Consider the following 461,373-nt stretch of genomic DNA (forward strand, 5'->3'; position numbering starts at 1 on the left):
GCTCGATCTGGTCACGCGCGAGGAATTCGATACGCAGACCCAGGTGCTCGTGCGTACGCGCGCGCGCCTCGAAGAACTCGAGCGCCGCGTCGCCGAGCTCGAGCAGAAATTGCCGCTCACGCAGACGCCGTAAGCGCTGCTCGCAGCCTTCGCGCTGCGCAGTGCCGCTCATCACAGGCAAGCGGGCCGTGACGTCATCAGCGTTTTAGGGGATTTGCGCGCGATGTGAGCGCGCCGTCCGACGGGAGAGAATATGTCGCTTGCCGTGGTGCGCAGCCGCGCGCCGGCCGCTGGCCGTGCGCCCGAAGTGACCGTCGAGGTTCACCTCGCCAATGGGCTGCCGTCCTTTTCGATCGTCGGCCTGCCCGATCTGGAAGTGCGCGAGAGCCGTGAACGCGTGCGCGCGGCGCTGCAGAACTGCGGTTTCGATTTTCCAGTCCGCCGCATCACCGTCAACCTCGCGCCGGCCGATCTACCGAAAGAATCCGGTCGTTTCGATCTGCCGATCGCGCTCGGCATCCTCGCCGCAAGCGGGCAGATTCCCGCCGAATCGCTGCTCCATCGCGAGTTTGCCGGCGAGCTGTCGCTGACCGGCGCGCTGCGGCCGATGCGCGGCGCGTTCGCGATGGCCTGCGGCACCGCGCGCGGCGCTCTGGCGAACGCCGGCGACGCCGACGCTTCATCTGAAGCGCGTTCTGCTTTGCCCGCCCTCCTCGATCAACTAGCCGCACCGGCCTTCCATACCCCGCAGCTTTACCTGCCGGCCGCGAGCGCGGCGGAAGCGGCGCTCGTGCCCGGCGTCGACGTGTTCGGCGCCGCCGATCTGCCGTCGCTATGCGCGCATCTCGCAGGCTCGCCGGACGCGCGTCTTAGTCCTGTCGCCGCGCCCGAGCTCAACGAGCACGCCGCTGCCCCGGCGCCGGACATAGCCGACGTGATTGGCCAGCGCGCCGCTCGGCGCGCCCTCGAAGTCGCGGCGGCCGGCGGCCATCACGTGCTGCTGATCGGACCGCCCGGCGCCGGCAAGTCGATGCTCGCGGCACGCCTGCCCAGCTTGCTGCCGCCCATGACCGACGACGAAGCGCTCGCCTCCGCCGCGCTACTGTCCGCGAGCCGCATCGGCTTCAAGCCGTCGCAGTGGCGCCAGCGGCCGTTTCGCGCGCCGCACCATTCGTCGAGCGCGGCGGCGCTGGTCGGCGGACGCAATCCGCCGCAGCCTGGCGAGATCACGCTCGCGCATCTGGGCGTGCTCTTTCTGGACGAGCTTCCCGAATTCGATCGCGTGGTGCTCGAAACGCTGCGCGAGCCGCTCGAAGCTGGCCGCATCACGATCTCGCGCGCCGCCTGGCAAGCGGATTTCCCCGCCGCCTGCCAACTGATCGCCGCAATGAACCCGTGCCCGTGCGGCTGGCGCGGCGATCCGGGCGGGCGCTGCCGCTGTACGCCTGAAGTTGCGGCGCGCTATTTGCGTAAATTGTCGGGACCGCTGCTCGACCGCATCGACATCCAGCTCGAAATTCCAGCACTGACCGCCACCGAACTCGCGGCACGCGCCGCCACCACCGGCGAAGCAAGCGTGGCGATCGCACAGCGCGTGAGCGCTGCGCGCGAGCGGCAACTGGCCCGGCAAGGCAAGACCAACCGCGAGCTGGACGGACGCGAAGTGGACGATGTATGCCGCCCGGACGCAGCGGGCGAGGCGCTGCTGCGCGAAGCCGGCGAGCGCTTTGGCTGGTCGGCGCGGGCGTACTACCGGGTGTTGAAGGTCGCGCGCACCGTCGCGGACCTGGCTGGCGCGGCGATGCCGAGCGCCGCGCAGGTCGCCGAGGCAATCCAATACCGCCGCGCTTTTGGCTCGTTATGAGGAGAAAAAACGACTGTCAAGACTTGACTTATTCACATACGCGCGATCCTGTTAGATTTTGATACAACTCAAAAGCGCGCAGACGCGCATCTCGCCAAGCCATTGATTTCAATGTATTTTTTTAAATTCCCTACGCCTGTGGATTTTGCCGGAAGGCCCGCCTGATGGGCTTTTGCGGCCATTGAGGCCGACTTCTCAACAGAGTTATCCACAGGCTGTGCGCGTAACTCAAAAATCTCAACGTAAACCGGCAATTAGCGTACAAACCTGCGAAGGAACTTTCACTGCGTTCGGCCCTCTGAGGTGCGCCCGACCGGCCAAAAATACCGCATTCAGTACAGCTGGAACGACGAAAAAAACTGGTCGACCTGCTCTTGCGGCAGCGGTTGATCGGCGATGATCGCCGCCTGGTACACGTGCCGGCCGCGCGCGACGAGCCGCGCATACACCGTGCGCGTCTCGTGTTTGGCGCCCGCCGCGCCGCTCACCGTCATTTCCAGCCCCGGTATCTTGCCGCCCGCCGCCAGCGGGATTTGCGCTGGGTGAGCATCGGGCGTCGCGCCGACGTTGCGCGCCAGTCCCGCGCGCAGGAAATCGAGTGCGGCACGCTGGGTCGCGCCGCTGTCGTCGGGCAGCATCACGGTGCCGACCGCAAAGACCGCATTGCCCGCTTCGGCGGTCTGCATTGCCATCTGCATCGGTGTGCCGCCGATCTGCACCGCGCGCTGATCGTTGCCCGGCTTGGCTGGGAAGTCGACCGTGTAGCCCTTGTCGTTGTTCATCACGGTGCGCCAGTCGAAGGTCGGTGAGCAGGCGCTGAGCGCGACGCCGAGCGCCAACGCGGCCGTCGCCGCGCCGATCACGGTTCGAGCGTGACCGGATCGCGTGAATGCGCGGAGAAATAGGCCCGCCGGTTGGAACACGCCCGCACGGCGGGCGGACAATCGGCTGAGCAACGGAAAACGGCAAGAAACGCGGGCAACTAAAGAGCAGACGCGAAGAACGGTTCGGAGCATGGGACGGAAGAGCGGGCTTCTCGGAGCGTAAAGCGCCATTATCCGCTGATCGACTGCGGGGCCGACGCGGAGCGCAGCCGTCCCGCCATTTCGGCGCAGCCGAACCCATTGGAGCTACAATAGAAAAGCTATTCAGTACCGGCCCGCGGGCCATCACACCGCCCCATTGTTCCGCGCCGCGCGCGACTCACGAGGTTCCGTCCATGAGTTCCAATTCACCGACCGCCGTCCGGCGCACGAACCCGCTTCGCTATCTGATTGCGGTGGCCGTGGCCATTGCGCTCGCCGTCGCCGGTTACTTCGCGTTCGCCGGCCAGCAGCGCGTACCCGATGCGACCTTCACGCTGCTATCGGGACAGAAGCTCACGACCGCGGACCTCAAAGGCAAGGTTTATCTGGTCAACTTCTGGGCAACGAGTTGCGACACCTGCATGAAGGAAATGCCGCAGATGGTCGAGACCTATAACCGCTTCAAGGGCCAGGGCCTCGAATTCGTCGCGGTGGCAATGAACTACGACGCGCCGATGTACGTGACCAATTACACGCAAACGCGTCAGCTGCCGTTCAAGGTCGCGATGGACGACGGCTCGGCCGCCAAGCGGTTCGGCAACGTGCAGCTCACGCCGACCACCTTCGTCGTCGATAAAGACGGCAAGATCCTGAAGCGCTATGTCGGCGAGCCGCAGTTCGCGGAACTCGACCAGTTGCTCGCGAAAGCGCTGAAGGCTGGCGCGGCTTAAGCCGGCGCAAGCAGATCCCCGCGCGCCGGCGCAACCTCCCGCCGCCGGCGTCCGCCACCTCACCGCTCCCCTTCCCCTTTGGCCGCAAGGCCATATCGCTTGATCTTCTCGTAGAGCGTCGCCTTGCCGAGCTGCAGCCGGTCCGCCGCGACCGCGACCACGCCGCCCGCCTGCTCCAACGCCTCGGCGATCATCGCGCGCTCGAACTGCTCGACGCGCTCCTTCAGCGGATGGGTGGCCCCGCCGTCTTCGCCGAACGACAGCACCGGTTCGTCGGCGATGCCGAGCACGAAGCGGTCGGCGGCATTACGCAGCTCGCGCACGTTGCCCGGCCAGTCTCGCTGCATCAGACTCGCACGTTGGCGATCGGTGAGCATCGGCGCCGGCCGCTGATAACGGACGGCAGCATCGAGCAGGAAATGCTCGAACAGCGGCACGATGTCCTCGCGACGCTCGCTCAAAGGCGGCAGCGCGATCGTCACCACATTGAGCCGGTACAGCAGATCGCGCCGGAACGAGCCATCCGCGACGTGCTCGGCCATGTCGCCTTTTGCAGCCGCGACCACGCGGCAATTGACGCGAATCGGCTGATTCGAGCCGAGCCGTTCCAGCACGCCGTCCTGCAGCACGCGCAGCAGCTTGACCTGCAGCGCGAGCGGCATGCTCTCGATCTCGTCGAGAAACAGCGTGCCGCCCGACGCATGTTCGAGCTTGCCGATCCGCCGTTTGGCCGCGCCGGTGAACGCGCCCGGCTCGTAGCCGAACATCTCCGATTCGAACATCGGCTCGGGCAGCGCGCCGCAGTTCACCGCGATGAATGGCTTGTCACGCCGCGGCGACAGCTCGTGCAGGCTGCGCGCGATCAGCTCCTTGCCCGCGCCGGTATCGCCGTTGATCAGGACGGACGCATCGGTCGGCGCGACGTTGGCGATCAGCCGCCGCACCTGCTCGATCGCCGGACTGCGGCCGATGATGCGCGGCGCGACCGCGTTCTGCCCGGCCAGCTCACGGCGCAGCGCGAGGTTTTCGAGCACGAGCTTGCGGCGCTCCAGCGCGCGCCGCACGGTTTCGATCAGCCGCTCGGACGCGAACGGCTTTTCGATGAAGTCGTAGGCGCCGTCGCGCATCGCCTGCACGGCCATCGAGATATCGCCGTGGCCGGTGACCAGAATCACCGGCACGTCGGGCGCGCGCTCGTGGCACTGCGCGAGCAGGTCGAGACCGCTCGCGCCGGGCAGCCGGATATCGCTGACGATCACGCCGGAGAAGTCCGCGCTGATCAGCTTCGCCGCGGCCTCGACCGACGCATGGCCGACCACGTCGAAGCCCGCCAGTTGCAGGCTCTGCACGCTCGCGCGGCGCACCAGTTCGTCGTCTTCGATATACAGCACTTGCAGGCCGTCGTTCATTGCGTGTTCCGGGTGATGCTTCGGGGTGAAATCAGGAGCCCGCGGTCAGCGGATCGTACGAGGGGCTGGTCTGCACACGCGCACGACGCAGCGTCAACACGAACGATGCGCCACCGTGCGGCGCGTTGCGCGCGACGAGCGAGCCGCCGCAATCGCGCGCGATCGACGATGAAATCGCGAGGCCAAGGCCGAGCCCCTGGCCCATTTCCTTCGTCGTGAAAAACGGTTCGAACAGGTGCGGCAACACGTCGTCGGGAATGCCGGGGCCGTTGTCGCCGACCGCGATCGACAGGTTCGCGACGCCGGCCTCCACCTCGACCGTGATATGCGGCGGGTTCATGCCGGCGGTTGCGTCGAGCGCGTTGCCGAGCAGGTTGATCAGCACCTGTTCGAGCCGCAGATCGTCGCAATTCGCGACCAGCTCCGGATGATCGTCGGCGAGATTCAGCGGCGTGCGCGCGCCGCCTGCCGCAGCGGCGGCGTCGGTGTCGATGTCGGCCGCGATATCGATCAGCACGAACTCGAGTTCGACGCCCTGCAGGCGCTTTTGCAGCAACGCGACGACGTTGCGCAGGGCCCGCACGATCGACGCGCGCGCGCTGCGCGGCCGCGCGCGTCCGACGAACAGCTTCAGCTGGTTCGTGATGTTGCCCATGCGCTCGGTGAGCGCCGCGATCGCTTCGAGATTCTCGCGCGCCGATGCCTGATCGCCGCGTTCGAGCAGCACGCGCGTGTTATCGGAAAAACTGCGCAGCGCGGCGAGCGGCTGGTTCAGCTCGTGCGTGATGCCGGCCGCCATCTGACCGAGCGCGGCCAACTTGCTCGCCTGGATCAGTTCGTCTTGCGCGGCGCGCAGTTCCTGCTCGGCGCGTGTACGCTCGGCGACTTCCTTGTGCAACTGCTCGTTCGCCTCGGACAGATCGGCGGTGCGCTCGGCGACGCGCTGATTCAGCTCGGCATAGGCCTTCTGCAGCAGCGCGCGGCTGCGCATCATTTCGCGCACACGCGCGCGCCGCATGCGCCAGTAGAACGCGAGCAGCACCAGCGATACATAGCCGAAGCCGGTGACGATGGTCGCCTTGCGCGCGTCGGCATCGACCGGATCGACCGGCGACATCGTGATCAGATGCCAGTCCGGCTCGCCCATGGCGTGACGCGACGCGAGGAAGCGCGGCGCGGAGCGCCCGCCGCCGATGCGCAGGATCTGCGCATTGCCTTCGAGTATGCGCTCGACCGTCACCGGTAGCGGCTCGATCGGCTGCTGCGCGTACTGGCGAGCCTGGTAGATCGAATTGGCGATCTGGCCGGGCAGCGGCCGAATCGTGTGGTACTTCCATGCCGGCACCGACGACAGGAAGATCACGCCATGATCGTCGGTGACGACGAGCGGCTCGGACGCGTCCACGCCCTGAAACCATTCGAGATCGAGCTTGACGACCGCCACACCGACGATCTTGCCATCGCGCCGCACCGGCTGCGAGATGTAGTAGCCGGGCGCCTGCGAAATCGTGCCGATGCCGAAGAAGCGGCCGACGCCGCCTTTCATTGCATCGACGAAATACGGCCGGAACTGATAGCCCGCGCCGACGAAGCTGCCCGGCCCGCGCCAGTTGCTGGCGGCGATGCAGTAGCCGTCGAGCGAAATGATGTAGGTGACCGTCGCGCGCGCGTGGCGGTTCAGGTCTTCGAGATAGAGATTCGCTCGCTTGACGTTGGCGGGATTCGGATCGATCAGCACGTCCTGCACGATCGGATGCTCGGCGAGCAGATACGGCAGCGATTCGTAGCGTTCGAGCGTGCTCTTGAGCGCGCTCGCGGTGCGCTCGGCGCGCACGGCGGCGTTGCGCCGCAGCGTGTCGACACCGCTTTTCCACGCAAGGCTGTAGGTGAGCCAGCATGCCGCCGCGAGCCCGGCTGCGAGCGCGAAGAGAATCAGCAGGCGGCGGGTCACGTTGGCAAAGTCCGATCGATGTGCATCGGACATTGTGGCATAGGGCGGCAAGGCGTCGCCGCCAGACGCCTCGGAAGGTCGCGCGGACGCCGGTTTCATGCTTAAGCGTCCGCGCTGGTCACGACAGCGTTGGCGAGGCGCGACTCAAACGCCGGCCGGCTCTTTGACCGCCACCTCGCCGCGCAGCACCTTGTTCAGCTTGCTGCGATCGAGCTCCTTTTCCCAGGCCGACACGACGACCGTCGCGACACCGTTGCCGACGATGTTCGTCAGCGCGCGGCACTCGCTCATGAACCGGTCGATGCCAAGGATCAGCACCATGCCCGACAGCGGAATCGTCGGCACCACGGCCAGCGTCGCCGCGAGCGTGATGAAGCCCGCGCCGGTCACGCCGCTCGCGCCCTTCGAGGTCAGCATCGTCACCGCGAGCAGCGTCAGCTGCTGGCCCCACGTAAGGTCGGTGTTGGTCGCCTGAGCGATGAACAGCACCGCCATCGTCATGTAGATGTTGGTGCCGTCGAGGTTGAACGAGTAGCCGGTCGGCACCACGAGGCCCACCACCGAGCGCGAGCAGCCGAGCTTTTCGAGTTTCAGCATCAGCTGCGGCAGCGCGGCTTCGGACGAGCTCGTGCCGAGCACGATCAGCATCTCTTCCTTGATGTATGCGACGAAACGCAGGATGTTGAAGCCCACCGCCCGCGCGATCGCGCCGAGCACGACCACCACGAACACGATCGAGGTCAGATAGAACGTGCCGACCAGCTTGAGCATCGGCAGCAGCGAGCCGATGCCGTACTTGCCTATCGTGAAGGCCATCGCGCCGAACGCGCCGATCGGCGCGAGCTTCGTGATGATGCGCACCATGCCGAACAGGATGTGCGAGAGCCCTTCGATGAAGTTGGTCACCGGCTTGCCCTTCTCACCGGCCGTTGCGAGCACGGCGCCGAACAGCAGCGCGATCAACAGGATCTGCAGGATCTCACCCTGCGCGAACGCCGACAACAGCGTGTCCGGAATGATGTGCATGAAGAAGTCGACCGTCGACTGGCCGTGCGCCTTCGCGGCATACGACGCAACCGCGCGGCCGTCGAGCGAGGCCGGATCGACGTTGAAGCCGGCGCCGGGTCGCAGCAGGTGCGTGGCGGCGAGGCCGAGCACCAGCGCGAAGGTCGAGACGATTTCGAAGTACAACAGCGCCTTGCCGCCGACGCGTCCAACCTTCTTCATGTCCTCCATGCCGGCGATGCCCGTCACGACCGTGCAGAAGATGATCGGCCCGATCACCATCTTGATCAGCTTGATGAAGCCATCGCCGAGCGGCTTCATGTCGATGGCGAGGTTCGGGTAGAAATGCCCGAGTACGATGCCGACGATGATCGCCACGATCACCTGGACGTACAGCACTTTATGGATAGGTTTCTTCACGATGGTTCCTGCGAGGGATATGAGCTGATGACCCGCCGCGAGGCGCGACACGCGAACAAAACGTCGTCGCGCGGGCGCACGTTGGCGGACCGCTGCAAAGGCGACGAATTCAGAAATACCGGGAAGGGAAATCGGACATTTTGTCTCCTTGCTTTTTTGTCGGGCCGTGGCGGCCACGCGCTTTCTTTCGCAAGGTCGATGCCAGTTTGATTTCAGACTGGAAGCCTTGATTTTTATGGATTTTCCGGCACAGCTCGGCGCGCGCCGTCCGGGTTTCCGGAAATCAGGACGAGCGCTGTCGGGGAATCCGGAATTCGGTGCGCGCGCGTTTGCGGGGAAACCCGCAGGGGTTTGTGCGGAGCTTGCGAGCGCAACGTCACGTCAACAGATCGATCCGGTCCGTGCAGATCATGTCGACGCCCCATTCTTCGAGCAACCGCGCGCGCGCCGGATCGTTCACCGTGTAAGCGAGCACGCGCAGCCCGGCCGCGCGGATCCGCGCGACCAGCGGTTCGCTCAGATAGCGGTGACTCGCGTGCAGCGAGACGCAGTCGAGTTCGCGCACGATGCGCAGCCAGTCCGCCGGTACCTGCTCGAACAGCATGCCGCGCGGCAGCGATGGCGCGGCATCGCGCGCGGCGGCGAGCGCATCGAACGAAAACGACGACAACAGCGGCGGCGTCTGCCCTTGCCAAAGCTCGAGCGCGCCTTGGGCGACCAGTGCGCCGGTGATGACGTCGCGGCCCGGACACGGCTTGATCTCGATGTTCGCCGCGATGCCGTCGCGCGCGCAACGCTCGGCCGCGTCGGCCAGCGTCGGCAGCCGCGTGCCGGCGAACTCCGCGCCGCGCCACGCGCCGGCATCCAGAGCGGCGAGTTGCTGCCATGTGTGCGTGGCCGCCGGCCCGTGGCCGTTGGTCGTGCGATCGAGCGTGTCGTCATGCAGCAGGAACAGCGCGTTGTCGGCGGACAGCTTCGCGTCGAATTCGACCATGCGATAGCCGTAGCGCACGCAGGCGTCGAAACCGGCCAAGGTGTTTTCCGGCGCAAGCGTACCGCCGCAGCGGTGCGCGATCAGCCGCGGATAAGGCCATTGTGCGGAGGTCCCGCGATCCATCGGGGTTGCCACGTGTCGTTTCCTTGCTGATAGAAGAGCGGTCTATGAAAAAAGCCCGCACATCGGCGGGCTTTTCGTTTCTGCGGGCGTGAAGCGAGGCAACAGCGGCGAGGCGCGAGCGCGTCAGACCACGCCGGCTCCATGCGCCTGCACGTCGGCGTGATAGCTCGAACGAACCATCGCGCCCACCGCGGCGTGCGTGAAGCCCATCTTGTACGCCTCTTCCTCGTACATCTTGAAGGTGTCCGGATGCACGTAAGCGCGGACCGGCAGATGGTGCTCCGACGGCTGCAGGTACTGGCCGATCGTCAGCATGTCGACGTCGTGCTCGCGCAGATCGCGCATCACTTGCAGGATTTCCTCTTCGGTTTCGCCGAGGCCGACCATCAGGCCGGACTTGGTCGCGACGTGCGGATGCAGCGCCTTGAAGTCCTTCAGCAGCTTCAGCGAATGCGCGTAATCCGACCCCGGGCGCGCTTCCTTGTACAGACGCGGCACCGTTTCGAGGTTGTGGTTCATCACGTCGGGCGGCGCCGCATTCAGGATGCCGAGCGCGCGGTCGAGGCGGCCACGGAAGTCCGGCGTCAGGATTTCGATACGCGTTTGCGGCGACAGCTCGCGCGTCTGACGGATACATTCGACGAAGTGCGCCGCGCCACCGTCGCGCAGATCATCACGGTCGACGCTGGTGATCACCACGTACTTCAACTTCAGCGCAGCGATGGTGCGCGCGAGGTTGGCCGGTTCGTCGGCGTCGAGCGGATCGGGACGGCCGTGGCCGACGTCGCAGAACGGGCAGCGGCGCGTGCACTTGTCACCCATGATCATGAAGGTCGCGGTGCCCTTGCCGAAACATTCGCCGATGTTCGGGCAGCTCGCCTCTTCACACACCGTGTGAAGATTGTGCTCGCGAAGGATCTGCTTGATCTCGTAGAAGCGCGAATTGCCGGTGGCCGCCTTCACGCGGATCCAGTCCGGCTTCTTCAGCTTTTCGATCGGAACGACCTTGATCGGGATGCGCGCGGTCTTGGCTTGCGCTTTCTGCTTCGCGGTGGCGTCGTAGGCGGCGGGGGCCGGCACGCCTTCGGGCGCGGGGTTGGCTGCTGCGGAATTCGCGGTTACGTCAGTCATACGTTCGATCCAGTCAGGCGGTGAGCGCACCGGCCTGCGGTTGGGCGACGGCCGCGGGATTGCCGTCGAGGTTTGCGGTGAGACTTGCCGCGAGGGTACGGGCCACGTCGTCCCAGCCGGCGGCGATGCCGAGCGTCGCCATGTCGACTGTTTCGAGCCCCGCGTAGCCGCATGGATTGATCGCGAGAAACGGCCGCAGGTCCATGTTCACGTTCAGACTCACGCCGTGATAGCTGCAGCCGTTGCGGATTTTCAGGCCAAGCGCCGCGATCTTGGCGCCGGCATGGAGCCCGGCGTCGGGCCCGGGCGCCACGTAGATGCCGGGGGCGCCCGCCTTGCGTTCTCCGGCGAGATTATACGCCGCGAGGGTGTCGATCACGGCCTGCTCGATCCGGGTGACCAGCTCGCGCACCATCAGCTTGCGCCGGCGCAGGTCGAGCAGCAGATAGGCGACCACCTGGCCGGGCCCGTGATACGTGATCTGCCCGCCGCGGTCGACCTTGACGAGCGGAATGTTGCTGTCTGCCGCGAGCAGGTGCGCCGGATCGCCGGCCTGGCCGAGCGTGAAGACGGGCGGATGCTCGACGAGCCAGATTTCGTCGGCGGTGTCGGCGGTGCGGGCGTCGGTGAAGGCGCGCATCGCGTCGAAACTGGCTTCGTACGGTTCGCGGCCGAGCCAGCGCAGCATGGGCGGCTCGATGGCAGGTAGCGGAGACGGAGAGACCGGGGTGGCGCACATGATTCCGGAGTTTACCGAAATCTCGGAAACCGCGCCCGCGGCCACCAGGAACCTGCACAGCCGGGGCCGGTACGCTGCCGGCCCCGGCGTCACGCACGGCTTTTGCGCCGCGCCACCGTCAAACGGTGTGCCAGCCGCCGCGCACACGCATCATCCAGCGCTCGCCGATGCGAGCGAGCCAGTTCAGCGCGCGCTCGTCGCAGCGCGTCGGCACCGAGAACGTAACCTTCGCGAACGTGGCGCCCTCGGCGCTGAGCCAGAGCCGCTCGCCGCGCCGCAGATGCAGCGTCTGCCCGGGCTGCAGCCAGTAGTCCTTCGTATCGTCGCTGCGCGTGACCCACACCGCGCCGCCATGCACGCGCAACTTCGTGCTGCGCGCGACCTTCAGCGGCAGCGTGTCGCCGGTGCGGATTTCATATGCAATACTAGAGGAAATTTCTCGCATGAGGCCCTCGCCAAAAATCGTTTCATGACTAGAATCCTAGGTGCAGCAAGGACTTGGGCAAAACGATCAATTTTCACGTCTATGTGAGAAATATTGCGATGGACCTGCGTCAACTCCCCGCCCTGAACGCGATCAAGGCGTTCGAAGCCGCCGCCCGCCACGAAAGCTTTTCGCGCGCCGCCGACGAGTTGTTCGTCACGCACGGCGCGGTCAGCCACCAGATCCGCGCGCTCGAGGCCGAGCTCGGCGTGTCGCTGTTCGCGCGCGACGGCAAGCGCGTGCGCCTCACCGAAACCGGCCGTCGCTACGCCACCCAGGTGCGCGCCGCGTTGATGGAGCTCGCCGACGCGACTCGCGCGATCCGTGCCGGCGACCGCGAGCGGCGCCTCGTGATATCGATGCTGTCGTCGTTCGCGGCCCGCTGGGTGACGCCGCGCATCGGCAGCTTTATCGAGGCAAATCCGCAATGGGATCTCGAGTTGCTGACCACCAATGCGCTGACGGACTTCGCGCGCGACGACGTCGACGTCGCGATCCGTTTCGGCTTCGGCAAATATCCGGGGCTGCACGCCGAGCTGCTGCTCGACGAGATTTTCTTCCCCGCCTGCTCGCCCAACTTCAACGGCGGCAAGCTGCCGCAAACCCCGGCCGATCTCGCCAAAGTCCCGCTGCTGCGCTCCGACGACGAGCTATGGCGCCCATGGTTCGACGCCGCCGGCCTCACCGACTGGCCGGAGCCGAAGCGCGGCGTGCTGTATCAGGATTCGTCGAATCTGTTGCAGGCGGCCGTCGACGGCCAGGGGGTCGCGCTGACGCGCCGCTCGCTCGCGATGCACGAAATCGCGGCGGGCCGGCTCGTGCGGCTCTTTGATGTGGATGGGCCGAGCCCGTGGCAATACTATTTGGTCTGCCTGCCGCAGACGCTGGGGACCGCGCGGGTCAAGGCGTTTCGCGACTGGGTGTTCGACGAGGTGGCGCGCTTCAGGCTGCTGTTCGATCTCGCCTGCGAGGCGGGTCCCGCGGCGCGCGCGCGCCTGGCGGCGCAGGGAGTGACGGCGGACGCATTGCGCGTCGCGCCGTAAGGTGAAAAACCGCGCGGTGTTACAGCACGACCTTGACCATCGGATGGCCGGTCAGCGCGCGATAGATGTCGTCGAGATGCGCGCGGCTCGTCGCCCGCACGTGGACGGTCAGCCCCGTGTAGGTGCCGCTGCTCGACGGCCGCGTCTCGACGCGCGACGCATCGACCTCGGTATCGAACACGCGCACCACTTCGACGATCGTCGCGGCAAACTCGGGGTGCGATTTGCCCATGATCTTGATCGGGAAATCGCAGGGGAATTCAAACAGTGAGTCGTTCTCGGGATTCATTCTCTACTCCTTCTTCCGCCGCGGCGGCTTCAGCCGCCTTGGCTCGCTGATACGCCGCATACAGCTGCGCAAACACCGCGCCCGGGCGGCCCGCGCCGACCGGCGCGCCATCGAGCCGCGTGACCGGCAGCACTTCCTTGGTCGCCGAGCTGACGATGATTTCATCGGCCGCGCGCACTTCAGCTTCGGTGATGTCGCGCGCTTCGAAGCGGATACCGCATTCGGCCGTCAGCTCCTCGATGAGCCCATAGCGGATCCCTTCGAGAATCCTGTTGCTGCGCGGCGGCGCGGCCAGCACGCCATCCTTCACGATCCACACGTTCGACGACGACCCTTCGGTCAGCAAACCATCGCGGAACTGCAGCGTCTCGAAGGCGTCGTTTTCGGCCGCGTATTGCGCCATCAGCACGTTGCCGAGCAGCGACACCGACTTGATGTCGCAATTGAGCCAGCGACGATCCTCGGCGCTCACGCACGGGACACCGCTTGCGCGCTGCGCGGCGGCGGGCAGGTTCAGCGCGGTGACCATCACGAACACGGTCGGCTTCACGCCGGCCGGAAATGCGTGAGCGCGCTTCGCCACGCCACGCGTGACCTGGATGTATGCGATCGCGTCCTGATCGGCACGCAAGCCGCCGTCCGTTTCGTTGGCCTCGGCCACGCGTCCGATCAGCTCGCGCCAGCCAGCGTCGTCGAGCGGATTGGCGATGCCGATCTTGCCGACCGAGCGCGCGAGACGCGCCAGATGCTGCTTCAGACGAAACGCGGTGCGCCGTCCGCTCGCGTGCGCGTACAACGGCGCCACTTCGTAAATGCCGTCGCCGAAAATGAAGCCGCGGTCGAGCACCGGCACGCGCGCTTCGGACAACGGCACCAGTTCGCCGTTCAGATGAACGATCGGGTCCGGCGAAACCTCGGAGACAACGGTCATTGCGACGTAGCCCTTACTTTTTCTTGTTGAACATCAGCATCAGCGAATCCCACACGCGGCCCACCACACCGGCTTGCTGCACCGGCTGCAGCGCGACCACCGGGAATTGCGCGAGCACCTTGCCGTCGGCGACGAGCTTGGCGGTGCCGATCTGCTGGCCGTTGGCGATCGGCGCGACGAGCGGATCGTTGAGTTCGATCTGCGGCTTCGCCTTGTCGGCGGCGCCCTTCGGCAGCGTGATGTACTGGTCGCTTTTCACGCCGACCTGCACGCTGTCCTGCGAACCCTTGTAGACGCGCGGCGTGGCGACGACCTGGTTCGCCTTGTACAGACGCGTCGTGTCGTAGGCGGTGTAGCCGTAGTTCAGCATCTTCAGGCTGTCCTGCACGCGGTCGTGCTCCTTGGTCTCGCCCATCATCACCGAGACGAGACGGCGCGACGCGTCGGTCGTGCCCGGCAGCGGACGCTTCGCGCTCGCGATCAGGCAGTAGCCGGCCGCTTGCGTGTGACCGGTCTTCAGACCGTCGACGGTCGGCTCGATCCACAGCAGACGGTTGCGGTTCGGCTGCTTGATCTTGTTGTACGTGAATTCCTTGACCGAGAAGATGTTGTAGTACTCGGGATAGTCGCGAATCAGGCGGGCCGACAGGATCGCGAGATCGCCCGCGGTCGTGTAGTGCTGCGGGTCGGGCATGCCGTTCACGTCGGCGAAATGCGTGTGCGTCATGCCGAGCTTTTGCGCCTCCTTGTTCATCATGTCGACGAACTGCGCCTCGCTGCCGCCCACCAGTTCGGCGAGCGCAATTGCCGCGTCGTTGCCCGACTGCACGATCATGCCGTACACGAGGTCATGCACGGTCACCGGCTTGAGCGCCTCGATGAACATGCGCGATTCGTCGTTGCGCACGCGCCGCACGGCTTCGCTCGGCTCGATGCTCTGATCCATCGTGATCTTCTTCGTGTCGAGCGCCTCGAACACGAGATACGCGGTCATCAGCTTGGTCAGCGACGCCGGCTCGACGCGCTCGTCGGCATTGGCGGACGCGAGCACCTGGTTGCTGGTCGCGTCGACGAGCACCCACGAGCGCGCGTTGACGCCCGGCGGCGGCACCTGCGCGAACGCGGTGCCGGCGACGAGCGTGGCCGGCAGCACGAGGCCGACGGCGACGGCGCGATTGAGCGAAGCGGGAACGAAAGAAGCGAGTGACGGGAATGACGTGCGGCCAGAGGAGGAGAAACGCATAGGGTCGATTCGTGCAGAAAAATTCGTTGCGCGACAGCGCGCGGAGTTGGGGGAGCCGGTCGGCGGGGCATCTGGCCGTAAAACGGCGGGCGCCCGTTGGACTGACGGCGACGCAATCGGTTCGCGAGCGCAGCGCTGCGCACCCGGCCGCGCCCTCCCGCGAAATGATTCCGCGGCGCGCGATTCTGCCGGCTGGGCGGCGCTGTGCCCAAAAAAAGAGCGCCCATTATACGCGCGCTACCTGGTCAGCTTCGCGCGCGTGTCGTCGATTTGCACACGTTTGCGCGCACCTGTCCCCCGCAAAATGCGCGTCGCGCGTTTTCAGCGCCAGGCGTCGACGATGATCCGCTTCAGGATGTGAAGCTTGCGATGCAGAAAGTGCTCGGCGCCCGGAATCACGACGACCGGCAGTTCCTGCGGCCGCGCCCAGTCGAACACGGACTGGACGGGGACGGTCTCGTCGACTTCGCCGTGGATCACGAGTGTGCTTTCGGGCACGGGTGCGACGTCCCAGCGGCTCGCCGCGGTACCGACGAACACGATGCGCTCGATTTCCCGGCCTTCATCGCGCAGCTTCGCCGCGACGTGCGACAGCACCACGGTGCCGAACGAAAAACCCGCCAATACGAGCGGCAGATCGCCGTAGTCCGGATCTGCGCGCATGTGCTCGAGCACCGCGCGCAGATCGTCGCGCTCGCCGACGCCCGCGTCGTGCTCGCCCTGGGTCTGGCCGACGCCGCGGAAATTCGACCGGTAAGTGACGTAGTTCAGCTGCACGAGCGTGCGCGCGAGGGTCTGCGCGACCTTGTTGTCCATCGTGCCGCCAAACAGCGGATGCGGATGCGCGACGAGCGCGATGCCGCGTGGCGCGGCGCCTTTTTCGCGCACGCCGTCGGGCAGGTCCAGCGCGACCTCGATCTTGCCGACCGGGCCGTCGATCAGATACTTCTTCGTGTTGACGTTCATCGGGATGGATCGTTTTGTCGTTCGCGTTATTGATCGATCTTCAGACGCTCGACGATCTTGCCGTTCGCAAGATGCGATTCGACGATCTCGTCGATGTCGCTCTCGTCGACGTAGGTGTACCAGACCGCCTCGGGATACACGACGAGCGTCGGGCCCAGTTCGCAGCGATCGAGGCAGCCGGCCTTGTTGATGCGCACCTGGCCGGGCCCGGCGAGGCCGAGTTGCTTCACGCGTTGTTTCGCGTATTCCTGCATCGCCTGTGCGTTGCAGTTCGCGCAACTCGGACGCTCGGCGCCGGGGTCGCGTTGATTCAGACAGAAGAAAACGTGGTGCTTGTAGAAGGAATCCATGATGTTCGGGAGGCGAGCCTGAAAGGAAGTGCAATGGCGGTGCGGACGATTATAGCGACCGGGCTGTGCAGGCGTCGGGACCTGGCGGCCGGCGCGCAAGCACGTCACGCCCGCCTCGCGCGCCGCTTGAGCCACGCCCGCTCGACCGCGAACGCGAGCCACACCAGCGCCGCATAGGGCCATATCCATGCGAGCCAGCGCGCGAGCCCGTTGAAATGCAGATAGCGTCCCTGCCGCCAGTCGGCGAGCACGGCGTCGAAATACGGGTTCACCGGCAGCAGATTGACGAACACGAGTGCGACGACCAGCGCGACCCCGGCGAGCGTCGCACGCAACCGCCGCCGCAGCGGCAGCGCGACGAGCGCCGCGACGGTGCCGCACACGAGTCCGATTAGCGCGCCGGGCGTCGCCCAGTCGAACGCGAGGCCCGATTGCGATTGCAGGAACGTCGCGCCGGCCTTCACGCACAAGGTCGCGACGATGAACACGAACAGCAGGCGCACGCGAGGCGCATGACGGCGCGCCGGCAGCGATGCAAGCGCGAGCGCCGCGAACAGGTTTAGCGCCGTGATCAGCGCTTCCCATGTGTCGTCGTCCAGCCACGCGGCGGCCGCCGCCGGCCATGCGCCGACATGCCACGCGGACGGCGTCCACGCGAGCAGCGCGTCCTGGGTGGCCGGATCGACGCTCAGCCACAGCGCGCGCGGCCAGTTGCCGAGACCGAACAGACGCGGCGACGGATACATCGTCGCAAACGGCCACGCGGCGACGAGGCACGCGAGCGTCGCATGGCCGCGCTCGAACCACAGCAACCGCAAACGCCTGAGCAGGCCGCGGTCGAGCAGCGCGCCGGTCAACGGCGACATCACCGCCGCGCCGACGAGCGCGCCCAGCGTGTTGGCGGCGAGATCGAGATTGGAGGCGACGCGTGTCGGCAGATAGGTCTGCACGGCTTCCATCGTGCCTGACAGCAGACCGCCCAACACGAACGCGAGCGCGACGGCCAGCGTGCCGCGCCAACGCGGGTACACCGCGAGCACCACCAGCGCGCCGAACGGCATATAGCCGAGCACGTTGGTGACGACGTCGAACGCCGTCAGGTACTGCGGCATCGGATCGAACAGATAGGCGAACGGCGTGATGCCGAGCGAGCGCCAGCCCGAGAACGGATACCACGACCCGTAGACGATCAGCGCCGTGTAAAGCAGCAGCGCCTGACGGGCCAGCGTCGACGGGCGGCGCAGCCAGGGGCGTTCGCTCATGCAGCGCTCCGTTGCGTGCGCGGCCCGCCCGTCATTGCGCGGCGACCAGCGCCTGCGAGCCGAGCCACGTGGTGATCTGCGCAACGAGGTCGTCGCTGGCCGCGGCGAGCGCCCGCGCGCCGCCGGCCGCATCCGCCGAATGCGCGGGCGCGTGCGCGACGAAGGTCTGCTGGCCGATCACCTTGCCGCCCTGCATCAGCGTCGCGCGCGCGGTGATCGCGCCGTGGCTGTCCGTCTGGCTGTCGAACACCTGCTCGAACTCGGTCAGATCGACCCGCAGCACCGGCGCGGTCACGCCGTCCGCGCCCGTCAGCACGGTGCCGCGCTCGCTCAGCGCATTGCGCAGGCGCTGCGTCAGCAGTTGCGACGGCATCATCGTCCAGTGGCTGTTGGCGTAGGCGGCCGTCTGCTGCGCGTCGGCGTAGCTCAGCCGATAAGTCATCCGGTCGGATTCGAGCACGGACGGCGCGCTGACCTCCAGCACCTTGACGGCCGGCAGCCGGCTCGCCGCGACGGCCTGCGGCGGTGGTCCGAAGTCGTAGCGGATGTCCGACACCACTGCGGACGTGCCCGCGCAGCCCGCCGCCAGCACGCCGAACGCAAGCAGCGCCGCGAGCGCGGCGCGCGCGGACAACAGTCGGTGAATCGAGCGTGACATGGGCATCTTCCTCTGTTCTAGCCTGCGGATTCAGTGAGCTGCGGGCGCGGTAGCGGCGGGCCACGCGAAGCCGGCCTCGCCCGGACCCGGCGCCGGGCGCGGCGCGCCGAACAGAACGCTGCGCGGATTGGTGTTGAAGGTGTCGGCGGCGCGGTCGATCGATTGCGCCGCCGCGCGCACGTCCTCGGTCAGCGAATTGACGCGCGGCAGCGTCTCGTAGCCGACCCGCGCGGACAGGTCCTGCAGCGACATGTTCATCTGCGCGAGCGCATCGCCCGCCTGCTGCGCGGCCGTGCCGACCTTGTCCAGATTGCGCTCGAGGGGCCCGTCCGGACGGTTCAGGTTCGTGATCATCTGGTTGGTCGACGCGAGCGTGTGGTTCAGTTGGTCGACCGTGCCGGGCAGCTTGCTGGCGACGGGCGCCATCTCACGAGTCAGCGTCGCGACGCCCGAGGCCGCCTGCGCGATGCTCGCCGCGGTGTCGTGCAGCTGCGCGACCATTTCCGGCGAGAGCATGTTGTTCACGTTGTCGGTGACTTTTTCGAGCTTGCGCAGCAGCACGTCGCCGCGTCGCTGCAACTGGTCGAACAGACCCGGGCGCATCGGCAATTGTGCGACCTTTTGGGCTGACGACGGCAGCGGCGTCAGATCGCGCCCGGTATCGTCGAGCTGGATGAACGCGAGGCCGGTCACGCCCTGCAAGCCGAGGCTGCCGAACGTCGAATGCGTGATCGGCGCGTGCTCGTCGACCATGATGCGGATCAGGATCTCCCCCGGATGTTTCGGATCGAACTTGATCGACTGCACACGGCCGACGTCGAGCCCGCGAAAGCGCACCGCCGCGTCCGCAAAGAGGCCGTTCACGCTGGTGCGCGCGATCAGGTCGTACGGCACCCGCACGGTGCGGTCGACGTTGAACAGATACGCCGCCAGCGCGATCGCCGCCGTCAGCACGACCGTGAAGAGCCCGGCCCAGAACGCATGCGCTTTGTTTTCCATTGTCAGTTTCCCTGGTTCATAGCGGCCCGGTTCATGGCGGCCCGCCTCACAGCGGCAACTCGGACGACGCCGGCTCGAGCGCCGCCTGCGGCAGCTTCGCGCGGCGCTCCGGCGGCAGCGCCTGCAGCGCGCGGCGCCCGCGCAGGCCGAGGAAATATTCGTGGATGAACGGATGGTCGACGCCCGCGGCCTCCTCGACCGGCGCGTTGACGAGCACTTTGCGATCGGCCAGCACGGCCACGCGTGTCGACAGTGCGACCATCGTATCGAGATCGTGCGTGATCATCACGACCGTCAGACCGAGCGCGCGATGCAGCCCTGAGATCAGCTCGACGAATTCGTCGGACGCCTCCGGGTCGAGGCCGGCGGTCGGTTCGTCGAGGAACAGCAGTTCGGGTTCGAGCGCGATCGCGCGCGCGATGCCAACCCGCTTGATCATGCCGCCCGACAGCGCCGATGGCATCTTCGACGCGTGCTTGCACGGCAGCCCGACCATTTCGAGCTTCAGCATCACGATGTCGCGCAGCAGGTCTTCGGGCACCTTGCCGAGTTCGCGCACCGGTTGCGCGACGTTGTCGAACACCGACAGCGACGAGAACAGCGCGCCGCGCTGGAACAGCATGCCCGAGCGGCTGCGCATCAGCAGCGCGGTGTCGGGCGAGATCGTTGCGAGGTCTTCGCCGAACAGCTTGATCGTGCCCCTGGACGGGCGCTCGAGGCCGAGAATCTGCCGCACCAGCGTGGTCTTGCCCGAACCCGAGCCGCCGACGATCGACACGATCTCGCCGCGCCGCACCTCGAGGCTCAGATGCTGATGCACGATGTTGCGGCCGTAGCGCTTGGTGATGTCGATCACCTCGATCACCGGCTCGGCGATTGACGGTACGGGTTGGCCGCGTACGGCTTCGGTGAGTGGCGCGATCATCCTAGCCCCACGTTTTGAAAAAGGATCGCGAACACCGCGTCCGCGAGAATCACGATGGTGATCGACGTGACCACCGAGGTCGTCGTGCCTTCGCCGAGACTCTGCGAATTGGCTTTGATACGGAAGCCGAAATGACAGCCGGCGATCGCGATCAGCATGCCGAATACCGCGCCCTTGCCAAGCCCGATCCACAGGTTCGCGATCGGCACGACGTTCGGCAGCTGGCGCGCGAAGAAGCTCATGTCGATGCCGAGCACGAGCTTCGCGGCGAGCGCGCCGCCCGTCAACGAGATCACGTTGGTCCACATCACGAGCAGCGGCATCGCGACGGCCAGTGCGATCACGCGCGGCAGGATCAGCCGCAGGCCGTGCGGGATGCCCATTACGCGCATCGCGTCGAGCTCCTCGGTCACGCGCATCACGCCGATCTGCGCGGTGATCGCCGAGCCCGAGCGGCCCGCCACCAGAATCGCCGACAGCACCGGGCCGAGTTCGCGAATCACCGCGAGGCCGAGAATATTGACGATGAACTGGTTCGCGCCAAACATGCGCAATTGCTGTGCCGACAGATAGCTCAACACGATGCCGATCAGGAACGCGACCAGCGCGGTGATCGGCAGCGCGCGAGCGCCGGCGTTGTAAATGTTCGCGGAGATTTCGGTCCACGGCGTGAGTTTCGGCTTGCGCACGATCGCGAGCAGATCGAGCACGAAGCGCCCGAGCATCGCGACGCCGCCCTGCATGTGCTCGACGAACGAGAAGAGCCCGAGGCCGAGACGCGTAAAGGGATCGAGGCGCGTGACCGGCTCGGCGCTCTCGCGCACCGTGTCGAGCAGCGCGATGCGCTCGAAGATGTCGCGCTGCGTGTCCGTGAGCGCGGTGCCCGGCGGCATCTTGCGGCCCCACACGCGCCACAGCGCCTGGCCGCCGACGTGGTCCATCCTGTCGACGCGCGACAGGTCCCACTCGCCGATGCCCTGCGCGCCGGTCAGCGAACGCAGTTCCGGAATCACGTGCCCGGTGTCGCGATCGCGCGCGAGCGCGAGCGCCGTCCACTGGCCCGAGAGACGGACGATCTTGCCTTGGCTGCCGGCCGCGACTTCAAGGCCGGGCGGAGTGTCATTGTTCAAGGATCGCGTGAATCTGGTTATCGGATTAGCGGCCATTGTAACGAAGGCTCGGCCGCCGGTCCGCACTGATGCACATCGATCGGCGTCGCCGTTCACCGCTGCGCATTCGAGTCCCGGGCGGGTTCGCTGTGGCTACAATATGGGACATGAATGCCTCCAAGACTCCCGCCTCCCCGTCCGCAGCGACAAGCGCGGCACCAGCCTCGTCGTCGGCTTCGACCGACTGGCGCATCGATCGCGAACGCGCGGTCAAGCTGTTCGGCGCACATGCGCATGACTGGCCGATCGAAATCGTCGAAGAAACCGGCTCGACCAACGCCGACTTGATGACCCACGTGAAAGCCCTGCCGCGCCGCGCGAACGCGCTGCCGCGGCCGATCGTGCGCGTCGCGTATCTGCAGACCGCTGGGCGCGGCCGCCGTGGGCGGCCGTGGTACGCGGAGCCCGGCAACGCGCTGCTGTTTTCGGTCGCGTGCGTCTTGCCGCGACCGCTCGAAGGGCTCGGGGGCTTGAGTCTTGCGGTGGGCGTCGCGCTCGTCGACGGGCTGCGCTCGCTGCCGGTCGCGGGTCCCGGACAGATCGCGCTGAAGTGGCCGAACGACGTGCTGCTCGAAGGCGACAAGCTCGCCGGCATCCTGATCGAAACCGCGTGGAGCACCGACGACGCGAGCGCGGTCGTGATCGGCATCGGCACCAACGTGAAAGGCGCCGACGAACTCGCGGCGAAGGTGGGCGCGCTGAACGCCGAGGTACCGCCGCAGGCGCTCGGCACCGTGCCGACCGCGTTGCAACGGGCGCTGCCGAACGCGAATCTGACCGATACGCTGGCAGCCGAATTGAACGCGCTCGAACCGATGCTGCAGCGCTTCGGCGCCGAAGGCTTCGCGCCGTTCCAGCCGCGCTGGAACGCGGTGCATGCTTACGCGGGCCGCGAGGTCGTGCTGCTCGAACAAGGCCAGGAGCTCGCGCGCGGCGTGGCGGCGGGCGTTGACGAGCGTGGCCAGTTGCTGCTCGATACGGCTGAGGGCCGCCAGAGCATCGCGACCGGCGACGTGTCGCTGCGCCTCGCCCACGGTGTCGCATGAGTCAGCGCGCGCCATATCTGCTGATCGACGCGGGCAATAGCCGGATCAAGTGGGCGCTGGTGCAGCCCGATGGGACGCAGTTGGCGAGCGGCGCGCTCGCGCATGACGACCTTGCCGGGCCACGCGCGCGGTCGGGTGCGCAACCCAGTTGGACTGACTGGCCGGCGCCATGCGGCGCGTGGCTCTCCAACGTCGCGGGCGCGGAGGTCGCGACGCACATCGCGGCGCTCGTCGACGCGCACTGGCCGCGACTGCCGCTCGCGACGATCCGCGCAAGTGCTCGTCGATGCGGCGTGACCAATTGCTACACGACACCGGACTCGCTCGGCAGCGACCGCTGGGCCGGCATGATCGGCGCGCACGCGACCTTTCCCGGCGAGCATCTGCTGCTCGCGACCTTCGGCACCGCGACGACGCTCGAGGCCTTGCGCGCCGATGGCGCGTTTATCGGCGGATTGATTGCGCCGGGCTGGACGCTGATGATGCGCTCGCTCGGTGAGCACACCGCGCAACTGCCGACGCTCGACGCCGCGCACGCGCGCGGCCTGCTCGACGCCGCCGATACCACCGGCGCGGTCCGTCGCGGTCCGTTCTTCGCAACGGATACGCCGCGCTCGCTGTCGGCGGGCTGCACGCTGGCGCAGGCCGGATTGATCGAGCGGATGTGGCGGGACCTGCAGGATGAGTGGCAGGTGCCGGTGCGTCTCGTAGTCAGCGGCGGCGCCGCCGACGAAGTGGCGAGCGCCCTGAAAGTGCCGCATACTCGCCACGATTCGCTGGTGCTGTCAGGGCTTGCGCTGATCGCAGCCGAGGATACGGCGCGGCAAAGCGGCTGATTGCCTGCCGTGGCTAACGTTCGATTCACGACCGGGTCGCGCGTGATGTACGTGTAGAACGTGCGCCTGAGTTGCGCGCAATTCGCCGCCCATTTTCCGAACCCGAGTTTCTCCCGCACGCCCCAGGCTCAACTTCTTTCTGAATTGGAAACACCCACAATGCTTCGCTGGCCGATCGCCATTCTGATTGTTGTCAACGTGCTGGCTTTCGTCGCGCTGCTTGGCGCCTTCGGCCCCACACCCACCGCCAGCGGACGCGAGCCGAATCATCTGAATCGCCAGATTCATCCGGACTGGCTGAAGGTGCGGCCGGTCAGCGCCGCCGACGCGGCCGACCAGGCGGTGGTCGGCGGACCCGCGCCGCAGGCGCCGATTTCGACATCGGAGTTGCCGCAGTAATCAGGTGAGCGACGCGATCGGTTAGAAGTTCAGCAGTGCGCCGCGCGTTTTGCGGTAATGGGCGGCATCAACCCTGCGTCCGCACCTTCTTCAACAGCGCGCTCGTCGAGCGATCGTGCTCGAACGCAATCGCGAGCGCCTTGCCGCCCCAACCGCGCACGAGCACCGATTCGGGCAGCGCGTCCATGTCGTAGTCGCCGCCCTTCACGAGCACGTCCGGGCGCAGCGCGGAAATCAGCTCGACCGGCGTCTTCTCGCCGAAGCCCACCACGTAATCGACGCTTTCCAGCGCCGCTAGCAAAGCCATGCGGTCGGCCTCGTTGTTGATCGGCCGGTCGTCGCCTTTGCCGAGCATCCGCACCGACGCGTCGCTATTGACACCAACGATCAGGCACGCGCCCAGCGCCTTTGCGTCGGCCAGATAGGTCACGTGACCACGATGCAGGATATCGAACACGCCGTTCGTAAACACGACGGGCGCGCGCAGCGAAGGACGAAGCTTCACCAGGGCATCGCGCGTCAGAATCTTGCGTTCAAAGATGGCGGTCATCGCACGGTCACAGAGTTGGGGAATCTGGGAGTTGGGGAGTTACGGGAACAGGAATGCCAGGTGCCGTCACGATACACGGTGGACGGCCCGAAGCAAAACGGTCCGGCAAGCTCACGCTTGCCGGACCGCCGTTTGATACGGTGCTGAAACGCCTGAGTCGTTACGCCGGCTGCTGCTGCGCCGGGTCTTGTTCAGCAGCTTGCAGACGCGCGACCACTTCCTTGCGATAACGGTTCAGTTCCTGCGCGGTGTTGAACGTGCGTTCGAACAGCAGCGACAGGTTGTGCAGAATGCGCTCGATGACCTTCTTTTCCCAGCCGTCGTCGAAACGGATCTGCTCGTCGAGCCAGCGCTCGAGCCATTCCGGATCCGGCAGACGCGACTGGATCGTGTCGCGCGGGAACAGCGCCTGGTTCACGTGCAGGTTGGTGGGGTGCAGCGGCTTTTCGGTGCGACGCGCCGACGCCATCAGCACGCCGATCTTCGCGAACGCGGCACGCGCGATGTCGCCGGTTTGCGCCATCGCCTTCTTCATATAGCGCAGATACGCGCCGCCGTGGCGCGCTTCGTCGCGCGAGATAGTTTCGTAGATGTGCTTGATGACTGGCTCGGTATGCCATTCGGCGGCGCGGCGATACCAGTGATTCAGGCGGATTTCGCCGCAGAAGTGCAACATCAGCGTTTCGAGCGGCGGTGCGGGATCGAACTCGAAGCGCACTGCGTGCAGTTCCTCTTCGGTCGGGACCAGTTCCGGCTTGAAGCGGCGCAGGTATTCCATCAGCACCAGCGAGTGCTTCTGCTCCTCGAAGAACCACACGCTCATGAATGCGGAGAAATCGCTGTCGTGATGATTGTCACGCAGAAACATTTCCGTGGCGGGCAACGCCGACCATTCCGTGATCGCGTTCATCTTGATCGTCGCGGCTTGCTCATCGGTCAACAGCGATGCATCGAATTTGTCCCAGGGAATGTCCTTCTCCATGTCCCATCGAACGGATTCGAGCGATTTGTAAAGTTCCGGATAAAGCATGGTGTTCATAGTCCCACCCCTGTTCTGCACATACTGTGTGTGTCTGTTGCTGCTACGTGTAGCCGTTTTATCTACGACGAACGGACGCGCCGTTTATCGGCCAAGCATTCAATTTTACGCGTTAATCAGCCGCCCAGAAGCATCGGGCAGCAAAGAAGTCCGGGCTTTTGTATTGGCGCCTGAAGCGTGAATCAGGCGCCGTGGCCAACCGTGCGGGAGGGATACCCTTTGCCTGAGGTCGAGCCAGTCTGGGTCGACAACCGCACCGTCCCGCCCTGCACCGGTAGCGCCGGCGGCGAATGACGCGAGGGCGGCGGGATTGGTTGTTTTCGGCGCACACCCCAAAGCCAGATCAAGCTTACACAATGATAGCACGCGCCTCCCACGAAACCCGTGACAGAAGCGGCGCGAGCGCACTGTGGCATTGACTTCTCTCAATAAAGTCGGCGATTCGCGCGGGCGGAAACCGCCGGCGCTGGAATAGGGAAAAACGCAGCCGATCAGTCGCCGTCATCATCGGCCACTGATTCCCGGCGCGCCGTCCGGCTCACGTCGACTTTTTCGGCGTTGCCGCGCTCGTTCCAGCCGCGCGTTTGGCCGACGGCGCGGCGCGCTTCGCCGCCGGCCGTTTGACGGCGGGCTTCGCGTTTTGGGCGGCGGCGCCCGACGCATCGGCGCCCGACGCATCCGCGGCCTTCGACGGTTCCGGCTTGCCCTGCGTGCCCCCGCCCGCCGCGGCGACCGCCACGGACGGCTGCGTCATCGCGAACTGCGCGATCTGGTTGAACTGCGATTGCAGCAGATTCCACCACGCGGACGCATCGAAGCCGGGCGCCGCGGGCGCCTCCTCTTCGTCGCTGTCGGCCTGCGTGGCGCTTTCGGGCGTGGGCGCGGCCGGCTTCGTCCAACTCGGCGCCCGGGCGGGGCTCGGGGCGGTGTTCGGCGCGTCACTCGCGGCGGCACCCGACGCAGCAGCCGCGGCGTGCGACATCGACGATTGCGCGAACGCGCCGAACGCGCGCAGCGTCGCGAGCGTCGCACGTTGCACTTCGAGCGCCTGGATCGCCGACTGCAGCATGCTCAGATTCAGCTTCAGCCATTGCTCGACCGCGCGCATGTCGGTGATGCGCTTGTCGAGCTCCTCGACGCTCGTGAGCGGCGCCATCATGTCGGACATCATCGACAGCGACGGACTCGTGCCCCCACCCGGCTGCGCGCCCGTCATGGCGGCGCCGAACGGCGACAGCCGAATCATGCTCCACATGCGATCGAGCATTTCAGCGGGCGGAAAACCGGGGAAGCCGGGAAAGGGCGGCGCGGAGCCAGTGGTGTCGGTCATGGTTGTCGCCTCGGTGCTGGATGATAGGTGGAGCGCGCGATGCCGCGCGCGTCGATTCGATCATACCGTGTGGGGTATGACATCACGATCGTTGGTCGTTACGTGGACCGCCCGCGCCAAAATCGGGCGCGCGCCGCTCGCGCAACGAGCTCAGGCCCTCGCGCACGTCGGGTCCCGCGAAGCCCATGAATTCCAGCGCGAGCGACGTATCGAACGCCGGCCCCGCCGTGCGCAGCCAGTTGTTCAACGCGTACTTGGTCCAGCGGATGGCGGTCTGCGAACCGTCGGCCAGCTTGCGCGCGACTTCGAACGCCTTCGGCAGCAGATCGCTTTCGTCGACGGCCAGCGACACGAGCCCGATGCGCTCCGCCTCCTCGCCGCTCACCGGCTCGCACAGCAGCAGGTAGTACTTCGCCTTTGCCATGCCGCACAGGAGCGGCCAGACGATCGCCGCATGATCGCCCGCGGCGACGCCGAGGCGCGTGTGTCCGTCGATGATGCGGGCCGTCTTCGCCGCGATCGAGATATCGGCGAGCAGCCCCGCGACGAGCCCCGCGCCGACCGCCGGCCCGTGCATCGCCGACACGATCGGCTTGCCGCAGTTGATCACGTTGTAGACGAGATCGCGCGCTTCGCGCCACACACGCGTGCGCACCTCGAAATCGTTCGCCATGTCCTCGACGAGCTGCAGATCGCCGCCGGCCGAAAAGCCTTTACCCTCGCCGCGAATGATCGCGACGCGCGTATCGGGATCGCGATCGATATCGCGCCAGATTTCCGCGAGCTCGTAATGCATGCGTGCGTTCGCGGTCGCGAGGCCGCTTTTATTCGCGCCCTCGCCGCTCATCACGACTTCGAGCACGCCATGCTGATGACGCTGCAAACGCAGCGACTGGTAGTGCGCGTAGTACGCGTCGTTCGGTTGCGATGGCTGAGGCATGGTGAGCAGTCCGGAGGAGATTCGTTCAGTCGCGCGCGCAACGCCGCGCCCCGTTCAATGCGGCTGATAAAGCCACTTGCCATTGGTGATTTCGACCATCACGCGGGCGCGCTGATCGAGCCCGAGATGATCGGCCTCGCTCATGTTGACGACGCCATTGGTGTCCGCGAGACCGCGTGTTCCTTCGAGCGCCTCGCGCAGCGCGCGGCGAAACGGCGTCGTGCCGGGCGCGCCGGCTTTCAGCGCGAGCGGAATCGCATGCTCGAGCAACGCGCCCGCGTCCGACGTGTACGAACCGAATGCCGACACGCTGCCCGCCCCGTGCCGCGCCTCGAAGCGTGCGATGTAATCGCGGGCGAGACCCTTCGCCGGATGATCGGCCGGCAATTGCGCGGCGACCAGCACCGGGCTCGCGGGCAGGAAGGTGCCGTTGCAATCGGCGCCGCACACGCGCAGGAAGTCGTTATTGCCGACGCCGTGGTTGTGATAGATGACGCCCTTGTAGCCTCGCTCGCGCAGCGTTTTCGGCGGCAACGCGGCAGGCGTGCCGGCCGCGCCGACCACTACCGCGTCGGGGTGGGTCGCGAGAATCTTCAGCACCTGGCCGGTCACGCTCGGATCGGTGCGATTGAAACGTTGACGCAAGCCACGCGCGCTCGTGCGCGCTTCAACGGGCGACGCGCAAGCGCGCCGACGTCCAGCTGCGGAGAAGTCCAATCGCGGCATGCTGTCTTCCTCCTCACGTCGGGGTTTTAGTTGTGATGTTTGCCGCAGTGTAGCCGCGCGCGCAAGTGGCGGCATCGGGCGAAACCCTTTCGCGCGTGCCGCCCGCGTCACAGCATTGCCGCGTGAGCGCCGCGCTTCATTCGAGCGGCGCGATGCTCTGCTCGATCGCACCGAAAATCGACTTGCCCGCATCGTCGAACATTTCGATCCTCACGGTGTCGCCGTATTTCATGAACTCCGTTTGCGGCGCGCCGTGCTCGATCGTTTCGAGGCAGCGCTTCTCGGCGATACAGCAGTAGCCGCGTTTCGCGTCCTTGTTCGACACCGTGCCCGAACCGACGATGGCACCAGCACGCAGATTGCGCGTTTTCGCGGCATGCGCGATCAGCTGACCGAAGTGAAACACCATATCGGTGCCCGCGTCGGGCTGGCCGACCTTCCTGCCGTTCCAGTGGACGATCATCGGCCGATGCACGCGGCCTTCGCGCCAGTGTTCGCCGAGCTCGTCGGGCGTCACGGCGACCGGCGCGAATGAGGTGGCCGGCTTGCTCTGGAAAAAGCCGAAGCCCTTCGCGAGTTCGGCGGGGATCAGGTTGCGCAGCGACACGTCGTTGACGAGCGTGACCAGCCGCACGCCGCGCAGGGCCTGCTCGGGCGTCGCGCCCATCCGCACATCGCCGGTGACGACCGCGACTTCGGCCTCGAAGTCGATGCCGTACTCTTCCGATGCGCACGCCACGTCGTCGCGCGGGCCGATGAAGTCGTCGCTACCGCCCTGGTACATCAGCGGGTCGGTCCAGAATTCGGGCGGCATTTGCGCGCCGCGCGCGCGCCGCACGAGCTCGACGTGGTTCACGTACGACGAGCCGTCGGCCCACTGGAACGCGCGCGGCAGCGGCGCCATGCACTCTTTGGCGTCGAATGAAAAGCTGTTGCGCGCACGGCCCTGGTTCAGCGCATCGTAAAGGTCGTGCAGTTGCGGCGCGTAGAAGGCCCAGTCGTCTAGCACGCGCTGCAGCGTGGGCGCGATCGCGTCGGCGATGGCCGCCGTGTGCAGGTCGCGGGACACGACGATCAGTTGACCGTCGCGCGTGCCGTCCTTCAGCGAGGCAAGTTTCATAGAGCTGTGAACCGTGTATTAGTGACGATGGAAGGAATGTATTCTACGATGGTGAATCGGCGCGGCCCAATATCTGCGTGTTCGTCGTCGTGTCACCGTAGCCGTCTCCAATTACGATCACCGAACGCGCTGCCCGCGCCTTTTGCACATGTCCGCCAACGCCCGCTCCGGCACGATCCGCACCCGCACCGACCCCGCGTCCGCCGACGATCTGCTCGATCCCGCCCATGCAACCGACGCAACCGGCGCCGATGACGAACCCGGCGAACCCGGCGAAGAAAAACTGCGCTCGGGCATCCAGTCGATCGAGGTCGGTTTCAGGCTGCTCGACGTGCTGACCCACGAGCCGCGCGCGATGATGCTGCGCGATCTCGCGCAGCGCGCGGGCATGAGTCCGGCGAAGGCGCATCGCTATCTGGTCAGCTTTCTGCGTCTCGGCGTGGTCGCGCAGGACCCGCTGTCGGGCCGTTACGAACTCGGCGGCTTCGCTTTGCAGCTGGGGCTCGCGCGGCTTGCTCGCGTCGACGGTGTGAAGCTCGCGCGCATCGCGCTCGCCGAACTGCGCGACCGGCTCGACCTGACCGTCGGCATCGCGGTGTGGGGCAATCAGGGACCGACGATGGTGCACTGGATGGAGTCAAGCTATCCGGCCAAGGCGTCGCTGAAGCTCGGCGACGTGATGCCCTTGCTCAGTTCGGCGACCGGTCTGCTGTTCGCCGCCTACCTGCCGTCCGGCAAGACCGCCGTGATGCTCGAGCGCGAGCTGACCGACTCGCGGCGCTCGTCGTATAGCGGCGCGCCACGCACCCGCGAAGAGGTCGACAAGGTGCTCGCCGAGGTGCGCGAGCACGAGGCTGCGCGCGTCGAAGGCATGCTGCTGCCGACGATCCACGCGTTTTCGTTGCCGGTGTTCGATTCGACCGGCGAACTCGCGCTCGGTCTCGTCGCGCTCGGCCATGAAGGGGCGTTCGATATCCGCTGGGGCGGCGAGATCGATACCGCGCTGCGCGAATGCGCGCACAAGCTGTCGTACGAACTCGGCTATAGCGCGACCCCGCGTGGTGACAACGGTTGATACGCACCGTATCCTTTCACGCTCTCACCGATTCAAGCGCCGATGGATTTTGCTTCCGCCAACCGCCGTCATGATCGCCTGCCCGCTTTTGGTAGCGGGCCGGGACGCGGCGCGCGCGCGTGGCGCTGGATCGCCGTCCTCGCGGCCGTCGCGGTTGTGCACTGGATCGCGGCGCAATGGTTCGAGCGCAATCGCGTGGATCTGAATCCGGCGAATCGCGAGCATGTGCCGGTGCAGGTCGTGCTGCTGACGCCCGAAAGGGTCGAGCGTCAACCCGCGCCACAGCCCGCCGTGCCGGCACCGCATCCGCCCGCGCCAGCACGCAAGCCCGCGGCGAGGCCGCCGCGCGAGCAGCATGTGATGACCGCGTTGCAACCGGCCAAACCGAACGAGCCCGCGGCCACGCCGGCATCGGAGGTGGCGGCTAGCGCGCCACCCGCCACCGCGAACGCGAATGCATCGGCCCATGCGAATGCCAGTGGCGCCGTCGCGAGCGCCCCTGCCGCGGCCAGCGCGCCGCAAGCGTCGCAGGGAGTGAAGTTTTCGGTACCGCCGTCGGCCGAACTCGACTACGACACGTTCTACAACGGCGTGCGCAACGCGCCCGGCACGATCCATTGGGCGAGCGACGGGCAGGGCTACGAAATGGTCGTATCAGTGCCGCTGCCGTTCGTCGGTCCGTTCGTGTTTTCGAGCCACGGCGGCATCGATGCCTTTGGCCTCGCGCCGGCGCAGTACAGCGAAAAGCGTGGCCGTCGCGCCGAAGACATCGCGATCTTCAATCGCAACGACAAGAAGGTGGGCTTTACGCGCACGCCCGCCTCGTTGCCGTTGCCCGACGGCGCGCAGGATCGCTTCAGTGTCGTGATGCAGCTCGCGAGCCTCGTGCGCGGCGATCCTGATGCCTATAAGCCTGGCGTGACGCGAAAGTTTTTCGTCGTCGATACCGATAGCGGGGAGAACTGGCCGATCGAGACGATCGGCGACGAAACGATCCGCGCCGCGCAAGGCTATCTGCAGACGCGTCACTTCAAACGTCTGCCGCGGCACGATGGCGACCAGCGCCGCGTCGATGTGTGGCTCGCCCCGTCCCTTGGCTGGCTGCCGGCGCGCATACTGCAGACGGAGCCGAACGGTACCCAGTTCGAACTGGTGTGGCGCGGCAAGCTGAATGTCGATGGCACGTCGCCGGATGACCGCGGCAATGGTGGCGCGCCGGCCACGCCTGCTGCACCCGCAGCCCCCGCTGCCACGGGCCCTGCAACGCCGGCGCCGGCCGACGCATCGGCAGTAACACCCGAGGCCGCCCCAGTTGCACCGGTCGATTCGACCGCTCCGACCATCATCAAACCGTGACACTTTTCGTGACACAGTGTCACGAGCAGATCTGCTCGAGATCGGCGAAACTTCCTTTGCAACGCTGACTCGCACGTCAATGGAGCCCCGTTCGCGCGAACGAGGCGACCCACCGCGCTTTTTCACTGCGTTTCCTTCAAAGGAGTCCGCATGCAAGTGAACATCAACGGTATCGACACACGCTACGTGCTGAGCAACGAAGGCGGCGGCCCGTGGCTCACGTTCATCCATCAGTTGGGCGGCGATCTTTCCATCTGGGATCAGATGGCAGGCTATTTCCGCGACGATTACACGGTGCTGCGCTACGACGTGCGCGGCCACGGCCACAGCGCGGCTGCGCGCGAGCCGTTCGCCATGCACGATCTGGCCGACGATCTCGTCAAACTGCTCGATGCCCTCGGCGCGCGGACGACGCACCTGGTCGGCCTGTCGCTCGGCGGCATGATTGCGCAGCAGTTCGCGCTCGACCATCCATCGCGAATCGACACGCTGACGATTGCCGACAGCACCGGCGGCACTCCGCCCGAGAACCGTGAGTTGTGGAATCAGCGCGCCCACACCGCGCGCAGCGACGGCATGGAGGCGCTGTTACCGTCGACGATCGCGCGTTGGCTCACGCCCGACTTTCAGGCCGGCCATCCCGAAGCGGTCGAGCCGATCCGTGAGACATTTGCGCGCACCTCGCCGGAAGGTTTTGCGATGGCCTGCGAGGCACTGCGCGATTTCGACCTTCGCGGCCAGCACGGCGCAATCCGCTCGCCGACGCTGACGGTGGCCGGACGTCACGACACTGGCACGCCCCCTGCTGCTACGCAGGCAATAGCGGAGGCGATCGAGGGCGCCCGCTTCGAGTTGCTGGACGCCGCGCATCTCGCGCCAATCGAGCAATCACAGCGTTTCGCCGCCTTGCTTGAATCGTTTCTGGAGCGGCGAGTCTAACCGTCAGGTCCGGAGTTTTTACTTGCGTCGTCCGGACCCACCCCTTGAATTCCATCCCACATGCTCCACCTACGGTCCAGAAAAGGGCAGGAGCCCAACGGAAATAAGGAGTGTCGCCATGCAAATGATCTATAACAGCCCTAACTACTGTGTCGTCGAGTTTCCTCCGCAGGAAGGTCTGCTTGCCATGAAGTCGGGCGGCTACGAGATTGTCGACAAGAACATGCAGCGCGAAATCTACATCGACGGGGCATTGGCGGCGCGTTTTCGCGAGCATGTGCAAAAGCTGATCGAAGGCGAGCCGACGCTCGACGAGGTTGATGAATTCCTCGGTCAATTCGACAGTCTGATGCATCAACCGGTGGTGCTGCATTGACTGGAGGTGTTCAGCTGGCGCTCTGGCGACATCGATCGACCGCACCGCGCGGCTTTGCCGGCGGGTTCCATCAAGCAGTCGGCGGCAGCGAAACGGCCCGGCAGGCTTTGGCTTGCCGGGCCGTTTTTTATTGCCTCGTTGGTTAGCGCGTTTCTGAATTCCCGGCGCGGCGCGTTCGTATCGGTCGATTTTGCCGGCCGCGCCTCGCACTCTCCTCCGCGCCGGGCGCATCCGCCCGGCTGCGGCTACAATGACAGGCTTTCCGCCAACGCCGGCGCAAGCCCTCGTCCGCCATGACCCAGCCTGCTCAATCCATCACGCCAGTCCGTTCGGAGCCCGCCTACACCCGCGGCGCAGCGCTGCCCGCGCTGCTGAACTCGCGCATCCTGATTCTGGACGGCGCGATGGGCACGATGATCCAGCGCTACAAGCTCGACGAAGCCAGCTATCGCGGCGAGCGCCTCAAGGACTACGCGCGCGACATCAAGGGCAACAACGAACTGCTGTCGATCACCCAGCCGCAGATCATCGCCGAGATTCACGAGCAGTATCTCGCGGCGGGCGCGGACATCATCGAGACCAACACGTTCGGCGCGACCACGGTCGCGCAGGCCGACTACGGCATGGAATCGCTCGCCGTCGAGATGAACATCGAATCGGCGAAGCTCGCGCGCGCCGCGTGCGACAAATACGCAACGCCGGACAAGCCGCGCTTCGTCGCCGGCGCGATCGGCCCGACGCCGAAAACCGCCAGCATTTCGCCGGACGTCAACGATCCGGGCGCGCGCAACGTGACCTTCGACGAACTGCGCGCCGCGTACTACGAGCAGGCGAAAGCGCTGCTCGACGGCGGCGCGGACCTGTTCCTCGTCGAAACGATCTTCGACACGCTGAATGCGAAGGCCGCACTGTTCGCGCTCGACGAGCTGTTCGAAAACACCGGCGAGCGTCTGCCGATCATGATCTCGGGCACCGTCACCGATGCGTCGGGCCGCATTCTGTCGGGCCAGACCGTCGAGGCCTTCTGGAACTCGCTGCGTCACGCGAAGCCGCTCACGTTCGGCCTGAACTGCGCGCTCGGCGCGGCGCTGATGCGTCCGTACATCGCCGAGCTCGCGAAGCTGTGCGACACCTACGTGTCGTGCTATCCGAACGCCGGCCTGCCGAACCCGATGAGCGACACCGGCTTCGACGAATTGCCCGCGGATACCTCTGGCCTGCTGAAGGAATTCGCCGAAGCGGGGCTCGTGAACATCGCGGGCGGCTGCTGCGGCACGACGCCCGAGCACATCGCGGCGATCGCGAAGGCGCTCGCCGAGCTGAAGCCGCGCAAGTGGCCGAGCCAGTATCGCGACGCGGCCTGAGCCCGCCTGAAACACTTCGCCCCGACGCCCTGCACGTCCTGCACGTCCCTTAACGCACGCACCCGACTCGCACACACGCCATGACCGATCACACCATGCGCCTTGCCGGCCTCGAGCCGTTCAACGTCACGTCCGGGACGCTCTTCATCAACGTTGGCGAACGCACCAATGTGACCGGCTCGAAAGCGTTCGCGCGAATGATCCTGAACAATCAGTTCGACGAAGCATTGGCCGTCGCGCGCCACCAGGTCGAGAACGGCGCGCAGGTAATCGACATCAACATGGACGAGGCGATGCTCGATTCGAAAGCGGCAATGGTCCGCTTCATGAATCTGATCGCGTCGGAGCCGGACATCGCGCGCGTGCCGATCATGATCGACTCGTCGAAGTGGGACGTGATCGAGGCGGGTCTCAAGTGCGTGCAGGGCAAGGCGATCGTCAACTCGATCTCGCTGAAGGAAGGCAAGGAAGCGTTCGTTCATCATGCGAAGCTGATTCGCCGCTATGGCGCGGCTGCGGTCGTGATGGCGTTCGACGAACAGGGCCAGGCCGATACGTTCCAGCGCAAGACCGGGATTTGCAAGCGCTCGTACGAAGTGCTCGTCAACGAAGTCGGCTTTCCGCCCGAGGACATCATCTTCGATCCGAACATCTTTGCGATCGCGACCGGCATCGAGGAACACAACAACTATGCGGTCGACTTCATCGAGGCGACCCGCTGGATCAAGCAGAACCTGCCGTACGCGAAGGTGAGCGGCGGCGTGTCGAACGTGTCGTTCTCGTTCCGCGGCAACGATCCGGTGCGCGAGGCGATTCACACCGTGTTCCTCTATCACGCGATCCAGGCGGGGATGGACATGGGCATCGTCAACGCGGGCCAGCTCGGCGTGTATGCCGAACTCGATTCCGAACTGCGCGAGCTCGTCGAAGACGTCGTGCTGAATCGCCGTCAAGACGGCACCGACCGCCTGCTCGAAATCGCCGACAAGTTCAAAAGCGGCGCCGCGAAGAAGGAAGAGAACCTCGAGTGGCGCAAGCAGCCGGTCGAGAAGCGTCTCGCGCATGCGCTCGTGAGCGGCATCACCACGTTCATCGTCGAAGACACCGAGGAAGTGCGCGCGAAGATCGCCGCTGCAGGCGGCCGTCCGATCAACGTGATCGAAGGTCCGCTGATGGACGGCATGAACATCGTCGGCGACCTGTTCGGCCAGGGCAAGATGTTCCTGCCGCAGGTCGTGAAGTCGGCGCGCGTAATGAAGCAGGCGGTCGCGCATCTGATCCCGTTCATCGAGGAAGAAAAGCGCCGGCTCGCGGCGGCCGGCGGCGACGTGCGCGCCAAGGGCAAGATCGTCATCGCGACCGTGAAGGGCGACGTGCACGACATCGGCAAGAACATCGTGTCGGTCGTGCTCCAGTGCAACAACTTCGAAGTGGTCAACATGGGCGTGATGGTCCCGTGCAGCGAGATCCTCGCGAAGGCGAAGGTCGAGGGCGCGGACATCATCGGGCTGTCGGGCCTGATTACGCCGAGTCTCGAAGAAATGGCCTACGTCGCATCGGAAATGCAGCGCGACGACTACTTCCGCGTCAAGAAGATTCCGCTCCTGATCGGCGGCGCGACGACCTCGCGTGTGCACACGGCGGTGAAGATCTCTCCGCACTACGACGGGCCGGTGGTCTACGTCCCGGACGCGTCGCGCTCGGTATCGGTCGCCTCGAGCCTGCTGTCCGACGAGGGCGCGGCGAAGTACATCGACGAACTGAACGCCGACTACAACCGCATCCGCGATCAGCATGCGAACAAAAAGGCACAGCCGATGGTCACGCTCGCGCAAGCGCGCGCCAATAAGACGAAGATCGACTGGGCAGGCTATCAGCCGGTCAAGCCGAAGTTCATCGGCCGGCGCGTGTTCAAGAACTTCGATCTGAACGAGCTCGCGAACTATATCGACTGGGGTCCGTTCTTCCAGACGTGGGATCTCGCCGGCCCATATCCGGCGATTCTCAATGACGAGATCGTCGGCGAATCGGCGCGGCGCGTGTTCTCCGACGGCAAGTCGATGCTCGCGCGCCTGATTCAGGGCCGCTGGCTGCAGGCCAACGGCGTGATCACGCTGTTGCCAGCCAACACGGTGAATGACGACGACATCGAAATCTACACGAACGAATCGCGCATCGAAGTCGCGCTGACGTGGCGCAATCTGCGTCAACAGAGCGTGCGGCCGGTGGTCGACGGGGTGATGCGACCGAACCGCTCGCTGGCCGACTTCATCGCGCCGAAGGACTCGGGCGTCGCCGACTACATCGGCATGTTCGCGGTGACGGCGGGTCTTGGCGTCGACGTGAAGGAGAGGCAGTTCGAGAAGGATCTCGACGACTACAGCGCGATCATGCTGAAGGCGCTCGCGGACCGGCTCGCCGAAGCATTCGCCGAAGCGTTGCACGCGCGCGTGCGGCGCGACCTGTGGGGCTACGCGAACAGCGAAAACCTCTCCAGCGAGGAGCTGATCGCCGAAAAATACCGCGGCATCCGCCCGGCGCCAGGCTATCCGGCCTGCCCCGACCATCTCGTCAAGCGCGACATGTTCGACGTGCTGCAGGCGAACGAAATCAACATGAGCGTGACCGAATCGCTGGCGATGCTGCCGGCGGCGAGCGTGTCGGGCTTCTACCTCGCGCATCCGGACAGCACCTATTTCTCGGTCGGCAAGATCGGCGCGGACCAGCTCGACGACTACGCGCAGCGGATGTCGCTCACGAAAGCGGACGCCGAGCGCGCGTTGGCGCCGTTGCTTTGAGCGTGAAGCGATACGTGGCCGGGCCGTGCGGCCCGAGCCGCGCGTGCGCGACTATATCGAGTCCGAAAGACAGAATATTTGGCGCCACGGCAATTTCGGCTTTGTAGACTGAGTCGGCTTTCATCCCGTCAAGCGCGAGCACAACGCGCCGGCTCACCGAAATTGCAACCGTCAACGGAGAAAAATCGTATGAAGAAGCTGACACTGTTATTGACCGCTGTTTCGCTGGCCGCGGGCGCTTCCGTGGCGCTCGCACAACCCGCCGCGCCGGGCGGATCGAGCGCGGTCAGCTCCTACTCGCCCCCCACCGAGGCGCATGTCAAAAAGGCGAAGAAGCAAAAGATGAAGAAAGGCACGGCAGCGTCGGCGGCCCCCGCGAGCCAGTGAGCGGCAAGGCGGACAAGCCCTCTGAATGACAAAGAGCCCGCGTCAAGCGGGCTCCTTTCTTTGAGTGCGCCCCAAAAGCGCTTATGAAGGCCTTCCGAGACCGGGCCGCGGCGCTCGGGACCCAGCAGAAATCAAAGCCCCCAGACGATATCCGCGTTTTCCTTCTGCGCCGCGCGCAGCATGTCGAGGAACGGATACGCGCGCTGCGCGAGACCGGGCGGAATCTCGTGACGATCGCGGCCGTCTTCGCCCTCGTGGAAATGGCCCTCGTGCTCGGCGCGCTCCTGCTTGTCGGAGGTGATCGCCGCTTCGAGCTTCTCGATGGCCGGGCCCAGTTCGTCGTGAGTAATGACGCCCCGCTGCCCAAGGCGTTTGCCGACAATGCCGACCAGATACTGCGCCAGATTCTCCAGCATCATCACGTCAGGGCAGGCGTGGCACTTGAAAGTAATCAGCATGACTGTTCCCTTTTTCGTTATGTCGGGTTAACGCATGAGCGTCCCAAGGGCAGCAACAGCGCGCGCCTGACGTGGCGCCGGCAAGGCGCGGCGGCCCCAGCCCCTCGTGGGCAACTCATTGAACATATTAGCACCTGCTAAAATCCGTCTGAACGGAAAAGCGCGCCGCCCAGCGCCACGTATGGCAAGGCTCGACGAGCATCGCACACGTGGGCCAAGCGGGGGCGTCGAACCATCGGCCGCGATCCGCATGCCGCGCGAGCCTGCGTGCCGGCGGGCCGCCGAGCGGAGTCCACCGGGTTGCGCTGCTTGCATCTCGTCGCATCGCCTGGGGGACACTCTGCCGGCGGCGCCGCAAAGCGCTGCCGCGTTCAACGCTTGCGACACCGGCCTCGGCCGGCGCCTCTTCCGCCTTACCGGATTGCCTCACTGGACTCGCAACAAGCATGCTGCCCGCACACAAACACACACTCGAAACACTGCTCGCCGAGACGGTGAAGCAGGTCGCGACTGCCACCCAAGGCGCGACGGAAGCCGCCTTCGTCTCGCCCGCCATCGCGCTGGAGCGCCCGAAAGTCGCCGCGCACGGCGACGTCGCGTGCAACGTCGCGATGCAGCTCGCCAAGCCGCTGCGCGCCAATCCGCGCCAGCTCGCGCAACAGATCGTCGATGCGCTGCTCGTCAATCCGCAGGCCAAAGGCCTGATCGACACCGCCGAAGTGGCGGGCCCTGGCTTCATCAACCTGCGGCTCACGGCCGCCGCCAAGCAAGGCGTGATCGCCGCCGTGTTCGCCGAGAAGGACGCGTACGGCGGCTCACGGCGCGACGCCGGCAAGCACGTGCTGATCGAGTTCGTGTCGGCCAACCCCACCGGCCCGCTGCACGTCGGCCACGGCCGCCAGGCCGCGCTCGGCGACGCGCTCGCGAACGTGCTCGCGTCGCAGGGCTGGGACGTGCACCGCGAGTTCTACTACAACGACGCCGGCGTGCAGATCCACACGCTCGCCCTGTCGACCCAGGCACGCGCACGCGGCCTCGCCCCCGGCGACGAAGGCTGGCCCGCGTCGGCCTATAACGGCGAGTACATCGCCGACATCGCGAAAGACTATCTGAACGGCATCACGGTCGAGGCGAGCGACGGCGAGCCCGTCACCGGCGCGCGCGACGTCGAGGACCTCGAGGCGATCCGCCGCTTCGCGGTCACGTATCTGCGTCGCGAGCAGGACATGGACCTGCAGGCGTTCGGCGTGAAGTTCGACCAGTACTACCTGGAATCGTCGCTGTACACGGAAGGCCGCGTCGAGAAAACGGTCGACGCGCTGATCGCCGCGGGCAAGACCTACGAGCAGGAAGGTGCGCTGTGGCTGCGCACCACCGACGACGGCGACGACAAAGACCGCGTGATGCGCAAGACCGACGGCACCTACACGTACTTCGTGCCGGACGTCGCCTATCACGTCGCGAAGTGGGAGCGCGGCTTCACCAAGGTCATCAACGTGCAGGGCTCGGATCACCACGGCACGATCGCGCGCGTGCGCGCAGGTCTGCAGGGTCTCGGCATCGGCATTCCGAAGGGCTACCCCGACTACATCCTGCACAAGATGGTCACGGTCATGCGCAACGGCGAAGAGGTGAAGATCTCGAAGCGCGCGGGCAGCTACGTGACGGTGCGCGACCTGATCGAATGGTCGGGCGGCGCGACGCCGGGCTCGGAAGCGGCCGTCGATCTGATCGACGAGGAAACCATTCGCCGCGGCCGCGACGCGGTGCGCTTTTTCCTGATCTCGCGCAAGGCGGACACCGAGTTCGTGTTCGACATCGACCTCGCGCTGAAGCAGAACGACGAGAATCCGGTGCACTACGTGCAGTATGCGCACGCGCGCATCTGCTCGGTGATCGCCGAGTGCAACGCGCGCTACGGCCTCGACGAGAACGCGCTCGCAAGCGTGGATTTCGCGCCGCTCACGAGCGAGCGCTCGATGGCGCTGCTCAACAAGCTCGCCGAATTCCCGGACATGCTGCAGCACGCCGCCGACGAACTCGCGCCGCACGCGGTCGCCTTCTACCTGCGCGAACTCGCCGGCGAATTTCACTCGTTCTACAATGACCGTGCCGAGCGCGTGCTGGTCGACGATGCGGCCGAACGCAACGCTCGCGTCGCGCTGCTCGCGGCCACGCGCCAGGTGCTGGCCAACGGTCTCGCGACGATCGGCGTCTCCGCTCCCGTCAAGATGTAACTCCTCCAGCGTAATATGCGCGCGGCCGTCGTTATAATCGGCGGCCGTTCCTGGATTCTTTTTGCAGGTGATTCGTACGATGGCAAAACCACGCCGCACAACAAAGCAATCGAAGCAAACCGGGGGCACTTTTCTCGGCATCGTGCTGGGCCTGATCGTCGGCCTGGCGATCGCGGTAGTGGTGGCGCTGTATATCACCCGTGCACCTACGCCGTTCGTGTCGAAGGTCGCGCCGCCAGCGGCGACCGACAACGGTGCGAGCCAGCCGCAATACGATCCGAACCGTCCGCTGCAAGGCAAGACGCCGGGCCAGCCGGTGCCGCAGGCCGCGCAACCGGCTCCGCCGAACACCGCGCCGGGCCAGACCAACGCCCAGACCCAGTCGGGCATGCTCGAAGAACCGCAGATCGTCGAAGTGCCGCCGTCGGGCGGCAACGCGAATAACAACGGCACTGCGGTCGCGCCGAATCCCGCGCAAGAGAACGGCACCGGCGGCACCGGCGGCACCGGCGGCACCGGCGGCATCGTCGCGCCGGCGCCGGCGAAGAAGCCGCAGACCTCGAGCGCGCCGGCCGCCACGGCGGCAGGCTCCGCGCCTAAGAGCGCGACCACGCTCGCCAACGCCAAGCCGGGCCCGGCCGCCGCTCCGGCGCCGGGCGAGGCGAACACCGGCTATTTCCTGCAGGTCGGCGCGTACAAGACCGCCGCCGATGCCGAACAGCAGCGCGCGCGCCTCGGGTTCCAGGGCTTCGAATCGAAGGTCACGCAGCGCGATGCCGGCGGCGTCACGTACTACCGCGTGCGCATCGGGCCGTTCTCGAAGTTCGAGGACATGAATTCGAGTCGTCAGCGTCTGTCGGACGCGGGTGTCGATACCGCGGTGATCCGCTTCACCAAACAATAAATAAACGGTAATGCCGGCTCGCACGGCGCATCGAACTATCGGCGCGGCGCGCGAGTCACAAGCACGATGGCCGCTTCGACCTGTATTGTGGCGGGCGGCCGCACCGAATCCGACCAGCGGCGACGGGCCCTTCGCATGGCGTCGCCGCGCTACCGCCTTATCTGGGTCTACACAACATGAAAAAGCTGCTGAGCATCCTGTTTCTCTCGCTAGGCCTGATCGCGGCCAGCGCGCATGCGTCGCCGACCGCGCCGGTTGCCGGCAAGGACTACACCGTGCTGGCCTCGCCGCAACCGACCGACGTGCCGGCCGGCAAGATCGAAGTCATCGAATTCTTCTGGTACGGCTGCCCGCATTGCAATGAATTCGACCCGTTCCTCGAAGCCTGGGTCAAGAAGCAGGGCCCGGACGTCGTGTTCCGCCGCGTGCCGGTCGCCTTCCGCGACGACTTCATCCCGCACTCGAAGATGTACCACGCGCTCGACGCGCTCGGCGTCGCGAACGAACTGACGCCGAAGGTGTTCAACGAAATCCATGTCAACAAGAACTATCTGCTGACGCCGGAAGACCAGAGCAAATACCTCGCGACGCTCGGCGTCGATCCGAAGAAGTACATGGAAGCGTACAACTCGTTCTCGACGCAAAGCGCGCTGCAGAAGGACAAGAAGCTGCTCGACGACTACAAGATCGACGGCGTGCCGACGCTCGCGGTGCAGGGCAAGTATGAAACCGGCCCGGCCGCGACCGGCACCCTGCCGGGCACGATCCAGGTGCTCGACTACCTCGTCTCGCAAGTCCGCGCCAAGAAGATGTAATCACGAGGCGCCGGTATGAGCTCTCCGCTGAAGGTTTTCATTACCGGCGCTTCGAGCGGCATCGGCCTCGCGCTCGCCGGCGAATACGCACGGCGCGGCGCGATTCTCGGCCTCGTCGCCCGCCGCGGCGACGCGCTCGCCGCGTTCCAGCGGTCCCATCCCCAGAACACCGTCTCGATCTATGCAGTCGACGTGCGCGACGCGGAAGCGCTCGCCGATGCGGCCGCGCGCTTCATCGCCGCGCACGGCCTGCCGGACGTCGTGATCGCCAACGCCGGCATCAGCCGCGGCGCGCTGACGGGTCACGGCGATCTGCGCACGTTCCGCGAGGTGATGGACATCAATTACTTCGGCATGGTCGCGACGTTCGAGCCATTTGCCGCCGCGATGGCCGCATCGAAGCGCGGCACGCTGGTCGGCATTGCGAGCGTCGCGGGCGTGCGCGGCTTGCCCGGTTCGGGCGCGTACAGCGCATCGAAATCGGCGGCCCTGAAGTATCTCGAGGCGTTGCGCGTCGAGATGCGGCCGTTCGGCGTCGGGGTCGTCACGATCGCGCCCGGCTATATCCGCACGCCGATGACCGAGCACAATCCGTACAACATGCCGTTCCTGATGGACCCCGACCGTTTCGCGGCGAAGGTCGCGCGAGCGGTCGAACGGCAGACGTCGTTCGGGGTGTTTCCGTGGCAGATGCGCGTGGCCGCGATGCTGCTGCATGTGCTGCCGCGCTGGCTCTACGACCGCGTGTTCGAACGCGCGCCGCGCAAGCCGCGCGCCGCCGCCGAGTAAGCCATGCAGTCCCGTGCGGTCGATGCAGCCGGCGTCGCGCACGAATCCGCGGGCACCGACGCACGCATCGTGTCGCTGGTGCCGAGCCTCACCGAAACGCTGTTCGCGCTCGGCCTCGAACGGCAGATCGTCGGGCGCACCGGCTTTTGCGTGCATCCGCGCGACAAGGTCCGGGCGGTGCCGAAGGTCGGCGGCACGAAGGCCGTCAAACTGGACGCGATCCGCGCGCTGCGCCCCACCCATCTGATCGTCAATGTCGACGAGAACGAACGCGACACCGTCGAGCAACTGCGCGCGTTCGTGCCGCACATCGTCGTCACCCATCCGCAGACGCCGCACGACAACCTCGCGCTGTTCGCGCTGCTCGGCGCGATCTTCGGGCGTGAAGAAGAAGCGCGGCGCTTGAGCGACTCGCTCGAAGCGCGTCTGCGCGAAGCCGGCGCTCACGCCTTCGCCGCCCAGAGCGTGCTGTACCTGATCTGGCGCGAACCGTGGATGAGCGTCGCACACGACACCTATATCGCCGCGATGCTGCGCCTCGTGAACTGGCATACGCTGCCCGACGTGCGCGGCGGCAGCGCGGGCGCCGCGCGTTACCCCACGCTCGACTTCGACGACGCGCCGTGGCTCGCGCAGGTCGAGCGCGTGCTGCTGTCGAGCGAGCCGTACCGCTTCACGGCCGCGCATCGCGATGCGCTCGCGCGCGATCCGCGTCTCACCGGCAAGCGCATCGATCTGATCGATGGGGAAATGACGTCGTGGTACGGCGTGCGCGCAATAAGTGGCATCGGCTACCTGCTGCGTCAGGCCGCCGCAACCTGAGGCGGCAGCATGGCCGCGCCGCCCCCATATGGATATGTCGATTAAATTGTTGTCGCCAAAATGGCCCTTCGATAAGCTTTCGCGAAGGCGCGCCGCCGGCCAGGCCTCGAAGGCCTGGCGCCCAGGCCTCAGGCCGGGATCGCCCGACCTGTACGACGGCGCCGGGAACGTATCACAATCGTGGCGACGCGCGCGCCGGGACCGCTGACCTGCCCGCTCACGCATCGCCGCCATAAACACAACCAGACGCACTGCCTGACTGCGCTCGTTACCGGAGATCCTATGCGCTTCAAACTGCTCGCAGCCGCCATCCTGCTCACTGCGCCCGCGCTCGTGCTCGCCAAACCGTTGACCGTCTGTACCGAATCGAGCCCCGACGGCTTCGACGTCGTGCAGTTCAATTCGCTCGTCACGACGAATGCATCGGCCGACGTGATCTTCAACTCGCTGGTGTCGTTCGACGAAGCCGCGAAGAAGGTCGTGCCCGCGCTCGCCGACAAGTGGGAAGTGAGCCCCGACGGCCTGACGTACACGTTTCACCTGCGCCCCAACGTGCAGTTCCAAACCACCGACTACTTCAAGCCCACCCGCGCGCTCAATGCCGACGACGTGATCTTCACGTTCGACCGCATGCTCAACGACAGCAATCCGTGGCACAAGGTGGCGGGCGCGAGCGGCTTCCCGCATGCGCAATCGATGGGGCTGCCGAAGCTGATCAAGTCGATTACCAAGGTCGACGACAACACGGTCAAGTTCGAGCTGAACGAGCCGAACGCGACGTTCCTGTCGATCCTGACGATGGGCTTCGCGTCGATCTATTCGGCCGAGTACGCGGATCAGTTGCTGAAGGCCGGCCAGCAGGTCGATCTGAATGCGAAGCCGATCGGCACCGGCCCGTTCGTGCTGAAAAGCTATACGAAAGACGCGGTGATCCGTTATGACGCGAACCCGACCTACTGGGGACCGAAGCCGAAGATCGAGCGCCTGATCTACGCGATCACGCCGGACGCGACCGTGCGCGCGCAGAAGGTGAAGGCTGGCGAATGCCAGATCGCGCTGTCGCCGAAGCCGCAGGATCTCGCCGACGCGAAGAACGACAAGTCGCTCGCGATCGTGCAGACGCCCGCGTTCATGACAGCCTTCGTCGCGCTGAACACGCAGCAGAAGCCACTTGAAAACCAGAAGGTGCGCGCCGCGCTGAACATGGCGTTCGACCGCACGACATATCTGAAGACCGTGTTCGACAACACCGCGACGCCGGCCGTCAACCCGTTTCCGCCGAATACGTGGAGCTACAACCACTCGATCAAGGGCTGGCCGTACGACCCGGCGAAGGCGAAGAAGCTGCTCGCCGACGCGGGCTATCCGAACGGTTTTGAAACGACGATCTGGGTGCGTCCGAATGGCAGCGTGCTCAATCCCAATCCGAAGGCCGGTGCCGAACTCCTGCAGGCCGACTTCGCGAAGATCGGCGTGAAGGCGGAAGTCAAGGTGATCGAATGGGGCGAGCTGATCAAGGAGGCGAAGCAGGGTCAGCATGACACGCTGTTCATGGGATGGGCCGGCGACAACGGCGATCCGGACAATTATCTGTCGCCCCTCTTCAGTTGCAACGCGGTGAAGTCGGGCATCAACTTCGCGCGCTTCTGCGATCAGGACCTCGACAAGCTGATCGCCGACGGCAGAGCGACGTCCGATATCGCCAAGCGCACGAAAGCGTATGAAGCCGCGCAGCAGATCATCCACGACGAAGCGCTGTGGATTCCGCTCGGCTATCCGACCGCTGCCGCGATCACGCGCACGAACGTGAGCGGGTATCACGTGAGTCCGTTTGGTCGGCAGAATTTTGGGGCGGTGGTGGTGCAGTGATTTTGCGCTGCGGTTAGCGCAGGCGGCCCTGCAAGAAAGCCCGGTTTTTGAACCGGGCTTTTTCTTTTCAACGCGCGAATTGGCTGGTTGCATCTGACACTGCGTAACCTTTTTTCGACGTGATCTCGGGCCTTCGCCCGCCAGACCGATTCCTAATGCAATTTTCCTCAGGCAAGAAGCTGATAATTGCTTGCAAAGTAGCCGCCCACACTTTGACAGAAGGAATGGTTATGGCAATGCAAGCTCCAACGAGGACAGGTTTTGAACGGTGGCAGGATGGCGTTAGCAAGGCTGTAAGCGATGCCAAATGGAATTCCTGGGACTGCGAGATCCAGATGGCAGTCCATGAGTACAACCGGCATCTTCACGGCACTTCCGGGTACGTGCCCTTGGACTGGCAGCTTATCAAGGCGATGTTGTGGGTCGAAACAGGTGCCCACGATCCGCAGTGGAACGCCAAGCCGATGCAAATCGGGGTTGCAGGCGATCCTGGATTAGCATCGCTGCTTTCACGCAAAGAAGGCGGTGATTTGATTGTGCCGTCAGCCTGGATAGGACGGCTGACAATGGCCTCTGTCAGAACGATACCGGCGTATAACATTCGTGCTGGTATTGGTTATTTGCTAATGCGCATGGCACATTTTAAGTACAGAAGCGTACTTGGTGCTGACCCTGAGGTTTACGAAATCGCGGTGAGGCCAGGAGATAGCCTCGACAAGATGGCGAGGGCTCAGGGCACCACGATCGACACGTTAAAAAAGCTGAATCCCACCGCCACTGTTCTGCGCCCCGGACAAGTGTTGAAGTACCGGAAAGCTTCAGTTCAAAACGCTGTTACAAGCTGGCGTCCCATGTCCGCGCCAGTGATAGCGGAGCGTTACAACGGAGGGGGCGACCCCAACTACGCCAGGAAGCTTGATTACGCTTTGTCAATGGTGCGCAAAGGAAAGGTAGCCCTATGCGCACAATGAAGCTGATCTGTTTCGGTTTGACCGCCTACCTGCCAACAATGGTCCTTGCGGCCTCAACTGCTCCCGTTGCAAGCGAACGGGCTCTGCGCGAGGAATGCAGCGCGTTCTCGCAAGCGGGAATGCGGGACTGTCTGGCAGAGAAAGCAGAGGCCAGTCTGAAGGCCCTCAAACGAGCCGAGGAGAAGATGGCTGGCACCCTCTCCAAATGGGATGAAGACAACAAGTACGTCAACCAGGCCAGGGCAAAACTCGTCGCATCAAACAGGAAATTCGCGGAGTACCGCAAGGCTCAATGCGAATTCGCAGCTTCGCTAAGTGGTGGTGGGGCTGGCAATTCGCACGAATTGGGCCGTTTGGCTTGCATTTCCGAACTCAACAACCGGCGAGCCCAGCAACTACGCGACGCTGCCTCTGACTTGCCGTTGAAGTAGTTCGCACGAAAGGACGCCTGGCATCGTTGCGCCGCTCAGTGCCTCCGCGTAGCGCGGACCTATTCGTCCTCGCTTCTACGCCCGCAGCCAACGGCCGAGATCACACCGCCGCAAACCGAATCACCCCATCCGCATCCTGCGTCCGCTTCAAATCCCCCGCCCGCCACAGCAGATGCAAATGCGCGAGCGCCTCACCCATCGCGAATGTCATCTGATGGATATCGAGCTGGCGCTTGAACATCAGCGGCACGATATCGGCGGCGCTGCGCGGCTTTTCCGCGCATGCTTCGCGCACTTCGGCGAGCCGCGCGTCGTGATGCTCGCGCAGTTGCTCAATGCGCGTGCGCACGCCGCGAAACGGCTTGCCATGCGACGGCAGCACGAGCGTAGCTTCAGGCATCGTCTCGTAGCGGCCGAGCGACTCCAGATACAGTTCGAGCGGCGAACCCTCAGGCTCGATATCGAACACCGACACGTTGGTCGAAATGCGCGGCAGCACCATATCGCCGGAAATCAGCGTGCCGGTTTGCGCGCAGTGCAGCGCACAGTGTTCCGGCGAATGGCCGAAGCCCGTCACCACGCGCCACGTCCTACCGCCAATCCTCACGTCCTCGGCTTCGCGCAAACGACGGTATTGCCCCGGAATCGCCGGCACGAGGCTCGCGTAGTAGCTATTGCGATTGCGCAGTTTTTCGAGCGATTCGGCGTCGGTCAGACCGTGCCGCGCGAAGTGCCGCGCCGCGGCCTCGCCACCCGCGTTCGAGCCACCGCCGGTCGCCATCACGCGCGCCTGCATGTATTCGCCGAGTGTCATCCAAAGTCGCGCGTCCCAACGCTTTTTATCGCCACCGCCGCACACCCAGTGCGCCAGGCCGATGTGATCCGGATGGCAATGCGTGACGATCACGCGCAGCACCGGCAGGCCGTCGAGCACCGATTCGAACACGCTCTCCCAATTCGCCTTGATCGTGTCCGACGTGATGCCGCAATCGACCACGGTCCAGCCTTGCTGGCCGTCGATCTCATCGCGCAGCAGCCACAGGTTGATATGGTCGAGCGCGAATGGCAGCGGCATGCGCAGCCAAAGCACGCCGGGCGCGACTTCCATCGTGCGGCCCGCGTCGGGCATCGTGTCGTTGAAGGGGTATTCGAGCTGGTGTTCGAGTGCATTCATGGGGACTGTCTTCCTCCGACGACCCTCCGGCATGGCGAGGTGTGCGATGCCGGTCGGCCGGGTTGTGGTTGCTTTCCGCTCAGGTTGACGATAACGTAAACGTCGATTCTATCGTCCAATCCGGTTTTGTGCCGACCAAGCGGCCACGAGATGTCCCGATGAATACGCAATACACGATTACCGAGCTCGCGCGCGAATTCGACGTCACGCCACGCGCGATCCGTTTCTACGAAGACCAGGGTTTACTCTCGCCGAGCCGCGAGGGTTCGAGCGGCTTGCGGCGCGTCTATTCGGGCCGCGACCGCACGCGTCTGAAGCTCACCTTGCGCGGCAAGCGGCTCGGCTTCACGCTGTCGGAGATCCGTGACCTGCTCGACGTCTACGAATCGCCGACCGATACCGTACCGCAGTTGCACGCGTTCCTCGCGACGGTCGCGCGTCATCGCGAAGTGCTCGAACGTCAGCGAGAAGATCTCGACGCGACGCTCGAAGATCTCGCGCAGTATGAAGCGCAGGCGCGCGCGCTGCTCGATGGCGCGAGGCACGACGCGAAGCCTGCCTGAAGCGGCCTGACTCTGACCGGCGTTTGCGGAGCGCGCGTGATGAATCACTTCCCCAAGCTGTTATCGTCGCAAATCGGTTTCGACGTCGCGCAGACGATGCTCGATGGGTTCGACCGTCACTACCGGATCTTTCGCGACGCGGCGATCCACGCGAAGACGCTGTTCGAAGCCGGCGACTGGCACGGCCTGCAAAAGCTCGCGCGCGACCGCATCACGTCGTACGACGATCGCGTGCAGGAATGCGTGCAGTTGCTCGAAGACGAGTACGACGCGGAGAACATCGACAGCGAAGTGTGGCAGCAGATCAAGCTGCACTACATCGGCCTCCTGACCACGCACCGTCAGCCGGAATGCGCGGAAACCTTCTTTAATTCGGTTTCCTGCAAGATTCTGCATCGCTCGTACTTCAACAACGATTTCATTTTCGTGCGCCCGGCGATCTCGACCGAATACATCGAGAACGACGAACCGGCCGCGAAGCCGACGTATCGCGCGTATTACCCCGGTACCGATGGACTTGCCGCAACGCTCGAACGGGTCGTCACGAACTTCCAGCTCGATCCGCCGTTCGAGGATCTGACGCGCGACGTCGCCTGCGTGATGCAGTCGATTCGCGAAGCGTTCGGCGTGTTCGACGAAGCGCCGAACTTCCAGATTCACGTGTTGTCGTCGCTGTTTTATCGCGACAAGGCTGCATATATCGTCGGGCGCATCATCAACGGCGAGGCGCTGCTGCCGTTCGCGGTGCCGCTGCGTCACGTGAAACCGGGCGTGCTCGCGCTCGACACCGTGCTGCTCAAGCGCGAGCAGTTGCTGATCATCTTCAGCTTCTCGCACTCGTATTTTCTGGTCGACATGGAAGTGCCGTCCGCGTATGTCGAGTTTCTGCGCACGATCATGCCGGGCAAGCCGAAGGCGGAAATCTATACATCGGTGGGTCTGCAGAAGCAGGGCAAGAATCTGTTCTATCGCGATCTGCTGCATCACCTGAAGCATTCGAGCGACCGCTTCATCGTCGCGCCCGGCATCAAGGGGCTCGTGATGCTGGTGTTCACGTTGCCGTCGTTCCCCTACGTGTTCAAGCTGATCAAGGACAACTTTCCGCCGCCGAAGGAAACCACGCGCGCGCAGATCCAGCAGAAGTATCTGCTCGTCAAACGTCATGACCGGCTCGGCCGGATGGCCGACACGCTCGAATATTCGAGCGTCGCGCTGCCGCTCGCGCGGCTCGACGAAACGCTGTTGCGCGAACTCGAAAAGGAAGTGCCGTCGCTGATCGAGTACGACGGCGACAACCTCGTGATTCGCCATCTGTACCTCGAGCGACGCATGGTGCCGCTCAATCTGTTCCTGCAGAACGGTAACGACGACGACGTCGAGCACGGCATCAAGGAATACGGCGACGCGGTGAAGGAGCTGATCCAGGCGAACATCTTCCCCGGCGACTTGCTGTACAAGAACTTCGGCGTCACGCGACACGGCCGCGTCGTGTTCTACGACTACGACGAGATCGAATACCTGACCGACTGCAACGTGCGTGCGGTGCCGGCGCCGCGCAACGAGGAAGACGAAATGTCGGACGAGCCATGGTACGCGGTAGGCCCGCACGATATTTTCCCGGAGACGTACGGCACGTTCCTGCTCGGCGATCCACGCGTGCGGCGCTCGTTCATGCGGCATCACGCGGATTTCTTCGAGCCCGAGCTGTGGCAGCGATACAAAGATTTTCTGTTGAAGGGCGATCTGCCCGATTTTTTCCCGTACGACCGGAGCGTGCGCTTTTGCGTGCGTTATCCGGAGCGGTTCGCCGGAGCGCCCGATGCGCAGGCGGACGAGCCAAATGTGCGCGTGGCTTGATGAATCCCACAAGGGTTCGCAGCGGGCAACGCGCGGCGGTAGCCATCCAAGCTATGACCAAGGAGCTCGAACATGAGTGACGCAAACCACAGTGGTATCAACGCCGATCCAATCGTAATCGTCAGCGCGGCGCGCACGCCGATGGCCGGCTTTCAGGGCGACTTCGCGTCGCTGAGCGCGCCGCAACTCGGCGCGGTCGCGATCAAGGCGGCCGTAGAACGAGCGGGTCTGAAGCCCGAGCAGATCGACGAAGCGGTGATCGGTTGCGTGCTGCCCGCCGGCCTCGGCCAGGCGCCCGCGCGCCAGGCTGCGCTTGGCGCGGGTCTGCCGCTCGCCACCGGCTGCACGACGGTCAACAAGATGTGCGGCTCCGGCATGCGCGCGGCGATGTTCGCGCACGACATGCTGGCCGCCGGCTCGCTCGACGTGATCGTCGCGGGCGGCATGGAGAGCATGACGAACGCGCCGTATCTGCTGCCGAAAGCGCGCGGCGGCATGCGCATGGGCCACGGCCAGGTGCTCGACCACATGTTCTACGACGGCCTCGAAGACGCCTACGACAAAGGCCGTCTGATGGGCGCGTTCGCCGAGGAGTGCGCGGCGTCGTTCGACTTCACGCGCGAGGCGCAGGACGCGTTCGCGGTCGAGTCGCTGAACCGCGCAAAGCGCGCGAACGAGGACGGCTCGTTCGACTGGGAAATCGCGCCGGTCACCGTAGCGGGCCGAAAGGGTGACGTCACGATCGCGCGCGACGAGCAGCCGTTCAAGGCCAACCTCGACAAGATCCCCACGCTGAAGCCCGCGTTCAGCAAGACCGGCACCGTGACGGCGGCGAACTCGTCGTCGATCTCGGACGGCGCGGCCGCGCTCGTGATGATGCGCGAGTCGACCGCGAAACGGCTCGGCGTGGCGCCGCTCGCGCGCGTCGTCGGTCATTCGACGTTCGCGCAGGCGCCCGCGAAGTTCACCACCGCGCCGGTCGGCGCGATCCGCAAGCTGCTCGGAAAGAACGGCTGGCGCGCCGGCGACGTCGATCTGTACGAGATCAACGAAGCGTTCGCCGTCGTCACGATGGCCGCGATGAAAGAGCACGATTTACCGCACAACAAGGTCAACGTGAACGGCGGCGCGTGCGCGTTAGGCCATCCGATCGGCGCCTCGGGCGCGCGCATTCTCGTCACGCTGATCGGCGCGCTGAAGAATCGCGGTCTGAAGCGCGGTGTCGCGACGCTGTGTATCGGCGGCGGCGAGGCGACCGCGATGGGTGTCGAACTGATCTGACGCATCCACAAAATCTTCGAGGAATACGATGAAAACAGTGTTGATCGTCGGTGCATCGCGTGGCATCGGCCAGGAATTCGTCCGGCAGTACAGAAAGAGCGGCTGGCGCGTGCTCGCGACCGCGCGCGACGGCGCCGCGCTCGATGCGCTCAACGAACTCGGCGCCGAAACCTTCGCGCTCGACGTCACCGCGCCCGAAGACATCGCGGCGCTCGGCTGGAAGCTCGACGGCGAACGGCTCGATGCCGCGATCCTGGTGTCGGGCGTGTACGGTCCGCGCACCGAAGGCATCGAAACGATCACCGCCGAGGACTTCGATCACGTGATGCACACGAACGTGCGCGGCCCGATGCAGCTGCTGCCAATCCTGCTGCCGCTCGTCGAGGAAACGGACGGCGTGCTCGCGGTGATTTCGAGTCGCATGGGCAGCATCGCCGATGCAAGCGGCACGACCGGCTGGCTGTATCGCGCGAGCAAGGCGGCGCTGAACGCCGTGCTGAAGCTCGCGTCGCTCGACGCGCAGCGCGCGACCTGCGTGTCGCTGCATCCCGGTTGGGTGCGCACCGACATGGGCGGCGCGCAGGCCGCGCTCGATCCCGCGCACAGCGTCGCCGGCATGCGCGAGGTGTTGGCGCAGGCGGCGGCATCGCGCGACGCGTTCCACGGCCGCTTCTTTCAGCACGACGGCACGCAGCTCGACTGGTAGACAACTACGTTGCATGGGACCGGAGACACGCTCATGGTGCTTGATCAGGATCACCTGATGGTGCGCGACGCGCTGCGCACCTTCGTGCGCGAAGCGATCACGCCGTACGCGGCGCAATGGGACCGCGAGCGCACCTTCCCGCGCGACGTGCACCGGCAGCTCGCCGAGCTCGGTGCTTATGGCGTGCTGGTGCCCGAAGCGTATGGCGGCGCGGGCATGGACGCGCTCGCGCTCGCGTTGATCCTCGAAGAAATCGCGGCCGGCGACGGCGGCACGTCGACCGCGATCTCGGTGAACAACTGCCCCGTGTGCAGCATCCTGCTCACTTATGGCAACGACGCGCAGAAGCGCGACTGGCTCACGCCGCTCGCGCGCGGCGAGATGCTCGGCGCGTTCTGCCTGACCGAGCCGCAAGCGGGCTCGGATGCGTCGGCGCTGCGCACCACCGCGACACGCGACGGCGACGCGTACGTGCTGAATGGCGTCAAACAGTTCATCACGAGCGGCAAGAACGGCGACGTCGCGATCGTGATGGCCGTCACCGACAAGGCCGCTGGCAAGCGCGGCATCAGCGCGTTCATCGTGCCCACCGGCACGCCGGGCTACGTGGTCGCGCGGGTCGAAGACAAGCTCGGCCAGCATTCGTCGGATACCGCGCAAATCGTATTCGAGGCGTGCCGCGTGCCGGCCGCGAACCTGATCGGCGCGGAAGGCGAAGGCTACCGGATCGCGTTGTCGGGTCTCGAAGGCGGGCGCATCGGTATCGCCGCGCAAAGCGTCGGCATGGCACGCGCCGCGTTCGAGGCGGCGCTGACTTACGCAACAGAACGCGAGAGCTTCGGCGCGCCGCTGTTCTCGCACCAGGCGGTGCAGTTCCGTCTTGCCGACATGGCGACCCAACTCGAAGCCGCGCGTCAACTGATCTGGCACGCGGCGTCGCTGAAGGACGCGGGCCAGCCGTGTCTGACCGAAGCCGCGATGGCAAAACTGTTCGCCTCCGAAGCGGCCGAGCGCATCTGCTCGGCCGCCTTGCAGACTCACGGCGGCTACGGTTATCTGAGCGACTTCCCGGTCGAGCGGATTTACCGCGACGTGCGCGTGTGCCAGATCTACGAAGGCACGAGCGACATCCAGAAGATCCTGATCGCTCGCGCGCTCAACTGAAATTTCAATGAACAAGCCATTGTTGTCACTGCAAAGACCTGTCGACTGTCCGTGCGGCGGCGCCGCGCCCGACGCACGCGGGGGCACCGCGACCAAAGCCCCGCGTTTCGCGCAATGCTGCGGCCGCTATATCGACGGCGGCGAAGCGGCGCCGCGCGCGCTCGAACTAATGCGCTCGCGCTATAGCGCGTACGTGCTCGGTGCAACCGACTACCTGCGCGCGACGTGGGACCGCAGCACCTGCCCCGCCGATCTCGACGTCGATCCCACCGCGCCCGACGCGCCCCGTTGGCTCGGACTGCAGATCAAAGGCTTCGCCGAAAGCAATGCCGATCACGCGACCGTCGAATTCATCGCCCGCTACAAAGTGGGGGGACGTGCTTATCGGTTGCATGAATCGAGTCGATTCGTGCGCGGCGATGATGGCCGCTGGCGTTATGTCGATGGCGACGTCAATGAGTAAATGAAGAGCACGCGACGATTAAGTAATCGCTGCATTACGCGCCGAAGCTTTCTCGTGCCTTTCACTCGCTCTCGACAAACTTGATAAAGGCCTTTGCATAGGCCTTTTTTCGTTCCTTTCACGCGGGCTTCTTCGTTGGCCTCGCACCACAGCACTGACACGACCTGTACTTGCCGCTTCCCGCCACATGTTCCCGGCCCTTGCCCGGAAAGGCTTTGAAGCCTCGTTCGCACATGCAGCAATTTTTTCGTCACGGGTTCTCCTTGATTGCACAAAACAAAATTGTCGTGCCAGGATGAGTCCGTAGTTTCATGACGTCACATTGCGAGAGCGGATCATACCGGCTCCGCAACATGCAAAGGAAGGCTGACCGGCCGCTGATCGAACGCGAGCCGCGCGGACTCCGACTGCATCAAGTGACGTTCATCCTCGACGCGTGGGGTCGCGTCGGCCGTTGGGTTCATCCCGTGCGATCTCGATTTGCGTGCGTGCGCTTCCCGCAACGCTCGCGAGTGAGTCTGTTTGTGTCGAAATCGCGAACGAAAGCTGAATGTCAGCAGCGTTTTGCGCAACCGGACAGCACGGAGTTCAGGACACGTCTTTAAAGCAGGTGCATCAATGGTGTTGAGCAAGGTTCTGACGAAGTGTGCGGCGATCTGCGCCGCGGCCACGTGTGCTGTCACGATCGCGCATGCCGATCCGCTCGCCTACTCGTCCCTTTCCGCACACGACGCGACGCCGTCGAGCGACATCCAGGGACCGCTGTCGCGCGCCCGCGTGCCGCGCCTCGCGCTGGACGACGACGTCTACCTGCCCACCGCTCACCTGAACGAAAAGATCATCCGCGTGCCGGTCGACGCCGCCGGCACGGTCACGCTTGAAACCACGATCTACAAGCCGGACGGCCCCGGCCCGTTCCCGATGATCGTCTTCAACCACGGCAAGATTCCGGGCGACCCGCGCACGCAGGAACGCAGCGACCCGCTGCCGTTCGCGCGCGAATTCGTGCGCCGCGGTTACGTGGTCGTCGCGCCGAACCGTCAGGGCTTCGGTCACTCGGGCGGCGTGTACGAGCAGGACGGCTGCGACGTCGAGCGCAACGGCCTTGGCCAGGCCGGCGACGTCGCAGCAACGATCGATTACATGTCGAAGCAACCTTATGTCGACGCGACGCACATCGCGGTGGCCGGCACCTCGCATGGCGGTCTTGCGACGATCGCATACGGCACCGAAGCGGCGCCCGGCGTGCGCGCGCTGATCAATTTCTCGGGCGGCCTGCGCCAGGACGCCTGCGAAGACTGGCAAGGCAATCTGACGCGCGCATTCGGCGCGTACGGCGAGAAGACTGCGGTGCCGTCGCTGTGGCTCTATGGCGATAACGATTCGGTGTGGAACGCGCAACTCGTCGCGGGCATGTATGCCGCGTACGGCGCACACGGCGCCAGCGTGAAGATGGTCGACTTCGGCCACTACAAGAACGACGCGCATCGGCTGGTCGGCGACCGCGACGGCGTGCACGTATGGTGGCCGGCCGTCGAAGCGTTCCTCGCGCGCGCCGGTATGCCGACTGCCGTGCAGTATCACGTCGCCGATCCGGCCGCGCCGAAGGCAACCGGATTCGCCGCGCTCGACGCGGTCGACTCGGTGCCGTACCTCGACAACGAGGGCCGCAATGGCTATCGCAACTTCCTGCATCAGTATCCGAGCCGCGCGTTCGCGGTGTCGGATTCGGGCGCGTGGTCGTGGGCCGAGGGCGGCGACGATCCGATGTCGGTGGCGGTGACGAATTGCCAGAAGCAGAGCTCCGATCCGTGCCGGCTGTATGCGGTCGATAACGCGGTCGTGTGGGGCAATCAGAACTCGCAGACGGCGGATGCAAGCGATGCCGATGCCGGGCGCAAAGCGATTGCGAGCCGGGAGTGAAGTACGAATAGAGGCGTGAATCGAGGCGTGAATCGCGCCTGATTCTGATGTGCCGCAAGCCCGCCGTATCGGCGGGTTTTTTCTTGTGCGCTCAGTTCCCCCGCAAAAAACACCTCGTCACCCCAAATTCTGGCCAGTAACAGCCCATTACTTTGACGTCGCTATCTCCGTCGATTGGCGAGCTTCCCTCATGAAATCGAACGAGCTGCATCGAACGATGCTAAACCTCGACGCCACCGCGAAAAACGAGCATTTCGCGGTTGATGCGCGCGACCAAATAAACCGCTAATCTCGACCCCGCGCACTCGCCGAGGCTTGCGTGCGTGGCAAAAAAGCACCCTGGAGTACCTCTTTGGAAAAGTCAGCAGTCCCCCCGGTCGCCCCTGAAGATTGGGTCGCCCGCAGCCTGCGCGCGGTGTGGCATCCGTGCACGCAGATGAAGCACCACGAACGTCTGCCGCTGATCCCCGTGGCGCGCGGCCAAGGCGCGTGGCTGTACGATCGCGCCGGTCATCGCTATCTCGACGCGATCAGTTCGTGGTGGGTCAATCTGTTCGGTCATGCGAACCCGCGCATCAACGCGGCGCTGAAAGATCAGCTCGATACGCTCGAACACGCGATGCTCGCCGGCTGCACGCACGAGCCCGCCGTCGAACTCGCGGAACGTCTGCACGCGTTGACCGGCAACACGCTCGGCCACGCGTTCTTCGCGTCGGATGGCGCGTCGGCGGTCGAGATCGCGCTGAAGATGAGCTTTCACAGCTGGCGCAACCGGGGCTACGCCGACAAGCAGGAATTCGTCTGCATCGCCAACAGCTACCACGGCGAGACGATCGGCGCGCTCGGCGTAACCGACGTCGCGCTGTTCAAGGACGCGTACGATCCGCTGATTCGTCACGCCCACGTCGTCGCCTCGCCCGATGCGCGGCTCGCGCAAGCGGGCGAAACCGCCGCCGACGTCGCGCGCCGCGCGCTCGACCATGTGCGCGCGCTGTTCGAGGCGCGCGCGAACCGCATCGCCGCACTGATCGTCGAGCCGCTCGTGCAATGCGCGGCTGGCATGGCGATGCACGACGCGTCGTACGTCGCCGGATTGCGCGCGTTGTGCGACCGGTACGGCGTGCATCTGATCGCCGACGAAATCGCAGTCGGCTGCGGCCGCACCGGCGCGTTCTTCGCGTGCGAACAGGCGGGCGTGTGGCCGGACTTCCTGTGTCTGTCGAAAGGCATCAGCGGCGGCTATCTGCCGCTGTCGATCGTGCTGTCGCGCGACGAGATCTTCGCGGCCTTCTATCACGACGACACCGCGCGCGGCTTCCTGCACTCGCACTCGTACACCGGCAATCCGCTCGCGTGCCGCGCCGCGCTCGCGACGCTCGATCTGTTCACGAGCGACGACGTGCTCGCCGCCAACGCACGCAAATCGGCGACCCTCGCGGCCGCGCTCGCGCCGCTCGTCGAGCACGCGCAGGTGCGCAATCTGCGTCAGCGCGGCACGATCTTCGCGTTCGACGCAATGATCGACGATCCTCAGCAAGCCAAGACGTTCTCGCGCCGCTTCTTCGAAAACGCGCTGCAACGCGAGCTGTTGTTGCGCCCGATCGGCACCACCGTGTACCTGATGCCGCCGTACATCCTCGAAGACGAAGAACTCGCGCTGCTCGCCACGCGCACGCGTGACACCTTCGACGCCACGCTCGCGGAGACCCGCTGATGCATCTGCTCGACACACTCGCCGAAGGCCTGAAGGAAATCGACGCGCGCGGCCTGCGCCGACGCCGGCGCACCGCCGACACACCATGCGCCGCGCACATGACGGTCGACGGCCGTGACATCATCGGCTTCGCGAGCAACGACTATCTGGGCCTTGCCGCGCATCCGCAATTGATCGACGCGATCGCCGAAGGCGCGCGCCTGTATGGCGCGGGCAGCGGCGGCTCGCATCTGCTCGGCGGTCATTCGCGTGCGCATGCGCAACTCGAAGACGATCTCGCTGAATTTGCCGGGGGCTTTCTCGACGACGCCCGCGCGTTGTATTTCAGCACCGGCTATATGGCGAATCTCGCGACGCTGACCGCGCTCGCGGGCCGCGGCACGACGCTGTTCTCCGATGCGCTCAATCACGCTTCGCTGATCGACGGCGCGCGGCTGTCGCGCGCGGATGTGCAGATCTATCCGCACTGCGACGTGGATGCATTGAGCGCGATGCTCGAAGCGTCGGAGGCGGACGTCAAGGTGATCGTGTCCGACACGGTGTTCAGCATGGACGGCGACATCGCGCCGCTGCCGCGTTTGCTCGAACTCGCCGAGCGGCACGGCGCATGGCTGATCGTCGACGATGCGCACGGCTTCGGCGTGCTCGGTCCGCAAGGCCGTGGCGCGATCGCGCAGGCCGCGCTGCGCTCGCCGCATCTGATCTCGATCGGCACGCTCGGCAAGGCGGCGGGTGTCTCCGGCGCGTTCGTCGTCGCGCATGCGACCGTGATCGAATGGCTCGTGCAGCGCGCGCGTCCGTATATCTTCACGACCGCGTCGGTGCCGGCGGCCGCGCATGCGGTGTCGGCGAGTCTGCGCATCATCGGCGGCGTGGAAGGCGATGCGCGCCGCGCGCATCTGCAGCAACTGATCGAACGCACGCGCGCGATGCTGAAGGCGACGCCGTGGCTGCCCGTCGATTCACATACGGCCGTGCAACCGCTGATCATCGGCGCGAACGATGCGACGCTCGACATCGCCGCGTCGCTCGATCGCGCGGCGCTGTGGGTGCCCGCGATCCGTCCGCCGACCGTGCCGACCGGCACGTCGCGTCTGCGCATCTCGCTGTCGGCCGCGCACTCGCATGCGGATCTCGACCGGCTCGAGGCCGGCCTGCAACAAGTCGGAGCGCGCGCGGCATGAGCAACTTGAATAACGATGACGGCGCGCTGTCGCTGTTCGTCACCGGCACCGGTACGGAAATCGGCAAGACCTTCGTGTCGTCGGCGCTATTGCGCGGCTTCGTGCGCGAAGGCCTGCAGGCAGCAGCGATGAAGCCGATCGCGGCGGGCGCGTTCGAAGTGAACGGCGTGCTGCACAACGAGGACGCGGATCAGCTCGATGCCGCGTCGAGCGTGCTGCTGCCGCCCGCCATGCGCACGCCGTATCTGCTGAAGGAACCGGCCGCGCCGCACATCGCGGCGGCGTTGGAAAACGTCTCGTTCGATCTCGAGCACATCGTCGCGTGCCATCGCGAGGCGTTGAAGCTCGCCGAGGTGGTCGTGGTCGAAGGTGTCGGCGGCTTTCGCGTGCCGTTGACCGCGACGCAGGACACCGCCGATCTCGCCGTCGCGCTGAAGCTGCCGGTGGTGCTGGTGGTCGGCATGCGGCTCGGCTGCATCAGCCACGCGCTGCTGACTGCCGAAGCGATCGCCGCGCGCGGTCTAACGCTCGCGGGCTGGGTCGCGAATCGCATCGACCCGGACATGACCTTTCCCGACGAAAACATCGCGTCGATTCGCGTGCATTTCGCGCAAGCGTACGACGCGCCGTTGCTCGGCGTCGTGCCACATATCGGCCCGCCGTCGCCGGAGCTTGCAGCGCAACAGCTCGACATTCGACGGCTTCTGCAAACGCTGCGCCAATTGCGCGCGGCATAGCGCTGCCCCGCAGCGCCGAACCCAAATTCATCCGTTTACGAGGATCGATCACATGACACAACTGAACATCGCAGCAGGCACCGCCGAAGCGAGCGCCGCCAACAGCAATCCGACCGCAGCCGCCACTGAAGCGAAGCCGCTCGCGCGCTGGCGCGTCGCCGATATCATCGCGTTGTACGAACTGCCGTTCAACGACCTGCTGTTTCGCGCGCAGCAAACGCATCGCGAGCATTTCGACGCCAATGCGGTGCAACTGTCGACGCTGCTGTCGATCAAGACCGGCGGCTGCGAAGAGGATTGCGCATACTGTCCGCAATCGGTGCATCACGACACGGGTCTCGCCGCCGACAAGCTGATGCCGGTCGACGAAGTGCTGGCCGCCGCGCAGGTCGCAAAGCAGAACGGCGCAACGCGCTTCTGCATGGGCGCCGCGTGGCGCAATCCGAAGGACCGCCACCTGGAGCCGATCAAGGACATGATCCGCGGCGTGAAGGCGATGGGCCTCGAAACCTGCGTGACGCTCGGCATGCTCGAAACGCACCAGGCACAGGCGCTGCGCGATGCGGGCCTCGACTACTACAACCACAATCTCGATACGTCGCCGGAGTTCTACGGCCAGATCATTTCGACGCGCACGTACCAGGATCGCCTCGACACGCTCGAACGCGTGCGCGACGCGGGGATCAACGTGTGCTGCGGCGGCATCGTCGGTATGGGCGAATCGCGCCGCGAACGCGCGGGGCTGATCGCGCAGCTCGCGAACATGGAGCCGTATCCGGAATCGGTGCCGATCAACAATCTGGTGCAGGTGCAAGGCACGCCGCTGACCGGGACCGAAGCGATCGATCCGTTCGAATTCGTGCGCACGATCGCGATTGCGCGCATCACGATGCCGCGCGCGATGGTGCGTCTATCGGCCGGACGCGAGCAGATGGATGAGGCGTTGCAGGCAATGTGCTTCCTCGCGGGCGCGAATTCGATTTTCTACGGCGATCAGTTGCTGACCACGAGCAACCCGCAGGCGGAAGCGGATCGCAAGCTGCTCGCGCGCCTGGGGATTCGCGCTGAGGCTGCGCAGCAGATGCCGGTCGAGCAGAGTGGGGGCGAGCATGGGTGTGCGCATGGGCATGGGGATCACGGCGTGGCGAATTGAGTCGCGGAAGCGCTGAGCCGCATGCGCTGCGTGCACGAACTAATGGTCTGCGTCGCCGCATAGTGGCGAAATTCACCCCGAAAGTTGGACGTTGATCCAATCTTCGGGGTGTTTTTCATGGCGAAGCTTTAATCACCAATTCAAGAAACCTAATCAATATACAAATTGCGTCAAATTAGGAATTGTCGCAATCGATCGGGTGCATGAAAGCATGTGCGTGCCTCGCTGCGCAAGGAATCCAGGCAATCATTGTCCCGCTCGGTCGCGCATCGATGAACCAGGTTTTTGTGCTTTGGTTATCGGGCAAACGAAGAAATGCGCGGGTACGCGCGAACTCGACGCCCACCACGGCATGCATCTCGAAACGCACGTGCGTGCGCAAACGCGCGCGATTTGCGTCGAAAAAGTAGAATGAAGCCTGTTCATACCGGGAGGAGACCCGATGCCGCACGCGTCGTCCGATTGCCGTCGCGCGCTCCGGGTCCGTCCCGCTCACGCCCACATCGACGCCGACGCATTCCGCACCGCATGAAAATACTCTTCTACGCACCGCACACCGAAGCCGCCGCGTGGCTGCACGACTTTGCGCGCGCTCTGCCCGCCGCCGAGCTGCGCGAATGGAAGCCCGGCGACACCGGCCCAGCCGATTTCGCGGTGGTCTGGCGTCCGCCGCGCGAGATGCTGGCCGGACGCAATACGCTGCGCGCGATCTTCAATCTCGGTGCTGGCGTCGATGCGATTCTCGCGCTCGAACGCGCGCATCCGGGCACGTTGCCGCCCGAGGTGCCGTTGATTCGCCTCGAAGATACCGGCATGGGCGCGCAGATGGCCGAGTACGTGACGCATGCGGTGCTGCGCTATCTGCGCCGCTTCGACGAATATCAGGTGCTGCAAGGCGAGCGCCGCTGGAAAGTGCTCGAGCCGCATCCGCGCGCAACGTTCACGGTGGGTGTGCTCGGGCTCGGCGTGCTCGGCACGCAGGTCGCGCAAACGCTCGCGTCGTTCGGCCTGCCGGTGCGCGGCTATAGTCGCGGCGAGAAGCAGATCGATGGCATCGCGACGTTCGCCGGCGACGCGCAATTCGATAGCTTCCTCGACGGCGCGAAGGTGCTCGTCAATCTGCTGCCGCATACACCCGACACGGAAAGCGTGCTGAATGCGCGAGTCTTCGCGAAGCTCGCGCGCGGCGCATATCTGATCAATGTCGCGCGCGGCGCGCATCTCGTCGAAGCGGATCTGCTCGCTGCGCTCGCGAGCGGCCAGCTCGCCGCCGCGACGCTCGACGTGTTCCGCGAGGAACCGCTGCCCGCCGATCATCCTTTCTGGCGCGAGCCGCGCATCACGATCACGCCGCACACGTCGGCGCTGACGTTGCGCGAGGACAGCGTCGCGCAGGTCGCGGACAAGATCGGCGCGATGATGCGCGGCGAGCAGGTGAGCGGCGCAGTGCAACTGGAACGCGGCTACTGAGTGAAACCTGCGCCCGCACGCGTCGCAGGCGTGCGGGCTGACTTGAATTGCAGCAACGCGGCAGCACCCATCCTGGATGGGACAGCGATCAAACCGTATCGAATCGGAGACACATCATGGCCTTACCGAAGCAAGTGAAAATCGTCGAAGTGGGTCCGCGCGACGGGCTGCAGAACGAGAAGGAATTCGTGCCGACCGCGACCAAGATCGAGCTGATCAACCGTCTGTCGGCGGCGGGCTTCCGCAACGTCGAGGCAGCCTCGTTCGTGTCGCCGAAATGGGTGCCACAGATGGCCGACGGCGCCGACGTGATGGCCGGCATCGAGCGCCGCGACGGCACGATTTACTCGGTGCTGACGCCGAACCTGCGCGGTTTCGAAGGCGCGCTCGCCGCGCGCGCCGACGAGATCGTCATCTTCGGCGCGGCGAGCGAGGCGTTCTCGCAGAAGAACATCAACTGCAGCATCGCGGAGAGCATCGAGCGATTCGCGCCAGTCGCCGCGGCGGCGAAACAACATAAGCTGCGGATTCGCGGCAGCGTGTCATGCGCGCTCGGCTGTCCGTACCAGGGCGAAGTGCCGGTCGCGTCGGTCGTCGACGTCGTCAAGCGCTTCGCGGCGCTCGGCTGCGACGAGATCGATATCGCCGACACGATCGGCGTCGGCACGCCGAAGCGCACCCGCGAAGTGTTCGAGGCCGTGACCGAAGCGTTTCCTCGCGAGCATCTGTCGGGACACTTCCACGACACCTATGGCCAGGCGCTCGCGAACATCTACGCGGCGCTGCTCGAAGGCGTCGAGATTTTTCATGCATCGGTCGCGGGGCTCGGCGGCTGTCCGTATGCGAAGGGCGCGACCGGCAACGTCGCGACCGAAGACGTGCTGTATCTGATGAACGGTCTCGGCATCGAGACCGGTATCGACCTCGCGCAAGTGGTCGAAATCGGCGACTTCATTTCGAACGCGATCGGCCGGTCCAACGTGTCGCGCGCCGGTAAAGCGCTGCTCGCGAAGGCGCGCAGCGAAGCAAACACCTGCGTATAACCGCAGCATCCATTTTCATTCAGGGTCCCAAACAATGAACGACCTCGCGTCCTTCGACTCCGACGATCTCGCCGCGCTGCCCGACTCGGCACGTCGCGTCGCGCTGCTGCTACGCGAACGCGGTCACGCGGGGCGAATCGTGATGCTGCCGGAAACCGGCAAGACTTCCGCCGAAGCGGCCGCCGGACTCGGCTGCTCGGTCGCGCAGATTGCGAAGTCGATCCTGTTCCGGCGCCGCGAAGACGACGCGCCGGTGCTCGTGATCGCGAGCGGCGCGAATCGTGTCGACGAAAAGAAAGTGGCCGCGCAGGTCGGCGAGATCGGCCGCGCGGACGCGAAGTTCGTGCGCGAGAAAACCGGCTATGCGATCGGTGGCGTGTGCCCGGTCGGTCACGCGACCGCGCCGGTCACGTTGATCGATGCGGATCTGCTCGAGCTGGAGAGCCTGTGGGCGGCCGCCGGTCATCCGCACGCGGTGTTCAATCTGACCGCGCAGGAGCTGATCTCGCTCACAGGCGCGCCGGTCGTCGATGTCGCGTTGCGCGAGCCGGCCTGAACACGATGGCGAGCGGCAACGATTACGACGACACGGACGACGGCGGTTGCGTGCCGTCGCCGTGCATCAGCGTGTGCAGGATGGATGCATCGACCGGCTGGTGCGAAGGATGCCTGCGCACGATCGACGAAATCGCCGGCTGGTCGATGCTCGACAACGACGCGAAGCGCGCGGTGTGGGACGCGATCGAAGTGCGCCACGCGACGTTAATGGCGCTGCGCACGACATCGACGGCGAAGGAGAAGCAATGAACGCCGCGCCGCGCATCGTGACGCCCGGTGAGACGTTCAGTTCGACGCTCAAGTTGTCGGTGGATTCGATCAAATCGTTCGCGACGCTCGTCGTCGATCTGAACCCATTGCATCACGATGAAGCGTATGCCGCGCAAAGCCGCTTTGGAGGCTTGATCGCGTCGGGCACGCAACCCACCGCGTATTTCATGGCGCTGCTCGCCACGCATTTCTCTACTTACGCGCAACCGCTCGGCCTCGAATTCGATATCAAGCTGAAGAAGGCAGTGCAGGCGCACGACACGCTGACGATCACGTGGCGTGTGCACGACGCTCACTGGAAGCCGAGCCTGAACGGCGATCTGACCTATCTCGAAGGTTCGGTGGTCAATCAGCGCGGCGAGCTGATGTTGACGGGTACCTCGACGATCCTCGTGATGCCGAAGCCCGACGCGGTCGTGGACGCGCAAGCGAGAACGGCCACGCCATGATCGCGCTGCCCGCATCGATCCGGGTTTTCGAGCGCGGCTGGCTGTCGTCGAACAACGTGCTGCTCGTCGACGACACATGCGCCGCGCTGGTCGATACCGGCTATGCGACGCACGCATCGCAAACGGTCGCGCTGGTACGCAATGCGTTGCGCACGCGGCCGCTCGATCTGATCGTCAACACGCACCTGCATTCGGATCATTGCGGCGGCAACGCACTGTTGCAGGCAACGTGGCCGTGCCGCACGCTGATCCCGTCATCCGAAGCCGATGCCGTACGCGGCTGGGACGAAACTCGCCTCAGCTTTCGCGCGACTGGTCAAACCTGCGAGCGCTTCGGCTTCACCGGCACGCTGGCACCCGGCGCACGTTTGCGGCTGGGCGCGCTCGACTGGCAGGTGCTCGGCGCGCCGGGCCACGATCCCCATTCGCTGATGCTCTATTGCGCGGACGAACGCTTGCTGATCAGCGCGGATGCGCTGTGGGAAAACGGCTTCGGCGTGATCTTTCCCGAACTCGAAGGCGAAAGCGGCTTCGCCGAGCAGCAAGCCGTGCTCGACCTGATCGCAACGCTCGACGTGCGCGTCGTCATCCCAGGCCACGGCGCGCCGTTCACGCAGGTCGAAGCGGCGCTCGAACGCGCGATGTCGCGCGTCGCCTGGTTGCGCGCCGATCCCGCGCGCAACGCAAGGAACGCGCTGAAGGTGCTGATCGTGTTCAAGCTGCTCGAAGTCCGCGAGATGAGCGTGGACACGCTTTTGCGCATGCTCGACGACGCGGCCGTGATGCGCGCGGCCGCGTCGATGCTGAAGCCGCGCGGCGAATGGCCCGCGTTGCTGAAGGGAATGATCGGGGAGCTCGCGGCGAACGATGGACCGCTCGAGGTGGACGGCACGCGCATTCTCGCGCGGCATTGAACTGTGATGTGACCGCTTCGACCGGCGCGGTGGAAAAGCGCACCGGAACGCAAAACCGTGCTCCTAAAAAGAAAACCGCTCGACGAAGCGAGCGGCGGAACATCTGTTGGACGTGATCAGCGTCGCTGTCGATGATACGCGTGTGGGTTTTTGCATCGCATCGGTGATTTCCCTACAGAAATTTGACGCCACGTTTTACGAATGCATACATGATCTGTCATCAAACGGCGTTAGGCGCTTGAACGCTTGCGCGTTATTCCGGGATCCGTAGCAATATCCGATTGAATGTCGAATCGGCATTACGTGGACGATAAGCGCTTTCTCTGCGGCACGATCCGCCACCCGAGATTGACGCCCGCCGCCGCCAGCAGAATCAGCGCGGCGCCGAGCACCTGAATCCATGCGAGCGTCTGTCCGAACGCAAGCCGGTCGACGATGATCGCGACCACCGGATAGATGAACGACAACGCGCCCGTCATCGACGTCGGCAGCTTCTGGATCGCGCCATATAGCAGCACGTACATGAGACCGGTATGGACGACGCCGAGCACGACCAGTTCGAGCCACTGCGCGCCGTTTGCCGGCAACGCGTCGAAGCGTACGAACGGCGCGAGCAACAGCACGCCGAGCGATACCTGGATCAGCGCGAGCAGATGCGGCGGCGTGCCCTTCAGCCGCTTCGTGATGATCGACGACACCGCGTACATCGCCGCCGCACCGACCGCATAGGCGACGCCGACCAGATACTGCCCCGGCACCGCGAGCACGGCCGGCTCGACCTTCACGACGAACACGAGCCCGACGAACGCGACCACGAGCCACGCGATCGTCGATGCGCTGATGCGCTCGCGAAACACCAGCGCGCCGAGTCCGACCAACATGAACGGCTGCGTGTTGTAGACGGCCGTTGCCATCGAAATCGACGCGCGTGAATACGCGGCGAACAGCAATACCCAGTTCACGACGATCGCCGCGCCGCCGAGCAACGCGAGGCCGAGCATCTTCCACGAAAACAGCTCGCGGCGGAACAGGCCGAGTACGGCGCACACGAGCGCGAGCGTCGCGCCGCCGAAAATGCAGCGGAAAAACACCACGTTGAACGGGCTTTGCTGCGACGACACGACAAGCCAGCCGATCGTGCCCGACATCAGCATCGCGACGCTCATCTGCGCCGCGCCACGGCGGATGTCGGTGGGCGAACTGCTCGAGGTCGTGACGGAAGCCTTGTTTGAAGCCATGATTCGATCCCGGATTGTGACTGCATAACTGGCAGTCTAATTAATCCACCCGCGCGAATACATGGCTAAACTTAAGCGTTACCGCATTTTCACCTCATAAACGAAGGCCGTCATGAGCAAACGCCTTGCATCGATCACGCCGGTCGCACTCGACGACACCGACCGCGCACTGCTCGCCGCGCTCGCGCAGGACGCGCGCCAGCCGGTCAGCGAACTCGCGCGCGTCGTCGGCTTATCGGCGCCCAGCACGGCCGAACGCGTGCGGCGGCTCGAAGCGCAGGGCGTGATCGAGCGCTTCACCGTGCAGATCGATCCGCGCGCGCTCGGCTTCACGCTGCAGGCGGTAGTGCGCGTGAAGCCGCTGCCCGGGCAGCTGCATCTGGTGGAGGAAGTGATCCGGCGCATTCCGGAGTTCGTCGAATGCGACAAGGTGACCGGCGACGACTGTTTCATCTGCCGCCTGTACTTGCATTCGATCGAGCAGCTCGACGAGATCCTGTCGAAAGTGACCGAGCGCGCGGAGACCAGCACGGCGATCGTCAAGTCGACGCCGGTCGCGCGACGGCTGCCGCCGCTCGGCTAACGAAGGTCCATCGCTGGTCAAACGAAGGTCGCGCAAAGCAGCCCGGCGCTTATTGTTCGAGCGTCTCGAAAAACGACAGCATCTCGGCGACCAGTTCGTCCGGCGCTTCCTCGGGCAGATAGTGCCCGCACGATAGCGCGCGGCCGCTCACGTCGCGCGCGACATGCCGCCATTCGTCGAGCGCATCGAAGCATTTTTCGATCACACCCTTGTCGCCCCACAGCACCCGCAGCGGACAGCCGATCTTGTTGCCGCGCTCGATATCGGCGCGATCATGTTCGAGGTCGATGCTCGCCGACGCGCGATAGTCCTCGCACATCGCGTGCACCGCACCCGGTTGCGCGAGCGCCGCCCGATACGCGTCGAGCGCGGTGGGATCGAACGGTGCGAGACCCGCATGACGTCCGCCCATCACCGCGTCGACATAGGCAGCCGGATTTGCGCCGATCAACGTTTCGGGCAGCGGCTCGGGCTGGATCAGGAAGAACCAGTGGAAGTAGTGCGTTGCGAACGCGCGGTCGGTGGCTTCGTACATCGCGAGTGTCGGCGCGATATCGAGCAGCATCAAACGCTCGACCGCGTCGGCGTGATCGAGCGCCATCCGGTGCGCAACGCGCGCGCCGCGATCGTGCGCACAGACGAGGAAGCGCTCGAAGCCGAAGTGGCGCATCACCGCGACCTGGTCGGCGGCCATCACGCGTTTCGAATACGGTGCGTGCGCGGCATCGCTCGGCGGTTTGCCCGACGCGCCATAGCCGCGCAGATCGGTTGCGATCACCGTGAAGTGCTGCGCGAGCGGCGCGGCGCAGCGTTCCCAGATCAGATGCGATTGCGGATGGCCGTGCAGCAGAAGCAGAGGCGGCCCGGCGCCGCCCTTCACTCCGAAAATGTCGACATCGCCCACGGCGACGCGAAAAGACGTGAAATTTTCGAAGGCCATGACGTCTCGTTGATCGTTTGAGGTCCGTGCATTGTAGAAGGCCAACAGGTCCGTGCGAGGTGGGATATCCCACGCAGACATGGAACCTGAATACTCCTTCGAACCCACTTCGCCTATAATCGAACGACCGTTCTTAAATGTTTGCGCGACTTCGGCATGCCGGTATCGTTCGACTGCCACACGCATTCGCCGGCCAACACGCCGCAAGCCGTGTGCCGCTAAACTCATTCATCTATTCGCCGGGCGCACGTCGCACCGGTTGGCCCAACCTGGAGACTCGCACCATGGCATTGCCCGCCGTTCTGCAAAACCTCGCGCTGCCCGTCGTCGCTTCGCCGATGTTCATCGTCAGCTATCCCGAACTCGTGCTGGCGCAGTGCAAGGCCGGTATCGTCGGCTCGTTCCCTGCCCTCAACGCGCGCCCGGCCGAGCTGCTCGACGAATGGCTGACGCATATCCAGGCGCAACTCGCCAGGCACAAGGCCGCGAACCCGGATGCGGTGATCGGCCCGATCGCAGTCAATCAGATCGTTCATCAGTCGAATGCGCGGCTCGAGCACGACGTGCGCGTCTGCGTCGAGCACAAGGTGCCGATCTTCATCACCAGCCTGCGCGCGCCGGCACGCGAGATCGTCGATGCGGTGCATAGCTACGGCGGCATCGTGCTGCACGACGTGATCAATCTGCGTCATGCGCAGAAAGCGCTGGAAGCCGGCGTCGACGGGCTGATTCTGGTCGCATCGGGCGCGGGCGGCCACGCGGGCACCACCTCGCCGTTCGCGCTGGTCGGCGAGGTGCGGCGCATTTTCGACGGCCCGATCGTGCTGTCGGGCTCGATCGCCAACGGCGGCTCGATTCTCGCCGCGCAGGCGATGGGCGCGGACCTCGCGTACATGGGCACACGCTTCATCGCCACCAAAGAAGCGCACGCGGTCGACAGCTACAAGCAGGCGATCATCAACGCGAAGGCGTCGGACATCATCTACACGAACCTGTTCACCGGCGTGCACGGCAACTACATCCGCGAGAGCATTGCGAACGCGGGGCTCGATCCCGACGCGCTGCCCGAATCGGACAAGACCAGGATGAACTTCGGCGGCGACAAGACGAAGGCGTGGAAGGACATCTGGGGCGCGGGCCAGGGCGTCGGCCTGATGGACGACGTGCCGGACGTCGCCGAGCTCGTGCGGCGTCTGAAGAAGGAATACAACGACGCGAAGGCGCGGCTCGGCATCGCGCGCTGAGGTGAAGAACGGAGCGGGCCGGGGCGCCCGCTCGCGGCCTACATATTCCGCCGATACTGCCCGCCCACCTCGAACAGCGCGTGGGTGATCTGCCCGAGCGAACACACGCGCACCACGTCCATCAGCACCGCGAACACGTTGCCGTCGTCGATCACCGCGCGCTTCAGGCGTTCGAGCGCCTCGGGCGCGGCGTCGAGGTGGCGCGCCTGGAAGTCGCGCAACCGCCGCAGCTGACTCTGCTTCTCCGCGTCGGTGGAACGCGCGAGCACCAGCGGCCGCGGCGCTTCATGCGGATGCGCGCTCAGGAACGTATTGACGCCGACGATCGGATACGAACCGTCATGCTTGCGATGCTCGTACAGCATCGACTCGTCCTGAATCCGTCCGCGCTGATAGCCGGTTTCCATCGCGCCGAGCACGCCGCCGCGCTCTGTCAGCCGCTCGAATTCGGCGAGCACAGCCTCCTCGACCAGGTCGGTCAACTCGTCGATCACGAAACTGCCCTGATTCGGATTCTGGTTCTTCGCGAGCCCCCATTCGCGATTGATGATCAGCTGGATCGCAACTGCGCGGCGCACCGATTCCTCGGTCGGCGTCGTGATCGCTTCGTCGAACGCATTGGTGTGCAGCGAGTTGCAGTTGTCGTAGATCGCGATCAGCGCCTGCAGCGTCGTGCGGATGTCGTTGAAATCGATCTCCTGCGCGTGCAGGCTGCGGCCCGACGTCTGCACGTGATACTTGAGCTTCTGACTACGCTCGTTCGCGCCATAGCGCTCGCGCATCGCGACCGCCCAGATGCGTCGCGCGACGCGGCCGAGCACCGTGTACTCCGGGTCCATGCCGTTCGAGAAGAAGAACGACAGATTCGGCGCGAAGTCGTCGATCGACATGCCGCGCGCGAGATACGCCTCGACGTAGGTGAAGCCGTTCGCGAGCGTGTACGCGAGCTGCGAGATGGGGTTCGCGCCGGCCTCGGCGATGTGATAGCCGGAAATCGACACCGAATAGAAATTGCGCACGCCGTGTTCGACGAAATACGCCTGAATGTCACCCATCACCTTCAGGCTGAATTCGGTCGAGAAGATGCAGGTGTTCTGCCCCTGGTCTTCTTTCAGGATGTCGGCCTGCACGGTGCCGCGCACGTTTTCGAGCGCGGCGCGGCGCGTTGCGGCGAGTTCGGCTTCGGTCAACGGGCGGCCTTGCTGTTGCTCGCCCAGCGCGATCTGCTGCTCGATCGCGACGTTGAAGAACATCGCGAGGATCGTCGGCGCGGGGCCGTTGATCGTCATCGAGACCGACGTATCCGGCGAGCACAGATCGAAGCCGTCATACAGCGTCTTCATGTCGTCGAGCGTGGCGACCGACACACCCGAATTGCCGACCTTGCCGTAGATGTCCGGGCGCTCGTGCGGCTCCTCACCGTACAGCGTCACCGAGTCGAACGCGGTGGATAGCCGTTTGGCCGGCATGCCTTCCGACAGCAGCCTGAAGCGACGATTCGTGCGCTGCGGATCGCCCTCGCCCGCGAACATGCGCGTCGGGTCCTCGTTCTCGCGACGAAACGGAAACACGCCAGCGGTGAATGGGAAATAGCCGGGCAGATTGTCGAGCATCAGCCAGCGCAGGATCTCGCCGTGATCGACGAATTTCGGCAGCGACACTTTGCGGATTTCGGAGCCGGACAGCGTCGTGACCGTCAGCGCGGTGCGGATTTCACGCTTGCGGATGCGCACCACATGTTCGTCGCCCGCATAGGCGGCCACCGTTTGCGGCCACGCGTCGAGCAGCTTGCGTTCGCGCTCGCCGAGCGCGGCGCCGCGTTGGTCGATCAGCGCATCGAGCGACGCTGCGTCGCTGCCCGCCTCGCCGAGCATGCGGCGCGTCTCGACGATCTGCCAGCGTTCCCGCGCGATTTGCGCCTGCGCGTCGGCGCGCGCTCGATAGCCGCGTACCGTCTGCGCGATGTCGGCCAGATAGCGCACGCGCGCGGGCGGCACGATTGCATGCAGGTTGCTCGAAAAGCGCAGGCCTTCGGTCGCGCCGAGCCGTGCGCCGCCCTCGCGCAGGCCATGCGTGCGCAGCGCATTAGCGATGCGCCGGTACAGCGCGGTCACGCCGTCGTCGTTGAAGCGCGACGCGATCGTGCCGAACACCGGCATCGCGTCGGGCGATGTCGCGAAGTCCCTGCGATTGCGCTGCACCTGCTTCGCGACGTCGCGCAGCGCATCCTGCGCACCCTTGCGATCGAATTTGTTGATCGCGACGAAGCTCGCGAAGTCGAGCATATCGATCTTCTCGAGCTGGCTCGCGGCGCCGAACTCCGGCGTCATCACGTACAGCGATTCGTCGACGAACGGCACGATCGCCGCGTCGCCCTGACCGATCCCCGACGTCTCGACGACGATCAGATCGAAGCCCGCCACCTTGCACAGCATCAGCGCGGCGGGTAGCGAATCGGAGAGTTCGGTCGACGCCTCGCGCGTCGCCATCGAGCGCATATAAATGCGGGCGCCGTCGCCCCAATCGCCGATCGCATTCATGCGGATGCGGTCGCCGAGCAGCGCGCCGCCGGATTTTCGGCGCGACGGATCGATCGCGAGCACGGCGATGTTCAGCGTGTCGCCGTAGTCGAGCCGGAAGCGGCGGATCAGCTCGTCGGTCAGCGACGACTTGCCCGCGCCGCCGGTGCCGGTGATGCCGAGCACCGGGATGCGTGGCGCTTGCGCGAGCGTCGCTAGCTGGTCGCGCGCGGCGGCGTCGACGCTGTTCGCTTCGAACGCGCTGATCAGTTGCGCGAGGCGGCGGAAGATCGGCACGGCGAGATCGGCGGGACCGGCGGGGTGCGAGCCAGCAGCAGTGCCAGCGTGCGGAGCATGGGCCTCACCGCAACGCGGCAACGGCCGCCCGGCCAGCTCGGCGAGCCATTCGCGCACCGGCGTCGGCCGCGCCGCGTCGGCCGCGCGCGCGCCTTCGACGCAGCGCGCGATCATGTCGTCGATCATGCCTTGCAGACCGAGCCGCTGACCGTCGTGCGGCGAGTAGATTTTTTCGACGCCGTCGCGTTCGAGCGCGGCAATTTCCTCGGGGACGATCACGCCGCCGCCGCCGCCGAACACCTTGATGCGCTCGCCGCCGCTTGCACGCAGCAAATCCACCAGGTAGCGGAAGTATTCGTTGTGGCCACCCTGATAGCTCGACACGGCGACGCCGTCGGCGTCCTCGTTGAGCGCGGCGGTCGCGACTTCGGCGACTGAGCGGTTGTGGCCGAGGTGGATCACCTCGACGCCGCTTGCCTGCAGGATGCGCCGCATGATGTTGATCGACGCGTCGTGGCCGTCGAACAGTGCGGCGGCGGTGACGAAGCGCAGGCGCCGGCCCGCGGGCAGTTCGTGGCTGCCGGCACGCTGCGGCGTGGACAGATCGGTCATGTCTCCCCCAGATCATTTAACTGATGGGTGCTCACAATCAGTATATAGAAACGGGGTAACACGGCGCCGGGGCGCGGGGCGGGCGATTGGCGACGTATGCTCGGTGCTTCGCGAAACGCTACCGCACCGCCAACGCCTTGATTTGGTCGAGCGACGGCCACAGCGATTCGTTTGCGAACCGCGCCGCCAGAAAATCGACGAATGAGCGCACCTTAGCGGATAGATGCCGTCGGCTCGTGTAGACGACGTGGATCGGCAGCTCCCGCGGCGGCACCTGGTCGACAAGCAGCGGCACGAGCCGCCCTTCGGCGAGATCGCTGCCGATCACCTCGGTGCCGAGCATCGCGATGCCCGCGCCATGCAGCACGACCACGCGCTGGGCCTCGAGCTGATTGACGATCAGGTTGCCCGACAGGCGCACACGCGAGCCCGCGTCGCCGGTCGCGACTTCGAGCGCCGATACGCCCGCGTACTGCAGATAGTTGTGGCGCGCGAGATCGGCGACGCTCTTCGGCGTGCCATGCTTGCGCAGATAGGCGGGCGATGCGCACAGCACCAGATGCGCGGTCGCAATCTGCCGCGCGATCAGCGACGACGACTTGAGCCCGCCCGGCGACGCGCGGATCGCGACGTCGAAGCCCTCGTCGATCAGCTCGACGACGCGGTCGGACAGTGTCATATCGACGGTGACCTGCGGATACTGCGCGGCGTAGTCCGCGACCGCGGCCATCACGTGATTCAGGCCGAACGCCGACAGCGACGACACCCGCAGCCGCCCGTGCGGCACGACGCTTGCCGCGCCGACCGCCTGGCCGGCTTCGTCGAGCTCGGTGAGCGCCTGACTCAGCCGCTCGTAGTACTCGCGGCCTGCCTCGGTCGGCGCGACGCGGCGCGTGGTGCGGTTCAGGAGCCGCGCGCCGAGCTGCTGCTCCAGATGCATCACGTGCTTGCTCGCCATCGCCGCCGACATCTCCATCTTCTCCGCCGCGCCGACGAAACTGCCGGCTTCGACCACGTGGCGAAACACTTTCATGCTGACGAGGGTGTCCATCTCAGTCGCTCGCTTCAGGAATCAATCGACGTCATTTTGCCGGGTTTATCAAAAGGACGGCAGCAAACGCTCGTATTCGGCGGCACCCGAAAACGACAAAGCCCGCGTTCCGGGCGGAACGCGGGCTTTGCGGTGACACCGTGGGCCGAGATCAGAACTTCGCGCGCAACCCCGCGCCATATGTATTGCCGCTCGACTGACCGGTGATGTGGTCATACAGGTACGCGGCATAGACATCGGTGCGCTTGGACAGCGGATAGTCGTAGCCGACCGCCGCCGTCTGGCGCGTCTGGTTCGAACCGCCGCCGTTACGCGAATACGCATACGAAGCCATCACCGAGCCAGGCCCGAACGGCACCGTGACGCCGCCCTGTCCCGTGTTCACGTGCCAGCTCGTGACCTGCTGGTCGTTGTACGTGTACATGTACTGGCCGTACAGCTTCACGAACTTCAGGTCGTACGACACGCCCGCCTGCGCGACGCTCTGGCTGCGCAGACCCGGCACGCCCGACGTTTCGAAGCTGCCGAGGTCGCCCGGCACGTTGTTGAAGTTCACGTACTGGTACACCGCCGTCGCCGCGAACGGCCCGTGGAAGTACAGCACCTGGCCGCTCCACTTCTTCGCGCCGTTCTGGGTCGTGTTGCCGAGCGCGTACATCGCCGTCGCCGAAAGGCCGTTGAAGTTCGGCGACGTATACGACACCGCATTGTTCCAGCCCGAGTCGCCGGTCACGCCCTGGTCGGTCGTGTAGGTCGGGAAGGTGCCGAGACCGAGGTACACGTGATAGACCATCGGCGAGAACACGTACGAATCGACGAACGGGTTGAACAGGATCGTCGACACGAACAGCGGCGTCGTCAGGCGGCCGGCGGTCACCGTGCCGTACGGCGATTCGATGCCGACGTACGCATTGCGCGAGAACGTCGTGTCGCCGGTGAAGCGACCGTACTCGCCGGTTTGCGCGCGGAAGAAGCCTTCGATAGTGAAGATCGCCTTGTAGCCGTTGCCCAGATCCTCGGTCCCCTTGAAGCCCCAGTACGACGTCGACATGCCGCCGCCCGATACGACCGCCGCGGTCTGGCCGCCCGGAAACTTCTGCGAGCCGACCCATTCGTCGACCTGGCCGTAGAGCTGCACGCTCGATTGCGCGAACGCCGACGACGCGCCCGCCAGCGCGGCGACGCATGCAGTGGCCTTGAGAGTAGTCTTCAGCGCGCTGCTGAGGCTTGTGTTCATGGGTTCTCCATTCTTTGTCAAAAGGGTGTGGCTGTGCGAAAGGGGGCGCTCGCACGAAACGTCGTTGTTATCCGTTCGATCGTCGAGTCACTCTGGGCGGGTCCCATCTTTGCGGACCATTTTTATAAACAAAAATATCGCTGCTTATTGCGGGTATATCGGTCTGATTAGTTTGGTTGGTTATCGGCTTGATATGACGCTTCAGAGCGGACTAGCGCCGCCCCCTGGACGCAATGCGGCATGCGGCGAACGGCGCGCCACAGCGTGCGTGAACGCCTTAAATGACGGGCCGATGACGCGACGCGGCAGAATGCCAGGATTTGACGCTGACCGGTAATTCGATGCCGGGTGTTTTCAAAAAAGTGTGGCGTCGAAACGTCAGATTCGGGGCTACGGCGCAGACGAAGGCGCGCGAAGCCGCGCGAGGGATCGCGGGAAGGATCTGGAAGACGGGTTTCGGGACTGCGGTTGGGGCGGTGCGGTGGTTTGCGAAATCGCGCTCAGCTAATTCCGGTACGGTGAACCGCCCGGCTGACGCGGATCGTCGGCTGGGCGTTGCATCGGGCGCGCTGCGCCACGCTCTTCGTTGTAGCGGGCGACGTCGGCGCGGATCGAGCCGTTGCGCATCGGCATGTTGGACGGGGGATGCGGCACCGGACGCGACTCCGCGCTGACCGGCGTGATCGCGCCCGCATAGCCGGACGGATCGCCGACACGGCGCATGCCGGACTCGTAGCTGCCGAAGCCGTAACCGAAATTGGCGTCCGCGATATTCGGGTTGCCGCGCTGCGCGCGTGCGTCACGAGAAGCCATCGCACCGCGCGAGCCGCGCGCAGCAGGTGCGCCGCCGCCCGCACCGGCATAACGGCCGTCGCCATGCATCTCCATGCGCGGCGCGCGCCCCGCAGTGTCGCGCGAATAAGCGCCGCCCGCGGCGGCACCGCCGCCATGCGGCCCACCCGGCTCCTTCGCATAGGCGAACGAGCACAGCACGGCGATGACCGCGCCCCACGCCCAGTGCCTCGTTCTCGACAACGCGTCCACCTGTGACTCTCACGCCCGAAGACTTGCCTGAAATCCACCGTTCGAGCTGCGATGGACCTGTTGCGGGAGGAGAAAAGCGCCGCGTTCCTGTCGCGGCGCAGGGCATCCCTGCGGCCTTTGAACGAGTAATTTATGGTCGGGGGCAGAGGGTGTCGAGCCAAAAAGTGTTAGGTCTCGTCGGTGGATGTAACACCCTGTTACTGCGGTGTTTTTCCGCGCCGGAGCCCTCGTGCGGACGCGCCTCGGCGGCTGCTGACCGGCGTTTTCGCCTAGCCCGCGCGGGCGCCGTTTGTTGCAAATAAACGCCGCTTGCAACGTCAATGGTTAAACGGTTTGTCGCGAGAAAGCACCTCGCCAATACTGAAACCTGGCGCGTGGCACGAATGGGCTCGGCCTGATTGGAGAGTCGATGCGCAAACTTCATTAATCGATTCGGCAAATGAATTTGCGTTTTCAATCGGCTTTCGACAACAATAGCCGCTTTCCATTGGCATGGACCACGCCTGACAGACCCGTCCCATGCTTACACCGCGTCATTGAATCGAGATTGCGACATGGCCCGCCCGAAATTCCTGCCCGATAACTTCACCCTGTGCCTCGTCGGCACCGTGATCCTCGCCAGCTTCCTGCCCGTTCATGGACAGGCCGCCGCGGGGTTCAACTGGGTGACGAACATCGCGGTCGGCCTGCTGTTCTTCCTGCACGGCGCCAAGCTGTCACGCGAGGCGATCATTGCGGGCGCGACGCACTGGCGCCTTCATCTCGTGGTGCTGCTGAGCACGTTCGCGCTGTTTCCGCTGCTCGGCCTCGCGCTTAAACCGGTCCTTTCGCCGCTGGTCACGCCGTCGCTCTACGCCGGCGTCCTCTTCCTCTGCACGCTGCCGTCGACGGTCCAGTCGTCGATCGCGTTCACGTCCATTGCCAAGGGCAACGTGCCGGCCGCGGTATGCAGCGCGTCCGCCTCGAGCCTGCTCGGCATCTTCGTCACTCCAGCACTCGTCAGCGTCATCGTGACGAATCAGGCCGCGAGCGGCGGTGCGTCGCCGTGGCATACGACCGGCAACATCGTGCTGCAACTGCTCGTGCCGTTCGTTGCCGGCCAGCTGCTGCGCCCGCTGATCGGCAAGTGGATCGAGAAGAATCGCGGCGTGCTGAAGTTCGTCGACCAGGGCTCGATCCTGCTCGTCGTGTACGGCGCGTTCAGCGAGGCCGTCACCGAAGGCCTTTGGCACACGATTCCGCTGTCCGCGCTCGGCGGCCTCGTCGTGGTAAACGCCGTGCTGCTCGCGCTCGCGCTGGCCGCGACGATCTTCGCGAGCAAGCGGCTCGGCTTCAGCCGCGCGGACCAGATCACCATCATCTTCTGCGGCTCGAAGAAGAGCCTCGCCGCCGGCGTGCCGATGGCCAAGGTGATCTTCGCGTCGCATGCGGTCGGCGCCGTGGTGCTGCCGCTGATGCTGTTCCACCAGATCCAGCTGATGGTCTGCGCCGCGCTCGCGCAACGCTGGGGCGCCCGCGACCTCAGCGGCGAGAGCAATGCCGCGGCGCGGCGACCCGCCGCCGCCGTCGCGCGCCGTTGAAAACACACGCAATGCAAACAGGACATTCATAAGCGCCCTCCCTGAGCGTCGTTTTGATCGTGTGAAGCAAGCCGCCTTCGGGCGGCTTTTCTTTGGGCTCTTCACTGGCCTTTGTCGTTATTTCACGCGCAAACGCTCTCGCTGTCGCCTCGGCCGGATGGCATAGGACGATTCTCGAACCGTCTCGAAAACGGCGGCCCGCCTATTGTTTAGGAATTTTTACTAAACAACTTAATTTCCAACAAGTCCATAAAATACGGGTATTTACTGGTGTCATGCTGGCGTTTTGCGAGCGGCTTTAGCTGCGTTTTACTATACAATCGCCCGACCTGAACCCGTGCTGCCTCGCCTCGCGCGGCAGCTTCATTCGATGGCCACAACCATCCGCGACGTCGCCCGCGCCGCCAGCGTTTCGATCGGCACCGTGTCGCGCGCGCTCAAGAATCAGCCGGGCCTTTCCGAGGCCACGCGCGAACGCGTCGTCGAAGCGGCGCGCCAGCTCGGCTACGACTCGGCGCAGCTGCGTCCGCGCATCCGCCGGCTAACTTTCCTGCTGCATCGTCAGCACAACAACTTCGCCGCGAGCCCGTTCTTCTCGCACGTGCTGCACGGTGTCGAAGACGCGTGCCGCGAGCGCGGCATCGTGCCGTCGGTGCTGACTGCCGGGCCGACCGAGGACGTAATTCACCAGATGCGCCTGCACGCGCCCGACGCCGTCGCGATCGCCGGCTTCGTCGAGCCCGAAACGCTCGCCACGCTGGTCGCGATGCAACGCCCGCTGGTGCTGATCGATCTATGGTCGCCGGGCTTGCGCTCGGTCAATCTCGACAACGCCGGCGGCGCCACGCTCGCAATGCGCCATCTGTTCGCGCAGCAGCGCAAGCGCGTCGCGTTCATCGGCGGCTCGCTCGCGCACTTCAGCATCGCCGAGCGCGCGCTCGGCTACCGGCGCGCGTTCTTCGAAGCGGGGCTGCTGTTCGATCCGTCGCTCGAAGTGAACATCGACGCAGGGCTCGATCCCGACACCGGCGCCGCGCGCGCGATGCAGCGCCTGCTCGACGCGCCGGGCCCGCGCCCCGACGCCGTATTCGCGTTCAACGACGCCGCCGCGCTTGCCGCGCTGCGCGTGTGTCTCGCGCGCGGCTTCAGCGTGCCCGACGACATCGCGATCATCGGTTTCGACGACATCCCCGCCGCCGCCCACGCTACCCCGCCGCTATCGACGATCGCGGTCGACAAGGAAGCGCTCGGCCGACGCGGCGTCGAACTGCTGCTCGAAGACTCGCCCGCCGAACTCGAAGTCCGCTTGCCCGTTCAACTCGTTGCCCGTGCCAGTACCTTGGTGAAAACGCCATGACGCTAACCGATCCGCTTCAACTTTCCAGCGACGCCGCGAAGGCGCCGCCGTTCGCCAGCTTCCGCAAGCGCGAGTTTCTGCTCACGCACATCGAAGACACGCTGCACTTCTATGCGCCGAACGTGCTCGACCCGAGCGGCGGCTTCTACCACTTCTTGCGCGACGACGGTTCGATCTACAACCGCACCACGCGCCACCTGGTCAGCAGTTGCCGCTACGTGTTCAACTACGCGATGGCGTACCGGCAGTTCGGCGACCCGAAGCACCTCGAATACACGCGCCACGGCCTGCGCTTTCTGCGCGACGCGCACTGGGACTCGCAGCACGAGGGCTACGACTGGGAAATCGAATGGCGCGACGGCAAACAGCGCACCCTCGACGCGACGCGCCACTGCTACGGCCTCGCGTTCGTGCTGCTCGCGTACTCGCACGCGGCGATGGCCGGCATCGAGGAAGCGAAGCCGATGATCGGCGCGACCTTCGAGCTGATGGAGCACCGCTTCTGGGACGCCGCCGCCGGCCTCTATGCCGACGACGCGTCGGCCGACTGGCGTGTCAGCACGTACCGCGGGCAGAACGCGAACATGCATACCACCGAGGCGCTGCTCGCCGCGCACGAAGCGACCGGTCATCTGGTGTATCTCGATCGCGCCGAGCGCGTGGCGTCCAATATCACGCTGCGCCAGGCGAAGCTGTCGCAAGGGCTCGTGTGGGAGCACTTTCACGCGGACTGGTCGGTCGACTGGCACTACAACGAGGAAGACAGCTCGAACATCTTCCGTCCGTGGGGCTTCCAGCCCGGTCATCAGACCGAATGGGCGAAGCTGCTGCTGATTCTCGAACGCTTCCGTCCGCTGCCATGGCTGCTGCCGCGCGCGATCGAACTGTTCGACGCCGCGATGACGCACGCGTGGGACGAAGACCACGGCGGCCTCTACTACGGCTTCGGCCCCGACGGCACCGTGTGCGATCACGACAAGTACTTCTGGGTGCAGGCCGAAACGTTCGCGACCGCCGCGCTGCTCGGCAAGCGCACCGGCAACGAGCGCTTCTGGGACTGGTACGACGAGATCTGGCGCTATGGCTGGACGCACTTCGTCGACCACAAGTACGGCGCCTGGTATCGCATCCTCACCTGCGACAACCGCAAGTACAGCGACGAAAAGAGCCCGGCCGGCAAGACCGACTATCACACGATGGGCGCGTGCTACGAAGTGCTCGCCCACGCGCTCGGCGAAAACGCTGCGGCTGAATCAGCCGCTCCCGCCGCAGCGGCTTCCGCGGAGAAAGCACAATGAGCGCGACGACCAACCTCCCCGTTTTCGTATCCGCCGGCGACATCCTGACCGATCTCGTGCGCACCGGCGCATCGCACTGGCTGTCGCGTCCGGGCGGCGCGGGCTGGAACGCCGCGCGCTGCGTCGCGCGGCTCGGCCTGCCGACCGCGTGCGCGGGCTCGCTCGGCGTCGATAACTTTTCCGACGAGCTGTGGGACGCGAGCGTCGCGGCCGGCCTCGACATGCGCTTCCTGCAGCGCGTCGAGCGCCCGCCGCTGCTCGCGATCGTGCATCAGACGCATCCGCCCGCGTACTTCTTCATGGGCGAGAACGGCGCCGACCTCGCGTTCGAGCCGGCGAAGCTGCCCGCCGGTTGGATGAACGCGGTGAAGTGGGCGCACTTCGGCTGCATCAGCCTCGTGCGTCAGCCGCTCGGCGACAAACTGGCGCAACTCACCGCCGAGTTGCGTTCGCACGGCGTGAAGATCAGCTTCGATCCGAACTATCGCAACCTGATGGAGCACGGCTACGAGCCGACGCTGCGCAAGATGGCGGCGCTCGCGGATCTGATCAAGGTATCAGACGAAGACCTGCGCATGATCTTCAAGACCAGCGACGAAGCCGCCGCGCTCGCGCAATTGCGCGCGATGAATCCCGCCGCCACCGTGCTCGTCACGCGCGGCCCCGAAGCGGCGATGCTGCTAAACGGCGCCGCGGTGATCGAGGCGAAGCCGCCGCGCGTCGAAGTGGTCGATACGGTCGGCGCGGGCGATGCGTCGATCGGCGGTCTGCTGTTCAGCCTGATGAGCGCGCCGCAACGCGGGTGGCCCGAGCATCTCGCGTTCGCGCTCGCGGCCGGCGCGGCGGCTTGCGGCCACGCCGGTGCGCACGCGCCGACGCTCGACGAGGTGGTCGCGCTGCTATAACACGCGGCGCTGTAATTCTGCTGCCCTGGGGCGCGCGTAGCGTAACGGATGTCGAGCACGTCGCGCGGCGCGAAGCTGCCCCGGGCGGGAACCGATCCCGCCACGCCGTGCTAGGATGAAAACATCGAAACCTTTGCGAAAAGGAGCGAGGCCATGGAGGACGTCACCTACACCAAAGGGCTCTACACGGCCACCGCGTCGATAAGAGAAGTCGCACATGACGCCTGGCAAGGTGTCGTCACCCTCGCGCGCGACGAAGGCGAACCCAGCGCCGATCAGGAAACCACGCTCTACGAAGTCGACTCGACGTCGTCGACGCCGGGAGAAGCGCTCGAAGAAGCCAAAGCGCTCGCACATCGTATCCTCGGGGAAATCGAACTGTAGGCCGAACCAAGGGGCAGCGCGTCGCGCGTCCTCGCGCATCGGCGCGCCGCTGCCGGACCGGCCGGCTGGAGGCGATCATGGCTGAACAGCTGTTCCAATACGGCGTGTATTCGATTCACGTTCGTCCGCTCGAACTCAGTGGCGCGCGCTGGGACGCGGAATACGAAATCCGTCATCGCGAGAAGGCCGTCAAGGCGTGGACCACGGTCGGCGGCGACGCGGGTTATGCCGAGCAGGCCGAAGCGGTGGAAAGTGCGCATCGGCAGGCGGTCGACGATATCGAGCATGGCGCGGGAATTCCGAAGCCGCACGTGTTTCCGTGACGGCGGATGGGTGGGTGTGGCGCGCGGCTGCGCCCGACCCGCTCGCCGCGCGTGATGCGACCTGACCCAGCCTGAATTCCGGGACGCGCCCGAAAGCATTTCAACGACGGCATGGCGCAACCTCGCACCCTGGCGATACATCGCGCCGCGCTGCCTTCGCACCGCGCGGAAACTCGCGCAGCGCGCCATGCTACGCTGTCCACGTCTTCATTCCCACGAGCGCGTGATGGCAAGCGAACCGTCAGACCGTTTTTCCACGCTCGGCGACACCGACGCGAGGCGCCGCGCGCGCGGCAGTCGCGAAATGCGTCTCGACGATCGCGTGGTGATCGCGCACGGCATGCCGACGCCGCTGTGGCAAGACCTGTATCACCGGGCGCTCGGCGTGCGCTGGCCGGGGTTCTTCGTGTCGCTCGCGCTGCTGTTCCTGCTGCTCAACATCGTGTTCGCCATGCTCTACATGCTCGGCGACGCTCCGATCGCGAATCAGTTTCCGAAGGGCTTCGCCGGCGCGTTCTTCTTTAGCGTCGAAACCCTCGCGACGGTCGGCTACGGCGACATGCATCCGCAAACCGTCTACGCGCACTGGATCGCGACGCTCGAAATCTTCATCGGCATGTCGAGCATCGCGTTGGCGACCGGGCTGATCTTCGCGCGCTTTTCGCGGCCGCACGCGAAGATCATGTTCGCGCGCTACGCGGTGATCCGGCCGATCGACGGCCGCATGACGTTGATGGTGCGTTCGGCCAACGCGCGTCAGAACGTGATCGCCGAGGCACGCGCGCGGCTGCGCATCATGCGTCTGGAGACCTCGATCGAAGGCTTTACGCTGCGCAAGCTCTACGACCTCGCGCTGGTGCGCGACCAGCACCCGGTCTTCAAGCTCGGCTGGACGCTGATGCACATCATCGACGAAGCGAGCCCGCTGTTCGGCGAAAACGCCGAATCGTTGAAAGGCCGCGACGTGTCGCTGCTGCTCACGCTCGAAGGCATCGACGAATCGACGTCGCAAACCATGCAGGCGCGCCACATGTGGACCTGCGACCAGATCGTCTGGCAGCACCGGTTCGTCGACATCATGAGTGAGCGCGACGGCGTGAGCCACATCGACTACGCGCACTTCGACGAAATCGTGCCGCTCGATGCGGCACCGCTCCAACCGGACATCGCGGCGAACACGGCGCAATAGCAATAGCCATCGTCCCATTCGCCGCCTCACGATCCCCCAGGGCATACCCGAAGCGCGCCGCCGCGTGGCAAATCCGGCTCAAAAGCGGGCCGAAACGCGCGACTCGTCGCGCCCATTCGCGCACGCCCGATTAAAGAAGAAATAATTCACTCTCACGAGCGCTAAAAAATAGAGTCTCTTTCGCTGCGCGGCATCCGTGACCCCACCGCCCGCGCGCGAAGCCAGAACCTTGGAGACTCCCCCATGACCGCTCGCCTGCCCATCGACGGCACGCCCGCACTCGCCGACTACAAGCTTTCCGACAATCTCACCGCGACGCGCGGCCGGATCTTTCTGACCGGCACGCAGGCGCTCGTGCGCCTCGCGCTGATGCAGCGCGCGCTCGACAAGACCCGCAACCTGAACACGGCCGGCTTCATCAGCGGCTATCGCGGCTCGCCGCTCGGCATGGTCGATCAGCAGTTGTGGAAGGCGAAAAAACTGCTCGCCGCGAGCGACATCCGCTTTCTGCCCGCGATCAACGAAGAACTCGGCGGCACCGCCGTGCTCGGCACGCAACGCGTCGAAGCCGATCCCGAGCGCACCGTCGATGGCGTATTCGCGATGTGGTACGGCAAAGGCCCGGGCGTCGACCGCGCGGGCGATGCCTTGAAGCACGGCAACGCGTACGGCTCGTCGCCGCACGGCGGCGTGCTGGTAGTCGCGGGCGACGATCACGGCTGCGTGTCGTCGTCGATGCCGCATCAGAGCGACTTCGCGTTGATCGGCTGGCACATGCCGGTCGTGAATCCGTCGAACATCGCGGACATGCTCGAATTCGGCCTGTATGGCTGGGCGTTGTCGCGCTTCTCCGGTGCGTGGGTCGGCTACAAGGCCATTTCGGAGACCGTCGAATCGGGCTCGACCGTCGATCTCGACGCGCTGCAAACCGAATGGACACCGCCACCGGAATTCGAAGCACCAGCCGGCGGTCTGCACAACCGCTGGCCCGATCTGCCGAGCCTGACGATCGAAGCGCGTCTGCACGCGAAGCTCGACGCGGTGCGCCATTTTGCGCGCATGAACAGCATCGACAAATGGATCGCGCCGAGCCCGCACGCCAATGTCGGCATCGTCACCTGCGGCAAGGCGCATCTCGATCTGATGGAAGCGCTGCGCCGGCTCGATCTGACGGTCGCCGATCTCGACGCGGCCGGCGTGCGCATCTACAAGGTCGGGCTGTCGTTTCCGCTGGAGATGACGCGCATCGACGCGTTCGTGTCGGGTCTGTCCGAAGTGCTCGTGATCGAAGAGAAAGGCCCGGTCATCGAGCAACAGATCAAGGACTATCTGTACAACCGCACACAAGGCACACGGCCGGTCGTGGTCGGCAAGCACGCCGAAGATGGCACGTTGCTGCTGTCGTCGCTCGGCGAATTGCGGCCGTCGCGCATTCTCCCGGTGTTCGCGAACTGGCTCGCGAAGCACAAGCCGGCGCTCGATCGCCGTGAACGCGTCGTCGATCTGGTCGCGCCGCAGATCCTGTCGAATGCGGCGGACAGCGTGAAGCGCACGCCGTACTTCTGCTCCGGCTGCCCGCACAACACGTCGACGAAAGTGCCGGACGGCTCGATCGCGCAGGCAGGCATCGGCTGTCATTTCATGGCGTCGTGGATGGAGCGCGACACGACCGGGCTGATTCAGATGGGCGGCGAAGGCGTCGACTGGGCCGCGCATTCGATGTTCACGAAAACCCGCCACGTATTCCAGAATCTCGGCGACGGCACCTACTTTCACTCCGGCATTCTCGCGATCCGCCAGGCGGTCGCCGCGAACGCGACGATCACCTACAAGATCCTCTATAACGACGCGGTCGCGATGACGGGCGGCCAGCCGGTCGACGGCAGCATCTCGGTGCCGCAGATCGCGCGACAGGTCGAAGCCGAGGGCGTGTCGCGCTTCGTCGTGGTCAGCGACGAGCCGGAGAAATACGACGGCCATCACGGCCAGTTTCCGCAGGGCACGACGTTTCACCATCGCAGCGAGATGGACGCGGTGCAGCGCCAGTTGCGCGACACCGACGGCGTGACCGTGCTGATCTACGACCAGACCTGCGCGGCCGAAAAACGCCGGCGCCGCAAGAAGGGCGAATTCCCCGACCCGAACAAACGGCTCTTCATCAACGAGGAAGTCTGCGAAGGCTGCGGCGATTGCGGCGTGCAGTCGAACTGTTTGTCGGTGGAACCGGTGGAAACCGCGCTCGGTCGCAAGCGCCGCATCGATCAGTCGTCGTGCAACAAGGACTATTCGTGCGTGAACGGCTTTTGCCCGAGCTTCGTCACCATCGAAGGCGGTACGCTGAAAAAAGCCGCGGGCGACGCGTTCGATCCTCAGACGCTCGCCACGCACGTCGACGCGTTGCCGATTCCCGCGACGCAACTCGATGCCGCGCCGTACGACATCCTCATCACGGGCGTCGGCGGCACCGGCGTCGTGACGGTCGGCGCCTTGATCAGCATGGCCGCGCACCTCGAAGGCAAGAGCGCGTCGGTGCTCGACTTCATGGGCTTCGCGCAGAAGGGCGGCGCGGTGCTGTCGTTCGTGCGCTTTGCCGCCCGCGACGAATGGCTGAACCAGGTCCGCATCGACACGCAGCAGGCCGACGTGCTGCTCGCCTGTGACATGGTGGTCGGCGCGAGTGCCGATGCACTGCAGACGGTGCGACATGGCCGCACGCGCATCGTCGTCAACACGCATGCGATTCCGAACGCGAGCTTCGTGCAGAACCCGGATGCGACGCTGCATGCCGACGCGCTGATCGACAAGATGCGTCACGCGGCCGGCGAAGAGCGTATGTCGACGTGCGACGCGCAAGCGCTCGCAACGCGTTTTCTCGGCGATACGATCGGCGCGAACATTCTGATGCTCGGCTTCGCGTGGCAGCTCGGTCTCGTGCCGGTGTCGTTCGCCGCGATGATGCGCGCAATCGAACTGAACAACGTCGCCGTGCAGATGAACCAGCTCGCGTTCTCGATCGGGCGCATGGCCGCGGCTGATCCCGCCGCGCTCGAATCGCTGTGGCAGTCGCGTCATGCACCGAAGCCGAGCGTGCGGGTCGATACGCTCGACGAGCTGATCGCCCATCGCGAAGCACGGCTGCTCGCGTATGGCGGCGCGGCTTATGTGACGCGATATCGCTCGCTCGTCGATGCAGCACGGCGCGCGGAAACCGCCGTCGATGCGGCGAGCGAGCGCGTGACGCGCGCGGTCGCGAGCACGTTCTACCGGCTGCTCGCGGTAAAGGATGAATACGAAGTTGCGCGTCTGCATACGGATACCGCGTTCCGCGATGCGCTCGAAGCGCAGTTCGAGGGCGTCGCCGGCAAGGACTTCACGATCCGCTTCAACCTCGCGCCGCCGACGCTCACGCGCGCGCAGCCCGGCGCCGCGCCGACGAAGAAAACCTATGGTCAGTGGATGTGGCCCGTGCTCGGCCTGCTCGCGAAATGGCGCGGTCTGCGTGGCTCTGCGCTCGATCCGTTCGGCCGCACGCTCGAGCGCAAGATGGAGCGCGAGCTCGCGAGCGATTACGAAGCCACGCTGCACCGTGCGCTAGCGAAACTCGACGCGGGCCATCTCGACGACGTCGCGAAACTCGCTGAGCTGCATGCGCGCGTGCGCGGGTATGGGCACGTGAAGCTGGCGAATCTGGCGGGGGTCAAGCGTGGTGAGCGTGACCTCGCCGCGCGCCTCGGCATCGATGCGGCGACGGGTGTCGCGGTGAAGAAGTCGCTCGAGGAGATGAAGGGCGCCGGGCAGTTGCGCGGCATTCCGGTGGTGGTCGCGAAGTAAGTGGTTCGTTGCGCTGCTCACCGTTGCATTGCGTCGAGCAGCGCCCTCACCTGCATCACCTTCGCCGGATCGACTGGCGCGAGTCCGTTACCGTTCACGCGCACGCCGGAGCCGAAATGCACGGCCTCGACGTGCGTTTTGCTCACGAACTCCGCGACCGCATCGACCGTCAAGCCGGCACCGGCGAGCACGGTGCAATGCGAGCCGGCAGCCTGCCGCAGCAGTTCGCCGATCGTCGCTTGCGCCCGCAGCACCGACGGCTGTCCGCCCGACGTCAGCACATTCGTCACCGCCTCGAAACCGAGCAATACGTCGAGCGCTTCGCGCAGATCGCGCGCCTCGTCGAACGCGCGATGGAACGTGATCGCGAGTCCATCGGCAGCTTCGCACGCGCGCGCGAGACCTTCGCGGTCGATCGCCCGCTCGGCATCGAGCATGCCGATCACGATGCCGTTCGCGCCGGCCGCCTTGACGGCCCGGATGTCGCGCAGCATCACCGCGTAGTCGTCGGCGTCGTAGACGAACGCGCGGCTATGCGGCCGCACGATCACGTTCACGGGTACGCCGGCTGCCCGGACGCTGACCGCTGAAACCACCGCCTCGATCAACCCCACACTCGGCGTCAATCCGCCCTCGCCCATCGCGGTCACGAGTTCGAGACGGTCGGCACCAGCCTGCGCGGCAGCGCGCGCATCGGCGACGGTCGTGGCAATCACTTCGAGCAGCACGGACATGAGCGCAACCTGGTGTCGTTGAAAACGACATCATGTCAGATGCGCGCGTCGCGTTCGTCTTCGACCCAGTCGATATCGCCGCACAGCACGCAGGTCTCGCTGCCGACGCGCGTCGCCACCGACAGCGTCACGCACGGCAACGCCTCGTTGATCGACAGGTACGGCCGCGTCACGTGTACCCGCTCCGGCGCATTGATCGCGACGCTGAAGTACGGACGACGCAGCCAGTTCGCGCCCTGCGCGTCGGCGAGCGGCAGAAAGCGGGTTTCGTGCGCCGCGCGATCGGCGCGCAGCACGACGTTGCGGCCGGCCTGGCGCCCCTTCGCGTCGAGCAGAAAACAGCGCGCCACGTGATCGAGCGCGAGGAAATTCCAGCACACCTCGTCGAGCGGCTCACCGGCGGCGAGACGCTCCGCGGCGCGCTCGAACGCGCGCAGATAAGGCGCGAGCCGACTTGCGCTGCGCCGCTCGCGAGCCTCGGCCTGCTCACGATAACGCTCGGTGACTTCGCCGATGCAAACCGCCGCGTGGATCGGATCGGCAACACCCGGATTCGGCCGGCCAAAGAAAAAGCCCTGCACGAAGTCGGCATTGCAGGCGAGCGCCATCTGCGCTTCGTGCTCGGTTTCGATGCCCTCGATCAGCACGAGCTTGCCCGCTTCATGCAGCATCGCCACGAGCCCCGGCAGGATCGTCGCCATGTCGGCGCGATGCGCGGCATGCGACAGCATGACGCGGTCGAGCTTCACGATGTCGGGATTCAGTTGCCAGATCCGCTCGATGTTCGAATGGCCGGCGCCGAAATCATCGAGCGCGATCAGGAAGCCGCGCTCGCGAAACTCGCGCACCGCGTCGGCGAGTCGATCGAGATCTTCGGCGCTCTGCTCGAGCACTTCGAGCACGACGCGCCGCGGCGACAGATCGAGCCGCCGCAGATTGGCGAGCAAAGCGGCCGCGAGATACGGGTCGGTCAGCACGCCCGGGTGCACGTTCAGGAACAACCATTCGCGCTCGGCGCCGAGCACCTTGAAGTTCTCCAGATGCAGCGTCTGCGCCAGCCGGTCGATCTGCAGCGCGTCGCCGAGGCGCGCGGCCTCGCCGAACACATCGAGCGGCGACACCGCGCGATCGAGCGCGTCGTGCGCGCGCAGCAAGCCCTCATAGCCGACCGCGCGCAGGTGCGACAGACTGAAAATCGGCTGGAACACGCTGGTAAGCGTCAGTTCGCCGTGCTGCACCGAATAGCGTTGAAGGCCCGAGCTCACCTCGACCTCGAAGCCGTGCGGCACGCTCGCCGCCCTGTCCTGTTGCGCAATCGTCATGCAATCCTCTCACGCGAGAGCCGGCCGGTCCGAACGCGACCGGCAACGAGCTCTCAAAATGTGCGTCATCGTTACCGGTTAAGCAAGGTCCATGCGCACGCTGGCGCACACTGCGCTGTAACTCGGCCGAAACATTGCACCGGCGACAGCGCTCGTGCGCCGCCGGTGGGCGTCGCGCGCACCGTTGCGGTGCACCGATTCGCAGGCCGCGTCGCGGCGAAGCTCGCGGCAACGGCGCGCGCCGCCGGGCTACACTCGACCCTGCGCATCGCGCCCTCTCCCGGGACAACCCCTGCATCCCCCGAAACAACACGATGGAAATTGTCTTTACCGTCCTGATCCTGCTACTCGCGGTCGCCGCGTCCGGCATGCTGACCCGCGCGCTGCCGTTCAAGCTGCCGCTGCCGCTCGTGCAGATCGCGATCGGCGCGATGCTCGCGTGGCCGCGCCTCGAATTGCACGTCGCGTTCGATCCGGAAATCTTCATGCTGCTGTTCATTCCGCCGCTGCTGTTCGCGGACGGCTGGCGCATCCCGAAGCGCGAGTTCTTCATGGCGCGCCGCGCGATCCTGATGCTCGCGCTAGGCCTCGTGTTCATGACGGTGCTGGTGGTCGGTCACTTCGTGCACGCGCTGGTGCCGCAGATCTCGCTGCCGGTCGCATTCGCGCTCGCCGCCGTGTTGTCGCCGACCGACGCGGTCGCGCTGTCCGGCATCGCCGGCAAGGGCAAGATTCCGGTCCAGCTGATGCATATCCTCGAAGGCGAGGCGCTGATGAACGACGCGTCAGGCCTCGTCGCGCTGAAGTTCGCGATCGCCGCCGCGCTGACCGGCGCGTTCTCGCTGCGTGACGCGTCGGTGAGCTTCGTGATCATCGCGGTGGGCGGCCTCGCGGTCGGCGCGGCGGTGAGCGCGGTGTTCAGCTTCGTGTCCGCGCGCTTCCTGAATCTCACCGAAGAAGGCGATCCCGCGCCGGGCGTCGTGATGACCCTGCTGATCCCGTTCGCCGCCTATCTGACCGCCGAGCGCTTCGAGCTGTCGGGCGTTCTCGCCGCGGTCTCCGCCGGCATGATGATGAACTACGCGAGCATCACGGAAAAATGGCAGGTCGCCTCGCGCGTGCGGGCCTCGAGCACGTGGACGATGATCGAGTTCGTGTTCAACGGCATGGTGTTCATCATGCTCGGCCTGCAGTTTCCGCGCATCCTCGGCCGCGCGCTGCTCGACGCGCACGAAACCAACGACGCGCAGGTCGCGCTGCTGATCGGCTATATCGTTGCGGTGGCGCTCGCGCTGTACGCGATGCGCTTCGCGTGGGTGTGGCTGCTGCGCTGGTTCGCGAGCCGCGGCGCGACAAAGCACGGCGTCGCGAACGCAGTGCCCGGGTTGCGCATGGTGTCGGTGACGACGGTGGCCGGCGTGCGCGGCGCGGTGACGCTCGCGGGCGTGCTGTCGCTGCCGGAGGTGCTGCCGAACGGCACGCCGCTGCCGGGACGCGATCTCGCGATCTTCATCGCGTCGGGGGTGATCCTGGTGTCGCTGCTGGTGGCGGTGGCCGGGTTGCCGCTGCTGCTGCGCGGCTGGCGGCGCGGCAAGGACCCGCATGCCGCCGAGGAAGCACTCGCGCGTACGCTCGCCGCGCAGTCGGCGATTCGCGCGATCGATCATCTGCACGACACGGAATGCGCGGACCTCGAGGAATCGGCTCAGGCGTACGCGACCGATGTAACCGCGCGGGTAATGGACCTGTACCGCCGCCGCCTCGCGACGCTCGACGACGAACAGGCGCCACGCGAACTCGCGCGCCGTGCCGATGCCCTCGAATTCCGCATGAAGCTCGCGGCGATGCGCGCCGAGCGCAAGACGCTGCTCGACCTGCGCGACACCCAGCGCATCAACGACGAGACGCTGTACAAGCTGATGCGCGAGGTGGATCTGTCGGAAACGGCGCTGACCGCGCGCAAAAGGTAGGAGTTGGCTGCCGCATCGGCATCGGCACCGGCGCTTGCAATGCCAGTGCCGATAAAAGACGCTCAGGCCACCGGCCCTTGCGTCGGCTTTCTTCTCAGCAGCGCGTACAGGATGATCGCGCCGAACGTCGCGGTGCCGATGCCACCGAGCCCGAAGCTGCCGAGCTTCAGCGAGAAGTCGCCGGCGCCGAGCACGAGCGTGACGGCCGCGACGATCAGATTGCGGTTGTCGGAGAAGTCGACCTTGTTGACGACCCAGATGCGCGCGCCCGTCACCGCGATCAGCCCGAATACGACGATCGACACACCGCCCAGCACCGGTCCCGGAATCGTCTGGATCACCGCGCCGAACTTCGGCGAAAAGCCGAGCACGAGGGCGATCAACGCGGCGATCACGAACACCAGCGTCGAATAGATCTTCGTGACCGCCATCACGCCGATGTTCTCCGCGTACGTGGTCACGCCGGTACCGCCCGCGAAGCCGGACACGACCGTCGCGAGCGCATCGCCGAGAAACGCGCGGCCGATATAGCGGTCGAGGTTCTGGCCCGTCATCGCGCTGACGGCCTTGATGTGGCCGAGGTTTTCGGCGACGAGGATCACCGCGATCGGCGCGAGCAGCGTCATCGCGTGCGGGTCGAACACCGGCGACATGAAGTGCGGCATGCCGAACCACGCGGCGTTCGCGACGATCGAGAAATCGATCGGCTTGCCCATGCCGAGGCCGTTCGTGACGATCGCGTAAATGACGTAGGCGAGCAGCAGGCCGACCAGGATCAGCAGACGCTGGAGCATGCCGCGCGTGAACACCGCGACCGCGCCGACACACAGCACCGTGACGAGCGCCATCCACGACTCGAAATTGCTTCCGCTCACGCCATGCACGGCGATCGGCGCGAGGTTCAGACCGATCACGCAGACGATCGCGCCGGTCACGACCGGCGGCATCAGCGTTTCGATCCAGCCCGTGCCGACCGCCGCCACGATCAGGCCGATCACCCCGTACGCGACGCCGCACGCGATGATGCCGCCCAACGCGACCGCAATATTCGGGTTCGCGCCGTGTCCGCCGTAGCCGGTCACCGCGATCACGAGGCCGATGAACGCAAAGCTCGAACCGAGATAGCTCGGCACGCGCCCGCCGACGAGCACGAAGAACAGCAGCGTGCCGATCCCCGACATGAAGATGGCCAGGTTCGGATCGAAGCCCATCAGCAGCGGCGCGAGCACGGTCGAGCCGAACATCGCGACGACGTGCTGGACGCCCATCGCGAACATCTGCGGCCACCCGAGCCGTTCGTCGATGCCGACGATGCCGCCTTCGGCGCCGGCAGGCTGGCGGCGCCAGCGCGGGAAATAGGATGCGGCCATCGCGGGGATTCTCCTCTGGGTCGGCGTGGTGTGTGCCGATCACGCGCTGCGGCGTGGGTCCGGCAAAAGTTACGCGCGAGTTTACGGAGAGCAATAAGGGCTGGCAAGCGGGCCGACAAGTGGCTCGGGAAACGAGCCCTGGAAGCGCGTCAATTCGCCCGGCGCGGGTCGGGGTCCGGCGTCACCGCGGCGCCGTCCCGCGAGGAGTGGTCCGTCGGCGCGCCGTACAGCATCACCCGATTGCGGCCGGCATCCTTCGCGCGATACAGCGCTTCGTCGGCGGCGTCGACGAGCGCGCGGCTCGTCGCGAGCGCCGCGCCCTGCGCGGTCGCAGCGCCTGCGCTCACCGTCAGCACGTGATGCGTGCTGGCCACATGGCGGCATTGCAGCGCCTGCACCGCCGCGCGGATCTGCTCGGCGATCCGCTGCGCGCCCGTCGCGTCGGTGTCCGGCAGCAGCACCGCGAACTCCTCGCCGCCGAAGCGCGCGGCCGTATCGCCCGGACGTCGCACGTTCTGCGCGATACAGCGCGCGACGCCGATCAGCGCTTCGTCGCCGGCCGAATGGCCGTACAGGTCGTTGAAGCCCTTGAAGTTGTCGACATCGATCAGCAGCAGCGACAGCGGCCGGCCGGTGCGCTGCGCGCGTCGCCATTCGTCGTTCACGTGCTCCTCGAAGGCGCGGCGGTTGTTCAGGCCGGTCAGCCCGTCCGTGCGCGCCAGTTCGCGCAACTCTTCCTCGGCCGCGCGGCGCAGACGCAACTGGCGTGAGAACAGGATCGCGAGCGCGATGATCGTCACGTCGAGCGCGCCGATCAGCGTGCCGATGATCCATGCGCGCCGCCGCCACTCGACGTAGACGTCGCGCGTCGAGAGCGCGACGTCGAGGATCAGCGGAAAGCCGTCGATATGGCGGAACGCATACCAGCGCTCGACGCGATCGATCGCCGCCGTGCCGAAGAAGTCGCCGCTCGGCTGCTTGATGAAGCGCGAGAAGTTGGCCGAGCCGGTCAGGTTGATGCCGATCGTTTTCGAATCGTAAGGACGGCGCATCAACATCGTGCCGTCGCTGAGCATCAATGCCATCGAGCCGCTCGGCCCGAGCTTCATGCCGTCGAACAGCCGATGGAAATACGTGAGGCGCAGCGTGCCGACCACCACGCCGCCGAAGCTGCCGTCCGGCCTCGAGATGCGCCGGCTCAGCGCGATGCGCAGGTCGTCGTCGGTGCCGCTCGGACTGAACGGATGGCTGATGTACAGGCCGACGTCGGGTGAAGCGCGCTGCGCCTTGAAGTAATCGCGGTCCGCATGGTTACTTGCGCGCGGCGGCCACGCGCGTGAATCGAAGCGCACGTTGCCGTTCTCGTCGAGCACGAATACCGAGCCCATGTCCTTTGCGCTGATCGAGCCGTCGAACAGCACCATCTGGCGGATCTCCGGCGGCAGATCGAGCACGCCCGGCTGCTTCAGTCCGTCGATCGCCGCGCGCAGCGACAGGTCGTAGATCTCGAGATTGCGCGACACGTCGCGCTGGACCAGCAGGGATATGTTGGCGATGGAGTCCTGCGCGCGCCGCAACGCATCTTCGCGCATCTGTGCGAGCAGCGACACGGCAATCGCGAGGATCGCGCCAGCCAGCAAGACACTGATCGCAATCACGTTGTTGGGTCGGCGCGTCACCATGCGTTTTTGGTTCTGACATGCGCTGAAAGTCGCGCGTGAAGAAGCGGCCGCGTCTCGGCAATCACCGTCAAAAACGCGACCTACGAAAACGTGAGCGTAGCAGACATGGCACGCAGGCAAACGTTTGCGTAGCCGGGTTTTTGCCCGCATGCACCAGAACGGCACGCCAGAAGTCCCGTCCGGCGGGGGTTGCGCCCGATCGCCAGATTATCCAGGCGCCGTCCAAATATTCGGATAGCAAATGCGAATTGGCTGGATAGTTGGCCTCGCCACTTGGGTATTCAATCGAGCCTGTCACGTTCAAACGATTGGACACAAGGAGAGAGAGACATCATGAGCGAGAAGCGCAGCGCCTCGGAATGGCGCGAATTCGTCAGCGGCTGTCTGGACTTCCGCCCCGCGGAAGGCGTGTACCGGATTGCCCGCGAAATGTTCACGGAGCCCGAGCTGTTCTCGCTCGAGATGGAGCACATCTTCGAGAAGGCCTGGACCTATGCGTGCCACGAAAGCGAGATCCCCAACAAGAACGATTTCCTGACGATGCGCGCGGGCCGCCAGCCGCTGATCATCTCGCGCGACGGCGCCGGCAACCTGAACGCGATGATCAACGCGTGCCAGCACCGCGGTGCGACACTCACGCGTATGACCAAGGGCAACCAGTCGACCTTCACGTGTCCGTTCCATGCATGGTGCTACAAGAACGACGGCCGGCTCGTGAAGGTGAAGGCGCCGGGCGAATACTGCGACGACTTCGACAAGTCGGTGCGCGGCCTGAAGAAAGCGCGCATCGCGAGCTACAAGGGCTTCGTGTTCGTGAGCCTCGACGTCGACGGCATCGACACGCTCGAAGACTATCTCGGCGACGCGCGCATCTTCTTCGACATGATGGTCGCGCAGTCGCCGACCGGCGAGCTCGAAGTGCTGCCCGGCAAGTCGACCTACACGTTCGACGGCAACTGGAAGCTGCAGAACGAGAACGGTCTCGACGGCTATCACGTGAGCACCGTGCACTACAACTACGTGGCGACCGTGCAGCACCGCATCGAGGCGAATGCGAAGAAAGGGGATAACCCCAGCGGCACGCTCGACTACAGCAAGCTCGGCGCGGGCGACAGCGAAACCGACGACGGCTGGTTCGCGTTCAGGAATGGCCACAGCGTGCTGTTCAGCGACATGCCGAATCCGCAAGTGCGTCCCGGCTACGAGAGCGTGATGCCGCGGCTCGTCGAAGCCTATGGCGAGGACAAGGCCGAATGGATGATGCACCGGCTGCGCAATCTGAATGTCTACCCGAGCCTGTTCTTCATGGACCAGATCAGCTCGCAGCTGCGCATCGTGCGGCCGGTCGCGTGGAACAAGACCGAGGTCATCAGCCAGTGCATCGGCGTGAAGGGCGAATCGGCGAAGGATCGCGAGAACCGCATCCGTCAGTTCGAAGACTTCTTCAACGTGTCCGTCGGACAAGTGGCTGTGGTGTCCAATGAGCTGAGCGGATGGAACATCGCGCGAGCCGTTGCAATGATTCGTCCGCGCGAAGCAGAGTTGTCTCGTTGGATTTCGTTAGTGCTTCGTGCACCGCAGGCTCAATATCAGCTTGGCGTTGCGGCAAACACTACGGTGCAAACGACCATTAACCTCAAAGACCTGCGCGAGCTAGCGATTCCATTGCCCAACAGGAAGGAGCGTAATGCAATCGCCCATATCCTCGGCGCTTTGGATGACAAGATAGAACTAAACCGGCGCATGAACGCAACGCTGGAGGCGATGGCTCGAACTTTGTTCAAGGCTTGGTTTGTGGACTTCGGGCCTGTGCGCGCAAAGATCGACGGACGCTGGCAACACCGCGTGGGGGCTGCTCAACGCCGTGACCGAATACGTCGACCATCACCGCCGCGCACGCAGTGACGACCACCGTCGTGATGCCGCGTGGTTCGGGCAAGGCGCAGCAATCAAACAGAAAGCTTGGGATGAAGCGCTCAAGCTTGTCGTTTGAGCCAGGCTACACCTGCGCTCCCTCACCCTCGGCCCGGTCACGCTCACCTGCCGGGCCGTTTTGTTTTGGAGGCGATATGAGTGCAGTCCAACCCGACGGGCCCCGCACGCGACGACCGGCGCTGAAGCTCGTGAAAACGCAGGAACTGAGCCGCGACGATTGGCTGGCCGTGCGCCGTACTGGCATCGGCGGCTCAGACGCCGCTGCGGCTGTGGGGCTCAGTCCGTATATGAGCCCGCTGGAGCTATGGCTCGACAAGACCGGGCGGGCAGACGGCCTACCCCGGCCCGATCCCGACGATACAACGTCGCCGACGTATTGGGGCACGCTGCTCGAACCCATCGTCGCCGCGGTCTACACGAAGCAAACGGGCAATCGCGTCCGGCGTGTCAATGCAGTGCTTAGGCATCCGAGCGTGCCCTTCATGCTTGCCAACATCGACCGCGAGGTCGTCGGTGCTCGCGACGTCTCCATTCTGGAATGCAAAACCGCCGGCGAGTTTGGCGCGCGACTGTGGCGCGACGGTGTGCCCGAGTATGTGCAGATCCAAGTGCAGCACCAACTCGCCGTAACGGGCAAGGCAGCCGCACACGTGGCCGTACTGTTGTGCGGCCAAGCGCTCGAAGTCCATCGCGTTGAACGCGACGATGCGCTAATCGGTCGGCTCGTCGAACTAGAAGCGCGGTTTTGGCAATTCGTTGAATCTGACACGCCGCCGCCAGCGGATGGGTCGGAATCGGCGGACCGTACGTTACGCCACCTATACCTTGGCAACGGCGGCACCATCGATTTCTCGGACGATCGTCGCCTGTCGTCGGTGTTCACCGATCTGGTTGCTGTGCGGGCCGAAATCGAAGCGTGCCAGGCAATCGAGGCGCGGCTAAAGCAGAGCATCATGCAGGCAATGGGCGAAGCCACGCGCGCCTTGTTCGAGTCCGGCGAAGTGTCGTTCAAGCGCAGCAAAGACTCGTCGGCGGTCGACTTGAAACGCCTATTGCTAGATCACCCCGAGTTCGAGCAGCAGTACGCCTCTTCCAAGCCCGGTTCCCGGCGCTTTCTCATCTCCGTCTGATTTCCCATTTGCTCTATAGGACAACACCATGTTGAAAGGCCTTGCCATCACCCCGCCCGTCGTCGGACGTATCTCCATCGGTCGCATCGTCGAGAAAAACGGAAAACGTCTTCCCGAGAAAGATGATCAATTCACTCTCACGACACAAGTGGTCAACCGCGACGGCTGGATTCTGCATCCGCTCAACGAGACGCTGCGCAAAGCGACCACCGGCAAGCTGCGCGCGATTCCGGTCCGGGTCTTGTTCAATGACCCGGATTTAAACCTGCGCGCCGACTATAGTCTCTTCGATCGCGACACGGGCCGGCCAGTGTGCGTCGGGGACGGTCAGAGCTGCAAGCGGGCTACCGCTAACGGCATCGAGGCCATGCCGTGCCCTTCTCCGGATGGGTGCATCTTCGGTCAGCAAGGCGGTTGCAAGCCTTATGCACGTCTGAACGTGCTAATTTCCGACGACGACGAAATGGGCTCATTCATCTTTCGGACAACGTCGTTCAATTCGATCCGCACGCTCGCCGCACGTCTACACTACTTCCGCGCCGTGTCGGGCAATCTGCTCGCCAGCCTGCCGCTGGAGCTGAAACTTAGAGGCAAGTCCACGACGCAGAGCTATCGGTCCCCAATCTACTACGTCGATCTTGGCGTGCGTTCGGGGTGCACGCTCGAAGAATCGCTCGCGCAGGCGCACGAACTCGATGCTCGGCGAAGGGCCGCCGGTTTCGACCAGGCTGCGCTTGATGCTGCGGCTCGCGCCGGCTTCGCTAACGGGGCGTTCGAGGACAGTCCGGACGAGCGAGCCGCTGTGGCTGAGGAGTTCTTTCCTGAGCCGACTTCGGGGGGACCAGACGCCCGCTCTCCTACGGAGACGGAAACCGCAGAAACGGCACGGCCCTCGCTGCGCGACAAGCTAGATCAGAAAGCGGCGTTGCTGGGCGGGAAGGCGGCATGAACGACGACATCTGCGAGGCATTCGTTTGCCGGGACGGACGGCTGCTCCCTCGCTACCACGACACAAAGACCGATCTCGCGCCCGGCCTGTACCTGGGTCTGTTTCATGGGCGTGACGGGATCGACGAGATCCTGGACGATAGGGGATTCGACGGACCAGTCATCGGACCGCTCGAATTCGTCCACACAACGTATGCAGCGGAGATCAAGCTGCGCTTTGTCGAACGCCACGTCACACCGCGATACTTCCCCGGAACGTGGCTCGTCGCCGATGCTGCAACCGGCGACCTCGTTCCATGCGCCGAGGCCGTCCTGAGCGTCGTGGACGATCTGATCGTCTTCGACGGCCGGTATTTCGGCCACTGGTCGGTGTTCATGCCCGGCGACCGAACATAACAAACGCTTCCCACTCCTTCCGTCCACCTCCCTTTCCTGACCTTCATCGGACGCGCGCCCCAACGCGTCCCGGGGACATTTTGCCTATGGAAAACACCATCAACATGGAAACCCGCTTCCGCCTGCTGCGCCCACCCGGTGGGATCTTCTGGCTCGCGACGGCCGCGACCGTCACCGCACTCAGTCTGTCGATTCTGGCAGGCTGGCAGCGCGGCGGCACGCTGCCCGAGCGGGTCATCTGGATCACTATCGGCATCGTGCTCGTCGTCAGCGCGCACCTGTTACCGGCGCTGATCCGCAAGTCGTCCTTCGTCGTGCGCGGCGTGGGAAGCCTGCTGTGGATCGCATGCATGGTGACCGCGGGCTACGGGCACCTTACGTTTTTCCTCTTCGCCCAGCAGCACGCGGGAGAGCGACGGGCGTCAGTCGTCGCGATCACGCTTCCCACCCCGGCTCGCAGTCTAACGGTCGTGATGTCCGATCGTGCGACCGTCGTCCGACAACTCGCATGGCTTGACGCACGGCGTTGCTTCCGTGACTGCGCTGGACGCGATGCGCACCGCGCGATGCTCGCTGCAAGACTCGATGCGCTGAACGCCGAAGCCGGTGACATCCGCCGCCAGCAGGCAACGGACGATCGCGTCACTGTGCGGCGCGGCATGTTACTCGCCGATCCGGTCACGTCGCGCCTCGCGGCGCTAGTTGACATATCGGCGCCGCGTGTCGACTTGCTATCGGGACTGGTATTCGCAGCTGTACTGGAATGCACCGCCTGCCTGCTTTGGACCATCGTGCTTCGTCCGCCTTCGTTGCCGGCAGCCGCTGCGGTCGTGACTGAGACGACGTCGACGGCGGTCACTCCGCCTCAGAAGCCCCGCGAAGACACGACTCATGTGACTCTGCCCGCAGTCACGCCGATCGCGAATATGACTACCGTGACTCGCCCCGCAGTCACGGCGGTCGCCGCGAGTCACGCCGACGGGACCGTTAGTAGTGGAGCGCTGTCGGAAAGTCACGCTGTCGTGGAGAACTGTCGTACGCCCCGTGATGATCCCATTACGTCGTTACCGGACGGCACTTCGCCCGGTGGCGAGGTCGCGGAGCTCGCCAAGGCCATCGCGGCAGGTCAGGTACGTCCGACTGTTGCCGGAATCCGAACGTATCTCGGCTGCTCTCAGTCGCGCGCGGCAGCGCTACGCCGCCGGCTCGTCGAACACACCACAACGGCATAGACGCCGGGCCTCGCGCCCGGCTTTTTCTTTTCTCGACAACCACGGAGCGGTATGGACACGACCACCGATCTCGTCAAGAGTCTCAGCATCGCCAATCTCGCCAACCAGCGCGTTGCCGTCGTCGAACGCGTCCGTCACGCGCTCGATCTGCTCTATGAAGCCGAACAGCTCGCAAGGGCAGCACATCTCGGCTTTCCGCGGCTCGTGCTCGACGACAGCTACGCCTGTCGCGGCAGGCCGACCGTTACCGGGGAATACGCGAAGCGCGACGAGGCTGAAGGCGCCATCACGCGCGTAATCGATGTGCGGGGCTGGAACTACCTGCTATCCGAATCGGGCCTGCGCACCTTCATGGACGCGAGCGCCCGCGAACAGTGGGACCGGCAGCTCGCCGACGGCGACGTACCCGAACTGACTGCTGCCAACATCGAAGCCACGTTCACGCAGCTCTACGGCACGCGGGGCGACATGTTCGAACGCGGAGTGCTGCAGTGCTTCCGCCGGCTATCTTGGGATTACAAGACCAACGAGCCGTTCCGGTTCGGCAAGCGAATCATCGTGACATATCTGCTCAGTTCCGGCTCCCCGAATCACAGGGTCACCGACGAACTGGACGATCTGACCCGCGTGTTCTGCATACTGGACAGCAAGCCCGAGCCAGACCACCGGCACGGCGCCTACGTCCTCGTCTCACACGCGCGGCAGGCACGACGCACCGAAGCGGAGAATGCCTACTTCCATCTGCGCTGGTTCAAGAATGGCAATGGCCACATTACCTTCAAACGAGCCGATCTGGTCGAGAAAATGAATCAGATCCTCGCCAGGCACTACCCGAACGCGCTCGCCTCCGAAGCGCGGTAGTTTTCCTCGTCATCCGACGCGTCCCGCATCTGACATTCCCCTGTTCGCGTTGGGTGATCACCGCATGGCTCTCGACGCCTGCCCTCCCTTCACTCCTCACTTCATTCATCCTCGCCATGAAATTCTCATTCCACTCGAAACCTTTACTTCTTGTCGCTACGCTCGCCACCGCCCTCGTACTGGCCAGCTGTGGAGAGAAGACCCTCGACTACCGGAACGCGCAGATCAATAATGGCAAAGTCTATGCTGGCGATGCGAATAGGGCGTTTTCCGGCACCCTGACGAACGTCTCTGCCGGGCAGGTCCTCGCTGCCCAGAATGGTTTCGGCAAACTGATGAGCGTGGTCAACTACGACCTACCCAAAGCCACGGTCGGCGCAATGGGTCTTAGTTCCATCTGCGACGTTCACGTCTAGGATGGCTGGCCTCGGCAAGGCCGTCTGCATGACACCGCAATCTGACATCGTCCGCATGCAGATGACGTTCAAGGACGGCGAGCTTGACGGCGATCTTGTAGTCAATGATCCGAACGGCAAGGCACCTTTCATTACGGTGACGTTCAGCAATGGCATGCCTGACGGCGAACAGAAGGTTTGCAGCCCTGAGACGCACAAGCTCGTCTATGTAAATCACTGGGAAGGTGGTGTCGCTACTGTGAAGAGGAGGGCTACTACGCGGATTCCGGAAACCGATACGTGCACGCGACGCGCGTGAACGGTCAGTATGATGGCGAGCTTCTCGTTTACGCGCCAGATGGCATGCAGATCATTCACCGGGTCACATATGTCGCGGGAAAGAAGCAGGGGCCGGATGACGAGTATGACGCTGCTACTGGCAAACAGATCGGACATGCCGACTGGGAAAATGGGCAGATGAACGGTGTCGTGAAGACTTGGGATAACAGTGGCAAGCTGCTCAAGGAGGTTACCTACGACTACGGCAATCGCATCCCGACAGCTGGAGAGCTCGCAGCACAGACAGCGCTACAGCAACAGGCCGCCGCCCAGCTTCAGGCGGATACTGACAAGCAGGCGCATGCGGATGCCGTCTCGGCATGTGTTTCACGAAGCCACGACGCGTTCCACAAGCAGACCGGAACATACACCAGCTCACCGAGCCCTGAACAGGTCACTGCATGGCAACAGCAATGTGAGCTTTCGCCCGGTGCATAAGGTCGTGCGCCCGGTAGCATTCAGCCCACCACGCGTCGTCAGGGGGCGCTACCGCGAATCCGGCAAGTGAAGAAGTGGCAACCACCTCGGCAGAGGTGATTGCCACTTCCCATACGGCCCACACATTTTTTTTGATCGCGCGTTACCTGCGTTGCGACACGCAGGATTTTTGCCGCCGCCGAGAGAACTCCATCTGACACGTTCGGCCGAGTTCGCCCCCCAAAAAAACGTGAGTGATCCAGATTTTCTCGGCCCGACGCCTGCAGTAAGAAAGTATGCGCTTGGCGATCCGTGCAATCTCTTACGCCTCACCGACGCCAGTGTCGGCGGGTTGATTCGGGCGAGATGGGAAGAAGACGAACCTTCCTTGGGATTCATTGTATCGGTGATACGAAAATTGGACCTGCACACATTGTTCGATTTCGTCGAATATCTTGACTAAAGCTTTGTGATCAGCAAGGTTAATCTTGGATATTTTGTGATAGAAAAGCGTCCAGCCAACCAACGCATCGGCCCAGAGAACAGTCTCCCCACGAATCGAGACGATGTACAACGGGACGCGCTCCCATCGATCGTTGAGCTCCTGTTTCAAGACTCGGTGAATCTTTTGCTCACCGGACCCACAAGCCGAAAGACAAAGGACCGTCCGACCAAGGTAGTCTTCGTTTTTTAGTATCGGCAATAGATCTAACGCGAGCCCATCCCATTCGATGAAATCGGCGCCAAATGCAAGGCCTTGGTCGTTTCCATGACTCGAAATGTGGATAAAGAGAGGTGACTTCTGGGTTCGGCTCACCGCATGAGCGCTATCTGCCGACGATAGATATTTACAGATGGTTTGAAGCTCGGCGCGCGATCGTGCCGCGAAGGACGCGGTTTGGTGCCCAATTAGCTTACAGGTCGCATCAAGTGCTCGTGCTTCATCCACTCCGGCAAACACATCGATAGGATTTGGTGATTCGATGATTGCAATGCGCATACGCCCTTTCTTAATCAGGAGAGTTTATGGTTTAAGTTCCGTCATCGGATGTTACCTGCACGCTCCTGAGAAGGCGACCTGGCCGAGGCCGGCAAGATCACAAAGAGTTGGCGTGCTAAGGCGGTTTGCAGAATGCAGTTCGGTTGCTCACCTAAGACCCCGTTTGAACGATCGAACGTGGGCCGCGCCCGGTCCGACATGTCCGGCTCACGTCGGACCCATTACGGCCCCTGACGCGCGTGGTCTCAGCGGCCTGCTGCAAGTCCGAACGGCTACCTATCGCGGCACCATGCTTGGCATCGCACAGTAATAGACGGCTACCAGGTTTGTGAACCGCCTCAGTCGTGGTCTCTTTACTCGCTCCGAGCCACCTCGTGCGTTGTCCCATCTACATCCGGCTGGGCAATTTGTTCATCTTGGATCGGAGCATCACTCATCTTGCTCGAACAGGCATCAGTCCGAGGGCGTCCCGATTTCAGCTTCTCCGGTGCTTGGCTCACATCGAACGTCCGGCAGTGCTTCTCGCCGATATACGCACTTACGCAGTTCTTCCTCGCGACCGGCCGAGGCGTGCTTGTTCGGCCGCACAACGCTTGACCACAGTCTGCTCCGCGTTGAGTACCGCGAGATGGCCGAAAGCTCGCCCCCTCACAGATACGCAAGCCGCTGTACTCGCACAGCAAGGATGCCAGCAAACGCCGAAATTGTCGTTAGCGAGCTATAAATGGTGCCCGGTCGGCAGAACGGCACCTGACGGCATGACCGCTCGTTAACGTCCGCGAACAAGAGCGGAAACGCAACGGTACAAGCTGAGAAGTTTTCAACAATCAGGGAGCGTAACCGCGCGTCGGTGGCCCCGCATTGCGGCCGAGGCATTGGAGTCCGTGACAGCAAGGAGTACGTGTATGTCAGTTATCGAGCTAATCACCGGACAGTTTTCCGGTGCAACCTTTTACCGAGCTGACCTGCATATCCATTCCTACGGTGGCTCGCATGACGTGGCGGATACTTCCATGACGCCGGACGCCATCGTAGCAACTGCCGTTGAAGAGAACATCGCGATCGTCGCGATCACGGACCACAACGAGATTTCGAACGTGCCTCGCGCAATTAACGCGGCGGCGCGTGATGGCCGCGTCTTGGTGGTCGCTGGCGTTGAGTTGTCGACAACGCAGGGTCAGCTTCTCTGCTATTTCCCCGATTTCAACCGTTTGGCGCGATTCTTTGCAAGCTTGAACATTGCGGATCAGGGCTTGCCAACGTCGCGGTGCCAACAGTCGATCTTCGAGTGTCTCACTGCGGCCGAGGCGCATGGCGGTTTCGGCATCCTGGCGCATGTCGACGCCCCCTCTGGCTTCGAAAACGAGAATCCTGGCGCATCACCGCACAAATTCGATGTTATCTGTCATCGCGCGCTCGCTGGAATCGAACTGAAGCAAGCAAATTCTGACGTTTACTACTCACCGCAGGATGTCAACGCTGAGCGCGCTCGGATGGGGCTGACAAGGATCGAGCGCCTCGGATTGGGCAGCAGACAATATCTTGCGCGAATACTCAACTCGGACTCGCACACGCTGAGCGCGCTCGGACGTAACGCGGAAAACGCCAAACGTACCCATCTCGCTGAGTCCATTGCCCCCCGCCGATCGTTCCAAGGATTCTATCGCGACGAAGTCCGTCACCGAACGGCCTGCATGCGGACAAGGGGTACGGCGGGAACGAAGCCAACATCGAGGACCAAGTCGGGCATAAAGCTGCCATGCAGCGGCGATCGCCACGTTGTCCATCGGGCGTCGACTTTGCGATCGTGCTCGCCCACTACGCCGGCCGAAGCCTCGGGTCAAACGAAGCAGGCGAACACGCTGATGGCCGGCAGCGAGAGAGCGGCACATGGATCGACATGGACTGGGCCGGACCAAATCCAGTTACACACCGGTTACACGACCCGCAGAAACAGAAAAGGGTTACAGGCAAATCACCTGTAACCCTTTGATATTCCTGGTGGAGAGGAAGGGGATCGAACCCTCGACCTTCGCATTGCGAATGCGATTCACGCTTATCCCCACGGATCAACGAGAATACCCACGAATAACATTCTCTTATTTTTCAGTAAGTTAGCATACTTCCCGTTACCGGAACGTACCCCGCTGTACCCTCTATATTCCTACACGGCTCCTACATGGTAGCATTTTCGCAGACCCAAATCTTCGTGTAGGAACCCAACAGAATATGGCTAACATTACAAAGACTTATGTCGAGAAGAGCGCCGCGCCCCGAGACGACGGCAAGCCGGCCTTTTACTTCGACGATGAGATCAAAGGCTTCGGAATTCGCGTGACGAGCGGAGCCAAGACCTTTGTCGTCGACCGCAAACTTAACGGCCGGACCATTCGGATAAGCATCGGTCGGTATCCGGCCTGGTCCGTACAAGCAGCAAGGGACCGAGCGAAGGAACTGATCGTCGAGCTGGACAAAGGTAACGACGTGCGCCTGCAGCAAAGGCGCAGAAATGACGCCGCAGTCACCTTGCAGACTGCTTTCGAAAAGTTCATGAGTGAACGGCAATTGAAGCCAAGAACTCAGACAGATTATCGGCGCTATATGGTGCACTATCTGTCGGACTGGTTGGGAAAGGGGATAGCAACAATCGACTCTGACATGATCATGGCACGCTACCGCAAGATCGCAAATTCGAGCAGTGGCGCAGCTCAAGCCTCAAGCGTAATGCGAGCGCTGCGAAGCGTGCTCAATTTCGCCATAGCAACCTACGGGCGGGCAGTGATTCCGGAAAACCCGGTTGCGAGCCTCACAGCGAAACGTGCGTGGCTGCGGGATAAGGCCCGTACTGATCACCTGCGCCCCCACGAAATCAAGCCGTTTGTCCTCGCAGCACGAGCGTTACCGAACGCTGTCATGGGCGCCTATATCGAATTCATCTTGCTAACCGGAGCACGTCGATCTGAAGCCGCGACGCTCAGATGGAAACACGTAGACCGGAAGGCACGAACGATTACGCTGAAAGAAACCAAAAACCACTCCGACCGGATTCTTCCCATAACGCCGAGGATTGCCGAGATCCTCGATGCAATGTGGCACGTCAAGATCGGTGAATTCGTCTTTGGCACCCGAGACAAGGTTGATAAGCCGTCTCATGTCAGCGAACCTCGCAAAGCAATGGCGACGTTAAATGCTGCCGCAGGCAGTACCGTTACTGTGCACGGTCTTCGACGCACCTTCTCGACCATTTTAGAATCGCTCGATTGCCCCGGAATCCCGTTGAAGTCCCTGCTGGGACACTCATTGAAAGGGGATGTTACGACGGCGCACTACACGCAAATTACGGTTGAGCGACTGCGCCCGTGGGCCGAACAATACGAGCGACACATGCTTGCATTGATAGCTGCACCAACCGAGCAGGTAGAAGACGTCACTGTCAACATTGAGCCGGCCAACGCGCCAAGCTGATGCAGCGGCACGAGTAATGTCGATACACAACCGCTCCTGATGCCATCTCCCTTCGGAGCAAATCAGGAAAAAGGCAGGCGTCTGGGCTGCGGTAGCCCCGCTGGCATTTGCCACAGCTCCCGATCCTTTAGTATTCCATTGATCAATTGGCGAACTTCGGGGTCACGGAGATACAGACTGTTTAGCTTGTAGAGGTCGATGTCGCCGGCTGATCCTGCCGAGATGTTGCATTGAAGCAGCATCGCCGTCACACCTTGTACGATTTGCTGGTGGTCGAGTTCGTGAACATTGCCGCTGCTGAGTTGGCTTTTCGGTGGCTGGCAGTCATCGCCGCAATAGAGGCCGATCGCTTCGTGGATCAGCGCTTGCGCTTGGGCTTCGATGCGTTTGTTGTTCATCGCGTCCCCCGAAGAAGCCGAAGGTCGATGCCCGACTCTTTTGCGACGATCTTCGCCTTGTCGATGTTTGGTATGTGACCGGATGAAAGCCAATTGTGGACGGTGGCATTGCTCACTGAACAGGCGTGTGCAACTTTAGTGGGGCCGCCGATTCTATCGACTGCGATCTTGATGTGATTTGATGTAATGTACATGCGCTGCTTAGTCCTTTATTTGATAAGCGCAAGTCAATTTTTTGATAATTGCTTGTCTACTTTTATTTTAATTCAAAGACTGAGACATGGATGCAAAATATACTTAATGCGGATTTAGGCGAGCTGTGGCGCTCCACACCTTGAGCAGAAGCGCATTCTGGACGACACGCGCGGTCGAGTTAGCGCTCTCAATTATTTATTGCCAGATCTGTCTTTTTCACGTCTAATCTCATCGATTAACAAACCGGGCCGCCCTTTACCAGACGACGCAATGGTGCCCTCTACTACTTAGCGGTGAACTTACTTCGTCTGGTAAGCATTCTTTCTCGTATTTCGCAGCTATCAGCGTGTGAAGTAAGTATGTGGGAAGCTTTCCGATCTAAAAACAAGACGCCCCAACCACCATCACTTATAGGCGCATGATCGTACGACATATATGCCTCACTGTACCGGTTGATCTTACTTCTCCCCTCTGCTGGCTTTCTCATTATCTTCCCGACGCAGCCTATTGCTTTCGTCGTAGTTTCGAAAGTCCTCCTTCGTCATGCGGCCCCAACCTGACTCTGTAATATCGCCTTTCTCATCGACATAACCGTGCCGACGCTGTGACGCATAAGACATATCGGACAAGTTTTTTCGTGTTGTTGCCATGATTTACTCCTGATTGCGCCCCAACACTTCGGAGCCGTTGAGACGATGTCCACTGTGGTGAAGTGATCGTACTCCTCGCCGCCTCCATCTGCGATTTCTCCACGCGCCAGAGCAAAACATGTGACGATACTCGGCATCTAGCACGACGCAGCTATTGGTCTCGAGCAAGGTTGGTTTTTTTCGTTGCCAGATATTCCTGCGCCCTAAAATAGCAAGAATCGCCCCCAGAAAATATGACAGTTTTAGTTAGTTAGAATTACGCAGGCAATGTTTAATCTTCTGGAAAAATCAAATTATTTTGCCGACCCGCAAAGCGCCCCAAAAAAATTGATACATATCCGGTTTCATTTTTGGCTTTTCGCTCGCAAAATGCGTTCCGACATTCGCCGTGGAGATCAGCAATCTCTCTAGAGACGGCGAAGTATTTATTTTTCAATTGGGTGTTTGCTCAATAGAGGAGTGCTGCCTTGGTACAAGAATGATATAGAACCACTTCGCTTTCCGATACTAGGGAGCCGCAATGAAAAACGCTGTCATAACCTTTCTGCTCGTCGTCGTAGTCGAAGCGGTAACCGCAATCGCCGCATACATGAAGAAGCGCGTGATGGATTACCTTCGTCGGTCCGGTGATAACGACGCCTACAACCCCGACTTCGCCTGCTGCTAACCAAGACCTGCCTCTCGTCCTGCTGTTGCGGCCGGACACTTTCCTTTCAACTGCATTCGCCGCCCGGCTTCGTCCAGGCTGGATGCGCTCGTCCTTAGGAGTTGAAGAATGCACCTCGTGAAAAGTATGGCGTACATTGGAGAGCAACCGTGGCACGGCCTCGGAAACCAGCTATCGCCGAATCAACCAATCGAAGCCTGGGCCGCCGCCGCACGAATGAACTGGACTATAGAAGAAGCAGAAGTTCGTTTCGTCGCCGGAAGCGGCGGTCTCGGGAGTATCCACGCGTTTCCCGAACAGAAGGTGCTCTATCGGAGCGACACACAAGAGCCGCTGTCTGTTGTATCAAGCCGGTACCAAACGGTTCAACCTCGGGCAATCTTGGAGTTCTACAGGGATCTAACCGAAGTCGGCGGCTTCCAGCTTGAAACGGCGGGGGTCCTTAAATCCGGCAGAAAGCTTTGGGCGCTAGCTCGCACAGGGCAGTCCGTATCTCTCAAAGGTCGAGACGAGGTCAACGGTTATTTGCTCCTCGCCACGGCTTGCGACGGAACTTTGGCGACGACTGCGCAGTTCACCTCGATCAGAGTTGTCTGTAACAACACACTCGCAATTGCCCTTGGTGACAGCGCTAGCGCAATCAAGGTCCCTCACCGCAGTCAATTTGACGCAGATGCGGTGAAGCGGCAACTCGGCATCGCCATCTCTTCCTGGGATGCGTTCATGGTCAGAATGAAGGCTTTGTCCGAGCGGAAGGTCAAACCGGAAACGGCGGAAGCGTATTTCCGTCGGGTGTTGACGTATCCAGTGAGTGACACCCAGGGCAACCCTGCGACAGCGACGAACGATCGGGCCATCAAGGCTGTTCATAACTTGTACGCCGGCAGAGGCAAGGGTTCAGACCTCGCTTCGGCTTCTGGTACGGCATGGGGCCTATTGAACGCCGTCACGGAGTACGTCGACCACGAACGCCGCGCCCGCAGCGACGACCATCGACTTGATGCCGCGTTGTTCGGCCAAGGCGCCGCGCTCAAACAGAGGGCATGGAACGAGGCGTTGAAACTCGTCGTCTGATCTACCGACACTTTCAAACGTTGTACTAGCCGCCCGGTTGAACCTCGTTCACCGGGCTTCTTTCATTGAAGGAGCGAAAGATGAGCATTGCAAAACAAGATGCAAAGCCTGATAAACAGAAGCCTGCGCTTCGTCTCGTCGACACTCGAGGTCTTGACCGTGAAGACTGGCTTGCCGTTCGCAAGACTGGAATCGGAGGTTCGGATGCTGCTGCCGCTGTTGGTCTCAACCCCTACAAGTCGCAGCTGGAGTTGTGGCTCGAAAAGACTGGCCGTGACGTCGATCTAGACAAGCCCGATTCGAAGGATACGACGCATCCTGTCTACTGGGGCACGTTGCTGGAACCCATCGTCGCTGCAGCCTATACGCAGCAGACCGGCAACAAGGTTCGCAAGGTCAATGCCGTGCTCAGGCATCCGAAGGTGAACTTCATGCTCGCCAACCTAGACCGAGAAGTCGTCGGAGCTCCTGACGTACAGATTCTCGAATGCAAGACAGCCGGTGAGTTCGGTGCAAGGGCGTGGCGTGACGGGGCGCCGGAGTATGTCCAGCTGCAGGTGCAGCATCAACTCGCCGTAACCGGCAAACAAGCAGCTCATGTTGCCGTTCTGCTCTGCGGACAGAAGCTAGACGTGCATCGCATTGAACGTGACGACGAACTCATCGCCAAGCTGATCGAACTCGAAGCGCGATTCTGGACGTACGTTGAAACCGACACGCCTCCACCGGCTGACGGTTCCGATTCGGCGGGTCAAGCGCTGCGTTGCCTGTTCCCGCGAGACGCCGGAAACACTGTCGACTTCTCCGACGACCGTAATCTGTCGGCGACGTTTGCCGATCTGATGACGGTTCGGGCCGAAATCGAAACCCGAGAAGAGCTCGAAGCGAAGCTCAAGCAAAGCATCCAGCAGGCAATGGGCGACGCATCCCGTGCGGTCTTCGAGACTGGCGAAGTGTCGTTCAAACGCAGCAAGGACAGTTCCGGCATCGACCTGAAGAAGCTACTCGCCGACCATCCGGAGCTTCAACAGCCATACGCAACCACGAAGCCCGGTTCACGCCGGTTTCTCGTCTCAGTCTAGCCCATGGAGGCAATTATGTTGAAAGGTCTTGCGATCACGCCGCCTGTTATTGGGCGGATCTCGATTGGCCGTGTTGTGGAGAAAAACGGCAAGCGCTTGCCGGAGAAGTCGGACGAATTTCAGCTCACCAGCCAGGTGCAGAATCGTGATGGTTGGGTTCTTCATCCGCTCGACGAAGCGCTCCGCCAGGTAAACGGCGGCGGGAAGCTCAGGGCAATTCCGGTGCGTGTGCTGTTTAATGATCCTGACTTGAACCTTCGAGCGGAATTCTCGATGTTCGACCGAGAAACCGGACGGCCCATCTGTGTCGGTAACGGCGAGAACTGCAAGCGTGTCACGAACGAAGGTGTCATGTCCTTGCCGTGTCCATCGCCCAATGTTTGTGCGTACAGCAACGGTTACTGCAAACCCTATGGTCGCTTGAACGTTGTCATCGGCGAGGAGGACGAATTGGGTTCGTTCATCTTCCGCACGACTTCGTTCAATTCGATCAGGACCTTGGCTGCGAGGCTTCGCTACTTCAGCGCAGTCTCAGGCGGTTTGTTGGCGACGATGCCGCTGGAACTCAAGCTGCGCGGGAAGTCGACGACGCAGAGCTATCGCTCGGCCATCTACTATGTCGATCTTGTTGTGCAGTCGAAATTGACACTCGAGGAGGCGATTGCTCGTGCCCGGGAACTGGACAGCCAGCGTAAAGCTTCGGGCTTCGACCAAGCTGCGCTTGATGAGGTGGCTAGGCTGGGGTTTGGCAACGGAGCTTTCGAGGAATCGGGGGAAGACATTCCTGCGGTGGTCGAGGAATTCTATCCGGAAAGCGAAGGCGGAGTCGAGACCGAAGCCGACAATGGTTCGCCGGCTACGGTTCTGAAGGACAAGCTCGAACGAAAAGTTGCGATGCAGGTGGGAGGCGCATCATGATTTTCGTTCGTGCCATTCTGTTCCTGACCGTAGCGCCATTTCTGCTGATCGTCGTCGGTTCGGTCTGGCTTTGGCTAGGACACAAAATACTAGCCTGCATTTTCGGGCGCTGATGCGCTCATTGCTCTCGCTTCGACGGGAGCTTTTTTAGCTGGTCCTAAAGCTTAGGGCGAACCTCTGCAAAGTAGCGCTTCCTGTCGATTCCCACCTGTTCGAGAAAGGCCTTAAAGACGGTCTGACTGACGGGGTCACAACGAGGTAATGGGAATTGCTTGCCGTCCTTTGCCCACTTCTCGTGACTGCCTTTTCCACCGGAGGGATCACACCTATAGCCAAAATGGTTCAGTGCTTTTTCAAGCTCTCGGACCGTTGGTTGAGAGAACGTCTTGTGGTTGGCATGAAGGCGGTCGGCAATAACTCCTGCACCAACGAAGCGGAACGGTACGTCGGTGGGTTGGAAATCATACGGCTGACTTCCGGTAAGCAAACCTTCTACGGGCGGCGCCTTATTTGTGACCGATGGTTTTCCTGTCGCTAGCTGGTTTGCAAAGATACGCCAAGTGCTTTGCCTTTCGCCAAGCTTCCACTGGTCGTAGCCTGGAGGCGACAAATCTAGTGACGCCCTAACAACCCGCTCAATCCTGGCGAACTCTTCATCCGTAACCATGAGCAATGCTTTCGTATTGTCTCGCCGGAACCATTTCCACGAGGCCCAGTTGGCAAGGGCCTCTTCGAGCCACTCAGTGGTCTCTCTCAAGGTATCGTAGACATCCTTCTTGTAACGCAAATGCCGTGGTTGACGAGACGTAAGCTCAAGCCATGATGATGCCGCCTCAATCCTTGCATGGAATAGCTCATGAGAATAAGTTAGCCCAAGGGCAAGAAACGCGGCCGTGGCATCGGATGCAGCAACCCCGTTTTGCCGCAGATCCCGCAACAAACTTAAGGCGAAATCATCCAGCTTTCGAGCATCGACGTAGATGCCCCAAGTGTCTTCAGTCCAGATGTGATACGCCTGGAACCAAGCCATCGCTTCGAAGCCTAGACGCCCGATTTCATTTCTAATGTCGTTGATTCGGCTATGGAAGTTATGCTCTTCGAGTTGCAGGCCGTCCAATGCTTCGACAATTCCTTCGGGATCGTCTTCCGGAGAAGCGACCAAGGGTGGGCCGGCAACAGTGACGTCGCCAGCATCGAATTCGGGCCGAGAACACCGGTTTAATCTCGGCGTGGTGAGAGCGCCGGGAATAAGGCGTTGAACTGTCCACCGAATTTCGGGATAGCTAGGAACGCCCTCATGGGTCGTCCACGTGACGATCGCTGTTGAGTTTACTAGAAGGCCCGTGTACGCCCCATCCCGGGGAGGCTCCCATGGCGAGGCCCCGATTGCCTTCCGCGCAACGCGTTCAACTCCTCGAAGGGCATATGTGCGACGAATCGGGAAAGTCACCGCTTTGGGAAAATGCGTAAGCAACTCGTCTGCTCTAAGGGGCGGCTTCTCATTATTGATCCGAGCGATACGGAAACGCCCCGTCCGGTTTATTGTCCTGATCGCATCGTCATCGTAACGGCCTTTCATAGCCTTGAGGTTGTTCTCGTGCTGCGTCTCTTCCACCGCGATTTTTTTATCGATTTCTGCTATCCGCTGTGTATGATTCTCGACCAGATGTTTCGCCGCAATCTTGACGTCGCTCGGTATCCACGTTTGGCGTTCAACGGGCTCGTTACGACTGACCAAGACGCAGAGGGTATGTTTGTCCGGCAGGGAGAAAACCCCATAGCAGTGTGCTATCACTTTTAGGCCAGAGCGCACTCTCTCGCCAACCGGTCCGAGCTTTCGCTTATCCCACAATGCTAGCGTTAGCTGGCAAAGCAATGACCTTTCTGGTGCCAAAACGGCAAACACCTTTGCGGTTGTTTTGCTGTGCAGCGCAGCCACGTCAATACGTCCTCTGGCGATAAATTCGACGAGATCAAGATCGTCAGATTGGATCAGTACAGCAAAAACGTCGTCTTGATTCGCCCAAGAAAAGGTAGACGGAATCCAGCTATTGAGCCGCGTCAAAGAGCTTGTCGGGTGCATGGAGATATTTTGATTCGTTCATGATGATGGGTGGGCGACGATCACGTCTGTAGTGTCTCACTGCATTCTCGGCGCTGACACGCTTGTTGCTCTCGCTTCGACAAGGGCTTTTTTTTGGTTCCGGTCGTTCAAAGGAAGAAAACTTTTTGCTCGACTCATCTCTACATATATATTAGAGAATGCTCGACGCCAAAAGTGAAGCAAGGACGCGGCTTTCCAGCGTCCGGTCGCCCACCAGTCTTTGAAATTCGTGGGCGATAGCGGAGTCACCGCCCTATAAGAATGAGGACACCCCCTGATCGTTATTGCGAGTCTCAACTAGTCATCCGCTCACGAGCGAATTGCATCAGGCGGGGGCGGAATGCGTTGACCATGGCATTCGTAGCCTTTGCAAACCACGCGACTTGTTGCTGCACGGTTAGTGCAGGCTCAATATTGGCCGATCGTGTCACCGTCACGAGAGGTTTCTCGGCATCACTGCGGTTAAGGTTCGATTTTGCCAGCCGAAACTCGACGTCGAGTCCGGTTTCCCTGCGTATGTCTTCTTGCTCTTCCTTCAAGCGCTCGAAGCAATCAGCGCCGTCTTCACCGTACAGCCGGAAAAACAGCTGCATTTCCCCTTTGAGGGGGCGGTACAGGGTTATCCACCTGGCTGGGGCAGGCAACTCCACACGCGCGTTCGTCGGATGAGGTCCCAGCTTAGGCATTGGCTGCTCAGGATGATCGAAGTGAATCTGCGCCATGAAGAGGTTCCAAAATTCGCTGTCACGGTCGGGTTTCACAACTTCTTCGATAGACTCCGGCTCTACCTTGTCGGTTTCGCTCGACTCCGCTGGCACGAGAGGTGTCCCCGATCCGTCCACCACAACCCTGTGCTGAATGACGTCCGTTCGAATTGCAAGCGACGGGACAAGCAACGTTCTTCCGTCGGCGTCTTTCCAGACCTGCATTTCGATCAGGCCTAATTGCGCCAGCAGCCCTCCGCGTTTCTCGAGGAGCTCCTTCATGGCTTGGATGTCACGGCGTATGCCGTCTCCGACAATTGCCATTACGAAGTTGCCGGTGTGCAGCGAATGCGACACGTTGTCGACGAACCTCGCTTCTTCAACGTCCGGAAACTTGCTCTTCACGATCTGATAGAGCGGGTTCACCGCTTGCCATCGACGATCAGAACGATGGTCAGAATGAGCCTTCAGCTTCGCTTCTAAATCCGCGTAGGTCCACGTCCTGAGAAGCGCCGCGTACTCAAGGATTTGACCAACCACTTCCCGCCGGGCTTCAGGATTTCGCCACAGCTTGCACTCGATAAGCACGACCTTGCCGTGCGGGGTGACGCCGAAGATATCCAGCCTGATATTGCGCCCTTCCTTCGGCACCAGCAGCTCTGAGCAGATGGGCACAAAGCCATGTACGGAGCCTGAAATCTCGTTTAGCGGCAGGATTTCTGGGTGCCTAAACACGATGTCCTGAAGCCACTTCTCAGAATGGCCGGCGTCGAGTGGCTGACGAGTCAGCAGGGTGCCGGACTGTGATGTGTCGTCGTCAAGCAGGAGAGCAGAGGGGCGCATTTATTGGTCTAGTGGGGTGGAGTTGGTCATTTGCGTTTTGTTGACGTGTTAGCCGACCTTTGGCGTTGTACTATCTGCGGCGCTCCTCGGTGGCTGTCAAGAGCGTCCACAATAGCCCGTTCGTGCCGATCACAAGGACCCGACAGTCGTCATAGTCGGCCTTGCTGAGTTCATCGATGTGAGCAGCTCGATTTCGGAAGTTGGTAGTCAGTAAAACGAGCTGATGATGGAGCCCGTTTGGATCTAATAGCCATGACGACCCAGCCCACTCCCTAAGAAGCTCTAGAAATGATCGAATCAGCACGCTATTTTCTCGCCGATGCTGGCTATGAATTGCTGTCTGCAAAAAATGGGCGAATACTCCGAGCTCAGGGGGCTTACGGGTCTGGTCAGCGCTGAAAGATGCAATGCGTCCGACGTCCTTATCGGCCCTGTCGTCCGCTAGTTCCTTGGCTGGCACCCGCATCGCCAGTGGACGTAAAATTCGAGCGACAATTTCCGCCTCCACGGCCTTGCAGAGGCCAATAACGGGAGGCGACCACTCAAGCTGAGGGTCCGAAAGAAGTGTTCCTGCCACATACTCGGCGGTCGCCAAGAACCGCATGACATCGACAGGAAGAAGACTGGCTCGTTGCTCGGAGGCAAGAAGGAGCCTTTCCGCATTTCGCCTATCGTCTACCGCTACCGCTGAAAGAAGGGCATAGCCCAGTGCGTCTGCTTTCTGATCATCCGGAATTAACCCGGTCTTGATATCGTACAATGACAGGAGTCGGCCATAGCAACCGTTGCACAGGCGCCTTGACCAGTCCCCTCCGTAGATAGAAATTAGCTTCGCCTTTTTTGTCTCCCCACAACGAAAGCATCGAAAGGCGGTTGCTTCAGCAAAGCGAAACTGTTGCAACGGCCCCCTCGCTGGGTACGTCTTGGTTAACTTGGATGGCACGGGTTCCATTGTTTTCCCTTACGTTCTGCTGTCTCAGGTCGCCGCTACGATCCGCATCCGTCTGCAGTTATCGGTCCCCGTCCCTGTCGCAAAAGATAAAGACGCTCAGTCAGATTGCGGCAAGCCGAACGATCGCAATTGACCATCCACCCTTCGCAACTTTCGTAGCTGCACGCTGACACATCTCTTCCGATCTGACGAAGTAGAATTTCATCCCTTGCATTTGCGCAAGTTTGGCGAGGGTCTTCTGCATCCGCGCATCGATCGTGCCAACGGGGCGTGCCGATGTCGTCACTTCAGCGGAAAGGACTATTTCGCCATTGCGCGTTCCCCGGAGATCAGGCTCCGAACTATCGCCAGTTTGGCGAGGGTTCCATGACCATTCGACTCCAGCGGGAAACCTGCCGTCGGAGGAAAGCCACTCTGCCGCCTTGATGATAAGGTGCTCGTGCTGTATCTGGTTTAGATCCTCGTACGATTCTTGTCGCAAACTGCTCAGGATATCAATACCTTCTTCGGTCGTCTCACATGGCAGCGACGAAAGTCGACGAATGGTCTCCAGTGAACGCTTGGTGTCGTCAAGAACTTTTTGATGTGCTTCTGTGAAGGTGTCTAGTTTTTTCATTTTCTTCGGATGCCCCTGCAAGTCGTCGCCGCTTCGACGCCTCCAACTGCCGTAACGATGCTTTGCCCCGTTTGAAAGAATGGATGAAAGCGTTTCCCCGGTAACTGGCGGCACCAAATTTCTGGTACTTTAACGCCTGAAATGCCAAGTAGAACCAAAATTTCAAATCGGGGTGGTGATGGGCTACGACATTATTGGGGATATTCACGGCGAGGCAGGTAAGCTGCGGGCGCTTTTGAAACGCTTGGGCTATGTCGAGAGCGCTGGGGTCATGAGACACCCCGAACGCACCGCCATCTTTGTCGGAGACTTCATCGACCGAGGTCCACACCAACTTGACACGCTTAACATTGTTCGACCGATGGTCGAGTCGGGCAGCGCCTTTGCGACAATGGGGAACCATGAATTCAACGCCATTGCGTGGTATCTGCGTGACCCCGACCGGAGCGATGAATATCTTCGCCCACGGAAAGGGGAAATTGGCGAGAAGAATCGTCATCAGCACGCCGCATTCTTGGCTGAAGTGGAGCACAAGCCAGACCTTCACGCCGAGATCATCGATTGGTTCCTCTCTTTGCCGCTCTGGTTGGAGCTTCCCGAACTGCGGGTGATTCATGCTTGCTGGCATCCGGGCTTTATGGCTGAACTCGAGCCAAAATTGAAGCCTGGTCGCCTGCTGGACGAAGTCATGATGGTCAAGGCCAGCAGCAAGGGCACGGCGGAATACAATTTGGTCGAAACGCTGCTTAAAGGCATAGAAGTCCAGCTGCCACCTGGCTACTTCTTCAAGGACAAATCGGGCCATACCCGACACGAGGCCCGCACTCGCTGGTGGGATGAGGCGGCGACCACCTATCGTCTTGCAGCGCTGGTCCCCCCTGAAACCGCAGCGCTACTCCCCGACACGGAGATCCCAAACGATGCGAGGATCAGCTACGGCGCGGACAAGCCAGTATTTGTTGGTCACTATTGGAGGACGGGGAAGCCAGCGATATTGTCGCCAACGGTGGCATGCGTCGATTACAGCGCTGGAAAGGGCGGTCCGCTCGTGGCTTATCGTTGGGGCGGCGAGTCGGTATTGTCGTCCGGCAATTTCGTGTTCTCGAGCGAAGAATATGGTGATGTCACAAGATCAACTTAAAGTTCAAACGGCCCGCCCACGCATCGACTTGCGGAGTCCTTGGGATGGTGCCTCCGCTTGGGCAACAATTCTTGAGGACGGTTGCATTCAATTGGAGCTATGCGACCACAGCGAGCAGGCTGAGGCAACGTTTGGAAATGATGTGACCTGGGACTACACCATTCCATTTGCAGAGAAGCCAAAGCTGATTGAGCGCCTGGCAAAGCTGACGGGACGTGCCGTCGTGGGAGACGAGGCGATCCTCACGTCTTTTGCGGAGACGTTCAAGCATGTTCACGCCATTCGAGATTGGCTCAAACAGGAGAAAATATCCTTCGAAGAATCGTTCGACTCATGGGCATAGCTGGGCACCCGATGACGAAATCCGCATTGGCAATCTGCAATCCAGAAGCGCTGGGTTGAGGCACATCCTAGGCTCGCAGCACCGCGACTGTTGAGCGTGGGCTAACTACCGAATCAAGCCGTGACATCTTTTCCTCGCAGGTAGAAACTGGTGCAACGACGCCAGCCACGCGTGAACGTTTCAGCTTGGCATTAAGCGTGTGATGGCCTATTTACGGCGTCGCAAAACGCGAGTCACGTAGCTTATCTGCGGCCGAAATGCTGTCTGTATCGATCCCAGAACCAAGCGCTGACACCGATGCAAATGAGAATTTCTATCCACCTCGTCGAAGCGCTCGTAAAGGGAACGGGGACAAAAAATCCAATTGGGTTTCCACGGAAAAGGTTGAGCGCTTTTAGTATCGCAGTGGCCGTAATGCCGACGCTTGTGATGGCAAAGGCGATCCGAATCCTCAGCAATCCAAGGAGAGCGACGATACCGGATGAGACAAACGCATAGACTTGCCAAGCATGGACGCCGCGCAAAAGTGCTGCCCATGCCGCAAAGCTCGCGGTAGCGACGCAAAACAAAAAGAATGTATCGCATAACCTATACCCAACCGCAAGGGGTCTTGTCCTGACCGGTGCCTGACCATCATTCGACGACAGGCTGCTCGAGTTCATCGCTCTTTCCCCGTGTTTGTGGTCCGGCTGATTCGACGGACAGCCTTGGTCTACGCCCACTCCGCACTCAGCTTCTCCGCCTGTTGCAGCACCGTTTGCACGGCCTCTTCCTGTTGGTCAGGCGGGTACTTGTATTTCCGCAGGATCCGCTTCACCATCAGCCGGAGCTTCGCTCGAACGATCTTCCGCACCGCCTAATCGACGCTGACGTTCCGGCCCGGCTGGCTCTTCACTGAGGCAAACGGATTGCGGGGTTCGACGTGACGAAACTCGACACCGACGTTAGCACCCATTGAGGACCTGCGAGCCATATTAGTTTCAGCCGCCATGTAGCGTTGCGCCAAGAGCAAAGGCGCCGGCCACGAGCGCAGCTATTGCGGCGAGGAAGCTCCAGAGTTGGGCCGCTTTCATGCCGCCAACAAGCTCGCCTATCGTCAGCTCCGCTGGGTTTTTCGCTGCCGGCCTCGCCTGAGGTTTTGACAACTTTTGCTTCCAACTCGAAAGAACACCGTTGAATTCCGATGTGGTTAGGGATGCGACCTCAGGCTTGACTGATTGGACATACCAGTCATAGCCCGGCTCCAGAAGTCCCTCCTTATATATTCCATGCTCGACGATGACCATTAACGGGTGACCACGGCTGTATGCCATGGCGGCCTCAATTTGATTCCACGGCGTGGCAAGTTTGACGTCGGCAAGAAACGTTTCCTTTAGGCCACCACGCCTTTCTATTCCTGTTGAAAAGTACTTTCGCTCAAGGGCGATCACGACGGTGCCTGAGCATTGGTCCAGAAGTGCTGTCACCGTCTTCAGAGGCGCATCCGCACTGAAGGTGTTCCGGCCAACAGTATGCGGGATGAGACCTTCGCTACGGAGCCGATCCTCGACAGCACGGACGAACGCCTCCTGTTGCTCAGTCGCTGTTCCGCCAACGCTCACAAACACGTTAAGTTCATTCACCTTGATTTTTTCCGTCAGCGTGGGAAAACGCATTAGCTCTGTAGCGAGATACCGAATCCCATGTTTAAGCCCAAGATCTATTTTTGCAAGGACGCCGGCTGTTCGTCGGTTTCGATTACAGCGCTATCAGTTTTACGCCCGGATCCGCCTGCAGACGCTCCAAGACACGTTTTTCGGAGCTCGAGTTTCAAATTTTTCCCCGGATGGCGGCTTCGCCAGCGAAGTTCGTATAATTGACCGACTCATGATAATCGGGGTACGCCATGGTAGCAAGGCGACGCCGATGGCGACGTAAAGCCGCGCTGCTACGTGGCCCGACCGCACACTCAGGCCCCCACACCGCAACATCACGCACAAGACAATCGATGGCAATCAAGAAATCTGAACTCTACAGCTCCCTGTGGAAAGGCTGCGACGAACTCCGCGGCGGCATGGATGCCTCGCAGTACAAGGACTATGTGCTAGTCCTGTTGTTCGTCAAGTACGTTTCCGACAAATATGCGGGTCAGAAGGACGCCCTGATCGACGTACCCGCTGGCGGAAGCTTCGCCGACATGGTGGCGCTGAAGGGTGACAAGGAGATCGGGGACAAGCTGAACAAGATTATCAGCCGCCTCGCCGAAGCCAACGAACTGAAGGGCGTGATCGACGTTGCCGACTTCAACGACGCCGAGAAGCTGGGCAAGGGCAAGGAGATGGTTGACCGCCTGTCCAACTTGGTCGCCATCTTCGACACGCCCGGGCTCGACTTCAAGAGTAACCGAGCCGAGGGCGATGACATTCTGGGCGATGCCTACGAATACCTGATGCGCCACTTCGCAACCGAATCGGGGAAAAGCAAGGGGCAGTTTTACACGCCAGCTGAAGTCTCTCGCATCATGGCGAGGGTAATCGGTCTCGGAAGCGCAAAGAGTGCCGACCAGACCATCTATGATCCGACCTGTGGCTCGGGATCGTTGCTCATCAAGGCACACGACGAAGCAAAAGGCACCAGTCGGCTCGATCTGACCATCTACGGTCAGGAAATGGACAACGCCACGTCCGCACTGGCGAAGATGAACATGATCCTTCATGACTGCCCTACGGCGGAAATCTGGAGAGATAACTCGCTATCCAGCCCCCACTTTGTCCAGCCTAACGGCTTTCTCAAGACCTTTGACTTCGTCGTTGCGAATCCCCCGTTTTCCACAAAAGCGTGGAGCAATGGATTCGACCCGGCCAACGATCTGTATCACCGCTTCGACTTCGGCACTCCCCCAGAAAAGAACGGCGACTATGCATTCCTGTTGCATATCCTGACCTCGCTCAAAAGCACGGGTAAGGGAGCGGTGATTCTCCCGCACGGAGTTCTGTTCCGTGGCGGCGCCGAAGGTGTCATCCGTAAGCGCGTTGTCCGGCAGGGTCACATCAAGGGCATCATTGGATTGCCTGCCAACCTGTTTTATGGAACGGGTATCCCTGCTTGCATCATCGTGCTCGACAAGGAAAACGCCGCTGCACGTAAGGGCATTTTCATGATCGACGCCAGCAAGGGTTTTATCAAGGACGGAAACAAGAATCGGCTGCGTGCTCAGGACATTCACAAGATCGTCGACGCCTTCAACAAGCAGGTCGAGATCGACAAGTTTTCCCGGCTGGTACCCGTTTCGGAAATTGCCGAGAACGACTTCAACCTGAACATTCCCCGCTACATCGACAGTACCGAGCCCGAGGATCTGCAGGATATCGATGCCCATCTGCGAGGTGGAATCCCGGATCACGACATCGAAGATCTGGACAAGTACTGGCAGGTATTGCCGAGCGTGCGCACCACGTTGTTTGGCCCGGCTGATCGGCATGGTTACAGTCAACTGAAGGTCGCTGCCGGCGAAGTCAAGACCACGATATTCGGTCATTCCGAGTTCGCAGCTTTCAACGAAACCGTCAGCGCCCACTTCACCGAGTGGAAGACAGCCAACGTTCCGCACCTGACCGGTATCACGATCGGAAGCCATCCGAAGGCGCTGATCGAGACAATCTCAGAGAGCCTGTTGGAGATTTTCAAGGCTGTGCCGTTGCTTGACGCTTACGACGTGTACCAACACTTGATGAGCTATTGGGCAGAGTCGATGCAGGACGACGTGTACATGCTGGTCCACGATGGCTGGAAGGCGGTAATCGATGGAGAACCCAACGTTGACTTGATCCCGTCGTCGCTGATCGTTGCCCGATACTTTGCGGACGAGGCCAAAGCCATCGAACAATACGAAGCTGACCGTGACGCAATCACCCGGCAGATGGAAGAACTGGACGAGGAGCACGGTGGCGAAGAGGGACTCCTCGCAGAAGCCAAAACTGAGAAAGGGAAACTGACCAAGGTCAGTGTCAAGGCTCGCCTCGCTGAAATCAAGAAAGATGCAGACGCTGCGAGCGAGCGCAAGCTGCTGAACGACTACCTCGAGTTGATCGAGAAGGAAGCCGCTGCGAACAAGAAAGTGAAAGACGCACAGAAGGCGCTGGAGGCGAAGGTCGCTGCGCAATATGCCAAGCTCGACGAGATCGAGATCAAGACGCTCGTGATCGACGACAAATGGCTAGCCACGCTCGCTACCGACGTCCAGACAGAACTGGATCGGGTGTCGCAGGCACTGACCGGGCGGATTAAGGAGCTGGGAGAGCGCTATGCGACGCCGCTGCCTAAGCTTACGACTGAGGTTGAAACGCTCGCCGCCCGTGTCGATGAACACCTGAAGAAGATGGGGTTTGCATGGAACTGAAGCCGGGTCACAAGCAGACCGAGGTGGGGATGGTTCCGGAGGATTGGGATGCACAACCACTTAACGGATTGGTTTCTATAACGCATGGGTTTGCGTTCTTGAGCACATACTTTGCGAGCAACGGAGCGTATCGCTTGACCACGCCCGGACATTTTTATGAAAGGGGCGGCTTTCGCCACATCGGCGAAAAGCAAAAGTTCTACACCGGCCAAGTACCCAGTGATTATGTGTTAGAACCCGGCGACCTAATCGTAGCGATGACCGAACAGGCGGACGGACTTTTGGGAAGCGCTGCTTTCATTCCCGCAGCAGACACCTATCTGCATAACCAGCGGCTTGGCCGCGTGCGAACACTATCTTCCCGAATTAACTCGGCTTACTTATTCTGGGTCTTCAATTCAACCAGCTATCGAACAAGCGTACGTGAGACGGCAGCGGGGACGAAAGTAAAACACACGTCTCCCGAAAAGTTATTGGAGATTCCTGTCCGATTGCCACCCACATTCGAGCAACGCGCCATTGCAGCCGCTCTGTCCGATGTGGATGCTCTGATCGGCGGCCTCGACCAGCTCATCGCCAAGAAACGTGACATCAAACAGGCCACGATACAGCAGTTGCTCACGGGCAAGCAACGATTGCCGGGTTTCAATGCAGAGTGGAAGAAGGGGCGTGTCATCGACCTAGCCGACGTCGATCCGGAAAACCTTAACGGCTCCACCAATCCTGAATATCGTTTTAATTATATTGCTCTCGAAGACGTTGAACGAGGAGCTTTGAAACACTACTCCCAGCAGCTCTTCCGCACCGCACCATCACGTGCAAGGAGAGTTTTGCGACAAGGCGATATTTTAGTATCGACTGTGAGGCCGAACTTGCAATCACACTTACTCATTCGGCATAGAGTGAGAGATTTCGTATGCTCGACCGGATTCGCAGTTGTTCGCTGCAAACCTCATCTGGCCGACCCGCACTACGTCTACTATCATCTATTCTCGGGCGGGGTCAGCCGTCAGATCGACGCTTTGCTCACCGGTTCGAACTATCCGGCCATCAATAGTGGTGACGTCCGTGGATTGGAGATTCCTTGGCCCCCGTTAGCGGAGCAAAGCGCCATCGCTTCGGTTCTCTCTGACATGGACTCGGAAATAACAGTGCTTGAACAAAAGCGAGACAAGACTCGTGATCTCAAGCAGGGCATGATGCAAGAACTCCTGACCGGGAGGATTCGTCTCGTATGAGCACCGTGGGTCAAATCGAAAAGAAAACTCAGGCGCGTGTCGTTGCGCTGTTCCAGGAGTCACTCGGATACAAATACCTCGGTAACTGGATCGACCGCGTTGGCAATCGGAACGTCGACCATGGCCTGCTGAGCAGTTTTCTCAAGCGACAGAGCTACGACGATGCCGTCATCGCACGAGCTATTCACCTTCTCGACAAGGCCGCAGGAGACCAGAGCAAAAGCATCTACGACCGGAACAAGGCTGTGTACGAGATGCTCCGCTACGGCGTTCATGTCAAGCCCGAAATTGGAGAACAGGTCCAAACGGTCTGGCTCATCAACTGGAAGCAACCGCTCACCAACGATTTCGCCTTCGCCGAGGAGGTGACCGTCATCGGTGCGGATGCGAAGGCCAACACGAAGCGACCCGACATCGTCTTGTACGTGAACGGTATCGCACTCGGCGTACTTGAACTCAAGCGCTCGACTGTTTCGGTATCGCAAGGCATCCGGCAAAACCTCGACAACCAGAAGAAGACCTTTATTCAGCACTTCTTCTCGACCATTCAGTTCGTCATGGCTGGCAGCGACACTGCCGGTCTGCGATACGGAACCATCGAGACGCCCGAAAAGTACTACCTAACATGGAAGGAAGATAGCTCAACCGAAAACCCGCTCGACCGCCACCTCACGCAGGTCTGTAGCAAGGCTCGCCTCCTTGAACTAATCCACGATTTCATCGTGTACGATGCAGGCATCAAGAAACTCTGTCGACAGAACCAGTACTTCGGCGTGAAGGCAGCGCAGAACCATGTGAAGCGCCGGGAAGGCGGCATCATTTGGCACACGCAGGGGTCAGGCAAAAGCCTCACGATGGTCTGGCTCACGAAGTGGATTCGGGAAAACGTCAAGGACGCCCGTGTGCTCATCATCACCGACCGGACCGAGCTCGACGAGCAGATCGAAAAAGTATTTAAAGGTGTCAACGAGGAGATCTATCGTACAAAGAGCGGTGCCGAACTGATTGCCAAGCTCAACGCTACGACGCCTTGGCTGCTCTGCTCCCTGATTCACAAATTCGGCGGTAAAGAAGACAATGAAGAGTTCGGCGACGTTGCTGGCTACGTCGAAGAAATGAAGCGATCCCTCCCGCCCGACTTCCGGGCCAAGGGCGATATCTACGTTTTCGTCGACGAGTGCCACCGGACCCAATCCGGCGAGTTGCACAAGGCGATGAAAGCCATCCTGCCGAATGCAATGTTCATCGGTTTTACCGGTACGCCGCTTCTTAAGGCCGACAAGGCCACCAGCCTCGAAGTCTTCGGTTCGTACATCCACACCTATAAGTTCGATGAGGCCGTTCGTGATGGGGTGGTCCTCGATCTTCGCTACGAAGCCCGTGACGTTGATCAGCACATTACGTCGACCAAGAAGATTGACCAGTGGTTTGAATCGAAGACGAAGGAACTGACGGACCTCGCCAAAGCGCAGCTCAAGCAGAAATGGGGAACCATGCAGCGGGTGCTTTCCAGCCAGTCCCGATTGGAGAAGATCGTCGCCGATATTCTGCTCGACATGGCGACCAAAGACCGATTGATAAGCGGCCACGGTAACGCCATGCTCGTATCCGGCAGCATCTATCAAGCCTGCAAGTACTACGAGCTCTTTAGTAAGACTGACCTCGCTGGCAAGTGTGCGATCGTAACCAGCTATCGGCCAGCGACTTCAGGCATGAAGGGTGAAAGCGCAGAAGGGCTCACGGAAAAGCTGAGCCAGTACGAGATCTATACGAAGATGCTCAATGGCCAAGACCCTGAGTCCTTCGAGAAGGATGTCAAGAAGAAGTTCATTGACGAGCCGGGGCAGATGAAACTGTTGATCGTCGTCGACAAGTTGCTGACCGGCTTCGACGCACCTTCTGCAACGTACCTGTACATCGACAAACAGATGCGGGACCACGGTCTTTTCCAAGCGATCTGCCGCGTGAACCGGCTGGATGGAGACGATAAGGAATACGGCTATATCATCGACTACAAGGATCTGTTCAAGAGCATCGGTAGTGCAGTTCACGACTACACTTCCGGCGCACTCGACGGCTACGACAAGGACGACGTTGCTGGATTGCTGGAAGATCGCCTGAAAAAGGCACGTGAGCACCTCGAAGAAACCCGTGAGGCGATTAAGGCTCTCTGCGAACCGGTAGAGGCACCGAAGAACACGGCGGCTTATCTCCGATTTTTCTGCGCAAGGGATTCCGGCGACGCCGAGCAGCTGAAAGAGAACGAACCGAAGCGTTTGGCTTTGTATAAGTTTGCGGCCGGGTTCATCCGTGCCTACGCAGCCCTCGCCAACGATTTCGAGGAAGCGGGTTACTCACCTGCAGAAATCAAAGACCTTAAGGACGAAACCAGCCACTTCGAGAAGGTTCGCAACGAGGTCAAGCTTGCCAGTGGAGACTACATCGATCTGAAGATGTATGAGCCGGCTATGCGCCATCTGATCGACACTTACATCCGAGCTGACGACAGTGAGACGATCTCCGCTTTCGATGATATGTCCTTGATACAGCTTATCGTTGAACGCGGCGCGGGGGCTGTAGACAAGCTTCCAAAGGGCATTCGTGAGAGCAAGGATGCGGTCGCTGAAACAATCGAGAACAACGTCCGCAAGCTGATCATCGACGAGCAGGCGATTAATCCAAAGTACTATGAGAAGATGTCCGAGCTACTCGATGCTTTGATCGAGAAGCGGAAAGCTGATGCTCTCGCCTATGAGGAGTATCTCGCGGAGCTCGTAAAGCTTACAAAGCAGGTGCAAAGCCCAACATCGGGCTCGACCTACCCTGCTTCGCTGAAAACGGCCGAGCAAAAGGCCCTCTATGACAATCTAGGCAAAGACGAAACTCTCGCAGTGGACGTCGATCACGCGATTCTGGTTGCTCGCCAGGACGATTGGCGCAGCAACACAATGAAGACCCGAAAGATTCGTAACGCCATCAAGTCGGTCTTGGGCGAAACCGATGATCGGCTCGACGCAATCCTCGATCTCGTGAAGAGCCAGCATGGTTACTGAGGTTCACCGCAAGATCAAGGTGAGTGGCTTGTCGGTCGAAGTCGTCCGGAAGTCGATCAAAAACCTGCACCTCGGAGTTTATCCCCCCAATGGGCGGGTACGCGTCGCCGCGCCGCTCTCAGTCAGCGACGATGCCATTCGCTTGGCGGTAATCGGCAAGCTGGGTTGGATCCGACGGCAGCGAGAGAAATTCGAAGCCCAGCCTCGACAGTCGAAGCGGGAAATGGTCAGCGGTGAAAGCCACTACTTCCAAGGGCGTCGGTACCGCATCCGCGTTGCTTATCACGACGGCCCAGCAACTGTCGCGTTGCGCAACAAGACCACGATGGTGATTACAGTTCGCCCAGAGACGAGCGCAGAACAGCGTCTCAGAATCGTCGAGCGTTGGTACCGAGAGCAGCTAAAGGCGGAAATTCCCGCTCTACTCGCAAAATGGCAACCGCTACTGGATGTCCAAGTTGCTGCCTGGGGCATCAAAAAAATGAAGACCAAGTGGGGCAGCTGCAGCATCGATGCTGGCCGCATTTGGTTGAATCTTGAACTTGCGAAGAAGCTTCCTCAATGCCTCGAATACATTCTCGTGCACGAGATGATTCATCTGATGGAACGCCACCATAACGACCGCTTCACCGCATTGATGGATCGTCATTTACCGCATTGGCGCAGCTATCGGGAAGAATTGAATCGGGCCCCGCTGGGCCATGAAAACTGGTCGCACTGAGTCTTAAGGAGAGGAATCTGTCGCAAGGGATTTCAGACGTTTTTCCAATTTTACTTCGCGGCCCCTGAAAACACAGCAATAAATCGACGCCGTTAAGATGCCGGATGCGCTTCCATTACACGATTGGCGGGGATCTATGAAAAATTCGGTTGCAGCACTTATCGTTGGTATTGCCTCGGTGGGCATCTCGGCCAAAACGCTGACGCTGGAATGTGGTGAGCTTCAAGGAGTGCGCTACGGCGTTGACGGTAGCGGCAAGGTTCAGCAGATAGCTGACGGTTTCGCTGGCAGTCACCCTACTATTGTGTGGGAGCAAGGAAGTCCACAGGCAACAATATCGGTATCGGATGCGACAGGCCAGCCATCGTCAGACAAAGCGAATGTGGTCAACGTAGGTAAGGACTATATCACCTGGCTTCTCCAAGAGCCGGACGGAACTGAGATTTGGACCTACGATGTCAATGATAGTGTCCTGCTGTACTCTGAACACCTCCCTCGCTGGCAGATGCCCGGTTCTGGCGCAGCTGGAACTGTGTTCGTGACAAAATGTCGTGCCGGGATAAACTAAGGCGTCATCCCCTATGTCGTCTGTCTCCTCGGGGAAGGATGCAAGCGATCGGTGTGTACGTAGACGATCTCGGGGCCAATGGTGGTTTCAAGCAATCGAATATCGGGAGATGCATGCCCATGCATGAGGGAGGTTGTTGACGGCGTGCCGGCCCTCGATGCACAGGGCGAGCTGATTAGATATGTGCCACGCTGTGCGGACACCCCAAGAAAACCGGAAGCAACAGTTCTCGAATTGGGCACGAACGATTAAAAATTCGGTGTTGGAAATGAAAAAAGTACAATTAACCTCTGACGGCATCAAAAAGCATCTTGCCTCGACGACTCCCGTCCAGTCGTGTGCTGAATATATTTGGAATGCATTGGATGCTCGGGCAAAGAACGTTGAGATTTCGTTCGTTGCTAACGAAATTGGCGGAATTGAGCGGATCAAAATTTCTGATGACGGCGTGGGTATTCCGCATGAGCTCTTGGATAGCAAGTTCGGTGTTTTTCTCGATTCCGAGAAGAAGAGCCGTCGGAAATCAACAAAAAGAGTTTTGTCGGAAATCCACGGCAAAGATGGCATTGGGCGCTTGACTTTTTATTCTTTTTCTCAGCGCGCCGAATGGGAAACGGTTTATGAAGCAGACGGAAGAAAATACCGTTATATAATTTCCGTGGACTCGTCGAATCTAGTAAATTATCCGGCAAATAACCCTGAAGAGATTGATGCAGCAGCTAGAACGGGCACTTCTGTAACGTTTTATAATGTCGACTCCTCTGTAATCGATGTGACAAATCGTGAGTTTCGGTCGTTCTTGGTTGGTGAGTTTTGCTGGAAACTCTTGCTTCAGGATGATGTAACTATAGTTTTGGACGGCGTACCGCTTACCGCCCAAGAAAATATATCGGAAGATACGTTTCTTTGCCCGTTGGTTGACATTGACCCGCCTTTAACCATCCGAATGGTGCGATGGACTAATAAGCTGCATCGGGAATTCTCTAGATATTATTTTTCGGACTCCAAGGGAAGCGAACGCTTTACGGATTTCACGGCACTTAATAAGAAAGGCGATGCGTTTTATCACAGCGTCTACGTTAGCAGCACATTTTTTGATAATTTTGTCTTCGAAAGCGAATACGATAATCAAGCCACATTGCTTGACAGCGAATATTCGCCCAAGAACGAATGGTTTAAGATCGCAAAGAAATCAGCTGATGACATACTCCGCGGAGCACGAAAGGACTTTCTGAGGATATCCAAGGACAAGATCATCAACGATTTCGTGGAAAGGAAAATTCTTCCGCCGTACAATGAAAGAAATAAGTGGGAAGTTATAAGGCATACTCAACTGACCGACACAGTCGGCGAGCTTTACAACATTCAGCCTAATCTTTTTACAAGTGGATCGGTTGATCAGAAGAAGATTTTGATACGCTTGATCGATCAGTTGCTCGACAGCTCTGAAGCAGAAAGTCTTTATAAGATCATTGGGCAAGTCTTGGATCTTGAGCAGACTGAAAAAGAGGCGCTTCTCGATATTCTAAAGGTTTCCCGCCTGAGTTCAGTCGTAAAGACGGTAAAGCTCATTCAAGACAGATATCGGGCTTTGGAGCAAGTAAAACGCTTGAACTGGGATGCTGAGTTGAATGCAATGGAGGTGCCCCATATCCAGGAGTTTATGGAACTGCACTTCTGGATGATCGGCGAGGAGTTCTCTCTTGTTGTCGCAGCGGAAAAGGATTTTGAGCAGGCTCTCCGTGAACTATACGCGAAAATTTCAACGCCGCTTACGGACGGAAAACTAGATCATGCCGACAAGAACAAGGAAATGGACATTTTCGTTGTTCGACAGGACAAATATCATAACAAGATTCACAACGTCGTTCTCGAGTTAAAACATCCCAACAAGAGACTAGGAAAAAAGTATGTCAGACAGGTGGAGACATACTTTGAAGTGGTTTTTTCTGATGCACGATTTAATGCTTCAAATATGGAGTGGTCGTACTACCTTATTGGAAATGAATACGACAACACAGGCTTCATCGATGCGCAATTGGAAAATGCAAAAAATCATGGAGAATCGTCTCTTATATTCAAGGCAAAAAATCACAAGATTTACGTCAAGCGCTGGAGCGAATTGATCACTGACGTAGAACTTCGTCATAACTTTTTAAATGAAAAACTGCAGATACAGCGGGAACAGTTGGTACTGGAAGAAGGTGCCGCAAAAACGGCAGATGAAGTGATTTCTCGGGCGCAAAGCTTATCTTGTGTAACTAAGGGCTGAATGTTTTTCTGGCTTCACATCATCGATGTGGATATTAGTAGATTATCCGCCCATGCGTCGAGCACCGTCGATGATGTCTTGCGGGTTGCGAGATCGATACGTCGCAGTTCATTCGCTTATCTCATTTTAAAAAAAGAAAAGAAGGAAGTCTTTTATGTACGAGTTAATTAAAAAGCAGATATTAGCTGACTACTTCACGCAACATTTTTCGAATGACGGCCAGCGCTTCGTGGCTTGGTATCTGCGAAATGTGCTGTTCCGCGATATGAGTGAAACGAAGGATGACGTCGTAGATGGCGCAAAAGACAAGCAAATCGACGCGATAACTATCGATGATGAGAATTCACTGATCCGCATCGTACAAGGCAAGTTCATTCAAGAGGGCTCTGTCGATTCAGGGCCGCTGCGTGAAGTCTTATCGTCGTGGATGCAGATCAAAGACCTGGCTCGCCTCCAAAACGTCGCAAACACAAAACTGCAACGAAAGGTTTCTGAACTGGCCGCCGCTTTGGAGGAAGGATATGAGGTTTCGTTCGAGTTGATTACGACGGGGACCCTTACAAATGCGGCGCAAGACGATTTGGAAACATTCCAGAAAGAGTTCGCCAAGCTGGGGGAAACTGAAGATCTCGATGTGACAATCCACGTTATTGACAACGAGGAACTCCGACAGCGGTACGAATATGCGCTCGAAAAGGACAACCCAAGTTTAAACTACAAGCTGAGTCTTGACGGAAGCAAATATATGTTCCACGAGATCGCTGGAACACCCGTTGTCGTGGTGGCTCTGCCGTTGAAAGAATGCATTAAGCTTCCAGGGATCAAGGATGGGACACTTTTTCAGAAGAATGTTCGGCAAAGCTTAGGCTCTAGCAACACGGTTAACAAAGGCATCAGACAGACGATCACCGGCGATAAGCGATCTGACTTTTTCTTTTTTCATAATGGAATAACTGCCTTATGCAACAAGATGGAGCTGTTTAATGACGTCCTTTCCTTGCATGGCTTAAGCGTCGTCAACGGCTGCCAGTCACTGAATACCATTCTCTCATGCAGCGAAACAGTCAAGAAAGTTGACGACTCGTTTATTCTCGTTAGATTCTACGAAATACCGCAACGGGATCGTGCTGACAAGATATCGATTTTCACAAACTCGCAAAGCGCGGTGAAGGCTAGAGATCTTCGAAGTAATGACAAACGTGTTTTAACGATAAAAAAAACGTACGAGCTGAAGTATCCGAACGGATACTTTGTGACAAAGCGCGGAGAAAATGCACCGGCCACTAAAAACAAGGATGAAGTCGTGGAGCTGTCCGGCTTGGCAAAGAATCTAGTTGCGTGGCATTCGCAAAGGCCAAACCTATCATATGGTGAGACGAAGATATTTGACAAGTATTTTGAGACGCTTTTTAAAAACAAAGATTATCCTCCAGAAAACGTTTTTGCGCTTCATTCATGGATGCTCTCCATATACAAGTGCTGGGTGGCTGGAAATCCATTGAACTTCAATGAAACTCTCCTTGCGATGCGCGCCTACGCGCCGTATCACCACTTGTATGCGGTTGCCATGTGCTTTTCCATTTCGAATAATCAGTCAGAGCGGGTCCCTAATCCAGCCAAGGCGTACGATGCTGCGGCAAACGGGGGGATGATCGATGAGATTGTTAAGGTGGCAGGTATTAGCTTGAACATGGCACTGGAGGCGGCGGCAAACGAACAGCAGCCAGCAAATCGGGTGTTCAGCCCTCAGAATTGGATCAAGTCTAAAAGCTGTCTGGCAGGCATTAATGGAGCTATTCGCAACTATTTCAGCATGCTACCAATGATGCCCGGCGGGACAGAAATAAAGAAAAGATTGACCGTTGGAACCGCATTGGATTCTCAGGACTTCGAGTACCGGTGGTCTGCGGATTGAAAGCAGGCCTTGGCGTTCCTTCGCCACCAGATGCTGCTCGTAGGCGGTGGCGTCACAGCGCCGTCCCGGGCACAACGGATCTGGATTGTGATCGGCGAAAAACTGTAGGTCATTCTTCGTCTGGCGGTGGGTGCAACATCATCGGTTTGCCATGTTATTTTCGTTTTCTTTGCCGCCGGATCGATTTCGGACCAGTTCGTCGGCCAGAAATTGTCAATCAGCAATGCCGTGCACCCGCTGCAACTCAATCTTCGCCTCTGCGATGCTTTCCGTTGCAGGATCAACGTTTCTTACGAGTTCGAAGATGACGGTTTTGCCGTCGCTTAGAGCTTGGTCCAAGTCCCAATGAACCTGTCGAAAGCGCTTCCCGTTTCTTGCAGAGCGCTCGTTACGCAATCGTAGGATGTTGTTGTCCTATTTTGAGAGAAGGTCGCCGGCGCCGTTGTCGCTCTTGCCGATGTAGATCACGTCTTGCACGTTGGAGACGGTGTGGGCGATCACAATGCGGAAGAGAAGAGGCAATGTGGGATCGACCGCATCTGCACTGAGCTCGAAGCCGAGCGAGCTTAATTTCTTTTCTGTCATGTCCGAAAAAAGCCTTGGGACGTTGGAATTCGTTATCTCAGTATAGAAGAGGCGGTTCGCACCGAACGAAGAAGTCGGGATGAGTTCAGCTCAGTCGTTAAATGCGACGAAACACAGACAACTACCTTACCGAAAAAGACCGAGCAATCTTAATTGGCTCTGCAGTGCTGGGCGAATAGGAAGCGAAGCGTCGAAATCGCCAATGTCACGGTCGAAAGCCGTATGAGGGCTGACGTACTGGCGTGGAACGGCTTTCCCAAGCGGCGAGGTAGGGTAGACATCTGTTGATGGCCGAACTCGGATTCGTATTCCGGTCTCTCTTTCCATGAGCCCACGTGCGTACAATTCTATCAACTCAGCGCGTGTAACGTGAGCGGAACGCTTTATTGAACCACCATCTTCAACTTTGATGTCGCGGAGAATCTCAAATTTTCCCCTATGCTCGCCTTTCTCATTTTCAAAGGGATGAACAGTGTATGTTGTTGCCGTGGCAAGTCGTTTGCCCCGGTACGTATGCTCAATAGCGATATCGGTTAGGGTCATAAAGCTGTAGATAACTATAAAGCTTTCCTGTTCCATATTGTACAGGTGAACCGACGTCATATGCAGGACCTGTTCGAAGTTGCGGCTGGACCTGATTTGTTCTGCATAAAGCCCCGGTGACCGACAGTGCAGTCTTTTATTGGTGACAACATGCACTGGAGCGTTGCCAAGCCCACATAGGCCATCTTCCCGCCGCCGCGGTTGCCCAATAGAATCAAGATGGGTTTTTGGCGAATTACGTTCTGACTGGTCGGGGAGACGTAATGAAAAAGCATATTTTGTTCGTGGCGGTCCTGCTACCACTCGCTGCTCAAGCGCAATGGAACGGTTCGCAGCAACAATATGGAAGCACAACGTACGGCAATTACTCAGGGCCGAACGGGCAGTCGATGAACTCAACATCGCAACATTACGGAAACACCACGTACACGAATCAGACTTACTACGACGGGCAAGGGAACTCAACGATGCGCAATTGCACGTCGCAGCAGATCGGCAATCAGATTTACACGAACTGTAACTGAGCGAAGCAGTAAGTCACTATATGGCGCCATTTGGCGCCTCTTTTGTTTGTCTTTGTGTGATGGGGAACAGATGCGTGCGCTCATAGCTGCTATGGCACTTCTTGTACCAACTCTTGCTTCTGCTTCGAATTGGCAAGTTATCCATAAGGAGACCGCTGACTGGACGGGATATCTGCCCGGGCAGTCAACCAATGTTCAGCGTCAATTTTCCCCCATTTCGATCCTTGTTGATCGAGATAGTATTGCTACCACCAATGGTGGCGAAAATAAGACACTGTGGTGGAAAGAGACAGCCAACGACAACGGTCGAAGTATGGACCTGATAAGTCTCACGTTCTTCAACTGTCCAACGCACACTTTTCGCACAGAGCGTTCCGGTAGCCGAGCGCGGCCTTCTGATTCATATACATGGGCGAATGTGCACAGCGATGCTGTGTCGGTCGTAGAACCGGACAGTCCATTCGACTATGTTTTTGCTGCTGTTTGCCTTAACAAGTGACTGCGCTCACTAGTGTTGTTCCTCGGCACATACGAAATCAGGCCAAACATGCTCTGAAAGTCGAACTGGCAAGCCTCGCAAACGTACTTTGGTAGATGGCACATCGAGCGCTGTAATTTTTTAGCCTCGAACTGTAACTGGCGTTTGATTAGTAGCGGGTGCAGGTCAAATGTTATTTCCCAGATCGAAAACGACGGACTTGCTGTCACTGAGCGCCTTGTCGAGATCCCCATGAACTGGCCCAAAACGCTTTCCGTTTGTTGCCGAGCGGTGTTCTCGCATCGCTGCGCGTTGCCGTTGTATCTGGCGAGCAAGTCGCCAGCACTGTCCGGGCTTTCCGGCGTTGTCGCCTCTCCCATATATATTAGAAAAGGCTCGAAGCAGGAAGTGAAGCATTGGCCCGGCTTTTCTGCGTTGCATCGCCCACCAGTTTTGTAAATTCGTGGGCACAGCCACCGTCACTCCAACATCAGTTCGACCTTGATACGTTTGAAAGCGTCGCACTTCAGGCCGGGATCGAAGTTGCCGGAGCTCTGCCAATCCATCGGGTGCCCCTGGCTGCAAGCATTCTGGTGGAAAAACACGCAAGACTCGCAAATCTGTCGAGGCATTGGCGGTTCGCCGAAATAGCTCTCTTCCTGCGTCGGCACGATAGGCACCTTCTGACCTCTCGGCAAAGCTCGTAGCCTTGCGGCCTGTCGTTCGAGGTTGAGAATCATCTGCGGCAGGTCCCAACTGGCCGGCACGATCGCTTGCGTGTTGTCCCTAACCTCTCGCCCACGACTCGTCTTCTTGCCATAGGTTACGCCCAAGGGTTCGACGAGTTCACGTACCAACTCCAGGCCTTTCCCGCGGACCTTCGCTCGTTCCGCATCGCCACCTTTGGTTCTGAGCCTCTCCCGTGCTTTCCTTAATGCTTCGATTTTCTGGCAAATCGACTGAAACTCCTGGTCGTTTCCGGCAAGCGCCATGAACGCCTCGGCAATCTGGCCGTTTCTGGTCAGCGCTGCGGAGAGGTCTTCGGCGGAAATCTCCCCAGCCTTCAAAGCTTCAAGCTTTTTCAAGAGAACGACGTATTTCTCAGTCTTCTCCGCTTCGGCCCTCGCCCAATCAGGATGACGGTCACGAGCGTACTGGCTCGAAGTCCATGGCGATACCTCGCCGAACAGGCGCAACACCGTGACGGCCTTCACCTTTTGCGCTGATACGGGATCTGTTATTCCGAAGCAGCCCATGAAGATGCCTGCTTCTTCATTTTGCAGGTCTCGTTCCAGGCGAGGCTCGTCAGCGCGCCAGTTATTCTTTCGCTCGTCACACAGATGCTCGAGCTTGATGATGGATTGCATCGGACTGCATCCGGCGTACATGGCACCCTGGTCAGCCACTGCCTGTCTGTAATCAAGGCGAGCTTCGGCACGAGCGCTTTTCACGACCTTCGCTTTGTCCTTGTCGATCTCCGGCAGATCAAGGCAATCAACGACGCAGAAATTCTGGATAGTGTTGTCACGAACCAGCGAACTCAAGGCAACCATGCTATTGCGCTCGGCTTTTCGGAGCAACTTGTACACAGCACTATCGAGCTGGAAGTGCTCTTCAAGGAACCCTGCGACAGATGTTTCGGCGAGAAATCGCTCGGTGACTTCAGTTTTCAGTACAGTTTTGTTCGGGATGGCGAAGTCAGCGTCGGGTTGAACGTTGCCGTAGATCCGCACGGTGCATTGAACCCGGCCACGATTCGCACGGTTGACCGATTGGATGATCTGACTGGTATCGGCGTCCATGTGATCGAAGCGAGCCCAAAGAATGTCTGGTTCTCTAGCGAAGTTGAGGCCCAGCCCGAAGAGCGGACTTGAAATCAGAATCGGCAGAACGCTGGTCCTTGCGGCTTCGATTTCCTCCTCGGAATTTTCTGGCCGGGACACGATCATCGAGTGGTCAGCCACGCCGTACTGTTCAGCGAGGCGTCGGTACATCTCCATCTTCGACGTGTCAAGCAGCATCACGAAGCGAGGAAGAGCCTCGCCGTTGCGAAGTTTGTTCTGGAAGTCGTCGAGCAACGTTGCGAGATCCGAATCAAAGCGTGCGGTCGGCACAACTTGAAGGGGATTGCTTTTGTACGGAGCAAACTCATAGCAGCAATAGTCGCTTTCGGTCAGGCTTCCGACAGCATTCTTCGAGATTTCAACGACGGCATGGCGCTGAACGTCGGTTAACGTGCCGGTGAGTAACAGTGACTGGCGAGCCTTGCTCAACGCAGATTCCAAATCACGAAGCCCATTCTTTCTGTACATGAATCGGTCCAGGCCCTGATGGATTTCATCAAGGATCAGAACATGGGCGATCCCGTCGTCGTACGCTTGCTCGAGAAGTCTGGGAAGCGAGTCGATGGTCGTCACAATGACGCCAAGCTGAGGAAAACCCGTTCCCCACACACCTGAGTAATAGGCTGGGCGGAGCCCAGCTTCCGTAAGATCTGCCTGCATCTGCTTGACCAGTGCGATCGTCGGCGCTGAATACAGGACAAGCTGGCGTTGGTCGACGCGATTCCGGATCCAGTCGATCGTTGCAGTGGTTTTGCCAGAGCCTGTGGGTGAATTGACCAACGACACCTTTGCCGTGGCGAAATCGTCTAACGCGGGAAGATAGCCGTTGACCAAATCGAGATGACGATGAGGCACTTCGGAGAACCAGCCAAGTACATCACGAACATGGTCGTGTGCGCCTTGGGACAGCTCTCTGAGCGGAATCGAGTCTCCATCGCCGTGGCGAATTCCGAATTGAGGACGATTCTTTGCAACGTACCAAGAGCCAGGGGTGCCTTCATCAACAAAGTACAGCGTCAGGTAGTTTTCATCGGCACTCAACTTTGCGCCAGCAAATGGGCGACCTCGACGAGCGGACTGATTCACTCGATTCGGGGAAACGCTATAACGGGTGACGGCGACCTTGCCTTCAACCTTGGTCAACATCGTCCTCGTTTGATAGCCATGACTGCGCTTGTACTCATCGACGAGACGGCGCTTGAGAATCGAGGCGCAATCTTCGACGTCTGAAGCGATCGGTGGAATCGTCACGCCGCCACATTCCTTGCGAATCAGACCCTGACGGCTCTCTGGCGTAATTCTGCAGCTCACTCCGGTTTCGATGGTCGGGCTGGCAATGTAATGCGCTTGAACTTCGCTTCGCAGCGGAGCCGGATCGATACCAACGCTCAGCGCCACATTGCCGCCTGCGTTTTCTCCCAGTGTGTAGAAACCCGTTTCCATGCAATGCAAGGATAAGTAAGCTGAAAGCGCCTTGCCGGGAACGCGTCGATCAAGCCAGAAGAAGAGATGAACGTTCAAACCAGACTTCAGCGGAGCGCCGTTTTCGCCAAGAACACCTGCGCTACCGCTGTGCTGATAGAAGTATGTGACGTTGCGAAACTCTGCAGGCAGCTTGGCGATTACCCACTCGATGGCTTCGACCGAAAGCGCGTCAATCGTCGGAGGCACTTCGATGTTATCGAAATCGAGCATGGCCCAAGGCGTGCCTTTGGGGTGCTCCGTGAAGTTCTCACCGGTCTTGCGGACGTTTTGGGTTTTGGCGCTGACAGGTAGACCTCGAATCAGGATGTGCCGGTTGTCAACGCTGCAAAACTGAATCAGCTTTGCCAGGTCTTCAATCCCACCGACCGAAACCGTGGATGCCTCGAAGAGGAATGCGTTCTGGAAATTTTGCTTTTGTACCTGCTGATCTTCATCGAGGTAGAAGCGCTTGTTGACCGGATGGTCGAGCGACGTCAAGACGGTGATCTCGGCATTGTCGTCGCCAGTAGCGGCGGGGAATGCAATACGTTGAGATTGACGGGGATTCGTCTTGGGCAGCGGTATGCCACGCGTGAATACTGAACTAAAATACATTTATAAGATTGTTTTTTGGTATGGCTGGTCCAGTCGAATTTGCACTTCGCTGGCCTTTCTTTCTTGTCTTCCTGTTCGGTATGCAAGCCCGTTCCTGGCTGACCGATCATCCTCGCCCTTAGCTCGGCTTGCGCAATGTCGAAACGGGTACGTTCGCAAGTGCTGCCAATTCTTCGGCCCGGTAATAGTTCGGAACAAAGCCTTGTGCCTGCCAATTGCTAACTGTCCTGCTTGAAACCCTCAACTGCGCTGCTACACGGCTAGGACCACCAGCGGTGTGTATTGCCTCTTTTACTAAATTTGTGTTTGTCATTTTTCTCTCGGTTAAAGACTGAGTCTGCGTATCGCAAAGTTTCCGCAGATTTGCTTGACTCGTTTCTTATGTTAGTCCGGAGAGTTGCGACGAGTGGGAAGAAGCGAAAATATTTTTTTTGCTATATGTCCTTGCCGGACGCTCGACGACATGCCGGTTGGCAACGCATTTGCACGGAACAGTTCTCGCAAATCATCTTCCCATCTTCCCTAGTCCTTACGCCGACCCTCTGCCGCATATGTTTTTGTGCCGGGAGGATGGGAGGACTCCTCATTGAAAGTCTTCCCGTGTCCTCTTGGAAAACGCATGTCTTCAGGTCAATGCCGGTCCTTCCCAGGGTTTCGGATGGTAGAGCTCAGCCCCGGACTTCAGAGCCACGAGCCAGACGGTATGGCTAACCTTTCGTGACTGAAAGCCGAGATTGGCTAGCGCCCGCCCGAACCCTATGGAAGTGCAGGATTTCTGGTTATGCGCCTTGCGCCACGCATCGAAAACCTCTAGCAGACCCTTGGCCGTCCATCCCCGTTGATCCGGCGACGGCACGAGGCACTCTTCCGCAAATTGCTGAACCGGATTCACGTCACTACGGTAGGCGGCAACCGCCACTAACGACGAGGGAGGAATCGAAAATTCTTGCTGAGCGAGCAGATCTCGAAGCCCCTCGACCGCCCATGCGATGATCCCTGGCATTTCCTGCAAAAGCTCATTTTCCAAATTCGGGTTCTGCTCTTCCGGTGCAAACGTGCGGTTGAACGTCAGGATGATGATCCGCCGGAAATACCCATCAGAATCATCGCTGCTGTGTGGCATGGAGTTGGTTGCCACCATCAACCTGGCGAACGGCGTGATCGTGCACGAATCCTTATACTTCCGTTCAGCCTCGATCGGGTCGCCCGACACGATGGACTTGATGTACCCATCACCCGTCAACGCCTGCGCCGGAAGGTCGGATGAGATGTTTACCAGCTTTCCGGCAATTTCAGCCCGGACCGCCGCACGTCCCAGCCGGTTCAACATGGCGTGCGACACATTTTCCCGCCCAACCATCGCTTCGACCACCTTGCAGAACAGCGACTTGCCGTTTGCCCCGTTGCCCAGCAGGTACAGCATCTTCTGAAAACTGGCGTCAGTGATTAGCAAGTACCCCATCCACTGCCGGATAAAGCGTGTTTTCTGCTCCCGGTCAGGGTCATCACGGAACATCTCCCGCAAGGCTTGGAGCCAACGTTGGCATTCAGCCGTCGACACGTAATCAGCATCTATGCTATTGACGAGGCGGTGCGCTGGGTCGTGCGGGCCGAGTTCGCCGGTTTCGACATTTAGAACGCCGTTACGGAAGCACACCAGTTTCTTGTTTGGCTTGAAGATGTCGGCAGGCTCCCGGGTCTGATACTTGATGTACTTGAGTAACTGCTGAGCATCGGACACCTTGATACCGTACCCGAAGATTTCCAGCAGCTGCTGGATGAGCTCCGCCTCCTCGACGATCCGATAGACACCGTTGTCATAGCCATAGAACAAGTTCCCGACGCAGGCACATCCATCCCGATACTGTGCATCAAGGAAGGTCTGAGCAACGACGCGCTGAGACAGCTTGTGGAATTTCTCCACCCCCGCCCGTCGATTGAGATCGTCCGGGCGACCAGCGACGCCGCCATCGGGCGTGAGGCAGCCTTCGCTCCCGGGGCAACCATTGAACCCGTCTGCCCGGATTTCCGGGCACGTCCGAGACGCGTGCTCCAAAGGGTGGCCCGTTGCGATCAGGTGCCGCACGTAGTGGCACATCTTCTCTTTCGGTTCGCCCAGCGTCACCGCCGCCCGGATGAAGTCTTGAGTCGAGAGGTTGTCGGGCTGGCCATTTGCATGGACGGCTCCGTCGGGACTGCTTCGGCTGTCGTCAGATCCACGGATGTCCGTGATGGTCACTGGCGTACACAATGGCAGCCGGATCACCCTGGACTGGTTTGCATCGAGAATGGCGATATCACTCATGCTGCCACCTCGCCCATTTCGGTGAGACGGAGGTAAGTGTGGAGGCGCATGTTCGTCAGCGTTCTAACCGGAAACTGACCTTGCTTCATGTCGACTTCGACGAACATGCCGGGGCGCCGATACCTGTGACCCACCTCGAACGGGTATTTATTTTCAAACACGATCTCATAGCCGATCCGGACGAGCGCCCGACGATCTGCACCCAGCTTCAGATACGCATTCCTGGCGGCTTCAGCGCCAGCGACCGCCAGCTTCAGTGCGAGCCAAAGTACGCTTGCAGCGTAGGGACGCATGGTGGCGGCCCAGTCCTGCTTCGTGTACTTCGCAGGCGCTTTGCATTCGACGCTGCGCGGGGCGATGTCAAGAACGGCCAGCTCGTCTTTTTCCGGCAGAGTCGAGAAGAACGATGCGATTTGGGCGTGGAGCTTAGACATTTGCACCCCCGACCACTGCTCGGTTGCCATGGCGGTTAGCCATTACAAAAGCGTCCAGGTCGGCGAGGCGATACATCACGCGACGACCGATCTTCACATAAGGCAGGTCTTGCGCCCGAGTGACGGCCCAGTTTGCCAAAGTCTGCGGCTTGAGTCGGAGATACGTTGCCGCCTCCTGGCGATCGAGCAGCCGGTTGAAATTTGCAGACGCAGGAGTAGCGTCATTCCAGTAAGAACCATTCCGAGCCTCGGCACTGGTACTGATCGAGGCCGGGAACGGGACGTGAGCCGTGGGAAAGTCGCGGCAGCTATCTTCGAATTCTTTGCGGGAAAATGCGTGAGAGTTCATTTCTTCGTTTCGAGTCACCGGAACGTACCGGCATGAAACGATTGTCGCGGTGGCGCCGCTCGGTTGCGAGGAAGAAAAATCTGCGAAATTTATTTCCGTCTGACCTGCGCGCTGTGGATCAGTCGGGCGCTTGTGCTGTTGGCAGATCGTTTGCGAGCCGTCGCAAGACTCGGTATGTGTCTTCCGAGAACAAGAGTGTTGCGGCGTTAGCGGCTTTCTTCTTCTTGGAATCGAGCGTTTCGTATCTCGCCCCCGGGAACAGGCTGCTCCAACGAAACACACTTGGGACCGAAAGTCCGGTCAGACGCTCAAACAGATCGAGGTCATACCACTGGACGGCGCAATGTGGAATCCATTGATTCTTCGCCTTGTCCATATAGTTGCCGTTTTTTTTGTCAGGTTCTGGCAACCCACGACGTTGAAGTTCTCGTTCCAACCACGTCTTGAAATCCTCGATGATCGACTCCCGAGGAAATTCCAGCGACACCGTCACATGCGCAAAGCGTTGGAATGACGACTGTGAATTGGTTGCCAAAATCTCATCGACAACGGCATCTGGAGACTCCGTCAAGTCGCTCCACAAATCGCCGTCATCATCGCCACGCGAATAGCCGTCGTCACCAGTCGCTTGCGTCGTGTCCAGCTCGTTGATGAGGAACCCCAATCGCCGCAGATTCATCGACTTGACTGTGGCTGTGTTAGCTTCGTGATCTGCACCAATATACCGAACGTCCGAGCCCAGCCACTTCAAGGGCTCCTTCTTGAGTATTTCGAAAACGCCAGCGACCGCCCCCGGACACCCCCCGTCGACTGCCCGTCGGATGTTGAGCCGGTCACCGACGAGACGTGTCCACTCCAGCACGGTGAAGTTCTCAAGCCCCGCGTAGTGTCTGGGCTGGAACCATTCCAAGTCTTGTTCTGTCGCAGGCGTGGCAATCTTTTTCGAGTGCGGCATAGCCAATACGAGGCTCCCTGCGTAAGCGACGGACGAGTGGTGCGGCGTAAGACGCAGGATACCGGTAGAGTTCCTACACAGTTCCTACACGCCGCGTCTGGCAGATGTAAAAAGGGCCTAGCATCGCTGCTAAGCCCTTGATTTGTTTGGTGGAGAGGAGGAGGATCGAACTCCCGACCTTCGCATTGCGAACGCGACGCTCTCCCAGCTGAGCTACCCCCCCAACACAAAAATAATTCTAGCACAGCCATTTTCCCTTTTGCCAAGCCTCCAGCCCCGGGAAAACCTCATCTGGACGGCGCGCCCGCGAGCACCCAGTCGACGACCGCGCGGATATCCGCATCGCTCATCGATTGATGGGCAGGCATCGGAATCATGCCCCATACGCCGGAGCCGCCGTCCTTCACCTTGCGCGCGAGTTTGGTCAGCGCCTGCGCGTCGCCCTTGTACTTCGCGGCGATTTGCTGGAACGACGGACCAACCAGCTTGCGATCGACGGCGTGACAGCCCATGCATGCATTCGCGGCGGCGACCTGCTGGCCGCGCGCCGCCTCGGCCGCGCGAGCACCCGACGTCATCGTGCCGGCGAGCGCGCCCACCACCAACGCGAACACGACACCCGCACGCGTCATACCGCGCATCAAGGCACCGCCTTCGGATTACCCGGTCGCACCGACGTCGACGAGTTGACAGGCGCAGGCGCCTGCTGATCGAGCGGCCGCGCGCTCACCGACGAATCGGGAATCGCGCCGACCGTCGGCTCGCTGACCTCGGGCTGCGAGGCGGCCACCGGCGCCGTCGCACCGGCGGCCGCAGCAGCTTCGGCTTCCTGCGGCTGGATGTACTGGAACACCTTGACCACCTCCACGACGCCCGGCACGCGGCTCGTGACGTCGGCGCCGATATTGCCCTCATTCATCGTGACGAGGCCCATCAGATAGACGTTGCCGCGCTCGGCCACGACCTTGAAATTGTTCGCCGAAATGTTCTTCTCCGCGATCAGAGCGGTCTTCACGCGCGTTTCGAGGTAGGTGTCGTTGGTGCGCGACGAGAACGAGCTCGCCGGCGCGATCGCCAGTTCATTGACGATCGTATTCACGTTGTTCATGTTCCGCACGATGCTCTCGGCACGCTGCTTCGACGCCTCGCCCGCGACCTCGCCGGTCAGCAGCACGCGGCGGTTGAACACCGTGACGTTGACGTGCGCGGAGTCCGGCAGATTCTGGCTGATCTGCGACAGCGCCTTCACCTGAATCTCGCGATCCTCGGTCTGCGCGCCGAGCGTGCGGCGGTCGGTCGCCATCAGCGCGCCGCCGCCCGCCGCGGCCCCGACGGCGAGAAAGCAGCCTTGCAGCGTGGCCGACAGGCCCGCCGCGACCCCGACCACGAGCACGGTTCTCACCAGTGTCTTCTTGATGCGGAAAACGCTCATCAACTAGCTCTCCTTCGAAATCAGTCTCAGTCTTCGCCGAGCAACATGGCATCGATGCCGTCGCACAGGCAATGGATGGTCAGCAGGTGCACTTCCTGGATGCGCGCCGTGCGGTCGGACGGCACGCACACGTGGATATCGGTGTCGCTCAGCACCTCCTGCGCGCGTCCGCCGCCCTTGCCGGTCAGCGCAACGACGATCATTTCGCGCTCATGCGCGGCTTCGATCGCGGCCAGCACGTTCGCGGAATTGCCGGATGTGGTGATCGCGAGCAACACGTCGCCGGGCTGACCGAGCGCCCAGACCTGTTTCGCGTAGATCTGTTCGAACGAATAGTCATTGGCGATCGCGGTGAGCACGGAGGTGTCGGTGCTGAGCGCAATGGCCGGCAGACCTGGCCGCTCGCGCTCGAAGCGGCCGATCAGCTCGGCCGCGAAATGCTGCGCGTCGGCGGCCGAACCGCCGTTGCCGCACGCGAGGATGCGATTGCCGTTGGCGAGCGCGGCGAACATCGTGTCGATCGCGGCGGCGATCGGCATCGACAGGGTTTCGAGGGCTTCGAGTTTGACTGCCGCGCTGTCGCGGAAGTGTTGTTGGATGCGTTCGACTGACATCGAGTCTCTATCTTGTACCGCGAATGGACCGCACTGCGCGGCCGTGTTGTGAAGTCATACTGCCAGGCTGTGGCCGCCGATGAGTTCGCGCGGCACGCGAGCGCAAGTTTATCGCACTCACGCGCGTTGTCTGCGCTGTCGGTCAGACTTCGTCGGCGCGAAACGCATCGCGCAACCACACGAGCCTGCCGCTCTCGAACGCGACGACGTCGAAACGGCACGCGGGTTCGTCGCGCGGGCCGCGGTTCGTCGTGGCGCGCGTCGCGAGATAGTGCCGCGCCGCTCGCACGATGCGCTGTCTCTTCTGCCAACCGATGCTCGCGGCCGCACCGCCATAATGCCGCTGCGCACGCGCGCGAACTTCGACGAACACCAGCGCGCCGTCACGATCACTCATCACGAGATCGATCTCGCCGCCCCGGCAGGTGACGTTGCGCGCCACGAAGCGCAGACGCTGGCGCTGCAAAAATTCTCGCGCGCGTGCTTCGAAAGCCGCGCCGACGGATTTGGACTGGTGAGCGCAGGAAAAGTTGTGGGCGGTTTTTGGACCGGCGTTTATGGGCATCTTTTGCGCAGTGTTCGGCGCGGCCTGCTCGCGCAAGCCCACATGGCACAATGTCGGCCTCGTTCCGTCTGTTTGTGTCTTCCGTGTCATGACTCCTCTCTCCGAACTCGCGCAAGGGCAGCAGTACCCCGCCGCCGCGCTGTATGTGGTGGCCACGCCGATCGGCAACATCGCCGACATCACGCTGCGCGCGCTGCACGTGCTCGGACTCGCGGATCGCATCGCCGCCGAGGACACCCGCAACACCGGACAGCTGCTCGCGCGCTACGGCATCTCGAAGCCGCTCGTCGCCGTGCATCAGCACAACGAGCGCACCGCCGCGCAGCGCGTGATCGAGTATCTGCAGGCCGGCGAGCGCGTGGCCTACGTGTCCGACGCGGGCACGCCGGGCATCTCGGACCCCGGCGCCAAGCTCGTCGATGCCGTGCGCGAGGCCGGCTTCGTGGTGGTCCCGCTGCCCGGCGCGAGTGCGCTCGCCACCGCGCTCAGCGCAACCGGCGACTGGGTCGCGACGTTCTCGTTCCTCGGCTTCCTCCCGCCGAAGCCGAAGGCGCGCGCCGCCGCTTTGCAAGCGCTCGCGCAACATCCTCACGCGATGGTGTTCTACGAAGCGCCGCACCGGATCGTCGAGACGGTCCAGGCGCTCGCCGATGCGTTCGGCGGCACACGCCGTCTGCTGATCGCGCGGGAACTGACGAAGTTACACGAAGCCCTACACCAGGGCACCCTGGCCGAAGGGCCAACGTGGCTCGCTGCCGACGCGAACCGGCAGCGTGGCGAATTCGTGCTGGTGGTCGAAGGCGCGGCGCCCGAAGCGGCCGGCGAGCACGATCACGACGCGCTGCTCGGCATCCTGCTGGAAGAATTGACGGTGAGCAGCGCGGCGAAGGTCGCGGCGGCGCTCACGGGCGCATCGCGCAACGTGTTGTACGCGCGCGCGCTGGCGCTGAAGGAAGACAAGCCCGACGCCTGAGAGCCAAGCCGGGCGGGTAAACGGCGGAAGGCAAAGAAAACGGGCCGCATGTCGCGGCCCTTCGATTTTCTACAGACGGTTGGTTCAGCCGACGCGGCATCATCGCCACGTAACGTCACATCACTTGTTCGGGTCCGAGTTCGACGCGAGCGTCTCGTTCAGCTCGGCGCGCGCTTCCTGCTGCGTGAGCCCTTCGATCTTGACCCGCGCGGTGCCGGTGTGGCGCATGTCGAGCATGGCGGCGGCCGCCATCGACAGGTCGATCACGCGGCCGCGGGCGTACGGGCCGCGGTCGTTGATCCGTACGATCACCGAGCGCGAATTGGCCGGATTGGTCACGCGCACGTACGAGCCGAGCGGCAGCGTGCGATGCGCGGCCGTCATGGCATGCATGTCGTAACGCTCGCCATTGGCGGTGCGGCGGCCGTGGAAGAAGCGTCCGTACCATGACGCGCGTCCGATCTGATGGAAGTCCGCGACGTCGACGCCGTCGTCGGTGAGCGGCTGCGCGTCAGCCAGCGGCGACGCGGGCGCGTTCGACGCGCTCGGGCTCGAGGCCGGCGCGCTACCGAACGATTGTGGTCCGAAAGAGCTCAGGTGCGTGTTCCTTGTACTTTGCGGCGTGTCGTTCGCGGACGTATCGGGCGCGCCCGGAGGCGTGGCACAGCCGGCCAGTACAAAAAAGGCAAAAAGAGTCCCTACACCACGGGTTAGCCGAGTTTTCATAAGACGTGCAATCACATTGTCGAGCCGCGTCACCCGCAAACTGCTGGGTATGTTGCTTGCGGCTCCGGCGGTAGGGACGACAACGCGCCGCGCGAAAATGCGCAGTACGTCAAAGCCCGGATACGGCTCACTCAGCCGCTACCGCACGGTTAATTTTCACGTCTGGCGCAACCTGTCCCCGGCAGCCTGACCAGACCCCACATGCCGCCAACTGAACGTGGCAATGACACGTTCTTGCGCGCGCAACTCAGCGCGCAGGAACGGCGGCGTAGGCCCCACCCAGCGTCACGGAGATTAATTCCGTAGCAGGCGCGCGGCGCCTGGCTGGACAAGACGTGTGCATCGAACGCATCGATACTGATGGCCGTCGGCATTCCGACAGCCTTTACTTGAACGGCGAGCGGCATTCCCTTTTGGTGGGAACGCATCGCCTTGTGGCAGCACAATTCCTAGTGCATGGAGTCCATTATACCCAAAACTTTTTTTTGGGATGGTGAGCTGCTCAAAAACTTGATCAATCTTCACATTTATCGCAAAAATGGACATACGAAAGACCGAGACGGGCCGTGAGCCGGCCCCGTCGCATGGGCGGTGGAGGCTGTCGCGAGGCCCGGTACAATCAACGTTTTTCCAGCGCGTCGTCCACCCATGAAAGTCACCCTGATCCCCGTCACGCCGTTCCAGCAGAACTGCTCGCTGCTCGTTTGCGAGGCCACCGGGCGCGCTGCCGTCGTCGATCCGGGCGGCGACCTCGACATGATCCAGCGCGAGATCGCGCGGCAGAACGTGACCGTCGAGAAAGTCTTGCTGACCCACGGCCACATCGATCATTGCGCCGGCGCGAAGACACTCGCCAGCCACTACGGCGTGCCGATTGAAGGTCCGCATCCCGACGAACGTTTCTGGCTCGACATGCTGCCGGACCAGAGCACGCGCTTCGGCTTCCCGGCCGCCGACGCCTTCGAGCCGGACCGCTGGCTACAAGACGGCGACACCGTGCAATTCGGCGACGAAACCCTCGAGGTCTACCACTGCCCCGGCCACACGCCGGGCCATGTGGTCTTCTTCAGCCGCGCGCACCGGCTTGCACTAGTTGGCGACGTGCTGTTCGCCGGCTCGATCGGCCGCACGGATTTCCCGCGTGGCAATCATGCGGACCTGATCCGCTCGATCCGCGACAAACTCTGGCCGCTCGGCGACGACGTCACGTTCGTGCCCGGCCACGGCCCGACCTCGACGTTCGGCGCCGAGCGCCGCACGAATCCCTACGTCGCCGACGGAGTGGGCGCATGAGCAGCGAAATCTATGTGAGTACCGACGTCGAAGCGGACGGCCCGATCCCCGGCCCGCACTCGATGCTGAGCTTCGCATCCGCCGCATACACCGAAGACAAGCAGCTGATCGCGACGTTCTCGGCGAATCTCGAACTGCTCGAAGGCGCAGCGCCGCATCCGGTTCAGGAAGCGTGGTGGAAGACCCAGCCGGAAGCATGGGCGGCCTGCCGCCAGGACTTGCAGAAACCCGAGGCCGCCCTGACCGCCTACGTCGAATGGGTCGAGGCGCTGCCGGGCAAGCCGGTGTTCGTCGCGATGCCCGCCGGCTTCGACTTCACCTATATGTTCTGGTACATGATGCGCTTCGTCGGCCGCTGCCCGTTTTCGTGGTCGGCGCTCGACATCAAGACGCTCGCGTTCGCGATGACCGGCCTGCCGTACCGCAAGAACATCAAGCCGCGCTTTCCGAAGCACTGGTTCGACGAGCATCCGCACACGCACGTCGCGCTCGACGACGCGATCGAGCAGGGTGCCCTCTTTTGCAACATGCTGAAGGACTTGCGCGCGCGTCAGCCCGAGCTGCCGGGGGACGGCAAGGATGATGGGGACGGCTCAGGGCAAAACGCCGCTCCCGACCCGGTAAATTAGGCAATCTCGCTCGCGAGAGCCGTTTTACATTGCGTTTCGTTTTCGCGCCCTCTACCATGCGTTGATACGGCGACGCTAACGGAGGCGCAGTTGACACTCGATACGTTCTCACAGAAGATCCTGCGCCTACTGCAGCTCGACGCACGTCGTTCCGTGCAGGAAATCTCCGACCAGGTCGGGCTGTCGAGCACGCCGTGCTGGCGGCGCATCAAGGACATGGAACAGTCGGGCGTGATCCAGCGCTACACGGCGCTGCTCGATCGCGAAAAACTCGGCTTGCATGTGTGCGCGCTCGCGCACATCCATCTGACGCGCCACACCGAAGGCGGCGTCGAGCAGTTCGAGCGGGAAATCGCCACCTGCCCCGAAGTGACCGAGTGCTACAGCACGACCGGTGAATCCGATTACATCCTGAAGATCGTCGCGCCGGACATCAAGGCGTACGACAGCTTCCTGCACGAACGCATTTTCAAGATTCCAGCCGTCGCGCAGGTGCGCACGAGCGTCGTGCTGCGCGAAATCAAGTTCGATACGCAGTTGCCGTTGTGACGCATGCCGCCGCCGCGGGCGGCATGAAGGTTCGCGGCATCGGGTGTCCGAAACTCGTCGGACTCAGGCGGCGTTGTGAGGCTCCGTGGCAGTTGACCGAGCGCCGGGGGCGACGCCGGTCTGGAGTTCCGCCGCCGGACCGCCTTGCGCGGCCGAGATATCCCGTTGCAGCAGCACGTCTAGCTTGCGCGCGCCGAGACGACGCTTGAGCGCCTCCAGATCGATGCGCCCAAGCGACTGCGCCTCGCTTTCCAGCAGACACGCGGCCTCTGGGCCGTCCGCAGCGCGCCCTTCAACGGACGCCGCCGCCGGTAACACCACCTCCACGTCGAGCCCGGTGCTCAGGTAGTGCAGATTTATCCCAGCGGCCTGCAAGCCCCAGGCCGCCAGCGCCGCGTCGACCTCGGCGGTCACGCGCTCCCGCGGCGGCAGATCGACCGGTGGATGCGCGAGCGCATCGTTTTCCGGATCGACGTGGATCAGCGCGTCGAGCACGCGCTTGTCGGTCAGCACACGCAGCCGCGCCGACTCCGCGATGTAATGCCCTTCCGATACCGAAATCATCGGATCGACCAGAATGTGCGCGTCGACGAGCGCGAAATCGCCCATCTTGCGCGTACGCATTTCGTGCACGTCACGCACGCCGGGGGTGGACATCAGCAATGCGCGCATGTCGGCCGCGGCGGTTTCGTCGAGCGCGCGGTCCGACAGATCCTGCAGCGCGTCCCAACCGAAGGTCCAGAGCCCATGCGCGCGACCATGAAACCGACGATGGCCGCTGCGATCGGGTCGAGCAACCGCAAGCCGGCGAGGCTGCCGATCACGCCGATCCCCACCACCAGCGACGACGCCGCGTCCGAGCGCGCGTGCCATGCGTTCGCGATCAGCATCGCGGAACGCACGCGCTTCGCCTCGCGCAGCATGTAGCGAAACAGCGCTTCCTTGCAGACCAGCACGAGCGCCGCGACCGCGAGCGCGCTCATGTGCACGGCGGGAATATTTTGCAGGTCGGCGAGCCGCGTACCGGCGCGCCACAACATGCCGACGCCGACCGAGATCAGCAGCGCGCCGAGAAATAACGACGCCACCGTCTCATAACGGCTATGCCCGTAATTGTGATCCGCGTCGGGCTTGGCCCCGCTGTGCCGATTGGCAATCAGCACGACAAAATCGGAAATAAGATCGGCAAGGGAATGGACACCGTCGGCAACTAGCGCCTGCGAGTGCGCGATCGTGCCGATGGCGATTTGCAGCGTCATCAACACGCTATTGAGCGCAATACTCGCAAAAGTATTTTTGCGCGCAACGCGTTGTTTCTCGGTGGATTGGGCGATCGCGGCGGACTGCATGCTGAAGTGGCGGAAATGTCAATTATCGTTATTGTAGCCGCCGCGAATCGCGCGCGCAGGGAAAAGCGGAAAAAACCTTTTTAAATCAATCGCTTATCTAAACGAAAAGCATTCGCGTTCCAGTTGCCTGAAGCGCATGCGACAAAAAACTCGGCGCCGCAAATGACGAAAACCGCGCCCTGAACGGTGCGCGGCTTTTTCAGATTCTGCAGCAGGCTATAAAACGCGGTGGATCGCCGCTATTCGTACTACGTGCGGCCAACCCTCACTGCCCGCCTGATCGTGATTACTTCTGGATCAGAAACTTTTCGCGATCAAGACCCGCAATCCAGCGCGGCGGCTTGCCGCGACCGGACCACGTGCTGCCGCTTTCCGGATCGCGATATTTAGGCGCGACGCCTGCGCGCGGCCGGCTCGCTTTAGCGCCTTTCGGTGCGCGGCCGCCGCCGAGTTCGCTCAGCGAAATGCCGTAATCCGCCATCTTCTGCTTGATTTCATTCAAGACTTCCGCGTATTCGCGCGACTTCGCTTCTTCAATCTGCTTTTCGAGCTTCTCGCGCTGTGCGAGCAGTTCCTTGTAAGAAGACATAGGTTTCCCTTGTGGTATGGATAAATGACCGCCGGTCTTTTGCCGACTCGCCTTTGAAGGTTTCATGCCTCGGAATTTGACGGCGAGATTAACACAAAATAGAAAGGCTGGATAAGCAACCGGAAAAAATTAATTTAAATTCGTTTCAAAAAGTTTCCTGCGCTGCTTTTGGGTCGGACTACGGCCTTTCTAATCGCTGATTTCGCATGTCGCTAAAAAAGTCCACTCATCTGCATATTTACACGATTTAACTATCAAGAAATGAGACTTGAGCGGTCCATTGCACATCGAACATTTCACGGCATGAAAGCTTTGGCTTGGATAAGCCGCGCACTATTGAGACAAGGACCCCGTTCGTCGCGACTGGCGCATGCGCGTTTTCTCGATAAACGATAAATACTTAATCCGCATGCCGCTCGATGCAGACTTCGAGCGCGGCGTGCAATGTCCCGGTATCGGACCGGGCGCCATCGAATGCGAAACGGTGGCGCACGCCGTTGCGTTTCAGATCGGCGCCATAACGGTCGACACCCAGCAATTCGACGCCGCCCGCGCCACTCAGCCGGTGACCGAATTCCGCGATCAGCGCGTCCTCCTCGCTGACTGCAAGCGGCGGCAGCGGATCGAGTTCGGCGCCATCGAGCCAGCCCATCGCGCCAAAGCCGCCGATGTAGCGCAGCCGCTGGACCTCCATGATCCAGAACGTGAAATCGCCCAGCATCAGGTAGCGCTCCGCGTCCGGGTGATAGTGCAGGTAGCGCCGCGCCAGTTCCGGGCTCGAGCCGACCGGCTCGAAGCGGCCAAGCAGCGTGACGCGCTGGCCGCCCAGCACGTCGCCGTCGGGTGCGTCGACGGCCAGAAAACCGGCGCGCGGATCGGCGTGCAGGTTGTGCGTGTGCTCCGCGAGCCGGCTCACGAGGATCGTCGGACGATGCCGCGCGTCCGGCGCGAACGGCAGCACCGACGGATACGGAAAGCCCTCGGGCTGGCGAGCATGGGTGGCGAGCGTGCCGACCGTGGCCGTGTGCAGCAGATGCAGCGGAGCGTGAGCCGGAATGTTCAACTGAGCGTTCCTCGGTGAACCAGGAATGAACGGGAAGCGGTGAGCGGCAGAAAAGCCGCCGCGCACGGCAATGCAAAAACCAACTGCGGCGTGCCATGGCATGACAGCCGGCAATACCGCCAGGTTGCATCCCCAGCCTATCAATCGTATGCGCCCGATCCCACGGCTCCAAGCATTCGCCACCACGCTTCGATAGAATCGAAGATCCGCTTTCAATGCGCTTTCTCGCGCACATCGCCTCGAGACCTCCGTGCCCGATCACCAAGCCTCCGAATTCGCCGTCCTGCCCGCCGCGCATCGCAATCTGTCCGTCACCGCACGGCAACGCGCACGCGTTGCCACGATGGCGGTATTTTTCATCGCCGGCATGATGTACGCCTCGTGGGGCGTGCACGTGCCGACGGTGCGCGACCGCTTCCATCTGAATCCGGCGATGCTGTCGTTCGCGTTGTTCGCGGTGGCGGGCGGATCGATTGGCGCGATGGTGACCAATGCGTCGTGGATCGCGCGGGTCGGCACGCGCCGCGCCTGCCTGACCGGCGGCCTCGCGATGGCCGCCTGCGCCGCGCTGATCCTCGTCGTGCCGGCGTACTGGATCGTGCTGATCGTGCTGGCCGTCTTCGGCGCGGGCATGGCCACGCTCGACGTCGCGATGAACGCCGAAGCGAGCGCCGTCGAAAAGGCGCTCGGCAAGCCGATCATGTCGTCGCTGCATGGGATGTTCAGCCTTGGCGGCATGTTCGGCGCGGCGGTGGGCGGGGCGCTGCTGTCGCGCGGCATGGCGCCGGCTGTGCATCTCGCGCTCGCCGCGGCGGCCAGCGCGCTCGTGCTGGTGCTCGCGTGCCCGTCGGTGCTGCCGCACGTGCCACACGCCGAGCATCCCGATGCCGCGACGCCGCGCGCGAGCCGCTGGCGCTCGCCGGCGTTGTGGGCGCTCGGCACGATGGCGCTGGTCGCGCTGATCGCCGAAGGCGCGATGTACGACTGGGCCACGGTCTATATGCGCGATGTCGTGCTCTCGACGCCCGCGCTCGCCAGCGCCGCCTACGCGGCGTTTTCCGGCGGCATGGCGGCAGCGCGTTTTGCCGGCGACGCGGTGCGCGCCCGCTTCGGCGCGCCGCAACTCGTGATGATCAGTGCGGCGCTCGCCTGCGCCGGGATGGTCGACGCGCTGCTGCTGCCGAATCCGGTGGCCGCGCTCGCCGGCTTTGCGCTGATCGGCCTCGGCCTCGCGAACATGATGCCGGTGCTTTTCGCGGCGGCCGCGAGCGTGAAGGGCATCCACGCGGCCGAGGGGCTCGCGCACGTCGCGGGGCTGGCCTATTTCGGGTTGCTGCTCGGACCGGTGATCATCGGTGCGGTCGCGCAGGTGACCAATCTGACGATCGGGCTGTCGGTCGTCGCCGTGTGCGCCGCGATGATCGCGCTCGTCGGGCCGAAGGTGCTGCGGCGTTTGAAGATCTGACGCAAACGCAACGCCAAAAAGAAGAGGCACGCAAGCCTGACGGCCCACGTGCCTCTTTGGCGGCAAATCGAAGTGCGGCCCGACGCCGCCTTCGACCACACCGAATTTACATCTTCACGACGTCGAGCAACGTCTTCTTGCCTTGCTTGTAGTCGTACAGCGAGATCACGCCGTGCTGCAGGTCGCCCTTCGAGTCGAACGTCGTTTCGCCGATCACGCCCTTGTAGTCGGTCGTCGGCATCGCTGCCAGGATCTTCGCCGGATCGGTCGAGTTAGCGCGCTTCATCGCGTCGACGATGATGTACACCGCGTCATACGTGAACGGCGCGTAAATCTGGATCGGCTGGCCGAAGCGCTTCTCGTACTTCGTTTCGAACGCCTTGCCGCCCGCCATCTTTTCGAGCGCCATGCCGGCTTCCGAGCAGACGATGTTGTCGGTTGCGTCGCCGGCCAGGTCCGACAGCTTGTCGGTACACACGCCGTCACCTGCCAGCACCTTCGCGCGCAGGCCGAGCTGCTTCGCCTGCTTGGCGAACGGGCCGCCGGTCGCGTCCATGCCGCCGTACATGATCGCGTCGGGATTTTCACCCTTGATCTTCGTCAGAATCGCGCGGAAGTCGACGGCCTTGTCGTTCGTCGCGTCGTGCGACACGACCTTCATACCGAGCGATTTCGCCGTCTTCTCGAATTCGTTCGCGAGACCCTGGCCGTAAGCGGTCGAGTCGTCGACGATCGCGACGCTCTTCACCTTCATGCCCTTCGCCGCGTAGTTCGCGAGAGCCGGGCCTTGCTGAGCATCGGTCGCGACGACGCGGTAGGTCGTCTTGAAGCCTTGCTGCGTGTAGGCCGGGTTCGTTGCCGACGGCGAGATCTGCACGATGCCCGCATCGCTATAGATCTTCGATGCCGGGATCGAGGTGCCCGAGTTCAGGTGGCCGACCACGGCGACGACCTTGTCGTCGACGAGCTTCTGCGCAACCTGCGTGGCCGTGCGGGGGTCGGCCGCGTCGTCCTGCGCGTCGAGTTGCAGCGTGATCTTCTGGCCACCGATCGTCAGACCCTTCGCGTTGATTTCCTCAATGGCGAGGCGCGCGCCGTTTTCGTTGTCTTTACCCAGGTGAGCGATACCGCCAGTCAACGGCGCGACGTGACCGATCTTCACGACCGTGTCGGCCGCGGCCGATGTTGCCAACGTCGCGAACAGCACCGCCGCAGCGCTGATCGGCAACAGCTTTTGAATCTTGATGTTCATGTAAGTCTCCAGTTTCGGTCAAAACAACGTAATCGCCCTGTGCCCCGCTTCCCCTACACGTGTCGCTCAGTCCCGTGGACGACCACGCCGGTTGCATCGTTCATGCACTTGGCCAGTACGTTTACCGGACTGTTTGTGACAGTTGGCAAACCGTACTTGCGCGCAAGTGTAGGCCATCAAATTAATTTGCGGGAATTTTTTGAGAAAGTGGGAACTACACTAATAGCGCAGTTCCCGGGCGAACCGCTCGTGGCTTGGGCGAGCAAACCGGAAAGCCCCAGCCCATGCGGGTTTCCGCTAATTAGGAAGTTTCTCCGCGGGCGCGGATTTAGCCATTTTCCGGCTTCTGTCACATATGATTCGAAGGGTTTTTCAACTCAAAAATGTGGCGTGCCGCACAGGATTGTGAGTGCGGTAAAAAACTTAAATCAGCCTTAAATCGGCCATGCAATCAACGCAAGAACGCGGCGATTCGCACGGAGGCCGCCTGCCATTCCTGCTCGAGCTGCGCCATCAGTTCGATCGCGCCAATTGCTTCGGCGCGCGTGTGGCCAAGCGGCGCACCCTGCCCCGCCCACAACGACAGGTTATCGCCGTTCTGCGCACGCGCCGCGTTTTGCCGCAGCTCCTGCGTCAACGCGTTTTGCACCGGATACGGCGCGATGCTGTCCGCCGATTCGCGCAAACGTTGTATCAACGGATTGCGGATGCCGCGCGCGTGGCGGCCCGTGATCGCGCGCGTCACCGTGGTCGAGGTATCTGACATGCCGCGCACGCGGGTTTTCCATGCCTCGGGGATCGCGCTCTCGCGGGTGGTCAGAAACGCGGTGTCCATCACCGCGGCTTGCGCACCGAGCGCGAGTGCCGCGACGATGCCGCGACCGTCCATGATGCCGCCGGCCGCGAGCACCGGCAGCCCGGTCGCGTCGACCAGTTGCGGCACGAGCGCCATCGTGCCGACCAGCGCATCTTCGAATGCGCCGATGAACGTGCCGCGATGCGCGCCCGCCTCCGCGCCTTGCGCGGCGACGGCATCGGCGCCCGCATCGCGCCACGCGATGCCTTCGGCAACATGCGTCGCAGTCCCAACTACATAGCTGCCGCTCGCGTGCAAACGCTCGACGTCGTCCGCTGCTAGCAGTCCGAACGTAAAGCCGGCGACCGGCACCCGCAATTCGATCAGCGTTTCCAGTTGCGCGCGAAAGTCAGGCGCATAGCGTGCGAGCGGCTGTCCCGGCGGCAAGCCGAGATCGGCGGGCAGCGGATCGATTGCGTCGAGCGCGCGGCGCACGGTGGCTTCATCGGGCGAGACCGGATCGAGCACGAACAGATTCACGCCGAACGGGCGATCGGTCAGCGCGCGAATCGCCGCGACCTCGCTCGCGATCTTCTCGGGCGCGAGCGCCGCCCCCGCTAGAAAACCAAGTCCGCCCGCATTGGATACCGCCGCGACGAGCGCCGGCGTCGTCGCGCCGCCGGCCATCGGCGCCTGCACGACGGGTACCCGCATCTGGAAGTGCTCGGCGAACGGCGTCACGAAACTGCCTTCATTCATGTTCGTTTCCTTGCGGCGCAAAGCCGTCGATGTGCTGATTCATGCGCTCGCCAACATGTTCGCGAGACGCGCTGACACGCGCGAGCCATCACGCGCTGACTTTACCGACACGCGCCATCGCGGAGAAATGAATTATCGAGATCGTTTCAATCGCCTGACGAGAATCGAAGCACTTCGCATCACCCGCGAGGCCCCGTCCCGCCCCCTGCAAGGCGATTCTTTTGATGGCAAACTAACCGCCCGTTGCAGGGCCTCATGGCCTTGAGCGTTTCGTACACACCGACCTCGCGCGGCGGTCGCGCGAGTCAATGGAGAACAGCATGAGCACGACTTCCCGATGGATCGACATCCCCGCCGGCAACGACAGTTTCGGCGGCTACCTCGCGCTGCCGAAGGGCGGCAAGGGACCGGCCGTCATCATCATTCAGGAAATCTTCGGCGTGAACGGCCATATCCGCTCGGTCGCGGATCAGTACGCGCAGGACGGCTATGTCGCGCTCGCCCCGGACGTGTTCTGGCGCGTGCAGCCGCGCGTCGAATTGACGTACGACGGCAAGGATCGCGAAAAGGGCATCGAGCTGATGCAGAAAACCAAGGTCGACGACGCGGTCGCCGATCTCGGCGCCGCTGCGGCCGCCTTGCGCGCGCTGCCGGAAGTGACCGGCAAGATCGCGGCGATCGGCTACTGCTTCGGCGGCCGTCTCGCCTATCTGGCCGCGGCGGCCGGTTCGGTCGACGCCGCTGTCGCCTACTACGGCGGCGGCATCCATAACCATCTCGACAAGGCCGCGAACATCAAGGTGCCGATGCAGTTCCACTACGGCGAGCTCGACGCGCATATTCTGCCGTCGGACATCGGCCAGATTCAGGAGCGCTTCGCGGGTCGCGGCGACGTGCAATTCAACATCTACCCGAACGCCGACCACGGTTTCAACTGCTCGGAGCGTGCATCGTACAACCAGCACGCGTCGGCATTGGCGCATGGCCGCACGCTGACGTTCCTCGGCGAGCGGATGTAATCCGCGGTTCCGGTATTCAGCCGGCCCCGCCGCGTTGCGCATGTGATCGCACGCTCGCGCATTTGAAGTGCGCATTCGGATTCACACGAGTCACGTCGGCGCTCAACTCGGGTACTCTGTGCAAGACGGCGTGTCGGCCGACACGCCGTCTTTTCACATGTGCGACGCCCGGGCGGGGCAACGCGATGCCGAGCGAAACGCCTCAGTCGCGCGTGCATGGCCGGCCACGAATTCGACGCAGCATGCCAACCGACCGCGAGGGCTCAACCGACGTGCAATCAGACTATCTCGCTCATGACGCCATCGGCCTCGCCGAACTCGTGCGCACGCGCCAGGTCAGCGCGCGCGAATTGATCGACGTCGCGATCTCGCGCACCGAGGCCGTCAATCCCGCGATCAACGCGGTCGTTCTGAAGGACTACGATGCGGCCCGCCAACGTGCGTCGCGCGAAGACGAGAATCGCGCGAATACCGTCGACGGCGCGAACGGAACGGACAACTGCGCCGCCCACGCCGCGCTCGCCGGCGTGCCGTTCCTGATCAAGGATCTCGGCGCGCCCGTTGCGGGACTGCCCATGGCAATGGGCAGCCGACACTACCGCCACTTCATTCCGACGCAGGATGCGCCGGTCGTCGCGCTCGCGAAAGCGGCGGGTTTGAATATCTTCGCGAAGACCAGCACGTCCGAGCTGGGCCAGATGCCTTATACGGAGCCCGAACTATTTGGCGCGTGCCGTAATCCGTGGAATATCGATCACACGCCGGGCGGTTCGAGCGGCGGCGCGGCGGCAGCGGTCGCTGCCGGCATCGTACCGCTCGCGCATGCGTCGGACGGCGGCGGCTCGATCCGGATTCCGGCGTCGTGCTGCGGACTGTTCGGCCTGAAACCCTCGCGCGGTCGCGTGCCGCGCGCGGCGCAGGCCAGCGCCGGCGAACTCGGCATCGATCACGCCGTGTCGCGCAGCGTGCGCGACAGCGCGTTGCTGCTCGATCTGCTGGCCGGCAACGCCGAGCGGCCGAGCGGCGCGCCCGGCACCTTTCTCGGCGCGACGCGCGAGCCGTGCAAACCGCTGACGATCGCCTACGTGACCGAGCCGATGCTCGCGCCGTCGTTATCGGCCGATGCGCGCGCCGCGCTCGACGACGCCGCGCAACTCGCGAGCTCACTCGGCCATCGTCTGGAGCCGGTGTCGCTCGGCGTCGATTTCGCGGCGGTCCGTCATGCGTTCCTCACGCTGTGGTCGGTGACCGCCGAGGACCTCGTGCTGAACGCAGAGCGCATCACCGGCCACAAGCCAACGCGCGGCGAGTTCGAAATTTCGACATGGGCGATGGCGCACGTCGGCCGCAAGCTCGGCGAGCAGGGCTTGCCGGCCGCGCTCGACGAACAGCGCCGCATCACTGCGCGTCTGACCGACCTGCTGAACCGCTACGACGTGCTGTTGTGCGCGACGCTCGCGTCCGCGCCGATCAAGATCGGCGAGATGCGACCAAGCTCGGTCGAGCGCATGCAGATGCGCGCGGTCACCACGATACCGCTAGAACGATTGATGAAGAAACTGCTGTTCGAAGCGTCGAACAAGGCGTTCGCGTGGGCCGGATGCACGGAGTTGTTCAACCTGAGCGGCCAGCCGGCGATGTCGGTGCCTTTGTACTGGAATGCGCGCGGGCTGCCGATCGGCGTGCAGTTCGCGGCGCGTACCGGCGGCGAGGCGACTCTGTTCAGACTCGCCGCGCAACTCGAGGCGGCACGGCCGTGGTTCGACAGGCGGCCGCCATTGATGAATGCGCGCCGCTAATAGTCCAGCGGCCCGCTGCAATGAAGCTTTGAAAAACCGGCCCGGCTTGCGCAGCGCAGGCTTGATCAGGCCTTCTTGTTATAGGCGCTGCACCATCCCGTGGCCGCGACCTGCTTGCCCGCGAACATCGGGCAGCCGCCGTAGGCGTCGCCCGCCTTGCCCTGGAAGAAGCTGCAGTTGCTGCATTGCTCGCCAGGCGTGTATTTGGCGAATTTCGCCTTGTCGACCTTGCTCGCGTCCGCCTTGTAGCCAAGCGCCTGCGCGGTCGGATCGGTTTCGGAGACTTTCGGCGCGTCGGCGAACGCCTGGCGCGACAGCGCGAGCGTCGATGCCGCACCGATGCTGGCGATCAAAAACGTACGACGGGAAGAACTCATGGGGACTCACTCCATTTATATGGGAATCAACGCCGTTCTGATGACAGCGTTCGCCAAGCATAGCAACGTAGCCGTCGCCCGTGATATTCCAAATGCTAAAGATAAGCGGATCGGTACGGTGCAAACGCGGCCTCAAGGACGCCCGCTCAGCTCGCAGACCCGCTGCGCAATCGCAAGCGATGCCGTCAACCCCGGTGACTCGATGCCGAACAGATTGACGAGTCCGCGCACGCCATGCGCGGCCGGCCCCTGGATCATGAAGTCCGCGGCGGGCTCGCCCGGGCCGGACAACTTCGGACGAATACCGGCGTACGCCGGCTGCAACGCGCCATCGGGCAAGGCCGGCCAGTACGCGCGAATCGCCGCATAAAACGACTCCGCGCGACGCGGATCGACGTCGTAATTGATCGCATCGACCCATTCGACGTCGGGGCCGAAGCGCACCTGGCCGCCCAGGTCGAGCGTCAGATGCACGCCGAGGCCGGCTTCGTTCGGCATCGGATAGATCAGGCGGCTGAACGGCGCGCGCCCCGAAATGCTGAAGTAATTGCCGCGCGCGAAGTAGAGCGGCGGCACGTGGCGCGAGTCGAGTCCGCGAATCTTGCGCGCGAGTGCGTTCGCATGCAGACCCGCGCTGTTGATCACGCAGGCAGCGCTGATCGTGGTGGGCGCCGCACCGCCGACCGCGATGGTGAAACGGCCGTTGTGAGCCTCGATCGCCTCGACCGGCGCATGGAACGCGTACACGGCGCCGTCGCGCTCGGCATCGCCTTGCAGCGCGAGCATGTACTGATGACTATCGACGATCCCCGTCTGCGGCGAAAACACCGCCTCCACGCATTCAAGCGCCGGTTCGAGCGCCTGCGCCTGATCGCCGGTGACGCGCATCAGGTCGAGCACGCCGTTGTCGCGCCCTTTGGCCATGATGCTTTCGAGCTGCGGAATCTGGTTGCGCGACGTGGCGACGAGCAGCTTGCCGCAGCGCGAATGCGGCACGTTGCGCTCGGCGCAATAGTCATACAGCATTTCGCGGCCGCGCACGCACAGCGTGGCCTTCAGCGATCCGCGCGGATAGTAGATGCCCGCGTGAATCACTTCGCTGTTGCGTGAACTCGTGCCCACGCCGATGGCGTCGGCGGCCTCCAGCACGATCACCTCGCGCCCGCGCGCCGCCAGCGCGCGCGCCGTCGCGAGGCCGATCACGCCGGCGCCGATCACTACACATTCGATCTGATCCATATCCGTTGACGCGGCGCATTGGGCCGCGCGCTGCCTCGTTCAGCCGATGGAAGGAAGACAAGTACGGCACCTCGCCGCCGCGTTCCGTTTGTTGTCGAACGCATCTGTCCGCTGGTCTGCTTATGTCTTTTTATCACCGCCACGGGAAATTGTACGACTCGGTACAGACAGAAGTGACAAACGTTCGTGCGCGCCGACCAGGCGATGGCGGCGCAAGCTGCGCTCGATTCTGCGCTCCACATCGAAAATAGCAATAATTGCCGCAGCATTCACAACGCAGGCTGTATAAATTTGCCGAAACAGCTCCCCAAATTCCAGAGAAGCGGGGTTTGGGTGCAAAAAACCGACCGAAAACCTCAAAAACCGATCGGTTTTCGCCGGTTTCCGTAATCGAGGCGGATATCAGCGGGCTCGATCTGGTCGCGTCCCGCGATGCGCGCCGCGCCGAAGCCGTTCAGGATCGCGCGGCGCATCTCGCGCGGCGACGCCCGCTTGAGCACATCGAGCGTCGCTTCGCCAAGCGTCCCCGGAAAGCGCAGGCCCCAGTTGTGCGCGCCGCGGATCTCGTCGTAGATCGACTGCGCGATGCGTCGCGCGCCGGCGTGGTCCGGCGGCGAGATCTCGTAGACGTTCATGCGGTTCAGGATCGGCTCGGGGATCGCGCGTTCGTCGTTGGCGGTCGCGATCCAGATCACGTTGCCCGCGTTGATCGGTATCTCGGCGAACTCGTCGATGAAGCTCTGGGCGGTGTCGTGTTCGAGTAGCGCGTACAACGCGCCGAGTGGATCGTATTGCGAATCGCCGCTCGCCTTGTCGATTTCGTCGACGGCGATCACCGGGTTCGCGTAGCTGCCGTTCACGAGTGCATCGAACACCTTGCCCGGCTTCGCGTTCTTCCATTGCGACGAGGCGCCCGACAGAATCCAGCCCGCCGTCAGCGAACTCATCGCGACGTATTGGTACGCGGTGCCGAGCAGGCGCGCGAGGTGCTTCGCGAAATGCGTCTTGCCGATGCCGGGCTCGCCGAGCAACAGGATCGGCATCAGTTCGAGCCGGTCCTCGGTTTCGAGGCACAGCGCGACCTGCTTGCGGATGTCGTCGAGCGGGGCGGAAAAATTGGGCAGCGCGCCGATCAGATCGTCGATCGACGGCATCCGGTTCGGCTTCACGCAGAATCGCAGATTGCCGGTTTTCAGCATCTTTTCGTAGGTCGCGCGCAGCGCCTCGTTCGCGCCCTCGCCGAGACCGTTCAGCGCGCTTTCGACCTCGTCGAGGTCATACACCCGGCTGAACGAGGCCACGGCGATTTCCTGTTTGACCATTGCTGTCGTCATCGCTCACCCCGTCTGGCTGATTCTGCAGCGGCGGCGCCTTGTGAGCGCCGGTTCGAGTCCAGTGTAGCGAGGACACAAACGCGTGCAAGCCAGCAGTCATGTGGCTCTGCTGCTAACGATCGCTGGCATCCCATCCTCATCTGGAATGGAGTGTTGCTGAACCGGCCCTCGTCGACCGTGTCAGAAATCGTTGCGGCCATCGGGGGTAAGATGGCTCTCTAATTGCTACGAGGCACCCACGCAAGCGACGCGTAAGCGGAGATCCTTTTTATGTGGAAAACCAGTATCGTGGCCATGCTGCTTGGCGCTTCGTTGCTCGCCCACGCGCAACAACAGCCAGCGCAGCAGGTCGTGCAATGGCAGTTGCAGGTGGTGAAAGATGGCCAGCAGATCGATTCGTTCGACGGCACCACGACCGTCGGCCAGGCGCGCACGGATACGCATCACCAGGTCGTGCAACACGAGGTCGGCTGCAAGGACCAGCCGGCCGGCAGCATCGATCTGTCACGCACGATCACGGTGTCGCCGCTGCGCGTCGATCCCGAGGGCGTGATGTTTTCGATCGACACGCAGGAAACGCTCGAGGACGACAATGCGCGGCGCACCGACATCGGCTGCAAGCTGCCGCCGCAGCCGCGCCAGGTGAGCGCGAGCCACCCGGGTCTCGTGGTGCCGCCGGATCAATGGGCGAGCTGGACGATCGTCGATCACAATCCGAACCTCGTGTACCGCGTGCATGCGAACGTCGTGAGCAACGGTGCGAACGGCAACGGCACGAACGGCGGCATGAGCGGCAATGGCGCCGCGACCGGCAGCAGCAATCCGAACTGACAGGAACCGCGCGCCTTACCGACGCGCTTAGACAGAACACGTGGATAACGCGGCATGCGAAACCCAGAAGAACTGATCCGCGAGAACCTCGCGCCGAACGATTTCGTCGCGGTGAGCTGGAACCTGCACAAGGGCCGCACACCGCTCGGTTTTCAGGCCTGGCAGGCGATGCAGCGCTGGGTTCAATCGACCCACGCGGACGCATACTTCCTGCAGGAAGCGATGGCGCGGCGTATGCCGTCGCCGGTATTGGCGAGCAGTTTCGGCACGCCGATGGGCGATCCACTGACCGACGTATGGCACTGTCAGGCAACCGAAATCGCGCGCGCGCTCGAACTCGAAGTCGCGCTCGGCCCGAACGTGTTCAAGCCGTCGTGGCGGCACGGCAATGCGATCCTGTCGCCGCATCCGCTCGATCTCGGCGGCCGCTGGGACATCTCCGCGCACCGCTTCGAAAAGCGCGGCCTGCTGGTCGCGCGTGCGACGTTCGGCGGACGACTCGTCACGTTGCTCTGTGCGCATCTCGCGCTGACGCGTCCGGCGCGGTTGCGGCAGATGGACTGGATCGCGCACTGGATCGCGAAGGAAGCCCCCGACGGTCCGCTCGTGCTGGCCGGCGATTTCAACGATTGGCGCAACGACTCGGTGCCGCTCTTTCGCGAGCATGGCTTGCAGGAAGTCGCGACGCTGCTCGGCGAACCGGCGCGCACGTTCCCGGCGTTCTCGCCGGCGCTGTCGCTCGACAAGATGTTCGTGCGCGACATGCAGCCGGTCGAATGGATCCAGCCGACGCAGGAGACCGCGTGGCTGTCCGATCATTTGCCGTATATGGCGAAGTTGCGGCTGGAGTGAGCGCTTCTGCTGGTTGAGCTTTCGCCAACGGAAAGCGCGTCCACCCTCACTCGCGAAGCGGCGTCCAGCTGAACGCCGCTTCGATCTCCTCCCCCGGCTGCAATACGCAGCCACCGACGTGTTCTTGTGTACCAACCGCGTTGAAGCAATCGGTCGTATTCGTGACCGGTTCCACGCATAGCTGCGGATCGTTGGCCGGCGCGAACACGACCAGGTGATCGAACGGCGCGTCGGCACGCATCGTCAGATTGCGGCGCTCGTCGGGCCACGCGATCGTCGCCACGCGCGACCAGTTTGAAAAGTTGTTGTCGAGATCGAACGCATCGGGCGACATGCCCGCGCGCAAGGCGTCGACGGCGGGATGCGGGCCGAGATGCGTCGGCAGCACGTCGGTGTCCGCGTGCCACATCGCCTGCACGTCGGCATGGATGCGCGTCGACGCGGTGCGCGGATAGTACGGATGATGGCCCATGCCGAACGGCATCGGCCGGCCGGCGAGATTCCGCGCGGACATCGTGATGTGGAGCGCGCCACCGCGCAACTCGATACGCTGCCGCGCGCGATAGCGAAACGGCCAGTCGCCAGTCGCGCTCGCATCCGGTTCGTGCTCGAAGTGCAAGTCCACCGCGCTTTCGCTGCGCGCCCCGACGCGCCACGGATGCCGCCACGCGTTGCCATGCAGCGCGTGGGCGAAACGCGGGTCGTTGCCGGCGAGATCGATCGTCGCGCCGTCGAACGCGAAGCGCGCATCGCGAATCCGGTTGCAGTATGGGAACAGCGGAAAGCTCGCCATGCGCAGCGGATCGCGCGCTTCGAACGCTTCCGGCAGCGCCGGCCGCAGCCAGTGCAACGGACCTTCCGGCGTGACTTCGTAGAACGCCGCGAGCGCGCCGCCAACGTCCGGCGCGAGCACCGCTCGCAACGCCCCGGCCGACAACGTGACGAGGCGCGCGGCGATCACGGGATCGTCGAGCCATGAGCGTTGAGTCGCCGATCGAGTCACGTCATGTGCCTCGCGCGGCCGGGCAGGATTCAGGGAAACGTCGCGCATGGTCAGACGAGGCGAAACCGCGAGCGGAAAGCGGCATCAACGTGCATTCATATCTCCTTTGACGTGCCGCGCACCCCGCGGCCGGCGGACCACCTCAGTCCGCCCCCAGCGAGAATCGCACGACACCGCGCCATTGATCAATATTATTAGTAATAAATTCGTTCAAAAAGGGCCGGTAACGGACCGTACGCTCCATTCCCAAATGGCGGGTTAGCGCGCGTTGCCGCGCGCATATTATTAGTGGTACCGTCAGCAGCATGATGCCGCTGGCATTGCCCCGCTTCAGCGCCGCCTCGGCGCGGCCCGCACAATGAAAAAATCGACTCAACGCCGTCCCACCATGACCGACATCGCCAAGCTCACCGGCGTGTCGCAATCCACCGTTTCGCTCGTGCTCAACAACGCGGCCGGCGCGAAATTCTCCGATGCGACCCGCAACAAGGTGCTGAAGGCCGCGCACGACCTCGGCTACCGGCAGTCGCTGCGCGCGCCCGTAGCGGCATCGAGCGACGAGCGCAACCTGATCGTCTATCTGGCTGACGAAATCTCGACGAGCCCGCACCCGGTCGTCAACATCGACGGCGCGCGCGACGCCGCGTACGCGAGCGGCAAGATGCTCGCGGTCTACTCGACGCACGGCAACGCCGACATCGAAAAACAGGTACTCGACACGGTCCTCACCAATCCGCACGTGTTCGGTGTGATCTATGCGACCGTCTACACGCGCAAGGTCGCGCCGCCGAGCGCGCTGTCGCAGGTGCCGACCGTGTTGCTGAACTGCTACACCGGCGACAGCACGTTCTCGTCCGTGGTGCCGGCCGAGGTCGCGGGCGGCCATCTGGCGACCGAGTACCTGCTGCAGGCCGGCCACCGGCGCATCGGCTACATCAACGGCGAGCCGTGGCAGGACGCCGCGAAAGACCGCCTGAAGGGCTACCGCACCGCGCTCGCGACCGCCGATCTGCCTTTCGCGGCCGAACTCGTGCGCGACGGCGACTGGAGCCCCGGCCTCGGCTTCGAGCTGACGCTGTCGCTGATGCGCGAGGCCAATCCGCCCACCGCGATCTTCTGCGCCAACGACCTGACCGCGATCGGCGCGATCGAGGCGCTCAAGCAGCTCGGCCTGCGCGTGCCCGAGGACGTGTCGGTCCTCGGCTACGACGACCAGGAAATCGCGCGCCACACGCATCCGCCGCTGTCGACGGTGGTGCTGCCCAACTACGAACTCGGCCGCTGGGCCGTCGAAACGCTGCTGCAGGAAGAGCACAACCGCGCAGCCGGCGCGCCGGTGCGCCATCGCACGGTCAAGCTCGACGGACCGCTGGTGGAACGCACCTCGGTCCGGGTAATTACCGAGGCAAAACCGGCGACAGTTAATATTATTAGTGATTAACCGATAATAATTTTGAGTGAAATAATCTGCACGTCGGGTCGGGAAGACAGCGCGCCGGTGGGTCATAGCCAATCGCGCGCTCGCCGGCGAACCAACGTCGGCCCCCCGGCTGGACAGAGGCAATCCCGAGCAGCACGAAAAGCAAATAAACCGTCACCGGTTACTGGAGGAAGTCATGGCGGCAAATGGTGGCGCTTGCGCGCGCGGTGTCGTCGGACGCGAAGATGGTGATCATGGACGAATCGACGTCGTCGCTCGACGAGCGCGAAGTCGAACTGCTGTTCACCGTCGTGCGCAAGCTGCGCGACGACGGCCGCGCGGTAATTTTCGTCTCGCACCGGCTCGACGAGCTGTACGCGCTGTGCGATCGCGTGACCGTGATGCGCGACGGCCAGACGGTCGTGCAAAGCACGATGGCCGAGATGGACAAGCTGCAGCTCGTCACGACGATGCTCGATTTCCGCACGCCCAAGCAGGCGCGCGAAGCGGGCATCAGCACGATCTACCAGGAGATCAACCTGGCGCCGTTCCGCGAATCTGAGCGTCGCCGCGGGCGCGAGGGTTCCGTCGCGATGACGATTGCCGGCGTGCTGCTGCTCGGGCTCGTGTTCAACTGCTGAACTTCGAGAACGGGCTCGGGTTCATCAGTCTGTCCGCGTACTGGCAATCCGTGCTTCGCGGCGTGTTCCTGCTACTCGTGATCGTGCTGCAGGCGCGCGTGTGGAAACAGCGCGGAAAAAAGCGGGTGGCGGCGGCGTGAGCAAGCGGCACCCGCGAATTGGCGTCATCAATTCCATCGGACAGAATTTCCTTACTTGGCCGAGGCTTGCCGCCACAATCGCCGCCCCCGACCCATCTCTGTGTACCGATAGACTCGCCGCGAAACCGTGTGACCGTGACGCGTCCCCGACGCGTCACGACGTCCCCGCTCGTCGTCCCCGGTTTCCTTATTGACTGTCGGTGCGCAACGTCCAGACGGTCGCCGTATTCGTGGCGTCGTCTGCCGCGGTGAACTGCAAGTGGCGCTTGCTATCGAGGCCGAACGCGAGGCCGAATGCAAGGCCGAACGCGGAGCCCGGCGCAGGGTCGACCGACATTTGAGCGACGAATTGTCCGTCGACGGTGAACTCGACGATTTCGCTGGGACGTTTCGGGTCGGGCGCGCGACACACGCGGCGCGATGCGCGTGCGCGTATCACCAACCCGTCGAAGCCAGTGTATGAACCGGATGCAGATATCGCACGAGAAGCCTCCATTTGACACCTCCTACTCGCATGGGCGGCCGCAGCCGCCAGGACGAGTGTCGCGCACCCACCGCACTGCCTGGCTTCGCGCGACTCGCGTCCTGCGTAAACGAGGCAACCTCGGGCGTACTCCCCAAAAAATCGCGGCGCGCAAACGATAGTCGAAAGCGAGGCGATCTCGATGGCGCCGGCAGGGTTCCTCCCCATTAGCCAGTTTTATCAGCAGGGTCAATGCTGCAGCGCACGCCGCCTTTCGGTATCATCCTGAAAATGTTGCCCTTGCGGCGCGTCGCTTTCGCGCCTGCCGGGCAACCAATGGCAGCCGCCCTTCGCGGCGTTCGCCGAATCGCCGTACCCCGCTGAAGCACGGCCGCACTCACGCCAACGTACTTCGCGGCGCCAGCAAGCCGGCGCCGCCGCTTCCCGGTTTGGCAACCCGCTTTACCACGCTCGAGCGCCGCGCCGCGGCCCCGCCCCGGCGGGCACGGTAAAATGACGGATTGCGCGGGAGTCCCGACCACGGGTCAGCGCAGCATCGCCCTTGCCGTGCCGGCCGGCTCAGACGACTGGCCGCCTTTGTTTTCGCACTATCCAAGAAGCCATGAGCAACCTTAATTCACAAACCGTCCTGAGCGTCCATCACTGGACCGATACGCTTTTCAGCTTCACCTGCACGCGCGATCCGTCGTTCCGTTTCGAAAACGGCCAGTTCACGATGGTGGGCCTGCAGGTCGAGGGCAAGCCGCTGCTGCGCGCATACAGCCTCGCCAGTGCGAACTACGAAGAACATCTCGAATTCCTCAGCATCAAGGTGCAGGACGGCCCGCTCACATCGCGTCTGCAGCACCTGAAGGTCGGCGACGAAGTGCTGATCGGCAAGAAGCCGGTCGGCACGCTGGTGGCCGACAACCTGCTGCCGGGCAAGACGCTGTGGCTGTTGTCCACCGGCACGGGCCTCGCGCCGTTCATGTCGATCATCAAGGATCCGGACATTTACGACCGCTACGAGCGCGTGGTCCTCACGCATACCTGCCGTTTCGTCGACGAACTCGCGTACAAGGAATACATCACCGAGCACCTGCCGGCGCATGAACACCTCGGCGAGTTCGTACAGGAAAAGCTGCTGTACTACCCGACCGTCACGCGCGAAGCGTTCCAGAACCGCGGCCGCATCACCGAGCTGATCGAAACCGAAAAGCTGTTCGCCGACCTCGGCGTGCCGGGTTTCTCGCTCGAGGACGACCGCGTCATGCTGTGCGGAAGCCCGCACATGCTGCGCGACACGCGCAAGCTGCTCGAAGACGCGGGCTTCAAGGAAGGCAGCAACAACGAGCCGGGCCATTACGTGGTCGAAAAGGCCTTCGTCGGCTAAGCCGGCCGGCATTCTTCTTCGCGGCCCGCGCGCCGCGAATTCCCAAAAAGGAGCCTCCGGGCTCTTTTTTTGTTGCTCCGTTACAAATTGGAGCGCATTGCGTACCTTCGCTGTCAGAATTCCTCTGACAGCACGAGTCCGCAGTAAACATCATCTAATCTCTGAAGACTCTGCGCTAAGCCTTGGTGGGACTGCTTTTTTAATCTTTTTGAGATATCATCGCGCCGCGAGATCAGACGAATTCATGCACCGATCGTCGTCCACCAGAGTTGTGACTGAATGTAAATTTCGTTACGTTGGGCCATCGTGTTTCGTCCGACGCGAAACCTCGTGATTCGCGGGCTTTGATTCCGTCTGCGCGTGCCCGCTTCGCCGTCCACTCCGCCTCCTGAGAGGGAAATTCATGGATACGTCGACTGCCGTCCCGTTCAACGCTGCGCTCGCTTCGTCCGCGCAGCGTGATGGCTTCGACATGCCATCGCTCGCCGCGCGCGAGATCGAGCGGCTGCGCGCGCGGGTACGCGAGCTGTCGGCCGAATTGGTCGACGCGCAGGAAAGCGTGCGCCGTCACGTCGCGCGCGAGCTGCACGACGACGTCGGCGCCGAGTTGACTGCGACGCGCTTCGCGCTCGCCGGCATCGAAACCTGGCTGCCCGCCGACGCGCCGCCGCAATGCGCGGCCGCGCTCGCGGTCGCGAATCGTTCGCTCGACGCCGTGCAGGCGGCAAATCGCGACGCCATCGCGCAACTGCACGCGCCGTCGTTCGAGACAGGCCTCGCCGGCGCGCTGCAGTGCTGGGCCCGCGACTTCTCCATGCGCACCGGCTTGCGCACCACCTTCACCTGCAGCGGCGACGCGCGGCTCGCGCGCCTGCCCGCCGATGCCGCGCTCGCCGTGTTCCGCGTCGCGCAGGAAGCGCTGAACAACGTCGCGAAGCACGCGCGCGCGACCTGCGCCGACCTGCGCGTCGAAACCGGTGCGCGTCATCTGAGGCTCCTCGTCAGCGACGATGGCATCGGCCTGCCGCGCGGCGCGCGCGAACGCGGTGGCCAGAAAAAACCGCGCGATCATTTCGGCCTCGCCGGCATGCAGGCGCGCTGCGCCGCATTCAACGGCACGCTGCGAATCAGCGCGAGGCGCACGAGCGTCGGTCGTGGCGAGGACAGCGGCACTGGCAGCAACGGCGCCATCACCCCGCGCGGCACCCTGATCCAGGCCCGCTTCGCGTGGCACGCGCTGCTCGCGGCCGCCCCAACGCCGCGCTCCGCCCGGCGCGCGCTGCAATCGTGAGCCCGCGACCATGAGCCTGCGCATCCTGATCGTCGAAGATCACGCGGTGGTCCGCCAGGGCGTTCGCCATCTGCTGCTCGATCGCGGCGTCGCGCGCGAGGTCGCCGAGGCGCAAAGCGGCTCCGCAGCGCTCGACCTGGTCGTCCACCAGAGCTTCGACGTCGTGCTGCTCGACATTTCGCTGCCCGACATGAATGGCGTCGAGGTGCTCAAGCGCCTGAAGCGCAAGGCGCCGCGCGTCGCGGTGCTGATGTTCTCGATGTACCGCGAGGACCAGTACGCGGTGCGCGCGCTCAAAGCCGGCGCGTCCGGCTATCTGTCGAAGACGGTCGATGCCGCGCAGATGATCGGCGCGATCCAGCAGGTCGCGGCGGGCCGCAAGTACGTGAGCCCCGAGATGGCCGAGGCGCTCGCCGACTACGTATCGTTCGACGGCGAGCAGTTGCCGCACGAAAAGCTGTCCGATCGGGAGTACCAGACGCTGTGCATGCTCGCGTCCGGCAAACGTCTCACCGATATCGCGGCCGCGCTGTCGCTGTCGGTGAAGACGGTCAGCGTGTACCGCACGCGGCTGCTCGACAAGATGAAGCTGCGCAACAACGCCGAGCTGACCTTCTATGTAATGAGCAACCGCCTCGTCGATCTGAATCCCGCGATGGCAGGCTAGCCCAGCAGGCGCCGCCAGGCGTGCCCGCGGCGTTGCGCCGCTGTCGTCCGATCGTGGCGCCGGCGCAATCGGAGAGATTCCATCCTCATCAATTGACTATTCAGTAAATAGCTTCACCGCCGCCCCGCTTCCGGCACCGCAAGACCTCCTCGAAATCACCTCCTGGCGGGAGTTTCCGCCCATCGCCTTGGCCCAGAAAGCGCCGCGCGCGAACCAGCCCGGCGACACGCATCCGCTAGAATCGCGGGTTTTCCCGACATTCGGCGCGCAACACGCGTGCACCACTGGAGACCCACGCCAATGTCCCTGTTTCGCAAAAAGAGCGTCGAGCACATGCTTGCGGCGAGCGCTCAGACCGCCGGCCTGAAAAAGGCGCTGGGCGCGCTCGACCTGACTTTCCTCGGCGTCGGCGCCATCATCGGCACCGGCATCTTCGTGCTGACCGGCACGGGCGCCTTACAGGCCGGTCCCGCGCTGATGATCTCGTTCCTGATCGCGGCGATCGCCTGCGGCTTCGCCGCGCTCGCCTACGCTGAATTCGCATCGACGATTCCGGTCGCCGGTTCGATCTACACGTACTCGTATGCGACGCTCGGCGAGCTGGCCGCGTGGATCATCGGCTGGGACCTGATGCTCGAGTACGGGCTCGCGACCTCGGCGGTGTCGGTCGGCTGGTCCGGCTATCTGCAGTCGTTGCTGTCGGGCTTCGGCGTATCGCTGCCGATGGCGCTGAGCGCAGCCCCGGGCGCCGTGCCCGGACACGAAACGCTGTTCAACCTGCCCGCCTTCCTCGTGATGATGGCGATCACCACGCTGCTGTCGCTCGGCGTGCGCGAATCCGCGCGAATCAACAACATCATGGTTGCGATCAAGGTCGTCGTCGTGCTGCTCGTGATCGGCGTCGGCGTGTTTCACGTCACGCCGGCCAACTGGCACCCGTTCATGCCTCACAGCTGGAGCGGCGTGTTCGGCGCGGCCGCGGTGATGTTCTTCGCGTTCATCGGCTTCGACTCGGTGTCGTCGGCGGCCGAAGAAGTGAAGAATCCGAAGCGCGACCTCCCGATCGGCATCATCGCGTCGCTCGGCGTGTGCGCGGTGCTGTATGTGGCCGTGGCCGCGGTTGTCACCGGCATCGTGCCGTCCGGGAAGTTCATGGGCATTTCGCACCCGGTGTCGTACGCGCTGCAACTCGCGGGGCAGAACTGGGTCGCCGGCTTCATCGACCTCGGCGCCGTGCTGGGCATGCTGACCGTGATTCTCGTGATGGCCTACGGTCAGACGCGGGTGATCTTCGCGATGTCGCGCGACGGCCTGCTGCCCGCGAAGCTGTCGAAAGTGCATCCGCGTTTCGCGACGCCGTTCTTCACGACGTGGCTCGTCGGCATCTTCTTCGGCCTGATCGGCGCGCTGGTGCCGCTCAATGTGTTGGCTGAGCTGATCAATATCGGCACGCTCGCGGCGTTCTCGATGGTGTCGATCGCGGTGCTCGTGCTGCGCAAGACGCACCCACAGCTGCCGCGCGCGTTCCGTTGCCCTGGCGTGCCGGTCGTGCCGGTGCTCGCGGTCGCATCGTGCCTGTTCCTGATGCTGAATCTGCAAGGCATCACGTGGGGCGCGTTCGTGATCTGGCTGCTGATCGGCATGTTCATCTATTTCGGCTACTCGCGCCGTCATTCGAAACTGGCAAAGTAATGCGCCGTTTCGATGAAGCCACGCCAATGAGCTGAATGCTCGCGAGCGTGGCCTCGCTTTCCGCTGATCTATCGATGCGCCCCGTCATGCTCCGCAGACGGGGCGCTTGTCTTTGCGGCGTCCCATTCCGTGGCCGCCGTGTTCTCGTCGTGCGCTCGCGCGCGCCGAACACACTTCCCCTCATAGCGCGCCCGCGCGATTTGTGCTTTACTTTTCGGCAGATTTGTAAAACCCGTAGTAGCCTCATCGGACCTGGCGAATCGAAGTCAGCACGCAGTCGAAGCAAAGCAGGGGGCAATAACAATCACAGGTCCGGCCTCACCCACAGCAACTATCTTGCATGGGATCGTGGTCTGCGCCGAGGCAGGGATCGATACGCCAACGCGCTCGCTCCGATCGACCGCGATAAACGCATGGGACCGCAGTAAGCGCTGAAGCGCTAACTGCGGTCGACAAAGGAGACAGCTTCATGGCGATCAGCATCAGTCTGACGGTCAATGGCGCGCCCGTGAGCGCCTCAGTCGACCCTGGCACCCTGCTTGTCCAGTTCCTGCGCGATCAACTCCGTCTGACCGGCACCCATGTCGGCTGCGATACGGCGCAATGCGGCGCCTGCACCGTGCATCTGAACGGCCGCGCGATCAAGTCCTGCAACATCCTCGCCGTGCAAGCCGATGGCGCCGAAGTCACGACCATCGAAGGGCTCGCGCACAACGGCGCGCTGCATCCGATGCAGGCCGCGTTCAAACACTGTCACGGTCTGCAATGCGGCTTCTGCACGCCGGGCATGGTGATGAACGCGGTGTCGCTGGTGCAGCGTCAACCCGATCTGACCGGCGACGAGGTGCGCGAGCAGCTCGACGGCAATCTGTGCCGCTGTACGGGCTATCACAACATCGTCAAGGCCGTGCTCGAGGGCGCCGCGGGTATGAAGTCCGCCGCATCGAGCGCATCTGCCGGCACGAATGCCGCCGGCGCCACCGCCGCTTGAGGAGCCGACGATGAACGCACCCGATACACAGAGCCTGATTGGCGCCGCCGTCGAACGCAAGGAAGACTATCGCTTCCTGACCGGCAAAGGCCAGTACACCGACGACATCGTGCTGCCGCAGCAAACCTACGCGGTGTTCCTGCGCTCACCGCACGCGCACGCGAAGATCAGAAGCATCGACACGAGCGCGGCCAAACAGTCGCCGGGCGTGATCGCGATCTTCACCGGCGCGGATCTCGCCGCCGACAACGTCGGCGGACTGCCGTGCGGCTGGCTGATCCATAGCACCGACGGCAAGCCGATGAACGAGCCGCCGCATCCGGTGATCGCGCATACGAAAGCGCGGCACGTGGGCGATCAGGTCGCGCTCGTGATCGCTGAATCGATCAAGGCGGCGAAAGATGCGGCCGAACTGATCGACGTCGATTACGAAGAACTGCCGGCCGTCGTCGATACCGCGCATGCGGCCGACCCTGGTCAAGCGGCCGTGCACGACGAAGTGCCCGACAACGTCTGCTACAACTGGGGCCACGGCGACAAGGCCGCGACCGACGCCGCGTTCGCGAAAGCCGCACACGTGACCACCCTCGACATCGTCAACAACCGCCTCGTGCCGAACGCGATCGAACCGCGCGCGGTCAACGCGAACTATTCGGCGCAGGACGAGAGCTACACGCTGTACGTCGCGAATCAGAACCCGCACGTCGAGCGGCTGCTGATGGCCGCGTTCGTGCTGTCGCTGCCGGAATCGAAGCTGCGCGTGATCGCGCCGGACGTCGGCGGCGGCTTCGGCTCGAAGATCTTTCTATACGCCGAAGACGTCGCGCTCACCTGGGCGTCGAAGAAGATCGGCCGGCCGGTCAAATGGACCGCCGAGCGCTCCGAGGCGTTCCTTTCCGATGCGCACGGCCGCGATCACGTGACCAAAGCCGAGCTTGCGCTGGACGCCGACGGCAAGTTCCTCGCGATGCGCGTGCATACGATCGCCAACATGGGCGCGTATCTGTCGACATTCGCGTCGAGCGTGCCGACGATCCTGTACGCGACGCTGCTCGCCGGGCAATACGCAACGCCCGCGATCTACGCCGAAGTGAAGGCCGTCTTCACCAACACCGTTCCCGTCGATGCGTATCGCGGCGCGGGCCGGCCGGAAGCGACGTTCGTCGTCGAGCGCCTGGTGGAAGCCGCGGCGCGCGAGATGAAACTCGACCCCGCGGAAATCCGCCGCCGCAATTTCATCACGCAATTCCCGTACGCGACGCCGGTCGGCCTCACCTACGACACCGGCGACTACAACGCGATCCTGTCGCGCGCGCTCACGCTCGCGGACGTCGAGGGCTTCGCCGCACGCCGGCAGGAATCCGAAAACAACGGCAAGCGCCGCGGCCTCGGCTATTCGTGCTACATCGAGGCATGCGGTCTCGCGCCGTCGAACATCGCGGGCGCGCTCGGCGCGCGCGCGGGCCTGTTCGAAGTCGGCCAGATTCGCGTGCACCCGACCGGTTCGGTGACCGTGTTCACGGGCTCGCATAGCCACGGCCAGGGGCATGAGACGACCTTCGCGCAAGTCGTCGCGGACCGCCTCGGCATTGCCCTCGAAAGCGTCGAGATCGTGCACGGCGACACCGGCCGCATCGCGTTCGGCATGGGCACGTATGGTTCGCGTTCGATCGCGGTCGGCGGCTCGGCCATCTCGAAGGCGCTAGACAAGATCGAAGCAAAGGCGAAGAAGATCGCCGCGCATCTGCTCGAAGCGTCGGCTGAAGACATCGAGTTCAGGAACGGTGTGTTCCGCGTCGCGGGCACCGACCGCACCAAGGCGTTCGCGGAGATCTCGCTCGCCGCGTACGTGCCGCACAACTATCCGCTCGACGTGCTCGAACCGGGGCTCGAAGAAAGCGCGTTCTACGATCCGACCAACTTCACGTATCCGTCGGGTGCGTATATCTGCGAGATCGAAGTCGATCCGGACACCGGCGTCTCCCGCATCCAGCAGTTCACCGCGGTCGACGATTTTGGCAACGTGATCAATCCGATGATCGTCGAAGGTCAGGTGCATGGCGGGCTCGGGCAAGGCATCGGTCAGGCGATGCTCGAGCGCTGCGTGTACGACAACGACAGCGGCCAGTTGCTGTCCGGCTCTTACATGGACTACGCGATGCCGCATGCGTCCGACCTGCCCGACTTCACGGTCGAAACGTCGAAGGGCACGCCATGCACGCACAATCCGCTCGGCGTCAAAGGCTGCGGCGAAGCGGGCGCGATCGGCTCACCGCCGGCCGTGATCAACGCGATCATCGACGCGCTCGCGCCGCTTGGCGTGACCAATCTGCAGATGCCGGCCACGCCGCATCGCGTCTGGTCCGCGATTCAAGCGGCGAAGCAAGCCTGACCCAACGATCCTGAGCGGAGCATTCGACATGTATTCATTCGAGTATCAACGCGCGACGGATCCGCAGGCGGCCGCCGCAGCCCTCACCGCCGACAGCGACGCGAAGTTCCTCGCCGGCGGCCAGAGCCTTCTGCCGACGATGCGCCTGCGTCTCGCGCAGCCGTCGCAACTGATCGACGTGACGCGCATTCCCGCGCTCAGGACGATCACCGTCGACGCCAGCACGGTGACGATCGGCGCAGCCGTCTGTCACGCGGACGTCGCCGAACACGCGGACGTGCGGCGCGTGTTGCCCGCGCTCGCGGAGCTGGCCGCGAATATCGGTGATCGCCAGGTGCGCGCGCTCGGCACGATCGGCGGCTCGCTCGCGAACAACGACCCGGCCGCGTGCTACCCGGCGGCGGCGATGGGCCTCGATGCGACGATCGTCACGGACCGGCGGCGCATCGCTTCGGCCGATTTCTTCGTCGGCATGTACGAGACCGCGCTCGCGCCCGACGAGCTGATCGTCGCCGTCGAGTTTCCGGTGCCCGAGCGTGCCGCATACGAGAAATTCCGCAATTCGGCCTCGCACTTTGCGCTGGTCGGCGTGTTCGTCGCGAAGGTCGCGAGCGGCGTGCGCGTCGCGGTAACGGGGGCGGCGTCATCGGTGTTTCGCGTGGCCGAGCTCGAAAGCGCGCTGTCGACGAACTTCACGCCCGAGGCGGCACGTGCAGTGAGCGTGTCGCCCGAGGAGCTGAACGACGACATGCACGCGAGCGCCGCGTATCGCGCGCATCTGATTCCGGTGCTCGCCGCGCGCGCGGTCACGAAGGCAAATGCCTAGCGATCCTCGCTAGCCGCCCCGGCTTGCCGCGCCTTCACCACGGTGCGCGCAAGCCGGCTTCGTTCACTTCGCGAGCCGGCGCGACAGTTCGACGCCGGGCTCGCGGCCATTGCGTTCTTCACTCGCGCCACGCTTTGCCATGGCCTGTCGCGCAGATTCAGGATCACCATGCAGCCGGCTTCGATCGACGACACCCTCGCCCAACTCGCCGCCCAACGCTATTTCGCGAGCCGCGAGCTCGCGACCGCACTGTATCTCGCGCTGCGCATGGAGCGGCCGTTGTTCGTCGAAGGCGAGCCGGGTGTCGGCAAAACCGAGCTCGCGAAAGCGGCGGCGGGCATGCTCGGCACCACGTTGCTGCGCCTGCAATGCTATGAAGGCCTCGACACCGCGAGCGCGCTTTACGAATGGGACTACCCGCGCCAGATCATGGCGCTGCGGCTTGCCGAAGCGAGCGGCGAGCGCCCCGACAACGACACGCTATATCGTGGCGAATTCCTGCTGAAGCGTCCGCTTCTGCAGGCGTTGATGCCCGACGAAAACCATCCCGGCGCGCGGCGCGTGCTGCTGATCGACGAAATCGACCGCGCCGACGAACCGTTCGAGGCATTCCTGCTCGAACTCCTGTCCGACTTCCAGGTATCGATTCCCGAATACGGCACCGTGCGCGCGACGCAGCCGCCGCTCGTCATCATGACGTCGAACCGCACGCGCGAAGTTCACGACGCGTTGAAGCGCCGCTGTCTGTATCAATGGATCGGCTATCCGGACCGCGATCGCGAACTGGAGATCGTCGCCGCGCGCGCGCCGCAAACGTCGGCGCAATTGCAGCGGCGCGCGGTCGACTTCGTGCATCGGCTGCGCGGCATGGATCTGTTCAAGGCGCCCGGCATCGCCGAGACGATCGACTGGTGCCGCGCGCTCGAAGCGCTGTCGGTCACGGAGCTCGATCCGCAATCGGTGCAGAACACGCTCGGCGTACTGCTCAAGTATCAGGACGATCTCGCGCGTGTGGATGCCGCGCAGATCGCGCAGTGTCTGTCCGGGTGAGGGTCGTTGGCATGACGAACGGAACCGGCTCGGGCAGGCTCGACGACACGAACCAGCACACTGCGCCCACGCTCGCGCGCAACGTCGTCCATTTCGTGCGCGTGCTGCGCGGCGCCGGCTTGCCGATGTCGCCCGCACAGGCAGTCGACGCACTCGCCGCGTTGCAGTGGATCGACCTCGGCCGCCGCGACGACGTGCACGCCGCGCTTGCCGCGCTGCTCGTCACCGCGCCCGACGAACGCGAACTCTTCAATGCCGCGTTCGATCTGTTCTGGCGCGACCCCGATTGGGAAGGCAAGCTGCGCGCGCTGCTGCTGCCGAAAGTGCGCGACGGGCTGCCACCGCCTAAGCGCAACAACCGTCTCGCCGATGCGCTCGCGGTGCGCATGCCACCGTCGCCGCATCTGAATGCGCCGCAGGAAACCGAGCAGCACGAGTTGCATGCGCAGTTGACGTTCAGCGCAGAAGAGCGGCTGCGTCATCGCGATTTCGACACGCTGAACGCCGACGAATGGCGCACGCTGCGGCATCTGATTCGCGGCCAGCGGCTGCCGCTCGCAACCGAATCGACGCGGCGCCTGAAGGCGGCATCGCACGGCACGCATGCGGACTTGCGCGCGAGCGCGCGGCATGCGGTGCGCGCCGGTGGCGACTGGACCGTGTGGAAGTATCGCGCGAGGGTCGAGCGCAAGCCGCCGCTCGTGCTGCTGCTCGACATTTCCGGCTCGATGAGCAACTACTCGCGCGCGGTGCTCTACTTTTGCCACGCGTTGTTGCAGTCGCGCGAACGTCTGCAGGTGTTTCTGTTCGGCACGCGGCTCACGAACGCGACGCGCGCATTGCGCGAACGCGATCCGGACGTCGCGATCGCGACGCTCAGCGATCAGGTGGTCGACTGGTCGGGCGGCACGCGCATCGGCGCGGCGCTCGCCGAATTCAACCGACGCTGGGCGCGCCGCGTGCTCACAGGTCGTGCGACGGTGCTGCTCGTCACCGACGGTCTCGATCACGAAGCGATCGACGTGCTCGATACCGAAATGGCGCGCCTCGCACGCTTCGCGCATCGCATCGTGTGGCTCAATCCGCTGCTGCGGTTCAGCGGCTTTACTCCGAAGGCGCGCGGCGTGCAGGCGATCCTGCCGTATGTCGACGCGCATCGTCCGGTTCATAATCTAGACAGTCTCGCAGCGTTCGGCCACGATCTCGCGCAACTGACACGCGCGCCTCGCCGCGCCGTCGTCGCGACGACATTCGCAGGAGCAACGTCATGGAATTGAGCGAAATTCATACGCTGCCGGTCGCGCAGCAGCAAACCTGGGACGCGTTGAACGACACCGAGATTCTGCGCGCTTGCATTCCCGGCTGCGAAAGCATCGACCCGGACGGCGAAAACGCGTACCTGGTCACGCTGAGCGCGGCGGTCGGCCCGGTCAAGGCGCGCTTCAAGGGGCGCATGCAACTGACCGATATCGACGCGCCGAACACCTACACCATTGTGTTCGAAGGCCAGGGCGGCGCCGCGGGTTTTGCCAAGGGCAACACGCACGTCTCGCTCGAAGCCGACGGCGATGCCGCGACGAAGCTCTCCTACACCGCCAATGCGCAGGTCGGCGGCAAGCTCGCGCAGATCGGCTCGCGGCTCGTCGACGGTGCGGCGCGCAAGATTGCGGGGGAGTTTTTCAAGCGCCTCGGCGTCCAGCTCTCGGGAGACAATAGCGCTCATGAAACAGCGGAAGGCGACGCCCCGGTGCATACCGAAACCGAAGCCGAAGCCGCATCCGCCTCCGAGCAAACGGAATCGAACGAGGCCGCGGACGGCGAGTCCGGCGGCGAAGCAAAGAAAGGGAAGAAATCATGGACAGCGTGGATCTCGAAGTTCTGAAAACCTGCGCCCGCTGGCTGGCGGACGGACATCGCGCGCTCCTCGTGACGGTCGTGAAGACGTGGGGCTCGTCGCCGCGTCCCGAGGGCGCGATGCTCGCGGTGCGCGACGACGGCCTCGTGGTGGGCTCGGTGTCGGGCGGCTGCATCGAAGACGATCTGATCGATCGCGTGCGGCAACGGGGCATCGAGCAGACACATCCGGAGGCGGTGAAGTACGGCATCACGGCCGAGGAAGCGCATCGCTTCGGCCTGCCGTGCGGCGGCACGATCCAGCTCGTGCTCGAACCGTTGACGCGGCAAAGCGGCATCGCCGAGCTGTGTCACGCGGTCGAAAATGGCCGGCTCGTCGCGCGCGAACTCGACATGACGACGGGCGCGGTGCGGCTCGACGACGCACAGGCGACCGACGGCGTGCATTTCGACGGTGAGCGTCTGTCGACGATCCACGGCCCGCGCTACCGGATGCTAGTGATCGGCGCCGGGCAGTTGTCTCGCTACCTGTGTCATATCGCGGTGGGGCTCGATTATCAGGTGACGGTCTGCGATCCGCGCGAGGAATACACCGAGGAATGGGACGTGCCGGGCACGAAGATCGTACGCACGATGCCGGACGATACCGTGCTCGACATGAAGCTCGACGAGCGCTGCGCGGTAATCGCGCTCACGCACGATCCGAAGCTCGACGATCTCGCGCTGATGGAAGCATTGAAGACGCCGGCGTTTTATGTCGGCGCGCTCGGCTCGCGCAGGAACAATCACGCGCGACGCGAGCGCCTGAAGGAGTTCGATCTGAACGAAGCCGAACTGGCCCGCTTGCATGGACCTGTCGGCATTTATATCGGCAGCAGGACGCCGCCCGAGATCGCGGTGTCGATTCTGGCGGAGGTGACGGCGGCGAAAAATGGCGTGTCGCTGCCGACGCTATTGCAGGTCGAAGGCGCGAAGGCCGCGCGGGAGATTGCGGCGTCGGGTGGCGCCGCTTACAGCGTGTAGCCCGCCGTCATGCGACTCTGCCTCGTGGTCCTTGCCTCCGCCGGCTGGCTGGCCGGCGTTCACGCCGCGAGCGCGAGCGCGCCGCTCAACCTCGACGATCCCTACACCAACGAAGGCGAGACGCAGACCTTCACCGTCAACGCTGACGGCTCGTATGCGAAGCTCGATTCGATGACGCTGCGCGTGAACAACGAAGCCGGCGTCGAGCGGGTCGCTCAGCAATACGTCTGGTTCAACCGCAACATGGCCGACGTGCAGATCCTCGAGGCCTACACGGTCACCGCCGACGGCAAGCGTCACGACGTTGCGCCCGAGCAGATCCGCGACGTGCAGGAAGTCCGCTCGTTCGACGCGCCGATGTTCCAGGACATCCAGGAAAAGGTGATCGTGTTCCCCGCGGTCGAACCCGGCGCGCGCGTGCATCTGACGTACCGCAAGACGCAGCGTCAGCCGATAGTGCCGGGCGAATTCAGCGACTTCACGCCGCCCGATCTCGCGCCGACCCGCAACTTCCGCCTGATCTACGACCTGCCCGCCGACAAGCCGCTGTATGCGGACGCGCGCGGCTTCAGCGCAGTGACACCGGTCACGCGCGACGGCCGCACGCGTTACGAATTCCGCTATGACAAGGCACACTTCGACCGGCTCGAACGCGGCTCGGTCGCGTACGTGTCGTACGGTGATCGACTGATGGTGTCGACCTTCCCGAGCTATGCCGCGTTCGCCGCCTCCTATCGCAGCTCCGCGGCCGACCCGGGCGCGCACGACGTCGCGATCACCCAGCTCGCGCAGCAGTTGACCGCGCACGATCACACCCCACACGACAAAGCCAAAACGCTGTACGACTGGGTTCGCCGCAATATCCGCTATGTTGCGATCTACGTCGGACGTGGCGCCGTCGTGCCGCACAGCGCGAGCGCGATTCTCGCGAACCGCTATGGCGACTGCAAGGACCACGTCGCGCTCTACGGCGCGCTGCTCGACGCGCTCGGCGTGCGCAACGAGCCGGCGTTGATCAGCAGCGGCACGATCTACACGCTGCCGAGCGTCCCGGGCTACGGCGTCATCAATCATGCGATCACGTGGCTGCCCGATTTGCAGATGTACGCGGATTCGACCGCGTCGAACGTCGAATTCGGTTTTCTGCCTTCGTCCGACATGGACCGTCCTACCGTGCTGATCGGCGACGGCGTGCTCGCGCAAACGCCGGCCACCGCGCAGATGTCGCGCAGCACCGATCTCGCGATCAAGATCGAACCGGATGGCTCGGCGAGCTTCACGTATCGGCTGCAGGATGCCGGGCCGTACGCCGAGCAGGCCCGCGCGCGGCTGCGCACGCAATCGCCCGCGCAACGCGAGGAATCGATTCAGGCCGAGTTACGCAACGCGAATCTGCGCGGCACCGCGACGCTGACGACGAGCGACCTCAGCGCGGCCGACGGCCCGCTCACGCTGACGATGAAAGGCACGCTCGAGAGTCTCGTGGTGACCGGCATGACGGCCTCGATTCCGGCCTTGACGAGCCTCGGCGGCGGCGTCGAAGCCGACACGCGCTACTGGCTCGGCGAACGCAAGCGCACGCAGCCGTTCGTGTGCCACAACCTCGCGATCCACGAACGCGCGCGCATCGAACTGCCGGCCAATTTCCGCGTGCTCGACATGCCGGAGGCGCAACGCACGCAGGACCGCTTCGTCGATTTCACGTCGCAGTACGCGTTCGACCCGCGCAGCAACGTGGTCACGATGACGCGCGACGGCGCCACCCATTTCGACAGCGACGTCTGCACGCCCGACGATTTCACGCGCATGCGTCCCGCGATCGAAGCGATTGGGCGGGACGTGCGCGCGGAGGTGATCGTCAGATCGACGTTGGTGGAGTCGTCGAACGTGGCGTCGCAGGCGCCTTGACCGTCAACACGTCAAACCGGCCACAACGGCCCTTCCTGCATCGCGCCGATCTGCTCGCGCATCTCGAGGATGCGATCTTCCCAGTAGCGCTGTGTGTTGAACCACGGAAACGCGGCCGGAAACGCCGGATCGTTCCAGCGGCGCGCGAGCCATGCCTGATAGTGAATCAGCCGCAACGTGCGCAGCGCTTCGATCAGATACAGCTCGCGCGGATCGAATTCGCAGAAATCCTCGTAACCGGCGAGCAGATCGGCCAGCGCGCGCGACGCCTCCGCACGCTCGCCCGGCAACAGCAGCCACAGATCCTGAATCGCGGGCCCCATGCGGCTGTCGTCGAAATCGACGAAATGCGGGCCCGCGTCGGTCCACAGCACGTTGCTCGGATGACAGTCGCCGTGCAGACGCAGCCTGCGAATCTCGCCAGCCCGCTCGAACGCACGCGCGACGCCTTCGAGCGCGAGATTCACGACGGTTTCCCACGCGGTGCGCAGATCGTCGGGCACGAAACGGTGCGCGAGCAGGAAGTCGCGCGGCTCGTAGCCGAACGTGTCGATGTTTAGCGTGGGACGTTCTACGTAGTCCTGGGTCTGCCCGATCGCATGAATACGTCCGATGAAACGCCCCAGCCATTCCAGCGTGTCGCGCCGGTCGAGATCCGGCGCGCGACCGCCGCGTCGCTCGAAGACCGAGAAGCGGAAGCCGTCGAAGCTGTGCAGCGTGCGGCCATCGAGCACGCGCGCGGGCACGGCCGGGATCTCGCGCGCGGCGAGTTCGGCGACGAACGCGTGCTCTTCGAGAATCCCCGCGTCGCTCCAGCGCTCGGGACGATAGAACTTCGCGACCACGGGCGGACCGTCTTCGACGCCGACCTGATACACGCGATTTTCGTAGCTGTTGAGCGGCAGCAGACGGCCGTCGGTACGCACGCCGGTCGTTGCGAGCACGCCGTCGATCGCGTCGAGCACGGTTTCCGGCGTGAGCCGCGCGAATGGCACGGCGCCATCGGCGCCGGCCTCGGGATAGGAATTGTCGGGAATGGTGTCGTTCATGCCCCGCATTGTGCGCCGCGCCGCGGGTAAAGACGAGGGCGACGACTCACAATGCGTGCGTGGCATCGCTAGAAATACGGGCTGATTTGGGACGCGCCGTGAATCGACGCGCGCATCGGCCCACGGCGATGCTGGCGAGCCGATCTGACCTTACAGCATCAATACAGCCCGCACCTGCGGGTCACACAACGGCAATGAGCAACCGGTAAGCCTCTCGTTCAATGCGTCTGCGCGCCGGCCGGACGTATCAGGTCGCCGGTATCGATCAGATCTTCCAGGAAAAAGGGTTCGGTATTGAGTTGCTGCGAGGCGCCGGGCTCGCCGGCGTACCACGCCACCATCGCCATGTCGCCAAGAATGCGCATGACGATTCCGCGCGCGCCTTGCGGCACGGCGATATGTACCGATCGGACAATGGAACCGACTTCCATGATAATTCCCCGCTTCCCTTAGCCGGCTTTATGATTTCACGCCGGTCGAGGTGATGATAAAAACGCCGCTTCGCATTTGACGTTGCGTGCGCACTTAATCTGTCGCGCGCATGGCGCGTAAGAGGTTCGAGTCATTGTTCCCGCTTTGCGGGGCTTTGGGAAGGCGAATAGAAGGCTTTCACCCGTCGTTTCGCCCTATTCCCATTACGCTGCGCACGGCCGATTATCTCGGCGTCAGACGTCGTAATGCAGACCATCATAAACCCTGCGGGGGGAGACATCAAAAACGTGCACGGCCGGAACGATCTGCCAGATGCGGGCGCCGCGCGGCTTCGCACCTGCCTTCGCGCCGAGGTGCGCGCCTCGTTTCCGATCCGCGCGGCGCGCTCGCCGCTCATTTCATCCGTCTGCGCTAGTCATGTGGATCGTTCGTCTCGCGCTACGGCGCCCCTATACGTTCGTCGTGCTGGCGCTGCTGTTGCTGATCGTCGGACCGTTGACCATTCTGCGCACGCCCACCGACATCTTTCCGAACATCGATATTCCGGTGCTCTCGGTCATCGGGTCGTATAACGGCCTGCCCGCCGACGAAATGGAGCGGCGCATCGCGCTGAACTACGAGCGCGGCTTGTCGGTGGCGGTCAACGATATCGAACACACGGAATGTCCACGCTCGATATCGTCGACCGCATCAAGACGATGATGCCGACGCTGCGCAATCTGGTGCCGCCGTCGCTGAATATCGACCCCGTCGCCGACCAATCGCTGTTCGTGCGTGCATCCGTGCAGGGCGTATTGCGTGAAGCGCTGATCGCCGCGTGCCTGACGGGCCTGATGATTCTGCTGTTCCTCGGCAACTGGCGCACGACGCTGATCATCGATGATCATCGCGTTGTCCTCTCTCGGTCAGACGATCAACATCATGACGCTCGGCGGGCTCGCGCTCGCGGTCGGGATTCTCGTCGACGATGCGACCGTCGCGATCGAAAACATCAGCCATCAGCTCGAACAGGGCAAGACGCTAGAACAGGCGATTCTCGACGGCGCGCATCAGATCGCGATTCCGACGCTGGTGTCGACGCTGTCGATCTGTATCGTGTTCGTGCCGATGTTTCTGCTCACCGGTGTCGCGCACTATCTGTTCATTCCGCTTGCCGAAGCGGTGGTGTTCGCGATGCTCGCGTCGTACTTCTTCTCGCGTACGCTCGTGCCGACGCTCGCGAAGTATCTGCTGCGCTATCACCACAAGCCCGCGGATTTACATCACGCACCGGTGCAAACGCGCAATCCGTTGATGCGCATGCACTACGCGTTCGAGCGCGGTTTCTCGCGTTTGCGCGAGCGCTACCGCGTATTTCTCGAAGCGCGTGTCGCGCGACCGGGACTGTTCGTCACGCTGTTTCTCGCGTGCTGTTGCGCGTCGCTGCTGTTGCTGCCGTTTATCGGCCGCGACTTTTCCCCCGCCGTCGATGCCGGCACGATCGCGCTGCACATGCGCGCGAAAACCGGCATGCGCGTCGAGGAAACCGCGGTGCTGACCGATCGTGTCGATGCGCTCAGCCGTCAGCTGATTCCGGCCGGCGAGCTGCATTCGATCATCGACAACATCGGTCTGCCGGTGTCGGGCATCAACCGTTCGTACAGCAACACGGGCACGATCGGCACATCCGACTCGGACATCCTGATCACGCTGAACCCTGATCATCATCCGAGTGCCGGGCGACGACGCGCTCGTGCATCCGTCGACGGCGACTTCGGGGGCGACGCGGACGCCGGCGCCGGGCAGTGAAGCCGGGGCGCACGGCTAGCGCCGGGAGACAGGCGCGCGACGTGCTGCGGATGGAGCGCTGCGGGTCACCATTGGCACGCCGCGTTGCCCGCGACGCCGGCTTGAAACGCGTTTTCAGCGTATCCTTAACAGCTTTGCGCGTTTCCGTGTGACCCAAGGAGTTTTGTTGTGACCCTGCCGCCGCAATCCCAGCGGACCGCATCTGCCGTTCCCTCCCGCGGCGCAGCTTCAGCTGCTTGCGCAAGCACCACCACCGTGTCGGACATCCCTTATCTCGAACGCGGCTCGCGCGCGTACTGGCGTGCCAGCCTCGCGCTGCTGTTCGCCGGCTACGCGACGTTCTCACTGCTCTACTGCGTGCAGCCGCTGCTGCCGTCGTTTTCCGAAGCGTTCAACGTAACGCCGGCGCAAAGCAGTCTGTCGTTGTCACTATCCACTGCTGCGCTCGCGCTCGCGATCTTCGTCGCCGGTTTCGTCTCCGAGGGTTGGAGCCGGCACAAGCTGATGACGCTGTCGCTGACGGTGTCGTCGGTGCTGACGATTGGCGTATCGGTCGCGCCGCACTGGCACCAGCTGCTCGTGCTGCGTACGCTCGAAGGGCTCGCGCTCGGCGGCGTGCCGGCCGTCGCGATGGCTTATCTCGCCGAGGAAGTGCATCCCGACGGCCTCGGCCTCGCGATGGGCCTGTACGTCGGCGGCACGGCGATCGGCGGCATGGCCGGGCGGGTCATCACCGGCGTGGTCGCGGATCTGTTTTCGTGGCGCATCGCGATCGGCACGATCGGCGTGCTCGGCCTGCTGTCGATGCTCGCGTTCCGCGCGCTGCTGCCACCGTCGCGCCATTTCGTGCCGCGCCGCGGGCTCGGCTTCGCGCATCACCGCACGCTGCTGTTGCGCCAGTTCACGCGACCGGGTCTGCCGTTGCTGTTCCTGCTCGGCTTCGTGCTGATGGGCAGCTTCGTCACGCTGTACAACTACATCGGCTACCGGCTGCTCGCGCCGCCGTATCGGTTGAATCAGACGGAGATCGGCGCGATTTTCATCGTCTATCTGGTTGGCGTGGTCGCGTCGCCATGGTCCGGGCGCATGGCCGACACGTTCGGCCGTGCACGCGTGCTGATCGGGAGCCTGCTGCTGATGGTGCTCGGCCTCGCGCTGACGATGCTGCATCCGCTCGCGGCGATCGCGACCGGTATCGCCTGCGTGACGTTCGGGTTCTTTGCCGGGCATTCGGTCGCGAGCGGCTGGGTCGGGCGTCTGGCGAAAGACGCGAAAGGCCAGGCCGCTGCGCTGTATCTGCTCGCGTACTACATCGGCTCGAGCCTGGTCGGTTCGTATGGCGGCCATGTGTGGGCCGGTCATGGCTGGAACGGCGTCGTCGGGCTAGTCGGTGCGCTGCTCGTGATCGGCTTGATCGCGGCGAGCCGCCTGCGCGGGCGCGAATAGCCCGGCGCATCGGTCGCGTTGCGCGGTGCAGGCACCGCGAGCCGGCCGCAATCATCCAACCCGCATGGATCGGCGGCAAAACGAAAGGCTTGCGTAAGCGAACGTTTGATATTTTCCGCCGCGTTTTGTTGCGCCGCGCCAATCGCCGCGGGCCGCGCCGCGCCTGGGTTCAGCAGCTTACGAATAAGCGCCGACGCGCCGGCTTGCGCCGTCGCGCCGCTCGATCGGTCTCCTATACTCGATTCGTGCAATGGCGCGGCATGATTTCGAAGCCGCGGCCTCTGCCGGAACGACATAGCAACCATCCCGCATGGGAGGAGACGAAGATGACCTACTTTACGATCGGCGATTTCATCCTGGTCATTCCGATGGCATTGGCGGGCGCGCTATTCGTCGGCGCGCTGCCCTGCAAGACCGAGTTGCGACACAACGGGCTGCGTGTGCTGGGCGCGCTGATCGGTGTGATGTGCGCGGTGGCGCTGGTCGAGGGTCTGCCGGCGCTCGTGTAGCGGCGCGGCGAAATACCTGCAGAAAAGCCGCACGCTGAGCGTGCGGCTTCGTTTTGCCCTTGCGCCCGTCCGCCTGTTGCGCGGACGGCTCCTCACGCGATCAGATCGCCTGATCGGTCGACGGCTTTTCCCACAGATTGATCCCGCCTTCGGTCGCATAGCGATCGATTTCGGCGAGTTCGTCGGCCGAGAATGCGAGCTTCTTCAGCGCGCCGACGTTCTCGCGCACCTGCTCCGCGCGGCTCGCGCCGATCAGCACCGAGCTCACGCGTGGATCGCGCAACGCCCACGCGAGCGCCATCTGCGCGAGGCTCTGACCACGGCGCTGCGCGATGTCGTTGAGCTTCCGCACGTGCTCGATGTTCCGCGGGCTCAGATGCTCGTCTTTGAGCGAACCGCCGCCCGGCTTGTTGACGCGCGCATCTTCCGGCACGCCGTTCAGGTACTTGCCGGTCAACAATCCCTGCGCGAGCGGCGTGAACGCGATCGTGCCCGCGCCGACTTCATCGAGCGTATCGAGCAGGTCGTGTTCGATCCAGCGGTTCAGCATGTTGTACGACGGCTGATGGATCAGCAGCGGCACCTTGTATTCGGCGAGCAGCTTCGCCATTTCGCGCGTCTTCGCCGACGAGTACGACGAGATGCCGATATACAGCGCCTTGCCCTGCTGCACCGCGCTCGCGAGCGCGCCCGCGGTTTCCTCGAGCGGCGTGTGCGCGTCGAAGCGATGCGAATAGAAGATGTCGACGTAATCGAGGCCCATGCGCTTCAGGCTCTGATCGAGACTCGCGAGCACGTATTTGCGCGAGCCGCCGCCCTGGCCGTACGGACCGGGCCACATATCCCAACCGGCCTTCGACGAAATCAGCAACTCGTCGCGATACGGTTTGAAATCGTCCTTGAACAGACGGCCGAAGTTGGTTTCCGCGCTGCCGTACGGCGGCCCGTAGTTGTTCGCCAGATCGAAGTGCGTGATGCCGAGGTCGAAGGCCGTGCGCAGGATGTCACGCTGCGTCGAGATCGGCGTGGTGTCGCCGAAGTTGTGCCACAGGCCGAGCGACAGCGCCGGCAGTTTGAGACCCGACTTGCCGCAGACGCGGTATTGCATGTCCGAATAGCGTTCTGAAGCTGCTTCGTAAGCCATTGCTAGTGTCCTTGTCGATGAGATCGCCCGAGGATGGCGGGCGTGAGGATTCGCGCGTTGCGGGAGGCGTGCTGCTGGGGAGATTTGTTGTTGTGGTGTCGCCGCGGTGCGGCCGGACCGCTATGTTAGCCAATCGACGCGGCGCTTGCAGCGCAGCCAGTATGCGGGATGGACGAGCACGCACGCCTCACCTACACTCTGGCCGGTTCAGGTTGATGGGAGGTGCAGATGACGAAAGCGATTTCGATCGCGCTGATTGTCGGCGGTATCGTGCTGCTGTATTTCGGCGGGCAGGCGTTCAATTCGGTGAGCAGCGACGTGTCGCGCTTCTTTACCGGCTCGCCGAGCAACAAGGCGATCGTGCTGATCGTCGCGGGCGTGGTGGCGACGCTCGCCGGGCTGACGGGAATCGCGATGTCGGGGCGCAAGCGCTGAGCGTCGGCGCGAGGCCCGCGACCACAATAATCTAGAACGCGATTTCGGGCTTCGCGGCCGAGCGCGTGCCGGGCAGGGGCACATTGCTTGCGCCGTGATAGGTGAACACCAGCGAGAACTTCACCTGGTCGCTCAGATTCTTGCCGGCCGAGTGCAGCGTGTTGCAGTGAAAGAACACCACGTCGCCAGTCTTCAGCTCGGGCGACACCGCCGTGCGGATCGCGGCGTCGTTCTCGGCGAGATCCGCGCGGAAAAACTTCGCTTCGTCGAAACGGTCCGATGTGAACGCGGCACCGTGCGATTGCGGCACGAACCACAGCGCGCCGTTATCGACGGTTTCCGGGCCGACCGCGAGCCACACCGACATCAGGTCGTCGCGCTCGAACGACCAGTAGCGCACGTCGCGATGCCAGCCGGTCAGGCTGCCGTACGCGGGGTGCTTGGTCATCATGCAGTTGTGATGCGCGCGCGACAGACGCGGCTCCTCGCCAAAATACAGCTCCATCCAGCCACGGATTTCGGGCGCGGTCGCCCATTGCGCGAACGCGGGGTGACGACCGTACGCGTCGAGCAGGCGCCGCACCGTATGTCCGCCTGGAGCATCCTTCGATGACGGCGCGCCCGGATACTGCAAATCCGCTTCGAATTCGATCGGCGCCGCCGCTTCCTGCAGCTGCCGCTGCGCGATCCGCTTCAGCTCGTCGCAACGCTCGGGCGACACGAGTCCTGGCACGACGACAAAACCCTGCTCCCGCAACGTTTGAATCTGCTCTTTCTTCGAATGGAGTGACATGGCGTTCCGTTACTGTCGACTAACTGATGTTCGATTGTAAAACGGGCGCCATCGGGATGCGTTGGTTCACCGCGAGAGGCTCCTGCGTCCTGCTGATCTTTTGCGCCGGTCGCCTTCGCTTTTCGCGGCGCGCCAATGCACCGGTTTCAAGCGCGCGGCGCGCCCGCACCGCACATTCGCTGGGCAAACGCGCACGCAAATCGCCCGTAAAGGGTGACAGCAAACTGGCATCCGCGACGATTCGATCCACGGAGAAATCTGGTTCGCGCAGGGTAATAACCGACTTTCTGACGTCATGATTCCCGTGTAGCCTGCTCGCATGTCGATCGTCGCTTACGCAGTTTTCTGTTGTGCGCAGGCCGTCAGGGCCCGTGCCGTCGGTTTCTCCGCGTTGTACCTTCGCTGCGCTGTGCGCCGTGTTTCGCGTCGCAATCTCCCGCGCCACGACCCGCACCGAATTTCCCGCTTTCAGGCCGTTCATCGCAACCCCGTCATTGGCACATATGGTGCTGTTTGTCCGTGCACATCCGGTGTACGCGCCGACGTGCGGTTCATTGCCTAAATGTGAAGCCATGCATACTCTTTTGAGCACCCGTCTTACCCGCGCCGCGCTGAAAGCGGCGCGTCCCGCGCGCCGCCATATGTTGCGGGCGCTGCGCCATCATGCCGCGCGCACCCGCGCGCTCGGCGAGCAGTGGCGCGACGCGAAGGCCGTCGACGGCTTTCGCACCTGGTTCCATACGTTCTTCTCGGCGCTACGCCAGCAGAGCGGCACGCGCCGTCTGTCGCTGCGCACGCTGCTGCGCAAACCGACACCGTTGCGCCTCGCGGTCGCGAAACGCGCACCGGCGATGCGCACGCCTGCGAGCCGCCGACCGCGTCGCCTGTCGGCGAGCAGCGGCGGGTGGTTCGCGTTTGCGTTTGCGTTTGCGTTTGCGAGCCGGTGAGATTGCTGGGCCGGTGAGTTGCAGTTGCGCGTTGAGTGGCTAGACCGCTGATCTGCCGACCGGCTGGCCGTTCACCGCTGGGCTGACTTCGAGAGCACCGCAAGACTTCGAGCGCGCCGCCTCGACGACGTGCTTCGCGCGGCAGCATCGCTACGCCATCGATAGACAAAAAAAAACCCCGCCGGCTCACGCCGGCGGGATTTGTTTGCTTTCAAGCGGCGATCGGCTCGCCCTTATTCGGCAAGCGCCGCGACCGGCTCAGTGCCTGCCGCTTCGGCGAGTGCGAGCGCCTTGTCGGTGGCTTCCCACGTGAATTCCGGCTCTTCGCGGCCGAAATGACCATACGCCGCGCTCTTCTCGTAGACTGGGCGCAGCAGGTCGAGCATCTGGATGATGCCCTTCGGACGCAGGTCGAAATGCTGACGCACGAGCTCCGTGATCGTCGCATCCGACACGCGGCCGCTGCCGAACGTGTTGACCATCACCGAGGTCGGCTGGGCGACGCCGATCGCGTACGACACCTGGATCAGGCAGCGCGATGCGAGGCCCGCGGCCACGATGTTCTTGGCGACGTAACGGCCGGCGTACGCTGCCGAGCGGTCCACCTTCGACGGATCCTTGCCCGAGAATGCGCCGCCGCCGTGCGGCGCCGCGCCGCCGTACGTATCGACGATGATCTTGCGGCCCGTCAGACCGCAATCGCCCTGCGGACCACCGATCACGAAACGACCGGTCGGGTTCACGAGGAACTTGATGTCACCCTTGATCAGTTCGGCCGGCAGCGTCGGCTTGATCACTTCCTCGATCACCGCTTCGCGAAGCGTGTCGAGCGCGATGTCCGGCGAATGCTGGGTGGACAGTACGACGGTGTCGATCGAATGCGGCTTGCCGTCGACGTAGCGCACGGTGACCTGCGACTTGGCATCCGGACGCAGCCAGGGCAGACGGCCGTCGCGGCGCAGATTCGCCTGACGCTCGACGAGGCGGTGCGACAGGTGGATCGGCAGCGGCATCAGTTCCGGCGTTTCCTCGCACGCGTAACCGAACATCAGGCCCTGGTCGCCCGCGCCTTGATCGAGGTTGTTGTCGTGCGCGCGGTCCACGCCTTGGGCGATGTCCGGCGACTGCTTGTCGTAGGCGACGAGCACCGCGCAGCCGCGGTAGTCGATGCCGTAGTCGGTGTTGTCGTAGCCGATGCGCTTGATCGTGTTGCGCGCGATCTGGATGTAGTCGACGTTCGCGGTGGTGGTGATTTCACCGGCCAGCACGACGAGACCCGTGTTGCACAGCGTTTCGGCCGCGACACGCGAGTACTTGTCTTGAGCGAGGATGGCGTCGAGGATCGCGTCCGAGATCTGGTCCGCGACTTTGTCGGGATGGCCTTCGGAAACGGATTCGGAAGTGAAGAGATAGTCGTTTGCCACGTTGCAGACTCCTGTTAGTGGTTACGGTTGCGTTCCACGTAGCCGACTTCGGGAGTCTGAAGCGGCGACGCTTTAGCGGATTACCTGACCGATGGACGCATAACCCATGAAAACCCATGGACCGCACCCGCCGGCTTCGCCCCGCAAGTTGTCTATTAACTCGGCGAAGCCCTTATTATAGCGACTTCCTTTGAATGTCACAGAGCCGAAACGAGTGCGGTATCACGTCAATTTTTCCGCTTTCCACAATTTCGCCCCCTGCGGCGCCGCGCGCCTGGAGGCTGCATGCTGAGCCGCTACGGCGCGAAGCTCGCGATCGGGCTGCTCAAACTCTTTGCGCTGTTGCCTTACGGATTGGTCGCCCGTCTCGGTGACGGGCTCGGCTGGCTGCTCTACCAGATCCCGAGCCCTCGCAAGCGCATCGTTCATACCAATCTCAAGCTGTGCTTCCCAGACTGGAGCGACGAGCGCCGCGAGGACGTCGCGCAAAAGCACTTCCGTCATGCGATCCGCAGCTATGTCGAGCGCAGCGTGCAGTGGTTCGGCTCGGCGAAGAAGCTCGACAAGCTGATCCAGCTCGACAGCGCGATCGACCTGACGGATCCGAACCTGCCACCCACATTGTTTCTCGGCTTTCATTTTGTCGGCATCGAGGCCGGTTCGATCTTTCTGAACTACTCGCTGAAGCGCCAGTGCGGCTCGCTCTATCAGCCGATGTCGAATCAGGAGTTCGAGGAAGCCGCCAAAGCAGCGCGCGCGCGTTTCGGCGCGGACATGGCGAGCCGCGCGGACAGCGCGCGCGTCGTGCTGCGCTGGCTGCGCGAACGCAAACCGGTGATGCTCGGCGCGGACATGGACTACGGCGCGCGCAATTCGACGTTCGTGCCGTTCTTCGGCGTGCCGACCTGCACGCTGACCGCAGTCGGTCGTCTCGCCAAGGTCGGGCACGCGCAGGTCGTACCGTTCATCGGCGAGGTGCTGCCGAACTACAAGGGCTACCGGCTCAAGGTCTTCAAACCTTGGGACGACTATCCGACCGGCGACGATGACGCTGATGCGCGACGCATGAACGAGTTTCTCGAAGAGCAGATTCCGCTGATGCCCGAGCAGTATTACTGGGTGCACAAGCGGTTCAAGACACGCCCGCCGGGGGTGCCGGGGGTGTATTGAAGGTGGGGCTGGCCTCCTTGCCTGTCGTACCGTTTCCGATGTGCCAACGTGTATCATCTGCTATTGGCCGAGCACGGCTCCAATGGGTGATTCACCCAACGGCGGTGAGGCCGGGATTTTCGGCTCCGCCCGCACGCGCGAAGCCCTACGCAGCAACGGATACACGGAAAACGTGAAGCTCAAATTCACCAAAATGCACGGCGCGGGCAACGACTTCGTCGTACTCGACGGCTATACCCAGCCGGTTGATCTAACCACGGCGCAGGTGCGCGCGTTGGCGAACCGCCATTTCGGCGTCGGCGCCGACCAGTTGCTGCTGGTCGAAAAGCCGACCGTCGAAGGCGTCGATTTCAGATATCGCATCTTCAATTGCGACGGCGGGGAGGTCGAACACTGCGGCAACGGCGCGCGCTGCTTCGTCAAGTTCGTGCGCGAGCGCGGTCTCACCGACCAGCGCAGCGTGCGCGTGCAGGTCCAGAAAGGCACGATCACGCTGACGATGCAGGACAACGGCGAAGTGATCGTCGACATGGGCACGCCCGTGTTCGATCCCGAACTCGTGCCGTTCGCGATCAAGGGTCTGCAAGGCCGCCGCGAAGGCGAGGATACGCTCTGGCCGCTCGACGTGAACGGCGCGACGCGCTGGATGTCGGTGGTGTCGATGGGCAATCCGCACGCCGTGCAGGTCGTCGACGATGCCGAGGTGTTCCCGGTGCTCGCCGAAGGTCCGGCCATCGAGCGGCACACGCGCTTCCCGCAGCGGGTCAACGCGGGCTTCATGCAGATCGTCAACCGCAACGAGATCAGGCTGCGCGTCTACGAACGCGGCGCAGGCGAAACGCTCGCGTGCGGCACCGGCGCGTGCGCGGCGGTCGCGGCCGGTATCCGGCGCGGGCTGCTGGATTCGCCGGTGCTCGTACATACGCACGGCGGCGATCTGACCATCACGTGGGACAGCGCGCACCCAGGCGCGCCGCTGCTGATGGCCGGCCCCGCAGCCACCGTCTTCGAAGGGGAGATCGAGTTGGCCGAAGAGGCGTCGAGCGCCTCGTCGGACTCGACGCAGCACAATCCGTCCAGCCCGGCCGACATGGCGCCCTCCGTCTAACTCATTGACCGACGCGCCGCCGTGAGGCGGCCGTCCCGTAGTCCTCTAGCCGAAACCATGAACGATCGCGAAGTCGCCGAATACCTGCTCGCCAATCCCGAATTCTTCGTCGAACACGCGGAAACGCTCGCGACGATCCGGCTCGCGAACCCGCACGGCAAAGCCGCGGTGTCGCTGCAGGAGCGGCAGATGGAGATGCTGCGCGACAAGAACAAGCATCTGGAGCGGCGTCTTGCCGAACTGCTGCGCTACGGTCACGAGAACGACAGCATCGCGTCGAAATTCAACCGCTGGACCATCCGTGTGATGGCCGAGCGCGATCCCTACGCGCTGCCGCGCACGATCGCCGGCGGTCTGCGCGACATCTTCGACGTGCCGCAAGCGGCATTGCGCGTGTGGGACGTCGCCGAACCGTATGCGCAAGCGGACTTCGCGCGCCACGTCAGCGAGGAAGTGCGGATTTTCGCGGGCAGCCTGAGCACGCCGTACTGCGGCGCAAACACCGGCTTCGAGGCCGCGCAATGGCTCGCGCAAGCTGCGGTCGCGTCCCACGGGACGACCAACCCGGCGGCAAGCGCGACCGACGACCTCGGCATCGCGTCGAACGGGACGGCGCAGAGCACCGAATCGATCGCGCTGCTCGCGCTGCGCGACCCCGAAGGTGTCGAAGACGCGCCGACGTTCGGCCTGCTCGTGATGGGCTCATCCGACCCGCGGCGCTTCCACGAAGGCATGGCCACCGATTTCCTCACGCAGATCGGCGCGCTCGCGAGCGCCGCGCTGAGCCGGCTGCTGCCGCGCTGAGCCGCGCCACGCAACGTCACCGCGTACCGTGACCGCCGCCGACCCGATCGCCGCCTACCTGTCGCATCTCGAGCACGAGCGGCGGCTGTCGGCGCACACCCTGCGCGGCTACACGCATGAGCTCGCGGAACTGAAGCAGCTCGCCAAAGGCCGAGCGCTCGAAAGCCTCACCGCCGTCGACATCCGCGGCGCCGTCGCGCGCGCGCATGCGGGCGGTCTCACCGCGCGGTCGATCGGCCATCGGCTGTCGGCATGGCGGGCGTTTTATCGCTGGCTCGCGGGCCACGTCGAGTTGCCGGCCAATCCGGTCGCCGCGGTGCGCGCGCCGAAGCAGGCGAAAATGCTGCCGAAGGCGCTTTCCGTCGACGACACCGCGCGCCTGATGGACAGCCCGCCCGCCGACTCGCCCGAAGGCCTGCGCGATCACGCGATGCTCGAGCTGTTCTACTCGTCGGGCCTGCGCCTCGCCGAACTGGTCGGCCTCGACGTGCGTTTCGCCGACGTCGACGGCTATCGCTCGGCCGGCTGGCTGAAACTCGATTCCGGCGGAGTCGAAGTGCTCGGCAAAGGCAACCGGCGGCGCGTCGTGCCGGTGGGCAGCAAGGCGGTCGCGGCGCTGAACGCATGGCTCGCGGTGCGCGAACCGATGGTCCGCCACGATCCGCATCCGCTGTTCCTGTCGGCGCGCGGCAACCGGCTGTCGCCGAACGTCGTGCGCGAGCGCGTGAAGCGCGCGGCGCTCGCCGCCGGCATTCCGGCCAACGTGCATCCGCACGTGCTGCGCCATTCGTTCGCGACGCACGTGCTGCAGTCGAGCGGCGACCTGCGCGCCGTGCAGGAACTGCTCGGCCACGCGAGCATCACCGCGACGCAGGTTTATACGGGCCTCGATTTCCAGCACCTCGCCCACGTCTACGACAGCGCGCATCCTCGCGCAAAGAAACGCAACTGATCACGCGACTGACGCCGCGCGCCTCGACGCGCCGCCTTCGCTTGCACCTTACCTACACCTGATGAATACCGTTACGCTCAAACCGTCGAAAGAAAAATCGCTGCTGCGCCGCCATCCGTGGGTTTATGCCAATGCGATCGAGCACGTCGACGGCCGCCCCGCGCCCGGCGCGACCGTGCTCGTGCGCGCGCACGATGGCCGCTTTCTCGCCCGCGCCGCCTACAGCCCGCATTCGCAGATCCGTGCGCGCGTCTGGAGCTTCGACGAAGCCGAGCCCATCGATCACGCGTTCTTCAAGCGCCGCGTGCAGCGCGCGTTCGCGCATCGTCAGGCGATGGTGCGCGACACCGGCGCCGTGCGGCTGATCTTCGGCGAGGCGGACGGTCTGCCGGGCCTGATCGTCGATTACTACGTCGCCGAGGACGCGGATCAGCGCAGCCAGATCGTCTGTCAGTTCATGGCGGCCGGCGTCGAAGCGTGGAAGGACGCGATCGTCGCGGCGCTGGTCGGCGCAACCGGCTGCCCGAACGTCTACGAGCGCTCGGACGTGTCGATCCGTCAGAAGGAAGGGCTCGAGCAGATCACCGGCGTGCTCGCGGGCGAGCCGCCTTCCGAGAAGCTGATCGCGAGCGAAAACGGCGTGCGCTATCACGTCGACGTGCGCAACGGCCACAAGACCGGCTTCTATGTCGACCAGCGCGATAACCGCCTGCTCGTGCAGCAGTTCGCGAAAGATCGCGACGTGCTGAACTGCTTCTGCTACACCGGCGGCTTTTCGCTCGCGGCGCTCAGGGGTGGCGCAAAGCGCGTGGTGTCGGTCGATTCGTCGGGTGAAGCGCTCGCGCTCGCGCAGCAGAACGTCGCGGCCAACGGCTTCGACGCCGACCGCGCGACCTGGCTCGACGCCGACGCGTTCAAGACATTGCGGCGCCTCTACGACGAAGGCGAACGCTTCGACCTGATCGTGCTCGATCCGCCGAAATTCGCGCCATCGCGCGAGCACGTGGACCGCGCCTCGCGCGCGTACAAGGACATCAATCTGACCGGCCTGAAGCTGCTGGGCCCGGGCGGTTTGCTGTTCACGTACTCGTGCTCGGGCGCGATCGATCCCGAGCTGTTCCAGAAGATCGTGTCGGGCGCGGCCGCCGACGCACGCGTCGACGCACGCATCCTGAAGCGCCTTGGCGCAGGCGTCGATCATCCGCTGCTCACTGCGTTCCCCGAAGGCGAGTATCTGAAGGGGCTGCTGTTGCAAATCGCCTGATCGCCCTCATTTTCCCGGTGATTGCGCGTGGCGGCGGCGGCCCGCCTCCGCGCAGGGCGGCCATCAGCCGGCCGCAGCGCGGCCGCCCCTGCGCCCGCCAGGCAAATATGTTTCAATGACCGGCTGGACGGGGCTCGCGCCATCTGGCTGCGGCGGCCCGCCTAACGCATCTGGCTAGCCTTGCGCTAGCGTCCGATCACGCACCGTTTCACGACTTACAGGCGACCCACATGATTCCAGTCACCATCCTGACCGGCTTTCTCGGCAGCGGCAAAACCACCCTGCTCAAGCGCATCCTGAACGAAAAGCATGGCATGAAGATCGCCGTCATCGAGAACGAGTTCGGCGAAGAGAACATCGACAACGAGATCCTCGTGCAGGACACGAGCGAGCAGATCATCCAGATGAGCAACGGCTGCATCTGCTGCACGATTCGCGGCGACCTGTCGCGCGTGCTCAACGATCTGGCCGCGAAGAAGCAGGCGGGCGAAGTGGACTTCGACCGCGTCGTGATCGAAACCACCGGCCTCGCGAATCCGGGCCCGGTCGCGCAAACCTTCTTCATGGACGACCAGATCGCGAGCGAATTCCTGCTCGACGCGATCATCACGCTGGTCGACGCGAAGCACGCGAACCATCAGCTCGACCAGCACGAAGTGGTGCAGCGCCAGGTCGGTTTCGCGGACCGGCTGTTCATCACGAAGGCCGATCTCGTCGACGAGCGGCACATGGGCGATCTGCGCCACCGTCTGCTGCACATGAACCCGAAGGCGGCGATCAAGGTCGTCAATTTCGGCGAGGCGGACATCAAGGAAATTTTCGATCTGCGCGGCTTCAACCTGAACTCGAAGCTCGAAATCGATCCGGACTTCCTGAGTGAAGACGAACACGCGCATAGCCACGCGCACGCGCACGACGAGCACGGCCACACGCAAGGCGACCATGACCACGAGCACGCCAATTGCGATCACGACCATGGCCATTGCGATCACGAAGGCCATGATCACGGACATCACCACCATGCGCATCACGACGACAAGATCAAGTCGTTCGTGTACCGCAGCGATCGTCCGTTCGATCCGAACAAGCTCGAGGACTTCCTCGGCGGCATCCTGCAGATCTATGGCGAGCACCTGCTGCGCTACAAGGGCGTGCTGTACATGAAGGGCGTCGATCGCAAGGTCGTGTTCCAGGGCGTGCATCAAATGATGGGCAGTGACCTCGCCGCGAAATGGCAACCGGCCGAGAAGAAGACCAACAAGATGGTGTTCATCGGCATCGAGCTGCCGCGCGATCTGATCACCGACGGTCTCGACGCCTGCCTCGCCTGAGCGGGCGCAGCGCCGTCGCGCAAGCAAGCCTCGGAGCAAGCCCACGACACGCCGCGCGCAGCGCGGCATGCGCCGTGCTACTTCTAGTGCGGTGAGATGCCCGCCGCCGACTGCGCGGGCGTGAATCCTCTGCTGAAACTGCGACGCCGCCACGCCGAGGCCTTTCGAATCCAGGCCATATGAAAAACGCGTGAAAACCCTGCTGTATTAAAGCGTGCACGACCATCGCTTTTTGGCTTTCTGCGCGTTATATTTTCGGGATATCTCAGCGCCGCAGGCTGGCTTTCAGCAGTTGCGGTGCCGTATTGTGATTCAGTTACAATACGTGCCCACTGGAGAATGACAACGAATTGCCCGGTCGCGCGTATCCCGCGACGGGCCTGAAACGGCGCCGGAAAACCTTGTCCGGAGACACGCCGAAAACGCCGGCGGGCACGGCCTGAAAAGGCACGCGCTCGTCGGCGAGCGATGCCTCAGGAGCATGTGTGAATCGGTTTCCAGAGGAATTCGGCCCCGCAGCGGCGTAGCTAGCAACGCCCGGTGCGTGGGCGCCTGGCGCTTCGGCGTCACGACAGTCCAACGTTCGTGGCCACCCTGCGCTGCGCGTCCGCGCGACGCGTTTGCGGGCAATACGAAAGTGCGGGCCCTATGAGTTTTGCCTCACATTGAAGAAGTAAGCCAGATGACGACGAAACGACTCTTGACCGAAGCCGAAATCCTGAAGATGAGCGACAAGGATTACATGAATGCGGATCAGCTCGCCTTCTTCAAGAACAGGCTCGAACAGTTGCAGGCGGACATTCTCCGCAACGCCGGCCAGACGACCGAGAACCTGCGCGAAACGGTCATCGTGCCGGACCCGGCCGATCGCGCCACGATCGAGGAAGAGCATGCGCTCGAACTGCGCACGCGCGACCGCGAACGCAAGCTGCTGAAGAAGGTGCAGCAATCGATCGCGCGAATCGAGGCGGGCGACTATGGCTGGTGCGAGGAAACCGGCGAGCCGATCGGCATTCCGCGTCTGCTCGCGCGGCCCACGGCTACGCTGTCGCTCGAAGCCCAGGAGCGCCGCGAACTGCGCCAGAAGCTGTTCGGCGACTGATTATCTGCGGCGCGGCTTCGGCTTGGCGCCCTGAAAACGCTGCTTCGTCGAGAGGCGCACGGTGAATCGTGCGCCTTTTCTTTTTGCGCGACATCCGCGCATGCTCCGCCATCCGTCCCGCCCCGCCGTCCCTTCCCGCCTCGTTTCTCAGGCTAAGCGGATTTTCAGTTTTTCGTCCTATGCCTTCCGGCGGATCTTGATATGACCGCGCGCGCCCTAAAATAGATCGGACATGCGCTCACGAGCGCGCCGCCCGGCGCGCCGTCCGCTGACTGGATTCATGCGGTAGCGCACAGCGCTGCCGCGTTCTACCCGTTTTGCAAAGAGGAACGCATATGGAGCAATTTCACGGCACGACGATCGTTTCCGTGCGCCGCGGCAACAAGGTGGCGCTCGGCGGCGACGGCCAGGTCACGCTCGGCAACATCGTCATGAAAGGCGGCGCGAAGAAGGTCCGGCGCATCTACAACGGCAAGGTGCTGGTCGGCTTCGCCGGCGGCACGGCGGATGCCTTCTCGCTGCTCGACCGCTTCGAGGCGAAGCTGGAAAAACATCAGGGCAATCTGACGCGCGCGGCCGTGGAGCTCGCGAAAGACTGGCGCACCGACCGCATGCTGCGTCGTCTCGAGGCGATGCTGATCGCCGCGGACGCGAGCACCACGCTCGTCATCACCGGCAACGGCGACGTGCTCGATCCCGAAGGCGGCATCTGTGCGATCGGCTCGGGCGGTGCGTACGCGCAGGCGGCCGCGAAGGCGCTTGCCGACAACACCGAGCTGTCGCCGCGCGACATCGTGGAGAAGTCGCTGGAAATCGCCGGCGACATGTGCATTTACACGAACCATAACCGCGTCATTGAGACGATCGAGTAAGGACCCATCGATGAGCACCATGACCCCCGCCGAGATCGTCTCCGAACTCGACAAACACATCATCGGCCAAGGCCGCGCGAAGAAGGCCGTGGCGGTCGCGCTGCGCAACCGCTGGCGCCGTCAGCAGGTCGACGAACCGCTGCGCCAGGAAATCACGCCGAAGAACATCCTGATGATCGGACCGACCGGCGTCGGCAAGACCGAAATCGCGCGGCGTCTCGCGAAGCTCGCGGACGCGCCGTTCATCAAGATCGAAGCGACCAAATTCACCGAAGTCGGCTACGTGGGCCGCGACGTCGACAGTATCGTGCGCGACCTGATCGAAATTTCGGTCAAGCAGACCCGCGAAACCGAAATGCGCAAAGTGCGGACCAAGGCCGGCGATCTGGCCGAAGACCGCATCCTCGACATCCTGCTGCCAACCGCACGGCCGGTCGGCTTCGGTTCGAGCTCGAGCTCGACCGACACCGCCGATGAAGGCAGCACGACGCGTCAAACGTTCCGCAAGCGCCTGCGCGAAGGCCAGCTCGACGACAAGGAAATCGAGCTCGACGTCGAGCAGCCGCAGGTCGGCATGGACATCATGGGGCCGCCGGGCATGGAAGACATGACCGAGCAGATCCGCTCGATGTTCGCCAATATCGGCGGCGGCAAGAAGATGCGCCGCAAGATGAAGGTCAAGGAAGCGCTGAAGGTGCTCACCGACGAAGAAGCCGGCAAGATGCTGAACGACGAAGAGGTGAAGAGCAAGGCGGTGCAGAACGTCGAGCAGAACGGCATCGTGTTCCTCGACGAAATCGACAAGATCGCGTCGCGCAACGAAGCGGGCGGCGGTGAAGTGTCCCGTCAGGGCGTGCAGCGCGATCTGCTGCCGCTCGTCGAAGGCACGACGATCAACACCAAGTACGGCATGGTGAAGACCGATCACATCCTGTTCATCGCGAGCGGCGCGTTTCATCTCGCGAAGCCGAGCGATCTGATTCCCGAGCTGCAGGGACGCTTCCCGATTCGCGTCGAGCTCGATTCGCTGTCGGTCAACGACTTCGAATCGATCCTCGTGTCGACGGACGCGAGCCTCGTCAAGCAATACCAGGCCCTGCTCGCGACCGAAGACGTGCACCTCGAATTCGCCGACGACGGCATCCGCCGTCTCGCCGAGATCGCGTACTCGGTCAACGAGAAGACCGAGAACATCGGCGCGCGGCGTCTTTATACGGTGATTGAAAAACTGCTCGAAGAAGTGTCGTTCTCGGCCGGCAATCATTCGGGCCATGCAGTGCAGATCGACGCGGCGTATGTCGATAGCGCGTTGAACGAAATCGCCGAAGACGAGGATCTGTCGCGCTACGTGCTTTGACATGCGCGGTGACAGCGCGAAGCGCTGATGCATGAAAAACGGGCTGCCTTCGCATAGGCAGCCCGTTTTGTTTGGTGCCGCCCTTCCCGCGGCGGCGCCTCGAACAGCCAACGCCGCGGCAGAAGATCGCCGCCTACTGCTTCACCGGCCGCTTCGCCAACTTGCGCTGCAACGTGCGCCGATGCATGTTCAACGCGCGCGCGGTCGCCGAGATATTGCCGTTGTGTTCTGCGAGCACACGCTGGATATGCTCCCATTCGAGCCGCGCCACCGACAGCGGCTGCGGATGCTCGATCGCCTCCTCGGCCTGCAACGCGCTCGCCTCGCTTTGCAGCGCCGACAGGATCGTCTCGACGTTGGCGGGCTTTGCGAGATAGTTGTCGGCGCCGTCCTTGACCGCCTGCACCGCGGTGGCGATGCTCGCGTAGCCGGTCAGCACGAGCATGCGCGCATCGGGCTGCAGATCGCGTAACGGCGCGACGAGCGTCAGGCCGGAGTCGTTGCCGAGATGCAGGTCCACGGTGATCTCGCTGAACTTCTGCTGATTCGCGAGCCGGATCGCCTCGTCCGCGTTGTGTGCTTCGGTCACCGTGTAGCCGCGCCGCGTCAAGCCGCGCGCGAGGATGCCGGAGAACACTTCGTCGTCGTCGATCACCAGAAAATTCTTCTCGCTCATGCCTGTTTCTCCGTGTTGGATGGCGCGGCGCCATGTGGGCTCGCTCCGGAAATCTTGCGCGCGGCGAGCGGTAGTCGCAGCACCGCACGCGTGCCGCGCGGCCGTCCGCCGTTGGCGTCGGTCAGCTCGATCGATCCCTTCAGACGCGCCGCCGCCGAAAACGCCAGATACAGGCCGACGCCGTGACCACCCTGTGTGCTCTCCACCGGCATCGCGCCGAGCGAGCCGCGCAGCGCGGCCGGAATGCCCGGACCGTGGTCGCACACTTCGAACACGATCTGGTCGCCGCGTGGCGCGAGCACGCAGGACAGTGTCACGTGATCGCGGCTCGCGCGCGCGGCGTTGTCGAGCAGGATCGTCAGTATCTGGCTGACGGCCGCCGTGTCGTTGAGACTGACATCGGCGGGCGGTGTGCCAAGCCGCTCGAACTTCACGTGAGGATGGCGCAGGCGCCATTGCCCGGCAAATGATTCGAGCCATTCGTCGACCGGCTGGCGGTTCGTCGTGGTCGTTGCGCGGCTGCGCAACCGCGCGAGCGCCGACGTGCACAGCATCATCTGCTGCTCGAGCAGCTCAAGATCGGCGCGGTAGGGGGCGAGTCCCGCGTCGGTCCGCGCCGCGTCGCGCAATTCTTCGGACAACATCGCGATTGTAGACAGAGGGGTGCCGATTTCGTGGGCCACGGTGGCCGCCTGCACGCCGAGCGCGACCGCCCGTTCGTCGTGGAGCAAGCGCTGCTGCGCTTCTCCAAGCGCTGCGTCACGTAGCCGCAGCGCTCGGGACATGCGCGCGACGAACCACGCAATCAGCCCCACGCTGACCATGAAGTTGACCCACATGCCCGCACGGTAGTAGTCGAACAGGTTGGCGGGATTCTCGAGATTGAGCGGCACGGAATCGAAACTGAGCATCGCGTAGCAGGCGACTGCGAACGCCGCGAGCCAGGCCATCAGATACCACGGCAGCACGGCCGCCGCGATCGCAAGCGATGGCAGGTACAGCGACACGAACGGGTTGGTGGTGCCGCCGGACAGGAACAGCAGCGCCGACAACGCCCCGAGATCGACCCAGATCTGCCCGAACAGCTCGAGGTTGGACTCGGGACGCTGCTGCGACACGCGCCACCATGTGAGCGCGTTGAACAGCACTTCGAGCCCGATCACGAGCAGCATCGCCGGCAACGGCAGATTGGCGCCGATGAAGATCTGCACGAACGCGATCGTCAGCAGCTGACCGATGATCGCGAGGCTGCGCAGCCAGAACAGATGACCGAGATTGACGCGGCCGGTGTTGGTTATACGGTGCATGACCCTAGTCTACCCGTTACGCCGCCGCGGCCCGAGCCAGTGGCGCCGCGGCAGATGAAGCCCGTTGCTTCGCCGCCGCGACCAAACTGCACCCGCTCGACGACGCCCGCCATTATTGCCCCACTCGACCCGGGAAACGCCGTCGCATAATTCCGCGCCGGCTACACGCTGCGGATGGCCTGCCGGCACGCCGACGCGATCGCGGCGGATCGGCAGCCGCGGTTCGGCGAATGGGAGTCGGCGCTGGAAGCGATTGTGCGCGATCTGCGGGCGCGGGTGGCGCAGCATCGCCGCGCGTCGGCGGTTTCTGATCGGCCCCGGGGCGAATCCGACCATCACGGCCGCTCATGCTCACTCGCCTCGTGTGTCGCGTGTGCAATCGCCGCGGCCAGACACTCCGGGCACAGACACCGGCCGCCTGGCTTTAACCGCTCGACCGGTAGCGGCGGCAGCGCGCGGCACCAGCAGTTGGACGGCTCAGTCTGCATGCCGCAGTCGAAAGCATTGCCGCAACGCGGACAGCGTGCGCTGCGTTCGGAGCGGGGGGAAGACGATTTCATCGCAGATCGGCGCTCAGGGCCGGGGACATTGATCAAGCCATGATGCCATGACTGACACGCTCAGGTGCAGTCGTCCGTTCGGCCAATGCACAGCCGTCACGCAAGTGCGTTACGCTTGCTGTTCGACACCCCCGCGGCCCGTCATGGTGCGGTACGCCAAACCTGCACCGCCCGTCGCTCGCGCCGCGGCCGAAAACCCTGTTGCAGCGCGCCAGTCCTGTACAATTCGCGCTGTTTTAACTGTTCCGTGCCCGAGCCTGCCGCCATGTCCGAGCTTCCCGACCTCTCGCAGATTGCGCCCACCCTGAAAGCCGAAATTCTGGCCGAGGCGCTGCCTTACATCCGTCAGTATCACGGTAAGACCGTGGTCATCAAATACGGCGGCAACGCCATGACCGAAGAGCGTCTGAAGCAGGGCTTCGCGCGCGACGTGATTCTGCTGAAGCTGGTCGGCATCAACCCGGTCATCGTGCACGGCGGCGGTCCGCAAATCGACCAGGCGCTTAAGAAAATCGGCAAACAGGGCACGTTCATCCAGGGCATGCGCGTCACCGACGAAGAGACGATGGAAGTCGTCGAATGGGTGCTCGGGGGCGAGGTGCAGCAGGACATCGTGATGCTGATCAACCACTTCGGCGGCCACGCGGTCGGCCTGACCGGCAAGGATGGCGGCCTGATCCACGCGCGCAAGATGCTGATGCCGGATCGCGAAACTCCGGGCCAGTACGTCGACATCGGCCAGGTCGGCGAAGTCGAGTCGATCAACCCGGCGGTCGTGAAGGCGTTGCAGGACGACGCGTTCATTCCGGTCATCTCGCCGATCGGCTTCGGCGAAGACGGCCTGTCGTACAACATCAACGCGGATCTCGTCGCGGGCAAGCTGGCGGTCGTGCTGAACGCCGAAAAGCTCGTCATGATGACCAACATCCCCGGCGTGATGGACAAGGAAGGCAATCTGCTGACCGACCTGTCGGCGCGCGAAATCGACGGTCTGTTCGAAGACGGCACGATCTCCGGCGGCATGCTGCCGAAGATCTCGTCCGCGCTCGATGCGGCGAAGAGCGGCGTGCGCTCGGTGCACATCATCGACGGCCGCATCGAGCACTCGGTGCTGCTCGAAATTCTGACCGAACAGCCGTTCGGCACGATGATCCGCTCGCATTGATCGTTGCGGCATCCCCGGCACAGGGGTTGCGTCCGAGCGGCGCGACGCCTGTGCCCCACCTCGCGGCCGGCAGTCCATGCGCGCCCCCGAGCGTTGATGCGGCAATCTCTGCGCATCCGCAGCATGAAACGCCCGTCAGCGGGTGAAGAAATCCACCATGCGCACCCCCTCTTCGCGGCGCCGCCGTCCTGACCTCGCAGGCGGCAAGCCCGTCTGGCTGTTCGATCTCGACAACACGCTGCACCGCGCGTCACATGCCATTTTCCCCGCGATCAATCGCGGCATGACCCAGTACATCATCGACGCGCTGCAAGTCGACATCGACGAAGCCAACCGTCTGCGCACCGGCTACACGCTGCGCTACGGCGCAGCACTGCTCGGTCTCACGCGCCACCATCCGCTCGACGCGCACGACTTCCTGAAGGTCGTGCACACGTTCCCCGACCTCTGCTCGATGATCCGCCACGAGCGCGGCGTTGCGCGTCTGATCGCGGCGCTGCCGGGCCGCAAGATCGTGCTGACCAACGCGCCCGAAACCTACGCGCGCGCAGTGCTCGCCGAGTTGCGCATCGAGCGGCTATTCGAGCGCGTGATCGCGATCGAGCACATGCGCGATCGCCGCCAATGGCGCGCGAAGCCGGATCACGCGATGCTGCGCCGCGCGATGCGCGACGCGCACGTGTCGCTGAAAGACGCGATCCTCGTCGAGGACACGCGTTCGCACCTGAAAAACTATCGACGGCTCGGCATCCGCACCGTGTGGATCACCGGGCACCTGCCGCGCAAGCCGCACGCGGACGGTGTACCGACGCGCCTGCCGGGCACCGGCCGGCCGCATTATGTCGACCGCAGCATTCGTTCGCTAAAATCGCTACGACTGGGCACGCGCTCGGTTCGATGGAAGGGACGCAAGCCGGGACAGTAGGGACGAAAGCCGCCAACGACATCAGCCGGGGGACCACAGCCATGCAGCCGATCGACAAGCCTGACGAAACCTCAGCCGCAGCCTCCCCCGCGGCGCCGGCCGCCACACGCTCGCCGCGTCCGAAGCCGGGCGAGCGCCGCGTGCACATCCTGCAGACGCTTGCCAGCATGCTCGAGGCGCCGAAGCGCGAGAAGGTCACCACGGCCGCGCTCGCCGCCCGGCTCGGTGTGTCGGAAGCCGCGCTGTATCGCCATTTCGCCAGCAAGGCGCAGATGTTCGAAGGGCTGATCGAGTTCATCGAGCAGACGCTGTTCGGCCTCATCAACCAGATCACCAATCACGAAAACAACGGCGTGCTGCAGGCGCGCGCGATCGCGCTGATGCTGCTCAACTTTCCCGCGAAAAATCCCGGCATGACGCGCGTGCTGACCTGCGAGGCGCTGATCGGCGAGCACGAGCGACTCACCGAGCGCGTGAACCAGATGCTCGAGCGCGTCGAGGCATCGCTGAAGCAGTGCTTGCGGCTCGCGCAGACCGAAGCGCTTGCCCGTGCGGATAACGACGTCACAGGCAACGCCGGCCCGCAGACCGCACCGCAATCCACTGCGTTGCCTGCCGGCTACGATCCCGCCATTCGCGCGAGCCTGGTGGTGAGCTATGTGATCGGCCGCTGGCATCGCTATGTGCGCAGCGGTTTCGCGCGGCCGCCTGCCGAACACGCGGACGAGCAATTGCTGCTGATTCTTCAGTAGTCCGCGAGGACTCGCACCCTTCGCGCGGCATCGCCCGTGCCGCTGCCGCGCGGAATTTTCCGCTATACTTTGCGCCTGATGTTGCCGCGGCCTTCCGATGCATAACGGACCGCGCCAAGGCATCCCGAAACACGTTGCACCCGGTTTCACACCCCTTCACGCGCCGATTTGCTGACTCGATTGCGGGCGCGCGAACCCTTGGCCCCAGGCCCGCGGTTCACTATAAATGCGGCTAAAGAGGTCGTCAGCTGCGCACACCGTCCTTCTCTTCGTGCTTCGCCGACGCCGTTTAGCCGCCCTGTTGACTCAATGGCGGAATGAATGGAATCCATCGGCATCGTCGCTCCCCAAAAAATGCATTTCACCGAGCCGCTGCCATTGCGCAACGGCAGCTCGCTCGCAGGCTACGACCTGATGGTCGAGACCTACGGCACGCTCAATGCCGCGCGCAGCAATGCGGTGCTCGTGTGCCACGCGCTGAACGCATCGCATCACGTGGCGGGCGTGTACGCCGACGATCCGAAGGACATCGGCTGGTGGGACAACATGGTCGGCCCGGGCAAGCCGCTCGATACCGACAAATTTTTCGTGATCGGCGTGAACAACCTCGGCTCGTGCTTCGGCTCGACCGGGCCGATGAGCATCGACCCCGCGACCGGCAAGCCGTATGGCGCGACCTTTCCGGTCGTCACCGTCGAAGACTGGGTCAACGCTCAGGCGCGCGTCGCCGACGGGTTGGCCATCACGCGCTTCGCCGCCGTGATGGGCGGCAGTCTCGGCGGCATGCAGGCGCTCGCGTGGAGCATGATGTATCCGGAGCGGGTCGCGCATTGCATCGTGGTCGCATCGACGCCGAAACTGTCCGCGCAGAACATCGCGTTCAACGAGGTCGCACGCTCGGCGATCCTGTCAGACCCCGACTTCCACGGCGGCAACTACTACGCGCACGGCGTGAAGCCGAAGCGCGGCCTTCGCGTCGCGCGGATGATCGGCCACATCACGTATCTGTCGGACGACGACATGGCCGAAAAATTCGGCCGCTCGCTGCGTCGCGCGGAAGGCGCGCTCGATGACTACAACTTCAGCTTCGACGTCGAATTCGAAGTGGAATCGTATCTGCGCTATCAGGGCGACAAGTTCGCCGACTACTTCGACGCGAACACCTACCTGCTGATCACGCGCGCGCTCGACTACTTCGATCCGGCCAAGGCCTTCGACGGCGATCTGACCGCCGCGCTAGCGCACACCACCGCGAAGTATCTGATCGCGAGCTTCTCGACCGACTGGCGTTTCGCGCCGGCACGCTCGCGCGAACTGGTGAAGGCGCTGCTCGACCACAAGCGCACGGTCACCTATGCGGAGATCGACGCGCCGCACGGCCACGACGCCTTCCTGCTCGACGATGCGCGCTATCACAACCTGCTGCGCGCCTACTACGAACGCATTGCAAACGAGGTCAACGCATGAACCAGCGAGCACTTGATTACCTGGCATTGCGCCCGGACTTCCGCGCGATCGCCCGTTGGGTCGAACCGCGCGCGACCGTGCTCGATCTCGGCTGCGCGGACGGCTCGTTGCTGTCGCTGCTGAACGAAGAACTGGACGTGCAGGGCTACGGCATCGAGATCAACGACGCCGGCGTGCTCGCCGCGACGCAGAAGGGCGTCAACGTGATCCAGCAGAATCTCGAAGACGGCCTGCGCCTGTTCGAAGACGGCAGCTTCGATTTCGCGGTGCTGTCGCAGACGCTGCAGACGATTCATCAGACCGCGGCGATCCTGCGCGAGACGGTGCGCGTCGGCAAGCAATGCATCGTGTCGTTTCCGAATTTCGGCTATTGGGCGCATCGGCTGTCGGTATTGCAGGGGCGTATGCCGGTGTCGAAGTCGCTGCCTTATCAATGGCACAACACGCCGAACGTGCGTGTGCTGACGATCAAGGACTTCGAAGCGCTCGCGCCCGAAGTCGGCATCGAGATTCTCGATCGCGTCGTGCTGCATGACGGACAGGTGGTGCGTTGGGGCGTGAACTGGCGTGGTAGTCTTGCGGTCTATCGCGTCAAGAAAAGCTAACGTCACTTATCCACATGTCGAACCCGCCGCACGAGGCGCCCGCACTTACCGCTCACGAAGAACATCCCGGCTGGCGCGCGTTTTTGAATACGCGCATGCTGATTTGCGTCTTTCTCGGCTTCACGTCGGGATTGCCGCTGTTTACGCTCGTCTACCTCGTGCAGGCGTGGCTGCGCTCGGAAGGCGTCAATCTGAAGGAAATCGGCCTCTTCGCGCTGATCCAGTTTCCGTACACCTGGAAATTCGTCTGGGCACCGCTGATGGACCGCTACGTACCGCGCGTGCCCGGTTGGCGGCCCGGCAGACGGCGCGGCTGGATGCTCGTCACGCAATTGCTCGTGGCCGGCGCGATGGCGACGCTCGGTTTCGTGTCGCCACGCGAATCGATCTGGACCGTGGCCGCGCTGACCGCCCTGGTCGCGTTCTTCGGCGCGAGCTCCGACATCGTGATCGACGCGTACCGGCGTGAATTGCTCAGCGACACGCAGCAGGGCCTCGGCAACGCGGTGCACGTGAACGCGTACAAGATCGCGGCGCTCGTGCCCGGTTCGCTCGCGCTGATTTTGTCCGATCATCTGCCGTGGAGCACCGTGTTCATCGTGACGGCCGCGTTCATGCTGCCGGGCGTTCTGATGACGCTGGTGGTGCGCGAGCCCGAGGTGCACGGCGAGCCGCCGAAGAATCTGCGCGAGGCGATCGTCGAGCCGTTCAGGGAATTCATTCAGCGCGACGGCTGGCGCACTGCCCTTTTCGTGCTCGGCTTCATCTTCCTGTACAAGCTCGGCGATACGATGGCGACCACGCTGTCCACGTCGTTCTTCCTCGACATCGGTTTTTCGCGCACGCAGATCGGCGTGATCGCCAAGACCACGGCGTTCGGCGCGAGTCTCGCGGGCGGCATCGTCGGCGGGATCTGGCTGATGAAGATCGGCATCGGCCGCGGCTTGTGGATCTTCGGTTTGCTGCAGATGGTGTCGACGCTCGGCTTCGCGTGGCTCGCGCATCTCGGCCCGGACTCGCCCGGACTTGCCGCGATTTACAACATTGCCGTCGCACTGAGCCAGGGGACGACGAAGCTGCTGTCGTTCGTCGGCATCGACTGGAGCGTGCAGCTCGATCCACGCTCGGTCGCGCTCGCGCTCGTGTACGGCTTCGAGACCTTCGCCACCGGTCTCACGATGGCCGCGTTCACCGCGTATATCGCGAGCACCACCGATCCGCGCTACACCGCGACGCAGTTCGCGCTGTTCACGAGCCTCGCGTCGGTGCCGCGCACGCTCGCGTCGGCGGCGAGCGGCTATGTGGTCGCGCGGATGGGCTGGTTCGACTACTTCATCCTCTGCACCGCGCTCGCGGTGCCCGGCATGCTGCTACTGGTGCGTATCGCGCCGTGGAGGGACCGGTCGTGAAGGTACCGCTTCCGACCCGCGCGCGCCGCACCGCACTCGGCGCCGTAAGCGTCCTCGGTTGCGCGAGCGTCGCGCTGGCGATGCCGGCGGGCGCCTATGCGGCCGGCACGCCGGCGATTGGCGCCAGCCCGGTGAGCGGCGCGCAAGCGCCCGCGCCGGCCGCCGCCGCGACCACCAGCGGTGCGACGCCCAACCCAGCCCCGATGCCTGCGGCCAGGTCCGCGACCAGCGGCACCAGCGCCGCGGAAAACGCGACTTCGGCTGCAGCCGGCAACAGCGGCAACAACAGCGCCGGCGGTGCCAATCCTGGCGCGAATAACAGCACCGGTGCCAACGCCGGTGCCCCGGGCACGCCCAGCGCTAGCGGTAGCGCTCCGGGCGCCGCTACTTCCGGCTCCGCGCCGCAGCCCGCGCACGCCCCCGCCACCGCCAAAGCGCCCGCCGCGGCATCGGCCCCCGCGGCCGTCCCGCCGCCCTACTACGTGAGCCCGCAACTGCGCTACGGTGGCTACATGGTGTTCCGCAACCTGATCCCGTCGTCGATGCTCGAGGCGCAGGCCGCCGAGGAGTTCAACCAGATCGTCTACGGCGCCAGCCACGCGAACCGCCTGTACGGCGAGACGGACGCGCGCGTGACGCGCGTGCGCTCGATCATCGACCGGATGATTCCGTACTCGTTGAAATGGAACGAGCGAGCCAAGCTCTGGAAGTGGGAAGTCGCGGTGGTCCGCTCGAACGACATCCGCATGTACTGCCTGCCGGGCGGCAAGATCGTCGTCTATAGCGGGATTCTCGATCGCGTCCGCCTGAACGACGACGAGGTCGGCATGCTGATCGGCCATGAGATCGCGCACGCGTTGCGCGAGCACGCGCGCATGCGGCTCGGTCAGTTGCAGGCGAGCCAGCTCGATTCGTCCGGCACGATTCCGCAACTGTTCGGCCTCGCCGATCTGGGCATGGCGCCGCTCGGCATCGGTTCGCGTCTGCTGGAAATGAAGTACGAGAGCACCGACGAAACCGAAGCCGACGTGATTGGCAGCGATATCGCGTCGCGCGCCGGCTTCGATCCGCGCGCGGCGGTCACGCTGTGGGATAAGCTCGCGCAGGCGACGCGCAGCAGTCGCAAGCAGGGCTTCATCTACGTGCACCCGTACACGCCGGCGCGCCGCGACGACATCATCAAGCGGCTGCCGGACATGCTGCCGCTGTACGCGAAGGCAATCGGCAAGAGCGTCGACGAGTTGCCCGATTATGCAGGCATCGGTCGGCCGACCCGCAAGCCTGCGCGCGACTGATACCCCGGTTCTACGACTGCCGGCGGGCCACGGCGCTGCACGCGTCGCGGCCGGTGGGCTTACTTTTTGACCTTATGGTCGTAGTCGACGGTCAGCGGCGCATGGTCGCTGAACTTGATGTCGCGGAACACGTCGGTGCGCTTCGCCTTGCTTGCGATGCCCGGCGTCGCGATCTGGTAATCGATCCGCCACCCGACGTTCTTCGCATACGCCTGACCGCGATTGCTCCACCACGTGTACTGCTCGGGCCGCTGGTCGAGTGTGCGGAACACGTCCACATAACCGACTTCGTCGAACAGTTTGTCGAGCCATGCGCGCTCTTCGGGCAGGCAGCCCGAATTCTTCTGGTTGCTCTTCCAGTTCTTGATGTCGATTTCCTTGTGCACGATGTTCACGTCGCCGCACACGATCACCTCGCGCTCCTTCGCCAGCTCGGCGAGATGCGGCATGAACTCGTCCATGAAACGGAACTTGGCCTGCTGGCGCTCGTCGCCGCTCGACCCCGACGGCACATACACCGAGACCACCGACAGCTTGCCGAAACGCAGCTCGACATAGCGCCCTTCCGGGTCGAACTCCTCGCTGCCGAAGCCGATGACCACTTCGTCCGGCTCATGACGCGTATAGACGCCCGCGCCGCTATAACCCTTTTTTACCGCATGCTGGAAATAGCCGGTGAAATCATGCGGCGCCATAAACTCCGGCGTCATGTCGTCCTGCGAGCATTTGATTTCCTGCACGCAAAGCACGTCGGCGCCCTGTTCGCCGAACCAGTCGAAAAAGCCCTTCTTCGCCGCCGAGCGGATGCCGTTGAGGTTGGCGGTAATCACACGCAACATGTCTTTCCTCTTTTGTTCGATTCGTTTCTGAAGCCAAGGGGCAAGGCCGCGTTCACTCGACCTTGACGCCCTTCAGCGATTCCTTGGCCGGCGGATATTCGAGCTTTAGCGCGTCGAGCGTGCGCAGCAGCAGTTCGGCGACCATCACGTTGCGATGCGTCTTCGAGTCGGCCGGAATCACGTACCACGGCGCGTATTCGGTCGACGTCGCGGCCAGTGTGTCGCGATACGCGGACTGATACGCGTCCCACTGCTTGCGCGCTTCGAGATCCGACACGTCGAATTTCCAATGCTTCAGCGGATCGTCGATGCGCTCCTGCAAACGCACACGCTGCTCGTCCCTTGAAATGTGCAGCATGCACTTGAGAATCGTCGCGCCGCTGTCGGCGAGCATCTCCTCGAACTGACGGATGTGGCGGCACCGCTGCTGGAACGCCGCGGCGTCGAGCGCGCCCAGCACGGTCGGCACGAGCAGGTCTTCGTAGTGACTGCGGTTGAAGATCGTCAGCTCGCCGGCCGCGGGTGCCTGCGAATGCACGCGCCACAGGAAGTCGTGCGCGAGTTCGACGGGCGTCGGCGCCCTGAACGGCACGATGCGCAAGCCGAGCGGATCGACTTCGTGAAATACCGCGCGGATCGTGCCGTCCTTGCCGCTCGTGTCCATGCCTTGCAGCACTAGCAGAACGCGGCGCTTGCGCTGCGCGTGCAGCCGCTCCTGCAGGTTGTCGAGCAGCAGGCCTACTTCCGACAGACGCGCGCGGTCAGCGTCTTTCGAGCCGCTCGAAAACGGCTTCGCCTTCGGATCGAAATGGTCGAGCGAGAAGTGGTTTTTTTTGTTGCCGTCGTCGAAATACGGCACGCGGAAATCGTCGAGATCGGGTTGCTTTGTCATGCATACACTCCAAGGTCTACGCTTAACCGGCTGAAGCGAGTCCGCAAAATAAAACGGGCCGTTGCCCTGCTTCGATCCGGCAACGGCCCGTGGTGACACGGGCGCGATCACGCCCGGCCCGCGGCACTTCAACTCAGGACAACTTCTTCTTGAGCAATTCATTGACCTGAGCAGGGTTGGCCTTACCCTTGGTTGCTTTCATCGCCTGGCCGATCAGCGCGTTGAACGCCTTTTCCTTGCCGGCGCGATATTCGTCGACCGACTTCTGGTTCGCGGCGAGCACTTCGTCGATGATCGCTTCGAGCGCGCCGGTGTCCGAAATCTGCTTCAAGCCTTTCGCCTCGATGATGCGGTCGGCGGCGGGTTCGTCGGTGGCCTTCTCTTCCCAGATCGCGAGGAAGATTTCCTTCGCGATCTTGTTCGAGATCGTACCGTCGGCAATACGTTGCAGAACCAGCGCCAGCTGCGCGGCCGAGACCGGGCACGCGGCAATGTCGAGGCCTTCGCGGTTGAGCTGCGACGACACTTCACCCATCACCCAGTTCGCCGCGACCTTCGCGTTGGCCGCACCGAACTTGGCGACTACCGCTTCGTAGTAAGCGGCCGTCGCCTTGCTCGAGGTCAGCACGTTCGCGTCGTACGGCGTGAGTCCGTACTGCGACACGAAGCGCCGCTGGATCGCTTCCGGCAGTTCCGGCATCTCGCTCTTCACGCGCTCGACCCACGCGGCGTCGATCACGAGCGGCATCAGGTCGGGGTCGGGGAAATAGCGGTAGTCATGCGCGTCTTCCTTGCTGCGCATCGAACGCGTCTCGCGCTTGTCCGGATCGTACAGACGCGTTTCCTGCACCACCGTGCCGCCGTCTTCGATCAGCTCGATCTGGCGACGCACTTCGTACTGGATCGCTTCTTCGAGGAAGCGGAACGAGTTCAGGTTCTTGGTCTCGGTGCGCGTGCCGAATTCCTTCTGGCCGACCGGACGCACCGACACGTTCGCGTCGCAGCGGAACGAGCCTTCCTGCATGTTGCCGTCGCAGATGCCAAGCCACACGACGAGCGTGTGCAGCGACTTCGCGTAGGCAACGGCCTCGGCCGCGCTGCGCATTTCCGGCTCGGTGACGATTTCGAGCAGCGGCGTGCCGGCGCGATTCAGGTCGATGCCGGTCATGCCCGCGAAGTCTTCGTGCAGCGACTTGCCCGCGTCTTCCTCGAGGTGGGCGCGCGTCAGGTTGACGGTTTTTTCGTACGCTTCCTTGCCCGCCTTTTCATTGGCCGGTACCTGGATCGTCACCTGACCGCCCTGCACGACGGGGATTTCGTACTGGCTGATCTGGTAGCCCTTCGGCAGGTCCGGGTAGAAATAATTCTTGCGCGCGAAGATGCTGCGCGGCGCCACCGTTGCGCCGATCGCGAGGCCGAACTGAATGGCGCGTTCGACCGCGCCGCGCGGTTCATCACCGGCAGCGTGCCCGGCAAGGCCAGATCGACGGGGCTGGCCTGCGTGTTCGGCGCGGCGCCGAATTGGGTCGCGGTGCCCGAGAAGATTTTCGAATGCGTCGACAACTGCGTGTGGGTCTCCAGACCGATCACGACTTCCCATTGTTTGGTCATGGTGCTCACACTCCTGCCGGTGCCTGACGGTGCCAGTCGGTCGCGCGCTGGAACGCGTCGGCCACCTGCAGCATCCGGGCTTCGTTGAAATAGTTGCCGATGATCTGCAGACCGACCGGACGCTGCGCATTCGCGCCCGCGCCGAAACCGCACGGCACGCTCATGCCAGGCAGGCCGGCGAGGCTCACCGACAGCGTATAGATGTCGGCCAGATACATCTGCACCGGATCGTCGCCCTTCGCGCCGATGTCCCACGCCACCGACGGCGCGACCGGTCCCATGATCACGTCGCACTGCTTGAACGCTTGCTGGAAGTCCTGCGCGATGATGCGGCGGATCTTCTGCGCCTGCAGGTAGTACGCGTCGTAGTAGCCGTGCGACAGCACGTAGGTGCCGACCAGAATGCGGCGCTTCACTTCCGGGCCGAAGCCTTCGGCGCGCGACTTCTTGTACATGTCGAGCAGATCGCGGTACTCGGCCGCGCGATGGCCAAACCGCACGCCATCGAAACGCGACAGGTTCGACGATGCTTCGGCCGGCGCGATCACGTAGTAGACCGGGATCGACAGTTCGGTCTTCGGCAGCGACACCTCGACGAGCGTCGCGCCGAGCGCTTCGTACTGCTTCAAGGCGGCGTCGATCGACGCGCGCACGTCGTCGGCGAGACCGGGGCCGAAATACTCCTTCGGCAGGCCGATGCGCAGACCGGCGAGCGGCTTGTCCGTGCCGCCGTCCTGCCACGACTTGCCGAGATAGCGCGTGTAGTCCTCGCGCTCGTGCGAGAGGCTCGTCGAATCGCGCTCGTCGAAGCCGGCCATCGCGTTGAGCAGCGTCGCGCAGTCCGCGGCGCTTTGCGCCATCGGGCCGCCCTGGTCGAGCGACGACGCGAACGCGATCATGCCGTAGCGCGACACCCGGCCGTACGTCGGCTTGATGCCGGTGATGCCCGAGAACGACGCCGGCTGGCGGATCGAGCCGCCGGTGTCGGTGCCGGTCGCGGCGGGCGCGAGACGCGCGGCCACGGCGGCAGCCGAGCCGCCCGACGAACCGCCCGGCACGGCCTTGCGGTCCCACGGATTCTGCACGGCGCCGAAATACGAATTCTCGTTGGACGAACCCATCGCGAACTCGTCCATGTTGGTCTTGCCCACGCACACCATGCCGGCGTTCTGCAGACGCGCGACCACGGTCGCGTCGAACGGGCTTTCGTAGTTCGCGAGCATCTTCGAGCCGGCCGTGGAGCGCCAGCCCTTCGTGACGAACACATCCTTGTGCGCGATCGGCAGGCCGACCAGCGGGCCCGCATGGCCGGTGTGCAGCAGCGCGTCGGCGGCTTTCGCCTGCGCGAGCGTCAGTTCCGGATCGACCTGAATGAACGCGTTCAGGCTATTGGCCGCGTCGATCCGCTTCAGGTACAGCTGCGCCAGTTCGACTGCGGAGCATTCCTTGGCCGCGAGCGCGGCGCGCAGTTCGCTCAAACTTTTTTCATGCATTGCGTTTTATCCTGGAAAGCGCGGCAGCGTGGTCACGCCGCCGTGGAGGCCTTCGGTTGCCCGTCGGCAGACCGGTCCGGCAAGGTTCGCGGCGAGGACGCGCGTCTGGACCACGGAGGCTCGCGCCGACGCCAGACCCGGGGTCTGCCCGGCGGGTCTTATTCGATCACCTTCGGCACGAGGTACAGGCCGTCCTGAACGGCCGGCGCGGGGCGCTGGAAAGCCTCGCGCTCGACCGTCTCCGTGACGGCGTCGTCACGCAGACGCAGCGCGACGTCTTCGATCTGCTCGATCGGGTGGGCAAGCGGCGCGATGCCGGTGGTATCGACCGCCTGCATCTGCTCGACGAGGCCGAAAAAATCATTGAGCTGGGCACGCGTGTGCTCGGCGTCGGCATCGGCCAGTTCGAGTCGCGCGAGATGCGCGATGCGTTTTACATCGGTCAGGGTCAGAGCCATGCAGTCACCGGAAAGGGTGGAATGTCACAACAGTTAAAAAGTCGCGTTGTAACAGCGGGTTACGACAAGATAGGACAATCCTGAAAAAGGAGCGGCAATGACAAAATGTGCGCTCCGTTTCCTTCAAAACATCCAAAATTATAAGGTATCATTACGCGTTCGACCCAAACCCGGACCGACTTACCAAGGCCTTGCGGACAATTCCAAGAACGTCCGGCGCTTTCCGCCCTGGCTTTGCAACGGCCTCCGGTAGACTCCCCCGCGGCTTCAAGTTCATGTGGCGTCGCTACCGCCCGGTTGAAGCTGTTATTTTTCCGCTGCCGCCCTACGCATACGGTGCGAGGCCCGGCCCCCAGCGAGACAGGATTTTGAATGTTCGGTTTTTTGCGCAGCTACTTCTCTAACGATCTGGCGATTGACCTCGGCACCGCCAACACCCTTATCTACATGCGCGGCAAGGGCATCGTTCTCGACGAACCGTCGGTCGTGTCGATCCGCCAGGAAGGCGGCCCCAACGGCAAGAAGACCATTCAGGCAGTCGGCAAGGAAGCCAAGCAGATGCTCGGCAAGGTGCCGGGCAACATCGAGGCGATCCGCCCGATGAAAGATGGCGTGATCGCCGACTTCACCGTCACCGAGCAGATGATCAAGCAGTTCATCAAGACTGCTCACGAATCGCGCATGTTCTCGCCGTCGCCTCGGATCATCATCTGCGTGCCGTGCGGTTCGACCCAGGTCGAGCGTCGCGCGATCAAGGAAGCCGCGCACGGCGCGGGCGCCTCGCAGGTGTATCTGATCGAAGAACCGATGGCTGCCGCGATCGGCGCGGGCCTGCCGGTGTCGGAAGCAACGGGTTCGATGGTCGTCGACATCGGCGGCGGCACGACAGAAGTCGGCGTGATCTCGCTCGGCGGCATCGTGTACAAGGGCTCGGTGCGCGTCGGCGGCGACAAGTTCGACGAAGCGATCGTCAACTACATCCGCCGCAACTACGGCATGCTGATCGGCGAACAGACCGCCGAAGCCATCAAGAAGGAAATCGGCTCCGCGTTCCCGGGCTCCGAAGTCAAGGAAATGGAAGTGAAGGGCCGCAATCTGTCGGAAGGCATTCCGCGCAGCTTCACGATCTCCAGCAACGAAATCCTCGAAGCGCTGACCGATCCGCTGAACCAGATCGTGTCGTCGGTGAAGATCGCACTGGAACAGACGCCGCCGGAACTCGGCGCGGACATCGCCGAGCGCGGCATGATGCTGACCGGCGGTGGCGCGCTGCTGCGCGACCTCGATCGCCTGCTCGCCGAAGAAACCGGCCTGCCGGTGCTCGTCGCCGAAGACCCGCTGACCTGCGTCGTGCGCGGCTCGGGCATGGCGCTCGAACGCATGGACAAGCTCGGCAGCATCTTCTCGTACGAGTAAGCGAGCCTTCCTCCCATGTCAGTAGCGCGGATCTGGCACACGGCCCCTTGCGGGCCGCTTTGTCGTTGGCTGGGCCGACCAGCCTCCGCTCGCTGACCGCGCGCGCCTTGCGCGTCGCCGTCTCACCCAACCGCTCACGCCCCCGGCGCCGACCATGGAATACAGTCCGCCGCCCCTGTTCAAGCAAGGCCCCTCCGCTCTGGCCCGACTGGTGTTCTTCGTCGTGCTGGCGCTCGCCCTGCTGATCTCCGATGCCCGCTTCCAGACGCTCGAAATCGTCCGCGGCGTGCTCGGCGCGGGTCTTTATCCTTTGCAGCGCGCAGCGCTCGTGCCGCGCGACATCTTCATGGGCGCCGCCGACCTCGCCGTGACGAGCGCCACGCTGCGCGACGAGAACGCGAAGCTGCGCGCGAAGGATCTGCGGCTGTCGCAGCAGGCCAATCTGGCCGCGTCGCTCGCCGCCGAAAATGGCCATCTGCGCGCGCTGATGCAACTGTCGCAGAGCCTCACCACGCAATCGCTGCCCGCCGAAATCCAGTACGACACGCGCGATCCGTTCACGCAGAAGGTCGTGATCGGACGCGGCGCGCAGCAAGGCATCCAGAACGGCTCGCCGGTCGTCGACGAAGATGGCGTGATCGGCCAGGTCACACGGGTGTTCCCGCTGCAGGCCGAAGTCACGCTGCTGACGGACAAGGACCAGGCGGTGCCGGTCGAAATTCTGCGCACCGGCTTGCGCAGCGTGATCTACGGTACGCCGAAGGGCGACACGCTCGATCTGCGCTTCGTGCCGATCAGCGCCGACGTCCAGACCGGCGACGAGCTCGTCACGAGCGGCCTCGACGGCGTGTATCCGCCGGGGCTGCCGGTCGCGAAGGTCGTGCGCGTCGACAAGCAGGCCGACACCGCGTTTGCGCGCGTAGTCAGTCTGCCGGTCGCCGCGGTGCGCGGTGCGCGTCAGGTGCTCGTGCTGCACGTCCAGAACAACGCGCCGCCGCGCCCGGCGGACGAACCCGACGCGGCAACCGTCGCGAAGGAAGCGAAAGCGAAGAAGGGCGCCAAAGCAGCGGACGGCAAGGGCGCGGCGGACAAATCCGCCGCCAGGCCAGCCGACAGGAACGCCGCCGACAAAGCGGCGACCGAAAAGCCCGCAGCCAAATCCGTGGAAAAGGCGCCGGGCAAAGCTGCGGCCGACAAGAAGTCCGACAAGCCCGCAGCCGACAGGAAAGCCGAAAAGCCGGCCGCCGCGAAGAACGTGAAGCCGCAAGCCGAGCCGGGGGCTCAGCCATGAATCGCCCGCAATACATCCTGCAGCCTGTCAACCCGTACTTCATCGCGTTCAGCCTCGCTTCCGCGTTCCTGCTGAACCTGATGCCGTGGGGGCGTCTCGCCGGCGTGCCCGATTTCGTCGCACTCGTGCTGCTGTTCTGGAATGTCCATCAGCCGCGCAAGGTGGGCATGGGCATCGCGTTTCTGCTCGGTCTGCTGATGGACGTGCACAACGCGAGCCTGCTCGGCGAGCACGCGCTCGCCTACACGCTGCTCTCGTACGGCGCGATCACGATTCACCGCCGCGTGCTGTGGATGTCGCTCGGCGTGCAAATGTTCGCGGTGATGCCGCTGCTCGTCGTCGCGCAACTGGTGCCGTTCGTGATCCGGTTGTTGACCGGCGCGGCGTTTCCGGGCTGGAGTTATCTGATCGACGGTTTCGTCGAAGCGGCGCTATGGCCGGTCGCCAGCATCTTGCTGCTGATGCCGCAGCGCCGCCCCGCCGACCCGGACGATACTCGCCCCATTTGATCCCGCATCGGGCCCACCGGCCGCGGCCAGTTTGGGCGCACACTCTTGATGGCCGCATGCCGGCCTTTTGCAGAATCGCATGACCGAATTCAAGGACACTCAACAGCAGCTCACGAAATTCCGCCTGCGCGTCGCGGCGGCGGGCCTGTTCGTGTTTGTCTGCTTCGGGCTGATCGGCTTCCGCTTCCTGTTCCTGCAGGTCTGGCACTACAGCAAGTACTCGCTGCAAGCCGATGAAAACCGCATCTCCGTCGCGCCGATCGTGCCGAACCGCGGCATCATCACCGACCGGAACGGCGTCGTGCTCGCGAAGAACTACTCGGCCTATACGCTTGAAATCACCCCGTCGAAGCTGAACGACACGCTCGATAACGTGATCGACAACCTCGCCACCGTCGTGTCGATCGATGCGCGCGACCGTCGCCGCTTCAAGAAGCTGCAGGAAGACTCGAAGAACTTCGAAAGTCTGCCGATCCGCACGCGCCTGACCGACGACGAAGTCGCGCGCTTCACCGCGCAGCGCTTCCGCTTCCCTGGCGTCGAAGTGCGCGCGCGGCTGTTCCGCCAGTACCCGCTCGGGCCGACCGCCGCGCACGTGATCGGCTACATCGGACGGATTTCGCAACGCGACCAGGACCGCATCGACGACGCCAGCGATCAGAACGACAGCGATCCGGATCACTACGATCCGCGTCTTGACGCGAACAACTACAAGGGCACCGATTACATCGGCAAGATCGGCGTCGAGCAGAGCTACGAGACCGAGCTGCACGGCCAGACCGGTTTCGAGGAAGTCGAGGTGACGGCGGGCGGCCGCCCGGTGCGTACGCTGTCGCGCACCCAGGCGACCCCGGGCAACAACCTCGTGCTGTCGCTCGACATCGGCCTTCAGCAGGTCGCCGAGCAGGCGTTCGCCGGACACCGCGGCGCGCTCGTCGCGATCGAGCCGTCCACCGGCGACGTGCTCGCATTCGTGTCGGCGCCGAGCTTCGATCCGAATTCCTTCGTCGACGGCATCGACCAGCAGAGCTGGGACGAGCTGAACAACTCGCCCGACCATCCGCTCCTGAACCGGCCGCTGCACGGCACCTATCCGCCGGGCTCGACCTACAAGCCGTTCATGGCGCTCGCCGCGCTGACGCTGCACAAGCGCACGCCGAGCTGGGGTTTCCAGGACCCCGGTTACTACACGTTCGGCGGCCACACGTTCCGCAACGACGTGCGCTCGGGCCAAGGCTGGATCGACATGAACCGCGCGATCGTCGTGTCGAACGACACGTACTTCTACATGCTCGCGCACGATCTCGGCGTCAACAACATCGCGAACTTCATGAAGCCGTGGGGCTTCGGGCAGATCACCGGCATCGACATCGCCGGCGAAGCGAAGGGCATCCTGCCGTCGACCGACTGGAAGCGCCACGCGTACCGCCGCCCCGAGCAGCAGAAGTGGTACGAAGGCGAAACGGTCAGCCTCGGCATCGGCCAGGGCTACAACTCGTTCACGATCCTGCAGCTCGCCCATGCCACCGCAACGCTCGCGAACAACGGCGTCGTGATGAAGCCGCACCTCGTGCGCGACATCGAGAATCCGATCACGAAGGACACGCGGCCGGTGGTGCGCGATCCGAGCGACAAGATCGCGGTCAAGCAGCAGGACATCGACTTCATCAAGCGCGCGATGGAAGGCGTGGTCACGAACGGCACGGCGGCCAAAGTGTTCGCGGGCGCGCCATATCAGGCGGCCGGCAAGACCGGTACCGCGCAGGTGTACTCGCTGCAAGGCGCGAACTACAAAGGTCACGCGGTTGCGGAGAATTTGCGCGATCACGCGCTGTTCATCGCCTTCGCGCCGGCCGATCAACCGAAGATCGCACTTGCGCTGGTCGTCGAAAACGGCGGCTGGGGCGCGGAGGCGGCCGGTCCGATCGCGCGCAGGGTGCTCGACTATTACCTGGTCGGCAAGAACAAGCCCGGTGCGGAAGAAGCGGCGGTCGCGGTAGCGGCATCGACCACGCTCGAAGCATCCGCGCCGCAGGTCGGCGATACGCCTGCATCGCATGATGGCGCTCAGCCGCTCAAGATTGCGGCGGGCTTCAAGGCACTGCCGATGCCAGGGGCGGCGGCTGCCGCGATGGCCTCCGGTGCGTCGGCGGCTGTTGCGGCTTCGGGCGCGAATGGCGCGTCTGCGCCGGTGACGGCGTCGGCTGGCGCGGCGGCAACGGTGCCGGCCAGCGCGCCGGCAGCGGCTTCGGCCACCGCAGCGCGCGCGGCCTCGGCGGCGAAGCCGGCATCGGCTTCGTCCGCGGCAAAGAAATCCGCGTCGCGTACGTCCGGCGCCCCGCACCAGCCCCGTCCGGCAAGCGAGCCGGCGCCGAGCGTCGCGGCACCATCGCGCGAGGACAGCTTCCAGGGCGCGTCGCCGCGCCAGCCGGCCGCCGGCGGCATCGACGAATAAGGAGAAAGGCATGCAATTCGACAAGCGCGCCTGGCTCGAGCGCATCAAGCGGATGTTCGTAGGCTTCGACCGTCCGCTCGCACTGATCGTGTTTCTGCTGCTGTGCGTCGGCATCGTCACGCTGTACAGCGCGACGCTCGATATGCCGGGCCGTGTCGAAGACCAGTTGCGCAACATCCTGCTCACCTTCGTGCTGATGTGGGGGCTCGCCAATGTGCCGCCCAATACGCTGATGCGCTTCGCGGTCCCGCTCTACGCGTTCGGGATCGCGCTACTGGTCGCGGTCGCTATGTTCGGCCTTACGCGCAAGGGCGCGAAGCGCTGGATCAACGTCGGCGTGGTGATCCAGCCATCGGAAATCATGAAGATCGCCACACCGCTGATGCTCGCCTGGTACTACCAGCGCCGCGAAGGCGTGATGCGCTGGTACGACTACCTGGTCGGCTTCGTGATCCTGATCGTGCCGGTCGGCCTGATCGCGAAGCAGCCCGACCTCGGCACGGCCGTGCTCGTGTTCGCGGCCGGCCTGTTCGTGATTTACTTCGCGGGGCTGAGCTTCAAGCTGATCGTGCCGGTGCTGATCGCGGCCGTGATTGCGGTTGCGTCGATCGCGGCGTTCCAGGACAAGATCTGTCAGCCCGAAGTGCAGTGGCCGCTGATGCACGACTACCAGAAGCACCGCATCTGCACGCTGCTCGATCCGACCTCGGACCCGCTCGGCAAAGGCTTCCACACGATTCAAGCGGTGATCGCGATCGGCTCGGGCGGCCCGCTCGGCAAGGGTTGGCTGAAGGGTACGCAGGCGCATCTGGAGTTCATCCCCGAGAAGCACACCGACTTCATCTTCGCGGTGTTTTCGGAAGAGTTCGGTTTGGCAGGCGGAATCGTGCTGCTCACGCTGTACATGCTATTGATCGCGCGCGGGCTCTACATCGCGGCCAACGGCGCGACATTGTTCGGGCGATTATTGGCCGGCTCGTTGACGATGGCGTTCTTCACGTACGCGTTCGTCAATATCGGCATGGTGAGCGGGATTCTGCCGGTGGTCGGCGTGCCGTTGCCGTTCATGAGTTACGGTGGCACCGCGCTGACTACATTGGGCGTCGCGATCGGGCTGATCATGAGCGTCGCGCGACAGAAGCGGTTGATGCAGAGCTAACCCGTAGCTAGCGGCACGCTAGCAAACGACAATGCAAAAAAGGGCGCTCGTTGCGAGCGCCCTTTTTGCTTTTTTGCTGCTTCATTACTGCGGCTTCACTTCCTTCTGATCGCGCAGCTGCGCGCTCAACTGCTGATACTTCAGGCGCGCGGCCGGATCGCCCTGCGCCGCCGCGGCCGCGTAATATGCGCGCGCCACATTCAGATTCCGGTCGACGCCATCGCCGCCACGCTCGTAGAACGAGCCGGTCACATACTGCGCGGTCATGTCGCCGCCCTGCGCCGCTTTCTTGTACCAGACGAACGCCTGCTTGTTGTCACGCTCGGTACCGCGTCCGTCGAGGAACTGATTCGCGAGTGCGAGCTCCGCCTGCACATGGCCCTGCGCGGCCGCCTTCATGAACCAGCGATGCGCCTCCACCGGATCGCGCCCGACGAACTCGCCATCGTCGTACATCTTGCCGTACACGTATTGCGCGTGCGACATGTTCGCGTCGGCGGCCTTGCGCAGCCACTTCTTGCCTTCGTCGACGTTGACCGGCGTGCCTTCGCCGTTGAGCAGCATCATCGCGTAGTTGAACTGCGCAAGCCGGCTGCCGCGCTCGGCGGCCTGGCGGAATTCGCTCAGCGCCGCGCCAAGATTGCCGGCGTTGTAGTCGGCCACCGCGGATTGCGTCTGCGGATCGTTCGCCTTGGCGACGCGATCCTGTGCATACGCGGCGTTCCACGCGCCAGTCGCGAGCAGCGCCACCGCCATGGTCACTTGCGCGGTCACTCGCGTGATCATCCGCCCGGCGCCCCTCTGCACTCTGCCGTTCATGACCTCGCCTCCTGTAATGCCTGGCGCGTCGCGCGCAACATCCAGATCACGTCGGCGGCTAGCGCGACGAAGCGAAAACCGGCGTCGCGATGCTGCCGCGCGCTCGCCACGTCCATCGCGAAGATGCCGGCGGCAATGCCGGCTTTGTCCGCCGCGCTGACGATACGCGCCATCGCCGCCTGCACGTCCGCGTGTTTCGCGTCGCCGAGATGACCAAGGCTCGCGGCCAGATCGGCCGGCCCGACGAACAGGCAATCGACGCCCGGCGTCGCCGCGATCTGCTCGACCTCCCGCAAGCCGCGCGCCGATTCGATCTGCACAATCGTCGCGATCTGTGCGTTGGCCGTCTGCACGTAATCACGCCGCATGCCGTAACCGGCCGCGCGCACGACGCCCGCGACGCCGCGCAGGCCGTCGAGCGCCTCGGCGGTCGGATATTGGGTGAGCCGCACGGCGCGTGCCGCGTCTTCAGCGGATTCGATGTTCGGGAACATCAGCGTGCGCGCGCCGGCGTCGAGCACGCGCTTGACGAGCCACGGCTCGCTCGCGGGCACCCGCACCACCGGCTCGCTCGGCAGATGGGCGGCGGCAATCGCGCGCAATTGCGATTCGACGCCGCCGCTATCGTTGGGCGCGTGCTCCATGTCGATCAGCAGCCAGTCGAAGCCGGCGTGCGCGAGTGCTTCCGCGGCGGCCTCGCTGCCGAGCGACAACCACAGCCCGATCAGCGGCGCGTTGTCCTTCAGACGTTGTTTCAGGGAGTTGGTGAAGGTGCTCATCGGCTGGCCTCGCGCAGGTTTGCAATGCGAAGCGGGGCCATATAGTGGATCAGGCAGGCACCGGGGCGCTGACGGCCTCGTTGCCTGCTGCGATGCGATGCGGTGACCGGCATGTCTCGCTCCGTGTGTTGGTCGGAACGATCATACCGTGACAATAACGCGAGAAGTTCGTTCGCCCGGCGGGGCGTGGATTCAGGCGGGAAGCGAGTCGCGGACCACCTCGGCCCAGCAATTCGGCGTCTCGTACAGACGCACTTTGTGCAGGCGCAGGTTCACGCCGTAGTGCGCGTCGTAGACGTTCGCGAGAATGTCGAACGCAACCGCGGCGAGGTTTTCGACGGTCGGAATGCGATCGATCACGACCGTCTTGTGATCCGCCATGCTGTCGAGGAAGCCACGCACCTGCGTGTCGCCTTCGTAGACGAGAAACGCGTGGTCCCACTTGTCGACCAGGTGCTCGTTGGCGAGCGACTTCACGTCGGCAAAGTCCATCACCATGCCGCGATCGGGCGCGCCTTCGGTGTCGACCAGATCGCCTAGCAGCGTGATTTCGAGCACGTAGCGATGGCCATGCAGATTACGGCACTGGCTGCGGTGATCGGGAATGCGGTGGCCCGCGTCGAATTCGAGTTTTCGGGTAATCGTCAGCACGGCAAATCAGGGAATGTTCAGATACTTGTGAGTCTGCATCGACAGGCGCCACTGCGGATGACGTTTGCACCAGTCGATCGCGAGCTTCGTGTTGATGTCGCGCGACGGGCCGTCCATCGGCTGGACGAGGAAATACTCGAAGTCGAGCTTGGCGTAGTCGGCGAGGCGCTGGTTGTCCTGCGGGATCACGACCTTCAGTTCGTTGCCCTTCGTCACGACGAGCGGCGCGTCGGCCTTCGGGCTCACGCAGATCCAGTCGATCGTGTCGAGCACCGGCAGCGAGCCGTTGGTCTCGATCGCGATCTCGAAGCCGGCCGCGTGCAGCGCGTCGACGAGCGGCTGATCGAGCTGCAGCATCGGCTCGCCGCCAGTGCACACGACGAAGCGTTCGCCCTCGCCTTGCGGCCATTGCGACGCGATCATCGCGACCAGTTCGTCAGGTGTGCGGTACTTGCCGCCGTTCTCGCCGTCGGTGCCGACGAAGTCGGTGTCGCAGAAACGGCAGACGGCGTCCGCGCGATCCTCTTCGCGGCCGGACCACAGATTGCAGCCCGCGAAACGGCAGAACACGGCCGGCCGCCCGGCATTCGCGCCCTCGCCCTGCAACGTGTAGAAAATTTCCTTGACCGCGTACGTCATGCTGCTTTCTGTCCTGTGTTCCTGAATCAACGATGCTCAATGATGGGCGCTCTCGCGCGAGCCGTCAGACCGGCTCGGTGACTTTTTCGCCGGCGAGGTAGGCCTCATAGCCACGTTTGCGCAACCGGCATGCCGGGCATTCGCCGCAGCCGAAGCCCCATGAGTGCAACTCGGCCCGTTCGCCGACGTAGCAGGTATGCGTCTCGACGCGCACCAGTTCCACCAATGCGTCGCCGCCGAGCGCGCGCGCGAGGCGCCACGTGTCGGCCTTGTCGAGCCACATCAGCGGCGTCTCCAGCGCGAAACGCGCGTCCATGCCGAGATTCAGCGCGACCTGCAGCGCCTTCATCGTGTCGTCGCGGCAATCGGGGTAGCCCGAGAAGTCCGTCTCGCACATCCCGCCGACCAGCACCTGCAAACCGCGCCGATACGCGATGGCCGCGGCGATCGTCATGAACATCAGATTGCGGCCCGGCACGAACGTGTTCGGCAACCCATTGGCCGTGGCTTCGATTTCGATCTCGCGCGTCATCGCGGTGTCGCTGATCGCGCCGAGCAGCGACAGGTCGATCGTGTGATCGTCGCCGAGACGATCGGCCCACGCCGGAAACGCACGCACGACGGCCTGGCGGAATCCTTCGCGGCATTCGAGTTCGACACGATGACGCTGACCATAATCGAAGCCGACCGTTTCGACCGTGTCGTAACGGTCGAGCGCCCACGCAAGACACGTGGCGGAATCCTGGCCACCGGAAAACAGCACGAGCGCGCTACGCTTAGCGTCTTTGCGGATCACCGTGATACTCCGTGAATGAGAGTGCCACGTCGCGCTGCGCGAGGTGCGCCATGCAAGCAACGCGGCGCGACGTGTGCCGGCACTGTGCCGGCCCAAAGCAGTATAGGTCGCGCGTTGCGCGGGAACGTGGCTGGGCGCTTATACCGCCGATCGTCGGGCGAAGGATTGGGTGCTTCGGTGCGACATGCTCGGCACTGCATTCGCGCGGCGCACGACCGCGTGCGATGCCTGCATGCAAGTCCTTGAACTGGCGCGATTTTATCACGCGACACCGAATGTCGCCGACGCCAGCTGTCCCACCCGCGCGGCTTCAACTGCATGGCAAGCCGAAGTGACGACTTGTCCGCCAAACGGAAAAGCCCCAGGGAATCTTGCGATTTCCTGGGGCTGAATCCTGGTGGCCTGGGGCGGAATCGAACCACCGACACGCGGATTTTCAATCCGCTGCTCTACCAACTGAGCTACCGGGCCAACGAAGAACGAAACTATATCAAGCGATCCGCAGTTCAGCAAGCCCTTTCATAAATAATCTGCCGGGCCGCGTTCGCATGCAATACGTGGCGCTCACTCCCCTTTGTTCTTGCCGAGATCGACGCCGAGTTGCTTCAGCTTGCGATAAAGATGCGTGCGCTCGAGACCGGTCTTCTCCGCGACACGCGTCATGCTGCCGTTCTCGCGCGCGAGGTGATATTCGAAGTACGCGCGCTCGAACGCATCGCGCGCATCGCGCAGCGGAATGTCGAACGAGATCGACGCGGTTTGCGCGACGAGCGTGCCGCCGCCGACGCCATCGGACGACAGTATCGGCAACGCGGCCGCCGACGCGACTGACGATGCGCTGACCGGCAACGCCGGCTTCGCAGCCACGCCGCCAGGCACGGCCGCCGCGTTACCACGTGCGAGTCCCTGCTCGACCGCCTTTAGTAGCTTCTGCAACGCGATCGGCTTTTCGAGGAAGTTGAGCGCGCCGATCTTGGTGGCCTCGACCGCGGTGTCGATCGTCGCGTGACCGGACATCATGATCACGGGCATCGTCAATTGACCTTGCGCGGCCCATTCCTTGAGCAGCGTCACGCCGTCGGTGTCCGGCATCCAGATGTCGAGCAGCACGAGGTCCGGCGCCTGACGCAGACGGAACTCGCGCGCCTCCTGCGCGTTTTCAGCGGCCTCCACGACGTGTCCCTCGTCGCTGAGGATCTCCGAGAGCAGTTCCCGGATGCCCATTTCATCATCTACCACCAGGATGGTTGCCATTTATGCTGCCCTTGTCTGCACTGTTGCTTTTGTCGTTCCCTGCGACGCGCCGCCGTGCGCCGGATGGGCACCCGAACCAGGTGCACCCGGCTGCGCGGGGTCGTCCGCCAGTTGAAGGAAGAGAATCGAAATCTGCGCGCCTTCGATCACGTCGCCGGCCTTCATGCGATTGCGAATGTCGATGCGCGCGCCATGTTCGTCGACGATCTTCTTGACCATCGCAAGCCCTAGACCCGTACCCTTGGCCTTGGTCGTCACGTACGGCTCGAACGCGCGCGTGAGGATACGCGCGGGGAAGCCTGGTCCGTTGTCCGACACTGTCAGACGGACCGCGACGCGCGCCTTGCCTTGCGCGTCGGGGTCTCCGTATTCTACTGTCCTCGTCTCGAGCAAAACACGCGGATGCGCGACTTCGGCGACCGCGTCCTGCGCGTTCTGCAGCAGGTTGTGGATCACCTGACGCAACTGCGTCGCGTCGCCGCGTATCGCGGGCAAGGCCGCCAGCTCGACCTGGATCGCGCCCTTGCCTTCTTCGATACCGTACAGCGTGAGCACCTCGCTGACCAGACCATTCAATTGCAGATGCGCGAGTACCGCGGGCGGTGTGCGCGCGTAGTCGCGGAAATCGTCGACCATCTGCTTCATCGCGGCGACCTGATTGACGATCGTCGTCGCGCCGCGCTTCAGCACGTCCGCATCCGACGGCGCAAGCTTGTCGGCGAGCTTCATCTGCAACCGTTCGGCCGACAGTTGAATCGGCGTGAGCGGATTCTTGATCTCGTGCGCGAGGCGCCGCGCGACTTCGCCCCATGCGATCGAACGCTGCGCGGAGATCACGTCGGAGATGTCGTCGAACACGATCACGTAGCCCGCGGTCTGCATGCCTTCAGCGTCGCGCTCGTTCGCCGCGAGGAGGCGCGCGCCGCGCACGAGCAGCGTGAGCGGCTCGGTTTCGCCGGGCACCGGCACCGAGAACTGCTGCTGCCAATGGCCGTTGTCGTCATGGCCGTCTTCACTCGCCGCTTCGCGATCGGCGAATGCCTTGCGCACAATCGCGCCGAATTCGCCGAGCACGCCGATCTGATCGAGCGACGAGCCGAGCACCGTCTGGAACGGCTGACGGAAAATCCGCTCGGCGCCTCGATTCGCGGTGGTCAGCCGGAATTGCCGGTCGAACACGAACACACCCGCGGTCAGGTTCGCGAGGATGCTCTCGAGATACGCCTTCGAATGCTCGAGCGCGATACGATTTTTCTCGACCGCCCCGCGCGCTTCCGACAACTGCCGCGTCATCGCATTGAACGACTGCGTGAGGAAACCGAGTTCGTCGCGCGACTTGATCTCGCGCTTTGGCGTGTAGTCGCCCTCGGTGATTTCCTTCGTGCCCTGCGCGAGCAGGAATAGCGGCCGCGCGAGCTGATTGCCGAGCGCCAGCGCGAGCATCATCGCGATGAAGGTCGCGAGAAACAGCGACAGGGTCAGCGTGCCGATGTACATCTTGCGCAAGCCGGTGCGGCCGAGCGCCTTCTCCTGATACTCGCGATACGCGCGCTGCACCGAGTCGGCATTGCGCGCGAGTGTCGTCGAGACCGGCTGCGTCAGTTGCAGGAAGCGCTCGGCGGGCTGCAATAGCGACGCGTTCGCATCGGGAATACGCTGCACCACGCGCAGACGCAGCGCTCCCTTGCCGCCGTGCGCATTCGGATCGCCGTCCACTTCGCCTTCGATCGCCGCATAGCCGTGGCCACGCGCCTGCTCGATCATCAGCGGTGTCGGCAGATCGTTCGGCAGCAGCATCGCGTAGTTGCCGGACGCCTGCGCGACCACGTGCATGTCCGGCGTCGCGCCAGACATGCTGCGGGTCGGCTCGACGATCGTCGCGTCCTGCACACCGAACTGGTCGCGCAAACGCAGCAGCGTCAACGTGGTGCCGGCCGCATCCGCGCTCGCGAGCTGCTCGGACATCAGACGCGCCTTCGTCTGCAGATCGGACAGCGACGCGTCGAGCATGCCGCGCCCGAGGTTGAGGCCGGACGCGAGCGCGGTTTCGACGTTCACGTCGAACCACGACTCGATGCTGCGCGACACGAACTGATACGACACGATGTAGATGATGCCGCCCGGCACCACACCGACCAGCGCCATGAAGAACGCGAGCTTCGCGAGCAGCCGTGTGCCGAATTTGCCCGTGCGTAATCGCACGATGATGATGACGACGAGCGTCGCCACCACCAGCAGAAAGATCAACGCGACCGCGACGTTGGCCGCATACAGCCACTGGTAATAGCGGTCGAAGAATTCGGTGTTCGCGCTGGCGGCGGCCAGCAACACGAGCAGCAACACGGCCGTCACCGCGACCGTCGACACGAGCACGCGCACGACGATGCTGCTGACACTGGTGGAAGATGAGCGCACTTTATTTAGCACGATCGGCGGCCGTGAAAGTGAAGCGCTTCCAATCGGAGGCGAGGTTCCAGTCGCGGTTGTTCACCGCGTCGATCTGGAACGGCTTGGGCATCAGCCCGATGTCGAGTTGCATGCGCACGGACGCGTTATAGGTTTCACCGACCCGCACCTGATTGCGGTCGATCACGTGCCACGACGTCACGTGTTTGATCACCGCGAGCGCATCGTTGAGCGTGGAAAAGCCGAGCTGCAAGCCGCCCGACTGCACGCTCGACACGCGATATTCGCGCGTGAGTGGCTGGAACGACAGCCGCAAACTTTGCGACACGCTGACCGGCTGCTCGTCGAACCAGTACCAGCGCGGCCGGCTCAGTTCGAAATCGGTCGTGAAATAAAGCGGAATGCCTTTGTTGACCGCGTCTTCGAGATTGCTGTTCAGCTCGAATTCGAAATGCGCGTCGAGACTCCAGCCGCCGTTGTCGGCCTGCAGCGACGCCCGCTGCACCGCGATCGAGTCAGCGTGCGCCGCGCCCGGCGCTGCAAGCCAGACGGCCAGCGCGATCCAGAGCACGGCAGCGAGCCGAAGCGGGAAGAAGCGTTTTATGGTCACCGTTTCTGAAAGCGCGCGTAGAAAAATCCGTCGTGGTCTGAGTTCGTGCCGGAGCTGAATTCAGCGGGTCGTCCAGCATGAGAACCGGCCGATGGGTCGGCGGGCGCGCGGGCAACTGAGGGTAAAAGCTGCCCCGGCGCGTCCAATCGTACCGCATCCTGGTGCTGGTTTCCAAACCACTGTGCCTGCAACTCGCCCTCTTCGGGGAAGATCGAACAGGTGACGTAAAGCAACTCGCCGCCCGGTTTCACGAGCGGCCACAGCGCGTCGAGAATGCGGCGCTGCTCGGCGACGAGCGCGGCGATATCGGACTGACGACGCAGCCAGCGAATATCCGGATGACGCCGCACGATGCCCGACGCCGAGCACGGCACGTCGGCGAGGATGCGGTCGAACGGCTGGTCGAGGTCGTCGTGCCATTGCGCGGGGTTGCCCGCGTCGCCGATGCGCACTTCCGCTTCGAGCTTCAGACGCCGCAGGTTTTCGCCGATGCGGCGCGCGCGAGACGCATCGCTTTCGAGCGCGACCATTTGAATGTTGGCGAGTTCGAGCAGATGCCCGGTCTTGCCGCCAGGGGCCGCGCATGCGTCGAGCACGCGCATGCCGTCGCGCACGCCGAGCAATTGCGCGGCGAGTTGCGCCCCTGCGTCCTGCACGGACACGACACCTTCGCTGAAGCCCGGAATGCGCTCGACCGGCATTGGCGTCGCGAGCGTGACCGCGTACTCGCCAGCCTTGCTTGCGGCGATCTGCTGGCGTTGCAGCACTTGCAGATAGGCGTCGACCGTCGAATGGCGCGCGTTCACGCGCAACGTCAGCGGACCTTGCGTGTTGCCGGCGGCCAGCACCGATTGCCACGCCTCGGGCCATGCGCGCTTCACCGCGTCGATCCACCAGGCCGGATAGTTCCAGCGCGCTACTTCATCGGCTTGCACGGAGGCGAGCAACGTGTCGCGCTCGCGCAAGAAGTTGCGCAGCACCGCGTTGACGAGCCCCTTCGCGAACGCGAACTCGCGACGCGCGCCAATCACCCTGACCGCCTGGTCGACGACCGTGAACGGCGTGTAGGCAGCGCTCGCTTCGTCGTCGACGAGCAGCGCGAGCGCGCACGCGAGCACATGCGCGACGTGCGGCGGAGGCGCCTTCTTCACCAGCTTCGCGATCAGCCACTCGGCGGTTGCGAGACGGCGCAGCGTGCGATAGGCGATATCCTGCACCGCGCCGCGCGCCGCTGCGGCGTTGTCCTCGGGCACCGCCACGAAAACGCTTTGCAGCGCCGCGGGCAAGGCCGCGCCGAGACGCACGGCGCCAACGGCCTGGGCCGCGCAATCGAGTGCGAACCCGAGCGATTCGGGCGACAGTTGCAGCGTCGACAAACGGGATTCGCGCGAACGCGCCGACGAGGAAGCAGAACGCGAAGAAGGCTTTGGAGTCATGAAGGGAGCAAGGGCAAGCCGCACGGTGCGCGCGGCGCAATCAGCGCACATTGTAGCGTGGCGCCGGTGGGGCGCCGCCATGCGTGGGTGGTGGCCGCAGACGCTGTCGTGCAGTGGCGACGAACAGTGTGAAAAAAAGCGGGCCTCGCGGGCCCGCTCTTCAGTACTTCAGGCTCGACGCGCCGAGCGACGCGGCGCCTCAGTCGAAGCGCCCGGTGCGCGCCATTTCCATCAAACGCGCGATGCGTTCCTCGGTCGCCGGGTGCGTCGAGAACAGACTCGCGATACCGCCGCCCGACAGCGGATTCATGATCATCATCTGCGCGGTGGCCGGATGCGCCTCGGCCGTCGGGAACGGAATGCCGCTCGCATAGCGATGGATCTTGTCGAGCGCCGACGCCAGTGCCTGCGGGTCGCCCGAAATCTGCGCGCCGCCCCGGTCGGCTTCGAATTCGCGCGCACGCGAAATCGCCATCTGGATCAACGCACCGGCAATCGGCGCGAGCAGCGCAACCGCGATGCTCGCGATCGGGTTCGCGGGACGGCCGTTTTCGTCGCGGCCGCCGAAGAACATCGCGAAGTTCGCCAACGCGGAAATCGCGCCGGCCATGGTCGCCGAAATCGTCGAGATCAGAATGTCGCGATGCTTCACGTGCGCGAGTTCGTGCGCCATTACGCCGCGCATTTCGCGCTCGGACAGTACGCGCAGAATGCCGGTGGTCGCCGCGACTGCCGCGTGCTCCGGGTTGCGGCCGGTGGCGAACGCGTTCGGCGCGTCTTCGTTGATCAGGTAGACGCGCGGCATCGGCAGGTTCGCGCGCGTGGCGAGATCGCGCACCATCCGATAGAACTGCGGCGCGCTGTTTTCGTCGACTTCCTGCGCGTTGTACATGCGCAGGACCATCTTGTCGGAGAACCAGTACGAGAAGAAATTCATCCCAAGGGCGATCACGAGCGCGACCATCATGCCGCGCGACCCGCCGATCATCCCGCCGATCACGATGAAAAGGGCCGTAATCGCGGCCATCAACATCGCGGTTTTCACCCAGTTAAACATGTCTGCAACTCCTTGCCCCGAGCGTGGCCTTCATCTCCGTGCCGCGCGATTGCGGCGCCAGATTGTAAGCGAAATGTTAGATATGGGCGATGCGGGAAAATTCAATCATCGCGAGGCGCTCGCGAGTTTGATGCCCAGGCCGACGAACGCGCTGCCGACGCCGCGATCGAGCCAGCGCTTGACCGCCGGTTTGCCCGAGAAACGCTGCGTGACGCTTCCCGCGATCCACGCGACGAAGCTGTTCCAGACCATGCTCATCAGCACGAAGACCGCGCCGAGCGTGAGAAACGCGAAGGTCTTGTGTTCGCTGCCCGTCGTGACGAATTGCGGGAAGAACGACACGAAGAACAGCACGACTTTCGGGTTCAGAACGTTGGTCCAGAAGCCCTGCAGGAACAACTGCCGCAGCGACTTGGGCGTGGACGACGCGCGCGCATCGCCGACCGGCGCATCAGCGGCCGGCTTCGCGAAGATCAGGCGCACCCCCAGATAGATCAGATAAATCGCGCCGACGAATTTGACGATGGTGAACGCCGTGGCCGACGCGGCCAGCAGCGCGGTCAGCCCAAACGCGCAGGCAAGCGAGTGAATGCAGCAGCCCGCCGAAATGCCGAGCGCCGACATCAGCCCAGCGCCGCGGCCCTCGGCGACGCTGCGCCCGACGATATAAGCGGTATCCGGCCCCGGCGTGATGTTCAGGAGAAAAACCGCGACGATGAAAAACTCGAAATGGACGATGCCGAACATGTGATGCACCCTCGAAAACCCGGTCTGCTGCATGGAGGATTCTAACGCGCGTCGCGCTCGCGGCGGGCGCGGAGAACACCGGCCGAATGGACGATGCTCCGGCGTGCGACACGCGCTTATTGCGCCTTGGGAAGCTGGAAGCGCTGGCCTGCGGCGAGCGGCGAGCCAGCAAGGAATTCGCGCACCGGCAGGCGCTTGCCGCCGGGCTTCTGCAATTGCGTCAGACGCAGTGCACCTTCGCCGCAAGCGACCAGCACGCCGGCGGGCGCAACCTCGACGATGGTGCCTGGCGCCTTGTTGCTGCCCGACGCCGGCGAGGCCACGGCGGTGGCGGCCCAGATCTTGACGGTGCTGCCGTCGTCGAGCGTGCCGGCGCCGCCGGGGAACGGGTCGAACGCGCGCACCTGACGCGCAAGCGCCTCGGCCGGCCGGCGCCAGTCGAGCGCCGCTTCGTGCCTGGCGATTTTCTCGGCGTAGGTCACGCCGTCGGCCGGTTGCGGGATCGACGTCAGCTTGCCGCTGCGCTCGAGCTCGATCAGTGCGTCGACGATCAGTTGCGCGCCGTCCGCGGCGAGGCGGTCGTGCAGCGTGGCGGTGGTGTCGTCGGCGGAGATGGGGGTGCGTACTTCCGAAATCATCGCGCCGGTGTCGAGTCCAGCGTCCATCTGCATCAGCGTGATGCCGGTTTGCGCGTCGCCCGCCTCGATCGCGCGATGAATCGGCGCTGCGCCGCGCCAGCGTGGCAGCAGCGACGCGTGGATGTTGATGCAGCCGAAGCGCGGAATGTCGAGCACTTCCTGCGGCAGGATCAGTCCGTAGGCGGCGACAACCATCACGTCGTGCGGCGTCGCGCGCAGTTGCTCGATGCCGGCGGCGGCTTCCTGTGGATATTTGCCAGCGCGGCGCAGCGACGTGGGCTGCGCAACCGCGAGGCCGTGCTCCTGCGCGTAGCGCTTGACCGGACTCGCCTGCAGCTTCATGCCGCGACCCGCCGGCCGGTCCGGCTGCGTCAAGACGAGCGGCACGGCAAACCCGGCGCCATGAATCGCGGCCAGCGCTGCCGCGGCGAATTCCGGTGTGCCGGCAAAGATGACGCGCAACGAATGACTCATGAATGGGGCGGTAGGCAAGTTGAAAGCGCGTTACATCGCGTGGGCGAGCTTCTTCATCTTGCTCTTGATGCGCGTTTGCTTCAGCGGCGACAGATACTCGACGAACACGTGGCCCATCAGGTGATCCATTTCGTGCTGAATGCACACGGCGAGCAGCCCCTCGCAATCGAGCTCGAACGTTTCGCCCTTCTCGTTGAGCGCACGCACGCGCACTTTCTCGGCACGCTCGACGTTGTCGTAGATCCCGGGCACCGACAGGCAGCCCTCTTCCGACAACTTCCTCTCATCGCTCGACCAGACGATTTCCGGATTGATGAACGCGAGCAGTTCGTCGTGCGTTTCCGACACGTCGATCACGATCACGCGTTCGTGCACGTCCACCTGGGTGGCGGCGAGGCCGACGCCGGGCGCCGCGTACATCGTTTCGGCCATGTCCGCGACGAGACGGCGGATACGGTCGTTGACCTCCGGGACCGGCTTCGCCACCTTGTGCAGCCGTTTGTCCGGGTAATTGAGGATGCTCAGTAAAGCCATGATTTCGAGTGTGATTTGAGACGCCGCCAACCGTTGGAGGCTCGCGTTGGCCATTTGGCCAGGTTGTGAGCCCGTCGTAATACGCAGAGGATAGATGATGTCGAACCGGTTCGATTCAACGCGCCTCGTGCGCCCGACGACGAACCCGCGCCGGTAAGCGCGGCGCCGCGATTATTCGCGGCTCATTGCCGTTTTATTTCCGCGTTTTTATTTCGGATGATGAAAATTTTAGCATGGCGCCCGCCTGCCCGCAGGCCCCGCCAGAGGAGCGACCCGCATGCAGACCTTGCCCGCGACCCGTATCGAACTTGCCGCCTGGCTGCGGTTGTCACTTGCGCCGGGCCTAAAACCCGCGGCGTTGCGCCTGTTGCTGGGCGCATTCGGGCTGCCGCAGGCGCTGTTCGCGCAGTCGCCGGAGACGCTCGCGGAGGTCGCCGGTGACGCCGCGGCGCGCGCGGTGCTGGCGCCGCCCGGTCCAGCGTTCGACGGCCAGCTCGATGCGGTGCTCGCATGGCGCGAGCAGCCGGGCAACCAGATCGTCACGCTCGACGATCCCGCCTATCCGCCCGCGCTGCTGACGTTGCCCGATCCGCCACCGCTCCTATATATAAAGGGCCGGCTTGATCTGCTGCATACGCGCGCGGTCGCGCTGGTAGGCAGCCGCAGCGCGACGCCGCAGGGCATCGAGGATGCGCGGCGGTTCGCGCGAGAGCTGTCGGCGGCGGGCGTGACGGTCGTATCGGGGCTCGCACTCGGCATCGACGGCGCCGCGCATCGGGGCGGGTTGGAAGGTGTCGGCGGAACGGTCGCGGTGGTCGGCACCGGCGCGGACCTCGTCTATCCCGCCGCGCATCAAGCGCTCGCGCGGCAGATCGCGGCGCAGGGTGCGATTCTCTCGGAGTGGCCGCTCGGCACGCCGGCACGCGCCGCCAACTTCCCACAGCGCAACCGGCTGATCGCTGGGTTGGTCAGCGGAGTCGTGATCGTCGAGGCGGCTATGCGTTCCGGTTCGCTCATTACCGCGCGGCTTGCCAATGAGATGGGGCGCGACGTGTTCGCGTTGCCCGGATCGATTTACGCGCCGTTGTCGCGCGGCTGTCATCGGATGATCAAGCAGGGAGCGCGGCTCGTGGAAACGCCTGACGAGGTGCTGGAGGAGCTCGGTTTTGCCCGGCGGCCGGCGGGCGATGCGAGACGCTCGGCGAAGCGGGCCGTGCCGCTGGAGCATGCGGGTTTGCACGTTTCGTCGGGTGGGACCGCTTTGCCCGCTACGACCGCAGCCTTCGCCGACTCACCGGCGTCCGGGCCGGCCCCGCAGCCGGCGCTCGCCCCTGACGCACAGCGTCTGCTCGCCGCGCTCGGCCATTCGCCGACCACGCTTGAAATTCTCGCCGCCCGTACCGAGATGGAGAATGCCGCCCTGCACGCCGCCTTGCTCCGGCTCGAACTCGCCGGCGAGGTCACGCTGCTGCCCGGCGGCCGCTTCATGCGAGCCCATCATGACTGAGCCGAGACTGACCGGCGTCAATGCAGATTGGCAACTTTTCGCGACCGGCCATGCTACATTCGCGCCAAAGCACCCGACAAAACGCACAAGGAAATCACTTCATGCCCGCGCTGAACCTCGACACCGACCAGGACCGGATCGCCGAGCGCGTCAACGAACCCGACACGCTGTTCGTTGCATGCCTGTGCGCGGAGTGGTGCGGAACGTGTCGCGAGTACCGAGACTCCTTCAACCAACTGGCCGAGCGGCACCCGGAAGTCTGTTTCGCATGGATCGACATCGAAACTCATGCGGATCGGTTCGACGATCTGGACGTCGAGAATTTCCCGACCGTCCTGATCGAAGACTCGGTGACGACACGGTTTTTCGGTACGGTTTTGCCACAGGTGTCGATCGTCGAGCGGATGCTGTCGGATCTGACCGCGCTGCCCGGCGTAACCGGTGCGCCGAAGCTGCGACCGGCGCTGGCGGTCGCCTGAAGGCGGCCTCGCGCGCCGCCCGGTCAAACGGAAAGTCTCGCGACGCGCGGCTTGCGGCACAGGCCCCCGCCGATCATTTGGGACAGCATCGCGGCTGGCATCGCTGTCCGCACGCGGCGTTTGCCGCAGTTGATCAACCGCCGGACGCGCAATTATGATGACGCGCTTTTATGGCACTTGACCCGTTGGGTTCGCACCTTGTGCTATAAAGCGGTCGTTATTGGGTCGAAAGAGGTCTCAAGCGAGCGTCGCGCGCCATGTTGGCCCTCAAGGCCACCAACCCGGATCTACCAACCTCACATCGAGTCATGTCCAAAGCACTGATCATCGCCGAAAAGCCTTCTGTCGCGAACGACATCGCGCGCGCTTTGGGCGGCTTTACCAAGCATGACGAGTACTACGAAAGCGACGACTACGTCCTTTCGTCGGCAGTGGGCCACCTGCTGGAAATCGCCGCGCCCGACGACTACGAAGTCAAGCGCGGCAAGTGGAGCTTTGCCAATCTGCCCGTCATTCCTCCGCATTTCGATCTGAATCCGATCGCGAAGAGCGAGTCGCGCCTGAAGGTGCTGACCAGGCTGATGAAGCGTAAGGACATCGACCGTCTGATCAACGCATGCGACGCGGGGCGCGAGGGCGAACTGATTTTCCGCCTGATCGCGCAGCACGCGAAAGCCAAACAGCCGGTGCAACGGCTGTGGCTGCAGTCGATGACGGCCGGCTCGATCCGCGACGGTTTCGCGCGTCTGCGCAGCGACGAAGAGATGCAGCCGCTCGCCGACGCGGCGCGCTGCCGCTCGGAGGCGGACTGGCTCGTCGGCATCAACGGCACGCGCGCGATGACCGCGTTCAACAGCAAGGGCGGCGGCTTTTTCCTGACCACGGTCGGGCGCGTGCAGACGCCGACGCTTTCGATCGTCGTCGAGCGCGAAGAGAAGATTCGACGCTTCGTGCCGCGCGACTACTGGGAAGTGAAGGCGGAGTTCGTCTGCGCGGGCGGCTTCTACGAAGGCCGCTGGTTCGATCCGAAATTCAAGCGCGACGAGTTCGATCCGGAGAAGCGCGATTCGCGCCTCTGGGCGTTGCCAGCGGCAGAGACGATCGTCGCGGCTTGCCGCGGACAGCTCGGCACGGTGACCGAGGAGTCGAAACCGTCGACACAGCTGTCGCCCGCGCTCTTCGACCTGACCAGTCTGCAGCGAGAAGCCAACGGCCGCTTCGGCTTTTCGGCGAAGAACACGCTGGGTCTCGCTCAGGCGCTGTACGAAAAGCACAAGGTTCTGACCTATCCGCGTACCGACGCGCGCGCGCTGCCGGAAGACTATCTGGACACGGTCAAGCAGACGCTCGGCATGCTCAAGGAGAGCAACAACTACCTGCCGTTCGCGAAGCAGGTGCTCGACAAGGGCTGGGTGAAGCCGAACAAGCGCATCTTCGACAACTCGAAGATCAGCGACCACTTCGCAATCATCCCAACGCTGCAGGCGCCGAAGAATCTGTCCGAGCCGGAGCAGAAGCTCTACGACCTCGTCGTGAAGCGCTTCCTCGCCGTGTTCTTCCCTGCCGCCGAATCCCGAGTGACGACGCGTATCACCGAGGTGGTCGGCCATCACTTCAAGACCGAAGGCAAGGTGCTCGTCGAGCCGGGTTGGCTGCAGATCTACGGCCGTGAAACCAGCGGCGATGACGCGAACCTCGTGCCGGTGCAGAAGGACGAAAAGGTCAAGACCGACAAGATCGCCGCGCAGCAACTGATCACGAAGCCGCCCGCACGCTACAACGAAGCGACGCTGCTGTCGGCGATGGAAGGTGCGGGAAAACTGGTCGAAGACGACGAATTGCGCGAAGCGATGGCGGCCAAGGGGCTCGGCACGCCGGCAACGCGCGCGGCGATCATCGAAGGTCTGCTCACCGAAAAGTACCTGATCCGCGAAGGCCGTGATCTGATTCCGACCGCCAAGGCCTTCCAGCTGATGACGCTGCTGCGCGGCCTCGGCGTGAAGGAGCTGACTGCGCCGGAGCTAACCGGCGAATGGGAATACAAGCTGTCGCAGATGGAGCGCGGCAACCTGCCACGCGACGCATTCATGCAGGAAATCGCGCGCATGACGCAGACTATCGTCAAGCGCGCGAAGGAATACGATTCCGACACGATCCCGGGCGATTACGCGACATTGCAGACACCTTGCCCGAATTGCGGTGGCCAGGTGAAGGAAAACTACCGGCGTTTCGCGTGCTCGAAGTGCGAGTTCTCGATCTCGAAGATTCCGGGCGGCCGTCAGTTCGAGATCGCCGAAGTCGAAGAACTGCTGCAGAACAAGACGATCGGGCCGCTGTCGGGCTTCCGCAGCAAGATGGGGCGGCCGTTCTCGGCGATCCTGAAACTGTCGCTCGACGACGAGATCAAGAATTACAAGCTCGAGTTCGACTTCGGCCAGGACGCGGCCGGCGAAGACGGCGAGCCGCCCGACTTCTCCGATCAGCAGCCGGTCGGCGCGTGTCCGAAGTGCCAAGGCCGCGTTTTCGAGCATGGCATGAGCTACGTCTGCGAAAACTCGGTGGCGAATCCGAAGTCGTGCGACTTCCGTTCCGGCAAGGTGATCCTGCAGCAGGAAATCGCCCGCGAGCAGATGGCCAAACTGCTCGAGGAGGGTCGCACCGATCTGCTGACGAACTTCAAGTCGTCGCGTACCGGCCGTAACTTCAAAGCTTTCCTCGTCAAGCAGAACGACGGCAAGATCGGCTTCGAATTCGAGAAGAAGGAGCCGGCGGCGGCGAAGACCGCAGCGGCGAAGACTTCGGGTGCTCGTTCCGCGGCCAAGGCGATGCCGGAAGCGGACGAAGGTGATACCGCGGTCGCCGTGAAGGCCGAGCCGGCGGAAAAGAAGGTGGCGGCGAAGAAGGCGCCCGCCGCCAAGACCGCGGCGGCCAAGAAGGCACCGGCGAAAAAGACCGCGGCGCGAAAAACCGGCTAGTAGGGCGAGATTCGGATCGGCGGCTCGGGTGGTAGCAGGAATAGCTACATTAGCCACCGCAGTCGGCGATCCGTGCACAGCCCGCGGTGTAGTCCGCATCTGTCCATGAAAAAAGAAAAAAGGCGCAGTCACTTGAGGTGACTGCGCCTTTTTAATGCCGGCCCGCATCGCTGCGGGCTTCGACATTCAGCGATTTACAGCGGCGATAACGCCGTCGGGCGTGGACTGCGATTGGCCGACTTCGTCATCGGCTTCGGCACGGCCGGCGACAGCTCGCTATCGAGAAGCCGCGACAGCGGCTCGGCGCCATCGAACGCTTCCGGTGCGCGCGACTCGGCAGTCTCGAACGCGGCCGACGTCGCCGGACGCTCCAGACCGTCCTTGATCCACTGCTCGCCGAGCACGCTGTTCGGCGTCTGGTTGAAGTGCTCGACCAGATGGTCGATGAACGTGCGCACCTTGGCCGGCAGGTGACGGCGGCTTGGGTACGCAATATTGATCTCGACCTGCGGCAAACGGTAATCGCCGAGCAAACGCACGAGCCGGCCGCGCGTCATGTCGCGACCGATCAGATAGCTCGGCAGAATCGCGGTGCCCATGCCGAGCAGCGCAAACTGTCTCAGCATCTCCGTGTTGTTCGCGACGATCACGTTCGACGGCCGCACGCGCACTTCGCCTTCCGGCCCCGTAAACACGCGTTCATCGCCCCAGTATTCGGATGGCAGGCTCAGGCACGGGTGCTCGAGCAGATGTTCGGGACGCGTCGGCATGCCATGCTTTTCCAGATAAGCCGGCGTCGCGCAGACGGTCATGCAGCCCGTGGTCAGACGCCGCGTAACGATACTCGCGCTGCGCATTTGCCGCGCGATCACGACGCCGACGTCGAAGCCCTCCTCGACGAGGTCCACCTGACGATCGACCAGCGTGACGTCGGGAATGACTTTCGGATAGCGCTCCGCGTACGTTTGCAGCACGGGCGCGAGGTTATGCAGCCCGAACACGACGGGCGCGACGATGCGTAGCGTGCCGACGGGTTCGTGATTGCGAGCGACCACCATCTGTTCGACGTCTTCCAGTTCGTCGAGAATCTGACGGGCGCGCTCGAGGTAGACCTGACCGGATTCGGTCAGCGACAAGCTGCGGGTCGTGCGATTGAGCAGCCGCGTACCAAGACGGCCCTCGAGGTCGGCAACGTGACGGGTGGCGACCGCGTTGGAAATATCCATGGCGCTCGCGGCGCGGGCAAAACTGCCGAGATCCGCCACCTTGACGAAAACTCGCATCGACTGCAAATGATCCATAGGACAACTCCCTGCCTTGTTACTGCTTCCTGACAATTGGTGAAAACCAGTGAAGCGAACTTGGAATTCTCCTACGACTCGCAAAATCGTGCAGAAGTTGCCCGCAAAATAGGAAATATTGTCAATTTTGGTATGACTGTGTCGATAAAACCGGGGTCCGACCAGCGATTATTCCCAAATCAAAAACAATCTGCTGCGCTGCATCTTGCTCCGTCTTTTTTGTTCGAACAGACGCAACGGTCGTTCGGCCGTTGCGGAACTCGAAAAAACGGAAATAAACCGGGCGCCCAAACGAAAAAACCGCCCGAGGGCGGCTTTTATGCTGAGTGAGCACTCACATAATCAAGCTGTGAGTTTTTCCTCGAGCGCGCGCTTCGCCTCAGTCAGTGCCGGCGGCAGACCGTGTTGCAGCGTGTCAAACAGCTTCGTGTGCAACACGAGCTCGTCGCGCCATGCAGCGTCATCGACGGAAATCACCTGCTCGAACTGCTCGCGGCTGAAGTTCAGCCCGCTCCAGTCGATGTCCTCATAGTGCGGCGAAATGCCGAACGCATGCTCTTCGCCCTGCGCGGTGCCTTCGATGCGGCCGACCATCCAGCTCAGCACGCGCATGTTCTCGCCGAAGCCAGGCCACACGAACTTGCCGTCCGCGCCCTTGCGGAACCAGTTCACGCAGAAGATTTTCGGCAGCTTCGCGCTCAACTGCTGCAGACGCTCGCCGGTCTTCAGCCAATGAGTGAAATAGTCGCTCATGTTGTAGCCGCAGAACGGCAGCATCGCGAACGGATCGCGGCGCACCACGCCCTGCTGTCCAGCCGCCGCGGCGGTGGTTTCAGAGCCCATCGTCGCCGCCATGTAGACGCCCTCGACCCAGTTGCGCGCTTCGGTGACGAGCGGCACGGTGGTCGAGCGGCGGCCACCAAAGATGAATGCGTCGATTGCGACGCCGGCCGGGTTTTCCCAGTCCGCGTCGATCGACGGGCACTGCGAAGCCGGCGCCGTGAAGCGCGCGTTCGGATGCGCCGCCTTGCGGCCGGTTTCCTTTGCCTCGGCCGGCGTCCAGTCCTTGCCCTGCCAGTCGATCAGATGCGCCGGCGGGTCGTCGGTCATGCCTTCCCACCAGACGTCGCCGTCGTCGGTCAACGCGACGTTCGTGAAGATCACGTTTTCCTTCAACGTGGCGAGCGCGTTGTAGTTGGTCTTTTCGCTCGTGCCCGGCGCGACGCCGAAGTAGCCGGCTTCCGGATTGATCGCGTACAGGCGGCCGTCCTTGCCCGGTTTGATCCACGCGATGTCGTCGCCGATCGTCGAGATTTTCCAGCCGTTCAGGCCCGCCGGCGGGATCAGCATCGCAAAGTTGGTCTTGCCGCACGCCGACGGGAACGCCGCCGCCACGTGATGCTTGTGCCCTTCCGGCGAGGTGACGCCGAGAATCAGCATGTGTTCGGCGAGCCAGCCCTTGTCGCGACCCATCGTCGATGCGATGCGCAGCGCGAAGCACTTCTTGCCGAGCAGCGCATTGCCGCCATAGCCCGAGCCAAAGCTCCAGATTTCGCGCGATTCGGGGAAATGCACGATGTACTTGGTCTTGTTGCAAGGCCACGACACGTCCTGCTCGCCCGCCGCGAGCGGCGCGCCGACCGAATGCACGCATGGCACGAACTCGCCGTCCTCGCCGAGCACGTCATACACCTTGCGGCCCATGCGCGTCATGATGCGCATATTGGTCGCGACGTACGGGCTGTCGCTCAACTCGACGCCGATATGCGCGATCGGCGAGCCGAGCGGGCCCATCGAGAACGGCACCACGTACATCGTGCGGCCGCGCATCGCGCCATCGAACAGGCCGTCGAGCGTCGAGCGCATTTCGGCCGGGGCGATCCAGTTGTTGGTGGGGCCGGCGTCCTCGGCGCGCTGCGAGCAGATGAAGGTGCGATCCTCGACGCGCGCGACGTCGGACGGATCGGACCAGGCGAGATAGGAATTGGGACGCTTGGCGGGGTTGAGTTTCTTCAGCGTTCCGGCTTCGACCATCTGCGCGCACAGGCGGTCATATTCTTCCTGCGAGCCGTCGCACCAGACCACTTTTTCAGGCTTGGTCAGCGCGGCGATGCGCTGGACCCAGTCGATCAGCTTGCGGTGTTTGATCCATGTGGGCGCCTCGATAGTGGGCTGGCCTTCGAACGAGGGATGATTCATCGACTTGTCTCCGTTTGAAGCAATAGAAAAACGGTACAAGCCCGCGGGACGCTGCATGCGAGTGGCATTGAATTCATCGCGCCGACGTGTCAATTTTCCACTGGCGGCGCATGATTGCGCAGATCGTCCTGGGCCACACAGCTTGCCAGGCGGAGGCGCGCTTCCTACAAGGCTTCTGCAACCTTGTGTAAAGCGGCTTGCCTCAACACGCAACAAACTGCTAAAAACGTTCTCAATTCGCCCTCACGTAGCGTTGCCGTTCTTTTGTGTGCGACAGCTTCTACGGTAGGGCATCTAGCCAGACTAACGTGTGACCTAAGTCACATGGTGGGACAGTCAGCATAACATTCGGTTCGCACCAATGAGGTGCGTCGCAAATTACATACCATGAAGATTGCCATCCTCGACGATTACCAGGACGCCGTTCGCAAGCTCGACTGCTTTCAATTGCTGGCCGACCAGGAAGTCAAAGTATTCAACAATACCGTGCGCGGTCTCGGACAACTTGCGAGCCGTCTTGCGGAAGTCGACGCCCTCGTCCTGATTCGCGAACGTACCCGCGTCACGTCGCAACTACTCGACAAGCTGCCGCGTTTGCGCATGATCAGTCAGACTGGCAAAGTGTCGAGCCACATCGATCTAGCGGCCTGTACCGAGCGCGGCATTGCCGTGCTCGAGGGCAGCGGTTCGCCGGTCGCGCCGGCCGAACTGACGTGGGCACTCATCATGGCCGCCCAACGGCGTATTCCGCAATACGTGGCAAACCTTAAACAGGGCGCCTGGCAGCAGTCGGGGCTGAAGACGTCGGCGCTGCCGCCGAACTTCGGTTTGGGGCAAGTGCTGCGCGGACAGACGCTAGGGATCTGGGGCTACGGCAAGATCGGCCGACTCCTCGCCGGCTACGGCAAGGCGTTCGGCATGAACGTGCTGATCTGGGGCCGCGAGCACTCGCGCGAAGCCGCTCGCGCCGACGGCTACAGCGTCGCGGCGAGTCGTGAGGAACTGTTCGAGACCAGCGATGTGCTGTCCCTGCATCTGCGTCTGCACGACGACACGCGTGGCATCGTCAAGCAGGACGATTTGATGCGCATGAAACCGACCGCGCTGCTCGTGAACACGAGCCGCGCCGAGCTGCTCGAAGAGAGTGCGCTGGTGAACGCGCTGTCGCACAACCGTCCGGGGATGGTCGCGATCGACGTCTACGAAAGCGAGCCGATCCTGCAAGGCTACAGCCTGCTGCGCATGGAGAACGTGATCTGCACGCCGCACATCGGCTACGTGGAGCGCGAGAGCTACGAGCTGTATTTTTCGGCGGCGTTCAACAACATCCTCGCGTTCGATGCCGGCGATACCGCCAGTGTCGCGAATCCGGAGGCGTTGCAGGGCGGGCGCCGGCGGTGATTGGTGGGCGTGGCCGGCCGGCGGATCAGCTGTGTGCCCGCCCCGCCGCGTCGCTCATCGCGCTTCGTGCGCTCCCGCCGCCATCAATGCAGGGATGCGTTCAAGGAAGACCTCACCGTCGGCACGGCCAAGGTTATAGGCGTGCACCATCTGCGACGGACTCGTGTAATCCCAACTCGAAATCGGCACCTTGCGCGACGGTTGCACGTAAAGCCGCTGCTGCACGCCGTGTGGCACGACGAACATCTGCGGCCGCGGATAAAGACGCGTGACCATCACGAGCACGTTGCCCGGCGCGTCGGCATCTAGCGCGCCGACCGGCACGTTGTCGACCATGCCGCCGTCCAGCACCGGCCGGCCGTTGCGCCGCAGAACCGGCGTGAACGGCGGTGTACTCGACGATTGCAGGATCAGGTCGGCCAACTCGTCGACGCTCGCGCAATCCTGCGCGCGCACGAATTCCGGATGAAAGCCAAGCGTCCGACCGAGCGTCGGATGCAGCGTCTTGCGCACGTATTTTTCGATGTTGTACGCGACCAGCCCTGCCGCGACCGCACTTCTCGCGCCGAGCCAGCGCGGCAGATGCGACACGCCGATGCGGATTTCCGGCGCCTGCGCGAGCCTGGAAAACTTGTCGCCATAGATATCGAGCAGCGCCTGACGGTAGATCCGGTAATGCGGGAACACCGACTCGCCGCGCAGCAGATTGCCCCAGTATGCGTTGCGCGTGTTGTGGCGCAGCGCGTCGTCGTAATAGCGCATAACCCAGTCGGCGTCGCCGCGCGTGTAAATCATGCACGCGGTTGCGGCGCCGGCCGAAATGCCGGTGATCACGCGCGGACGGATGTCGAGCTGCGGCTGCACGACGTCCCAGAAACCCGCCTGCCACCAGCAGCGGTTGCCGCCGCCGGCGAATACGACCTGATCGAACATGCTGCTTTTCCTTGCTTTCCTTTGCTCTTGCTGCGCGCAGATTGTGTTGGCGGCCCCCTCGGGTCCGACGCGCATTCACTCGAGCAGCGCGTAAGTCGTAGTGGCTTGAACCGCCATGTTGCCGCCTTCGTCGAACAGTTCGACTTCGCCAAACACGAGATTGCGGCCCATGCGCAGCACGCGCGCCTTGATCAGCACATCGCCCTTGCGGACCGCGCGCATGAAGTTGATGTTCAGCGACACCGTGCTCATCGGCTTGAAGCCGCCGAGCGCGGCGGTGATGGCGACGACCATCGCCGTATCCGCGGCCGCCATGAATACCTGGCCGCTGATCATGCCGCCCGAGTGTCGCCACTCGCCAGAGAACGGCAGACGCAGCGTGGCACTTTCCTCGTCGACCTTGATCGGCGTCAACGTGAGCGCCCGGACCCATGGGGCGAGAACTCGGTCGAGCAGCTCGGTAATCTCTTTGTCATTCATGGGAATCCCCGGGCGAAAGTCGCGATGCTGCGTGCGGGAGGTGTCCGCGACATGATACCGGCAGCGTTGGACGCGTCGATATTTTCGGGATGGCGGCTTTGTCGAGGGAACGCTCAAGTTCGGGCGATGCGATCTTTTTAATAACACTGCGAAAAGGGCTTGGCAATCTCAAAAAGATCCTGCATAATTTCGCTTCCGTTGGGGGCGTTAGCTCAGTTGGTAGAGCAGCGGACTCTTAATCCGTAGGTCGAGTGTTCGAGTCACTCACGCCCCACCAAAGAATTCAAGGGCTTAGCGTATGCTAAGCCCTTTTTCTTTGCTACGACAAAAACGCATTGCTACTTCTTTGCTACCTTGCAGGGCGACGCCCATCGGGGAATATCGATGAATGACCCAGGCGACCTCACTTGGGAAGACTTCGTTCCCCCGTTCCGAGAGCCCCGGCTTTTTGCGTCTCCACCCGCAACCAATAACCTGTTTGTCTCCCCTGCTTGCATCGACTGGAAAAATCCCGAGGGCTATCCAGAAATCGACAATCCCGACAGCCAACGCTGGGCATGGGAGTTTTTGCGTCGAAGCGCCGCGTACGCCGAGTTGTTCGCAGCGCTACCCGCCGAGGGAGTCATAACGAAGCTTGCCCGCCAAGAACTGGGCTACAGCGACCGCGATCTTTTCCGGTTGCGGTGGCAGGTTAAGGAGCCAGTGGCACCGTCCACCGATTGGGGAGACATTGACGTAGCAACGCGCCACAATCTCATTGGACCGTCGTCACACGTCGAAATATTTCACCCAACGCTCCCCGATGAGGTCCGTGAGCTTGATCGAGAACCTGTGCTCCGTGTCACTGTTCCAGCCACGCCGCACCAACTGGTCGTGCGCCTCTCGCTCGACGGCGATCCACACGAGCAAGGGAAAGCTGTTACGAAATTGCTCGAAGATGCTCGCAAGCCGGTAGACCTCCCAACACAAGGGATCGTGGTGCGTGGCGATGCTATGGCAAATCTAGTGCTGCGAGAGGGCACTCCGGGGCTGGCTTCTTTCTACGACCGAAGCAAGCCATTTCGCCTTCAAAGGGCGAATCCAACACTTTTCGCGCTCGAAGACGGAAGTACGCAGATTCAATTTGCGGCGGGGGTAGCGTATCCGCAGACGGTCGCGAGACGGCCCAAATACCTGCACTTCGTCCTGCGCACCCTCGACGCCGTAACACAACAGCAAAACCTGCAACGTGAGCAGCTTGAACCTGATCGCACGTTTTTCAAAAACACAAAAGATTTGCGCAAATGGCTGGTCAGATTTCCCTTCGGTGAAGCGGCTGAAGATTGGGTCGCGCCACTCTCCGAGGAAATCGCCAAAATGTTCAAAAACGAAGTCGCATCGAGCAACTATGAGGGCGACCTAAAAATCAGGTTCACGCCGGGAAACGTGCGCGAGTGGATGCGGTATGCGCGCCGCTGCACTCTGGAACAGGGATACGTCCGCCTCGCGACAAAACCAGTCACTGCACATCTCAAACGCTGATCTCGCCACGAACTGCGACGGAACGCTATTGTAGAACAAGCCGTCGCAGCTCTCTCTATCGTTATTCAGCAACTCGCACCGCGCAGAATAAGCTGCGGAAAATCGTTACCCGCATTCTGCAACGTCGGCATCACGTTCTTTTTACACTCGGTTCTCCTTTCTCGAGAGTGCCGAGTTCTTGCGCCTTTCTCACCGTCTCATCTTGGCGTTCGTGAGCGCCGATTGAGTTCTCGGTAATCCGATCCGGCTCGCTTAGTTGCCTTCGCGCGCCAGTCTCATCTTTAGGCGACTGCTCAATGCTCAAGTCGACCCATTTCTCGGTCAATGCCTTGAGGTGCTTGTAGTTGTCGATTTGGCGGCGCACGTCGCTCAGCGCGTTACGCGCAATATATCGGCTCTTTCTGTCCCGCGTATAGCTCAACTGGTATTACGCACGACCCTGGTTGGCGGGGTCCTTCTATTGACAGCTGAGTGTGCCACGGCGCATTTCATCGATCGCGGCGAGCTTCGCCTTGATCGTCTCAATGCGTGTTTCGATTTGAAGGAGGCGATTTCATATAGTTAGTATTGCGTAGTAATACTATACTTGGCTGTCGACAGCAATTCGAAGACAAACGATGGCACTTTGGATGGCTTGGTGGGACGCGATCTGGTTGCTGCGCCCAGCGTTCGCTCGCCTGCGCAGCTTTATGTGGTTCGCAACTGCCGTGGCAGGCTTGACGGTGCGCACCGAGTTGCTGGGCGTGACCAGCATCGTGCGGGCGCTCAAGCTGCGACCGGCGCTCTACAACAAGCTGTGTGACAGCTTGCACAGCGACGCCGTGCAGCTCGATCAGCTCTCGGCGCTGTGGACCCAGGCGGTGTTGCGCCTGTTCCCGGAGCCGCTACGCGTCAATGGCCGGCGCGTCCTCGTCGGCGACGGCATCAAGGTGGCCAAGTCCGGCAAGAAGATGCCTGGCGTCAAGCTGCTGCATCAACAGTCCGACTCCAACGCCAAGCCCGAGTACATCATGGGGCATTCCATGCAGGCAGTCAGCATACTCGTGCGGGCCGCCCAGAGCGTCTTCGCCGTACCGCTGGCCGTGCGCATTCACGAAGGTCTGGTGTGGTCCAACCGCGATCGGCGTACCTTGCTCGACAAGATGATCTCGTTGCTGGGGATCGTCTCGGTCAACGATCCGTTCTACTTCGTCGCCGATGCCTACTACGCTGCTGGCAAGATCGTCAAAGGCCTGCGCGATCAGGACAACCACCTGGTCACACGCGTGAAGTCCAATGCAGTCGCCTATGCCCCGTACGTGCAGCAAGGACCGCGCAAACGGGGCCGCCCCAGGCGCTACGGCGCCAAGATCAAACTCAGATCGCTGCTGGCTGATTCACAGTCCTCACAATCAGCCCCCAGTCCAGTCTATGGCGAGCACAACGTAATCATCCAGTATCGGGTCTGCGATCTACTTTGGCCGGCGTGCGGACGGCTCGTTCGCTTCGTGGCAGTGATTCACCCCTGCAGGGGTTCGTGCCTGTTGATGTGCACCGACCTCGGCCTGGATGCCATCGAGATCATCCGCTTGTATGGGTTGCGCTTCAAGATCGAACACAGCTTCAAACAGGCGGTACATCGGATCGGCACATTCGCATACCACTTCTGGATGCAAGACATGAAGCCGCTTCGCCGCAGAAACGGTAACCAATACCTTCATCGCGAGTCCCTCGAGTACCGCAACGCCGTCAAGCGCAAGATCCACGCCTATCACGTCTTCATTCAGGCCGGCATCATCTGTCAGGGACTGCTTCAGTACTTGGCAGTGGTGTTTCCTTCACTCGTCTGGAGTTCCTTTGGATCCTGGCTGCGCACCATCCGCCCCGGCATCCCTCCATCGGAGTTGGTCGTCGCCAATGCATTACGCCAATGCCTGCCCGAATTTCTCGTGAATAGCGCCAAAACCAATTTCCTCGCGAAATTCATCGCCGAAAGACAGGACCCTGACACCTTCGAGATGTTCAGACTGGCCACATAGCCCCAAGACTGTGCCGAACTCGGCACTCTTGAGCTCCTTTCAACCAACATCAATTGAACCCGGGGAGTACCGATGTCGATGTCTGCCCAATCACGATTGCCAGACGAGCTGGTGACCAACACCGAAGCCGCCAAGATACTGGGCGTTGAGCCCGAAACGCTCGCCCAATGGCGCTACCTGCGCAAGTTCGCGGAGTCGCTGCCATATTTTAAGGTGGGCCGCAAAGTCTTCTACAGTAAGCGTGATCTGTTCGCTTTCCTCGAAACGTGTCGCGTCGGCGGCGCAGCCATGGGAAGCGAACAATAATGCCGCTGCCGCTCGTTAAAAAGCACCTTTCGGTCCATGCGCGTCACGAGCGTATACACGCGACCACCCAGCAAACCCTCAACGCGGCGGCTGGGAAAACAGCGAGTGACGCATATGCCGCATCATCAATTGCGCCTGCGGAGAACGAAAATCTGCCGGAAGTAGTACCGTTCGTGTCCACTCCGGAAGGCCTCTTCGAAATGATCGGCGGCCGACGCGAACACGTCTGCTCGCCGATGCGGTGGCTCGGGCAAGTATTCGACCCAGATGGTGGCAACCCTGCGCACGCGCTCGAAATCGAAACACGCCTCTCGACGATCAAGCGCGTTGAGATTCCTGAAACGTTGCTAACACAACCAGCCGACCTCGCGCGGTTCCTGATCGCCCAAGGCGTACAGCTCGCTCCAACCGAGGATTCAACCCGCAGGATTGCGCGCTACCTGCGCAGCATCCCGCCGGGTCAACAATACGTCCGCGCGTACACGGACGGCTGGCTCACGCTTGAAAAACAAAGCGGCTATGTGTTCGGCGATGAGTGGTTCTCGCCAACCTCAGCTTCGCTGGCCGTGATGCGGTCGTCTCGCGATATACAGCAACGCTCGTCGCGTGGAAATCTGGACGATTGGCTCGAAATTACCAAGTGGTGCGCGCACAACCCACTGCTAATCGCTGGTCTCAGCTTCGCGTGCGCCTCCGCGTTGGTCGAACCGTTGCATCACGACACCTTTAGCGTCGCATTTGTTGGCAGATCGAGTTCGGGAAAAACAACGCTACTTCGCTTCTTGCAGGCGCTCTTGAGCGCGCCCAACGACGTTGCCACTTGGGAGGGGACGGCCAATGGGCTCGCCGCCCGTGCCGCCCGCTGCAAGGACCAGCCCACCATACTCGACGAGATCGGACAGGCCGACGTTAGCGTACTTGACAGCGCGACCTACGGGCTAACCAATGGCCAAGGTAAATCTCGCGCGACCCCTGAAGGCGGCCTTGCCGCCAACTCACGCATCTCCACTGTCATCGTGACGGCGGGCGAAGAAAGCACACGAGAACGCCTCGTAAGCGGAGGGCTCAAGCCCAAACTCGGCCAAATTGCGCGATTCATAACCCTGCCCGTCGATCAAGAGCACGGTGCGTTCTCCAACTTGCATGGCGCACGTGACGGCGCGGAATTTGCAGACCGAATGAAAAGCGCGTTCCATCACACGCACGGCGTAGCGTGGCGTCACTTCGTCAAATATGTGGCCGAAAATCTCGAAACGCTGAAGTCGGCCTTTAAGAGGGACGCTCCTCGAATCAGATCAGCACTTGTCACGAATTTAGAAATTGACACATCGGATGGCGTTTTCATGCGCGTCCTGGACCATTTTGTAGTCGCCACGTTTGCTGGACGAATAACGCCGACAGCGGGTATCTGCGCACTCACCGAACGAGAAATCGGTATTGAGATGCGCGAGTGCTTTGAAAAATGGTTTTCCGAATATTCCGCAACGCGAACTTCGGCGGGTTCGTTAATGATCGACCGTGTTCTCGCACTTCTTCAAAAACGACAGAAACAGATTTACCCCTTCGTAGAATACAACAAATGCGAAGCACAAGAGCCGTTCGCTTATCGGTATGCACCCGCAAATGGCAGAGAGGCCCTTCTGCTTGTTAGACCCGAAGCTTTTGACTTGCTGAAGGAAAAGTACGGCGTTCGCGAATTTCACGACACTTTGCAAGCGTCTGGATGGATTGAACCAGGTTCTGGTGGGAAGCCGACGAAACAGTTCAAGGTGCCTGGAGGTAGTGGAATGCGGTTCAGAGCCTATGCGTTTCGCGAGTCTTTTCTCAGCAACACTATGTGAACGCCTGGGGTCTACCGGTCTACGTAGACCATAGGAAACAGACGCAAAGACACAACAGCAGCGAAATTAGCCATCAGACACATACTAGCTGAACTCTACCCATTTTCGGCCACCATCTGTTTTCGCTGTGTTTTTCGTTGATTTTTTGCGTGCTCTTTAACCCGCGCGCTCTCATTTTTCAGCAATGATCGATCTTCTCGACCTTCAGGTCTACATCAAACACAGTCCGTTCGGCAATATTCAGACGAAAAAAATTCGAGAACGGCTCCGAAAACAAGGAAAACCATCTTTCTAAAACTGTTAGATTAAGTGAGGATGGAAGTCCAGTATATGCAATTTCTTTAAATTATGGACAAGAGGTGTCAATTCGCTGTTCTCCGTTGAAAGCGTTGCAAGGACACAATGTGTTTGGCTCAAACAACGTTTGCGCTATCGCTTCGGCAATTATCTGTAGGACGTTGGATTGTTTAAGCATTCCATATTCCCAAGATCAGGCGAAATCGTGGGCCTCCGGTGATTTCACCATTCGTGAAATCGACATAACGCATCGTTTTTGTTTGCCTGAAGGGCTCACTTCCTTCGATATTTGCCGCCACCTGCTGCGCACGTCGCCCGTGAGACGATGCAAACCGCAGTGGCTCGACAAAGGAATAGGTATTCGCTTGCGCAATTCGAAACCAGGCGCAGAGTGGTTGCTTTACGACAAGAATCGAGAGCTCGAAGATAAACGGACGAAGGCTTTACCGTACCTGAAGGCCGTGGTCGGCTCGGATGCGGAAAATGTTTGGCGCTTGCTCTCGGAAATTGCTGATTCAACAATCCGTTCGGAACTGAAGCTATCGGAGGCTTACCTGAAGCGACACAAGCTGACCGATGGTCACGCATGGACCGTCAAGTCCGTCTACTCACTATATTTTTCTGAATTGCAGAGCCTGCCGTTCGAGGCCCCGATCTCCCTCAATCGTGCCTTGGCGCGTGTCCGGGCCAAGTCACTTCGGATCACGCTGTTGCTGTGGTCAGACGGTCGCGACCTTCACGCGATCCTCCCGAAATCGACATTCAACTCCCATCGACAGGCTATCGTCAAGCAAGCCGGCATCGATATTGCGAAACACGTTCCGGCAGCGCGCAGTCTCAACCTGTCGAAGGTCTTCTGCCGTGAGAACGTCCACCTCTTGCCGGACAAACGAGCTTTCGGAACAGCCGCCTTCATCCCTACCGGCTAGAAAGCGATTGACGCGGCATCAAGGCGAAGTGCGAATTAGATCGATAAACTCGTGTCGCTCGAAGTCCAGAGCTCGAAGGATGTCGATCAACTCAATCAAGCTATTTACGAGGCTTTTTTCTTCCCGAGCTGCGGCTCGTCCCATACAACACCTTATGTCGAACATTACAAAAAATCAGTGTCGATACTGGCCCTGTATGGCTCATCTGGTAACACCTTAAAATGTTGCTATCAACACTCAATTTTGCCTTCCAGCTGCCGTTAAACAGGAGGAAATGTCGGGTGATTGGGATGAAGGCAGGAGCCTGATGACCTCTTTCGTCTGGATTGCCACCGCTCTCCCGCTGCCCATGTTTATTTTTCGGGCGTCATGGGAGCGTGAATGCTGGAAACAGAAACCGTCCTGCCCGAAGAACACGTGAGACCTTGACTGCTAGAACGGGCTTCCTCTCCAGCGCCTCTGTCACGGACTTGGTATTTAATTTTTATGGGTTCAACATGACTTCTGAAATTCGATCATGGGCGGGTCGCCCGTCTCAGTGGATCAACTTGTGGACCTTTGCCTTCTGGCCACCCGTCACAATCGCGGCCTTAGCATTCGCAGTTCACGGCGGGAATCTGCAAGTGGTCGCCTTCATCGTGGCTGCGGTCGCCGTCGCGCGCGTCCTATGGACGTACATCAAGACCCGCTGCCAATCCTACACGCTCACAAGCGAGCGGTTCGCCCATAAGTACGGCGTCCTGCATCGGAAGTTCCATGAAGTTGAGCTTTATCGGGTCAAGGATGTGGTACTGGATCAACCCTTCTGGCTTCGACTTGTCGGCCTGTCCAACATCACGATAGTCGGTTTCGACGAGGTGAAGCCAGTCTCGACGATAAGAGCCGTTCGTGACGGCTCGGCCCTGCGTGAAACGTTTCGAACGCTCGTCGAAACGCGTCGCGAGGCCAAGGGCGTTCGCGTATCGGAAAGCAATCTGGTCAGGACCTGACTTATGGGACTCGCTGGAAGCCGCTTGTTCGCGAGCGCTGCCGCGGACAAGTGGGCCGACACGTCGTTCACCGGATGCAAGCGCCTACGTCGACAACCGGCGTTGTCACATGGGCAGAAATCAACTCGAAACAAAGAAATGAAATTTAGAAACCTTATCCTCGTCGCAATCACCATCACGCCACTTTTCGCTCACGCCGACGACAAGCTTTTCTCAAAGCAACTCGTTGCGTGCATGAATCGCGCAAACGGCGTGACACCCGACCGACTGAACTGCATGGCGGCAGAAACGGACGCGCAGAAAAAATTGTTGACCACCAACTATGCGCGACTGATGAAACTCACTGAGCCGGAACGCAAGGCCCAACTGGAGAACGCGCAACGGGCATGGATCAAGTGGCGGGATGCCAACTGCGGATTCTATGAAGACCCTGCCAACGGTACCGGCGCAGAAATCGAAGCGTCGTCGTGCCTGCTCAACACGACAGCCGTTCGCGCAAATGAGTTGCGGGACCTAGCTGACGAGAAGGCACGCTCGGCGGCGCAATAGTGTGGGCTGCGGCGTTGGGCTGCAACGCGTTGGGAAACCGGGCACCGTCGTTAATGCTCGCATGCGTGTCAAGCGGAGTGCACAGACATTGGTGCGATGCGCAAATTTCTCGGCGAATATCTGCGTTAGGGAAAATGGAAATATCTATCGGGACTGGAAAGCGGAAGCTCTCGGACCTCAGTACCGACGAACTAACTGCGATACGCGCGCTCAATCAGCAACTGACAGACACGGAATATTGGATTCATCAGCGCGCACAACAATGTCTATCCGCCTACTACGCTGCTGGCGGAGTCAGGCGTCATCGCTTCGATAACGAGCTTCAAGAGGATGTTGAAGTCGAAGCGAAAGTCACATGCGTTCTGCGCACCGACCATCCTGACTTCAAGGCCGACAACGACAATATCGTGACGGAGCTAGATGCGTCGATCTTGCTCATCGAAGAGTGCGCCAACGACCTTCGCCTGACCAATTGGGATGAATTGCACGCTGGTGCCGAGCACCCGCTTACCGACGTCCACTTTTGCTACCTGTTCCATGACCTATTTGACCATAAAAATCGAGGTGACTGGGACAGGACGCTGATGGTCGGCGGACTGTGGATCGATGTCACACTCATCCAGCAACGACTGGTTTCGTGGTCGTGACGCGCAATCAGCGACTTACACGACCAAAACGCGTTCAGACTAAAACTCGTCGGCGGCGATCAAGTAGGTGCAGCCGTCTCGGCACTTGTTAACAATGTACCCGCGTAAGGCTGAGCAGTCGACGCCTGATTCCAACGGCCCAAACATGTCATCGAAGAACCGCATCAATTGGCGCCTCGTGACCAGAACGTGTATCTCCAGTCCGTCGTCGGTTGGGTATTTAACCGCTACGCCCTCCTTCTTTGCCCACCCCCGTACGTGATTAATCCAATAGGGACTTGGGGGCGGAGGGAGAACGCGAAAGCGCGGTGACTGCGCCAAGAAAGCGGCAAACTCCTGATCATCGACTGACTTGATCCAAGCATCGCTGAAAGTCAAGGTGATTCCCCAAATTTAGTATTGGCTTGATTTGTATCGGAGCGCACTCTGACCACGTAGACGCTCGCCTATCAGTCCTACTGCGGCTGCCCGTCGTTTGCACTTCAAGATGGATGGAAATGAACGTGACCAGCGACCGCGGCCCAAGGAGGTACTGGGTATCGCCGGACCCGGTCCGATGGGACCGGCTCAGGTCGACCCGTTGCGGCCGGGCGTCCTTAGGAAAATCGAGTGGCCTGTCAGCAAACCTCACCGGCCACTGAATCCAACTGTACCTCGATCCGCCCCTCAAGGCACGGCTCGTAGTATGGGCAACGGTGGACCGTGACCGATGCTGAAAATTTCACATCCTGTCTGTTTATGTGTGGTTACTTCTCGCACCAGTAACGGGCCTTCTCCACGCCATTGATCTCGACCGAGAGGAAGCCAGACGCGTTGGCTGGTGGGGCGCTTTCGCCGCAATGGATATCGTCGCTCACGGTGAACACGACCTTTCCGTTCTTGAACGTATAGTCCGTGTGCTGGCATTGGCCCGTGCCGGACGTCTCAGCGCTCCCGGATTGCACCTGCATGTCCGGTGTGTCGCTGGCCGGTTTGGGCTTGTTCCATGCTCGATAGCGATATTGTCCTGCCGACAGGTGATCCACGATGACTGTGTGTTTCGCGGTGTTGCACTGGAAGTCAGCGGTGCCAGGTGTCGGCGACGAAGCATTCACCGGCGTGACGGCGTTGCCTGCGGGAGCCGGGTTGACCTGCGCTGCAGCATCTTCCTTTTCGACCTTCTCAGCGAGGCTGTCAGCAGTCGCAGCAAGCGATGTCATTTGCATCGCGCACGCATCGGAAAGCTGACGCCCGCTCAAGCCCATGACCATGGCGACATTCGCGAGGTTCTTGTCGAAATCGACGAGGCCCCGTTCACACAGGGCTTCCTGCTTTTGCCCACCGTTCTTGGACAAGGCTGCATGAACCTGTTTCGAGACCGCTGATCCGCTCGGCCAGCCGCCATTTGAAGTGTCGGTGCCCATCGCCCGTATTGCCTGATTCACCTCAGCGCTACACGCAGAAAAGAAGTTGACCATGCGTTGGCAGGAGGGGGGGAGGTCCTCGGCAAATGCCGATTGCGCCGCGACCGCCACACTGAATGCGGCGATTGGGATGAGCTTCATTAAACGCCTTCGTAGTCGTTGAGATCGGAAACAGGCATGCCATCGCGCAGCTTCTGCAGATCGGCTTTTGGCATTCGTTTGGCGCGCTTCTGCGAAACGAATTTCACGCGCAGCGGCCACTACATTTTGACGGCGGCTAGGCGGGAAACTTTAACGAAGCGATGGTGTCATTTCGCCACGCATGCATGTTTAGTCAATTGCGCGGGCGTCAGGACGGCGTATCCCACGTCGCCTTCCAGAGCGGAAGATATAAGCAGGCGCTTCTTGCACATCGCTGTATTTGAACCAGTTGCGTTTGCGCCCCACACACCAAAGCCCAATCTCGGTAATAAATCAATGGATATGCCTGTTCGAGCAAAAGCCGATCCGAATGGATGAACATGACGAACCGTTGTTAGGCTATCGGGAGGTATTGGGCCTCACGCTGCATCGATCCACCGTCGCATGCATTCACGCGAGCAGCGAAAGCTCGGCCAATTACGCGATGCGGGCCGCAGCCTTCTTAATGGTCGGATGGCTCACACCATACTCTTTCGCAAGTCCGCGTGCGGACACGCCCGCTTCGAGCTTCACCTTGATTTCGGCGCGTTGCGTAGCCGTCAGCGACAATGGGCGACCGGAAATCTTGCCTTCGGCCCTGGCCCGTGCGAGACCAGCATGCGTGCGTTCGACTAGCTGATCGCGTTCGAACTGGGCGAACGCCGCAAACATGCGCATTACGAGATCGCCAGCTGCACTCGTCACCTCCATGACCGGCAGGTCTAACACAATGACTGCAACCTTCATGTCTCGCAACATCGCAACCGTCGCATCTATGTCGCGCGCGTTCCGCCCGAGTCGATCCAGCTTTGTGACCACAAGCTTGTCGCCTTCGTCGAGTTTGCCGACCAGCTTGGCAAACATTGGCCGATCCATAGCCGCGAGCGTGCCGCTGATCGTCTCGGCATACACGTGACGATCAGCGACAACGTAACCCGCCTTCGCGGCCAACAAAACCTGATTCGCAGTCGTCTGCTCGTTGGTGCTCACGCGGGCATAAAGAAAGGTCTTGGACATGGCGCGCTCAGGTGGAAAGATAACGTGGAAATAATATCATGCGGAAATAAATCTAGAAACGAGGACTTTATTTCCACATTTCTGACGTGTTCTGACCCGGCAAGAAAACGGTCGTTTTTTTACCGAAGACCGGGCTGCGCGCGGCGACCAAAGCTGGGGGCTGTTTCGACATTCCGCATAATGGGGCCGCTAGTCGGCGGACGTCGGCCAAGAAGAGACGGAGGTCCGGCGCGTCGCTCGGACGACCGGATGGCGGCTCACAGTCGGCGAACGGCCATTCGATCGCCGATCGAGTGCCGAGTCACTGCAAAGCGCTCACTTCCGGTTGGCGCTTTTTCGTGCCGCAAGAAGTTGCCGGAAGCACGCAACATCTTTCCGGCAAAAAGTTGCGCAAAACACGCAACTTCTTTCCGACGTCCAGCTTGCAGACGATGAGGTGACCCGTGCCTTGACACGCGCCCGTGACTCCGGAACCTGCCCAAACCAAAAAGCGAAGAAGCCCACCGAAGTGGGCTTGCTGTGGTTCTGCTGGGCCACGCCGGTTTAGGTGTTCGGTTGTTCCCAGGAGATGTGGAGAACGGGACGTTCACCATCCTGTTCCGTGACCGTGACCGCGTAGTCCTCCTCGGTCAAACGCTCCACCGCAGCATCGACGTACTCGCGGCTGTTCTTGGGGACCCTGTATGTGGTCTTGTTGGCGCCGGCGTTCGCCTGATCCTGAATATCCATCTTGATGGAATCGAACAGGTCGCGGAACTCGGTATTCTTGAGCCCTTGCTCGGCACGTGCTCTGGAATCGTCTGCGTCTTCGTCAAACATTTGCGGTCTCCCGGGTGGGTCGAACAATCGGCGTGAACGTGTCTCGCCCGCGTCGATATTGGGGTGGAGCATCGCGTTGCAAGGGCAAAACGCAAAAACTTGCGCGACCGCCGCAAGGTGTTGCCGCCGGCTGCGGTCAGACGGCGCGAACGCGGAAGGGTGAGCGCAAAGCGGCATGAAGCGCGCCCGGCACACGGCCGGGCTCACCATCACGTCGATGAGCCAGACGCGCGCTGTTTGCTGCGCAGGTGGGCGAACGCTTTCAGTTCCGCCTCGTATTCCGCGTCGAGGCGTTCGTCCTCGATCGGTTGTTGCTCGCGGTACACACATCGGCCCTGTTGAAGGTGGTAGATCAGACGATTTCCGACCGCGACGAAATGTTTGAACTCGAGTGCGGCAGCACTTATTATCCATTTACATTCCCCTGCGTTCGGCGGTTTTGGGTCATCCAAGTTGTCTGGAGCGAGAAGGTCATTGCGCCCTAAGCTCCAATGGAACCGCTGAATTTCTCGACTTGCGAGTATCTAGGGACGCGTCTAGTTGAGGTGTGCATGATTGCCACTGACCTCGTATATCGAGATATTCGGGAACATCTGGCGCAGCATCGCCCGGAAAGAGGTGGTGCACTATACGGCCCCAAAGACTACCCGATAGTGACCCATTTTGAGTATGACTTCGATGCGCAAACATCAGCAGTCAGTTATGCGCCCTCGCAGCGACTGATTGCCAACGTTCCGCGCGTCGAGCGGGAGAGCGGCCTGCGATTCAAGGGAATTGTCCACTCTCATCCGCGCGGCGTCATCCGCCCATCGACGGGCGATGAACGTACGGTGCAGACTTTCTTTTCCGAGAATCCGCACATTTCGGCGATTGCGTTGCCAATAGTTCAGGAGACTACACAGTGTGACGACGATGCTGAAAAGCCTTTCATGCACTGGTACAGGGCGGAGAGACGAAGCAATCGTTCGGCGTCGAACATGGGGTATACCGCTGACCGCTTGCCTGCAGTCGCTATAGTCGATGAACCGCTCCACGTCGTTCCTCTTTGGTCCCACGTTCGTCGCCTTATAGACCGGTTCAAGGCACATCAGGTCAATCTCGTGTGCGCAAAGAAGGTCCAACACCTCGAGATGTCCGGATCACTGCTTGTGGGCCTGCTGTGCACGAGTTCTGGTGAGCATGAATTCATGTACTTCATCGGTATGGGCTACCCTGCCGTTGGGCCAGTCGTTCTGTATCAGGAAGAAGGCATCACGCGCAGTTTGGTGGTCAGCTGGGATGGAATGGGTGAAGTCGATACGTACGTCGACCGGATTGCAACGCGGCTTTGTGAAAAGTGGGTGACCACTACAAACTGAAGCGTTTTCGTCGTCGCGATTTAATTGTAAAGGAGCCTGGAATGGGCACTCTTGATCTGAACGCTCTGCGCACGAAAGTTCTGGCCAATCAACTTCAGCAAGGCTCGCTTCCAACGGACCCTAACTCACTGGTCGTTGTGGACCGGGATGGGACTATCGTACTGGGACCCGATACAAAGCACGGTCAGCCACAGACGGTAGTTCCTCGAGACGTTTTCGCTTGACACGCAGGGGCTTACCATGACAACCCGGTACGAGCAGGACCGCGCGGACGTGTCCAGATTTCTTCCACTGGACACAGTTCACAGTCGAATTGGCGGCCAGGATATCTGGACGTTCACTAAGAATTCTCAACTCAATGTGCCGTTCACAATCTCCATCTATTTCGCTCCGGACGAGCAGATTCCGGGATATTGTGCCCAGCTTATCGAGCCAACTGTTGAAAGCGCATGGAAGAATGTGCACGTTGGACATCTGTTTGCCGACGGCGTCATTTGTCTCGGCGGCGCCTCAATGCGCACGATGAGAACGCTGAGGGACGCGTTTGCAAAGAGTTGCCTGTGGGCAGAGGGTATGGCTGTCATGATTGAATCGAGAAGGATTGGCGAGCCGCGCGCGTTCCCCTTCTCGATCAATAACAGCCAAAGCGAGGCACATTTCGGCGATTCTACGTTTGGATAGGTGGAGGAGCGTGATGCTCAAAATGTCACCGGAGAATCGGGACCCAAGCTGGTTCGACAGGTTGTCAGGGATCGTTCCATCTATCATCTCTGACAAACGTGTTGCTATTGTCGGTTGCGGCTCGGTGGGATCATTCATCGCAGACGAGTTGGCCCGGGCAGGCGTGGGAAAATTCCTGTTAATCGACGGTGACGTCGTTGAATGGAGAAATCTGACTAGAACTGTCTACCGGCATGCCGACGTCGGGATGTCGAAGGTTGCTGCCCTCGGTCGTCATTTGGCGGCGATCTTCCCAGACATTGAGGTCGATGCATACGCAGAAGAAGTCAACGCTCTGCGTCCGGCTCTCAAGGACCTTTTATCAAACGTCGATCTGGTTGTGTCGGCTCTCGATGACCCGAGCGCAACGGGAATCATCGACCGATATTGCTATGCGCTCTCGAAGCCCGCGTTGTTCGTGGGCATATATCAAAAGGCCCACGGCGGAGAAGTGATCGCTGTCGTACCGGGTGTAACCCCGTGTCTAGGATGCGCAACCGGTGGCGTCCGTGAATCACTCAACGATGTAACTGAAAGCAGGAAGATTCTTCGGCAACAAGACTACGCAACAAACAAGCTTGAGCCCCAGGTGGCGCTTGGCTCTGATATCCATTTTGTGTGCAATAGCGCCGTTAAAGTTGCACTTTCGATGTTGTGTGCCAAAGACCAAGAATTTGCCATTCATCGATTCATCAACGACAAGCTCAGAGATGGCGTGCATTATCTGATGTTGTCGACAGAGCCGGATTTCTACATTTTTCCACACACGCATGCCAATGCTATAGGGCAGTACGCATTTCAATCAGTCTGGCTGAAAACCACGGGGCGCCCAGATTGTCCGCGTTGCGGTGACTCAGATTTCCGCGAACCACCGTTCTGAAGGCTGCCCGAGCAACTAACGGTGAAGTCAAATGGCCATCGACCCTAGAATCATCCGACCGGTTGTGAAGGCGGACGTGGCCGCGCAGGCCGCGCGCAGTTCTGCGGTACGAGATAGCAGCCGGAACGCGGCATCGATGTTCGCTACCGCGCTCCGGGGGATCAAGGTAACTCTTGCCGTCGTTGCCCTTGTGTTTATCGCGGGCTTAATCCTAGCGTACAAATCCAGACCAACGACTTCCGTTCCATCTGCTGACCACTCTGACAAGCCGACATCGACCCAATCGGCAAGCGACGTCCCGGCAAGGCCCTCCCCGGATCAGGTTGCGCAAAGTGCAAATGAGAGCATCTCCCAGGTGTTGGCGATCGCTCGAAACGGTGATAGCAGCGAAATCCTGCAGGCTGCGAGGCAAGCAGGTCGCACCTTCGATTTTTCCCCCTATCATCCACAACTCAAGTGGAAGCTCGCCAGGAAACTGGACAAGAAGGCACTGTCCGCGTTCTACGAAGGTAGCGACCCGAAGTCGGCTTATGGCATTCAGTTGAAGGCGTTTGACGCCGATCCTCTGGATACTGAGATCGCAGGAAACCTGGCCATCTATGCTTTTAGGACGGGGCGCACTGCGGAAGCCAGGATGTATGTTCTGTATGCCTTGTCGCTGCCTCGGCCATTGAGGCGGAGCGGCCGAACAGCTGATTGGGCTACATTGGCAGCGATAGACGCAGCAGCGGGTGACGCGGCGGATGCCCGCGCGGCTTTGTATGTCACCTTGGCAATTGCGCCTGATGTAAAGGTGCGCTGCAAGTCGGCCAAAGACTCAGTAAACAACATCTATGGACCCGTATTGCGCGACGCAACGGAAGCGATGTTCGAGCGAATCCGCGATCAGTCGCTGTCCGAGGACGAAGAATGCGCTACGCCTATCCAATGGTGAACCTGCTGAAATACACCCAGGCAGCAGCAGCCATCCTCTGACTGCGCGGCTACCGCCGCGATTTCTTTCGCATTGTGCAATTGCAACGCGAGTTCAACGTTCATCGGTGGCTGATGCGATAGCCCGTAGTGCGGGCTATGCGATTTCGCAGCAAAAGCGCAAGCTGATTGAACAGGGCTTTGGCTGGGCGAAGCTTGTCCTAGTGAGCGCATGCGCACCAGGTTGTAACGGCCATGTGCAAAACAAACATCTGGTCGACTTTCTCCAACCCGCGCACCATCCCCTGACGCATGCGACCGACCGCGACTCCTGTTCGTTACTTTGAACACTAGGCACTGAACGTTGGTCGTGATTGTGTCGTTCGTCGGTAAGGCGACCTGCGCTCGAACTCTCGCGGCACGCGATTAGCGCGACCGCCGCGTACTCGCACACCCTTGGAGAAATTCGTTCAATAATTTGCGAGGAGTTCGTTTGAGATTTAGTTATGTACAGTCGCGTTGTCCGCGTTGAAGTCTGTCCGCCGAATGCCGAAAAGCCGCAGCCTTGAGCAAACCTCTCCCACCAGTGCATTTGAACATCCATATCACGCTTGGAACTCCCAGCGCCGCTCGCCTTAGGGTCATTCCGTCATGCGCCGGCGTTCATCGATCATTTGCACAATCGCGCTGAGCAATTCGTCAAATTCGGCGTCGAACCCGACGACGCCGGCGTTGTGATATTCGCTACGGGCCAATTGGATCGCTTCCACTGCTTCCTCAAGATGGGCCGTGCCGTTTTCCCGCTCGCCCAGCCTTTTGAGCGCAAGCGCGAGGATGATCTGGGTGTCCGCCCACAGCCGCGGGGCGCGCTCGCGCGTGCATTCGGTCAGCGCGGCGCGGTATGCCACCACCGCTTCCTGCAGTTGGGCTGCCCCGTTTTCCGGCTCGCCCAGGCGGGCGAGTACGTCGCCGAGGTTGCGCTGCGTCATCGCCCAATCCAGCGGATCGCGCTCGTGCGGGTATTCGGTCAGCGCCGCGCGGTATGCCACCACCGCTTCTTCGAGTCGGGCTGCGTCGTTTTTCTGCTCGCCCAGCTGCGCGAGTACGTTGGCGAGGTCGCGCTGGGTCATCGCCCAGTCCAGCGGGCCGCGCTCGTGCGTGCGTTCTGTCAGTGCCGCGCGGTACGCGTCCACCGCTTCTTCGAGCCGGGCCGTGCTCTTTTCCCGCTCGCCCAGGAGCGCGAGGGCGGTGCCGAGGTTGTGCTGGGTCACGGCCCAAATCAGCGGAACGCGCTCGCGCGTGTATCCGGTGAGCGCCGCGCGGTACGCCGCCGCCGATTCTTCCAGCCGCGCCGTGCCGCTTTCCCGCTGGCCCAGCCTCAGGAGGGCGTTCCCGAGGTTGTTCTGGGTCCCGGCCCACATTAGCGGCCCGAGCTCTCGGGTGACTATGGTCAGCGCCGCGCGGTGCGCTGCTACCGCTTCTTCCAGCCGGGCCGTGCCATTCTCCCGCTCGCCCAGCTTCGTGAGGGCGTTGCCGAGATTGTTCTGCGTCATCGCCCACGCCAGCGGCTCACGTTCGTGCGTGCGTTCGGTCAGCGCGGCGCCGAATGACGCCACCGCTTCTTCGAGCCGGACAGTGCCATTCTCCCGCTCGCCCAGCTTCGTGAGGGCGTTGCCGAGATTGTTCTGGATCCCGGCCCACTCCAGCGGCCCGCGTTCGCGGGTGACTTCGGTCAGCGCCGCACGGTATGCCGCAACCGCCTCTTCGAGCCGCGCCGTGCCACTCTCGCGCGCTCCGAGGGTCGCGAGCGCAGTACCGAGGTTAGTCTGCGTCCGCGCCCACTCCAGTGGAACACGCGCGCGCGGACAGAGATGCAGCACTTGACGATACTCTCTGATCGCCTGCAAAAGCGCGGCGTTATCGCCTTTCTCATCCCCATGGCGATACAGTGCGTTGGCGTATCGACCTAGATAGTTCGCTCGCAACACGTCCTCTTCAGCGGGAAGCTGGTCTGCGGCAGCCTTGACGTGCAGCGCGGCCTGCAGGTAGTCCAAACGCGTCAGACTCAGTTCGCCGCGTTCGAGCCGGGTACTCGCCGCATTGATGCGTCGCCGGTTGGCGGCAGCCTGGGCCTCCTGAGCGAGCGCTTCAGCGCGCTGGATCGCCTGCAGATCCAGTGCTTCCGCTTCTCCGAGCAGTCGGTCAGCCCGGTCGTAGGCTGCGTCGGAGTCGGCCCGCTCGATCACGCCGCGGGCTTCGTCGATGAGGGCGCTAATTGCCGGGTCCTCAGGATCGAGACTGTCGAGCCGGTAAATCAAATCCCGGTGACGCTGGGCGATCTCCGCGAGGGTGTGCGCCAATTTTTCGGGTGGCACCTCATTGACGTTGAGGATACCGAAGAACCCGACAAGGGCCTCCGTGCTGACTTGCAGTTGTTCGCCAAGGTCCTTGAGCGCCTTCTCGCGCTCGGCATCCCTCCTCTGCTCGACTACCATCAAACCAAGCTGCCGCAGGCACTCCGGTGTCCAGCCGATGGTGACGCTCGCCGTCCCACCGGGGGCGGCCTGCGCAATGCCGGAGCCAATTGCCTTTTGAACGGGGTCATCGCTGCCCCCTCGCATGCGTTGGATCAGTTCCCGGATTCGCTCCTTGAAGCGGATCAGCGCCTTGGGCGCAATGCGGCGCCGCTTGACCTGTATTTCGGGTTCGGGCTCAGCCATCCTTCTTACTTTCTTCGTTACCACCCCGCCACCCCGTCACGTTGACGGTGGCAGTGCCGCCTTCACTGGCCTGCGCGATGTTGCTTCCCTGGGCGACTTGAATGTGATGGACGCCGCCTGGCTGGCTCTTGATCTGTTGGAGGAGTGCGGTCGCAACGCCGATGAGGTCTGCGTCCGCAGGCACGCCAGCCTCGGACAGCTCCTCCACCATCACCTGTTGACGGCCCGCGGAATCAGGTTTGCTCTCCAGCTTTTCGACTGCCACCAAGACGTCGCTGTCGGTCCCGAATTTCTTCTTCAGCAATGCCTTGAGGCCGTCATAACCGTCTGCAATGGCTTTCTTTGCCACCTCGGGGATTGCATTGCTGGCCCCAGCGGAAAGGGCTGCAATGATGGCGGTCGTAACGGGGTCCATTGCGTGCTCCTTATGGACTGGATAAGTCCGAAATCCGCATGGCGGGAACGTGTACCGATAACGCAGGCAGATGGTTACCAATATAGTACGAGCGAGCATCGACTCTTCTTAAATCAAGGGGACGTTGATAGCAGGCCGCAGGCATCTTGCAGCTTTTGACATAGCACTGGTCGGCGCCGAAGGCCGAAGCGGGCGCTTTGGAGCGAGGTGGGGACAGCGAGGTGGGGACATTCGCAGAAACCGGCGGAAGGGCCGGAACGGGTCGAGGGTGTGTGAAAACGCAAAAGTACTTGGTTTTTGGGTGTCGCTTTACCCTTCCCGAGTTGCTACCAGGCCAATACAGAGCGATCTGGAGGGTCAATTTTTTCGAGCATCGCATTCCGCATGCGTTTTCACACAACCTCGGTCGACTTCGGCCTGTCACCAACACTGCGAAATAAGAGTGATCGCGATCGTCGGACAACACCATCACTTGTAGACAGTGGCACTTGACTCGACAGACAGTGTCAGTTCATTTCGTCGTTCCCGACTTGATACCTGCCTTTTCGGGGTGAGGAAAAGGTCAAGCCCAAAGCCGCGAAGCGGTGCGCCACAGGCGCAGGCTTGAGCTTCGACTCGCCCCGGAGAACCATTCCCTTGGTCGGGAGCGGACGATATCTCCGCTGACATTGTCTGACCGGTCGTGTACCGGCTAATACACATCACTCCGTCGATTTGACCGATCATGCCGACTTTCATTCAGCATTCGAGGACTCGCCGCCCGTTCGACTCTGGTTTGTCAAACTCGCCGCCTGAAGCATCGCACTCGCCGCCGTCTCCATTGAATCCCTCACCGGCGTCATCCACAGTCGCGCATAAATCGCCGTTGTCTGTGTCGACTTGTGATTCAACGACCGGCCGATGACTGAGAGATTTGCGCCGGTCCCGGCCTGCCACGACCCCATCGTCCGTCGCAAATCGTGCAGCCGGAGATCGGCAATGCCCGCCTTGTCGAGAATGATCTGCCACGCCTTCTTCGGCTCGACAAGATGCCCGGACTCGCCCGAGCCGGGAAACACGAACTGAGAGTCCGCGCACGCCGCCGACTTCTTACGCGCGTGAAGGATTTCCACTGCGTCGGGCACCAGCGGCACGCTTTGCGGCGTCCCATTCTTTGTTTCGGGAATGCGCCATTCGCCCCGCTCCAGATTCACCTCGTCCCAGCTCATCGCCAATACGTTGCTGCGGCGTGCGCCGGTCAGCAGGCTGACCAATATATAGTCGCGCACCGTCGCGTTCGGATAAGCCAGCACCTGCACAAAAAATTTCGGTAATTCGTCCGGTTGCAGGAAGCGGTCACGACTGTTCTCGCTGTGCTTGCGGATGCCCTTGCATGGGTTGATGTGATTCCAGATGCCCCATTCGATCGCCTTGCCGAAAATGCTGCTGACGAGGGCGAGAACGCGGTTGGCTGTGACCTTGTGTTCCTTGCTGATCTTCATAAACAGTTGGGCGATGTCCGCCTTCGTGATCACTGACAACTGGCGCGACGCGAGGTTGATGCCGTCTTTGTTGCTCGACAGGTATTTGTCGAACTTCTGCTTGTCCTCGTCCGATGTCTTCTTGTGCGGAACGCTGTGATTCTTATAGTACTGGTCGAACAGGTCGCCGAACGTCATCTCGGCGCGGCGAACGCGCTTCAACTCGGCCGGGTTCGTACCGTTCGCGATGTCCGCGTTCAGATTCATCGCCTGCGCCCTAGCTTTGTCCACCGTCAGATCGGGATACCGCCCGATCTTGATACGCTCGGGTTTCCGTTCGACCTTCCGGTACAGCACAAAAGTTTTGACGCCGCTCGCGCCTACCCCGATCGCCAAGCCCGACACTTTGGTGTCGTAGTAGTACTTCCAGCCCTTCTCGGGCACCGGCAACGCTTCGATCGACGCCTTGGTGAAGTTTAGGGCGCTCTTGCCGGCCCGGTCGTTATTCTCGTTCACTGTTGCTACCCCTTTGCTACCATGCACATGGCTTTCGGTAGATTTATAAAACTTCCATGAACGATAATTCTACTACAAATCAGATACTTATAATCCTCATCGAGACCCATTGATGGCTATAGAATATAAGACCTCGAGACTCTTAATCCGTAGGTCGAGTGTTCGAGTCACTCACGCCCCACCACCGAATTCTGTAGTTGAAAATCAAGCACTTGCGAGCGATCGCGGTGCTTTTTTTTCGTCTGTAGCCCGTGCGGGCTAGCATCGAAAACTGGCCTTTGCCGGAAAACTGCCGGAACGGAAGAATCCAGACCAAGCGATCTCAATCTTTCGCATGGAGTCTGGAAATGGCCCATATCAGTCAACGTGGTGCTTACTGGCGCGCTAAAGTCCGCCGGCGGGGTTACAAGCCCGTCTATCGATCGTTCGACACCAAACACAGCAAGCGCAGCAATGGGCTCGCAGGATGGAGTCGGAGATGGATAGCGGGGCATATGTCGATCGCACGGAAGCCGAGCGGACCACGCTCCTCGAGGCGCTGGAGCGGTATCGTCCCAGAAAAGCACCACCCCTATCAGGAAAACCGGCGCATCCAACGCTGGATCAGCAACCCTCTGTCGCATCGAACTCCAGCCAACTTGCGCGGCGCGGATTTCGCAAAGTATCGAGACGAACGCCGGGCGGCCGGGCGCACAGAGAACACCATCCGACTCGAACTCCAGGTCATCAGCCACCTCTTCGAGATCGCCCGCAAGGAATGGGGCATGGAAGCGCTGATGAACCCCCTGAAGAACATTCGCAAGCCGTCCGGCAGCGAGGCAAGAGATCGACGCCTCCGCCCTGGCGAATTTGAACTGCTGCACGCACTCCTATCGACCAGTGGCAATCCGCACGCAGCGCTCGCCTTCGAACTCGCGATTGAAACCAGCCTGCGACAAGGCGCGCTCTGTAGCGTGCAATGGGAATGGCTCGATCTCGGGAAACGACAAACGCAAAACACGATGAAGCAACAAACGCTCGCGCTGGCCGCAGATCAAGGTGCAGGATTCGAGACCCGACGCAAACGCACGCGTCGCGACGAGTTTCTCGACACGATGAATTCGATCATGCCGTGGGCGGAACTGGGCGCGGTGGTCGAGCCGTTTTACCCGAAACGGGGCAACGGCCGCCCGCCCATTGGCCTGGAGCGCATGCTGCGGATTCACTTTATCCAGCACTGGTTCAATCTGGCCGACTTCGCCTGCGAAGAGGCGCTTTACGACAGCACCAGCCTGCGTCGCTTCGTGGGAATTGATCTGGGCTGCGAAGCCGTGCCCGACGCAACAACGTTGCTCAAATTCCGGCGACTGCTTGAGACGAACAAACTGGGTGAACGACTCTTTGCCGAGGTGGGGCGCGTGCTGCAAGCCAGCGGGATGAAGCTCAGCAGCGGCACCATCGTGGATGCAACGCTCATCTCTGCGCCGAGCTCGACGAAGAATGAGCAGAAGGCGCGCGATCCGGAGATGCATCAGACGCGCAAAGGCCAGCAGTGGTATTTCGGCGCGAAGCTGCATATCGGCGTCGATAGCCAAAGCGGCCTGGCCCATAGTGCGGTGGTCACTGCCGCCAACGTGCACGACAAGCATCCCCTGCCGCAATTGCTGCACGGGCAGGAGCAACGCGTCTACGGTGATAGCGCCTACGCGAGCCAGAAAGCGCTGATTCGTGGCAAAGCGCCCAAGGCACGCGACTTCACCAATCAGCGCACGCGCCGTGCGGGCGAAGTCGACGAGGTAGCGCGCGGCAAGAATCGCAACAAGTCGAAGATCAGGGCCAGGGTCGAACATGTATTCGCAGTAGTCAAGCGCCTCTGGGGTTTCACCAAAGTGCGCTATCGCGGGCTGGCAAAGAACGCCAACCGTGCTTTTGTAGCGCTGGCCCTCGCCAACGTCTATCTGTCGCGCCGACGATTGATGGCACAGGTGCGCCCGTAGTGGGCGAAAAGCGGGCCAAAGGCCCGTGCAAATGGCCTGAAAGGGCCGAAAACCAGAGGTCAAAGCTCCGCTCACGGTGATCAGACCTCGAATCATTTTGAAATCGAGATTCGCGGCGGCTTGTTCAGCGTTGCCTTAGAACGAATGGCACTTACTTAAGCCAGCATGGAGGAGAGGACGCGGGTAAGTACTTGAAGAGAAACGGAGGAGGCTGATCCAGGGATTGATAGGATGGTTGTTACCAGGCAAACACCCGTCTCATTCCAAGGACCAGGCTATCGCCTCCTGCGCGCGCCCTGCGCGAATGCGGATGCGGTCAGTGAGCGGGGAGACCACGTCTAAATTTGTATTGCGCAATACAATTAGACGCCTATGGACGGACGTCATTTCGTGCGACGTCGCAATTTCTAAGCTCCGAGCGCGGGCGACGCTCTGCGCTGAAGAACTACCGGAGCCCCCCAAGACATGCCCCTACTTCGAGTTCTATGCTTCCGGCATGGTGAGAGTGCCGCGAACGCTGGCCATGCGACCAGCGACCCGGCGTCGATCCCACTGACTGAATTGGGCGAACAGCAGGCCCACGCGATCAGCCAGCGCCTTGCCGAGCCTCCGTCCATCGTGATCTGTTCGCCCTTTCTGCGTGCTCAGCAGACGGCTGCTCCCACATTGGCCCGATTCCCCACCGTGCGAAGTGAGATCTGGCCGGTTCAGGAATTCACCTACCTTGCACCGGCCAGATGCATAGACACGTCGGCGCAGCAGCGTCGGTCCCCGCCATTACCGACGTGCAAATCAAGGAGCGCCAGCACAGTGGCGTAGCGAGCCACGAAAACTCCACGCACAACCTGCACCAAGGCAACAGCGGCGGCACAACCGTGACCTACAGCGAAGATACGAACTATCGTACGTATCAGACCCGCATCTTGAGCGTCGCCAACAAGGTGAATCTCGAGTTCGCTGAAGCAGCGCCGCCGCTGCGCAGTGGGCTGGTGCGCGTTATCGCTGGCTCGTTCTAATCCAGGCATCATCGACAACCGGCGCGAGGGTAGCACGTCGCGGAAATCAGAAAGGGTTGCACGCGAAAGCGTCGCAACCCTTCTTCATTTCCGGCGCAGAAAAATCAGGAGCGACCGGTCACCCAACTCCCATCTGCGCGACCCTATTCCTGCCACCGGCCTTTGCCGTATACAACGCCTCATCGGCAGCCCGAACGACGACGCTGACATCCGTCACCCGATCCGAGCGCGACGTGGTCGCGCCGATGCTGACCGTCACGCGACCGAACTCGCCGCCCTGGTGCGCGATGCCCAACTCGCCGATCGCCACGCGGATGTTCTCGCCGACCACCCCGGCACCGGCGGCGTCGGTATCCGGCAGCACCACGACAAACTCCTCGCCGCCGTATCGACCGACGCAATCGCCCGGCCGCTGGATCACCCTGCGGATGCAGCGCGCGACCGCGGTCAGCGCGACGTCGCCGGCCTGATGACCATACGTATCGTTATAGGCTTTGAAGTGATCGATATCGACGAACAGTAGCGACAACACGCTGCCCGTGCGGCGCGCGCGCAGCCATTCGCGCTCGAGCGTTTCACACAGCGCGCGGCGATTGGGCAGGCCGGTGAGTCCGTCCGTGCCGGCAAGCCGTTCGAGCTCGTGCTCCACCCGCTGCCGCCGCCGCAACTCGGCGCCGAGCCACGCCGCCAACACGATCACGCCGATCCCGAAGATCAGCATCAGCGAACCGATCGTCAGCGCGCGCCCCCACCAGCCCGCATAGATATCGTCGGTCGCCTCGGCGACCAGCACGATCAGCGGCAATTGCGGAATCCGTCTGAACGAGTAAAGCCGCTCGGCGCCATCGAGCGGCGAAGACGCGATTAAGCTGCCCTCGTCTTTCGCGAGCAGGTGCTGGAAGAACGCCGTCTTGCTAATGTCGCTGCCCGTCACGTGTCGATCGTCGGGCCGTCGCACGATGATCGTGCCGTCCGTTCTGACGATCGACACCGAGCCATGCTGCCCGATCCGCAGATCCGCGAACAGGCTCGTGAAATACTCCTGATCGATACCGAGCGCGACGATTCCCGCAAACGATCCGTCAGGCCGGGACAGTCGCCGGCTCAGCGCGATGCTGCGCGAACCGGATCTGAGTCTCGAGTTGTACGGCGCGCTGACATCGAGCCCGAGATCCGGATCTTCACGATGAATCGTGAAGTACGGACGGTCCGAGAGGTTTCCCCCGCGCGGCACGTCGCTATCCGAATCGATCACGACGTTGCCCAGTGCGTCGATCACCACCATCGCGCCGACGTATTGCCCGGTCGCCGCGCGATCGAACAGGATCTCGCGCCGCAAACGCGGCGAATCGAGCACGCCCGGACGCCCGAGGCCATCGGCGACGGCCTGCAGCGACAGCGCGTACAGCTCGAAATTGCGCGCGATGTCGCGCTCGGTGATCGTCGCGACATCGCGCGTCGAATCGAGTGCGCGCGCAATCGCATCCTCGCGGCTCTGATACAGCGCGTAGCCACACAGCGCGAGCATTGCGAGCACCACACCGCATCCCGCGTAGATGACGCCATCGCGTGGCATCCGCCATCTGCGCGCCCGTGCGATCAGGACGCGAAACCGGGCCTTTCTTTTGTGGATCATGTGCTCTGCGTTTCCAACGGCGGGACTCAGTTTGTCGAAGTGCTCACTACGCTTCCGGTTTGTTGAGACAGAGCACCAGCAGATAGCGAATCCATCCGCAAGTGGAATCACGCATTTTCGAGGCTTCGGACTGTTTATCGGGCCGAATAATCGCCCGCTACATAGGGGCATATCATAAGTTTCGATAAATAGAATTTACCTGATAATTCAAAAATCGTTGTTCCTCGGTAACGTTTGCGCGTATTTCTTTTCTAAATTCAGACGCGTGTTTGTTATCGAATCATCGCGTCATCGCCTAATGTTTTTGTGAACCGTTGAAGCCGCAGCGGTTTTACCTTCTTATCGATTGGGCAATTTCCTTCAATACATGCCCTCGCCGCCTCGTTACCGTTGAGCGTCGCAATCCATTCGCACACTCACGTTCGAGGCATCCGATGACCGCATTACTCTCGATGGCCGCGTTCGCGCTCGCCAGTTCCATTTCTCCCGGCCCGGTCAACGTCGTCGCGCTGAGCGCCGGCGCGCAGCACGGGCTCGCCGCGAGTCTGCGGCACGTCACTGGCGCGACGGTCGGTTTCACGTTGCTGCTTCTGTTGATCGGCCTCGGCCTGCACGAATTGCTCGCGCGCTTTCCCAATCTGATCGAGATCGTCAAATGGGCGGGCGTGGGCTTTCTGCTCTATATGGCCTACAAGCTCACCATCGATGACGGCCAGCTCGGCGCGGACAAGCCGGCGCGCGGGCCGTCGTTCGCGCAAGGCGCGGCCATGCAATGGCTCAATCCGAAGGCGTGGCTCGCGTCGCTGGCCGGCATGGGCGCGTATGCGGCAGGCGGCGACGGCGGGCTCGTCTGGCAATTCACGACGCTGTACTTCGTGATCTGCTATCTATCGATCGCGAGCTGGGCGTATGCCGGCACGTTTTTGCGCAGGCATCTGCGTGAAGCGAAGCGGGTCCGGGCGTTCAATCGCGTGATGGCGGCGCTGCTCGCGCTCAGTGCGATGTATCTGCTCGTGGAGTGACGCGAGCCGCGCCTGATTCCTGAGGCGGCTTCATGCCGCGTCACGCTCCGCTGCGATATTGGCCCGGCGTCGCCGCCACCAGCCGCTTGAAGGTGCGCTGCAAATGCGCCTGATCGGCGAAGCCGGCATCGAGCGCGACATCGGCGATCAGTGCCCCGCGCCGCAGTTGCGCGCGACTGTACTGGATGCGTCGGTTGATCAGATACGCGTGGGGCGTCATGCCGTAGCGCAGCTTAAACGCGCGTATCAGGTGCGACGCGGACAGCCCGGCGGCTTCGCACACATCGTCGAGTTTCAGCGCACGCCGTCGAACAGCGCGGCGTCGAGCGTCATGATCTGCGAAAACGCGCGGAACGCATGATTCTCGTTGAAGCCCAGCTCGTGCTGCAGTTTCGTGAACCATGCAACGTCGACGTGCAGCATCCGATACGACCACCGCTCACCGGCAACCGGGTTGCACGCGTGCACATCGTCGGGGTTCATCATCACGACGGCGCCCGCGCCGACCCATTCCCGCGCGTGGCGGTTCAGGTACACGCTGCGGCCTCCCGTCACCGCGCCGATCGAAAACGTTTCGTGCGAATGTTTGGCGTAGCAGACCTTGCGGCCATCGTCGATGGAACGCGCCTCGATGAACGGCAGCGCCGCGCTGCGCCAGAAGCGCGGCGCGTCTGCGCCATTTGCGCGTGCGGTGTTCGCAGCGCTTGCCGCTTCGATCGTCTCGCTCATGCGCACTCTCCGGTTGATCCGCCGACTTCGCCGTTGTCTCCGACTTCGCGAAGCCTACGTATCGTAGCCGTCAAACGCATGGCCAACAAGCGAACGCGCGGCGCCGCTCGCAAACGGCGCCGCCGCCCGAACGCGACGCGATTACTTCGCGCTGACGTCGATATTGCCGAGATATTTCGCGGCGAGCGTCTTCACCGTGCCGTCGGCTTGCACCTTCGCGATCGCGGCGTTCAACTGATCGCGCAGCGCGGTATCACCCTTGCGAATGCCGTATGCGATGCCGCTGCCGAGAATCTTGTCGTCACGCACAGGCTGACCGACGAACGCGTAGCCCTTACCTTCGGGCTTCGACAGAAAGCCCGTTTGTCCGGCCGGTGCGAGCACGAGCGTGCCGTCGAGACGGCCAGCCGTCAGATCGGCATAGACCTGGTTCTGATCCTGATACGGCAGCACGATCACGCCGGCCGGTTCCCAATGCACCTTAGCGAAGGTCTCCTGAATCGAGCCTTGCAGTACGCCGATGCGCTTGCCCTTCAGCGACTCGGGCGTCGGCTGCAAACCGCTGTCGCTGCGCGCGATCAGCTGCGACGGCACGCGATAGACGACGGTCGTGAAATCGATCGCCTGGCGGCGCTGCTCGGTCGCGTTCATCGCTGAATTGATCGCGTCGAACTTGCGGCCTTGCAGCGCCGGAATCAGGCCGTCGAACGAGGTTTCGACCCACTTGCACGTCATGTGCGCGGCAGCGCAGACCGCGTTGCCCACGTCGATATCGAGCCCTTGCAGTTCGCCGTTCGGTCCTTTCGACTCGAACGGCGGGTACTGCGCTTCGACGCCGAAACGCAGCGTCGCGGTATCGGCGGCGCTTGCCGCCGACGATGTTGCGAGCGACGCGCCGGCACAGGCCAGCGCCAACAAGCACTTGAGCAACTTCATGACATCTCCCTTCATTCTTCGAATACTTTGACGACTTCGATACTTTGAGTGTGCTCTCGCCCGCTCAGATTTCACACAAACGCCGCGCGCCTTCGAGCAGCGTTGCGTCGTCCTTCGAGAAACTCAGGCGAATCAGCCCCGAATCCGTGCCGTCGGTGTAGAACGCCGACAACGGAATCGTCGCGACGCGCGCATCGCGGATCAGGCGCAGCACGAAATCGCTGTCGCTTTCATCGGAGAAGCCGCGGAACCGGGCGAGCATAAAGAAACTGCCTTCGCTCGGCAACAGTTCGAAGCGCGATTCGCGCAGCGCATGCGCGAGCAGATCGCGTTTCTTCTGATAGAAGTCGGACAGGCCGAGGTAGCTGTCGCGATTGGCGAGCGCGTCGACGAACGCGTGTTGCATCGGCGTATCGGCGGAGAACACCATGAACTGATGGACCTTGCGGATCTCGTCCATCAGCGCGGCGGGCGCGAGGCAGTAGCCGACGCGCCAGCCGGTCACGTGGTACGACTTGCCGAACGACGACACGATCACGCTGCGCTCGGCGAGTTCCTGATGGCGCGCCATGCTCTGATGCTTCGCGCCGTCGAACACGACGTGTTCGTAGACCTCGTCGGACAGAATCACGATGTCGGTGTTGCGCGTGAGCGCCTTCAGCCGCTCGATATCGGCGTCGCTAAAAATCGTCGCGGTCGGATTGTGCGGTGTGTTGACGATGATCATGCGCGTCTTCGGCGTGATCGCGGCGGCGACTTCATCCCAGTTCACGCGGAAGTGATCGAGCGACAGCTTGATCGCGACCGGCTTCGCGCCCTGCAGGCGCACGATCGGACCGTAGCTGTCGAACGACGGCTCGAAGTAGATCACTTCGTCGCCCGGATGCACGAGCGCGCTGATCGTCGAATAAAGACCTTCGCTCGCGCTCGCGAGCACGGTCACCTCGCTGGCGGGGTCGTAGCGCACGCCGTACAGCGTTTCGACCTTGTCGGCGAGCGCTTCGCGCAGCGCGCCGATGCCGGCCATCGGCGCGTACTGGTTGTGGCCGGCGCGCATCGCCTGCGCGACGCCGTCGACGAGATTCGGGTCCGGCGCGAAATTCGGCGCGCCCTGCGACAGGTTCAACGCATCGTGTTGCGCGGCCAGTTGGCCGATCACGGTAAAAATGGTGGTGCCGACGTCCGGCAGTTTCGAGCGGGCTTGCATGGCGCTCTGCATAAGACTTTCTCCCTATCTACACCCGCCGGCGGCCGCGCGAATGGCGGCGGCGGGGCGTTCCTTCCGGTGGGGTGATTAGGCATCAGCCAAAGAACGCTCACAATCGAAACTTTGTCATGCGCGGCATGCGTTTTCTTCATGGCTCGCGCGAAGCCGCTCGACGCAGGCCTAAGCCGGCGGGTTCATGGTTTACGGGGACGCGGTGTGGATTTCGGGGAATGTGGGTAACTGCGTAGGTATGAAGGAATGTGATGCTGAGCGGCCCGGTCGCGAAAACGGCCGCTAACGCGGCCGTTTTTCGAGTTATTGGACTTTCAATGAAAGCCGGAGCTTCGGGTGAATCAGGCTTCATCCATCAAACGAACCTTGACCTTGCGCCCCTTCAGCTTGCCCGCGCTGAGCCGGCGCACCGCCTCGCGCGCGATGCTGCGCTCCACCGCGACATAGGTCGACATGTCGGTCACGTTGATCTTGCCGATCTGCGAGCCCGCGAAGCCGGCGTCGCCGGTCAGCGCGCCGAGCACGTCGCCGGGACGGATCTTGTCCTTGCGGCCGCCGAGGATCTGCAGCGTTTCCATCGGCGGCAGCAGCGGTTCGTTGTTGCCCGCCTTCAGCTCGGCCAGCTTGTGCCATTCGACGTCGCGCTTGTGCGCCTGCTCGATCCCACCGACGCGCCCCATCTCGTTCATTGTCGCGAGACTCAGCGCCCAGCCTTCCTGATCGGCGCGGCCCGTGCGGCCGATGCGATGCGTGTGCACTTCCGGGTCCGGCGTCACGTCGACGTTGATCACCGCTTCGAGTTGCGCGATGTCGAGGCCGCGCGCGGCGACGTCGGTCGCGACGAGCACCGAGCAGCTGCGGTTCGCGAACTGGATCAGCACCTGATCGCGCTCGCGCTGATCGAGTTCGCCGTGCAGCGCAAGCGCATGGAAGCCCTGCGCGCGCAGCACGTCGAGCAGATCGCGGCACTGCTGCTTCGTGTTGCAGAACGCGATCGTGCTGACCGGACGATAGTGATTCAACAGCAGACCGACCGCGTGCAGACGCTCGTCTTCGGTCACTTCGTAGAAGCGCTGACGGATCTTGCTGTCGTGGTGCCGCTCGGCGAGTTTGACTTCCTTCGGGTTTCGCAGGAATTGCTGGCTCAGCTTCGCGATGCCCTCGGGGTACGTCGCCGAAAACAGCAGCGTTTGGCGCTCTTTCGGGCATTGCCTGGCGACCTTCGCGATGTCGTCGAAGAAACCCATGTCGAGCATGCGGTCGGCTTCGTCGAGCACGAGCGTGTTCAGCGATTGCAGATCGAGGCTGCCGCGTTCGAGGTGATCCATGATGCGGCCGGGCGTGCCGACCACGACGTGCGCGCCATGTTCGAGGCTCGCCGTCTGCGGACGCATCGGTGTGCCGCCGCACAAGGTCAGCACCTTGATGTTTTCTTCCGCGCGCGCGAGACGGCGGATTTCCTGCGTGACCTGATCGGCGAGTTCGCGCGTCGGGCACAGCACCATTGCCTGCGTGCCGAATTTGCGTACATCGAGGCGCGCGAGCAGCGCCAGCGAAAACGCCGCGGTCTTGCCGCTACCGGTTTTCGCCTGCGCGATCAGATCTTGACCGGCGAGCGCGATCGGCAGGCTCGCGGCCTGGATCGGCGTCATCTCGACGTAGCCGAGCTGCGTCAGGTTCGCGAGCGTGGCGGGCGGTAGCGGCAGCTCGCTGAATGCGGCGCCGGCGGGGGTTGGACTGTTCATAGGATCGTCTGTAGGAATCGAGATTACTCGGCCATCGGGCCCTGATCGGGGCGGCCCGGCAACTGCTCGTACAGCACCGCGCCGTTGTCGCCGTCGAAACGCTCGACGTAATTGCGCGCGCCGCACAGCGGGCAGCGGAACAGCAGCCCCTGGCCTTCGTTCTTGATGACGACGTCGGATTGCTCCCACTGCGCGCCGCAGGACTGATTTCTACAGGTGAACACGTTGATTCTCCAACTGGATTCGATGATCGATCGGCAAGGTCGCATATGCGGCCTTGCCGTGTATGGGGTTGCCGCGCCGGCGCTGCGTCGTGACGCGATAGCGCTCGACGGCAAGCATGGCGTCAGCCGAGATGCGTATGCCGCGGACGCGGCACGGCCACATCCATGTCGGTCAGGCCGTGCACGATGCCGCAGTCTTCGACCGGATGCTCGCCGTGGCATTGGTCGCGCAGCGTCGTCAGTTGCGCCTTCAGCTGCTGCAGTTCTTCGATACGCGTGTCGACGTGCGCGATGTGCTCGTCGACCAGCGTATGCATGCCGCCGCAGCCGTTCGCCGGCGCGTCGGTCAGACGCAGCAATGCGCGGATTTCGTCGTGAGTCATGTCGAGCGCGCGGCAATTGCGGATGAAGCGCAGGCGCTCGACATGCTTTGCCGTGTAACTGCGGTAATTGGCTTCGGTGCGCTCCGCCTCGGGCAGCAGGCGCTCTTTCTCGTAGAAACGGATGGTTTCCGTCGTGCAATGGGCGATTTTCGCCAGTTCGCCGATTTTCATGGACCCTTCCTCCACGCGGCCTTGACCTTGTAGTGGCTTCAGGGTGTTTACTAGACCACAAATCGCACGAGGAAGCCACCAATGCCTGACAGCAGCCGTATTGCCACCGATCGTCCGGAACTGGACGAGGCCTGTATGCACGGGGGTTGCGGCGACGTTGATGCGCGGCGCGACCATGATCACGGCCACGCCGATGATCACGCTGCTGTCGCTTGCTGCGCCGCTAGCGCTTTTGCGCCTGCGTCGCTGCGCCTGCCTCCGTCCGAAGCCCTCGACGACGACCTTCGCACCGCAATCCGCATCCTGCAGATGGACTGCCCGACCGAGGAAGCGCTGATCCGCAAGAAACTCGGCCGTATGCCGGTCGTGCGTAGCATGGACTTCAACCTGATGCAGCGCGTGCTGACTGTCGTCCACGCGCCGGAGGCGCTCGAGTCGGTCCTCGCCGCCCTGCGCTCGCTCGACTTCACGCCCGAACTGGCAAGCGACGCCGGAAAGGGTGGGAACGCCGACGCGGTGCCCCAAGCAGCCACTGACGCAATGCGTAAGCCGTGGTGGCCCCTGATCCTCGCCGGCATCGTCGCGGGAGCCTCAGAAGCCGCTAGCTGGCTCGGCGCGCCGGCCTGGGTGGTGGCGGGTATGGCGGTCGTCGCGATTGCCTCCTGTGGCCTCACGACATATCGCAAGGGCTGGGTCGCGCTGCGCAACGGCAACTTGAACATCAATGCGCTGATGAGCATCGCCGTGACCGGCGCGGCGCTGCTCGGCCAGTGGCCCGAAGCCGCAATGGTGATGGTGCTCTTCACGATCGCCGAGCTGATCGAGGTGCGCTCGCTCGACCGCGCGCGCAACGCGATCGAAGGGCTCATGCGGCTCACGCCCGAACAGGCCAGCGTGCAGCAGCCCGATGGAGCGTGGCAGCCCGTCCGCGTCGACGCGATCGTGCCCGGGACGCTCGTGCGCGTGAAGCCGGGCGAGCGGATCGCGCTCGATGGCGAAATCGTCGCGGGCCGCTCGTGCGTCGATCAGGCGCCGATCACCGGCGAGAGCCTGCCCGTCGACAAGGCGATCGGCGACGCCGTATTCGCCGGCACGATCAACCAGGCGGGCTCGTTCGATTATCAAGTGACGGCGGCCGCGGGCAACACGACGCTCGCGCGGATCATCCACGCGGTCGAGGAGGCGCAGGGCACGAAGGCGCCGACGCAGCGCTTCGTCGATGAATTCGCGCGCGTTTATACGCCGATCGTGTTCGCGATTGCGCTCGCCGTCGCTCTGGTCCCACCACTCGTGTTCGGTGGAGCGTGGCACGCGTGGGTGTACAAGGCGCTGGTGCTGCTCGTGATCGCGTGTCCGTGCGCGCTCGTGATTTCGACGCCGGTGACGATCGTCAGCGGGCTCGCGGCCGCGGCGCGCAAGGGGATTCTGATCAAGGGTGGCGTTTATCTCGAACAGGGTCGCAAGCTGACCCGGTTGGCGCTCGATAAGACCGGGACGATTACGCACGGGAAGCCAGTGCAGACGGAGTTTGAGGTGGTTGGTGACGCGCGTGAAACGTTCCGATACCGCACGCTCGCGGCAAGCCTCGGGGGCCGCTCCGACCACCCTGTTTCGATGGCGATCGCTGCTGCCGCCAATGACGACGGCGTCGAACATCTGCACGTCGATGCGTTCCAGGCGATCGCTGGGCGCGGCGTGCGCGGCGATATCGACGGTATCGCGTACTGGCTCGGCAATCATCGCCTGGTCGAAGAGTTGAGCCGCTGCTCGCCGCAACTCGAAGCGCGTCTCGATGCGCTCGAACAGCACGGCAAAACCGTCGTGATGCTCGCCGATGCGCAGCGCGTGCTCGCGCTGTTTGCGGTCGCTGACACGGTGAAGGAAACGAGCCGCGCCGCCGTCGCCGAATTGCGGCGGCTCGGCGTCGGCACCACGATGCTGACCGGCGACAACCGTCATACCGCCGAGGCGATCGCGCAGCAGGTCGGCGTCGATGAAGCGCGCGGCGATCAGTTGCCCGAGGACAAGCTCGACGCGCTCACGCAATGGTCGAGCGATGGCGCGACGGTCGGCATGGTCGGCGACGGCATCAACGATGCGCCCGCGCTCGCACGCGCTGACATCGGCTTCGCGATGGGTGCGATGGGTACCGACACCGCGATCGAAACCGCCGACGTCGCGTTGATGGACGACGATCTGCGGAAGATTCCGGCGTTTATCCGCTTGTCGAAGGCGACGTACGGGGTGCTGGTGCAGAACATCGCGCTCGCGCTTGGCATCAAGAGCGTGTTCCTCGTGCTGACGTTGATGGGCTTCGGCACGATGTGGATGGCGGTGTGCGCAGATGTCGGTGCGAGTTTGCTGGTAGTGGGCAATGGGTTGAGGTTGTTGCGGAAGTGACGGGCGCGTGAGGTTTGCGCTCGTTGCGTCCTACGCTGAACCGTCGTTCACGGCAGGATGCGTCGGAGCGCTGGCTAGCAGCTCATCGCTGTCGTCTTTCAAGCCCACCCCTGTCAGTCTCAGCTTCCTCGCCTGCGTGAGCAGATAGTGCAGCTTGTGCGCGGCCTGCGGATAGTCGAGGCCTTGCGGGCGCACGTTGGAAATGCAGTTGCGCTGGGCGTCGCTGCACCCCGTTTTCGGCGCGTACGTGACGTAGATGCCGAGGCTATCCGGCGAACTCAAACCCGGCCGCTCGCCGATCAGCATCACGACGATTTTCGCGTCGAGCAATTCGCCGATCTCGTCGCCGAGTGCGACGCGTGCCTGACGCGCGACCACTACGGGACCGATGGTCCAACCCGCGAGCTTTGGATGTATAGCTTGCAGCAACGGTACAGCCTGCTTCGATGCGGCGAACGCCGATAGACCATCGCCGATCACAAACAGCACATCGCTTGATTGCGATGGCAGTCGGGCAAGCGTCGCGCGACTCTCCTCCGACAGACGCCGCCCAAGATCAGGGCGCCGCAAATAATGCTCGCGATCCGGCGCGGCGCTATGCACGTCAAGCGTGTTGAAACCTTGCGCGCGCAGTTGTGCGTGCAGCGGGTCCACGTCGAGCGGATGGTGCACGGCGTCGCGCGCCTGCGCATGCGCGAGATTGAACGCGAGCAATGGCGCGGTCGGCAGGCTGTTGCCCGCGCGGCCCAACGCGATGCGTGCCTGCGTAAACCGACGCAGTGCGCTCCACGGGTCCTTGTCGAGTGCGTCGTTCTCGCTCATGCAATCCCCATCCAGTCGCGCGCACCTTCGAGCAGCGGTTGCCGCGCCGATGGGCCGATCAACGCGCCGCGTGCGTCGATGATCTGCATCGACTCCAGCCATTCCTCGAATTCCGGCGCGCGGCGCAAACCGAGCACGTCGCGCACGTACAGCGCGTCGTGAAAGGATGTGCTCTGATAGTTGAGCATGACGTCGTCCGCGCCAGGTACGCCCATGATGAAATTGATGCCCGCTACGCCGAGCAGCGTCAGCAGATTGTCCATGTCGTCCTGGTCCGCTTCGGCGTGGTTCGTGTAGCAGATGTCGCAACCCATCGGCACGCCGAGCAGCTTGCCGCAGAAGTGATCCTCGAGACCCGCGCGCGTGATCTGTTTGCCATCGTACAAATACTCGGGGCCGATGAACCCGACTACCGTGTTCACCAGAAACGGCCTGAACTTGCGCGCGACCGCATAGGCGCGCGCCTCGCAGGTCTGCTGGTCAACGCCGAAATGCGCATCCGCCGACAACGCGCTGCCCTGCCCCGTTTCGAAGTACATCAGATTGCTGCCGACGGTGCCGCGTTGGAGCGACAGCCCCGCCTCGTACGCTTCCTGCAGCAGCGCGAGCGAAATGCCAAAGCTCGCGTTCGCTTTTTCGGTACCGGCGATCGACTGGAATACGAGATCGACCGGCGCGCCTTTTTCCATCGCGGCGATCGTGCTCGTCACGTGCGTGAGTACGCACGACTGCGTCGGTACCTGATAGCGCTGGCGGAAGTCGTCGATCATCTGCAGCAGCTTCGTGATCGCGGCGAGGTTGTCGCTCGCGGGGTTGATGCCGATCAGCGCGTCGCCGCAGCCGTACATCAGGCCGTCGAGCATCGAGGCGGCGATGCCTTTGACGTCGTCGGTTGGATGGTTCGGTTGCAGGCGTACGGACATGCGGCCCGGTAAACCGACCGTGTTGCGAAAGCGTGTGATGACCGGGCGTTTACGGGCGGCGGTGATCAGGTCCTGGTTGCGCATCAGCTTTGAGACGGCGGCGACCATTTCTGGTGTTAGGCCCTCGGTGATGCGGGTGAGTGCGTCGGTGTCGGTTGTGGTGCTGAGTAGCCAATTGCGGAAGTCGCCTACCGTCAGATGCGAGATTTCGGCGAAGGCTGCTGGCGAGTGATCGTCGATGATCAGGCGGGTGACTTCGTCGGTTTCGTAGGGGATCAGCGGTTCGTTCAGGAACGTGCGTAGCGGCACCTCGGCGAGCGCCATTTTGGCGGCGACCCGCTCTTCTTCGCTCGCTGCCGCGATGCTTGCGAGCTGGTCGCCCGAGCGTTGCGGGCTCGCTTTCGCGAGCAGGGTCTTCAGGTCGGCGAAGCGGTACGTGCGACTGCCGATCGACTCGGTGTAGCTCATGTTTGCGGCTCCATCGCCTCGCGAACGCGGGTAGGAATGGGAACGGCGGTTACATGCTGCAGGTTGCTTGCTGCTGGTGCTGGTGCTGGTGCCGCTCACTACACGATAGCGCCAAACGGCGGCAGCGTCACGTTGCGGAGATTGGGGCTGTTTGCCGATGCTGTGTTTGGCGCTCCTGCTCGCGTCCACGGGGCGCGGTCAACAGGCGCTCAATCGCCTTTGTGCGCACCACTTGAAATCCGCAGGATTTGGTAAACGGCCGACACTCGCTGACGTGATACTTTGTTCGCATCCTCTCGCGCCAATTTTCTGCGGTCCAGTCATGAACGAATCAGACCATCGGGCTCGATACGAGACGCGACTCGCACGCGTGCTCGACCATATCTACGATCACCTCGACGAACCGCTCGATATAGGACGGCTTGCGGAGATTGCGTGTCTGTCGCCGTATCACTGGCACCGGATTTATCAGGCGATGTATGGCGAGACGGTCGCGACGACCGTGCGGCGTTTACGGTTGCATCGCGCAGCGGGTTTTCTTGCGAGTAGTTCGATGCCGATTGCTCAGATTGCCGAGCGTTCGGGGTATAGCAGTTTGCAGTCTTTTTCGCGGACGTTTCGCGCGGTGTTTGGTGTGCCGCCGGCGCAGTATCGCAGGCAAGGCACGCATAGCCGGTTTCGTCCGGCGCTTTCAGGAGACGATCAGATGACGATGATTCGTGAGGTCGTGATTCGCTATGTGGAGCCGATGGAAATTTTGTCGGTCGATCATGTCGGACCTTATATGCAGATCGGAAAGGCTTTTGATGCTTTGTTGGGGTGGCTTGCGAAACATAATCTGCTGGAGGCGCAGATGCGGATGATCGGGGTTTACTTCGATGATCCGGGAGTGGTCGAGGAGAAGGCGTTGCGGTCGAAGGCGGCTGTGTTGTTGCCGGGGCCTGTGATGGCTGAAGTGGCTTCGGCTGTTGGGATGGGTGGGGCGGTTTCTGCCACGCGTATACGCGGTGGGGAATATGCGGTGTTGCGGCATGTGGGGCCGTATAGCGATATGCGAGCGGCTTATGAGTGGTTGTATGGGACCTGGCTCGTGCAGTCTGGGAGGGAGGCAGCGGATGCGCCGGTGTTTGAGGAGTATTTGAACAGTCCCAAGGAGACTGCGCCTGCGGAGTTGGTTACGGAGATTTGTTTGCCGTTGGGGTGAGGTGTGGGTGGCTGGGTTGGTGCTCGCTGGTTCTGCGTCCTGCGTTGTTGCTGTCGTTATGTGCGTATACGTTGCGCGTGTTTCGGCGTGCTTCTCCGGTTTTTATAGTCTTTGTATATGTATACGTAGTAATAGTTAACAAGTGGGGCGTTCGGCTGTGGATAACGTGGAAGTTCGTTTACGGATCAACGCGCTGCAGAATCGATAACCCTTGGGAGCGCGGGCGGACAGGTTAACGGAGCCAGGGAAAAGTTTTAGCCGACCGGTTAACGCGGCGCATTTATCAAGGTTTCGCCCACAATGTGTTCGGCTGTTTCTACAAAAGTTTTCCAAAGGGGGATGTGGATAAGTGGCCTCGGGTGGAAGGCCATTTTTTGAAGATCTCGCAGAAAGCAAATCTCCGCGCGTTTTACGTAACAGCCCAAAGCAATGCTGTTCCCGCCAGTCTCGACGGAATCACGGGGCACGTGTCGGTGTCGGCTTAAGCGTAGTGGTAACCAGGTTGGCTATTGCCTTCTTCGTTTGCTCCGTCGCGCTCTCGTCGTACCCGATTGTCACGCCCCGTTCGACACAGGGGTCCGCATATGAGAACGGCAGGTTGCTTCTGACGTTAAGCAAATGTCCCGCACTGTGTTCTTCCCATGCACAATTGCGCACTGTTTGCGCTTTCGGCAGGGAGGTTGGATGTGCGAAGGCGCGCGCATCGAAAATATGATTAACCCCGGCAAACTCGGTCAGCTCTACGTCCGCCCCCTTGGCTTTCAGCCGTTCCACATAGGCCTTGCAAGGCGCGACCGGGTCATAGTTGTCTGCGCTTCCATGGAATATGCGAATGGGAGCCTTTGATACGTTGTCGTCATCGAGGTAGTGGGCACTGCAGTCTGGGTAAAGCGGAACATAGGCTGCAAATCCTGGACTCGACGCATCGGCATGCGCTTTCTGGAAGCGCACCATGCTCGCGTAGAGCGTGTCTTGCCCTCCACGGGAAAAGCCCATTAGCATCACGCGGCTCGCGTCGACATGAGGGTTTTTGGAAATAAGGCTGAGCGCGCGATACGCGTCTTCTGTCTGGGCGAGTCTGCCAAGCTGACTCTGGTCATTGATTGTGTTTTCTATGCCTCGGCTCGTGAAACTGTCGACAACGAAAGTGGCAACGCCCAAGGACAGGAACCACTGCTCCCAGTCCGCTATCTGGCCGCCGATACCCCCAGACGGGTGCAGCAGTATGACGGCGGGCAGCCTGTCGGTCCCGGGTCGAGGCAGCCGCAATTCACCGGCTATCGTCACGCGCTTGCCGTCTTCGCTTCCGGCCAGAAATTGCTCGTCTGTGAGCGTCATCGACTCGAATGGAATGACTTCCATTCGCGCCACCTGCGCGTAGGGGACGCGCGGAATGCAAAGGAGCACAAGGACTAGCAAAAGGAACGGCAAGCCTCTCACACTTGCGAACATGGCCGTCTCCCATGAGTACGGACAGAGTTATTTATGCAGCGTTATAGGCGGTCCGGGCAGGAATGCAATGCAAATGACAGAATTGTCGTGATACGACAGACAGTGACGGCAGACGGCAGACGGCAGACGGCAGACGGCAGACGGCAGGCACTTTATCGATTCGCCGGGTCGCGCATGTCCAGAAAGTCGAGGATTCGAGTCGCTTTAGCCGTCCGGAACCGCCGAGCGCGGTCGACGCGCGAGCGTAGCGCCCATTTCACTTCGCCGCCCCCAGGTTGATTCCTGAACGGGAGAGGAGCAAAAACTCGAAGAAAGCCACCAACAGCTGTTTGGCCTGAATGTCGACTCCGCGAGCAGGAAGAAAAGCTCAAGCAGTATCAGCACGTCGACGTATTGTTCATCAGCCTGACTATTAATAAAAAGACCCATAAGTTTCTCAACTTACGGGCCCGTTTTTCTCAGGTTATGCGTCTACCTACATACACCCTCAAACGTCGATATTCCCCGCCCTCAACGCATTCGACTCAATAAAAGCCCTGCGCGGCTCCACATCATCCCCCATGAGCGTAGTAAAGATGCCATCAGCAGCAATAGCATCCTCGATCTGCACCCGAAGAAGACGCCGCACCGCAGGATCCATAGTCGTCTCCCAAAGCTGCTCCGGATTCATCTCCCCGAGGCCTTTATAGCGCTGCTTGGACATATTCCTCTCAGCATCAGCCAGCAGCCACTTCATCGCACTCTTAAAGTCGGTGACAGCCATACTCCGCTCCCCACGCTTGATCACAGCGCCAGAGCCAATCAACCCCTTGAACGTATTAGCGGTCGTCACAAGCTGCTGATAATCCGCAGTCAACTGAAACTCTTCATCGATCACAGAAATCTTCTGATTCCCATGATGCGTCCGCGCGACGCGCAGCGAGCGCAGCTCCCGCACCGGGTCATACATCGTCGTAACGCGCACTTCCGGCTTCAGCGCATCATCCCGCAGCTTCGCCTCAAGCGCGCGAGCCGAAGCTTCGGCCGCCTGCTCGCTGGAGAGGTCGATAACGACGCCATCCATCACCGCCTCGAGCGCACCAGCGTCATACAGCCGGCTCAACCGGTCAACCACTGCCTGCGCCAACAGATAAGCCCGAGCCAACTCACCCAACGCATCCCCGGTAATCGGAGTCGCACCTTCAGAAGCCACCAACTCCGACCCCTGCAACGCGAGCCGAAGAATATGAGCGTTGACTTCCGACTCATCCTTCAGATACCGCTCATCCTTCCCCGCCTTGATCTTGTAAAGCGGCGGCTGCGCGATATAGATATACCCGCGCTCGATCATCTCCGGCATCTGCCGATAGAAGAACGTCAACAACAGCGTCCGGATGTGCGCGCCATCGACGTCAGCATCGGTCATGATGATGATGCGGTGATAGCGCAGCTTGTCGAGGTTGTAATCTTCCTTGCCGATCCCGCAGCCAAGCGCGGTAATCAGCGTAACGATCTGCTCGGAAGAAAGCAGCTTGTCGTAGCGCGCCTTCTCGACGTTCAGCACCTTGCCGCGCAGCGGCAAGATAGCCTGAAACTTCCGATCACGCCCCTGCTTCGCCGACCCACCCGCCGAGTCACCCTCGACGATATAAATCTCCGACTTCGCCGGATCCTTCTCCTGGCAATCGGCGAGCTTGCCGGGCAAACCGACGCCATCGAGCACGCCCTTACGGCGCGTCATCTCACGCGCCTTGCGCGCCGCGTCGCGCGCACGCGCCGCATCGACGATCTTGCCGCAGATGATCTTCGCGTCGCCGGGCGTCTCGAGCAGGAATTCCTCGAGCGCCTTTGCGACCACTTCTTCCACCGGCGCGCGCACTTCCGACGACACCAGCTTGTCCTTCGTCTGCGAGCTGAACTTCGGCTCCGGCACCTTCACCGACAGCACGCACGACAGCCCTTCACGCATGTCATCGCCCGACGTTTCGACCTTCGCCTTCTTCGCGACTTCGTGATCGGCGATGTACTTGTTCAGCACGCGCGTCATCGCCGCACGCAGACCGGTAAGGTGCGTGCCGCCATCGCGCTGCGGAATGTTGTTCGTGAAGCACAGCACGTTTTCGTTATAGCTGTCGTTCCACTGCATCGCCACTTCGACGCCCACACCATCCTTCTCGCCGATGATGTGGAAGATGTTCGGGTGCAGCACGGACTTGTTCTTGTTGATGTACTCGACAAAACCCTTCACGCCGCCGACGAACGCGAAATCCTCTTCCTTACCCGAGCGCTGATCCACCAATCGAATCCGCACGCCGTTATTGAGGAACGAAAGCTCACGAATCCGCTTCGCGAGAATGTCGTAGTGGTATTCAACATTGCCGAAAATCTTTTCATCGGCCATGAAATGCACTTCGGTGCCGCGGTTTTCGGTGTCGCCGATCACCTGTATCGGCGACGTGGTCACGCCGTCGATCTCTTCGAGCACGCGGTTCTGCGGCACACCACGGTGGAATTCCATGAAGTGCTTCTTGCCGTCGCGGCGCACGGTGAGGCGCAACCACGCCGACAGCGCGTTCACGCACGACACGCCCACGCCGTGCAGGCCGCCCGACACCTTGTAGCTGTTCTGGTCGAACTTGCCGCCGGCGTGCAGCTCGGTCATCACGATTTCGGCGGCGCTGCGCTTCGGATCGTGCTTGTCGTCCATCTTCAGGCCGGTCGGCACGCCGCGGCCGTTGTCGGTGATCGAGATCGAGTTGTCCGCGTGGATGATCACCTGGATGTCGTTGCAATGCCCGGCGAGCGCTTCGTCGATCGAGTTGTCGAGCACTTCGAACACGAGGTGGTGCAAACCGGTGCCATCCGATGTATCCCCGATGTACATCCCAGGCCGCTTGCGCACGGCTTCCAGACCTTCGAGGATCTGGATGGACGAGGCGCCGTAGCTGTTATCGGGCTGCGTATTGTTCGTTTCAGTCATGGATTTTTTCCGGTTCTGCGTTACTGCAAGGTTGCTGCTCTGGACTTTTCAAAACGCCATAAAAACGCCAAAGGGGCGCTGCGCCCCTTGGTGTTCTTCTTGATGTTGGACGCGTCAGATGCGCATCGGCATCACCACGTACTTGAATTCGTCGTTCTCGGGAATCGTGATCAACGCGCTGGAGCTGGCATCACCCAGGCTCACCTGCAGCATGTCGACCTTCAAATTCGCGAGCACGTCGAGCAGATACGTGACGTTGAACCCGATATCGACGCTGTCGCCGTCGTATGCGATTTCCAGTTCTTCCTGCGCCTCTTCCTGATCGGCGTTGGTCGACATGATCTTCAACTGGCCCGGCTCGACGATGCAGCGCACGCCCTTGAACTTATCCGACGTCAGAATCGCCGCGCGTTGCAGCGAACGCTGCAGTTCTTCGCGGCCAATCTGGAATTTGTTCTTGTGCGACTTCGGAATCACGCGCTGGAAGTCGGGGAACTTGCCTTCCACGAGCTTCGACACGAGTTCAACCTGACCGAACGTGAACTTGACCTGCGTCTGCGCGATGTCGATCTTCAGCGTGTCGTCGATGTCTTCGAGCAGGCGCTGCAGTTCGAGAATCGTCTTGCGCGGAATGATCACTTCGTGGCGCGCGAAGGAGCCCTCGATCTTCATCGACGAGAACGCGAGACGGTGACCGTCGGTCGCGACCGCCATCAGCTGATCGCCGTCCACCACCAGCAGCATGCCGTTCAGGTAGTAGCGGATGTCCTGCTGGGCCATCGAGAAATGGACCATGCCGAGCAACTGGCGGAACGTCTTTTGAGGAACCACCAGGCTCGCGCCGTAGTCTTTGGCGTGAGCGACGGTCGGGAATTCGTCCGCGGCGAGCGTCTGCAGCGCAAAGCGGCTCTTGCCGGATTGCACGGTCAGACGCTTGTCGTTCAGCGTCAGCGTGACCTGGCCGTCAGGCATCGCGCGCAGAATGTCGAGGAGCTTGCGCGCTGCCACCGTGGTCGCGACCGAATCGCCGCCCACGCCGAAATCGGCGCGCGTGGTGATCTGCAACTCCAGGTCGGTCGACAGGAACGATACGTCAGGACCGTTCTTGGTGATCAGCAAATTGGCGAGGATCGGCAACGTATGGCGGCGTTCGACGATGCCGCTCACGGTTTGCAGCGGCCTGAGGAGGTTGTCGCGTTCGGTCTTGACCAGTTGCATAGGGTTCCTTCGTTGGTATAACGGCCTGCACGCCTTACGGGACAAGCGTTTCAGCGCGCAGCCACGGCTCCCCGCCGGCGCCCTGAAAAGCGCCCGACACGGCGTGAAATCCGCCCGTCGCCGCCGGGCGGTTAAACCTGTATTGTGCCTGAAAACGGGACCGCCTCACTAAAATGGGGGCGAGTTCGGGAATAAACAGGTCGATTTTGTAGGGCGTGGTCCGGGCTGCCGCCGACTTGTCGCGCCGCTGCGCGGCGCTACCGGTTCGCAGGCTCGTTGTTCCGCCACTTCTGGCCGGTTGCGCCGCAAATTCGTCACGGGTTTGCCGCGCCTTTTACGTCGCTTCTGCCCGCTTACCGTCGCGTTCCTTGTCATTTCCCGTTCGGACCCGACAGCGCCGCCGGGTTGTGAGTCCCCTGCCCGTTTCTCGATTTACAGCGTTTTCGCGGCCTCATTCAAACCACTGCGTAGCCGCTTCCAGCGTTTCCTGCCGCCGACGTCCGTTTCACGGTCGCGTGCGGCCAGCCCGTTTAGCCCTTCAGCGTCTGCTCCAGCACGTGCAGTTCGTGATTCAGCTGCGCGTCCTTGCTGCGCTCGTCGGCGATCTTGCGCACCGCGTGCAGCACCGTCGTGTGGTCACGCCCGCCGAAAAGCTCGCCGATTTCCGGCAGACTCTTCTGCGTCAATTCCTTCGCCAGGTACATCGCGATCTGCCGCGGCCGCGCGATGTTCGCCGGACGCTTCTTCGAATACATGTCCGCGACCTTGATGCTGTAGAAGTCGGCGACCGTTTTCTGGATGTTTTCCACCGAAATCTGCCGGTTCTGCACCGTCAGCAGGTCTTTCAGCGCTTCCTTGGTCAGTTCGATCGTGATTTCGCGGCCGTGGAACTTCGAATACGCGAGGATCTTGCGCAGCGCGCCCTCGAGCTCGCGCACGTTCGAGCGGAGATGCTTCGCGACGAAGAACGCGACATCCTCATTCAGGCTCACGAACTCCGATTGCGCCTTGCGCATCAGAATCGCGACGCGCATTTCGAGTTCGGGCGGCTCGATCGCCACCGTCAGGCCGGAGTCGAAGCGCGAGATCAGGCGATCGTCGATACCCGAGATTTCCTTCGGATACGTATCGCTCGTGATGATCACTTGCGCCTTGTTGGCGACCAGCGCCTCAAAAGCGTAGAAGAATTCCTCCTGCGTGCGCGACTTGCCCGAGAAGAACTGAATATCGTCGATCAGCAGTAGGTCGAGCGAGTGGTAGTAGCGCTTGAAGTCGTCGAACGCCTTGCGCTGGTACGCCTTCACGACATCGGACACGTACTGTTCCGCATGGATGTAGCGAATCCGCGCGCCGGGTTTGTCCATCAGCAACTGATTTCCAATAGCATGGATCAGGTGTGTCTTGCCGAGGCCCACGCCACCGTACAGGAACAGCGGGTTATACGAAATGCCGGGGTTGTCGGCGACCTGGATCGCCGCGGCGCGCGCGAGCTGATTCGCCTTACCGGTCACGAAGTTGTCGAAGGTCAGCACGGGGTTCAGCTTCGAGCGCTCGTACATCGAGTCGCTCTCGCTGGATGCCGTCGCGCCCACGCCTTGGCCTGGGCGCCACGTGCGACGTCCGGCGGCGGCTTCGTTCGCGTCCAGGCTCGGCAGATCGAGGTCTGCGACGTCTTCGGCGGCGCTGCGCGAATTAGCGTTTTGCGCTGCGAGCGCCGCAGCCGCGGCTGCGGGATTCGCGCGCGCGGCATGCGCGGCGTGCACGGCGCCGACAGCCGCATCGACGGCCGCGACGCCGCCGGCATTACCGCCCTGCGGCGCGGCCGAAGCCGGGCGTGCCGACGACGGAGCCGGCGCCGCGGCCGTTGGGCTACGCATGCCTGCCTTCGGATCCAATACGAATTGCACGTCCACCGGCGCATGCCAGAAATCGCGGGCCATATCCGCGATGCGGCCGGAGAACTGGCTCTTGACCCAGTCGAGCTTGAAGCGGTTCGGCGCGGCAATGCTCAACGTGTTCGCATCGGCGTCGAAGGCGACCGGGGCCAAGGGTTTGATCCACGTCACGTACTGCTGGGGCGTAAGCTCACGCTCCAGCAATGCGGAACAGTGTTGCCAGAATTCGTTCATCAAGTTGCTATCGTTATGGTGTGCACGGCTGTCGCCGCTGCCCCTGTCGCGCACGCGCAACAAGGCCCTGAGCAGCCAGGCGTAACAGCCCCAGGCGCCTGTGCCACAAGGGTCTGCGGGACAAGCGTGCCGGAGCGGCGTGCAACATTTTTGGGAAGTAAGGCGAGATTCTAACGCCAAAACGAACCCGAAAGTGAGTTATCCACAGGGACCGATCGCTTGGTCCGGCAACCCCCGGCTGCGCCAGACGACGGCTAAACTATTGACGGCCAACGGAAAACCAGTTTAAATAGTGGGTTCCGCGAAAACCAAATTTCAGTAAACCACCGGCCATTGCGCTTTCAGCGATGATCGCGCGGTTTTTTTCGATCAAGTGAGAGCAACATGAAACGTACTTACCAACCTTCCGTTACCCGTCGCAAGCGCACCCATGGCTTCCGCGTTCGCATGAAGACCGCTGGCGGCCGCAAGGTCATCAACGCACGTCGCGCGAAGGGCCGCAAGCGCCTCGCGATCTAAGGCAAGCGGATTGCGCGCTGTGACCGAAACCCGCGGCGAAGCGGGAGCGGCCGGGGCGCAGCAACCGGGCTCGGTTCCGTTGCGAGCGCAAGCCGCCTTCCCCAAAGCCGCAAGGCTGCTAAAAACGGATGAATTTTCATCCGTTTTTCGTTTGCGGCCGTGGCGCCGTACCGCACACTTTGTCGTGTACGGCCGGCCCACCGGCAACGAGGCGCGTCTTGGCCTCGTGATCGGTAAGAAGTATGCGCCGCGCGCGGCCACGCGGAATCTGGTGCGCCGGATCGCGCGCGAAGCCTTCCGGCTGCGTCGCGCGGAATTCGGCGGTTGGGATGTGCTGCTGCGTCTACACACGCGTTTCGACAAAAAAGCTTTGCCGAGCGCGTCGTCGCCGCCGTTGAAGGCGCTGTGCCGCAGCGAAATCGAGGCGCTGCTCGACAAGGCAGCGCGCGAAATTACCCGTCGTCAGGCGCCGCCCGCGGAGGCGCCCAAGACGGAATGACGCAGTGACCGCCCGCACCATGGTCGCCGCAATGGGCGTTGCGCCGGCAGCTTCAGAGCGCGGGCGTCGTCCTGTACTTCACGTTGCCCGGCGCCGTACGGCCGCACCTGCCATGCAAACGGTACTCTTCGCTTTATTGCGCTTTTACAAGCTTGCCGTGAGCCCCATGCTCGGCAACCGGTGCCGTTTTTACCCTTCCTGCTCTGATTACGCGCGCGAGGCAATCCAGTATCATGGCGCCGCGCGCGGGACTTATCTCGCCGTGAGGCGTGTTTGCCGCTGCCACCCGTTTTCCGCGGGCGGCATCGATCTCGTCCCGCCACCCACTTCTGAAAAGCGCTGACGCGCCGTTCCATCGACACTGAGACAACGCATGGATATCAAACGCACCGTCCTATGGGTCATCTTTTTCATGTCAGCTGTCATGCTGTTCGACAACTGGCAACGCGACCACGGACGCCCGTCGATGTTCTTCCCGAGCACGACGCCGACCCAGACCGCCGGCAGCGCCGCGCCGGGCACCACGACACCGGGCACCCAGCAAGCCGATCTGGCGACAACCAACGCGGCCGCGCCGGGCAACGCGCCAGCGGCCGAACAATCGCAGCTCGTGAAGTTCGGCACCGACGTCTATAGCGGCGAAATCGACACCCGCGGTGCCACCTTGTCGCGCCTGTCGCTCGTCAAGCAGGGCGACGGCAAGCAGCCGGATCTCGTGATCACGCTGTTCGACAAAACGAACAATCACACGTATCTGGCGCGCACTGGCCTGCTCGGCGGTGACTTCCCGAATCACAACGACATCTTTACGCTGATGCCGAATCAGCCGACCCATCTGGCCGACGGCGAGAACTCGTTCCAGATGAGCTTCGAGTCGCCGGAAAAGGGCGGCCTCCGGGTCATCAAGACGTATACGTTCACGCGCGGCAGCTACGTGATCGGCGTCGAGACGAAGGTCCAGAACGTCGGCACCACGCCGGTGACGCCGCAGCTCTATATGGAACTCGTGCGCGACGACCAGCCGGTCGAAACGCCGCGCTTCTCGCACACGTTCATCGGACCGGCTGTCTACACGAACGAGCATCACTTCCAGAAGATGACGTTCAGCGATCTCGACAAGAACAAGCAAAACTTCGCGACGTCGGCCAACGACGGCTGGGTCGCGATGGTCCAGCACTACTTCGCGTCGGCCTGGATTCCGCAGGAAGGCGTGAAGCGCGAGTTCTACGCCGAGAAGATCGATCCGTCGCTGTATCGCGTCGGCATGAAGGAGGCGATGCCGACCATCCAGCCGGGCCAGACCGTCAGCGTGTCCGCGCGTCTGTTCGCCGGTCCGGAAGAAGAAAAGATGCTCGCAGGTATCGCGCCGGGTCTCGATCTGGTAAAGGACTACGGCTGGGTCACGATCATCGCGAAGCCGCTGTTCTGGCTGCTGTCGAAGATCCACGGCTATGTCGGCAACTGGGGCTGGTCGATCGTGCTGCTCACGGTGCTGATCAAGGCGGTGTTCTTCCCGCTGTCGGCCGCGAGCTACAAGTCGATGGCGCGCATGAAGGCGATCACGCCGCGCATGCAGGCGCTGCGCGAGCGTTTCAAGGGCGATCCGCAGAAGATGAACGCGGCGCTGATGGAGCTGTACAAGACCGAGAAGGTCAATCCGTTCGGCGGCTGTCTGCCGGTCGTGATCCAGATCCCGGTGTTCATCTCGCTGTACTGGGTGTTGCTGTCGTCGGTGGAAATGCGCGGCGCGCCGTGGATTCTATGGATCCATGATCTGTCACAGCAGGACCCGTACTTCATCCTGCCGATCCTGATGGCCGTGTCGATGTTCTTGCAGACCCGCTTGAACCCGACGCCGCCGGACCCAGTCCAGGCGAAGATGATGATGTTCATGCCGATCGCGTTCTCGGTGATGTTCTTCTTCTTCCCCGCAGGTCTCGTGTTGTACTACGTCGTGAACAACGTGCTGTCGATCGCGCAGCAGTACTACATCACGCGGATGATGGGCAGCTCGAAGGCGAAGCCGGCCTGAGGTTCCGTCCGGTGGCAGCCCGCAGGGCCGCCGTGACGCAAGCTCAAAACGAAAAGCCGCCCGGTGCGAACCGGGCGGCTTTTTTTATGGTGCGGTTGAAGGAAATGCGGCGGGCGGCTGCGCTTGAGTTTCGTCGTTCACTCTTCGTCGGAATCTTCGCCGTAAAAACGCACGATCATTTCCTCGACCAGATTCCGGTCCTTCGGGGTCAACGATGCGATCTTCGAAGCGAGTTCGATCGTTTCGGGTGTCGGCGGATATTTTTCGCCACGTGCCATCGGTCGTGCGCTGGCGCCGGGCGGTGGTCCGTAATGGAGCCAGTGCTCCTTGACGTTCAACCATTCGGCGAGCGTGCGCAACTTGTCCGGCTTCGGGATCGTCGTGCCCGTCAGCCATTTGTGTGCGGTCTGGGGCGTCACGGGCCGCTCGCCGTAATAGCGAAGATTGAATTGCTCGGCGAGTTTGGTCCCACCGCGGATTTTCAGCGGCTCGAGCAGATCCTTCAGCCTCTTGGCGAAGGCGGCTTTTTCTTTGTCGGTCGGCATGGGCCAGATTGTGCAATTCGGAGTTCAGCCAGTTGACAACCGATCAAGCTTTGTTTTCTCTTATTTGAGATAGTTTTAGCTTGTAGCGCGCGCCCCGTAACGCGTTGCACGAATTTGATTTTTTTCATCTCTCGATTGCCAGGCTTGGCTTTGCCTGAACCACAGTTCCTGCCGAGTCTCAACAATTCCTAAGTAGCGCGGTAACAATCCTAGCTTAATTGAGATAAATCTGAGTTGTTCAAACGATAGGGGCGAACGGGCGCGTCATCCGCTTCGCGTCCTTGTCGCCAGCCCTTCCGTGCGAGGCGCGCGCGTTACAATGCCTCGCGCCGGCTCGACCGACGCGGCCCTGCTCCTCCCCTCCCGTTTCAGCCGACTTCACATGCTCACGACCGACTCCGATCCCATCGTTGCCATTGCTACCGCGCCCGGCCGGGGAGGCATCGGCGTCGTGCGGATTTCGTTCGGCCGCGCTGGCGCGGCGGCGGCCCAGCCGTTGATGCAGGCCCTCACCGGCCAGACGCTCGCGGCGCGTCACGCGAGCTACGTGCCGTTTCTCGACGCGAGCGGCAATCCGCTCGATCGCGGCATCGCGCTGTACTTTCCGGCGCCGCACTCGTACACCGGCGAGCACGTGCTTGAACTGCAAGGCCATGGCGGCCCGGTCGTGCTGCAATTGGTCCTGCAGCGCTGCATCGACGCCGGCCGCGCGTTCGGTCTACGGCTCGCCGAGCCCGGCGAATTCACGCGTCGCGCGTTTCTGAACGACAAGCTCGACCTCGCGCAGGCCGAGGCCGTCGCCGATCTGATCGAGGCAAGCACCGAGGCCGCCGCGCGTTCGGCCGGCCGCTCGCTCGACGGCGCGTTCTCGCGCGACATCCACGCGCTAGTCGAAGAGGTGATCACGCTGCGGATGCTGGTCGAAGCGACGCTCGACTTCCCGGAAGAGGAAATCGACTTCCTCGAAGCCGCCGACGCGCGCGGCAAGCTCGTGCGCATACGCGAGCGTCTCGCGCACGTGCTGAGCGAGGCGCGCCAGGGCGCGTTGCTGCGCGAAGGTTTGTCGGTCGTGCTGGCGGGGCAGCCGAACGTCGGCAAGTCGTCGTTGCTGAATGCGCTCGCCGGCGCCGAACTCGCGATCGTCACGCCGATCGCCGGCACGACGCGCGACAAGGTCGCGCAGACGATCCAGATCGAAGGCATCCCGCTGCACGTGATCGACACGGCCGGCCTGCGCGAGACCGAGGACGAGGTCGAGAAGATCGGCATCGAGCGCACGTGGGGCGAGATCGAGCGCGCGGACGTGGTGCTGCATCTGCTCGACGCGCGCGCCGGAATGACGGCCGGCGACGAAACGATCGCCGGACGCTTTCCGCGCGGCGTGCCCGTCGTCCGCGTGCTGAACAAGACCGACCTGACAGGGCTCGCGCCCGCGACGCAGGCGCTCGACGCCGACCTCGAACTTAGCGAGGTGCGGCTGTCGGCGAAGAAGGGTGACGGCGTCGCGCTGCTGCGCGACGAACTGCTGCGGATTGCCGGCTGGCAGGCGGGCGCGGAGAGCGTCTATCTCGCGCGCGAGCGGCACCTGATCGCGTTGCGCGCGGCCGACGAGCATCTGGCGACCGCCGCCGTGCATGCGGAGCAGAACGCGCAGGCGCTCGATCTGTTCGCCGAGGAATTGCGGCTCGCGCAGGATCAACTGAACTCGATCACCGGTGAGTTCAGTTCGGACGATCTGCTCGGCGTGATTTTCAGCCGATTCTGTATCGGCAAGTAACGCCGAACTTGTGCGTCGCCGCAATGCGGCCGTCATATAGGCTCTCTCGGCCGAATCGGCGCCGCTGCCGCACACGCGAAAATCGCACTCCGTCGGCCAAAAAGCCACCGGATTTTTGGTACACAACCGTGCAAAGGTTTAGAATCCAGCTGTCCGAGCCTAAACGTACAGCGTCCCCAAAGCATGCCCCGCCTCGCCACCCCGCTCACCGAATCCGAGATCCGCGCGCTCGAACCGCGCGCGACCCGCTACTGCGTCGCCGACGGCAACGGCCTCGTGATCGAGGTCATGACGACCGGCACCAAGGTCTGGCGCTTCCGCTATACGTTGAACGGCAAGCGTCAGCCGCTCGCGACCATCGGCGATTACCGGATGATTTCGCTGCGCGTCGCGCGCGCGAAGGCGCAGAGGTACGCGGCGCTCGTCGCGCAGGGCATCTCGCCGGTCGCCACCGCGCGGCGCGATCGCGGTGCCGAGAGCAAGGCCGACGTGCTGCGCGAAGCGGCCGAGCTTTATCTCGCGACGGCGCTGGCCGGCAAGTCGGATGAATATCGCCGCACCACGCGGCGTGCGCTCGACAAGGACGTGCTGCCCGCGATCGGCAACAAGCCGATCGGCGCGGTCACCGCTGACGACGTCGTCGCGATCTGCGAGCGCATCAAAAGCCGCGGCTCGCCGAAAATGGCGCTGCACACGCGCAACGTCGTGAAGCGCCTGTACGCATATCTGATCGCGCGCCAGCTCGCGACCAGCAATCCCGCGGAAGTCGTACCGGCGCGCTCGATCGCGACCTTCGACAGCCGCACCCGCGTGCTGTCCGGCGCCGAGATCGGTGTCATGCTGCGCACGATCGACACATCCAATATCCGCCGTCCGCTGAAGCTCGCGCTGCATCTGCTGGTGCTGACGATGGCACGCAAAGCGGACCTCGTCGAATCGACATGGGCCGAGTTCGATCTCGACGACGCGCTGTGGACGATCCCCGCCGCGCGCCTGAACGCGCGCGAGGACCGCGTCGTCCGTCTGCCGCGTCAGGCGGTTGCGCTGCTGCGCGAGCTGCAGCGCGGGCGCACCAGCGAGACGTTCGTGTTCCCGAGCGTCAGGGGCGACGATCGGCCGATCGCGAAAAGCACGCTGAACCAGGCAGTCAAGGCATTGGGGCTCGACGTGGAGCATTTCGTGCTGCATGACTTTCGTCGCACCGCGTCGTCGCATCTGCGCGACATGGAACAGCAAACAGCTGCGGGGGGCGACATCGCGAAGCGTGAAGCAACCGACGAAGCGGCGTGGCAGGGTCGCATGCTTCAGAGTTGGGCGGACTTTGTCGATAGCCAGATGGAAGTCGCGCGGTAGACGGCGAACGGGACGGCTTGACGGCATTGTCATGGGTTTTGGCGCCATGTGACGCTTGCCGTCAGGCCGGTAACAGGATGGTACACAGGCTAATGGGACCTCGCCCAGACGCTAAGCAAATAAAGGAAAAACCATCAAAAAAACAGGTTTCCAAAGCGGGCGCAAATGCGCCTTTTTTCGCTTCTCTGGACCGTTTGAATCGTCGTTCTTTCCCCGCTTCCTTCGCCTACACTGAGAGATGGATGCAAGCCGATACGGAGGTTCCGATGCCTGAATCAATGCTCGCTTATCTGATGGGGCCCGCCGTCATGCTGGTGGTCGGCCTTGCCATCTGGATGATGTCGCGTCACCGCGACCCGTCCAGGCCGCCCAAGCTCGAGCGCTGGCTCGACACGCATTACGCGGAGTGGCTGCATCACAAGCATTAAGCCGTGCCTCAAATGGAAAAAGGCCGTCGCATTGGGCGACGGCCTTTTTGTCTGCGCGTTGTTCGGCTGAATCATCCGCGCATCAGAGCCTTGCCGCGCTCACCACTGCGGCTCGGGTTGCGGTTGCGCATAGCCGTACTGTCCGGGCGGCGGTGCGCCGCACGCGACATAGGCGCGCTGATACTGGTCGTAGCAATATCCGGGCGGCGGTGCCACGTAAGCCGGCGCGGGCTGGTACGCGGGCTCGGCATAGACCGGCTGCGGATACGCGACCACCGGCGCCGGCGTCAACGCCGAGGTGACCACCGCGCCCAGCACCGCGCCGCCAATCAGCGCACCCACCACATCACCGCCGTGTCCGTGCGCGGACGCCTGGCCCGCCACCGTCAAACTACCCGCCATTACCAACGCCACTGCGATCTTTTTCATATTGAGCTCCCGCCGTTCAGGCATGGACGAATTGTCGCCGGCGCGCGCGGAAATAGATGCTGCAGTTGGTAACCAGAGATTTACTCTGTAACAGGTGCATAACGTTGGACGCGTTAACCCACGCAGGGCATTGCGCTGCTTTTCATCCAGGCATCGGGGGAAGATCGCCGCGCTGGCCTTGATGCGGGCGCCGACTATTATCTGACCAAGGGCAGTGGTCAACGAGCGTCTCGCCTCCCCGAAAGCTGACGTGCCCTCCCTGAACTTCATCCTGGCCGAACCACATGGATACTTCTAAACCGCCCCAGAATGCCGCAACGCTGCATCCCGCAGACGACGGGAGCCCGCAGGCGCACGCGCTCGTCGATGAGGATGCGCCCAATCTCGCCAGCGACGACGCGCTCGCGCGCATCCTCGCCGCCCCGCCGGCGGCCGAGTGCCCGATCATGGTGCTGCTGGTCGGCGACCAGGCGGTCATCGCCGAGGGGGTGCGCGAGGCGCTCGCCGACGAGCCGGGCATCGACTTTCGCAACTGCGCGTCATGGGAAGACGCGGTGCGCTGCGCCGAGGAAACGCGCGCGACGGTGATCCTGCAAGATCTCGTGATGCCGGGCACCGACGGTCTGACGCTGGTGCGGCAATACCGGCTGAATGCCGCCACTCGCGACATCCCGATCGTCGTGCTGTCGACCAACGAAGAGCCGCTCGTCAAAAGCGCGGCGTTCGCGGCCGGTTCGAGCGACTACCTCGTGAAGCTGCCCGACCGCATCGAGCTGATAGCGCGCATCCGCTATCACTCGCGCTCGTATCTACACCTGCTGCAACGCGACGAGGCGTACCGCGCGCTGCGGCAATCTCAGCGGCAACTGCTGGCGACGAATCTGGAGTTGCAGCGGCTCACGCATTCGGACGGTCTGACCGGCCTGTCGAACCGCCGCTACCTCGACCAGTATCTGGCGGCCGAATGGCACCGCGGCACCCGCGACAAGACCCGCCTCGGCCTCCTGATGATCGACGTCGATCACTTCAAGGCCTACAACGACACCTATGGGCACGTCGCCGGCGACGAAGTGCTGAAGAGCGTCGCGCATACGATCGAAGCGTGCCTCGGCCATTCACTGGATCTCGCCGCGCGCTTCGGCGGCGAGGAGTTCGCGGTGGTCGTGCCGGACACGTCGGCGGGCGGCTTGCGCCTGCTCGCGGAGAAAATCCGCATCGCGGTCGAAGACCGCGCGATCACCCATGCGGGCTCGGCAGAGGGCGTCGTCACGATCAGCATCGGCGCGGCGATGGTGGTGCCGTCGGCCGCCGAACCGGTCACGACGCTGATCGAGGCCGCCGGCGTCGGCCTGTATCGCGCGAAACACGACGGCAAGAATCAGGTGGCCGTGAGCGGCTGAGTCTGGCGTCGCCCTCCTCAACCTTCGGCTTACGCGGCCACGGCGCGCGTATAGCGCTCGGCCGGCGCGCTGCGCGACAGATTCGGCTGCAGATGCAAACGCGCGCTGTTCAGACGCTCCCAGTCGGCGGCATCGGGCAACGACGGGATCGTCACCAGTTCGCCCTGATCGAGACCGGCAAGCGCCGCGTCGACCATGTCCTCGGCGCTCATCACGATCTGCGAAGGCAGGTTCTCGACCGCGAGACCCGCGCGATCCCAGAACGCGGTGCTCGTCGCGCCCGGCAGCACCGCTTGCAGCCGCACGCCCTTGCCGCCCACCTCGTGATGCAGCGACTGCGTGAGATTCAACACGTAGGCCTTGGTGCCGCTATAGGTGCCGTTCAACAATTCCGGCGCCAGCGCGACGATCGACGAGATATTGATCACCGTACCGGCGCCGCGCGCGATGAAGCCCGGCAACACCGCCGCCGTCAGGCGCGTGAGCGAGATCACGTTCAGCTCGATCATCTGCTCGAGTTCATCGATGTCGGAGTCGACCAGCGTCGCGGTCGCGCCGACGCCCGCGTTGTTGATCAGCATCGTGATGCCTGGCTCAGCGCGCAACTGGTTCTCGATGCGGCGCACGTCGGCCTTGTTGGTCAGATCGGCGCTGACGGTGCTCACGCGGCGGCCGGTTTCCTTCGTCAGCCGGTCGGCGAGGCTGCTCAGGCGTGCGCCGTCGCGCGCGATCAGCAGCAGGTCGTAGCCGCGTCGCGCGAGCCGGTCCGCGTAGACCGCGCCGATACCCGACGATGCGCCCGTGACCACCGCCGTACCCTTGCCTTCGTTCGAATTGCCTTGTGCGCCCTTGTTTGCCTGCGTTGCCATTGAAGCTCTCCTTGCGGGCTGCGCATGATGCGGCCGCCCTGTCCGGTGAATGGGAACATCCGTGAACTCGCCGCCTGGCGGCTTTTGCGCTAATACGGCGGGGTTGACGAGCTGAGTTTAGGCGCGTACTGTTTTGTCTCAAATGTCATATTTCCCTCGTTTCCGGACATCGTAAATGAAACGCATCGGCGTGGCGGTCTTTCCGGGCTTTCAGATCCTCGACATGGTCGCGGTATCGATTTTCGAACTCGCCAATCAGGACACCGGCGAGCCCGCGTACGACGTCGCGGTGATCTCCGAGCACGGCGGCATGGTGCGCAGCTCGGCGGGCGTCGAGGTCGCGACGCGCCCGTTCGGCGATCCCGCCTACGACACGGTGATCGTCACCGGCGCGATGGAGATCGCGCCGTCGTCGCCGGGGCTGCTCGCGTTTCTGAACGACGCCCTCGCCGCCTCGCGCCGCACCGCGAGCATCTGCACCGGCGCGTTCGTGCTCGCCGAAGCCGGCATCCTCGACGGCCGCCACGCGACTACGCACTGGGCGCATGCGCGCGATTTGCAACGGCGCTTTCCGCGCGCGCGGGTCGACGAGGACCGCATCTTCATCGTCGACGGCTCGGTGTGGACGTCGGCCGGCATGACCGCGTGTATCGATCTGTGCCTCGCGCTCGTCGAGAACGACCTCGGCATCGCGGTTTCGCGCGCGATCGCGAAGAAGCTCGTGGTCTATCACCGGCGCACCGGCGGGCAATCGCAGTACTCCGCGATGCTCGATCTCGAACCGAAATCCGATCGGATCCAGAACGCGCTGTCGTATGCGAAGAGCCATCTGCGCGAGCCGCTGAGCGTCGAGCAGCTCGCCGACGTCGCGCATCTGAGCCCGCGCCAGTTCAGCCGCGCGTTTCGCGACGAGACGCGCCAGTCGCCGGCCCGCGCGATCGAGGCGCTGCGTGTCGAGGCGGCTCGCACGATGCTCGAAACCGGCCGTCATTCGATCGAAACCGTCGCAGCCGACACTGGCTTCATCGACCCCGAGCGGATGCGGCGCGCGTTTTTGCGCGCGTTCGGCCAGCCACCTCAAGCGATCCGGCGTGCCGCACGCGTGGCGTAAGCGTTCGGGTAGAGAATAGGAAACCCGCGGTGCGAAGCTACGCAAAAAAAAGTATCCCGCTCGACCCGTGAATCGAACCCAGCCCAAATGAAAGGAAACGCGATGAGCTACAACGACAGCAACCCGTTCGCCAAAATCTTGCGCGGCGAACTACCGTGCATCAAGGTGGCCGAAAACGACCAGGCGCTGGCTTTCATGGACTTGATGCCGCAGGCCGACGGCCATCTGCTCGTCGTGCCGAAGGAAGCGGTCGCGGAAATTTTCGATCTATCGGATGCGGCGCTCGTCGCGTCGACGCGCATGGCGCAAAAGCTCGCGATCGCGGTGCGCGCGGCACTGCGTCCTGACGGCGTGTTCATCGGCCAGTTCAACGGCGCGGCGGCGGGACAGACAGTGCCGCACGTCCATTTCCACGTGATTCCGCGCTGGGAAGGCCAACCGCTGAAGCTGCATGCGCGCGAGGTCGCCGATCCGGACACGCTCGAAGCGCTCGCCAAACGGATTCGCGCGCACTGGCGCGCCCATTGAAGCGCGACGCGAGGGCTGCCGACGCAACGTCGCGCCCCGCATTACGGTCACGCCCGGTAACAACTGTAAAAGCCGTTGAAACCACCGATTGGCGCGTCGCGACTAGACTGCTATTGCCTTGTGTTCAAGGCATTGAGTGTGGATCTCTTTTTTCAGCCTGCCCCTGTGGCAGGCTTTTTTTCTTTAGGGATCCGCTTCGCAATCTCAGAGCCGCTCGCGCGAACGGCGTAGCGGATGCCGCCAGTCGATGCGTCGGCGACGCGCTCGCAACGGCCGTCCGTCGTGCAGGTCTCGATGCTCCTGCCACAGTTCGTCGGAAAACAAGAAACATGACGATCAGCAGCGGAACGACCAGAAAAATCCCGAGTATGACGTGCTCGTTCACGATAGCCTCCGTGTGCAGGAGATTCGTTTTCATTGTAGAGCACCGCCTGTACCCGCATACCGGCTCGACGAAGATCCACCTGGATTCAGGCCGCACGCGAAGGGTACATCGCACTGCGATCGCGCCCTCCTCGCCTGTCCACGCGGCTTTGCGCCGCGCGGCTTTTTTTCATGCGTTTTCGGCAATGGCGCGTTGCAAGCGTTTCATCAAGGCCCTGAGAGACGGCTGGCACTGTTTATTTTCTGCACTTGCCTCGTTATTGCGCATCGCCGCTTTTGCCTGTGGAATGACTTTGTGTGCAATGCACAAACCCATTGATTAAATTGTATTAAATCGCTTAATTGACGCTACGCGTTTACGTGAATGCGCGCGCAAAGCTTTACCAGCTAAGGCGTGTTCGAGAGTGGATTTTTAGTTATTCATTTCATTGCCATTCGGTCGGGCGTGTGCTCAAGCTTTAATCAGCTTCGACAGCAGGTGCGACAATTCGCCACTGTTGCGATCGCACACAAGATGTGCTTGTCGTTCTCATCGGTTCTCCTAAAGTGCAAGATGCGGGTCCACCGTTAAAGTTAAATACATAGCTAACCGAGATGTTTTCGGCCCGCCCCGGAGGAACGAATGAAAACTCGAATTGCCGTTGTTTTCGCCATCGCGGGTTTGGCTGCCGCTAGCGTTCAGGCGCAAGACGTCGTGATCAAGCCGCAGCAAACGATCCAGTTCAAGGCCAATGCCTATGGCTGCGTATCGAAGGACAAGCTCGATGCCGCCGATCACCACGCGCAAGCCGGTGAACAGCAGCAGATGCAGGAATTCTTCTCCGGATATCAATGCGTGTCGACTCCGACCGACTCGAGTTTCCGCGTGGTGCGCGTGGTCGGCCACGACGTCGAGTTCGTGAATTCAGCCAATAGCGATACCGAGGGACTCTGGGCGAACGACCGATTCATCAAGCAATAAGTACACACCGGCATTCCGGCAAAAGCCGGAATACGGTCGCATGCGTATCCGCTGCGGCTTTAAAAGTCGTAGGCGTAAACGCGTGAGCTAAAAGAGACGGCTTGGGCATTCCGATGCCAAGCCGTTTTTTATTGCTTTTGATACTTGCCAGGCTTCACCTGCAATAAAAAAGCCGATGCGGGTTTTATCGACCCGCATCGGTAGTACGCCTTCTCGCAAAGCGCAGGAAACCGGCCACGAGCAACGGCGCGTCAGTGCACGCGCTTGCTGCGGCGGTACTGGTCGAACAGAACCGCGAGCAGCAGGATGCCGCCGCGAATCAGATACTGATAGAACGTCGGTACGTTCAGCAGGCTCATGGCGTCCTGTACCGAGCCCATGATCAGCACGCCGACCAGCACGCCGGAGATCGTCGCGACACCGCCCGTCAGCGATACACCACCCAGCACGCACGCGGAAATCACGCCGAGCTCGAGCCCGACCGACGTCTTCGGATCGCCGAGGCTCATTCGCGACGCGAGCATCACGCCCGCGAAGCCGGTCACGAGGCCTTGCAGCACGAACACGGTGATCTTGATCCGCGTGACGGGCAGCCCCGCGAGCACAGCCGCTTCGCTATTGCCGCCGACGGCCAGCACGTTCTTGCCGAACACGGTCTTTTTCAGCAGGAAGCCGAACAGAACGAAGCCGACGATGTTGCTCCAGATCGGATAAGAAATGCCGAGGAACGAGCCGCCGCCGAGCTCGAAGAAGCGCTCTTCGGAGATCATCACCGCGTCGCCGTTCGACGTGATGTATGCGAGGCCGCGCACGACCTCCATCATCGCGAGCGTGACGATCAGCGAGTTGATCTTGTAGCGCGCGACCAGCGTGCCGTTGACGAGCCCGACCGCGCCGCCCGCGAGCACGCCGGCCGTGATGCCGACTAGCACGCTGTGCGTCGCGGTGATCAGCACGGAAGCCACCACGCCCGAAAACGCGACGATCGACGCCACCGACAGGTCCACCTCGCCGAGCGCGAGCACGAACATCATCGTGACGGAGATCGAGCCGATCAGCGTGACCGACAGCAGCAGGCCCTGGATATTGCGCGTGCTCAGAAAGTCTGGGACCGTGAACGACAGCACCGCGAACAGGATGACGAACACCATCACGATGCCGGATTTGTTGATCAGGTCCCAGGTGCGCGCGGCGCGCGCGGTCAAGCCCACGGAGGCGACGGCGGGGGTCGAGGAATCGGTGGAAGGTGTATTCATGATGTCTGTTCCATTCAATGCCGTTTTCGTTGCGGTATGCGGTAAGAGGTCTGGTGGCGCGATCCGTTGGGCGATCAGCGCGGCAATGCCAGCTTGATCAGCGCATCCGGCGTGGCCTGCGCCTTCGGCAGATCGCCGACGATGCGGCCTTCCTTCATCACGATCACGCGATCGGTCACGCCGATCACCTCGGCGAGATCGCTCGACACGACGATGACCGTGCGGCCCGCCTCGGCGAGCCCATACAGCAACCCATAGATCTCGCTGCGCGCCCCGACGTCGATGCCGCGCGTCGGCTCGTCCATCAGGAACACGTCGATCTCTTCGGCGAGCCAGCGCGACAGGATCACCTTCTGCTGATTGCCGCCGGACAGCGTGCCGATCGGCGTGTCGCCGTTGCGCGTCTTGATCGCGAGCTTGCCGATGAATTCACGCGTGGTCTGCGCTTCCTTGCGGCCGTTGAGCACGTTGAAGCGGCTGAAGTGGCGGCGGCAGCTGATGTTCAGGTTGTCCGACACCGACGCGATCGACACGATGCCTTCCTGCTTGCGATCCTCGGGACACAGCGCGACGCCGGCGCGCACCGCGTCGCGCGGCGTGGCGAACTGCACGCGCTTGCCCTTCAGCGCGACCTCGCCGGCGCTCGGCTTGAGCGCGCCGTAGATCAGCTTCATCAGCTCGGAGCGGCCCGCGCCGACGAGCCCGAAGAAGCCGACGATCTCGCCCTTGCGCGCCGAAAACGATGCCGGTTCGCGCAGGCCCGGTCCCAACAGGCCCTCGACCTGAAGCTGCACGTCGCCGTGCTCGCGCGCGCGATAGCCGTACACATCGGTGATCGAGCGCCCCACCATGCAGCGGATCAGCCGATCGCGGTCGAGTCCCGCGCCGGCCTCGAAGGTGTCGATGCGGCGGCCGTCGCGAAACACGGTGACGCGATCGCACAGTTCGTAGACTTCATCCATCCGGTGCGTGACGTAGATGATCGCGTGGCCTTCGGCCTTCAGCGCGCGGATGATGCGGAACAGTTGCGTGGTTTCGCGCGACGACAGCGAGCTGGTCGGTTCGTCGAACGCGATCACGCGCGCGTCGCGCATCAGCGCCTTGCCGATTTCGATCATCTGCCGCTGACCGATCGACAGATGCTTGACCTGCTGCGACGGATCGAGCTTTTCGCCGAGCCGTTCGAGCTCGCGCATCGCACGCGCGACCAAAGCCTTTTCGTCCAGTACGCCGAAGCGATTCGGCAGGGCGCCGAGCATCAGATTCTCGGCGACCGTCAGCTCCGGCACCAGATGCAGTTCCTGATAGATGATCGCGATGCCCGCGGCGATCGCCGCCTTGGTCGTCGCGAACTGCTGCTCGACGCCGTCGAGCGACAACGTGCCCGAGACAGGATGATTGACGCCGGACAGCACCTTCAGCAGCGTCGATTTGCCGGCGCCGTTTTCGCCCATCAGGCCGTGCACCTCGCCGCGGCGCACTTCGAGCGAGACCTGGTCGAGCGCGAGCACGCCCGGAAAGCGCACGGTGATGCCGTCGAGCCGGAGATAGGGGGCGTCGGATGCGGGCGTCGATGCAGGCGAGGGCGTGCGCACCGCCTCGCCGGCATGAGACCCGGTGAATAAGGACGTCATCGAAAAACCTCGAACGGATGAAAGCTGAGCGGGCCGCGCTCGCGCTAAACGCGAGGCACGAGGCGGCCCGCCGTCTGCTGCGAGAACCTCGCTTAAATACCCAGTTCCTTGCGCACGTCCTGCCAGTTGCCGCGCACCATCAGCTTGCCGGTGGTTTGCGTGTCGGCGGGCGGCTGCTTGCCGTCCTTGATCCACTCGATAAGGTTCTCGGTGCTTTCCTTGCCGTGGTTCGTCGAGCTGACCGCGATCGTGCCGTAGAAGCCCGTCGGTTCCTTCTTCTGGAACTCGGCGAACGCCTCGCCCGCGCCGTTGATGCCGACGCCGATCACGTCCGCGGCCGGAATATGCAGCTGTTCGGTCGCGCGCACGCCGCCGAGCACGCTTTCCTCGTTGAGCGCGAAGATCACCCACTTCTTGATGTTCGGATGCTGCGCGAGCACCGGCGACACCGCGTTGAAGCCGCCTTCGTCGTCGGTGGTTTTCTGCGGCGCGTCGAAGACGTTTTCCTTCTTGAAGCCGCCGGCGAGCAGCGACTGCGTCGCGCCGTCGGTGCGCAGCTTCGCGGTCGGCAGCTCATAGTCCGTGATACGCAGCGCGCCGACTTCCTCAGGCTTCCAGCCGCGGCGCTTCATTTCGTCGGTGATCGCCTGGCCCACCTGGTTGCCGATCTTGAAGGCCGACATGCCGAGGTGCGGCACGTTCCCCAGCGGCTTGCCGGTCGAATCGACCAGCTGGTCGTCGACGGTCACGAACTTCATGTTGTAGCGCTTCGCGCGCGCCTGAATCGCCGGTCCGAGGCGCACGTCGGGCGCGCAGATCACGAAGCCTTTCGCGCCTTGCGCGCCGAGGTTGTCGATCGCGGCCAGCACCTTTTCGCCGTCGGGCGTGCCGATGTTGACGACCGAGAAGCCGTCCTTCTTACCGAGCGCGGTCGCGGCTTTCTGTTCGTTGATGAACCACGCCTGTTCGGGCATCTTCACGAGGAAGCCGACTTTGAGCGGCTCATCCGCGTGGGCGGACAGTTGTGCGGCGAACGGGGCGGCGAGGGCGGCGGCGGCCATCGCGGTCAGGGTCAAACGGCGAAGCTTGCTGGTCATCTACTGTCTCCTGAGGGTGAAAAGCTGCATTGATGTCGTGTAGTCGCAGCGGGGTAACGCGGGCGGCGTCAGCCGTCGCGCGAATCGGGGCGGATCTGCGCGCGGCACGCCGGGCGGTTCGCGCAAGTCGCGGTGAAAACGGTGGCGCGGCTCATTGCTGGTAGCTCGCCAGGTACGCCGTTTTCGCGGCGGTCCAGAACGCGGCATCGCTCGCGCCATAGGCCGACGCCTTGCGCCCGCCGCCGGGTCCGTGATGCTCGACGGCCGTGGTCGGCAGATTGATCGTGACGAGACCGCTCTGCACGTGGCGGCGAAAATGCCGCGCGCGTTCGAGCGAGCGCGTGCAGATGCCGGCGCACAGTCCGTAGGCGGTGTCGTTCGCGAGATGTAGCGCGTGTTCGTAATCGTCCGCGCGCAGCACGACCGCGAGCGGCCCGAAAATCTCTTCACGCGCGATGCGATGCTCCGATTCGCCGATAAACAGCGCCGGCTCGAAAAAATAGCCGCGCGTCGCGCGCTCCAGTCGCCGCCCGCCGCGCAGCAACTGCGCGCCTTCCTGCTCGCCGACGCGCACGTAGTCGAGATTGCGTTCGAGCTGCGCGACGTTCGCCACCGGGCCGATATCGGTGCCGTGCTTCAACGCGTGATCGACGGTGAGTTTCGCGAGCTTTGCCTGCAACGCGTCGACGAACGGCGCGAACACCGCGCGTTCGACGATCAGCCGCGCGGCAGCCGTGCTGCGCTGGCCTGTCGCGCTGAAGGCACCGGTGAGCGCCGCGTCGACCGCGCCGTCGAGATCGGCGTCGGCCAGCACGACGAACGGATTCTTGCCGCCCATCTCGAGCTGCACGCGCGCCTGGCGCGTCGCGGCGGCCTGCAGCACGCGCGTGCCGGTATCGGACGAACCGGTGAAGCTGATCGCCGCGACGAGCGGATGTGCGACGATGCGCGCACCGACCTTGCGTCCGCTGCCCATCACGAGGTTGAACACGCCGGCCGGCAAGCCCGCGCGACTGACGATCGACGCGAGCGCCGCCGCGCAGGCCGGCGCCGATTCGGCCGGCTTGTAGACGACGCAGTTGCCGTGCGCGAGCGCGGCGCCGATCTTCGCCGCGGCGATCGCGAGCGGCGCGCTCCACGGCGCGATGATGCCGACCACCCCGAGCGGCTCGCGCGTCACGTCGATTTCGACGCCGGCACGCGCCGACGCGAGCGGCTCGACGAACGCGCGCAGCGCCTCGGCCGCGAACAGCTTGAACAGTTGCCCTGCGCGCGTCGCTTCGGCGAGCGCCTCGGGCAGCACCTTGCCGAAGCGACGCGCGAGCAGCCGGGCCAACTCCTCGCGGCGCGCGAGCATTTCGCTGCCGATCGCGTCGAGCGCGTCGGCGCGGCGCTGTGCGGAGGCGAGCGACCAGTCGCGAAACGCCGCGTGCGCAGCCTCGATCGCGCTGTCGGTCTGCCGCACGTCCGCGCGCACGTATTCGCCGACCGGCTCGTCGAGATCCGACGGATTGAGCGACACGCCCGTGGTCGCGCCAGTCTCCCATCCGCCATTGATGTAATGGCGAAACGGGCTGGCAACGAGGGGGACGAGCGGATCGCGGTTCATCGGCGAAAAAAAGCGCACCGTAAGTTCACAAAAGTCCACGAATGGTATGAGCCGGCCCAATAACTTTCCAATCCCTTTTTAGGCTTCTCCGATATCAGTTTCGGTATGGCATCATGGAGCTTCAGAGGAAGAACGTACAAAAATCGCTCGTAAAAACCCAGGAGACCCTGCGATGACGCGTAGCTATTCGAACTGGTTCGTGCGCGCGCGGCTGAAGACGCGCCAGTTGCTGCTGCTTGCCGCGATGGAGGAGGAGGGCAACGTGCGCCGCGCGGCCGACGTGCTCGGCATGACGCAGCCGGCCGCGTCGCGCCTGTTGAAAGAGCTCGAGGACATGCTCGGCGTGAGCCTGTTCGACCGCACGCCGCACGGTATGCATGCGACGCTGTACGGCGAGGTGATGATCCGCCACGCGCGCATGGTGCTGTCGAACCTGAGCCAGGCGCACGACGAAATCTCGGCGCTGCGCTCGGGGCTCGCGGGTCAGGTGCGTATCGGCGTGATCGCCGCGGCCGCCGCGACGATGGTGCCGCGCGCGATCGCGAGCGTGAAGGCGCGTTATCCGCAGTTGCAGATCTGGACCGAGGTCGAGACCTCCGACGTGATGCTGCCGCGGCTCGCCGAAGGCGATCTCGACATCATGATCGGCCGCGTGCTCGAAAGGCAGAACCAGTTCAAGACCGACGTGCGCTACGAACCGCTCGCCGACGAACCGCTGTGCGTGGTCGCGCGTCCCGGCCATCCGCTCGAAAATGAAACGGGATTGACGCTGCGCGGCATCGTCAACGCGAGCTGGGTGCTGCATCCGCCGGGCAGCGTGCTGCGCCATCGCTTCGACCTGATGTTTTCGCAGATCGGCCTGAATCCGCCGCAGAACGTCGTCAATACGAACAACTTCCTCGCGATTTCGAGCCTGCTGCTGCAAAGCGACATGTTGGCGGTATTGCCCGATGAAGTGGCGCGCCAGTACCAACAGTACGGGGTATTGAAGCGCGTACCGATCGATTTGCCTTGCAGGATGGATACATTCGGTATCATCACGCGCCAGTCGCATCTGTTGTCGCCGGCGGCCGCCGTCGTGCTCGACGCGCTGCGAGATGCGGCTCGCGACGTATACGGCACGGCCACGGAACCTGCGGTGGCCCGGTAAATGCTTCCTTCTGTGTCATAGGCACCGGCTAACGGCGCGGGAGGAACATACGATGTACAGCAAACACAAGAAACGGCAACGCGCCGTCGACGATTCATTTTCGCTGCGCTCCGGTGGAGCGAGCGCCTGGTTTAGCAACGGCATGGCTCTCAAATCGACGATATACAAGGCGGAACTGCAGATCGCTGACATGGACCGGCACTATTACGCCGACCATTCGCTGACGATCGCCCGTCACCCCTCCGAAACCGACGAACGGATGATGGTCCGCGTCGCCGCGTTCGCGCTGTTCGCGCAGGAACGGCTGGAGTTCTGCAAAGGTTTGTCGGATGTCGACGAACCGGATTTGTGGGCGAAGGATCTGACCGGCGCGATCGACACGTGGATCGAGGTCGGCCAGCCCGATGAGCGCCGCATCGCCAAGGCGAGCGGGCGGGCGAATCACGTGGTCGTGATCGCGTATGGCGGGCGTACTTCGGAAATCTGGTGGCAGGGCGTGCGCAACAAGGTCGAGCGCCTGCGCAACGTGACGGTCTGGACGCTCGGCGAAGACGTCGCGGCATCGCTCGGCTCGCTTGCCGAACGCACGATGCGGCTGCAATGCACGGTGCAGGACGGCGAAGCATGGCTCGGCAGCGCCGAAGCCGATGCGGTGAAGATCGACTGGACCGTACTCAAGGCGCCCGCCGATGCGTGACGGCTCAGGTCTGAACCAGTTTTTGCGCCGCTTCGTTCTCGCATTCAGAGCGACGTGACCCGCGCCGCTTCCGGCGGCCCCTTCAGCTCGACCATATTGCCCTCCGGGTCGAACAGATACAGCGACGGCCCGAATCCGTCCGCGCCATAACGCACTCCCTGTTCACCGAGCCGCGCGCCATGCGCGCCCAGATGCGCCTTCAGCGCGTCGGCGTCGAACGACTCGACGCGCAAACACAGGTGGTCCATGTTGCGCCCCGTGCCCGCCGCGCCGTTTTCCGCGCGATCGAGCTTCGCGCCGACCTGCAGCAGATCAATCAGCGATCGGCCCGCGCGCAGTTGCGTGAGGCCGAGTTCGCGCTGCTCCTTTTCAACACTGCAACCGAGTACGTCGCAGTAAAAGCGCGCGAGGGTTTCGACGTGCGTCGCCCGGATCACGACGTGGTCGATCTCGCGAATGTGGATTTTCATGTCGAACGCCCTTTCGCTAGTTCGGAGAACCGATTAGGAAGTGTAGGAGAAAGGAAAGGGCGGGGTGGATCGGCGGGAAGTCGTGGGCGAACCGGACCAAATGCGGACCAGGCGCGGACAGAAAAGCAGGCAAAAAAAAGCCCGCTCAAGTGGAGCGGGCTGAATCCATATCAGGAGGAGACATGGAGGAGACAAGCACTAATATACACATCGGCTTGGTGCGACGCAATAACTTTTTAAGGGAAAACCCGATATCGTGCGAAATTGCCGCAGTTTGAGGCAAAACGTCCGGCCGCAGGGCATTCCAAGGCGCTTCGGATTGCGATTTGCCGGGTTTGACCGCACTACGGGTACGGACAAGCGCGTCCGAATGACCGAGCAAGATCCGGCGCGTACTGTGTAGCGTTCGGGCCTAGATTGATGAGCATCGACACTGCCTGCCCATCCGGGCCCCATGACATCATGAACGCCACCACTCGCCATCCCGACCCCATGCGCGCCGCCGCCGACGTCGACACCACCCAGTGGCGCACCGACGACGAACGCTGGGACGCCGTCACCCACCGCGACCGCGATGCCGACGGCGCATTCTTCTACGCGGTCAGGACGACCGGCGTGTTCTGCCGGCCGTCGTGCGCGTCGCGCCAGCCGCGCCGCGAAAACGTCGCTTTCTTCACCGATGCCGCCGCCGCGCGCGCCGCGGGCTTTCGCGATTGCAAGCGCTGCCAGCCCGGCGGTCTGCCGCGCGAGCTCGACATCGTCGCCAGGGCGTGCGCCGCGCTCGACGCCGATCCGCAGCAGCGCCTCACGCTCGCGCAACTGAGCGATGCCGTGCACGTGAGCCCGTTCCATTTGCAGCGCCTGTTCAAGCGCGTAGTCGGCGTCTCGCCGCGTCAATACCAGGCCGCGCAACGCGGCGCCGCGTTGCGCGATGCGCTGCAGGGCGGCGCCGACGTCACGCGCGCGACGCTCGACGCCGGTTTCGGCTCGCCGTCGCGAATGTACGACAGCGCGCCGGCCGAGCTCGGCATGGCGCCGTCCGCGTATCGCCGCAAGGGCGCGGGCCTGACGGTGCGCTATGCGAGCGCGCCGACCTCGCTCGGCTTCGTGCTGGTCGCCGCGACTGACAAGGGCATCTGCAAGATCGGTTTCGGCGACGACACCGCGCTGCTGATCGACGAATTGCGCGGCGAGTTCGCGAATGCCGAGCTGCGCGAAGACGCCGGTCGGCTCGCTCCGTTCATCGCGCAGATCGACGCGTATCTGCGCGGCACGCGCCAGGACTTCGAGCTGCCGCTCGATATCGCGTCGACCGCATTCAAGCAGCGCGTGTGGGATGCGCTGCGGCGAATCCCGTACGGCGAGACACGCAGCTATTCGCAGATCGCCGAGGCGGTCGGCTCACCGCGGGCGGTGCGCGCCGTCGCGAGCGCATGCGCGACCAACCCGGTCGCGCTCGCGATTCCTTGCCATCGCGTCGTGCAGAAGGGCGGGGCGCTCGCCGGCTATCGCTGGGGGCTGCCGCGCAAGGCCGCGTTGCTCGACAATGAGGCGCAGCACGCAGGCGGCGTTTCAACCAGCGACGCGCCCCGCCGCGACGCAAGCCGCACAGATGCCGACTCCCACAACTCCCAACTGGATCACGCCGCTTGAGCACGCTTCACGAGGTTGCAACTCTCGAATTACCGTTCAAGGCACCGTTCGACTGGCCGCGGCTGCTGCGCTTTTTCAGCGGCCGCGCGACGCCTGGCGTCGAAGCCGTCGAGGACGGCGCGTATCGTCGCGCGATCGACTGGAACGGCGACAGCGGCACACTCAGCGTGCGGCTGCATCCGCGCAAGCGCTGCATCGTCGCGAGCATCGAAGGGCCGGCGAGCCGCCACGCCGACGCACTCGCCGCGCCAATCGCAAGAATGTTCGATCTGTGCGCCGATCCAAAGAAGATCGCCGCCGGACTCGCGGCGGACCCGTGGCTCGCGCCGCTCGTCGCCGCGGTGCCCGGCCTGCGCGTGCCGGGCGCGTGGTCCGGCTTCGAACTGGTGGTGCGCGCGATCGTCGGTCAGCAGGTCAGCGTGAAGGCCGCGACGACCATCATCGGACGGCTCGTGCAGCGAGCGGGCGAACCCATCGACGGGCATCCGCACGAAAACACCGCTTGGCGTTTTCCGACGCCGGCCGCGCTCGCCGAAGTCGATCTCGCGCAGATCGGCATGCCGGGCAAACGCGTCGCCGCGTTGCAGGGCTTCGCGCGTGCGGTCGCGAGCGGCGACGTGCCGCTCGACAGCAGCGACACCGTCGATGCCGCGAGCCTGCGTGCCGCATTGCTCGCGCTCGCGGGCATCGGCCCATGGACCGTCGAATACGTCGCGATGCGTGCATGGCGCGATCCCGATGCATGGCCCGAGGCGGATCTCGTGCTGATGCAATCGATCTGCGCGCGCGATCCTTCGCTCGTACGGCCCGCGCAGCAGCGCAGCCGCACCGACGCGTGGCGGCCGTATCGCGCGTATGCCGCGATGCATCTGTGGAACGAGGTGGCGGATCGGGCGGGCGCTGCGCGCGGGGGATGAGCTGAGCGTCGTCGCGACGTGCCGATGCCGATGCCGATGCCGATGCCGATGGCGTAGCTCAGCGCGACCTCGACGTGCCCGCTGAAACTCCGCCGAAGCGGCCGCAAGCAGCGGTTCTGGCGAGATGTTAAAGTGCCCGCTACCGAAAATTCCGCCGAACGTTGTCAGCCGCTATACCGTCTGTGAATCGTCTGGCGATACACGGCGACCGGCAACGCCCGACTTGCATCAATGCCAAACACCACACCTTCCTGCCCGACCGACGCGCTTTCGCACCGCCTGTCAGTGCTCGACTCGAGCCCGCAGCGCGATGTGCTGATACGCGGCCTGCGCGGCATCGAAAGGGAAAGCCTGCGCGTGACGCGCAACGGCCAGCTCGCGATGACGCCGCATCCGCGCGCGCTCGGCTCGGCGCTCACGCACCCGTCGCTGACGACCGACTACTCCGAGGCGCTGCTCGAGCTGATCACGCCGGCTGAGCAGGACGCCGCCGAAACCCTCGCGCAACTCGACGTGCTGCATCGTTTCGTCTACGCGGAGCTCGGCGACGAGATCCTGTGGAACAACTCGATGCCGGGACTGTTGCCCGCCACCGACGATGGCATTCCGATCGCGCACTACGGCACCTCGAACATCGGCAAGCTGAAGTACGTGTACCGCGTCGGCCTCGCGCTGCGCTATGGCCGCACGATGCAGTGCATCGCGGGCATCCACTACAACTATTCGCTGAGCGAAGACGTGTGGCGCCTGCTGCACGCCGATCAGCAATCCACCGCGAACGCCGTCGACTTCCAGTCCGACCGCTACCTCGCGCTGATCCGCAATTTCCGCCGCACGAACTGGCTGCTGATGTATCTGTTCGGCGCGTCGCCGGCGCTCGATCGGCGCTTTCTCCGCGATCGCAAACACACGCTCGATACGTTCGACGCCGACACCCTGTACCGCCCGTACGCGACCAGCCTGCGCATGAGCGATCTCGGCTATTCGAACACGGCCGCGCAAGCCGCGCTGCACGCCGACTACGACACGCTGCCCGGCTATCTCGACGCGCTCGCGAAAGCCGTGAGCCGGCCGTATCCCGCCTACGAGCAGATCGGCACGCAACGCGACGGCGAGTGGGTGCAGATCAACACCAACGTACTGCAGATCGAAAACGAGTTCTATTCGACGATTCGTCCGAAGCGCGTCACGTATCCGGGTGAGCGGCCGTTGCATGCGCTCGCCGCGCGCGGCGTGCAATACGTCGAAGTGCGTTGCATGGACATCGATCCGTTCGAGCCGGCCGGCATTTCGCTCGAAACGTCGCGCTTTCTCGACGCGTACCTGCTCGTGTGCGCGCTCGACGACAGCGCGTCCCTGCCTCCGCTCGCGTACACCGAAGCGAACCGGAACTTCGGCCGCGTGACGATGGAAGGCCGCAAGCCAGGCCTCGAACTGGTTCGCGACGGCAAGCCGGTCGCGATGATCGACTGGGCCGACGAACTGCTCGTGAAAATCGACGCCGCGGCGGCCGTGCTCGACAGCCTGAAGGGCGGTGACGAACACGCGCGCGCGGTCGCCGCGCAACGCGCGAAGCTCGCGGACGTGTCGCTGACGCCATCGGCGCGCGTGCTGCAAACGATGCGCGACCAGCAGCAAAGCTTCCTCGCGTTCGGCCTCGCGCAAAGCGAAGCGCACGCCGCGTACTTCCGTGCGCGTCCGCTCGATGCCGCGCAGTCCAAGGCGTTTGCCGACCTCGCGGTGCGATCGCTCGACGAACAGGCGAAGCTCGAACGCGACGAGGTTGGTTCGTTCGATGCGTTCGTCGCTGCGTATCGGGCCTATACGCTCAATCGCTTCAGCGTCTGAGCGTTCGGACCACAGCATCCCGGAAGTGCTTCAAGCGGCCCACGTGGCCGCTTTTTCTTTGCCCCGAGTAACGCGCAGGTAACCTCTACGGATTGCGCTCTTCAGGCGTCCGCGGAATCGGCAAATACTCCGCGCGACGTCGCGATTCTCTGATCTGGGTGAAACACCGCTTCGATGGGGTAGTCCAAAATCTTATGACATGCTCCACAGGGGAGGTATCGACGTGAAGAACAAAGCTCTGGTGGCCGCGCTGTGTCTCTTGGCGACGACGGCATGCTCGACCCAGGGTCAGGTCGATCCCGATGTCATGCAGATCGCGACCAGGCCGTTGACGTGTTCGAACAAGGCCGAATGCGACCTCTGGTGGCAACGGGCGCAAACGTGGGTCGCGAGTCATTCGAAGTACAAGATCGAGACCGCTAACGACTCGCTGATCCAGACCGCCGGCCCGGACGGCGGCAAGCGCGCGCTCGCGTTTGAGATCACGCGCGCCGCAGGTCCCGATGGCACCACCACGATCGGCTTTTCGGCGCATTGCGACAGCTCGCTCGGCTGCAAGCCGAATCCGTGGGAAGCCGGTGCGGATTTCAAGCAGTATGTGAGAGGCACCACGGGCACAGCCGCCAGCGCGCCGCAAGGCAGCGCGACGCCATCGCAGAACGCGCCCGATGCGACGCATCCGGAGACGACGCCCCGTAACACGACCAGGCTGCCGAATGGCGAGGCGATGTCGCAATAGATCGAGCGGTGGCCGCAGCGGCGATGCGTTCGCCGCTGCCACGCGTTTGCTTCAGTGTCCTAATGAAGGCCCGGTGCCTTTGCGCGGCTTCGTGATCCACACGAGCACCGCCAGCACGATAAACGCCGCGCCCGAGATGCGGAAGAAGTCGTTGGTGGCCATCATGTACGCCTGACTCGTCACCACCTGGTTCAGCTGCGCGGTCAGGCTGTCGCCGGAGAGCCCGACGCCCGCCAGCGCATTCGTATAGGCGTTGGTGTTCGCCGAATACGTGCTGACCGTATCTGCAAGCATCGCGTGGTGATAGATCGTGTCGTTTTCCCAGAACGTCGTGCTGATCGCGGTGCCGATCGCGCCCGACAACGTGCGGAAAAAGTTCGACAAACCCGACGCGCTTGCAAGACGCTCGTCGGACACGCTCGACAGCGTGATCGTCGTCATCGGCACGAAGAAGCAGGCGACACCGATCCCCTGCACGAGCCGCGGCAGGATCACGTGGCCGAACGGCACGTCGAGCGTGAACGTCGAGTTCCAGAACGATACGATCGCGAACACGATGAACGCGAAGCTCGCGACCATGCGCAGATTCAGCCGATGCATGTTCTTGCCGATCATCGGCGACAGAAACAGCGCGAGCAATCCGACCGGTGCCGTGGCGAGACCCGCGAGGCCGGCCGTATAGCCCATCACCGTTTGCAGCCATAGCGGGAAGATCACCACCGAGCCGAAGAACGCCATGAAGCCGAACGAGACGATCACGACGCCGAGCGCGAAGTTGCGATCCTTGAACAGCGACAGGTCGACGATCGGCTCCTTCTCGGTCAACTCCCACACGAGCAGGAACGCGATCGACACGAGCGCGATCACGGCGAGCGCCACGATGAACGTCGAGTTGAACCAGTCGCGGGTCCTTGCCGAGGTCGAGCATCATCTGCAGACACGACACGCCGGTCACGAGCAGCACGAGGCCCACCGCGTCGATGCGCTGGCGCGTCGTCTGCGTCTCGCGGCCACGCAGCAGCAGATACGCGCAGAACGCCGAGAACAGGCCGATCGGCACGTTGATGTAGAAGATCCACGGCCACGTGAAGTTATCGGTGATGTAGCCGCCCATCACCGGGCCGAAGATCGGCGCGCAGATCACGGTCATCGCCCATAAGCCGAGCGCGAGTCCACGTTTGGCGGGCGGGTAGGAGCGCATCAGGATCGTCTGCGACAGCGGCACCATCGGCCCGGACACAAGCCCTTGCACGAGCCGGAATGCGATCAGCGATTCGAAGTTGTGCGCGAAACCGCAGGCCGCCGACGCGATCGTGAACAGCAGCACGGACAGCGTGAAGAGTCGTACCTCGCCGACGCGTCGCGCGAGCCAGCCGGTCAGCGGCACAGCGATCGCCGAGGCGACCGAGTACGACGAGATCACCCAGGTGCCCTGGCTTGCGGCGACGCCGAGGCTGCCGGAAATGGTCGGCACCGCGACGTTCGCGATCGAGGTGTCGAGCACCTCCATGAAGGTGCCGAGCGCAAGGCCGACGGTCAGCAGCGCGAGCGTGCCGCCCTGGAGCGGGGCGAGTTCTGCTGCGGGCAGCGTGGCGTTGGAAGCCGTGGCATCCATAGGTTTGTTCTCCTCAGGCGGCGAAAGCTTGTCGCGGCAGCCTTATCGGGTGTTTCAGATACGATGCTTGCATGCCGCATCACCCTCTGCCCAGACAGATATCTGATGACAATGACGCCTTGGAAACGCGCCTCGTGATTGTCCTGCTAGTACTTCGTGATGACGCGCCGCCGCCATCCGACGACGACCGTTGTTTGACGCATGCTTCGGCTCATCCCGGCGGCTCGTCCGGCGGTGGCGCCGGTCCGCAACCCACGTCGGCGTCTCCCTCGGGACCGTTTGCGATGAAACGGGCGAGCAGGTGAATCAGCGTCGCGTGCTCCTCGGCGGTAAAGCCGCGCAACTGGTCGTTCAGCACAGTTGCGCCGAGGTTCGGCAACTGGCGCGCGGCCTCGTGGCCCTGCTGCGTCAGCTCAAGTTTCACCATGCGTCGGTCGTCGCTGCTGCGGGTGCGCACGACGAAGCCCTTCTTTTCCAGCCGGTCGAGCAGACGCGTCATCGAGCCGCTGTCGTACGACATCGCGCGCGACAGCTCGAATGGCGTGCTCGCGCGCCGCGACGACAGCATCAGAATCACGCCGATCTGCTGCGCGGTGAGCCCGAGCGGCTTGACCGCACGGTCCGTACGCTCGACCAGCACGTTGCGCGCTTTCGTCAGGTAGTAGCCGAGACTGCTCGTGAGCTCGGCCTCGTCCGCTTTGTAGGGGCCATCAGTCATGGGGTATCCGCAACATCCAGGCAAGACGAAGTTTAGCTGCCTAAGCAGACAAGTCAAATCGCATTTTGCGGTGCGCAACGAGGCCAACCGAAATACAACAGTCGAATCAATGGCGCCGCACAGTATCTTGAAATTTGATTGCATAGTCAATATTATGACAAGCAATGAGTTTCGCGCGTCCTGCGCCATTCGAGACCATGTTCTGACCGATCGACCGCACGCCGCCCGCCTCGCGACGCGCGCCAAAGGATTTCCCCGATGCTGTACCTCAAAAACACGCTTGGCGGCCTCAGCCGCTCACTCACCGATTCCGCACTCCATACCTTCCAGGGCCGACACCGCTGGTGGAAGCTCGCGCTGTTTGCGGGACTGTTCGTGCTGCCGGGTGGGTCGGTGGGTGTCGCGTTGCTCGCGTGGGCCGAGCATCGAAGGGGCACGAAGCGGGCGAGCAAAGGCAGCGTTGTGGGCGCGGAATCCAGCGAGATCGTGCTGCCGAAGGAAAGCTTCGTGATAAAGGCGGGAAACGTCGTCCCCGCGACGGCCAACAGCGGTAACGCTTGCCTCGCGCCTGGCGGTGCGTCGTGCCGGGCCTCCGCTGGCAAGCTCGTGTGTCAGCGTCAACGCCAGCAGACCCAATCCACGGAATCGCGGCTCTGAAGGTGTACCGATTCGCAGCGCGCTTTTCGGCACACAGTTTCGCTTCGTCTAGCCATCTGAACCACCGCGAACCCGCAGCCCCTCGCGCCGCCGGTAACAACGCGTAACCAGCGCGTCACCGCAAGTAACACACCTGCGCACCGCCTCGCATTAACCTTTCGGCTTTCAGTTTCCCGCGCTCGCGCGGGCTCATACGCTAACATTCCGGCAGACCACGATCTCGCCCGGCCGGTGGCGCCATTCCCGGCCGTATTGCGGCGTCCAGAAGGAATTCATTGCATGCAGTCTGATCGAATGTCGCGGGCGCTTGCGCCGCGCGTCCTGTCCCTTGCCGTGAGCGCGGCCTGCGCGACGCTCCTGGCCGCCTGCGCGGTCGGTCCGAACTATCAGCGGCCGGCCACCGAGATCCCCGCGTCGTTCAAGGAAGCCGCGCCCGGCTGGAAAGTCGCCGAACCCGCCGATCAACACGACCGCGGCGACTGGTGGGCGATCTACGAAGACCCGAAGCTCAACGAACTCGAAGCCAAGCTCAACACCGCGAACCAGACCATCGCGCAATTCGCCGCGAGCTACCGGCAGGCGCGCGCGCTCGTCGGCGAAGCGCGGGCAGCGTACTTCCCGACGATCGGTGCGTCGGCGGGCGCGACGCGCTCGGGCAACGGCACGCAAACCAGTGGCAATGCGACTACGGCGACCAGTCGCGAGGGCATCACCAACAGCTTCAACGTGCAGATGACGGCGAGCTGGGAGCCCGACCTGTGGGGCTCGGTCACGCGCTCGGTCAACGCGCAGAAAGCCGGCCAGCAGGGCGCGGCCGCCGACCTCGCGAACGCGCGCCTGTCCGCCCAGGCCACGCTCGCGCAGACCTACTTCCTGCTGCGCGCGCTCGACTCCACGCAGAAGCTGCTCGACGACACCGTGATCGCCTATCAGCGCTCGCTGCAACTCACGCAGAATCAGTACGCGGCCGGCGTCGCCGCGCGCTCGGACGTGATCCAGGCGCAAACGCAGCTGCAATCGGCGCAGGCCGCCGCGATCGACAACGGCATCCAGCGCGCGCAGGACGAGCACGCGATCGCGGTGCTGGTCGGCGTGCCCGCGTCGATGTTCTCCCTGCCGCCGATGCCGCTCACCGCGACGCCGCCCGCCGTGCCTGCGCAGATGCCCTCCGCGCTGCTCGAACGCAGGCCGGATATCGCATCGGCGGAACGCAAGGCCGCGGCGGCGAACGAGCAGATCGGCGTGGCGATCGCCGCCTTCTTCCCGTCGCTGACGCTGTCGGCGACCGGCGGCTTCGAGAACTCGGTGTTCTCGCAATTGTTGACGTTGCCGTCGCGCTTCTGGACGCTCGGCCCGCAACTGGCCGGGACGATCTTCGACGCCGGCCTGCGCAAAGCGCAAACCGAGGCCGCGCGTGCCACCTATGACGCGGATGTCGCGACCTATCGGCAGACGGTGCTCGCCGCGTTCCAGGACGTCGAGGACAACCTCGTGTCGCTGCGCATCCTCGAACAGGAAATCGTCGTGCAGCGGCAGGCGGTCGACTCGGCGCGCCAGGCGCTCGCCATCGTGACGAACGAGTACAAGGCGGGTACGGTCGGCTTCGTCAATGTGCTGACCGCGCAGACCACGGCTTTCACGGCCGAACAGAAGCTCGAGAATATCGCCGGGCAGCGGATGGTGTCGTCGGTGGGGCTCGTGAAGGCGCTCGGCGGCGGCTGGGACGCGTCGCAGATGAATCGCGAGACCGGCGATGTCGCGGCGCCCGCGCCGCTGCCGGCATCGGCGCCGAGAGCTGCGGCCACGTCAGTCGGCGCGCCGTCCATCGCACAGAGCACCGCGTCGGGCACAGACGCGCCGCAAGCGCGGGTGCAGAGCAAATAATGTCCGCTGCGCTCGCCGCGCAGCAACGCCACAAAACAGAAGAGGCATGGCCGCAACTCGCGGCCATGCCTCTTTTTTCATCGCGCCACGCGCGCGAAACACGCGCCTCGGCACACATCAGCGCACGTCAGCCCCAACTCAGTGCACGAACGTCAGCGCCACCGTATCCGGCCCGCTAGGCCGGCCAAGCAGATTCAGCAGGCCGGCGAGGTTATCGTGCTGTTCCGGCGCGGCGCTCGCCGTGCCATGAAACGACGTCGATGCGGCCGACACCGTGCCGCTGCCGGTCAGCGTCAACGGACCCTTGATCGTGCTCAGATCGAGCGCCGACGACGTGCCCTGCGCCTGAAACCTGACCCGGTACGACCCGAGCGGCTTCACGAGCGACACCCGGGAGCTGACGTCGTCGAGCATCATCGTCAGCTGGCCGAACGCTTCGCCGTTGAAACTGCGCCACTCGGACCACGACAGCTGCACGTTGCCCTGCAGATCGAGCGTGTTGAATGGCGCGCCAAGCCCCGCGAGCAGCGACGCCGGCACCGTGAGCACGCCCGGCGTGACGGTTGCGCCGCGCGGCGTCGCTTCGACCGTGACCGGGTCGGGCATCGCCTCGCTATGGCGCATGACCATGCGCACGCGTCCGGTGAAAAGCGGCCAGAACGCCGTGCGCCATTCGATCCGACCAGGCAGCAGCGTCGCCGCGCTCATATCGGCGCCGGCGGCCAGCATCAGGGTCGCCGAGCCGTGCCACAGCGAGCCCTCGGCGTCGACGAGATTGACGTGCCCGTGCGTTTGCCGCGCGAACTGCGGCGTAATCCAGGCGGCCGGCAGTAACGCGAGCGTCACGGCCGCCACCGACAAAACGGCGACCACCAGCCACGGCAGCGCCGCACGCAGGCGCCACATCCAGTAATTCATGCGAGATCCTGTAGCGAGCGGCGCGTGGTTATTTCGCGGTCGACGGTTGCAGCGCGACCGTCAGATCGACCTGGCCGTCGTCTTTCAACGCGGTGATGTGCGCCTCGGAGACCTGCACCTTGAACTGCTTGCGCACGTCATCGACCCACGCGGTCCAGGCCGGAAACGCCACGTTTTTCATTTGCACCTGCACCGCGTTGCCGACGAACTGCACCTGCGTCGCGGCGAGGCCATGTTCGCCGAGCGATGCGGAAAGCGCGTCCTTGAGCGCCGCGCCGGTCGGCGCGACACCTTGCGCGGCCGCCGACAGCGAGCGCGCCTCGTTCGACTGCGCGGTCATCTGCGCAAGCTGCCGCTGCAGGCTGGGCAGCGATTCACGCAGGTGCGCGCGGCCTTCCTGCGCGGGCGCCCACAGCACCGACCACGCAATCGCCACGGCGAGCGCGGCGCCGCCCCACGTCAGCAGCGCCTTTTCGCGATCGGTGCGCTGGTCCCAGAAGCCAGCCCATGTTTGAGCGAGTTCAGCTTTCATTGTCCGTTCCTGATGGTCCACTTGCCGGTACTGCTGTCGATCGCGCCGGTAAGGCCGTTGCGCGCGAGGCGCTTGGCGAAGTCGGGGTCGACCTTGACCGCGGGTTTGAAGGTCACGTCGAGGCGGTGCTCGTGATAGTCGAGCGCGGCAATGCCGTTGACCGGCAGCGGCGACAGCGAGCGCGCGAGGCCGTCGGCGAGCGACAGGAAATCCTCCGGCGACAGCTCGCCCGCCGCCACGCGCAGCTGTTGCACCTGACGCGCCATCTGATCGGGCGCGTCGAGTACGACGGTCGTCTTCGGAAACGTATTGAGCAGCAGCTCCGTCATCTGCGTGTTGATCGCGTCACGCTGACGCGCAAGCATCATCCACTGCACGTTCGCGCCGATGATCGCGACGACGAGCGTGCCGACCGCGAGCACGATCGGCAGACGCAGACGCCGCAGCGTCGCGCGATCGAGGCGCCACGGCTGCGACGCGAATTCGAACTGGCACAGGTCGAAGCGGCATTCGAGCGCGCGTCGCGCGAGCTGCTCGAACGGCAGCGGACTCGCGCCGTGAATATGCGAGGCGAGCCGCGCGGGACTCGTCGTAGATTGGTTCGGCTCGTTGCCGGGCACCTCGGTCAGCATGTACAGCGACACCGGCGCCGCACCCGCTAGCGCGGACAGCGTCGCGTTCACCGCATCGGCCGGCGCCGCGAAACCCTCGCCCTGGACACCGCGTGCAATCGCCAGTTCGACGCGCGGCACGCCGCTGTCGAGCGCGCCCTCGACGAGCAGCGCGGGTGCGGTCTGCACGACCGCACCGAGCACCGCGGCCACCATCGGCACGATGGACGGCGCTTCGGGCGCGACCACCGGCGCGATGCCCGGTAGCGACGTCGCGACGCTCGCCGCGCCGGCCATCGCCGGCTCGCGCACTTCGGCTGTTTCATCGTCGTTCGCGGCAACTTCGGTCACCGGCGCCAGCGGCAGGCAACGCGTGACCGGCACCGCGCGCAGACTGCGATGACCGGCCGTCGTGAACGCCTCATAGATGAAACGGAACCAGCCGCGATCAATGATCGCGAGCAGGTGCCGACCTTCACCAAGCCCCTGCGGATCGACCGCGATATGGCAGGTCTGCGGGTCCTGGATCAGTTGATCCTCGACGATATTGGGCAGCGCCTGGCGCAGCTTCGGGCCACGCAGCGGCGGCAGCGTCGCGGGCATCAGCAGCAGGTCGCGCGCGGCGAGCATCAGCACCGTCGTGCCGGCGCGTGGCAGCAGCGCGAGCGCCGAGCGGCCGGCGCGCTGCGTGCGCCCCGTCTTGTCGAGCAGCACGAACGGCAGCTCGGGCAGTTGCCATTCCTGCGAGGGCACCGCCGGATCACGCGGTGGCAATAGGACGATCAGCGTGCTCAAAGGCCACTCTCTCTATGGATTGCGTTGTTCACAGTTGGTCTTGTACCCGCACGATACGCGTGGTGTGAGTCAGTGGATCGCGATAGACGAGCGTCGTGCGATCCACTTCGGCGCGCTCGTGCTGCACACTGCCGTGGACTAAAAAGTAGCTCGAATTGACGTCGAACTGATTCGGATCGATCGACACCGATTGCACACCGGCGGCGGTCAGCGCGAGCTGCACGTCGCCGACGTTGCGGAAAAACACGGTCTGGCGCCGCGCGACGAGTGCTTGCGCCTGCGACACGGTCATGCCCGGCACCATCGCCGCGATTACTTCGGCCGACGCGGTGTTCATGTTGATCGCGGTGGTCGTAGGCAGCACGGTGACGAACGGCCGCAGCTTCGCGACGATCTCCGGCGTGTAGCCCGGAATGTCGAGCAGCGAATCGACGCTCGTCATCAGCAGCGGCGCGACCGCCACGTTGTCGTCACCGTCCTCGATGCCGGGCTGGTTCGTGAAGTTGCCGCCCGTCATACCGCCGCCGCCGCCCATCTGCGGCGTGCTGCTGATCGACGTGCCGGTCTGAAAGCGCGTCGCCGATTGCGACAGCCCCGCGCGCACGTGCAGCGCGGTCACTTTGGCGAGCTGCCCGCTCAGGCCGAGCGACACCAGCAGGCGCTGATACGCGGCCATCTGCTCGGCGCTGATTTGCGTCACGCCGGGCGCCGGACTTGCGACCAGATTGCGCAGATTGAATCGGGACTGCGCGTCCTCGATCGAGCCCGACAGGTAGGTGGCCGCGCCTTGCTCAGCGCGTACCTCGCCAATCTGGCCGAGAAAATCCGACAGCCGGGTTTTCGCGATCGGCACGCCCCACACGCCGCCCAGATACGTGATGCCAGCCGACGTATCGCCTTCGGAGCGCAGAATCAGCCGGGTCCAGTCGAGCGCGCCGCGCGCGACCCATTGCGCCTGCGACAACAGCCGCTGATTCTCGATGCGCCGGATTTGCACCTGTTGGCGCCACAACATGCCGGACACGAGGATCGCCGACAGCGCGACGACGAGCAGCGCGCTGATGATGGCCACACCGCGCTCGCGCGCGCCGGCCACGCGCGAACCGGATGCCGACTTTTTCGACGACGACGAGGAGAACGTCATGTCATTCTCCGACCAGAAAAACGCGCGTGACCGGCCCGCGCGAGCGATGTTGCGCCGATGCTGACCTCGAGCCCCGTCACCGAGCGTGGCATCGGCGCGTTGCCGAGCTGCGGCACCTTCAGGTTGTTGACGGCCTCGGTCATCGCGGTCTGTACGTCGTTCATCCGTATGGTCCAGCCGAGCTTCGGCACGTACATGCGCGCCGAGATCGAGCCCACGCCACCCATCAGCGGCACCGCGCTCCAGCCTTCGTCGCTGCCGTGCAACGCGCGCCGCAATTCGCCGACGTTGCCGAGTGGCGGCGACGCGTAGCGCACCACGCGGCCGTTCGAGATCTGATAGCGCACCACCTGCAGACGCGGCGCGGTGGCCGGCAGCATCATGTGCCGCACGATCTGCAGCGCGTTGCCGGACACCGAGACCGCGGCCTGGCCTGATTCGTCGTCGCTGGCGGCCTGGCGTGCGTCGATACGCATCTGGTCGAACAGCTGCGCGAACACCCGTTCGTCTTCCATCGCGTTCGTGATCGTCGTGCGGCCGCGGATGATCTGATCGAGCCCGCGCCATGACAGCACGGCGATCACCGCGAGGATCGCGATCGCGACCAGCAGTTCGATCAGCGTGAAGCCGCGCGCGCCATAACGGCGGCGGCGCTCACAGCGAGCGGTTGTTTTCATTCGCGACCACCGTGACCATCTGCGCGAGATTGCCGGACTGCCCAGGCATCGTCACCATCACTTCGACACGGCGAAACACCGGATTCGGCGTCGCCGTCACATGCTCGGTACAGCGCAGTTGCAGATTGCCTTGCGAGCAATCGAAGCTCGTTGAGCCGATGTTGGGCCATGCATGCTTCAGATGAAGGTCCGCGAGCGCGTTGTCCGCGCTCCAGCCGGCGAGCAGACGCCGGTGCAGCTCGGCTTCGCCGCTCGCGAGACTGCCGACCGCGCGCAGCGACGCGGCAAGCGCGACCGCGATGATGGCGAGCGCGACCAGCACCTCGATCATCGTGAAGCCACGCTCCTCGCGGCACCCGACATCGCGCATCGTGAAGAGGAAAGGGGCCCGGACCGACCTGCCAAAGCGAAGCATCCGCATCTCAGCGCACCTCGTAGCGGCCATTGCCGGTGCCGACGATCGTCGCCTGGCCGGCCGCCGAAAACAGCGTGACCTGCACCGGCACGTCGATCGCCTCGGTACCGAACACGATGCGATCGGCGTGCGAATCCGAGCCCGGGTAACTGATCGCGACACTGGTCACGCCGCCTTCCCACTGACGCGGTCCGAGCAGATCGTCGCGCAGCGGACGCCAGCCGTCCTGGGTGCGCTGATCGAAACGGAAGCCGCCCTCGAACGGCTGCCACGCGATCGGCCGCGCGCGCACCTGCGCTTCATCGCCAGCCGATTCGAACAGCAGCGCGAGACGCTGCGCTTCCTCGTTCAGATCGGTGCGCGGATTGCGGGTCATCGTGACCGCGGTCAGCGACACGAGCAGGCCCGCGATCACGAGCACGACCATCATTTCGAGCAGCGTGAAGCCTGCCGCGCGGCGGCGGCGCAGGCGGGAGCGCGGCCGCGAAGCCGTACACAAAGTGTCCACACGGGACTTGCAAGCGGACGTGCGCATAGTGCCGGCCATCGACGATCAACGGAAATTCATACAGCAATGCATCGGTGAAGCACGCACGCTTGCACGCGCCGCGAACATAACGGCGTGGCGGGCAGGGCGCCTGGCGAAACAAGCGGCCGAACCGGTGGCAAGGAGGGCGCGTGCATGAACATCATCGAGTCTGCCGGGATGCCAGGTTCAGCCTGTTCATTGCCAGGACCCGACGTCGGCGTCGTTGCCTTCGCCGCCCGGTTTGCCATCGGCGCCGTAGCTGAACACATCGACCTCGCCGTGCACGCCGGGATTCAGGTACTGGTACGCATTGCCCCACGGATCGTTCGGCAGACGCTCGAGATAGCCGCCTTCCTTCCAGTTGTTCGGCACCGGGTCGGTGGACGGCTTTTCGATCAGTGCGTGCAGGCCTTGCTCCTGGGTCGGATAGCGGCCGTTGTCGAGGCGATAGAGCTTCAACGCCTGCATCACGGTGCCGATGTCCTGCTTCGCGGCAACGCGCCGCGCTTCGTCCGGACGGCTCATGATCTTCGGCACGATCAGCGCGGCGAGAATGCCGAGAATGGCGATCACGACCATGATTTCGATCAGCGTGAAACCGCGTTGACGACGGCCGCGCGAACCCGCGTTGTCAGCGCGGCGAATGGTCGACAGTTGCATAGGTTGCTACCTCTTTTCAGGTGAAATTTTCGGCCCGGCTTATCAGATTGAACAGCCGGGCCGTCATTTTAATGTCATGCAGTTGAAGGGCTTCAACCCACCGCAATTTTCACAATAGTCCGTACAATGTGCGCATGAACGCCATCCAAATCCGCCTCCTGTCGCTCGCGCTGTTCGCCGCTTTCTGCGCGACGCTGACCTACTGGGTCATCACGCTCATCACGATGGCCGGCGCGCCGTTGCCGGCTGCGGCGGCGCATGCGCAGGTCTCGACCGATCAGGCCGCGACGCTGTTCGGCGGACAGCGCACGCGCAACGTCAATCAGGACATCCATCTCTTCGGCATCCTCGCGTTGAGCGAAGGCGCCGCGGCGATCGTCAGCGTCGGTGGCGAGCCGCCGCGCGCGGTGTCGCTCGGCAGCGCGCTGATGCAAGGCACCAGGCTCTCCGAAGTCCGCGCCCGCTCGATCATCATCGACCGCAATGGCGCCCACTCGGAAATCTTCCTCCCCGCCTACTCCAGCGGTCCCACCATTTACGTGCGCTGAAACCCGAAGCGGTTGCGCGGCTGATACCGCATGCCGCGCAAATCCTTTCTCTTCCTTCCTCGCGCTACGACTACTACTGCACGAGGTTGTTCAGTTCGATGATCGGCAGCATCACCGCGAGCACGATCACCAGCACCACGCCCCCCATCGCCAGGATCAGCAGCGGCTCCAGCAGGCTCGTCAGGAACATCGTGCGACGCTCCAGCTCGCCCGCTTCGCCATCGGCCGCGCGATCGAGCATCGTCGTCACGTCGCCGGTCGCTTCGCCCGAGCGGATCAGGTGCACGAGCACCGGCGGAAACGTCTTCGTGTTGCCGAGCGCGCGCGACAGCGACGTACCTTCGCGCACTCGCACGATCGCGTCGTCGATGTTCTCGCGCATCGCATTGTTGCTGAGCGTTTCGGCCGCGGCTTGCAGCGCGCGCAGAATCGGCACGCCCGCCGCGGTCAGAATGCCGAGCGTGCTGGCGAAGCGGACCGTGTTATAGCCGCGCACGAGCTTGCCGATCAGCGGCGCGGTCAGCAGCCAGCGGTCGAAGGCGAGCCGTGGGCCCGGTTGCCTGAGGGTCGCGCGCACCAGATAGACGACCACGATCGCGCCGATCAGCATCGCCCACCACCAGTGCCGCACGAAGCCGGACAGCGCCATCATCACGATCGTCAGAAACGGCAGTTGCTGCTTGGTGCTCGCGAACACGTTGACGACCTGCGGCACCACATAGCTGAGCAGGAACGTGACGATGCCGAACGCGATGATCGTGACGATCGTCGGATACGTGAACGCCAGCACGATCTTCTGCTTCAGTGCATTGCGCTGCTCGATGTAGTCGGCGAGCCGCGACAGCACCAGGCCGAGCTTGCCCGTGTGTTCGCCGGCCGCGACGAGCGCCCGGTAGATCTCGGGGAAGTCCTTCGGATGCTGCTGCAGCGCATTCGCGAGCGAATGACCGCCGAGCACTTCGGCGCGAATCGCCGCCATCAGCTCGCGGATGTAGTCGCGCTCCGACTGCTCGGTGAGCACCGCGAGCGCTTCGTCGAGCGGCAGACCCGCGATCAGCAGACTCGCGAGCTGCCGCGTCAGAATGGCCTGCTCGCGCTGCGACAGACGACGCCCGAGCGCGAGCCGCTGATTGCGCTCGCCGCGGGTGCGCGACGCCGCCGGTTCGACGACGAGCGGAGTGAGTCCCTGCGAGCGCAGGTTGGTGCGCGCGCCGCGTGCACTGTCGGCGTCGAGCACGCCTTTTTGTGCCTTGCCCGCCGCGTCAATCGCTTCGAAACGGAATGCCGGCATGCGCTTATGCTCCGCCCGTCACGCGAATCACTTCTTCGAGCGACGTCAGTCCCGATGCGAGCCAGCGCTCCGAATCCTCGCGCAGCGTGCGCATGCCGTGCGCGCGGCCCGCTTCGAGAATTTCGGCGTCCGCCGCGTTGCGGTGGATCAGCGCACGGATCGTCTCATCGATCAGCAGCAGCTCGTAGACGCCGCGCCGTCCCGCGTAACCGGATTGGCCACAACGGTCGCAGCCGACCGGATGCCAGCGCTTGCTGCCGTCCTCTTCGGTGCGCTCTTCGCGGCACACCGGGCACAGCCGCCGCACGAGCCGCTGCGCGAGCACGCCGAGCAGCGACGACGCGAGCAGATACGGCTCGACGCCCATGTCGGTCAGACGCGTGACCGCGGATGCCGCGTCGTTCGTGTGCAGCGTCGCGAGCACCAGGTGGCCGGTCAGCGACGCCTGCACCGCGATCTGCGCGGTTTCGAGGTCGCGGATTTCACCGATCATGATGATGTCCGGATCCTGACGCAGAATCGAGCGCAACGCGCGCGCAAAGCTCATGCCGATCCGCTCGTTGACCTGGGTCTGGCCGATGCCGGACAGGTCGTATTCGATCGGGTCTTCCACCGTCATGATGTTGGTGGTCGCCGTCTCCAGTCGCGACATCGACGCATACAGCGTCGTGGTCTTGCCGGAGCCGGTCGGGCCCGTCACGAGCACGATGCCGTGCGGCTTGCCGATCAGCTTGTCGAACTTGCCGAGCGTGTCGGATGCCATGCCCAGCGCTTCGAGATTCAGTCGCGCCGCGTCTTTTTCAAGCAGCCGCAGCACCGCGCGCTCGCCGTGGCCGGTGGGCAGCGTCGATACGCGCACGTCGACCGGACGACCGCCGACGCGCAGCGTAATGCGGCCGTCCTGCGGCAGACGTTTCTCCGCGATGTCGAGCTGCGCCATGATCTTGATCCGCGAGATCAGCGCGCCGTGCAGCGCTTTTTTCGGCCGCACCACGTCGCGCAGCGTGCCGTCGACGCGAAAGCGCACCACGGACGCATTCTCGAACGGCTCGATATGAATATCCGACGCTTGTTCGCGCGCCGCTTGCGTGAGCAGCGCGTTGATCATGCGGATGATCGGCGCGTCGTCTTCCGATTCGAGCAGATCCTCGACCTCGGGAATGTCCTGCATCAGACGCGACAGATCGACTTCGCCTTCCACTTCACCGACCACCTGCGCGGCGCTGCCGTCCTGGCGCGCATAGGCCTGGTTGATCGCCTGCGCGAGATCGTCGGCGGGCACGCGCACCACCGATACCGTGCCGTAGTTGCGCGCGATTTCGGCAAGCGCGGCTTCGCTCGTGCGCTCGCTGATCCAGACTTCGAGGCTATCGGCATACTGATGCGCGACCAGGATCTGGCCGCTGCGCGCGAAACCGTACGGCACGAGCCGGGCGGCGAGCGGCGAGGGCGCCGCGCGCTCGCCGGCGGCGTCGCCGTTCAACCGACCTTGCAATGGCGCGGTTTGCGCGGACGTCTGCGTCACGGACGCGCTCCCGGCGATACCGTACTCGGCACCACTCCGCTGGCCGGATCGACGACCGCCGGTTGCGGCACGGTTTGCGGCATCGATTGCGGCACAGGTTGCGTCGTGGGCTGCGCGTTGGTTTGCGGCACGGCCCGCGGCGGTACCTGTTGAGGCACCTGTTGCGGTGCCTGCTGCGGCATCATCTGCTTGCGGCGCATCTGGTTCAGATCGAACAGGTTCAGCGCCGGCACACCGCCCTGGCTCGGGCCGAGCGGCATCGGCGGCACGACCGGATCGTCGCGATCCTTCATGATGTTGTTGTCCGAACGGTACGCACCCTGCACGCCCTGGATGTAGTCGTAGCGGTTCGCCGTGACGGCCTGGGTGGTGTCGCGATCGGCGAGAATGACCGGGCGCAGGAATACCATCAGGTTAGTCTTGTCGCGCGTCTTTTGCTCGGAGCGGAACAGCTGGCCCAGCCACGGAATGTCGCCGAGCAGTGGCACCTTGCTGTTGCTGACCTGGTAGTTGTCCTGCATCAGGCCGCCGAGCACGATGATCTCGCCGTTATCGCACAGCACGGTCGACTGGATCGAACGCTTCGTGAATTCCGGGCCCGCCGGGTTCGTCGCCGCGTTGTTCGTACCGTTCACGATCGCCGAATCTTCCGTGTAGAGCTGCAGCTTCAGGATGCCGCCGTCGGTAATCTGCGGCTTCACGTGCAGCGTCAGACCGACGTCGACACGGTCGAACGTGTTGAACGCCGCGCTCGTCGTGCCGCTCGTCAGGTTCGAGTACGAACCGGTCTGGATCGGCACGTTGGTACCGACGATAATCTTCGCTTCTTCGTTGTCGAGCGTGATCAGGTTCGGCGTGGACAGCACGTTCGCGTCGGCGGTCTGCGACAGCGCCTGCAGCAGCGCGCCGAGACCCTGCACGCCGAAAATGTTGTGAATCCAGCCAACGTTCAGGCCCTGTTGCAAGTTCTGGGCGCCCAGTGCCGTAGCGAGACCGCCGGTCGAGCCGGCAGCGGCCGCGGCCGCCGTCAGGTTGATGATGCTGTTGCCCGAGCCAGTCGACAGGTTGGTACCGGCATACAGGTTACCGTTCGCGACCTGCCACTGAATCCCGAGGTTGCCGCTCGTATTCGAGTTCAGCTCGACGATCAGCGCCTCGATATACACCTGCGCGCGACGTGCATCGAGCTGGTCGATCACCGCGCGCAAGTTGCGGTACGTCGCATCGGGCGCCGTGATGATCAGCGAGTTGGTTGCGGGATCGGCCGTGATCATGCCGCCGCCCTGGTCTTCGCTCTTCTCCTTTTCTCCGCCGAGAAAGCCGCCACTATTACTATTCGAGCCCGAGGCGCCGCCGCCCATCGGCGAGTTCATCGAGCTGCCGCCGAGTCCGCCTGACGGCAACGGTGGCGTGCCCGACGTGCCCGTCGAATTGCTGGCGTTCGACAGACCGCCGCCGCCACCACCACTGCTGTTCTGGTTGAACGAGTTCGCCTCGTTCGAGCCGCCCGACGAGCCTTCGCCGCCGCCCTTGCCGAGCATGTTGCGCAGCGTGCGCGCGAGCTTCGTCGCGTCCGCGTTGCGCAGCGGCACGACGTGCATGTTGCCCGGCATCGTGGTCGGCACGTCGAGCTGTTTCGCGAGCTCCTTTGCCGCCGCGAGACGTGCGGTGTTCGACGCGCGCATCAGTAGCGAGTTGGTGCGCGGATCCGACGCGATCGACACCTTCAGCGTCGCGTCCGTACTGCCTATCGAGCCCGGATCGAGCATCTTGTTCATCTGCTGCGCGATGTCGATCGCATTCGCATTCTTCAGCGGCACGACCGCCACCGACTGGCCTGCCGCGTTATCGATGCCCGCGATGATCTGCGCGATGCGCCGCACGTTGTCGGCGTAGTCGGTGACGACGATCGTATTGTTGGCGGGGTAGGCCGCGACGGTGTTGTTCGGCGAAATCAGCGGACGCAGTACCGGCAGCAGGTTGTTGGCCGATTCGTTCCTCAGCGTGAAGACCTGCGTGACGACCTGGTCGCCGCGCGCCGTCGGTGCGTTGCCGACGTAGGTCGGCACGCCTTGCAGCTTGGCGTCGGCCTCGGGCACCACTTTCAGCACGCCGTGATCCTGCACGAGCGCGAAGCCCTGCATGCGCAGCGCGGACTCCAGGGTTTTGAGCGCCTGATCCTCGGGTACCGCGTTTTCGGACACGAGGTTCAGTTGCCCCTTCACCCGCGGATCGACGATGATCGTCTTGCCGGTCGCCGCGCCGATCGCCTTGGCGACCTGGTCGATGTCGGCGTTGACGAAGTTGAGTGTCACCTCTGCCTGTGCTGTCTGCGCGGTGATCAGTCCAGCCACCAGCAGCGCCGTTGCCACGCGACGCAAAGCCATACAATTTCTTCTCATGGAATGTGATATCGATGCCGGCAGCCTCTGCCACCGACGGTCAAGCGATGCGGACCTGGCAGCAAGCTACCGCCCGGTCGGTCTGTGAGCCGGCCCCAAAAGCGAGTTTCGCTTGGAGCTCCAGCGTCCCGACGCCCGAAAAAAACGAACAGTAACAGCTTTTCATGTCGGATTTGAAACAAAACAAGGGGCCTCATGCGAATCCTTACGGAATCGCAGGCTGGTTACTAAATTGAAAGCTAACCAGCACCGTACCTGGACGCCATTACCCGGCTTTGTACGGTCTTATGTCGGTTAGCCAACTTGACGAAGGTCGGACTGCCGGTATGATACGAGCCGTTCGACTCACTGCTATGTGTTTGCTGACGCGGGTTTTCCCCGATGCTCGACAAATGCCCGGCCAGCTTGCCGTTGCGGCCGAAATACGGCCGGCAAACTGCCTTACCGATTCTTACCTCGGGTTTATCCAGTCCTGTTGACCGATGAAAAGTCCGCTCGTCACCGTCGCCGCCACGCTCGCGCTGCTCGTCGCAGCCGGCTCCGCGCGCGCCGACTGCTTCGACGAAGCGGCGAAGTATCAGAAGGTCAACCCATTGATTTTACGGGCTATCGCGTGGCAGGAGTCGCACAACCGGCCGGATGCGCAGCACAAGAACGCGAACGGCTCGACCGACTACGGTGTGATGCAGATCAATTCGGTGCATCTGCCGGTGCTCGCCCAGTACGGGATCTCGCAGGGCACGCTGATGGAGCCGTGCAAGAACGTTTATATCGCGGCGTGGCATCTGCGCCGCCAGATGAACAAGTACGGCAATACCTGGCAGGCGGTCGGAGCATACCACTCTGAGACGCCGGCGTTGCGGGACAAATACTCGCAACAGATCGCCGCGATTCTGCGCAGGTGGAAGTTGATGCCCGCGCAGTAGGCTTGTCCAGCGCTGTCGCTTGCGCAGGCTGCGCCCGTTTTAATGCACAATGCGGCTTCATGCTGCTGTCGCGCCGTCGCAGCGACGCCGACCATTTGGCCCCGCTCCCGACACGCCTTTCAATCCTCCCGTATTCCGTACCGCGATGAACCAGCCGCTATTGCCCATCACCGTGCTCTCCGGTTTTCTGGGCGCCGGCAAGACCACGCTCCTGAATCACATCCTTGCGAATCGCGCCGGTTTGCGCGTCGCCGCGATCGTCGACGATCTCGCCGCGGTCAATATCGACCCGACACTTGTGCGCCACGCGGCCGACCTGTCGAGCGTCGACGAGCAGGTCGTTGAACTCAAGAACGGCTGTATCTGCTGCACGCTGCGCGACGAGCTGCAAAACGAAATCCGTCGCCTCGCCGGCGAAAATCGCTTCGACGCGCTCGTGATCGAATCGAGCGGCATCGCCGAGCCAATGTCGAGTGCCGAAACCATTACATTTGAGGGCCACGAAGGCGCGTCGCTCGGCGACGTCGCGCGGCTCGATACGATGGTCACGGTCGTCGATGTGTTCAACTTCCTGCGCGATTACGCGTCGGCCGACGCGCTCGCCGAACGCGGCATTACGGTCGACGAAGACGACGACCGTACGATCGTCGAATTGCTGATCGAGCAGATCGAGTTTTGTGACGTGCTCGTCGTGAACAAGATCGATCTCGTCAGCGCCGACGAACTCGCGCGATTGCAGCGCATCCTCGCACGCCTGAACCCGCGCGCGGTGCAGCTCGTGAGCCGCTTCGCCGACGTGCCGCTCGACCAGATCGTGAACACCGGACGCTTCGATTTCGACGAAGCGTCGAATGCGCCGGGCTGGCTCGCGGCACTCGAGCACGAGCACGGCGGTCAACACGGCCACATGCATCGCAGCGAAGCCGACGAATACGGCGTCGGCCATTTCGTCTATCGCGCACGCCGGCCGTTTCATCCGCAGCGGCTGTGGGAGCTGCTGCATCGGGAGTGGAAGGGCATACTGCGTAGCAAGGGATTCTTCTGGCTCGCGACGCGCAACGATATCGGCGGTTCGCTATCGCAGGCCGGTGGCGCTTGCCGGCACGGTCCGGCGGGCATGTGGTGGGCCGCGCAGGATCGCAGCGAATGGCCGGCAGGCGACGACGAGCTGGCCGCCGAAATCGCCGCCGACTGGTACGGCGCGCCGGACGATACCAGCATCGGCGATCGTCGTCAGGAGTTCGTACTGATCGGCGTGGATATCGACCCCGCCATGTGGCGCGCGAAGTTCGACGCCTGTCTGCTCACCGACGACGAATACGCGCTCGGGCCGCAAGCCTGGCAGCAGTTCCCTGATCCGTTCCCGGCGTGGGAGTTCGACGACCACGATCATGATGATGATCGCGGCCATCATCATCACGGGCACGGCGACGACTGAGAACATGGCGGACATGACCACGGCGAGAACGCGCATCGTCATGACTGAACGAAGCACGTCCCGCGCTTGAACCATATGCATGGACGAAAAAAAACCCGCCACTGGCGGGTTTTTCTCGCGGGTGTCAACTGCCCGGCAGGAATCTGCCTAGCGCTTGTTGACCGAGTCCTTGAACGCCTTGCCTGCCGTGAATTTGACGGTCTTGGCAGCCGGGATCTTGATAGTTTCGCCGGTCTTCGGATTACGACCCGTACGCGCTGCGCGCTTGCCCGAACCAAAGCTACCGAAGCCAATCAACTGGACCGCCTCACCCTTCGACACAGACTTCTTGATCACTTCAAGCAACGTGTCCAGCGTTTCACCGGTTTGAGCCTTGCTGGCGCCCGTCTGTCCTGCGACAGCGTCGATCAGTTCCTGTTTGTTCATTAAGGTTCCTTTCTGAGTTTAGGTTGATACGAACAGCGCGACCGCGCCGATTATACGTGCGCGCACCGCGCCGTCGAGCAGCTGCGGCCCTGATCCTGACGATCTCCCGCGCCGGACAAAACCCTGTTCGGCGGCCGTGCTGCCGCTCCCTTCGCGGCGCTTGCTATGATAGCGCAGCGCAAACCCAATCAGGATAAGGGTTTCGAGGAATTGCACGGTTTTCGGGCCGTTCTTGCAAGGAAATCGAAATTTTGCCCCTCAGCACCCCCTAAACGAGGGCTGAAACCCAGTCCTGGCGGGGGTTAGCGTTGGTTTTTGCCAACGCAGCAAAGCGTCTAAATGCGTCCTGATGGGTCTTTTACGGCGACTCGCGCGCAGCGCGCGCCGGCTCGAACCATCGAACCCGCTCTTTCGAGCGACCTTTTGAGCGTGTTTTCCCACCGCGCATGACCGATCCGCTGATCCCCGCCGTCCTCGCTTTCCGCGACAACGGCAGCCCCTTTTCACCACACTACGACGACATCTATCACAGCGCCGTCGGCGCGCTCGAGCAGGCTCACTACGTCTTTCTACGCGGCAACGAATTGCCCGAAAGATGGCAGAGCCGCCGTACGTTCACCGTGCTCGAAACCGGCTTTGGCATCGGCATCAACTTTCTCGTCACGTGGGCCGCATGGCGCGCCGATCCGGCTCGCTGCGAGCGGCTGCATTTCGTGTCGACCGAGAAGCATCCGTTTAGCGCCGCCGATCTGCGCCGCGTTCACGCAACGACGATCTCCGATCCGCTGATCGCCGGGCTCGCTGACACGCTCGCGAACGCTTGGCCGATGCTCGTGCCCGGCACGCACCGGCTCGAATTCGAAGGCGGCCGCGTCGTGCTGACGTTGATCTTCGCCGATGCGCTCGACAGCCTGCCCACACTGCGGCTGCGTGCCGATGCGTTCTATCTGGATGGCTTTGCGCCCGCGAAAAATCCAGAGCTGTGGAGCCCGGCGATCTTCAAGGCGCTCGCGCGCGTCGCGGGCGATGACGCGACCTTCTCCACCTATAGCAGCGCGGGCGACGTCAAACGCGCATTGACGCAATGCGGCTTCGAGTATCGCAAGGTCGACGGCTTCGGCTGGAAACGCGCGATGCTGGTCGGTCGCTTCGCGCCGCGCTGGCGTGTGCGCCGTTATGAGCCGCCCGCGCCGTTCGGGCACGACGAACGACACGCGGTCGTGATCGGTGCGGGACTGGCCGGCTGCGCGGTGATCGAGCGGCTTGCGGCGCGCGGCTGGCGCGTGACTTCGCTCGAGCGGCATGCGTCGGTTGCACAAGATGCGTCTGGCAATCCAGCCGGCGTATTCCACCCAATGATTTCGCGCGACGACAGCGTCGCGTCGCGCGTCACGCGGGCGGGCTTTCTGTACTCGCTCAATCGTTGGGCCGCGCTCGAAAGTGCGGGGCATCGGCTCGCGCGCGGCGATCGCGGTCTGCTGCAGATCGCCGCGGACGACGACGAGGCGCGCGCAATCGGCGAGGCCATCGGCGCGTTCCGCTATCCGTCCGACTACGTGACGCCGGTGTGCGCGTCCGATGCCGAGCGACTCGCCGGCGTGCCGCTCGCGCGTGGCGGCTGGTTCTTTCCGCGCGGCGGCTGGATCGATCCGGCTTCGCTGTGCGCGGCGCAATTCGCATCGGCAGGCGGCTTGCTCGAACGACGCTTCGGTGTGGACGTCGCGCGGCTCGAACGTTCCGGCGATCAGTGGACCGTCTTCGATATCGCGGGAAAGGTAGTCGCGCGAGCGCCGGTCGTGATCGTCGCTGGTGCGCATGAAGCTGCGCGCATCGCTGGCTTGCGTCATGCGCCGACCCGCAGCATTCGTGGTCAGTTGAGCTTGCTGCCGGCGGATACCGTCGCGCCGCTCGCGCTGCCGGTGATCGGCGAGGGCTACGCCGTGCCGCTCGCGAACGATGTCACGCTGACAGGCGCGACCTATGAACTCGACGACCCCGACACGTCGCTGCGCGCGGACGGTCATCGCGAGAATATCGAGCGCGTCGCGCAGATGTTGCCGTCGTTCGCAAGCGCACTCGATGCCGCGCCGCTGACCTCGCTCGCCGGACGCGTTGCGTTTCGCTGCGTGAGCTCGGATCGCATGCCGATGATCGGCCAGCTCGCCGACGAAGCCGCTGCCGCCCGCGATGCTGCCCGCCTGCGCGGCGCATGGCCGCTCGATCTGCCGCGTCTCGACGGTCTGTACGGCGCATTCGCTTATGGTTCTCGCGGGCTGGTGTGGGCCGCGCTCGGCGCTGAACTGATCGCCTCGCAGATCGAAGGCGAGCCGTGGCCGCTCGAACGCGATCTCGCCGAAGACATCGACCCTGGGCGTTTTCTGCTGCGCTCCTTGCGACAGGGAACGATCGGTTAACCGGCTTCGGCCATTGCGAAGTTATCTCTGCGCCCGGCACGTTAACTCCGCCCTCCCTGTAAACCAGGTTAACCAGGATTCCGGCTTATCCACTGCGACCTGTGGATAACGGCGCGGTTAACCGGCGCAAGTCGTGTGGAACCGTTGTGGACGTAAACGGGGTAACTGGGACATCGCGAAAAAGTGCGAAAAGTTGCTCGCGTATACCGGCAGCCGCCGCACATGCTGTGCATCCGGTTATGCGGGCGGGAACTCGATGATTTGTTTCGGTAAACATAGGTTATCCACAGAAACCGAGGCAGCTTGTTAACTGTTACTACGTATACATACGGTAAACCAGTAAACAGCAAGGACGGGGGCTAACGCCCCGCCTATCGGGCTAGCTGAATTTCGTTCGAGTTCGCGTAAAACGGATCGCTCGACGCGCTGCGTTAACGACAAAACCGCGCATCGAATCACCGAAGCAGCGGTAACGCCCGGGAGCGGATTCGCCGTTCGCGACGTGGTCGAAACTGATGCGATACCTCGAAAAAAGGTCGCTTTTTCCGTTCACTGGGAAAATAACGTGATTTTTTACCGTTTTGCCTGCGAGTTAACGTCTTTTCGGTTAACCTGGAAAAAGCTATGGCACAATCCCCGTTTTTCCGCGTCGTGCCACCGCAACTGACGGCACGCGCAGCAATGGAACGGTGCCGGTCAAACAGAATCTGATTCAAGGTCGACGGCGTTCCTTCAGCATGCCTGTCGCTACTGCCGCATCCCGTGTATGTGCCCGACTCCGTGCGGTTCTTCGCGGCCGTGGCGCATTCCGATCATCCGATCATTGAAACCTCGCAACGCTGATTTCGCGAAGCGCTTGCGACAACGTGCGCTCCCCGTGCGCTCGTGACGGCGTGCGTGTGCGCCGGTTCGTGTCGTCTGCCGTTGCTGCCAAGGAGAACCCATTACGATGAATTCGGCGTTTTCATTTTTGCCAGCGTGGCCGCTTTCGCCCGACGCCATTTTCTGGGCGGGTCTTGCATTGCTTGCCGCCGGTCTGTGCGGCGAGCTTTGCTATCGCGCGTGGCGTTTGCCGCGCATTTCCGGCTATGCGGTGATCGGACTCGTGGCCGGCGCGGCAGGCTTTGGCGTGATCGATGCGGATTCCGCGAGCGCCGCGCGGCCGCTGCTCGACGTCGCGCTCGGCCTGTTGCTGTTCGAACTCGGCAGCCGGCTCGATCTGCGCTGGATCCGCCGTAATCCGTGGCTGATTCTGTCGAGCGTCGCCGAAGCCACGCTGACTTTCGTGCTGGTGCTGCCCGTGTTGCTGTTTCTGCACGTGCCGCTGATGGTCGCGACCGTACTCGCCGCGATCGCGATGGCGACATCGCCCGCGATGGTGATCCAGCTCAAAACCGAACTACGCGCGGAAGGCCAGGTCACGCAGCGTCTTCTGACCTTGACCGCGCTGAACAGCATGTACGCGGTCGTGATCGAAAAGCTCGTGTCGAGCTGGCTGCATCAGGAGGTTTACGGCAACGTGTTCGCGACCATCCTGCAGCCGTTGTACCTGCTGGTCGGCTCGCTCGTGCTCGCGTATCTGCTCGCGCGCACCTGCACGTTCTTCTATCGGCGCCTGAACATGCAGGACGAGCATTCGTTCGTGGCGCTGTTCGGTCTCGTGCTGCTCGCGATCGCGATCGCGCATCTGTTCAAGCTGTCGACGATTCTCGCGCTGCTCGCCGCGGGCATCATCGTGAAGAATCACGAAGTGCGTCCGCAGTTGTGGCCGGAGCATTTCGGCACCGCGGGCTGGCTGCTGACGGTGATCCTGTTCGTGCTGACGCTGACGTCGTTCGAATGGAAGCACATCGCGTTGGGCGGAGTCGCCGCGCTGGGTCTGATCGTTGCTCGCCTCGTCGCGAAGCTGGTCGGCGTGCTGGCGTTCGCGAAGCCGAGCGGCCTGAACTTGAAGCAGGGCATCGCGCTCGGCCTGTCCTTGTCACCGATGTCGGCGCTCGCGTATCTGCTCGTCGACGACACGTACAACCTGTATCCGAACTTCGATCCGCAGCTGCGCGCAATCGCTATGTGTTCGATTTTCGTGCTGCAGATTCTCGCGCCGTGGCTCGTCTATCGCAGCCTCGCGCTCGTCGCCGAGCGGCGCGAGGGGTAAGCGTGATACACGCATGGGCTGCCATGCGCGTTTCACGAACCCGTCTTTCAATTCCTTCGCCTCAAACGACCTGACTCAGGGGACGCCATGTCACTCGAACCCTTCATCGACTCGAAACCGTTCACGTTCGGTATCGAGCTCGAAATGCAGATCGTCAATACGCACGACTATGATCTGACCAAAGCCGGCACGGATCTGCTGCGCCTCATCAAGGACGAAAAAATCCCCGGCAATATCACGCCGGAAATCACCGAAAGCATGATCGAGCTGTCGACCGGCATCTGCACGTCGCACGAACAGGCGGTCACCGATCTGCGCAAGATTCGCGACACGCTGGTGTCCGCGGCCGATCATCTGAACGTTGGTCTGTGCGGTGGCGGCACCCATCCTTTCCAGCAATGGAGCGAGCGGCAGATCGTCGATACGCCGCGCTTTCAGTATATTTCCGAGCTATACGGCTATCTTGCGAAGCAGTTCACCGTGTTCGGCCAGCACGTGCACATCGGTTGCCCGAATCCGAACAGCGCGCTGTATCTGCTGCATTCGATGTCGCGCTTCATCCCGCATTTCATTGCGTTGTCCGCGTCGTCGCCTTTCGTACAGGGCGTCGATACCGGATTTCATTCGGCACGTCTGAATTCCGTGTTCGCGTTTCCGCTGTCGGGCCGCGCGCCGTTCGTGCTGACGTGGGACAGCTTCGAGGAGTATTTCTCGAAGATGGTCCACACGGGCGTGGTCAACAGCATGAAGGACTTCTACTGGGATATCCGTCCGAAGCCGGGCTTCGGCACGATTGAGGTCCGCGTGATGGATACGCCGTTTTCGGTGGATCGTGCCGCGGCGATCGCCTGCTACATCCAGACGCTCGCGCGTCATTTGTTGCTCGATAAGCCGATCCTGCCGCAGGAAGACGACTATCTGGTCTACACGTTCAACCGTTTCGAAGCCTGCCGGTTCGGACTCGGTGGCACCTGCATCAATCCGCAAACCGGTGAACGCAAGACGATTTCCGAAGATATTCTGGAAACGCTCGAACAGATCGGACCGCATGCGGAAGCGCTCGGCTCGGTGAATGCGCTGGCCGAAGTCGGCGCGATCGCGCGCGGTCAGGTCAACGACGCGACGTGGCTGCGCAGTGTGTTTGCGCAGGAAAAGTCCTTGCACGAAGCAGTACGCCAGCAGTGTCTGCAATGGCGCGCCTAGTCGCGAAGACTTCATGAAACCGTTTGCGTGCGCCAGTTACGCGACGTTCCGACGAAACCCGCCGCGTGCGGGTTTTTTTTCGTAAGAAAATTTTTATGGTTTTTCGCGCGCGCAACCCTTCAGGTTTTTCGAAAGTTTACGTATACCAGCGTAGTAGTCGTAAGCAGGCATTGCCAAAGGCTGTGGACAACTGAATAATTTCCTGCAAGGTCAATGCGCTGGGGAAATGATAACTGGGCTCGTAAAACGGGCTCCGGCCACGCCTGGCAAGCGCAACCGAGGAAACGTTCAACACGCTGCAAGTGCTTGTTGCAAAACGGTACACAGGCTGTCCAAACGTTTTCCCCTGCTTATCCACAGCTCGCGTTGGATAAGTTAGCTGTACGATTAGCCGCTGTCGCATAGAATGTCGTTTTTCGCCGCCTTCGGCTTCCAAGACGGTGTATTTTTGAGATAGTACAAACGGTTTCATCCGCGGTTGGACGAAGCTACCCCACACACGCAACGGGTGTACTCCGGCAGGCAGCCGCCGGCATTGCACCAAAGCGGTAAATAAACGAATCGAAGATTATGAGCGAAGGCGTATACGGAGAACAGGCAGCCGGGCGAGTGACCCACAGCCTCTTGCGATTGAGCACGGCGATGCGAAGCCAGGCTTGGGAATGGGCGGAAGGCGCGGGCCTTACGCCGACCCAGGGCGAGATCCTCGTGCTGTTGATGCAACGTAAGGGGCCGATGCGTCTCGGCGAAATCGCGCGTGAAACGGCGCTGACTGCCGCGACCACCAGCGATGCGGTCAGCACGCTCGAGACCAAGGGCCTCGTCGAAAAGCGTCGCGCACTCGACGACGGTCGCGCGCTCGCGGTACGTCTGACCTCGCGTGGCCGCACCGCTGCCAAACGCGCCGCGCAATGGCCGGACTTCCTCTCGAAGGCGGTCGGTACGCTGCGCGACGACGAGCAGTCCGTGTTCTATCGCACGCTGCTCAAGACCATCTATCAGCTCGAAGCGCAAAACGCGATTCCGTCGCATCGTATGTGCCTGAGCTGCACGCATTTCCAGCCGAGCAAGAATCCGAAGAAGACGCCGCATCACTGCGCGCTGCTCGACCTGAACATGTTGGACACCGATGTGCGTCTCGACTGCTCCGTGCATGAAACGGCGGACGTCGCCACCCAGAAGAAGACCTGGAAGATCTTCGCCCAATAACGGGCGTCTTCCTGGGCAATCCGCTAACATGGCCTGGCCGGCGACGGCGGGCGGTATGCGCCGCCTGCTTGCCGGCTGGTGCCGTGCACGGATAAAGTCGTTGGCGGCAGGTCGTTAGTCAACCTGAAGATAGGGCAGGCCGATGAATCGGGAAGTACTCGCCATCCGCCATGTGCACTTCGAGGATCTGGGCAGTCTCGAGCTCGTGCTCGGCGAGCGCGGGCGTCCGGTCCGTTATCTCGATGTGGGCGTTGCCCGTATCGAGGCGCCCAATCCGGTTGCCGCGTCGCTGATGGTCGTGCTGGGCGGCCCCATCAGCGCTACCGACGACGCGCTGTACCCCACGCTCGCGCCGCTGCTGTCGTTGATCGAAAAACGCATCGCGGCCGGTTTGCCGACACTCGGTATCTGCCTTGGCGCACAACTGATCGCGCGGGCGCTCGGTGCGCGCGTCTACCCCGCGGCTCAGGCCGAACTCGGCTGGACGCCGCTCAAGCTGACCGATGCCGGCCGCGCCTCGCCGCTGCGTCATCTCGATGGCGCTCATACCTCGATGCTGCATTGGCACGGCGACACCTTCGATCTGCCGGCCAACGCGACCCGTCTGGCATCGACCCCGGCTTGCGAGAATCAGGCCTTCGCATGGGGCGATCACGTGCTGGGCTTGCAGTGTCATCCCGAGATCCGCACCGATCGGTTCGAACCTTGGCTGATAGGGAATGCGAACGAACTCTCGGGCCACGGCATCGACGCGCGTCAGTTGCGCGCCGACACCGGCCGATACGGTCCCGTGCTCGAAGCCGCCGCGTGCCGCATGTTCGGCGAATGGCTCGATCGCGTCGAGACGCAAGTCTGAATGGCTAGCCGAATGGCGACGTAAGCGGCCAGCCAGGTGCCACGTTCATGCAGTAAACCGCGTGCGGTGCTATCCTCGATCGCTCTCGGGCTTTCACTGGGCGTAATCCATGAGCGCGCTTTTCTCTCCGCTCACGCTGCGTAGCGTGACGCTTCCCAATCGGATCGTCGTCTCCCCAATGTGCCAGTACTCCGCGGAACGCGGCGAAGCGACCGCCTGGCACATGATTCACCTCGGCGGTCTCGCGCTGTCCGGCGCGGGCATGCTGTGCATCGAAGCAACCGCCGTCGAGCCGGACGGGCGCATCACCCCCGGCGATCTCGGCTTGTGGGACGACGCGACCGAAGAGGCGCTCGTGCCGGTGCTGGCCGCGATCCGCAAGCATTCGCACGTCAACGTGACGATGCAACTGGCGCACGCGGGCCGCAAGGCATCGAGCCACGTGCCGTGGGAAGGCGGCCAGCTGATTTCGGTGTCGCAAGGCGGGTGGCTGCCGCATGCGCCGTCGGCGCTGCCGCACAAGCCGGGCGAGGAGCCGCCGCTCGCGCTCGATGTCGTCGGCCTGAACCGGATTCGCGAGGCCTTCGCCGCGTCCGCGCGGCGTGCCGCGCGTCTTGGCATCGACGCGCTCGAAGTGCACGCCGCCCATGGCTATCTGCTGCATCAGTTCCTGTCGCCGATCGCCAATCAGCGCACCGACGACTACGGCGGCTCGGTCGAAAACCGCATGCGTTTTCCGCTCGAAATCTTCGACATCGTGCGTGCCGCATTTCCTGCCGACAAACCGGTCGGCGTGCGCGTGTCGGCGACGGACTGGGTCGAAGGCGGCTGGACGCTCGAAGACACGATCGCGTTTGCACACGAGCTGGAAAAGCGCGGCTGCGACTGGATCGACGTGTCGTCGGGCGGTGTCTCGCCGCTGCAGCGAATTCCGCTCGAGCCAGGCTATCAGATTCCGTTCGCGAAGGCGGTCAAGCACGCAACCGGTCTGACGACGATCGGCGTCGGACTCATCACTGATCCGCTGCACGCCGAGCAGCTGATCGAAACGGGCGATGCCGATCTGATCGCGCTGGCTCGCGCGCTGCTCTATAACCCGCGCTGGCCGTGGCACGCCGCCGCTAACCTCGGTGCGACCGTCGAAGCGCCGCCGCAGTACTGGCGTTCACAACCGCGTGAGCAGAAAGCGCTGTTCGGCGACATTTCGTTTGGTCAACGGTGACGCCCGTCGCACCTTGAACGAACGCATCGGCTGACGGTTGAAGGAAGCCGTGGACAACGTGTAGGATGCCGGTTGTGGCGCGGTGCGCGTCGCAAGTCGACGCGGCGCTTTCAGGGCGCCGCGTTTGCTATTCGCGTCAGAAAAAAGCCGCGCGCACGACGTGCCTGACGATTGCCAGATTTGATTCCCCAGTTCTTCACAAGGATTCATTCAATGAATTCACGCAGGATCGCCGTGCGCCGTTCGGGTGTGCACGGCAAAGGCGTGTTTGCTCTCGAACCGATCGCGGCCGGCGAGCGACTGATCGAATACAAGGGCGAGCGGATTACCTGGAAAGAAGCGTTGCGCCGCCATCCGCATAATCCGGCTGAACCGAATCACACGTTTTATTTCGCGCTGGATAACGGCAAGGTCATCGACGGCAAGGTGAACGGCAATAGCGCGCGCTGGATCAATCATTCATGCGCGCCGAACTGCGAAGCCGAGGAAATCGACGGACACGTGTACGTGCATGCGCTGCGCGATATCGCGGAGGGCGAGGAAGTCTTTTACGACTACGGCCTCGTGATCGACGCGCGTCAGACGAAAAAGCTGAAAAAGGAATACGAATGCCGCTGCGGCGCGCGCAAGTGCCGCGGCACGATGCTGGCGCCGCCGCAGAAGGGCAAGGGCGGCGGCAAGTCGGGTAAAGGCGCCGACAAGGGGGAAAAGTCGAGCAAATCGGCGAAGAAATCGAAGAAGAAATGAGCCGCGGGTCGGTGCGCGGCGGTAGCTGTCTGCGCTGATCGAAGCGCTGAGGCGAACGCCGCCGCGGCAGCCGGGCAAACCTTCTACAAATCGACCGGCGCCGAGTGCGCCGGTTTTTTCGTGGCGCGCCGTGCGTTGGCATCGTTGGCGGTGGCAGCGCCTGCGGACGCACCGGGCGGCAGCAACGGAATCCGCACGATAAAGCGTGCGCCGCCCTCCGGTGCGTCCTCGTAATGCACGCTGCCATGATGCAGCACCATGATGTCGTGGACGATCGCGAGGCCCAGACCCGCGCCGCTGTCGACGCCCGCCTCGGTCTGCCCGTCGCCGCGGAAGAATCGCTTGAACAGATCCGCCTGCTGCGAACGCGGCACGCCCGGCCCGTTGTCTTCGACGACGATCTCGGCCATGCGCAGATCGTCGATCAGCGTCTGCGAAACTGTGACCGTGATACGCCCGCCGTCGGCCCGCGAAGGCGGCACATACTTCAGCGCGTTATCGAGCAGATTCGCGATCACTTCATGGAGCAGCACAGGGTTGCCGCGCGCCATCAGCGGGTCATCGTTGGACGGATCGTCGAGGCGCTGGAAGCCGAGGTCCACGTGTACCGGTAGCGCGCGCGGCACCCATTCGGCGCCGGTGTCGAACGCGAGCGCGGCCATGTCGACATTGACGAAGCGGGCCGCCTGTTCGCCCGGCTCGGCGCGCGCGAGCGACAGCAATTGATTCGACAGCCGCACGGCGCGATCGGCCGCGGCGCGCAGTTCGTGCACGGCAGCGAGCGTCTGCTGCGGATCGCGTGCGACGACCGCCTGCTCCGCATGCAGCTTCACGGCGGTGAGCGGCGTGCGCAGCTGATGCGCGGCATCGGCGATGAATTTACGTTGCGCATCGAGGGCGGCTTTCAGACGATCGAGCAACGCGTTCAGCGCGCCCGTCAGCGGACGGATCTCGACCGGCACATAGGTTTCGTCGACCGGCTCGAGCGACGTGTGCGTTTGCCGGTTCAGCGAATCGGCGAGCGCCGTCAGCGGATTGAGCTGCTGATTGACGACGCGCCACACGATCACCCAGCCGGCTAGCAGCAGCAGCAATAACGGCATCATGATCGCGACGAGGAACTCGGCGGCGATGCGGAAGCGGTGATGCACGGGCTGGCCGACTTCGACGACGATCGGATTACCGCTCGGCTGATCGACGCGCACCTGAGCGACCCGCACGGTCACGCCTTCGTGCTGCGTCTCGAACACGTACGCGTAATGCATGCGGCGCACGTTGGTGCCTTGCAGCGGCAGATTGTGATCGCCGGCGATTTCGGTGTCGCCGGTGCTGATCCGGTAGACCAGATGTTCGACCGGGTCGGAGAACATCGCCTGCGCGAGCGGCGGCACCGTGATCGGCGCTTCCGGTCCGGCAATCTGGATCTGTTTGGAGATCGCGGTCGCGAGGTCCGCGAGCGAACGGTCGACCACGTGCTGCGTGTACTGCCATGCGAGCCAGTAAGCGATCAGGCCGCTCATCAGCGCGAGCAGCGACAGGGGAGCAGCGAGGCGCCGCAGCAGCGTGCGGCGCAGACTATTGGCGGCCGGCTGGTGCATGATCGAACGCGCGGGAAAGTTGTGACTGCGGTGGCAACTGCGGTAGTAATGGCGCGAGGCGCCTTGAGACGGCCCGGGGCCCGGCACAAGGCGCCGCGGGCACAGCCGATGCGCGGCGCCGCTCCGGGGCCGTCAGGCCGCGACGCAATGCGCGGCCTTCACGACGATTATGCGGCCTGGCGAATTTCCTGCAACAGGTAGCCAAAGCCACGCACGGTGACGATTTCGACACGGCAGTTCTCGAGCTTCTTGCGCACGCGGTGCACGTAGACTTCGATCGCGGTATCGCCGAGGTCGCCGCCGAAGTGTGTCAGATGATCCTGTAGTTGCGCCTTGCTGACGACGCGGCCATGACGCAGCAGCAGCATTTCGAGCACCGCGAATTCGCGCGGCGACAGTTCGAGCGGTTTGTCGTCGTTGAAGATGCGGCGGTCGACGCCCGACAGCCGCACGCCGCCCAGCGACACTTCCGGACGCGGCATGTCACCGTGCGGACCGCTGCGGCGCATCACCGCGCGAATACGCGCTTCGAGCTCGGCCGGCTCGAACGGCTTCAGCATGTAGTCGTCCGCGCCCGAGTTCAGGCCTTGCACGCGGTCGTTCAGTTCGTCGCGCGCGGTCAGGATGATCACCGGCGTGTGACGGTTGCTCTGGCGGAAACGCGACAGCAGCGTCATGCCGTCGATGCCCGGCAGACCCAGATCGAGGATCACGAGTTCGTGGCGATTTTGCGTGAGGGCCTGCTCGGCAAAGATGCCGTCATGGACCATGTCGACGGTGAAGCCGGCTTGTTCGAGACTGCTTTGGATGCCGCGCGCGATGGGGCGGTCATCTTCGATCAGAAGGAGTCGCATGGATTTCGCTCAAGTACAATGGGTTTAGGCGTTTGGGCAAGCGGTTCGCCGGGGCGCCTGCTACACAGCCAGCGTGCGAAGCGGCGGCAGACGCGCCACGAAGCAGCTGTCGAGCCGAATCGAAGCACCGTGCCAGCCATCACGAAGTCATGTCCGAGATCAGCATTCACGAACTGGAAGCCGCGATCAACTTCTGGCGCACCCGCTCACCTTCAAGCGGCGACGAACACGTTCTGTGCAAGGAGGCAAGCGCGCTCTCCAAGCCGTATGCGCTGCTGATTGTACAGCGTCAGCAGTCGCTATCACTCGATCGTTTCGACCCGATTGCAAGGCAGGCCTGGGAAGCTTACGTTCAACTTAAGAATAGCCTGTAGAACTGAAGGTTTGCCTAGGGAATTGCCTGCATTGTCCTTTCATGGTCACCTGATTACGCGGCGAGTTAGGCATAAACACGCATAAAGGCCCGTAATTATTGGTATTACATAGTAATCCCGTCGATGAATGCGGCAAGCGCGATGTCGCGTTCGGTCACGCCGTTCGCTTCATGGGTGGACAGCGTGATGTCGACCTTGTTGTACACGTTGAACCACTCGGGATGGTGGTCCATCTCCTGCGCCTTGATCGCGACGCGCGTCATGAAGCCGAAGGCCTCGTTGAAGTCGGCGAACTCGAACGCGCGGCGAATCGCATCACGCTCAGCCACGCTTTGCCAGCGATTCAGTTTCGCCAGTTGCCGGGTTCGCTCGTCGGAAGTCAGTTTCTGAATCATGGTGTTACCTCGCTCGTGGAACACGCTCGCCGGCAGGCGGACGAATCCGTCATTTTTTCATGGTTGCGCAACGCTCGCCGCACGCTGGGCCGGATCGGTTTGCGATGGCTTTTCGTTCAAACGTCGCCGCCGGTGTTCCAACCCTCGCGGATTCCGCGCGTAATCACGCAGTCGCCGTCGAACAGGTCGCCCGCCGCGTAGGCAGGTGCGTTGGCGAGCTTCGTCAGCAGCGGTGTGAAGTCTGTTTGCGCGACGTGGAAAAGTTGCGCGAAGTCATCGATGACGAAATAGGTTTGTTTTAACGTATCGATGCGATAACGGGTGCGCATCACGCGTTCCAACGCGAAGCCGAGCCGGTTCGGCGCTGCGCTTTGCTGGCTATGCAGCGTCTTCACGCCGTTCGGACCCGGGTCATCGCGGATCAGCCCGAACTCCACTGTGTACCAATAGAGCCGCGCGAGCAGCGGCAGCGGGCCGTAGCGCTCAAGCGGGCTGATCGATCGTGAAGTCGGCGCGGGTCTCGAGACCGGCGTCGAACTGTTCCTTGAGTTTGGCGGTGCTGGCGGTGGACATGGCTAGGCTGCAGTAAGACGAATTGCCTGAAATTGGTGTATGCGAGTGTAGAGCGGAGCACGTGCGGAAAGGGCGAAAGCTTCGCGTAAAAGCGGATGGTTATGCGATAATCGTGTGTTAAATGGCAGATTAGTGCGGGATATTATCATGCTTGAACTCGACCACTTCGATCTCGCACTGCTCGACGTGCTGCAGCGCTTCGGCCGCGCCACGCATCAGCAGTTGGCGGAGCAGGTGCCGCTGTCGCCGTCGCAGATCGGGCGACGCCTGCAACGGTTGGAACAGGTCGGTGTGGTGGATGGCTATCGCGTCGTGCTGCGGCCCGAAAAGCTTGGGCTCGGCGTCACCGCTTTCACGAGCCTGAAGCTGAAGCATCACGGCGATTCGATCATCGAGCAGTTTCAGCAGCAGATCGACTTGCTGCCCGAAGTGCTCGAATGTCACGCGGTCGTCGGCGATGCCGACTATCTGCTGCGCATCGTCGCGCCGGATCTGAATTACCTGTCGACCTTCGTGATGAAGAAGCTGATGCGCGTGCCGGGTGTCGATAGCGTGCGCTCGAATATCGTGCTGACCACGTTCAAGCGCAATGGGCCGTTGCCGCTCGGGCATCTGGCGCCGGGGGCGGCGGCGGTTTGAGGGTTCGAAGCCGTTGCCGGCAGTGCCGACTGACAGGAAGAGGGGAGCCGCGCATGCCTTGCCGCGGCCCCTGCGGTGACGGGATCTCTATGCCGCCCGCTGCGGCTCGTCGTCGGCATTCAGCAGATCGACATACGCGACCGGCACCAGATCCGCTTCCGATACGCCAAGGCTCTTGAACATCGCTTGTGCTTCCGCGTGGCCGCCTTCTTCGTCGTCGTCCTGCGCGAGCACCACTTCGAGTTCGACGAAATCGCCGAGACCGTCGACGCGATCCAGATGAATCCGCGTGCGCCCGCTCAGATATACGTGCCGCTCTTTCGAGACGATGCCGCGCGTGGTCAGCGCGGTCGCGAGCAGCGCATGCATCGCTTCGGGATTCGTCACCGGACTGCGCGTGTAGTACGACGCCTTCGGGCCGTCGCGGTCGTCGCGCTGATAGAAGATCAGCTCGGCCGGCGTGCCGTCGTCGAACTGGCGCAGCTTCAGGCGGCCGCGCGGCACGTCGTAGAAAAAGTCCTGCTGGCGGAAGATCAGCGGCGCGTCCGTCGCGAGCTGTGCGGCGCGCTCGCGCAGTTGGTCGAAATGCCGGGCGCGGGCTTTGATTTCGATGTTGCGTGCCATGTCAGGCTCCTGTGGATGGGGGAAGTGACCGGCGGCTCCGGAGTTGCTGGTGTTGCCAGGCGGAGGCCGCCGGGAAGGACGAAGCCAGGCGGAACGGAAAGCTGCGAGGGCGCTACGCGAGCGCAAACCGCTAATCTAGCAAAAACTTCGTGACGGAGCGGTTTCAGCTCGGCGGACAAGTGGAAGAGGGCGGGCATTAGCGAGGCTCATATCGCAACGCGTCAGACCGTCCCCGCTCAAATCGCCCACTGCTGTTCGATCAGCTTCAACGCCGCCGCGATCGCTGGCTCGTCCTTGCGCTCGTCGAGCGTGATGAAGCTCAGCTGCGTCGGCACCGTTATGCCATCGACGATCGTCAGCGCGTGCGCATGCGCCTCCGCGATCGCGGTTGCGTCGCGCGCAAGCGTGAGACCGACGCCCGATTTGACCAGATCGAGCATCGACGGCTCCTGGTCCACCTCGGCCACCTTGACCGGCTTCACACCGGCTTCGCGGAAACAGCGCGACAGCAGCCGGTTGTGCGCGGACGCCGGCGGCGTCCAGATCCACGGCAGCGCCGCGAGCGAGCGCCAGTCTCGCGCACCCTTCACGCGATCTTTCCAGCCCGCCGGCGCGAGCACGCGATACTGGAAATGCGTGAGCGTGACCGCGTGAAACGTGGCGCCGTCGTGCGTCTCGTCGTCGGCGGGCAGGCCAATGTAATAGCCGACGTCGAGCTCGCCCGCGCGAATCTGTTCCCGCACCCAGCCCGACATGCCGTGGCGCAGCGCGGTTTCGATCTGCGGCCAGGTCTCGACGAGCTGCTTCAGGAAACCGCCGAGGCGCAAAAACTCCGGGTCGAGAATGGTGCCGATGCGCAGACGCCCGCGTACTTCCTGGCGCAGCGTCTGCGCCGCCCGCTGGACGTCGGCTGCCGCGCCGAGCGCGCGTTCGGCATGCGGCAGCAGCGCCTGGCCGTCGCGGGTCAGCGCGAGCCCGTGCGAAGTCCGCGTGAACAGCGTCACCCCGAGCGTCTCCTGCAAGTGCTTGATTTGCAGGCTGACGGCAGGTTGGGTCAGATGCAGTTGCACCGCGGCACGCGTAAGGTTGCCCTCGCGTGCGACGGTGACGAAGGCCCTAAGGAGAGTGAGATCCATATGCTGATATTAGCGCGGCTTATAGCGCAGATGAGCATTACTTATTGGATTTGTCGCTCGTAAGGGCCGTACGCTTGGTGTTCAGCACGCTTGTGCGCGCGGCATCGCGCGCGAAGCGGAAGATTTCACAGGAAAGAGGAACGAGATGAGCGAGACATATTCCGACGCAACCGCGCAGGACGAAGCCGCACGCAGCGCGGCGAGTGCACGCGCGCTGAGCCATTTCATCAACGGCAAGACCGTCGAAGGCACGAGCGGGCGCTTCGGCGACGTCTTCAATCCGGCGCTCGGCAGCGTCAGCGCGCGCGTGCCGCTCGCGAGCGTCGCCGAGGTGGACGCCGCGGTCGCTGCCGCCAAAGCCGCGTTTCCCGCCTGGAGCGAAACGGCGCCGATCAAACGCGCGCGGGTCCTGTTCAAGTTCAAGGAACTGCTCGACCGTCATCACGATGAGCTCGCGGGGCTGATCACGCGCGAGCACGGCAAGGTGTTTTCCGACGCCAAGGGCGAGGTGATGCGCGGCATCGAGATCGTCGAATTCGCGTGTGGCATCCCGAATCTGCTGAAGACCGATTTCACCGATCAGATTGGCGGCGGCATCGACAACTGGAATCTGCGGCAGCCGCTCGGCGTGGTCGGGGGGATCACGCCGTTCAATTTCCCGATGATGGTGCCGTGCTGGATGTTCCCCGTCGCGCTCGCGTGCGGCAACACCTTCGTGCTGAAACCGTCCGAACGCGATCCGTCCGCGTCGAACCGGCTCGCCGAACTGCTGAAGGAAGCCGGCCTGCCGGACGGCGTGTTCAACGTCATGCACGGCGACAAGGTCGCGGTCGACGCGCTGCTCGTGCATCCGGAAGTCAGCGCGCTGTCGTTCGTCGGCTCCACGCCGATCGCCGAATACATCTACACCGAAGGCACGAAGCGCGGCAAGCGCGTGCAGGCGTTGGGCGGTGCCAAGAATCACCTCGTCGTAATGCCCGACGCCGATCTCGACCAGGCCGTCGACGCCCTGATCGGCGCCGCTTACGGCTCGGCCGGCGAGCGCTGCATGGCGATTTCGGTGGCGGTCGCGGTGGGGCATATCGCCGATGAGCTGATCGAGCGTCTGACGCCGCGCGTGAAGAACCTGAAGATCCTCAACGGCATGGAAGCGGCGGCGGAGATGGGGCCGCTCGTCACCGGCGCGCATCGCGACAAGGTGCTCGGCTATATCGACGCTGGCGTCGCCGCGGGCGCGAAGCTCGTCGTCGATGGGCGCGGTCATCAGGTCGCGGGGCACGAGAAGGGTTTCTTCCTCGGCGGCACGCTGTTCGACGACGTGTTACCCGACATGAAGATCTACCGCGAGGAGATTTTCGGACCGGTGCTATGCGTCGTGCGCGTGCCCGACTTCGCCTCCGCAGTCGAACTGATCAACGCGAATCAGTTTGCGAACGGCGTGTCGCTGTTCACGTCCGACGGCGGCATTGCACGCGCGTTTTCCCGGCAGATCGAGATCGGCATGGTCGGCATCAACGTGCCGATTCCCGTGCCGATGGCCTGGCATTCGTTCGGCGGCTGGAAGAAGTCGCTGTTCGGCGATCATCATGCGTACGGCGAGGAAGGCGTGCGGTTTTACACGCGCTACAAGAGCATCATGCAGCGCTGGCCTGACAGCATCGCGAAGGGCGCCGAATTCACGATGCCGGTCGCCAAGTAAGCTGGCGGCTTTGCGCGGCATCAAGTCGGCAAGCGCGCCAGGAAAACAATAAATGCGCAATAAAAGCGCAATAAAAGCGCTTCGCGGCGCACGCGTGGAAGCGATCGAGCAGCCACGCGTGCGCCGCAAAAATGCTTAGGAGGCTGAACGATGATTCATACCGACAGTACGCCTCGCGCCGCACGGCGACTCGCAGGCGAGTTCGACTACGTCATCGTCGGCGCGGGTACCGCCGGCTGCGTGCTGGCGAACCGGCTCACCGAAGATCCCGACATCCACGTGCTGCTGCTCGAAGCCGGGGGGAAGGACGACTATCACTGGATTCACGTGCCGGTCGGCTACCTGTATTGCATCGGCAATCCGCGCACGGACTGGCTGTACAAGACCCAGGCCGAGCCGGGTCTGAACGGCCGCACGCTGTCGTATCCGCGCGGGCGTGTGCTCGGCGGCAGTTCGTCGATCAACGGCATGATCTACATGCGCGGTCAGCGGGAAGACTACGACGAGTGGGCGCGTGTGACGAACGACAGGACGTGGTCCTGGAACGCGGTGCTGCCGGTCTTCAGGCGCAGCGAGGATCACCACGGCGGCGCCAACGAAGCGCACGGCGCGGGCGGACCGTGGCGCGTCGAGAAGCAGCGCCTCAAATGGAAGATTCTCGAAGAGTTCGCGCAAGCCGCGCAGCAAACCGGCATCCCCGCCACCGACGATTTCAATCGCGGCGATAACACCGGTGTCGGCTACTTCGACGTCAACCAGAAGCGTGGCATTCGCTGGAATGCGTCGAAGGCATTTTTGCGGCCCGCGTTGAAGCGGGAGAACCTCACTGTCATCACCGGCGCCCACACGCAGCGTGTCGTGTTCGATGGCCGCCGCTGCACCGGAGTCGAATATCGTGGCGGCGAGGTCGACTATCTCGCCAAAGCGCGTTGCGAAGTGATCCTTTCCGCCGGCGCGGTCAACTCGCCGCAACTGCTCGAATTGTCCGGTGTCGGCAATGGCGCGCGTTTGCAGAATCTCGGCATCGAGGTCGTTCAGGATCTGCGCGGTGTCGGTGAAAATCTGCAGGACCATCTGCAACTGCGCATGGCGTATCAGGTGCAGGGCGTGCGCACGCTGAATACGATGTCCGCGCACTGGTGGGGCAAGCTGATGATCGGCATGCAGTACGCGTTGTTTCAGAGTGGACCCATGTCGATGTCGCCGTCGCAACTCGGCGCGTTCGCGAAGTCCGACGCCGACAATCGCTCGCTGTCGCGACCCGATCTCGAGTATCACGTGCAGCCTTTGTCGCTTGATCGCTTCGGGGAACCGCTGCATCGCTTCAATGCGTTCACGGCTTCGGTGTGTCAGCTGCGCCCCACGTCGCGCGGCAGCATTCATATTGCGTCGGCCGATGCTTGCGCGCCACCGTTGATCGCGCCGAACTATCTGTCGACCGACTACGACCGCCACGTCGCCGCGAACGCGCTACGTCTGACGCGTCGCATCGTCGCGGCGCCCGCGCTCGCGCGCTATCAGCCGCGGGAGATCCTGCCGGGCCTCCAGTATCAAAGTGAAGAAGAATTGCAGCAGGCCGCGAGCGCGGTCGGCACGACGATCTTCCATCCGGTCGGCACCTGCCGCATGGGCACGACCGACGATCCCGCCGCGGTCGTCGACAACCGGCTACGAGTTATCGGAGTCGAGGGCTTGCGTGTCGTCGATGCGTCGGTGATGCCCAACATCACGTCAGGTAACACCAATTCGCCGACGCTGATGATCGCCGAGCGCGCCAGCGACATGATCCGCGAGGATCGTCGCGCGCGCGTGAGCGGCAGCATGGCCGCGCATACCGGTGTTGACGCGTCGATGTCAGCTGTGTGACATGACTCGGTGAGCGCACCGGTCCCGTTTTCCGCCGCGGACGTGAAGCGTGCGTGTGAACCGCGCGTCACATGCGCACGGCGCGGGCCTCGTTCCCTAAGTGCAAATCCCAATGATTGCGCTGCATCATTGGCGCGACAATGGCAGCCATGCTGCGTGCCGCGCCATGGCTCACCGTCCGGATTGGTGCAGCACGCCAACGAGCGGCAAGGGGTGCCGCAAAAATAACAAGTCGCGCAGAGCTTCGCGCGGAAAGATCGTAGTGCTTCGCCTTACTCCGTATGGAAGGGAACATGATTCTCGGCGATACGATTCTCGAAACGCGCGGCCTCACCCGCGAGTTCAAAGGCTTTGTCGCCGTGAACGGCGTGAACCTGCGCGTGCGCCGTGGCTCGATCCATGCGCTGATCGGCCCCAATGGAGCGGGCAAGACCACCTGCTTCAATCTCCTTACCAAATTTCTCGAACCCACCGCGGGCCAGATCGTTTTCAACGGTGTCGATATCACCGGCGAACGGCCAGCTCAGATCGCGCGGCGCGGCATCATCCGTTCGTTCCAGATTTCCGCGGTATTTCCGCATCTGACGGCATTGCAGAACGTGCGCATCGGGTTGCAGCGCTCGCTCGGCACCGCGTTTCACTTCTGGAAGAGCGAGCGTACGTTGCGCCGTCTGAACGATCGCGCGATGGATCTGCTGACCCAGGTCGGCCTGACCGATTTCGCCGATGTGTTGACGGTCGAGCTCGCCTACGGCCGCAAGCGCGCGCTCGAAATCGCGACCACGCTCGCGATGGAGCCGGAACTGATGCTTCTCGACGAGCCCACGCAAGGCATGGGTCATGAGGACGTCGATCGCGTGACCGCGCTGATCAAGAAAGTGTCGGCCGGACGCACGATCCTGATGGTCGAACACAATATGAACGTGATCGCCGGAATCTCCGACACGATCACCGTGCTGCAACGGGGTGAAGTGCTCGCCGAGGGCAGCTACGCGGAAGTGTCGAAGAATCCGCTCGTGATGCAAGCCTACATGGGCAGCGCCGACGCGGCGCTCGCCGGAGCCCACGCATGAATACGACGGTCGAGCGCGAAGGCCTCGAAGCGAACGAAACGAAAAGCGGCGCACCCGCGCTGGAAATCGCGGGACTGCAAGCCTGGTACGGGGAATCCCACATTCTGCACGGCGTCCATCTGTCGGTCGGCCGCGGCGAGGTCGTGACGCTGCTCGGACGCAATGGCGCGGGCCGCACCACGACGCTACGCGCGATCATGGGCCTCACGGGTCGCCGTACCGGCTCGATCCGAATCGACGGACGCGAAACGGTCGGCTTGCCCACGCATCGCATCGCGCATTGCGGCATCGGCTATTGCCCGGAAGAGCGCGGCATTTTTTCGAGCCTGTCGTGCGAGGAAAATCTGCTGCTGCCGCCGCCCGTCGGCGACAAGGCGCGCATGATGTCGCTCGAGGAAATCTACGCGATGTTCCCGAATCTGCACGAGCGACGCATGAGTCAGGGCACGCGGCTCTCGGGCGGCGAACAACAGATGCTCGCCGTCGCGCGGATTCTGCGCACCGGCGCGAATCTGCTGCTGCTCGACGAAATCTCGGAAGGGCTCGCGCCCGTGATCGTGCAGGCGCTCGCGCGCATGATCGTTACGCTGAAGGCGCGCGGCTACACGATCGTGATGGTTGAGCAGAACTTCCGCTTCGCCGCGCCGCTCGCGGATCGTTTCTATGTGATGGAGCACGGCATGATCGTCGAGCATTTCGGGGCTAGCGAACTTGAAGGCAAGATGCCGGTGCTGCACGATTTACTGGGCGTATAGACACGGACACACGCGCGCCCGACTGCCTCTGATAACCACAAGCGAAGAACCAGGAGACATGCATGAAAAAGAACCCACTCGCGCGAATTGCCTCACTCTGTTTTGCAGTCGCCGCCGGCACCGCACTGACGCTGGGCAGCGCGCAAGCGGCCGACGATGCTGTGAAGATCGGCTTCATCACGGACATGTCGGGCCTGTACGCGGATATCGACGGGCAGGGCGGTCTTGAAGCGATCCGGATGGCGGTCGCCGACTTCGGCGGCAAGGTCAACGGCAAGCCGATCACGGTGCTGTACGCGGATCACCAGAACAAGGCGGACATCGCGGCATCGCGCGCTCGTGAGTGGTTCGACCGCGACGGCGTGGACATGGTGATCGGCGGCACGAACTCGGCGACCGCACTGTCGACTAACACCGTCGCGGGCGAGAAGCACAAGGTCTATATCAACGTTGGCGCCGGCGCCGATACGTTGACCAACGAGCAATGCACGCCGTACACGATCCACTACGCATACGACACGACCGCGCTCGCGAACGGCACGGGCTCGGCCGTGACGAAGCAGGGCGGCAAGACGTGGTACTTCCTGACGGCAGACTACGCATTCGGCAAGGCGCTCGAAAAAGCGACCTCGGAGGTCGTGAAGGCGAACGGCGGCCAGGTGCTCGGCGAGGTGCGTCATCCGCTGTCGGCGTCGGACTTCTCGTCGTTCCTGCTGCAGGCGCAGGCGTCGAAGGCACAGATCCTCGGCCTCGCGAACGCGGGCGGCGACACGATCAACGCGATCAAGGCCGCGAAGGAATTCGGCATCACCAAGACGATGAAGCTCGCCGCGCTGCTGATGTTCATCAACGACGTGCACAGCCTCGGTCTCGAAACGACGCAAGGTCTCGTGTTGACCGACAGCTGGTACTGGAACAAGGACGCCGACACGCGTAAGTGGTCGCAGCGCTACTTCGACAAGATGAAGAAGATGCCGTCGAGCCTGCAGGCTGCCGACTACTCGGCGACGATGAATTATCTGAAGGCGGTGCAGGCGGTGGGCTCGACCGATCCGGACAAGGTGATGGCGCAGTTGCACAAGACGAAGATCGACGACTTCTACGCGAAGGGCTACATCCGTCAGGACGGCAGCATGATCCACGACATGTACCTGATGCAGGTGAAGACGCCGGCCGAATCGAAGGAGCCGTGGGATTACTACAAGATCACTGCGACGATTCCGGGCGACCAGGCCTTCACGACCAAGGCGCAGACCCGCTGCGCGCTGTGGAAGTAAGCGCGGGCGCAGTAAGCGGTCGAGGACCGCGCAGACCTGAGAGAACCGCCGGCGCTGCAGGGGCACGCGCTGGCGGATGACCGTTTCAGATGCCGCACGCGATGGGCAGCGTCGCCGCTCGTCGCGTGCCGGCCGGATCGTGCGTCACCGATCTCACCTTGACGATGGCTTGAAGGGCTAAGGGCTTCAATGGACATCTTTGGCGTTCCGCTACCGGCGATGCTGAGCCAGCTTCTGCTCGGGCTCGTGAACGGCTCGTTCTACGCGATTCTGAGCCTCGGGCTGGCGATTATTTTCGGCCTGCTCAACGTGATCAACTTCGCGCATGGCGCGCTGTTCATGCTCGGGGCGATGCTCGCGTGGATGGGGCTGTCGTATTTCAATCTGCCGTACTGGGTGATGCTCGTGCTCGCGCCGCTGATCGTCGGACTGGTCGGCGTCGCGATCGAGCGCTCGATGCTGCGCTGGCTTTACAAGCTCGATCATCTGTATGGCCTGTTGCTGACGTTTGGCCTCACACTCGTGATCGAGGGCGTGTTCCATTCGATCTACGGCTCGTCGGGCCAGCCGTACGATGTGCCGTCGGCGCTGTCGGGCGCGACCAATCTCGGCTTCATGTATCTGCCGAACTATCGCGCATGGGTGGTGGTCGCGTCACTGGTCGTGTGCTTTGCGACCTGGTTCGTGATCGAGAAGACGCGGCTTGGCGCGTATCTGCGCGCGGGCACCGAAAACCCGAAGCTCGTCGAGGCGTTCGGCGTCAACGTGCCGCTGATGATCACGCTGACCTACGGCTTCGGCGTCGCGCTCGCGGCGTTTGCCGGCGTGCTCGCCGCGCCGGTGATTCAGGTCTCGCCCCTGATGGGCCAGTCGATGATCATCACCGTGTTCGCGGTGGTCGTGATCGGCGGCATGGGCTCGATCATGGGCTCGATCCTGACCGGCCTGATGCTCGGCGTAGTCGAAGGACTCACGCGTGTGTTCTACCCCGAGGCGTCGGCGACCGTCGTCTTCGTGATCATGGCGCTCGTGTTGCTCGTGCGTCCGGCGGGTCTTTTCGGCAGGGAAAAATGATGCAGAGAAAGGTGCTCTACGGTCTGCTGCTGATCGTGCTGCTCGCGGTGCCGGTGCTCGGCATCTATCCGCTCTTCGTGATGAAGGTGCTGTGCTTCGCGCTGTTCGCGGCCGCCTTCAATCTGCTGATCGGCTATACGGGCTTGCTGTCCTTTGGTCATGCGATGTTTCTCGCGTCGGCCGGTTACGTCACCGGCTATGCGATGCAGACGCTCGGCTTTTCGCCGGAGCTCGGCGTGCTGAGCGGCACCGCGGCGGCGACGCTGCTTGGGCTCGTCGTCGGCTTCTTCGCGATTCGCCGTCAGGGTATCTACTTCGCGATGGTGACGCTCGCGCTCGCGCAGATGGTCTACTTCGTGTTCCTGCAGGCGCCGTTCACGCACGGGGAAGACGGGCTGCAAGGCGTGCCGCGGGGCAAGCTGTTCGGCGTGCTCGATCTCTCTTCGGACCTCGCGCTATATTTCGTCGTGCTCGCGGTGATCGTCGCGGCTTTCCTGCTGATCGTGCGGATCGTGCATTCGCCGTTCGGGCAGGTGCTCGTCGCGATCAAGGAAAACGAGCCGCGCGCGGTGTCGCTCGGCTACGACACCGACCGTTTCAAGCTGCTCGCATTCATCCTGTCGGCCGGCATTGCGGGTCTCGCGGGTTCGCTGAAGGTGCTGGTGCAAGGCTTCGAAACGCTGAGCGATGCCTATTGGACGATGTCCGGCCTCGTGATCCTGATGACGCTGGTGGGCGGCATGGGCACGCTGTTCGGGCCGTTGCTCGGCGCCGCGTTGATCGTGTCGCTCGAAGACAGGCTCGGCGATATCGGCGCGGCACTCGCGTCGATGACCGGCATCGACTGGTTCCGCTCGCTCGGCGAATCGGTGACGATCGTCACCGGGCTGATTTTCATCGCGTGTGTGCTGGCGTTCCGGCGCGGCATCGTCGGTGAGATCGTCGCGCGAGTGCGACCGTTGCGGGCTTGAGATTGGCTGTTTGATCCCGCCCGCGTGGTCGCTCGCTTGATGCAGTGCGATACGAAATTGCTTCGACCTCCGATCTAATTGCGGCTCATGCAGAAGGTCCGCTGGATCAAGGGCTCGGGCGAACCTGTGGCAAACCGTGTGACGAAATGCGCCCTACGCGCCCCAATCCGGTGCCGCAGTGCACCACTAGGGTAATTGCTAGTTGTGACTGTTGGGGGTGGTCGTTTAATCTTCATGCAGTTCTGATGCACCACGAATTTGCAGGTGGAGAACGAGGAGACAAGTGAGGCACTCAGTGCCCAGAAGAAAGCGCTGTTGGATTGATATCCAACAGCGCTTTTTTATTTGTGTTTATCGAATTTTTTGACGCAATCTCCCGGCTATTTCACGCGCCATTTTTTACTCTCCGTTAGCCGCTGGGGTAAACATCACAAGCCTGCGAAACGCTTGCAGCACGGCGCTTGCGTCCGCTACACTCGCTTATTCACCGACCACTGGGTTGGCAATTAAATCTGCGGATTTAATTGCAATTGAATAACGGGGTTAATAGAGGAGCAGGATGAAGTCGGCATTGCGTTGGATCAGCGCGGCATTGGTCGCCACAGGGGTCTCGGCTGCTTGGAGCGGCCATGCGTTCGCGGACGTGAGAATCGGCGTCACCGTGTCGGCAACAGGACCGGCCGCATCGCTCGGCATTCCGGAAAAGAACACGATCGCGCTGCTGCCGAAAGAAGTGGCGGGCCAGAAGATCGACTACATCGTCCTCGACGACGCAACCGATTCCACCCAGGCGGTCAAGAACGCCCGCAAGCTCACTAGCGAAGACCACGTCGATGCACTGATCGGCTCGACCGTCGTGCCGAACTCGCTCGCCATGATCGACGTCGCTGCCGAAACCTCGACGCCGATGATCTCTCTGGCCGCGGCCGCGGGCATCGTCGAGCCGATGGACGCGAAGCGTGGATGGGTCTTCAAAACGCCGCAAAACGACATTCTGATGGCCACGGCGATTGCGCAGCACATGGCCAATCACGGCGTGAAGACGGTCGCGTTCATCGGCTTTTCCGACGCGTACGGCGAGAGCTGGTTCAAGGAATTCAGCAAAGCCGCTGACCTCGCGAAGATCAAGATCGTCGCGAACGAGCGCTTCGCGCGCAACGATGCATCGGTCACGGGCCAGGTGCTGAAGATGATGTCGCAGAACCCGGACGCGGTGCTGATCGCCGGTGCGGGCACGCCGGCCGCGCTGCCGCAGAAAACGCTGAAGGAGCGCGGCTACAAGGACAAGTACTATCAGACGCACGGCGTCGCGAACAACGACTTTCTGCGCGTGTGCGGCAAGGATTGCGAGGGCACGTGGCTGCCCGCTGGCCCACTGCTGGTCGCCGAGCAACTGCCCGAGGCGAATCCGGTGAAGAAAAGCGCGCTTGCGTACAAGCATGCGTATGAAACGGCATATGGCGCGGGGTCGGTGTCGACGTTCGGCGGTCACGCATGGGACGCGGGTCTGCTGCTGCAGCATGCGATCCCGCTCGCGTTGAAGAAGGGGCAGCCAGGCACGCCGGCATTCCGCGAGGCGCTGCGTGCCGCGCTCGAAGGCACGAAAGATCTGCCCGCGTCGCACGGCATCTTCAACATGAGCGGGAACGACCATGCCGGCCTCGATCAGCGGGCGCGCGTGATGGTGCAGATCGTCGACGGCAAGTGGAAGCTCGCCGGCGACTGAGCGAAGGCTCTGCGCCACGGGACCTCATCGAAAAAGACGCGTGCGGTTGACGCGTCTTTTTTATTATCCGGGCCAGGTGTCCGCATCGCGCAAAAGTGTGGTTTCGCTGCTTCAGGACAAACCCGCATTTGGCGCACGCTCTCTTGACCGTCGATCATGCAGAACGCAAACTACTAACATATTAGTGGTTTATGAAATGCCTGGTTGGAATAAAGCCGCGGCACAGAAACGCGGCGTATGACGCGAATGCGCGCTCGCGCGACGCGAGAGGAGCGGTACCCAACGCGGTACCCAACGCAGCTCGGGAAGGTATGCGCGCCGAGCAGGGAAAACCATGCTTGGCACACCTGAACCCGCTCACTAGATTCAAACACCCGGCCCAGCAAGCCGGTTTACAGATAGGCGCTTTTCAAAGCGTTTGGAGACTCGCAATGAAAAAGACAAGGCATTGGGTACGCACCGGCATCGCGATGGCGCTGATGTGCGGCGCGGGGGCTGCATTCGCGCAGGTGAAGATCGGCGTCACGTTGTCGACGACGGGGCCGGCCGCGTCGCTCGGGATTCCTGAAAAGAACACGATCGCGTTGCTGCCGAAGGAGATCGGCGGCAAGAGCGTGCAGTACATCATCCTCGACGACGGGTCGGACACCAGCAAGGCCGTGCAGAACACGCGCAAGCTGATCGACGAAGACCACGTCGACGCGATCATCGGCTCGACCGTCACGCCGAATTCGCTCGCGATGCTCGATCCGGCCGCTGAGGGCAAGACACCGGTGATCTCGCTCGCGGCATCGGCCGCGATCATTCAGCCGATGGATGCGAAGCGCGCATGGGCATTCAAACCGCCTCAGAACGACAGCCTGATGGCCGAAGCGATCGCCGATTACATGCAGCATCACGGCGTGAAGACGGTCGGCTTCATCGGATTCTCGGACGCATACGGCGACAGCTGGAACACGACGTTCGACGCCGCCGCGAAAGCGCACAACCTGAAGATCGTGTCGAACGAGCGCTTCAACCGCACCGATGCATCGGTGACCGGCCAGGTGCTGAAGACGATGGGCGCGAATCCCGACGCGGTGCTGATCGCGGGCTCGGGCACGCCGTCGGCGCTGCCGGCCAAGACGCTGAAGGAGCGTGGCTACAAGGGCAAGATCTATCAGACTCACGGGGTCGCGAACAACGACTTCCTGCGTGTGTGCGGCAAGGATTGCGACGGCGAACTGCTGCCGGCCGGTCCGATTCTCGTCGTCGATCAATTGCCGGATTCGAACCCGGTGAAGAAGTCGGCGGAAGCCTATAAGAACGCCTATGAGAAGGCTTATGGCGCGGGTTCGGTCGCGACCTTCGGCGGCCACGCATGGGATGCCGGCCAGATGTTGCAGGCTGCGATTCCGGTCGCGCTGAAGACCGCCCAGCCGGGCACGCCGGAGTTCCGCGTGGCGCTGCGCAACGCGCTCGAAAACATCAAGGAGCTGCCAGTGTCGCACGGCATCATGAACACCACCGCGAACGACCACAACGGCCTCGACCAGCGCGCACGCGTGATCGTGCAGATCGTCGACGGCAAGTGGAAGTTGCAGAACAACTAAGACTATTTACAAAAACAAGTAGCGGTACGCGCCTCTCGCGCAATCTGCGGTGCATGACGCCGCATTGCCATTGTGTTCGACGACAATGGCATCGACCGCCGCGCCGCGTCCCGGCGCGGCGGTTGTCTTTTCTGACATGCAGATCGATGGCCGGCTTCGCACCGCGCCGTCGCGACTGTTTCCCGGTTTTTCGATTTCGACGCTTCAGGACGAGGAAGTATGGATCTATCAATTGCGGCGATCCTCGCGCAGGACGGCATCACGACCGGCGCGATCTACGCGCTGCTCGCGCTTGCGCTGGTGCTGGTGTTCTCCGTCACGCGGGTGATCTTCATCCCGCAAGGGGAGTTCGTTTCGTACGGTGCGTTGACGCTCGCCGCACTGCAAACGCAGAAGTTTCCGGCCACCTGCTGGCTGTTGATGGCGATGGGCGCGGCATGCTTCGTCGTCGAGACGGCGGCCGTGTTGCGGCATGCTGAGCGGCGTCGTCATGCGGCGCGCACGCTGCCCGTGCTGGCGGGGAAGTACCTGCTGTTTCCGATCGCGGTCTACGCGCTCACGCGCGGCATCTTCCTGCAGCCGCTGCCGATGATCGTGCAGATCGCGCTGACGCTGCTGATCGTGATTCCGATGGGTCCGTTCGTGTATCGCCTTGCCTACGAGCCGATCGCGGAGGCGACCACGCTGCTGCTGTTGATCGTCGCGGTGGCCGTGCATTTCGTGATGGTCGGTCTCGGCCTCGTGATGTTCGGCGCCGAAGGCTCGCGCACCAACGCGTTTTCCGATGCGACGTTCAACATCGGCACGTTGTCGATCTCCGGACAGAGCCTGTGGGTGATCGGCACCGCGGCCGTGCTGATCGGCGCGCTGTATTTGTACTTCGATCGCTCGATTTCGGGCAAGGCGTTGCGCGCGACGTCGGTGAACCGGCTCGGCGCGCGGCTCGTCGGCATCGGCACCACGCAGGCGGGACGCCTCGCATTCACGCTTGCGGCGGGGCTCGGCGCACTGTGCGGCATCCTCGTCGCGCCGCTCACGACGATCTACTACGACTCGGGCTTCCTGATCGGTTTGAAGGGCTTCGTGGGCGCGATCATCGGCGGTCTGGTCAGCTATCCGCTGGCGGCGGCCGGCTCGATTCTCGTTGGTCTGCTGGAGTCGTATTCGTCGTTCTGGGCTAGTGCTTATAAGGAAGTGATCGTTTTCACGTTAATCATCCCGGTGCTGCTGTGGCGCAGTCTTGCGAGCCCGCACGCCGAAGAGGAAGCGGAGTGACACGATGAAACGAATCATGCAAAAGAAGTTCTTCTGGTTGTTCCTCGTGGTGCTGTTCGCTTTGCCGGTTCTGCCGTATCCGATCCATGTACCCGAGTACTGGGTCACGCTGCTGAACTACATCGGTCTCTATTCGATCGTCGCGATCGGCCTCGTGCTGTTGACCGGCATCGGCGGGATGACGAGCTTCGGGCAGGCCGCGTTCGTTGGTATCGGCGCGTATGCAACCGCGTATCTGACGACGAACTTCGGCGTGTCGCCGTGGCTCGCACTGATCGCGGGCGTGATCGTCACTGCCCTGGTTGCGCTGATGCTCGGTCTCGTGACGATGCGCCTATCCGGCCACTTTCTGCCGCTCGGCACGATTGCGTGGGGGCTCGCGCTGTTCTACCTGTTCGGCAATCTCGACATGCTCGGCAAGTACGACGGCATCAATGGCATCCCGGTGTTGAATGTTTTCGGGATCAATCTTGAGTCCGGCCGCCATATCTATTACCTGATCTGGGTGGTCGTGCTCGGTGCGGTCGTCTCTGTTCAGAATCTGCTTAATAGCCGGCCCGGTCGCGCAATCCGCGCGTTGCGCGGCGGCGGTCTGATGGCCGAGGCAATGGGCGTCAACACCGGCTGGATGCGCGTCGTGATTTTCGTCTATGCGGCGGTGCTTGCGTCGGTCTCGGGTTTTCTGTACGCGCACTTGCAGCGCGCCGTGAATCCGACGCCGTTTGGACTGAATCACGGCATCGAGTTCCTGTTCATGGCGGTGGTGGGCGGCGTCTCGCACGTCTGGGGCGCGGTGCTCGGCGCGGCGATCCTGACCGTGCTGCAGGACTATTTGCAGACGCTGCTGCCAAAACTGCTCGGCGAGAACGGCAACTTCGAAGTGATCGTGTTCGGCATCATCATGGTGCTGCTTCTGCAGTACGCGCGGCAGGGCGTCTGGCCGTTCGTCGCGCGCTTTTTCCCGCGTGGCCCGCGGGCGCATCTCGTCGATCACGCGGATCCTTTGCCGCAGCGCAACAAGCCACAGACCGGCGAAGACCTGCTGACGGTGAACAAGGCGCGCAAGCAGTTCGGCGGTCTGGTCGCGGTGAACGACGTCAGCTTCGAGGTCAAAGCAGGGCAGATCATCGGGCTGATCGGACCGAACGGCGCGGGCAAGTCGACGACCTTCAATCTCGTGACCGGTGTGCTGCAGGCGACAAGCGGCGAGATCACGTTCCGCGGCGAGCGCATCGATGCGCTGAGTTCGCGTGAAATCGTCAAGCGCGGCATCGGCCGGACGTTCCAGCACGTGAAGCTGCTGCCGGGTATGACCGTGCTCGAAAACGTCGCGATCGGTGCGCATCTACGTGGCCATGCGGGCGTGTGGCGCAGTGTCGTGCGGCTGAACAGCTCCGAAGAGCAGCGGTTGATGGCCGAAGCCGCTCGGCAGATTCGCCGCGTCGGCCTCGAACAGCACATGTATGACGAAGCGGGCAGCCTGGCGCTTGGTCAACAGCGGATTCTCGAAATTGCGCGCGCCCTGTGCTGCGACCCGACTCTGCTATTGCTCGATGAACCGGCCGCTGGTCTCCGGTATCAGGAAAAGCTTCAGCTCGCCGACCTGCTGCGCAGACTGAAGACAGAAGGGATGAGCGTGCTGCTCGTCGAGCACGACATGGATTTCGTGATGAATTTGACGGACCGGCTCGTGGTGATGGAGTTCGGCACGCGGATCGCTGAGGGCCTGCCGCAGGAAGTCCAGCAGGATCCGGCGGTGCTCGAAGCGTATCTGGGTGGGGTGGAATGATGGACGACATGACAACGACCGGCGTGGCGGCAACGGGACCGATTCTCGAAGTGAGCCAACTGTCCGTGCGCTACGGCAAGGTTGAAGCGCTGCACAATGCGGCGATCAAGGTGCGGGCGGGGCAGATCGTCTCCGTGATCGGCCCGAACGGAGCGGGAAAGTCGACGCTGCTGAATGCGATCATGGGCGCGTTGCCGACGTCGGGTCATGCGAAAGGCGCGGTTTCCTATCAGGGCGACGACGTCAGCGCGATGCCGGTCGAAAAACGCGTTGCGCTTGGAATGTGTCTGGTGCCGGAAAAGCGCGAGCTTTTCGCTTCGATGACCGTCGAGGACAATCTGCTGCTTGGCGCCTACCGGCGCAAGCGAGCAGGGGAGCGCAACTTTCTCGATCAGCTGGAACCGGTGTTCGAACTGTTTCCGCGGCTGAAGGAGCGACGCAAGCAGGCGGCCGGCACGCTTTCCGGCGGCGAGCGGCAGATGCTCGCGGTCGGCCGCGCCCTGATGGGCAAGCCCGATCTGCTGATGCTGGACGAGCCGAGCCTCGGTCTCGCGCCGCTGATCGTGAAGGAAATCTTTCACATCATCAGCGCCTTGCGGCAGACGGGCGTCGCGACGCTGCTGATCGAGCAGAATGCGCGCGCTGCATTGCAGATCTCGGACTACGGCTACGTGCTGGAAACCGGCGAGTTGGCACTGGAAGGACCGGCAACCGACCTCGCGCAAAATCCCCGGGTGATCGAAACCTATCTCGGTCTTGCGAAAAAGGTCGCATAAGCCCGCACTTATTTCGCTGATCGCTGTCTCTGGAAGCGGTGTGTTTCACGTGAAACACACCGCTTTTTTATTGTTTCACCATTCGGACGAAATTCGGGCCGAAACTGAACCCGTTATAATTCGCCCATACATTTCTTTTGAAGGCTCACGCGACGATCTGGCGTGAGATCCCGCGATGCTTTTTCCCTCAGAATTTGACGTAATCGTCGTCGGTGGCGGTCATGCCGGCACCGAAGCTGCTTTGGCGTCGGCGCGCATGGGCAACAAAACGCTGCTTTTGACCCATAACATCGAGACCCTTGGTCAGATGAGCTGCAATCCGTCGATTGGCGGCATTGGCAAAGGCCATCTGGTGAAGGAGGTCGACGCGCTCGGTGGCGCCATGGCGGCCGCTACCGACGAAAGCGGCATCCAGTTTCGGATCCTGAATTCGTCGAAAGGACCGGCGGTCCGCGCGACGCGCGCTCAGGCTGACCGCGTGCTGTACAAAGCGGCGATCCGCCATCGTCTAGAGAATCAGCCGAACCTCTGGCTATTTCAGCAGGCCGTCGACGATCTGATGGTCGAGGGCGACCGCGTGGTCGGCGCCATCACGCAAGTGGGTATTCGTTTCCGGTCGCGCGCGGTGGTGCTAACCGCGGGCACGTTCCTCGACGGCAAGATTCACGTGGGGTTGAACAACTACACCGGCGGACGCGCGGGCGACCCGGCTGCGGTTTCGCTGTCGGCGCGGTTGAAAGAGCTGAAGCTACCGCAGGGCCGGCTTAAGACCGGTACGCCACCGCGAATCGACGGTCGCACGATCGACTATTCGCAGCTCGAAGAGCAGCCCGGCGATCTGGACCCGGTGCCGGTGTTTTCGTTCCTCGGGCGTGTCGAGCAGCACCCGCGCCAGGTGCCGTGCTGGGTCACGCATACGAATCAACGGACACACGACATCATTCGCGGCGGTCTCGATCGTTCGCCAATGTACACGGGCGTCATCGAGGGGGTGGGGCCACGCTATTGCCCGTCGATCGAGGACAAGATTCACCGGTTTGCGTCGAAGGAATCGCATCAGATCTACCTCGAGCCGGAAGGTCTGACGACCAACGAGTTCTATCCGAACGGGATCTCGACGAGCCTGCCCTTCGACGTGCAGCTCGAGCTGGTGCGTTCCATGCGTGGGCTCGAGCATGCGCATATCCTGCGCCCCGGCTACGCGATCGAGTACGACTTTTTCGATCCGCGTGGCCTGAAGGCATCCCTAGAAACGAAGGTAATCAGTGGCCTGTTCTTCGCCGGACAGATCAACGGTACGACCGGCTACGAAGAGGCAGCTGCACAGGGCACTCTGGCCGGCATCAACGCCGGTCTGTTTGTGCAAAGCAAGGAAGCATGGTGTCCGCGTCGCGACCAGGCTTATCTCGGCGTGCTCGTGGACGATCTAGTCACGCGCGGGGTGTCCGAGCCGTACCGGATGTTCACGAGCCGCGCGGAGTACCGTCTGAGCTTGCGCGAAGACAACGCCGATACGCGGCTGACGGAGATCGGGCGCGAACTCGGCGTGGTCGATGATGCCCGCTGGGACGCCTTCAGTCGCAAGCGTGACGCTGTTTCACGTGAAACACAGCGCTTGCGTTCGACCTGGGTCAATCCTAAGAGCTTATCGGCAGAAGAGGCGACCGCCTTGCTTGGCAAGCCAATCGACCACGAATACAGTCTCGCGGACCTGCTGCGTCGTCCGGGTGTCTGCTACGACAGCGTCTGCGGGCTGCGTGACGGCACTTGTGGCGCGCCCGAAGCACTTGCGGAAGACCCCGTGCTGCTCGCGCAAATCAAGGAACAGATCGAAATCGGCATCAAATATCAGGGCTACATCGACCGACAGGCCGGTGAGATCGAACGCAACGAGGCGCAAGAGAACACGCGTCTGCCTGAAGGGCTGGACTACACCGAGGTCCGTGGGCTGTCGTTCGAAGCTCGCCAGAAGTTGATGCAGTTCCGGCCGGAAACGATCGGACAGGCGTCGCGTATTTCCGGTATCACGCCTGCCGCCATCTCGCTGCTGATGGTCCATCTGAAGCGTGGCCTCGGGCGTCGTCCGTCGAAGTCCGCCGAGCCCGGCGCCGACAGCACGCCGGTGGTTCAATGACGGCAGCGCAGAGGGGAATCGACCAGCAGGCCTTGGCGTCATTGCTGGCGGAGGGTGTCCGTGAACTTGGTCTCGAACTCAGCGACGCGCAGCAGCGCAAGCTGCTCGATTACGTCGCGCTGCTCGCGAAGTGGAACAACGTCTACAACCTGACAGCGATCCGCGATCCGAGGCAGATGCTAATCCAGCACATTCTCGATTCGCTATCGATCGTGCCGCACCTGGCGCCGCGCGGGCCGTCGTCGGTGCTCGACGTCGGTTCGGGCGGGGGGCTGCCGGGCATCGTGCTCGCGATCGTGCTGCCCGATTGGACCATCACGACGAACGACATCGTCCATAAGAAGACTGCCTTTCAGTCGCAGGCGAAGGCGGAACTGGGCCTCGCGAACCTGTCGATTGTGACCGGTCGGGTGGAGACGCTGCGGCCTGGCGCCGAAGTACCGGCAAAGTTCGACGTAATTGTCTCGCGCGCGTTCGCAGAACTCTCGGATTTCGTTACACTGGCCCGTCATCTGGTTGCGGAGCAGGGCGCAATTTGGGCGATGAAGGGTATGCGGCCGGATGCCGAAATCGCGCGTCTGCCGGCGGGCGCTCACGTGGAACAGATCATCCGGCTGAACGTGCCGTCGCTCGATGCCGAGCGGCATCTGATCGAGGTGCGAGTGGACCCCGAAAGCTGACGGCCACTTCGGCCTGTCTGCACCCTCAACGATTTTCACTTCATCCAAGCAGCAAAAGGGACACACCAACGATGGCAAAAATCTTCTGCGTTGCGAACCAGAAGGGCGGCGTCGGCAAGACGACCACCACAGTCAATCTGGCCGCGAGCCTGGCAGCGCAGGGACAGCGAGTCCTTCTCATCGATCTGGACCCGCAAGGCAACGCCACGATGGGCAGCGGTATCGACAAGGCCGAATGTACGAACACGGTCTACGAGGTGCTCGTGGACAACGTGTCGGTGGCCGATGCGCGCGTACGGCCCGAGGCGGTCGGATACGACGTGCTTCCCGCGAACCGTGAGCTCGCGGGCGCCGAGGTCGAACTCGTCAGCATGCAGAATCGCGAGCGTCAACTGAAGGCGGCGCTCGCCGGGGTCGAGGGCGAGTACGATTTCGTGCTGATCGATTGCCCGCCGGCTTTGTCACTGCTGACGCTCAACGGACTATGCGCCGCGCACGGCGTCGTCATTCCGATGCAGTGCGAATACTTCGCGCTCGAAGGTCTGTCCGACCTCGTCAACACGATCAAGCAGGTCCATGCGAATCTGAATCGCGACCTCAAGGTGATCGGTCTGCTGCGCGTCATGTTCGATCCGCGCATTACGTTGCAACAGCAAGTCTCGGATCAATTGAAAGAGCACTTCGGCGACAAGGTCTTCGACGCGGTGATTCCACGCAACGTGCGATTGGCCGAGGCGCCCAGCTACGGGCTGCCCGGTGTGGTGTTCGACAGGGCGTCGCGAGGCGCGCAGGCGTACGTGCAGTTCGGCGTCGAAATGATTGAGCGGGTGCGCGCGCTGAATGACGCGCCCCAGGCATCCTAAGCGGATCGAGGAAGCACGATGAATGCAGTAGCAAGAAAGAAGGGACTGGGCCGCGGTCTGGAGGCATTGCTCGGCGGCACCGCCGATATCACCGAGGCAGCGGTGATCGACGGCGCGCCGAACGTATTGCCGCTCGGCAAGATGCAGGCGGGCAAATACCAGCCGCGCACGCGCATGGACGAAGGCGCGCTGCAGGAGCTTGCGGCGAGCATCCGCGCGCAAGGGCTGATGCAGCCGATTCTCGTGCGTCCGATCGCGGCGGACCGCTATGAGATCATCGCGGGGGAGCGGCGTTTTCGCGCGGCGCGGCTTGCGGGCCTCGACGAGGTGCCGGTGCTTGTGAAGGACGTGCCCGACCAGGCCGCCGCGGCGATGGCGCTGATCGAAAACATCCAGCGCGAGGATCTGAATCCCCTCGAAGAGGCCCAGGGGATCCAGCGCCTGCTCGACGAATTCAATTTCACGCATGAGCAGGCGGCAGAGTCGGTGGGCCGCTCGCGCAGCGCGGTGTCGAACCTGCTGCGTCTGCTGAACCTTGCGACACCGGTACAGACGATGTTGCTCGCCGGCGATCTCGACATGGGCCACGCTCGCGCGCTGCTCGCCGTCGATGCCGCGACGCAGATCACGCTGGCCAACCAGGTCGTCAACAAGCGCCTGTCTGTGCGCGAGACGGAAAAGCTGGTTGCGATGACCACGAAGGTGACGCCGGCGGCCAAGGCCCGCGCGAATCCGGACGGCGGCCGTGACACGCGACGCCTGGAAGAGGAACTGTCGGACCTGCTGTCCGCTACGGTGAAAATCAAGCTCGGCCGACGCGGTCGCGGCCAGGTGCTGGTCGACTTCGGCGATCTCGACGCGCTGGAAGGCATTCTGGTTCGTTTGCGCGGGAACGCGAACGTCTGAGCACAGATTGGCGCTCAGCAGGCAAGAGTGGTGAACGGCTGGCGGCCTGTGCATGAGCACTGCCGCGAGTTGGTCTACCTCGGTGCGAGCGACTATTGCGGATTCCAAAACAACCGATGCACGAATAATCAGGAATCCTAGCTTCAGACGCTCCCCATTCACGCGATAATCATCCTGACGAGCCGCTATCAAAAGCGACCCGATCATCATCGAAATTTGCGGTGAGGCTGATTCAGTTCATTAGAAGAGCCATCCCGTTCAGCCCTTAAAAAAGAGGCATTTGTTGCATTTTCGAGACGTCTGCCGCTGCGTCGGAACGCACTGCCAACGAGCTTTGATCCACGCGACCACCCGCACGGGTTTTGCCGCCCCCCGCCCGCCTTACATTTGACGTGTTTCGCGTCGTTAGCGTACGTTTTACCGCATCGTGAAGGGAAGTTTCACGCGGTTATAGGCTGGCCTAAAGTCTTGAATTGCCTGCAACTATCGCTTACAATCGCCCGGATTTAATTGCACGGCAACCCCGTAAGCGCTGCGTAAACTCGCGGGCTGAACGAGACTTTCGGAACATTGCGATGGCGGTCAAAACGTCGAATCTGTCGCCGGAGAATGGTGACGACAGACACCGCGCTGAACGCTCCGCACCCGAGATGTCCTCCAGTCGGCAGTTCGATCCGGCCGAAGCGTGGGATGACGCGCAGGAAGATAACAATATCGTTCCGCTCACGCGGGCCGAGGCGGAAAAGCTGTTTGGTCCCGGCGTGGGTCGTCCATCGCGCGTAACGCCGTTCAGGGTCGTCGCAGCGCAAATGGTTTTGTCCCTGGTCGCAACGCTGTTGTGGTGGCTGTTCTACAAGCCGCCGGGCGCTGCTGCGCTGTCCGCGTTCCTCGGGGGGGCGATCTGCTGGGTGCCGGGCGCGTTGTTCGCGGCACGACTGAAAAAGCAGGGCGGCGCCGAGACCGTGATGAGCTGGATGATCGGCGAAGCACTCAAGATGGGGACAACGATTGCGATGTTTGTCGCAATCGCCTTCTGGTATCACGACGTACGCTGGATTCCGCTGCTCGTGACCTACCTCATCGCGCTGAAGACTTACTGGATCGCCTTGGCGTGGCGCTAAGGTAGCAGCACAAAAAACAGCAGCAAAAAGAATTTAAGGCCGGCGCGCAGCGCCGGCACGGGTGTGCGGGTGAGACAGGGCCCGCACCCGGCGCGTTCCCGCAACACAGTGTTTCGGCGGGAGCGGCCTCGAACGATTTTCGACAATTTGGGTGGCTTTAACGATATGGCAGCTAGCGAAGGCACGCGCGCAATGGATCCGTCCGAGTACATCGCGCACCACTTGCAGAACTTTTCCACCGCACACCAGACGTCGATTTTCGACATCCATGTGTGGAATCTCGACACCCTTTTCTGGTCGATCGTGTGCGGCCTCGTCACGATCTTCGTGCTGCATCTGGCAGCCCGCAAGGCAACGGCCGGCGTGCCGGGTCGCTTCCAATGCGCGATCGAAATGCTTGTCGAAATGGTCGAGGATCAATCGAAGGCCATGATCCACGGCTCGCGCACCTTCATCGCGCCGCTCGCGCTGACCGTGTTCGTCTGGGTCGCGCTAATGAACTCACTCGACTTCATTCCCGTCGACCTGCCGGGCCGTGTGATCGGCTGGCTGGGTCTGTCCGAAGCCATCCCGCACCACCGCATCGTGCCGACCGCCGACCTGAACGGCACGATCGGTATCGCGCTCGGCGTGTTCGTGCTGATGATTTACTACAACTTCAAGATCAAGGGCGTTGGCGGCTTCGTGCATGAACTGCTGTCCGCTCCGTTCGGCGCGCATCCGCTGCTGTGGATCCCGAACCTCGCACTGAACATCATCGAGTTCGTCGCGAAGACGGTCTCGCTCGGCATGCGGTTGTTCGGCAACATGTACGCGGGCGAACTGTTGTTCCTGCTGATTGCCCTGCTCGGCAGCCTCTGGAGCTTCGGCGCGGACACGACGGTGCTTGGCTTCATCGGCCACGTGGTCGCCGGCACAGTGTGGTCAATCTTCCACATCCTGATCGTTCTGCTGCAGGCGTTCATTTTCATGATGCTGACGCTGGTGTACATCGGCCAGGCACACGACACGCACTAACCTGCGCCGTCGGTAAAAGAATCGTAGTTTTTCAAATCCCAGTTCCAACCAGTTCTAAAAGACTTTTCACAAAGGAGTGATCATGCAAGCTTTCATCGCCAACATCCAGGGTCTGACCGCCATCGGTATCGGCATCATCATCGGCCTGGGTGCTATCGGCGCCTGTATCGGTATCGGTCTGATGGGCGGCAAGTACATCGAAGCATGCGCCCGTCAACCGGAACTGATGAACCCGCTGCAAACCAAGATGTTCCTGCTGGCTGGTCTGATCGATGCGGCGTTCCTGATTGGCGTTGGTGTGGCAATGCTGTTTGCGTTCGCGAACCCGCTGCTCTCGAAGCTGGCAGGCTGAGGTTCCTCGGAGGTTTGCGCCTGAGCTATAACAGGTAAAGGCGCAGGGCGGAACGGGTACTGGGGCGCTGATCGAGCAGAATCGATGAGCGCCTTGCCGTTTCACTTTCCGAACTAGCAACGTTTAAGGAAACACCGTGAATCTCAACGCAACCCTGTTTGCGCAAATGGTCGTGTTCCTGATCCTCGCGTGGTTCACGATGAAATTCGTGTGGCCGCCGCTGATCAACGCCATCGACGAGCGCGCGAGGAAGATCGCCGACGGTCTGTCCGCCGCGGAAAAGGGCAAGCAGGAACTCGAAGCCGCTCACAAGCGCGTCGACCAGGAACTGGCTCAGGCTCGCAACGACGGCCAGCAACGCATTGCCGACGCTGAAAAGCGCGCTGTCGCAGTCGCCGACGAAATCAAGGCTCAGGCGCAGGCGGAAGCCGCCCGCATCATCGCGCAGGCGAAGGCCGACGCGGATCAGCAAGTCGTGAAGGCGCGCGAAGCGCTGCGTGGCGAAGTTGCTGCACTCGCTGTGAAGGGCGCTGAACAGATCCTGCAGCGCGAAGTCGACCAGGCGGCTCATGCTGACCTGCTGAATCAACTGAAAGCCGAGCTCTGATCATGGCCGAACTTGCAACCATCGCCCGTCCGTACGCGGAAGCGCTGTTTGGCGTGGCCGAAGCTGGTGACATCGCCGCCTGGTCCACGCTCGTGCAGGAGCTGGCACAGGTTGCGCGTCTGCCCGAAGTGCTGTCGATCGCCTCGAGCCCGAAAGTGAGCCGTGCCCAGGTAAGCGATCTGCTGCTGGCCGCGGTCAAGTCGCCGCTCAAGGACAACGCGCAAGCGAAGAATCTGGTGCAGATGCTGGTGGACAACCATCGCCTGCAGCTGCTGCCGGAAATCGCCTCGCAGTTCGAAGAGTTGAAGAACGCCCGCGAAGGGGCAGCAGATGTGCTGATCGTCAGCGCATTCCCGCTCGAAGGTGCGCAGTTGAACGAACTCGTCGCAAGCCTCGAACGCAAGTTCAAGCGCAAGCTGAAGCCGACGGTCGAAGTCGATCACTCGCTGATCGGCGGCGTACGCGTGACGGTCGGCGACGAAGTGCTCGATACCTCGGTCCGCGCGCGGCTCGCCAGCATGCAAACGGCCCTGACGGCCTGAAGCGCTTCGCGTTTTAGCGGCTGGCACGCAACAGAATTGACTATCAGGAGCGAATAATGCAACTCAATCCCTCTGAGATCAGCGAGCTGATCAAGAGCCGGATCCAGGGCCTTGACGCGAGCGCAGACGTTCGCAACCAGGGCACCGTGATCTCCGTGACCGACGGTATCGTGCGTATCCACGGCCTGTCGGAAGTGATGCAGGGCGAAATGCTCGAATTTCCGGGCAACACCTTCGGTCTCGCGCTGAACCTCGAGCGCGACTCGGTCGGCGCCGTGATTCTGGGTGAATACGAACACATTTCGGAAGGCGACATCGTCAAGACGACGGGCCGCATTCTGGAAGTGCCGGTGGGTCCGGAACTGCTCGGCCGCGTGGTCGACACACTCGGCAACCCGATCGACGGCAAAGGCCCGATCAACGCGAAGAAGACCGATGCAATCGAAAAGATTGCTCCGGGCGTGATCTGGCGTAAGTCGGTTTCGGAACCGGTCCAGACCGGTCTGAAGTCGATCGACGCGATGGTGCCGATCGGCCGTGGCCAGCGTGAGCTGATCATCGGCGACCGCCAGTGCGGCAAGACCGCAGTCGCAGTCGACGCGATCATCAACCAGAAGGGCAAGAACCTCTTCTGTATCTACGTCGCGATCGGCCAGAAGGCTTCGTCGATCATGAACGTGGTGCGCAAGCTGGAAGAAACCGGCGCGCTGGAATACACGATCGTCGTGTCCGCTTCGGCTTCGGAATCGGCTGCGATGCAGTACCTCGCACCGTACGCCGGCTGCACGATGGGCGAATACTTCCGCGACCGCGGTCAGGACGCGCTGATCGTTTATGACGACTTGACCAAGCAGGCTTGGGCATACCGTCAGATCTCGCTGCTGCTGCGCCGCCCGCCGGGCCGTGAAGCTTATCCGGGTGACGTGTTCTATCTGCACTCGCGTCTGCTTGAGCGTGCTGCTCGCGTGTCGGAAGAGTACGTCGAGAAGTTCACCAACGGCGAAGTGAAGGGCAAGAGCGGTTCGCTGACGGCACTGCCGGTCATCGAAACGCAGGCAGGCGACGTGACCGCATTCGTTCCGACGAACGTGATCTCGATTACCGACGGCCAGATCTTTCTTGAAACCGACCTGTTCAACGCAGGTATCCGCCCGGCGATTAACGCTGGCGTGTCGGTGTCGCGTGTGGGTGGCGCGGCTCAGACGAAGGTCGTGAAGAAGCTGTCGGGCGGTATCCGTACCGACCTGGCGCAGTACCGCGAACTCGCTGCGTTCGCGCAGTTCGCATCGGACCTCGACGAAGCGACCCGCAAGCAGCTCGAGCGCGGCCGCCGCGTGACGGAACTCCTGAAGCAGCCGCAGTATCAGCCGCTGCAAGTGTGGGAACTGGCTGTGTCGCTGTTCGCGGCGAACAACGGCTATCTCGACGACCTCGAAGTTGCTCAAGTCCTGCCGTTCGAAAAGGGCTTGCGCGACCACCTGAAGTCGAGCCATGCTGACCTGGTCAAGCGTATCGAAGACACCAAGGAACTCTCGAAGGACGACGAAGGCCTGCTGCACACGGCCGTCAAAGACTTCAAGAAGTCCGGCGCTTATTGATCCGCGAGTGATCCGCAAGGCATAAACGGACCTTGAAGCGGCGCGGGCCGCATGCGAATGCTCCCGCGCTACTTCGGCCGCATTGCATGGGACCCGAGTAAGCGCTAAAGCGCTAACTCGGGCCGACAAAGGAGCAAGCAATGGCTGGAATGAAGGAAATTCGCGGCAAGATCAAGAGCGTGCAAAACACGCGCAAGATCACGAAAGCGATGGAGATGGTGGCCGCATCGAAGATGCGCCGCGCTCAGGAGCGCATGCGCGCTGCTCGCCCGTATGCCGACAAGGTCCGCGATATCGCCGCGCACATGAGCCGTGCGAACCCGGAGTATCGTCACCCGTTCATGGTGTCGAACGAAGGCGCGAAGGCGGCCGGCATCATCCTCGTCACGACTGATAAAGGTCTGTGCGGGGGGATGAACACCAACGTGCTGCGTGCGTCGCTGCAGAAGTTCAAGGAACTGGAAGGCCAGGGCAAGACGTTCGAGGCAACCGCGATCGGCAGCAGGGGTCTGGGCTTCCTGAACCGCCTGCAGGCGAAAGTCGTCTCGAACGTCGTGCAACTGGGCGATACGCCGCATCTGGAAAAACTGATCGGCGCTGTGAAGGTGCAGCTCGACCTGTACTCGGAAGGGAAGATTTCGGCGGTGTACCTCGCGTACACGCGCTTCGTCAACACGATGAAGCAGGAGCCGGTGATCGAGCAACTGCTGCCATTGTCGGCGGACCAGTTCGAGCGCACGGAAGAAGACGGTACGACGCCGAGCACGCAGTGGGACTACATCTACGAGCCGGATGCGCAGGCAGTGGTGGACGAACTGCTGGTGCGTTATGTCGAAGCGCTGGTCTATCAGGCCGTCGCGGAAAACATGGCATCGGAGCAGTCGGCCCGCATGGTCGCGATGAAAGCCGCTTCGGACAACGCGAAGACGGTCATCAACGATCTGCAGCTCGTCTACAACAAGAGCCGTCAGGCCGCGATCACGAAAGAACTGTCGGAAATCGTCGGTGGAGCGGCGGCCGTCTGACCCCGGTCAGGCAGGTCGTTGCGTGTGCGCCCGAGCGGCGCGCCCATCGGAGAAACTGCGCCTTTGCGCGAGTGAAGAATTGAGTATCTAAAGGAAAAGCGATGAGTACTACTGCTTTGGTAGAAGGCAAGATCGTACAGTGCATCGGCGCGGTGATCGACGTGGAATTTCCGCGTGAAACCATGCCGAAGATCTACGACGCGCTCATTCTGGAAGGTTCGGAACTGACGCTCGAAGTCCAGCAGCAGCTGGGCGACGGCGTGGTCCGTACCATCTGTCTGGGTGCTTCGGATGGTCTGCGCCGCGGCACGATCGTGAAGAACACGGGCAACCCGATCAGCGTGCCGGTCGGCAAGCCGACCCTCGGCCGTATCATGGACGTGCTTGGCCGTCCGATCGACGAAGCCGGCCCGATCTCGAGCGAAACCACGCGTGCGATCCACCAGAAGGCTCCGGCGTTCGACCAACTGTCGCCGTCGACCGAGCTGCTCGAAACCGGCATCAAGGTTATCGACCTGATCTGCCCGTTCGCGAAGGGCGGTAAGGTGGGTCTGTTCGGTGGCGCCGGCGTGGGCAAGACCGTGAACATGATGGAACTGATCAACAACATCGCGAAGGAACACGGCGGTTACTCCGTGTTCGCCGGTGTGGGCGAGCGTACCCGCGAAGGGAACGACTTCTATCATGAAATGAAGGACTCGAACGTTCTCGACAAGGTCGCGCTGGTGTACGGCCAGATGAACGAGCCGCCGGGCAACCGTCTGCGCGTCGCGCTGACCGGCCTGACGATGGCCGAGCACTTCCGTGACGAAGGCCTCGACGTGCTGTTCTTCGTCGACAACATCTACCGTTTCACGCTGGCCGGTACCGAAGTGTCGGCACTGCTCGGCCGTATGCCGTCGGCAGTGGGCTATCAGCCGACGCTGGCTGAAGAAATGGGTAAGTTGCAAGAGCGTATTACGTCGACCAAGACTGGCTCGATCACGTCGGTGCAGGCCGTGTACGTCCCTGCAGACGACTTGACCGACCCGTCGCCGGCTACGACCTTCGGCCACCTCGACGCAACCGTCGTGCTGTCGCGTGACATCGCTTCGCTCGGTATCTACCCCGCGGTGGACCCACTCGATTCGACCTCGCGTCAGATCGACCCGCACGTGATCGGCGAAGAGCACTACTCGATCACGCGCGGCGTGCAGCAAACGCTGCAGCGCTACAAGGAACTGCGCGACATTATCGCGATTCTGGGCATGGACGAACTCGCGCCGGAAGACAAGCTCGCCGTCGCGCGCGCTCGTAAGATTCAGCGTTTCCTGTCGCAGCCGTTCCACGTCGCTGAAGTGTTCACGGGTTCGCCGGGCAAGTACGTGCCGCTGAAGGAAACGATCCGTGGCTTCAAGATGATCGTCGAAGGCGAGTGCGACCACCTGCCGGAGCAAGCGTTCTACATGGTCGGCACGATCGACGAAGCCTTCGAAAAAGCCAAGAAGATCCAGTAAAGGTCGGGTGTAACGAAGCGGGCGCCGACCTCGCGCATCACGGCTGCCAAAACGGTAGTGTTGCGCAAAGCCAGCGTCTCTGATTACGCTCAACCCGCCTTGCATGGGACGGGAGTCAGCACTCAAGCGCTAACTCTCGTCGACAGGAGTCGACACATATGGCAACCATTAAAGTAGACGTCGTCAGCGCGGAAGAGCAAATCTTTTCGGGCCAGGCGAAGTTCGTCGCGCTGCCAGGCGAAGCGGGTGAACTCGGCATTCTGCCGGGCCACACGCCGCTCATCACGCGGATCCGTCCGGGTGCGGTGCGCATCGAAGTTGAAAACGGCGAAGAAGAGTTTGTGTTCGTCGCCGGCGGCATCCTCGAAGTCCAACCGGGTGCAGTGACGGTTCTCGCCGACACCGCGATCCGCGGCAAGGATCTCGACGAAGCCAAGGCCGAAGACGCACGCAAGCGTGCGGAAGAGGCGCTGCAGAACACGGGCTCGAACCTCGAGTACGCGACCGCACAGGCGGAACTCGCGTACGCGACGGCGCAGCTCGCGGCAATCCAGCGTCTGCGCAAGCTGCGCGGCCAGCACTAAAGCAGCACGTAGTAGAAGAAAGCAGCCTGCGCGGCTGCTTTTTTTTGATAGCTAGTTGACGTTTACGTAAAGGTCGGCAAAATCGACGAGGTTGGAGAAACGGACGGTCGCCGCTCGCCGCGGTCGATGCGACGCGGTGCGGGTAAGACTTGATGCCGGCAGGATACGCGCCGGTGCACAATCGATTTCAAATTCATTTCAATCGAGCGCGCTTGCGCTCACGGAGACAACACCATGGCAACGCATAGCTCGGGAGAAGGTGCGCTCATCGAACCCGCGGATGGACTGTCGTATGTGCGCGGGTCGACTGAAAATCCGTTGAGCGAAGCGACCGTCGGCGAGCTTCTGCGCGACACCGCGGCGCGCTTTCCCGACCGGCCGGCCGTGGTGTTTCGGGAGCAGCGCATCCGCTGGACGTGGAGCGAATTCGCGCAGGAAGTGGATGTGCTTGCGTCCGGGCTGCTTGCACTCGGCATCGCGAAGGGCGATCGCGTCGGCATCTGGTCGCCGAACCGCGTCGAGTGGCTGCTGACGCAGTTCGCGACCGCGCGTATCGGCGCGATCCTCGTCAACATCAATCCTGCCTACCGGCTCGCGGAGCTCGAATACGCGCTGAACAAGGCCGGTTGCAAGGCGATCATCACCGCCGAGCGCTTCAAGACGTCGATGTACCTCGAGATGCTGCAGGAACTCGCGCCCGAATTGGCGACGCAGCCGCCGGGCGAACTGCATGCCGCGCGGCTGCCGGAACTGCGCTACGTGATCCGCATGTGCGACACGGAGACCCCAGGCATGCTGAGCTTTTCCGACGTGATCGAGCGTGGCCGTGCGTCGTTCGACGCCACTCGGCTCGATGCGATCGGCGCGACGCTGTCGTGCCGGGAGCCGATCAACATCCAGTTCACGAGCGGCACGACGGGCAATCCGAAGGGCGCGACGCTGACGCATCGCAACGTCGTGAACAACGCGCGCTATATCGCGATGGCGATGCGGCTCAGCGAGCAGGACGGCCTGTGCATTCCAGTGCCGCTGTACCACTGCTTCGGGATGGTGCTGGCGGTGCTCGCGTGCGTGTCGGTCGGGGCGAACATGGTGTTTCCGGGCGAGGGCTTCGATCCGGCCGCGACACTCACCGCGACCGCGGAGGAAAAATGCACCGCGCTGCACGGCGTCCCGACGATGTTCATCGCAGAACTCGACCATCCGAGCTTCGCCTCGTACGACTTCTCGCGGCTGCGCACCGGCAGATGGCGGGCTCGCCGTGTCCGATCGAGACGATGAAGAAGGTCGTGTCGAAGATGCACCTGAGCGAGATCACGATCGCCTACGGCATGACGGAAACCAGCCCAGTCTCGTTCCAGAGCTCGACGACCGATCCGCTCGACAAGCGTACGACGACAGTCGGGCGCATCCAGCCGCATCTCGAAGTGAAAATCGTCGATCCGCTCGGCAATATCGTGCCGGTCGGCGAAACGGGCGAGCTATGCACGCGCGGCTACTCGGTGATGCTCGGTTACTGGGGGGACGAAGCGAAGACGCACGAGAGTATCGTCGACGGCTGGATGCACACGGGCGACCTGGCGACGCTCGACGCCGAAGGCTATTGCAACATCGTAGGCCGGCTGAAGGACATGCTGATTCGCGGCGGTGAAAACATCTATCCGCGCGAGATCGAGGAGTTTCTGTTCCGTCACCCGAAGATCCAGAGCGTGCAGGTGTTCGGCGTGCCCGATACCAGGTATGGCGAAGAAGTATGCGCGTGGATCGTGCTGCGGACCGGCGAACAGGCGACGGCAGAAGAAATCCAGCAGTTCTGCCAGGGACAGATTGCGCATTACAAGGTGCCGCGATATATCCGCTTCGTCGAAGAACTGCCGATGACCGTGACCGGCAAGGTGCAAAAATTCGTGATGCGCGAACGGATGATCGGCGAGTTGAAACTCAGAGAGGACAAGACGGCGTGACGCCGCCGCAGCACGCTGCGCAGCCAAATATGCCAAATAGGTACGGTAGAACAGGAGTTGCGCGGCGAGGATTCGTCGCGCGCAAACGTTTGAGCAGGCGAAAAAAAAGCGGGCCTGGAGCCCGCTAAAAACCACACGCTACGGGGTTAGCGCGAGGAGACCAAAGATGGGACGGTTATTACGACGCCCCTGCGTCGATGACGGCCCCAGCAGGGATGCCCCTTTACAGGGCTTCGGCAAGCGCCGACCGGCAAGTGCATCGTATCCGCTCACACCACGCACACAGCCACATCCGTGTTGAAACCGTTGAGGGCATTGTGGGCGAATTACCCTATGAACGCGGTAACAAAGTGTTTCAGGTTGTAACGCCCGCCAGATAAGGCGCTGCGGGATTTATTGCCAAAATGAAACCTTTAAAACGTAGTTATTACCGATGACTACGCCGCAATTTAATACGCATGATTGATGCCATTCATGACGTCTGGTGCAGCAGAAATTGGGTCACTCATCAGCATGAAATGGTTGCGTCTGCAGCGTTCGAGCGACGAATTTCCTGCGGAACCAGCGCTGTGACCCTGCCCCGAAATACATCGCAATTCGATGAAAAACCTGTGATGCAATGCAGCAAAGCGAGTCCGCTTGTGCCGCGTATTGGAAAGGGGCGCATCGCTGCACCTTGGACCTGACCCGGACAGTTATACGACCCGACGACGTCGCCCTTCGTTACATCATTGCCGGCACCCAAATCTCCAGGCGCGCGCAGGGCGCCCTCCCAATCAGTCAGCAGCTGACGGCCTCCAACGGACACGGTCGGCTTACTTCAACCACTTGTCCGAGATAGCCTGATACTCGCCGGTCGCTCGAGCGAGATGCAGCCACTGATCGACGTATTGCTGGAACGCGACATCCCCGCGCGGCAGCAACCAGGCCTTCTCGCCGTACTGGAACGGCTTGTCCGGATGCACCGAGCAGAGGCCGGGATTGAGTTTCTGCTGCAGCAGCGTTTCCGACGCATCCGTCACCATCACGTCCGCCTTGCCCGCGAGGATCTGCTTGAAGATCGTTACGTTGTCCGGATAAACGGTCACGTTTGCGTGCGTGAAGTATTGCTTCGCGAACTTCTCGTTGGTGCCCCCCGGATTGACGATCACTCGTGTGGACGGTTGATCGATCTGCGCGACCGTCTGATATTTGTTGACGTCGTCGCAACGGACGATCGGCGTTTTGCCGTCGATCATGTAAGCCTGTGTGAAGAACGCATGCTTCTGGCGCTCGAGCGTCGGCGACACACCGCCAATGCCGATGTCGCACTTTGCGACGAAGTCGTTCATCAGGTTCGACCACGACGTCTTGACGAACTCGACCTTCACGCCGAGCGACTTCGCGAGCGATTCAGCCATGTCGATATCGATGCCCTCGAACTGGCCATCGCCCCTGTAGAACGAATACGGCTTGTAGTCGCCGGTAGTGCAAGCGCGCAGCGTGCCGCGGCTGATGATGTCGTCGAGCCTGGAGGGCGCGGGCGCGGCGTTTTGCGCGCTGGCTACGCCGACGTGCATCAGGACGCCGGCGAGCGCGCCGAGCATTGCGAGTGCTGCCTTCTTCATCGAGTATCCTGGTGGTGTGTAGTGTGCAATTCATTGGTAAAGCTGTTGGATAGTAGCTTGGCAGCGCGGGCTTGAACATCGGCCGTTCAGCCAGGGCGACCCGGGCAGCGGAAGACATCGACCCTGGGCCCGTGCGGGCAGTGGCGGGCGGTAGCTGATCGAGGTGCGTCCGAGCTGCTTCCCGCCCGCTTCCCACGACGCGTCGTCGCCACATTCATTACCCCGCGACGCGCGATGTCCGGAGCCGCCTCCGGTAAAATGCTCCTTTGCCCTCAGCTCTTCAGTCGCACGCAACGTGGCCCATCAACTCCTGAACGACACTTTTCTGCGCGCGCTGCTGCGCCAGCCCACCGACTACACGCCGATCTGGCTGATGCGGCAGGCTGGCCGCTATCTGCCGGAATACAACGCCACGCGCGGCCGCGCGGGCAGTTTCCTCGGTCTCGCGAAGAACCCGGCTTTCGCGACGGAAGTCACCTTGCAGCCCCTCGATCGCTATCCGCTCGACGCCGCGATCCTGTTCTCCGACATCCTGACCGTGCCCGACGCGATGGGCCTCGGTCTCGAGTTCGTCGACGGCGAAGGGCCGAGATTTGCCCGTCCGGTGCGCACCGAAGACGACGTCGCGCGCCTGGCGGTGCCCGACATCGACGCGACACTGCGCTACGTGACCGACGCCGTGCGTGAAATCCGCTCGGCGCTGAAGGACGCGCAAGGCCGCCAGCGCGTACCTCTGATCGGCTTCTCAGGCAGCCCGTGGACGCTCGCGTGCTACATGGTGGAAGGAAGCGGCTCGGCGGACTTTCGCACCGTCAAATCGATGCTGTACGCGCGTCCCGATCTGCTGCAGCGGATTCTCGAGGTCAACGCGCGCTCGGTCGCGGCATATCTGAACGCGCAGATCGAAGCCGGCGCGCAAGCGGTGATGATTTTCGACACATGGGGCGGAGCGCTCGCCGATGGCATCTATCAGCGCTTTTCGCTGCGCTACATCGAGCAGGTGGTCAGCCAGCTGAAGCGCGAACACGACGGCGAAAAAGTGCCCGTAATCGCGTTCACGAAGGGGGGCGGCTTATGGCTCGACGACATCGCCGCGAGCGGCGTCGACGCGGTGGGCCTCGACTGGACAGTGAACCTCGGCACGGCGCGCGAACGTGTCGGTGGCAAGGTGGCGCTTCAGGGCAACATCGATCCGTCTGTGCTGTTTGCGCCGCCTGCCGCGATCCGCATGGAAGCGCGCGCGGTGCTCAACAGTTTCGGCAACCATCCCGGCCACGTTTTCAATCTGGGTCACGGCATTTCACAGTTCACGCCGCCAGAGCATGTTGCTGAACTGGTCGACGAAGTGCATCGTCACAGCCGCGTTATTCGTAGTGGCGCACCTACGCCCGCGTGAGTGTGTAATCATTACCGTTTCTTGTTGCACCGCAGCGAATTGGGCTCTCGCCCTAAGGACCGCGGCTCCGCGAATCCGCCGCCAGATGGTGGTCTTACGAAAGTCAAGAGCTGACTTATGCACACTTCGCACGCTGCGGCGCGGCAGAGACTTTAATCGTGCCCCGACCCTTGCACATACTCGGCGCATTTGATCTGAGCCTTGCCGGGCAAGGGTTTGCGGGGCGCGTGATGAAATGTGCGGAATCCCACACAAGGCCGTCGCGGCGCCGTTTGCGGCCCGTCGAAGCGAAGTTCTCAACAAAGTTATCCACAGGGCCGCGAGCCGAGCGCAATTGTTCAGTCGAATCCAAAACTTAGCGGTGAAATTAAGGTTTTACTTTAACTTCTACGGCTTCGCGTCCCATGCGACCCACCCCGCGCCGCGAGTTGGCCTCCTGCCGGCTCATCCTCAGCGCCACGCCGAGTGAACGAAATGTTCGTCCGCGTCGCGCTCGACCATCCGCTGCCGACCCTGTTCGACTACCGCTGCGACATCTCCGGGGCGGCTGTCGTAGGCACGCTCGTCAGCGTTCCGTTTGGCAAGCGGCACGTGGTGGGGCTCGTTTGCGAAGTGACCGCTCACAGCGACGTGCCGGCCGAGCGCCTGCGTGATGTGGATCAGGTCTGCACGGCGTGTCCGCCGGTGTCGGCACATTGGCTCGCGCTCGCCGCATTCGCCGCGGACTACTATCAGCGCGGTCTCGGCGAAGTGGCGCTGCCGGGGCTGCCGCAGGCGCTGCGCGACGCGTCGCGCTGGTCGCGGCTGTTCGCGCCGGAAGAGCGCTATCGGTTGACGGCCGAGGGCCGCACGGTATTGCCTGACGCCTTGCCGGCCCGCGCGACCGCGCTCCGAGCGCTCGCTCAAGCGCTCGCTCAAGCCGACTTCCTCCTCGCTGCCGACGCCCGCGCGCTGCATCCGAAGGCGCTGGCGACACTCGACACATGGCAGACGGCAGGCTGGGTCACGCTCGATGTGATCGACGCCGCCACGGTGCCCGCCGCCGCGTCGCTGCCGAATATGCCCGCGCCTGCCCTGCCAACCCTCACCGACGAACAGGCGAGTGCCGTCGAAGCGATCCGCGACGCCCACGGCTTCGCGCCGTTCCTGCTGCACGGGGTGACGGGCAGCGGCAAGACCGAGGTGTATCTGCGCGCGCTCGCCGCGATTCTGGCCGGCAAGCCCGATGCGCAAGCGCTCGTGCTGGTACCGGAAATCAACCTGACGCCGCAGTTCGAGGCGGCGTTCCGCGCCCGCTTCGCCGCGCTCGACGCCAGCGCGATCGTCACGCTGCATAGCGGCCTCGCCGAAGGCGAGCGCGCCCGCAACTGGTTCGCCGCGCACACCGGCCGCGCGCGCATCGTGCTCGGCACGCGGCTCGCGGTGCTCGCGTCGCTGCCGCGGCTGGCGATCATCGTCGTCGACGAGGAGCACGATCCGGCCTACAAGCAGCAGGAAGGCTTGCGCTATTCGGCGCGCGATCTCGCGATCTATCGGGCGAAGCAACTCGGCGTGCCGGTCGTGCTTGGCTCGGCAACGCCGTCGCTCGAGAGCTGGTGGCAGGCAGATCAGGGCCGCTACGAGCGGCTCACGCTGTCGCGCCGCGCCGTCGCCGAGGCCGCACTGCCGAGCGTGCGTCTCATCGATCTCGAAGACGAGCGCCGGCGCGGGCGGGCATCGATCGAAGGTTTGTCGGGCCCGTTGATCGCCGCGATGAAGGCGCGGCTCGAACGCGGCGAGCAGAGCCTCGTGTTCCTCAACCGCCGTGGCTACGCGCCGCAACTCGCCTGCGACGCGTGCGGCTGGGTGGCCGGTTGTCCGCGCTGCAGCGCCTACGTCGTGCTGCACAAGCCCGAGCGCGCGCTGCGCTGCCATCACTGCGGCTGGGAGTCTCGTATCCCGCGTTCGTGCCCGGAGTGCGGCAACGTCGATATCGCACCGCTCGGGCGCGGCACGCAGCGCGTCGAGGAAACGCTTGCAAGCGCGGTGCCGGGCGCCCGTGTGCTGCGTATCGACGCCGACAGCACGCGCCGCAAGGGCAGCGCGCAGGCGTTGTTCTCGGACGTGCACGCGGGCGAGGTCGATATTCTGGTCGGCACGCAGATGATCGCGAAGGGACACGATTTCCAGCGCGTGTCACTGGTTGGCGTGCTGAACGCCGATACCGCGCTGTTTTCGCATGATTTCCGCGCGAGCGAGCGCCTGTTCGCGCAGCTGATGCAGGTGAGCGGCCGCGCGGGCCGCGCCGGTCTGCCGGGCGAAGTGCTGGTGCAGACGCGCTATCCGCGACACGCGCTGTATCACGCGCTGTGCCGTCATGACTACGTCGGCTTCGCCAATGCGACGCTCGCCGAGCGACGCGACGCGCACCTGCCGCCGTTCGTCTACCAGGCGCTGTTGCGCGCCGAAGGCCGCACGCTCGAAGCGGCGCTCGCGTTTCTGCAGCAGGCCGCCGCCGAACTTGCGCGGATTCCTGCCGCCGAGCGCGTCACCGTCTACGACGCAGTGCCGCTCACGATCGTCAAGGTGATGCACGTGCATCGCGCGCAGTTGCTGATCGAAAGCGCATCGCGCGCGGCGCTGCAGGCTACGCTGCGCGCGTGGCAGCCACTGTTGCGCGTGCTCAAGGGCGTGCTGCGCTGGAACCTCGAAGTCGATCCGCTCGACATCTGACGCCACGGGCCAGATGACGCCCGCCATACTTCTTTGAGTCATATCCATAGAGCGAATGATCGTTTCGCTTTGCGATCCCGCTCGCCTATAGTCGCCAAATCGGCGCATTTTGGGGCTAAACGACAATAACTTCGCGCCGATGCCACCCAACTTTCGCGGGGCATCTGCAATGAGCGACACCCATCACACCGCGCCGGAGGGCGCCGCGCCGGCTCAGCGGCAAGGTACACAAGACGCGCAAACCGCACGAGGCAGCGGCTTTTCGCTGACCGAAGACTGGCTCGCCGCGGGCGTCGGCCTGCTCGTGATCGTGATCGCGTGGGCGCTGTTCGCGTCGGGCAGCAGCATCAAGTGGCTCGCGGTCGCGCCGGCCAAATGGTCGAGCGTCGCGCAGGCCGCGCAGGACATCGGCAAGCATCTACCCAACTACTTCGCGCTATTCGCGACATTCGCGGTGCTGTTCGGCGCGAGCGTCGCCCTGCTCCGGCAGCGCGTCGGCGCGTTTCTCGCCGCGTTCGTCGTGGTGTTCGTCGCTTCCGCGCTGATTCTGACGCTCGGCGCATGGGTCGACGCGTCCAGGTACAACCTCGAGCCGCCGCTCGTCGCGCTCGCGCTCGGGCTGCTCGTGTCGAACCTGTTCACGCTGCCGGAGTGGCTCGCGGCCGGGCTGCGCGTCGAGTTTTACATCAAGGTCGGTATCGTGCTGCTCGGCGCGACGCTGCCGTTCACGCTGCTCGTGTGGGCCGGTCCGGTCGCGGTCGTCCAGGCGAGCATCGTGTCATTGATGACGTTCTTCGTGATCTTTCTCGTTGCGCGAGCATTCGGACTCGATCGACGCTTTGCCGCCGTGCTCGGTGTCGGCGGCGCGGTGTGCGGCGTGTCGGCAGCGATCGCGATTGCCGGCGCGGTACGGGCGAAACGCGAGCAGGCGTCGGTCGCGATCACGCTGGTCGTGCTGTGGGCGATCGTGATGATCTTCGTGCTGCCGTTCGCGTCGCGCTCGCTCGGACTGCCGACGGCCGTCGCCGGCGCCTGGATCGGCACCTCCGAATTCGCCGACGCCGCGGGCATCGCCGCCGCCCAGGCCTACGGCGATTTCGCGCGCCACGCAGGCGGCGCGATCGCCGGCGCGCCGGAAGCGTCGTTGCAGGCCTTCACGCTGATGAAGGTGGTCGGCCGCGACATCTGGATCGGCATCTGGGCGTTCGTGCTCGCAATCGTCGCGACGACGCGCTGGGAAGCGCAGGGGAGCGGCGTCGCCGCGCGCGCGAATGCCGGTGAGATCTGGGCGCGTTTCCCCAAGTTCGTGATCGGCTTCGTGATCGCGTCGGCGTTGGTCACGTGGATCGCGAGCCATTATTCACTCGCCGATTACCGTAAGGTCGTCACGCCGGAGTTCGTCGCGCCGATCACGGTGCTGCGCACGTGGGCGTTCACCTTCTGCTTCCTGAGCATCGGTCTGACGACGCGCTTGCGCTCGCTTGCCGCGACCGGTCTGAAGCCGTTCCTCGCGTTCACGGCGGGCGTGGTGGTCAATATCGCGATCGGTTACGCGCTGTCCGCACACGTGTTCGCGTCGTACTGGAACAGCCTCGGATAACGCCGTGAAGATTCCGATGGATCGTGGCGCCGGCGCTGCGCCACACGTAGGCGCTGTAGAGCGCAACTGCGCGGCGGACGCGCCCTGCTGCGCCGCATGCCGGCATCGCGTGAGCGAACGGGATGCGCTCGAGCAGCGTATCCCAGGGCTTGCCGTGTTCGGTTCAGGGTTCGGCGCGAGCGTCGCCGATAGCCGACTGTGTGGTCTGCATGACCAGTTGGTATCGCCCGGCGATGTCTGTGCGCGGTTCGAGCCGGTTGCGCCGTCGCTCGGGCCGCGCTGATCCAACAGCGATCTTCAGGCGCAAATCCCCGCGCCAATCCAGTCGCGAATCCCCACATTCGCGCGCATCCGGCTTCATGAGCCGTTGCGCGCCTCTCCCGATCTCAGTCGTTCAGCGCGTTTCGCGTATCGCCCGCCGATCCACGCGAGGCCGCGCTCGCACGCTTGCGCTCCTCTTCGCGCCGATTCGAGCCCCTTGTCGCGCCTCGAATGAAAAACACCGCACAGGCCGCGCACAGCGCCCAGATGCCCAGTATTACCAGCCACTTTTCCATTACACCAACCCTCGAGAACCCCGTTTATCTTTTCTGCGTGCCCTGAAACCGACGTTTCGGGCCGTCCGTCTTCGTGCTTCTGTATATCGGCGCGCGAAGTCGTTTGATAAGGCTTATTTCAAAAAGAATCACGCCAGGGAAAGTACCGATCGAAAACACCCCGGTTCGACTGTCGGTCACCGCCCGGAAACCTAGGTTCCATAAGGCTTCCGACGGGGTGCAACCAACCTGCCGATTTGGTTGCACCTTTTTATTTGGAGGCGTACGATTCGCCCAACTTTTAGTCTTTCGCCAGGCTCGCGCCCGATATCAGAGAAGGAAACATGGCTAGCACCACCCTTGGCGTCAAGGTCGACGACCTCCTGCGTTCCCGGCTCAAAGATGCCGCCGCCCGCCTCGAGCGCACCCCGCACTGGTTGATCAAGCAGGCGATTTTCGCCTACCTCGAAAAGATCGAGCACGGCCAGTTGCCGCCCGAACTGTCCGGCGCGACCGGCACGGCCGATCTCGCCGACGGCGCGGCGGTCGAGAACGAGGAAGACGGCGCGTCCCATCCGTTCCTCGATTTCGCGCAGAACGTGCAACCGCAGTCGGTGCTGCGCGCGGCGATCACCGCCGCGTATCGCCGCCCTGAACCTGAGTGCGTGCCGTTCCTGCTCGGCCAGGCGCGTCTGCCGGCCAACCTCGCCGGCGACGTGCAGGCGATGGCCGGCAAGCTCGTCGAAACGCTGCGCTCGAAGAGCAAGGGCGGCGGCGTCGAAGGGCTGATCCACGAGTTTTCGCTGTCGAGCCAGGAAGGCGTCGCGCTGATGTGCCTCGCCGAGGCGCTGCTGCGCATTCCCGACCGCGCGACCCGCGACGCGCTGATTCGCGACAAGATCAGCAAGGGCGACTGGAAATCGCACGTCGGTCAGGCGCCGTCGCTGTTCGTCAATGCGGCGACCTGGGGCCTGATGATCACCGGCAAGCTGGTGACGACCAATAGCGAGACGAGCCTGTCGTCGGCGCTCACGCGCCTGATCGGCAAGGGCGGCGAGCCGCTGATCCGCAAGGGCGTCGACATGGCGATGCGCCTGATGGGCGAGCAGTTCGTGACCGGCGAGAACATTTCCGAAGCGCTCGCGAACAGCCGCAAGTACGAGGCGCGCGGTTTCCGCTATTCATACGACATGCTCGGCGAAGCGGCCACCACCGAGGCCGACGCGCAGCGCTACTACGCGTCGTACGAGCAGGCGATCCACGCGATCGGCAAGGCCGCGGGCGGCCGCGGCATCTACGAGGGCCCCGGCATCTCGATCAAGCTGTCGGCGCTGCATCCGCGCTACTCGCGCGCGCAGCAGGAACGCACGATGAGCGAGCTGCTGCCGCGCGTGCGTTCGCTCGCGATCCTTGCGCGCCGCTACGACATCGGCCTCAATATCGACGCCGAAGAAGCCGACCGCCTCGAACTCTCGCTCGACCTGCTCGAAGCGCTGTGCTTCGATTCGGAGCTGCAAGGCTGGAACGGCATCGGCTTCGTCGTGCAGGCATATCAGAAGCGCTGCCCGTTCGTGATCGACTACCTGATCGATCTGGCGCGCCGCAGCCGTCACCGTGTCATGGTGCGGCTCGTGAAGGGCGCGTACTGGGATACGGAAATCAAGCGCGCGCAGGTCGACGGCCTCGAAGGCTATCCGGTCTACACGCGCAAGGTCTACACCGACGTGTCGTACCTCGCCTGCGCGAAGAAACTGCTCGGCGCGCCCGATGCCGTCTATCCGCAGTTCGCGACGCACAACGCGCACACGCTTTCGGCGATCTATCAGCTCGCAGGCAACAACTACTACCCCGGCCAGTACGAGTTCCAGTGCCTGCACGGCATGGGCGAGCAGCTCTACGAAGAAGTCACCGGCCGCGACAAGCTGAATCGCCCGTGCCGCGTGTACGCACCGGTCGGTACGCATGAGACGCTGCTCGCGTACCTCGTGCGCCGGCTGCTCGAGAACGGCGCGAACACGTCGTTCGTGAACCGCATCGCCGACGAATCCGTCGCGATCAAGGAGCTGGTCGCCGATCCGGTCGAGGAAGCGTCGAGAATCGTGCCGCTCGGCGCGCCGCACGCGCGCATTCCGCTGCCGCGCAATCTGTATGGCGCGCAACGGCTCAATTCGATGGGCTTCGATCTGTCGAACGAGCATCGGCTCGCGTCGCTGTCGTCGGCGCTGCTCGCGAGCGCGCATCATCCGTGGCGCGCCGCGCCGATGCTCGAAGACAACCAGATCGCCGTCGGCGCCGGGCGCGACGTGCGCAACCCGGCCGACCATCGTGATCTCGTCGGCACGGTCGTCGAAGCGACGGCGGAGCACGTGAGCGCCGCGCTCGGCCATGCGGTGGCCGCCGCGCCGATCTGGCAGGCGACGCCGGTCGAGGCGCGCGCGGATTGCCTCGCGCGCGCGGCGGATCTGCTCGAAGCGCAGATGCATACGCTAATGGGCCTCGTGGTGCGCGAAGCGGGCAAATCGCTCGCCAACGCGGTCGCGGAAATCCGCGAAGCGATCGACTTCCTGCGCTACTACTCGACGCAGATCCGCGACGAGTTTTCGAACGACACGCATCGGCCGCTCGGTCCGGTGGTCTGTATCAGCCCGTGGAATTTCCCGCTGGCGATTTTCATGGGCCAGGTGGCCGCCGCGCTCGCGGCCGGCAACACGGTGCTCGCGAAACCGGCCGAGCAGACGCCGCTGATCGCAGCTCAGGCGGTGCGAATTCTGCGCGAAGCGGGCGTGCCGGCGGGCGCGGTGCAACTGCTGCCGGGCAATGGCGAGACGGTCGGAGCCGCGCTGGTCGCCGATCCGCGCACGCGTGCGGTGATGTTCACCGGCTCGACCGAAGTCGCGCGTCTGATCAACAAGACGCTGTCCGGCCGACTCGATCCGGATGGCAAGCCGATTCCGCTGATCGCCGAAACCGGCGGGCAGAACGCGATGATCGTCGACTCGTCGGCGCTCGCCGAGCAGGTCGTCGCCGACGTGCTGCAGTCGTCTTTCGACTCCGCCGGTCAACGGTGTTCGGCGTTGCGCGTTCTTTGTCTGCAGGACGATGTCGCGGACCGCACCCTCGAAATGCTGACGGGCGCGATGCGCGAGCTCGCGCTCGGCAACCCGGATCGGCTGTCGACCGACGTCGGCCCGGTGATCGACCTGGACGCGAAGCGCGGCATCGACGCCCACATCGCGGCGATGCGCGACAAGGGCCGCAAGGTCGAGCAACTGCCGCTGCCGGAGGGCGCGACGCAGGGTACTTTCGTGCCGCCGACGCTGATCGAGCTCGACAGCATCGACGAGCTGAAGCGCGAAGTGTTCGGTCCGGTGCTGCACGTGGTGCGCTATCGCCGCAGCCAGCTCGACAAGCTGCTCGAACAGATTCGCGCGACGGGTTATGGTTTGACGCTCGGCATCCACACGCGCATCGACGAAACGATCGCGCACGTGATCAGCCGCGCGCACGTAGGCAACATCTACGTGAACCGCAACGTGATCGGCGCGGTGGTCGGGGTGCAGCCGTTCGGTGGCGAAGGACTGTCGGGTACGGGGCCGAAGGCCGGCGGTGCGTTATACCTGCAGCGTCTGCTCGCAACGCGTCCGGCTGGTTTGCCGAAGTCGCTCGCGCAGGCGCTGGTGGTCGAAGTACCGCAGGCGGCGCAGGCTGCAGAACAGGGCGACAATCCGGTGGCCGCGCTGAGCGCGTTGCGCGACTGGCTGATCGCCGAGCGCGAGCCGCAGCTTGCCGCGCGTTGCGACGGCTATCTGTCGCATGTGCCGGCGGGCGCGACCGCGGTACTGTCGGGGCCGACCGGCGAGCGCAATACGTACACGCTGGGCCCGCGCGGCACGGTGCTGTGTATCGCGTCGACGGCGAGTGGCGCGCGCGTGCAGTTCGCGGCGGCGCTGGCTACGGGAAATCGTGCGTTGTTCGAGGGCGCGGCCGGTGAACAATTGGTTTCGCAATTGCCGGCGTCGCTGAAGGCCCACGCGAGCGTGAAGAAGAGCGCCGACGCGCCGTTCGACGCCGTGCTGTTCGAAGGCGACAGCGATGAGCTGCTCGCGCTCGTGAAAGAGGTCGCGAAGCGCGCGGGGCCGATCGTGTCGGTGCAGGGCGTCGCGGCCCGTGCGCTTGCGAGCGGCGACGAGGACTATGCGCTCGAGCGTCTGCTCACCGAGCGCTCGGTCAGCGTGAATACCGCGGCGGCAGGCGGCAATGCGAATTTGATGACGATCGGTTGAGCGAACCTCGGCGATTTCTTCAATAGAAAGGAAGCGGCACGGCGACCCCGACACCGCTTCATCCACACCTGGTATCAAGGAGAAGCTATGCAACACAAAATGAAACAGCTGGCAGGCGCAGCTCTGGTTGCCGCCATGTCGCTGGCGGGGACGGCCAACGCTCAATCGACGGAAGACGTGAAGATCGGTTTCGCCGGTCCGATGACGGGCGCACAGGCGCACTATGGCAAGGACTTCCAGAACGGCATCACGCTCGCGGTCGAAGAGTTCAACGCGACGAAGCCGGTGATCGGCGGCAAGCAGGTTCGCATCGTGCTCGACTCGGCCGACGACCAGGCCGACCCGCGCACCGGCACGACGGTCGCGCAAAAGCTCGTGGATGACGGCATCAAGGGCATGCTGGGCCACTTCAACTCGGGCACGACGATTCCGGCCTCGCGCATCTACGCGAACGCGGGCATTCCGCAGATCGCGATGGCGACGGCGCCGGAATACACGCAGCAGGGCTTCAAGACCACCTTCCGCATGATGACGTCCGACACCCAGCAAGGCTCGGTCGCTGGCGCGTTCGCGGTGAAGAACCTCGGCATGAAGAAGATCGCAATCGTCGACGATCGCACCGCTTACGGCCAGGGTCTTGCGGATCAGTTCGAGAAGGCTGCGAAGGCGGCAGGCGCGACGATCGTCGATCGCGAATACACGAACGACAAGGCCGTCGACTTCAAGTCGATCCTGACCAAGCTGAAGTCGTCGAACCCGGATCTGATCTATTACGGCGGCGCGGATTCGCAAGCCGCACCGATGGTCAAGCAGATGAAGCAACTCGGCGTGAAGGCGCCGCTGATGGGCGGCGAAATGGTCCACACGCCGACCTTCATCAAGCTCGCCGGCGATGCGGCGAACGGCACGGTGGCTTCGCTCGCCGGTCTGCCGCTCGAAGAAATGCCGGGCGGCAAAGCATACGTCGAGAAGTACAAGGCGCGCTTCAACGAAGACGTGCAAACGTACTCGCCGTACGCGTTCGATGGCGCGATGGCGATGTTCACCGCGATGAAGAACGCGAACTCGACCGATCCTGCCAAGTACCTGCCGGTGCTCGCCAAGACGTCGAAGCCGGCCGTGACGTCGGCCAACCTCGCGTACGACGCGCGCGGCGATCTGAAGAACGGCGGTATCACGCTGTACAAGGTCGTCGATGGCAAGTGGACGACGCTGCAAAGCGTGGGCGGCAAGTAAGTTTTTTGCTGACTACGGTTGATAATAGAAAACCCCGCTCTGGCGGGGTTTTTTTATGGGCGGCGCGTTCGACACGCTGTCAGGCCACGTGGCGATTTTCACTGCCCCCGCATCTTCCTGCCCTGCTCACGAATCATCTCGAGCGTCGCCGCGGGCGTGCTCGCTTCCTGCGGCATGCGAATTTCGATCACGGCCGGCAACTGCGATTCGATCGCGCGTTGCAACGCCGGCAGAAAATCCCCGGTACGTTCAACGGTCTCGCCATGCGCGCCGAACGATCGCGCGAATGCCGCGAAGTCCGGATTCGTGAGGCCGGTGCCATGCACGCGATGCGGATAGTGTCGCTCCTGATGCATACGGATCGTCCCGAACTGGCTGTTGTTGACGACGATGAACAGCACGCGCAGGTCGTACTGCATCGCTGTCGCGAGCTCCTGCGCGGCCATCATGAAGCAGCCGTCGCCGGCGAGCGCGACCACCGCGCGCTGTGGATACAGCGACTTTGCCGCGAGCGCCGCCGGCACGCCGTAGCCCATCGCGCCGCTCGTCGGCGCGAGCTGAGAACGGAAGTGCCGATACGAGAAATGCCGATGCAGCCACGTCGCGTAATTGCCGGCGCCGTTCGTGAGGATCGCGTCGTCGGGCAAGTGGGCGCGTAACTGCTGGATCAGTTCGCCCATCTGCACGTCGCCGGGAATTGGGCGCGGCTTGCGCCAATCCAGATACGCGCGATGCGCTTCCTCAGCGGCACCCGCCCAGGCGAGCCTGCCGGACGACGATGGTTTCAGTTCCGCAAGCATCGCCGCAAGCTCAGGCATGCCCGAGACGATCGGCAGATCGGCCGCATATACGCGGCCCAGTTCTTCCGCGCCCTGATGCACGTGCACGAGCGTCTGCTTCGTCTTCGGGATGTCGAGCAGCGTGTAGCCGTTGGTCGTCGCTTCGCCGAGGCGCGGACCGAGCGCGAGCAGCAAGTCAGCGTCGCGAATGCGCTGAGCGAGCGCCGGATTGATGCCGAGACCGACGTCGCCCGCGTAGTTCGGATGCTCGTTGTCGAAGGTGTCCTGGAAGCGGAACGCGAGGCCAATCGGCAACTGCCAGTTTTCGATGAAACGCCGCAGGTCCGCGCATGCGGCCGCTGTCCAGCCGCTGCCGCCGGCGATCACCATCGGCCGTTGCGCGCCTTCGAGCAACTCGCGCAGCTTCGCGATCTGCGCGGCCGATGGCGACGCCGCCACGCGGTGATAAGCGGGTGCGCCAGGTACCGCGTCGCAGGCATCGCTCAGCACGTCTTCGGGCAGCGCCAGCACGACCGGCCCGGGCCTCCCCGAGGTGGCCGTATGAAACGCATGGCTCAGATATTCGGGGATGCGCTTCGGGTCGTCGATCTGCGCGACCCACTTCGCCATCTGACCGAACATGCGCCGGTAGTCGATCTCCTGAAATGCCTCGCGATCGAGATGTTCGCGCGCGCACTGACCGATCAGCAGAATCATCGGCGTGGAGTCCTGAAACGCAGTGTGAACGCCGATCGACGCATGCGTCGCGCCCGGACCGCGCGTGACGAGTGCGACACCCGGGCGGCCGGTCAGCTTGCCGAGCGCTTCGGCCATGTTCGCGGCCGCGGCTTCGTGACGGCAGACGATCGTCTGGATGCGCCCGGTTTCGTCGTGCAGCGAATCGAGCACGGCGAGAAAGCTTTCGCCGGGGACGCAGAACACGCGCTCGACGCCGTGTGTGAGCAACGCCTCGACGACGAGGCGCGCGCCGGTCGTGCGTGCGGTATGGGAAGCGATAGCGGAATTGGAAGCGGTATGGGAAGCGGGAGCATTCGGCAGCGACATTGCGAAGAAGCCTCCTGGCAGTGCGTGGGTGCGTTGGGATGGAGCCGCATCGGCGGAACGTGCAACAGCGGCCGATGGGCGCTTCGACAGCTTACGCCGAGCACGTGGGCGCTGTCATGGCGCAGCGCAACTGTTCGATCGGCGTGCGCGCAACACGATTGCGCAAATGAAAACGCGAGCCGCAGGGCCCGCGCCTTTCCGATGCGATCGCACGCAATTGAATGCCGCGCTCAGCGACTCAACACTCGACGATATTTACCGCGAGGCCGCCGCGCGACGTTTCCTTGTACTTGGTCTTCATGTCCGCGCCGGTTTCGCGCATCGTCTTGATCACCGAATCGAGCGACACATAGTGGCTGCCGTCGCCGCGCAACGCCATGCGTGCGGCATTGACCGCCTTCACCGATGCCATCGCATTGCGCTCGATGCACGGAATCTGCACCATGCCGCCAACCGGATCGCAGGTGAGCCCGAGGTTGTGCTCCATGCCGATTTCCGCGGCGTTCTCGACCTGCTTCGGCGTGCCGCCCATCACGGCGGCCAGCGCGCCCGCGGCCATCGAGCATGCGACGCCGACTTCACCCTGACAGCCCACCTCCGCACCGGAGATCGACGCATTCAGCTTGTACAGGATGCCGATCGCGGCGGCCGTCATCAGGAAGTCGATCACGCCCTGCTCGTTCGCGCCCGGCATGAAGCGCGTGTAGTAATGCAGCACCGCCGGAATGATGCCGGCCGCGCCATTGGTCGGCGCGGTGACGACGCGCCCGCCCGCCGCGTTCTCTTCGTTGACGGCGATCGCGTACAGGTTGATCCAGTCGACCATGGACAGCGGATCCTGCAACGCGCGCTCAGGGTTGCCGGTCAACGCGCGATACAGCTGCGGCGCGCGCCGCTTCACCTGGAAAGGTCCGGGCAAGTGACCATCGGCATCGGGATTGTTGATGCCGCATCCGCGCGCGACGCATGATTGCATCACGTCCCAGATCTTCAGCAGACCGGCGCGCGTCTCTTCCTCGCTGTGCCAGACGCGCTCGTTTTCCCACATCAACTGCGCGATGCTCTTTCCGCTCGCCGCACACAGCGCGAGCAATTCGTTGCCGGTACGGAACGAATGCGGAAGCTGATCGACGGCGCTCAACACCTTCGTGTTCGGCGCGCCGGCCGTCACGACGAAGCCGCCGCCGACCGACAGATAGGTCGACTCGCGCAGCGTTGCCCCTTGCGCATCGAAGGCGAACAGCTTCAGGCCGTTCGGATGCTCGGGCAGCGCCTGACGATAAAACGCGATGTGCTCTTTCTGCACGAAGGGCACCTCGTGCGTGCCGAGCAGCGCGAGTTGGCGCGACGTGCGCACTGCTTCGAGCCGTTGCGCGATCGTCTCGGGATCGACGGTGTCGGGCGCGTCGCCCATCAGGCCCAGCATGACGCCGCGATCGGTGCCGTGGCCCTTGCCGGTCGCGCCGAGCGAGCCGTACAGCTCCGCCTTCACCGATGCGGTGGAAGCGAGCAGCCCGTCGCGCTCGAGTCCCTGGACGAACATCAGCGCCGCGCGCATCGGCCCGACCGTGTGCGAGCTCGACGGACCAATGCCGATTTTGAAGAGATCGAAGACGCTGACTGCCATGTACTGCTCCCTGCCTATAGATAAAGAGTTTAGCGCGCCGGCAGCGGCAAGCACACGGCGAGCCACGCGGGCGGCGTCGGTGCGAGCTGCAGCGCGACTGGCGTAAAGCGTCCATCGAGACGGGCCGCCAGGTGAAACAGTTCCGTCGCGTTCTTCGGATCCCACTGACCCGAATAGCCGGGCAAGCCGGCCTCGCGACGCTTTGCATCGAACGCGACGTTCGAATGCACGAATTCCTCATGCGTCTGAGCGCCGGTAGCAAACGGCACGAGCCAATTCAGCGCGGCGAGCAGCGTCGCGCCGTTCGCGCCCTTTTCTTGCAGCCAGTTGCGGTTGTGGCGGCGCGCGGCGAGCGCGGCCGTCACCAGCGGTTGCAGATCGTAGGTCACGTAGTGCAGCGCATCGCGCTCGCCGAAGTCGATCGTCGAGCCGTCCGGGGCGATGTTGTCGCCGATATGCTCGACGAACAGCCGCTGCGCGGCGTTGATCATCTTGCGGTTGTCGAGCGTGAATGCCGCCATCGCGATCAGCTTGATGCGGTGGCTTTGCCAATTGTTGCGGAACGTGCCCGTGAGCGGCCGCGGCTGCGCGTCGATCTGCGCGATGTAGCCGTTCGCGAGCTTCGTCAGAAACGCCATCGCCGCGTTGCGCGTTTTGACGGGCAACGCGCTCGCGGTCATGTCGTACGCGAGGATCAGACCTTCGAAACGCGTTTCGTCGATCGGATTGAAGCTCGGCTGATAGGTCGTGACCCACGCGTACAGCAGACGGTCGACGAGCTTCAGGAAGCGGTCGTCGCTGGTCGCGCGCCACGCGAGCGCGGCGTCGCGCAGCAGGTCGAGATCCTTCTCCGCTTCGACGCTCTGATCGTAGATGCCCTCGTGCGGCAGCGTGCCCTCGGTGTGCAATTTGGCGAGCGCATGCGGCTGCTCGTTCAGATGTGCCTGCACGTTGGCGACGAGCGCCTTGACGCCGGGGTCGGCATTGGTGCGCTCGCTCGTTTGCAGCGCCGGCGCCGCGCAGAAATTCATCGCGGCCTGCGCCGCGCGCACCGGCAGCAACGCGGCCGCTGCGGCCAACAGTACCGCGTAAGCGGGCCGCCACGGACGGACGCCTGCCGCCTCGGCCCGGCTTTGCATCAATCGCACCTTTCGCGCCATGCGAAACTCCTCGTTAGGCTGATTCGGTGTGTGATGTTAGCCGGTTGCGGCTTTCAACGACAGGACCGCGGGTGGACCGCTCACAAACGCCGACGGCCCTTCACCGCGCCGCGCATGACGTCTCGCCGACTCGCGCTGCTTACTCGTAATCGGCGATCGGCACGCACGAGCAGAACAGGTTGCGATCGCCGTACACGTTGTCCGCGCGACCGACCGGCGGCCAGTACTTGTTCGCGATCAGCGTCTTCAGCGGGTAGGCGGCGGTCTCGCGCGCATACGCGTGCTTCCAGTCGTCCGAGATCACGACCGCCGCCGTGTGCGGCGCGTGCTTCAGCGGATTGTCCTCGCGCTCCGCGCGGCCTTCCTCGACCGCGCGGATTTCCTCGCGGATCGCGATCATCGCCTCGATGAAGCGGTCGAGCTCTTCCTTCGACTCCGACTCGGTCGGTTCGACCATCAGCGTGCCTGGTACCGGGAAGCTCATCGTCGGCGCGTGGAAGCCATAGTCGGCGAGGCGCTTCGCGACGTCGTCGACGGTGATGCCGCTCGTGTCCTTGATCGGACGCAGATCGAGAATGCACTCGTGTGCGACGAGGCCGCCGGGGCCCGAGTACAACACCGGATAGTGCGGCGCGAGCTTGTTGGCGACGTAGTTCGCGTTGAGGATCGCGGTTTCGGTCGCGGCGGTCAGGTTCTTCGCGCCCATCATCGCGATGTACATCCACGAGATCGGCAGGATCGACGCCGAGCCGTACGGCGCGGCCGACACCGCGCCGATGCCATCCTCCGAGCGCTGGTAGCCCGACGAAGTCTGGTTCGGCAGGAACTGCGCGAGATGCGCGCCGACCGCGACCGGACCGACGCCCGGTCCGCCGCCGCCGTGCGGAATGCAGAAGGTCTTGTGCAGGTTCAGGTGCGAGACGTCGCCGCCGAACTGACCCGGCGCGCACAGGCCGACCATCGCGTTCATGTTCGCGCCGTCCACGTACACCTGGCCGCCGTGCGCATGCACGATCTCGCAGATTTCGCGGACGTTCTGCTCGAACACGCCGTGCGTCGACGGGTACGTGATCATGATCGCCGCGAGCTTATCGGCGTGCTGCGCGGCCTTCTTCTTCAGGTCTTCGATATCGACGTTGCCCTGCGCGTCGCATGCCACGACCACGACCTGCATGCCGGCCATTTGCGCCGACGCCGGGTTCGTGCCGTGCGCCGAAGCGGGAATCAGGCAGACATCGCGATGCGCTTCGTCGCGCGACGCGTGATAGGCGTGGATGATCAAAAGACCCGCGTACTCGCCCTGCGAGCCCGCGTTCGGCTGCAGCGACACGGCCGCATAGCCGGTCGCGGCGACCAGCATCTCTTCGAGCTGATCGATCATCTCGCGGTAGCCGACGGTTTGCTCGGTCGGTGCGAACGGATGGATCTGGCCGAACTCGGGCCACGTGACCGGCAGCATTTCCGACGTCGCATTCAGCTTCATCGTGCAGGAGCCGAGCGGGATCATCGAGCGATCCAGCGCGAGGTCCCTGTCCGACAGGCTGCGCAGATAGCGCAGCATTTCCGTTTCCGAATGATGACGGTTGAACACGTGATGCGTCAGGTACGCGCTCGTGCGTTCGAGCGCGGCCGGCACCGACGCAGAGTTCGATGCGTTGAGCGCGGTGTCGAGCGCGTCGACTTGCGGCACGTCGCTCGCGAAGGCCGCTTGAGCGAACACCGCGAGCAGGTCGGCCAGATCGTGGCGCGTGGTGGTTTCGTCGATCGACAGGCCGACTTGCGTCGCGCTCACGTGGCGCAGGTTGATGCGCCTGGCCGTCGCCGCGTCGTGCAGCGCTTGCGTGCGGGCGCCGGTGTCGAACGTGAGCGTGTCGAAGAAAGTTTCGTTGACGAGCTTATAGCCAAGCTGCTTCGCGCCTTCGGCGAGCAGCGTGGCGATGCGATTGACGCGCAGTGCGATCGTCTTCAGGCCACGCGGGCCGTGATAGACCGCGTACATGCTCGCCATGATCGCGAGCAGCGCCTGCGCGGTGCACACGTTCGAGGTCGCCTTCTCGCGGCGGATGTGTTGCTCGCGCGTTTGCAGCGCGAGACGCAGCGCGGGGTTGCCTTGCGCGTCGACGGTTACGCCGACCAGACGTCCCGGCATTTGCCGCTTGAATTCGTCGCGCACCGCGAGGTACGCGGCATGCGGGCCGCCGAAGCCGACCGGCACGCCGAAACGCTGCGTATTGCCGACCGCGACGTCCGCGCCCCATTCGCCCGGCGGCGTAAGCAGCGTCAGCGCGAGCAGGTCGGCGGCGACGACGACATGGCCGCCCGCCGCGTGGATCGCTTCGGTCAGCGCGCGGTAGTCGCGCACGTCGCCGTTCACGCCCGGGTATTGCAGCAGCACGCCGAATGCGTTGGCGTCGGCGGCTTCAGCGGCCGGGCCGACTTTCACTTCGATGCCGACCGGCGTCGCGCGCGTCTTCACGACTTCGATGGTCTGCGGCAGCACGTCGTCGGCAACGAAGAACACGTTCGACTTCGGTTTGCCGACGCGTTGCAGCAGCGTCATCGCTTCGGCGGCGGCGGTCGCTTCGTCGAGCAGCGATGCGTTCGAGATCGCGAGGCCGGTCAGGTCGGTGACCATCTGCTGGAAGTTCAGGAGCGCTTCCAGACGGCCTTGGGAAATTTCAGGCTGGTACGGCGTGTACGCGGTGTACCACGCCGGATTTTCGAGCACGTTGCGCAGGATCACCGTCGGCGTATGGGCGTTGTAATAGCCCTGGCCGATGTAGGAGCGGAACACCTGGTTCTTGTCCGCGAGCTCGCGCAAGGCGGCGAGCGCTTCGGCTTCGCTCTTCGGTTGCGCGAAGGGGCCGAGCGGCAGCGTTTCGGTGCGGCGGATCGTCTTCGGGATGACGGCGTCGATCAATGCCGCGCGCGACGCGAAGCCGAGTGCTTCGAGCATCGCTTGCTGGTCGGCCGTATCCGGGCCGATATGCCGTTCGGCGAAGGCGTCGTGCACTTCGAGCGCGGCGAGCGAGAGAGGAGTGCGGTTCATCAGACGATCCGGGTGTTCGAGCTTCATGGGTGTTCCTGGCGGCGCGGCGCGCCGTTGTGCGAGCGCCGCGCCTGACGGTTAAAACAAACGGCGACTCAGGCGCCGATCGACTTCGCGTAGGCCTCGGCGTCGAGCAGACGGTCGAGCGACGCATCGGCGGCCGGCTTGATCTTGAACAGCCAGCTGTCGTACGGCGTGCTGTTGACGGTGTCGGGCGAGTCGGCGACGGTCGTGTTCGCCTCGATGACTTCGCCCGAGACCGGCGCGTAGATATCGGAGGCGGCCTTCACCGATTCGATCACGGCGACGGTGTCGCCCGCGGTCACGGACTTGCCGAGTTCCTGGACTTCGAAGAAGACGATGTCGCCGAGCGCTTCCTGCGCGTGGTCGGTGATACCGACCGTCAGCGTGCCGTCCGCTTCGGTGCGGACCCATTCGTGCGATTCGGTGTATTTCAGTTCGGCCGGGATGCTCATTGGATGCTCCTGAACGGTATGTTCGGTAGTGTTTGAATGTAGGGGCGTGCGCCGGCCGCTCAGACCGCCAGCACCTTGCCGTTGCGCACGAACGGCAGTTTTACCACGCTTGCGGGACAGGCTTTGTCGCGAATCTGGACGTGCACGGTGTCGCCCGGCTGCACGCCTTTCGGTACGCGCGCGAAGGCGATCGATTTCTGCATGGTCGGCGAGAACGTGCCGCTGGTGATTTCGCCGTCGCCGTGCGGCGTGACGACTTTCTGATGCGCGCGCAGCACGCCCGCGGCCTTGCCGTTTTCCTTCAGCAGGATCAGGCCGACGAACGCGGCGCGCGAGCCGTCGGCTTCGAGGCTGCTCTTGCCGACGAACTCGCGCGGCGAGGCCAGGTCGACGGTCCATGCGAGGCCCGCGTCGAGCGGCGAGACATTGTCGTCCATGTCCTGGCCGTACAGGTTCATGCCGGCTTCGAGGCGCAGCGTATCGCGCGCGCCGAGACCGGCCGGGCGCACGCCGTGGGCCGCGAGCGCATTCCACAGCGCTTCGACGTGGGTAGCCGGCACGATGATCTCGAAGCCGTCTTCACCGGTATAGCCGGTGCGCGCGACGGTCAGCTCGCCGAACGGCGTGCCGTCGACGCGCGCGGCGTTGAACGGCTTCAGCGTTTCAGTCGCGGCGCGCGCGGCCGGCACGGTTTGCCAGGCCTTTTCGCGTGCGTTCGGGCCTTGCACGGCGACGATCGCCAGATCGCGGCGCGGCGTGATGGTGAGACCGAAGCCGCCCGCGTTGAGCTGGCCGAACCAGGCGATGTCTTTGTCGGCGGTGCCGGCGTTGACGACCACGCGGAAGTGGTCTTCGGCGAAGTAATAGACGATCAGGTCGTCGATCACGCCGCCGTTCGGATTCAGCATGCAGGAGTAGAGCGCGCGGCCCGGCGTTTGCAGCTTCGCGACGTTGTTCGCGAGCGCGTATTCGAAGAACGCGCGGACGCGCTCGCCGGTGAAGTCGACCACGCACATGTGGGACACGTCGAACATGCCGGCGTCGGTACGCACCGCGCGATGTTCCTCGATCTGCGAGCCGTAGTTGACGGGCATGTCCCAGCCGCCGAAGTCGACCATGCGAGCATTGAGCGCGCGGTGAGCGGCGTGGAGCGGGGTGTGTTTGAGTTCGGTCATGGGGCCTCGGGCATCTCGCGAAACAAAAAAGGCCATGCGGCGCACTGCCTCGCGGCCGTGTGCCTGCGAGCGTGGTTCTGCATGACCCCTCTGTCCTCGATACCTGAGAGATTGCGCCGCCGCGACCGGCTCAATGAGCTCGATTCGTCACGGTGAAACGCGCGCCCCTTCGGTGGGCAGCCTGCCTGCGGTGCACGAGGTGCGCGCGGATGGCTACTGCCGCTCTCCAGAGTGCGAAAAAGCCGCCGGAAGACGGGTTTTTCGACGCGGTCGGTCCTTTTGCCTGAGAGTTTGCGGGTGTGCCCCTTCGGCGGCGCGGCCTGCGATTTTTCGCCTGCCAGCACGCTCTCCCGACGCGTGCGGCGAATTTACGCGACGGGCCGGGGCTTGTCAAATAAAGGCCCGGGAGCGGTGTGGGGCCGGCTGTGGCTGTTCGGGGGCGTCAAAAAGAAAGCGCGGACCGTGGTGCCCGCGCTTTTCAGTTGCTTCTCCCGGTGCCATCCGTGACCGCACGATGAGCGGTAGTGGGGGCTCACCTGGTGGCTCGTTTGCCGATTCGGTTTGCCCACTTGCTCGCTGACTCACTCGCCGATCGCATGAGCCGCATTGTCCAGTTCCTGATTCAGCACGCGCTGTTCTTCCGCGGACAAACCGCCGCCATGCTGGGCGGCCATGTCATGCGCTTCCTGGCGAATCGTCTCGAGACGATGATGCAGCGCGGCGCCTTGCGGCGGCGGGTAATAGCCCTGATTCACGCGGTTATCAATACGGTGCGCGAGATTGTCGATGCGGCCGTCGACCTGATGCAGACGCTGGTCCGCGATCTGCTGGGGAGTCGGGCCCGGATGCGGCGTCGGCGGGGGCGTTACCACGCAGGCGGCGACGGAGCCGAGCAGCGCGCATGCAACAAGGGCACGGATGATTCGAGACATGGATTCTCCCGGAGTCGTTGTCGTGTTGGGTTGCTACCTCACTAGCAACGGCTGACGAAGAATGCCCGCTGACTCTGCAGCGGGCGAATTTGTAACGTTATGTTCCTTTTTCGGAACGTCAGGAAAGCCAGCGCCGACAGCCTTCGCGGCGCTAAAGGCGGTCCCGTTTTTGGTACACAGATCGTGGTGGCGCGGTGTCGACGCACAGCGGGGCGGGGTTCAGCGAATGCGCTCGAACGGCAGTCGCACACCCTGCTCGGAACTGCGCGCGGCCAGGTCGATGATCGTCATCACGTCGACCGCGTCGCGCGTGCTGATCGGAAATGCGACGCGGTTCTGGATCGCGTCGGCCAACGCAATATAGAAGCCTGCGTACTCGCCGTTTCGGGTCGGCAATTCGCACTCGACTTCCTCGTCGCCTTCGAGCACGCGCAGCACGCCGGGGCTGTTGCCGGCGCCGAAGCCTGCGTCGCCGGGGCGCAGGCCCGCTTTCAGCTGATCTTCCTGGGTGTCGAGGCCGTACTTCACGTAGCTGCCGCGCGTGCCGTGGATCGAAAAGCGCGCTCCCGGCAACGCGGTCAGCGCGCTTGCGTGCAGCACGACCTCGAACTCGTCATAGCCGAGCTGGATGTGCACGTAGTCGGGTGCACTTGCGTCGTCGCGATGGGTGCGCACCGTCGCCGATACGGTCCGCGGCGCGCCGAAGAGGGCGAGCGCCTGGTCGATCAGATGCGGACCGAGATCGAACAGCAGACCGCCGCCGCGCGTCACGTCTTCGCGCCAGCGCTGACGCACGCCCGGCCGGAAGCGGTCGAAATGCGATTCGTACTGCGTGAGGCGACCCAGTTCCACGCGCGCGAGCAGATCGCGCACGGTCAGAAAATCGCCGTCCCAGCGGCGGTTGTGAAAGGGCGCGAACAGCTTGCCGCGCGCGAGCGCGATATTGGCAAGCGTGTGGGCGTCGGCGGCGCTCAGCGTGACAGGCTTGTCGACGACCACGTGCTTGCCGGCTTCGAGGGTGCGGCGCGCGAGGTCGAAGTGGGTGTCGTTGGGCGTCGCGATCACGACGCAGTCGATGTCGTCGAGCGCGAGCAGCGCGTCGAGATCGGCGACGATTTTCGCGTGCGGATAGTCGGCGTGCGCGCGCTCGGATTGCCCGGTCGCAATCGCGGCGACCCTCGCGCGTCCGCAGTGTTCGATCACCGGTGCGTGAAACGTCGCGCCGGCGAAGCCGTAGCCCATCAATCCAATTTTCAGCGATGCGGACATGCGAGTCTTCCTGGAGGAGCGGCGCGCCGCCTTGCCACCGCGGCGGCGGCGCGCAATCTGGTCATTGTGGCATTTGTGGGCTGGACTGGGGGCTGAGCATGACGGCCGGCCATGCGCGCAGCCCGTCGGGGCGTCCGAACCATCGAGGCATCCAACGAGGGCGTCCATCGCGGTGGTCATCGCAGTGGCCATCGCAGTGGCCATGTTAACATCGCACCTCTCGCGCGCACTGCGCCGCGCAGCATGCCCCGGGCCTTCGGCCGGCGCCACCCGCCGGTCCGACCTCAGCGGCCCTCAACCGTATTACCCATCCACAAACGATGTCCGCAGGCCTGAACCCCGCTCAAAGTGAAGCGGTCCGTTATCTCGACGGTCCCTGTCTCGTGCTCGCCGGCGCCGGCAGCGGCAAGACGCGCGTGATCACGCAGAAAATCGCGCACCTGATCGAAGCGAAGGGCTTCGAGCCACGCCACATCGCCGCCGTCACGTTCACGAACAAGGCCGCGGCGGAGATGCGCGAGCGCGTCGGCAAGCTGCTCGAAGGCAAGACGCTGACCGCACCCGGAAAGGAAGGCCGCAAGGTGCCCGTGAACCAGCTGACGGTGTGTACCTTCCACTCGCTCGGCGTGCAGATTTTGCGTCAGGAGGCGGAGCATGTCGGCCTGAAGCCGCAGTTCTCGATCATGGATTCCGACGACTGCTTCGGCATGATCCAGGAGCAGGTCGGCTCGACGGACAAGGGCTTCATTCGCAAGATCCAGTCGATCATCTCGCTGTGGAAGAATGGCCTGATCATGCCCGAGCAGGCGATCGCGACCGCCTCGACCGAGGACGAGCATCAGGCGGCGATCGTCTATCGCAACTACGTGGCGACGCTGCATGCGTACCAGGCGGTCGATTTCGACGATCTGATCCGCCTGCCCGCCGAACTGTTCGCGAGCAACGAGCAGGTGCGCGACCGCTGGCAGAACAAGCTGCGCTATCTGCTGATCGACGAGTATCAGGACACCAACGCATGCCAGTACGAACTGGTGAAGCTCCTGGCCGGCAAGCGCGCGGCGTTCACGGCGGTCGGCGACGACGATCAGGCGATCTACGGCTGGCGCGGCGCGACCCTCGAAAACCTCGGCCAGCTCGGCAAGGATTTCCCGAACCTGCACCTGATCAAGCTCGAACAGAATTACCGCTCGACGGTGCGCATCCTGAGCGCCGCGAACAACGTGATCGCGAACAATCCGAAGCTGTTCGAGAAGAAGCTGTGGTCCGAGCACGGTATGGGCGACACGATCACGGTGACGGGCTGCAACGACGAGGAGCACGAGGCGGAGTCCGTCGTGTTTCGGCTGTCCGCGCACAAGTTCGAGCGGCGCGCGAATTTCCGCGACTACGCGATCCTCTATCGCGGCAACTTCCAGGCGCGCATCTTCGAGCAGGTGCTGCGCCGCGAACGGATTCCGTACGTGCTGTCGGGCGGCCAGTCGTTCTTCGATAAGGCCGAGATCAAGGACATCTGCGCGTACCTGCGTCTGATCGCCAACGCGAACGACGATCCCGCGTTCATCCGCGCGATCACGACACCGCGTCGCGGCGTCGGCAATACGACGCTGGAGGCGCTCGGCGCGTTCGCGGGTCAGGCGAAGGTGTCGCTGTTCGAGGCGGTTTACATGGGCGGCATCGAGGCGCGTCTGTCGCCGCGTCAGATCGAGCCGATGCGCGCGTTCTGCGACTTCATGCAGCGCCTGAGCGACCGCGCGGAGAAGGACGCGGCGGGCACGCTACTCAATGAGCTGATGGAGGCGATCCACTACGAAGCGTATCTGTACGACGCGTTCGACGAACGCCAGGCGCAGGCGAAGTGGCAGAACGTGCTGGAGTTCATCGAGTGGCTCAAGCGCAAGGGCACGAAGGAAGAGCCGGAGCACGGCAGCGGCAGCGAGGCGACCGGCTACGACACCGCCGACGGCTTCGGCGACACCGGCAAGAACCTGCTCGGGCTGATCCAGACGGTCGCGCTGATGTCGATGCTCGAAGGCCGCGAGGAAGATCCGGATGCGGTGCGGCTGTCGACCGTGCATGCGTCGAAGGGGCTCGAGTATCCGCACGTGTTCCTGGTCGGCGTCGAGGAAGGCATCATGCCGCATCGCGGCGGCGCGGACGACGAGCCGATCGACGACGCGCGCATCGAGGAGGAACGCCGGCTGATGTACGTCGCGATCACGCGCGCGCAGCGCAGCTTGCATCTGAACTGGTGCAAGAAGCGCAAGCGGGCGCGGGAGACGGTCGTCTGCGAGGCGTCGCGCTTCATCAACGAAATGCTGCTCGACGATGCGCCGCCGCCGACACCGGAAGAAGCGCCGATGTCGCCGAAGGACCGGCTCGCGAGCCTGAAGGCGTTGTTGCAGAAGTCGTGAGCGGGCGGGACTGCCAGTGCCCGCCAGGTGCGGTTGCTTGCGATTGCACATAAAAAATCCCTGCATCGCGTTAGCGCATGCAGGGATTTTTCATTTCAGCGACGACCGATGCCGCGTGCTTTACTTCACCGCGCTGACCATATAGTCGACCGCGGCCTTCACGTCCGCATCCGATGCGTTCGAGCCGCCCTTCGGCGGCATCGCGCCCTTGCCGTGCAGCGCGTAGTTATAGACGGTGTTCATCGGGTCCTTCAGGCGCGGCGCCCATGCTTCCTTGTCACCGAACTTCGGCGCGTTCAGCACGCCGGTCGCGTGACAGGCCTGGCATACCGACTGATACAGCGCTTTGCCGGCCTGCGAGGCGTCCGCGCTTTGCGCGCCACCTGCTGCCGGGGCGGGAGTCTGCGGCACGCTGGCCATTGCGGCCATCGCCGCGGCGGCCTGGGCCGCGCCCGCATTCGATGCACCTGCTGCACCGGATGCCGCTGCTGCACCGGATGCCGCTGCTGCACCGGATGCCGCTGCTGCACCGGATGCCGCTGCCGCGCCGGATGCCGCGGCCGCGCCGGATGCCGGCAGCGCCGGCTCGGGGAAGCTCGCGCCCGAATTGTTCGCCATATAGACGACCGCGCGCGCGATCTCGAAGTCACTGTAGTCGTCGGGGCTCGTGCCGCCGCGCGGCGGCATGGCGCCCTTGCCGGACAGCGCGGTGTGCCACAGCGTGTCGAAGCCCTGCGCGATGCGCGGCGCCCAGTCGGCGGTGTTGGTGAATTTCGGCGCGCCTGCGGCACCCGACGCGTGACACGCCGAGCAGACCGCCTTGTAGACTTCCTCGCCGGTCTTGTAGACGCGCGGTGCGTTGGCGTCGCGGATCTCGACTTGGGCGATCGGATGGATGCGGGAGGTGACTTCGGCTTCGGAGAGAGAGTCGGTGCCGGCGCCGGTGCGCGTCGAATTATCGACGTAGACGGCGAGCAGAACGATGATGACGATCGGCACAGCAAACCCGGCGATGACCGCGGCGATGAGCTGTGCTGGGGTTTTAATCGGGGCTCCGTGTGGTGCTTCGCTCATGCTTGTCTCGTCTCCGTGGGTGTGTGAGCGGTACAGCGCGACGGCAACTTCTTGTTCTTTATCAGCCACGGACGATTATAGACGCAAGCTTTCGGCGGCGGCGAGGGGGCCAGGACGGTGTTCAGCAGGCGTTTACCCGGATCGGCATGGACGATGGCAGAGCTCGGGGAAGACGCTGGGATGGGCGTCGGAGGCCGTCCTGTGGACGGTTCGGCCGAAACCGGGTATCCTTGCGGTCTCTCGCGTTGGCGTCGCGTCCGTTCTGGTTGGCGCGCTTTCGCGTAGATTCCCCGCAGTTTTGTGGTGAAGCGCCCGTAGCTCAATGGATAGAGTACTGCCCTCCGAAGGCAGGGGTTGCTGGTTCGATCCCAGCCGGGCGCGCCAATCTGATACGTCACTGGGCACTTCTTCGTCCTTACCCATCCAATGCGATATTGCCGACGCCAGCTGGGCGCGGTTACCGCGTAGACGACATGACGCTGGGCGAACGACTATATCGGTGACGACCGACCGTAGGAATTGTCGTGCGCGTGGGTTAGCGGGGTCCGAAAGCACATCGCGCGCAACTCGCAGAAATCTTTCGGTTTGTGACCGCCCGAACTTCCGGAACGGCAACTGCTGGCGAAGTTCGAGGGTTCTCCGCTCACCGGCCAACCTTTCCCTCTCTGCTTGTTTCGATGAGATGAAGTCCGTAAGGGTTACGTCTGCCTTTAGCGTCTGCTTTGCTATCTGTTCGTACAGCTGGGCCAGCGAGGAGTCCAGTGCAGCTATGCGGGTGCCCAACACTCGCATACGCTTCGGGTCAGGTTTTTGGCTTTCTTTCCAACCTTCGGCGAGTTGACCGAGTATCGCTGTCGTGCGTTCGATGCTCAACACTCGGCTGACAAGGGTTTCTAAGACGAACTGTTCCAACTTGTCTCTTCGGAAGTTGGGGCACGTGCATTCGCGCGGACTTATCTTTAGCTTCGAGGCGCAAACGTAATAGTAGTACTTGCCTGACTTCCCACCCATGAGGTTCAAAGACTTTCCGCAAAGACCGCAGCGAAGTAAGCCCGTCAACAGCGTGGAAATTTGCGCTGCCCTGTTTTCGGTATTAGGTGGCCGCCGCGACGCCATTTCTTTGTGAACAGTCCGAAACTCATCCGGCGTGATGAGAGGCTCTACCGGCGTAGTGACCCACTCGCTCTGTGGCCGAGGCCGGTTAGTACGTGAATCTCTCCGAAAAGTAATGTATTCGCCGATATACACTCGGTTCGCTAGTACTTGCTCTACGTGGCCCTTTGTCCACTTTACCCCGCGATGGAGTATGTTCTGGCCGTTCAATAGTTCGGCGATTGACTTAACTCCGACCACTCTGCCATCGCTACCGTAGTGGGCAAGATGAAAGATGTGGCGAACCACTTCCGCCTCTTCTGGGTTGACTTTCAAGATTTTTTTTACGCCGCTCCGTGCCGGAATGTCGGTTCGCTCGGCAACGTATCCGTATGGTGGCCTCGCGCCATTGAAGTAGCCGTCTCTCGCATTTTTTTGCATGCATTCTGCGACGCGTCTTTCCGGAGTTGCGGCTTTGCCACTCATCGACACTCCCTTGGATATTTCTAACAAGGAAAGAGGTCAGGTCATCTTCCGGCCTGGGCTGACTTGAAATCGCTACACGAACGCCATTTCGTTCAAGTTTTTGCTCGAGCAACTCTCTTTCAGCGTTATTTCTATAAAGGCGCGACTGCGAGTGGACAACGATGAGGTCATAAGGTCTTTCGGGTAGCAGCGCTTTTGCGACCATACGGTCGAATTGAGGCCGTCTTTTCTCAACCGAGAATGCGGAGGCACCACGTTCCAAGAACACGTCGACAACCGTGTGGTGGTTTCTTGCAGCCCACAACTTGATTTGTTCAATCTGCTGTTCGATTGATACACCTTCCACATCTTGGCGTTCGGTGGATACGCGCCCGTACAACGCCAGGTTCAGACTTACTGCTTTGATGGTTGGCTTGCTCATGGATGCTCTCCTACCCGACCGCAGCGATGCTCCAGTGCGCTGGCACTTGCCCGAGCCAAGCAATACCGCTATCTCTGTAATCCGAATAGGAAGGCCGGCTCATTCCGCCAACTCCTCAAGCATCTTCATGATATTGCCAGCCACCGCCTTCAGCTCCTCGTCAATGGTGTGCAGGTCGCGCGGCGGCTCGAACACATAGAAGTGCCGGTTGAACGGAATCTCATAGCCAACTTTGCTCTTCTCTTCATCAATCCAGGCATCCGGCGCGTGCGGCTGCACCTCCCGCGCGAAATACGCTCCAATATCTTCGGCAATAGTTCACCGCTCACCAACTATCGTGCGAAGGCTACGCTGAAACTGAACGTCCTCGCTTGCATGCATGCGTGAGAGCATTCGTTTGGCGCGTCGCAGAGCATGTCCCGAAACAGTTGCACGCAGCATGTCGTCGTACGAGAGCGGCCGAATCGCCGGCTCGCCAATTTCACGCAGTTGCGCCAGCAGCGCTGAACGCGCAGCATGGTCAAATCCACGCTCGATATCGATGTCAACGCGCTGGGAATCGGTGAGTTCTGAAAACTCAGATTCCTTAGAGGCAAGGATAACGAACGCTTCCGAGCGGTTCGACATGAAATCAAATATGCCTTCCTCTTGCCTGTCAGACAGCGTACTCACGAAATTTACGATTCGCTGCCCCAATGCGGCAAACGCCTGTCGTAGCGAGTCCAGGCTGTGATGAAACGGCCACGCATTGCCTGCGACGACGACGACACCCGGAAAGTCTCGAAGGAACTCCGTCAAATGCGAAACGTCGACCTCAAGCCGGCGCATCTTTGCCGTCCTACCGTGCCGCTGCGGCACCGTGAAATTTAGGTTTAACGGGCCGAGAGCGCCGCTCACGCAGAAGAATACGTAGACCATCTCCGTCCCTTTCTTGCTCCGTCGTTCGTTGTGAACCTAGTTGCCATCTCAGACTTATCAATTCGGTGGCGATGTCTCGAGCTAAGCGCGTCATCGTCCATTTGATAACTGGGCATGGAGGCCCATGGACGGGCCGTTCACCGTCGGAGTCCCTCTGCAATTTCGGAGTGCGCGCAGGGAATCTGCTGCGCGCGGTGTTCTTCATGATTTCGTCACTTCGGAGCAGGGCGGCCACGATTTCCCCTGTGATTCACCGACCGGGAAGTCAATTGATATCGCAAGTGTAGACGTAAAACATGGAGTCGTAAAGCATGGAGACACAAATCGGGTTGGTCGGCGTGCCCGTTTTCGCGCAAGCTATCGCGCGCCATGACCGACAAATTCGAACTCTCTTATATAGCGCGTCGTGTCCGAGAGCTCCGCAACGCGAGAGGCAAGTCGCAGGATGAATTTGCCCGACTTGTCGGTTGTCATCGAAGCCTTGTGAGCCAAGTTGAACGAGCTGCCAGAAACCTCTCGGTCGATACCATCGACCGCTTTGCGACCGCCTTGGGCGTGGACGCTATTTCACTTTTTTACGACAAAGAAGTTCAGCGCAATCCTCTCGGTTGGACAACTCTTCGAGAGCGCGTGTCGTTGAATGTGCTCGCTCTTCGCACCAAGCGCGGGTTGTCGCAAGATGCGTTGTCCGAGAGTGCCAAGCTGTCGAGAAACTACGTCTCTTCGCTCGAGGTCCACAAACCGAACGTTGACCTAGGCCATCTCGTGAAACTCGCGCAGGCTTTGGACGTTCCTGTGAGCGATTTTTTCGTCCCCGATATGTCGATGGGTACCCTATCGGGGCTTAAGTAGGCGCGCAGTACTTGAATTCCGCGAGCGGACTACGTGCTTTATCCAACGCGCTTGGTGCGTTGCGCCGACCAATGACGCGTCGCGGGACTCTCGCTGCGCGACGCGCCCGCGTCAACTAATCGTCGAAACCGTTGTCAGTTGTTGCAACGTAGACCACGGTGCCACTCAAGTCGAGCACAACAGCTTGCGTGTCCGATTCGAGATGTTCCATCTCGAGCATGTCGCCGCGAAGCCAATGAACTTGACGCATTGCGCCAGCCTTCGAACGTACGTCTTCCAGCGTTTCGCACTCGCCAAACCAGTCAAAATTTCCAGAAGGTGTCATGGTGCCAATCGTGAACATCGCAATTTCCTCTGTGTGTGGGCGACCGCCCGCGTTCAGAGCTCCTTCGATACGTTTGGGCGGAACTCACTCGCAGGCGGACTGAGTGGTCGCCTAACGGCGACACAAGCATGTGTCTAGGCTTCGTTGCCTTCGACGGGCTACTTCTGTGTCCTGTTTTCACCGTAGGCGTCTTGGATAAGGCAGCGGAGCTCGTCAGGCAGTCCAAGTGCCTCAATTAGGTCATCGAGCTTGACTCCGAAGCGCGCGCCCAACTTGCCGGCCGTGGCGGCAGCGGCAGTCCGGCTTGCTCGCTGCACACACGTGACGTAGCTGCGGCCGAGCACAAAGCCGAGGCGGTATTGGGGTACGCGTGAGGTCATCTCGAGCTCGGACGGGTCTTCGGTCGCTTCGATGCCCTGTTCGAAGCCAAGGTCAAGAAGCGCACGTTCGGAGGTGGTCTTTTCCATGATTAGACCTCCGCCATAGACTGACGCTGGGTCTGCCGCAGTCCCTGAGTGCCTCGAAAAGCCGGGCGCTCATCTTGCGGGCGTCCGGTGCGTCGTTCCACGTTAGGTGCGAAGCGATGATATAAACCGACTGCTGCACGTTCGCGCGATTCCCCGGCTCCCCGTTCAGCGCGTGTGCACGGAACATCTCGACGACTGCGGGAGTCGGCACGAGTTGCGAATTGGTCTCGTACTTGTGCAGTTCGTGCACGCACGTCCAAAGGTTGCCCACGATGTCCACGGCACCCTGATACTCGCCCGCGAGAGGCAGATTGCGCGCAGTGAGGTGTCCCGTTTCGACGATGAGTGCACCTCGTCGGAGCTGATTGACCGGCACCTCGGCCAGTACCGGCGTTTCCGCGACGAATGCGCAAAGCACGGCCGCCACTACCTCGATACAACCCCCTCACCGCTTTCGTCTGCGACGCGCCGATTGGCTGCCATGCAGCCGCCCTTCAGTTCTTGCCAGGAGACGCCACTGACAGTCCTCGCGAACACATCCTTGTCGTTCTTGCCGAAGACGTCGACGAGGTCCGGGAAGCGCGACTCGAGCCGGTCGCGAAAGCGCTTGAGCGCCAGATTGATGGCGCGGTCGTTTTGAAATGTGAATTCCATATCAGCCTTCGGCGAGTGAGTGTAACAAACCAAGCCCTGTCCTGGGGGAAGGGCCACTTTCCTGGTTGCTACGGCACTGCCGAGGGCTAAATGGGTGCCACGCGACCATGCGGGTCGCGCCATGCGACCAACTGCAGTCGCATGTCTCACGATAACTGCACAGCACACACAAGCCATGAGGCGACCCTGTTCGGTACACAGACCGTAGGGGCTGGGTGCGCATCCACGTGCAATCGGATGAACTGTATCTAAGTTGCGAAGTTACTGTCAATCCGCAGGAGCGTGGGACAGTGACACAATTGCGATTAACGCCTACACCAATCCAGCCTCCATTGTAGACTCAAAACATGGAGACACAAAAAGTGGTTAACCCTACGTTATTTTCAACACGGTGAGCGCCCTCGCGGAACCGAGGGCGCTCCTGAACTGCGGAAGCTATCGTTGTCGAAGCGCTACGGGCCAAGGCACGACTTCCTCCCAGTGCCCAGCCACGTCTTGTATGGCGCACCAGGATTAGGCATGATCCGGGTTCGCAGAAAACCCGATAAAACAAGGCCCTTTGGCGAAAGCCTGGGGCCTTTAGTTTTTTGTCGTGGCGTCAGAACCAACGTCTTGCGCTCCAACATGGCGTGCTTCCAGCATCAGTTGCCGGTCTCATCACACCCCAGCAACGCCGACGACCGGAAAACTTTCTGCGCGAACCCGGAAGCCGCTTCAAGCCACCCTGAAATCCGAGGCCTGCTGAACCAGTTGACCGGCATGGTCGTGCAACGAACTGGCCGCCGCCGCGTTCCGCTGCGTCATCTGGCCCATCTGCGACACCGCCTGGTTCGCCTGCTCGATGCCTTGGTGCTGCTCGTGCTCTGCGCGCCTATGATCGCTGCCGTGGTGTTTCGCAGCATGTGTGACTAGCCTCACCTCAGCGCAAGCGCGGCGTTGATATCACACGCCGAACCACGCAGCGCAAACCTGTCGCACGCGCTCCGCGACGGCGACCCACGGTTCATCCAGCCCTCGCCTGAACAGGCGAACCGTATCGGGATACCACGGCGAGTCGTCACGGCCGTGCATCCACCGCCAGTCCACATCGCGTGCCGGCAAGAGCACCCAGCATGGTTTGCCGAGCGAGGCCGCCAGATGTGCCGTCGAAGTGTCCACACAGATCAGCAGATCGAGTTGCGAGATGACCGCCGCCGTGTCGGTGAAGTCTTCGAGATCTGCGCCGAGAGGCAGGATCGGGAGGCTCGCAGGGAATGACAGCGCTTCGTCTTCCCCCGCGCCCTTTTGCAGGCTCACGAACTTCACGCCCGGCAGGCTCCAGAGCGGCGCCAGTGTGTTGAGCAACGGTAGCGAACGGTGCACGTCGTTGTGGTGTTTCGGGTTGCCCTTCCAGACGAGACCCACCCGGTGTCCCGCGCCCAGCACGGCAAGGCGCGCGCGCCAATGCTCGACGCGCGACGGGGCCAGGGTGATGCACAGGGGAGGCGGAATCGTGTCGAGCGTCGTGCCCAGATACAGCGGTGCGCTGAGCGCGCTGATCCAGCAATCGAAATCGCCGGCGCGCGCCGAGGCTTCGTCATGACTGAGCACCGCGTCGACTCCATCGACATCGGCGAACAGGCGTTGTAGCGGTGCCATACAGGCAAACGCGACGTGCGCGGCGCCCTGAGCCTTCAACAGGCGCAGATAACGCCCGAACTGCAGCATGTCGCCGAGTCCATCCTCCTGCCAAACGAGGAGTGATTTGCCGGCGAGCGGCTCGCCTCGCCAGCGCGGACACCTCAGCATCGACTGCGTGGCGTGATGCGCGAACCCAGCCATCTCGTAGCGGCATTCGTAGAGGAGAAAGCCTTCTTCGAAGCGTCCCATGCTGATGAGCAGCGTGGCGAGACGGAACTTCGCGTCGCCGTAGTCGGGGCGCAGCGCGAGCGCGCGGCGGTAGGCGGCTTCGGCTTGCTCCGGGTCGCCGAACTCTTTCACGATGCTGCCGATGTTGAAGTGTGTTTCGGCGATGTCGGCGCGCAACGTGAGCGCGTGGCGAAACGCCGCGAGAGCCTCGGGCAGGCGCGCTTGCGCAAGCAGCGTGCAACCCAGGTTATTGGCCGCTTCGACGCGGTTCGGCGCGAGCCGAAGCGCCTCGCGATACGCGCATTCGGCATCGACCAGTTTGTCCAGTGCGTGCAGGACGCAGCCGAGGTTGTAGTGCGCCTCGGCGAAGGCGGGGCGCAACGCGAGCGTCTGCCGGTAGGCGCTCTCCGCCTCGGGCAGGCGCTTGAGTTCGGTGAGCACACAGCCGAGATTGTTGAGCGCGTCCGCGTAGGCGGGGCGGATCTGAACGCGCGAGGCGGCAAGCCAGCTCGGCTTCCCGGAGCCGGCCGAGCGCCCTGTAAAGCGCCCCCAGGTTGTTCAGTGCCTCGGGATATTGCGGGTGCGCGAGCAGCGCCTGCCGATACGCTTCTTCAGCCTCTTCGATCCGGCCGCGTTCGCGCAACAGATTGCCGAGGTTGTTGTTCGCCTTGGCAAATTGCGGGTTCACGGCGAGCGCTGTGCGATAGGCCGCCTCCGCTTCGTCGAGGCGGCGCTGTTCATGAAGCACGATGCCGAGGTTGTAGTTCGCGTCGACGTGGTCCGGGCGAAGTGCGAGCGCCACCCGGTACGCGGCCTGGGCCGCGTCATGCCGTCCGAGACGGTGCAGCACGATCCCGCGATTGCTGTGGACATCGGCGTCATCGGGGCGTATCGCGGCAAGCCGCCCGTAAACCGCTTCCGCTTCGGCAAGCTGATTGAGGGTCGCGAGCATCGCTCCGAGCCCCAGATACGCGTCGGCGAAATCCGGCTTCGCTTGAATGCAGCGCAACCATAGAGCTTGCGCCTGCGCGGGCTGGCCCACACCCGTGGCGCACATGGCCGCGAGGTTGAGCGCATCGGCGTGCTCCGCGTCCTCGGGCGTGGCCTTCGCGCCGACGAGCGGTGCAAGCAGCGCCAGTGCGTCGGCGAACTGCCCGGTGGCGCCAAGGGCAGTGGCTGCGCTCAGAATGTGCTGGCGCGTGGGGGCAAGTGGGCTCGTAGCGGTCACGGTCGTCGTAGAGGGGCTGTGGATTCGCAGCTTAAGGCATGCGCACGCGCGGTGGCGGCCCGAATTGAGCTGGCAGCTCGGTTCAATTCGACCGATGACGTGCTGCGCGGGCTTTGTCTTTCGAAGCCGTAAGGCCGGGTGCAGATCAAGGGCGATCGGATGCTCAATCAGCATTGCGACGCGAAGTGGCTTCGACGCCTGCGAGCCTTAAGCCGCCGAAGGACGAAGCCTGGCGTCCCCCATCTTGAAAAGCGCCTCCCCACCGCACGCGGGCGAGGGAAGGGCGTCAGCCCAGAGGGTCGCATCAACAAGGCAGCTAAAGTTTTTCCAGGTGGGGTCGTAATCACAAACAAGGCGGCCGGCCAACGAACCGCTGCCGTTACTGGGCCGATGGCCCCATCAGGAGAATGTCAATGCTCGGAATCAACACCAACACCAACTCGCTCGTCGCGCAACAGAACCTGACCGGCTCGGGTAGCGCACTGTCGCAAGCGATCACGCGTCTGTCGTCGGGCAAGCGCATCAACAGCGCAGCAGACGACGCAGCAGGTCTTGCGATCTCGAACATCATGCAGACCCAGATCAACGGTCTGAACCAGGGTGTGTCGAACTCGAACGATGGTACGTCGATGGTGCAAACGGCATCGTCGGGTCTGTCGTCGCTGACTTCGTCGCTCCAGCGTATCCGCCAGCTTGCTACGCAAGCAGCTAACGGTTCGATGACCGACAACGACCGTGCTGCACTTCAACAGGAAGTGAACCAGCAAGTCTCGGAAATCAACCGTATCGCGTCGCAAACGACGTACAACGGCATGAACGTCCTCGACGGCTCGTTGGGCAACGTGTCGTTCCAGGTCGGCGCAAACGTCGGTCAGTCGATCTCGCTGAATCTCTCGCAGTCGATGTCCGCTGCTTCGATTGGCGGCGGCGTTCCGGCAGCGGGCAACACGCTCGGCTCGTTCTCGGTCTCGCTGGATAGCAACGGCGCTGCGGCGGCGGCTGCGGGTATCACGTCGGTCACGGCTTCGTGGGACAACGCTACGAATTCGGTCTCGTACACGGACCAGAACGGTAACGCCATCACCGATGCTTCGACGATCACGGCCTTCGCGAATGCCCCCGCGGCCGAAGTGACCGGTGGCGCCGCGCTTCCGGCTGCAGCAGGTGATGCTTCGCAGACGTGGACGCTTAATACGAACGGCAGCGAGAACGCTACTGTCTCGCAGATCAACGTGATTGCCGACGGTAAGGGCGGCTTCACGCTCACGGACCAGAACGGTAAGGCCTTGACTAACGCTGTTGCTACCGCAGTCTTCCAAGGCGGTACTATTGGTACGGACAGCAACGGCAATACCACGCTGACTGGCGAAACCGGTGCGGCTATGTCGACCGACGTCGAAGCGGTAACGGGCGCTATCGCGACCGCGAATCAAGTGGCCGGCGATAACCCGAATCTCGATGCTGCGGGCAAGACTACAGACGCAATGGGCGCGACCATCGACAAGCTGAGCCAGTCGAACACGGTTTCGCAGATCGACATCTCGACCAAGGACGGCGCTTCGGCAGCAATGCTGACCATCGACAACGCGCTGAACGCTGTCAACAACCTGCAAGCAACGCTCGGCGCGGCACAAAACCGCTTCAGCGCAATCGGCACGACGCAGCAAGCTCAGTCGACCGACCTGTCGACCGCACAATCGTCGATCCAGGACGCCGACTTCGCACAAGAAACGGCTAACCTGAGCAAGGCACAGGTTCTGCAACAAGCCGGTATCTCGGTGCTGGCACAAGCGAACTCGCAGCCGCAGCAGATCCTGAAGCTCCTCCAGTAAGGCGCTTCCCGCTGCAGGCAGCCGGCGCGCGGCTCGATGCGCGCCGGACGCAAACCCGTCGGGAGGCTCGCCTCCCGATTGTCTTTTCCCGCGTTACCCCGCTTGTTAAATCGCTTTAACCGGCATTGCCGACGCACGGAGCCTCCTCATGTCCACCGTAACCGGATCGACCTCCACCGTAACCGGATCCACCACCAGCGCGATCGCGAGTGCAGTCGCCACCACGACAGCCGACGCCAACGCCACGGTGCAGGCAGCCGCCCAGTCGATCATTAGCGGCTCGACCAATTCGTCGATGGACACAAGTTCGCTCGTTACCGCGCTCGTCAACTCGAAGTCTGCCGGCCAGGCCGCGACCATCGCTGCCGAGCAGACTGCGGACAACACGCTGATCTCGGCCTACGGCACGCTCTCCGCGGCACTGTCCGCGTTGCAGGCCGCCGCCGAGCCGCTCAGCGACGGTGCGACGCTCAACTCGTTCTCGTCCACCTTGAGCGGCAGCGGCGTTACCGCCACGGCCAGCACGGGCGCGGTGGCAGGTTCGTACTCGCTCAATGTGGCGCAGGTCGCCACGTCGCAAGTGCTCACCTCGGCGGGCTACAGCTCGACCCAAAACCTGGCTTCCGGCGCGGCCACGATGGCCCTGACGGTCAACGGCAAGACCAGCACGATTTCCCTGAATAGCTCGAACAGCACGATTGCCGGCATTGCATCGGCGATCAATTCGGCCAACGACAATCCCGGCGTGGTCGCGACCGTGGTGACCGGCGCGGACGGCGCGCATCTCGTGCTGCAATCGACCTCGACCGGCGCGTCGAGCGGCATCAGCATCGCGATCAACGATTCGAGCTCGACCGACGGCCTGAACAAGCTCGCGGTGACGACCACCAACGGCAAGGCGATCTCCAGCGCGAGCGACCTCACCGCTCAAGTTTTGGATAGCAGTGGCAACCCGGTTCTCGATAGCAACGGCAACCCGGAGACCTACAACCCCAGCCAGTCGACCATTTCCGGCACAGGCTGGACCCAGACGCAGGCCGCCCAGGATGCGTACTTCACGCTCGGCGGCGTGGGCGTAACCAGCTCCTCGAACTCCGTGACGACGGCCGTGTCCGGCGTGACGCTGAACCTCACGGCAGCGGCGGTCGGCACCACGCAGACGCTCACGATCGCGCAGAACACCAGCGCGGAGTCCTCGGCGATCAACAATTTCGTCAGCCTCTACAACACGCTCGTCACGACGATGGGGGCGCTGACGGCGTACAACGCGAACTCGACGTCGCAGGGCGTGCTAATCGGCGATTCCACGTTGAGCACGATCCAGAACCAGCTCGCCAAGATCGTGAGCGGCGGCGTGGGCAGCGGCACCTCGCAGACGACGCTTGCCGCGATCGGCATTACGCTCCAGGCGGACGGCACGCTGTCGGTGGACAACACGACGCTCAGCAATGCGTTGCAGAACAACCAGTCGGTTGTAGCCTCGCTGTTCAATTCGACCAACGGCATCGCCGCGCAACTGGACGACAGCATCACAAACTACACCTCGTCCGGCGGCATCATTCAAAACCGTACGGACGCGATCAACGCCGACCTGACTAGCCTATCGAACCAGCAGACGACGCTTACAGCGTGGCAGGCTCAGCTCACCAGTATGTATACCGCGCAGTTCACAGCGCTCAACACACTGATGGCAACGATGAACAACAACTCGCAATACCTCACGCAACTGTTCGGTGGCACCAACAGCGCAGGCGCGCTCGCCACGAACAAGAGCTGAGCGCGACGAGGAGCGAGCCATGCAGAACGTCGCCCCGATCGAGCGCATCTGGCAGATAACGAAGGACCTCGAACTGGCGGTCGCTGTTGGCGAGTGGGAGCGGGCCGCGCAGCTCGCGGACGAGCGCTCGCCCCTGCTGACGGCGCTCGGCGTGCCCCAGCCGCAGGAGGTCATCGCGCGGCTCAAGGAGATCCACGAGATCGACAGCCGCATCGTCGAGGCCGCGCAGGCCGCGCAGCAGGTGCTGGGCGCCGAGTATCAGGCGAGCATGCAAGCGAGCCGCAACGCCGGGCAGTATTTGAGCATGGCGCGGTACTGAAGCAGGAGCAACGGTTCATTGCGTCCTTCGCGGCGCAATGGCGTACTCTGGCCCGCCTTGTGCGGGCTTTTTCTTTTCCGTTTCTTTGCCCTGAGAGTTCATCGAAGGCAAATTGGCGGCCGTTTTGGCGCTAGCTCGGACGATCGGCGTAATTGGCCGCCGCCCATAATTCGAACGTTCCGAGTTCTTGACGCGTACGCGCGCCTTCGTCATGACCGCCTTCCTCTGCACCGCCACACCTGCTGCCAAATTGCAGCAGAATCAAGACATTTCGCTCACCATGCAGCGCGCGATCGAACATCATCGCCAGCAGGAATATGACGAGGCGGCCGCGCGCTATGCCTCCGTCCTGGAGGCCGCGAGCGATCACCCCGACGCGCACTACCACCTCGGCGTGCTGCTCGTGCAAACGGGGCGGCCCTCCGAAGCAGTGCCGCATTTCGAGGCGGCGCTTGGGCATATGCCGAAAAATGGGCAGATCTGGGTCTACTACATCAACGCCCTCGTCGCCAGCCAGCAGACCGAGGCGGCGCGCGTCGTGCTCGACCTCGCGCGGCATCAAGGCCTGCCCGAGGCGGCCGTCCAGATGCTGCACGCGCGCATCAGTGGGGAAGAAGCGCCGCTCCCGGCCACGCCGGAGCCCGAGGCTGCGACCGCTCCCGCTCCCGAGGCTGATGCGAGCGGGAGCGACTCGCGCCCCCCTGCGGCATCCGATACGGACGAGCGCGTGAAGCTCGATACGCGCCGCGCAAGCCTCAAGGAGATGCGCCAGCTCCAGCATCTCTTCAACAGCGGGAAATTCGAAGCGGCGCTGAATGTGTCCCGCCGCCTGACGCATCAATATCCGTCGCATGGTGAATGCTGGTACGAACTTGGGCGTGTCCTGCAACGCACGGGCCGCTACAACGAGTCCGTCGAGGCAGCCGAGCACGCCGCCCGCTTGCTGCCCAACTTCATTGCCGCCCGGACGATGCTGACTGACGGGCTGATCACCACCCGCCAGTATCAGCAAGCCGAAACGCATTGCCGCCAAGCGCTCGAAAAATATCCCGAAAGCGCCGTGCTACATCGCAACCTGGGTACCGCCTTACAGGAGATGGGCCGGTACGCCGAGGGGATCGTCCATCTCCGCCGTGCCGTGAAACTGGCGCCGAACGACGCCCTCGAGTACGACGCGCTTGCCCTCTTGTTGCTCAAGCATGGTCTGTACGACGAAGCCGAAACCGCCTTCCGCCGTGCGCTCGAACTGGCACCGATGCAGGCGATAACCCACAGCAACCTGCTGTTCAACCTGATGCACAAGCCGGACCTCGATGCGCTCAGCGCATTCGCGGAGTTCCGCGAGTTTGCAGCGCGCCACGAAGCGCCGCTGCGTGCGCGTCGGCCCCGGCACACCAATGACCGCGATCCGTCGCGGCGCCTGCGAGTCGGTTTTGTTTCCGGCGATCTGCTCGGTCACCCGGTTGCGTATTTCTTCCTGTCGGTGCTAGAGCATCTGGCGCTCGATTCGAGTCTGTCACTGCACATCTATTCGAACTACGCGGTGACCGACGGCTTCACCGAGCAGATTCGTGCGCATGCGCAGACGTGGAGCGAAATCTTCGGCATGAGCGACGACGCAGTCGTGCAGAAGATCCGCGACGACGGCATCGATATCCTCATCGACCTGTCCGGCCATACCGGCCGCAACCGGCTCGTGGCCTTCGCGCACAAGCCGGCGCCGGTCCAGGCGAGCTGGATCGGCAATCCGGCCACGACGGGCCTGGATGCCGTCGACTATTACCTGTCGGACCGTTTTGTCACGCCGCTCGAACAATTCGAGCGCCAGTTCTCGGAAAAGCTCGTGTTCCTGCCGGCGCTCGCGCCGTTCAAGCCGCACCCGCAAGCGCCGGACGTCAACGAGTTACCTGCCCTGAAAAACGGCTTCATCACGTTCGGCAGCTTCAGCCGCATCGTCAAGATCGGGCCTGAAGTCGTGGCGCTCTGGGCACGCGTGCTGCGCGAGGTACCGGATTCGCGCATGGTCATCGGCGCGATTACGGCACGGGAGCAGATGGACAAGCTGACCGGGCTGTTCGCGAGCGAAGGGATCGACTTGAGCCGTATCAGTTTTCTGCAGCGCGGGAATGTCTCGACTTACCTGCAGCAGCACAATCTGATCGACGTCTGTCTCGACACGTTGCCCTTCGGCAATTCGACCACGACCATGCAAGCGTTGTGGATGGGCGTGCCCACCATGACCCTGCCCGGCGTTTCGATGGCGAGCCGCGGCAGCACGGGGTGGCTCTCGCACCTCGGGCTCGACTCAGCCTTCGTTGCGCAGGACAAGGACGACTTCGTGCGCAAGTGCGCCGCGCTGGCCGCCGACCCCGAAGCGCTCGCGGTAGTGCGCGGCGAGCTGCGCGAGTACTGCAGACAGTCGGTCCTGATCGACGCCGGCGCGATCTCCAACGCCGCCTCGCGCGCGTTTCGCACCATGTGGCAGCGGTGGTGCGACGGACTGGAGCCTGAGCATTTCGAGGTTCTGGCGCATGTCAGCAATGCGCACACCGCCGTGGACAACCCAGCAGGCCTGTCGCCCGAGCAGCGCGCCGCGCTGGCCGGTGAATTCGTCGATACGCTCACGCTCCTGCTCGACAAGCAGCAGTTTGCCGAGGCCGAAGCTGTAGCCCGCCAGTTCACCACGCTCTTGCCAGAAATCGGCAAGGCATGGCACATGCTGGCGACGTCGCTACTGCAGCAAGGGAAACCCTTTGAGGCACTGGAGCCTTTGCGCAAGGCCAATACTCTGCTGCCGAACGACAGGAACATCCGCCAGGAACTGAGCCGAGTCTCACAATACGTGAGCGATCTTGAGCGCATCGCGCCGGTCGACCGGGCTGAGCCAGCGAGCGAGCTGGCAGCGCTCAGGGCGGATAGCCGGCAATACCGGCATCCAGTCGGCGCCCTGATCGCCAACGTGCCGGTTCTGATCCCGACCTTTAACAACGTCACATATCTGCGCCGGATGGTGTCGCAGCTCCAAGGCAGAGGATTGCGCAATCTCATCGTCGTGGACAACGCATCGAGCGCCCCCGGTATGCTCGACTACCTCGCCAGCATCCAGGATACGGTGAGCGTCGCACGGCTCGACCACAATGTCGGGCCGCGCGCGTTCTTGCTTTCAGACGTCATCTATCACCGGCTGCCGGACATTTTCTGCATTACCGATCCCGATCTCGAACTGAATCCCGAGTTGCCCGATACTTTCCTGTTCGACCTGATAGACGCCACGGAAGCTTTGAAAATCGGCAAGGCCGGCTTTGCTCTCGACATCTCGCAACCCGCGCTGATGGACGAGAAAGCACTCTCCATCATGCAGTCGGACGGCGTGAAGAACTATGGGCTGATCGACTGGGAAGCACGCTTCTGGCAACAGCAGATCGCGGCGAGCGCCAACGGTGACCCGATCTTTCGCGCGCCGATCGATACGACCTTTGCGGTCTACAACAAGCGGTACTTCCGCCGCGAAACTCATCTGGCTGCGGTGCGTTTCGGTGGACGGTACACGTGCAGGCATCTGCCCTGGTACAAGGACAACGGACTGGATGCTGCGGAGGATCAGTACTACCGCAAACACCAGGCATGGTCCACGTTCCTGAAGTGACCATTGCGCCTGGTCGGTCAACTAAAGCTTTGTTGCGGGCACGTGGGGTAGAGCAGTAGTTCAGGCGACAGACTATCGGCGGTGCTAATGCATGGTATCCCGTAGCCATGGGCGTGCACTCAATGAGGGCCAACTAGCCAACTTCTCCCGCACCCGCTCGACCACCTCTTCCGCCAGAGCTGCGCGAGCAATGCGACCGCCGGCAACGACCGGTTTGCGTCGTTGTGATGTTGCGGCTTGCCCCGCCAAACGAGACCGACGCGCAATTCCGGCAGCAGCGCATCGAGCAGCGCGAGAATGTGTCGAGGAGCTGGGGTGCGCGGCAGCGGCGCTACGACCAAGGGGCTCAGCGGGCGCTTTGGGAGCGCGCTTGAAAAATATGCGCTGTGCGGCTGCGCTTGCGGGGAGGCTGGTGTGCCTGGCGGCGTGTGCCAGCCTCTCGCCCACACCAGGGATTGATGTATTGGAAGAGCGACGGGTTCTGCGCGGACGAGAAGGTTTTCTGCGACGCCTCCGCCTACCGAAGCCAGGATCGTGACCACGTTCGAGTACGAGTTGGAGAGCCGCGCCTCGCCCGTCGTGAGCGCGTTATCGAACGCCGCCGTACCCGCAGGCGTGTTGCCTGTTGGCGCTCGCATTGCCGGGCGTCACGCTGAACGCGTCGCCGTCCTTCGGGCGTACTCGAGATCGGGACGCTCAAGACGGAGCCGGCCACAATTACCGAGACGTCTGTGTACGTGCCTAACGTGCCCTTGCCCTGATTGGACGAGCCGGCCGCGGCGAGGTAGGCGGAGCCGTCTGCCTGCACGCTCTGGATCTGGAACAGCGTCTGACCGTTGTCGATGATCGTGATCTGCCGCGGGACCGACACCTGCACGTCGCGCGTGCCCGCGTCGCGGTTGTTCGTGACGCTGCCGCCGGCGGCATTCGTGAACACCAGCGGTGTTCTGAATAAACTTGAGACGCGCGCAAACTGTTGCGCCATCTTTAGCGCCATGCATCGACCGCGTTCAAGCGCGAGGCGTGCGGCGTAGCCTTCGTGCCCGGGGCTGCAACGTAGTGCAAGGCGGCGTATGCTCAACGGTCCCGGGTTTGCCCGGCCATTTCCCGCATTGCGTTCGCCCACTCATACCTGGAGCCATCATGGAACTACGCAGGATCGGCACTTCCTCGTTGCAAGTCGCCCCGCTCATGTTCGGCGGCAACGTATTCGGCTGGACGGCCGATGAAGCCACCTCTTTCTCGATCCTCGACGCGTTCGTTGAAGCCGGACTCAATTTCATCGACACCGCCGATGTCTACTCGGCCTGGGTGCCCGGCAACCAGGGCGGCGAGTCGGAGACGATCCTCGGCAAGTGGTTCCATCAGAGCGGCAAGCGCGAGCGGATCGTGCTCGCGACCAAGGTGTCGAAGCATCCGCAGCGCAAGGGGCTATCGGCCGCAAATATCCAGGCGGCGGTCGAAGACTCGCTGCGCCGCCTGCAAACCGATTACATCGACGTCTATTTCTCCCACGACGACGACACCGCGACGCCGCTCGCCGAAACGCTCGGTGCGTATCAGAAGCTGATCGAGGCGGGCAAGGTGCGCGTGATCGGCGCGTCTAACTATAGTGGCGCGCGCGTCGAGGAAGCGCTCGCGGTATCGCACGAGCACGGGCTGCCCGGGTATCAGTTGCTGCAGCCCGAATACAACCTGTACGACCGCGCGCAATACGAGAGCGACAGCGAGCCGGTGGCGCTCGCGAATCATCTCGGCGTGGTCGTTTATTACAGCCTCGCGAGCGGGTTCCTGTCAGGCAAATACCGCAGCGAGGCCGATCTGGCCGGCAAGGCGCGCGGGAGCCGGGTCGAAAAATACCTGAACGGGCGCGGCTTGCGGATTCTCGGCGCGCTCGACCGCGTCGCGCAACGGCACGGCAGCACGCCGGCCGCGATCGCGCTTGCATGGGTGATCGCGCGCCCGAGCGTTACGGCCCCTATTGCGAGCGCAACCTCGGTCCAGCAGTTGAAGAGCCTGGTCGCGGCCGTCCAGCTATCCCTCTCCGCCGACGATATTCGTGAGCTGGACGAAGCGAGCGCCTGATAAGGCGAACACCTCGGCCGCCAACGCGGCGGCGATCCGCGCCAGGGAATAGCCTGGCGCAATCGGTAAACCCCTGGTAGGATGGAGAGTTTCCTGATATGATCGGGAGTGAATTGAGATCTTTGCCTGTTTCGTCAGTGTTCTTCGTTGATGAAAGGTTGGCGAAACGGCAACTGACGCGGCTTTTGCATTACGTCTGTCCGCGTTCCGCGGTGAACTCCCCACCTCTCTTTTCCGGCCTCCGTGGCCGCTTTGCCTCTCGCTTCATTCGTGGTTTGGCCGGGGTTGTTTATCAGCCTCGCGTTTGCCTGTTACTGGCCATGAATCGGAGCGACCGGAGGGCCGGCGCGTGAGTGGTGACCTGAGCGGTTACCGCCATGCAATTAAACCCGTATCTAGTGATTGAGTTAGGAATTACATGACGACGATTCTTCTGAAGGAAAACGAGCCGTTCGAAGTGGCAATTCGCCGCTTTCGTCGCGCAATCGAAAAGAATGGCCTGATCGCTGAACTGCGTGAACGCCAGTCGTACGAAAAGCCGACCACGGCTCGCAAGCGCAAGAAGGCAGCAGCTGTTAAGCGCCTGCACAAGCGTCTGCGCAGCCAGATGCTGCCGAAAAAGCTGCACTGAACACGCTTTTTTAGATACGCCGAACGGCGATGTGGGCTTCGAAAGAAGCCACATCGCCGTTTTGCTTTCATAGCGTCGGATTTTGCCCCTGCGTGCAGCCGTTACGCCGCGCTCCTCAGCCGCTCGGCCGACAGCCTGAACTCGCGCGCGATCGAGCCCAGCCGGTCGTGCCACTCCCATGTGCCGAACACGTCGTGCACGTTTTGCAGGCAACTGAGCAAGGCGATGGTCACCGGGTCGTATACGTTGATGCGGGCGCGAAGCAGCGCTTTTTTCAGCGCGGCCAAGCCGACATCCATGTAAGCGGGCACTTCGGCCGGTGGCTTGCCGATGAAGCGCACCGGAACGCCTTCCATTGCGGTCATGTAATCGCGCGGCTTGATCAGGGTGCCGACCGGGCAGCCGCCGCAATAGCCGCGGCAGGCGCCGACGCCCTCAGTAGCAATGCAGCGCGTTTCTGTTCGAACAGATGCGAGACGGACTGATCGTAAATGTCCTGGTGGGTCAGGAAGCTAAGTGTTTTCATGGTTGGTCTCCCGCGTCCGAGGCGGTAGTTATTTGTTGTTGAGCGCGCATCGCCTGAGCGCATGGCGACGAGTATCCGCCGTGCGTCGTCCGACGAAGGGCCGACTACGAGCATGAAAGGGCGCCAATTCACGCGTTTGCGCGTCCCGCGGACGCCGTGGCCTCACCTCGCCTTCCGACCACGCCCCTTCTTGCCCAGCGACACGCATCGCTCACGACACATGCAGGTCGTCTCATGATCGTTGACCATGCCGATCGCCTGCATGAATGCGTAGCAGATCGTCGAACCGACAAATTTGCAGCCGTAGCGCTTGAGCGCCTTGCTTAGCGCGTCGGATACTTCCGTCGACGCAGGTGCATGCTTATACGAAGTCCATTCGTTCTGAATCGGCGTGTCGTCGACGAATGACCACACGAAGTTCGCGAGCGAGCCATGTTCGGCCTGAATCTGCTGCACAGCGCGCGCGTTCAGGATGGCCGCCTCGATTTTGCCGCGATGTCGAACGATGCTTTCATCGGCGACGAGCGCATCCACGCGCTTCGGCGTGAAGGCCGCGACCTTGTCGATGTCGAAGTCGGCGAATGCACGACGGTAGCCGATGCGCTTGTTGAGGATCGTCGACCATGACAAACCGGCCTGCGCGCCTTCGAGCACGAGCATCTCGAACAGGTGCTGGTCGTCGCGCGAGGGCACACCCCATTCGGTGTCGTGGTACCGTGCGAGCGCTTCGCTCGATACCCAGTTGCATCGTTGTGTCACTGTCGCGCTCCCGCGTGGTCATGTCGTTCGCCAGCATAGCGGAAGCGGTGTACGCCGCAAGCTGGCCAATCGGCTAATTGCGCGATTCAAACTGACCTGCCACGCTAAGCGTTATTCACCCACGGAACTGATTCGATTCGATGAACCACGACTTCTTTCTGATCGGCGTCGACGGCGGCGGCACCGGCACGCGCGTCGTGCTCGCCGACGCGCAGGGCCGCGAACTGGTGCAAGCGGCAAGCGGCCCATCGGGCCTTGGGCTCGGCATCCCGCGCGCATGGCAGTCCATTCAGGCCGCCTGCGGCGAAGCGTTCCAGCGAGCCGGAGTCGCGCTGGACTGGTCGCGCTGCGTGCTCGGTTGCGGACTGGCGGGCGTCAACAATCGCGACTGGCTCGCCGAGTTTCACCAGCAGGCGCCGCGGCTCGCCGGACTGGCCGTCGAAACCGACGCCTACACGACCCTGCTCGGCGCGCACGACGGCGCGCCCGGCGTGATCGTCGCACTCGGCACCGGCAGCGTCGCGGCTTCGCTCGCGAGCGACGGCGAATTCCGCATGGCCAGCGGCTACGGCTTTCCATCGGGCGACGAAGCGAGCGGCGCATGGCTCGGCCTTCGGCTGATCGTGCACGCGCAACAGGCGCTGGATGGCCGCGTTGCCGTCGACGATCTCACGCAAGCGCTGCTCGCGCATACCGGCGCGCGGGATCGCGACAGTCTCGTCGTGTGGCTGTGCACGGCCAATCAGACTGCCTACGCGCGGCTCGCGCCGATCGCGATCGAACACCGCGCACATCCGTTCGCGGCGCGGCTGCTCGGCGAGGCCGGCGTCGAAGTCGGCAAGATGATCGCCGCGCTGGACGCGACGGGCGCGCTGCCGGTCGCGTTATGCGGAGGGCTCGGTACGCCGTTGCGCGAGTACGTGCCGCAGGCGTATCAGGCGCGCCTGCGCGAGCCGCGCGCGGATTCGGCGCATGGCGGCTTGCAACTGGCGCGGCGCGAGGCGCAGCGGCTGGCTCGGGGAGACCTGTAAAATACCCGCTTTGCCGCTGCCTCGACGGTTCAGCCGCCGGACTCACCATGTATAAAGTCATCGCCACGGATCTCGACGGCACACTGCTCAATGCCGATCACCAGGTAGACCCGTTCACGGTCGCCACGGTGCGCAAGCTCGAAAGCGACGGGCTGCAGTTCGTGATCGCCACCGGGCGGCATTACTGCGACGTCGCGGGCATCCGCGATCTGCTCGGCATCAATCCGTATCTGATCACCTCGAACGGCGCGCGCATTCACGCGCCTGGCAACACGGTGATCCACGCCGACGATTTGCCGCCGGCGATCGTTCAGCGTCTCGTGCAGCCCGAAATTGTCGGCGCGCATGGTCGAGTGATCGTCAGTCTGTTTGCAGACGAGGCGTGGCTCATCGACCGCGACGCGCCCCATCTGCTGGAATTTCACCAGGATTCCGGCTTCACGTACGAAGTGACCGACCTGCCGAAGCACGATGGCGTCGACATTGCCAAGGCGCTGTATATCGGCGACCCCGCCGATCTCGCGCAGGTGGCCGCCAATCTGGAACGCGACTTCGGCGAGCGACTGTACGTGACGTATTCATTGCCGGATTGTCTCGAAGTGATGACCGCGAATGTGTCGAAGGGGCGCGCCCTGCAGATCGTGCTCGAGCGTCTCGGTGTCGACGCGTCGCACTGCGTCGCGTTCGGCGACAACATGAACGATATCGATCTGCTCGAGACGGCCGGCCATCCATTCATGATGAACAACGCCAATCCCGATCTGATCACCCGTCTGCCGCATGTGCCGCGCATCGGCAACAATTTCGAGGCGGGCGTTGCGCATCATCTGCGCAAACTGTTTGCGCTCAACGACGAACTGGCATCTTGAACCGTGGTCACTGCGATTGAAAGCGGCCCGCATCCGCTCGCGTGGATGCGGGCCGCAAAAGTTGCTCCCGAAGCGCGCAGCGTGCGCTCCGCTTGCGCTCGTCAATCCCGCCAGCCGCGGTGCTCGCCTCGATTGTCATGACCCCAGCGATGGTTGTCGTGACCCCAGCCCCGGTCATCGCGGTGATAGTCGCGGTAGTAGTCGCCGCGCGGGTAGCGATGATCCCAGCCGCCGTAATACACCGGCTCCGGCGCCGCGTAGACGCGCGCGGGCGCTGCATAAACCGGGGCGCCGAGCGATAGGCCGACGCTCAGATCCGTATGCGCCTGCGCGACACCGCATGCGCCCGCCGCGAGTCCGGCAGCAACCAGCAAGTGAGTGACGATGCGTTTCATGTTGGTCTCTCCTGTGAGGCGACGTAGGTTTGTCGCGCAGGACCAATGTACGCACTCGAGGCGGGCAGGACTGCGACCAGATGTTACGGACTGCAAGCATCGTCGAAGTCATCGAAGCTAGAAAAAAACGCTCGCGCGGACGTTGCGCGCAAATACCTTACTTCGCTTGCAGCCGCGCCGCACGGGGCTTTGCGGCGGATCAATTCAAGCCGGCAGGCGGCTCGTCGCGCACGCACGCCGCTTGCCGCGCCGGCGCACGTAAACACGGCTTACATCTGTATTGCTCAATTAATCCGCCGCGGGCGCCGAAGCGGCCGAAGTTGCGGAAGAGGCCGCCCCTGTCGAAGATGCCGACACTCCCGGCAAGGCCGCGCAAGGGCAATCGGTTGCCCGCCCGTCGAGCCCTTCGCGATCGTGTTTGAAGCTCGCGCGCGGCGTGCCGTTCTGCCAGTCGAGTCGGACGATGTAAATGCTGTCGAAGTCGTCGCTTTGCCATTTCGGCACGTCGGCCGCGCGACCGCCATGCGTGCTCAACATCTGCCGCAACAGCTTCTCGATCAGCTTGTGCTCCCAGGCAACGACGATCAGCTTGCCGCGATTGGCCGGGTCGACGAGCGCGTTGCCGAGCTGGTCGATCTGCGCAAAACCGTACGGTGTTTGGACCGGCATCTGGAATTGAATCGCGGTCGGTTCGATCGTCGCGAGCGGGCGCACGTAATAGTACGGATGACCGCCGTCGTCTTTTTGCTGGCCGGGGTCGGGTGCGTAGATCGCATCGGGCTTGCCGAATTTGGCGGCGATCACGGCCGGCAACGCGAGCGCACGGTTGAGCCCCTGGCAGTCTAGCTGGCCGTACCCCTGCGCGGGTTTCTCGCCGTGTCGAACGAATATGAGGGTTTCGATATTGCCGCCCGCCGCGGCAACAACGGGGGCCGCGGTCGCAACGACGGTCGCCGTGTTCGTCGCCGCGGACGCGGCCGGCAACGCCATCGTGCTCGCGCACAGGCCGCCGAGCGACAGTGCGACGCCATGCAGGAATCCGCGGAAACGGTTCATCGAAAACACCTGTGCGAGGCTGGGAAGTCGCCCGATTCTAGCAGCGGTGCCCACCGGCACGCGGCCGGCGCGGCATTCATATCGCATTGGCGAGCGCAATGAATAATGGGCGCCGAGGCGCCCATTCATACCCACTACGCGACGATCGCGAGACCGGGGCGTCGAACTGGCCGTCAGTCGAGCGCCAGCTTGCGCGCATCGCTGCTGCGATCCTCGGCGATCAGCGGATAGACGACACCTGCGATCACCGCGCCGATGATCGGCGCAACCCAGAACAGCCACAGCTGATCGATCGCCACGCCGCCGACGAATAGCGCCGGGCCCGTCGAGCGCGCCGGATTGACCGACGTGTTGGTGACAGGAATCGAGACCAGATGGATCAGCGTCAGGCACAGGCCGATCGCGATGGGCGCGAAGCCGGCCGGCGCGCGGCGGTCGGTCGCGCCGAGAATCACGAACAGGAAGAAGCCAGTCATGACCACTTCGCAAATGAAGGCAGCGGCGAGCGAGTAGTGCCCCGGCGATTGCTCGCCGTAACCGTTCGTCGCGAAGCCGCTCGCGACCAGGTCGAAGCCAGGCTTGCCCGACGCGATCAGCGACAGTACGAATGCGCCGAGCACCGCGCCGACCACCTGCGCGACGACATAGGGCAGAAGATCGCGCACCGGAAATCGGCCGGCGACGGCCAGTCCGACGCTCACCGCCGGATTCAGGTGGCAGCCTGAAATGTGGCCAATCGCAAAAGCCATCGTCAGCACGGTCAGGCCGAAGGCCAGCGACACGCCGACGAAGCCGATGCCCAATCCGTGAACCGGCCCGGCGAAGTTGGCGGCGAGGACCGCGCTGCCGCAGCCTCCGAGCACGAGCCAGAAGGTGCCGAGCAATTCGGCAACGAGGCGCTTTGACAACTGCATTTTTGGTGATCCTAAAAAGAATGGGTACTTCAGAAGCACGCATCGAAAAGGGCGAGTACGTACCTTGAGCGCGCAATTCTAGGCAGACAGCGCCAAATTGAGTGTCAAAGATTGTCAATCCGCACAGAATTTATAAACTATTGCGAGATAAAGCGCGGGTTTTACAATTCACACTCTTTAATAATTATCAGAGGAAAATTCGCTAAACCGGTATTAGTCGCCATTGCGAATTTTTATAATTGCAGCTAGTCTGCGGTCGAATGAGTTCTAGAAAAGGGGAGAACCGAATGTCTCAATATGCAGACCTCAAGGCGCAGATTGCCAAATTGCAGGCACAGGCAGAAGAAGCGCGACGCACGGAAATCGACAATGTCGTCGCCGACATCCGCCAAAAGATCGCCGAATACGGTCTGACCGCGCAGGATCTCGGTTTCGCGGTCGCCGCCAAGCGCGGCCGCCCGCCCAAGAAGACGCCGCTGCCGGCGAAATATCAGGACCCGAAGTCGGGCAATACATGGAGCGGGCGCGGCAAGCCGCCCAAATGGATCGTCGGCAAGAATCGCGAGCGATTTCTGATTGGCTCGGCGTGACGCTCGCCCGACCTGATGTGAGACGAGGTGAAGGCGGTCTGAAGGTTTCTTTGCTGTTTGGCTTATTCGCCGCTCGCAAATCCACCGTGGAAGCGCAACCATCCCTGTATTAAAAAAGCCGCCCATACAGGGCGGCTTTTTCCCGTCCGGCAGCCAAAAGACTTCGTTTTTCGCTCGCGCAAACGATTCCGATGCCGGACTCGCCGCTATTGCGGCGTTATAAGCGAAGGTTCACAGCGCCGCTTCAATGCGGGCCGAAAACGGCCAGCCGTAAAAGCGCCGGCCGTTTTCAGGCGCGCCTAGCCGACCGCGACCTGGCGCAATACCGGGCGCCGCGACGTTTCAATCAAGGCGGAATAGCCGTCGATATAGTTCTGCGCCATCGTTTTCGAACTGAAGCGGCGTTCGAACTGGGCGCGGATTTCGATGCGCGACAGCTCGTCGAGACGCTGCAGAGCCGCTACCGCGCCTTGCACGTCCTCGACGATATAGCCGGTCACGCCGTGGTCGATCACCTCAGGCACGGAGCCGCGGTTGAACGCGATAACCGGCGTGCCGCAGGCCATCGACTCGATCATCACGAGGCCGAACGGCTCGGACCAGTCGATCGGGAACAGCAGCGCCTTCGCGCCCGACAGAAACTCGGGTTTCTGCGCCTCGTTGATCTCGCCGACGAACTCGACATGCGCCATCGACAGCAGCGGCTCGATCTCGCGCTTGAAGTACTCCATGTCGACCTTGTCCACCTTGGCGGCGATCTTCAGCGGCAGACCGCTTTGCGCGGCGATCCTGATAGCTGTATCGACGCGTTTTTCCGGGCAGATGCGGCCGAGGAACGCGAGATATTCGGGCTTCTTGTGCGGCTGCGGCGTCAGCAACTGGTCCGGCAGACCGTGATAGATCGTGCTGAGCCAGTTGGCCTGCTGCAGCGGCAGACGCTGCGAATCCGAAATCGACACGACCGGCACATGCGAGAACGCGTCGAACACCGGCTGTAATTCCGGCAGGTCGAGACGACCGTGCAGCGTGGTCACGAACGGCGTGTCCATCGTCGTGAACAGGGGGAACGGCAGGTAGTCGAGATGAAAATGCAGCACGTCGAACTCGTGCGCGATCTTGCGGACCTTTTCCATCATCAGCACGTGCGGCGCCAATGCATCGCGAATCGTCGGATCGAGGCGCAGCGCGCGCGGCCAGCATGCCTCGAGATTGGCGGACGTGACCGAGTCGCCGCTCGCGAACAGCGTGACGTCATGGCCGAGCTCGACCAGCGCTTCGGTCAGATACGACACGACACGTTCGGTGCCGCCATAGAGTTTCGGTGGGACAGCTTCGTAGAGCGGCGCGACTTGTGCGATTCGCATGCGTTTTCTCCTGTGTCGATCAGAGTTAGCGCTGTGGCGCCGACCCGGATCCCATGCGGATTTTTGATACTTACCGGGGCTTCGCACCACGGCTGAATGGCGCGTGGTACGTCTGCCTAACCGGACGGTTGGGCGCGGTTTGCCCCGCCCGAGGGTGCTCCGAAATAGCTATCGGGTAATCCCTTAGCCTTCATTATCGGGATCGACCGCGGTAATTCGAGTTATTTTTCAAACGCTTAATGTTGTTACAGCGCGAAACATCGACCGTTACAGCTGCCGCGCAAGGTCGAGCCGCCAACAGGTCCCCATCATCGGGAAGCGTAATTCCACCGACTTAATCAGGCTCGACAGGCGAAATGCACCGTAGCAAGCGGCGGACCCGAGGGTCGGGATGCGCCGGGAAAGATCTCTAACCGAGCCAGATTGCAGCCGGGTGAAAACGTCTTATAATTCTTTTCCACCGTTTTACGGTGCGGCGGCGAAGTTCTGAAAACTCACCATCCGGTACACGCCGCAGCCGTATAAATTCCCAGCGCGCATCGTCAGTCCCGCCCCGCGCATCAATTCGACCCAATTCGTGCCTCGCCGCAACCCGGGTTGTAGGAATAATTCCTACACAAATGACGGATTAATCCGTCACCCAGCTGGGGTGTCTCTCCGATTTTCGGCTGTGCCCCCTTTCGAGACAATGCTTGCAAGACCAGAGACGAGCGGATTCGCGCGGATTCAGCGCGCGCGTTCGAGCAAACGTTTCCGCAAAAAATCGGCCTGACCAGCCGGGCATACGAACGGGGGAAATCATGAGCACGACTAGCCATATGCTCAGTGAGATCAGGGAAGTCAATCTTTCCTATCTGCTGCTCGCCCAGCGTCTGCTGCGCGAAGACAAGCCGATGGGCATGTTCCGCATGGGTATTTCGGACCAGCTGGCCGACGTGCTCGCCAATCTGTCGTTGGCGCAGACCGTCAAGCTCGCGGCGTCCAACCAGATGCTGTGCCGCTTCCGCTTCGACGATCACGCGGTGCTGTCCGCCCTCGCGGACAAGGACAAGTCCAGCGCGATGGCGCAGGCTCATTCGGCGATCCTGATGGCGAGCCAGCCGGTCGAGCAGATCGGCTGATGGCCAGTAAGAGCGTCGTACTCGAAGTCCGGGAAATCACCCTCGCGATCGAGCTGATCGAACTGGGCGCGCGTCTGCAATTGCTGGAGGCGGAAACCAGCCTGTCGCGCGACCGGCTCGTCAAGCTGTACAAGGAATTGAAAGGGGTGTCGCCGCCCAAGGGCATGCTGCCGTTTTCGACCGACTGGTTCATGACCTGGCAGCCGAACTTTCATTCGTCGCTGTTCTACAACATCTACCGTTTCATGGCCGGTCACGGCGGCTGCCGCGCGATCGAATCGATCGTGAAGAGCTACCGGCTGTATCTCGAGCACGTGCAGTTGCACGACGACGAGCCGGTGCTCAGTCTCACGCGCGCCTGGACGCTGGTGCGCTTCTTCGACTCGGGCATGCTGCAGATGAGCGCCTGCCGCCGCTGCGGCGGCCACTTCGTCGCGCACGCGCACGATCCGCAGCACGGGTTCGTTTGCGGGCTGTGTCAGCCGCCGTCGCGCGCGGGCAAGACGAAGAAGGCGGCGCAAACGCGGGCCGAGCGGCAAATCGCCGTCGCCGGAGTCCCGGCCGAGGTGCCGCAAGTGTCCGACGCGCGAGCTCACGAGGCCCGCTGCCCCGCCCCCACGCTCGATACCGTCGTCACCGCCGACGTCTGAGCAGCACGCGTTGAGGCAGCGCAAGCCTCTGGTTTACACCGGACTCGAGCGCCGTCTTTTTCCCCAAAGTTTTCCGCCCCGGTGCCGTAAACCTGACTAACGACGGTAACCGTCGCTTTTTTGTGAGGGCTCGGCAGTGCTGATTTTCGTGGGAACACTCGTGACGCTGTTGTCCGTTTTCGGCGGTTACGCGCTCGAAGGCGGCCATCTCGGCGCGCTGCTGCAACCCGTCGAGGTGCTGATGATCGTCGGCGCCGGAGTCGGCGCATTCATTCTCGGTAACGGGATGAAGACGATCCGGGCGACACTGCGCGTCATTCCGACCCTGTTCAAGGGGGCGAAGTACAACAAGGACGTCTACATGGAGCTGATGGGGCTCCTGTACGTGCTGCTCGCGAAAGCGCGCAAGGAAGGCACGCTGACGCTCGAAGCCGACATCGACGATCCGTCGAAGAGCCCGATCTTCACGCAGTACCCGAAGATCCTCGCCGACAAGCACATCATCGAGTTCCTGACCGACTACCTGCGGCTGATGGTCGGCGGCAACATGAATGCGTTCGAGATCGAAAGCCTGATGGACGAGGAGATCGAGACGCACCACCAGGAAGGCGAGGCGCCCGCGCACGCGCTGACCAAGGTCGGCGACGCGATGCCGGCGTTCGGTATCGTCGCCGCGGTGATGGGCGTCGTGCACACGATGGCCTCGGCCGACAAGCCGCCCGCGGTGCTCGGTGAAATGATCGCGCAGGCGCTCGTCGGCACGTTCCTCGGCATTCTGCTTTCGTACGGGCTGATCGGGCCGCTCGCCAGCGTCGCCGAGCAGCGCGTGACCGAGTCGACCAAGATGTTCCAGTGCATCAAGGTGACGATCCTCGCGAGCCTGAACGGCTACGCGCCGGCGATCGCGGTCGAGTTCGGCCGCAAGGTGCTGTTCTCGACCGAGCGCCCGTCGTTCGCCGAGCTCGAAGAGCACGTGCGCCGCGTCAAGGCGAAATAAGCAGGCGACGGGAACCGATCCGATGAGCAGCAAGGACAAAGACCGCGCAATCGTCGTCAAGCGCAGCGCGCCGAAAAAGTCCGGTCATCACGGCGGCGCGTGGAAGCTCGCGTACGCGGACTTCATGACCGCGATGATGGCGTTCTTCCTGCTGATGTGGCTGCTGAGTTCGGCCTCCACCGTGCAGCTGAAAGGTATCGCCGACTACTTCAACCAGCCGTTGAAGATCACGCTGTGGGGCGGCGATCGCAGCGCCGAAGACTCGAGCATCCTGAAGGGCGGCGGTCGCGACATCTCGACCGACGCGCAGGGCGTGACCCGCTCGACCGACGGCAGCAGCAGCCGCGCCGAGCGCACCGCGTCGCACAACGACGACGACTCCGTGAAGCAGCTGACGGGCGCGCTCGAACGCCAGGAACAGGTGCGTCTGCACGACCTGCAGGTCAAGCTGATGGCGGCGATCGAGGCGAACCCGGTGCTGCGCCAGTTCAAGCAGCAGATCCGCATCGACTCGACGCTGACCGGCCTGCGCATCGAGATCGTCGACTCGCAGAAGCGGCCGATGTTCGCGACCGCACGCGACGTCGTCGAGCCGTACATGCGCGACATCCTGCGCGAGATCGGCCACACGCTGAACGACGTGCCGAACCGCATCATCGTGCAGGGCCATACCGACGCCGTGCCGTACGCGGGCGGTGAGAAGGGCTATAGCAACTGGGAGCTGTCGGCAGACCGCGCCAACGCGTCGCGGCGCGAGCTGGTCGCGGGCGGCATGGACGAAGCGAAGGTAATGCGCGTGCTCGGTCTCGCGTCGACGCAGAACCTGAACAAGGCGGACCCGCTCGATCCGGAAAACCGTCGCATCAGCATCATCGTGTTGAACAGGAAGTCCGAGGAGGCGCTCGATCACGACGACTCCACGACGACGACCCTGTCGGACGACGCAGCCGGCTCGAAGCCGCTGCTGCAAAGACTTGCGCAGCCGGTGACGGCTGCACCGAAGTTGCCGGCGGCGGCGCCACCGGCCCAGTAACAGACCGCGGCCGCCGGGCCGCGGCCCGCGCCCGACCGGCGCGCACCGCCCGGCGGCCCAGTGTTAAGCGCAGCGAGGTTTTCATGATCAGGCACATCCTGGCAATCGACGATTCGGCATCGATGCGGCAGATCCTCGCCGCGACGCTGACGGGCGCCGGCTATGAAGTCACGCTCGCGGCGGACGGCAACGAAGGGCTCGAAAACGCGCTCGCGATGGCGTTCGATCTCGTGTTGACCGACCAGCACATGCCCGGCAAGACCGGTCTCGATCTGATCACCGCGCTGCGCGGAAATCCGGCCTATCAGGCGACGCCCATCCTCGTCCTCACGACGGAATCGGGCGAACCCTTCAAAGAGGCGGCGCGCGCGGCGGGCGCGACCGGCTGGATCGAAAAGCCGCTCGACCCGGACATGCTGACCGAGCTGGTGGCGGCGCTGGCCGAACCGGACCCGGCTTGATCCGCGCAATCAGCACCTTTAGACACAGTACAGATAGCTCTCGACGCGCCTCTACGGCGACTCAAGCCAGACAGGCACTCTCGCGGTGAACCAGGCATGACACTCGACATCACACAGTTCTATCAGACGTTCTTCGACGAAGCGGACGAACTGCTCGCGCAGATGGAGCAATTGCTGCTCAATCTCGACGTGGCCCACCCGGACCCCGAAGACCTCGCGGCGATCTTTCGCGCCGCGCATTCGATCAAGGGCGGCGCGGCGACGTTCGGTTTCACCGCGCTCACCGAGACCACGCACATTCTCGAGTCGCTGCTCGATCGCGCGCGCAACAACGAGCTGGTGCTGCGCAAGGACATGATCGACACGTTCCTCGAAACCAAGGACGTGCTGTCCGGCCAGCTCGCCGACTATCGCGCGAGCGCCGAGCCCGATGCGGCGGTGGCGCGCGCGATCTGCGCGAAGCTGGAGCAGCTGCACGCGGAAAGCCGCATGGGCGGCGCGCCGGCAGCGGCGGCGAGCGCCGCAACCGCGCCGGCCGTGAGCGCCCCCGCGCCCGCAGCAGCGCAGGCGACGGCAACCCAAACAACAACACAAGCAACCGCGGTACAGCAGCAAGGCGGCACCCCGCCCGAGCACGTCGTCGAACAGGCGGTGCAGGCGGCGGGCGAATGGATCGACGGCGAACCGGCACAGACCGGACAAGCCGCGGGCACGGCCGACAGCGCCGGCCCACATCTGAAAATTACGCTACGGGGCGTGGGAGAGAAAGACCAGGAACTGCTCACCGAAGAGCTGGGCAACCTGGGCAACATCGTCGGGCAGGTCAAGAGCGGCAGCGATCTGACGCTGTGGCTCTCGAGCGACGTATCTTCCGACGACATCATCGCCGTGTGCTGCTTCGTGATCGACGAAAGTCAGATCACGATCGGCCGTGGCACCGCGCCGGTGGACGACGCGCAGCAGGGCGAACCTGGAACGCCCGACGCTGCCGCTCCGACACCGGCGCAATCCGCGCAGGTCGCGCCCGCCGCTCCCGCGGCGCAAGCGCAGGCGCAGCCGGTCCTTCACACGGAGCCCGCGGCATCATCGACCCCAGCGGCCCTCATCGCTGCGCCCGCAAGCGTACCCGGTCAGGCGGACAGCATCGAGCCGCCGCCAGCGGCACCCGCGGCGGCTCAGGCGGCGGCTCAGGCGTCGGCCAAACCGGCTTCGGCCGCGTCCGCCGATCAGGACCGCAAGGCGGCCCGTCCGGCCGCCGCGGCGGCCGGCGCCGAAGGCAGCTCGATTCGCGTCGGCGTCGAGAAGGTCGATCAGCTGATCAATCTGGTCGGCGAGCTGGTGATCACGCAGGCGATGCTCGCGGAGACCACCAGCACGTTCGATCCGGCGCTGCACGACCGGCTCTTCAACGGCATGGCGCAACTCGAGCGCAACGCCCGCGATCTGCAGGAAGCGGTGATGTCGATCCGCATGATGCCGATGGATTACGTGTTCAGCCGCTTCCCGCGTCTGGTGCGCGATCTCGCGGCGAAACTCGGCAAGGAGGTCGAACTCGTCACCTTCGGTCAGGCGACCGAACTCGACAAGAGCCTCATCGAACGGATCATCGACCCGTTGACGCACCTCGTGCGCAACAGTCTCGACCACGGCATCGAGACCGTCGAGGCGCGGCGCGCGGCGGGCAAGGATTCCACCGGTCAGCTGGTGCTGTCGGCGGCGCACCACGGCGGCAACATCGTGATCGAGGTCAGCGACGACGGCGCGGGCCTGCGCCGCGACAAGATCCTCGCGAAGGCGGCCAAGCAGGGCATGCAGGTCAGCGACACGATGAGCGACGAGGAAGTCTGGAACCTGATCTTCCTGCCGGGCTTCTCGACCGCCGAGCAGGTCACCGACGTGTCCGGCCGCGGCGTCGGCATGGACGTGGTGAAGCGCAACATCCAGTCGATGGGCGGTCACGTCGAGATCACGTCGCACGCGGGCAAGGGCAGCACCACGCGGATCGTGCTGCCGCTCACGCTCGCGATCCTCGACGGCATGTCGGTGAAGGTCGGCAACGAGATCTTCATCCTGCCGCTGAACTTCGTGATGGAGTCGCTGCAACCGCGAGCCGAAGACATTTACACGGTCGCCAACGGCGAGCGCGTGGTGCGCGTGCGCGGCGAATACCTGCCGCTCGTCGCGCTGCACGAGGTGTTCAACGTGTCGGATGCGAAGCAGGAGCCGACCCAGGGCATCGTCACGATCATGCAGACCGAGGGACGGCGCTTCGCGATGCTGATCGATGAACTCGTCGGCCAGCAGCAGGTGGTCGTAAAGAATCTGGAAACGAACTACCGCAAGGTGCACGGCATTTCCGCGGCGACCATTCTGGGCGACGGCAGCGTCGCGCTGATCGTGGACGTCGCGGCGCTGAACCGCGAATCGCGTCATGCGCATGGGCATGCGCAGGCGATGAGCCTCGCCTAACGCACGCAGCAAACGCGGCACTGACAGACATCGCAACACAACTTCAACTCAATTCATCCCAACCGTTTGGGGGCTAACGTGGCAGAAGTCCAATCCATCAATTCGAGCGTCGCAAACGCGAGCGGTACGAATGGCCGCCGCGACGCGCAGGCGGACGCCGGCGGTCAGGAATTCCTCGTCTTCACGCTCGGCGCGGAAGAGTACGGCATCGACATCCTGAAGGTGCAGGAAATCCGCGGCTACGACAACGTGACGCGCATCGCCAACGCGCCCGAGTTCATCAAGGGCGTGATCAACCTGCGCGGCATCATCGTGCCGATCGTCGACATGCGGATCAAGTTCCATCTCGGCCGCGTCGAGTACGACCATCAGACCGTCGTGATCATCCTGAACGTCGCGCATCGCGTGGTCGGCATGGTCGTGGACGGCGTATCGGACGTGCTGACGCTCGCGGTCGATCAGATCATGCCGGCGCCGGAATTCGGCGCGACGCTGACGACCGAATACCTGACCGGTCTCGGCACGGTCGACGGCCGCATGCTGATCCTGATGGACATCGAGAAGCTGATGACCAGCTCCGAGATGTCGCTGACCGAAACGCTCGGCGTCTGAGCGCAGGCAGTAACGGAACCCGGCACAAGGAGCATCGAAATGCTGAGCAGGTGGTCGATCCGCACGTCGCTGACCATGGTGGGGATTCTTCTGGTGACGCTGACCGTGGTGGTCGGCGCGCTCGGGCTGACCGCGCTGAATCGCGCGAGCGGCTCGCTCGATCGCATCGCACGCGGCGAACTGGTCGCGATTCATGCGCTCGACGATGCGTCGGCGTATCTGTTGCGTTCGCGCATCGCGATCGATCGCTTCAACACGCTGACGGCCGCCGGTAACGCGGACGAGGCGAAGAAGGCGCTCGATCGCGGGCAGGAGCTGCTCGGCAAGAGCAAGCAGAGCTGGCAGGCGTATCTCGACGCGCCGAAGCACCGCGTCGAGCAGGCCTTGCTCGACGATGTGCTCGCGAAGCATACGACGGTGATGCACGACGGCGTCGACGTCGAATTCGCCGCGTTGAACGCGAACAATCTCGACGCGTATCACGCGGTCGCGGACACGAAGATCAGCCCGATGTTCATCGCCTACGACACGGCCGGCGCCGCGGTGATCCAGGCGTTGCGGCAGAGCGTGGCCGATCAGGAAACGAGCGCGCAGTCGAGCGCGTCGCTGATGATCATGCTGATCGGCGTGACCACGGTGTTCGCGCTGCTGGTGGTGGTCGGCATCCGTTTCGCGCTGCGCGGTCTCATCGTGCAGCCGCTGAACGACGCGACCGCCTGTTTCGAGCGGATCGCCGGGGGCGATCTGTCCACCCCCGTCGAGGTGTTCAGCAACAATGAAATCGGCCGTCTGTTCGCGGGCATCAAGCGGATGCAGGAAAGCCTCGCGACGATGGTGCGCGCGGTGCGCAGCGGCACCGAATCGATCGACACCGGCGCGCGCGAAATCGCGATGGGCAACACCGATCTGTCGCAGCGCACCGAGCAGCAAGCGGCGTCGCTGCAGGAAACCGCATCGAGCATGGATCAGCTGACCGGCACCGTGCGGCAGAACACCGAGAACGCGCGCCAGGCGAGCCAGCTCGCCGTCAACGCGTCGGACATCGCGACGCGCGGCGGCGACGTGGTGAGCCAGGTCGTCACGACGATGCAGCAAATCGCGACCAGTTCGAACAAGGTCGTCGACATCATCGGCGTGATCGAAGGCATCGCGTTCCAGACCAACATCCTCGCGCTGAACGCGGCGGTCGAAGCCGCACGCGCCGGCGAACAGGGCCGCGGATTCGCGGTCGTCGCGGGCGAAGTGCGCAGCCTCGCGCAGCGCAGCGCGAGCGCCGCGAAGGAGATCAAGGAGCTGATCGGCGATTCGGCCGACAAGGTCAAGAGCGGCTCCGAGCTGGTCGGCCGCGCGGGCACGACGATGGAAGAAATCGTGCAGGCGGTGCGTCGCGTGACCGACATCATGGGCGAGATCAGCGCGGCGTCGGAAGAGCAGTCGGGCGGCATCGAGCAGGTCAACCGCGCGGTCGTGCAGATGGATTCGGTCACGCAGCAGAACGCGGCGCTGGTCGAACAGGCGGCGGCCGCGGCGGCGTCGCTCGAAGATCAGACGCGGCAGTTGCAGGCGGTGCTGGGCGGCTGGAAGGTAACCGGCACACCGGCGCGTCAGAGCGCCCCGGCGACGCGTGCGCAGACGCCCGCGCGGCCCGCCAGGGCTGCACCGCAAGCGGCGAGCGCGGCGACTCCGACGCAGCACGACGCGGCCGCACGCGTCGAACCGGTATTGAAGCCCCGGCCGGCCGCAGCCGCGGCTCGCGTCGCGACCGACACGCCCACGCGCGCCGCTCCGCCGGGCACCGCGAAGGCGAGCTCGGACGCGGACTGGGAAACATTTTAGGCAACGGCAGAGTGACATGTGGTCAACCGGCATCGCGCCCGCGGATGGGCGAAGCATCGAAGCACGCGCAGCACGCGTGTCGCGAGCCGGCCATATGTCGATGGTACTCGCGGGAGGGCGCGACCCCGCGACGACAATTCCTACCTCCCAGGCAGCCCGGCTGGGCGGCGAGCGTGATGGCTCATATCGCAGACAGGAATTTTCATGATGGCAACGCGCGCAACACAACGCCCCGCGCGGGCAGCACCTGACCGCACAGAGCCGGCCAGGTCCGTCGAGACGGGCCGCGATTTCGAATTTACGGCGGCCGATTTCGCCCGCATCCGCGACCTGATTCATCGCGGGGCGGGCATCTCGCTGTCGGACCACAAGCGCGACATGGCGTATAGCCGCCTCGCGCGCCGCTTGCGGGCGCGCGGCATCGATACGTTCCGGCAGTATCTCGATCTGCTCGAAGCGGAAAACGATCCGGCCGAGTGGGAAGCGTTCACCAATGCCTTGACCACCAACCTCACGGCGTTTTTCCGCGAAGCCCATCACTTTCCGATCCTCGCCGAGTTCGTGCCGCGCCGTGCGCAACCGGTGTGCGTGTGGTGCTCGGCGGCATCGACGGGCGAGGAGCCGTACTCGATCGCGATGACGCTGATCGAAGCGCTCGGCGACGGCGGCGCGCGCCAGGCGTCGGTGCTCGCGACCGACATCGACACCCAGGTGCTCGCGAAGGCCGAGGCCGGCGTCTACCAGTTCGACCAGGTCAAGCACCTGTCGCCCGAGCGGTTGAAGCGCTTCTTCCTGAAGGGCACGGGCGCGCATGCGGGGATGGTCAAGGTGCGTCCCGAAGTGCGCGCGCTCGTGCGCTTCGAGCAACTGAACCTGACCAATCGCGATTACCAGTTGCGCACGCAGTTCGACGCGATCTTCTGCCGCAACGTGATGATCTATTTCGACAAGCCGACGCAGGCGCAGGTGCTGACGCGCTTCGAGCCGCTGATGAAACCGGGCGGCCTGTTGTTCGCCGGCCATTCGGAAAACTTCACGTACGTGACGCAAGCGTTCCGGCTGCGCGGCCAGACCGTCTACGAACTGACGCGCGACGCGGGCGGCGCGCGCGCGCCGTCGCGCGCTGACGCGCATGACGCGCATCAATCGAGCGGGGTGGCCGCATGAGCAGCACGCTGCCGATCGCTTCGAACCTGTACTACGACAACCACTTCCAGCGCCCCGGCGTGAAGCTGTTGCCCAACGAGTTCTATACGACGAGCGAAGACATGGTGCTCGTGACCGTGCTCGGCTCGTGCGTCGCGGCCTGCATCCAGGACCGCACCGCGGGCATCGGCGGCATGAATCACTTCATGCTGCCCGACGACGGCGCCGACGTCGCGCAGGCCGCGTCGGACTCGATGCGCTACGGCGCGTACGCGATGGAAGTGCTGATCAACGAACTGATCAAGGCGGGCGGGCGGCGCGAGCGCTTCGAGGCCAAGGTGTTCGGCGGCGGCGCGGTGCTCGCGGGCATGACCACGATGAACATCGGCGATCGCAACTCCGAGTTCGTGCGCCGCTATCTGGCCACCGAAAAGATCCGCATCGTCGCCGAGGACCTGCAGGGCTCGCACCCGCGCAAGGTCGCGTTCATGCCGCGCACCGGTCAGGTGATGGTGAAGAAATTGCGCTTGCAACAGGAAGCGGGCGTCGCCGAGCGCGAGCAGGCGCTCGTGCGGCAAAGCGCCGAAGCACGCGCGGAGCGGCTCGCCGCCGCGCGCAAGCGGGTCGAGCTGTTCGCGAAGCCGGCCGCCGCCGCCGCGCGGCCGAGAATCGAACTGTTCGGCGCGAGCCCGCGCCCGACTCATTCCAACAACGTCAGAACCACAGAGGAGGCGTGAGCGCTGTGCAAAAGATCAAGGTATTGTGCGTCGACGATTCGGCGCTGATCCGCAGCCTGATGACCGAAATCATCAATAGCCAGCCGGACATGACGGTGGTCGCGACGGCACCCGATCCGCTCGTCGCGCGCGAGCTCATCAAGCAGCACAACCCGGACGTGTTGACGCTCGACGTCGAAATGCCGCGCATGGACGGCCTCGACTTTCTCGAGAAGCTGATGCGTCTGCGGCCGATGCCGGTCGTGATGGTGTCGTCGCTGACCGAGCGCGGCAACGAAATCACGCTGCGCGCGCTCGAACTCGGCGCGGTCGATTTCGTGACCAAGCCGAAGGTCGGCATTCGCGACGGCATGCTCGACTACGCGGAAAAGCTCGCCGACAAGGTTCGCGCGGCAGCCCGCGCGCGCGTACGCCAGGCCGCGCCGGCGCAGCATGCGGCCACCCAGACCGCGCATGCGCCGGCCGGCGCCGCGCCGCTCTTCAACAACCCGCTGCTGAGTACCGAGAAGCTGGTTATCGTCGGCGCCTCGACGGGCGGCACCGAAGCGATCCGCGAAGTGCTGGTGCCACTGCCACCCGACGCGCCCGCGGTGCTGATCGCGCAGCACATGCCGCCGGGCTTTACGAAATCTTTCGCGCAACGCCTCAATGGTTTGTGCCGGATTACCGTTAAAGAAGCAGAGCACGGCGAGCGTGTGCTGCCGGGGCACGCGTACATCGCGCCCGGCCATGCGCATCTGTTGCTCGCGAGGAGCGGTGCGAACTATATTGCGCATCTGTCCGACGACCCGCCGGTGAACCGGCATCGTCCGTCGGTCGATGTGCTGTTCCGTTCGGCCGCGCAGCAAGCGGGCAAGAACGCCGTTGGCGTGATCCTGACCGGCATGGGGCGCGACGGCGCGGCCGGGCTGCTGGAGATGAAAAAGGCCGGTGCCTACACGCTGGCGCAGGACGAGGCGAGTTGCATCGTGTTCGGCATGCCGCGCGAGGCGATCGCGCTCGGCGCGGCCGACGAAATCGCCGCGCTGCCGGACATGAGCCGGCGCGTGATGGCACGTTTGTCGTCGATGGGTGACCGCGTTCAGCGGGTATGATGCGTGCCGGATGGAATGACGCGGCCGAGCGCCGCAACATGGATCAAGCAAAGGGAAAGAAATGGACAAGGGAATGAAGATTCTGGTGGTTGACGATTTTCCGACGATGCGCCGGATCGTCCGCAACCTGCTGAAGGAACTGGGCTACTCGAACGTCGACGAGGCGGAAGACGGCGCGGCCGGTCTCGCGCGTCTGCGCAGCGGCAGCTACGAGTTCGTGATCTCCGACTGGAACATGCCGAACCTCGACGGTCTCGCGATGCTGAAGGAAATCCGCGCCGACGCGAGCCTCGCGCACCTGCCGGTGTTGATGGTGACGGCCGAGTCGAAGAAGGAAAACATCATCGCGGCGGCGCAGGCCGGCGCGAGCGGTTACGTCGTCAAGCCGTTCACGGCCGCGACGCTCGACGAGAAGCTCAACAAGATCCTCGAGAAGATGGCGAAAGCCGGGAGCTGACGTGACGCCGCCGACCCAAACGCCTGGCGCCGAAGCGGACAACGACAGCGGCGACTTCGCGTCGGACCGCATCCTTGCCCGCATCGGACAACTGACGCGCACGCTGCGCGATTCGATGCGCGAACTCGGGCTCGACAAGCACGTCGAGCGCGCGGCCGAAGCCGTGCCCGATGCGCGCGATCGTCTGAAGTACATCGCCAACATGACCGAGCAGGCCGCCGAGCGCGTGCTGTCGGCGATCGACATCGCGAAGCCGATCCAGGAGCAGCTGCAGATAGACGCGGGCACGCTCGACGCTCGCTGGGAGCAGTGGTACGCGGCGCCGATCGAGCGCGAGGAAGTGCGCGCGCTGATGAACGACACGCGCACCTTCCTGCGCGGCGTGCCCGAGGCGACCAGCGCGACCAACTCGCAGCTGATGGAGATCATGCTCGCGCAGGACTTCCAGGATCTGACCGGCCAGGTGATCAAGAAGATCACCGACGTCGTCTATCTGATCGAGCAGCAACTGCTCGGCGTGCTGGTCGAGAACATCGCGCTCGAGCGGCGCGAGCAGTTCGCGGCGAACGCCGCGGCTCTCAAGGCGGAGGTGTCGTCGACGGGCAGCCCGGAGCATCTGCTCAACGGTCCGCAGATCAATCCGGAAGGCAAGACGGATGTGGTGCAGGATCAATCGCAGGTCGACGATCTGCTCGCGAGCCTCGGTTTCTGAGCAAGTGACTCGGCCCGGCAAGCGCGCCGGGCTGGTGGCTTCTCCGCGATTTGCGCCAAACACGCATTCAATGAGTACCGGCTACCCATCTTCCGTACGTTTTCCTGCTAGTAATAGTCGGCAAGTCGCGCGCGTGGGCGCGCCTTGCGCCGGCTGAAAGAATCCGCAGGCATACTACGAGGTCAAAGCGGTACGGCACCCGGCCCGCGCAACGCCGGGCAGTCGCCCGGTGAGGCCATCCCTCAGCGTTGCGGCCGCGGCGGTGCCGTATCATCTGCCTATAAGCGGCCGCTTCGCGCAGTCGGCGAAGCGTGCCGCGGCTCGGGAGGAGCTTCTCATGTGGAGTCGTATTGGTCGCGCCGGAGTCACGGCGCTCGTATTACCATGTTCGTTACTGGCCCTGACGGCCGCGCAATCCGCCCATGCGGCGCTGGGCAGCGCGCCGCTTACCCCCCCGTCCGACGCGTCGGTGTCCTCCCGCGTGGTGCAGCCCGCCAGCGGCACATCGCAAAGTGTCATGCGTTCTGAATCGAGCGCGGCGTCTTCCACATCTTCCACACCCGCTTCCTACACGGTACGCGAGACCACGTTCGGCAACGGCACCGTGGTGCGCGAATACCTGAGCACGAGCGGCGCGGTATTCGGCATTTCGTGGCATGGTCCGCAAATGCCCGATCTCAGTGATCTGCTCGGCAGTTATTTCCCGCAGTACGTGGCCGGCGTGAAGGCCGTGCGGGCCGCGCGCAGCAATGCGCGGGGGCCGGTCGCCGTCGACGAGAGCGGGCTGGTGGTGCGTTCGGGCGGCCACATGGGCGCGTTCAGCGGCGTCGCGTGGCTGCCCTCCGCGCTGCCGGCCGGCGTCAGCGGTTCCGACATCCAGTAACGGCGAGGACCACGATGCGAACCATGCTCACGACCGCGAACATCAAAAGCTGGATGCAGGCCGCGCTTGCCGTGCTGCTCACGGCGACGCTCGTCGCCTGCGGCGGAGGCGGAGGCGGCGGTAGCGACAACAACTCCAGTTCCAACAATGGCGGCAACACCTCGAACGGACTGAACGGCGGTTCGCTGCCGGCCAGCCCGAGCCAGCAGCCGATCTCCGCGAATGCGTCGAACACGGTGCCGATCACGGTCGGCCGGGGCGTGGCCGGTGTCATCAACATCCCGACCGTCAGCGTGAGGATCTGCGCGCCAGGCTCGACCAGCAACTGTCAGACCATCGACAATATCCAGGTCGACACCGGGTCGTTCGGCTTGCGCGTGGTCAGTTCCACGCTCAATTCGACGCTGCTCGGCGCGCTGCCGGTCAGCACGATTGGCAGCAACGGCGCGCAGCTCGCCGAGTGCGCGACCTTCGCGGACGGTTACACGTGGGGCTCGGTGCGCACCGCGATCGTGACGATCGGCGGTGAAACGACGACCAGCAGCATCCCGCTGCAGATCATCGGCGACAAGTCGGCGAGCACGGTGCCCACGAGCGCCTGCGGCAGCGGCATGGCCGAAAACACGGCCGCCGATCTGGGCGCGAACGGCATTCTCGGCATCGGCACCGCGCTGACCGATTGCGGCAATACGTGCGCGAACCCGGCGACCGCGGCGAACTACAGCAACTACTTCGCCTGCCCGAACGGCACGTCGTGCACGCGCACCGCGGTGCCGCTGACGCAACAGGTCGCCAACCCGGTCGCGAACTTCCCGCTCGACAACAACGGCGTGATCGTGCAGATGGCGCCGGTCTCGAACACCGGGCAGGCGTCGGCGACCGGCACGCTGGTGTTCGGCATCGGCACGCAGGGGAACAACCCGCTTGCCGCTGCGCAGGTATTCACGACCGACCCATACGGCGACCTCAACAACAGCACCTTTAACGGCACGACCGTCCAGGCGTTCCTCGATTCCGGCTCGAACGCCTATTTCTTCGGCGATAGCACGCTCACGCTGTGCGGCAGCCAGTTCGCGGGCTTCTATTGCCCGTCGTCGGCGCAGACCCGCACGGTCACGCTGGTCGGGAAGAACAACGTGTCGGCGGTCGCGAGCATCGGCATTCTGAACGCGCAGACGCTGTTCGCCAACGGCAGCAACTACGCGTTCAACACGCTCGCCGGCCAGATCGGCGGCAGCGCCAGCTTCGACCTCGGTCTGCCGTACTTCTTCGGCCGCTACGTGTACTACCACCTCGATCAGACCGCGAGCGGCGGTCCCTCCCCCTTCGTCGGCTACTGAAGCCGCACGTCGATCCAATGCCGGACGGCTTGCGTGACAGACGCGCGAGCCGTCCGCTCATCCGTCGAAATACCCCCGTTTCTCCGCCCTTATCCGCCGATCGGCGCTTGCGTCGAGCAGGAATAATCGCTGTCACTGGAAAGAGGCGCCGTGCCTCGGCCGACTGGAGAGCTTTGTGGCAGAGGACAGCGACCTCGAAAAAACCGAATCCGCCACCCCTCGGCGCCTGCAGAAGGCACGCGAGGAGGGGCAGATCGTGCGTTCGCGGGAGCTGTCGACCTTCGCGCTGCTCGCGGCCGGGTTCTACGGCGTATGGGGCATGTCGGGCAGCATCGGCGAGCATTTGCAGAACATGCTGCGTGCGTCGCTCACCTTCAACCACGCGAGCGCGTTCGACACCAGCCGCATGCTGATCGGCGCGGGCACAGCGGGTCGCGAAGGACTCTACGCGCTCGTGCCGATACTCGGCGTCACCGGACTTGCCGCGCTGCTCGCACCGATGGCGCTGGGCGGCTGGCAACTGTCCGCGAAAGGGTTCGAGCCCAAGTTCAACCGGCTGAACCCGATCGAGGGCCTCGGCCGCATATTTTCGATCAACGGACCGATCCAGCTCGGCATGTCGCTCGCGAAGACGCTGGTGGTGGGGTTGATCGGCGGCACGGCGATCTGGAATCGCCACGAGCAATTCCTCGCGCTCGCGACGCAGCCGCTCAATCTCGCGCTCGCCAACTCCGTGCATCTGATCGCGGTGTGCTGCGGCATGACGGTGGCCGGCATGTTCGCGGTGGCCGCGCTCGACGTGCCGTACCAGCTGTGGTCGTTCCACAAGAAGCTGCGCATGACGAAGGAAGAAGTGAAGCGTGAGCATCGCGAGAGCGAAGGCGATCCGCACATCAAGGGCAAGATTCGCCAGCAGCAGCGCGCGATCGCGCGGCGCCGCATGATGGCGCAAGTGCCGAAGGCCGACGTGGTCGTGACCAACCCGACCCACTTCGCGGTCGCGCTGCAGTACACGGACGGCGAGATGCGCGCGCCGAAGGTGGTCGCGAAGGGCGTGAACCTCGTGGCCGCGCGGATTCGCGAGATCGCCACCGAAAACAACGTGCCGCTGCTCGAAGCGCCGCCGCTCGCGCGTGCGCTCTATCACAACGTCGATCTGAATCGCGAGATTCCGGGGCCGCTCTATGGCGCGGTCGCGGAAGTGCTCGCGTGGGTCTATCAGCTGCGCCGCTTCAAGGCTGAAGGCGGCGACGTGCCGGTCGCGCCGACCGAACTCGACGTGCCGCCCGAACTCGACAAGGGCGGCGTATCGGACGAGGACGCCGCCGAGGAAGCCGCCAACACGCTGAACCCGGCCGACGACAACGCCAACGACGCCACTAGCGACGACAACAACGGAGCCTCCGCATGAACGCTCGCGCCGGTTTCCTCGCCCGACGCTCGGATGCGCTGAGTAGCACCAACCTGCGCGCCCTCGCCGGGCCGGTGCTGATCTGCATGATCCTCGGCATGATGATTCTGCCGTTGCCGCCGTTCCTGCTGGATCTGCTGTTCACGTTCAACATCGCCCTGTCGGTGATGGTGCTGCTCGTCAGCATGTACACGATGAAGCCGCTCGACTTCGCCGCGTTCCCGAGCGTGCTGCTGTTCTCCACGCTGCTGCGGCTGTCGCTGAACGTCGCCTCGACGCGGGTCGTGCTGCTCGAAGGCCATACCGGTCCCGATGCGGCCGGTCAGGTGATCGAGTCGTTCGGCCACTTCCTCGTGGGCGGCAACTTCGCGGTTGGTATCGTCGTGTTCGTGATCCTGATGGTGATCAACTTCATGGTGATCACGAAGGGCGCGGGGCGGATCGCCGAAGTGTCCGCGCGCTTCACGCTCGACGCGATGCCCGGCAAGCAGATGGCGATCGACGCCGATCTGAACGCCGGCCTCATCAACGAAGAGCAGGCTCGCACGCGGCGCAAGGAGATCTCCCAGGAAGCCGAGTTCTACGGCTCGATGGACGGTGCGAGCAAGTTCGTGCGAGGCGATGCGGTCGCCGGCCTCCTGATCATGGTGATCAACATCATCGGCGGGCTGATCGTCGGGATGGTCCAGCACGACATGAGTTTTGCCGCGGCGGGCAAGAACTACACGCTGCTGACGATCGGCGACGGCCTCGTCGCGCAGATTCCGTCGCTGGTGATTTCGACGGCGGCAGGCGTGATCGTCTCGCGCGTCGCGACCAACGAGGACATCGGCACGCAGCTGACCGGCCAGCTGTTCACGAACCCGCGCGTGCTGATGATCACCGGCTGCATTCTCGTGCTGATGGGCCTGATCCCGGGCATGCCGCACTTCGCGTTCCTGATTCTCGGCGGCGGCCTGATCCAGCTCGGCCGCACGATGAAGAAGCGCACCGAGGAGCGCAAGAACGCACCGGCGCTCGTCGACGTCGCGCCGGCCGCGCTGGCGCCGATCGAAAACGCCGAGGCGAGCTGGGACGACGTGACGATGATCGACACGCTCGGCCTCGAAGTCGGCTACCGGCTGATTCCGCTCGTCGACAAGAACTCGGACGGCGAGCTGCTCAAGCGGATCAAGAGCATCCGCAAGAAGTTCGCGCAGGAAATCGGCTTCTTGCCGCCGGTCATTCATATCCGCGACAACCTCGAATTGCGGCCGAACGGCTATCGGATCGCGTTGAAGGGCGTCGAGGTCGGCTCGGGCGAGGCGTATCCGGGCCAGTGGCTCGCGATCAACCCGGGCCAGGTATCGGCCGCGCTGCCGGGCACGCCGACCCAGGACCCGGCGTTCGGCCTGCCCGCCATCTGGATCGACACGAATCTGCGCGAACAGGCGCAGGTATACGGCTACACGGTCGTCGATTCGAGCACGGTGGTCGCGACGCACCTCAATCACCTCGTCGTCACGCACGCCTCGGAGCTGCTCGGCCGCCGCGAGGTGCAGTCGCTGGTCGAGCGGATGCAGAAGGACACGGCGTCGCTCGTCGACGATCTGGTGCCGAAGATGCTGCCGCTCACCACGCTGCAAAAGGTGCTGCAGAACCTGCTCGAAGAAGGCGTGCCGATTCGCGACATGCGCACGATCCTCGAAGCGCTCGCCGAACACGCGACCAAGCTCACCGACCCGCACGACCTCACCGCCGCGGTGCGGCTCGCGCTGGGCCGCGCGATCACGCAGCAGTGGTTCCCCGGGACCGCCGACATGCAGGTGATGGGCCTCGACGCGAACCTCGAACGGGTGCTGTCGCAGGCGCTATCGACCGGACCGAACCCGGGCCTCGAACCGGGCCTCGCGAACACGCTGCTCACCGAAACGCAGAAAGCGATGACGCGTCAGCAGAACCTTGGCCTCGCTCCGGTGCTGCTGGTGCAGCACGCACTGCGGCCGATGCTCGCGCGCTTCCTGCGCCGCAGCCTGCCGCAGCTGAAGGTGCTCTCGTATGCGGAAGTGCCCGATACGCGCAACGTCAAGGTGGTCAATCTGATCGGCGCGCACGGCTGACGAAGGTCGCTCGCCCGCGGCTGTCGATACAACGAACCGGCGCTCCAATGGGGCGCCGGTTTGCGTTTGCACGGCTCCCCCAGGC

Annotated in this window: 396 protein-coding genes, 4 tRNA genes, 22 pseudogenes and 2 riboswitches (1 of these 424 only partly in view); of the genes and pseudogenes, 245 read left to right on the top strand and 177 right to left on the bottom strand. The window is 63.0% G+C overall.

Features of this window, described 5'->3' with window-relative positions:
• Together OKW39_RS10505 and OKW39_RS10510 are read left to right on the top strand one after the other, a co-directional pair.
• Window positions 1-133: the 3' portion of an accessory factor UbiK family protein gene (locus tag OKW39_RS10505; protein ID WP_026228952.1), read on the top strand. 122 nt of this gene lie to the left of the window's left edge; only the last 133 of its 255 coding nucleotides appear in the window; its start codon lies off the left edge, out of view; it ends in the stop codon at window positions 131-133.
• A gap of 120 nt (window positions 134-253) precedes the next feature.
• A complete protein-coding gene (locus OKW39_RS10510) occupies window positions 254-1,864 on the top strand; it encodes a YifB family Mg chelatase-like AAA ATPase (RefSeq protein ID WP_429562606.1) in 1,611 nt (536 codons plus the stop codon).
• 332 nt (window positions 1,865-2,196) lie between these two features.
• Here the strand turns inward: OKW39_RS10510 and OKW39_RS10515 are convergent, their stop codons facing one another.
• Window positions 2,197-2,880: a hypothetical protein gene (locus OKW39_RS10515; protein WP_429562607.1), complete on the bottom strand. Its 684-nt coding sequence runs from the start codon at window positions 2,878-2,880 to the stop codon at window positions 2,197-2,199.
• Window positions 2,881-3,083: 203 nt separating this feature from the next.
• Between OKW39_RS10515 and OKW39_RS10520 the strand changes: the two genes are divergently transcribed.
• A complete protein-coding gene (locus OKW39_RS10520) occupies window positions 3,084-3,620 on the top strand; it encodes a TlpA disulfide reductase family protein (protein ID WP_184026536.1) in 537 nt (178 codons plus the stop codon).
• 59 nt (window positions 3,621-3,679) lie between these two features.
• Here OKW39_RS10520 and OKW39_RS10525 read toward each other — a convergent pair whose 3' ends face one another.
• From OKW39_RS10525 to OKW39_RS10555, 7 genes are all read right to left on the bottom strand, one after another.
• Entirely contained in the window at window positions 3,680-5,029 is a 1,350-nt protein-coding gene (locus OKW39_RS10525; protein ID WP_018419283.1) for a sigma-54-dependent transcriptional regulator, read from the bottom strand.
• 31 nt (window positions 5,030-5,060) lie between these two features.
• Complete coding sequence (locus OKW39_RS10530; protein ID WP_429562608.1) at window positions 5,061-7,079, bottom strand: sensor histidine kinase; 2,019 nt, start codon at window positions 7,077-7,079, stop codon at window positions 5,061-5,063.
• Between the two features lie 45 nt (window positions 7,080-7,124).
• Window positions 7,125-8,405, bottom strand: coding sequence for a dicarboxylate/amino acid:cation symporter (locus OKW39_RS10535; protein ID WP_184062578.1), 1,281 nt, complete (start codon window positions 8,403-8,405; stop codon window positions 7,125-7,127).
• A 376-nt stretch (window positions 8,406-8,781) separates the two neighbouring features.
• Window positions 8,782-9,534 carry a glycerophosphodiester phosphodiesterase gene (gene ugpQ / locus OKW39_RS10540; protein WP_429562609.1) on the bottom strand — a complete coding sequence of 251 codons (753 nt, stop codon included), beginning with the start codon at window positions 9,532-9,534 and terminating at the stop codon, window positions 8,782-8,784.
• A gap of 111 nt (window positions 9,535-9,645) precedes the next feature.
• On the bottom strand, window positions 9,646-10,653 hold the full coding sequence (gene lipA / locus OKW39_RS10545; RefSeq protein ID WP_429562610.1) for a lipoyl synthase: 1,008 nt from the start codon (window positions 10,651-10,653) through the stop codon (window positions 9,646-9,648).
• Between the two features lie 13 nt (window positions 10,654-10,666).
• Window positions 10,667-11,392, bottom strand: coding sequence for a lipoyl(octanoyl) transferase LipB (lipB, locus tag OKW39_RS10550; protein WP_090802840.1), 726 nt, complete (start codon window positions 11,390-11,392; stop codon window positions 10,667-10,669).
• Window positions 11,393-11,510: 118 nt separating this feature from the next.
• Window positions 11,511-11,837 (bottom strand): DUF2917 domain-containing protein, encoded by a 327-nt coding sequence (locus OKW39_RS10555; protein WP_090802839.1) that lies wholly within the window; start codon window positions 11,835-11,837, stop codon window positions 11,511-11,513.
• Window positions 11,838-11,935: 98 nt separating this feature from the next.
• Here OKW39_RS10555 and OKW39_RS10560 point away from each other — a divergent pair, with 98 nt between their 5' ends.
• Window positions 11,936-12,919, top strand: coding sequence for a transcriptional regulator GcvA (locus tag OKW39_RS10560; RefSeq protein ID WP_429335681.1), 984 nt, complete (start codon window positions 11,936-11,938; stop codon window positions 12,917-12,919).
• Window positions 12,920-12,938: 19 nt separating this feature from the next.
• On the opposite strand, the gene OKW39_RS10565 is transcribed toward OKW39_RS10560, so the two are convergent.
• From OKW39_RS10565 to OKW39_RS10610, 10 genes are all read right to left on the bottom strand, one after another.
• Window positions 12,939-13,208 (bottom strand): DUF493 family protein, encoded by a 270-nt coding sequence (locus OKW39_RS10565; protein WP_018419275.1) that lies wholly within the window; start codon window positions 13,206-13,208, stop codon window positions 12,939-12,941.
• On the bottom strand, window positions 13,180-14,139 hold the full coding sequence (locus tag OKW39_RS10570) for a D-amino acid aminotransferase (RefSeq protein WP_429562611.1): 960 nt from the start codon (window positions 14,137-14,139) through the stop codon (window positions 13,180-13,182). Before OKW39_RS10570 ends, OKW39_RS10565 begins: the two co-directional genes overlap by 29 nt.
• 13 nt (window positions 14,140-14,152) lie before the next feature.
• Window positions 14,153-15,382: a D-alanyl-D-alanine carboxypeptidase family protein gene (locus tag OKW39_RS10575; protein ID WP_429562612.1), complete on the bottom strand. Its 1,230-nt coding sequence runs from the start codon at window positions 15,380-15,382 to the stop codon at window positions 14,153-14,155.
• A 321-nt stretch (window positions 15,383-15,703) separates the two neighbouring features.
• Window positions 15,704-16,348: an alpha/beta hydrolase gene (locus OKW39_RS10580; protein WP_090802833.1), complete on the bottom strand. Its 645-nt coding sequence runs from the start codon at window positions 16,346-16,348 to the stop codon at window positions 15,704-15,706.
• A 26-nt stretch (window positions 16,349-16,374) separates the two neighbouring features.
• A complete protein-coding gene (locus OKW39_RS10585) occupies window positions 16,375-16,698 on the bottom strand; it encodes a (2Fe-2S) ferredoxin domain-containing protein (protein WP_090802831.1) in 324 nt (107 codons plus the stop codon).
• A 104-nt stretch (window positions 16,699-16,802) separates the two neighbouring features.
• Window positions 16,803-17,960 (bottom strand): VanZ family protein, encoded by a 1,158-nt coding sequence (locus OKW39_RS10590; protein ID WP_090802829.1) that lies wholly within the window; start codon window positions 17,958-17,960, stop codon window positions 16,803-16,805.
• 31 nt (window positions 17,961-17,991) lie between these two features.
• Window positions 17,992-18,618 carry an ABC-type transport auxiliary lipoprotein family protein gene (locus tag OKW39_RS10595; RefSeq protein WP_090802827.1) on the bottom strand — a complete coding sequence of 209 codons (627 nt, stop codon included), beginning with the start codon at window positions 18,616-18,618 and terminating at the stop codon, window positions 17,992-17,994.
• A gap of 30 nt (window positions 18,619-18,648) precedes the next feature.
• Window positions 18,649-19,617 carry an MlaD family protein gene (locus OKW39_RS10600; protein ID WP_429562613.1) on the bottom strand — a complete coding sequence of 323 codons (969 nt, stop codon included), beginning with the start codon at window positions 19,615-19,617 and terminating at the stop codon, window positions 18,649-18,651.
• Window positions 19,618-19,663: 46 nt separating this feature from the next.
• Entirely contained in the window at window positions 19,664-20,542 is an 879-nt protein-coding gene (locus OKW39_RS10605; RefSeq protein ID WP_090802824.1) for an ABC transporter ATP-binding protein, read from the bottom strand.
• Window positions 20,539-21,672, bottom strand: coding sequence for an MlaE family ABC transporter permease (locus OKW39_RS10610; RefSeq protein ID WP_090802823.1), 1,134 nt, complete (start codon window positions 21,670-21,672; stop codon window positions 20,539-20,541). The genes OKW39_RS10605 and OKW39_RS10610 overlap by 4 nt, the downstream gene beginning before the upstream one ends.
• 146 nt (window positions 21,673-21,818) lie before the next feature.
• On the opposite strand from OKW39_RS10610, the gene OKW39_RS10615 reads away from it, so the two are divergent.
• The 3 genes from OKW39_RS10615 to OKW39_RS10625 all read left to right on the top strand — a co-directional run bounded on the left by OKW39_RS10615 (window position 21,819) and on the right by OKW39_RS10625 (window position 23,992).
• Window positions 21,819-22,757: a biotin--[acetyl-CoA-carboxylase] ligase gene (locus tag OKW39_RS10615; protein WP_429562614.1), complete on the top strand. Its 939-nt coding sequence runs from the start codon at window positions 21,819-21,821 to the stop codon at window positions 22,755-22,757.
• On the top strand, window positions 22,754-23,593 hold the full coding sequence (locus tag OKW39_RS10620) for a type III pantothenate kinase (RefSeq protein WP_429562615.1): 840 nt from the start codon (window positions 22,754-22,756) through the stop codon (window positions 23,591-23,593). The genes OKW39_RS10615 and OKW39_RS10620 overlap by 4 nt, the downstream gene beginning before the upstream one ends.
• Before the next feature lie 159 nt (window positions 23,594-23,752).
• Window positions 23,753-23,992 (top strand): hypothetical protein, encoded by a 240-nt coding sequence (locus OKW39_RS10625; protein WP_090802818.1) that lies wholly within the window; start codon window positions 23,753-23,755, stop codon window positions 23,990-23,992.
• Window positions 23,993-24,059: 67 nt separating this feature from the next.
• On the opposite strand, the gene rfaE2 is transcribed toward OKW39_RS10625, so the two are convergent.
• From rfaE2 to OKW39_RS10655, 6 genes and pseudogenes are all read right to left on the bottom strand, one after another.
• A complete protein-coding gene (gene rfaE2 / locus OKW39_RS10630) occupies window positions 24,060-24,542 on the bottom strand; it encodes a D-glycero-beta-D-manno-heptose 1-phosphate adenylyltransferase (protein WP_090802816.1) in 483 nt (160 codons plus the stop codon).
• Between the two features lie 160 nt (window positions 24,543-24,702).
• Complete coding sequence (locus OKW39_RS10635; RefSeq protein ID WP_429562616.1) at window positions 24,703-25,581, bottom strand: ferritin-like domain-containing protein; 879 nt, start codon at window positions 25,579-25,581, stop codon at window positions 24,703-24,705.
• 538 nt (window positions 25,582-26,119) lie between these two features.
• A complete protein-coding gene (locus tag OKW39_RS10640) occupies window positions 26,120-26,911 on the bottom strand; it encodes a PhaM family polyhydroxyalkanoate granule multifunctional regulatory protein (RefSeq protein WP_429362471.1) in 792 nt (263 codons plus the stop codon).
• Between the two features lie 82 nt (window positions 26,912-26,993).
• Window positions 26,994-27,851: an enoyl-CoA hydratase/isomerase family protein gene (locus OKW39_RS10645; RefSeq protein WP_429362473.1), complete on the bottom strand. Its 858-nt coding sequence runs from the start codon at window positions 27,849-27,851 to the stop codon at window positions 26,994-26,996.
• A 54-nt stretch (window positions 27,852-27,905) separates the two neighbouring features.
• Window positions 27,906-28,490, bottom strand: a pseudogene (locus OKW39_RS10650) (ABC transporter substrate-binding protein); the annotation flags it as partial.
• A 223-nt stretch (window positions 28,491-28,713) separates the two neighbouring features.
• Window positions 28,714-29,697 carry a fumarylacetoacetate hydrolase family protein gene (locus tag OKW39_RS10655; protein ID WP_090802809.1) on the bottom strand — a complete coding sequence of 328 codons (984 nt, stop codon included), beginning with the start codon at window positions 29,695-29,697 and terminating at the stop codon, window positions 28,714-28,716.
• Window positions 29,698-29,845: 148 nt separating this feature from the next.
• On the opposite strand from OKW39_RS10655, the gene OKW39_RS10660 reads away from it, so the two are divergent.
• The 7 genes and pseudogenes from OKW39_RS10660 (at window position 29,846) to OKW39_RS10690 (ending at window position 37,992) form a co-directional block, all read left to right on the top strand.
• A complete protein-coding gene (locus OKW39_RS10660) occupies window positions 29,846-30,772 on the top strand; it encodes an IclR family transcriptional regulator (protein ID WP_429562617.1) in 927 nt (308 codons plus the stop codon).
• 42 nt (window positions 30,773-30,814) lie between these two features.
• Window positions 30,815-32,128, top strand: coding sequence for a DUF3108 domain-containing protein (locus OKW39_RS10665; RefSeq protein ID WP_429562618.1), 1,314 nt, complete (start codon window positions 30,815-30,817; stop codon window positions 32,126-32,128).
• 150 nt (window positions 32,129-32,278) lie between these two features.
• Window positions 32,279-33,067, top strand: a complete 789-nt coding sequence (locus OKW39_RS10670) for an alpha/beta fold hydrolase (RefSeq protein ID WP_429562619.1) — start codon at window positions 32,279-32,281, stop codon at window positions 33,065-33,067.
• Window positions 33,068-33,185: 118 nt separating this feature from the next.
• Window positions 33,186-33,443, top strand: coding sequence for a BTH_I0359 family protein (locus tag OKW39_RS10675; RefSeq protein ID WP_090802801.1), 258 nt, complete (start codon window positions 33,186-33,188; stop codon window positions 33,441-33,443).
• Window positions 33,444-33,736: 293 nt separating this feature from the next.
• A complete protein-coding gene (locus OKW39_RS10680; RefSeq protein WP_429562620.1) occupies window positions 33,737-34,807 on the top strand; it encodes a homocysteine S-methyltransferase family protein in 1,071 nt (356 codons plus the stop codon).
• 68 nt (window positions 34,808-34,875) lie between these two features.
• A pseudogene (metH, locus tag OKW39_RS10685) lies at window positions 34,876-37,605 on the top strand (methionine synthase); the annotation flags it as partial.
• Between the two features lie 189 nt (window positions 37,606-37,794).
• Window positions 37,795-37,992: an acid-shock protein gene (locus OKW39_RS10690; RefSeq protein ID WP_429335670.1), complete on the top strand. Its 198-nt coding sequence runs from the start codon at window positions 37,795-37,797 to the stop codon at window positions 37,990-37,992.
• A gap of 131 nt (window positions 37,993-38,123) precedes the next feature.
• Here OKW39_RS10690 and OKW39_RS10695 read toward each other — a convergent pair whose 3' ends face one another.
• Complete coding sequence (locus OKW39_RS10695; protein WP_018419249.1) at window positions 38,124-38,450, bottom strand: DUF1840 domain-containing protein; 327 nt, start codon at window positions 38,448-38,450, stop codon at window positions 38,124-38,126.
• A gap of 446 nt (window positions 38,451-38,896) precedes the next feature.
• Here OKW39_RS10695 and argS point away from each other — a divergent pair, with 446 nt between their 5' ends.
• From argS to OKW39_RS10735, 8 genes are all read left to right on the top strand, one after another.
• Window positions 38,897-40,687: an arginine--tRNA ligase gene (gene argS / locus OKW39_RS10700; protein WP_429362475.1), complete on the top strand. Its 1,791-nt coding sequence runs from the start codon at window positions 38,897-38,899 to the stop codon at window positions 40,685-40,687.
• 79 nt (window positions 40,688-40,766) lie between these two features.
• Window positions 40,767-41,591, top strand: coding sequence for an SPOR domain-containing protein (locus OKW39_RS10705; RefSeq protein WP_429335669.1), 825 nt, complete (start codon window positions 40,767-40,769; stop codon window positions 41,589-41,591).
• A 176-nt stretch (window positions 41,592-41,767) separates the two neighbouring features.
• On the top strand, window positions 41,768-42,406 hold the full coding sequence (locus OKW39_RS10710; protein ID WP_090802791.1) for a thiol:disulfide interchange protein DsbA/DsbL: 639 nt from the start codon (window positions 41,768-41,770) through the stop codon (window positions 42,404-42,406).
• A gap of 15 nt (window positions 42,407-42,421) precedes the next feature.
• Window positions 42,422-43,195 carry an SDR family oxidoreductase gene (locus OKW39_RS10715; RefSeq protein WP_429362477.1) on the top strand — a complete coding sequence of 258 codons (774 nt, stop codon included), beginning with the start codon at window positions 42,422-42,424 and terminating at the stop codon, window positions 43,193-43,195.
• Between the two features lie 3 nt (window positions 43,196-43,198).
• Window positions 43,199-44,017: a helical backbone metal receptor gene (locus tag OKW39_RS10720; protein ID WP_429562621.1), complete on the top strand. Its 819-nt coding sequence runs from the start codon at window positions 43,199-43,201 to the stop codon at window positions 44,015-44,017.
• Between the two features lie 282 nt (window positions 44,018-44,299).
• Window positions 44,300-45,886 (top strand): ABC transporter substrate-binding protein, encoded by a 1,587-nt coding sequence (locus tag OKW39_RS10725; protein WP_429562622.1) that lies wholly within the window; start codon window positions 44,300-44,302, stop codon window positions 45,884-45,886.
• A 155-nt stretch (window positions 45,887-46,041) separates the two neighbouring features.
• Entirely contained in the window at window positions 46,042-46,857 is an 816-nt protein-coding gene (locus OKW39_RS10730) for a LysM peptidoglycan-binding domain-containing protein (protein ID WP_429562623.1), read from the top strand.
• Window positions 46,845-47,288, top strand: coding sequence for a lysozyme inhibitor LprI family protein (locus OKW39_RS10735; RefSeq protein ID WP_429362485.1), 444 nt, complete (start codon window positions 46,845-46,847; stop codon window positions 47,286-47,288). Before OKW39_RS10730 ends, OKW39_RS10735 begins: the two co-directional genes overlap by 13 nt.
• A gap of 100 nt (window positions 47,289-47,388) precedes the next feature.
• Here OKW39_RS10735 and OKW39_RS10740 read toward each other — a convergent pair whose 3' ends face one another.
• Window positions 47,389-48,462 (bottom strand): MBL fold metallo-hydrolase, encoded by a 1,074-nt coding sequence (locus tag OKW39_RS10740; protein WP_090802784.1) that lies wholly within the window; start codon window positions 48,460-48,462, stop codon window positions 47,389-47,391.
• Window positions 48,463-48,620: 158 nt separating this feature from the next.
• Between OKW39_RS10740 and OKW39_RS10745 the strand changes: the two genes are divergently transcribed.
• From OKW39_RS10745 to OKW39_RS10825, 17 genes are all read left to right on the top strand, one after another.
• Window positions 48,621-49,025, top strand: coding sequence for a MerR family transcriptional regulator (locus tag OKW39_RS10745; protein WP_090802783.1), 405 nt, complete (start codon window positions 48,621-48,623; stop codon window positions 49,023-49,025).
• A gap of 39 nt (window positions 49,026-49,064) precedes the next feature.
• Window positions 49,065-50,882 carry a bifunctional isocitrate dehydrogenase kinase/phosphatase gene (gene aceK / locus OKW39_RS10750; protein ID WP_429562624.1) on the top strand — a complete coding sequence of 606 codons (1,818 nt, stop codon included), beginning with the start codon at window positions 49,065-49,067 and terminating at the stop codon, window positions 50,880-50,882.
• A gap of 72 nt (window positions 50,883-50,954) precedes the next feature.
• The gene (locus OKW39_RS10755; RefSeq protein ID WP_184051305.1) at window positions 50,955-52,163 is read left to right on the top strand and encodes an acetyl-CoA C-acetyltransferase; all 1,209 of its coding nucleotides are present in this window, start codon (window positions 50,955-50,957) and stop codon (window positions 52,161-52,163) included.
• A gap of 28 nt (window positions 52,164-52,191) precedes the next feature.
• Entirely contained in the window at window positions 52,192-52,869 is a 678-nt protein-coding gene (locus OKW39_RS10760) for an SDR family oxidoreductase (RefSeq protein ID WP_090802777.1), read from the top strand.
• Between the two features lie 33 nt (window positions 52,870-52,902).
• On the top strand, window positions 52,903-54,033 hold the full coding sequence (locus tag OKW39_RS10765) for an acyl-CoA dehydrogenase family protein (protein WP_429562625.1): 1,131 nt from the start codon (window positions 52,903-52,905) through the stop codon (window positions 54,031-54,033).
• Between the two features lie 7 nt (window positions 54,034-54,040).
• Window positions 54,041-54,496, top strand: coding sequence for a YchJ family protein (locus tag OKW39_RS10770; RefSeq protein ID WP_429562626.1), 456 nt, complete (start codon window positions 54,041-54,043; stop codon window positions 54,494-54,496).
• 618 nt (window positions 54,497-55,114) lie between these two features.
• Window positions 55,115-56,419, top strand: a complete 1,305-nt coding sequence (locus OKW39_RS10775; protein WP_429562627.1) for a dienelactone hydrolase family protein — start codon at window positions 55,115-55,117, stop codon at window positions 56,417-56,419.
• 352 nt (window positions 56,420-56,771) lie between these two features.
• Window positions 56,772-58,133, top strand: a complete 1,362-nt coding sequence (gene bioA, locus OKW39_RS10780) for an adenosylmethionine--8-amino-7-oxononanoate transaminase (protein ID WP_429562628.1) — start codon at window positions 56,772-56,774, stop codon at window positions 58,131-58,133.
• The gene (gene bioF / locus OKW39_RS10785; protein ID WP_429562629.1) at window positions 58,133-59,317 is read left to right on the top strand and encodes an 8-amino-7-oxononanoate synthase; all 1,185 of its coding nucleotides are present in this window, start codon (window positions 58,133-58,135) and stop codon (window positions 59,315-59,317) included. The genes bioA and bioF overlap by 1 nt, the downstream gene beginning before the upstream one ends.
• Entirely contained in the window at window positions 59,314-60,054 is a 741-nt protein-coding gene (gene bioD / locus OKW39_RS10790) for a dethiobiotin synthase (protein WP_429562630.1), read from the top strand. Before bioF ends, bioD begins: the two co-directional genes overlap by 4 nt.
• 52 nt (window positions 60,055-60,106) lie before the next feature.
• Entirely contained in the window at window positions 60,107-61,207 is a 1,101-nt protein-coding gene (bioB, locus tag OKW39_RS10795) for a biotin synthase BioB (protein ID WP_429562631.1), read from the top strand.
• A 528-nt stretch (window positions 61,208-61,735) separates the two neighbouring features.
• A complete protein-coding gene (locus tag OKW39_RS10800) occupies window positions 61,736-62,677 on the top strand; it encodes a 2-hydroxyacid dehydrogenase (RefSeq protein WP_429562632.1) in 942 nt (313 codons plus the stop codon).
• 116 nt (window positions 62,678-62,793) lie between these two features.
• Entirely contained in the window at window positions 62,794-63,720 is a 927-nt protein-coding gene (locus tag OKW39_RS10805) for a hydroxymethylglutaryl-CoA lyase (protein WP_429562633.1), read from the top strand.
• A 34-nt stretch (window positions 63,721-63,754) separates the two neighbouring features.
• Window positions 63,755-64,276 (top strand): YbaK/EbsC family protein, encoded by a 522-nt coding sequence (locus OKW39_RS10810; RefSeq protein ID WP_429562634.1) that lies wholly within the window; start codon window positions 63,755-63,757, stop codon window positions 64,274-64,276.
• 5 nt (window positions 64,277-64,281) lie between these two features.
• The gene (locus tag OKW39_RS10815; RefSeq protein ID WP_429562635.1) at window positions 64,282-64,527 is read left to right on the top strand and encodes a DUF1289 domain-containing protein; all 246 of its coding nucleotides are present in this window, start codon (window positions 64,282-64,284) and stop codon (window positions 64,525-64,527) included.
• A complete protein-coding gene (locus OKW39_RS10820) occupies window positions 64,524-64,997 on the top strand; it encodes a MaoC family dehydratase (protein WP_429562636.1) in 474 nt (157 codons plus the stop codon). Before OKW39_RS10815 ends, OKW39_RS10820 begins: the two co-directional genes overlap by 4 nt.
• A complete protein-coding gene (locus OKW39_RS10825; RefSeq protein WP_184062674.1) occupies window positions 64,994-65,911 on the top strand; it encodes an MBL fold metallo-hydrolase in 918 nt (305 codons plus the stop codon). Before OKW39_RS10820 ends, OKW39_RS10825 begins: the two co-directional genes overlap by 4 nt.
• 299 nt (window positions 65,912-66,210) lie before the next feature.
• Here OKW39_RS10825 and OKW39_RS10830 read toward each other — a convergent pair whose 3' ends face one another.
• The gene (locus OKW39_RS10830; RefSeq protein WP_429562637.1) at window positions 66,211-67,149 is read right to left on the bottom strand and encodes a DMT family transporter; all 939 of its coding nucleotides are present in this window, start codon (window positions 67,147-67,149) and stop codon (window positions 66,211-66,213) included.
• A 112-nt stretch (window positions 67,150-67,261) separates the two neighbouring features.
• Here OKW39_RS10830 and OKW39_RS10835 point away from each other — a divergent pair, with 112 nt between their 5' ends.
• Window positions 67,262-67,732 carry an Lrp/AsnC family transcriptional regulator gene (locus tag OKW39_RS10835; protein ID WP_184026307.1) on the top strand — a complete coding sequence of 157 codons (471 nt, stop codon included), beginning with the start codon at window positions 67,262-67,264 and terminating at the stop codon, window positions 67,730-67,732.
• Between the two features lie 49 nt (window positions 67,733-67,781).
• On the opposite strand, the gene OKW39_RS10840 is transcribed toward OKW39_RS10835, so the two are convergent.
• Entirely contained in the window at window positions 67,782-68,672 is an 891-nt protein-coding gene (locus tag OKW39_RS10840) for an alpha/beta fold hydrolase (RefSeq protein ID WP_429335648.1), read from the bottom strand.
• Between the two features lie 284 nt (window positions 68,673-68,956).
• Between OKW39_RS10840 and OKW39_RS10845 the strand changes: the two genes are divergently transcribed.
• Window positions 68,957-69,916 (top strand): NAD(P)H-dependent flavin oxidoreductase, encoded by a 960-nt coding sequence (locus tag OKW39_RS10845; protein WP_429562638.1) that lies wholly within the window; start codon window positions 68,957-68,959, stop codon window positions 69,914-69,916.
• 38 nt (window positions 69,917-69,954) lie between these two features.
• On the opposite strand, the gene icmF is transcribed toward OKW39_RS10845, so the two are convergent.
• The 4 genes from icmF to OKW39_RS10865 all read right to left on the bottom strand — a co-directional run bounded on the left by icmF (window position 69,955) and on the right by OKW39_RS10865 (window position 76,676).
• Entirely contained in the window at window positions 69,955-73,344 is a 3,390-nt protein-coding gene (icmF, locus tag OKW39_RS10850) for a fused isobutyryl-CoA mutase/GTPase IcmF (RefSeq protein ID WP_429562639.1), read from the bottom strand.
• A 118-nt stretch (window positions 73,345-73,462) separates the two neighbouring features.
• Window positions 73,463-74,395 (bottom strand): LysR family transcriptional regulator, encoded by a 933-nt coding sequence (locus OKW39_RS10855; protein ID WP_184051262.1) that lies wholly within the window; start codon window positions 74,393-74,395, stop codon window positions 73,463-73,465.
• 151 nt (window positions 74,396-74,546) lie between these two features.
• Window positions 74,547-75,632, bottom strand: a complete 1,086-nt coding sequence (locus OKW39_RS10860) for a porin (RefSeq protein WP_429562640.1) — start codon at window positions 75,630-75,632, stop codon at window positions 74,547-74,549.
• A 504-nt stretch (window positions 75,633-76,136) separates the two neighbouring features.
• Window positions 76,137-76,676: a hypothetical protein gene (locus tag OKW39_RS10865; RefSeq protein WP_429562641.1), complete on the bottom strand. Its 540-nt coding sequence runs from the start codon at window positions 76,674-76,676 to the stop codon at window positions 76,137-76,139.
• A gap of 554 nt (window positions 76,677-77,230) precedes the next feature.
• On the opposite strand from OKW39_RS10865, the gene OKW39_RS10870 reads away from it, so the two are divergent.
• The 8 genes from OKW39_RS10870 (at window position 77,231) to OKW39_RS10905 (ending at window position 87,543) form a co-directional block, all read left to right on the top strand.
• Window positions 77,231-78,256 (top strand): bile acid:sodium symporter family protein, encoded by a 1,026-nt coding sequence (locus tag OKW39_RS10870; RefSeq protein ID WP_429562642.1) that lies wholly within the window; start codon window positions 77,231-77,233, stop codon window positions 78,254-78,256.
• Window positions 78,257-78,626: 370 nt separating this feature from the next.
• On the top strand, window positions 78,627-79,613 hold the full coding sequence (locus OKW39_RS10875) for a LacI family DNA-binding transcriptional regulator (protein ID WP_090805561.1): 987 nt from the start codon (window positions 78,627-78,629) through the stop codon (window positions 79,611-79,613).
• Window positions 79,610-80,911: an AGE family epimerase/isomerase gene (locus OKW39_RS10880; protein WP_429562643.1), complete on the top strand. Its 1,302-nt coding sequence runs from the start codon at window positions 79,610-79,612 to the stop codon at window positions 80,909-80,911. Before OKW39_RS10875 ends, OKW39_RS10880 begins: the two co-directional genes overlap by 4 nt.
• Window positions 80,908-81,816, top strand: coding sequence for a carbohydrate kinase family protein (locus OKW39_RS10885; protein WP_429562644.1), 909 nt, complete (start codon window positions 80,908-80,910; stop codon window positions 81,814-81,816). Before OKW39_RS10880 ends, OKW39_RS10885 begins: the two co-directional genes overlap by 4 nt.
• Window positions 81,817-81,969: 153 nt before the next feature.
• Window positions 81,970-82,200, top strand: a complete 231-nt coding sequence (locus OKW39_RS10890; protein ID WP_018419210.1) for a hypothetical protein — start codon at window positions 81,970-81,972, stop codon at window positions 82,198-82,200.
• A gap of 77 nt (window positions 82,201-82,277) precedes the next feature.
• Window positions 82,278-82,523: a hypothetical protein gene (locus OKW39_RS10895; RefSeq protein WP_184051250.1), complete on the top strand. Its 246-nt coding sequence runs from the start codon at window positions 82,278-82,280 to the stop codon at window positions 82,521-82,523.
• 226 nt (window positions 82,524-82,749) lie between these two features.
• Window positions 82,750-83,712: an ion channel gene (locus OKW39_RS10900; protein WP_090802736.1), complete on the top strand. Its 963-nt coding sequence runs from the start codon at window positions 82,750-82,752 to the stop codon at window positions 83,710-83,712.
• Between the two features lie 243 nt (window positions 83,713-83,955).
• On the top strand, window positions 83,956-87,543 hold the full coding sequence (locus tag OKW39_RS10905) for an indolepyruvate ferredoxin oxidoreductase family protein (protein ID WP_429562645.1): 3,588 nt from the start codon (window positions 83,956-83,958) through the stop codon (window positions 87,541-87,543).
• 17 nt (window positions 87,544-87,560) lie between these two features.
• Here the strand turns inward: OKW39_RS10905 and OKW39_RS10910 are convergent, their stop codons facing one another.
• Both OKW39_RS10910 and OKW39_RS10915 read right to left on the bottom strand, forming a co-directional pair.
• Window positions 87,561-88,277, bottom strand: a complete 717-nt coding sequence (locus OKW39_RS10910) for a copper homeostasis protein CutC (protein WP_429562646.1) — start codon at window positions 88,275-88,277, stop codon at window positions 87,561-87,563.
• Between the two features lie 35 nt (window positions 88,278-88,312).
• Window positions 88,313-89,599, bottom strand: a complete 1,287-nt coding sequence (locus OKW39_RS10915) for an EAL domain-containing protein (RefSeq protein WP_090802732.1) — start codon at window positions 89,597-89,599, stop codon at window positions 88,313-88,315.
• 314 nt (window positions 89,600-89,913) lie between these two features.
• On the opposite strand from OKW39_RS10915, the gene OKW39_RS10920 reads away from it, so the two are divergent.
• The gene (locus OKW39_RS10920) at window positions 89,914-91,569 is read left to right on the top strand and encodes a Na+/H+ antiporter (RefSeq protein WP_429335636.1); all 1,656 of its coding nucleotides are present in this window, start codon (window positions 89,914-89,916) and stop codon (window positions 91,567-91,569) included.
• 62 nt (window positions 91,570-91,631) lie between these two features.
• Here the strand turns inward: OKW39_RS10920 and OKW39_RS10925 are convergent, their stop codons facing one another.
• Entirely contained in the window at window positions 91,632-92,939 is a 1,308-nt protein-coding gene (locus OKW39_RS10925) for a solute carrier family 23 protein (RefSeq protein ID WP_090802728.1), read from the bottom strand.
• 149 nt (window positions 92,940-93,088) lie between these two features.
• The gene (locus OKW39_RS10930; RefSeq protein ID WP_429562647.1) at window positions 93,089-94,621 is read right to left on the bottom strand and encodes a sensor domain-containing diguanylate cyclase; all 1,533 of its coding nucleotides are present in this window, start codon (window positions 94,619-94,621) and stop codon (window positions 93,089-93,091) included.
• 333 nt (window positions 94,622-94,954) lie between these two features.
• On the opposite strand from OKW39_RS10930, the gene antA reads away from it, so the two are divergent.
• The 10 genes and pseudogenes from antA (at window position 94,955) to OKW39_RS10980 (ending at window position 102,295) form a co-directional block, all read left to right on the top strand.
• Window positions 94,955-96,526: an anthranilate 1,2-dioxygenase large subunit gene (gene antA / locus OKW39_RS10935; RefSeq protein ID WP_429562648.1), complete on the top strand. Its 1,572-nt coding sequence runs from the start codon at window positions 94,955-94,957 to the stop codon at window positions 96,524-96,526.
• A pseudogene (locus tag OKW39_RS10940) lies at window positions 96,453-96,614 on the top strand (DUF932 domain-containing protein); the annotation flags it as partial. The gene antA and the pseudogene OKW39_RS10940, both read left to right, overlap by 74 nt.
• A 76-nt stretch (window positions 96,615-96,690) precedes the next feature.
• Window positions 96,691-97,686 carry a YqaJ viral recombinase family protein gene (locus OKW39_RS10945; protein WP_429563484.1) on the top strand — a complete coding sequence of 332 codons (996 nt, stop codon included), beginning with the start codon at window positions 96,691-96,693 and terminating at the stop codon, window positions 97,684-97,686.
• 28 nt (window positions 97,687-97,714) lie between these two features.
• On the top strand, window positions 97,715-98,635 hold the full coding sequence (locus OKW39_RS10950) for a phage capsid protein (RefSeq protein ID WP_429562649.1): 921 nt from the start codon (window positions 97,715-97,717) through the stop codon (window positions 98,633-98,635).
• Window positions 98,632-99,030, top strand: coding sequence for a hypothetical protein (locus tag OKW39_RS10955; protein ID WP_429562650.1), 399 nt, complete (start codon window positions 98,632-98,634; stop codon window positions 99,028-99,030). Before OKW39_RS10950 ends, OKW39_RS10955 begins: the two co-directional genes overlap by 4 nt.
• Before the next feature lie 86 nt (window positions 99,031-99,116).
• Window positions 99,117-100,262: a hypothetical protein gene (locus OKW39_RS10960; protein WP_429562651.1), complete on the top strand. Its 1,146-nt coding sequence runs from the start codon at window positions 99,117-99,119 to the stop codon at window positions 100,260-100,262.
• 51 nt (window positions 100,263-100,313) lie between these two features.
• Complete coding sequence (locus OKW39_RS10965; RefSeq protein ID WP_429562652.1) at window positions 100,314-101,123, top strand: DUF4942 domain-containing protein; 810 nt, start codon at window positions 100,314-100,316, stop codon at window positions 101,121-101,123.
• A 116-nt stretch (window positions 101,124-101,239) separates the two neighbouring features.
• On the top strand, window positions 101,240-101,539 hold the full coding sequence (locus OKW39_RS10970; protein ID WP_429562653.1) for a hypothetical protein: 300 nt from the start codon (window positions 101,240-101,242) through the stop codon (window positions 101,537-101,539).
• 28 nt (window positions 101,540-101,567) lie between these two features.
• Window positions 101,568-101,837: a hypothetical protein gene (locus OKW39_RS10975; protein WP_429562654.1), complete on the top strand. Its 270-nt coding sequence runs from the start codon at window positions 101,568-101,570 to the stop codon at window positions 101,835-101,837.
• The gene (locus OKW39_RS10980; RefSeq protein ID WP_429562655.1) at window positions 101,834-102,295 is read left to right on the top strand and encodes a toxin-antitoxin system YwqK family antitoxin; all 462 of its coding nucleotides are present in this window, start codon (window positions 101,834-101,836) and stop codon (window positions 102,293-102,295) included. The genes OKW39_RS10975 and OKW39_RS10980 overlap by 4 nt, the downstream gene beginning before the upstream one ends.
• A 301-nt stretch (window positions 102,296-102,596) precedes the next feature.
• Here the strand turns inward: OKW39_RS10980 and OKW39_RS10985 are convergent, their stop codons facing one another.
• Entirely contained in the window at window positions 102,597-103,274 is a 678-nt protein-coding gene (locus OKW39_RS10985; protein ID WP_429562656.1) for a hypothetical protein, read from the bottom strand.
• 905 nt (window positions 103,275-104,179) lie between these two features.
• Here OKW39_RS10985 and OKW39_RS10990 point away from each other — a divergent pair.
• A pseudogene (locus tag OKW39_RS10990) lies at window positions 104,180-104,887 on the top strand (PHP domain-containing protein); the annotation flags it as partial.
• Between the two features lie 616 nt (window positions 104,888-105,503).
• Window positions 105,504-106,739 (top strand): tyrosine-type recombinase/integrase, encoded by a 1,236-nt coding sequence (locus OKW39_RS10995; protein ID WP_429562657.1) that lies wholly within the window; start codon window positions 105,504-105,506, stop codon window positions 106,737-106,739.
• Between the two features lie 62 nt (window positions 106,740-106,801).
• Here OKW39_RS10995 and OKW39_RS11000 read toward each other — a convergent pair whose 3' ends face one another.
• Together OKW39_RS11000 and OKW39_RS11005 are read right to left on the bottom strand one after the other, a co-directional pair.
• Window positions 106,802-107,137: a hypothetical protein gene (locus tag OKW39_RS11000; RefSeq protein ID WP_429562658.1), complete on the bottom strand. Its 336-nt coding sequence runs from the start codon at window positions 107,135-107,137 to the stop codon at window positions 106,802-106,804.
• A gap of 653 nt (window positions 107,138-107,790) precedes the next feature.
• On the bottom strand, window positions 107,791-107,982 hold the full coding sequence (locus tag OKW39_RS11005; protein ID WP_429562659.1) for a hypothetical protein: 192 nt from the start codon (window positions 107,980-107,982) through the stop codon (window positions 107,791-107,793).
• Window positions 107,983-108,502: 520 nt separating this feature from the next.
• Between OKW39_RS11005 and OKW39_RS11010 the strand changes: the two genes are divergently transcribed.
• From OKW39_RS11010 to OKW39_RS11025, 4 genes are all read left to right on the top strand, one after another.
• Window positions 108,503-108,649: a hypothetical protein gene (locus tag OKW39_RS11010; protein WP_429562660.1), complete on the top strand. Its 147-nt coding sequence runs from the start codon at window positions 108,503-108,505 to the stop codon at window positions 108,647-108,649.
• A 108-nt stretch (window positions 108,650-108,757) separates the two neighbouring features.
• Window positions 108,758-109,723: a DUF932 domain-containing protein gene (locus OKW39_RS11015; protein WP_429562661.1), complete on the top strand. Its 966-nt coding sequence runs from the start codon at window positions 108,758-108,760 to the stop codon at window positions 109,721-109,723.
• An 80-nt stretch (window positions 109,724-109,803) separates the two neighbouring features.
• Window positions 109,804-110,805: a YqaJ viral recombinase family protein gene (locus tag OKW39_RS11020; protein WP_429562662.1), complete on the top strand. Its 1,002-nt coding sequence runs from the start codon at window positions 109,804-109,806 to the stop codon at window positions 110,803-110,805.
• Window positions 110,806-110,820: 15 nt separating this feature from the next.
• Complete coding sequence (locus OKW39_RS11025) at window positions 110,821-111,723, top strand: hydrolase or metal-binding protein (RefSeq protein WP_429562663.1); 903 nt, start codon at window positions 110,821-110,823, stop codon at window positions 111,721-111,723.
• 157 nt (window positions 111,724-111,880) lie between these two features.
• Here OKW39_RS11025 and OKW39_RS11030 read toward each other — a convergent pair whose 3' ends face one another.
• From OKW39_RS11030 to OKW39_RS11045, 4 genes are all read right to left on the bottom strand, one after another.
• A complete protein-coding gene (locus tag OKW39_RS11030; RefSeq protein WP_429562664.1) occupies window positions 111,881-113,788 on the bottom strand; it encodes a type II toxin-antitoxin system HicA family toxin in 1,908 nt (635 codons plus the stop codon).
• Window positions 113,789-114,120: 332 nt separating this feature from the next.
• Window positions 114,121-115,374, bottom strand: coding sequence for a hypothetical protein (locus tag OKW39_RS11035; protein WP_429562665.1), 1,254 nt, complete (start codon window positions 115,372-115,374; stop codon window positions 114,121-114,123).
• Window positions 115,375-115,444: 70 nt separating this feature from the next.
• Window positions 115,445-116,134 (bottom strand): hypothetical protein, encoded by a 690-nt coding sequence (locus OKW39_RS11040; protein ID WP_429562666.1) that lies wholly within the window; start codon window positions 116,132-116,134, stop codon window positions 115,445-115,447.
• Between the two features lie 292 nt (window positions 116,135-116,426).
• On the bottom strand, window positions 116,427-117,056 hold the full coding sequence (locus OKW39_RS11045; protein WP_429562667.1) for a hypothetical protein: 630 nt from the start codon (window positions 117,054-117,056) through the stop codon (window positions 116,427-116,429).
• Window positions 117,057-117,120: 64 nt separating this feature from the next.
• Here OKW39_RS11045 and OKW39_RS11050 point away from each other — a divergent pair, with 64 nt between their 5' ends.
• Both OKW39_RS11050 and OKW39_RS11055 read left to right on the top strand, forming a co-directional pair.
• Window positions 117,121-118,083 (top strand): metallophosphoesterase, encoded by a 963-nt coding sequence (locus OKW39_RS11050; protein ID WP_429562668.1) that lies wholly within the window; start codon window positions 117,121-117,123, stop codon window positions 118,081-118,083.
• Window positions 118,064-118,426 carry a hypothetical protein gene (locus OKW39_RS11055; RefSeq protein ID WP_429562669.1) on the top strand — a complete coding sequence of 121 codons (363 nt, stop codon included), beginning with the start codon at window positions 118,064-118,066 and terminating at the stop codon, window positions 118,424-118,426. The genes OKW39_RS11050 and OKW39_RS11055 overlap by 20 nt, the downstream gene beginning before the upstream one ends.
• A 712-nt stretch (window positions 118,427-119,138) precedes the next feature.
• Here the strand turns inward: OKW39_RS11055 and OKW39_RS11060 are convergent.
• Together OKW39_RS11060 and OKW39_RS11065 are read right to left on the bottom strand one after the other, a co-directional pair.
• Window positions 119,139-119,282 (bottom strand): annotated as a pseudogene (locus tag OKW39_RS11060) (type I restriction enzyme endonuclease domain-containing protein); the annotation flags it as partial.
• Window positions 119,283-119,406: 124 nt separating this feature from the next.
• The gene (locus tag OKW39_RS11065; protein ID WP_429562670.1) at window positions 119,407-120,081 is read right to left on the bottom strand and encodes a hypothetical protein; all 675 of its coding nucleotides are present in this window, start codon (window positions 120,079-120,081) and stop codon (window positions 119,407-119,409) included.
• A gap of 332 nt (window positions 120,082-120,413) precedes the next feature.
• Between OKW39_RS11065 and OKW39_RS11070 the strand changes: the two genes are divergently transcribed.
• From OKW39_RS11070 to OKW39_RS11100, 7 genes are all read left to right on the top strand, one after another.
• Complete coding sequence (locus tag OKW39_RS11070) at window positions 120,414-122,804, top strand: type I restriction-modification system subunit M (RefSeq protein WP_429562671.1); 2,391 nt, start codon at window positions 120,414-120,416, stop codon at window positions 122,802-122,804.
• On the top strand, window positions 122,795-124,042 hold the full coding sequence (locus OKW39_RS11075; protein ID WP_429562672.1) for a restriction endonuclease subunit S: 1,248 nt from the start codon (window positions 122,795-122,797) through the stop codon (window positions 124,040-124,042). Before OKW39_RS11070 ends, OKW39_RS11075 begins: the two co-directional genes overlap by 10 nt.
• Window positions 124,039-127,095, top strand: coding sequence for a type I restriction endonuclease subunit R (locus OKW39_RS11080; protein ID WP_429562673.1), 3,057 nt, complete (start codon window positions 124,039-124,041; stop codon window positions 127,093-127,095). The genes OKW39_RS11075 and OKW39_RS11080 overlap by 4 nt, the downstream gene beginning before the upstream one ends.
• The gene (locus tag OKW39_RS11085; RefSeq protein WP_429562674.1) at window positions 127,085-127,816 is read left to right on the top strand and encodes a M48 family metallopeptidase; all 732 of its coding nucleotides are present in this window, start codon (window positions 127,085-127,087) and stop codon (window positions 127,814-127,816) included. The genes OKW39_RS11080 and OKW39_RS11085 overlap by 11 nt, the downstream gene beginning before the upstream one ends.
• Window positions 127,817-127,952: 136 nt before the next feature.
• A complete protein-coding gene (locus OKW39_RS11090) occupies window positions 127,953-128,384 on the top strand; it encodes a hypothetical protein (protein WP_429562675.1) in 432 nt (143 codons plus the stop codon).
• Between the two features lie 268 nt (window positions 128,385-128,652).
• Window positions 128,653-130,656: an ATP-binding protein gene (locus OKW39_RS11095; protein WP_429562676.1), complete on the top strand. Its 2,004-nt coding sequence runs from the start codon at window positions 128,653-128,655 to the stop codon at window positions 130,654-130,656.
• Window positions 130,657-130,810: 154 nt separating this feature from the next.
• Complete coding sequence (locus OKW39_RS11100; protein WP_429562677.1) at window positions 130,811-132,571, top strand: AIPR family protein; 1,761 nt, start codon at window positions 130,811-130,813, stop codon at window positions 132,569-132,571.
• 414 nt (window positions 132,572-132,985) lie between these two features.
• On the opposite strand, the gene OKW39_RS11105 is transcribed toward OKW39_RS11100, so the two are convergent.
• From OKW39_RS11105 to OKW39_RS11160, 12 genes are all read right to left on the bottom strand, one after another.
• Window positions 132,986-133,156 carry a hypothetical protein gene (locus tag OKW39_RS11105; RefSeq protein WP_429562678.1) on the bottom strand — a complete coding sequence of 57 codons (171 nt, stop codon included), beginning with the start codon at window positions 133,154-133,156 and terminating at the stop codon, window positions 132,986-132,988.
• A 126-nt stretch (window positions 133,157-133,282) separates the two neighbouring features.
• Window positions 133,283-134,101, bottom strand: a complete 819-nt coding sequence (locus OKW39_RS11110) for a hypothetical protein (protein ID WP_429562679.1) — start codon at window positions 134,099-134,101, stop codon at window positions 133,283-133,285.
• A 1,079-nt stretch (window positions 134,102-135,180) separates the two neighbouring features.
• The gene (locus tag OKW39_RS11115) at window positions 135,181-138,624 is read right to left on the bottom strand and encodes a DEAD/DEAH box helicase (RefSeq protein WP_429562680.1); all 3,444 of its coding nucleotides are present in this window, start codon (window positions 138,622-138,624) and stop codon (window positions 135,181-135,183) included.
• A 625-nt stretch (window positions 138,625-139,249) separates the two neighbouring features.
• Window positions 139,250-140,929, bottom strand: a complete 1,680-nt coding sequence (locus OKW39_RS11120; protein ID WP_429562681.1) for a DNA primase family protein — start codon at window positions 140,927-140,929, stop codon at window positions 139,250-139,252.
• Entirely contained in the window at window positions 140,926-141,363 is a 438-nt protein-coding gene (locus tag OKW39_RS11125) for a hypothetical protein (protein ID WP_429562682.1), read from the bottom strand. Before OKW39_RS11125 ends, OKW39_RS11120 begins: the two co-directional genes overlap by 4 nt.
• Window positions 141,356-141,712: a helix-turn-helix domain-containing protein gene (locus OKW39_RS11130; RefSeq protein ID WP_429562683.1), complete on the bottom strand. Its 357-nt coding sequence runs from the start codon at window positions 141,710-141,712 to the stop codon at window positions 141,356-141,358. Before OKW39_RS11130 ends, OKW39_RS11125 begins: the two co-directional genes overlap by 8 nt.
• A 118-nt stretch (window positions 141,713-141,830) precedes the next feature.
• Window positions 141,831-142,667 (bottom strand): DUF6387 family protein, encoded by an 837-nt coding sequence (locus OKW39_RS11135; RefSeq protein WP_429563485.1) that lies wholly within the window; start codon window positions 142,665-142,667, stop codon window positions 141,831-141,833.
• A gap of 147 nt (window positions 142,668-142,814) precedes the next feature.
• Window positions 142,815-142,890: transfer RNA gene (locus OKW39_RS11140), tRNA-Ala, on the bottom strand.
• A gap of 64 nt (window positions 142,891-142,954) precedes the next feature.
• Entirely contained in the window at window positions 142,955-143,308 is a 354-nt protein-coding gene (locus OKW39_RS11145) for a c-type cytochrome (protein ID WP_429562684.1), read from the bottom strand.
• Entirely contained in the window at window positions 143,308-144,099 is a 792-nt protein-coding gene (locus OKW39_RS11150) for a BON domain-containing protein (protein ID WP_090802672.1), read from the bottom strand. The genes OKW39_RS11145 and OKW39_RS11150 overlap by 1 nt, the downstream gene beginning before the upstream one ends.
• A gap of 26 nt (window positions 144,100-144,125) precedes the next feature.
• The gene (locus OKW39_RS11155) at window positions 144,126-144,713 is read right to left on the bottom strand and encodes a phosphoheptose isomerase (RefSeq protein WP_062125567.1); all 588 of its coding nucleotides are present in this window, start codon (window positions 144,711-144,713) and stop codon (window positions 144,126-144,128) included.
• Window positions 144,714-144,855: 142 nt separating this feature from the next.
• The gene (locus OKW39_RS11160) at window positions 144,856-145,278 is read right to left on the bottom strand and encodes a YraN family protein (protein ID WP_260336494.1); all 423 of its coding nucleotides are present in this window, start codon (window positions 145,276-145,278) and stop codon (window positions 144,856-144,858) included.
• A gap of 88 nt (window positions 145,279-145,366) precedes the next feature.
• Between OKW39_RS11160 and rsmI the strand changes: the two genes are divergently transcribed.
• Window positions 145,367-146,251 (top strand): 16S rRNA (cytidine(1402)-2'-O)-methyltransferase, encoded by an 885-nt coding sequence (gene rsmI, locus OKW39_RS11165; protein ID WP_429362555.1) that lies wholly within the window; start codon window positions 145,367-145,369, stop codon window positions 146,249-146,251.
• 120 nt (window positions 146,252-146,371) lie between these two features.
• Here rsmI and OKW39_RS11170 read toward each other — a convergent pair whose 3' ends face one another.
• Window positions 146,372-146,977, bottom strand: coding sequence for a septal ring lytic transglycosylase RlpA family protein (locus OKW39_RS11170; protein ID WP_429562685.1), 606 nt, complete (start codon window positions 146,975-146,977; stop codon window positions 146,372-146,374).
• Window positions 146,978-147,625: 648 nt separating this feature from the next.
• Here OKW39_RS11170 and OKW39_RS11175 point away from each other — a divergent pair.
• From OKW39_RS11175 to OKW39_RS11185, 3 genes are all read left to right on the top strand, one after another.
• Window positions 147,626-148,270 carry an MBL fold metallo-hydrolase gene (locus tag OKW39_RS11175; protein WP_429335604.1) on the top strand — a complete coding sequence of 215 codons (645 nt, stop codon included), beginning with the start codon at window positions 147,626-147,628 and terminating at the stop codon, window positions 148,268-148,270.
• The gene (locus OKW39_RS11180; RefSeq protein WP_090802665.1) at window positions 148,267-148,899 is read left to right on the top strand and encodes an exonuclease; all 633 of its coding nucleotides are present in this window, start codon (window positions 148,267-148,269) and stop codon (window positions 148,897-148,899) included. Before OKW39_RS11175 ends, OKW39_RS11180 begins: the two co-directional genes overlap by 4 nt.
• A 90-nt stretch (window positions 148,900-148,989) precedes the next feature.
• A complete protein-coding gene (locus tag OKW39_RS11185) occupies window positions 148,990-149,448 on the top strand; it encodes an Lrp/AsnC family transcriptional regulator (protein ID WP_012431468.1) in 459 nt (152 codons plus the stop codon).
• 63 nt (window positions 149,449-149,511) lie between these two features.
• Here OKW39_RS11185 and OKW39_RS11190 read toward each other — a convergent pair.
• Window positions 149,512-150,782: pseudogene (locus tag OKW39_RS11190) on the bottom strand (cation diffusion facilitator family transporter).
• On the opposite strand from OKW39_RS11190, the gene OKW39_RS11195 reads away from it, so the two are divergent.
• A complete protein-coding gene (locus tag OKW39_RS11195; protein ID WP_429563515.1) occupies window positions 150,696-150,881 on the top strand; it encodes a hypothetical protein in 186 nt (61 codons plus the stop codon). The pseudogene OKW39_RS11190 and the gene OKW39_RS11195 sit on opposite strands and share 87 nt — an antisense overlap.
• A 202-nt stretch (window positions 150,882-151,083) precedes the next feature.
• Here OKW39_RS11195 and OKW39_RS11200 read toward each other — a convergent pair whose 3' ends face one another.
• Entirely contained in the window at window positions 151,084-151,386 is a 303-nt protein-coding gene (locus OKW39_RS11200; protein ID WP_008921239.1) for an H-NS family nucleoid-associated regulatory protein, read from the bottom strand.
• A gap of 400 nt (window positions 151,387-151,786) precedes the next feature.
• Window positions 151,787-152,449: a HugZ family protein gene (locus tag OKW39_RS11205; RefSeq protein ID WP_429562686.1), complete on the bottom strand. Its 663-nt coding sequence runs from the start codon at window positions 152,447-152,449 to the stop codon at window positions 151,787-151,789.
• 250 nt (window positions 152,450-152,699) lie between these two features.
• Between OKW39_RS11205 and OKW39_RS11210 the strand changes: the two genes are divergently transcribed.
• The gene (locus tag OKW39_RS11210; RefSeq protein ID WP_429407744.1) at window positions 152,700-153,914 is read left to right on the top strand and encodes an MFS transporter; all 1,215 of its coding nucleotides are present in this window, start codon (window positions 152,700-152,702) and stop codon (window positions 153,912-153,914) included.
• A 106-nt stretch (window positions 153,915-154,020) separates the two neighbouring features.
• Here OKW39_RS11210 and OKW39_RS11215 read toward each other — a convergent pair whose 3' ends face one another.
• Together OKW39_RS11215 and OKW39_RS11220 are read right to left on the bottom strand one after the other, a co-directional pair.
• The gene (locus tag OKW39_RS11215) at window positions 154,021-155,166 is read right to left on the bottom strand and encodes a branched-chain amino acid ABC transporter substrate-binding protein (RefSeq protein WP_090802659.1); all 1,146 of its coding nucleotides are present in this window, start codon (window positions 155,164-155,166) and stop codon (window positions 154,021-154,023) included.
• 451 nt (window positions 155,167-155,617) lie between these two features.
• The gene (locus tag OKW39_RS11220) at window positions 155,618-156,721 is read right to left on the bottom strand and encodes an NAD(P)H-dependent flavin oxidoreductase (protein WP_429562687.1); all 1,104 of its coding nucleotides are present in this window, start codon (window positions 156,719-156,721) and stop codon (window positions 155,618-155,620) included.
• A gap of 320 nt (window positions 156,722-157,041) precedes the next feature.
• Between OKW39_RS11220 and OKW39_RS11225 the strand changes: the two genes are divergently transcribed.
• Together OKW39_RS11225 and OKW39_RS11230 are read left to right on the top strand one after the other, a co-directional pair.
• Window positions 157,042-157,740, top strand: a complete 699-nt coding sequence (locus OKW39_RS11225) for a dienelactone hydrolase family protein (protein WP_090805544.1) — start codon at window positions 157,042-157,044, stop codon at window positions 157,738-157,740.
• 242 nt (window positions 157,741-157,982) lie between these two features.
• Window positions 157,983-159,539, top strand: coding sequence for an amidase (locus tag OKW39_RS11230; RefSeq protein WP_429335599.1), 1,557 nt, complete (start codon window positions 157,983-157,985; stop codon window positions 159,537-159,539).
• Between the two features lie 65 nt (window positions 159,540-159,604).
• On the opposite strand, the gene OKW39_RS11235 is transcribed toward OKW39_RS11230, so the two are convergent.
• The 3 genes from OKW39_RS11235 to OKW39_RS11245 all read right to left on the bottom strand — a co-directional run bounded on the left by OKW39_RS11235 (window position 159,605) and on the right by OKW39_RS11245 (window position 162,489).
• Window positions 159,605-159,916: a high-potential iron-sulfur protein gene (locus tag OKW39_RS11235; RefSeq protein WP_429562688.1), complete on the bottom strand. Its 312-nt coding sequence runs from the start codon at window positions 159,914-159,916 to the stop codon at window positions 159,605-159,607.
• 132 nt (window positions 159,917-160,048) lie between these two features.
• Window positions 160,049-161,155, bottom strand: a complete 1,107-nt coding sequence (locus tag OKW39_RS11240; protein ID WP_429562689.1) for an NAD(P)/FAD-dependent oxidoreductase — start codon at window positions 161,153-161,155, stop codon at window positions 160,049-160,051.
• Between the two features lie 356 nt (window positions 161,156-161,511).
• Entirely contained in the window at window positions 161,512-162,489 is a 978-nt protein-coding gene (locus OKW39_RS11245; protein WP_187612068.1) for an AAA family ATPase, read from the bottom strand.
• Between the two features lie 270 nt (window positions 162,490-162,759).
• On the opposite strand from OKW39_RS11245, the gene OKW39_RS11250 reads away from it, so the two are divergent.
• Both OKW39_RS11250 and OKW39_RS11255 read left to right on the top strand, forming a co-directional pair.
• On the top strand, window positions 162,760-163,320 hold the full coding sequence (locus OKW39_RS11250; RefSeq protein WP_090802651.1) for a hypothetical protein: 561 nt from the start codon (window positions 162,760-162,762) through the stop codon (window positions 163,318-163,320).
• Window positions 163,321-163,374: 54 nt separating this feature from the next.
• Window positions 163,375-164,172, top strand: a complete 798-nt coding sequence (locus tag OKW39_RS11255) for an endonuclease/exonuclease/phosphatase family protein (RefSeq protein WP_090802649.1) — start codon at window positions 163,375-163,377, stop codon at window positions 164,170-164,172.
• Window positions 164,173-164,218: 46 nt separating this feature from the next.
• Here OKW39_RS11255 and OKW39_RS11260 read toward each other — a convergent pair whose 3' ends face one another.
• A complete protein-coding gene (locus OKW39_RS11260; RefSeq protein WP_429562690.1) occupies window positions 164,219-165,223 on the bottom strand; it encodes an aldose 1-epimerase in 1,005 nt (334 codons plus the stop codon).
• 340 nt (window positions 165,224-165,563) lie between these two features.
• Here OKW39_RS11260 and OKW39_RS11265 point away from each other — a divergent pair, with 340 nt between their 5' ends.
• The 3 genes and pseudogenes from OKW39_RS11265 to OKW39_RS11275 all read left to right on the top strand — a co-directional run.
• The gene (locus tag OKW39_RS11265) at window positions 165,564-166,616 is read left to right on the top strand and encodes a LacI family DNA-binding transcriptional regulator (RefSeq protein ID WP_429562691.1); all 1,053 of its coding nucleotides are present in this window, start codon (window positions 165,564-165,566) and stop codon (window positions 166,614-166,616) included.
• A 179-nt stretch (window positions 166,617-166,795) separates the two neighbouring features.
• Window positions 166,796-167,071 (top strand): annotated as a pseudogene (locus OKW39_RS11270) (sugar ABC transporter ATP-binding protein); the annotation flags it as partial.
• 96 nt (window positions 167,072-167,167) lie between these two features.
• A pseudogene (locus OKW39_RS11275) lies at window positions 167,168-167,376 on the top strand (ABC transporter permease); the annotation flags it as partial.
• A gap of 187 nt (window positions 167,377-167,563) precedes the next feature.
• Here OKW39_RS11275 and OKW39_RS11280 read toward each other — a convergent pair.
• Window positions 167,564-167,776 (bottom strand): annotated as a pseudogene (locus tag OKW39_RS11280) (hypothetical protein); the annotation flags it as partial.
• Window positions 167,777-168,461: 685 nt separating this feature from the next.
• Here OKW39_RS11280 and OKW39_RS11285 point away from each other — a divergent pair.
• From OKW39_RS11285 to OKW39_RS11340, 12 genes are all read left to right on the top strand, one after another.
• Window positions 168,462-169,232 (top strand): ferredoxin--NADP reductase, encoded by a 771-nt coding sequence (locus OKW39_RS11285; RefSeq protein ID WP_018419136.1) that lies wholly within the window; start codon window positions 168,462-168,464, stop codon window positions 169,230-169,232.
• A gap of 403 nt (window positions 169,233-169,635) precedes the next feature.
• Window positions 169,636-170,523: a sensor histidine kinase gene (locus OKW39_RS11290; protein WP_429562692.1), complete on the top strand. Its 888-nt coding sequence runs from the start codon at window positions 169,636-169,638 to the stop codon at window positions 170,521-170,523.
• Between the two features lie 10 nt (window positions 170,524-170,533).
• The gene (rqpR, locus tag OKW39_RS11295; protein ID WP_429562693.1) at window positions 170,534-171,190 is read left to right on the top strand and encodes a response regulator transcription factor RqpR; all 657 of its coding nucleotides are present in this window, start codon (window positions 170,534-170,536) and stop codon (window positions 171,188-171,190) included.
• A gap of 300 nt (window positions 171,191-171,490) precedes the next feature.
• A complete protein-coding gene (locus OKW39_RS11300) occupies window positions 171,491-172,882 on the top strand; it encodes an amino acid permease (RefSeq protein WP_429562694.1) in 1,392 nt (463 codons plus the stop codon).
• A gap of 469 nt (window positions 172,883-173,351) precedes the next feature.
• Window positions 173,352-173,873: a (2Fe-2S)-binding protein gene (locus OKW39_RS11305; protein ID WP_429562695.1), complete on the top strand. Its 522-nt coding sequence runs from the start codon at window positions 173,352-173,354 to the stop codon at window positions 173,871-173,873.
• Window positions 173,874-173,883: 10 nt separating this feature from the next.
• On the top strand, window positions 173,884-176,265 hold the full coding sequence (locus OKW39_RS11310; RefSeq protein ID WP_429562696.1) for a xanthine dehydrogenase family protein molybdopterin-binding subunit: 2,382 nt from the start codon (window positions 173,884-173,886) through the stop codon (window positions 176,263-176,265).
• A 28-nt stretch (window positions 176,266-176,293) separates the two neighbouring features.
• A complete protein-coding gene (locus tag OKW39_RS11315; RefSeq protein WP_429562697.1) occupies window positions 176,294-177,091 on the top strand; it encodes an FAD binding domain-containing protein in 798 nt (265 codons plus the stop codon).
• Between the two features lie 168 nt (window positions 177,092-177,259).
• Window positions 177,260-178,141 (top strand): AAA family ATPase, encoded by an 882-nt coding sequence (locus OKW39_RS11320; protein ID WP_090802637.1) that lies wholly within the window; start codon window positions 177,260-177,262, stop codon window positions 178,139-178,141.
• Window positions 178,142-178,152: 11 nt separating this feature from the next.
• Window positions 178,153-179,418, top strand: a complete 1,266-nt coding sequence (locus OKW39_RS11325; protein WP_429562698.1) for a vWA domain-containing protein — start codon at window positions 178,153-178,155, stop codon at window positions 179,416-179,418.
• Window positions 179,409-180,023, top strand: coding sequence for a CoxG family protein (locus OKW39_RS11330; protein ID WP_429562699.1), 615 nt, complete (start codon window positions 179,409-179,411; stop codon window positions 180,021-180,023). Before OKW39_RS11325 ends, OKW39_RS11330 begins: the two co-directional genes overlap by 10 nt.
• The gene (locus OKW39_RS11335; protein ID WP_429562700.1) at window positions 179,996-181,018 is read left to right on the top strand and encodes an XdhC family protein; all 1,023 of its coding nucleotides are present in this window, start codon (window positions 179,996-179,998) and stop codon (window positions 181,016-181,018) included. Before OKW39_RS11330 ends, OKW39_RS11335 begins: the two co-directional genes overlap by 28 nt.
• Window positions 181,019-181,027: 9 nt before the next feature.
• Window positions 181,028-182,926 carry a DUF3857 domain-containing transglutaminase family protein gene (locus OKW39_RS11340; protein ID WP_429335589.1) on the top strand — a complete coding sequence of 633 codons (1,899 nt, stop codon included), beginning with the start codon at window positions 181,028-181,030 and terminating at the stop codon, window positions 182,924-182,926.
• Window positions 182,927-182,937: 11 nt separating this feature from the next.
• Here OKW39_RS11340 and OKW39_RS11345 read toward each other — a convergent pair whose 3' ends face one another.
• A complete protein-coding gene (locus OKW39_RS11345) occupies window positions 182,938-183,984 on the bottom strand; it encodes a serine/threonine protein kinase (protein WP_429562701.1) in 1,047 nt (348 codons plus the stop codon).
• Window positions 183,985-184,193: 209 nt separating this feature from the next.
• On the bottom strand, window positions 184,194-184,406 hold the full coding sequence (locus OKW39_RS11350) for a hypothetical protein (protein WP_018419122.1): 213 nt from the start codon (window positions 184,404-184,406) through the stop codon (window positions 184,194-184,196).
• A 418-nt stretch (window positions 184,407-184,824) separates the two neighbouring features.
• Here OKW39_RS11350 and OKW39_RS11355 point away from each other — a divergent pair.
• From OKW39_RS11355 to OKW39_RS11365, 3 genes and pseudogenes are all read left to right on the top strand, one after another.
• A pseudogene (locus OKW39_RS11355) lies at window positions 184,825-186,168 on the top strand (efflux RND transporter permease subunit); the annotation flags it as partial.
• A 282-nt stretch (window positions 186,169-186,450) separates the two neighbouring features.
• Entirely contained in the window at window positions 186,451-187,641 is a 1,191-nt protein-coding gene (locus tag OKW39_RS11360) for an MFS transporter (protein ID WP_429362579.1), read from the top strand.
• Between the two features lie 326 nt (window positions 187,642-187,967).
• On the top strand, window positions 187,968-188,150 hold the full coding sequence (locus tag OKW39_RS11365; protein WP_090805541.1) for a hypothetical protein: 183 nt from the start codon (window positions 187,968-187,970) through the stop codon (window positions 188,148-188,150).
• 100 nt (window positions 188,151-188,250) lie between these two features.
• On the opposite strand, the gene mgrA is transcribed toward OKW39_RS11365, so the two are convergent.
• Window positions 188,251-189,294 carry an L-glyceraldehyde 3-phosphate reductase gene (gene mgrA, locus OKW39_RS11370; RefSeq protein ID WP_090802624.1) on the bottom strand — a complete coding sequence of 348 codons (1,044 nt, stop codon included), beginning with the start codon at window positions 189,292-189,294 and terminating at the stop codon, window positions 188,251-188,253.
• A 228-nt stretch (window positions 189,295-189,522) separates the two neighbouring features.
• Here mgrA and OKW39_RS11375 point away from each other — a divergent pair, with 228 nt between their 5' ends.
• The gene (locus tag OKW39_RS11375; RefSeq protein ID WP_018419114.1) at window positions 189,523-189,729 is read left to right on the top strand and encodes a DUF3185 family protein; all 207 of its coding nucleotides are present in this window, start codon (window positions 189,523-189,525) and stop codon (window positions 189,727-189,729) included.
• Between the two features lie 31 nt (window positions 189,730-189,760).
• Here the strand turns inward: OKW39_RS11375 and OKW39_RS11380 are convergent, their stop codons facing one another.
• Entirely contained in the window at window positions 189,761-190,522 is a 762-nt protein-coding gene (locus OKW39_RS11380; RefSeq protein WP_429562702.1) for a phytanoyl-CoA dioxygenase family protein, read from the bottom strand.
• Between the two features lie 19 nt (window positions 190,523-190,541).
• On the bottom strand, window positions 190,542-191,003 hold the full coding sequence (locus OKW39_RS11385; protein WP_429562703.1) for a hypothetical protein: 462 nt from the start codon (window positions 191,001-191,003) through the stop codon (window positions 190,542-190,544).
• Window positions 191,004-191,094: 91 nt separating this feature from the next.
• Between OKW39_RS11385 and OKW39_RS11390 the strand changes: the two genes are divergently transcribed.
• On the top strand, window positions 191,095-191,469 hold the full coding sequence (locus tag OKW39_RS11390) for a hypothetical protein (RefSeq protein ID WP_429562704.1): 375 nt from the start codon (window positions 191,095-191,097) through the stop codon (window positions 191,467-191,469).
• Window positions 191,470-191,702: 233 nt separating this feature from the next.
• Here OKW39_RS11390 and metK read toward each other — a convergent pair whose 3' ends face one another.
• Window positions 191,703-192,893: a methionine adenosyltransferase gene (metK, locus tag OKW39_RS11395; protein WP_090802193.1), complete on the bottom strand. Its 1,191-nt coding sequence runs from the start codon at window positions 192,891-192,893 to the stop codon at window positions 191,703-191,705.
• Window positions 192,894-193,178: 285 nt separating this feature from the next.
• Here metK and OKW39_RS11400 point away from each other — a divergent pair, with 285 nt between their 5' ends.
• From OKW39_RS11400 to hslU, 9 genes are all read left to right on the top strand, one after another.
• Entirely contained in the window at window positions 193,179-194,063 is an 885-nt protein-coding gene (locus OKW39_RS11400) for a lipid A biosynthesis lauroyl acyltransferase (protein WP_429562705.1), read from the top strand.
• Window positions 194,064-194,235: 172 nt separating this feature from the next.
• Window positions 194,236-195,171 (top strand): diaminopimelate epimerase, encoded by a 936-nt coding sequence (gene dapF / locus OKW39_RS11405; protein ID WP_090805500.1) that lies wholly within the window; start codon window positions 194,236-194,238, stop codon window positions 195,169-195,171.
• Window positions 195,172-195,228: 57 nt separating this feature from the next.
• Window positions 195,229-195,975, top strand: coding sequence for a DUF484 family protein (locus OKW39_RS11410; protein ID WP_429562706.1), 747 nt, complete (start codon window positions 195,229-195,231; stop codon window positions 195,973-195,975).
• A gap of 28 nt (window positions 195,976-196,003) precedes the next feature.
• Entirely contained in the window at window positions 196,004-196,927 is a 924-nt protein-coding gene (gene xerC, locus OKW39_RS11415; protein WP_429362584.1) for a tyrosine recombinase XerC, read from the top strand.
• A gap of 61 nt (window positions 196,928-196,988) precedes the next feature.
• On the top strand, window positions 196,989-198,191 hold the full coding sequence (locus OKW39_RS11420; RefSeq protein WP_429562707.1) for a class I SAM-dependent rRNA methyltransferase: 1,203 nt from the start codon (window positions 196,989-196,991) through the stop codon (window positions 198,189-198,191).
• Window positions 198,192-198,421: 230 nt separating this feature from the next.
• On the top strand, window positions 198,422-199,522 hold the full coding sequence (locus tag OKW39_RS11425) for a CobW family GTP-binding protein (RefSeq protein WP_429335583.1): 1,101 nt from the start codon (window positions 198,422-198,424) through the stop codon (window positions 199,520-199,522).
• 682 nt (window positions 199,523-200,204) lie between these two features.
• Window positions 200,205-200,624, top strand: a complete 420-nt coding sequence (dksA, locus tag OKW39_RS11430) for an RNA polymerase-binding protein DksA (RefSeq protein WP_090802202.1) — start codon at window positions 200,205-200,207, stop codon at window positions 200,622-200,624.
• Between the two features lie 335 nt (window positions 200,625-200,959).
• Window positions 200,960-201,496 (top strand): ATP-dependent protease subunit HslV, encoded by a 537-nt coding sequence (gene hslV, locus OKW39_RS11435; RefSeq protein ID WP_027199403.1) that lies wholly within the window; start codon window positions 200,960-200,962, stop codon window positions 201,494-201,496.
• A gap of 10 nt (window positions 201,497-201,506) precedes the next feature.
• Window positions 201,507-202,853 carry an ATP-dependent protease ATPase subunit HslU gene (gene hslU / locus OKW39_RS11440; RefSeq protein WP_090802203.1) on the top strand — a complete coding sequence of 449 codons (1,347 nt, stop codon included), beginning with the start codon at window positions 201,507-201,509 and terminating at the stop codon, window positions 202,851-202,853.
• Window positions 202,854-202,986: 133 nt separating this feature from the next.
• Here hslU and OKW39_RS11445 read toward each other — a convergent pair whose 3' ends face one another.
• The 3 genes from OKW39_RS11445 to OKW39_RS11455 form a co-directional block, all read right to left on the bottom strand.
• Window positions 202,987-203,529 carry a response regulator transcription factor gene (locus tag OKW39_RS11445; protein ID WP_184025882.1) on the bottom strand — a complete coding sequence of 181 codons (543 nt, stop codon included), beginning with the start codon at window positions 203,527-203,529 and terminating at the stop codon, window positions 202,987-202,989.
• Window positions 203,526-204,836 (bottom strand): ATP-binding protein, encoded by a 1,311-nt coding sequence (locus OKW39_RS11450; protein WP_429335582.1) that lies wholly within the window; start codon window positions 204,834-204,836, stop codon window positions 203,526-203,528. Before OKW39_RS11450 ends, OKW39_RS11445 begins: the two co-directional genes overlap by 4 nt.
• A gap of 335 nt (window positions 204,837-205,171) precedes the next feature.
• Window positions 205,172-205,396, bottom strand: coding sequence for a cysteine-rich CWC family protein (locus tag OKW39_RS11455; RefSeq protein WP_429562708.1), 225 nt, complete (start codon window positions 205,394-205,396; stop codon window positions 205,172-205,174).
• Window positions 205,397-205,661: 265 nt separating this feature from the next.
• Here OKW39_RS11455 and argB point away from each other — a divergent pair, with 265 nt between their 5' ends.
• The 7 genes from argB (at window position 205,662) to OKW39_RS11490 (ending at window position 213,014) form a co-directional block, all read left to right on the top strand.
• Window positions 205,662-206,561, top strand: a complete 900-nt coding sequence (gene argB / locus OKW39_RS11460; RefSeq protein WP_018419098.1) for an acetylglutamate kinase — start codon at window positions 205,662-205,664, stop codon at window positions 206,559-206,561.
• A 157-nt stretch (window positions 206,562-206,718) separates the two neighbouring features.
• Window positions 206,719-207,486 (top strand): pyrimidine 5'-nucleotidase, encoded by a 768-nt coding sequence (locus OKW39_RS11465; protein ID WP_429562709.1) that lies wholly within the window; start codon window positions 206,719-206,721, stop codon window positions 207,484-207,486.
• A gap of 41 nt (window positions 207,487-207,527) precedes the next feature.
• Complete coding sequence (gene slmA, locus OKW39_RS11470) at window positions 207,528-208,238, top strand: nucleoid occlusion factor SlmA (RefSeq protein WP_429335579.1); 711 nt, start codon at window positions 207,528-207,530, stop codon at window positions 208,236-208,238.
• A 321-nt stretch (window positions 208,239-208,559) separates the two neighbouring features.
• Entirely contained in the window at window positions 208,560-209,705 is a 1,146-nt protein-coding gene (gene metX, locus OKW39_RS11475) for a homoserine O-succinyltransferase MetX (protein WP_429335578.1), read from the top strand.
• Window positions 209,702-210,310 carry a methionine biosynthesis protein MetW gene (gene metW / locus OKW39_RS11480; protein WP_090802214.1) on the top strand — a complete coding sequence of 203 codons (609 nt, stop codon included), beginning with the start codon at window positions 209,702-209,704 and terminating at the stop codon, window positions 210,308-210,310. Before metX ends, metW begins: the two co-directional genes overlap by 4 nt.
• A gap of 14 nt (window positions 210,311-210,324) precedes the next feature.
• On the top strand, window positions 210,325-211,719 hold the full coding sequence (locus OKW39_RS11485) for an AmpG family muropeptide MFS transporter (RefSeq protein ID WP_187612095.1): 1,395 nt from the start codon (window positions 210,325-210,327) through the stop codon (window positions 211,717-211,719).
• Window positions 211,701-213,014 carry a M48 family metallopeptidase gene (locus OKW39_RS11490; protein ID WP_429562710.1) on the top strand — a complete coding sequence of 438 codons (1,314 nt, stop codon included), beginning with the start codon at window positions 211,701-211,703 and terminating at the stop codon, window positions 213,012-213,014. Before OKW39_RS11485 ends, OKW39_RS11490 begins: the two co-directional genes overlap by 19 nt.
• Window positions 213,015-213,073: 59 nt before the next feature.
• On the opposite strand, the gene OKW39_RS11495 is transcribed toward OKW39_RS11490, so the two are convergent.
• The 5 genes and pseudogenes from OKW39_RS11495 to gatC form a co-directional block, all read right to left on the bottom strand.
• Complete coding sequence (locus OKW39_RS11495; RefSeq protein WP_090802219.1) at window positions 213,074-213,853, bottom strand: exodeoxyribonuclease III; 780 nt, start codon at window positions 213,851-213,853, stop codon at window positions 213,074-213,076.
• 52 nt (window positions 213,854-213,905) lie between these two features.
• Window positions 213,906-214,745: a PPK2 family polyphosphate kinase gene (locus OKW39_RS11500; protein WP_429562711.1), complete on the bottom strand. Its 840-nt coding sequence runs from the start codon at window positions 214,743-214,745 to the stop codon at window positions 213,906-213,908.
• A gap of 133 nt (window positions 214,746-214,878) precedes the next feature.
• Window positions 214,879-216,356 (bottom strand): annotated as a pseudogene (gene gatB / locus OKW39_RS11505) (Asp-tRNA(Asn)/Glu-tRNA(Gln) amidotransferase subunit GatB).
• A 5-nt stretch (window positions 216,357-216,361) separates the two neighbouring features.
• Window positions 216,362-217,849, bottom strand: coding sequence for an Asp-tRNA(Asn)/Glu-tRNA(Gln) amidotransferase subunit GatA (gene gatA, locus OKW39_RS11510; protein ID WP_187612098.1), 1,488 nt, complete (start codon window positions 217,847-217,849; stop codon window positions 216,362-216,364).
• A 158-nt stretch (window positions 217,850-218,007) separates the two neighbouring features.
• On the bottom strand, window positions 218,008-218,307 hold the full coding sequence (gatC, locus tag OKW39_RS11515) for an Asp-tRNA(Asn)/Glu-tRNA(Gln) amidotransferase subunit GatC (RefSeq protein WP_018419087.1): 300 nt from the start codon (window positions 218,305-218,307) through the stop codon (window positions 218,008-218,010).
• A 372-nt stretch (window positions 218,308-218,679) separates the two neighbouring features.
• Here gatC and OKW39_RS11520 point away from each other — a divergent pair, with 372 nt between their 5' ends.
• The 5 genes from OKW39_RS11520 (at window position 218,680) to rodA (ending at window position 225,137) form a co-directional block, all read left to right on the top strand.
• On the top strand, window positions 218,680-219,723 hold the full coding sequence (locus tag OKW39_RS11520; protein WP_004189550.1) for a rod shape-determining protein: 1,044 nt from the start codon (window positions 218,680-218,682) through the stop codon (window positions 219,721-219,723).
• 154 nt (window positions 219,724-219,877) lie between these two features.
• The gene (mreC, locus tag OKW39_RS11525) at window positions 219,878-221,014 is read left to right on the top strand and encodes a rod shape-determining protein MreC (RefSeq protein WP_187612099.1); all 1,137 of its coding nucleotides are present in this window, start codon (window positions 219,878-219,880) and stop codon (window positions 221,012-221,014) included.
• On the top strand, window positions 221,011-221,523 hold the full coding sequence (mreD, locus tag OKW39_RS11530) for a rod shape-determining protein MreD (RefSeq protein ID WP_090802227.1): 513 nt from the start codon (window positions 221,011-221,013) through the stop codon (window positions 221,521-221,523). Before mreC ends, mreD begins: the two co-directional genes overlap by 4 nt.
• A 79-nt stretch (window positions 221,524-221,602) precedes the next feature.
• Complete coding sequence (gene mrdA / locus OKW39_RS11535; RefSeq protein ID WP_429362596.1) at window positions 221,603-223,978, top strand: penicillin-binding protein 2; 2,376 nt, start codon at window positions 221,603-221,605, stop codon at window positions 223,976-223,978.
• A 10-nt stretch (window positions 223,979-223,988) separates the two neighbouring features.
• Window positions 223,989-225,137: a rod shape-determining protein RodA gene (gene rodA / locus OKW39_RS11540; protein ID WP_184025834.1), complete on the top strand. Its 1,149-nt coding sequence runs from the start codon at window positions 223,989-223,991 to the stop codon at window positions 225,135-225,137.
• An 84-nt stretch (window positions 225,138-225,221) separates the two neighbouring features.
• Here rodA and OKW39_RS11545 read toward each other — a convergent pair whose 3' ends face one another.
• The 14 genes from OKW39_RS11545 to def form a co-directional block, all read right to left on the bottom strand.
• Window positions 225,222-225,923 carry a tetratricopeptide repeat protein gene (locus tag OKW39_RS11545; RefSeq protein ID WP_429563486.1) on the bottom strand — a complete coding sequence of 234 codons (702 nt, stop codon included), beginning with the start codon at window positions 225,921-225,923 and terminating at the stop codon, window positions 225,222-225,224.
• A 29-nt stretch (window positions 225,924-225,952) separates the two neighbouring features.
• Window positions 225,953-226,735, bottom strand: coding sequence for an HpcH/HpaI aldolase family protein (locus OKW39_RS11550; RefSeq protein WP_429562712.1), 783 nt, complete (start codon window positions 226,733-226,735; stop codon window positions 225,953-225,955).
• A 192-nt stretch (window positions 226,736-226,927) separates the two neighbouring features.
• Window positions 226,928-227,383 (bottom strand): 6-carboxytetrahydropterin synthase QueD, encoded by a 456-nt coding sequence (queD, locus tag OKW39_RS11555; protein WP_429563487.1) that lies wholly within the window; start codon window positions 227,381-227,383, stop codon window positions 226,928-226,930.
• A 9-nt stretch (window positions 227,384-227,392) separates the two neighbouring features.
• Complete coding sequence (gene queE, locus OKW39_RS11560) at window positions 227,393-228,025, bottom strand: 7-carboxy-7-deazaguanine synthase (protein WP_090802234.1); 633 nt, start codon at window positions 228,023-228,025, stop codon at window positions 227,393-227,395.
• 64 nt (window positions 228,026-228,089) lie between these two features.
• Window positions 228,090-228,821, bottom strand: a complete 732-nt coding sequence (gene queC, locus OKW39_RS11565) for a 7-cyano-7-deazaguanine synthase QueC (protein WP_090802235.1) — start codon at window positions 228,819-228,821, stop codon at window positions 228,090-228,092.
• 395 nt (window positions 228,822-229,216) lie between these two features.
• Window positions 229,217-229,292 (bottom strand) — tRNA-Phe (locus OKW39_RS11570).
• A 93-nt stretch (window positions 229,293-229,385) separates the two neighbouring features.
• Window positions 229,386-230,075 carry a response regulator transcription factor EsaR gene (esaR, locus tag OKW39_RS11575; protein ID WP_184051110.1) on the bottom strand — a complete coding sequence of 230 codons (690 nt, stop codon included), beginning with the start codon at window positions 230,073-230,075 and terminating at the stop codon, window positions 229,386-229,388.
• The gene (locus OKW39_RS11580) at window positions 230,076-232,502 is read right to left on the bottom strand and encodes an ATP-binding protein (protein WP_429335570.1); all 2,427 of its coding nucleotides are present in this window, start codon (window positions 232,500-232,502) and stop codon (window positions 230,076-230,078) included.
• Window positions 232,492-233,091 (bottom strand): DUF4390 domain-containing protein, encoded by a 600-nt coding sequence (locus tag OKW39_RS11585; RefSeq protein ID WP_090802240.1) that lies wholly within the window; start codon window positions 233,089-233,091, stop codon window positions 232,492-232,494. The genes OKW39_RS11580 and OKW39_RS11585 overlap by 11 nt, the downstream gene beginning before the upstream one ends.
• Entirely contained in the window at window positions 233,088-234,527 is a 1,440-nt protein-coding gene (rsmB, locus tag OKW39_RS11590; RefSeq protein ID WP_429362600.1) for a 16S rRNA (cytosine(967)-C(5))-methyltransferase RsmB, read from the bottom strand. The genes OKW39_RS11585 and rsmB overlap by 4 nt, the downstream gene beginning before the upstream one ends.
• Window positions 234,528-234,726: 199 nt before the next feature.
• The gene (htpX, locus tag OKW39_RS11595; RefSeq protein ID WP_018418965.1) at window positions 234,727-235,584 is read right to left on the bottom strand and encodes a zinc metalloprotease HtpX; all 858 of its coding nucleotides are present in this window, start codon (window positions 235,582-235,584) and stop codon (window positions 234,727-234,729) included.
• A gap of 105 nt (window positions 235,585-235,689) precedes the next feature.
• On the bottom strand, window positions 235,690-236,331 hold the full coding sequence (locus tag OKW39_RS11600) for a LysE family translocator (RefSeq protein WP_429562713.1): 642 nt from the start codon (window positions 236,329-236,331) through the stop codon (window positions 235,690-235,692).
• 116 nt (window positions 236,332-236,447) lie between these two features.
• Window positions 236,448-237,443 carry a methionyl-tRNA formyltransferase gene (gene fmt, locus OKW39_RS11605; RefSeq protein ID WP_429562714.1) on the bottom strand — a complete coding sequence of 332 codons (996 nt, stop codon included), beginning with the start codon at window positions 237,441-237,443 and terminating at the stop codon, window positions 236,448-236,450.
• 30 nt (window positions 237,444-237,473) lie between these two features.
• Complete coding sequence (gene def, locus OKW39_RS11610; RefSeq protein WP_090805503.1) at window positions 237,474-237,977, bottom strand: peptide deformylase; 504 nt, start codon at window positions 237,975-237,977, stop codon at window positions 237,474-237,476.
• Window positions 237,978-238,254: 277 nt separating this feature from the next.
• Between def and dprA the strand changes: the two genes are divergently transcribed.
• From dprA to OKW39_RS11625, 3 genes are all read left to right on the top strand, one after another.
• Complete coding sequence (gene dprA, locus OKW39_RS11615; RefSeq protein WP_429362604.1) at window positions 238,255-239,484, top strand: DNA-processing protein DprA; 1,230 nt, start codon at window positions 238,255-238,257, stop codon at window positions 239,482-239,484.
• Window positions 239,485-239,585: 101 nt separating this feature from the next.
• The gene (locus OKW39_RS11620; RefSeq protein WP_018418960.1) at window positions 239,586-239,963 is read left to right on the top strand and encodes a thioredoxin family protein; all 378 of its coding nucleotides are present in this window, start codon (window positions 239,586-239,588) and stop codon (window positions 239,961-239,963) included.
• A 308-nt stretch (window positions 239,964-240,271) separates the two neighbouring features.
• Window positions 240,272-242,938 (top strand): DNA topoisomerase III, encoded by a 2,667-nt coding sequence (locus OKW39_RS11625; RefSeq protein WP_187612110.1) that lies wholly within the window; start codon window positions 240,272-240,274, stop codon window positions 242,936-242,938.
• 194 nt (window positions 242,939-243,132) lie between these two features.
• On the opposite strand, the gene OKW39_RS11630 is transcribed toward OKW39_RS11625, so the two are convergent.
• Window positions 243,133-244,239 carry a LysR family transcriptional regulator gene (locus OKW39_RS11630; RefSeq protein WP_429562715.1) on the bottom strand — a complete coding sequence of 369 codons (1,107 nt, stop codon included), beginning with the start codon at window positions 244,237-244,239 and terminating at the stop codon, window positions 243,133-243,135.
• A gap of 39 nt (window positions 244,240-244,278) precedes the next feature.
• Between OKW39_RS11630 and OKW39_RS11635 the strand changes: the two genes are divergently transcribed.
• Window positions 244,279-244,569 carry a hypothetical protein gene (locus tag OKW39_RS11635; protein WP_429562716.1) on the top strand — a complete coding sequence of 97 codons (291 nt, stop codon included), beginning with the start codon at window positions 244,279-244,281 and terminating at the stop codon, window positions 244,567-244,569.
• A 12-nt stretch (window positions 244,570-244,581) separates the two neighbouring features.
• On the opposite strand, the gene OKW39_RS11640 is transcribed toward OKW39_RS11635, so the two are convergent.
• Entirely contained in the window at window positions 244,582-246,438 is a 1,857-nt protein-coding gene (locus OKW39_RS11640; RefSeq protein WP_429562717.1) for a phosphoenolpyruvate carboxykinase (GTP), read from the bottom strand.
• A 387-nt stretch (window positions 246,439-246,825) separates the two neighbouring features.
• Between OKW39_RS11640 and OKW39_RS11645 the strand changes: the two genes are divergently transcribed.
• Window positions 246,826-247,839: a D-2-hydroxyacid dehydrogenase family protein gene (locus OKW39_RS11645; RefSeq protein ID WP_187612112.1), complete on the top strand. Its 1,014-nt coding sequence runs from the start codon at window positions 246,826-246,828 to the stop codon at window positions 247,837-247,839.
• A 54-nt stretch (window positions 247,840-247,893) separates the two neighbouring features.
• On the opposite strand, the gene OKW39_RS11650 is transcribed toward OKW39_RS11645, so the two are convergent.
• Window positions 247,894-248,772: a patatin-like phospholipase family protein gene (locus OKW39_RS11650; protein WP_429562718.1), complete on the bottom strand. Its 879-nt coding sequence runs from the start codon at window positions 248,770-248,772 to the stop codon at window positions 247,894-247,896.
• Between the two features lie 75 nt (window positions 248,773-248,847).
• The gene (locus OKW39_RS11655) at window positions 248,848-249,252 is read right to left on the bottom strand and encodes a PaaI family thioesterase (protein ID WP_187612114.1); all 405 of its coding nucleotides are present in this window, start codon (window positions 249,250-249,252) and stop codon (window positions 248,848-248,850) included.
• Window positions 249,253-249,453: 201 nt separating this feature from the next.
• Between OKW39_RS11655 and OKW39_RS11660 the strand changes: the two genes are divergently transcribed.
• Both OKW39_RS11660 and OKW39_RS11665 read left to right on the top strand, forming a co-directional pair.
• Window positions 249,454-249,529: transfer RNA gene (locus tag OKW39_RS11660), tRNA-Lys, on the top strand.
• A gap of 107 nt (window positions 249,530-249,636) precedes the next feature.
• On the top strand, window positions 249,637-250,773 hold the full coding sequence (locus OKW39_RS11665; RefSeq protein WP_429562719.1) for a transcriptional regulator domain-containing protein: 1,137 nt from the start codon (window positions 249,637-249,639) through the stop codon (window positions 250,771-250,773).
• A gap of 130 nt (window positions 250,774-250,903) precedes the next feature.
• Here OKW39_RS11665 and OKW39_RS11670 read toward each other — a convergent pair whose 3' ends face one another.
• Window positions 250,904-251,194: a hypothetical protein gene (locus OKW39_RS11670; RefSeq protein WP_429562720.1), complete on the bottom strand. Its 291-nt coding sequence runs from the start codon at window positions 251,192-251,194 to the stop codon at window positions 250,904-250,906.
• 196 nt (window positions 251,195-251,390) lie between these two features.
• Here OKW39_RS11670 and OKW39_RS11675 point away from each other — a divergent pair, with 196 nt between their 5' ends.
• The 7 genes from OKW39_RS11675 (at window position 251,391) to OKW39_RS11705 (ending at window position 258,349) form a co-directional block, all read left to right on the top strand.
• Window positions 251,391-252,791, top strand: coding sequence for a transposase (locus OKW39_RS11675; protein WP_429562721.1), 1,401 nt, complete (start codon window positions 251,391-251,393; stop codon window positions 252,789-252,791).
• Window positions 252,792-252,863: 72 nt separating this feature from the next.
• Window positions 252,864-253,097, top strand: coding sequence for a helix-turn-helix domain-containing protein (locus OKW39_RS11680; protein WP_429562722.1), 234 nt, complete (start codon window positions 252,864-252,866; stop codon window positions 253,095-253,097).
• A complete protein-coding gene (locus OKW39_RS11685; RefSeq protein WP_429562723.1) occupies window positions 253,097-254,938 on the top strand; it encodes a DUF927 domain-containing protein in 1,842 nt (613 codons plus the stop codon). The genes OKW39_RS11680 and OKW39_RS11685 overlap by 1 nt, the downstream gene beginning before the upstream one ends.
• A gap of 359 nt (window positions 254,939-255,297) precedes the next feature.
• Window positions 255,298-256,164: a phage/plasmid replication protein, II/X family gene (locus OKW39_RS11690; RefSeq protein ID WP_429562724.1), complete on the top strand. Its 867-nt coding sequence runs from the start codon at window positions 255,298-255,300 to the stop codon at window positions 256,162-256,164.
• Between the two features lie 425 nt (window positions 256,165-256,589).
• Window positions 256,590-257,153 (top strand): PH domain-containing protein, encoded by a 564-nt coding sequence (locus OKW39_RS11695; RefSeq protein WP_429562725.1) that lies wholly within the window; start codon window positions 256,590-256,592, stop codon window positions 257,151-257,153.
• 138 nt (window positions 257,154-257,291) lie between these two features.
• Window positions 257,292-257,702 carry a lysozyme inhibitor LprI family protein gene (locus OKW39_RS11700; RefSeq protein ID WP_429562726.1) on the top strand — a complete coding sequence of 137 codons (411 nt, stop codon included), beginning with the start codon at window positions 257,292-257,294 and terminating at the stop codon, window positions 257,700-257,702.
• Between the two features lie 134 nt (window positions 257,703-257,836).
• Window positions 257,837-258,349: a hypothetical protein gene (locus OKW39_RS11705; RefSeq protein WP_429562727.1), complete on the top strand. Its 513-nt coding sequence runs from the start codon at window positions 257,837-257,839 to the stop codon at window positions 258,347-258,349.
• 746 nt (window positions 258,350-259,095) lie between these two features.
• Here the strand turns inward: OKW39_RS11705 and OKW39_RS11710 are convergent.
• The 3 genes from OKW39_RS11710 to OKW39_RS11720 all read right to left on the bottom strand — a co-directional run bounded on the left by OKW39_RS11710 (window position 259,096) and on the right by OKW39_RS11720 (window position 261,768).
• Complete coding sequence (locus tag OKW39_RS11710) at window positions 259,096-259,893, bottom strand: hypothetical protein (protein WP_429562728.1); 798 nt, start codon at window positions 259,891-259,893, stop codon at window positions 259,096-259,098.
• 477 nt (window positions 259,894-260,370) lie between these two features.
• Window positions 260,371-260,949 carry a recombinase family protein gene (locus tag OKW39_RS11715; RefSeq protein WP_429562729.1) on the bottom strand — a complete coding sequence of 193 codons (579 nt, stop codon included), beginning with the start codon at window positions 260,947-260,949 and terminating at the stop codon, window positions 260,371-260,373.
• 543 nt (window positions 260,950-261,492) lie between these two features.
• Window positions 261,493-261,768 carry a hypothetical protein gene (locus OKW39_RS11720; protein WP_429562730.1) on the bottom strand — a complete coding sequence of 92 codons (276 nt, stop codon included), beginning with the start codon at window positions 261,766-261,768 and terminating at the stop codon, window positions 261,493-261,495.
• 551 nt (window positions 261,769-262,319) lie between these two features.
• Here OKW39_RS11720 and OKW39_RS11725 point away from each other — a divergent pair.
• From OKW39_RS11725 to OKW39_RS11740, 4 genes are all read left to right on the top strand, one after another.
• Complete coding sequence (locus tag OKW39_RS11725) at window positions 262,320-263,126, top strand: Mov34/MPN/PAD-1 family protein (RefSeq protein ID WP_429562731.1); 807 nt, start codon at window positions 262,320-262,322, stop codon at window positions 263,124-263,126.
• A 240-nt stretch (window positions 263,127-263,366) separates the two neighbouring features.
• Window positions 263,367-263,807: a hypothetical protein gene (locus OKW39_RS11730; RefSeq protein WP_429562732.1), complete on the top strand. Its 441-nt coding sequence runs from the start codon at window positions 263,367-263,369 to the stop codon at window positions 263,805-263,807.
• A gap of 13 nt (window positions 263,808-263,820) precedes the next feature.
• Window positions 263,821-264,726 (top strand): HesA/MoeB/ThiF family protein, encoded by a 906-nt coding sequence (locus tag OKW39_RS11735; RefSeq protein ID WP_429562733.1) that lies wholly within the window; start codon window positions 263,821-263,823, stop codon window positions 264,724-264,726.
• A 31-nt stretch (window positions 264,727-264,757) separates the two neighbouring features.
• A complete protein-coding gene (locus tag OKW39_RS11740; RefSeq protein WP_429562734.1) occupies window positions 264,758-265,660 on the top strand; it encodes a hypothetical protein in 903 nt (300 codons plus the stop codon).
• A gap of 185 nt (window positions 265,661-265,845) precedes the next feature.
• Here OKW39_RS11740 and OKW39_RS11745 read toward each other — a convergent pair.
• The 4 genes and pseudogenes from OKW39_RS11745 to OKW39_RS11760 all read right to left on the bottom strand — a co-directional run.
• Window positions 265,846-265,961: pseudogene (locus OKW39_RS11745) on the bottom strand (IS5/IS1182 family transposase); the annotation flags it as partial.
• Between the two features lie 318 nt (window positions 265,962-266,279).
• Window positions 266,280-268,358: a tetratricopeptide repeat protein gene (locus OKW39_RS11750; protein WP_429562735.1), complete on the bottom strand. Its 2,079-nt coding sequence runs from the start codon at window positions 268,356-268,358 to the stop codon at window positions 266,280-266,282.
• Window positions 268,351-268,773, bottom strand: coding sequence for a hypothetical protein (locus OKW39_RS11755; RefSeq protein WP_429562736.1), 423 nt, complete (start codon window positions 268,771-268,773; stop codon window positions 268,351-268,353). The genes OKW39_RS11750 and OKW39_RS11755 overlap by 8 nt, the downstream gene beginning before the upstream one ends.
• A gap of 734 nt (window positions 268,774-269,507) precedes the next feature.
• Window positions 269,508-270,749, bottom strand: a complete 1,242-nt coding sequence (locus OKW39_RS11760) for a tyrosine-type recombinase/integrase (RefSeq protein WP_429562737.1) — start codon at window positions 270,747-270,749, stop codon at window positions 269,508-269,510.
• Between the two features lie 1,001 nt (window positions 270,750-271,750).
• Between OKW39_RS11760 and OKW39_RS11765 the strand changes: the two genes are divergently transcribed.
• The 3 genes from OKW39_RS11765 to traT all read left to right on the top strand — a co-directional run bounded on the left by OKW39_RS11765 (window position 271,751) and on the right by traT (window position 273,741).
• Complete coding sequence (locus OKW39_RS11765; RefSeq protein WP_429334954.1) at window positions 271,751-272,725, top strand: IS5 family transposase; 975 nt, start codon at window positions 271,751-271,753, stop codon at window positions 272,723-272,725.
• 465 nt (window positions 272,726-273,190) lie between these two features.
• Window positions 273,191-273,544, top strand: coding sequence for a phosphoglycerate mutase family protein (locus OKW39_RS11770; RefSeq protein ID WP_090805507.1), 354 nt, complete (start codon window positions 273,191-273,193; stop codon window positions 273,542-273,544).
• A complete protein-coding gene (traT, locus tag OKW39_RS11775) occupies window positions 273,463-273,741 on the top strand; it encodes a complement resistance protein TraT (protein WP_090802262.1) in 279 nt (92 codons plus the stop codon). The genes OKW39_RS11770 and traT overlap by 82 nt, the downstream gene beginning before the upstream one ends.
• Before the next feature lie 118 nt (window positions 273,742-273,859).
• Here the strand turns inward: traT and OKW39_RS11780 are convergent, their stop codons facing one another.
• Window positions 273,860-275,317 (bottom strand): sensor domain-containing diguanylate cyclase, encoded by a 1,458-nt coding sequence (locus OKW39_RS11780; RefSeq protein WP_429335560.1) that lies wholly within the window; start codon window positions 275,315-275,317, stop codon window positions 273,860-273,862.
• A 494-nt stretch (window positions 275,318-275,811) separates the two neighbouring features.
• Here OKW39_RS11780 and OKW39_RS11785 point away from each other — a divergent pair, with 494 nt between their 5' ends.
• A complete protein-coding gene (locus OKW39_RS11785) occupies window positions 275,812-276,399 on the top strand; it encodes a LysE family translocator (protein WP_090802265.1) in 588 nt (195 codons plus the stop codon).
• A gap of 40 nt (window positions 276,400-276,439) precedes the next feature.
• Here the strand turns inward: OKW39_RS11785 and OKW39_RS11790 are convergent.
• The 6 genes and pseudogenes from OKW39_RS11790 to cadR form a co-directional block, all read right to left on the bottom strand.
• A pseudogene (locus OKW39_RS11790) lies at window positions 276,440-277,128 on the bottom strand (AraC family transcriptional regulator).
• 141 nt (window positions 277,129-277,269) lie between these two features.
• A complete protein-coding gene (locus OKW39_RS11795; RefSeq protein ID WP_090802267.1) occupies window positions 277,270-278,064 on the bottom strand; it encodes an ABC transporter substrate-binding protein in 795 nt (264 codons plus the stop codon).
• Window positions 278,065-278,128: 64 nt separating this feature from the next.
• Window positions 278,129-279,283 (bottom strand): pyridoxal phosphate-dependent aminotransferase, encoded by a 1,155-nt coding sequence (locus tag OKW39_RS11800; RefSeq protein ID WP_429562738.1) that lies wholly within the window; start codon window positions 279,281-279,283, stop codon window positions 278,129-278,131.
• A gap of 341 nt (window positions 279,284-279,624) precedes the next feature.
• On the bottom strand, window positions 279,625-281,028 hold the full coding sequence (gene dbpA / locus OKW39_RS11805) for an ATP-dependent RNA helicase DbpA (protein ID WP_090802270.1): 1,404 nt from the start codon (window positions 281,026-281,028) through the stop codon (window positions 279,625-279,627).
• Between the two features lie 23 nt (window positions 281,029-281,051).
• Window positions 281,052-281,252 (bottom strand): hypothetical protein, encoded by a 201-nt coding sequence (locus tag OKW39_RS11810; RefSeq protein WP_090802271.1) that lies wholly within the window; start codon window positions 281,250-281,252, stop codon window positions 281,052-281,054.
• Window positions 281,253-281,374: 122 nt separating this feature from the next.
• On the bottom strand, window positions 281,375-281,806 hold the full coding sequence (gene cadR / locus OKW39_RS11815) for a Cd(II)/Pb(II)-responsive transcriptional regulator (RefSeq protein WP_090802273.1): 432 nt from the start codon (window positions 281,804-281,806) through the stop codon (window positions 281,375-281,377).
• Window positions 281,807-281,887: 81 nt separating this feature from the next.
• Between cadR and OKW39_RS11820 the strand changes: the two genes are divergently transcribed.
• Window positions 281,888-284,206: a heavy metal translocating P-type ATPase gene (locus OKW39_RS11820; protein WP_429562739.1), complete on the top strand. Its 2,319-nt coding sequence runs from the start codon at window positions 281,888-281,890 to the stop codon at window positions 284,204-284,206.
• Between the two features lie 30 nt (window positions 284,207-284,236).
• On the opposite strand, the gene eutC is transcribed toward OKW39_RS11820, so the two are convergent.
• Both eutC and OKW39_RS11830 read right to left on the bottom strand, forming a co-directional pair.
• Complete coding sequence (gene eutC / locus OKW39_RS11825; RefSeq protein ID WP_184060925.1) at window positions 284,237-285,028, bottom strand: ethanolamine ammonia-lyase subunit EutC; 792 nt, start codon at window positions 285,026-285,028, stop codon at window positions 284,237-284,239.
• The gene (locus OKW39_RS11830; RefSeq protein ID WP_429562740.1) at window positions 285,025-286,419 is read right to left on the bottom strand and encodes an ethanolamine ammonia-lyase subunit EutB; all 1,395 of its coding nucleotides are present in this window, start codon (window positions 286,417-286,419) and stop codon (window positions 285,025-285,027) included. The genes eutC and OKW39_RS11830 overlap by 4 nt, the downstream gene beginning before the upstream one ends.
• A 322-nt stretch (window positions 286,420-286,741) precedes the next feature.
• Between OKW39_RS11830 and OKW39_RS11835 the strand changes: the two genes are divergently transcribed.
• Complete coding sequence (locus OKW39_RS11835) at window positions 286,742-287,623, top strand: AraC family transcriptional regulator (RefSeq protein WP_429362624.1); 882 nt, start codon at window positions 286,742-286,744, stop codon at window positions 287,621-287,623.
• Window positions 287,624-288,079: 456 nt separating this feature from the next.
• Here the strand turns inward: OKW39_RS11835 and OKW39_RS11840 are convergent, their stop codons facing one another.
• The 4 genes from OKW39_RS11840 to dnaA all read right to left on the bottom strand — a co-directional run bounded on the left by OKW39_RS11840 (window position 288,080) and on the right by dnaA (window position 295,381).
• The gene (locus OKW39_RS11840) at window positions 288,080-288,985 is read right to left on the bottom strand and encodes a dienelactone hydrolase family protein (RefSeq protein WP_244145098.1); all 906 of its coding nucleotides are present in this window, start codon (window positions 288,983-288,985) and stop codon (window positions 288,080-288,082) included.
• Between the two features lie 577 nt (window positions 288,986-289,562).
• Window positions 289,563-292,034: a DNA topoisomerase (ATP-hydrolyzing) subunit B gene (gyrB, locus tag OKW39_RS11845; protein WP_090802282.1), complete on the bottom strand. Its 2,472-nt coding sequence runs from the start codon at window positions 292,032-292,034 to the stop codon at window positions 289,563-289,565.
• Window positions 292,035-292,148: 114 nt separating this feature from the next.
• Window positions 292,149-293,252, bottom strand: coding sequence for a DNA polymerase III subunit beta (gene dnaN, locus OKW39_RS11850; RefSeq protein ID WP_429562741.1), 1,104 nt, complete (start codon window positions 293,250-293,252; stop codon window positions 292,149-292,151).
• A gap of 530 nt (window positions 293,253-293,782) precedes the next feature.
• Window positions 293,783-295,381: a chromosomal replication initiator protein DnaA gene (gene dnaA / locus OKW39_RS11855; RefSeq protein ID WP_221309137.1), complete on the bottom strand. Its 1,599-nt coding sequence runs from the start codon at window positions 295,379-295,381 to the stop codon at window positions 293,783-293,785.
• A 384-nt stretch (window positions 295,382-295,765) separates the two neighbouring features.
• On the opposite strand from dnaA, the gene rpmH reads away from it, so the two are divergent.
• The 4 genes from rpmH (at window position 295,766) to yidC (ending at window position 298,431) form a co-directional block, all read left to right on the top strand.
• Entirely contained in the window at window positions 295,766-295,900 is a 135-nt protein-coding gene (gene rpmH / locus OKW39_RS11860; RefSeq protein ID WP_004198824.1) for a 50S ribosomal protein L34, read from the top strand.
• Window positions 295,901-295,919: 19 nt separating this feature from the next.
• Complete coding sequence (locus OKW39_RS11865) at window positions 295,920-296,399, top strand: ribonuclease P protein component (RefSeq protein WP_429407888.1); 480 nt, start codon at window positions 295,920-295,922, stop codon at window positions 296,397-296,399.
• Window positions 296,400-296,511: 112 nt separating this feature from the next.
• Complete coding sequence (gene yidD / locus OKW39_RS11870) at window positions 296,512-296,742, top strand: membrane protein insertion efficiency factor YidD (RefSeq protein WP_167050029.1); 231 nt, start codon at window positions 296,512-296,514, stop codon at window positions 296,740-296,742.
• Window positions 296,743-296,772: 30 nt separating this feature from the next.
• On the top strand, window positions 296,773-298,431 hold the full coding sequence (gene yidC, locus OKW39_RS11875) for a membrane protein insertase YidC (RefSeq protein ID WP_090802290.1): 1,659 nt from the start codon (window positions 296,773-296,775) through the stop codon (window positions 298,429-298,431).
• A gap of 137 nt (window positions 298,432-298,568) precedes the next feature.
• Here the strand turns inward: yidC and OKW39_RS11880 are convergent, their stop codons facing one another.
• Window positions 298,569-298,976 carry a helix-turn-helix domain-containing protein gene (locus OKW39_RS11880; protein ID WP_018418931.1) on the bottom strand — a complete coding sequence of 136 codons (408 nt, stop codon included), beginning with the start codon at window positions 298,974-298,976 and terminating at the stop codon, window positions 298,569-298,571.
• Between the two features lie 382 nt (window positions 298,977-299,358).
• Between OKW39_RS11880 and mnmE the strand changes: the two genes are divergently transcribed.
• The 3 genes from mnmE to OKW39_RS11895 all read left to right on the top strand — a co-directional run bounded on the left by mnmE (window position 299,359) and on the right by OKW39_RS11895 (window position 302,534).
• The gene (gene mnmE / locus OKW39_RS11885; protein ID WP_090802291.1) at window positions 299,359-300,753 is read left to right on the top strand and encodes a tRNA uridine-5-carboxymethylaminomethyl(34) synthesis GTPase MnmE; all 1,395 of its coding nucleotides are present in this window, start codon (window positions 299,359-299,361) and stop codon (window positions 300,751-300,753) included.
• 183 nt (window positions 300,754-300,936) lie between these two features.
• Window positions 300,937-302,106, top strand: coding sequence for a tyrosine-type recombinase/integrase (locus tag OKW39_RS11890; RefSeq protein ID WP_429562742.1), 1,170 nt, complete (start codon window positions 300,937-300,939; stop codon window positions 302,104-302,106).
• A 266-nt stretch (window positions 302,107-302,372) separates the two neighbouring features.
• Window positions 302,373-302,534 carry a hypothetical protein gene (locus OKW39_RS11895; protein ID WP_167368611.1) on the top strand — a complete coding sequence of 54 codons (162 nt, stop codon included), beginning with the start codon at window positions 302,373-302,375 and terminating at the stop codon, window positions 302,532-302,534.
• Window positions 302,535-302,633: 99 nt separating this feature from the next.
• On the opposite strand, the gene OKW39_RS11900 is transcribed toward OKW39_RS11895, so the two are convergent.
• Window positions 302,634-302,963 carry an ecotin precursor gene (locus OKW39_RS11900; RefSeq protein ID WP_090802296.1) on the bottom strand — a complete coding sequence of 110 codons (330 nt, stop codon included), beginning with the start codon at window positions 302,961-302,963 and terminating at the stop codon, window positions 302,634-302,636.
• A 284-nt stretch (window positions 302,964-303,247) separates the two neighbouring features.
• Between OKW39_RS11900 and OKW39_RS11905 the strand changes: the two genes are divergently transcribed.
• A complete protein-coding gene (locus OKW39_RS11905) occupies window positions 303,248-304,363 on the top strand; it encodes a diguanylate cyclase (RefSeq protein WP_429562743.1) in 1,116 nt (371 codons plus the stop codon).
• Between the two features lie 29 nt (window positions 304,364-304,392).
• Here OKW39_RS11905 and OKW39_RS11910 read toward each other — a convergent pair whose 3' ends face one another.
• Complete coding sequence (locus OKW39_RS11910) at window positions 304,393-305,232, bottom strand: SDR family NAD(P)-dependent oxidoreductase (RefSeq protein ID WP_429562744.1); 840 nt, start codon at window positions 305,230-305,232, stop codon at window positions 304,393-304,395.
• A gap of 175 nt (window positions 305,233-305,407) precedes the next feature.
• Here OKW39_RS11910 and OKW39_RS11915 point away from each other — a divergent pair, with 175 nt between their 5' ends.
• Window positions 305,408-306,343 carry a GlxA family transcriptional regulator gene (locus OKW39_RS11915; protein WP_429562745.1) on the top strand — a complete coding sequence of 312 codons (936 nt, stop codon included), beginning with the start codon at window positions 305,408-305,410 and terminating at the stop codon, window positions 306,341-306,343.
• A 102-nt stretch (window positions 306,344-306,445) separates the two neighbouring features.
• Window positions 306,446-306,871, top strand: coding sequence for an HIT family protein (locus OKW39_RS11920; protein ID WP_090805510.1), 426 nt, complete (start codon window positions 306,446-306,448; stop codon window positions 306,869-306,871).
• A gap of 204 nt (window positions 306,872-307,075) precedes the next feature.
• Here the strand turns inward: OKW39_RS11920 and OKW39_RS11925 are convergent.
• Window positions 307,076-307,256: pseudogene (locus OKW39_RS11925) on the bottom strand (hypothetical protein).
• Here OKW39_RS11925 and OKW39_RS11930 point away from each other — a divergent pair.
• On the top strand, window positions 307,201-307,578 hold the full coding sequence (locus OKW39_RS11930) for a hypothetical protein (protein WP_429563516.1): 378 nt from the start codon (window positions 307,201-307,203) through the stop codon (window positions 307,576-307,578). The pseudogene OKW39_RS11925 and the gene OKW39_RS11930 sit on opposite strands and share 56 nt — an antisense overlap.
• Window positions 307,579-307,877: 299 nt before the next feature.
• Window positions 307,878-308,216, top strand: coding sequence for a surface attachment protein Sap1 (gene sap1 / locus OKW39_RS11935; RefSeq protein WP_018418921.1), 339 nt, complete (start codon window positions 307,878-307,880; stop codon window positions 308,214-308,216).
• 251 nt (window positions 308,217-308,467) lie between these two features.
• On the opposite strand, the gene araH is transcribed toward sap1, so the two are convergent.
• From araH to OKW39_RS11955, 4 genes are all read right to left on the bottom strand, one after another.
• Window positions 308,468-309,472: an L-arabinose ABC transporter permease AraH gene (gene araH / locus OKW39_RS11940; RefSeq protein ID WP_429562746.1), complete on the bottom strand. Its 1,005-nt coding sequence runs from the start codon at window positions 309,470-309,472 to the stop codon at window positions 308,468-308,470.
• Window positions 309,473-309,546: 74 nt separating this feature from the next.
• Window positions 309,547-311,106 (bottom strand): L-arabinose ABC transporter ATP-binding protein AraG, encoded by a 1,560-nt coding sequence (gene araG / locus OKW39_RS11945; RefSeq protein ID WP_429362634.1) that lies wholly within the window; start codon window positions 311,104-311,106, stop codon window positions 309,547-309,549.
• Between the two features lie 92 nt (window positions 311,107-311,198).
• Window positions 311,199-312,203, bottom strand: coding sequence for an arabinose ABC transporter substrate-binding protein (locus OKW39_RS11950; protein ID WP_429562747.1), 1,005 nt, complete (start codon window positions 312,201-312,203; stop codon window positions 311,199-311,201).
• Between the two features lie 151 nt (window positions 312,204-312,354).
• The gene (locus OKW39_RS11955; RefSeq protein ID WP_429562748.1) at window positions 312,355-313,812 is read right to left on the bottom strand and encodes an aldehyde dehydrogenase family protein; all 1,458 of its coding nucleotides are present in this window, start codon (window positions 313,810-313,812) and stop codon (window positions 312,355-312,357) included.
• A 172-nt stretch (window positions 313,813-313,984) separates the two neighbouring features.
• On the opposite strand from OKW39_RS11955, the gene OKW39_RS11960 reads away from it, so the two are divergent.
• Both OKW39_RS11960 and OKW39_RS11965 read left to right on the top strand, forming a co-directional pair.
• Entirely contained in the window at window positions 313,985-314,962 is a 978-nt protein-coding gene (locus tag OKW39_RS11960; RefSeq protein ID WP_090802307.1) for a LysR family transcriptional regulator, read from the top strand.
• Window positions 314,963-315,104: 142 nt separating this feature from the next.
• The gene (locus tag OKW39_RS11965; protein WP_026228986.1) at window positions 315,105-315,659 is read left to right on the top strand and encodes a YaeQ family protein; all 555 of its coding nucleotides are present in this window, start codon (window positions 315,105-315,107) and stop codon (window positions 315,657-315,659) included.
• Window positions 315,660-315,703: 44 nt separating this feature from the next.
• Here the strand turns inward: OKW39_RS11965 and OKW39_RS11970 are convergent, their stop codons facing one another.
• Window positions 315,704-316,129, bottom strand: coding sequence for a VOC family protein (locus OKW39_RS11970; protein WP_429562749.1), 426 nt, complete (start codon window positions 316,127-316,129; stop codon window positions 315,704-315,706).
• Window positions 316,130-316,621: 492 nt separating this feature from the next.
• On the opposite strand from OKW39_RS11970, the gene ada reads away from it, so the two are divergent.
• From ada to OKW39_RS11990, 4 genes are all read left to right on the top strand, one after another.
• Complete coding sequence (gene ada / locus OKW39_RS11975) at window positions 316,622-317,782, top strand: bifunctional DNA-binding transcriptional regulator/O6-methylguanine-DNA methyltransferase Ada (protein ID WP_429563488.1); 1,161 nt, start codon at window positions 316,622-316,624, stop codon at window positions 317,780-317,782.
• On the top strand, window positions 317,779-318,699 hold the full coding sequence (locus OKW39_RS11980; protein ID WP_429562750.1) for a DNA-3-methyladenine glycosylase family protein: 921 nt from the start codon (window positions 317,779-317,781) through the stop codon (window positions 318,697-318,699). Before ada ends, OKW39_RS11980 begins: the two co-directional genes overlap by 4 nt.
• 231 nt (window positions 318,700-318,930) lie before the next feature.
• On the top strand, window positions 318,931-320,547 hold the full coding sequence (gene gshA, locus OKW39_RS11985) for a glutamate--cysteine ligase (RefSeq protein WP_429562751.1): 1,617 nt from the start codon (window positions 318,931-318,933) through the stop codon (window positions 320,545-320,547).
• A gap of 223 nt (window positions 320,548-320,770) precedes the next feature.
• On the top strand, window positions 320,771-321,286 hold the full coding sequence (locus tag OKW39_RS11990; RefSeq protein ID WP_429335538.1) for a hypothetical protein: 516 nt from the start codon (window positions 320,771-320,773) through the stop codon (window positions 321,284-321,286).
• Between the two features lie 51 nt (window positions 321,287-321,337).
• Here OKW39_RS11990 and OKW39_RS11995 read toward each other — a convergent pair.
• Window positions 321,338-322,901, bottom strand: a pseudogene (locus OKW39_RS11995) (DHA2 family efflux MFS transporter permease subunit).
• Window positions 322,902-323,112: 211 nt separating this feature from the next.
• Entirely contained in the window at window positions 323,113-323,619 is a 507-nt protein-coding gene (locus OKW39_RS12000) for a MarR family winged helix-turn-helix transcriptional regulator (protein WP_429562752.1), read from the bottom strand.
• Between the two features lie 258 nt (window positions 323,620-323,877).
• Between OKW39_RS12000 and OKW39_RS12005 the strand changes: the two genes are divergently transcribed.
• Window positions 323,878-324,276, top strand: coding sequence for a hypothetical protein (locus OKW39_RS12005; RefSeq protein ID WP_429362642.1), 399 nt, complete (start codon window positions 323,878-323,880; stop codon window positions 324,274-324,276).
• A 279-nt stretch (window positions 324,277-324,555) separates the two neighbouring features.
• Entirely contained in the window at window positions 324,556-326,160 is a 1,605-nt protein-coding gene (locus tag OKW39_RS12010; RefSeq protein ID WP_429562753.1) for an efflux transporter outer membrane subunit, read from the top strand.
• A 138-nt stretch (window positions 326,161-326,298) separates the two neighbouring features.
• Here OKW39_RS12010 and OKW39_RS12015 read toward each other — a convergent pair whose 3' ends face one another.
• The 8 genes and pseudogenes from OKW39_RS12015 to gspG form a co-directional block, all read right to left on the bottom strand.
• On the bottom strand, window positions 326,299-327,078 hold the full coding sequence (locus OKW39_RS12015) for a type II secretion system protein N (protein WP_429562754.1): 780 nt from the start codon (window positions 327,076-327,078) through the stop codon (window positions 326,299-326,301).
• Window positions 327,079-327,106: 28 nt separating this feature from the next.
• Window positions 327,107-327,610, bottom strand: a complete 504-nt coding sequence (locus OKW39_RS12020) for a type II secretion system protein M (RefSeq protein ID WP_090802323.1) — start codon at window positions 327,608-327,610, stop codon at window positions 327,107-327,109.
• Window positions 327,607-329,016, bottom strand: a complete 1,410-nt coding sequence (gene gspL / locus OKW39_RS12025) for a type II secretion system protein GspL (protein WP_429562755.1) — start codon at window positions 329,014-329,016, stop codon at window positions 327,607-327,609. Before gspL ends, OKW39_RS12020 begins: the two co-directional genes overlap by 4 nt.
• A 28-nt stretch (window positions 329,017-329,044) precedes the next feature.
• On the bottom strand, window positions 329,045-330,160 hold the full coding sequence (gene gspK, locus OKW39_RS12030) for a type II secretion system minor pseudopilin GspK (RefSeq protein WP_429562756.1): 1,116 nt from the start codon (window positions 330,158-330,160) through the stop codon (window positions 329,045-329,047).
• Between the two features lies 1 nt (window position 330,161).
• Window positions 330,162-330,837, bottom strand: a pseudogene (locus OKW39_RS12035) (PulJ/GspJ family protein).
• Entirely contained in the window at window positions 330,815-331,207 is a 393-nt protein-coding gene (gene gspI, locus OKW39_RS12040) for a type II secretion system minor pseudopilin GspI (protein WP_090805517.1), read from the bottom strand. The pseudogene OKW39_RS12035 and the gene gspI overlap by 23 nt, the downstream one beginning before the upstream one ends.
• Window positions 331,208-331,259: 52 nt before the next feature.
• Complete coding sequence (locus OKW39_RS12045) at window positions 331,260-331,799, bottom strand: GspH/FimT family pseudopilin (protein ID WP_429562757.1); 540 nt, start codon at window positions 331,797-331,799, stop codon at window positions 331,260-331,262.
• A gap of 177 nt (window positions 331,800-331,976) precedes the next feature.
• Window positions 331,977-332,441, bottom strand: coding sequence for a type II secretion system major pseudopilin GspG (gene gspG / locus OKW39_RS12050; protein ID WP_429362648.1), 465 nt, complete (start codon window positions 332,439-332,441; stop codon window positions 331,977-331,979).
• Between the two features lie 134 nt (window positions 332,442-332,575).
• Here gspG and OKW39_RS12055 point away from each other — a divergent pair, with 134 nt between their 5' ends.
• On the top strand, window positions 332,576-332,989 hold the full coding sequence (locus OKW39_RS12055) for a type II secretion system protein N (RefSeq protein ID WP_429562758.1): 414 nt from the start codon (window positions 332,576-332,578) through the stop codon (window positions 332,987-332,989).
• Window positions 332,990-333,062: 73 nt separating this feature from the next.
• Here the strand turns inward: OKW39_RS12055 and gspF are convergent, their stop codons facing one another.
• The 3 genes from gspF to gspD are packed head-to-tail and all read right to left on the bottom strand — an operon-like array spanning window position 333,063 to window position 338,192.
• On the bottom strand, window positions 333,063-334,280 hold the full coding sequence (gspF, locus tag OKW39_RS12060; protein WP_090802334.1) for a type II secretion system inner membrane protein GspF: 1,218 nt from the start codon (window positions 334,278-334,280) through the stop codon (window positions 333,063-333,065).
• A 4-nt stretch (window positions 334,281-334,284) separates the two neighbouring features.
• Complete coding sequence (gene gspE / locus OKW39_RS12065; protein WP_429362650.1) at window positions 334,285-335,805, bottom strand: type II secretion system ATPase GspE; 1,521 nt, start codon at window positions 335,803-335,805, stop codon at window positions 334,285-334,287.
• Entirely contained in the window at window positions 335,802-338,192 is a 2,391-nt protein-coding gene (gspD, locus tag OKW39_RS12070; RefSeq protein WP_429562759.1) for a type II secretion system secretin GspD, read from the bottom strand. The genes gspE and gspD overlap by 4 nt, the downstream gene beginning before the upstream one ends.
• 497 nt (window positions 338,193-338,689) lie before the next feature.
• Here gspD and OKW39_RS12075 point away from each other — a divergent pair, with 497 nt between their 5' ends.
• Both OKW39_RS12075 and OKW39_RS12080 read left to right on the top strand, forming a co-directional pair.
• On the top strand, window positions 338,690-339,133 hold the full coding sequence (locus OKW39_RS12075) for a lytic transglycosylase domain-containing protein (RefSeq protein WP_090802338.1): 444 nt from the start codon (window positions 338,690-338,692) through the stop codon (window positions 339,131-339,133).
• 145 nt (window positions 339,134-339,278) lie between these two features.
• Window positions 339,279-340,571 (top strand): GTP-binding protein, encoded by a 1,293-nt coding sequence (locus OKW39_RS12080; protein WP_429562760.1) that lies wholly within the window; start codon window positions 339,279-339,281, stop codon window positions 340,569-340,571.
• A 147-nt stretch (window positions 340,572-340,718) separates the two neighbouring features.
• Here the strand turns inward: OKW39_RS12080 and OKW39_RS12085 are convergent, their stop codons facing one another.
• Window positions 340,719-340,997 carry an HU family DNA-binding protein gene (locus tag OKW39_RS12085; RefSeq protein ID WP_018418891.1) on the bottom strand — a complete coding sequence of 93 codons (279 nt, stop codon included), beginning with the start codon at window positions 340,995-340,997 and terminating at the stop codon, window positions 340,719-340,721.
• An 18-nt stretch (window positions 340,998-341,015) separates the two neighbouring features.
• Window positions 341,016-341,213 (bottom strand): hypothetical protein, encoded by a 198-nt coding sequence (locus OKW39_RS12090; protein WP_090802341.1) that lies wholly within the window; start codon window positions 341,211-341,213, stop codon window positions 341,016-341,018.
• Between the two features lie 230 nt (window positions 341,214-341,443).
• Here OKW39_RS12090 and mnmC point away from each other — a divergent pair, with 230 nt between their 5' ends.
• The 7 genes from mnmC (at window position 341,444) to OKW39_RS12125 (ending at window position 350,803) form a co-directional block, all read left to right on the top strand.
• On the top strand, window positions 341,444-343,411 hold the full coding sequence (gene mnmC / locus OKW39_RS12095) for a bifunctional tRNA (5-methylaminomethyl-2-thiouridine)(34)-methyltransferase MnmD/FAD-dependent 5-carboxymethylaminomethyl-2-thiouridine(34) oxidoreductase MnmC (protein ID WP_429562761.1): 1,968 nt from the start codon (window positions 341,444-341,446) through the stop codon (window positions 343,409-343,411).
• 949 nt (window positions 343,412-344,360) lie between these two features.
• Complete coding sequence (locus OKW39_RS12100) at window positions 344,361-345,566, top strand: cation:proton antiporter (RefSeq protein WP_429562762.1); 1,206 nt, start codon at window positions 344,361-344,363, stop codon at window positions 345,564-345,566.
• A gap of 87 nt (window positions 345,567-345,653) precedes the next feature.
• Window positions 345,654-346,769 carry a YbdK family carboxylate-amine ligase gene (locus tag OKW39_RS12105; RefSeq protein ID WP_184060988.1) on the top strand — a complete coding sequence of 372 codons (1,116 nt, stop codon included), beginning with the start codon at window positions 345,654-345,656 and terminating at the stop codon, window positions 346,767-346,769.
• A gap of 570 nt (window positions 346,770-347,339) precedes the next feature.
• The gene (locus tag OKW39_RS12110) at window positions 347,340-347,978 is read left to right on the top strand and encodes a MarR family winged helix-turn-helix transcriptional regulator (protein WP_429562763.1); all 639 of its coding nucleotides are present in this window, start codon (window positions 347,340-347,342) and stop codon (window positions 347,976-347,978) included.
• A gap of 142 nt (window positions 347,979-348,120) precedes the next feature.
• Window positions 348,121-348,834 (top strand): glutamine amidotransferase, encoded by a 714-nt coding sequence (locus OKW39_RS12115; RefSeq protein ID WP_090802349.1) that lies wholly within the window; start codon window positions 348,121-348,123, stop codon window positions 348,832-348,834.
• Between the two features lie 109 nt (window positions 348,835-348,943).
• A complete protein-coding gene (locus OKW39_RS12120; protein ID WP_090802351.1) occupies window positions 348,944-350,056 on the top strand; it encodes an NADH:flavin oxidoreductase/NADH oxidase in 1,113 nt (370 codons plus the stop codon).
• A 213-nt stretch (window positions 350,057-350,269) separates the two neighbouring features.
• Complete coding sequence (locus OKW39_RS12125) at window positions 350,270-350,803, top strand: SET domain-containing protein (RefSeq protein ID WP_018418882.1); 534 nt, start codon at window positions 350,270-350,272, stop codon at window positions 350,801-350,803.
• A gap of 83 nt (window positions 350,804-350,886) precedes the next feature.
• Here the strand turns inward: OKW39_RS12125 and OKW39_RS12130 are convergent, their stop codons facing one another.
• Together OKW39_RS12130 and OKW39_RS12135 are read right to left on the bottom strand one after the other, a co-directional pair.
• Entirely contained in the window at window positions 350,887-352,401 is a 1,515-nt protein-coding gene (locus OKW39_RS12130) for a sensor histidine kinase (protein WP_429362657.1), read from the bottom strand.
• Between the two features lie 167 nt (window positions 352,402-352,568).
• On the bottom strand, window positions 352,569-353,255 hold the full coding sequence (locus tag OKW39_RS12135) for a response regulator (protein ID WP_013090980.1): 687 nt from the start codon (window positions 353,253-353,255) through the stop codon (window positions 352,569-352,571).
• 149 nt (window positions 353,256-353,404) lie between these two features.
• On the opposite strand from OKW39_RS12135, the gene OKW39_RS12140 reads away from it, so the two are divergent.
• Window positions 353,405-353,629: a DUF3717 domain-containing protein gene (locus OKW39_RS12140; protein ID WP_090802357.1), complete on the top strand. Its 225-nt coding sequence runs from the start codon at window positions 353,405-353,407 to the stop codon at window positions 353,627-353,629.
• Between the two features lie 104 nt (window positions 353,630-353,733).
• On the opposite strand, the gene OKW39_RS12145 is transcribed toward OKW39_RS12140, so the two are convergent.
• A complete protein-coding gene (locus OKW39_RS12145) occupies window positions 353,734-354,024 on the bottom strand; it encodes a 4a-hydroxytetrahydrobiopterin dehydratase (protein ID WP_184051905.1) in 291 nt (96 codons plus the stop codon).
• A 116-nt stretch (window positions 354,025-354,140) separates the two neighbouring features.
• Window positions 354,141-354,494 (bottom strand): annotated as a pseudogene (locus OKW39_RS12150) (phenylalanine 4-monooxygenase); the annotation flags it as partial.
• A gap of 250 nt (window positions 354,495-354,744) precedes the next feature.
• Between OKW39_RS12150 and OKW39_RS12155 the strand changes: the two are divergent.
• Window positions 354,745-355,236 (top strand): Lrp/AsnC family transcriptional regulator, encoded by a 492-nt coding sequence (locus OKW39_RS12155; RefSeq protein WP_090805519.1) that lies wholly within the window; start codon window positions 354,745-354,747, stop codon window positions 355,234-355,236.
• Between the two features lie 87 nt (window positions 355,237-355,323).
• On the opposite strand, the gene OKW39_RS12160 is transcribed toward OKW39_RS12155, so the two are convergent.
• Window positions 355,324-355,860, bottom strand: a complete 537-nt coding sequence (locus OKW39_RS12160; RefSeq protein ID WP_429335521.1) for a class IV adenylate cyclase — start codon at window positions 355,858-355,860, stop codon at window positions 355,324-355,326.
• Between the two features lie 236 nt (window positions 355,861-356,096).
• The gene (locus OKW39_RS12165) at window positions 356,097-356,996 is read right to left on the bottom strand and encodes a LysR family transcriptional regulator (protein WP_429335520.1); all 900 of its coding nucleotides are present in this window, start codon (window positions 356,994-356,996) and stop codon (window positions 356,097-356,099) included.
• Window positions 356,997-357,141: 145 nt separating this feature from the next.
• Between OKW39_RS12165 and OKW39_RS12170 the strand changes: the two genes are divergently transcribed.
• The 27 genes and pseudogenes from OKW39_RS12170 to OKW39_RS12300 all read left to right on the top strand — a co-directional run bounded on the left by OKW39_RS12170 (window position 357,142) and on the right by OKW39_RS12300 (window position 387,758).
• Window positions 357,142-358,695 (top strand): CoA-acylating methylmalonate-semialdehyde dehydrogenase, encoded by a 1,554-nt coding sequence (locus OKW39_RS12170; protein WP_429562764.1) that lies wholly within the window; start codon window positions 357,142-357,144, stop codon window positions 358,693-358,695.
• A gap of 150 nt (window positions 358,696-358,845) precedes the next feature.
• Window positions 358,846-360,561, top strand: a complete 1,716-nt coding sequence (locus OKW39_RS12175; protein WP_429562765.1) for a GMC family oxidoreductase — start codon at window positions 358,846-358,848, stop codon at window positions 360,559-360,561.
• Window positions 360,562-360,854: 293 nt separating this feature from the next.
• Window positions 360,855-361,634, top strand: coding sequence for an ABC transporter ATP-binding protein (locus OKW39_RS12180; RefSeq protein WP_018418872.1), 780 nt, complete (start codon window positions 360,855-360,857; stop codon window positions 361,632-361,634).
• A complete protein-coding gene (locus OKW39_RS12185) occupies window positions 361,631-362,389 on the top strand; it encodes an ABC transporter ATP-binding protein (RefSeq protein WP_429562766.1) in 759 nt (252 codons plus the stop codon). The genes OKW39_RS12180 and OKW39_RS12185 overlap by 4 nt, the downstream gene beginning before the upstream one ends.
• A 62-nt stretch (window positions 362,390-362,451) precedes the next feature.
• A complete protein-coding gene (locus tag OKW39_RS12190; protein ID WP_090802368.1) occupies window positions 362,452-363,666 on the top strand; it encodes an ABC transporter substrate-binding protein in 1,215 nt (404 codons plus the stop codon).
• Between the two features lie 189 nt (window positions 363,667-363,855).
• Window positions 363,856-364,740: a branched-chain amino acid ABC transporter permease gene (locus OKW39_RS12195; protein WP_184036882.1), complete on the top strand. Its 885-nt coding sequence runs from the start codon at window positions 363,856-363,858 to the stop codon at window positions 364,738-364,740.
• On the top strand, window positions 364,740-365,711 hold the full coding sequence (locus OKW39_RS12200; RefSeq protein ID WP_167368667.1) for a branched-chain amino acid ABC transporter permease: 972 nt from the start codon (window positions 364,740-364,742) through the stop codon (window positions 365,709-365,711). The genes OKW39_RS12195 and OKW39_RS12200 overlap by 1 nt, the downstream gene beginning before the upstream one ends.
• A 559-nt stretch (window positions 365,712-366,270) precedes the next feature.
• Window positions 366,271-367,437, top strand: a complete 1,167-nt coding sequence (locus OKW39_RS12205; protein ID WP_429562767.1) for an ABC transporter substrate-binding protein — start codon at window positions 366,271-366,273, stop codon at window positions 367,435-367,437.
• A 431-nt stretch (window positions 367,438-367,868) separates the two neighbouring features.
• On the top strand, window positions 367,869-369,029 hold the full coding sequence (locus OKW39_RS12210; protein WP_429335512.1) for an ABC transporter substrate-binding protein: 1,161 nt from the start codon (window positions 367,869-367,871) through the stop codon (window positions 369,027-369,029).
• Window positions 369,030-369,248: 219 nt separating this feature from the next.
• A complete protein-coding gene (locus OKW39_RS12215) occupies window positions 369,249-370,304 on the top strand; it encodes a branched-chain amino acid ABC transporter permease (RefSeq protein WP_187612230.1) in 1,056 nt (351 codons plus the stop codon).
• Between the two features lie 4 nt (window positions 370,305-370,308).
• On the top strand, window positions 370,309-372,093 hold the full coding sequence (locus OKW39_RS12220; protein WP_429562768.1) for an ATP-binding cassette domain-containing protein: 1,785 nt from the start codon (window positions 370,309-370,311) through the stop codon (window positions 372,091-372,093).
• The gene (locus OKW39_RS12225) at window positions 372,093-372,869 is read left to right on the top strand and encodes an ABC transporter ATP-binding protein (RefSeq protein ID WP_429362667.1); all 777 of its coding nucleotides are present in this window, start codon (window positions 372,093-372,095) and stop codon (window positions 372,867-372,869) included. Before OKW39_RS12220 ends, OKW39_RS12225 begins: the two co-directional genes overlap by 1 nt.
• Window positions 372,870-373,044: 175 nt before the next feature.
• The gene (mnmG, locus tag OKW39_RS12230; protein WP_429562769.1) at window positions 373,045-375,003 is read left to right on the top strand and encodes a tRNA uridine-5-carboxymethylaminomethyl(34) synthesis enzyme MnmG; all 1,959 of its coding nucleotides are present in this window, start codon (window positions 373,045-373,047) and stop codon (window positions 375,001-375,003) included.
• A complete protein-coding gene (gene rsmG, locus OKW39_RS12235; protein WP_429562770.1) occupies window positions 375,000-375,683 on the top strand; it encodes a 16S rRNA (guanine(527)-N(7))-methyltransferase RsmG in 684 nt (227 codons plus the stop codon). Before mnmG ends, rsmG begins: the two co-directional genes overlap by 4 nt.
• A gap of 71 nt (window positions 375,684-375,754) precedes the next feature.
• Entirely contained in the window at window positions 375,755-376,546 is a 792-nt protein-coding gene (locus tag OKW39_RS12240) for a ParA family protein (protein ID WP_090802387.1), read from the top strand.
• 18 nt (window positions 376,547-376,564) lie between these two features.
• Entirely contained in the window at window positions 376,565-377,452 is an 888-nt protein-coding gene (locus OKW39_RS12245) for a ParB/RepB/Spo0J family partition protein (protein ID WP_090802389.1), read from the top strand.
• Window positions 377,453-378,027: 575 nt separating this feature from the next.
• On the top strand, window positions 378,028-378,573 hold the full coding sequence (locus OKW39_RS12250) for an ATP synthase subunit I (protein ID WP_090802391.1): 546 nt from the start codon (window positions 378,028-378,030) through the stop codon (window positions 378,571-378,573).
• A gap of 165 nt (window positions 378,574-378,738) precedes the next feature.
• The gene (gene atpB / locus OKW39_RS12255; RefSeq protein WP_090802392.1) at window positions 378,739-379,590 is read left to right on the top strand and encodes a F0F1 ATP synthase subunit A; all 852 of its coding nucleotides are present in this window, start codon (window positions 378,739-378,741) and stop codon (window positions 379,588-379,590) included.
• An 82-nt stretch (window positions 379,591-379,672) separates the two neighbouring features.
• A complete protein-coding gene (gene atpE / locus OKW39_RS12260; RefSeq protein WP_007180033.1) occupies window positions 379,673-379,942 on the top strand; it encodes a F0F1 ATP synthase subunit C in 270 nt (89 codons plus the stop codon).
• A gap of 136 nt (window positions 379,943-380,078) precedes the next feature.
• Window positions 380,079-380,549: a F0F1 ATP synthase subunit B gene (locus OKW39_RS12265; protein WP_090802394.1), complete on the top strand. Its 471-nt coding sequence runs from the start codon at window positions 380,079-380,081 to the stop codon at window positions 380,547-380,549.
• Between the two features lie 2 nt (window positions 380,550-380,551).
• Window positions 380,552-381,091 carry a F0F1 ATP synthase subunit delta gene (locus tag OKW39_RS12270; RefSeq protein WP_090802396.1) on the top strand — a complete coding sequence of 180 codons (540 nt, stop codon included), beginning with the start codon at window positions 380,552-380,554 and terminating at the stop codon, window positions 381,089-381,091.
• Window positions 381,092-381,147: 56 nt separating this feature from the next.
• Complete coding sequence (gene atpA / locus OKW39_RS12275) at window positions 381,148-382,689, top strand: F0F1 ATP synthase subunit alpha (protein WP_090802398.1); 1,542 nt, start codon at window positions 381,148-381,150, stop codon at window positions 382,687-382,689.
• A 140-nt stretch (window positions 382,690-382,829) separates the two neighbouring features.
• Complete coding sequence (gene atpG / locus OKW39_RS12280; protein ID WP_184061006.1) at window positions 382,830-383,714, top strand: F0F1 ATP synthase subunit gamma; 885 nt, start codon at window positions 382,830-382,832, stop codon at window positions 383,712-383,714.
• Window positions 383,715-383,815: 101 nt separating this feature from the next.
• Window positions 383,816-385,210 carry a F0F1 ATP synthase subunit beta gene (gene atpD, locus OKW39_RS12285; protein WP_090802401.1) on the top strand — a complete coding sequence of 465 codons (1,395 nt, stop codon included), beginning with the start codon at window positions 383,816-383,818 and terminating at the stop codon, window positions 385,208-385,210.
• Window positions 385,211-385,368: 158 nt separating this feature from the next.
• Window positions 385,369-385,794 (top strand): F0F1 ATP synthase subunit epsilon, encoded by a 426-nt coding sequence (locus tag OKW39_RS12290; RefSeq protein ID WP_090802403.1) that lies wholly within the window; start codon window positions 385,369-385,371, stop codon window positions 385,792-385,794.
• A gap of 234 nt (window positions 385,795-386,028) precedes the next feature.
• Window positions 386,029-387,254: pseudogene (locus tag OKW39_RS12295) on the top strand (AMP-binding protein); the annotation flags it as partial.
• Window positions 387,255-387,425: 171 nt separating this feature from the next.
• The gene (locus tag OKW39_RS12300) at window positions 387,426-387,758 is read left to right on the top strand and encodes an AMP-binding enzyme (RefSeq protein ID WP_429563489.1); all 333 of its coding nucleotides are present in this window, start codon (window positions 387,426-387,428) and stop codon (window positions 387,756-387,758) included.
• A gap of 815 nt (window positions 387,759-388,573) precedes the next feature.
• On the opposite strand, the gene OKW39_RS12305 is transcribed toward OKW39_RS12300, so the two are convergent.
• Window positions 388,574-389,365, bottom strand: coding sequence for a transporter substrate-binding domain-containing protein (locus tag OKW39_RS12305; protein ID WP_184051712.1), 792 nt, complete (start codon window positions 389,363-389,365; stop codon window positions 388,574-388,576).
• Between the two features lie 295 nt (window positions 389,366-389,660).
• Between OKW39_RS12305 and hemE the strand changes: the two genes are divergently transcribed.
• From hemE to OKW39_RS12335, 6 genes are all read left to right on the top strand, one after another.
• Window positions 389,661-390,761, top strand: coding sequence for a uroporphyrinogen decarboxylase (gene hemE, locus OKW39_RS12310; RefSeq protein WP_429562771.1), 1,101 nt, complete (start codon window positions 389,661-389,663; stop codon window positions 390,759-390,761).
• Between the two features lie 474 nt (window positions 390,762-391,235).
• Window positions 391,236-393,473, top strand: a complete 2,238-nt coding sequence (locus tag OKW39_RS12315; RefSeq protein ID WP_429562772.1) for a primosomal protein N' — start codon at window positions 391,236-391,238, stop codon at window positions 393,471-393,473.
• Window positions 393,474-393,642: 169 nt separating this feature from the next.
• Window positions 393,643-395,073: a YeiH family protein gene (locus tag OKW39_RS12320; RefSeq protein ID WP_429562773.1), complete on the top strand. Its 1,431-nt coding sequence runs from the start codon at window positions 393,643-393,645 to the stop codon at window positions 395,071-395,073.
• A 4-nt stretch (window positions 395,074-395,077) separates the two neighbouring features.
• Complete coding sequence (locus tag OKW39_RS12325; protein ID WP_429562774.1) at window positions 395,078-395,356, top strand: hypothetical protein; 279 nt, start codon at window positions 395,078-395,080, stop codon at window positions 395,354-395,356.
• A gap of 597 nt (window positions 395,357-395,953) precedes the next feature.
• On the top strand, window positions 395,954-399,892 hold the full coding sequence (gene putA / locus OKW39_RS12330; RefSeq protein WP_429562775.1) for a trifunctional transcriptional regulator/proline dehydrogenase/L-glutamate gamma-semialdehyde dehydrogenase: 3,939 nt from the start codon (window positions 395,954-395,956) through the stop codon (window positions 399,890-399,892).
• 87 nt (window positions 399,893-399,979) lie between these two features.
• Window positions 399,980-401,128 carry a branched-chain amino acid ABC transporter substrate-binding protein gene (locus OKW39_RS12335; RefSeq protein ID WP_090802413.1) on the top strand — a complete coding sequence of 383 codons (1,149 nt, stop codon included), beginning with the start codon at window positions 399,980-399,982 and terminating at the stop codon, window positions 401,126-401,128.
• A 98-nt stretch (window positions 401,129-401,226) separates the two neighbouring features.
• On the opposite strand, the gene OKW39_RS12340 is transcribed toward OKW39_RS12335, so the two are convergent.
• From OKW39_RS12340 to OKW39_RS12375, 8 genes are all read right to left on the bottom strand, one after another.
• Window positions 401,227-402,972, bottom strand: coding sequence for a thiamine pyrophosphate-binding protein (locus OKW39_RS12340; protein WP_429562776.1), 1,746 nt, complete (start codon window positions 402,970-402,972; stop codon window positions 401,227-401,229).
• Between the two features lie 238 nt (window positions 402,973-403,210).
• Window positions 403,211-404,599 carry an L-serine ammonia-lyase gene (locus OKW39_RS12345; RefSeq protein ID WP_090802417.1) on the bottom strand — a complete coding sequence of 463 codons (1,389 nt, stop codon included), beginning with the start codon at window positions 404,597-404,599 and terminating at the stop codon, window positions 403,211-403,213.
• A 29-nt stretch (window positions 404,600-404,628) separates the two neighbouring features.
• Window positions 404,629-405,759: an alginate lyase family protein gene (locus OKW39_RS12350; protein WP_429562777.1), complete on the bottom strand. Its 1,131-nt coding sequence runs from the start codon at window positions 405,757-405,759 to the stop codon at window positions 404,629-404,631.
• Window positions 405,760-405,898: 139 nt separating this feature from the next.
• On the bottom strand, window positions 405,899-408,835 hold the full coding sequence (gene gcvP, locus OKW39_RS12355) for an aminomethyl-transferring glycine dehydrogenase (protein ID WP_429562778.1): 2,937 nt from the start codon (window positions 408,833-408,835) through the stop codon (window positions 405,899-405,901).
• A gap of 68 nt (window positions 408,836-408,903) precedes the next feature.
• A complete protein-coding gene (gene gcvH, locus OKW39_RS12360; protein WP_090802422.1) occupies window positions 408,904-409,284 on the bottom strand; it encodes a glycine cleavage system protein GcvH in 381 nt (126 codons plus the stop codon).
• Window positions 409,285-409,343: 59 nt separating this feature from the next.
• A complete protein-coding gene (gcvT, locus tag OKW39_RS12365; protein WP_429562779.1) occupies window positions 409,344-410,459 on the bottom strand; it encodes a glycine cleavage system aminomethyltransferase GcvT in 1,116 nt (371 codons plus the stop codon).
• Between the two features lie 80 nt (window positions 410,460-410,539).
• Window positions 410,540-410,699, bottom strand: a riboswitch (glycine riboswitch).
• Between the two features lie 21 nt (window positions 410,700-410,720).
• Window positions 410,721-410,822: riboswitch (glycine riboswitch) on the bottom strand.
• A gap of 218 nt (window positions 410,823-411,040) precedes the next feature.
• Window positions 411,041-411,391 (bottom strand): hypothetical protein, encoded by a 351-nt coding sequence (locus OKW39_RS12370; protein ID WP_429335496.1) that lies wholly within the window; start codon window positions 411,389-411,391, stop codon window positions 411,041-411,043.
• 219 nt (window positions 411,392-411,610) lie between these two features.
• Window positions 411,611-412,660 carry an oxidoreductase gene (locus OKW39_RS12375; RefSeq protein ID WP_090802427.1) on the bottom strand — a complete coding sequence of 350 codons (1,050 nt, stop codon included), beginning with the start codon at window positions 412,658-412,660 and terminating at the stop codon, window positions 411,611-411,613.
• Window positions 412,661-412,980: 320 nt separating this feature from the next.
• Between OKW39_RS12375 and OKW39_RS12380 the strand changes: the two genes are divergently transcribed.
• Window positions 412,981-415,071: a UvrD-helicase domain-containing protein gene (locus OKW39_RS12380; protein ID WP_429562780.1), complete on the top strand. Its 2,091-nt coding sequence runs from the start codon at window positions 412,981-412,983 to the stop codon at window positions 415,069-415,071.
• A 120-nt stretch (window positions 415,072-415,191) separates the two neighbouring features.
• Here the strand turns inward: OKW39_RS12380 and OKW39_RS12385 are convergent, their stop codons facing one another.
• Window positions 415,192-416,145: a c-type cytochrome gene (locus tag OKW39_RS12385; RefSeq protein WP_429562781.1), complete on the bottom strand. Its 954-nt coding sequence runs from the start codon at window positions 416,143-416,145 to the stop codon at window positions 415,192-415,194.
• 308 nt (window positions 416,146-416,453) lie between these two features.
• Between OKW39_RS12385 and OKW39_RS12390 the strand changes: the two genes are divergently transcribed.
• Window positions 416,454-416,529, top strand: a tRNA-Arg gene (locus OKW39_RS12390).
• A 513-nt stretch (window positions 416,530-417,042) separates the two neighbouring features.
• Here the strand turns inward: OKW39_RS12390 and OKW39_RS12395 are convergent.
• The 4 genes and pseudogenes from OKW39_RS12395 to OKW39_RS12410 all read right to left on the bottom strand — a co-directional run.
• Window positions 417,043-417,546, bottom strand: a pseudogene (locus tag OKW39_RS12395) (recombinase family protein); the annotation flags it as partial.
• Window positions 417,509-418,144 carry a recombinase family protein gene (locus OKW39_RS12400; protein WP_429562782.1) on the bottom strand — a complete coding sequence of 212 codons (636 nt, stop codon included), beginning with the start codon at window positions 418,142-418,144 and terminating at the stop codon, window positions 417,509-417,511. The pseudogene OKW39_RS12395 and the gene OKW39_RS12400, both read right to left, overlap by 38 nt.
• Before the next feature lie 99 nt (window positions 418,145-418,243).
• Window positions 418,244-418,459, bottom strand: a pseudogene (locus OKW39_RS12405) (SAM-dependent DNA methyltransferase); the annotation flags it as partial.
• Between the two features lie 3 nt (window positions 418,460-418,462).
• Window positions 418,463-419,062 (bottom strand): hypothetical protein, encoded by a 600-nt coding sequence (locus OKW39_RS12410; protein ID WP_429562783.1) that lies wholly within the window; start codon window positions 419,060-419,062, stop codon window positions 418,463-418,465.
• A gap of 369 nt (window positions 419,063-419,431) precedes the next feature.
• On the opposite strand from OKW39_RS12410, the gene OKW39_RS12415 reads away from it, so the two are divergent.
• Entirely contained in the window at window positions 419,432-419,914 is a 483-nt protein-coding gene (locus OKW39_RS12415) for a helix-turn-helix domain-containing protein (protein ID WP_429562784.1), read from the top strand.
• A gap of 115 nt (window positions 419,915-420,029) precedes the next feature.
• Here OKW39_RS12415 and OKW39_RS12420 read toward each other — a convergent pair whose 3' ends face one another.
• The 3 genes from OKW39_RS12420 to OKW39_RS12430 all read right to left on the bottom strand — a co-directional run bounded on the left by OKW39_RS12420 (window position 420,030) and on the right by OKW39_RS12430 (window position 421,360).
• Window positions 420,030-420,257 carry a hypothetical protein gene (locus tag OKW39_RS12420; protein ID WP_429562785.1) on the bottom strand — a complete coding sequence of 76 codons (228 nt, stop codon included), beginning with the start codon at window positions 420,255-420,257 and terminating at the stop codon, window positions 420,030-420,032.
• Window positions 420,258-420,397: 140 nt separating this feature from the next.
• Window positions 420,398-420,706 (bottom strand): DUF2623 family protein, encoded by a 309-nt coding sequence (locus OKW39_RS12425; RefSeq protein ID WP_429562786.1) that lies wholly within the window; start codon window positions 420,704-420,706, stop codon window positions 420,398-420,400.
• A 426-nt stretch (window positions 420,707-421,132) separates the two neighbouring features.
• Window positions 421,133-421,360, bottom strand: coding sequence for a hypothetical protein (locus tag OKW39_RS12430; protein WP_429562787.1), 228 nt, complete (start codon window positions 421,358-421,360; stop codon window positions 421,133-421,135).
• A gap of 519 nt (window positions 421,361-421,879) precedes the next feature.
• Between OKW39_RS12430 and OKW39_RS12435 the strand changes: the two genes are divergently transcribed.
• The gene (locus OKW39_RS12435) at window positions 421,880-422,272 is read left to right on the top strand and encodes a hypothetical protein (RefSeq protein ID WP_429562788.1); all 393 of its coding nucleotides are present in this window, start codon (window positions 421,880-421,882) and stop codon (window positions 422,270-422,272) included.
• Between the two features lie 30 nt (window positions 422,273-422,302).
• Here the strand turns inward: OKW39_RS12435 and OKW39_RS12440 are convergent.
• Window positions 422,303-424,265 (bottom strand): annotated as a pseudogene (locus tag OKW39_RS12440) (tetratricopeptide repeat protein).
• A gap of 584 nt (window positions 424,266-424,849) precedes the next feature.
• Here OKW39_RS12440 and OKW39_RS12445 point away from each other — a divergent pair.
• From OKW39_RS12445 to OKW39_RS12455, 3 genes are all read left to right on the top strand, one after another.
• Window positions 424,850-426,268, top strand: coding sequence for a flagellin (locus OKW39_RS12445; RefSeq protein WP_429335479.1), 1,419 nt, complete (start codon window positions 424,850-424,852; stop codon window positions 426,266-426,268).
• Window positions 426,269-426,416: 148 nt separating this feature from the next.
• A complete protein-coding gene (gene fliD / locus OKW39_RS12450) occupies window positions 426,417-428,045 on the top strand; it encodes a flagellar filament capping protein FliD (protein WP_429562789.1) in 1,629 nt (542 codons plus the stop codon).
• A gap of 19 nt (window positions 428,046-428,064) precedes the next feature.
• Entirely contained in the window at window positions 428,065-428,364 is a 300-nt protein-coding gene (locus OKW39_RS12455) for a flagellar protein FliT (protein WP_090802452.1), read from the top strand.
• 15 nt (window positions 428,365-428,379) lie between these two features.
• Here OKW39_RS12455 and OKW39_RS12460 read toward each other — a convergent pair whose 3' ends face one another.
• Entirely contained in the window at window positions 428,380-428,577 is a 198-nt protein-coding gene (locus OKW39_RS12460) for a hypothetical protein (protein WP_429562790.1), read from the bottom strand.
• On the opposite strand from OKW39_RS12460, the gene OKW39_RS12465 reads away from it, so the two are divergent.
• Complete coding sequence (locus OKW39_RS12465; RefSeq protein ID WP_429562791.1) at window positions 428,576-432,010, top strand: tetratricopeptide repeat protein; 3,435 nt, start codon at window positions 428,576-428,578, stop codon at window positions 432,008-432,010. The genes OKW39_RS12460 and OKW39_RS12465 overlap by 2 nt on opposite strands.
• A 517-nt stretch (window positions 432,011-432,527) precedes the next feature.
• On the opposite strand, the gene OKW39_RS12470 is transcribed toward OKW39_RS12465, so the two are convergent.
• Window positions 432,528-432,995, bottom strand: a complete 468-nt coding sequence (locus tag OKW39_RS12470) for a hypothetical protein (protein ID WP_429562792.1) — start codon at window positions 432,993-432,995, stop codon at window positions 432,528-432,530.
• Between the two features lie 158 nt (window positions 432,996-433,153).
• Here OKW39_RS12470 and OKW39_RS12475 point away from each other — a divergent pair, with 158 nt between their 5' ends.
• Both OKW39_RS12475 and rpsU read left to right on the top strand, forming a co-directional pair.
• A complete protein-coding gene (locus OKW39_RS12475; protein WP_429562793.1) occupies window positions 433,154-434,095 on the top strand; it encodes an aldo/keto reductase in 942 nt (313 codons plus the stop codon).
• Window positions 434,096-434,513: 418 nt separating this feature from the next.
• Complete coding sequence (rpsU, locus tag OKW39_RS12480) at window positions 434,514-434,726, top strand: 30S ribosomal protein S21 (RefSeq protein ID WP_006050883.1); 213 nt, start codon at window positions 434,514-434,516, stop codon at window positions 434,724-434,726.
• 101 nt (window positions 434,727-434,827) lie between these two features.
• Here rpsU and OKW39_RS12485 read toward each other — a convergent pair.
• Window positions 434,828-435,252 (bottom strand): annotated as a pseudogene (locus tag OKW39_RS12485) (hypothetical protein).
• 162 nt (window positions 435,253-435,414) lie between these two features.
• Complete coding sequence (locus OKW39_RS12490; protein ID WP_090802461.1) at window positions 435,415-436,011, bottom strand: DNA-3-methyladenine glycosylase I; 597 nt, start codon at window positions 436,009-436,011, stop codon at window positions 435,415-435,417.
• Window positions 436,012-436,151: 140 nt separating this feature from the next.
• Between OKW39_RS12490 and OKW39_RS12495 the strand changes: the two genes are divergently transcribed.
• Both OKW39_RS12495 and OKW39_RS12500 read left to right on the top strand, forming a co-directional pair.
• Window positions 436,152-437,042 carry a BadF/BadG/BcrA/BcrD ATPase family protein gene (locus tag OKW39_RS12495; RefSeq protein WP_090802463.1) on the top strand — a complete coding sequence of 297 codons (891 nt, stop codon included), beginning with the start codon at window positions 436,152-436,154 and terminating at the stop codon, window positions 437,040-437,042.
• A gap of 47 nt (window positions 437,043-437,089) precedes the next feature.
• Window positions 437,090-437,911 (top strand): Cof-type HAD-IIB family hydrolase, encoded by an 822-nt coding sequence (locus OKW39_RS12500; protein WP_090802464.1) that lies wholly within the window; start codon window positions 437,090-437,092, stop codon window positions 437,909-437,911.
• A 101-nt stretch (window positions 437,912-438,012) separates the two neighbouring features.
• On the opposite strand, the gene OKW39_RS12505 is transcribed toward OKW39_RS12500, so the two are convergent.
• The 3 genes from OKW39_RS12505 to aqpZ form a co-directional block, all read right to left on the bottom strand.
• Window positions 438,013-438,306 carry a PXPV repeat protein gene (locus OKW39_RS12505; RefSeq protein ID WP_090802466.1) on the bottom strand — a complete coding sequence of 98 codons (294 nt, stop codon included), beginning with the start codon at window positions 438,304-438,306 and terminating at the stop codon, window positions 438,013-438,015.
• 288 nt (window positions 438,307-438,594) lie between these two features.
• A complete protein-coding gene (locus OKW39_RS12510) occupies window positions 438,595-439,362 on the bottom strand; it encodes a histidine phosphatase family protein (RefSeq protein WP_429562794.1) in 768 nt (255 codons plus the stop codon).
• 173 nt (window positions 439,363-439,535) lie between these two features.
• Window positions 439,536-440,276 (bottom strand): aquaporin Z, encoded by a 741-nt coding sequence (gene aqpZ, locus OKW39_RS12515; protein WP_184065992.1) that lies wholly within the window; start codon window positions 440,274-440,276, stop codon window positions 439,536-439,538.
• A gap of 287 nt (window positions 440,277-440,563) precedes the next feature.
• Between aqpZ and OKW39_RS12520 the strand changes: the two genes are divergently transcribed.
• Window positions 440,564-440,866, top strand: coding sequence for an H-NS family nucleoid-associated regulatory protein (locus OKW39_RS12520; RefSeq protein WP_013090908.1), 303 nt, complete (start codon window positions 440,564-440,566; stop codon window positions 440,864-440,866).
• A gap of 299 nt (window positions 440,867-441,165) precedes the next feature.
• Here OKW39_RS12520 and OKW39_RS12525 read toward each other — a convergent pair whose 3' ends face one another.
• Window positions 441,166-442,230, bottom strand: coding sequence for a glycosyltransferase family 4 protein (locus tag OKW39_RS12525; RefSeq protein ID WP_429562795.1), 1,065 nt, complete (start codon window positions 442,228-442,230; stop codon window positions 441,166-441,168).
• An 800-nt stretch (window positions 442,231-443,030) separates the two neighbouring features.
• On the opposite strand from OKW39_RS12525, the gene flhD reads away from it, so the two are divergent.
• The 17 genes from flhD to flhA all read left to right on the top strand — a co-directional run bounded on the left by flhD (window position 443,031) and on the right by flhA (window position 461,288).
• The gene (gene flhD / locus OKW39_RS12530) at window positions 443,031-443,351 is read left to right on the top strand and encodes a flagellar transcriptional regulator FlhD (RefSeq protein WP_090802472.1); all 321 of its coding nucleotides are present in this window, start codon (window positions 443,031-443,033) and stop codon (window positions 443,349-443,351) included.
• Window positions 443,351-444,001: a flagellar transcriptional regulator FlhC gene (gene flhC / locus OKW39_RS12535; RefSeq protein WP_429335474.1), complete on the top strand. Its 651-nt coding sequence runs from the start codon at window positions 443,351-443,353 to the stop codon at window positions 443,999-444,001. The genes flhD and flhC overlap by 1 nt, the downstream gene beginning before the upstream one ends.
• A gap of 136 nt (window positions 444,002-444,137) precedes the next feature.
• A complete protein-coding gene (gene motA, locus OKW39_RS12540) occupies window positions 444,138-444,998 on the top strand; it encodes a flagellar motor stator protein MotA (RefSeq protein WP_090802475.1) in 861 nt (286 codons plus the stop codon).
• 22 nt (window positions 444,999-445,020) lie between these two features.
• Window positions 445,021-446,031, top strand: coding sequence for a flagellar motor protein MotB (motB, locus tag OKW39_RS12545; protein ID WP_090802477.1), 1,011 nt, complete (start codon window positions 445,021-445,023; stop codon window positions 446,029-446,031).
• 83 nt (window positions 446,032-446,114) lie between these two features.
• Window positions 446,115-446,492: a response regulator gene (locus OKW39_RS12550; protein ID WP_018418789.1), complete on the top strand. Its 378-nt coding sequence runs from the start codon at window positions 446,115-446,117 to the stop codon at window positions 446,490-446,492.
• Window positions 446,493-446,588: 96 nt separating this feature from the next.
• The gene (gene cheA, locus OKW39_RS12555; RefSeq protein ID WP_429362711.1) at window positions 446,589-448,961 is read left to right on the top strand and encodes a chemotaxis protein CheA; all 2,373 of its coding nucleotides are present in this window, start codon (window positions 446,589-446,591) and stop codon (window positions 448,959-448,961) included.
• A 78-nt stretch (window positions 448,962-449,039) separates the two neighbouring features.
• Entirely contained in the window at window positions 449,040-449,573 is a 534-nt protein-coding gene (locus tag OKW39_RS12560) for a chemotaxis protein CheW (protein ID WP_090802480.1), read from the top strand.
• A 39-nt stretch (window positions 449,574-449,612) separates the two neighbouring features.
• The gene (locus OKW39_RS12565) at window positions 449,613-451,409 is read left to right on the top strand and encodes a methyl-accepting chemotaxis protein (protein ID WP_429562796.1); all 1,797 of its coding nucleotides are present in this window, start codon (window positions 449,613-449,615) and stop codon (window positions 451,407-451,409) included.
• 204 nt (window positions 451,410-451,613) lie between these two features.
• On the top strand, window positions 451,614-452,576 hold the full coding sequence (locus tag OKW39_RS12570) for a CheR family methyltransferase (protein WP_429362715.1): 963 nt from the start codon (window positions 451,614-451,616) through the stop codon (window positions 452,574-452,576).
• Window positions 452,573-453,292 (top strand): chemoreceptor glutamine deamidase CheD, encoded by a 720-nt coding sequence (gene cheD / locus OKW39_RS12575; protein WP_429335470.1) that lies wholly within the window; start codon window positions 452,573-452,575, stop codon window positions 453,290-453,292. Before OKW39_RS12570 ends, cheD begins: the two co-directional genes overlap by 4 nt.
• A 5-nt stretch (window positions 453,293-453,297) precedes the next feature.
• Window positions 453,298-454,386, top strand: coding sequence for a protein-glutamate methylesterase/protein-glutamine glutaminase (locus tag OKW39_RS12580; protein ID WP_429563490.1), 1,089 nt, complete (start codon window positions 453,298-453,300; stop codon window positions 454,384-454,386).
• Window positions 454,387-454,447: 61 nt separating this feature from the next.
• Entirely contained in the window at window positions 454,448-454,843 is a 396-nt protein-coding gene (gene cheY, locus OKW39_RS12585) for a chemotaxis response regulator CheY (RefSeq protein WP_018418782.1), read from the top strand.
• 1 nt (window position 454,844) lies between these two features.
• Window positions 454,845-455,555 (top strand): protein phosphatase CheZ, encoded by a 711-nt coding sequence (cheZ, locus tag OKW39_RS12590; protein WP_429362717.1) that lies wholly within the window; start codon window positions 454,845-454,847, stop codon window positions 455,553-455,555.
• A 337-nt stretch (window positions 455,556-455,892) separates the two neighbouring features.
• On the top strand, window positions 455,893-456,438 hold the full coding sequence (locus OKW39_RS12595) for a DUF2844 domain-containing protein (protein WP_429562797.1): 546 nt from the start codon (window positions 455,893-455,895) through the stop codon (window positions 456,436-456,438).
• A 14-nt stretch (window positions 456,439-456,452) separates the two neighbouring features.
• Window positions 456,453-457,778 carry a DUF3443 domain-containing protein gene (locus OKW39_RS12600; RefSeq protein ID WP_429562798.1) on the top strand — a complete coding sequence of 442 codons (1,326 nt, stop codon included), beginning with the start codon at window positions 456,453-456,455 and terminating at the stop codon, window positions 457,776-457,778.
• 175 nt (window positions 457,779-457,953) lie between these two features.
• Window positions 457,954-459,189, top strand: a complete 1,236-nt coding sequence (gene flhB / locus OKW39_RS12605; protein ID WP_429335467.1) for a flagellar biosynthesis protein FlhB — start codon at window positions 457,954-457,956, stop codon at window positions 459,187-459,189.
• Window positions 459,186-461,288 carry a flagellar biosynthesis protein FlhA gene (flhA, locus tag OKW39_RS12610; protein ID WP_090802492.1) on the top strand — a complete coding sequence of 701 codons (2,103 nt, stop codon included), beginning with the start codon at window positions 459,186-459,188 and terminating at the stop codon, window positions 461,286-461,288. The genes flhB and flhA overlap by 4 nt, the downstream gene beginning before the upstream one ends.
• Window positions 461,289-461,373 lie beyond the last annotated feature (85 nt).

The sequence above is a fragment of the Paraburkholderia sp. MM6662-R1 genome (assembly GCF_050436245.1).
Classification (GTDB): Bacteria; Pseudomonadota; Gammaproteobacteria; order Burkholderiales; family Burkholderiaceae; genus Paraburkholderia; species Paraburkholderia tuberum.

Bases quoted from the DNA above. Each gene is read 5' to 3' on its own strand.
- flhD (WP_090802472.1), top strand. From the start codon at position 443,031: ATGAGCACGACTAGCCATATGCTCAGTGAGATCAGGGAAGTCAATCTT.
- OKW39_RS11230 (WP_429335599.1), top strand. From the start codon at position 157,983: ATGCCAACCGACCGCGAGGGCTCAACCGACGTGCAATCAGACTATCTC.
- OKW39_RS11920 (WP_090805510.1), top strand. From the start codon at position 306,446: ATGAGCTACAACGACAGCAACCCGTTCGCCAAAATCTTGCGCGGCGAA.
- OKW39_RS11970 (WP_429562749.1), bottom strand. From the start codon at position 316,129: ATGAAAATCCACATTCGCGAGATCGACCACGTCGTGATCCGGGCGACG.
- OKW39_RS12465 (WP_429562791.1), top strand. From the start codon at position 428,576: ATGACCGCCTTCCTCTGCACCGCCACACCTGCTGCCAAATTGCAGCAG.
- araH (WP_429562746.1), bottom strand. From the start codon at position 309,472: ATGAATACACCTTCCACCGATTCCTCGACCCCCGCCGTCGCCTCCGTG.
- OKW39_RS12210 (WP_429335512.1), top strand. From the start codon at position 367,869: ATGAAAAAGACAAGGCATTGGGTACGCACCGGCATCGCGATGGCGCTG.
- OKW39_RS11755 (WP_429562736.1), bottom strand. From the start codon at position 268,773: ATGGACCCCGTTACGACCGCCATCATTGCAGCCCTTTCCGCTGGGGCC.
- dbpA (WP_090802270.1), bottom strand. From the start codon at position 281,028: ATGAACAGTCCAACCCCCGCCGGCGCCGCATTCAGCGAGCTGCCGCTA.
- OKW39_RS11330 (WP_429562699.1), top strand. From the start codon at position 179,409: ATGGAATTGAGCGAAATTCATACGCTGCCGGTCGCGCAGCAGCAAACC.
- OKW39_RS11420 (WP_429562707.1), top strand. From the start codon at position 196,989: ATGAATACCGTTACGCTCAAACCGTCGAAAGAAAAATCGCTGCTGCGC.
- OKW39_RS12195 (WP_184036882.1), top strand. From the start codon at position 363,856: ATGGACATCTTTGGCGTTCCGCTACCGGCGATGCTGAGCCAGCTTCTG.
- OKW39_RS11960 (WP_090802307.1), top strand. From the start codon at position 313,985: ATGACGCGTAGCTATTCGAACTGGTTCGTGCGCGCGCGGCTGAAGACG.
- OKW39_RS11080 (WP_429562673.1), top strand. From the start codon at position 124,039: ATGAGCACCGTGGGTCAAATCGAAAAGAAAACTCAGGCGCGTGTCGTT.
- OKW39_RS11840 (WP_244145098.1), bottom strand. From the start codon at position 288,985: ATGGAAGTCATTCCATTCGAGTCGATGACGCTCACAGACGAGCAATTT.
- OKW39_RS11070 (WP_429562671.1), top strand. From the start codon at position 120,414: ATGGCAATCAAGAAATCTGAACTCTACAGCTCCCTGTGGAAAGGCTGC.
- yidC (WP_090802290.1), top strand. From the start codon at position 296,773: ATGGATATCAAACGCACCGTCCTATGGGTCATCTTTTTCATGTCAGCT.
- rfaE2 (WP_090802816.1), bottom strand. From the start codon at position 24,542: ATGACCGCCATCTTTGAACGCAAGATTCTGACGCGCGATGCCCTGGTG.
- OKW39_RS10770 (WP_429562626.1), top strand. From the start codon at position 54,041: ATGAACAAGCCATTGTTGTCACTGCAAAGACCTGTCGACTGTCCGTGC.
- OKW39_RS11785 (WP_090802265.1), top strand. From the start codon at position 275,812: ATGACCGCATTACTCTCGATGGCCGCGTTCGCGCTCGCCAGTTCCATT.
- OKW39_RS11225 (WP_090805544.1), top strand. From the start codon at position 157,042: ATGAGCACGACTTCCCGATGGATCGACATCCCCGCCGGCAACGACAGT.
- OKW39_RS12180 (WP_018418872.1), top strand. From the start codon at position 360,855: ATGATTCTCGGCGATACGATTCTCGAAACGCGCGGCCTCACCCGCGAG.
- argS (WP_429362475.1), top strand. From the start codon at position 38,897: ATGCTGCCCGCACACAAACACACACTCGAAACACTGCTCGCCGAGACG.
- OKW39_RS11300 (WP_429562694.1), top strand. From the start codon at position 171,491: ATGTCCCTGTTTCGCAAAAAGAGCGTCGAGCACATGCTTGCGGCGAGC.
- gcvP (WP_429562778.1), bottom strand. From the start codon at position 408,835: ATGAAGCTCGAACACCCGGATCGTCTGATGAACCGCACTCCTCTCTCG.
- OKW39_RS11675 (WP_429562721.1), top strand. From the start codon at position 251,391: ATGGCACTTTGGATGGCTTGGTGGGACGCGATCTGGTTGCTGCGCCCA.
- OKW39_RS11780 (WP_429335560.1), bottom strand. From the start codon at position 275,317: ATGCCACGCGATGGCGTCATCTACGCGGGATGCGGTGTGGTGCTCGCA.
- gcvT (WP_429562779.1), bottom strand. From the start codon at position 410,459: ATGACCGAACTCAAACACACCCCGCTCCACGCCGCTCACCGCGCGCTC.
- OKW39_RS11100 (WP_429562677.1), top strand. From the start codon at position 130,811: ATGTACGAGTTAATTAAAAAGCAGATATTAGCTGACTACTTCACGCAA.
- OKW39_RS10840 (WP_429335648.1), bottom strand. From the start codon at position 68,672: ATGGCCTTCGAAAATTTCACGTCTTTTCGCGTCGCCGTGGGCGATGTC.
- OKW39_RS11325 (WP_429562698.1), top strand. From the start codon at position 178,153: ATGACGAACGGAACCGGCTCGGGCAGGCTCGACGACACGAACCAGCAC.
- OKW39_RS11115 (WP_429562680.1), bottom strand. From the start codon at position 138,624: ATGTATTTTAGTTCAGTATTCACGCGTGGCATACCGCTGCCCAAGACG.
- OKW39_RS10695 (WP_018419249.1), bottom strand. From the start codon at position 38,450: ATGCTGATTACTTTCAAGTGCCACGCCTGCCCTGACGTGATGATGCTG.
- OKW39_RS11340 (WP_429335589.1), top strand. From the start codon at position 181,028: ATGCGACTCTGCCTCGTGGTCCTTGCCTCCGCCGGCTGGCTGGCCGGC.
- OKW39_RS12185 (WP_429562766.1), top strand. From the start codon at position 361,631: ATGAATACGACGGTCGAGCGCGAAGGCCTCGAAGCGAACGAAACGAAA.
- OKW39_RS12495 (WP_090802463.1), top strand. From the start codon at position 436,152: ATGAACCACGACTTCTTTCTGATCGGCGTCGACGGCGGCGGCACCGGC.
- OKW39_RS10605 (WP_090802824.1), bottom strand. From the start codon at position 20,542: ATGATCGCGCCACTCACCGAAGCCGTACGCGGCCAACCCGTACCGTCA.
- OKW39_RS11025 (WP_429562663.1), top strand. From the start codon at position 110,821: ATGTTGAAAGGTCTTGCGATCACGCCGCCTGTTATTGGGCGGATCTCG.
- OKW39_RS12250 (WP_090802391.1), top strand. From the start codon at position 378,028: ATGGCGGTCAAAACGTCGAATCTGTCGCCGGAGAATGGTGACGACAGA.
- OKW39_RS11705 (WP_429562727.1), top strand. From the start codon at position 257,837: ATGGAAATATCTATCGGGACTGGAAAGCGGAAGCTCTCGGACCTCAGT.
- cheY (WP_018418782.1), top strand. From the start codon at position 454,448: ATGGACAAGGGAATGAAGATTCTGGTGGTTGACGATTTTCCGACGATG.
- OKW39_RS11365 (WP_090805541.1), top strand. From the start codon at position 187,968: ATGACCTACTTTACGATCGGCGATTTCATCCTGGTCATTCCGATGGCA.
- OKW39_RS10895 (WP_184051250.1), top strand. From the start codon at position 82,278: ATGGCTGAACAGCTGTTCCAATACGGCGTGTATTCGATTCACGTTCGT.
- atpB (WP_090802392.1), top strand. From the start codon at position 378,739: ATGGCAGCTAGCGAAGGCACGCGCGCAATGGATCCGTCCGAGTACATC.
- OKW39_RS11750 (WP_429562735.1), bottom strand. From the start codon at position 268,358: ATGGCTGAGCCCGAACCCGAAATACAGGTCAAGCGGCGCCGCATTGCG.
- cheA (WP_429362711.1), top strand. From the start codon at position 446,589: ATGACACTCGACATCACACAGTTCTATCAGACGTTCTTCGACGAAGCG.
- OKW39_RS11160 (WP_260336494.1), bottom strand. From the start codon at position 145,278: ATGCCCATAAACGCCGGTCCAAAAACCGCCCACAACTTTTCCTGCGCT.
- gspF (WP_090802334.1), bottom strand. From the start codon at position 334,280: ATGCCGGCATTCCGTTTCGAAGCGATTGACGCGGCGGGCAAGGCACAA.
- rodA (WP_184025834.1), top strand. From the start codon at position 223,989: ATGCAATTCGACAAGCGCGCCTGGCTCGAGCGCATCAAGCGGATGTTC.
- OKW39_RS12410 (WP_429562783.1), bottom strand. From the start codon at position 419,062: ATGGTCTACGTATTCTTCTGCGTGAGCGGCGCTCTCGGCCCGTTAAAC.
- OKW39_RS12455 (WP_090802452.1), top strand. From the start codon at position 428,065: ATGCAGAACGTCGCCCCGATCGAGCGCATCTGGCAGATAACGAAGGAC.
- OKW39_RS11135 (WP_429563485.1), bottom strand. From the start codon at position 142,667: ATGCCGCACTCGAAAAAGATTGCCACGCCTGCGACAGAACAAGACTTG.
- atpA (WP_090802398.1), top strand. From the start codon at position 381,148: ATGCAACTCAATCCCTCTGAGATCAGCGAGCTGATCAAGAGCCGGATC.
- OKW39_RS11520 (WP_004189550.1), top strand. From the start codon at position 218,680: ATGTTCGGTTTTTTGCGCAGCTACTTCTCTAACGATCTGGCGATTGAC.
- OKW39_RS11110 (WP_429562679.1), bottom strand. From the start codon at position 134,101: ATGTTGAGTTCATCGACTGCCCGTTCGGCCCTGAGTAATTGCCGTACG.
- OKW39_RS10905 (WP_429562645.1), top strand. From the start codon at position 83,956: ATGACCGCTCGCCTGCCCATCGACGGCACGCCCGCACTCGCCGACTAC.
- OKW39_RS12435 (WP_429562788.1), top strand. From the start codon at position 421,880: ATGATCCGGGTTCGCAGAAAACCCGATAAAACAAGGCCCTTTGGCGAA.
- araG (WP_429362634.1), bottom strand. From the start codon at position 311,106: ATGACGTCCTTATTCACCGGGTCTCATGCCGGCGAGGCGGTGCGCACG.
- rpsU (WP_006050883.1), top strand. From the start codon at position 434,514: ATGACGACGATTCTTCTGAAGGAAAACGAGCCGTTCGAAGTGGCAATT.
- OKW39_RS12475 (WP_429562793.1), top strand. From the start codon at position 433,154: ATGGAACTACGCAGGATCGGCACTTCCTCGTTGCAAGTCGCCCCGCTC.
- OKW39_RS11895 (WP_167368611.1), top strand. From the start codon at position 302,373: ATGCCTGAATCAATGCTCGCTTATCTGATGGGGCCCGCCGTCATGCTG.
- OKW39_RS12470 (WP_429562792.1), bottom strand. From the start codon at position 432,995: ATGGCGCAACAGTTTGCGCGCGTCTCAAGTTTATTCAGAACACCGCTG.
- OKW39_RS10570 (WP_429562611.1), bottom strand. From the start codon at position 14,139: ATGACCGTTGTCTCCGAGGTTTCGCCGGACCCGATCGTTCATCTGAAC.
- OKW39_RS12100 (WP_429562762.1), top strand. From the start codon at position 344,361: ATGAATTCGGCGTTTTCATTTTTGCCAGCGTGGCCGCTTTCGCCCGAC.
- OKW39_RS12425 (WP_429562786.1), bottom strand. From the start codon at position 420,706: ATGGAAAAGACCACCTCCGAACGTGCGCTTCTTGACCTTGGCTTCGAA.
- OKW39_RS12145 (WP_184051905.1), bottom strand. From the start codon at position 354,024: ATGATTCAGAAACTGACTTCCGACGAGCGAACCCGGCAACTGGCGAAA.
- OKW39_RS11915 (WP_429562745.1), top strand. From the start codon at position 305,408: ATGAAACGCATCGGCGTGGCGGTCTTTCCGGGCTTTCAGATCCTCGAC.
- OKW39_RS11010 (WP_429562660.1), top strand. From the start codon at position 108,503: ATGAAAAACGCTGTCATAACCTTTCTGCTCGTCGTCGTAGTCGAAGCG.
- OKW39_RS11085 (WP_429562674.1), top strand. From the start codon at position 127,085: ATGGTTACTGAGGTTCACCGCAAGATCAAGGTGAGTGGCTTGTCGGTC.
- OKW39_RS10615 (WP_429562614.1), top strand. From the start codon at position 21,819: ATGAATGCCTCCAAGACTCCCGCCTCCCCGTCCGCAGCGACAAGCGCG.
- OKW39_RS11725 (WP_429562731.1), top strand. From the start codon at position 262,320: ATGATTGCCACTGACCTCGTATATCGAGATATTCGGGAACATCTGGCG.
- atpE (WP_007180033.1), top strand. From the start codon at position 379,673: ATGCAAGCTTTCATCGCCAACATCCAGGGTCTGACCGCCATCGGTATC.
- OKW39_RS11000 (WP_429562658.1), bottom strand. From the start codon at position 107,137: ATGAACAACAAACGCATCGAAGCCCAAGCGCAAGCGCTGATCCACGAA.
- mreC (WP_187612099.1), top strand. From the start codon at position 219,878: ATGGAATACAGTCCGCCGCCCCTGTTCAAGCAAGGCCCCTCCGCTCTG.
- OKW39_RS10945 (WP_429563484.1), top strand. From the start codon at position 96,691: ATGAGTGCAGTCCAACCCGACGGGCCCCGCACGCGACGACCGGCGCTG.
- OKW39_RS12215 (WP_187612230.1), top strand. From the start codon at position 369,249: ATGGATCTATCAATTGCGGCGATCCTCGCGCAGGACGGCATCACGACC.
- OKW39_RS12415 (WP_429562784.1), top strand. From the start codon at position 419,432: ATGACCGACAAATTCGAACTCTCTTATATAGCGCGTCGTGTCCGAGAG.
- OKW39_RS11390 (WP_429562704.1), top strand. From the start codon at position 191,095: ATGCATACTCTTTTGAGCACCCGTCTTACCCGCGCCGCGCTGAAAGCG.
- OKW39_RS10640 (WP_429362471.1), bottom strand. From the start codon at position 26,911: ATGACCGACACCACTGGCTCCGCGCCGCCCTTTCCCGGCTTCCCCGGT.
- OKW39_RS11715 (WP_429562729.1), bottom strand. From the start codon at position 260,949: ATGTCCAAGACCTTTCTTTATGCCCGCGTGAGCACCAACGAGCAGACG.
- OKW39_RS10655 (WP_090802809.1), bottom strand. From the start codon at position 29,697: ATGAAACTTGCCTCGCTGAAGGACGGCACGCGCGACGGTCAACTGATC.
- OKW39_RS12510 (WP_429562794.1), bottom strand. From the start codon at position 439,362: ATGAACCGTTTCCGCGGATTCCTGCATGGCGTCGCACTGTCGCTCGGC.
- OKW39_RS11665 (WP_429562719.1), top strand. From the start codon at position 249,637: ATGAATGACCCAGGCGACCTCACTTGGGAAGACTTCGTTCCCCCGTTC.
- OKW39_RS12110 (WP_429562763.1), top strand. From the start codon at position 347,340: ATGAGCGAAGGCGTATACGGAGAACAGGCAGCCGGGCGAGTGACCCAC.
- OKW39_RS10760 (WP_090802777.1), top strand. From the start codon at position 52,192: ATGAAAACAGTGTTGATCGTCGGTGCATCGCGTGGCATCGGCCAGGAA.
- flhC (WP_429335474.1), top strand. From the start codon at position 443,351: ATGGCCAGTAAGAGCGTCGTACTCGAAGTCCGGGAAATCACCCTCGCG.
- antA (WP_429562648.1), top strand. From the start codon at position 94,955: ATGAGCGAGAAGCGCAGCGCCTCGGAATGGCGCGAATTCGTCAGCGGC.
- OKW39_RS11175 (WP_429335604.1), top strand. From the start codon at position 147,626: ATGAAAGTCACCCTGATCCCCGTCACGCCGTTCCAGCAGAACTGCTCG.
- gspG (WP_429362648.1), bottom strand. From the start codon at position 332,441: ATGCAACTGTCGACCATTCGCCGCGCTGACAACGCGGGTTCGCGCGGC.
- bioD (WP_429562630.1), top strand. From the start codon at position 59,314: ATGAGCAACTTGAATAACGATGACGGCGCGCTGTCGCTGTTCGTCACC.
- OKW39_RS12010 (WP_429562753.1), top strand. From the start codon at position 324,556: ATGCAGTCTGATCGAATGTCGCGGGCGCTTGCGCCGCGCGTCCTGTCC.
- OKW39_RS11650 (WP_429562718.1), bottom strand. From the start codon at position 248,772: ATGTTCGATCAGGTCGTATTCGCCGGCGGCGGCAACCGCTGCTGGTGG.
- OKW39_RS12420 (WP_429562785.1), bottom strand. From the start codon at position 420,257: ATGTTCACGATTGGCACCATGACACCTTCTGGAAATTTTGACTGGTTT.
- OKW39_RS12240 (WP_090802387.1), top strand. From the start codon at position 375,755: ATGGCAAAAATCTTCTGCGTTGCGAACCAGAAGGGCGGCGTCGGCAAG.
- OKW39_RS11455 (WP_429562708.1), bottom strand. From the start codon at position 205,396: ATGAAATCGTCTTCCCCCCGCTCCGAACGCAGCGCACGCTGTCCGCGT.
- OKW39_RS10765 (WP_429562625.1), top strand. From the start codon at position 52,903: ATGGTGCTTGATCAGGATCACCTGATGGTGCGCGACGCGCTGCGCACC.
- OKW39_RS11625 (WP_187612110.1), top strand. From the start codon at position 240,272: ATGTCCAAAGCACTGATCATCGCCGAAAAGCCTTCTGTCGCGAACGAC.
- OKW39_RS11835 (WP_429362624.1), top strand. From the start codon at position 286,742: ATGAACGAATCAGACCATCGGGCTCGATACGAGACGCGACTCGCACGC.
- OKW39_RS10885 (WP_429562644.1), top strand. From the start codon at position 80,908: ATGAGCGCGACGACCAACCTCCCCGTTTTCGTATCCGCCGGCGACATC.
- OKW39_RS11720 (WP_429562730.1), bottom strand. From the start codon at position 261,768: ATGTTTGACGAAGACGCAGACGATTCCAGAGCACGTGCCGAGCAAGGG.
- OKW39_RS12350 (WP_429562777.1), bottom strand. From the start codon at position 405,759: ATGGCGCGAAAGGTGCGATTGATGCAAAGCCGGGCCGAGGCGGCAGGC.
- OKW39_RS10595 (WP_090802827.1), bottom strand. From the start codon at position 18,618: ATGTCACGCTCGATTCACCGACTGTTGTCCGCGCGCGCCGCGCTCGCG.
- OKW39_RS10645 (WP_429362473.1), bottom strand. From the start codon at position 27,851: ATGCCTCAGCCATCGCAACCGAACGACGCGTACTACGCGCACTACCAG.
- fmt (WP_429562714.1), bottom strand. From the start codon at position 237,443: ATGAGTCATTCGTTGCGCGTCATCTTTGCCGGCACACCGGAATTCGCC.
- OKW39_RS11120 (WP_429562681.1), bottom strand. From the start codon at position 140,929: ATGAGTGATATCGCCATTCTCGATGCAAACCAGTCCAGGGTGATCCGG.
- OKW39_RS12125 (WP_018418882.1), top strand. From the start codon at position 350,270: ATGAATTCACGCAGGATCGCCGTGCGCCGTTCGGGTGTGCACGGCAAA.
- OKW39_RS10835 (WP_184026307.1), top strand. From the start codon at position 67,262: ATGAGCAAACGCCTTGCATCGATCACGCCGGTCGCACTCGACGACACC.
- OKW39_RS11600 (WP_429562713.1), bottom strand. From the start codon at position 236,331: ATGTTCGGCATCGTCCATTTCGAGTTTTTCATCGTCGCGGTTTTTCTC.
- OKW39_RS10740 (WP_090802784.1), bottom strand. From the start codon at position 48,462: ATGAATGCACTCGAACACCAGCTCGAATACCCCTTCAACGACACGATG.
- OKW39_RS11005 (WP_429562659.1), bottom strand. From the start codon at position 107,982: ATGGCAACAACACGAAAAAACTTGTCCGATATGTCTTATGCGTCACAG.
- OKW39_RS10930 (WP_429562647.1), bottom strand. From the start codon at position 94,621: ATGGTGACGCGCCGACCCAACAACGTGATTGCGATCAGTGTCTTGCTG.
- OKW39_RS12525 (WP_429562795.1), bottom strand. From the start codon at position 442,230: ATGCGAATCGCACAAGTCGCGCCGCTCTACGAAGCTGTCCCACCGAAA.
- OKW39_RS10755 (WP_184051305.1), top strand. From the start codon at position 50,955: ATGAGTGACGCAAACCACAGTGGTATCAACGCCGATCCAATCGTAATC.
- OKW39_RS11170 (WP_429562685.1), bottom strand. From the start codon at position 146,977: ATGAAAACTCGGCTAACCCGTGGTGTAGGGACTCTTTTTGCCTTTTTT.
- OKW39_RS11090 (WP_429562675.1), top strand. From the start codon at position 127,953: ATGAAAAATTCGGTTGCAGCACTTATCGTTGGTATTGCCTCGGTGGGC.
- OKW39_RS11035 (WP_429562665.1), bottom strand. From the start codon at position 115,374: ATGCGCCCCTCTGCTCTCCTGCTTGACGACGACACATCACAGTCCGGC.
- OKW39_RS10985 (WP_429562656.1), bottom strand. From the start codon at position 103,274: ATGCGCATTGCAATCATCGAATCACCAAATCCTATCGATGTGTTTGCC.
- rqpR (WP_429562693.1), top strand. From the start codon at position 170,534: ATGAGCCTGCGCATCCTGATCGTCGAAGATCACGCGGTGGTCCGCCAG.
- dnaN (WP_429562741.1), bottom strand. From the start codon at position 293,252: ATGCAACTGGTCAAGACCGAACGCGACAACCTCCTCAGGCCGCTGCAA.
- OKW39_RS10575 (WP_429562612.1), bottom strand. From the start codon at position 15,382: ATGCGTTTCTCCTCCTCTGGCCGCACGTCATTCCCGTCACTCGCTTCT.
- OKW39_RS11310 (WP_429562696.1), top strand. From the start codon at position 173,884: ATGAACGCACCCGATACACAGAGCCTGATTGGCGCCGCCGTCGAACGC.
- mnmC (WP_429562761.1), top strand. From the start codon at position 341,444: ATGACCGATCCGCTGATCCCCGCCGTCCTCGCTTTCCGCGACAACGGC.
- OKW39_RS11125 (WP_429562682.1), bottom strand. From the start codon at position 141,363: ATGTCTAAGCTCCACGCCCAAATCGCATCGTTCTTCTCGACTCTGCCG.
- OKW39_RS10900 (WP_090802736.1), top strand. From the start codon at position 82,750: ATGGCAAGCGAACCGTCAGACCGTTTTTCCACGCTCGGCGACACCGAC.
- OKW39_RS10890 (WP_018419210.1), top strand. From the start codon at position 81,970: ATGGAGGACGTCACCTACACCAAAGGGCTCTACACGGCCACCGCGTCG.
- OKW39_RS10625 (WP_090802818.1), top strand. From the start codon at position 23,753: ATGCTTCGCTGGCCGATCGCCATTCTGATTGTTGTCAACGTGCTGGCT.
- OKW39_RS10820 (WP_429562636.1), top strand. From the start codon at position 64,524: ATGAACGCCGCGCCGCGCATCGTGACGCCCGGTGAGACGTTCAGTTCG.
- OKW39_RS10815 (WP_429562635.1), top strand. From the start codon at position 64,282: ATGGCGAGCGGCAACGATTACGACGACACGGACGACGGCGGTTGCGTG.
- OKW39_RS10560 (WP_429335681.1), top strand. From the start codon at position 11,936: ATGGACCTGCGTCAACTCCCCGCCCTGAACGCGATCAAGGCGTTCGAA.
- OKW39_RS10855 (WP_184051262.1), bottom strand. From the start codon at position 74,395: ATGGACACCCTCGTCAGCATGAAAGTGTTTCGCCACGTGGTCGAAGCC.
- bioF (WP_429562629.1), top strand. From the start codon at position 58,133: ATGCATCTGCTCGACACACTCGCCGAAGGCCTGAAGGAAATCGACGCG.
- OKW39_RS12340 (WP_429562776.1), bottom strand. From the start codon at position 402,972: ATGTCGCTGCCGAATGCTCCCGCTTCCCATACCGCTTCCAATTCCGCT.
- OKW39_RS11050 (WP_429562668.1), top strand. From the start codon at position 117,121: ATGGGCTACGACATTATTGGGGATATTCACGGCGAGGCAGGTAAGCTG.
- OKW39_RS12570 (WP_429362715.1), top strand. From the start codon at position 451,614: ATGATGGCAACGCGCGCAACACAACGCCCCGCGCGGGCAGCACCTGAC.
- cadR (WP_090802273.1), bottom strand. From the start codon at position 281,806: ATGAAAATCGGCGAACTGGCGAAAATCGCCCATTGCACGACGGAAACC.
- esaR (WP_184051110.1), bottom strand. From the start codon at position 230,075: ATGGCAACCATCCTGGTGGTAGATGATGAAATGGGCATCCGGGAACTG.
- htpX (WP_018418965.1), bottom strand. From the start codon at position 235,584: ATGTTTAACTGGGTGAAAACCGCGATGTTGATGGCCGCGATTACGGCC.
- OKW39_RS11645 (WP_187612112.1), top strand. From the start codon at position 246,826: ATGAAGATTGCCATCCTCGACGATTACCAGGACGCCGTTCGCAAGCTC.
- atpD (WP_090802401.1), top strand. From the start codon at position 383,816: ATGAGTACTACTGCTTTGGTAGAAGGCAAGATCGTACAGTGCATCGGC.
- OKW39_RS10590 (WP_090802829.1), bottom strand. From the start codon at position 17,960: ATGAGCGAACGCCCCTGGCTGCGCCGCCCGTCGACGCTGGCCCGTCAG.
- OKW39_RS10525 (WP_018419283.1), bottom strand. From the start codon at position 5,029: ATGAACGACGGCCTGCAAGTGCTGTATATCGAAGACGACGAACTGGTG.
- gspD (WP_429562759.1), bottom strand. From the start codon at position 338,192: ATGGCTTTGCGTCGCGTGGCAACGGCGCTGCTGGTGGCTGGACTGATC.
- OKW39_RS12190 (WP_090802368.1), top strand. From the start codon at position 362,452: ATGAAAAAGAACCCACTCGCGCGAATTGCCTCACTCTGTTTTGCAGTC.
- OKW39_RS12165 (WP_429335520.1), bottom strand. From the start codon at position 356,996: ATGGATCTCACTCTCCTTAGGGCCTTCGTCACCGTCGCACGCGAGGGC.
- OKW39_RS11055 (WP_429562669.1), top strand. From the start codon at position 118,064: ATGTCACAAGATCAACTTAAAGTTCAAACGGCCCGCCCACGCATCGAC.
- cheD (WP_429335470.1), top strand. From the start codon at position 452,573: ATGAGCAGCACGCTGCCGATCGCTTCGAACCTGTACTACGACAACCAC.
- OKW39_RS10920 (WP_429335636.1), top strand. From the start codon at position 89,914: ATGGAAATTGTCTTTACCGTCCTGATCCTGCTACTCGCGGTCGCCGCG.
- OKW39_RS10870 (WP_429562642.1), top strand. From the start codon at position 77,231: ATGGCCCGCCCGAAATTCCTGCCCGATAACTTCACCCTGTGCCTCGTC.
- OKW39_RS11245 (WP_187612068.1), bottom strand. From the start codon at position 162,489: ATGACGACAGCAATGGTCAAACAGGAAATCGCCGTGGCCTCGTTCAGC.
- OKW39_RS10520 (WP_184026536.1), top strand. From the start codon at position 3,084: ATGAGTTCCAATTCACCGACCGCCGTCCGGCGCACGAACCCGCTTCGC.
- OKW39_RS12155 (WP_090805519.1), top strand. From the start codon at position 354,745: ATGCTTGAACTCGACCACTTCGATCTCGCACTGCTCGACGTGCTGCAG.
- OKW39_RS11240 (WP_429562689.1), bottom strand. From the start codon at position 161,155: ATGGATCAGATCGAATGTGTAGTGATCGGCGCCGGCGTGATCGGCCTC.
- OKW39_RS11130 (WP_429562683.1), bottom strand. From the start codon at position 141,712: ATGAACTCTCACGCATTTTCCCGCAAAGAATTCGAAGATAGCTGCCGC.
- OKW39_RS11680 (WP_429562722.1), top strand. From the start codon at position 252,864: ATGTCGATGTCTGCCCAATCACGATTGCCAGACGAGCTGGTGACCAAC.
- OKW39_RS10875 (WP_090805561.1), top strand. From the start codon at position 78,627: ATGGCCACAACCATCCGCGACGTCGCCCGCGCCGCCAGCGTTTCGATC.
- OKW39_RS12015 (WP_429562754.1), bottom strand. From the start codon at position 327,078: ATGAATTACTGGATGTGGCGCCTGCGTGCGGCGCTGCCGTGGCTGGTG.
- aceK (WP_429562624.1), top strand. From the start codon at position 49,065: ATGAATCACTTCCCCAAGCTGTTATCGTCGCAAATCGGTTTCGACGTC.
- OKW39_RS12220 (WP_429562768.1), top strand. From the start codon at position 370,309: ATGAAACGAATCATGCAAAAGAAGTTCTTCTGGTTGTTCCTCGTGGTG.
- OKW39_RS10720 (WP_429562621.1), top strand. From the start codon at position 43,199: ATGCAGTCCCGTGCGGTCGATGCAGCCGGCGTCGCGCACGAATCCGCG.
- OKW39_RS10845 (WP_429562638.1), top strand. From the start codon at position 68,957: ATGGCATTGCCCGCCGTTCTGCAAAACCTCGCGCTGCCCGTCGTCGCT.
- OKW39_RS11830 (WP_429562740.1), bottom strand. From the start codon at position 286,419: ATGAGCTACACCGAGTCGATCGGCAGTCGCACGTACCGCTTCGCCGAC.
- OKW39_RS12245 (WP_090802389.1), top strand. From the start codon at position 376,565: ATGAATGCAGTAGCAAGAAAGAAGGGACTGGGCCGCGGTCTGGAGGCA.
- OKW39_RS12565 (WP_429562796.1), top strand. From the start codon at position 449,613: ATGCTGAGCAGGTGGTCGATCCGCACGTCGCTGACCATGGTGGGGATT.
- gcvH (WP_090802422.1), bottom strand. From the start codon at position 409,284: ATGAGCATCCCGGCCGAACTGAAATACACCGAATCGCACGAATGGGTC.
- rsmB (WP_429362600.1), bottom strand. From the start codon at position 234,527: ATGACTCCAAAGCCTTCTTCGCGTTCTGCTTCCTCGTCGGCGCGTTCG.
- OKW39_RS10715 (WP_429362477.1), top strand. From the start codon at position 42,422: ATGAGCTCTCCGCTGAAGGTTTTCATTACCGGCGCTTCGAGCGGCATC.
- fliD (WP_429562789.1), top strand. From the start codon at position 426,417: ATGTCCACCGTAACCGGATCGACCTCCACCGTAACCGGATCCACCACC.
- OKW39_RS10745 (WP_090802783.1), top strand. From the start codon at position 48,621: ATGAATACGCAATACACGATTACCGAGCTCGCGCGCGAATTCGACGTC.
- OKW39_RS10620 (WP_429562615.1), top strand. From the start codon at position 22,754: ATGAGTCAGCGCGCGCCATATCTGCTGATCGACGCGGGCAATAGCCGG.
- OKW39_RS10860 (WP_429562640.1), bottom strand. From the start codon at position 75,632: ATGAACACAAGCCTCAGCAGCGCGCTGAAGACTACTCTCAAGGCCACT.
- OKW39_RS10995 (WP_429562657.1), top strand. From the start codon at position 105,504: ATGGCTAACATTACAAAGACTTATGTCGAGAAGAGCGCCGCGCCCCGA.
- OKW39_RS12170 (WP_429562764.1), top strand. From the start codon at position 357,142: ATGAGCGAGACATATTCCGACGCAACCGCGCAGGACGAAGCCGCACGC.
- OKW39_RS12370 (WP_429335496.1), bottom strand. From the start codon at position 411,391: ATGTCTCGAATCATCCGTGCCCTTGTTGCATGCGCGCTGCTCGGCTCC.
- OKW39_RS11155 (WP_062125567.1), bottom strand. From the start codon at position 144,713: ATGTCAGTCGAACGCATCCAACAACACTTCCGCGACAGCGCGGCAGTC.
- OKW39_RS12550 (WP_018418789.1), top strand. From the start codon at position 446,115: ATGATCAGGCACATCCTGGCAATCGACGATTCGGCATCGATGCGGCAG.
- OKW39_RS11795 (WP_090802267.1), bottom strand. From the start codon at position 278,064: ATGAAGTTGCTCAAGTGCTTGTTGGCGCTGGCCTGTGCCGGCGCGTCG.
- OKW39_RS12020 (WP_090802323.1), bottom strand. From the start codon at position 327,610: ATGAAAGCTGAACTCGCTCAAACATGGGCTGGCTTCTGGGACCAGCGC.
- OKW39_RS11900 (WP_090802296.1), bottom strand. From the start codon at position 302,963: ATGAAAAAGATCGCAGTGGCGTTGGTAATGGCGGGTAGTTTGACGGTG.
- OKW39_RS12270 (WP_090802396.1), top strand. From the start codon at position 380,552: ATGGCCGAACTTGCAACCATCGCCCGTCCGTACGCGGAAGCGCTGTTT.
- OKW39_RS11375 (WP_018419114.1), top strand. From the start codon at position 189,523: ATGACGAAAGCGATTTCGATCGCGCTGATTGTCGGCGGTATCGTGCTG.
- OKW39_RS11545 (WP_429563486.1), bottom strand. From the start codon at position 225,923: ATGATCACGCGAGTGACCGCGCAAGTGACCATGGCGGTGGCGCTGCTC.
- OKW39_RS11495 (WP_090802219.1), bottom strand. From the start codon at position 213,853: ATGTTGCGTGTGATTACCGCCAACCTCAACGGCATCCGCTCGGCGGCG.
- OKW39_RS10675 (WP_090802801.1), top strand. From the start codon at position 33,186: ATGCAAATGATCTATAACAGCCCTAACTACTGTGTCGTCGAGTTTCCT.
- sap1 (WP_018418921.1), top strand. From the start codon at position 307,878: ATGAAAACTCGAATTGCCGTTGTTTTCGCCATCGCGGGTTTGGCTGCC.
- OKW39_RS11350 (WP_018419122.1), bottom strand. From the start codon at position 184,406: ATGGAAGTCGGTTCCATTGTCCGATCGGTACATATCGCCGTGCCGCAA.
- OKW39_RS10960 (WP_429562651.1), top strand. From the start codon at position 99,117: ATGGAAAACACCATCAACATGGAAACCCGCTTCCGCCTGCTGCGCCCA.
- OKW39_RS11905 (WP_429562743.1), top strand. From the start codon at position 303,248: ATGGATACTTCTAAACCGCCCCAGAATGCCGCAACGCTGCATCCCGCA.
- OKW39_RS11145 (WP_429562684.1), bottom strand. From the start codon at position 143,308: ATGCGCGGTATGACGCGTGCGGGTGTCGTGTTCGCGTTGGTGGTGGGC.
- OKW39_RS12445 (WP_429335479.1), top strand. From the start codon at position 424,850: ATGCTCGGAATCAACACCAACACCAACTCGCTCGTCGCGCAACAGAAC.
- OKW39_RS10690 (WP_429335670.1), top strand. From the start codon at position 37,795: ATGAAGAAGCTGACACTGTTATTGACCGCTGTTTCGCTGGCCGCGGGC.
- OKW39_RS11400 (WP_429562705.1), top strand. From the start codon at position 193,179: ATGCTGAGCCGCTACGGCGCGAAGCTCGCGATCGGGCTGCTCAAACTC.
- lipB (WP_090802840.1), bottom strand. From the start codon at position 11,392: ATGTGCGCCACCCCGGTCTCTCCGTCTCCGCTACCTGCCATCGAGCCG.
- OKW39_RS11465 (WP_429562709.1), top strand. From the start codon at position 206,719: ATGCGCACCCCCTCTTCGCGGCGCCGCCGTCCTGACCTCGCAGGCGGC.
- OKW39_RS12375 (WP_090802427.1), bottom strand. From the start codon at position 412,660: ATGTCCGCATCGCTGAAAATTGGATTGATGGGCTACGGCTTCGCCGGC.
- OKW39_RS11710 (WP_429562728.1), bottom strand. From the start codon at position 259,893: ATGAAGCTCATCCCAATCGCCGCATTCAGTGTGGCGGTCGCGGCGCAA.
- OKW39_RS11380 (WP_429562702.1), bottom strand. From the start codon at position 190,522: ATGTCACTCCATTCGAAGAAAGAGCAGATTCAAACGTTGCGGGAGCAG.
- OKW39_RS12600 (WP_429562798.1), top strand. From the start codon at position 456,453: ATGCGAACCATGCTCACGACCGCGAACATCAAAAGCTGGATGCAGGCC.
- bioB (WP_429562631.1), top strand. From the start codon at position 60,107: ATGACACAACTGAACATCGCAGCAGGCACCGCCGAAGCGAGCGCCGCC.
- metX (WP_429335578.1), top strand. From the start codon at position 208,560: ATGGAATCCATCGGCATCGTCGCTCCCCAAAAAATGCATTTCACCGAG.
- OKW39_RS11235 (WP_429562688.1), bottom strand. From the start codon at position 159,916: ATGAGTTCTTCCCGTCGTACGTTTTTGATCGCCAGCATCGGTGCGGCA.
- OKW39_RS11450 (WP_429335582.1), bottom strand. From the start codon at position 204,836: ATGCACCGTATAACCAACACCGGCCGCGTCAATCTCGGTCATCTGTTC.
- eutC (WP_184060925.1), bottom strand. From the start codon at position 285,028: ATGAGCGAGAACGACGCACTCGACAAGGACCCGTGGAGCGCACTGCGT.
- OKW39_RS10735 (WP_429362485.1), top strand. From the start codon at position 46,845: ATGCGCACAATGAAGCTGATCTGTTTCGGTTTGACCGCCTACCTGCCA.
- OKW39_RS11285 (WP_018419136.1), top strand. From the start codon at position 168,462: ATGAGCAACCTTAATTCACAAACCGTCCTGAGCGTCCATCACTGGACC.
- OKW39_RS11345 (WP_429562701.1), bottom strand. From the start codon at position 183,984: ATGCGGGGCATGAACGACACCATTCCCGACAATTCCTATCCCGAGGCC.
- OKW39_RS11305 (WP_429562695.1), top strand. From the start codon at position 173,352: ATGGCGATCAGCATCAGTCTGACGGTCAATGGCGCGCCCGTGAGCGCC.
- OKW39_RS10975 (WP_429562654.1), top strand. From the start codon at position 101,568: ATGACACCGCAATCTGACATCGTCCGCATGCAGATGACGTTCAAGGAC.
- OKW39_RS11260 (WP_429562690.1), bottom strand. From the start codon at position 165,223: ATGCGCGACGTTTCCCTGAATCCTGCCCGGCCGCGCGAGGCACATGAC.
- OKW39_RS11730 (WP_429562732.1), top strand. From the start codon at position 263,367: ATGACAACCCGGTACGAGCAGGACCGCGCGGACGTGTCCAGATTTCTT.
- OKW39_RS11105 (WP_429562678.1), bottom strand. From the start codon at position 133,156: ATGACAGAAAAGAAATTAAGCTCGCTCGGCTTCGAGCTCAGTGCAGAT.
- OKW39_RS11820 (WP_429562739.1), top strand. From the start codon at position 281,888: ATGCCTGACAGCAGCCGTATTGCCACCGATCGTCCGGAACTGGACGAG.
- OKW39_RS11215 (WP_090802659.1), bottom strand. From the start codon at position 155,166: ATGAACATCAAGATTCAAAAGCTGTTGCCGATCAGCGCTGCGGCGGTG.
- OKW39_RS11425 (WP_429335583.1), top strand. From the start codon at position 198,422: ATGATTCCAGTCACCATCCTGACCGGCTTTCTCGGCAGCGGCAAAACC.
- OKW39_RS10515 (WP_429562607.1), bottom strand. From the start codon at position 2,880: ATGCTCCGAACCGTTCTTCGCGTCTGCTCTTTAGTTGCCCGCGTTTCT.
- mrdA (WP_429362596.1), top strand. From the start codon at position 221,603: ATGACCGAATTCAAGGACACTCAACAGCAGCTCACGAAATTCCGCCTG.
- OKW39_RS11735 (WP_429562733.1), top strand. From the start codon at position 263,821: ATGCTCAAAATGTCACCGGAGAATCGGGACCCAAGCTGGTTCGACAGG.
- OKW39_RS12300 (WP_429563489.1), top strand. From the start codon at position 387,426: ATGCTGATTCGCGGCGGTGAAAACATCTATCCGCGCGAGATCGAGGAG.
- OKW39_RS11020 (WP_429562662.1), top strand. From the start codon at position 109,804: ATGAGCATTGCAAAACAAGATGCAAAGCCTGATAAACAGAAGCCTGCG.
- gyrB (WP_090802282.1), bottom strand. From the start codon at position 292,034: ATGACTGAAACGAACAATACGCAGCCCGATAACAGCTACGGCGCCTCG.
- ada (WP_429563488.1), top strand. From the start codon at position 316,622: ATGCGCGCCGCCGCCGACGTCGACACCACCCAGTGGCGCACCGACGAC.
- OKW39_RS12225 (WP_429362667.1), top strand. From the start codon at position 372,093: ATGGACGACATGACAACGACCGGCGTGGCGGCAACGGGACCGATTCTC.
- OKW39_RS11095 (WP_429562676.1), top strand. From the start codon at position 128,653: ATGAAAAAAGTACAATTAACCTCTGACGGCATCAAAAAGCATCTTGCC.
- OKW39_RS11930 (WP_429563516.1), top strand. From the start codon at position 307,201: ATGACGATCAGCAGCGGAACGACCAGAAAAATCCCGAGTATGACGTGC.
- OKW39_RS10670 (WP_429562619.1), top strand. From the start codon at position 32,279: ATGCAAGTGAACATCAACGGTATCGACACACGCTACGTGCTGAGCAAC.
- flhA (WP_090802492.1), top strand. From the start codon at position 459,186: ATGAACGCTCGCGCCGGTTTCCTCGCCCGACGCTCGGATGCGCTGAGT.
- gshA (WP_429562751.1), top strand. From the start codon at position 318,931: ATGCCAAACACCACACCTTCCTGCCCGACCGACGCGCTTTCGCACCGC.
- OKW39_RS12055 (WP_429562758.1), top strand. From the start codon at position 332,576: ATGAACGCCATCCAAATCCGCCTCCTGTCGCTCGCGCTGTTCGCCGCT.
- gspI (WP_090805517.1), bottom strand. From the start codon at position 331,207: ATGCGCGATGTCGGGTGCCGCGAGGAGCGTGGCTTCACGATGATCGAG.
- OKW39_RS11950 (WP_429562747.1), bottom strand. From the start codon at position 312,203: ATGACCAGCAAGCTTCGCCGTTTGACCCTGACCGCGATGGCCGCCGCC.
- OKW39_RS10910 (WP_429562646.1), bottom strand. From the start codon at position 88,277: ATGTCCGTGCTGCTCGAAGTGATTGCCACGACCGTCGCCGATGCGCGC.
- OKW39_RS12160 (WP_429335521.1), bottom strand. From the start codon at position 355,860: ATGGCACGCAACATCGAAATCAAAGCCCGCGCCCGGCATTTCGACCAA.
- OKW39_RS12320 (WP_429562773.1), top strand. From the start codon at position 393,643: ATGAGCGACACCCATCACACCGCGCCGGAGGGCGCCGCGCCGGCTCAG.
- OKW39_RS12140 (WP_090802357.1), top strand. From the start codon at position 353,405: ATGTCCGAGATCAGCATTCACGAACTGGAAGCCGCGATCAACTTCTGG.
- OKW39_RS11965 (WP_026228986.1), top strand. From the start codon at position 315,105: ATGGCTCTCAAATCGACGATATACAAGGCGGAACTGCAGATCGCTGAC.
- OKW39_RS10565 (WP_018419275.1), bottom strand. From the start codon at position 13,208: ATGAATCCCGAGAACGACTCACTGTTTGAATTCCCCTGCGATTTCCCG.
- lipA (WP_429562610.1), bottom strand. From the start codon at position 10,653: ATGACTGACGTAACCGCGAATTCCGCAGCAGCCAACCCCGCGCCCGAA.
- OKW39_RS12400 (WP_429562782.1), bottom strand. From the start codon at position 418,144: ATGAGCAAGCCAACCATCAAAGCAGTAAGTCTGAACCTGGCGTTGTAC.
- OKW39_RS11150 (WP_090802672.1), bottom strand. From the start codon at position 144,099: ATGAGCGTTTTCCGCATCAAGAAGACACTGGTGAGAACCGTGCTCGTG.
- OKW39_RS10710 (WP_090802791.1), top strand. From the start codon at position 41,768: ATGAAAAAGCTGCTGAGCATCCTGTTTCTCTCGCTAGGCCTGATCGCG.
- OKW39_RS11220 (WP_429562687.1), bottom strand. From the start codon at position 156,721: ATGAATGAAGGCAGTTTCGTGACGCCGTTCGCCGAGCACTTCCAGATG.
- OKW39_RS10600 (WP_429562613.1), bottom strand. From the start codon at position 19,617: ATGGAAAACAAAGCGCATGCGTTCTGGGCCGGGCTCTTCACGGTCGTG.
- OKW39_RS12385 (WP_429562781.1), bottom strand. From the start codon at position 416,145: ATGAGCGAAGCACCACACGGAGCCCCGATTAAAACCCCAGCACAGCTC.
- aqpZ (WP_184065992.1), bottom strand. From the start codon at position 440,276: ATGCAGTTGTCAAAGCGCCTCGTTGCCGAATTGCTCGGCACCTTCTGG.
- OKW39_RS12080 (WP_429562760.1), top strand. From the start codon at position 339,279: ATGAACCAGCCGCTATTGCCCATCACCGTGCTCTCCGGTTTTCTGGGC.
- OKW39_RS11550 (WP_429562712.1), bottom strand. From the start codon at position 226,735: ATGAGCACCTTCACCAACTCCCTGAAACAACGTCTGAAGGACAACGCG.
- OKW39_RS11630 (WP_429562715.1), bottom strand. From the start codon at position 244,239: ATGGATCATTTGCAGTCGATGCGAGTTTTCGTCAAGGTGGCGGATCTC.
- OKW39_RS12505 (WP_090802466.1), bottom strand. From the start codon at position 438,306: ATGAAACGCATCGTCACTCACTTGCTGGTTGCTGCCGGACTCGCGGCG.
- OKW39_RS11890 (WP_429562742.1), top strand. From the start codon at position 300,937: ATGCCCCGCCTCGCCACCCCGCTCACCGAATCCGAGATCCGCGCGCTC.
- OKW39_RS10915 (WP_090802732.1), bottom strand. From the start codon at position 89,599: ATGACGATTGCGCAACAGGACAGGGCGGCGAGCGTGCCGCACGGCTTC.
- OKW39_RS11315 (WP_429562697.1), top strand. From the start codon at position 176,294: ATGTATTCATTCGAGTATCAACGCGCGACGGATCCGCAGGCGGCCGCC.
- OKW39_RS11685 (WP_429562723.1), top strand. From the start codon at position 253,097: ATGCCGCTGCCGCTCGTTAAAAAGCACCTTTCGGTCCATGCGCGTCAC.
- OKW39_RS12315 (WP_429562772.1), top strand. From the start codon at position 391,236: ATGTTCGTCCGCGTCGCGCTCGACCATCCGCTGCCGACCCTGTTCGAC.
- OKW39_RS10805 (WP_429562633.1), top strand. From the start codon at position 62,794: ATGGCCTTACCGAAGCAAGTGAAAATCGTCGAAGTGGGTCCGCGCGAC.
- rpmH (WP_004198824.1), top strand. From the start codon at position 295,766: ATGAAACGTACTTACCAACCTTCCGTTACCCGTCGCAAGCGCACCCAT.
- OKW39_RS10585 (WP_090802831.1), bottom strand. From the start codon at position 16,698: ATGGATTCCTTCTACAAGCACCACGTTTTCTTCTGTCTGAATCAACGC.
- OKW39_RS10775 (WP_429562627.1), top strand. From the start codon at position 55,115: ATGGTGTTGAGCAAGGTTCTGACGAAGTGTGCGGCGATCTGCGCCGCG.
- OKW39_RS10635 (WP_429562616.1), bottom strand. From the start codon at position 25,581: ATGAACACCATGCTTTATCCGGAACTTTACAAATCGCTCGAATCCGTT.
- OKW39_RS12290 (WP_090802403.1), top strand. From the start codon at position 385,369: ATGGCAACCATTAAAGTAGACGTCGTCAGCGCGGAAGAGCAAATCTTT.
- OKW39_RS12130 (WP_429362657.1), bottom strand. From the start codon at position 352,401: ATGCACCAGCCGGCCGCCAATAGTCTGCGCCGCACGCTGCTGCGGCGC.
- hslU (WP_090802203.1), top strand. From the start codon at position 201,507: ATGAGCACCATGACCCCCGCCGAGATCGTCTCCGAACTCGACAAACAC.
- OKW39_RS12115 (WP_090802349.1), top strand. From the start codon at position 348,121: ATGAATCGGGAAGTACTCGCCATCCGCCATGTGCACTTCGAGGATCTG.
- OKW39_RS11880 (WP_018418931.1), bottom strand. From the start codon at position 298,976: ATGCCGACCGACAAAGAAAAAGCCGCCTTCGCCAAGAGGCTGAAGGAT.
- OKW39_RS11740 (WP_429562734.1), top strand. From the start codon at position 264,758: ATGGCCATCGACCCTAGAATCATCCGACCGGTTGTGAAGGCGGACGTG.
- OKW39_RS11335 (WP_429562700.1), top strand. From the start codon at position 179,996: ATGGACAGCGTGGATCTCGAAGTTCTGAAAACCTGCGCCCGCTGGCTG.
- OKW39_RS12135 (WP_013090980.1), bottom strand. From the start codon at position 353,255: ATGCGACTCCTTCTGATCGAAGATGACCGCCCCATCGCGCGCGGCATC.
- OKW39_RS10660 (WP_429562617.1), top strand. From the start codon at position 29,846: ATGTCCGCCAACGCCCGCTCCGGCACGATCCGCACCCGCACCGACCCC.
- OKW39_RS11290 (WP_429562692.1), top strand. From the start codon at position 169,636: ATGGATACGTCGACTGCCGTCCCGTTCAACGCTGCGCTCGCTTCGTCC.
- OKW39_RS12175 (WP_429562765.1), top strand. From the start codon at position 358,846: ATGATTCATACCGACAGTACGCCTCGCGCCGCACGGCGACTCGCAGGC.
- icmF (WP_429562639.1), bottom strand. From the start codon at position 73,344: ATGACCGATCTGTCCACGCCGCAGCGTGCCGGCAGCCACGAACTGCCC.
- OKW39_RS11410 (WP_429562706.1), top strand. From the start codon at position 195,229: ATGAACGATCGCGAAGTCGCCGAATACCTGCTCGCCAATCCCGAATTC.
- OKW39_RS12200 (WP_167368667.1), top strand. From the start codon at position 364,740: ATGCAGAGAAAGGTGCTCTACGGTCTGCTGCTGATCGTGCTGCTCGCG.
- OKW39_RS11500 (WP_429562711.1), bottom strand. From the start codon at position 214,745: ATGACAAAGCAACCCGATCTCGACGATTTCCGCGTGCCGTATTTCGAC.
- OKW39_RS11075 (WP_429562672.1), top strand. From the start codon at position 122,795: ATGGAACTGAAGCCGGGTCACAAGCAGACCGAGGTGGGGATGGTTCCG.
- OKW39_RS11640 (WP_429562717.1), bottom strand. From the start codon at position 246,438: ATGAATCATCCCTCGTTCGAAGGCCAGCCCACTATCGAGGCGCCCACA.
- gatA (WP_187612098.1), bottom strand. From the start codon at position 217,849: ATGCATGAAAAAAGTTTGAGCGAACTGCGCGCCGCGCTCGCGGCCAAG.
- queE (WP_090802234.1), bottom strand. From the start codon at position 228,025: ATGACGTACGCGGTCAAGGAAATTTTCTACACGTTGCAGGGCGAGGGC.
- atpG (WP_184061006.1), top strand. From the start codon at position 382,830: ATGGCTGGAATGAAGGAAATTCGCGGCAAGATCAAGAGCGTGCAAAAC.
- metW (WP_090802214.1), top strand. From the start codon at position 209,702: ATGAACCAGCGAGCACTTGATTACCTGGCATTGCGCCCGGACTTCCGC.
- mnmG (WP_429562769.1), top strand. From the start codon at position 373,045: ATGCTTTTTCCCTCAGAATTTGACGTAATCGTCGTCGGTGGCGGTCAT.
- OKW39_RS11445 (WP_184025882.1), bottom strand. From the start codon at position 203,529: ATGAGCGAGAAGAATTTTCTGGTGATCGACGACGACGAAGTGTTCTCC.
- OKW39_RS12120 (WP_090802351.1), top strand. From the start codon at position 348,944: ATGAGCGCGCTTTTCTCTCCGCTCACGCTGCGTAGCGTGACGCTTCCC.
- OKW39_RS10925 (WP_090802728.1), bottom strand. From the start codon at position 92,939: ATGGCCGCATCCTATTTCCCGCGCTGGCGCCGCCAGCCTGCCGGCGCC.
- OKW39_RS10950 (WP_429562649.1), top strand. From the start codon at position 97,715: ATGTTGAAAGGCCTTGCCATCACCCCGCCCGTCGTCGGACGTATCTCC.
- hslV (WP_027199403.1), top strand. From the start codon at position 200,960: ATGGAGCAATTTCACGGCACGACGATCGTTTCCGTGCGCCGCGGCAAC.
- OKW39_RS12105 (WP_184060988.1), top strand. From the start codon at position 345,654: ATGTCACTCGAACCCTTCATCGACTCGAAACCGTTCACGTTCGGTATC.
- OKW39_RS12085 (WP_018418891.1), bottom strand. From the start codon at position 340,997: ATGAACAAACAGGAACTGATCGACGCTGTCGCAGGACAGACGGGCGCC.
- OKW39_RS10955 (WP_429562650.1), top strand. From the start codon at position 98,632: ATGAACGACGACATCTGCGAGGCATTCGTTTGCCGGGACGGACGGCTG.
- OKW39_RS10730 (WP_429562623.1), top strand. From the start codon at position 46,042: ATGCAATTTTCCTCAGGCAAGAAGCTGATAATTGCTTGCAAAGTAGCC.
- mnmE (WP_090802291.1), top strand. From the start codon at position 299,359: ATGCTCACGACCGACTCCGATCCCATCGTTGCCATTGCTACCGCGCCC.
- OKW39_RS10725 (WP_429562622.1), top strand. From the start codon at position 44,300: ATGCGCTTCAAACTGCTCGCAGCCGCCATCCTGCTCACTGCGCCCGCG.
- OKW39_RS10680 (WP_429562620.1), top strand. From the start codon at position 33,737: ATGACCCAGCCTGCTCAATCCATCACGCCAGTCCGTTCGGAGCCCGCC.
- OKW39_RS12430 (WP_429562787.1), bottom strand. From the start codon at position 421,360: ATGGAATTCACATTTCAAAACGACCGCGCCATCAATCTGGCGCTCAAG.
- rsmG (WP_429562770.1), top strand. From the start codon at position 375,000: ATGACGGCAGCGCAGAGGGGAATCGACCAGCAGGCCTTGGCGTCATTG.
- OKW39_RS12205 (WP_429562767.1), top strand. From the start codon at position 366,271: ATGAAGTCGGCATTGCGTTGGATCAGCGCGGCATTGGTCGCCACAGGG.
- rsmI (WP_429362555.1), top strand. From the start codon at position 145,367: ATGACTCCTCTCTCCGAACTCGCGCAAGGGCAGCAGTACCCCGCCGCC.
- OKW39_RS12500 (WP_090802464.1), top strand. From the start codon at position 437,090: ATGTATAAAGTCATCGCCACGGATCTCGACGGCACACTGCTCAATGCC.
- traT (WP_090802262.1), top strand. From the start codon at position 273,463: ATGCATAGACACGTCGGCGCAGCAGCGTCGGTCCCCGCCATTACCGAC.
- gspK (WP_429562756.1), bottom strand. From the start codon at position 330,160: ATGACGTTCTCCTCGTCGTCGTCGAAAAAGTCGGCATCCGGTTCGCGC.
- def (WP_090805503.1), bottom strand. From the start codon at position 237,977: ATGGCTTTACTGAGCATCCTCAATTACCCGGACAAACGGCTGCACAAG.
- dnaA (WP_221309137.1), bottom strand. From the start codon at position 295,381: ATGAACGAATTCTGGCAACACTGTTCCGCATTGCTGGAGCGTGAGCTT.
- OKW39_RS11700 (WP_429562726.1), top strand. From the start codon at position 257,292: ATGAAATTTAGAAACCTTATCCTCGTCGCAATCACCATCACGCCACTT.
- gatC (WP_018419087.1), bottom strand. From the start codon at position 218,307: ATGGCTCTGACCCTGACCGATGTAAAACGCATCGCGCATCTCGCGCGA.
- OKW39_RS12075 (WP_090802338.1), top strand. From the start codon at position 338,690: ATGAAAAGTCCGCTCGTCACCGTCGCCGCCACGCTCGCGCTGCTCGTC.
- OKW39_RS12460 (WP_429562790.1), bottom strand. From the start codon at position 428,577: ATGACGAAGGCGCGCGTACGCGTCAAGAACTCGGAACGTTCGAATTAT.
- OKW39_RS10810 (WP_429562634.1), top strand. From the start codon at position 63,755: ATGAACGACCTCGCGTCCTTCGACTCCGACGATCTCGCCGCGCTGCCC.
- OKW39_RS12380 (WP_429562780.1), top strand. From the start codon at position 412,981: ATGTCCGCAGGCCTGAACCCCGCTCAAAGTGAAGCGGTCCGTTATCTC.
- OKW39_RS11800 (WP_429562738.1), bottom strand. From the start codon at position 279,283: ATGCAGAGCGCCATGCAAGCCCGCTCGAAACTGCCGGACGTCGGCACC.
- OKW39_RS11320 (WP_090802637.1), top strand. From the start codon at position 177,260: ATGCAGCCGGCTTCGATCGACGACACCCTCGCCCAACTCGCCGCCCAA.
- OKW39_RS10580 (WP_090802833.1), bottom strand. From the start codon at position 16,348: ATGAACGTCAACACGAAGAAGTATCTGATCGACGGCCCGGTCGGCAAG.
- OKW39_RS11770 (WP_090805507.1), top strand. From the start codon at position 273,191: ATGCCCCTACTTCGAGTTCTATGCTTCCGGCATGGTGAGAGTGCCGCG.
- OKW39_RS12335 (WP_090802413.1), top strand. From the start codon at position 399,980: ATGCAACACAAAATGAAACAGCTGGCAGGCGCAGCTCTGGTTGCCGCC.
- motB (WP_090802477.1), top strand. From the start codon at position 445,021: ATGAGCAGCAAGGACAAAGACCGCGCAATCGTCGTCAAGCGCAGCGCG.
- OKW39_RS11255 (WP_090802649.1), top strand. From the start codon at position 163,375: ATGCGAAACCCAGAAGAACTGATCCGCGAGAACCTCGCGCCGAACGAT.
- dksA (WP_090802202.1), top strand. From the start codon at position 200,205: ATGACGACGAAACGACTCTTGACCGAAGCCGAAATCCTGAAGATGAGC.
- OKW39_RS10555 (WP_090802839.1), bottom strand. From the start codon at position 11,837: ATGCGAGAAATTTCCTCTAGTATTGCATATGAAATCCGCACCGGCGAC.
- argB (WP_018419098.1), top strand. From the start codon at position 205,662: ATGTCCGAGCTTCCCGACCTCTCGCAGATTGCGCCCACCCTGAAAGCC.
- OKW39_RS10825 (WP_184062674.1), top strand. From the start codon at position 64,994: ATGATCGCGCTGCCCGCATCGATCCGGGTTTTCGAGCGCGGCTGGCTG.
- OKW39_RS10830 (WP_429562637.1), bottom strand. From the start codon at position 67,149: ATGGCTTCAAACAAGGCTTCCGTCACGACCTCGAGCAGTTCGCCCACC.
- mreD (WP_090802227.1), top strand. From the start codon at position 221,011: ATGAATCGCCCGCAATACATCCTGCAGCCTGTCAACCCGTACTTCATC.
- OKW39_RS12305 (WP_184051712.1), bottom strand. From the start codon at position 389,365: ATGAAGAAGGCAGCACTCGCAATGCTCGGCGCGCTCGCCGGCGTCCTG.
- yidD (WP_167050029.1), top strand. From the start codon at position 296,512: ATGCAAACGGTACTCTTCGCTTTATTGCGCTTTTACAAGCTTGCCGTG.
- slmA (WP_429335579.1), top strand. From the start codon at position 207,528: ATGCAGCCGATCGACAAGCCTGACGAAACCTCAGCCGCAGCCTCCCCC.
- OKW39_RS11385 (WP_429562703.1), bottom strand. From the start codon at position 191,003: ATGAACGGCCTGAAAGCGGGAAATTCGGTGCGGGTCGTGGCGCGGGAG.
- OKW39_RS12045 (WP_429562757.1), bottom strand. From the start codon at position 331,799: ATGGCCGGCACTATGCGCACGTCCGCTTGCAAGTCCCGTGTGGACACT.
- OKW39_RS11655 (WP_187612114.1), bottom strand. From the start codon at position 249,252: ATGAATGACAAAGAGATTACCGAGCTGCTCGACCGAGTTCTCGCCCCA.
- OKW39_RS11765 (WP_429334954.1), top strand. From the start codon at position 271,751: ATGAAGCAACAAACGCTCGCGCTGGCCGCAGATCAAGGTGCAGGATTC.
- putA (WP_429562775.1), top strand. From the start codon at position 395,954: ATGGCTAGCACCACCCTTGGCGTCAAGGTCGACGACCTCCTGCGTTCC.
- OKW39_RS11065 (WP_429562670.1), bottom strand. From the start codon at position 120,081: ATGCGTTTTCCCACGCTGACGGAAAAAATCAAGGTGAATGAACTTAAC.
- OKW39_RS10530 (WP_429562608.1), bottom strand. From the start codon at position 7,079: ATGAAACCGGCGTCCGCGCGACCTTCCGAGGCGTCTGGCGGCGACGCC.
- OKW39_RS12595 (WP_429562797.1), top strand. From the start codon at position 455,893: ATGTGGAGTCGTATTGGTCGCGCCGGAGTCACGGCGCTCGTATTACCA.
- OKW39_RS10510 (WP_429562606.1), top strand. From the start codon at position 254: ATGTCGCTTGCCGTGGTGCGCAGCCGCGCGCCGGCCGCTGGCCGTGCG.
- OKW39_RS10965 (WP_429562652.1), top strand. From the start codon at position 100,314: ATGGACACGACCACCGATCTCGTCAAGAGTCTCAGCATCGCCAATCTC.
- OKW39_RS10665 (WP_429562618.1), top strand. From the start codon at position 30,815: ATGGATTTTGCTTCCGCCAACCGCCGTCATGATCGCCTGCCCGCTTTT.
- OKW39_RS10880 (WP_429562643.1), top strand. From the start codon at position 79,610: ATGACGCTAACCGATCCGCTTCAACTTTCCAGCGACGCCGCGAAGGCG.
- OKW39_RS11265 (WP_429562691.1), top strand. From the start codon at position 165,564: ATGACCGACATCGCCAAGCTCACCGGCGTGTCGCAATCCACCGTTTCG.
- OKW39_RS11015 (WP_429562661.1), top strand. From the start codon at position 108,758: ATGCACCTCGTGAAAAGTATGGCGTACATTGGAGAGCAACCGTGGCAC.
- OKW39_RS12520 (WP_013090908.1), top strand. From the start codon at position 440,564: ATGTCTCAATATGCAGACCTCAAGGCGCAGATTGCCAAATTGCAGGCA.
- OKW39_RS11620 (WP_018418960.1), top strand. From the start codon at position 239,586: ATGCCCGCGCTGAACCTCGACACCGACCAGGACCGGATCGCCGAGCGC.
- OKW39_RS12345 (WP_090802417.1), bottom strand. From the start codon at position 404,599: ATGGCAGTCAGCGTCTTCGATCTCTTCAAAATCGGCATTGGTCCGTCG.
- dprA (WP_429362604.1), top strand. From the start codon at position 238,255: ATGCAGACCTTGCCCGCGACCCGTATCGAACTTGCCGCCTGGCTGCGG.
- OKW39_RS11485 (WP_187612095.1), top strand. From the start codon at position 210,325: ATGTCGAACCCGCCGCACGAGGCGCCCGCACTTACCGCTCACGAAGAA.
- mgrA (WP_090802624.1), bottom strand. From the start codon at position 189,294: ATGGCTTACGAAGCAGCTTCAGAACGCTATTCGGACATGCAATACCGC.
- OKW39_RS12000 (WP_429562752.1), bottom strand. From the start codon at position 323,619: ATGACTGATGGCCCCTACAAAGCGGACGAGGCCGAGCTCACGAGCAGT.
- OKW39_RS10705 (WP_429335669.1), top strand. From the start codon at position 40,767: ATGGCAAAACCACGCCGCACAACAAAGCAATCGAAGCAAACCGGGGGC.
- OKW39_RS11200 (WP_008921239.1), bottom strand. From the start codon at position 151,386: ATGTCTTCTTACAAGGAACTGCTCGCACAGCGCGAGAAGCTCGAAAAG.
- OKW39_RS11180 (WP_090802665.1), top strand. From the start codon at position 148,267: ATGAGCAGCGAAATCTATGTGAGTACCGACGTCGAAGCGGACGGCCCG.
- OKW39_RS10800 (WP_429562632.1), top strand. From the start codon at position 61,736: ATGAAAATACTCTTCTACGCACCGCACACCGAAGCCGCCGCGTGGCTG.
- OKW39_RS10970 (WP_429562653.1), top strand. From the start codon at position 101,240: ATGAAATTCTCATTCCACTCGAAACCTTTACTTCTTGTCGCTACGCTC.
- OKW39_RS11955 (WP_429562748.1), bottom strand. From the start codon at position 313,812: ATGAACCGCGATCCGCTCGTCCCCCTCGTTGCCAGCCCGTTTCGCCAT.
- OKW39_RS12005 (WP_429362642.1), top strand. From the start codon at position 323,878: ATGCTGTACCTCAAAAACACGCTTGGCGGCCTCAGCCGCTCACTCACC.
- OKW39_RS11250 (WP_090802651.1), top strand. From the start codon at position 162,760: ATGTGGAAAACCAGTATCGTGGCCATGCTGCTTGGCGCTTCGTTGCTC.
- OKW39_RS11910 (WP_429562744.1), bottom strand. From the start codon at position 305,232: ATGGCAACGCAGGCAAACAAGGGCGCACAAGGCAATTCGAACGAAGGC.